Genomic DNA, 449,715 nt, shown 5'->3' on the forward strand with positions numbered 1-449,715 from the left:
GCTCATGCCGCTCGACCCCGACGACGTGCGCGAGCAGGTGCAGACCCTGGTCGACCGGGGCGCCACCGGGTTCGTCGTGGCGCTGCTGTGGTCGTTCGCGAACCCCGAGCACGAACTGGCCGTGCAGGAGGTGATCCGCGAGGAGTACCCGGACACCTACCTCGGCAACTTCCCGGTGATCTGCTCCCACCAGGTTTCGCCTCGCGTCGGCGAATACGCCCGCACGATGACCGCGGTCGTGGACGCCTACACTCACGCCGCGCTCAGCGACCAGCTGTTCCGGATCGGTGAGATGTGCCGTAAACGCGGGTACCAGCGCCCGCTGATGCTGGTGCACAACAGCGGCGGCAGCAAGAAACTGACCCGCACGCGCGCGATCGACACGCATGCCGCGGGCCCCGCCGCGGGCGTGTTCGGCACGGCGACGGTGGCGCGCCTCTACGGTCTGGACGACGTGCTGTTCACCGACGTCGGCGGTACCAGCTTCGACATCGCGGTGGTCAGCGGCCGGGCGATCAGCTCCTACGACTTCCGGCCGATCTTCGACCGGTGGCGCGTGCAGGGCTCGTTCGTGGAGACCAAGTCCATCGGGGCGGGCGGCGGTTCGATCGCCTGGATCGACGAGGCGCTCGGCCGCCTCCACGTCGGCCCGCGCAGCGCCGGGTCGATGCCCGGCCCGGTGGCCTACGACCAGGGCGGGGAGGAGCCGACGGTCACCGACGCCGACCTGGTGCTCGGCATGCTCGACCCGGACTACTACCTGGGCGGCCGGTTCCCGCTCGACGTGGACTCCGCGCGGGAGGCGATCACCGACCGCATCGCCAAACCGCTCGGTGTGGACACCGACGAGGCGGCCTGGCGCATCCACCACCTCGCCAACGCCGTGATGGGCCAGGAGATCTTCACCGAGGTCGCGCTCAAGGGCCACGATCCGAAGGACTTCACCATCGTGGCCGCGGGCGGGGCGGGGCCGGTGCACGCCTGCGGGTACGCCGACTTCGTGGGCGCCCGCCGGGTGCTCGCCCTGCCGTTCAGTTCGGTGTTCTGCGCGTTCGGCTCCTCGGGCATGGACGTCATGCACATCTACGAGCGCACCCGGCGGCTCGCGCTCACCCGGTTCATGCAGCCGGACGCGCCCGCCGACCTCGACGCGTTCAACGAGGTGGTGGACGAACTGCGGGCCGAGGCCGAGCGCGACTTCGCGCTGGAGGGCTTCACCCCGGACCAGCTCCACCTGGAGCTGGAGGTCGACATGCGGTTCGGGACCCAGCTCAACTCCACCCGGGTGAAGGCCCCGAAGCCGCACCTGTCCTCGCAGGAGGACGTGGCGGAACTGTGCGCGGCGTTCGTCGACGAGTTCGGCAGGCAGTTCTCGCCGGAGGCGGCCTTCCCGCAGGCGGGTATCGACATCCAGGAACTGCACCTCAAGGCCTGGGTGCCCGCCACGCCGGCGGCGCTTCCGGAGTCCTCTTTGGACGGTCCCGACGCGACTGCCGCGCGGACCGGGAACCGGCCCGTGCACTGGGGGCCCGGCCACGGCACCGTGGAAACGCCGGTGTACCGGCACGAGCGGCTGCGGCCGGGCAACCGGTTCGACGGGCCCGCGATCGTGGAAGCCAGTGACACCACCATCGTCGTGCCGCCGGGCTGGGATCTGACCCTCGACGCCTACGGAACCTGCGTCCTCGAACGCACCACCGGAGAGGAGGTCCGGCCGTGAGCGGACGCGACCTGAGCATCAACGCCCGGCTCAAGCCCGAGCCGTGGACCGACCGCGAGCGGGCCGCGCTGCCCGCCGTCAACGACCACGATCTGTCGATCTTCGCGCACAAGCTGGAGACGACCGCCGTGGAATGCCAGGAGCTGCTGCTGCGGCTCGGGGCGAGCACCGGCGCCCGCTGGGGCGACTCGGGCTTCGCCTTCTATACCGCGCAGGGCGACATCGCGGTGTGCTCGACCGGGATCTACTTCCACGCCTTCCTGCAGCAGATCCCGATCAAGTACACGATGGCGCACTGGCTCGACGATCCGTCGGTGGGCGTGCGGCCCGGTGACGCGTTCTTCAACAACGATCCGCTCTACGGCGGGGTGCACGCCGCGGACATGACCGTGTTCATGCCCGTGTTCGACGGTGAAGAGCTCATCGGCTGGGTCGGCGCGGTGATCCACACCGGCGAGTGCGGCGCGCAGGACCCCGGCGGCGTCACCCTCCGCTCGCGCAACCGGTACGAGGAGGGCATCCTCATCCCGCCGACGAAGATCTGCGCCGAGGGCGTGGTCCGCGAGGACGTGATCAACCTGCTGGCCAACGGTGTCCGCGACCCGCGCATGCTGGTGATGGACATCAAGGCCCGGCTCGCGGCCTGCCGCCGCGGGCAGGAGCGGCTGCTCGACGAGGCCCGCCGCCGGGGCGGCGACTTCGTCGTCGGCGGGCTGCGGCAGCTGATCCAGATGGCGGCCGACGCGGCCAGGGACCGGGTGCGGTCCCTGCCGGAGGCCACCGTGCGCCAGAACGCGTTCCTGGACACGATCGGCACCGGCGACGCGCTGCTCAAGCTCGGCCTGTCGGTGACCAAGCGCGGGGAGAAACTGCACCTCGACCTCACCGACTGCAGTCCCGAGCTGGTCGACAACTCGTCCAACACCTTCCCGCACACCCTGGTCGGCATGTCGGCGACCTACCTGTGCAACTACCTGTTCCCGGATCTCCCGGTCAACAGCGGACTGTCCGAAGTGCTCGACTGGACCTTCCGGGAGGGCACCTTCGTCTCGCCGAGCGCGGACGCCGCGGTGTCGATGTGCCCGAACCCGATGGCCGTGTTCAACCTCGCGTTCAGCCTCGCACTGGCGAAACTGGTCTACGTGCAGTCGCCGGACCGGGCGGTGGCCCCATGGTTCTCCGGGTTCAACATGCCGATCTACGGTGGGATGAACCAATGGGGCGAGCCGGTCTCGGACCTGTTCAGCGAGCTGAACGCGGGCGGCAGCGGGGCGCGCCCGGCCGAGGACGGGGTCAACGTCGCGGGCGCCTTCTTCGCCAGCCTGTCCGACTCCGGTGAAGTGGAGCAGAACGAACTGGGCATTCCGGTGCTCTACGCGTTCCGCAACCGGTTCCTCGCCGACAGCTGCGGTCACGGGCGGCACCGGGGCGGCGCCGGGCTCGACGCGGCCTACATGGTCCACCACGTGCCGTTCCTCATGTTCGGTTCGCTCGGGTTCGGCAGCCGGTTCCCGTGCAGCCTCGGCCTGTTCGGCGGGTACGCCAGCCCCTCGCTGCCCTCGATCGCGGTCAAGGGCGGCGACCTGCTGGAACGGCTGGCGAACCGGGACCCCTCGGTGCCGGCCACCAGCACAGAACTGCTGGACGGCGGGGCGCTGGCGGGCGAGTACCACTACCGGTCGATGAACACCCCGGTCGAGCCCGCCGCCAACGGCGACGTGTACCTGGTGCCGACCGGCGGTGGCACCGGTTACGGCGACGTGCTGGAGCGCGAACCCGCCGCCGTGGTGCGGGACCTGCGGGAGGGCATCGTCACCGCGTGGGCCGCCGAGCACGTCTACGGCGTCGTCGTGGACGAGGCGACCGGTGAGGCCGACGACGTCGCGACCGCGGCGGCACGGGCGGCGATCCGCGCCCAGCGGTTGTCGCGGGGACGCCCGCTCGCCGAGTTCGAGCGCGAGTGGTCCCGGCTGCGCCCGCCGGACGAGGTGCTCGTCGCCTACGGTGCCTGGCCGCACCCCGTCGACGGCCCCGTGCCCCAGGGCGTCATGCGCTGACCCCGTGAGGGGTCCCCTCACGGTCGAAACGACTGTGAGGGGACCCCTCACGGCACGCCCCCTTCCTCGTCCGTCATCGTCGCCGGAGAGAGAACCGTCGTGACCGCACCTCAGCAGGACATCAACGTCCGCCGCCTGCGCTACTTCCTGGCCGTCGCCGAGCACCGGCATTTCGGCCGGGCGGCGGAATCGCTGTGGCTGTCGCCCACCGCGTTGTCGGAGCAGATCCGGAAACTGGAAACCGAACTCGGCGTGCGCCTGTTCGACCGCAACCCGAGGGGCGCGCAGCTGACCGAGGCCGGCGTGCAGGTCGCGGCGGAGGCGCGCGAGGTGCTGGAGGCGGTGGCCCGCCTCGGCGCGGTCACGGCCCGGCACCGGCGGCGCGGGCAGGACGTGCTGCGGCTCGGGTTCGTGACGATGGCGGCGGGGGAGCTCACCTCGCGGATCCTCGCCCGGTTCGAACGGGAGCATCCGGGCCGCGCGGTGGAACTGGTGCACCTGGACTATGGCAGGCAGGCGCAGGCGGTGGCCACGCGCGAGGTGGACGCCGGGATCGTGCGCGGCCCGCTGCGGGATTCGCGCCTGCGCACCGTGCTGCTCGCCACCGAACCGCGCCTGGTGATGCTGTCCCACCGGCATCCGCTGGCCGGGCGCAGCGAGGTGCGGCGCGCCGACCTCGCCGACGAACTGCGCGTCGACACCGAGGGCGTGCCGGAGTACTGGCGGCGGTGGTGGTCCCTGGATCCCGGTCCGGACGGGACACCGCCGCCGTACGGGCCGATCGTGCACACCTTCGAGGAGCAGGTGGAGATCGCCGCGCTGGGCATCGCGATCAGCATCGTCCCCGCCGCGGCCGCCCGCTTCTACCACCGGCCCGACGTCGCGTTCGTCCCGATCGTGGACGCCGAACCGGCCGAGGTGCTGCTGTGCACGCACCTGGAGGAGGACTCGCCGCTGGTCGGTGCCCTGCTCGCCGCCGCGGCGCCGGAAACGGTCAGCGGGGAAGCGGAACCGAGGTGACCCGGGCGAGCTGCTCGATGACCTGCGCGACGTGCTCGACGAAGCGCTCCCGGCCGATGTCGGCGCGCTCGGACAGCCAGTCCTGGAACAGGTAGGCCAGCGCGCCGAACACCGCCTGCGCGTTGAGCGCGACGTCGCGGTCGTCGGCGTCTTCACCGGCCAGACCGGGGCTGCGCAGCGCCTGCGCGATGGTGTCGGTGAACTCGGCGACGAGTTCGCCGCCGCGCGCCGCCAGCTCGGGTGCGGCCAGCGACTCCACGAACAGGACGCGGCCCCGCCGCGGATCCGCGGTGACGAACTCGGTGAACGCACGCACCACGGGACGGACCAGGTCCCCGGCGGCGGGAGCACTGTCCTGGAGTGCCTTTTCCAGCACCGCCTTCGCCTGACGCGCGACTTCGTCCAGCACGGTGACGAGCAGTTCTTCCCGGGCGGAGAAGCTTTCGTAGAAGTAGCGTTCGGTCAGCTTGGCTTCGCGGCACACGCCGCGCATGCTGACCGCCGCCGCACCCTCGGTGCCCATGATCGTGAACGCGGCCTCCACGAGCTGGGCCCGCCGGCGCGCCTGCCGTTCATCGGCGCCGACCCCGCGCCAGGGGCGGCGCGGCGTGCTCGGGGGATCGGTGTGCGCCGCCATGGGCTCATCCTGTCATGGGTGCGCGCGGCCGTCGCCGCGCGGCGGAGCGGTCATTCCCGCAGGGGCGTCCGGGGCTGGATGAACAGCCCTTCCGCCGACACGTAGGTCTCGCCGCCCGCGCCGATCGTGCCCGTCGTGAGGACCTTGCGCCCGTCGGACGACCGGTGCCGCGCGGTCACGGTGAGCTCCTGGTACAGCGGGACGGGACGGTGGTAGTCGAGGGTGAGCCGGGCGGTCATGCCGGGCACCCCCGCCCGGCCGTTCGCGACGCCCATCATGTGGTCCATGAGCAGCGCGGAGATGCCGCCGTGCACGTGCCCCGGCGGTCCTTGGTAGGGCAGCCCCAGTGCCACCGCGCCCCGCACCGTTCCGTCGCCCGCGTCATCCGGGTCGGTGCAGTCGAGCGGCGGGGAGAACGGGTTGCCGGGGCCGGTGACAGGGTTGTACTTCACGGACCGGCTGAACTCCCGCATCTCGCCGAGCCTGTCCTGAAGCGGCGGTGCGCAGCGGTCGAGTTCGTCGGCGATGGCCCGCAGCCGGGCGGCCAGTTCCGCGGCTCGCTCCGCGCAGTGGTCCCCGGCGCGAACCACCGCGTCGACGACGCTGCGCGCCGCGGCGGCGAGCGCTTCGGTCCCGGCGGGCTGGGCGGGGGTGGTGGCCGTCGGCTGGCTCATGGCTACCCTCTCTGTGGTAATCAAGCGCTTGCTTGACAGTAGGAAACCCCGGCGCCACGGACAACCCCCACGTTGTGTCCCACGCCGGTGCGCTTGTGCCCCACGTTCAGGCGCCCGAGTCCCGCGCTCGCGTCTAGAGCGTGAAACTCGGCGGCCGGAAGGTGGGACACGAGGGCCGGGGCCGCGGTCAGCCGAGGCGTTCGATGATGGTGACGTTGGCCTGGCCGCCGCCTTCGCACATGGTCTGCAGGCCGTAGCGGCTTCCGCTGCGCTCGAGTTCGTGCAGCAGGGTGGTCATCAGGCGCGCTCCGGTGGCGCCGAGCGGGTGGCCGAGGGCGATGGCGCCGCCGTTGACGTTGACCCGGTCGGGGTCGGCACCCGACTCCTTCAGCCAGGCCAGCACCACCGGCGCGAACGCTTCGTTGATCTCCACCAGGTCGATGTCGTCGATGCTCAGGCCGGTCCGGGCCAGCGCGCGGGCGGTCGCCGGGATGGGGGCGGTGAGCATCCACACCGGATCGGCGCCGCGGACGGACAGGTGGTGGATGCGGGCGCGCGGGGTGACGCCGTGCTCGCGCACCGCCCGCTCGGACATGATCAGCAGTGCCGCGGAACCGTCGCAGATCTGGCTGGCCATCGCCGCGGTGACGATGCCGTCCTCGGTCAGCGGGGCCAGCGTGGCCATCTTCTCCAGTGAGGTGTCGGGACGCGGGCAAGTGTCCACAGTGGCCCCACCGAGCGGGACGATCTCCCGGTCGAACCGGCCTTCGGAGATCGCGGCCAGCGCACGCTGGTGGCTGCGCAGCGCGAAGGCCTCCATCTCCTCCCGGCCGAGGTCCCAGCGTCGCGCGATCATCTCCGCCGAGCGGAACTGGGAGATCTCGCCGTCGCCGTACCGCCGCCGCCAGCCTTCGGAACCGGAGAACGGGTCGGGGAAGCCGAACTGCTCACCGGTGGTCATCGCGGCGGAGATCGGGATCGCGCTCATGTTCTGCACCCCGCCCGCCACCACGATGTCGGCGGTGCCACTGAGGACGGCCTGCGCGGCGAAATGGACGGCCTGCTGGGACGAACCGCACTGGCGGTCCACGGTGACGCCGGGCACTTCTTCCGGCAGGCCCGCGGCCAGCCACGCGGTGCGGGCGATGTCGCCGGCCTGCGGCCCGATCGTGTCCACGCAGCCGAAGATCACGTCGTCGACCGCCGCGGGGTCCACGCCCGAACGCGTCATGAGCGCGGACAGGGTGTGGGCGCCGAGGTCGGCCGGGTGTACTCCGGCCAGCGCGCCGCGCCGCTTGGTGACCGGCGTGCGGACCGCCTCGACGATGTAGGCCTCGGCCATCGGAGCCTCCCTGCTGACGGGACCGGATGTCCATCCGAGCGTAGCAAGCGCTTGGTTGGCGGACCAGGGCCGTGGCGAAGTCGTACGGGCGTTGGCCGTGAGGGGAACGGCACTTCCGGGACCGGGGGCGTGCCCTCAAGGTGGCCTTGAGGGTGTTTATGACCCTGAAGGTGGCCTTCAGGGCATCCCGGCCCGGCCCCACCGTGGGACTCGCCCGGGTCAGCGGGGGGTGATGCCGTCGAGGAAGGTGGAGACGAAGTCTTCGGCGAAGCGCCGGGCCGGGTACTGCCTGGTCGGCTTGAACCAGCGCACCGACAGCCACAGCGCGTCGCGCAGCAGCCGGTAGAGCACGCGTGGCGGGATGTCGTCGCGGAAGTCGCCGGAGGCCGCGCCCTCCCCCAGCACGCGCAGCCACACCTGCTGCACGGTGGCGGCGGCCGAGGAGATGCGGTCGTAGTCCTCGAGCGAGGTCAGGTAGCTGCCGCTGTTCTGGTAGATCTCGGTCGCGTGCGGGTGGGCTTCGATCACCGCGAGCGAGGTGTGCACGAGTTCGGCCAGCTTTTCGCGGGGTGCGGAGTCGGCCGATACGATCTTCTCGTACCGGGCGACCAGGTCGTCGAGGTATCCGGTGACGATGGCGCTCACCATTTCGTCCTTGGACTTGAAATGGTGGTACAGGCTGCCGGAGAGGATGCCCACCGCGTCGGCGATCTCCCGCACGGTGGTCGCCACGATGCCCTTGGCGGCGAACAGGTTCGCCGCCTGCTCGAGGATGAGCGAGCGTCGATCCCGCGCCCCTGGCATGCCGTTCCCTTCCCGTGGCGAACACATTCGCCGACCAAGCGCTTGTTATATCACGGCCCTCTGCCGCCCGCGTGCGGTCTTGACGGTCCCGGGTCTCCTGGTAGGGTACCCAACCAAGCGCTTGCTACGTCCGCGAGAGAATCCGGGGAACCGCAGATGGCCGACAAACGGATGACGGGGGCCGAGGTGGTGTCGCGGCTGGAGTCCGGGATGACCATCGGGATCGGCGGCTGGGGTTCGCGCCGCAAACCGATGGCACTGGTCCGGGAGATCCTCCGCTCCGAGTTGAAGGACCTGACCGTGGTCAGCTACGGCGGGCCCGACGTCGGCCTGCTCTGCGCCGCGGGCAAGGTCCGCAAGGTGGTGTTCGGGTTCGTCTCGCTCGACTCGATCGCCCTCGACCCCCATTTCCGCGCCGCCCGGCAGGCGGGGGCCATCGAGGTGGCCGAGTACGACGAAGGCATGCTGCAGTGGGGGCTCTACGCGGCCGGTCTGAACCTGCCCTTCCTGCCCACCCGGGCCGGGCTCGGTTCCGATGTGCTCACCCACAACCCGGATCTGCGCACGGTGCCCGATCCGTACGGCGGCGATGAGCTGCTCGCGATGCCCGCGCTGCGCCTGGACGCGGCGCTGATCCACATGAACCGGGCGGACATCCACGGCAACGGCCAGTTCCTCGGCCCCGACCCGTACTTCGACGACCTGTACTGCATGGCCGCCGACCAGGCCTTCATGTCCTGCGAGAAGATCGTGCCGACCGCCGAGCTGACCGCCGCCGCGCATCCGGCCACCCTGCGGATCAACCGGCTGGTGGTGACCGGCGTGGTCGAGGCGCCCGGCGGCGCCCACTTCACCTCCTGCGTGCCGGACTACGAGCGCGACGAGGAGTTCCAGCGCGAATACGTCCGCGCGGCGGCCGATCCGCGGGCCTGGCAGGAGTTCTCCGAGCGTTATCTCGCCGAGGAGGTACCGGCATGACGGGCACGATCGACCAGGCGGGCGAGGCCGTCGCCACCGCGACGCGAGCCGAAGTGTGCGTCGTCGCCTGCGCGGAAGCCTTCCGGGACAACGGGGAAATGGTCGCCAGCGCCTTCGGCACCATCCCGGCGATCGGGGTGCGCCTTGCCCGCGCCACCTTCTCGCCCGATCTGCTCATCTCCGACGGAGAGGCCCAGATGGTGCGGGGCGTCTGGCCGGTGGGGGAGCCCGCCTCCGGCGAAGTCGAGGCGTGGACGCCGTTTCGCACCATCTTCGACCTGGTGTGGCACGGCAAGCGCCACGTCATGATGATCCCGTCCCAGGTGGACACCTACGGCAACACCAACATCTCGGCCATCGGGGACTACGCCAAACCGAAGGTGCAGTTGCTCGGCGTGCGCGGTGCGCCGGGCAACACGGTCAGCCACCCCACCAGCTACTGGGTTCCGCGTCATTCCCCGCGCGTGTTCGTGTCCGAAGTGGACATGGTCGCCGGGGTCGGCAACGACCGGGCCGCGGAGGCCGGTCCCGCCGCGGCCCGCTTCCACGACCTGCGGCGCGTCGTCACCGACCTCGCCGTGCTGGACTTCGCGCCGGACGGTGCGCTGCGGCTGGCCTCGGTCCACCCCGGGGTGACCGTGGAGCAGGTGCGGGAGGCCACCGGCTTCCCGCTCGCCGCCGAGGGGGAGGTGCCCCGCACCCGCCTGCCCACCGCCGAAGAACTGCGCCTGATCCGCGAGGTGCTGGATCCTCGCGGGCTGCGGGACAAGGAGGTCTCCGGATGACCCTGCCCGCCCTGCGTACCAGGGCCTGCGAACTGTTCGGTGTGAAGTACCCGATCGTGCAGACCGGGATGGGGTACGTGTCCGATCCGGCGCTGACGGCGGCGACCGCCGAGGCCGGCGGACTCGGCATCCTGTCCGCGGCCCTGCTCACCTACGACGAACTCGCCGCCGCCATCGAGGCGGTGCAAGCGAAGACGGACGCGCCCTTCGGCGTGAACCTCCGTGCCGACCAGCCGGACGTCGAGCGCCGCATCGACCTGCTGATCAGCACCGGGGTGAAGGTGGCGTCGTTCGCGCTGGCGCCACGCCAGGACCTGATCGGCAGGTGCAAGGACGCCGGCCTGGTCGTGGTTCCCTCCATCGGGGCCCGCAGGCATGCGGAAAAGGTCGCGGCCTGGGGCGTGGACGCGGTGGTCGTGCAGGGCGGTGAGGGCGGCGGGCACACCGGCGGCGTGCCGACCAGCCTGCTGCTGCCCCAGGTGGTGGACGCGGTGGACATTCCGGTGATCGCGGCAGGCGGTTTCTTCGACGGGCGCGGGCTGGTGTCCGCGCTGGCCTACGGCGCGGCGGGGATCGCGATGGGCACCCGTTTCCTGCTCACCACCGACTCCCCGGTGGCGCAGCGGGTCAAGGAGGTGTACCTCGCCAAGACGGTCAACGACACCGTGCTGACCAGCCAGGTGGACGGGGTGCCCCAGCGCGTGCTGCGGGCGGGCACGGTGGAGAAGCTCGAAAGGAGCTCGGCACCCGGCCGGTTGCTGCGGGCCGCCCGCAACGCCTACGCCTTCCGCAAGCTCTCCGGTACGAAGTGGACGGAGATGATCCGCGAGGGACTGGCCATGCGCAGGCGGCAGGACCTGAGCTGGAGCCAGGTGGTGATGGCCGCGAACGCGCCGGTGCTCTACCGTTCGGCACTGCTGGACGGGCGGGTGGACGTCGGCGTGATGGCCACCGGTCAGGTGGTCGGCCTGATCGACGACCTGCCCAGCTGTGCGGAGCTGATCGAGCGCATCGTCACCCAGGCCGAGCAGGTGCTCACCCGCCTGGCCGAGCAGGAGGAGCAGGCCGATGTAGTCTGAGCGGGCGACCGCGCCCGGCCACGAGATGGTCGAACGCACGGTGCAACCCCGACGGGGTGGCCGAGATCGTGATGGACACCCCGCCGGTCGACGCGTTGCCAGTGGCCGGATGGTTCGCGGTGGCCGAGGCGCCCGGCGCCGCGGGTGCCGACGAGAGCGTGCGCGCGGTGGTGCTGCGGGCGCGGGGCCGCGGGTTCAACGCGGGCGTGGACATCAAGGAGATGCAGCGCACCGAGGGGTTCACCGCGCTGCTCGGCGCGAACCGGGGCTGTTATGCGGCCTTCAAGGCGGTGTACGGGTGCCCGGTGCCGGTGATCGCGGCGGTGCACGGATTCTGCCTCGGCGGCGGGATCGGCCTGGTGGGCAACGCCGACGTGATCGTGACGGCCGACGACGCGACCTTCGGACCGCCCGAAGTGGACCGTGGCGCGCTGGGCGCGGCCACCCACCTGGCCCGCCTGGTGCCGCAGCACCGGATGCGCGCCATGGTCTATCCCTCTGCCGCCGCGACCGCGGCCGAACTGCACGCCTACGGCTCCGTGCACACCGTGGTGCCTCCCGCACGGTTGCGGGAGGCCGCGCTCGCGCTGGCCCGCGAGATCGCGGCCAAGGACCCCACGGTCATCCGGGCGGCCAAGGCCTCGCTGAACGGGATCGACCCGTGGGACGTCAACCGCAGCTACCGCTTCGAGCAGTGCTTCACCTTCGAGCTCAACCTCGCCGGCGTGTCCGACCGGATCCGCGACGAGTTCGTCGGGCGCTCGGGCCCGGCCTCCTGACCTGACCCGAGGTGTCCGGCGGCACGGGGACACCGCGCGCCGCCGGACACCTCCTCACGCGCCGGTGTAGCTCTTCAGCACCCGCCTGGTGGACGCGAACAGCATGCCGATGTTCACCGACTTGGGGCACACGACGACCGCGACGATGTCCTCGTTCTGGTTGTTGCGGACGAAAAGGTGCGTCAGGTTCGCGCTGTTGACCAGGATCTCCTGGAAGTAGTGCTCGCTGCTGGTGACGCCGCGGCGCTCCTTGAAGATGTCCTCGATGGTCAGGACGGTGCGGCCCTGGAACAGGTCGAGGGTCGCCCCGGCGAGCAGGTCGAGCACCTCGGACGGGTGGTTGTCGGTGGTCTCGACGGCCAGGAGCATGCCGGTGGCCATGTCCACGACGCCGGAGGCGAGGCAGTCGGGGACCTCCTGCCGCAGCCGCTTGACCACGTGGACGATCTGGTCGGACATGTTCTGCATACCGGGAGTTCCTGCTTTCTTGGTCGGAATGCCTGACGGGGAACCGGGGATGGCCGCTCGCCTCAGCTCGCGGCCGCCTCCGGGGCGGAGAAGATGGCGGCGATGCGCTCGATGGTGGGCTGGGCTTCCTGGTGCAGCCTGCCGATCTGCAGGCCCTCGTCGCCCAGCACCGCCATGAGCGCGCCGTCGCCCACGGCGTACAAGGCCAGGTAGCCGGCACTGCTGTACACCACGTTCTGGCGGAAGACGCCCTGACCGAGTGCCGCGCTGGTGCGGCGGGCAAGGCCGAGCCCGGCCGCCGCGAGCGCGGAGAGGCTTTCGGTGTCGACCGTCTCCTCGGCGTCGGCGACGACGAGAAGCCCGTCGACGGCGGCGAGGAGGCTGTTGGTCACGCCCGGGACCCGCTCGCGGAGCGCTCTCAGTTCGGTCAGCGCATGGTGGATCATGGATTTCCTTTCTCGTGCTGCGGGTGCTCGCCGGGCCGGGACCGGATCAGGTTGAACAGGCGGGGCAACCCGTGGCGCGCCGCGTGTTTGGGCGCGACGGCCGGGGCCGGGCCGTCCGGTTCGGTCCGCTCGGCAGGCGAGGACTCCGGGGTGGGCGGGGGGAGTGGAATGAGCGCGCCGGGGGCCGCCGTCTCCGCGGGCCCGCTCGATCCGGGACGGCGGCGCGGCGGCAGGCCCGCAGTCTCGCCGGCCGGACGGGGGGATGGTGCGGGGACGGGGGCGGCGGCCGCCCGGACTCGCGGGATCGGCGCCCGTCCCGGGATCGGGGTGGGCGCCGGGGGCTGGACCGGGATCTCCACCAGGCCCTCACCGAGCAGCCGGGAGATCTCGACCGTCACCGGGTAGACGCCGCGGCAGATCAGGAAGGCGAGGTCCCGTGCCGTGCGACGGCCGTTCGCCTGGGCGAGGATCTCTCGCCGGAGTTCGGTGAGCGCGCCTTCGTCGAGGCTCTTGCCCGGCACCGGCGCGACGCGTTCACGGTGCGGGGCCACGGGGATGGGCAGTGAAGCGAGCGCGTTGAGCCGCCGCTCCGTCTCCTGCAGCAGCGAGTCGGTGTCGGCGTCGTGGGCCAGTGGCAGCGGGACGTCGACCGGTTCGCGGTCGATGACGTACCCCTCGACCATGCCGGCCACGGTGGCGAAGGCGGCGTCGCGCGCCGCCATCATCGACAGCACACGCAGTTCGGTGGCGCCGACGCTGCCGTGCGCCACGAGCTCGGCCTGCGGCGAGCGGCCCTCGGCCGCCGCGCGCAGCGCCGCCGTCCAGGCCTCTTCGCCGACGCGGCCGGACCGCAGCAGCAGTGCGTCCGCTCCCGGCGCCCCCGGGCTGTCCACTGCGACCACGATTCCCCTGCGCAGATGGAAAACACCGCCCGGGTTGCCCATCAGGTGCAGTGCGCCGGAGATCCCGTCGAGACGGCAGCGAGTCAGGGCGCGAGCCAGGACGTCGAAGGCGGCTCGGTCCTGGATCCTTCCGGTGCCGGTCAAAGCGCTCCCTGCCAGGTAATGCCGGCGGGAAATCTGACGGAGGTGGTGCCGGCGGGTGTCCGACTATATGCCATAAGACTCTTGCGGACCTCCTGCCGGGGGCTGCAAGGTCGCCGTTCTCGGCAATTCGAACACCTCGTCTGCTGCCTTCAATTGCGTATGAAACCCTTGATGAACAGGGAAAATACGCCTCGTTCGGATCGCGACCCGGTGATCCGAAAGCGATTGACTACTCTGGAGTAGGTGAAATGAGCAAGCGCTCACCACAAGGTGGAAAAAGTAAAAATTAACCCGCCCGAACCCGTGGTGGAGACTTTCTGTCAAGCCGTTTCAGGCCGGGCCGGTGACGGTGGTGCCGCCGTCGGGCCAGACCACCAGGCCGCGACGGCCCGGCCGGGTGCCGAGCCACCGCGCCGCGTCCGCGCCGTGCGCGTAGGCCGCGGTCGCCTCGATGTCGGCCCAGGTGAGCGTGTCCGCGATGACGGTGACCGAGGCGACCCCGGCAGGGGGCCGCCCGGTCCGGCCGTCCACGAGATGCCCGCCGCGGTGCGCGGTCCCCGAGGTGGCCACCCCGCCCGAGAACACCGGCACCACGGCGATGATCCGGCCCGGATCCAGCGGGTCTTCGATGCCGATGCGCCAGGGCGGGGCCGACGGCCGGATCGTGCGGCAGGTCAGGTCACCACCGGCGGACAGGCAGAAGTCGGTCGCGGGAAGCGCGATCAGGGCGGCGGCGGCCCGGTCGACCGCCCAGCCCTTCACCACCCCGCTGGGGTCGAGCACGAGCCGCCCGTCCGGCCCGGGGCGGCGGATGCGGAAGGCGCCGTCCGACTGGGCTTGGGCGAGCGCACCGAGCTCGAGCACCTCGCCGACCTCCGGCGGGCACTCGTCCTCGGTGATCTCCCCGCGGTCCAGCCGGGAGACCGCCGAATCGGGCCGGTAGGTGCTGAACACCCGGTCGGCTTCGCGCAGCGAGGCCAGCACCTCCGCCCACGCCGCGCGGGCCCGCTCGTCGTCCGCGTGCCGCCCCCGCAACGCCAGGCTGATCGGCATGCCCATGACGTGCTCGACGTAGCGGGCGACGGGTTCCGGCCCGGACGGGGCGGTCACAGCCCGGCCTGGTCCAGCGCGCCCTGCAGGGACTGGACGTAGCCCTCGCTGGTCACCGTCGCGCCGCTGATCATGTCGATGTTGGCGCTCTGCGCGCTCAGCGTGCTCCGCACCAGGATCGGCAGCGCGTAGCTGTTGATCTGCCGGTCCCGCCCGTTGTTGTCCGGGTAGTCGACCACCGACACGTTGGTGATCTTCTTGTCCGCCACGGTGATCTGGACCTGCACCGGTCCCCACCGTGTGTCGACCGACGGGCCGGTGTAGGTCTTCGACCCGGGTGCGGGCGAGCCCGCCGACGTGCCGCCCGTGCTCGGTGCCGTGCCCGTGTTGCCCTTCGGGGTCGCGGGTCCGGTGCCCGCGGCGTTGCCCGAAGCACCGGAGGTCGAGGTGTGGTAGCCGAACAGGAGCGCGACCAGGCTGACCGTGCTGAGGAACCACAGGACGATGCGTTTCATGGGATCACCACTGGAAGTTCTCGATGTGGAGTTGTGCGGCGGGCACACCCGCGGCTTCGGCCGTGCGGCGCACGGCCTCGGTCCACGGCTGCGGTCCGCAGAGATAGACGTCGCGCGCGGCCAGGTCCGGAACCCAGTGGGTGAGCGCGGTCAGGTCGTCGGCGGTGCCGACGCCGTCCCCGAGCCAGGAATCGGGTGCCCGCCGGTGGCCCGGCAGCGACACGACCCGGAGCCCGCGTTCGCGGGCCAGGATCCGGAACTCGCGGTCGAACAGCGGCTCGGCGGTGAACCGGTGCAGCAGCACCACTTCACCCGGCCCGTATTCGAGCCCCTCGGCCAGCGCCCGGAGCGGGGCCACGCCCACCCCGGCGCCGATCAGCGCGACGCCGCGACGGGTCCTGGTCCGGGCGGAGAGCCGCCCGAACGGGCCCTCGAACAGCACCCGGGTGCCCGGGCGCAGCGCCGGCGTCCGTGCGCTGTTGTCCCCGAGCTCCTTCACCGAGATCCGCAGGCTCCGCCCGTCCGGGGCGGCCGACAGCGAGTACGGGTTGCCGCGCGTGAAGCCCTGCCGGTCCAGGAAGCGCCAGACGAAGAACTGCCCGGCCTGGGCGGGTAACCGGTGCAGGTCACGCCCCGTCAGGTACACCGAGTACACACCATCGCCCTCCGGTACCACGGAGGTGACCCGCAGGCGGTGACGGGCGTTGCGCCACAGGGGCAGCGCGACCCGCCAGACCAGCACCGCCGCCGCGGTGACCGCCCACGCGGACCACCAGTACAGCGTGGCGCCCGGGGAGGCCAGGAATTCCTGCCCGGTCCACAACTGGTGCGGCAGGGCCAGCCCGACGCCGAGATAGGCGTAGAGGTGCAGCAGATGCCACGACTCGTAGCGCAGTTTGCGCCGGGCGGCCTTGAGGCTGGTGACCACCACCATGATCAGGCAGACCGTGCCCGCCAGCGCCAGGAGCATGCCCGGGTAGTCCGTGGTGAGGTCCCAGAAGGTGGCGGGGACTCCGCGCAGGCTGCCCGAGGCGTAGCCCCAGGTGATGAGTACGAGGTGGGCGAGCATCAGGTTGAACGAGGTGAACCCGGTCAGCCGGTGCAGCCTGATCAGCTGGTCCTGGCCGAAGGCGCGCTCGAGGACCGGTAACCGGGCCAGCAGCAGGACCTGGGCCAGCAGCAGGTCGGCGGCGAGCAGGCCGGTGAGCCTGCCCGCCGAGGTGAGTCCGGTCTCCCAGCCGGTCATCGCCTGGAACCCGCCCCCGGCAGCCCACCAGTAGGCCACGAGCAGCAGGCTCAGCCACAGCACCGAGCCCGCCGCGAGGCGCACGCCCGCGTCGGCCTTGGCGGTCCGGGACAGCGCGGCGGGCAGGAGCGGGGCCAGGCCCCGCTCCTGGACGGTGGTCATGCCGACTGCCGGGTGGTGGTCGGCGTCGTGCTGCGACGAGAGCCGCGACCGCCATCGCTCCGGTCACCGTCGAAGTCGGGCGGCACGCCGTTGCCGAAACCGCCGTCGTCCGCACCCGGGAAACCACGGCCGCCGTAACCGTCGCCGTCGCCGTCGCGGTCGCGGTCGAAGCCCGGATGGCCGCCCCGCTGCCGTTCGATCCCGGCAGTGCCGGTGCCGCCGGTACCGCCGGTGCCCGCGGTGGCGTGCCCGATGGCGAACCCGCCCGCACCGCCTGCCAGCAGCAGGCCGATCGCGGCCGCGGCGAACAGCCCCTGGCGGCGGAGCCGGGTCGTTTTGGCGGCCTTCGCGGCCGGATCGGCGACCGGCACCGCGGCGGCGGTGCCGGCCGGCACCGAAGCGGCCTCGGGCCAGACCGGCGCGGCCGGCGGCACCGGGGGGTGTGCTCCCGCGGTGCCCGCCTGACCGGCGCTCGCCGCGCTCAGCGGCGCCGTTTCCCGGGCGTTCCCCTGAGCCGACCCCGAGGACGGCTCAGGGGAGGGCTCCCAGCGGGAACCGCTGTGCGGTTGTTCCTGGTCGTGCATGGTGCTCCTTCGGTCCTGACCTAAACCATGGTGAGCGCCCATGCTGAAATCCAGCCGTGGCTGACCTGTGTACCGGCTGTGTGAGTGGTGATCAGGGCTCTTCGCGCGAGGCGGCGGCCGCGTCGCGCATGCGGTCGAGCCAGGTCTCCAGCACCGCCGGGTCGAGCGGGAGCACCGAGGCCTGGAACTGCCTGCCCAGTTCCCGCAGCATCTCCAGCCCTTCCCAGCCGGCCACGAACTCGTCGTCGATCGGCTCCAGCAGTCTGCCCAGTGCGGGCCCGGCGCCCCGTCGCGACACCAGGGTCCGCCACTGGCCGAGGAACTTGCGGAACTCCTCCAGCCGGAGCCCCGCCTCGGCGACCAGCGTGGCGACGTCGTGCAACTCGTGGTTCACCTGCCGGGCACGCTCGGACATCTCCAGGACGCCATCGTGCAGGGCGTCGCACAGCAGCGGCACCTCGCTCAGGGACGTGTGCGGTGCCAGCCCGTCCACCACCTCGGCGGCGAACGCCGCGACCATGTCGTTGTGCAGGTGCGCCAGCGCGATCCGGAAGCGCAGGTCCGCGACGAGCGAGCCGAGCCGTGCCAGCCGGGGGACCAGTTCCTCCAGCGCGCCCACCGCCCGGTCCATGGGCTGGGCCATCACCCTCGCCACGTTCTTGAGCACCGGCGCGGTGGCGACCACGGTCTCCGACGCGTACTGCGCCGCCCCGACCGCCTTGTTGAGGCGCCGCGCCACTTCCAGCACCCGGGAAGAGGCGTGGGACAGCCGGTCGCACAGCGTCCGGTAGCTCTCGAGCCGTTCGACGAGCTCACCGAGCTGTCCCTCCAGCGCACCCGCGGTGCGCAGCACCTCGGCCGTGGGCCCGTGGCCGTGAGGCCGGGCGTAACCGGTCGAAGCCAGCCTGCGCCGCACCCCGACCTCGAAGGACAGCGCCTCGGCCAGGAACTCGTCATGCGAACCGAAACCGAGCGTGCCCAGCGTCCGCTGAAGGTGCTTCAGGCCGGCTTCGGCCGTCTCACGCCGGTTCAGTCCTTCGGCGCGCGCCTGCTGTTCGACCGCGAGCGTCTGCCGGTAGATCTGCTTCGCCGCCTCGAACAGCGGCCCCTGCGGTGCGACCCGGACGGAGAGGAACCCGTCGCCGAGCGGGGTCACCGTGGCGAAGACCCAGTAGCTTTCGCCGTCCTTGGTCAGGTTCTGCACGTACACGCCCGCCGGTCGGCCGCTCAGCAACCGGTCCCAGAGCAACCGGAACACGCCCGCGGGCATGTCCGGGTGCCGCACGATGCTGTGCGGCGCGCCCGTGAGGTCCTCCAGCGGGAAGCCGGAGATCCGCACGAAGACCGAGTTGCCCGTCCTGATCAGCCCGCGCCGGTCGGTCGTGGAGAAGAAAAGTTCGTCTGGTTTCACCACCGGCGCATCGCCACCGGGACCGGCCGAGTAGCCGCCCACCATTTCCGCACACCTCTCGTTCCTGCCCACCACATCGGCCGGCCCTGCCCCGTCCGCCCCGGCCACCGAGGGAAACGTAGGCCACCGCCCGTTTTCCACCGGAACGGACCCTGGGATGGCGGTTTTTGACGTCGCTGGGGATCCGGCCGGGTGCAACGGGTCGCGAAATGAAGGGAAAATGGGAAAACGGTGAGTGAATCACTCGCTGCTTCCGCTCGTGGTCAGTGGCCCTGTTGCAGCGAGGAGAGCGTTTGCCGCAGCGAGCCCAGCAGGTTGGGCAGGATCTCGGGCAGGTGCCGGCCGGTGATGCGCGCCGTCTGCTCCCAGCCGTCCAACAGCCGGGGCAGCAGGTCGGGCACCTGCGTGGCGAGCTGGGTGAGTCCGGCCGGAAGCGCGGTCACCGCGGCGACCCCGGCGCGGGGAATGTCCATAACGGACCGGACGGTGCCGGTGACGGCGAGTTTTCCGTCACAGCCGAGGATCGTGCAGCCCTTCGGGGCGGTCGGACCCAGGTCGGCCAGTGCGAGGTTGTCGGCCGGGTTGATGATCAGCGTCGGGTCGACGGCTCCCGGCTTCGGCGGCACGTACGGCTTGGCCTGCGGCTGCCGCGGCGACCGCACGGCCTCCATCAGCAGCTTGAAGAACTCGTACTCGACGCGTCCGGGCTGCCCCGGCAGTACCGCGGTCAGCGGATCGCTCACGTCCGTGCGGCTCGGCGGCCACAGCAGCGAACCGCTGGAGCGGGTCACCACCATGCCGACGCTGGGCAGCACGAAGATGTGCTGGCCGAAGAACCCGTACGAGAGGTACATGTCCTCGGGCGCGCTGGGGATCATCGGTGCCGGGTTGTCCGCCGCCGCGAAGGCCGACGGGGTGATCCAGTGCTGGCCGGCGTTGAGCCAGGTCAAGAACCCGTAGCCGGGGTTGGTCGGGGTGGGTGTGCGCAGCTGGCGCAGGTAGTCGGCGGAGATCAGGCGCCGCCCGTGGAAGGTGCCCTGGTTGAGCAGCAGCTGGCCGACCCGCCCGAACTGCCCGCCGGGCAGGAAGAGGTTGGACCACCCGTCGGTGTGCCCGCTGCGGTCGCGCAGCCAGAACCACGACGAGCGCGGGATGCCGATCGGGGTGAACAGCTCGCGCTGCGCGAAGTCCTGCAGGTCATCGCCCACGGCCCGTTGCACCACGTAGGCCACCACCGAGGGGCCGATCTGGTCGTAGCGGAAGAAGGTACCGGGCTGGTGGTCGAAGGGCAGTGCCATGAACTCGCGGATGCGGTCGGGCATCGCGAGGTTGAGCTCGCGGCCCCAGTTCATGTGGATCCCGCTGGTCTGGGTCAGCAGCTGGCGGACGGTGACCGCGCGGTGGGCGGCGTCGCCGAGCCCGGGCGGCAGGTAGCGGTCGATCGGGTCGTCCACCGAGAGCCTGCCGAGGGTGACCGCGCGGCCCACGAGCAGCGCGGTGATCGTCTTGGTCTGGCTCCAGTTGTTGCTGGGGACCGCGCCGAACAGCGGGTCGAAGATCCCGCTGCCGACCAGGCAGTTGTTCCGGAACACCTGGACCGTTTCCGAGCCGTTGACCGACATGAGGTTCAGTGCGTGCCAGAGTTTTTCGGGATCGAGCCCGGCCTGTTCGGGGGTCGCGGTCTCGTAGTTCGCCGTCGCGTCGCCGCAGACCTTGCCCGTGGCGGCCGTCGGGCCGGCAGCGGCCGTGGCGCTCGTGATCGCGGGCCCCGTCAGGGCGAGCAGGGCCGGCAAGGTGCAGACCACGAGGCGGCGCAGTGCGGACAGCTTCATCGGTGCCTCCTCCTACCTGTGTTGACGGCGGCGGAGCCTATGAGCGTTCGTTCAGCAGCGCCAACTCCGGCCCGCGCGGTCCGAACGCGACGGTGACCAGTGGTAATGGCGTTTCACTTCGGCCGTCCCGGTCCACGGGTTTCGTCGCACTATCGGGGAGCGCTCTCCCGGGTGGCCGTCTGCGGCGGGTGATCGGACGGTCGTGCCGGGTGATTGCGGTGCACGATGGGGCGGCCGGGACACCCTGTTGGCGGCGTGTCGACCGTTCTCATCCGGTCGGAGGACCCTTGTCCACAAGCGACAGTCTGAAGAAAGCGCCTCCCGGTTACCCGGAACTCGATGGGGTAGCGAACGTTCGGCCGTGCTCATCGCCGCCGCCGGTCCGGTCGATGAATCGATAGCCGCCCTCCGCGGCGAAACCGGTGAATCGAAAGGAGAACGCATGCACATGTCCAGACGAATCTGGCTGAGCCTCGGCGTGCTGCTGATGGTCCTGACCGGACTGGGAAGCGGCGTCGCACAGGCGACGCCGGCCCGGTTCGTGCCCCCCGGCCTCGGCATCCACACGCCCATGCACCCGCAGCCGCCTCACTGGATCGGCTCGTGGCCGCCGCCCCCGGGGCACTTGCCCCCGGGGCACATCAGGCACTGTCCCCCCGACGGCAACCCGGCCAACACCCCGCCCCCTCCGGCCCCGTTCGAGCGCTACTTCCTCGGCAACTGGCGCCTCGGTCCCGCCCACCTGCCGACCAGGGGCCTCGTCGGCCCGCTGCTGCGCGGCTACCACCGCACGGATGCCCTGTCCCCACGCCAGTTCATCGCCTGCTACTGGGACTACACGGTCAGCGGCTGGCGATACCCGCCGAACGACGGCTTCGCCGACGGACGGACCCGCGTCACCCTCCAGGCCGGTCAGTACATCGACCGGTTCGGCGCCAACAGCGGGCGGTTCCTGTCGCCCTTCGGCGTGCTCTACAAGAAGCGGGCGCTGCCGCCCAGCAACCTCGACACGATCGACCCCAGGTACCCGAACAACTACCACGTCTTCAGGGTGCTCAAGCCGTTCGACGTTGACGCGGGCGCCGCGGCAGCCTGGTTCGGGCAGCCCGGGGGTGGCCTGCAGTACGTCGTCAACCCGAGCTACGTGCCCAATCCGCTCAACCAGCGTGTGGACACGCAGTTCCTGATCGACAATGGTTACCTTCAACCGGTGAACTGATGACGCAGGGCGGGAGAGGGCCGATGGACCGGTACGAACTCGACGCCGCACTCCGCGAAGCAGGGGTGCCCGCGGCGGAGTACCTGATCCCCGGGGTCAGCAGCCCCGGCGCGCCCCGGCTGGACTCCTACTACGTGCTGCGCGAGACCGATGACGGCTGGCTCGTGAGCGTGTGGGAGCGGGGCGTCGAGGAGCCGGTGCGGCGGTTCGGCAGCGAGGAGGACGCCTGCCGCCACCTCTACGAGCACCTCACCCGCCGTGCGCCGGAACCGCCGCCCGGTTCGGCGGAGACCCTCGCCGAACTGGCGGAGCACCGGGAAGAGATCCAGCGGCGGGCCTGGGAGCAGTACCACCGGGCCCGCCGCGACCACGACTGACCCCGGACGGCCCCGTCGGCGGGCTCGGCGAGGGCATTCCGACCAACCGGCGTGCCGCCGCGTTGGGCAGTTCGTCGAAGTGTTTTGCCCCCTTGCGCGGGCCCGTGTCACAAAGACATCGCTGAGCTCGACGAGGAGAAGCGATGTACGGATTGATGCAAGACCGGCCGCTGTCGCTGCCGCACGTGTTCCACCGGGCGGAACGGCTGTTCGGTCACAAGTCCATGGTGACCGCGAGCCCCGCCGGGGAAACCCGCGTCACCTACCGGGAATGGGCGGGGCGCGTCCGCCGCCTGGCCACCGTGCTGGACTCGCTCGGCGTGAGCGCCGAAGCGCGGGTCGGCAGCTTCGCCTGGAACACCCAGCGCCATCTCGAACTCTACTTCGCCGTCCCCTGCACGGGGCGCATCCTGCACACGGTGAACATCCGCCTGTTCGCCGACCAGATCCGCTACATCGTGGAGCACGCCGCCGACGAGGTCATGTTCGTCGACCGTTCGCTGCTGCCGATCCTGTGGCCGCTGGCGGACCAACTGACCGGGGTGCGGCACTGGGTCGTGATGGACGACGGCGCCGACGCGGAGATCCCCGACGACGAGCGCGTGCACGACTACGAGGAGCTGCTGGCCGCGGCCGAGCCGTTCGCCGGCCGGTTCGAGGTCGCCGACGAGAACACCGCCGCCGCGCTGTGCTACACCTCCGGTACCACGGGCAACCCCAAGGGCGTGCTCTACTCGCACCGCTCGACGGTCCTGCACTCCCTGATCAGCCTCACCGCCGACACGGCGGGCCTGAGCGAGCGGGACAACCTGCTCGCGGTGGTGCCGATGTTCCACGTCAACGCCTGGGGCCTGCCCACGGCGGCCGTGATGAGCGGGGCCGACCTGGTGTTCCCCGGACCGTCCCTGCAGCCGGCCGCGCTGCTCGGCCTGATCCAGCGGCACCGGGTGACCATCACCGCCGGGGTGCCGACGATCTGGATGGGTGCCGTCCCGCTGCTCCGCGACTTCGACCTGTCCAGTCTCCGCATGGTCATCGGCGGTGGCTCGGCCGTGCCGCGGGCGTTGTCCGAGGCGTGGCGTGAGCGCATCGGCCTGCCCATCACCCAGGCCTGGGGGATGACCGAGACCAGCCCGATCGCCAGCTTCGGCACCCTCCGCTCCCAGCACGACGGGCTCGACACCGCCACGCTCGCCGACGTCCGGGCGAGCCAGGGCCAGGTGGTGCCGCTGGTCGACCTGCGCATCGTCGACCCCGAGACCGGGCAGGAGCAGCCGTGGGACGGCAAGTCCGCCGGTGAGCTGCAGGCCGCGGGGCCGTGGATCGCTGCCTCGTACTACGGCAACGAGAGCGGGGCAGGCTCGTTCACCAAGGACGGCTGGCTGCGCACCGGCGACGTGGCCACCCTCGACGAGTACGGCTACCTGCGGCTGGTCGACCGGACCAAGGACCTGGTCAAGTCCGGTGGCGAGTGGATCTCCTCGGTGGAGCTGGAGAACGAGATCATGGCGCACCCCGGCGTGGCCGAGGCGGCGGTGATCGCCAAACCGGACGAGCGGTGGTCGGAACGGCCGGTGGCCTGCGTGGTGCTCGCCGAGGGGGTACGGCTGGAGGCCGGGGACATCATCGAGCACCTGCGGCCCCGGGTGGCCAAGTGGTGGCTGCCCGACGAGGTGTTCTTCCTGGACGAGGTGCCCAAGACCAGCACCGGGAAGTTCTCGAAGAAGACGCTGCGCGAACGGTTCTACCCCGAGGGGATGCCGCGGTCCCTGGAGGAGCCCGGGGCCTGACGCTGGTAGCGCAGCGCCGACAGGGCGAGCGAGACCTGGGACCACGAGCCGGTGTCCGCCAGGTCCAGCCCGGTCAGCCGGTGGATGCGGGCCAGGCGGTTGAGCACGGTGTTGCGGTGGCAGTAGAGCAGGCGGGCCGCCTGCACCGCGGAACCGGCCGAGCGGAGCCAGGCCTCGGCGGTGCCGAGCAGCTCGTCGCGCTCGGTGGCCGGGAGCGCGAGCAGCGGCCCGAGGGTCACCTCGATCAGCCGCCCGGCCAGCCGGGGTGAGCTGATCAGCAGCGCGTCGGGCAGGTGCTCGTCCAGCGTGACGACGCCGGTCGTGCCGGGCGGGACGGTGTTCATGGCCAGTTCGGCCAGGCGGCGGCCCTCCGGCACGTCCGGCAACCCGGTCACGGCCGGGGACAGCCCGGTGCGGCCGGAGAGCACCCCGTCGAGCGCGGTGCGGAGGGGTTCGGGATCGCCGTCCCCGGCCGCGGCGACGCCCACGGCCGGTCCGCCGCGGCGGCGCCACACCGTGGGCAGGCCCTGCAGGCGCAGGGTGCGGGTCAGGTGGCGGAGCGTGGCCTGGCGCGACTCCTCGGTCACGATCACCACGAACGGCCCGCCGGTAGGCAGTCCCAGCGTCCGGGCCGCCTCACCGGGCGAGCCGGTGAGGCGGCCGTCGAGCGTACCGTCGAGGACCGCGTCGAGCAGCTCCAGCACGCGGCGGTCGGGCTCGCCGAGGAGGTCCTGCTCCACCGACTGGTAGGTGGCCGCCATCTCGGCCGAGAAACCCTCGACCACGCCCCACACCGTGGTGACCGACTCGACGAGGCGCCGCAGTTCGTCGGCGTCGTCACTGCCCGCCTGCGCGGCGAAGTCCTCCCACATCACCTGACCCCCGACCCGCCAGGCGTGCTGCACCCACGGCAGCGGGCACTGCTGCCAGGCACGGCGGGAACCGGTGGAGCGCGCCGTTTCGAGCAGAGCGGACGCCGACGGGGCCCCGCGCAGGGTCTTGAGCATGCTGGCCAGGTTGTCGTGGCAGGACCGCCACAGATCGTCCTTGGGGACCGGTCCGCGCGGGACGTAGATGTCCTCCCACACCCGGTCCACCAGGTTTTCGGCCAGCTTCGGCAGCCGGGACAGGGACGAGCCGGTGAGTGACCGCAGCAGGGTCGCGTCCGGTGCCTGCCGTGCCTGTTCGCTCATCCACCCGCCTCGGCGTCGTCGCCCGCTTTGGCCGTGGAGTCTAGTTCCCGTCCCCGGAACGGCCGCACCCGATGTCCTGCGGTACCCACCGAACGCGGCCGTGAGGGTTCCCCTCACAGCAAATACGGCCAGGGTCCCGGCAAAGTCCGGTCGGCTCGGGTCTGCCGGGTGAGTCCCACGCTGGGGCCGGGGCGGGGTGCCCTGAAGGTCGCCTTCAGGGTCATAAACGCCCTCAAGGCCACCTTGAGGGCACGCCTCTGGTCCCAGGAGTGCCGTTCCCCTGTCGAAGGACTGCCGTGAGGGGACCCCCTCACGGCACAGCCAGGCCTCTTCAGGCGACCTCGTTGAGCTTGCCGGTCGCCACGTCGAAGACGAAGCCGCGGACCGAGTCGGTGTGCGGGATGAACGGGCTGGCCTTGATACGGGCGACGGACTGGCGGACATCGGCATCGGGGTCGGTGAACGCCTCGGCCGCCCACGGCGGTTTGATGCCGGTCTCGTCGTGAATGGCCTGCCGGAATTCCTCGTCGGTGAACGTCAGCATTCCGCAGTCGGTGTGGTGGATGAGAATGATTTCCCGGGTGCCGAGCAGGCGCTGGCTGATGGCGAGCGAGCGGATCTCGTCCTCGGTGATCACTCCGCCGGCATTGCGGATGACGTGCGCCTCCCCTTCCTTGAGGCCGAGCGCGCCGTAGACGTTGAGTCGTGCGTCCATGCAGGCCACCACGGCCACGTGCTTGGCGGGCGGCAGGGGGAGCGGGCCGGTGAAGGTCTCGGCGTAGCGGGCGTTGTTGGCGAGCAGTTCGTCGGTGACGGACACGGTGCCTCCAGGACGGATCGGAATTCGGCGGCCACCGGCGGGGCTATTTCTTTGCCTATCGAAAGAAACTGTTCCCGGTGGTGATCGTGCGGCCGACCCTAATGCTGGTCGACGGCGAATTCGCGCGATATCACACTCTGGGAAACCACCGGTGGGGTGACGGTCGCCGCTATCGGGAACCGATCGAGTCGAACAGGTGCTGGATGTCGCTGTCGAAGTAGGCGCTGTAGGACAGGTCCGCGGTGTCCCCGCCCTCCTGGTAGCCGCCGATCACGCCGATCACGGTGCCGTAACCGGTCGCGGGGTCCACATCGGTCACCCACGGTCCGCCGCTGGTGCCGTTGGTGAACCCCGGGCAGGCCACCTGTTCCTGGTAGCTGGTGAACTCGCTGCTGGTGCTGTGGCAGACCAGCGGGGCGTCCTGGGAGTCCGGGTATCCGCTGACCGTCACCTCGTGGGTGAAACCGCGATCGTGGCCCAGCACGTTCGCGCCCGTCACGCTTTCCACCGATGCCGGGTTTCCGTCCTGATGCACGATGAGGAACGCGAAGTCGAGATCGGGATCGGAATCGGAGGACCAGCCCGCCGGGATCACCGTTTCGGTCACCGTCCACCGGCCCACCGGTTCCGCCCCGTCGTGGTATCCGGGCACGAAGGTCAGATCTTCGCGAACCTCCGCGCCCGAGCCGTCGGTGAGGCAGTGCGCGGCCGTCAGCACCACGTTCCCCGTGGAGCTGTGGACCACGCTGGCGGTGCAGAAGTGGCTGTCACCGGAGAAAAGGGCCCCGACCGCGAGCCCGGTGGCCGGAGCGGGCGCCCGGGTGCCGGTCGTGTCGCTGGTGGTCGTCTCGGGGGTGGTCGCGTGCGCGACGGGAGAACTTTCCGGGACGGTGCTCCCGGTGCTCCCGGTTCTCCCGGTGCTCCCGGTGCCGCCGCCCGCGCTCACCGCGTGTCCGGTGACCGAACCGCAGGCGCTGCACAGGGCCAGCAGTACCGAGATCGTGGCCATGCGGGCCGGGGTGAACATCTTGGTCGCCACGGCACCCACATCATCACACCCCGCGCCGGGGCACCATTCGAAAACGCCGTATCCACAGCCGTTTCACAGTCTTGACACCGCATGAGGCAGGGTGGGGTCCGAAAGCGAGCAGTCGCGGCCGCTGGCGTGTCGTGGCGGGTGAGAGGCAGGCGATGGACACACAGGCCGAGACCGGGGCCGAGACCGGGGCCGACACCGGGGCCGACACCGGGGCGGACACCGAGGTGATCAAGGAGTCACAGCGGGCGCGGCGACGCCGCACCCGCCGTCCCTGGGTGCGCCGGGTGCGTCGCAGTGTGCTGGCGCTGGTGCTGGTGTTCCTGATCCTGGTGGGCTGGTCGATCGGGGGTGCGCTGACCGCGCCCGGCACGGACAGCGTCGCCGCGCGGCTCGCCGAATGGGGGCGTGACCACGGTCTCGGCGGCCTGGTGACCTGGCTGGAAAAGCAGCAGTACGACCACAACCAGCCCGCCGTGGGCGGGACCCCGGCCGGCGGGATCCCCCAGGCGGCCGGGGCGGTACCGGACGCCCCCGCGCCCGGGAACCACCCCGGGCGGGACGGCCTGCCCGCGCCCGCGCCGATGCCCTCGCTCACCGGCACCCCCCTGCTGCCCGGGGAGGGGCAGTGGCAGACCGTGGCGACCGTGCACGGCCACGCCGCGGTCCGCGTGACCACCCTGCGCCCCGACGAAACGCACACCTCCTTCGTGGCCGGGGTGATGTGGATCGATCCGACCTTCGTGCGCGGCCTGCTCCAGCCGGGCACGACCGATCCCGGCGGCACCTGGCAGGCGGCGACCTCCATCACACCCGCCCTGCAGCGCAGCGTGGTGGCGGCGTTCAACGCCGGGTTCCGTCTCAACGGGGACAGCCACGGCGGCTACTACAGCGAGGGCCGCACCGCGCGGCCCCTGGTGGACGGTGCCGCGAGCCTGGTGCTCCGCGCCGACGGGACGGCCACCGTGGGTTCGTGGAACCAGGAGGTCCGGATGGGGCCGGAGGTGGCCAGCGTCCGGCAGAACCTGGTCGAACTGGTGGACAACGGGCAGGTCAACCCGACCTGCGCGACCGGCGGCACCGCGCAGTGGGGCAGCACCATCGGCCAGGCCGCCTACATCCACCGCTCGGCCTTCGGCGTGACCGCCGACGGGGCCGAAGTCTACGTCGGCGGGCCCGCCCTGTCGGTGTGCACGCTGGGCCGGATCCTGCAGGCGGCGGGCGTGGTGCGGGGCATGGAACTGGACATCAATCCGGCTTGGGTCAGCGGGACCTACTTCCACGACCGGCCGACCGGGCCGCCTCAGGGGTTCAAGCTCTTCCCGGCCGAGGAGGTCTCGCCCCAGCACTACTTCTCGCCGTCCAGCCGCGACTGGTTCGGCTGGTACGCCCGGGACTGACCCTTCACGGCGCCCGCGGAGACATTGCCCGCAACCGGCAAATGGCACGCTTTTTGTCGGACGGTGTGAGTAACCTGAGGTGGTGATCATCTCTCGGGCACCGGTGAGCGCACCCTCGTGGTGGCCGGATCTGCTGCGCGGCAACGAGATTCTCGCCGACCGCGACGGCAGGGAGCTTGCGGCCTGGACCGCCTTGGGCGGCCCGGCCGCGGAATTCCCGCTCGCGCTCCGGCTCGCCGCGCTTGCCCGTGCCCTCGCCGCGCATCTGTCCGAAGTGGACGTCGAGCGCCGGCGGCGGCTGTTCGGGATCCTGGAGCGGGTGCTCGTGACCGGCAGCGAGTACGACGCGGCTGCGGTGGCCACGGGATTCTTCGAGGCGCTGCTCAACGCCTGGGACCGGGGTTTCCCGCTGCGGGCGGTGTGGCCGCAGCTGGGCCCCGAATCACGGGCGTACTGCCTTGCCTGGAACGAACTGTCTGGGGTGGACAGTCCGGAGTGGATGTACGAGGACGATCCTAGGCGTTGATGTCCCGGGGGAGGAGCGCCTCGCCAAGCCGTCGCCAGTGGGGCATCGCGGAGTGGCCGGGCTCGATCCCGATCACCTGCACGGCGACGTGGTCGGCACCGGCGTCGATGTGCGCGCGGAGCCTCGCGGCGATCGCGTCGGGCTCACCCCAGAACACGAGATCGTCGACGAGGCGGTCGCTGCCTCCGTCGCCGATCTCCTCGTCCGAGTAGCCCAGGCGCCGGAACTTCGCGATGTTGTACGGGGTGTTCAGGTACGGGTGCAGGTGCTCGCGCGCGATGGTGCGGGCCCTGGCCGGGTCGGTTTCGAACAGCACCGCGTGTTCGACGCCCAGGAACGCGTCCGGACCGAGGATCTCCCGTGCCTGGGCCGTGTGCGCGACGGTGACGTGGTAGGTGTGGGCTCCGGCGGTCCGGTCGCGGGCCAGTTCGAGCATCCTTGGCCCGTATGCCGCGAGGATGCGGCGTATCGGAGCGTGAGGCCGGGGCGCGTCGCGGTCGAACGCGTCCATCTCGTCGAGATACCGGGTCATGGCGGCCAGGGGTTTGACCCCCGGATGCCGCGCACCGCCGTAGCCGAGGCCGAGCACGTGCCGGCCGGGGTAGGCGTCGGCCAGCAGGAGCCCGGCTCCCCAGGCCGCTCGCGGTTCACGCTGCCAGATCTGGGCGATGCCGTTGACGATGTGCATCCGCCGGGTATGGGAGAGCAGGTAGCCGGAGTGGGTGAACGCCTCGCGCACGCCGACTTCGGGAATCCAGAACGCCCGCCAGCCCCGCTCCTCCAGTTCCTGGACGGAGTCCCGCATCAGCGTGGCCGGCTGATGCTCGAAGTCGAAGGTGTAGACCCCGAAGCTGCCAAGGTCCAGACCGTCGATTCCGCCCATCGGAGGTCTCCTCGCCGTCTGCCGATGCGAACGAATCGAAGTATCGGAGAATTCCGATGTGATGTCAACCGGGCCGGGGTCGAGGGGAGTGAGGTGCGGGGCTACAGCGTCCGGCCGAGTGCGGCGACGATCTGCGCGATGCGGTGCTCATCGCGCTGGTAATGCGTCCACTTGCCGACGCGGGTCGATCGCACCAGGCCGGCGCGCTCCAGCTCGGCCATGTACGCCGACACCGTCGACTGGGCGAGTCCCACCTTGGCCTGAATGTGGCTCACGCACACGCCCACCTCCACCGGATCGGCGATCGCGCCTTCCAGGGGGAAGTTGCGCTCCGGGTCGCGCAACCACGACAGGAGCTGCAAGCGGATCGGGTTCGACAGCGCGCGCAACGCGCGGACCAGGTCGGGATCCGGAGACGCCGAGGCTGCCGAGGCTTCCGTCATTCGGACAGGTTACCTCCGTATCGGAGGATTTCGATATGACCCGTCGGCCACGTCTAAAGGCCGCGCGGGGACGGCATCCTGAGTTCGAAGGCCAGCAGGATGTCCGAAACACCCCGGAGCAGCGCACTGAGCCCGACCCACAGCACGAGTGCGGCGGCCGAGTACGCCGGAGAACCGGCCGCCCAGAAGGCGATCCCGAATGCCGCCGCGGCGAGCACCAGACGCAGCCACCACGGACCGTTACCACCCGGGCGCGCCAGTGCCGCCACGAGGTCCGAACCGCCCTTAACCAGCAGGAACCACGCCACGATCCGGATCAGGGCGTGGAAGGTGGGCTGCGGCCAGACCAGCGCGACGAGTCCCAGTGCGAAGAACGCGGCCGCCAGCACCGGATGCCACCACCGCGCCCCGGACGGCAGCGCCGAATAGGCCAGCTCGCACAGCGCCATCGCGATGAACGTCAGCCCGGTCACCACCGACAGCGCCCAGGCCGAGGCCCGGTCGAACTGGAAGACCGCCAGCGAGAACACCAGCCAGGCCCCGCCGAGGACGAGCGGGACCCACCAGGCGGGCCGGACGGCACCCGCCACCGGGTTCCCGGTCGCCGGCGACGTCACCGGGCCGGCTTCATTTCCCGCCCGTGGGCGACGATCGCGTAGATGATCACCACATCCAGTGCGATGACCAGTGCCGACCACGCGGGGTAGGCGTTGACGAAGCCCAGGTTCACCAGCGCGCTGATCGCGGCGAGCACCACGCCGACGACCCGGGCCACCGTGTTGCCGGTGAGCAGCCCGATCCCGACGACCACCGCGAGGATGCCCAGGGCGAGGTGCACCCAGCCCCAGACGACGTAGTCCACGTTCACCACCAGGCCGGAGGCGGTGATGAGGTAGTAGCCCGGGTTCACCACGGCGACCAGCCCTTCCACCGCGTGGAACAGGCCGAGCAGGATGAGCATGATCCCGGCGAAGGCGATCCAGCCCGCCCACCCGGTCACGTGCTCCGGCCGGGCCACCGGGCCCGGGAAGTCGCCGCCCGCCGTGTTCGGGGTGTTGGCCATGAGTCCTCCCTGTTTCGGTAGAGGCTCTAGCTCAGCAGGATCCGGTGTGGGTGGTGTGTGTGTCCTCCTCCGCGGCGGATGAACCGGACGGCGGACGTGGCGGGGACGCTTCACCCGCGGCGGACGAGACGAGGCGGCGGTCCGGTCGTTCCCGGGGTCCAGAGTAGACGGAACGGGTCGGGCAGTTCGGCCTGCCCGATCGGGACGTTGGGCCCTCCAGCCCGCCGGGACCGGCGGGCACGGTGGGGGGTGCGGGTGTCCCGCGGAAGACAGGAGGTGCCATGGGCACGAGCAGGCTGGACGACCATCTGTGGATCGTGGGCGGCGGAATCGCCGGTATGGCGGCGGCCGCGTTCGCGATCCGCGATGCGGGCTTGCCGGGAGACCACGTGCACATACTCGAAGAGCTCGGGCTTCAGGGCGGCTCGCTCGACGGGGCCGCGTCGCCGGTCCAGCCCGGCGCCTACGTGACGAGGGGCGGCCGGATGCTCGAAGAGGAGGCCTACCGGTGCGTGTGGGACCTGTTCTCCACCATCCCGTCCCGCGACGATCCGTCGATCTCGGTGAAGGACGAGATCCGGCGGTTCAACGAGCGGGTGAGGACCCACGCGAACGCCCGGCTCATCGACCGGGGTCACCGCATCCTCGATGCCGCCGACTACGGCTTCTCCCTCACCGACCGGCTCGACTTCCTCCGGCTGATCGCCACCCCGGAGTCGATGCTGGGCAGCAAGCGCATCGAGGAGCTGTTCCACCCGCACTTCTTCGACACGCACTTCTGGCAGATGTGGCGGACCACGTTCGCCTTCCAGCGCTGGCACTCCGCGGCCGAGCTGCGCCGCTACTTCCTGCGCTTCATCCAGGAGTTCGGCCGCATCCACACCCTGGAAGGGGTGCGCCGCACCGTCTACAACCAGTACGACTCGATGGTCGTGCCGCTGCAGCGCTGGCTGCTGGCGCAGGGGGCCGAGGTCCGGTTCGCCACCAGGGTGCTCGACGTGGACTTCGCCGGAACCCCGGAAACCGGGCGCCGCGCCACCCGGCTGCACGTCCTCGACCGGGAGGGCGAGCACCGGATCGAGCTGGGGCCGGCCGACCACGCCGTGATCACGCTCGGGTCCATCACCGCGGATTCCACCTACGGAGGCAACGACACGGTGCCCGAGCTCATCCGCGACCGCCGGGACCACGGCTGGTCCCTGTGGGAGAACATCGCGCGGAAGACCCCCGATTTCGGGCGGCCGATGACCTTCTTCGGGGCCGTGGACGAGCACAAGTGGGAGTCGTTCACGCTCACCATGCACGACCGCGTCCTGCTCGACCGCATCGTCGCCTACACCGGCAACGAGCCCGGTACCGGCGCGTTGATGACCTGGGTGCGGTCCGGCTGGCATCTGTCCATAGTGGTTCCCCATCAGCCGCACTTTCCCGGTATGCCGGAGCACACCTACACGTTGTGGGGCTACGGCTTCCAGGTCGACGAGGAGGGCGACTACGTCCGCAAACCCATGGCGCGGGCGACGGGCAAGGAGATCCTCACCGAGCTCGTGCACCAGCTGGGCTTCGAAGACATCCTCGACGAGGTGCTGGCCACCACCGACGTGACCAGCGTGATGATGCCCTACGCCTCGGCGCTGTTCGCCTGCCGGGCGCCGGGCGACCGGCCGAAGGTCGTGCCGGACGGCGCCCGGAACTTCGCCTTCGTCGGCCAGTTCGTGGAAATCCCCGAAGACGTGGTGTTCACCGTCGAGTACTCGGTGCACGCGGCGATGATCGCCGCCTACACCCTCTTCGGCGTCGGCCGGCCGATTCCCCGGATCTACCGTGGCCTGCTCGACCCGCAGGTGGCGGCCAAGGCCACCCGCACCCTGATCGGCGGGTAGCCCGGGCCCGGCGCTCCGCCTCACCCGGGCCGGGTGACGCGGAGCGCCGGGGCCGGTTGTCCGATAGAAGGGCGACGCCGGCGAGGTGCTCGCCCGTTAAGGAGGAAACATGGTGCTGGCACAGACAACCGGCAGTCAATACCCGTTCCTCGAACTGGTGTGGACGATGCTGGTGTTCTTCGGCTGGGTGATCTGGTTCTGGCTGCTCATCATGGTGTTCCGCGATCTGTTCCGCCGTCACGACATCTCCGGCTGGGGCAAGGCGGGTTGGACGTTGTTCGTGCTGGTGCTGCCCTTCCTCGGCGTGCTGATCTACCTGATCGCCCAGGGACGGCAGATGGGCGAGCGCAACGTCAAGGAGGCACGGTCCGCGCAGGCGCAGTTCGACGAGTACGTGCGTTCGGTCAGCAAGTCGGGCGAGCGGCCCACCGAGCAGATCGCGCACGCAAAGCAACTGCTGGACAGCGGCGCCATCACCAACGAGGAATACGAGACACTGAAGAGGAAGGTCCTCACGCACTGAGGTGGTCTCAGCGTTTCGGAGCCGAGTCGGGTTGGGCCGAGCGCACCAGCGCGGTCACCCAGTTCGCCCGCGGGTCGGTGTCCACCAGTAGCGCCTTGACCAGCAGTGTCATCGGGATCGCCAGCAGCGCGCCGAGGCCGCCGAGTACCCAGGCCCAGAAGATGAGGGCCAGGAACGTGACGGTGGCCGAAAGTCCCACGCCGGTGCCCACGAACCTTGGCTGGATCAGCGACTGGATCACCAGGTTCAGCACGGAGTACAGCGCGATCACTTCGAGCATGAGCGGCCAGCCGCCGGACAGCAGGCCGAGGAGCGCGGGCGGGATCAGGCCGAGGATGAACCCCACGTTGGGGATGTAGTTGGTGATGAAGGAGAGCACGCCCCACAGCACGGCCACCGGCACCCCGAGCAGGGCCAGCCCGATCGTGTCGAAGACGGCGACGATGAAACCGAAGACCGTGGTGATCACCAGGTAGCGCCGGGTGCCGTGGGCGAAGTCGTGCAATGCCGCCACCACCGGACGGCGATCGGTGGCGATCTCGGCCAGCCGGGCGGGCAGCCCGCTCGCCTCGGCGGAGAGGAAGAGGAGCAGCGCCAGCAGGAACACCAGATTCGCAAGGACACTGGTCACACCGGACAGCAGACTGGAAACGAGACCGCCGAGCTTGGCCGGGTCGAGCGAGCCCACCGTTTTCGCCGCCGCGTCCCGGTCGACCCCGAACCGTTCCAGCGTCGCCATCGCCTCGCGGAACAGCGCCGAGGCCTGACTCGAGTACTGGGGAAACAGTGAGACGAGCCGGGCCGCGGAAACGATGATCGTCAGTATCAGCGCCACGATGATGCCGTAGACGACGAGCAGAAGAAGCAGGGTTGAAAGCCAGCCCGGCCAGTTGTGGCGGCGTGCCCATGACTGGACCGGGCTGACCGCGATCACGATCACCAGGGCGAGCAGCACCGGGCCGACGAACCAGGAAGCCGCCTTCAGCCCGGCGATCACCACCACCACGGCCGCGGCGGCCAGGAGTACGGTCAGGCCGCGGGGCAGCGCGGCGCGGGGAGCTGGTGGGGTCGTCACCGTGGGATCGTCGATCGTATTCCCCGCCCGGTGGCCTCACCCGGGCTGGGGGAGCGCTCTCCGCGCCGCGCTACGGACATCGTGTCTCCTAAGGCATGTATCAAAGCGACGGAGCCGCTTGCGGTGGGGCTGTCAGCTTGCACCGCGGGTTCTCAGGCGGTTCCTGGCGAGGACAGCTCCTCCGTGGTGAATTGGCATTCATGAGGAGGAGATCCCGCAGCCAGGAACCGCCCGAGGTTCCGCTACTCGCACCGCCATGCAAACCACTTCGACACAGATCCTTGTCGTGTCAGACACTTTCTCGTTCCGGCAATTCCTGTCCCAGTGCTGCGTCCTGACGGCGCTTACCCCGGCCGAAGAGCCGGACCAAGCGGCGCTTGCGGCCGGGAGCCTTCTCGGCAGCCTGCCGGAGCAGGGTGGGCTGATCGGTCCAGGCCAGACACAACGCCGAGCCGAGGAGCCCGAAGATCGTACCGAGGAGGAAGCCGCCGAAGTTGGCCGTGACCAGGGCGACCAGGGAGGCGAGCACCGCGACGATGCCGACCGGGACGCGGTACTTCGGCCGGACGCACAGCACCACGGCACCGATGATCAGCAGACCGCCCAGCACCAGGGCGGAGGCACCGCCGACCGTGTTGATCGAGATGACCAGGTCCCGGTACCTGAGCGTGAAATAGGGCGGTAGCAGGAGCATGATCGCCGAGGCCACCAGCAGCACCGCGGCCGGGAAGGGACGCGCGCGCCGCCAGCGCTTGAACGCCCGCCTACCGGACCGCACGGCCGACCAGCCGCGCGCCACGGCCCTTCCGGAGCCTGTGACCATCGCCGCACTCCCGCGCAGCATTGCGTTCTCCGACCTGTCCATGATCAGAAGCAGGGGTGGTTGCCGATGAGCACGATATTCTTGGAGTCGGAGAGGCGCAGCGTGTCCGCCACCGTCGCCCAGGCGATCTGCCGGAGGTCCTTCACGTTCACCGCGGCCGCCTGGGTGCCCGAGGTGCCGGGCACGCCCCTGGCCCCGGGAGGCCCTTGGGTGAGCGTGCTGGCGTCGCGGTTGATCTCGACGTCGTGGTAGGTCACGGTGCCGAGGATGAGCTCGACGTCGACACCCAGGTTCTCCGCGTAGACGTGCGGCGCGGTGGTCCGCAGGGTGACCGCTCCGAGGATCGGCACCGGCGTCACGACCGACTGGCAGAAGTTGTCCAGGGTGGCCCGCCGGAAGGCGTTCACCAGCACGGGGTGCAGCCTGCCGTTGATCTCGTGGTCGACGGCTCCGTAGGCCACGAAGCCATAGCCGTTCAGTTGGTCCGCGGTGGTCTTGAGCGGCGTCCCGGCGACCGCGAACGACACGGCCAGCGCCTCCTGGGCGATGGCCACCATGATCCCGCCGGCACCGATGGCCCCGGCGGCGAAGATTCCGAGAAAGCGCCGCCACCGGATTCTTCCGGCCGGCCTCTCCGGCACGTCAGTCACATCTGGCTCCCTTCATGTGAGGTTGGTGTAACCAGGATGTGGCGGAAACCGTGAAACCGCTGTCGCAAACGGCGAAATCACCCGGTGGCGAAGCGCTATCGGGTCGCGTGGTGCGTCTGGACCGAATGCATCGACTGTCCGAAGTGGACTGTAAAGGCACGGTTGAACGACAAACCCTTGTGGGTTAACGGGTTTTTTGACGGTAACGCAGTGGTGCGCTAGTGCTACTCGCTGTGCTCGAGTGCTCGGGCGAGCACCTGTGCCAGATGCAGCGCTCGGCGTTCGGTGAGGTCGGCGATCTGCGTCCGGCAGCTGAACCCGTCGGCGAGGACGAGGGTGTCCGGGGCGGCGGCTTCCACCTCGGGCACCAGCACCCGGTTCGCGGCGCCGACGGACACCTCGTAGTGCCCCTTCTCCACCCCGAAGTTCCCGGCCAGTCCGCAGCATCCGGAGTCGAGTGTTCGGTTGTCCACGCCCACCTTCCGCAGCAGGCGTTCGTCGGCCGCGTTGCCGGTGGTCGCGTGCTGGTGGCAGTGCTCTTGGGTGATCGCTTTCGCGGGAAGGCGGGGAAATTCCACGTCGGGCGCGAAGCGCTCCAGGAACTCGGCGAGGCCGAACGCCTTTCCGGGCAGGCCGTTGAGCTCGTCGTCGCCGAGCAACTCCCGGGCGTCGTGGCGGAACACGGCCAGGCAACTCGGTTCCAGGCCGACGATCGGCACCCCGTTGTCCAGCGCCGGGCGCAGCACGCGCAGCGTGCGCCGCAGCATGCGCCGCGCGATGTTCAGCTGGCCGGTGGAGATCCAGGTCAGCCCGCAGCAGACCGAAGACGAGGGCAGCACCACGTCGAAACCCGCGTGCTCCAGCACCTTCACCGCGTCAACACCCACTTCGGGCGAAAGGAAATTGGTGAAGGTGTCCGGCCACAGCAGCACCTTCGGCCGGTCACCGCCGGGCCGTGGCCGGAACGAGCGGCGGAAGCTCCGGGGCGCGAACCGCGGCAGCGAGCGTTCCGGTGTGATCCCGCCCAGCTTCTTCACCAGCGGGGCCGTCCGCCCGCCGAGCACCGCATTCGCCAACCGGGGTGCGGCCGAGGCCAGTCTCGCCAGCAGCGGCAGGAAACCCAGCGAGTAGTGGCTGGCCGGGCGGAGGCGGCCGGCGTAGTGCTGGTGCAGGAATTCGGCCTTGTAGGAGGCCATGTCGACGTTGACCGGGCAGTCGGACAGGCAGCCCTTGCACGCCAGGCAGAGATCGAGCGCCTGAAGGACTTCCCGCGAGCGCCAGCCTTCCGTCACCGTCTCGCCGCGCATCATCTCGAACAGCAGGTGCGCGCGGCCCCGGGTGGAGTGCTCCTCGCGCCGGGTGACCATGTAGCTGGGGCACATCACGCCCGTCGAGGTGTCGATGCAGGCGCCGACGCCGACACAGCGGCGGGCCGCCACCGCGAGGCTGCCGCCGTCGTGCGGGTACCTGAGCGTGACCGGCAGCGACCGCACCGGCCCGTCGAACCGCAGGTCCGCGTCCAGTGGGCGGGGATGCACCAGATTTCCCGGGTTGAACAGGTTTTCCGGGTCCCAGATGCCCTTGAACCGGGCGAACAGGTCCAGGATCGCGGGCGGGTACATGCGCGGCAGCAGTTCGGCGCGGGCCTGGCCGTCGCCGTGCTCGCCGGACAGTGATCCGCCGTGGCGGACCACCAGATCCGCCGCCTCCTCCAGGAACGCCCGGAACCGCCGCCTGCCCTCCTCGTCGGTCAGGGCGAAGTCGATCCGGATGTGCACGCAGCCCTCGCCGAAATGCCCGTAAGGGACGCCCTTGAGACCGTGACGGGCCAGCAGGGCGCGGAAGTCCCGCAGATAGGCGCCGAGGTTCTCGGGCGGGACGGCGGAATCCTCCCAGCCGGGCCAGGCCTCGGTCCCCTCGGCCATGCGCGTGACGATGCCCGCGGCGCTTTCCCGGACCGACCACAGCAGCCGCTGGTCCGCGGGATCCGTCTCCACCACGGTGTCCGCCCCGGTCCGGCCGCGCAGCACCGCGGACAGCTCTTCGGCCCGCTGCCGAGCCTGTTCGGCGCTCGCCCCGCCGACCTCGACGAACAGCCAGCCTCGCCCCTTCGGGAGGAGGTCCACCGCCGGGTGCGCCCGCCGGGCCTGCAGCGCCTCCACCAGATCGGCGCCCATGCCCTCCACGGTCAGCGGCTTCAACGACAGCACCGAAGGCACCGCGTCCGCGGCGGCGATGTCGTCTTCGTACCCGGCGACCACGAGCGCGCGGGCCGCGGGCGCGGGCACCAGCCGCACGGTGATCTCGGTCAGCAGCACGCACGTGCCTTCGGTGCCGACCAGCGCGCGCACCAGGTTGGTGCCGTTCTCCGGCAGCAACTGGTCCAGCGCGTAGCCGGAGACCCGGCGGGGCAGCGACGGAAAACCGGTGCGCAGGACGGCGAGGTTGTCCAGGGCGAGCTGCCGCAGGCGCTGGTGCACCCGGCCGGCCGGGCCGGGATCTGCCGCGGTGTCCGGCCCGATGGTCATGCGCGTGCCGTCGGCGGTGAGCACCTCCAGCGCCACCACGTTGTCGGCGGTGCGGCCCCAGGCGACCGAATGGGAGCCGCACGCGTCGTTGCCGACCATCCCGCCCAGCGTGCAACGGCTGTGCGTCGACGGATCGGGCCCGAAGGTCAGCCCGTGGACCGCCGCGGCCTCCCGCAGGCGGTCCAGCACGACCCCGGGGCGCACCCGCGCGGTGCGGGCGGCCGGGTCGATCTCCAGGATCTGGTTCAGATGTGTGGAGTAGTCGAGCACCACCCCGCGCCCGAGCGCCTGCCCGCCGATGCTGGTGCCCGCCCCGCGCGCGGTGATCGGGATCCGGTACCGGCGGCACAGCCGCACCGTGGTCTCCAGATCCTCGACCGTGCGGGGATGGACCACGGCCACCGGCACCTGCCGGTAGTTGGACGCGTCCATGCTGTACGTCGCCCGCGCCGTGGTTCCGTACTCGACCTCACCCGCGAGCGCGTGGCCCAGCTCCGCCAGGAACCGGGCCACGTGCTCCTCGTCCGCTGTCGCGGTCATGCGGCTCCATCACTCGGGGAAGCGGGCAGGGGATCGCCTGCCCGCAGGGGCGCCGCCGCGAACCGGCCCTCGTGGGCCAGCACCGGACGGCGGTCACCGGCCAGTTCGGGGTAGCGCTGCTCCAGTTTCTCGCGCCGGGTCATCTGCCGGTGCCAATGGCGGACGGTCTCGGCGTCACCGTTGCCGGTGCCCCGCCAGCTCTTCGGCGCGTCGTCCCGGCTCGGGCCGGCGTCGGCGACCCCGCCGAGCCGGACCGCGGGCGGCCGCCGCCGCGGACGGCCGCCGCAGGCGCGGCAGTCCGGTGCCGGACTGGCATGCGAGGGCACCAGCGCTTCGAACCGGTGCCCGCACTCGCAGGCGTAGTCGTAGATCGGCATGCCCTCACCAGTTTTCGATCGACTCGGCGAAGATGGCGGCGAGGTCCTCGCCGCGCACCGGGCGGGGCGCGATCGTGAGCAGGCGTTCCTGTTTGAGCGCACCCTCGACCAGGTCCGGAATGTCGCTTTCGCTGTAGCCGACCCCGTCGATGCCGTTGGGGATCCCGATGTCGCGCATCAGGGAGGACAGCACGAATGGCAACTGGTCCACCGGGTCCGCCTGCGCGGCGGCGCGCGGATCGAGGATCGCCGCCGCCCGCAGGTGCTTGTCCGGATTGGTCGGGAAGGTGAACCGGAACGCGGCGGGCGCGGTCAGCGAGACGGATTCCCCGTGCGGGACCATCGCCTCGTGCTGCGGGTAGTTCTTCGGCCGGTACTCCTTGACCCGCCCGGCGATCGGGTACGCGCAGGCGTGCGGGATATGCACCCCGGCATTGCCGAAGCCCATCCCGGCGAACGTCGCGGCCAGCATCATGTCGGTGCGGGCGGTGAGGTCCCCGCCGTTGAGCACGGCCTTCCGGAAGGAGCGGGCCAGCAGCGTCAACGCCTGTTCGGTCCAGGCGTCGGAGATCGGGTTCGCCCCGCAGTAGGCCACGCGCGTTTCCGGCCGGTGCCGGGGGAAGGAGTCGTACGGCCGTGCCGTGTAGGACTCCAGCGCGTGGCAGAGCACGTCCATCCCGCTGGCCGCGGTGACCTCCGGGGGCATGCTCAGCGTCAGCAGCGGGTCGACGACCGCCATCGTCGGCCGCAGCCGCGGGTGGCTGATCCCGGACTTCACCTTCAGCTCCAGGAAGTCCATGATGCACACCGGTGTGGTCTCCGAGCCGGTGCCCGCCGTGGTGGGCACCGCGACCAGCGGCTTGAGCGGGCCCGCGGGCGCCCTGCCCGCGCCGATCGGCTTGTTGACGTAGTCGTAGAGATCGGCGGGGTAGGTGGTCATCAGGTTCACCGCCTTGGCGGTGTCGATGGACGAACCGCCGCCCACCGCGATGAACCCGTCCCAGGTGGACTCGCTCGCGAACTCCACCGCGGCCCTGATGCTCGCGTCCGTCGGTTCGACGTGCACCTGGTCGTAGATCTCGACGGTGAGCCCGTCGGCCTTGGCGGCGTCGGCGACCCGCTGCGGGACGCCGCTGGCCGCGACGCCGGGGTCGGTGACGATCAGGACCCGTTCGGCGCCCATCTGCGCCAGATCCCAGCCGATCTCGTCGACCGCGCCCGCGCCGAACTTCAGCGGCGTGGCGCCCCAGGTGAACACCGTTTCGTTCAGATACTCGGTCATGGCGCGTCCCCTTCCTAGCGGTAGTACCCGGTGGGGGCGAAGGAAAGCTTCGCGGCCTGGTCCGGATCGTGCCCGAAGACCACTTCGGCGCCGGTCTCCTCGGCGATGCGGCGCAGCTTTTCCACCGACTCCAGCCAGCGCACGCTGTCCCACACGATCGCGGCGCCGACCGCGGGCGGCCCCCAGCTCTCGCCGAGGTAGACCGCGTCCGAGGTGAAGATCTTCGTGCCGGACTCGGGCAGATCCACCCGCAGCGACATCGTCCCCCAGGTGTGGCCCGGGGTCTCGATGACGCTCACCCCCGGCGCGATCTCGGCGTCACCGGAGACGAGTTCGTAGTCGATGCCCTCGTAGTCGACCTTGAGGTGAGCGCCCTTGAACGGGCCGTCGATGCCGAGCGCGCCCTCGTGCTCGGCCCGGTTGACGATGATGCGGGTCTTGCCGTTGTCGAACAGCTTCGCGTTCGCGGCATGGTCGAAGTGCAGGTGCGACAGCACGAGCACGTCGATGTCGTCCGGCGTGAGCTCCAGCGCGGCCAGCGAGTCCTGCAGGTAGCTCGTGCCCTCCTGCACGGGGAAGAACTCCTGCAGGCCGGTGGGTGCCCAGCGGGTCTCCCAGTCCTGGGGCACGCCGGTGTCCCACAGGATCCGGCCCTCGGGGTGCTCGATGAGCACGGCATGGGTGGGGCAGGTCGTCCAGACGGCCTGCTTGGCGGGGTTCGACCGGTCGGTGATCGTGGCTCCCGGCTTGAGCAGCAGCCACGTCTGGTCGCATTCCATGGTCCCGGTCCGGAGCAGGTGGACCTTGCTCGGTGCCGTCATCCGCGCCTCCTTGCGCTTCGTGCGAGAACCGCCGGGCGACACAGTGGCATGTAGCATGCTACTCCGTCAACCGGAGCCCGTAGGCGCCGTAGAGGGCCCGTTCGCCGCGCGAGTCCCACGCTCGTGCGCGTGTGTCCCACGCTGGTGCCGGGGCGGGATGCCATGAAGGTCGCCTTCAGGGTCATCAACGCCCTCAAGGCCACCTTGAGGGCACGCCCCTGGTTCCAGGAGGTCGAAGAAGGCCAGCGACCCGGCCCCCTGCGGCAAGGCCGGGGGCCGGGTCAGCGGGGGTAGGCGGTCCAGTCGAAGGAGACCGGGGGTGCGGAATCCCCGCCCGCGGCCGCTTCCTGCCCGATCAGCAGACGCGCGGTGTGCAGCAGGTGCGTGCGCATCGACTCCGCGGCCCGTTCGGCCTCGCCCGCCTCGATCAGGTCGAAGATCGCCTGGTGTTCGGCGAGGATGTCGTCGAGGCTGCGGGACCGGTCCACCGTCGACGTGCCCCGCAGCAGGACCATGTCCCGCAGCGAATCGATGTAGCGAGCGAGCCTCAGGTTGCCGGAGGCCTCGTTGATCACCTCGTGGAAACGCCGGTCGGCGGCCATGAACGTGGTCTCGTCGTGCCGGGTGGCGGCGGTCCGCATCGCCTTCAGCTGCACGGCGAGCTCCTTGAGGCAGGCAGGCGTCCGCTGGGTCACCGCCCGGTAGGTGGCGGGCACCTCCAGCAGCAGCCGGATCGCGAAGACCTCCTCCAGATCGTGCAGGGAGGTCTGCAGGATGCGCACCCCCCGGTTTCGCTCGAACCGCACCATGCCGCGTTCGACGAGCTGGATGAGGGCCTCCCGCACCGGGGTGCGGGACACCCCGAGCCGTTCGGCGAGGTCGTGCACGGAGTACAGACTGCCCGCGACCAGTTCGCCGTTGACGATTGCGGTCCTGAGCTCGTCGAGGATCTTCCCGGCGAGGTTCGCGTCGTTCCCGATCTGCCGCATCCGGCCATTTTCCCACGGGCCACCACGGGCCTCGGGCAGCCCGCCGGGGCCGTTCTCAGGCGGCGTGCCCGTGCCAGGCGTAGGGCTCGAGCGGCTCGTCCAGCGGTGCTCGCACCAGGCCGTTGGCCAGGGTGGACATCGTGTAGGTGCCGATGCCCAGCACGATCTCCAGCGCGTGCTGGCGGGTGTAGCCGTGCGCGAAGAAGGCCTGGAGTGCGGTGTCGTCCACCGCGCCGGCGGTGTCCAGGATCGTCAGCGTGAGGACGCGGACGGCCTCCAGGCGTTCGTCCGCCAGCGGTCGCCGCTCGCGCAGTGCCGAGATGAGCTCCTCCGCCGCCCCCAGCTTGATCAGCTTCGCGGTGTGCATCGCGACGCACAGGTGGCAGCCGTTGCGGGTCGCGACGGTGAGGATGACGACTTCGCGGGCCAGCGGCTCCAGGGTGGTCGTCTCGAACAGGACGTTGAGCTTGCCGAAACCCTCCAGCAGGTGGGGCGAGGCAGCCCAGCGCCGGGTGGCGGCGGGGAGGTATCCCAGGTGGCCCGCGGTGCCCTGCATGAATCGGCGGGAGGCGGCCGGGGCGGATTCGAGGGTGTGGTCGGTGAACAGCTGCTCGGACATGGGGCTCCTTGCTAGAGTCGTCAACGTGGTTGTCGAAAAGGTAAACCAGGTTGACGAGTTTGGCAAGATCGGATTCGGCCATGGCTGACCGGGAAGGGGCGGACCGGGCCGGGTTCGAACTGCCGCTGCTGCTGTTCGCGAACTTCCGCGCGCTCATCGACCAGCTCAACGCCGAACTGGCCCGCCAGGGGCATCCGGACGCCCGCCCGGTGCACGGCTTCGCCCTGCAGGCGGTCGGCCGCGCCGGGGCCACGGCAACCGAACTCGGCCGCCGGCTCGGCATTTCCAAGCAGGCGGCGGGGAAAACGGTGGATCGCCTCGAAAAGCTGGGTTACGTCGAGCGGGCCGACGATCCGAACGACGCCCGGCGCAAGCTCGTCCGGCTCACTCCCCGGGGCTTCGACCTCCTCGGCCGATCGGCCGTGATCTTCGATGAGCTGCGCGCCCACTGGGTCTCGGCGCTGGGGAAGGACCGCGTCCGGGATCTGGAGGCGGCCCTGAGCACGATGGCGCCCGCCGAGGGCTTCCGCCTCGACGCGCCGGGCTGGTTCGGCACTGAGCAGGGCACCGGCAAGACCGGCTGATTCCCGCGTTGCGGAGTCCGGGCAAGGCCCCTCAGCGGGGCAGGGCCGCGGCGAGTGCGGACACCGCGGCCCCGGGGGCGCGGCCGTGCACGAGTTCGGTCCGGTGCACCAGCCGCGGCGCCGAGAGCGGCACCGCCCGCACACCCGGGGCACCGGCCAGTGCCGAGGCGGGCAGGAGCAGCAGCCCGTGCCCCTCGGCGACCAGGGACAGCAGGGTCCTCGTGTCCCCGCCCTCGTACCGCAGTGCGCTGCGCAGGTGGTCGGTGCCGACGGCGGCGCGCAGTTCACCGAGCGGAGCGGCGATGCCGGGCGCGTCGAGCCAGCTCGCGTCGGCGAGATCCCGAAGCCGCACCGAGGAACGCGTGGCGAGAGGGTGCTCATCGGGCAGGGCGAGGGCCACCGGTTCTTCGGCGACGGGGGCGGTGGTCAGGAAGTCCGCGTCGTGCAGCCGCAGCGGATCGCTTGGCGCGACGATCCCGTCGACCAGTCCGAGGTCGATCTCGCCGAGGGCAACCCCGTCGACCACCGCGTCGCGCGCGGCGGCCCGCACGCTCACCTCGAGGCCCGGCAGGGACCGGCGCGCCTCCGCCAGCGCCCTGGCGGCCCAGCCGGCCAGGGCCAGCGGGCAGCCGCCGAGCACCACCTTGCCCGGCGGTTCTCCGGCGGCCCGCCGGATGTCGGCCCGGGCGGCCTCCATGCGCCGCAGGATCGGGCCCGCGTGGTCGAGCAGCCGCTGCCCGGCGGCGGTGGGTTCGACCGGCCTGCGGTGCAGCAGCGCGACACCGAGGTCGCCCTCCAGTGCCGCGATGTGCTGGGACACCGCGGACTGGGTGTATCCGAGCTGCCGGGCGGCCGCCGAAAACGACCCGAGCGCGGCCACGGTGACGAAGGTGCGCAGCAGGTGAGACTCCACTCGATCAGTATTGCTTATCGACCCAGCGCGAATCATCGTTGGCCTTGATTCGTCATCCGGGCAACGATGGACCACATGACGACCACCAACCCTCATGGCGCCCGGATCGGCGCCCGGATCGCCCTCGTCGCGGACCGCAGCGCCAACGTCCGTTCGCACACCCGGATCCCCCTGCTCGTCGAGGCCTTGCGAGAACGCGAGCACCTCGAACTCGACGCCTACTGGGTGCCGACCCCCGACGCGGCCGAGCCCGGGGCACTCGCCGGGTTCGACGGGATCTGGCTGCTGCCGGGAAGCCCTTACGAGAGCGAGGAAGGCGCACTCGCCGCCGTCGGCACGGCCCGGACGGCCGGGATCCCGTTCCTCGGCACCTGCGCCGGGTTCCAGCACATGCTGCTCGAATACGCGCGTTCGGTCGCCGGTCTGGCCGGGGTGGCCCACGGGGAGGCCGAACCGGAGGCCGCCGAACAGCTCATCGCCCCGCTGGCCTGCTCGCTGGTCGGGCACGAGGGCGCGGTGAACCTCACCCCCGGTTCGCTGGCCGAACGGCTGCTCGGCGGGAACCGGACGACGGAGCGCTACCACTGCTCCTACGGCCTGAACCCGTCCTATCTGGACACCTTGGCCGCACACGGGATCGCCTTCACCGGGGTCGACGACGCCGGTGACGTCCGCGTCGCCGAACTGCCCGGTCATCCGTTCTTCCTGGCCACCCTGTTCCAGCCGGAACTGGCCGGGGACGGCTCGCGGCCGCACCCGTTCGTCGCCGCGTTCGCTCGCGCCGCCGTGCTCCGGGCCGGTATGGACCAAAAGGTTCCGACGGCCGTGTGACGCGCGCCGGTGCGGGAGCACCGCACCGGGAAGGCGTTTTCCGCATCCGGCCCGGGCCCGCGGGGAGACCCGCTACGCGGCCCGGCCCGGCTTGCGGGGCGTCGCCGGGGCGGCCGACTCGACGACCTGGAGCACGTTGGTGATCACCTCGCCGAAGCGGTCCGGGTCCGCCAGCAGCCAGCCGTGCCCTCCCGGCACGGTGATCAGCTTCGGATCGTCGAGCCCGGCGTGCAACGACATCAGCGTGGCTTCGGGGATCACGTTGTCGTTCTGGCTCCAGACGATGACCAGCGGGAGCTTGCGCTTGTTGAGCTCGGCCAGTTCGGTGGTGAGATCCGCCGTGCGGGCGAGGTTGGCGACCCGCCAGATCGCACCCGGGTTGCGCAGCAGGTTCGGCACCGCGTCACGCAGGATCACCGGCAGGACGTTGGCCATCTGGCGCGTCGGGAGCAGGTCGGCCTGCAGGTGCAGCCCCCAGTCCCACAGGGGGCGTTGCGCGATCGCCTTGAGCACTCCCCGGTTGTTGGTCCACGAGGAGCCGCCGATCGAGTTGAGCAGGATCAGCTGGGAGGTGGTGTCCGGGAAGTCGTAGGCCGTGCGGATGGCGACGCCACCGCCGAAGGAATGCCCGACCAGCGCGACCGGTCCGGTGATCCCGATGGTGCGGAGGAACTCGCGGACCCACGCTGCGTAGCCGTGCAGATCCCGTTCGTCTTCGGGGAGTTCCGCGGTGCCGCCGAAACCGGGCAGTGCGGGTGCGTAGACCCGTAGGCCGTTCGAGGCGAGGTAACCGAGCGAACGCGCGTAAGTACGGTCCGCGAGCCCCCAGCCGTGCAGGAAGACCACCACGGGCCCGTCACTGCCGCCGACGCCGTAATGGGCGATCCGTCCGGAGACCTTCACGGTGTGCCAGTTCAGCTTCACGTGATTCACGACGGACCTCCTTGTCTGTCTCCTCGCCAGGACTCCCAGGATGCCCCGCTTTCTGTGGCGCGAACCACTGTCCTTGGTCCTTTTCCGCCCGTTCGTGCGGACCTGCGCGGGGGGACCTGGGTCCCGGGAGACAGGGGACTCCCGGCTTCCCCCGGCCTGCCGATGGTCCCGGCGGTGTCTTCCTGCCCGGGCTCGCCCGTCTCCTGTGGACGATCCCGACCCCGGGAACCGTTGTGGAGCGTGGGAACGGCTCAGGGCGTGTCGACGGGCGTGAAGCCCGCGCCGTAACCGTCGCGAGCCGCCAGGTCGGCCAGGATGTTCTGGGCCGACTCGTAGAAGAACGTGCCGCCCAGCGGGTCGGTGTCGTACACCCCGTGCACGATGCCGGCCCAGGCGGTGCCCACGTTGCCTTCCATGAGCACGACCGGGCCTCCGGAATCGCCGGGGCCGTTGATCGCCCAGCTGTGCAGCATGCCGTTGACGATGTTGCCGACCATGCCGCATTTCAGGCCGGTCGTCTGCCCGTCCTTGCAGATGATGTCGGAATAGCGGCTCGGCAGCCTCGTCGCGTTGTGATCGATGCGCAGGGCGGGGCCGTTGCTGGAAAGGGTGACCTTGGTCAGGTCGAAGCGGATCACGGCGTAGTCGTGGGGCGTGTCCGGGAAGGAGGGATCGTTCTCCGCCGGGATCGGACTCGTCCAGACGTAGGTGCCGATCGGGCCGAACGCCAGATCGTTGGCGTCGTACACCGGATACTCGAACGTCGGGGGCTCGTTGACCACTTGGACGCAGTGGGAGGCGGTGATCCCGATGCCGTTGCCGAACCTGTCGTAACCGACGGGGCCGAGCGTGCAGTAGCCGACGCCAGGCAGGCCGAGACCGGGGTTGGGCGACCACACGATCTTCATGCCGTTGGTGACGACCTTCAACGGCGCCGGTGCATCCGCCACGGCGGTGACGGATCCGCTCGCGAGTCCTCGGGGGTGGCCGCCGGCCGGTGCGGCCTGGGCGGCCACTGGTGCCGCCACGGTCATCGCGGCAGCCGCGGCGGCGACCACCCACCGCCTGGTCCGTTTCTTCGGCAACGCGCACCTCGATTCAATCCGGTATCAAGGAAGCGACGGTAGCCGGAACCGATGAAACCCCGATGAATCAAGCGAAATCCGCGAGCCGTTTCGCCTTGTCGGCGACGCGGCGCAGGAACCGCTCGGTGGTGATCACGTTGCGGCCGTGGATGCCGCTCGCCGCGATCTCGCCGTCGTCGTCGCGGGCCTCGACCTCCCATTCGACGTAGGTGCCCTCGATGCGGATGCAGCGGGCGGTGACGGTGAGCCTGGCGCCGGGTGGGGTGGGGGCGCTGTGCCGGATGTCGACCCGGGTGCCCAGGCTTGCCTCGCCCTCCTCCAATACGGGACGCAGCGCCAGGATCGCGCACCATTCCAGCAGGCCGACCATGAAGCCGGTGGCGAAGACCTCGGGCATGCTCCGGTATTCCTCGGACTCCGGGTACAGGTGCGGGACCGTCTTCGTGGGGGGCACCCGGTAGTGCAGGCGCTGGACGTCGCCGAGGGACAGGGTGTCGAGCACGGGAAGCTCCTCGTTCCGCCGGTTGGCCCATCACTCGTACTTCCGTGAACAATGGAGGTCACTGTAGCGTCGTCCGCTCGGAAGTGAAACGGGTTCGCGATTCAGGTGACCGCAGCCGGTTGAGGGGCCCTCACGGCGCCGCGGCGGCCAGTGGTACGCCGAGTAGGACCACTTCGCCGAGCGTCACGAGCGGAAGCCCCCGGGTGCGCAACCAGGCCGAACTGGGCAGCAGATCGCCGTGCTCGACCGCGAGGAGTGGACGAGCGGCGAAGGCCAGGACGAGCAGGTGAGGCGCGAGCCCGGCGATCGCCCACAGCGGTCCGGACAGTGCGCGAAGGCCGGTGGCGATCAGGACCAGTCCGGCGAGCATGGTCAGGCAGGACAGGCCGACGGCGCGGCGGGTGCCGTGCCGGACCGTTGGCGTCGCGGCGCCGGCCGCGGCGTCGGCCTCGACGTCCGGCACCGACCACCACGCCGTGCGGCCACCGCTGAGCACCCCGAGACCGAGGAACACGAGCACCACGGGAAGCCCGGGAAGCCCGGCTCCGGCCGCCATCGCGGTGAAGGCCATCAGGCAAGGCAAGGTCGCCGAACAGGCACCGAAGGCGAGCGCACCCGGGAAACCCCGGTGTTTGAGCCGCACTGGCTCGACGTTGTACGCCCAATGCAGGATTGCGGTCGTCACCGCGTACACGAAGACGAGAGGGCGCCCGCTCAGTAACGCGGACGAAACCGCGCAGGCCAGACCTGCCGCGATCTCCCCGGCCACCCATCGTCGTGCGCGGACCAGGCCCGCTCGGAATACGGCTTTCGACAGGTAGTTCTTGTCCCCGTGCCGGGAGTCGGTGTCGATGTCGGCGATGGTGTTGAGAGCGAGTCCCGAAGCGAAAAGGAAAAGGTTCGCCAGGATCACCGCGACGGTGGCGAGAAGAGGAATGTGGTCCAGACCGGGAACCGCGTAGGCGATGCCCCAGCTCGCGTAGCAGAGGTAGGCGACGGGCAGTGGCCATTGCCATCGGTGGATGGCGAGGAAGTCGTGCAGGAGTCGGGAATCGGTCGGCTGCGGCATCTGCTCCCCAGGGTGAGGGCACGGAGAACCCCGCCGATGCACGTCACTTCGCGCTGTGTGGCGGCACGAGGTGAGGTGGAAGAGGGCGGAAGACCGTGCCGCCATGGCATTTCTGACGAGTTGACCTTGTTTTTGGCAGCATAGCAGGGAAACCTGGCTCAGTGGCCGCCGTCAGAGGAGCACGACGGGGACGGCGAGGAGCTGGCAGGCGTCGCACCCGACGTGGCGGAGGATGTCGCGGGTGGGGATCCGCTCCGCCTGCCCGCCGTGGAAGGAAATGCCGCAGAAGGTTTCCAGCTGCTTCAGGCGTCCTTGTCGCAGTAGGTGCAGGTCTTCCTCGCGTAACGGTGCCTGGTGCACGACGTGGTCTCGCAGGCCGATGGTGCGGGTCGTGCCGGGCAGGAGGTCGCCGAGGCGGAAGCGCACGGCGACCGCGTAGACGGGTGTGGTGCGGATGTCCGGTTCCCGGGCCGCGTCGCCGCCCCGGATCATGATCCGAACCGCCTTGGTTCGTGCCGCACCTCTGCTCCCCCCAGAGTATTCCCGATGTGAAAGTCGCTCGCACCGATTTCGCCCAGTATAGAAGTCGTATTGTGCGCTCGCCACTCTTCTCTCTTATGGCCTAATCGAAGGGGAGTGCGTTCGACTCTGTGTAATCGGAGCAACGGTTGTTCCCGCATCCGGAGGCACGATCCGGCGGATGCCTGTGCGGTCACCGTGCCGCCGTTCGGTCGAGAGCCCATTGGTTCCGACCACAATGAACGCGGAGCCGGAATCGGCAGCCGGAACCGGCGATTTCCGTAATGAGATGAATTCGCGGTCCCGGTGGGTGTTCACGTGCTGTCACGGCCTTGGTGGGCGGGCGCGGGGCACCGTCGAGCCGGGGGCGGGAATCTACTGGGGCTCGGCGAGTTGATCAAGGGGATTCACCCGTGCTGCTGACCACGGTCGAGATCACTTGACCGGCCCTGGCCGAACTAGTTAGGTAAGCCTTGCCAAACTTTGCTGCAAAAACCGAGGTGACGCCCCTGTGTGCCTGTATCTCACCGCCCTGAAGCCGACCACGGCGGTCACCGACGGGCTGCTGCCCGCGGCGGCCAGGCTCGGGCTGCCCGTGGTGCTGCTGACCGACCGCCCGTCGGTGCACCTCGCGGCGTATCGGGGGCACCCCTGTCCCCCCGTCGCCGTGGTGGAGGCGGCGGTCTCCGACGCCGGGGCCGTGGCCGGGCGGGTGCTCGCGCTGGGGGAGCGGCACGGAGCGCCATCGGCGTTGCTGAGCAACAGCGACCACCTGCAGGCGGCCACGGCGCTGGCGGCCGCTCTGCTCGGGCTGCCGGGCAAGGACTGGCGCGCCGCCATGCGGTGCAAGAACAAGCTGCTCACCCGGCGCATGCTGGCGGCCGCCGGCCTCGACACCGTGGCCAGTGTCGAGATCGGACCGGGTGAGGACGCGGCCGAGGTGGCGGCGAAGCTGCCGTTCCCCGCGGTCGTCAAACCCCGCGAAGGCGTGGCGAGCGAGGACGTCCTGCTGGTCGGCGACCTCGCGGAACTGGCCGCGCAGGCCGCGGCGATCCGCCGCCGCCGGGGCCCCTGCGCGCTGGTCGCCGAGGAATACCTGGCGGGGGAGTTGCACACCTACGACACCCTGGGCGACGGAGAACGCCTGCACCGGTTCGGCTCCTGGCGGACGAGCCTGGGGCAGCCGCCGTTCTTCACCGAGACCGGCCGCGACTGGGCACCGCGCCTTCCCCGGCAGGCGGAACGCCACCTGCGCGCCCAGCTGTCCGCCCTCGGCGTCGGTTTCGGCGCCTGCCACACCGAGTTCGTCCTCGACGGCGATCGCGCCCGCGTCATCGAGGTGAACTACCGCCTCATCGGCGACACCATGGAGTTCGTCTGCGGGGACCTGCTCGGCGTGGACCTGTTCGAGCAGGTCGTCCGGCTGCACCTCGGCGAACCGCTGGCGGCGCTGCCGGATCCGTCCAAGGTGGACGGTCACGCCCGGGTGCGCTACCTCGCCGCGGACCGGGCGGGCACCCTCACCGAGGCCCCGCCGGACCTGGCCGAAGAACTTCCCGGCGGCATCCGCCTCGGGCACCGTCGGCTGCGGGAACCGGGGGTGAGCGCACCCCTGCACGGCACCAACCGCGACTACCTGTCCGTCGTCCACGCCATCGGTCCCGTGCCCGGCGCGGTGTCCGCAGCCGTCGACGAGTTCGTGTCCCGGCACGTGTGGACGGTGGCCGGATGAGCGAGCCGGGCCTGCTGCTCCGCGTGCTCGCCGCGCTGCTCCGCGAAGACCATCTCGGACTGTCCAGCCGGGGAAGACCCGGCGCCGCCCCGGTGGACGGCCTGCCGCGCGGCGCCTGGTGGTGTGCGCCGCTGCCCGGTGGCCGCACGGCGCACCTGCCGGTGCGGCCGGACGGCTTCCTGTCCGAGCACACCGTGGCGGAACCCCTCTTGGTGGTCACCGGCCGCGACGGGAACGTCCACATCGAGTCCACTGTGGAGGGCGCGCTGGCGGCGCTCGCCCCCGGAGGGGACGCCGACGCCGAAGCGGGTTGGGCCGCCTTCGCGGAGGAATGCCGTCAGGCCGGGGAAACCGTCCGGTGGCAGGAGACCGCGCCCGCCCGCCGGGCGGCCGGGGAGGGCACCGGCTACCCGGGACTGCTGCGCTACGAGGCGCTGGCGGCCCTGCGCGACCATCCGGTGCATCCGGCCGGGCGGTGCCGCTGGGGGATGACCGCCGGGGAGGCGGCCCGGTACGCACCCGAGTACCTGCCGCGGTTCCGGCTGCGCTGGACGGCCGTGCCCCGGGAACGAGTGCGGTTTTCGGCATCCTTCGCCGACGGCCTCCCCACCTGGTGGCCCACTCCCGCTGAACTCGGTGTCGCCGGTGTCGGCGAGGACCACGTGGTGCTGCCGGTGCATCCGCTCACCGCGGACCGCGGCGGGATCGAGGTCGCCGGGCCGCCCGGGCCCACGGTGCGGCCGACCCTGTCCACGCGCACCGTGGCACTGGCCGGGAACCCCTCCGTCCACTGGAAACTTCCCCTGCCCACCGCGACCCTCGGGCAGCGGAACCGGCGCACCATCAAGCCCGGCACCCTCGCCGACGGGGAACGCCTGCACCGGCTGCTGAACGCCGTGCTCGACCGCGAGCCGGGACTGTCCGCGCGCGTGCTGCTCGCCGACGAAACCCGGTGGGCGGACAGCGACGACGACCGGCTGGCCGTGCTGATCCGGCACTACCCGGCCGAGGTCGCGGGGGACACCCTGGTTCCGGTCGCCGCGCTGCTCGCCCCGGAGCCCGAGACCCCCGGCCGCCGCGTGTTCGACGGACTCGCCGGTGCCGACCCGCTTTCCTGGTTCGACGGTTACCTTTCGGTGCTGCTGGACTGGCACGTGGCGCTGTGGCTGCGCTACGGGATCGCGCTGGAAGCACATCAGCAGAACATCACGATCGTGCAGGGAGCGGCGGGAATCCGACTGGTGTACAAGGACAACGACAGCGGTCGCGTCGACCGCGCCCACGCGTCGGCGGCGCTGGGCGTGCCGGTGCGGGCCGGGGACTTCGCGGACCGGCGGATCACCGGGGCCGGTCCGGAGGACCTGGCCGACCTGTTCACCACGATCACGCTGCACCTGTGCGTCGCCGCGATCGTCGTGGAGGAGACGAGCGGGGACCGGCGCCGCCGGGACGAGTTGTTCGACCTCGCCCGCACACGGATCGAGGAAGCCGCCCGCCGCTGGTGCGATCCCACCGACCCCGCCTCCCGGCGGGCGGCCGCGGCCCTGCGGACCCGTGTCCTCGACGCCGGCCGCCTCCCGGTCAAGGCCATGGTCACCGCGGGCACCCTGCTGCCGAAGGACCGGCTCGGCTGCACCGACATCAACAAGTACTACCTGCGGACCGGTCCCAACTACCTGGCGGGGGCCGGGATCCGGAGTGTTCCCGCCTCGTCCGAACGGAGTTCTTCGTGACCGCAACCGCGCTTGCCGCGCCCGCCGTCGCCCAGGCCGATCTGGTGTCGGCGCACACGCTCCTGGGCTGCCTGGTACGGGAAATCGCCGCCCCCGAAGGGCAGGTGGAACTCGGCGAGGGAACGCTGTCGCTGCGCCTGCCGCATCGTGACGTCCTGCTACGCGCCGAGGTGACCAGAAGGTCCACAGTGGACGCTCACCGGTTCGCCGGTCCGGTGCTGCGCCGCCTGCCCGGCGGGGACTGGGCGGAGCTGAGCCTCGACGCGCTGATCGAGCTCGCGGCGGCCGAACTGGCCGCCCGCACCGGAACCGTCAACGACGAGTTCGCCGGGCAGATCCGCGCGAGCCGGGACACCCTCGCCGACATTCTCGCCACCCGGCCCACGGCACCGGCGCGGCCGGTGTCCGGGGCGGCGTCGGCCTACCTCGATTCCGAACAGGGCCTGATCGACGGCCACCCCCGCCACCCCGCGCCGAAGTGGCGTTCGGGGGACCGGGGGCGCTGGCGCGGCCACGCACCCGAAACCCGCACCGCCTTTCCCCTGCGGTGGCTCGCCGTGCCCGGCGAGTTCGTGCACGACCACGGGGATTTCGACGCCCACGCGGCCACTTCGCGCCTGCTGGGCGAGACCCGGCTCCCGGAAGGGCACCGCGCGGTGCCGGTGCACCCGTGGCAGTACGAACTGCTGACGAGGGACCCCGAACTGGGACCGGTGCTTTCGGCCGCGCTGGCCGAGGGCGCGGTGCGCGATCTCGGCCCGGCCGGGCCCGCGTTCCATCCGACCGCCAGTGTGCGCACCCTCTACCAGCCCGAGGCCGATCTCTTCCTCAAGACCAGCCTCCACGTGCGCATCACCAACTGCCTGCGCAAGAACGCCGCCTACGAACTCGCCGGGGCGGTGGCGCTGACCGGGCTGCTCGCCGGTCCCGTCGCCGAGGTGACCGCGCGGCACCCCGGGTTCGGCCTGCTGGCGGAACCAGCGGCGCGCGGCGTCGCCCTCCCGGAGCGCTACGGCACGGCGGCCCAGCGCAGGCAACTCCTGGAAGGACTGGGCACCATCGTCCGGGACGGGCTGGGCGAGCACCTCCCGCCCGGCGGGCAGATCCACCTCGCCGCGACCCTGGCCGCCGCGCGGCCCGACCCCGCGGGCACGCGGACCCGGCTGGCCGACCTCGCCGCCAGGGCCGATCCGGCGGACTGGGCACGCCGGTGGTGGGCCCGCTACCTCGCGCTGCTGGTACCGCCGGTGCTCCGGCTGTGGGCCGTGCACGGTGTGGTGCTCGAACCGCATCCACAGAACGTTCTCGTCGTGCTCGACCCCGGGCGGCTCCCGGTCGCGGTGCTCGCCCGTGACCTCGAAGGCACCAAACTGCTCACGCCCCGCCACCACGCCACGCTCGCCGGGCTGCCCGGTGAAGTGGCCCGTGCACTGGCCTACGACTCCGAACGGGGCTGGCGGCGCGTCGCCTACTGCCTGTTCGTCAACCACCTCACCGAGATCGCGGGGGCGCTGGCCGATCTCGTTCCCGCCGTCCCGGGGTTCGAAGACACGCTGTGGGCGGCCCTCGCCGACCTGCTGGCCGAGGTCAGCGCCGAACTCGGCCACCCGCCGAGGCTGCGCGCGCTCCTGAACGGGGTCCCGCTGCCGGCGAAGGCGAACCTGCACACCCGCTGGGACCGGCGAGCCGACCGCGACGCGGGTTACGTGCCGTTCGCCCACCCGCTGGGCCGCTCACTCGCGGAGGCCGTGCGTTGACCGGCACGGTGGAGAACACCCGCGTGCCCGCGGTGGCGCCCGAGGGCACCCCGGTCACCGGTGCGGTGGTGGCCGCCGCCCGCCGGGCCGCCCTGCCCGCCTACGTCTACGACCTCGGCCACCTCGACCGGCACCTGGCCGCCGTCAAGACCGCCTTCGGCACCGCGTCCACCGGCACCCCGGTCGAACTGCTCTACGCGGTCAAGGCGAATCCCGACCCGGGGATGCTCGCCACCATCGCCGGGCACGTGCACGGGCTGGAGGTGGCCAGCGGCGGCGAACTCGCCCACGTCCGCACCCATCTGCCAGGGGTGCCGGTGGCCTTCGGCGGGCCCGCCAAGACCGACTCCGAGCTGCGCGCCGCGCTGTCCGCCGAGGTCGGGCGCTACCACGTGGAAAGCCTGCACGAACTGCGCAGGCTCGACGCCCTCGCCCGCCGCGCGGGCCGGGTGGCGGAGGTGCTGCTCCGGGTCAACATCCCCGCCGCGGTACCCGGGGACGCGGCGCTCACCATGGGCGGGATGCCGAGCCCCTTCGGGATGGACCCCGCCGAGGCGGAGGCGGCGGCCCGGGAACGGGACCACCTGACCGGTGTCCGCGTCCTCGGCATCCACGCCCACCTCGCCAGTGGGCTCGACGCCACGGCGGCGGCCGTCGTCGCCGAGACCGTGCTGGCCTGGGCCGCAGGGTTCACCCGGCGCCACGGGCTCCGGCTGCGCGAGGTGAACGTCGGCGGCGGCATGGGGGTGGACTACCGGCGTCCCGGCCCGCTGTTCGACTGGCCCGCCTACGCCCGCCGTCTCGCCCGGGCGGCCACCGGCCTTTCGTGTCGCGTGCGCATCGAACCGGGCCGGTCCCTCAGCGCGTACTCCGGCTGGTACGCCACCCGCGTGCTGGAGCTCAAACGCAGCCACGGCGCCCGTTTCGCGATCTGCGACGGGGGCACGCACCATCTGCGGACCCCGGCGGCCAAGGGCCACGACCAGCCGCTGGCGGTGCTGCCCGGTCCGGAGTGGACAACGGGATCGGCGGAACCGGGGCCGCGTCAGGACGCGACCGGCGAGCCCGTCACCTTCGTCGGCAGGCTGTGCACGCCGAAGGACGTGCTCGCCCGGGACGTGCGGCTGCCCCGCCTGGCGGCCGGTGACGTGGTGCTGTTCGCGATGGCGGGGGCCTATGCGTACAACATCAGTCACCACGACTTCCTCATGCACCCCGAACCCGCCGTCGTGCACGTGACGGGCCGCGATGAGCCGTGAAGGGTCCCTTCACAGTCATATCGGCTGTGAAGGGACCCTTCACGGCAACGGCCAACGGCAGGGCTTGGGGGTCAGGAGGGTAGTTCCAGTGAAAGGATCTCGGCGCGCACCTCGCCGGCGGGGGCGGGATAGCTGATGGTGTCCCCGGCCTGGTGACCGGCCAGCGCCAGGCCCAGCGGGCTGTCCGTGGTGACCGTGCTGTCCTCCTGGCCGGCCGGGATCTCCTCGGTGACGGCGACCACCCGGAAGGGCTGCACGGTGCCGTCGGCGAACCGGACGGTCACGGTCGTGCCGTCGGGCACGCCGCCCGCCCCGGCCCTGGCTCCGGCCAGGACCCTCGACAGTTGCGTGATCCTCGCGTCCAGTGCGGCGATGTCGTCTTCGAGGCGGAGCGCGTCGGCGTCGTCGGCGCGGTCACCTACCCGGTCCAGTGCGCGGGCCTCGGCGGCCAGCTCCGCGCGCCGGTCGCGCAGGGTGGCCAGCTCCTGTTCCAGCCGGACCCGGGCTTCGCCGCTGACGGCGGGCTTGCCGTTCGCCATGTCGCTCGCATCCTTTCCGTCCGCCCAACGCGTGGTCCACTTTCAGCATGCCCGCGTGACGGCCGGTCCGCTCGCGATCAGAAGCCGCGTTTGAGCGCCTTGACCTTTTCGATCGCGGAGGCGGAACCCTCGAAGGAGATCCGCACCTCGTCGCGGCCGAACAGGAACAGCAGCAGTTCGACGGGGGTACCGGTCAGGGTGACCTCGTCGGGTCCGGCCTTCGCGGAGGCCGTGCGGCCGTCCTCCGTCCGCAGGATCACGCCCACGGGTGATTTCCGCAGCGTCACCTTGGCCAGCCCGCGCGCGGTCTTCCAGGCCGCGGCGTCCCGTGCCGGGTCGGCCGCCCGCGGTTCCCAGCCCGGTTGCGCGCGGCGCACGTCCTCGTGATGGACCAGGAACTCGGCGGTGTTGGCCAGCTCGTCCACCGCGGGGATCGAGGTCGGCCAGAACCGGGCGGGGCCCGAGCGCACCCGCGCCACCAGCTTGTCCCACGACTCGGCCGCGTAGCCGTCCTGCACGCGGCGCAGGTGGGAGGCCAGCGGGGGCAGCAGGATGCCGAGGGCGGCATCCGGCCGGTGCTCCCGGACCACAAGGTGCGCGGCGAGATCCCGCGTCCGCCACCCCTCGCACAGGGTCGGCGCGTCCGGCCCGACCTCTTCGAAAAGGACACTCAACGCACGGCGTTCGTCTGCGGCTACACCCACGCGACCGACCTTACTCGCTGGTAGGTGAAAGGGTGCGCAGCGGCGCGGCCCCGTCGACCAGCACCGTCCGGCTGAACTCCCACCACCGCCCGTCGGGGTGCGCGCCCCGGAGCCCGTCGAAGGTGTCCACCCCCGCCGAGGCGATCAACGCCGGTTCGGCCAGCGCCGCGGTGGCCACCGTGCGCCGGGGCGACCAGCCGGTCGAAAAGGCCAGGCGCCGTCCCATGCCCGCCCAGCCCGGCGGGGTGGCGGTGACGATCCAGGCGTCCGGCGCGGGGGCGGTGAACCGGCGCGCGGGGCGCAGCCAGGAGGCCGCCTCCTCCGGCCAGGCGACGATCCCGAACGACAGCCCGCCCCGCTCGGTCCAGGCCCGCTCGATCCGGGCCGCGTTCGCCCGGGACACCTCGTCCGCGGCGGCCCCGATCACCACGCTCACCGGCCGGGGTCGCATCGCCCGCAGCAGAGCCAGCAGGGTGCCGAGTTCGGCGGCGGTGACCGGGGTGGCGGCGCCCCCCGGCGGCCGGAACCGGGGCAGGGGAGAGCGCTTCACGCGGCGTCGTGGAAGACCAGGCCGAGGGTGTGCCGCAGCCCCGAGCGCACCACCGACACCCCGTGCCGCACCGGCGCCGCCGACCAGCCCCGTGCCGAGGGCACCGGCCGGTCCCGGGTGGTGAACACCAGCCCGTGCCCCTGCGGGATCATCGTCGCGGTCCCTCGCGACTGGGCCCGCAACCGCTGTTCCACCAGCAGGAACTCGCCGCCGGTGTGGTCGCGGCCGGGATCGTTGAGGTTGAGCACCACCTGCAGCGGGAACACCCGGTCGCCGTAGAGGTCCCGGTGCAGCGCGTTCCAGCCGCCCGCCTGGTACCGCAGCAGGATCGGCGTCGGTTTGTCCTGGCCCGCCGCGTGGCAGAGGTCCAGCCATTCGGCGAGCGAATCGGGCCAGGCGTCGTCCCGGCGCAACCGGGCGGCCCAGTCCCGCGCGACCGGCAGGAGCCGCGGGTACAACTCCTCCCGCAGCCGCCGCACCGGCTCGGGGAACGGCTCGCGGAAGTACCGGTAGTCCCCGTGGTCGCCGAACCGGTGACGGCGCAGGTTGACCGTGGCCCGGAACCGTTCCGGCTCGTCCCACAGGGCGATCAGCCCGGCGCATTCGGCGGGCGTGAGCAGGCGCGGAAGCAGCGCGCACCCGGTGGCGTCCAGTTCGGCGGCCACCGCGTCCCAATTGGCCCCCGCCACCCGTTTCGCATAGCGGTCCGCCGGGTTTTCCGGTGCCCGCGGTGGCCTCGGGTACACGAGGCTGAGTTGACCCTTGTCGTTCATATGGCGGCTCCCCGTGCCGTGAGGGGACCCCTCACGGGAAACTTCCGGTTCATGCGGCCTCCTCGAGGGTGAGCAGCGTCTGCTTGGCCTGGGCACCGCCGACATACCCGCCGGGCGAACCGTCCGAACGCACCACGCGGTGGCAGGGGACGACCACCGGCAACGGATTGGTCGCGCAGGCCGTGCCCACCGCGCGGACCGCCTTCGGGCTGCCCGCCGCCGACGCCACCTGAGCGTAGCTTTCCGTTCTGCCGTAACCGATCCGCGGCAGGTGGGCCAGCACGGCCCGCCGGAAACCCTTGGACAGCCGGAAATCCAGCGGCAGCTCGAACTCGCGGCGGCTACCCGCGAAGTACTCCTCCAACTGGCGGACCACTTCGTCCAGCCTGCCCGGCGCGTACAGGATCCGCGGGCTCACCGATCCGGCCAAAGTGGACAACACGGCTTCGTGGCCTTCCCTGGCGTAGGCCACGCGCACCAGACCCTGCTCCGTCGCCGCCAGCAGCAGTTCACCGACCGGCGTGGCGAGGGTGCGGTAGGCCACGTCGAGCACGCCGTCGCGTTCGGCTGCCGCCACCAGCCGCCGGTGCAGCCTGCGGTTCGCGTCCTCGTCGGCTTCCGGCAGGGCGGCGAACAACCGCCGTGCCTCCTCGTCCCTGATCGTCATGATCTCGTCCCTCCCACCTTCGCGGCGTGCCCGTAACCGGCACGCAGGGCCTTGATGCCGTCGGCCGCGGCCCGCCGGGCCGCTTCGGCGGTTCCCCCCAGTAGTCCGGCGATGTCCTGGTAGGGCAGGCCCGCCAGGTAGTGGTAGGCCACCGCGGCGCGCTGCTTGTCCGGAAGGCGCGCCAGCGCGGCCCACAGGTCGCCGTCCCAGGCTTCGGGCCTGCCCGAAGCGCTCGCTCGATCCGGCACCGTCTCCACGGGCACCGGGCGGCGTGCTCTCAGGCGGATCGCGTCGATCGCCTTGCGGTGGGCGATGGTGACCAGCCACGCTTCCACGTTCGCGTCGCCGGGCAGGTCCGGATAGGCCTTCAACGCGGCCAGGAACGTCTCCGACCAGGCGTCTTCGGCCTCCGCCGGACCCAGTACGGCGCGGCAGACGCGCAGCACCACCGGCCCGTAGGCGCCGACGATCTGCTCGAAAGGTTTCACGCTCACCTCCGGTAGACGCCCCGGACGGCCGGAACGTGAGATCCGGGATTCAGCGGTTGAACACGTCGCGGCCGAACCCGGCGACCCCCGAGCTCGCGGCGTACCCCAGATGCGGCAGGCCGAAGGCGTTCTCGACCGAGGCCAGCAGGCTGTAGTGGTTGTACGGCTGGTCGCTGGTGGTGCCCGGGGCGGTGAACTTCGACAGCACCAGTGCGCCGACCCGGCCGCCGCCGGGGCCGAAGATGCCCGGCAGGAGCGCGTCGGGGCCGGGGCCCTCGCCGCAGCAGGCGCTCGAATCGGATCCGGGACCGTCCGACTCGTCGAAGGTGATCACCAGCGTGCCGTCCTGCCGGAACGCGGGGGAGGAGGTGATCACCGGCACCCAGCGGCGCAGCCACGCGTCCGCCGAGGCCAGCCCGCCCGGTTCGCCGTCCACACACGGTGTGTCGTGGCCGTCGTGGCACAGGTTCGGGGTGAGGTAGGTCAGGTCGGCGGTGGTACCGATCGAGGCGAGGTCCGCGGGCAGCGCGGAGAGGTCCACGTCGCTGCGGGTGCAGGACGGGCCGTCGAGGATCGAATGGAAGTAGACGAACGGGTTGTGCCGCGCGGCGTACTGGTCACCGGGCTTCGCCTTCTGCGTGTCGTCGAAGGTGCCGATCCCGGGATGGCGGCACGGGGTGCCCATGTCCTCCAGATAGGCCCGCCAGGTGCGGCCCGCGGCGGTCAGCTGGTCCGCCACGGTCGGTACGTCCGCCGGGTACACGCATCCCTGCCCGAGGGCTTGGCCGGGGGCGAGCGTGCCGATCCTGGCGAAGTCGCCGTAGAACACGCAGTCGGCCTGGGTGGCGAGATTGGGGCCCTGTCCGGAGATCTGGGCGAGGTAGTTGCCGAGGCTGTTGTGCGCCGTCCCGTAGTACCTGGTGAGCAGCGCGCCCTGGGCACGCAGCTCCCGGCTCAGATAGGGCGCCGCCGAGCCGGGTCCCCAGGTCTTGTCGTAGCCCTTGTTCTCCAGGTTGACGACGAACAGGTGACCAGCCGGACTGACGCTTCTGGTGGCCAGTGCGGGTGCCGCGGGCGTGGCCGAGGCGAGCGAGAAGGTGGTCAGCAGAGCGGCGAGCGCCACGGCGGTCCGGCGGATGATCACCTCGCGGAGTGTATTCCGTTGTGTGCCCTGCGAAAGGGCCATGGTCCCCTTGGCGCCGCACAGCGCGGCGCCGCGGAGGCGTCAGGCGAAGGCGACGCCGCTCGCGGCCGGCCGCGGCTTCGTCGCGGCGACGAAGATCTCCTGCACGACACGCACGATGACGGCCTCAAGCAGCATCATCCCCGCCTTGGCGAGGATCGTGGCGATGAGGTCTGGCATGGGAAGGCTCCTGAACTGCGGCTTTCGTGGCTTGCGGCCCCAGCCTCACTCGCCGGGATGAGAGGCAGGTGGGATGCAGATGGCCAGCAGGTTAACCCGTTCGGAAGCTCTGGTTACTCCGTTCGTCGGACAGGGCGGGGCTGTTGCCCGTGCCACAGCAGTTCCGCGACGGCCGCCGCCACGGTGGTTCCGCCCGCGATCGCCCACTGGTGGGGCAGCAGGGGGCGGCAGCCGAAGAAATGGCTCAACCCGGGCACCTGCACCACCACGGCGAGCGCCCCGAGCGAACCGAGCGCCGCGCCGACCACCAGCGGCGTGCGCCCGCGCAGCGCGATCGTCTGCGCGAGCTGTCCGCCGACCAGGCTGACCAGTGCCGTGGTGGCGGCCTGCCCCGGGGTGCTCACCGGGCGGGCCAGCAGCCAGCCCGCCCCGGCCGCGCCCGCGGTGACCGCGGCCCGGCGGTAGACGTCGCGCAGCAGGGCGCTGCCCAGCGAGGTTTCCGGTCCCTCGGTGAGCAGCTGGTCCGGCGAGACACCGGGCGGCGGGCGGACCGCGACCGCCATCGCGGGCAGCACGTCGGTGAGCAGGTTGACCAGCAGCAGCTGGCGCGCGTTGAGGCCCGCGCCGCCGTCGAACAGCCCGGTGCCGACGGTGAAGCCGATTTCGCCGAGGTTGCCGCCGACGAGGATGCCCACCGCTTCCCGCACCGAGGACCACATCGCCCGGCCTTCGATGAGCGCGCTGGTGATGGTTTCGATCCGGTCGTCGGTCACGATGAGGTCGGCAGCCTCGCGGGCGGCGGGGGTGGCCCGGGTGCCGAGCGCGATCCCCACGTGCGCCAGCCGGATCGCGGGGGCGTCGTTGGCCCCGTCGCCGGTCATCGCCACCACCCGGTTCGCCTTCCGCAACTGTCGCACCAGCCGTGCCTTCTGCGACGGGCTGACCCGCGCGAACACGGCGACCCCCGGCAGCACCGCCGCGAGCTGCTCGTCGTCGAGTTCCTCGAGTTCCGCCCCGGTCAGCACCCCGCGCCCGTTGATCATGCCGAGTTCGGCGCCGATCGCGGCGGCGGTGCTCGGATGGTCCCCGGTCACCATCAGCACGTCGACCCCGGCGGAGTGCAGCTGGCTCACCGCGGCCGCCGCGGTGCCGCGGATGGGATCGGCGAGCGCGAGCAGGCCCCGCAGTTCCAGGCGCCCCACCCGCTCGTCGTCGAGGTCGGCCCGGTCGGAGGCGGGCCGCTCGCCCACCGCCAGCACCCGGTGGCCCTGCCGGGCCAGCCGCTCGATCTCGGCCTCGACGCGCCGCCGGGCGGCCCCGTCGAAGGGGGCGCCGCGCCAGTGGGTGCACCGGGCGAGCAGTACCTCGGGTGCGCCCTTGACGCTGAGCAGCAGGCCGTCCGCGTGCCGGGTCAGCGTCGCGTGGTAGCCCCGTGCCGGTTCGAACGCGATCTCGGCCACCCAGGACAGGCCCACCACCTCGTCCTGCGGGCCGATGCCGAGGCGGCGCGCCCCGTCGAGCACCGCGCGGTCGGTGGGGTGCGGCACCCCGCCTTCCCCCTCCCGCCACGGGCTGGCCCGCACCGCGGCGGCCAGCACGGCCCGCATCCCGTCGCCCAGCGCGCCGATCTCTTCGTCGGTGGCGCCGTCGGACACGCGCCTGAGCGTGATCCTGCCCTCGGTGAGGGTTCCGGTCTTGTCGAAGCACAGCACGTCGACCCGGCCGAGCGCTTCGATCGTGTTCGCGCTGCGGACGAGGATTCCCTGGTGCGACAGGCGCCGAGCCGAGGCGAGTTCGGCCACCGTGGCCACGAACGGCAGGCCCTCGGGCACGGCGGCGACGGCGAGGCTGACCGCCTGCCCGAGCGACTGGGTGATGCCCCGTCCCTGAAGCAGATGCACCGCCATCAGCACCACCCCGGCACCGAGGGCCACCGGCAGCGTGCGGCGGCTCAGCGCGTTGAGCCGGGCCTCGACACCGGTTTTCGGCACGTCGCCCACCGCGCGGGCGCTGCGGCCGGCCTCGGTGCGTTCCCCGGTCGCCACCACCACCGCGAGTGCGCGGCCCGCGGCCACCACCGTGCCCTGGTAGACCATCGACGAGCGGTCGGCGATCTCGGCCGCGGCGGTCGGGGGCACGCTCTTGCCGACGAGCTGCGACTCGCCGGTCAGACCGGATTCGTCGATCTCCAGGCCCGCGGCCTCCAGCAGCCGGCAGTCGGCGGGGACGGCGTCCCCGGCCCGCAGTTCGATCACGTCGCCGGGGGTCAGCTCGGCCGCCCGCGCGTCCCGGTGCCTGCCCTGCCTGCGCAGCCGGACGTGGATCGAGCTGGAGTCGAGCAGCTTGCGCAGCTCCCGGTGCGCGCCGACCCGCTGGGCGCCGCCGATCAGCGCGTTCACCGCGAGCACCCCGGCGATCAGCACGGCGTCGCTGATCGAACCGAGAGTGGCCGACAGTCCGGCGCCCGCGGCGAGCGCGGGCGTCAGCGGGTTGGCGAGTTCGTCCACCGAGGCGCGGGCCAGCCCCGTTTCGGGGATCTCCTCGACTTCGCCGCCGTGCCCGTGGCGGCGCGTGGCTTCGTCGTCGGACAGGCCCTCACGCGACGTGGACAGCAGTCTCAGCACGGCTCGCGGGGACATTTCGTGCCAGGGCGTGCGGTCGACGGGCTGGGGGGCGGGCCGGGTGCCGACCGTGACGCCGCGCCAGACCCCGAGCGCCAGGGCGAGCATCGCGGAGAGGTGCACGGGGAAGGAGGCCCGTGCGGCCGCGCCGGCCGCCGGACCGAAACCGCCGAACAGGCCCCCCGCCAGTGAGGCGATCAGCGACAGCCGGGCGGCCTCGCTGCTGGTCTGGCGAGCCTCCACGGCCGCCGACAGCACCTGGCAGGCCTGGCCCCGGTCTCGGCAGGCGATGTCGGCTCCCCAGGTGACGGCGCCGCCGCGGCCGCGGAGGGCGATCCCCACGTCCGCCGCGGCGAGGGCGGTCCGGTCACGGGCGGTCACCACGGCGACGACCTTGCCTTCCTGCTGCAGCCGCCGGATCGCGCCGGCCAGCGCTCTGCCGCCGGGCAGCGTGCCGTCGACCGCCAGCCTGCCGCGCGGTCCCGCGCCGCCCAGCAGCACCGAGCCCGCCGCGCGGGCGGACTCGATCAGGGCTTCGGCCAGCGGATCGACCTCGGGACAGGCGCGCACGAGCCCGACCGCCTCCCCGCCCCGCGACAGGAGCAGTACCACCGCCTCGGAACCCGCCAGTTCCTTCGCCCGGCGCTGGACTGCCGCGGGCGCGCTGCGGGGGACGGGGGCGAGCACCCAGTCGTCCCGTTCCCGTCTCGCGGTGGGATGCCGGGTGTCGAGCAGATCATGAGCGTGCTGCGTCAGCTCCGCACCGCTCGAACCGTCCACAAGGGACGTCACGGTTTCGGCGACATGCCTGCCGGAGAACAGGATTGTCGCGTCAAGGACGACGGTGTCCACGCGGTCGAGGCGACGGAGGGCGTCGGTCTCCAGTACCAGGCAGCCGGCGCGGGACAGTTCGGTGTCCATACGGCTGGCGAAGGCCTCACGGCCGAGCTTCGCGGCACGCGGCACTCCGGCGACGAGCATCGCGGTGGCCCGCTCGGTGTTGCGGCTGGCGAAGAGCATCGCGGCGGAGCCGGCGATGGCGACCCCGGCGGAGGTGTCCGACAGCTTCTCGATGGGGCCGGAGGGCAAGGGCACCGGACGCGGCGGGTAGTGCATCGCCTCGGCTTCATGGGCACCCGGCAGCCGGGAGGCCCGGTGTTCCCACTGGCGCCAGGCCTGCTGGCGGGCCAGTACCTCGCGGTGCAGCAGCAGGCGGTAGCCCGCCTCGGTGAGCAGGCTGACCGGATTGCGGGCCAGTGCCTGGCCGGTCGCGCTGCCGAGCGCGAACACGGTGTCGGCGGTGGTCCGGCCCAGTGCCGTCTCGACCACGGCGCGAAGATGGGGTGCGGAGTCCACAAGGGACAATACGGTGGGGATGGCGGCGGGCAGTCTCGGCGTCGGCAGCAGGCGTGAGGCCACCGAGTACCCGGTGCCCAGCAGGCTCAGCCCGAGCGCGGTGGCCTCACGGATGCCGGGCCCGCGGTTGGCCGGATGCCGCGCGCTCGCCGGGGACTGCCCGTACTCGCCGAGGCCCCACTCCCGTTCGACCTCGGCGACGGTGGCCAGCACGGCACCGCGATCGGTGACCGCCGGATCGTGCGTCACCACGGCCCGCCCCCAGTGGCCGTTGATCTCCACGTCGCGCACGCCGTCCAGGTCCTTGAGCCGGCTTCGCAGCGCCTCGGCGGCATCACCGGTGCCCGGGTGATGCACCCCGCGCACCTCGACGTGCATCCGGTCGTCATGGTTCGCCACCCGCCGGGGCGCGGGGCCGACCAGGGAGAGAAGCGATTCGGCGACAGGCGCGACGACCTTGGCGGCGACATCGCGCAGGAGGGACAGAGGCATGAATCGGCTAGTGGGCCGAATGCGTTTCGGGGGACTGGCGGGGCCGGGGAGCGGGGTGCTCGGACTCCCCGCCGCGGCCCACGATCGCCGCACCGATCCCGATCGCGGCGGCCACCGGCCACTCGATCACGTCGAACACCGCCATGAGCGCGAGCCCGCCGTAGTAGAGCATCTGCCGGGGCGGCGGCAGGAAGGAACGCGCGGTCTGCGCGGCCGCCGTCATGTCGCCACCGGTGATGCCGGGCAGGTGGAATTCGGGGACGCGGAACTGGGCGGTGACGAACGGGAGGTTCACCGTCGCGGTGCGCCCGTGGTCCCCTCCGGCGGGGGCGGTTTTCGGCGGGGCTGTTTCGGCAGTCGGCGCGGGAGTCGGTTCGGGAGTCGGTGCGGAGGTTGTCGCGGCGCGTTCGGCCGATGCCCTCTGCTGCGCACTCGTGGTGCCGCGGGCCTGCCGGGTTCGCGGAGACTTCGTGGGCATCGTGGGCCACCTCGCAAAACGGTTGGAAGACCCGGTCGATGCTACGAGCGAACGAATATCAACTCCACGCGGTGACCGTTCCGCCGTTCTTCAAACAACCCACCCAGGTGACCTTCCGCCGATTTCACCCGGGGTGGACTAACCGCGCTCTTTCCCGTGAGGGGACCCCTCCCGGCAGCCGACCGGGGTTTGCCGGGGCCCGGTGGCCTTGACCGTGAGTGGGCGGGTTTTGTATAAACGCTCATACAGAAGGCGTTTCCTCCTCGACCGAAAGCGAGGAACCGCGATGGATTACTGGAGCTCCGCCGTTCCCTCCGTCGAGGAGTGCGTACTCGGGCCGGTCCTGCGGCGGCAGGCGGCGCAGCGCCCCGACGACGTGCACGTCGTCTTCGGTGACGGCACCAAGTGGACCTTCACCGACGCCTGGCTCGCCGCGAACACCGCCGCCCGCCACCTGGCCGGGCTCGGTGTCCGGCACGGGGACCGCGTGCTGTCCTGGCTGCCGAACGGGCCCGAGGCGGTGCGCGTGTGGTACGGCAGCAACCTGCTCGGCGCCATCTACGTCCCCCTCAACCCCGCCTACCGCGGACGGCTGCTCGAACACGCCATCCGGCTCTCCGGCGCGCGGGTGATGGTGGTGCACCCCAGCCTCGCCGGGCGGCTGTCCGAGATCGACACCGCGCAGCTCGAACAGGTGATCCCGCTGACCGCGCAGGACTGGGCCGATCCCGACCCTACGGTCGTGACCCCGGAAAAGCCGGTCCAGCCCTGGGATCCGTACGCGATCATCCTGACCTCGGGCACCACCGGCCCGTCGAAGGGCGTGGTGTGCTCCTACGCGCATCTGGCCGCCACCTCGGGCGCGGCCTTCTCGGAGGTGTTCGGTGCCGGGGACCGCTACCTGCTGACCCTGCCGCTGTTCCACGCCGGCGGCACGATCGGCACCTACGCCGCCCTGCTGCTGGGCGGCTCGGTGGCGGTGGTGGACCGGTTCGACACCGCCCGGTTCTGGGACATGGTGCGGGCCACCGAATCCACCCACGTCACGCTGCTCGGCGTGATGGCCACCTTCCTGGCTAAGCAACCGCCTTCGCCCCGCGACCGCGACCATCCACTTCGGACCGTGTTCATGGTGCCGCTGAGCAGTGACTCGCGGGAGTTCGCCCGCCGTTTCGGGGTCAGGGTCATCGCGCTGTTCAACATGACCGAAACCTCGGTGCCGATCATCTCCGAACCCGATCCGGCCACCCCGGGCACCTGCGGCCGCGTGCGCCGGGGTGTGCAGGCCCGGCTGGTCGACGAGTACGACCGGGAGGTGCCCGACGGGCAGGCCGGCGAGCTGGTCCTGCGGACCGACCGGCCGTGGGCGATGAACTCCGGCTACTGGAACATGCCCGAGGCCACCGCGAAGGCCTGGCGCAACGGGTGGTTCCACACCGGCGACGCGTTCCGCCGCAGCCCCGGCGGCGAGTACTTCTTCGTGGACCGGGTGAAGGACGCGATCCGCCGCCGGGGCGAGAACATCTCCTCCTTCGAGGTGGAGGCGGAGATCACGGCGCACCCCGCGGTCCGCGAGGCCGCGGTGGTGGCCGTGCCGAGCCCGCACGGTGAGGACGACGTGCTCGCCATCGTCTCTCCCGTGGACGGGCGGGAGATCGATCCGGCCGAACTGGTGCGGTTCCTGGGGGAGCGGATGGCGTACTTCATGGTGCCGCGCTACATCCGCGTTCTGGACGACCTGCCCAAGACGCCCACCGCCAAGATCGAAAAGCACCTCTTGCGCTCCGCCGGGATCACCGGGGACACCTGGGACCGCGAGGCCGCGGGGATCCGGCTCAAACAGGAACGGATCACCGGGATCTGACCAGCGGACGGAGATCGACCGGCTGCCCGTCCTTGGGATAGGGCAGCGAAGTGAAGTCGATCCGGTCGCGGTAGCCCGCCGGGACCTGCCACTCGAAGCGCCGCAGCAGGTGGTGCAGCACGATCTTGATCTCGGCGCCGGAGAAGTGCATCCCGAGGCATTTGTGCACCCCACCGCCGAAGGGCTCCCACGCCAGCCGGTGGACGCGGTCCTCCCGGCGGTGCGGCGCGAACCGCTCCGGGTCGAAGCGTTCCGGATCGGGCCAGTACTCGGCCATGTGGTGGGTGAAGTGCGGGGTGATCGCCACCAGCGTGCCCGACGGCAGGAAGTGGCCCAGCACTTCGGTGTCCTTGACCGTCTTACGGGCCAGGGTGGGCACCGGGGACACCAGCCGCATGGACTCCTTCATCACCAGATCCAGCGAGGTCAGCTCGTCGAGCTGCTTCAGCGTCGGGCTTTCCGTGCCCAGCGCGGCCGACTCCTCCCGGCACCGCCGCTGCCATTCCGGGTACTGCCCGAGGTAGCGCATCATCGTCGAGATCGTGATCGTCGAGGTGTCGTGGGCCGCCATGAGCAGGAACACCATGTGGTTGATCACGTCGTCGTCGCCGAACCGCTCGCCGTCCTCGGATTCGACCCGGCACAGCACGGAGAACATGTCGTCGCCGTCGCTGTCCCGTCGGGCGGGCAGGTACTCGCGCAGGAACGCTTCCAGCAACCGCCTGCCTGCCAGGCCCTTCCGCCACCGGGTGCCCGGCAGCGGCACCCGCACGATCGACGTGGCCGCCTGCACGCAGTCGATGAACGCCCTGTTGATCCGCCGCATCCTGGCCGGGCCGCTGCCTTCGGCGCCGCCCATGAAGATGCCGGTGGCCAAATCGAGCGTGAGCTCCTTGATTGCCGGGTAGGCACGGAAGCCCGGGCCGGGCCGCCAGTGCGCCAGCCCCGCGTCGACCGCCGGGTGCAGGGCGGCGGCGTAGCGGGCGAGCCGCTCGTTGGTGAAGGCCTGCTGCATGATCCGCCGGTGCAGCAGGTGCTCGTCGAAGTCGAGCAGCATCAGGCCGCGGTCGAAGAACGGGCCGATCAGGTAGCGCCAGCCCCCGCCGTTGGAGAACGCCTTGTCGCGGTTGATCAGCGCGACCTCGCAGGCGTCGGGCCCCAGCAGGGAGACGAAGCGGGAGCCGAAGGAGCCGAACCACGAGACAGGGCCGTAGCGGTCGTACCGCTCGCGCCACAACGCGACCGGATCCCGCATGTAGCGGTGGGTGTAGCCGATGAACGGCAGTCCGGGATCGCCCGGGATCGGACGGAGTGTGCTGTTCCTCGGCGACGTTGCCAGGACCTTGCCCACGAGGGCCTCCAAATCTGACAGACCATCCAGTCAAAGTATGCCCAGAATCGATCAGACAGGGCCGTCTGTCAAGATGTGCGGTATGGGAGCCACGAGTCGTCCGTACCGGGGGGTCAGCGCCAGCGACCGCAGGGCCGAGCGCCGCGCCCGGCTGCTCGAAGCCGGGCTGGAGCTGCTGGGCACCGAAGGGTTCGAGCGGACGACCATGACCGCGGTGTGCTCGGCCGCCAAGCTCACCGAGCGGTACTTCTACGAAAGCTTCGGCGGGCGGGAGGAACTGCTGCTGGCGGTGATCGACCAGATCGCCGCCGAGGTGCGCGACGCCGTGCTCACCGGGCTGCGCGAAGCCGAGGGTGAGGTGGCGGACAAGGCGAGGGCCGCGATCCGCGCCTTCGTGACCCTGCTGACCGCCGATCCGCGCAAGGGCCGCGTGGCGATCATCGAATCCTCCGCCTCCGCGCCGCTGCGCCTGCGCCGCCACGAACTGCTGGCGAACTTCGCCGCACTGGTCGTGACCCAGGCCGAGGCGCTGCACGGGCGGGCGGCCCTGCCGCAGCCCCGGGCGGAGATCAACGCGCTGCTGTTCGTCGGCGGCCTGGCTGAGGTGCTCACCGGCTGGCTCACCGGCCGGCTGGCGACCACACCGGAGGAGCTCGTGGACGCGGCCACCCACCAGTTCGTCACCGCCATGCACCGCTGAGCAAGCGTCCACACGGGACGGCTTGGTGCGGCGCCCGCGCGGCGCGGGCAAGCGGCGACGAACCGGTCAGCGGGCGCGGCGTTTGCGCGGCTTGGGGGGCGAGGCGCTTTCCAGCAGCAGGTCGGTGATGTCGGCGAGCCGCTCGGGGAGCTCTTCGAAGGGGAGATAACCGGTGCCCGCCAGCACGAAGCCGCCGACGGTGGCCATGGTCAGCGCCTTCGCGGCGGTGTCCGGCATGGGGCCGATCGCCTCGGTCAGCCGGTCGACCAGCTCCGTGCCGATCTGGTTCCGCAGGCGGCGCACCTCGGCGTCGTCGGCCAGCAGCGCGGTGGTGCACGCGCGGCTGAGTTCCGGTTCGTCGGCGAACAGTTGCGTGATACCGCGGATCACCGCGACGAGGCGCGCCGGGGCCGTTTCCCCGGGTACGGGATCCGGGATCGGTACCGCCTGCAGCTTCCACCACAGGATGGAGCTGACCAGGTGCTCCTTGGACGAGAAATACGTGTAGGCGGTCGCGGGGGAGACGTCCGCGCGGCGCGCGACGGAGCGCACCGTCAGCTCGTGGTACTCCACGGCCCGGACCTCTTCGACGGCGGCGGACAGCAGGCGCTGCACCGTGCCGGCGCGGCGCCCGTCCACGATGCGGCGAACGGGCTCCATCACAGTGCGGCGGGCCCGCTGCCGTGCACGCCGGTCCGATTCGGGGGAAGGGGCATGCCTGCCCGCACCGTGGTGTCAGCCATGACCCGCATCGTAGCCCCAGGTCAGAACCCGGTGCCGATCACGTGGCCAGGGCTCTGCCCGGTATCGCGGTCTCAGCGGACTTCTTCGGCCTCGCCGAAGCTCATCCGCAGCAGATCGATGGTGCTGCTGAACAAGGGCCGCTTGGGCAGGCCGATGCTGCGCAGTTCCTCGGCGACCGGGTGCTGTCCGAGGGTGAGCGTCGCTCCGCCGGGGCGCGCCCGCACGCCCGAGGGGTTCATGCTCCACTGCGTGCGTCGCAGCACCCCGTCGCGGTGGGTGTAGGCGTCGATCGCGGCGGCGGTGCTGCCCGCCGGCACGCGCAGTCCGGGGCGGACGCGCAGACCGGCGATCAGGCTGTCCCCGTCGCGCACCGCGCACCGCGCGTGGCCGCCGTCGAAGCCGAGATCGATTTCGGCCAGCTCCTTGGGAAAACCCCAGATCGTGCGGCCCGCCTCCATGGTGAAGCGGCCGTTCACCGGCAGCCAGTGGATGAACACGCCGTAGCCGCCGCGGTCCGGGGGCCGGATCAGGTAGGCCACCGCGAACTCGTGGTACGGGCCGAGATCGCCGTCGACGTACCGCACGAAGGCCAGCGAGCAGATCGCCTTGCCGGGCAGGGGCTCGAACACCCGCAGTCCGGTGTAGGACAGCACCGAGCGGACGGCGGCGGCGCGGACGAGGAACATCGCCGAGGCGGCGGTGGCGGTCCGGATCTCGACCGGGAGTGCGACCCGCTCGCCCTGAATCACGAAATCAGGCATACCTCAGTAGAACACGTTCTTGTAGTATTCGCGATGGTCTTCTGTTCTGTAATAACGATATGGGTTGCCAGGTCGAGAACAGGTTTCTCTAGGTGGGAGGCACTGATGGGCGTCGAAGGCTGGGGAATCCTCGTCACCGGTGGCGGAGGCGGGATCGGCCTCGGTGTGGCGAAGCTGTTCGCGTCCGCCGGAGCGCACGTGACCGTGTGCGGCCGCACCGAGGAGAAGCTCGCCGAGGCGGTGAAGGCGCTCGGCGAGACCGCCGCCCCCGGTGCCCGCACGGGCTACGTCGTCGCCGACGTCACCGACGAGGACGCCGTCGCCGCGGCCGTCGAGCAGACGGTCCGGCGGGCGGGCGGCAGGCTGGACGGGGTCGTCGCCTGCGCGGGCGGGTCCGGCTGGGTCGGCCCGCTCACCCGGATCCCGCTCGAGGCGTGGCGTGCCTCGGTGGACACCAACCTCACCGGCACCCTGATCGCGCTCAAACACGCGGCCCCGGTGATGGCCGCGGCGGGCCGGGGCTCCTTTGTGGCCGTTTCGTCGATCGCGGCCGACGTGACGCACCGCTGGTTCGGCGCCTACGGGGTGTCCAAGGCGGGCGTGGACCACCTGTGCCGCCTGGCGGCCGACGAACTCGGCCCCAGCAACGTGCGCGTCAACTGCATCCGGCCTGGGCTGATCCGCACCGGCATGGTCGCCGTGATCACCGACTCGGAGAACGAGATCCTCGACGACTACCGCGCGTGCACCCCGCTGCCCCGCATCGGCGAGCCCGAGGACGTGGCGCGGCTGGCCCGGTTCCTCATCGGCGAGGAGTCGGCCTGGATCACCGGTCAGGTGATCAATGTGGACGGTGGGCACGGGCTGCGCCGCGGCCCGGACTTCACCCCCTGGCTGCGGCCGGTCTACGGCGAGGCCGGCCTGCGCGGCATCCTCCCCCGGGACTGAACGTCATTCCGGGATGTGCGGGGTGCCGTCCCGCATCGGCGGGAACACGAACTTCGCCGCTCCCGTGCCGCGCGTCAGCTTCGTGATGTCGGCTTCGGGCAGCACCTCGGTGTCGTCGTCGATGGTGACCTCCCACCGGCAGTGCGGCACCCGCCCGGCGGGCACCCGCGGCGGCCGGTGCACCGGCCGGATCCGCGCCTTCGGATTCACCGCCTGCGCGGTGATGTCGAAGGTGCCGTCCTCGATGGTGTGGCACATCCCGCGCACCGCGCGCTCGCCGAACTTCTCCACGTCCAGCAGCGCGCCGCACGAGGCGAGCTCGAAGTATCCCTTGTTCTCGTCCACGACCTCGTAGCGGACGTCCATGTAGTGCTGGGCGAACCCCGGGTCGAGCTGGAGCTGCTTGAAGATCGCGGGCACCCCGTTCCCCTCGATCCTCATGATCCGGCGGATGCGCTCGGTGTAGACCGGGCTCGCGCCCTTCCACTCGTCGATCGCGATCTGTTCGACCGCCTCCTGCCCGTACCGCAGGCCGATGGCCGCCATGCACGAGCGGTCCAGCAACTGGGCGATCAGGGCGAACTCGCGCACCAGCCGGACCAGTGCCTCCTTGGACAGGTCCTCGAACCGGAAATCCGGGTCGAACTCGCCCGAGTAGTCCTCGCGCTCGGTCATGTCCTACCTCTCCTCGGCCTGGCGCGCCCGCTGCGCGATCGCCTTCTCCACCGTCGTGTTCAGCCTGCTGCCCAGTGGCCAGCCGACGTAGTGCGTGAGGAAGAGCGCGATCTCGCGCAACTGTTCCTCGTCGAGCTCTTCGTTGTGCAGTGCCGCGTTCACCTGGATGGCGGCGATGTCGTCCAGGCCCTGCGCGGCGATCACGCCGAGCAGCAGTAGCCGCCGGTCCCGCAGGGAAAGCCCCGGGCGGGTCCAGATGTCGGCGAACAGGTGCTCCACGGTGATCCGCAGGTAGTCGCCGGGGACGTCCGGCGCCGACCAGCCGTAGACCTGCTTCATCATGTCCAGGCCCTGTTGCCGTTTGCTGCTCACGGTTCCTCTCCTTCCACAGTGGACCAGCCGGGCCCGACGCCGAGCCCCGCGGCGAAACCGTCCAGCGCCAGCCGTGCCAGCGGGAGGTCCACCCCGAGTTCCCCGGCGAGCTGAAGGGCCAGGCCGAGGTCCTTCTCCCCGAGATCGCGGACGTGCGACAGGATGCCGAACCAGGGGTCGTCCGGCGACACCGCCGCCGTGGTCGGCCGGAGCATGATCGCGCCCGGGCCGCCGGTGACGGCGTCGGAATGCCGCACCACCTTGCCGAGCTCGACCAGGTCGATGCCGGCGGCCTCGGCCAGCCGCTGCGCCTCGGCCGCGGCGGTGAAGGCGACGAAGTGCAGCAGATTGCGGGCGAGTTTCGCGCGGGTGCCCGCACCAGGCGGCCCGGCGTGCATCGACAGACTCGCCCAGTGCCCGAAAACCGCTTGGCAGCGCTGGAAAGCGGGCTCGGAGGCACCCACGAGCACGGCGAGCCTGCCCTGATGCGCACCGATCGCGCCACCGCTGACCGGAGCGTCCACGACCTCGATACCCGCCGGGGCGAGCTCGCGCGCCAGGCGGGTGGCGGTGGATTCGGCGATGGTGGCGTGGATCGCCACCACGGTCCCCGGCGCGGCCGATCCGGCCACCCCCTCCGGCCCGCACAGCACCTCGACGACCTGCGCGTCGTCCCGGACCATCACCGAGATCACCTCGGCGGAGGCGGCCACCTCCCGTGGGCTGCCCACCGCCCGGGCACCCGCTGCCACCAGCGGGGCGGCCGCCTCGGGCCGGGCGTCGTGCACGACGAGCCCGCCGGGCCAGTCCAGCAGACGGCGCGCCATCGGCGCCCCCATCTGGCCGAGCCCGACGAAACCGACTGGTTTCTCCACTGGTGCACTCCTTTGCCCGAATCAGGAACGGAAGATCTGGCCGCCGTCGATGTTGAAGATCTGGCCGGTCACCCACGCCGCGGAGTCCGACAGCAGGAACAGGCAGGCGCCGACGAGATCCTCCGGGGTGCCGAGCCGCTTGAGGGGCAGGACCTCCACCATCTTCTCCACGATCCGGCCGGGGGTGACGGTGCGCGTGGCCTCGGTGTCGATGGGCCCCGGCGCGATCGCGTTGATCCGGATCCCGGCCCAGCCGAGCTCGTGCGCGAGCTGCTGGGTCAGGCCGTTCACCCCCACCTTCGCCAGCCCGTAGAACCCGGAGTAGACCCAGGCCGCGGTGGAGGACTGGTTGACGATCGCGCCACCGCCGCGTTTCTTCATGTACGGCACCACGGCGCGGGTGCACAGCAGTGCACCGTCCAGGTTCACCGACATGAACTTCTTGTAGTAGTCCCAGTCGACGTTGAGCAGCACGTCGAGTTTCATCGTCCCGTAGATGGCCGCGTTGTTGACCAGGAAGTCGATGCCGCCGAACTGCTCGGCGGTGAACTCGGCCATCGCGAGAGCGGAGTCCGGTTCGGACACGTCGACCCGGGTGAAGGCCGCGCTGCCGCCCCGGGCCGCGATGTCCCTGGCGACCGCCCGCCCGGCGGTCTCGTTGAGATCGGCGACCACCACGCTGGCGCCCTCGCGGGCGAGCGCGTGGGCGTAGGCCTCGCCGATGCCCTGCGCGGCGCCGGTGACGATGGCGACCTTGCCGTCGAAGCGAGTCATGTCGGGCTGCCTCCAGCAGGCTCAGGCGGATTCGGCGATGACCTTGGTTTCCAGGTATTCCTCGAAACCGGCCACGCCCATTTCGCGGCCGATACCGGACTGCTTGTAGCCGCCGAACGGGATGTCCGCCGAGTACCACACTCCGCCGTTGACGCTGAGCGTTCCGGTGCGGATGCGCGACGCCACCGACCGGGCGCGTTCGAGGTCCGTCCCGTGCACCGCGCCCGAGAGGCCGTACGGCGAATCGTTGGCGATGCGCACCGCGTCGTCGTCTCCGTCGTGGGGCAGGATCACCAGCACCGGGCCGAAGATCTCCTCCCGGGCGACGCGGCTTTCGTTGCCCAGACCGGTGACCAAGGTCGGCTGCACGAAGAAGCCGCGCTCCATGCCGGGCACACGGCCACCGCCGTAGGCGAACCGTCCGCCCTCTTCGAGGGCCAGGCGCAGGTAGCCCTCGACGCGGTCGCGTTGACGTGCCGAGATCAGCGGGCCGCAGATCGTGCCGGGATCGGCCGGATCGCCGACCCTGATGCCGGACATCGCGGCCGCGGTTGCCGCGGCCGCCTCGTCGTAGCGGGCGCGCGGCACCAGCAGCCGGGTGGTGATGGCACAGCCCTGCCCGGCGTGGGTGCACACGGCGAAGGCCGCCATCGCGCAAGCGGCGCGCAGGTCCGCGTCGTCGAGCACGACGTAGGCGGATTTCCCGCCCAGTTCGAGGAAAACCTTCTTCAGTGACGCGGCCGCCGAGGCCATCACGGCGCGGCCGGTCGCGGTCGAGCCGGTGAAGGAGACGAGGTCCACCCGGGGGTCGGCCACGAGCTGGGCACCCCGGGCGTCGTCGCTCGAGGTCACGATGTTGACCACACCCGGGGGGAGGTCGGTTTCCCGGACGATCAGCTCGCCCACGGCCGCGGCGCACCACGGTGTGTCGGGCGCGGGCTTGAGCACGACCGTGTTGCCCGCGGCGAGCGCGGGACCCAGCTTGGCGAAGTTGATCTGGTGGGGGAAGTTCCACGGGGTGATCGCGGCGACCACCCCGGCCGGTTCACGATGCACCCAGCGCCGGGTCGGCACGCCCATCGGTTCGGCGCGGCCGAGATCGGTGATCCAGGGGTAGGACTCGGCCAGATCGGCGAAGAAGCCCAGGTCGGCGATCGGTCCCTCCAGTTGCGGGCCGCGGGTCAGCAAGGACGGTGCGCCCGCCTCGGCGACGGTGATGGTCCGCAGCCAGCCGACGTTGCGGGTCAGTGCGTCGCGCAGTTGCAGGAGGCACCTGGCCCGGAAGGCGGGGTCGCGTGCCCAGCCGGTCTCGTCGAAGGCGCGCCGGGCGGCGCCGATCGCGGCATCGAGGTCGCGGGCGTCGGCGTCGGCGGCGAAACCGAGGATCTCCTCGGTGGCCGGATTGACGGTGGGGAACTCGCCCGCGCCGCCCGCGCGTAGCTCGCCGTCGACGAGGAGCCGGGAGGAAGACGAGGTGGGCCAGTGGGTCGTGGCACGCTCCACGGAACTGGACATATGTCCAGACTGTAGTTCGCCGCTCCGATGGGCGCAAGATCCGGCCGGAGAGAACCCTCGCGAGAAGGGCCGGTGGTGTAGGAGGGGCCGGGCGCTTCCCGTGAGGGGTCCCCTCGCGGCTTTGCGGAAACCCAAGCCGCGGAGGGGAGTGGTTGGAGGGCAAGGGTTTCTTGCTCGGGGGTGCTGTTCAGAGTATCGTCTGGACACGTGTCTAGTCACGTGGGTGTCGAAGCGACGCGCCGCAGGCTCACGCAACGCCAGGCCCGGATGGTGCAGCGGCTCGCCGAAGCGGCGGTGGCGGAGCTGCGTGCCGTCGGCTACGCCGATCTGACCGTCCGCAACGTGGCGGCTCGCGCCGGAGTGGTGCCGGCCACCGCGTACACCTACTTCTCCTCCAAGAACCATCTGGTCGCGGAGCTTTTCTGGCGCAGGCTCCAGAAACTCGCCACGGCGCGCAACGGCGACGGGGGACCACGTGAACGGGTCGTGCGGGTGCTGCGGGACATCGCCCTGCTCGTGGTGGACGAGCCCTGGCTGGCCGCCGGGTGTACCACCGCGCTCCTGGGCGGCGAACCGGATGTGGCGCAGCTGCGGCAGCGGATCGGCGGGGAGATCCGTCGTCAGCTGCGCGGCGCCCTCGGCCCGGGCCACGACCCGCAGGTCCTGCACGCACTGGAGTTCGCCTTCGCGGGTTCGCTGACCCACGCCGGCATGGGCTACGTCTCCTACCGGGAAGTCGCCGACCGACTCGCCATCACGGCCACGTTCATCATGAAGGGGGCGTCTTGACCGACGGCATGTCCCAGCCGGTGTCCACATCGGTGTCCTTCAACCCCTACGACTACGCCTTCCACGAAGATCCGTACCCGACCTATGCCCGCCTTCGCGAACAAGTCCCGTTGTACCGCAACGAGGAGCTCGATTTCTGGGCGCTGTCGCGCTACGACGACGTGACCGCCGGATTCCGCGACCACAAGCGACTGTCCAGCGCGAACGGTGTCTCGCTCGACCCGGCGGCCTACGGGCCGCACGCCCACCGGACGATGTCCTTCCTCGCCATGGACGATCCGCGGCACCAGCGGATGCGTTCGCTGGTTTCCCGCGGCTTCACGCCACGCCGGATCAACGACCTCGAAGGGCGGATCACGGAACTGACCCGGCAGCACCTCTCGGCGGCGCTGGAGCGGCGCGAGTTCGACTTCGTCCGCGAGTTCGCGGGAAGACTGCCGATGGACGTGATCTCCGAACTGCTCGGGGTGCCTGCCGCCGACCGCGACCGGCTGCGCCTGCTGGCCGACACGGTGATGCACCGCGAGGACGGGGTGCTGGACGTGCCGCAGGCCGCGATCGAAGCCTCCATCGAGCTCGTGCAGTACTACGCCGCGATGCTCGAGGACCGGCGTACCCGCCGCACCGGTGACCTGTGTTCGGCGCTGCTGGACGCCGAAATCGACGGCGACCGCCTCGGTCAGGAAGAGATCATCGCCTTCCTGTTCCTGATGGTGGTGGCGGGCAACGAAACCACCACCAAACTGCTCGGGAACGCGGTGTACTGGGCATGGCGGAATCCGGACGAGCTGGCGAAGGTGCTCGGCGATCCGGGCCTCGTGCCGGACTGGATCGAGGAGACCCTGCGTTACGACACCTCCAGCCAGATCATCGCGCGCACGGCCGTCATGGACCTGGACTACCACGGGCAGACCGTGCCCAGCGGGGCCAGGGTGCTGCTGCTGGTCGGCTCGGCCAACCGGGACGAACGGATCTTCCCCGAGGCGGGCACCTTCGCGATCGGGCGCCCGCGGGAGCGGCAGGTCGCCAGCTTCGGCGGTGGCGTCCACTTCTGCCTGGGCGCGCACCTGGCGCGGATGGAGGCTCGGATCGCGCTCACCGAACTGCTCTCCCGGATATCCGCCTACGAGATCGAACCCGCCGGTGTGCGACGGGTGCATTCGACGAACGTCCGCGGCTTCGCCGCGCTGCCGATGCGAGTGGAGGCACGCTGACATGCCCCGTTTCGAACCCCATCCGCGACGCCGTCCGTCCGTGATCGCCGGGGCCTCCTCGGGTATCGGCGCGGCCACCGCCGCCGCCCTCGCCGAGTCTGGGCACCCGGTCGCGCTCGGGGCACGGCGAGTGGAGGAATGCGAGAAGGTCGCCGAGGGCATCCGGGCCGGCGGCGGTGAAGCGTTCGTGCACCGGCTCGACGTGTCCGATCCGGACTCGGTCAAAGGGTTCGTCGCCGCGGCCACCGAAGCACTCGGTCCGATCGAAATTCTCGTTTCGGGAGCGGGGGATCTGGAGTCCTCCCTCGTCCACGAGATGGACGCCGAGCGGTTTTCGGCCCAGGTGCAGGTACATCTGGTCGGCGCGCACCGCCTGGTGTCGGAGATCGTGCCGGACATGGTGCGGCGCAAGCGAGGCGACATCGTGTTCATCGGCTCCGACGTGGTGCGGGCGCCCCGGCCGCGAATGGGCGCCTACGTGCCGTCGAAGGCCGGGGTCGAGGCCATGGCACGGGCACTGCAGATGGAACTGGAAGGCACCGGGGTCAGGGCATCGATCGTGCGTCCCGGCCCGACGCTCACCGGGATGGGCATGAGCTGGGATCCCGAGGTCGTCGGACCGCTGCTGCGGGACTGGGCGAAGTGGGGTTTCGCCCGCCACCCCTACTTCCTGCGCCCCTCGGACATCGCCGCCGCCGTCCACAACGCGGTTTCCGTGCCCCGGGGTGTCCACATCGCACTCGTCGAGGTGCAACCCGAGGCGCCGCTGAGGAGGGAGCAAGATGACGCTTCGTGAGCCGCCCCTGGTCTCCGGGGGACGGGAAGAGCACGGCCATCTCGAAGAACTCCGGCACGACCCGATCGGGCTGATGCGCCGCGTCCGCGAGGAATGCGGGAACGTCGGCGCGTTCCGGCTCGCGGACCGATCCGTGGTCCTGCTCTCGGGGGCCGAGGCCAACGAGTTCTTCTTCCGGTCCGCCGACTCCGAACTCGACCAGGCCGAGGCCTACCCGTTCATGAAGCCGATCTTCGGCAGCGGTGTGGTGTTCGACGCGAGCCCGGAGCGCCGCAAGGAGATGCTGCACAACCAGGCACTCCGCGGTGAGCACATGAAGGGGCACGCCACCACCATCCCGGCCGAGGTGGGCAGGATGGTCGCGAACTGGAAGGACGAGGGCGAGATCGACCTCCTCGACTTCTTCGCCGAGCTGACCATCTACACCTCTTCCGCCTGCTTGATCGGGCAGCGGTTCCGGGAGGAACTCGACGGGCGGTTCGCCGGGCTCTACCACGATCTGGAGCGGGGCACCGACGCGCTCGCCTACGTCGACCCGTATGCCCCCATCGAGAGTTTTCGCCGCCGGGACGAGGCGAGGGCCGGTCTGGTACGGCTCGTGCAGGAGATCATGGACAAGCGGACCGCCGCGCCGCCGCCGGACAAGGCGCGGCGGGACATGCTGGACGTGCTCATGTCCGTCAAGGACACCCACGGTGCGCCGCGGTTCTCCGCCGACGAGATCACCGGCATGTTCATCTCGATGATGTTCGCCGGGCACCACACCAGTTCGGGCACCGCGGCGTGGACGCTGATCGAGCTGCTGCGCCATCCCCAGGTGATGCGCGCCGTGGTGTCCGAACTGGACGAGCTCTACGGCGACGGATCGGAGGTCGGCTTCCGCGCACTGCGGCAGATCCCGCTGCTGGAGTCGGCCATCAAGGAGGCCCTTCGCCTGCACCCGCCGCTGATCCTGCTGTTGCGGGTGGCCAAGGAGGACCTTCAGGTCGGCGGCTGCCGAATCGCCGAAGGCCGGCTGGTCGGCGCGACCCCGGCGATCTCGAACCGGATCCCGGAGGACTTCCCCGATGCGGACGCCTTCGATCCGTACCGCTATGCGGAACCGCGCCAAGAGGATCTCGTCAACCGGTGGACCTGGATCCCGTTCGGCGCCGGACGGCACCGCTGCGTCGGCGCAAACTTCGCCATGGTGCAGCTCAAGGCGATCTTTTCGGTGCTGCTGCGGGAGTTCGAGTTCGAGCCGGCGCAGCCGCCGGAGAGTTACCGCAACGACCACAGCAAGATGGTCGTCCAGCTGGCGCAGCCCTGCCGGGTGTCCTACCGGCGCCGGAGCGCGTGATGCGGATCGATGCCGACCTGGATCTGTGTCAGGGACACGCGATGTGCGAGCTGGAAGCGCCGGAGGTGTTCTCGGTGCCCAAGCGGGGAAAGGTGGAGATCCGCGAAGCCGAGCCCTCGGAGCAGCTGCGGGCCGAGGTGGCCCGCGCGGTGCGCTTCTGTCCGACCCGGGCACTGCGACTGACCGACGAGTGAACAGGAGTGGATGCGATGCCTGCCTTTCCCCGTGCGGAGCTGGACAAGATGGTCGACCGGTGGCTCAAGGAGAACCAGCGCTGCGAGGAGGCAGGCGACTGGCGGCCGCTGGCCGAAATGTACACGGAGGACGCCACCTACGGGTGGAACGTGGGTCCCGGCCAGGACTTCATGGCGGTGGGCCGGGAGGAGATCCGGGACATCGCGCTCGGCCAGGAGATGGCGGGCCTGGCGGGATGGGAGTATCCGTACCAGAAGTTCGTCGTCGACGACCGGGCCGGTGAGGCGATCGGCTTCTGGAAGCAGCTGGCCGGTGCCACCCGGCCGGACGGGACCCGGTACGAGGTCGCCGGGATCGGCGGCAGCTGGTTCCGTTATGGAGGGAACTGGCAGTGGTCCTGGCAGCGGGACTTCTTCGATTTCGGCAACGTTTCCGCGCTCTACCTGGAAATGATCAGGGACAACGCGCTGTCTGAGGGGATGCGGGAGCGCATCCGGCGCGCCACCTCGGGACGCCGCCTGCCCGGGTACTTCCGGCGTGGACAGTCGCCGGTGCCGATCTGGTGAGGGGGTGCGGCCGGAATGGTACTGAACATCGCGGACCTGTTCGAGCACACCGTGGATCTCGTGCCCGGCCGGACCGCCGCGATCTGCGGCGAGGTACGCCGTGGTTACGCGGAGCTGGAGGCGCGAGCGAACCGCCTGGCGCACTACCTTGCCGGGCGGGGCGTCGGGCCGGGGGATCACGTCGGCGTGTACACCCGCAACGCGATCGAGGCGCTGGAAACCATGCTGGCCGCCTACAAACTCCGGGCGGTGGCGATCAACGTCAACTACCGCTACGTCTGCGCCGAGTTGCGCTACCTGTTCGACAACGCCGATCTGGTCGCCCTCGTGCACGAACGCCGCTTCGCGCATCTGGTGGCGGAGGTGCTGCCCGAGGTACCCGGGCTCGGACACGTGCTGGTGGTCGAAGACGGTACCGAAGACGACTACACGGCCTACGGGGGAGTCGAGTACGAGGAGGCGCTGGTTTCGGCCTCGCCGGAGCGTGATTTCCCGGAGCGGAGCCCGGACGACCGGTATGTGCTCTACACGGGCGGCACGACCGGATATCCGAAGGGCGTCGTGTGGCGGCACGCGGACGTCTGGCGGGTACTGGGCGGTGGCATGGACTTCCACACCGGGGTGGAGCTGGACGAGTGGCAGCAGGCGTGCCAGGGGCCGGGAGCGAGCCCATGACGTGGTTCCCGATCCCGCCGCTGATCCACGGCGCGGCGCAGTGGGCCGCGCTGGCCGCGCTCTTCGGCGGGAACACCGTGCTGCTCACCGCGAAGTTCGACGCGGCGAACGTGTGGCGGCTGATCGAACGGCACCGGGCCGGCGTCGCGGTGATCACCGGGGACGCGATGGGCCGTCCGATGATCGAAGCCCTGCGGGCGGGCGACTACGACACCTCGTCGCTGGTGGCGCTCGCCAGCAGTGCGGCCCTGTTCTCGCCCAGTGTCAAGCGGCAGTTCGTGGACGCGCTGCCGAACACGGTGATCACCGATTCGATCGGCTCCTCGGAAACCGGTTTCGGCGGGATCAAGATCGTGGGCCGGGATCCGGAGTACGCCGGGGGACCGCGCGTACCGCCGGGGCGCGAGGTGCTGGTGATCGACGAGGCGGGCAGGCCGGTGGTTCCGGGTTCGGGGGTGATCGGCAGGTTCGCCCGGGGCGGCCACGTCCCGCTCGGGTACTACAAGGATCCGGAGAAGACGGCCGCACTGTTCGTCGAGGTCGATGGTGCCCGGTACGTGACCCCGGGCGATTTCGCGCGGGTCGAGGCAGACGGCACGATCACCCTGCTGGGCCGCGGAAACATGTGCATCAACACCGGGGGCGAAAAGGTGTTTCCCGAGGAGGTGGAGGGCACGCTGAAGGCGCACCCCGGGGTGTTCGACGCGATCGTGGTCGGCGTGCCGGACGAGCGGCTGGGGCACCGGGTGGCCGCCGTGGTGCAGGCCCGGCCGGGCTGGGAGCCGGATCTGCCGGAGCTGAACCGGCATCTGCGGCAGTCCCTGGCGGGCTACAAGGTGCCGCGCAGTCTGTGGCTGGCGGAAAAGGTCGAACGGACCCCGAGCGGAAAACCGGATTACCGGTGGGCTCAGCGGTACACGCGGGAACGATCGGCCTTCGCGCACGCCGACTGAAACCTCCTTCTTTCGCGGCAGGGCACAACGCCCTTGCGGCGGGTTGACGCGAAAGCAGAACACGTTCTACTTTGTGTCTGCGGCCATTTTCGACAGTCCTGGCAAGAATCCGAGGCGATCCCTTAGGGGGTAGGAGAATCCATGGACGTCATCGAGGGAGCGAAGCCGTGACGGCAGAGCGTTGTGAGCCCCGGATCAGCCTGGTCGACGGTGCGTTCTACGCCGGCGATCCCTATCCGGCCTTCGCCTGGATGCGGCGGAACGAACCGGTCTACCGGGACCCGGAGCCGGGAGTGTGGGGGGTGACCCGCTATCACGACGTGAAGGCGGTGTCGACCAACCCGGAGGTCTTCTCCAGCGCGGGCGGGATCCGGCCCGATCACCCCGCGATGCCCTACATGATCGATATGGACGATCCCGAGCACCGCAGGCGACGGCGGCTGGTCGGCGCGGGCTTCCTGCCGAAGGCGGTCGCGGCACGGGAAGGCGCGGTCGGCGGCATCTGCGACTTTCTCATCGACCGCGTCTGCGAGCGAGGAGCCTGCGATTTCGTGGCCGATCTCGCTGCCCCGCTGCCCCTGTTCGTGATCGGCGACATGCTCGGCGTCGAACCGGGGGACCGCGATGATCTGCTGCGGTGGTCCGACGACATGGTGCGTGCGCTCGGTTCTCCCGATCCGGACGCGATGACCGCGGCCGCCACCGCCTTCGTCGAGTACAGCGCCTACATCACCGAACGCGTCGCGCGGCGGAGGCGTGACCGCGACGAGAGCGACCTCATCGGGATCCTGGCCAACGCGGAGTTCGACGGTGACCGGCTCACCGACGACTCGCTGGTCATGGAGACCCTGCTGATCCTCATCGGCGGTGACGAGACCACCCGGCACGTGATCAGCGGCGGGATGGCGGCTCTGCTCACCCGGCCGGACCAGTTGGCGCGCCTGCGGGCCGATCTCGGCCTGCTGCCCACCGCGATCGACGAGATGCTGCGCTGGGTCTCGCCGATCAAGAACATGGCCCGCACCGCCACGGTGGACACCCGGATCGGAGACACCTCGATCCGGGCGGGGGAGAAGGTGCTCCTGCTCTACCCATCGGCGAACCGGGACGAAGCCGTGTTCGACCGGCCGGAGGAGTTCGACATCACGCGGCGACCCAACGACCACGTCGCCTTCGGTTTCGGCGCACACTTCTGCCTCGGCAGCAGACTCGCCCGGCTCGAACTGCGGGAGATGTTCGCCCGGCTGCTCACGCGCCTGCCCGACCTCCGGCTGGCCGGGGACGCTCCCGACCCGCTGCCGCGCCGTGCGGCCAACTTCGTTTCCGGCATCGAGGGCATGCCGGTGGAGTTCACCCCGCAACCGGCCAGGGCCCTCGCCTGACCGGCGGTGACGGGCAGGCGACGTGCCCGTCACCGCTCGCTAAGGCGTGTATCAAAGTGGCTTGGGTAGCGGTGCGGGTAGCGGAACCTCAGACGGTCCCTGGCTGTGGGATCTCCTCCTCATGAATGCCAATTCACGAAGCGCTGGCAGTGCTGTTCTTGCGCACGTCAGAACCCGCGCCGGTGCGAGCTGACAGCTCACAGCAAGCGGCTCCGCCGCTTAGGAAACATGCGCCAGTGCCTCCAGCACCGCGGCGGTGTCCATATAGAACGGATGCATCTCGGCGATGAGACCGTCCCGCACCGTGATCAACTGCATGACCGAGGTGTCCAGCGTCCGGCCGGTGCAGCGTGCCCGCAACCGCCCCCGGTTGTACACCACCACCGAAGGCGCCTCGGTGACGAACCGGTGCTCGAAGAACTCCAATGATTCCCAGGCCTTGCCGAAGGCGAACATGAACTGCTCGATGCCCTCGTGACCACGCCATTGCCCACCGTACGGGAGGCTTTCGGCCTGGTACATCACGACATCTTCGGCCAGGCACGAGGCCAGCCCGTCGAAGGAGGCATTTCCGAAACCGCCCGCCGCCACGTAGGCGGCCTCCTCGGCGTAGAACCTCTTCAGCGTTGTTTCGATGCTCACCCGGCAATGATGGGCCTTTCCGCACTCGCGCGCTGGCGGCAATCCGACCCTGGCTTCGATCGCGGCGGGCGGCGAAAACCGGTGGCGGTCCGGGTGCGCCTGCGGGCAGGCTGGGCGGATGGTCGACCCCTTGTTCGCCGACACCGATCTCGCCGGCCTCTACGACCTGTTCTCCCCGTGGGAGACCAGGGGCGATCTCGCCTTCTACCTCGGGCTGATGTCCCCCCAGGACGCCGTGCTCGACGTCGGGTGCGGCACCGGCCTGCTCCTGCACAAGGCCAGGGAAGCCGGGCACACGGGCCGGTTGTGCGGGCTGGACCCGGCCGCCGGAATGCTCGCGCAGGCACGACGGCGATCGGACATCGAGTGGGTCGAGGGGGAGCTGTCCCGCCCCCGCTGGGACCGCGAGTTCGATCTCGCGGTGATGACCGGGCACGCCTTCCAGGTGCTGCTGGCCGACGACGAGCTCCGGCGCGGCCTCTCGACGATCGCCCGGGCACTGACCGAAGGCGGCCGGTTCGCCTTCGAAACCCGCAATCCCGGTGCTCGCCCCTGGGAACGCTGGGTTCCGGACAACGTGTTGGAGGCCGACGACGGTGCGGGCGGCGTCGTGCGCATGTGGAACGACGTGGAAACCCCGGTCACCGGGAACACCGTCTCGTTCGCCACGACGTTCACCGGCTCCCGCTGGGACCGGCCACGATTCAGCCGGACCACGCTGCGGTTCGTCACCCCCGGGGAACTGACGGACTTCCTCACCGAAGCAGGCCTCGTCGTCGAGCGGCAGTTCGGGGACTTCTCCGGCGGGCCGCTCACCGCCACCAGCCCCGAGATCATCACCATCGCCCGCCGCGCCGAATAGCGCCAGGAATGGGCAAACTCGCCACAGCGAGGGGCACATCCGGGTCCGCCGTCGCACCGTCGCGCACGTCATTTCAGGCGGACCTCTTGATCACCTCGAACAGGCTTGCCCACCCCTCCTTCCCGCGGCCCGCGGCGCGTGCCCGGTCGTAGTGATCCTTCACCGCACCGGGGAGAGCGAGATCGATCCCGGCATCCCGGCTGGCGCCGAGGATGTGGTCGGCGGTCGCGCCCATCATCGCCACCGATGCCTTGTCGCCCGGGTAGCGGCCCTGGTCGATCGCCTGGGCGGCTTCGGCCAGATAGGACGACAGGGTGTCGAAATTGTCCGCGGCATAGGGCCGGAACGCCTCGGCGGAGACCCCGGCCGAGGCGAGCAGGGCGGTCGCGTGCAGGTAGGCGGACAGCGAGGTCAGGAAGACGTCGAGCTGGGCCTGGTAGAACAGCTGGGCCAGCGCCGGATCCGCGCCGCGGTAATCGGGTTTGCCCAGCAGACGCAGGATCGGCTCGCAGGTTTCGAAGAGATCGCGTGGTCCGCTGTAGAAGACGTACGCGGCGTCGGTGCCCACCAGCGGGGCGGGCACCATGACCCCGCCCACGAGCAGCCGGGCGCCGCGTTCCGCCAGCCAGTCCGCGGCTTCCCGGCTGCTTTGCGGCGTGTCGGAGCTGAGGTTGACGATCACCCGCCCGGCGAGCCCGGTGCCGTCCAGGATGTCGTACATCGCCTGGTAGTCGGTGAGACTGAGGATGACGGTCTCGCTGATGGAGAGCGCTTCTTCGACCGACTCGGCCCGGTGCGCCCCTTCGGCCACGAGCGGCTCGGCGCGGCTTGCCGTGCGGTTCCACACTGTCGTGTGAATCCCGTGGGCGAGGAAGGTGCGCACCATGGCCTGGCCCATCGGGCCGAGGCCGAGCACGGTCACGTGAGTTTCTCGGGACATGTCCTGCTTTCCTTGCTGTCATAGGGATGTTGCGGTGGTGTCGTGGCGCTGTTCGCCGGCGTCGTCCGGCCGCCGCGATCCACGGTGCCGGAGCCCGCGCACGATTCGCTGGGGGTGTGCTCACGCCGGAAATGTCGGTGCCCGGCGCTACCGTCGTTTTCGTGCGATTCGAAGTACTGGGGGAGCTCGCCGTCCGTGACGCGCAGGGCCGTGTCGTCCGTGTTCCCGAACTCAAGGTCCGTGCCCTGCTCGCGGATCTCGTGCTGCACGCGGGCCGTCCGCTGTCGGCCGACCGGCTGGCCGAGGACCTGTGGGGTGCGCATCCGCCCGGAAATCCGGTCAACACCCTGCAGACGAAGGTGTCGCAGCTTCGCCGCGCCTTCGAGACGGCCGAGCCGGGCGGTCGCGAGCTGGTGGTCCATCGCCAGGGGGGCTACCTGCTGCGCGCCGGTCCTGAGTCGATCGACGCGGCGTGCTTCCGCGCACTCACCGCCGAAGCCCGCTCCGCCACCGATCCCGGTGCGAAGGCGGCTCTGCTGAGCGAGGCGTTGGGCCTGTGGCGCGGGCCCGCGCTGCCGGAGTTCGCCGGTGAACCGTTCGCGGCGCCGGAGGTGGGCAGGCTGGAGGAGGAGCGGCTGGCCGCGAGCGAGGAGTGGGCCGAGGCCCGGCTCGCGCTGGGGGAGATCGCGGGCCTGCCGGCCGAACTGGGGGAGCTCGTGGCCCGGTACCCGCTGCGGGAGCACCTGCGTGCCCTGTTCCTGAAGGCGCTCTACCGCTCCGGCAGGCAGACCGAGGCACTGCAGAGCTACACGGAGATCCGGCGGCTGCTGGCCGACGAGCTGGGGCTGGCGCCCGGTCCCGAGCTGACCGCGGTGCACCGGGCGATCCTGGTGCAGGATCCCGCACTGGCCGGACCCGTGGCCCGGTCGCCGGGGACGAATCTGCCCGCGTTCCTCACCGAGTTGCTGGGCCGGACCGAAGAGGTGCGCGGGGTGCGGGCCGCGCTCGCGGTGTCCCGGCTGGTCACCGTCACCGGCCCGGGCGGGGTGGGCAAGACGAGGCTCGCGGTGGAATCGGCGAGGCAGGCGCTGGCCGGGTTCGCCGACGGCGCCTGGTTCGTCGAGTTCGGCCCGGGCCAGGACGAATGGGTGGCCGAAGCGGTGGCCTCCGTCGTCGGTGTCCGGGCGGATCGAGGGGCCGCCGCGTTGGCTGCGGCCCTGCGCGGCAAGGCGATGCTGCTCGTCCTGGACAACTGCGAACAGGTGGCCGGGCCCGTGGCGGAACTGGCCGCGCGGCTGCTGGCCGCGGCGCCCGCGGTGCGCGTCCTCGCCACCAGCCGGGAGCCGCTCGGCCTGCCGGGAGAACTGGTCCGGACCGTTGCGCCGTTGCCCGTACCGGAGGACGAGGGATCGGCCGGGGTGGCCCGTTCCCCGGCCGTGCGGCTGTTCACCGCCCGTGCCGCCGAGGCGGCGCCGGGGTTCGTCCTCGACGAGGCCGCGTCCCCCGTGGTCGCGGCGGTCTGCCGCCGCCTGGACGGTATCCCGCTGGCGCTCGAACTGGCCGCCACGCGGGTCCGCTCCCTCGGCGTGCACGAACTGCTGAGACGCCTGGACGACAGGTTCCGCCTGCTGACCGGTGGCCGCGGGGGCCCCGCGCGGCAGCGGACGCTGCGCGCGACCATCGACTGGAGCTGGGACCTGCTGACCGAGCCGGAACGCGTGGTGCTGCGCAGACTGGCCGCGCACACCGACGGCTGCACACTGGAGTCCGCCGAAGCGGTGTGTGCGGGGGACGACGTAGGGGCCGCGGAGGTGTTCGATCTGCTGGCGCGGCTGGTGGACCGCTCGCTCGTCACGGCGGCCGAACCGGCGCCTGGTGCGGGCGTGCTGCGCTACCGCCTGCTCGAATCGGTGTCCGCCTACGGCCGGGACCGGCTCGCCGAGGCGGGCGAGACGGAGCGCGTGCGGCGCAGGCACCGCGACTACCACCTCGGGCTGGTGTCCAGAGCCGCGGAAGGGTTGCGCGGGCACGAGCAGCGGCACTGGCTGCGCCGGCTGGACGCCGAGACCGGCAACCTGCGGGCGGTCCTCGACGGCGTGATTCGGCACGGCGAGGCCGCCGTCGCGTTGCGACTGGCCGATGGCCTGGCGTGGTACTGGTTCCTCCGCGGCCGCCTCGGCGAAGCGCACCGGTGGCTCACCAGGGCGCTCGCGCTCGACGGGGATGCCCGGCCGGAGGCCCGCGCACGGGTGGCGGCCTGGCAAGCCGGTTTCGCCGCCCTGCTCGGCGACGAAACCGACGTGGGGGAGCAGGCTCGGCGGGCGCTCAAGCTGTTCGACGACGTCGACGATCCGGTGGGACTGGCCACCGCACAGTGGTTCCTCGGCTTCGCGCTGATCGGATCCGGCGATCTTTCCGCCCTGGCCGAGCTCACGGATCGGGCGCTGGCGGGGTTTCGCGCCCTCGGCGATCGCTGGGGAACCGCCGCCGCACTCACCGAGTGCGCGGTCCAGGCCCGGCCGCGGGGTGAGCTGGCCCGGGCCCGGCGGGACGCGGAACGCGGACTCGCGCTGTTCCGGGAACTCGGCGACGACTGGGGCAGGCTCAAGGCACTCGACGTGCTCAGCTCGCTGGCCGCCATAGCGGGGGAGTACGACCAGGCCGGGTGGTGGTACCGGGAGCAGCTCAAGCTGGCGGAGGACCTGGGACTGCGGATCGAAGAGTCCTACGCGCTGTCGGGGCTGGGCCGGATCGCGCTGCTCAACGGTGACCACACGGCTTCGGAGGAACTCCACCGGCGCGCGTTGCGCGTGGCCACCGAGCAGTCGCACAAGCGGGGGATGCAGTTCGCCGAGACGGGGCTGGGCCTGGTGGCGCGGAGGCAGGGCAGGTTCGCCGAGGCCGAAGCACATCTGCTGCCGTGGGTCGGCTGGTGCCGGGAGCGGCAGGGCGATCTGGGCGTCGCGCTGCTCATGGCCGAACTCGGGTTCGCCGCCGAACAGCGCGGCGACTCCGAAACCGCTCTCCGGCGTCATCGCGCGGGGCTCGCCGCCGCCATGGCGGCGGGCGATCCGCGAGCGGTCGCGCTGGCGCTGGAAGGCCTCGCGGGCGCCGAGGTGCTGCGGAACCGGACGGAGTTCGCCGTCCGTCTCCTCGGCGCGGCGGCGGCGGCACGGAGGGCATTGGGTGCCCCGCTTCCGGAGGCCGAGCGCGGTGACGTCGAGCGCATCACCACCGCGGCGGTCGCGCGGCTGGGCGAAGCCGGTTTCGCGGAGCGGTTCTCCCTGGGCGGAAAGGAGGGGCCCGAAGCCGTTCTGGCGGTTTGCGGCCACCTACCGGCATGAAGGGAAAGCGCGTCGTGCTCGATAACCCGGCGAGCCCGCACGGGCGCCACCACCTGTTTCAACGCCGACGGCAGCACGTCGGTCACCTACTCCCGACGCGCTTGTCCAGCCAGGCGGTCCACCGTTCCAGTGCCGGGCCCGGATCGCGCCGCCCGAGGCCGAGCCGGAAGCGGTCGGTGGGCGTCGGGGTGAGTTCCGAGCGGTAGACGCCCGCGGGCAGGAGCAGGATGCCTTCCTGCTCCACGAGATCGGTGCAGAACGCTTCCACCCCGTCTTCGCCCCGATACCGGGGGAAACAGACGCACCCGCCGCACGGCGGTGACCAGTCGAACAGGTCCGGGTAGTGGGCGAAGAACGCGTCGAAGATCTCGATGTTGGCCGCGATCAGGCGGCGGTTCCGGTCGTGGATGCGGTCCCGGGCGCGCAGGGCGATGAGCGCGAGGATCTCGCTGGGCGCGGAGTTGCAGATGGACGTGTAGTGCTTGGCCCGTTCGAGCCGCCGCAGCACATCGCGGTCGCGGCAGGCGAGCCAGCCGATCCGGAGACCGGGCAGCCCGTAGGACTTGGACATCACGTTCAGGGACAGGGCGGTGGGCGACAGTTCGGCGGCCTGGGGCAGCGGTTGCCGCGGCGCCCGTTCGAGCCCGCGGTACACCTCGTCACTGAACAGGATGATGCCGCGGTCCTGGCATAGACGGACCAGCCGGAGCCAGGTCTGGGGATCGGGGAGGGTGCCCGTGGGGTTGTGGGGGAAGTTGACCGACACAAGCCGCGTGTTCGGCCGCAACGCGCGTTCCAGTTCGCCGAGGTCGAGTGCCCAGTCGTGCTCCTGGCGCAGCGGCACCCCGGTCACGTCGCACACCGACAGCGGAACGGTTTCGGCGGACTGGTAGTTCGGGGTGAGGACGACGGCGTGGTCGTCACGGTCGAGAAGGGTGCGCATGGCCAGGTACAAGCCCTCCTCCGCACCAGCGAAGCAGAGGATGTCGGCGGCTTCCAGCCCGTCGTAGGTGGCGGCGATGGCCTCCCGCAGCGCGGGCAGCCCGTAGGTCTCGGTGTAGCCGAGGTGCAGCGATTCCCATCGTCGCCTGGCGTCGTCGTCGGCCATGGCGAGCAGTTCGGCCAGCGACAGCGTTTCCGCGTCGGAGGCGGCGAGGTTGTCGCGGGCGACGAACTCCCAGCGGGAGAAGTGGGTTTCCAGGCGGAAGTCAGGCAGGGTCGGCATGGGGCCGCGGATCCTTCCTCAGCTCGGCGAGCAACTGGTAGACGGCCGAGCGGGACGCGCCCAGCGTCCGCGCGACGAGGGGGACGGAACGCCGCTGGGCGAAGATCCCGGCGGCGTCGAGCCGGGCGAGCAGGACCAGCCGGTCCTGCCGGGTCAGCCGGTCCACGGGGGTGCCCCGGTCGCGCACGTAGGCGCCCACGGTCTCGTGCACCGTCTCCGTCCAGTCCCGCTCGAACAGCATGCCCGGCTGCGCGGTGACGGGCGCGGCGAACCCGGAGAGCAGGTTCGCCGCGGCGTCGAAGGCGCTTCGGTCCACGTTGATGCACAGCACCAGCCGGGCCCGCCCGTGATCGTCGCGGAGGACGGCGCTGACGCTGGACAGGCGCCGTCCGTCGGCCAGTGACTTCAGGTACGGCCCGTGCACGTCCTCCCCGGCCGAGGGCAGGCTGTCGAGCTCTCCGAGCAGGGAGGGGTCGCCGGGCTTGCGCCCGGACAACGGGTTCCAGATCGCCACGATGCGGTCGGTGGCCGGATCGTGCAGCACCACCTCCGCGTGCGGCGACAGCAGTCGCGCTATCGCCTCGCCCGCCGGTGCCCAGCTCTCCCACATGGTGTGGACACTACATCCAGGATGGACATTCTGTCCAAGAGGGGCAGGGTCGGGTAGGGCCCCGGGGCCGTGCCGCGGCCGGATATACGTCGGCGGGGGCGGCCGGTTCGGCGAACTTCGGTTCGGTCGTTTCCCTCGGTTCTGCGACACCCCGCAGCACACGATCCGGTTCGGACAGTCCACTGTAGAGAGCTGCCCGTGTGCCTGACGCTCGGCCAAGATGGTGCCGCCCCGGGGCACCGGACCGCGGTCACGCGCCCGGGGCGCGCCGCGGGCCGTACTCGCCGTCGGTGACTCCTGCCTGCTCGGCGGGCACTTCGTGGTGCCAGCCGCCCCGGCCGCCCACGGACCGCCGGCCCACCCCTTCGGACTAACGCAAGGGCGGGGATTACCGCTGGTAGCGGCGTTTTCCGTGCGCCAGGCCGATTCGCGGCGCCCTGGTTACCGTGGGAGCACCAGGGACGAAAGGCGGTGAGTACTCCATGGACAGTGCGCGTTCCCGGGTCGTGTCCGGCCGCGTGACGGGCGGCCTGCTGGTGGCCGGTCTCGCGGTCACCGGCTGGGTCACCGGCTGTGGTTCTTCCGGCCAGGACGCCCCGCCACCGGCCGGGGTCACCACCACCGGCCCGGCCGGGCAGGGCGCTCCGCCGCCGGGGGCTCCGCCGCAGGGGACCGGTGAGGCACCGCCGTCCCCGCAGGCCGCCCCGCCGCCCGCCGCGGACGGCGGGGCCGAGCGGTGCTCCACCGGGAACTGCGAGATCAGCGTGTCCGGCCCGATGGACATTCGGCTCACCGGACAGGGTGGCGGGATCACCACTCTCACGGTGGAAAGAGCGGACCCGAACGGGCTGGTCTACCGGGCCGTGTCCGGTGGCAGAAGCAGTTCCGGCAACCTCCAGCCCGGCTGCACGGTTTCGCTGACCCGGAGCGGTCAGTACAGCGTCTGCTCGGACGACGGTGAGCCCGGGCCTCCGGTGCGGAAGGCGGGCGTCCTGGCGATGCAGGTGCTGGACGGGGGCGCCGGCGGCCTCCGGCTTCGCCTCGTGTCCGGCTGACCGGCCACATGCGACGGTGCCACCGAGGTGCTGTGCCGGAAAATCGCCCGGCTGAAAAGGAAAACCTCTACACCTGGTGGTACGGCTGCACGACCTCGGTGTGCCAGGCACCCGGATCGGGCTGTTCGGCGGGGTTGGTGAGGTAGACCTCCCAGGCGTCCCCGACCGGTTCGCCACCGTGGTCCTTCACCCATGAGGTGAGCGCCTGGTACGCGGGTTCCATCTGATCGTAGGGACCCACGTGCAGGGTCGACACCACCGGTCCGCCGGGCAGCGTCGAGGGGATGACCTGATCGGTCGCCTCGATCGGCGCGGTGACCGGGAACCCCGCTTCCACGGTGAACCGGTCGTCCCCCCGGATGTGGAAGCGGGCGAACGGCGGGCCCGCGGGATAGGCGCCCTGTGCGGCGACGGCCTCGGTCACGGCCTGGTAGGTCCTGCCGAGCCAGGGGCCGATCTCCGCGACCGGCAACGTGTCCTCGGCGATCGCCGAGGGCTGCTCGTGCCTGGTCTCCGCCTGGATCTCGTAGGTCCTCATGGCGTTCAGCGTCGCCCGTACCGGAAACCCCCTCAAGGGCCGTAAGTCCTCTTCGGTCCCGCGCCGTGATCTCACCCTGGTCGGGCGAGGACCGCGTGTCCGGGCGCGGCCGACGATGACAGGCAAGCCGGAATCCGGCACGAGACAGGAGGGGTAACGCCATGAGCCAACACGCGCATCCGGGGGCCGCGGGCGGGGTGCGATCGACGGGCCGGGCCACCACCCAGACGGCATGGGTCGGCTGGATCTGGTTCGGCGGCGCGATGATGATCCTGCTCGGCCTGTTCAACGTGATCGAGGGCGTGGTCGCCCTGTTCAACCCGAGGTACTACGTGATCGGCCCGCAGGGCCTGCTGGTGTTCAACCTCACCGGCTGGGGATGGGTGCACCTCATCATCGGGATCCTCGCCGTCATCGCCGGTCTCGCGCTGTTCACCGGCGCGATGTGGGCCCGCGTGACGACGGTGGTGCTGGCGACCATCAACGCGATCGCGCAACTGGCCTTCCTGTCCGCCTACCCGTTGTGGTCCACCATTGTGATCGCGCTGGACGTGGTCGTGATCTGGGCGGTGGTGGTTCACGGGCAGGAAGCCAGGGAGGAATACGAGCAACTCTGATCCCTCTGATCCCTCTGATCCCTCTGACCCCATCGGACACGCCCCTGACCGGACCCGGGGCGAACGACACGGAGCGGCGCCCGGAAGACCTCAGCCGGGCGCCGTCCGTTGTTCACCTGACGGCCGTGAACCTGGCGTGATACGCGCTTAGAAACGACCTCAGGGCGGCAACGGACGGTGCCCAGGACTGAGGAGAGTGCGCGTGCGGGTCGGGCGGAGGGGGCTGCGGTGGCTGGCGCTGGCGCTGCCGTTGGTGGTGGCCGGATCCGCGGCTGCCGGGGTGGGGGAGCCTGCCGCGCCGCAGGCGGGCAGCGGGCCGGTGATCCGCGCCGTGGATCCCGTGGACGCGGCCGGGCATCCGGTGGCGGTGGACGGCAGCCTGCCCGCGGCGACCTCGATGGGGGAAGCGCTGAGCACCGCCGGCCCCGTTGTCCTGACCCAAACCGCCGGGTCCGCCGCGTCGCCGCCCAGCGGTCCCCTCGGGATTCCCGGGGTGGCGCTGGCCGCGTATCGTGCGGCCGCCGACGGCCTGGCCCGCAGCAGGCCCGGATGCCACCTGAGCTGGTCGCTGCTGGCGAGCATCGGGCGCATCGAGTCCGGGCACGCCCGGGGCGGCGATGTGGACGCGGGCGGGACCACCAGGGTGCCGATCCTCGGGCCGGTGCTCGACGGAGCGGGTTTCGCGGCGATCCCGGACACCGACGGCGGCGCCTACGACGGTGACGCCCGCTGGGACCGCGCGGTGGGGCCGATGCAGTTCATCCCGTCCACCTGGCGCGTCTACGGCCTGGACGGCAACGGCGATGGGCGGGCCGATCCCGGCAACCTCTACGACGCCTCCCTGGCCGCCGGGGCCTACCTGTGCGCGGGCGGTGTGGACACCGCGGATCCCCGGCAGCGGGCGAGCGCCGTCTTCCGCTACAACCATTCCGACAGCTACGTGGCCACGGTGCTGTTGTGGGCGGACGCCTACGCCGCCGGGGTGCGGCCCCTGCCGGGGGTGACCGCGCCCGCGGTCCAGGTGGCCCTGTCGGCCCCGACCGCCCCCACCGCGACCCCCGGCCCGGCTCCCCTCCCGGTCACCACCGCGCCGTCCACGCCCGCACAGGCCCGGAGCGCGGCCCCCGCCACCACGTCCCTGCCGACCACGTCGAGCGCCCCTGCGAACCCTTCGACATCGGCTCCTCCGTCCGCCCCCTCCTCCACCACCCCGAGCCCGTCCTCCGCGCCCGCCTGCACTGAGAGCACGACGACGACCGAAACCCCGGTTTCGGCGACAGCCGTGTCCTGCCCGTCGCCCGTCCCGGCGGCCTCCACGTCGTCTTCACCAGCGGTGACCACGACCTCTTAGCCCGTGTCGCCCCCGGCGTACGTTTTGGCGGGTTCATCCCCAGTGCGCCGTCCCAGCACGTTTCGTACGGACGGTGTTCGCCCAGAATAAACCGTGCTGCCTGATTCTTACGCGGCAAGTCGGGGCCGTCGATCGAAAAGAGAGTCATGGCAGTCCCTCGGTTTCAGATGTTCACGGTGCCGGGCCCTCGCCGGCCGGTTCCTCCGGAGGGCGCACCGGGTCGTGTGGCCTGGCGTTTCCTTTCCGCGAACAATCGCAACATCGCCCGGTCGATCGGTGATTTTCCGGACGCTCGTTCCTGCCTGTCGGCACTGCGCGAACTGACCGCGGGGCTGGGCGGGGCCGATCTGCGGACGGTGCGGAACATCCAGGGGATGTGGTGCTGGCGGCTGCGGATGGGGGAGACGGAGCTCGCGATCTCCAGCCATCAGTACCAGCGCCGTATCCGGGCACAGGGGGCAGCGCTCAGTTTCCGCGACCTCGCCGCGAAAGCCGGTGATCCCGAAGACCTGCGCTTGGTTATTTTCGACCGGACCAAGGCCGGGAAACCGAAATCGGGAAACGGTTTTCCGCAGGCGGATTCCGTTCGTCCCTAGTTCAACCTCCGGCGGCCCGGTGTCCAGCTCTTCCCGTTTGTCTGTACCGGCCCTCGAGTTTCTTTCGGCAAGGATCAGGAAGGACGTCGTCGTGATCGACCAGCTCGCCGCACCGCCGGTGGCCGAGACCCGTCGCCGGGTTTCACCGCCCGGCGGGGTGGATCGCGCGTTCCGCGGCCTGCTGGCGGTCGCCGGCCTGCTCGTGCTCGTGATCATGGCGACCGTCGGGATCTTCCTGCTCGGCAACGGAACCCGGGCCCTGCGGGTGGCCGGGCCCGGGTTCCTCACCGTGCAGGCCTGGCAGCCGGACTCGGGCAACTTCGGTATCGCGGCGGTGCTGACCGGTACCGTGCTGATCGCGGTGGTGGCCCTGTGCGTGGCGTTCCCGCTGGCGCTGGGGGTGGCGCTCTACATCTCCGAGTACGCGCCCCCGGCGGCCAGGCGGGCACTGGTCAGCCTGGTGGACCTGCTGGCGGCCGTGCCCAGCGTGGTCTACGGCTTGTTCGGGGCGGTGTTCCTGCAGTGGAACCTGCTGGAACTGCCGCGCTGGCTGGCCACCCACCTCGGCTGGTTCCCGCTGTTCCATGTGGACGGTTACGATCCGGGCGATCCACTGGCCAGTGAGACCGTTTTCGCCAGCTCGACCTTCTTCGCCGGGCTGGTGGTCGGCCTGATGGTGATGCCCGTCGCCTGCTCGGTGATGCGGGAGTCGTTCTCGCAGGCGCCCGCCGGTGAGCGGGAGGGGGCCTATGCCCTGGGTGCCACCCGCTGGGGCGTGATCCGCACCGTGGTGCTGCCCTTCGCGCGCGGCGGCATGATCGGCGGGACGATGCTCGGCCTCGGCCGGGCCCTGGGCGAGACCATCGCGGTCTACATGATCATCGCGCCGGTGTTCGCGATCCAGCCGCACATCCTGCAGTCGGGCGCCAGTTCGGTGTCGGCGCTGATCGCCCAGCAGTGGGGAGCGTCGAGCCCCTTCGGCCTGTCGGCGCTGATGGCGGCCGGGCTCGCCCTGTTCATGCTGACCCTGCTGGTCAACTTCGGCGCCTCGGCGGTCATCGCACGCAGCCGGTCGGGACGGGAGAGCGAGGCGTGAGCGTGTCCACAGTGGATTTCCTGGAGCAGCGCAGGCGAACGGGGACCGCCGGGAGCGGTTCGGCCCTGGTGCTGGCCGGTGCGGCGGCCGCCTCCCTCGCCCTGACGTGGCTGGTGTTCACCCGGCTCGCCCCCTTCCGCGGGGTGCTTGCCTTCCTCCTGGTGGCGTGGGTGGTGTTCCTGGGCCTGTACGGCCTGCTGGTTTCGTTCACCGAGAACGCACTGACGGTGCGGGACCGGCTCGCCGCCGTCATGGTGCACAGCCTGGCGTTCGCCGCGCTGGCCGCGCTGATCGTCATCGTCGGCTACCCGCTGGTCCGGGGGGCCGCCGCGCTGCGGCACCTCAACTTCTTCACCGAGGACATGGCCGATGCGGGACCGCTCGACCCGTTGTCCCAGGGCGGGATCCTGCACGCGGTGGTGGGGACCGTGGAGCAGATCGGGATCGCGCTGGTGATCAGCGTGCCCCTGGGCGTGGCCTGCGCGGTGTTCCTCAACGAGACCCGCGGCGCCTTCCCGCGGCTGGTGCGCACCGTGGCCGACGCGATGACGGCGCTGCCCTCCATCGTGGCGGGCTTGTTCGTCTATGCCGCGCTGATCCTCGCGCTCGGCCTGGAGAAGTCGGGCCTTGCCGCGGGCTGCGCGATCAGCGTGATGATGCTGCCGATCGTGATCCGGGCCTCGGACGTGGTGCTGCGCCTGGTCCCGGGATCGCTCCGCGAGGCCGCACTGGCACTGGGCGCCGGGCAGTGGCGCACCGTCTGGCACGTCGTCCTGCCCACCGCCCGCTCCGGGCTGACGACGGCGGTCCTGCTCGGCACCGCACGGGGAATCGGGGAGACCTCGCCGGTGCTCATCACGGCGGGGTTCACCGCCTACCTCAACGCCGACCCGCTGTCCGGGCCGCAGGTTTCCCTTCCACTGGCCACTTTTTCGCTGGTCACCTCGCCCGAGGAGGCGATGAAGGCGCGCGGGTTCGGCGCGGCGGCCGTGCTGATGCTGGTGGTGCTGGTGCTGTTCGTGGCCGCGCGGCTGGCCGGTGGCAGACCCGCCGGAGAGCTGTCGCGCGGCGGGAGGCGGCGGCGGGAGCGGGCATCGCTGGCCGACCGTGAACGGTTCATCGCCCGCATCCGCGAGCGCAGTCAGACAGGAGCCCAGCAGTGACCCCCCGAGTGATCCGGCGCCTGGCCGCACTGGCCGCGGTGCTCGCCCTCCTGCTCGCCGGCCAGGGACCGGCGCTGGCCGACAGCTACGTGCCGATCAGCGGCGCCGGGTCGACCTGGAGCTCCAACGCCCTCGACCAGTGGCGCAAGAACGTCCTCCAGTACGGCATGCGGATCAGCTTCGCGGCCACCGGTTCCACGGACGGGCGGAACCAGTTCAAGGCGGGCCAGGCCGACTTCGCGGTGTCGGAGATCCCCTACGGGCTGACCGATGCGGGCGTCAAGGACTACGAGCCGAACCGGGGCTACGCCTACATGCCGATCGTCGCGGGCGGTACGTCGTTCATGTACAACCTGCACGTCGGCACCACGCGGGTGACCAACCTCCGCCTGTCGGGCGCGGCACTGGCGGGCATCTTCACCGGGACGATCACCAACTGGGCCGATCCGGCGATCAGGGCGGACAACCCGGGCCTCGCCCTGCCCGCCCGCAAGATCATCCCGGTGGTCCGCTCCGACGGTTCCGGTACCAGCGCGCAGCTGACCACCTACTTCGCCGGTGAGTTCGGCGGCCAGTGGGACGACTTCTGCCGCCGCGCGGGCCGCGCGACGCCGTGCGGGTTCACCTCGAACTACCCGCTGGTGTCCCCGATGGTCGGCCAGTCAGGTTCGCTCGGCGTGACGAACTACGTGCGGCAGGCGCAGAGCGAGGGTGCGATCACCTACGTCGAATACTCCTACGCGCGCAACGCGGGCTTCCCCATCGCCAAGGTACTGAACAAGGCCGGGTACTACATCGAACCGAAGGCGCCCAGCGTCGCGGTCGGTCTCCTGGGCGCGGCCATCAAGCCCGACCTCACCCAGGAACTGTCCGGCGTGTACCACAACACAGATCCGCGGGCCTACCCGCTTTCCAGTTACAGCTACATGGTCCTGCCGACCACGACCGCCTCGCCGTTCACCGTCGAAAAGGGACGGACGTTGTCGGACTTCGCCTACTACTTCCTGTGCGAGGGACAGCAGCAGGCCGACGCGCTCGGCTACTCGCCCCTGCCGATCAACCTGGTGCGGGCCGGGCTGGACCAGGTGGCGCGCATCCCGGGATCGACGAAGATGGCCACGGATCTGGCGAAGTGCAACAATCCCACGTTCTCGCCGGACGGGACCAACCTGCTGGCGAAGACCGCGCCCTACCCGTCGGCCTGTGACCGGGCCGGGGTGACCCAGTGCGCCGAGGGCACCGGCGGTGCACCGGCCGCGACGCCGGTCACCGCCGGTGGGCAGGCGGGTGCCGCGGCCACGGCGAACGGCCCCGCCGCGTCCGGCCCGGCGGCGGGACCGGACGCGGCCGGGGTCCCCGGGCAGGCCCAGGCCGATCCGGACACCGGCCAGACGGGGTCCACTCGCGACGGTGGCGGCACGTCCGCGCTGGCGGTGCCGGTGTCGCTCGGGGTGCGTGACGGTGACACGGCCGCCCTGCTCGCCGCGCTCGCGGTGACGCTGCTGCTGGCGCTGCTGATCGGCCCGCCGGTGCTGGCCCGGGGACTGCGGAACCGGGGCGGGAAGCGATGATCGCGCGGATCTGCCGGCTGCTGGTGGCCGCGGTGCTCACGGTCGCCGGGCTCGGCCTCGCCCTGGTGCCCGCCAGTGCGGCGCAGGCCGGCTCCGCGGTGACCGTGTCCGGCACCGGCGAGTTCTCGGCCCTGCGCGTGACGGTGTCGCAAACGGCCGACCTGATCAACCAGACCGTGCACGTGAGCTGGACCGGTGGGGCGCCCACCGGCCCCTCCGGCAACTTCAGCACGAACTTCCTGCAGATCATGCAGTGCTGGGGCGACGACCCGGCGGGCCCGCGCCGCGAGCAGTGCCAGTTCGGCGGGCTGGCGGCGCAGGGCTCGCCGGTGGCCGGGGCCTGGGTGCGCAACCGGCAGGTGAGCTACGGCGACACCCTGCACGACGACGCGGAAACCCTCCTGCCGGAGCCGGGAAAGCAGGCCGTGGTCCCGTTCACCTCGGTCACCGGGACCACGACCACACAGACCGGCGACTTCTTCACCGCGGGCACCACCAACGAGATCCCGCTCGCCAAGACCAGGCTCGACGGTACCGGCGAGGCCGACTTCGAGGTGCAGACCGCCACCGAGTCCTACGGCCTCGGGTGCGGCACCGTGGTGGGCGGCACGCCCCGGCCCTGCTGGCTGGTCGTGGTGCCGCGAGGCACCACGGAGGTCAACGGCCGGATCGCCGGGCAGGACTACGGGCACACGGCGCTGGACTCCTCGCCGCTGAGCGCGAGCAACTGGCAGAACCGGATCGCGGTGAAACTCGCCTTCCAGCCGGTCGGCGCCGCCTGCCCGATGGGGGCAGCCGAGCGGCCCACCGCGGGACACGAGTTCGTCGCGGAAGCGGTCCTGCGGTGGCAGCCCCGGCTGTGCGCGAACGGGGGCACCGTCTTCGGCTACACCGAGCTTTCCGACGCGACCGCGCGATCGGTGGCGGTGTCGGACAAGCCGGGGCTCGACTTCGTGAGCGACCCGGTCCCGCCGGGGGAGGTTCCGGCGAACCGGCGGCTGGTGTACGCGCCGGTCGCGGTGTCGGGGCTGAGCATCGCCTTCCTCACGGAACGGCAGTCGGCCGGTGAAGGCGTGGTGCCCGACGCGGTGTGGCAGCGGGACGGGGAACCGATCACCGAACTGAATCTGACCCCGAGGCTGGCCGCCAAGCTGCTCACCCAGTCCTACCAGCTGGCACTGCCGTTGCGGCAGGACTACCTCGCGCGCAACCCGGACTTCCTCACCCGCGATCCGGACTTCCTCGCGCTCAACCCCGAGTTCGCCTCCTCCGGCGTGCTCATGTCCACAGTGGACGCGCTGGTGCCGACGCTCGACGCGGACGCCACCGCGGTGCTGTGGACCTGGATCAACGCCGATCCCGACGCGAGGGCCTTCCTCGACGGCAAGCCGGATCCGTGGGGCATGACGGTGAACCCGAACTTCCGGGGCCTGTCCCTGCCGGTGCCGAACTTCCCCAAGGCCGACCTCAGCTGCGGGGGCACCGGGCTGCTGCGCAGCTGCGTCCTCGACCTGCGCCCGCTCGCCGCCGACATGCACGACGCGGGGCGGGCGATCAGCCGGGGCGACACCCTCGGCAAGGCGCCCACCGGGTTCGCCACCGCCGACGGCAAGCCCGAGCTCAAGGCGGTGGACCGGCAGCCGCAGGGCCAGCGCAGCCTGCTGGCGGTGGTGGACACCGCGACCGCCGCCCGCTACGGCCTGCCGACGGCGAAGCTGCGCAACGCTTCCGGCGCGTTCGTCGCGCCGACCCGGGACGCGCTGACGGCGGGCGTCACGGCGATGAAACCGAGTGCGGTGCCGGGCGTGCTGCTGCCCGACCCGCTCGCCACCGCGGCCGCGGCCTACCCGTTGACCACGGTCAGCTACGCGGTCACCGCACCGTCCGCCTTGGACAGCGCGGGCGGGGCGGCCTACGCGCAGTTCATCTCCTACGCCGCCGGTGAGGGGCAGACCCCGGGGGTCGAGGCGGGCAGGCTGCCCGACGGTTACCTGCCGCTGCCGGAGGGGCTGCGGCAGCAGGCCAGGGCCGCGGCCAAGACGATCGCCGACCAGGCCGGGAAGCCGGTCACCACCGGCGCGGGGGAAACGGGCGGGGCGAGCGCCGGAGCGGCCGCCTCCGGTGGTGACGGCGGGGCGCCGGTGAACGCGGCATCCGGGCAGGCGGCGGCGTCGGCCTCGGTGCCCGCTGCCGCGGCCGCTCCGGTCACCTCGGCCAAACCGGCCGAGACCGGCTCGCGGCGGCCGGCCGCCGCGAGCCGCCCGACCCCGGCTTCGCCGGTGGGTCCGGTGCGGTACGTGCTCGCGGGCCTGCTGCTGGCCGGGGGACTCGGGGCCGGTGCCGGGCCGGCCCTGCTCCGCCTGAGCGGACGGATGAGGAGGTGAACCACACCCAGACGCATCCGGACGCCACCGGAGCGGGAGTCGCCACTCCCGGCTCCGGCGACGCGGCCGGACGAGATGCCACCGAACACCCGGCGCCGAGCCTGATCCGCGGGCGCCGGGCGCGGGACCGGGCAGCCGCCCGGACCCTCCTGCTGCGCAAAGGATACTTGACGTGACAGTGAAGAAGAGGACCGTCCTGGCCGCCGCGTTCATCGCGCTGACCGCGGCCCTGTCGATCACCGGGCCCGCCCAGGCCGACCCCACCGGCAGCCCGGCCTACCGTGATTTCGCCGGAGTCGGCTCCGACACCACCCAGGGCGTGATGAACGGCCTGGCCGACAGCATCACCGTCAACGGGAGCAAGGTTCTCGGCTCCTACGACGCCGTCGGTTCGGCGAACATCACCACGAAGGACGCCGCCACCAACCCGGCCTGCACCATCCCGCGCCCCGCCAATTCCGGGGAAGGCGTCAACGCCCTCGTCGCGGCGCAGGACGGCAACACCGGCTGCGTCCAGTTCGCGCGGTCTTCGGCGAACAACTCGGCGAACTACGCGGGCAAGAACCTCACCTACATCCCGTTCGCGGTCGACGCGGTCACCTACTCGGTCCGGTCCGACAGTTCGATCTCGAAGAAGCTGACCACCGCGCAGCTGAAGAGCATCTACAGCTGCACCGCGCCGGGCAGCGGCACCACGTACAAGCCGCTGCTGCCGAAGTACGGTTCCGGCACCCGCGGCTTCTTCCTGTCCCAGCTGGGGCTGACCAACGCCGCCAACTTCACCACCACCTACCCGTGCGTGAAGGACGTGGACGGCACCGGGGCACCGATCGAGGAGAACACCGGCACCTTCCTCACCGATCCGGCCAACATCGCGCCGTACTCCATCGCCCAGTACCAGTCGCAGGTCTACGGCGTGGTCCCGGACGTGCACGGCAAGGCGGTGCTCGCCACGCTCAACGGCATCGCGCCCACCGACCTCAACACCGGCTCCTCGTTCAAGCGCGACGTCTACAACGTGGTGCCCAGCGCGAAGCTGTCCGACCCGGCCTACAGCTCGATGTTCGTCGGCGGCACCTCGGCCATCTGCGCCCGCACCGACGTGATCACCAAGTACGGCTTCGGAATCGCCCCCAACTGCGGTTCCACCGGCATCGTCACCCCCTGATCCGGCTCCCCGAAAGGATTTCCGAGTCGATGAGACCCACCAACATCCTCCGCCGCGCGGGCGTGGCCGGGGTCGCGCTGGCCGCCGGAGCGGCCGGATTCGGCCTCGTGCCCGCCGCCTCGGCGGCGATCGCGGCCGGCACGCTCGGCACGCTGACGGCGTCCCCGGCCGACGGCCAGGACACCACCGCGCCGCAGTACACCACCTCCGCGGGCTGCCCGGACACCGCCGACGCCTACAACCTCTACGTCTACGGTCCCGGCGGGTTCTCCGGCGGCCTGATCGCCACCACGACCACCGACGTCGGCCTGTCGCACACCTCCGGGTTCGCGATCCAGCAGGGCCTGTCGTTCAAGGACATCGCCACCGACAACCAGACGACGGTGCAGGCCGGCCGCTACGACCTGGTCGCCAACTGCGTGGACTCGTTCTCGCAGCAGGTGCAGGGCACCTTCACCACGGCGGTCTACTTCACCGACGCCACCCACTACACCAGCACCGACCCGAACCAGGCCGTCACCACGACCACCTCGCTCGCGGTCACCCCGGCCTCCCCGGCGTTCCAGGGCGACGCGGTCACGCTCACCGCGACGGTCACCCCGGCGTCGGCGGGCGGCACGGTGCAGTTCAAGGACGGCACCACCGACCTCGGCGCGCCGGTGGCGGTCTCCGGTGGCACGGCCACCCTGACCACCTCCGCACTGGCCGCCGGTGCGCACTCGCTGACCGCGGTGTTCACCGGTGCGTCCGCGAACATCCAGGGTTCGGCGTCGGCCCCGGTGAACTACGACGTGCAGGTCCGCCCCGCCACCGTCACCACCACCTCGCTCGCGGTCACCCCGAGCGGCAGCGCCGCGCAGTACGGCACGGTGACGCTGAACGCCTCGGTCGCCCCGTCCGGTGCCGCCGGTTCCGTGCAGTTCACCGACAACGGTGCGAACCTGGGCAACCCGGTGCCGCTGTCGGCGGGCACGGCTTCGCTGAGCACCACCACCCTCGCCGTGGGGGCGCACGCCTTCACCGCGAAGTTCCTGCCCGGCGACCCGGCGGTGTACGCGCCGTCCGAGTCGGGTTCGGTGCCGTTGACGGTGGACGCCTTCACCGGGGTCGCCACCTCGGAGCAGATCACCACCACCGTCGCCCCCGGTGAGCTGCTGATCAGCGTGGCCAACCAGAACGTCACGCTCCCGTCGCCGAAGATGCTGCCCGACGCCTCGATGCTGCAGACGGCCGGCGAGCTCAACGCCGTCACCGTCACCGACACCAGGGCGGGCAACCCCGGCTGGACCGTTTCGGGCCAGGTGACCGACTTCAGCGACGGGATCTCGCACGCGATCAACGGTGCGAACCTCGGCTGGACCCCGGCCGTGCTGGACAAGCTGGCCACGCAGAACGTCAGCGCGGGCCCGGCGGCCAACCCGGCCGCCGCGCTGGCGCCCGGTGCGCCCGCACCGGCCGGGGCGGGCCTGTCCGCCGCGCGCACCCTGGCTACCGCCGCCAGCGGCGGCGGCAACGGGACCGCGCACCTCGGTGCCGGTCTGGCCCTGAACGTGCCGACGTCCACCGTCGCCGGCACCTACACCGCGGTGCTCACCCTCACCGCGATCTGATCCGCCCGGGCCGGTTCCCGGCAGGCCCGTCCTGCCGGGAACCGGCCCGGTTTCCTCCCGCCCCTCCGGAAGGTCCCGACCATGACCCGTCTCCTCCGGCGCGCCCTCGCCGCCGCGCTGCTCGGCGTCCTCGCGCTCGCCTTCTCCCCACCCGCGCTGGCCGATCCCGCACCGGCTCCGTCTCCCGGCGACGCACCCAGGGCGACCTTCGGAGTGCGGCCCGCCACCGAACGGGAGCCGGACCGGCGCAGTGCCTTCACCTACAGCGCCACTCCCGGCGCCCGGCTGACCGACTACCTCGCGGTGTCCAATGTGGGCGAAGCGCCGGTGACCGTGCGGATCTACGCCGGTGACGCGTTCAACACCCCGGACGGTGGTTTCGACCTGCTCGCGTCCGGCGCCACACCGGTCGACGTGGGCGCCTGGACGAAGCCCGCACAGGACACCGTCACGGTGGCGCCGCGGTCGGTGCAGATCGTGCCCTTCACCCTCACCATTCCGGCCAACGCGACTCCGGGCGATCACACCGGCGGCATCGTGGCGGCCCTGACCACCGACCGGACCACCAGTGGCGGCCAGAAGGTCGCGCTCGAACAGCGGGTCGGTGCCCGGATCTACCTGCGGGTGACGGGGGAGGTGCATCCCGCGCTGTCGATCGACGGGCTGACCGCGGACTACCACGGCGGCCTGTTCTCCCTCGGAGGAGACGTGACGCTGAGCTACACGGTGCACAACACCGGGAACACCCGCCTCGCGGGCACCCGGCAGGTGAGGGTCACCACTCCCTGGGGATCCACAGTGGACGCTCCCGCGCTGCCGAAACTCGGTGAGCTGCTGCCCGGTGCTTCGATCCGGATGAGCACCCAGGTCGGCGGGCTGCCCGCCGCGGGCCGGCTCACCGGCACCGTGCGCGTCGAGCCCGCCCCCGCGCCGGGGCACCAGGACCCAGCCGCGGCCGCCGCCGAGGCCAGCGTGGCCTTCGCCGCGGTGCCGTGGCTGCCGCTGGCCGTGGCCGCCGTGCTCCTGCTGACCGTGCTGTGGCTGCGGTGGCGGCGCCGCCGGGCCCGGGCGGTGCGGCAGGCGGCGGACGGGGAAACCCGGCAGGAGGCCGAGCATGCGGCTGCGCGCTGACGCACGGGTGGCCGTGTTCGCGGCCGTGCTGCTGTCGCTGACGGCCGCTCTGGCCGCCCCCGTCGCGGCGGCCGCCCCGCTGGGCGGCCTGGTCGTCACTCCCGGCGAGGGCGCCGACATCGCCTCCGTGCGGCTGCTCACCAGTGGTGGCTGCCCGCCCGGGGCCGATGCCTACAACGCGACGCTGACCGGCCACGGGTTGCCCGCGGCCGGTCAGGTGATCACCGCGACGACCGACGCCGGACTGTCGCACACCGCGCCGTTCGAGGTGTTCCCCGTGGAGACCCTGCGGGATTTCGCGGCCGACAACAACACCACCCTCACCGGCGACTACCGGGTGACCGTGTCCTGCGTCGATTCGTTCGCCCAGCAGAGCAAGGGCGAATTCAGCGCGACGCTGCGGATCCCGGCGCCCGGACGCTACCTCGCCCTCGGTTCGGCGAAGGGGCCTGACCGGGTCCAGGGGTCCACAATGGAGCCTGCAGCGCCGGAATCTGCGGGCCAGGGCGGCGCGGTGCCGTCGGCCACCGCCGAACCACCGGCCACCGGGCGGAGTGCGGTGGCCGCTCCCGGCCCAGCCCCATCCACAGTGGACAACTGGTTCCCCGCCGCCGCCCTCGTGGTCGTGCTCGGCATCGCCGCCGCGATCGCGATACCGGCCTTGAAACAGGCACGCGCCCGGCGGCGTGACGGCTGAACCACCCGAGACCACCCAGCACAACGGAGGAAAAATGCGGAAACGACAACTGGCACTCACGGGCCTCGGTCTGCTGGCCGTGGCCGGCACGGCGGCGGGGACCGTGGTGACGGCCGCGCAGGCCACGCCGATCACCGGCACGCTGGGCACACTGGAAATCACCCCGGCCACCGGCCGTGACGTGAGCGCGCCGGTTTACACCACGTCGGCGGGCTGTCCGGATTCGGCCGACGGGTACAACCTGTTCGTTTACGGTCCGGGTGGTTTCGCGGGCGGGTTGATCGCGACGACGACCACGGATGTGGGCCTGTCGCATGGTTCGGGTTTCGCGGTTCAGCAGGGTCTGTCGTTCGCCGACATCGCGCTGGATCATCAGACCGCGGTGGTGGCGGGCCGGTACGACGTCGTGGCGAACTGCGTGGATTCGTTCGCGCAGCAGGTGGTGGGGACGTTCACCACGCCGGTGTGGTTCACCGATCCCACGCATTTCCAGGCCACCGATCCGGCCGCCGGGGGTACCACGACACCGTTGACCTCCTCGAACACGGCCACCGTCGTCCCCACCACGACGACCACCACCGTCCCACCCGCGCCGACCACGACCGCGAACCCCCCGGCGTCCTCGGTGACGTCCAGCCCGGGGGAGACGACCACCTCGACCGGCCCGGCGCCCACCACGGTGACCACCAGCCTCGCGGCCACCACCACCGCGAGCGTTTCCTCCGCCACCTCGTCGACCCGGACCGGCGAACCCACGACGAGCACCGCGAACACGACGAGCACGACGAGCACCACGACGGCTACGACGACCACCAGCAGCCAGCCCGCCACCGGGACCTCGACGGCGCCGGTGGGCACGACCACCACCGCTCCCGCCACCACAACCACCACGGCCACGACCACTCGCACGACGGGCACCAGCACCACCACGGCGCCGGTCACGACCGGCACGAGTACCCGCGGCTCCGTGACGAGCACGACCGGCAGCACGACGCCGAGCACGACGGTGAGCACAGGCACCACTGCATCGTCCACAAGCGACAACTCCGCCGCGGTGATCCCGGCTCCCTCCGGGACGGCAGGCAACTCGGGCTCGTCGGCGCAGCAGATCGGCACCACCGTGCCTGCCAGTCTGGCCAGCACCGGAGTTCCGGCGGGGGCGCTCGCCCTCGCCGGGCTCGGACTGCTCGGGGCGGGAACGGCCGCCGTGCTCGTGACGCGCCGCCGTCGCACCACCCTCGGGGAGGACCACCATGTGTAAGCGCGTTCTGGCCCTGACGGGCCTCGGGCTGTTCGCCGCGGGGACGCTGGGATGGACGGCCGCCGAGGCCGCCGTGCCCGCCGCCACCCTGGGCGGCCTGGCGATTTCCCAGCCCACCGGCGTGGACGTGAGCGCGCCGGTTTACGCGACGTCGGCGGCATGCCCGGATTCGGCCGACGGGTACAACCTGTTCGTCTACGGTCCGGGTGGATTCGCGGACGGGCTGATCGCGACGACCACCACCGACGTGGGGTTGTCGCACGAGTCGGGGTTCCCGATCCAGCAGGGTCTGTCCTTCGCCGACATCGCGCTGGATCACCAGACCACGGTGGTGGCGGGCCGGTACGACGTGGTGGCCAACTGCGTGGATTCGTTCGCGCAGCAGGTGGTGGGCACGTTCACCACGGTGGTGTGGTTCACCGATCCGACCCACTACCAGGCCACCGACCCCGCCGGGGGGAACACCACGACACCGGCGGCCACCCCGGGCACCACCACGACGGCCCCGGCGGCGAGCAGCACACCCACCTCGGCCAGCACGGCCACTTCGGCCACCACGACCACGTCGCCGTCGGCGAGCACGACGGAGACGTCTTCGGCCGGTGCCGCCACCACCGGCACCACTGCCGGTTCCCCGGGGCCGTCGGGGCTCACCGAGTCCGCCGCCCAGCCCGTCAGCGCGGGGAGCCCGAAGCTGGCCAGCACCGGTACCGCCGCGGGACCACTCGCCGCGCTCGGACTCGGACTGCTGGCCACGGGGATCGTGGCCGTGCTCGTCACCCGTCGCGGCGGGCGGGAGGAACCGGTGCGCTCGGAGTGGCCGGAATGACCGACGTGCGGGAGCGACCGACGCCGGAACTGACCGGCGCCCCCGCCGCGGTGCGGATCACCGGGCACGCGCTGCTGATCCTCGCGGGCCTGTGCCTGCTGCTGCTCACCCAGGCGGCGCTCATCGGTGCCGTGCAGCACGGCCGGGACCAGGCGCTGGCCTACGCCGATTTCCGGAACCGGCTCGCGAACGCGGTCGCGCCGGTCGGACCCCTCGACGACGGCGGTCACCTGCTCGCCCCCGGCACGCCGGTCGCCGTGCTCAGCATCCCGAAACTCGGGCTGGACGAGGTTGTCGGTGAGGGCACCTCGGCGGGGGCACTGAAGTCGGGGCCGGGGCACCGGCGGGACACCGTGCTGCCGGGACAGGCCGGGACGAGCGTGGTGATGGGCCGCCGCGCGGCCTACGGCGGGCCGTTCGCCCGCCTCGGTGAACTGACCGGGGGAGACCGCATCACGGTCACCACCGGGCAGGGCGCCTACGGCTTCGAGGTCACCGGTGTGCGCCGCGCGAACGACCCGCAGCCCCTGGCGTCCGCCACCGGGAAGGGGCGGCTGACGCTGGTCACGGCCGACGGCCCGGCGTACCTGCCCGCAGACGTGCTCCGAGTGGACGCGCGCCTTCTCGGCCCGGCCGCGCCGGGCGGCACCCGGCTGCCCGCCTACGCGTTGCCGGAGTCCGAACAGGCCATGGCGGGCGACGGCGGTGCCCTCGTCCCCCTGGTCGGCTGGGGAGTGGTGCTCGCGCTCGCCGCGGCCGGAGTGGTCCATACCTATCACCGGTTCGGCACCTGGCACGCCTGGGTGATCGGGGTGCCGCTGCTCGGCGCGCTCGGTCTCGCCGTCGCCGATCACGTCGTTTCGCTGCTGCCCAACCTGCTGTGACCGGGAGAGCCACCATGACACTGAACACCTCCACCGCCCCGCTGCCCGCCGTAGCGGCGGTGCCGGGCCCGGCCGCTCTCGACGCTCGCTCGGTGTCGGCGTGGTTCGGCGAGCGCAAGGTTCTCGACCGGGTCTCCCTGACCATGCCCGCGCACACGGTCACCGCGCTGATCGGCCCGTCGGGCTGCGGCAAGTCGACCTTCCTCCGCACGCTCAACCGGATGCACGAGCTGATCCCCGGCGCCACACTGGCCGGTGAGGTGCTGCTCGGCGAGAGCGACATCTACGCCCCGGCCCGCAAACTCACCGAGGTCCGCCGCCACATCGGGATGGTGTTCCAGAAACCCAACCCGTTCCCCGCGATGTCGATCTACGACAACGTGACCGCGGGCCTGAAACTGACCGGCACCAGAGTCCGCCGTGGCGAGCGGGACGATCTGGTGGAGGAGTGCCTGCTCAGGGCGGGGCTGTGGAAGGAGGTGCGGGACCGCCTGCGCCAGCCCGGTGGGGCGCTGTCGGGCGGGCAGCAGCAGCGGCTGTGCATCGCCCGCGCGCTGGCCGTGCGGCCCACCGTGCTGCTGATGGACGAGCCGTGCTCGGCGCTGGACCCGACCTCGACCCGCCGCGTCGAGGAGACCATCGCCGACCTCATCGACATGACCGTCGTGATCGTCACGCACAACATGCAGCAGGCGCGGCGCGTCTCCGACCAGTGCGCGTTCTTCCTCGCCGAGGAGGGGGCGCCCGGGGTGATCGTCGAGTCCGGGTCGACCGCGGAGGTGTTCGAGTCCCCCGCCGACGAGCGGACCGCCGACTACGTGAACGGCCGGTTCGGCTGACAGGGCCCGGCCTCCCGTGAGCGGCCCCCTCACGGCAGCGCCCGACAGGGATTCAGCGCAGTTTGGGGCAGGGGCGCGCCCTCAAGGCGACCTTGAGGGCGTTTATGACCCTCAAGGCGACCTTCAGGGCACCCAACACCTGCCCGAGCGTGGAACTCGCGCGCACCAGCGTGGGACACAAGCGCACCGGCGTGGGACACAGACTTTCCCGGTCAGCCTTCCGGCTTGCCGTCGCCGGAGGAGGCGAGTGAGAAATACGCTTCTTCCTCCTGCGCGAAGTGCAGGGTCAGCACGGCGTCGAGCCCGTAGAGCGTGGCGCGCAGATCGTCGACCTGGTCGGGCTGGATCCCGTCCGGCGCCTCCGCCAGATGCCGTCCCAGCCGGCGCACGAGCCGTTCGATCTCGACGTGCCCCCGGCTCATCGTGACCGTCCCTTCCGGACTGCCGAGCACGCCGCCCAGCGCCGGGTAGAGCTCGGTCTCCTCGGCCCGTTCGTGCGGGAGCAGTTCGTCGACGAGCAGGCGGTGGGCCCGGCGGATGGCCGCGTCGGCGTCCGGGCTGGTCCCGGCGGCCAGTGCGTCGGCGGCCTGCCGGACCGCGTTGCGCGCCGCGAGCAACTGCTCGTGCTCCCCGGCGAAGCGGTGCAGCAGTTCGTCCGCCTCGGCGGGCGGGCGCTGCCGGGCAGGCCCGCGCAGGGCCCGCAGGGCGTTGAGGATCACCGCGACGTCGATGCCCTCCTGGACCAGGGCACCCACCACCGGGATCAGCCAGCCGAAGGCCGCCGCCACCATCGCCAGCAGCGACAGCACGGTGCCGATTCCCGCGCTCTGCACCGCGAGCCCACGGGCCCGCCGCGCGATCTCGACCGCGTCGGCCAGACGGTCGATGCGGTCGTCGAGGATGACCGCGTCCGCGGCCTGCGCCGCCGCGGTGGACCCGCGCGAGCCCAGCGCGATCCCGACATCGGCGGCGGCCAGTGCCGGCGCGTCGTTGATGCCGTCGCCCACCATGACCGTGATCCCGTCCGACCGGGCCGTGCGCACACGCTCGATCTTGTCGGCCGGGCTCGCTTCGGCCTGCACGTCGTCGACCCCGAGCATCCCGGCGACCTCGGTCGCGTTGTCCACGCGGTCCCCGGTCAGCAGCACCACGTGCCGCAGCCCCACCGCACGCAGCCGCCGCATCGTGCGGGCGGCGTCGTGGCGGATCCGGTCGCGCACCAGCAGTGCGGCCACCGGGGTGCCGTCGCGCTCGGTCCAGATCATGCTCGCCAGGTCGAGGCGGCCGCGGCGGGCCGCGCCGGCCGCCCAGTCCGGCAGTGCGCCGTCGCCGGACAGGCGCCCGACCGTGACCTTCGTGCCGTCGACCACCCCGGTCGCTCCCCGGCCCGGTTCCTCCGTCACCGACGTGGCGTGCGCCGGGTGCACGCCGTTGCGTTCGGCCGCGCGCAGCACGGCCCCGGCCAGCACGTGCGGCGAGTACTGCTCGACGGCGGCGGCCTGCGCGAGCGCCTCTTCGGGCCGCACCCCCGGCGCGCAGACGACGTCGACCACCTCGGGCCTGCCCTCGGTCACGGTGCCGGTCTTGTCCATGGCCAGCGTGTCCGCCCGCCCCAGCAGTTCGAGCGCGGCGCCGCCCCTGACCACGACCCCGGCCCGGGAAGCCCGGGACATCCCGCCGGTGACGGCGATCGGCACGGCCAGCAGCAGCGGGCACGGCGTCGCGGTCACCAGTACCGCGACCGCCCGGTCCGGATTGCCGGTCACCGCCCAGGCGATGGCCGCGATGATCAGCGCGGTCGGCAGGAACCAGACCGCGATCCGGTCGGCCAGGCGCGCCACCGGCGCCGTGTTCGCCGCCGCCTGCCGCGCCAGCTGGACCACCCCGGCGTAGGTGCTGGCGTCGGCGGTGGCCGTCGCGGACAGATCGACGGCGCCCCCGGCGTTGACCACACCACTGCGCACCCGTTCGGCCGCGGCCCGGGTCACCGGAGCGGCCTCCCCGGTCAGCGCCGATTCGTCGAACACGCCGTCGCCGAGCAGGGTGCCGTCGACCGGCACGATCTCGCCCGGCAGCACGACGACCCGGTCACCGGCGCGCACCTCCGCGATCGGCACGGTCTCCATCCGCCCCACGCGGCGCAGGTGTGCCTGGCTGGGGGCGCGTTCCAGCAGGGCCGACAGGTCCCGGCCCGCCCGGCGCTGTGCGGCGACCTCCAGGACGCGGCCGGTCGCCACCATCGCGCCGATGATCGCGCCCGCCAGGTACTCGCCGACGGCCAGCGTGCTGCCCAGCGCCAGCACGGCCAGCAGGTCCGCGCCCCACCGGCCCGCCCGCAGGTCGGCCGCCACCCAGAACAGGGCCGGGACCAGCGCGACGCCGTCGGCCACCGCCCACAGGATGTTCGCGGGCAGCGGGTCGAACAGCCACGCCACGCCGCCCGCGGCGACCAGCAGCGTGACCGCGATGAGCAGGAGTGCTTCACGGGACAGCGGGGCGTGCTTGCCACCGGTCACCGGCATGGCCACCACCACCGTCCGTCGATTCGGGCCGTCACCCTGTCACCATCCCCGGCTGCCGGGCACGCGCGGCAGGGAAGCACGTCCCCACCAGCCGCGACCTTGGGCCCTATTGCCCGGTGAGGGGACCCTTCACGGCCTGGAGGTCGTCAGAGCGGTGGCCATGATGGCGCTGACGACCTCCAGCACGCTGTCCACCAGTTCCCGCCGCGTCACGTCGAGGCCGTCGCTGGCCCATTCGAGGAACAGGTTCACGATCGCCCCGGAGGCGGCCGTCACGGTCACCGACAGCTTTTTCGGGGTGACATCGTCGAGCGCGTGCCCGCCGACCGAGGCCATGGCCGTCTGCAGCACCAGTTCGGGCAGCCGCCGCCGTGCGTGCATCCGCAGCCGGGCCTCCGCGATCGTCTCCAGCAGCATCGCCCTGCTGCGCATCGGATCCTCTTCGAGCCACGCCGCCGCGGCGTCGAGCGCGGCCCGCATGCGGGCCGGGAAGTCCGGCGGCGCCTCGGCGATGGCCGCCTCGACCCTGGCGCCGACGTTGGCGTACTGATCGTCCCAGACCGCGAGGAGGAGGGCGTCCCGGTCCGGGAAACTCTCGTAGAAGTAGCGCGGGCTCAGTCCCGAGTTCCGGGCGACCGCGCGGACCGACACCGCCGCCGCGCCCTCGCCGCCGAGCAGGCGGAATCCCGCGTCCAGAAGCCGGCGGCGCCGCTGGGCCGAGCGTTCGCCGGCCGTGCTCCCGTGCCAGCGCGGCCTGTCCTCGATCTCGCTTCCGGCTCTTGACATGACCATCACGGTAACCCACCATCACAGGAAACGCCCGTTTCCTATGGAGGAGCGAAGGCATGCGACTGGCAGAGAAGCCAGAGGACAGCACGCGGCAGCGGTACGCGGCGGAGGCGCACGCCATCCGCGCCCGGGACATGGATTTCCGCTGGGACGACGTGCCCATGCACTACATCCCGGGGCAGATGGTGGCCACGCACGTCTACAACTGCATGCACCTGCTGCTGCCCGAGGGCGAAAAGGCGATGTCGAAGGCGCTGGCCCAGGCCCTGCCGCTGATCGACGATCCGCGCCTGTACGAGGAGGTCGTCGGGTTCATCGGCCAGGAGGCCACCCATGCCGACAACCACGGCGGCGTGCTGGACCGCCTGGCCGAACTCGGCCTCGACCCGGAACCGGTCGTCACCCGGCTGAACCGGATCCTGGACGTGATCATGGCCGACTTCGGCGGCGATCAGGTGCGCCACCGGCTGCTCTGCGAGCGGCTGGCCCTCTTCTCGGCCCTGGAGCACTACACGGCCGTCTGGGGGAAGTTCTTCCTCGAATCCGACGGACTGGCCGGATCCGGCATCCACCCGATGCTGCTGGACCTGCTCCGCTGGCACGGTGCGGAGGAGGTCGAGCACCGCAGCGTGGTCTTCGACGCCTATCAGCACATCGACGGCAGCTACGCCCGGCGCGCCCGCATGGCCGTCCTGGGCAGCGCGGCGCTGTTCGCCACCGGGATGGCCACCCTGGCCTGGCTGGTGGCGAACGACCCCGAGCGGCGCAAGAGCCGCAACCCGTTCCGCCGCTACCTGGCGCCGGTGCTGGAGGGCATCAGCGCCACCCGCCGCAAGGTCATCCCCAACCTGACCAGCTTCCTCACCGAGGTCCCCGTCTACCTCAAGCCCGGTTTCCACCCGTCGCAGCTCGACGGGATGGAGCTCGCGGTGCGGTACCTCGCCACGGCGCCGATCAAGGACACGGCGTGCTGAAGACGGTCCTCGATCCGGGTATCGACGCCTTCGTCGCCGCCTACCGCGGTTATCTGAAGGTCTTCGCCGAAAGCCGTGCCGCGCCGGTGCTTTCCCGCGGCAGGCCGGTGAAGCTGGGCGGGTTCGAGCTGGCGCTGCGGGTCGAGTCGGTCACCGCGGCGGCCGAGGACGTCGTGGCTCTCACCCTCGCCGGTCCGGAAGGCGAACGGCTGCCCGCGTGGACGCCCGGTGCCCACCTCGACGTCTTCCTGCCGTCCGGGAAGCAACGACAGTATTCGCTGTGCGGCAGCCCGGCGGACCACCACCGGTACCGCATCGCGGTCCGCCTGATCCGCGACGGCGGAGGAGGGTCGCGCGAAATCCACGAGCGCGTCGCGGCCGGGGACGTCCTCACCGTGCGCGGTCCGCGCAACGCCTTCCCGCTGGTTCCGGAACGGTCGTATCTGTTCGTGGCGGGCGGCATCGGCATCACGCCGCTGCTGCCGATGGTGCGGCACGCACAGCTTTCCGGCGCACTGTGGAAACTCGTCTACTTCGGACGTTCCCGCCGCGCTCTGCCGTTCCTCGGAGAGCTGGCCCGGTTCGGCGACAAGGTCGTCGTCCGCACGGACGACGAGCACGGCGTACCGGACCTGGCGGCGACCCTCGCGATGGCCGAGCCGGGCGCGGCGGTCTACTACTGCGGCCCGCCTCCGCTGCTGGAGGGCGCGAAGGAGATCCTGCGCACGCTGAATCCGGCCGCGCGGCTGTACAGCGAGCGGTTCTCCCCACCGCCGGTCCGGGGCGGAGAACCGTTCTCGATCCGGCTGGCCCGTTCGGGGCGGGAAGTCGAGGTGGGGGCGGAGGAATCCGCGCTCGCCGCGCTGCGGCGTGCGGTGCCCGGCATCGCCTACTCCTGCCAGCAGGGTTTCTGCGGGACGTGCAAGGTCGCGGTGCTCTCCGGCGAGGTCGACCACCGCGACGCCATGCTGCCGCCCGCCGAGCGCGACCACGCGATGCTGCCCTGCCTGTCCCGTGCCACCGGCACGCTCGAGCTCGACCTGTGAAAGGCACCGGTATGGAGCACCATCCGATCGTGATCATCGGCGCCGGTTTCGGCGGACTCGGCCTCGGCGTGCGGCTGCGGCAGGCGGGCATCCGCGACTTCGTGATCCTGGAACGGACCGCGAACCTCGGCGGGACCTGGAGCCGCAACACCTATCCCGGCGCCGCCTGCGACGTTCCGTCCAGTTTGTACTCCTACTCGTTCGCGCCGAACCCCGGCTGGAGCCGCAAATACGGCAGGCAGCCGGAAATCCTGGACTACCTGCGGCGCACCGCCGAGGACCACGGCGTCACCGGGCACCTGCGCCTGGAGACCGAGGTGCTGAAGGCGCGGTTCGACGAGGACGCCCGGCACTGGCACGTCACCACCAGTTCCGGTGAGCTCACCGCAGGCATCCTGGTCAGCGCGGTGGGTGCCTTCGCCGAGGCCTCGGTGCCCGAGATCAGCGGGCTGGCCGGCTTCGGCGGCACGATCTTCCACACCCTGCACTGGGACCACGACCACGACCTCACCGGCGAACGCGTCGCCGTCATCGGCACCGGCGCCACGGCCGTGCAGGTGGTGCCCGAGGTGCAGAAGTCGGCGCGCGAACTGCGGGTGTTCCAGCGGAGCGCGCCGTGGATCGTGCCGCGGCTGGACCGGACCATCACCCCGGCGGAGAAACTCGCGTTCCGGGCGCTGCCGGTGGCGCAGCGCCTCCACCGCGGCGGCTGGTACGCCGCGATCGAATCCTTCGGGCTGCCCGGTTTCGTCAGCACGAAGTTCCGGCATCCGTTCGAGGTGCTCGGACGCCTGCAGCTGCTGAGGCAGGTACGGGACCCCGAGCTGCGCGCGCGGCTGACACCGGACTACATGATCGGCTGCAAACGGGCGATCTTCTCCGACACCTACTACCCGGCACTGTGCCAGGACAACGTGGAACTGGTGACGGAGAGGATCGAGGAGGTCCGTCCACACGGGATCATCACCGCCGACGGCACCGAGCACGAGGTGGACACCATCATCCTGGCGACCGGGTTCACCGCGACCCCCGCCCTGATGGACCGGATCGAGGGCACTGGCGGCCGGACCGTCCTCGACGCCTACCGGGAACGTCCCCAGAGTTACCTCGGCGCCGCGAACGCGGGTTTCCCCAACATGTTCACCGTGCTCGGACCGTTCGGCGCGGCCGCCAACCAGTCGGCGATCTACATGATCGAGGGCCAGATCGACTACATCGTCGACGCCGTCCGCCGGTTGCGCGAGGCGGGCTACCGGCGGGTGGAGGTGCGTCGCGAGGTGCAGGAGGCGTTCGTGGACGAGGTCCACGCGCGCAGCGGCAGCGGCACCTGGCTCAAGGGCGGCTGTTCCAGCTACTACACCAACGGGCGGGGGGCCAACTCCGGGCTGTATCCGAACTGGTCGTTCGAGTACCGCCGCCGCACCCGCCGGTTCGACATCGAAAACTACGAGGTGTCCCGATGAACCCCTGGCGTCTTATCCGCCCGGTCGCGCCGGAGAACGACCTCGACGGGCAGGTCGCGCTCGTCACCGGCGGCGGTGACGGGATCGGGCGGGAGACCGCGCACGCGTTCGCCGCGCGCGGGGCGTCCGTCGCGGTCGTCGATCTCGACCCCGCCGCGGCGACGAAGGTCGCGGCGGAGATCGGTGAGCACCGTGCGCTGGGCATCGCGGCGGATGTGCGGGACCCCGAAGCCCTGCGGGCGGCGGTCGGGGAGGTGCTGCGCCGCTGGGACCGGCTCGACGTGGCGGTGGCCAACGCGGGGGTCACTCCCGTCCCGGCGACCGTCCGGATGGGTGACCCGGCGGATTTCGAACGCGTCGTTTCGGTCAACCTGTTCGGGGTGCTCAACACCGCGCAGGCGGTGGTCGAACCCCTCGTCCAGCGCCGCGGTCACCTTGTGGTGGTCGCCTCGGCCGCCGCGTTCTGCCCGCCCGTGGGCGGAGCGGCCTACATGGTCAGCAAGGCCGCCGTGGAGCAACTCGGCCGGGCGCTGCGGCTGGAACTCGCGCCGTACGGGGTCACCGCGACGGTCGCCTACTTCGGGGTGGTCGACACGCGCCTGGCGCGCGCCACGCTCGACGACGACCCGCTCGGCGCCGCACTCGATGCGATGCTGCCCCGGCCGCTGCGCCGCCGCATCAGCGCCCGCACCGCGGCGGAGGTGATCGTCTCGGCCGTGGAAAACCGGTCGGCGCACTCGATGGCGCCGGCGGCCTGGGAACCCCTGTCCTGGTTCCGCGGCATCGTCAACCCGGTCCTGGACCGCGTCCTGGTCCGGGATTCCCGGCTGCACGCCCTGATCCGCGAGCTCGAAGACCGCCTCCTTGCCGGTTAGCGCGGGCCCTCAAGGTGGCCTTGAGGGCGTTTATGACTCTGAAGGCGACCTTCAGGGCATCCCGCCCCCGGCCCCCAGCGCGGGACTCACCCGCGGCCGTCAGGGCAGTCCTGGCAGCAGTTAGGGCAGGGAAGCGGTGGCGAAGCGGGCGAGTTCGCCGAGGGCGGCGGCGGACTCGGGCAGCAGGCGCAGCAGCGGGAAGGCGTGCATCTGCCCTGGCCAGACCTGCAGTTCGCACGGTACGGCCGCCTCGGTGAGCCGTCGCGCCATCAGTTCGCCGTCGCTGCGCAGCAGTTCCTTCCCACCGACGAGCAGCAGTACCGGCGGCAGGCCCCGCAGGTCGGCGTAGAGCGGGGAGAGTTCGGCCAGTTCCGGTTCCCGGCCCGCGACGCAGAGTTCGGTGACCGCGCCCACGCAGGCGGCCGACAGGTACGGGTCGTGGCTCCGGTTGAACCGGTGGGATTCGCCGGACGCGGCGAAGTCGACCCAGGGCGAGAACGCCGCGATCCGCCCGGGCCCGGGCAGGCCCTCGTCCCGGAGCCGCAGGGCCACCAGGAAGGCGAGCCCGCCGCCCGCCGAATCCCCGGCGAGCACGATGTCGTCGCCGCCGTGCCCTCGCGCCAGCAGCCACCGGTATGCGTCGGTCCCGTCCGCCACGGCGTCGGCGAGCGCATGCTCGGGAACCAGCCGGTAGTCGACCGACAGGACCGGCAGGCCACTGGTCGCGGACAGGGCCGCGACCAGCGGCCGCCATGCCCGCGCCGAACCGGCGACGAATCCGCCGCCGTGGAAGTACACCAGGATCCGCTCGCCGTCCCCGGTCCCGGGCGCCCGGACCAGTTCGGCCGCGCAGTTCCCGAGCGCGACGTGCTCGACGGTGGTGCCCCGGGGCAGGCGGCCGGAGCCGAGCGCGGCGCGCTCGATGACCAGCCTCGCCACCGGCAGGGTGCGCCGGTCGACGGGCACGTGGTGTGTCAGCGGGCGCAGCGTGCGGGACAGGATCTGCGAAAACATCCAGGACTGCCAGGACGCGGTCTCCTGTGCGGGCACGGCTCAGCCCTGGGTCGCGGCGGTGGGGAGAACGGGTTCGTGCACGCCCTCGGCGATCGGGTCCGTGTACAGGGCTTCGATCTCGTCCGCGTACTTCGCGGCGATGGGCTTGCGGCGCAGCTTCATGGTGAGGGTGAGCTCGTCACCACCCGGCTCCCAGAACCACGGCAGGATGCGGAACCGCTTGATCTGTTCCACTCGCGACAGTCTGGTGTTGGCGGTGGCGATCGCGGCGGCGACCCGGGCCACGAGCTCGGGGTCGCGGGCGATCGTGGCGGCTTCGCCGGAGAATCCGTGACCGGTCACGGATTCGGGGTCCAGCACCACGAGCGCGGTGTTGTACGGGCGGGAGTCGCCGATCGCCACCACGCTGCCGATCAGTGAGGAGACCGCCTTCACGGTGTTCTCGATGTTGGCGGGCGACATGTTCTTGCCCGAGGCGTTGATGATGAGTTCCTTCTTGCGGTCCACCACCCGCAGATAGCCGTCCTCGTCCACGGTGACGATGTCCCCTGTGGACAGCCAGCCGTCGGGGTCGACGGCCTCGGCGGTCTTTTCCGGCTCGCCCCGGTAGCCCTTCATCACCAGCGGCCCGCGCACCAGCAGCTCGCCGTCTTCGGCCACCCGCATTTCCATGCCGGGCACGATCCTGCCGACCGTGCCGAGTTTCGCGGGATCGGCGGGCGCGGCGCTGGCGATGCAGGTCAGCTCGGACATACCCCAGATCTCGGAGATGCGCAGGCCGAGCGCGGCGAAGAAGGCCAGGGTGTCCGGTGCGATCGGGGCCGCTCCTGACACGGCCCATTTCAGCTCGCCGAACCCGAGTTTCGCCCGCAGCGGTGCCAGCACCGCGGCTTCGGCCTTGGCGTGTTCGGCGGCCAGCTCGCCGGGCACGGGCTTCCCCGCCCGCTGCAGCTCGACGCGGCGGAGGCCGACGTCCAGCGCCCACCGCAGTGCTTCGCGCCGCGTCTGGTCGGGCTCGTTGCGCACCGCCAGTTGGACCGCGGCCTTGAGCTTCTCCCACACCCGCGGCACGGCACCCCAGATCGTCGGGCGGCAGTCGGGCAGCGCGGCCGCGATCAGGCCGGGCTCTCCGACGACGGTGACCTGCGTGCCGAACACCAGCTGGCAGTACAGCGCGGTCATGCGGTCGGCGATGTGCGCCGAGGGCATGAACGAGGTGATGCGGTCGCCGTACTCGATGGGCAGGACGCCGCTGACCGCGTGTGCTTCGAACAGCAGTGCGGAATGGGTCGACTCGACCCCCTTCGGGTTCCCGGTCGTGCCCGAGGTGTAGATGAGGGTGGCGATGTCGCCGGGCCGCACGGCCCGCCAGCTCGCCTCGAAGTCGAAACCGGGCGAGCCGAGGGACTCCAGCTCGTCCAGTGCGAGGGTGCCTTCGGGGGCTTCGCCGGGCACGGCGTCGACCACGACGATCTTTTCCAGCGGAGCACCGGATTCCCGCACGCGCTCGACGTACTGCGCTTCGCACACCATGACCTTGGCGCCGGCGTTGCCCAGCACGTGGCGGATCGCGGTGGCGGGCAGGGTGTTGTAGACGGAGAACGAAGTGGCGCCGGCGTGCAGTGCGCCGACGTCGACCGGGTAGAACTCGACGCGGTTGGCCATCATCAGCGCCACGGTGTCGCCGTGCCCGACGCCGAGCGCGGCGAATCCGGCGGCGAACCGGCGGACGCGGGCGGCGTACTCGCGCCAGGTCAGCGTCCGCGTGCCGCCGATCGTGCGCACCGCGACCGCGTCGGGATCGATCGCGGCGGTGCGCTGGAAGGCCTCACACAGCGTGGTGGGTGCGGGGGTCATGTTGTTCTCCCGGAACGGGTTCGCGGTTCTCGGATGGTCCTGTGTGGACCGCGGTGTCAGTGGCGCCCGTGCAGGAACCGGACCAGCGTGCGCACGACCGCGTCCACCGGAGGAGACCGGCGGAACGTGGTCAGCGGCAGCGGGGACGGGAACCGCTGCCGCGACATCGCCCTGGCGTAGGTGAACTCCTTGAGCCCGTCGGGACCGTGCACCCGGCCGAAACCGGAGTCGCCGACACCGCCGAGCGGAAGCGACGGGATCGAGGCGTAGGCGACGAAGGAGTTCACCGACACCGCCCCGGAACGGATCCGGGCGGCGATGGCCTCGCCGTTGCGCCGGGAGAACACGCTCGCGCCGAGGCCGTACCGGCTCGCATTGGCGCGCGCGACGGCCTCGTCCATGTCCCGGACCCTGGACACGGTCAGGGTCGGGCCGAAGGTCTCCTCGGTGATCGCGGTGCTGTCCTCGGGGACGTCGACCAGGACGGTCGGCTGTACGAGCCGCCCCTGCACCGCGGACGGCCCGCCGAGCACCGCGCGGCCCCCCTTGGCCAGCGCGTCGGCGATGTGCCGGGCGATGACCAGAAGCTGGCCCGGCATGGTGATGGGGCCGATCTGGTCCCCGGCGCGGACCCCGCCGGCCAGCGCGACGACCCGGTCGAGGAAGGGCTGGTAGATGTCCTGGTGCGCGTACACCCGCTCGACGCCAAGGCAGGTCTGCCCGGCGTTGGACAGCCCTCCCCACACCGCGGCCTCCGCCGCGGCGTCCAGGTCGGCGTCCGCGTCCACCAGCAGCGCGTCCTTGCCGCCGCACTCCATGAGGACCGGGGTGAGGGTTTCGGCGCAGGCGGCCATCACCTTCTTGCCGGTGGCGGTGGAGCCGGTGAAACCGATCTTGCCGACACCGGCGCGGCACAGGGCTTCACCGGTGCTCCCGTCACCGGTGAGCACCTGCAGCACCGGGCGGTGGCCGTTGGCCTGCCGGAACGCGTCACGCAGCCACAGCCCGACACCCGGGGTGTACTCGCTGGGCTTGAACACCACCGTGTTGCCCGCGGCGAGAGCGAAGGACAGCGAGCCGAGCGGGGTGAACACCGGGTAGTTCCACGGGCCTATCACACCGACCACCCCCAGCGGCCGGTATTCGAGGCTCGCGGCCTGGTTGAGCGTGAGCAGGCTGGAGGGGACCGACCGCGGCCCGAGCACGCTTTCGGCGTTCTTCGCCGCCCACGCCAGGTGTTCCAGCGCCATCGCGATCTCCAGCATCGCGTCGGAGCGCGGTTTGCCCATCTCGCGGTGGATCAGCCCGGCCAGTTCGTCCGCCCCGCGGGCGATCACCCCGCGCCAGGCGTCGAGGCGGCGTGCACGCTCGGCGAAGCTCAGCCCCGCCCACCAGGGCGCGGCCTCGCGTGCGGCCCGCACCGCCTCGGCGACCTCCTGGGCATCCGCGACCGGGTGGCTGGCGACCACCTCGCCGTCCAGCGGGCTGACCACATCGAAGGTCCTCATCGCACTGTCCACTGTGCTCGTCATGGGCGCACCCCCCGGCCGGCGCGGCGCCCGGCGCCGTGGGTCCATCCCGCCGTCACCCGCGAGAGCACCGGCCGGGAGATCTCGAGCAGCGGAGCGAACCAGGCGGCGGCGTCCGCGGCGAACACCCAGGTCAGCCGCGTCCCGTCGGCGTGGGGTTCGATCGTGACGTCCTCGGCGAAGCGGCGGAAGCCGGGCCGGCTGGCGGCCTCGGCGCTGAAGGTCATCCGGTGGCCTTCTTCCCAGCGGTAGAACCGTTCGCGCAGCGCGGCCGCCCCGTGGGCCAGGGTGACGGTCCTGGTGGTGCCGACGCCGAAGGGCCTCGGTGAGGTCCATTCGGCCCCGGTGATCAGGTTCGTCCAAGAGGTCAGTGCGTCGTCGGCGGTCAGCGTTTCCCAGACGCGGTCCGGCGGTGCGGCGATCTCGGTGGTGTGCTCGAACCGGAACCGCGCCGTGTCGAGGAAGTCGTCGTCGGCGGCGTCGAGCGGGTACCAGCGCGTCATGGGTGGCGTCCCTTCGGAGGTGCGTTGCCGCCGACCGTATTGCTGACATCAATCAATGTCAACATTGAGGTGCACCGGCCCCGTCGCTGGGTGCCCCTGCTGCGCGCTGTGAATGGCCGTGAAGGGTCCCTAATGGCCAAATCGACTGTGAAGGGACCCTTCACGGCAGCCTCGACCGGGGGGCCGAGCGAACCGGACTTTGCCTACGCGGCGGGGCGGGTCAGCTGAGGAGTTCGCGGGCCTTGAGGTGGGACACCAGCAGGTCGCCGATGTGGCGGATGTGCTCCCGCATGGCGGTCCTGGCGGCCTCGGTGTCGCGTTCCCGCAACGCGGTGAAGATCGGCGCGTGGTCGTGCGCGGAGGCGGACGACCAGCCCTCGATGGTGCCGAAGAACCGGAGTGGCACGTAGCTGACGGTGAGGTTGAGCAGGGTGGCCATCCGGTGCGAGTCCGAGGCCTTGTTGATCGTGCGGTGGATCTCGAAGTTGAGCCGGTCGACCTCTTCGGGAAGCTGGGCGCGGTCGGCGGCCTCGAGGTCGGCCTGGAGCTTCTCCAGCCGGTCCAGTTCGGCGTCCGGCAGCGCCTCGGCGGCCCGTGCGGCCAGCTCGCCCGCGATGAACGCCTGCACGTCGAACAGGTCGCTCACGTCACGCGGGGTCAGCGGTACGACCCGGTAGCCGCGCCGGGGTTCCCACCGCACGGTGCCCTCACTGCCCAGCAGCATGAGCGCCTCCCGCACGGGGGTGGGGGAGACGCCCAGCTCCTGGGCCAGCCGTTCGGTGCGGATGTATTCGCCCGCGCGGAACTCGCCGACCATGATCCCTTCGCGGACATAGGCGGCGACCTTCTCGCTGAGCTGCTGTTTCGTGTCGAACGAGGTTCGCCGCCCCACGTAGTCGCCGTTCATGCGCGCCCCAGGTTCCGTTACCGCCATTTTCTCCAGTGTAGAGAACTACCGGTCTGCCGGAGCGGTGGTGGGTTTGGTGCGCTCCTGCGCCGCCGCTGCCGCGCCCTGGGTGGCGTCGCGCGATTCGGCCGCGCGACCGGCCAGTTCGCGGTAGGTCAGCGGTGTGCGTTCGAACACGCCTTCGTGCGCGGCGATCGCCTCGCGGCGGGTCGCGTGCTCGGGATGCCGCTCCTCGAACGCGCGGCGGGTTTCGAGCCTGCGCCGCCAGTGGGCGATGGTCGCGCGGTCGCCGCCGCCGGTGCCTTCCCATGAGGTGGGCGCCCCGGTGTCGCCGGGCGGGGGAGCGGCCGCGCCGATCATGCTGATCCGGCTCGGTGCCCGGCGGGTGGGCCCACCGCAGTGCGGACAGGGCGGGTTGGGGGTGCGCCAGCTCTCGACCAGTTTTTCGAACCGGGTTCCGCAGTCGCTGACGTAGTCGTACAGGGGCATGGTGGTCTCCTGCCGGGCGGGGCCCCGGCTCCGCGAGGCGTGGGAGCCGGGGCCGTGCGTGCTTGTCAGGTGTAGTAGTTGCCGACCCCGGTCCTGAGGTTCTTGATCTGCTCGTCGTCGTGTCCGAACACGACGGTGGCGCCGGTCTGCTCGGCCACGGACCGGATCTTCTCCACCGAGGCGAACCAGGACACGGTGTCGTAGACGATGCCGGCCGCGGTCGCGGGCGGACCGTAGCTTTCCCTGCGGTAGAGCGAGTCCGAGGCGAAGATCATGGTGCCGCTGTCGGCGAGGTCCACCTTCATCGACAACGTGCCCCAGGTGTGTCCCGGGGTGCGCAGCAGGGTGATGCCCGGCAGGATTTCGGTGTCCTCGTTGATGGTCGTCAGCTCGAGACCGTCGTAATCGGACTTGATGTGCGCGCCCAGGTTGTAGCCGTCGAAGCTGAACGCGCCCTTCTTCTCCTCCTCGTCGACGACGATGGTGGTGCCGGTGTTCGCCCACAGCTGGGCGTTCGCCGCGTGGTCGAGGTGCAGGTGGGACAGCAACAGGTAGTCGATGTCGCCCGGCTCCAGGTCGAGCTGCTTGAGCCGCGAATCCAGCCACATGTCCTCGGTGACGGTGTCCACCGGGAACACCTCGTTGAACCCGGGCGCCGCCCACCGGGTGTCCCAGTCACGCGGAACACCCGCGTCCCACAGCAGTTTCTTCCCGCTGGGGTGTTCGATGTAGACGACGTGGGTGGGCAGCTCGACCCAGTCGCGCAGGCGCTCGCGGTTGTTGCGGCTGGCCATCCGGCTGGGGTCGATCAGCAGCCAGACGAGGTCGGCGTGCATCGTGCCCGTCGGCAGGATGGTGAGCTTGATCTTGTCGGCATCGGTCATTGGCTCATGCACCTTTCCTGTGCGGTGTTTCGCGCGCCACCCGCGGGGACGGGGGACACTTCATCGGGTCCGCCCGCGCTCACGCGACGGGCTTGGCGGAGCCGACGCCGATCCGGCGAAGGATTTCGGCGTTGCCTCCCTGCGCGTAGATACCGCGGATCTCCTTCTTGTTGTACTTGCCCACGCTGGTCTTGGGGACCTCGGTGACGAACAGGAAGGAGTCGGGTATCCACCATTTCGCGAATCCCTGTAGCAGGTATTCGCGAAGCTCATCTTCGGTCAGCGACTCGTCGGCGGGCACGACGCAGGCCAGCGGCCGTTCGAGCCACTTCTCGTGCGGCACCGAGACGACGGTCGCCTCGCGGACCTTCGGGTGCGCCATGAGCGCGTTCTCCAGGTCGATCGAGGAGATCCACTCGCCGCCGGACTTGATCAGGTCCTTCGAGCGGTCCTTGATGATCACGTACCCGTCGGGGTCGATCGCGCCGACGTCGCCGGTGCGGAACCAGCCGCCGACCATGCTTTCCTTCGTGCGCTCGTCCTCGAAGTACTCGCGCGCGGTGAACGGCGACTGCACCCAGAAGTCACCGACGCTGGTGCCGTCCCAGGGGAGTTCGGCGCCGTCCTCGCCGACCACCTTGATCTTCATCAGCGGGATCGGCTGCCCGCCCTTCTGCCGCAGCGCGTAGACCTCGTCCTCGCCGCGCTCGGCCAGGGTGCTCTTGATGGAGTTGAAGCAGATCTGCGGGGTGCACTCGGTCATGCCGTAGCCCTGCACCACGTAGGTGCCGTAGGTCTGCTCCCACCACTGCATGATCGCCAGCGAGGGGGCCTGCCCGCCGAGCCACATGGTCTCGAGCGAGGACAGGTCCCATTCCCGGTCCGAGGCGCGGACGAAGTCGCGCATCATGGTGCCGATGGTGACCGCGCCGTTCATGCCGGTGACGCGCAGGTCCTCGATGGTGCGCACGTAGTCGGCGTCGAGCGGGTGGATGCCCGGCAGCACCAGGGTGGCGCCCTGCAGCAGTGCGGTGTGCGGGATGTTCCACCCGTTGCAGTGGAACATCGGGGCCACTTCGAGCCACACCTGGCGTTCGCTCATGTTCAGCTTGTCGTGCATGGCCAGACACATCGCTTGCAGCACCATGGCGCGGTGGCTGTAGACCACGCCCTTGGGATCGCCGGTGGTCGCCGAGGTGTAGCACATGGCGGCCGCGGTGTTTTCGTCGAAGACGGGGAATTCGTAGTCCTCGTGACCGGCGGCGACGAGGTCGTCGTAGCGGTGTACCGGACTCAGCGTGGTTTCGGGGACCGGCCCGTCGCCCATCACGATGAACGCGCGGACCGACGGGATGCCCAGCTCGACCAGCTGCTCGACCACGGGGATCTGGTCCTCGTCGATGATCAGCACCGAGTCCTGTGCGTGGTTGATCAGGTACTGCTGCTGTTCGGGGAACAGCCGCATGTTGATCGTGTGCAGGACGGCGCCGATCCCGGGCACGCCGAAGTAGGTCTCGAAGTGGCGGTAGTGGTTCCAGGCGATGGTGCCGACGCGGTCCCCTGGCTTCACCCCGAAGTCGAGCAGTGCGCTGGCCAGGCGCCGCACCCGCTTCGCGTAGTCGGCGTAGGTGTAGCTGTGGTACTCGCCCGGGCCGGTCCTGGTGACGATCTTCTTGTCGTGGAAGAGCCGTTCAGTGCGCCAGAGCAGGGTGTTGAGCAGGAGGGGCTGATCCATCATCAGGCCGTCCACACTGACCTCCGGGTGATGTGGGTTACTGGGGCTTGCCCAATACTGCACATTCTATAGAATAGAGTCAACAGGCAATCGGCCGTCGGTGTTCCCCGGCGGTCTGGGGTGGACAGTTGCCTGTTCAGCCGGAGACGAAGGAGTCCTCGTGACCGAACGGACCGTGTTGTACCTCGACGGCGCCTGGGTGGCTGCCGAGAGCGATGAGACGATTCCAGTGGAGAACCCGGCCACCGAGGAACCGCTCGCCGAGATCCCCGCCGGGACCGTGGGGGACGCGAACCGGGCGGTCGCCGCCGCACGCCGTGCCTTCCCCGCCTGGGCGGCGACGTCGAGGAGCGAGCGGGCGGAGCTCCTGCGGAGGCTGCACGACGGGCTGGCCAAACGGGCCGAGGAGATCGGGGAGACGATCGCCCGGGACGTGGGCACGCCGCTGCGGATCGCCACCCGCATCCAGGCCGGGCTGCCGCTGACCGACATCCAGACCTACGTGGACCTGCTCGAAGGCGACGAGCGGGAGGAACGCGTCGGCAACTCCCTGGTGGTGCGCGAGCCTGCCGGGGTCGTCGCCGCGATCACGCCGTGGAACTACCCGCTGCACCAGATCACCTGCAAGATCGCGCCCGCGCTGGCCGCGGGCTGCACGGTGGTGGTCAAGCCCAGCGAGGTCGCCCCGTTGAGCGCCTACCAGCTCTTCGACGCGATCCACGAGGCCGGCTTCCCGCCCGGGGTGATCAACCTGGTGACCGGGTACGGGCCGGTGGTCGGGGAGGCGCTGGCCACGCATCCCGACGTCGACGTCGTGTCCTTCACCGGCTCGCTGCGGGCGGGCTCCCGCGTGGCGGAACTGGCCGCCCGCACGGTCAAGCGGGTCACCCTCGAACTCGGCGGCAAGTCCGCCAACGTCATCCTCGACGACGCCGACCTGAAGACCGCGGTGAAGGTCGGTGTGGCCAACGCCTTCCTCAACGGCGGGCAGACCTGCACCGCCTGGACGCGGATGCTCGTCCCCGGAAGCCGCCAGGAGGAGGCACTCGAACTGGCCAAGGTTTTCGCCGAAGGATTCACGCCCGGCGACCCCCTCGACCCCGGCACCAAGCTCGGGCCGCTGGTCTCCCGGGCCCAGCTCGAGCGGGTGCGCGGGTTCATCACCCGCGGCATCTCCGACGGCGCGCGCCTGGTGACCGGCGGCGCCGGCACCCCCGAAGGCTTCGGGACCGGTCACTTCGTCTCGCCCACCGTCTTCGGGGACGTGCGGCCGGATTCGGAACTGGCACAGGAGGAGGTCTTCGGCCCCGTGCTGTCGGTTCTGTCCTATCAGGACGAAGCGGAAGCGCTCGCCATCGCCAACAACTCCCGCTACGGCCTCCACGGCGCGGTCTGGTCGGCCGACACCGACCGCGCACTCGCCTTCGCGCGCCGGGTCCGCACCGGCCAGATCGACGTCAACGGCGGTGCCTACAACCCCCTCGCGCCCTTCGGCGGCTACAAGCAGTCCGGCATCGGCCGGGAGATGGGCAGGCTCGGACTCGACGAGTTCACCGAGGTCAAGTCCATCCAGCTCTAGCCGTTTCCCCTTTCCCCGCAAGGAGTCTTCAGTGGTCAACGTCGTCAAGGCCGTCGTCGTGGCCGAGCCGGGCGCCCGCCCGCAGGTCCGTGAGGTCGCCCTGCCCGGAGTCGGCGAGACGGACGTGCGCGTGCGCATCGCCGCGGCCGGGGTCTGCCACTCCGACCTGTCCATGGTCAACGGGACCATCACCCCGCAGTACCCCGTCGTGCTGGGCCACGAGGCGTCGGGAACCGTCGTCGAGACCGGCCCCGGGGTGACCGGGCTGCGGCCGGGGGACCACGTGGTGCTGAACTGGGCGGCCGCCTGCCGCGAGTGCTGGTTCTGCGCGCACGGCGAACCCTGGCTGTGCCAGGCGGTCGAAGGGGTGACCAGTGTCCCCGGCGGCACCCTCGAGGACGGTACCCGGGTGCACACCTGCATGGGGGTGGGCGGGTTCGCCGAGGAGGTCGTGCTGCCCGCGCGTTCGGTTGTGCCGCTGCCCGGCGGGGTGCCGCTCGATCTGGCCGCGCTGCTCGGCTGTGCGGTGCTGACCGGGATCGGCGCCGTCCGCAACACGGCCGGGGTACGGCCGGGGGAGTCGGTGCTCGTGCTCGGGCTCGGCGGGATCGGGCTGTCCGCCGTGCTCGGCGCGCGGGCGGCCGGGGCGGCCGAGATCATCGCGGTGGACGTTTCGCCGGAGAAGGAGAAGCTCGCACTGGCGGCGGGCGCCACCCGGTACCTGCTCTCCGAACCCGGCCTGGCCAAGCAGGTCCGCAAGCTCACCGGCGGCCGCGGGGTGGACCACGCACTCGAATGCGTCGGTTCCGCGGCCACGATCCGCACGGCGTGGGGCGCGGTCCGGCGCGGCGGCCAGTGCACGATCGTCGGGGTCGGCCGCCGCGACCAGGAGGTCGTGTTCAACCCGCTCGAACTGTTCCACTTCTCCCGGACCCTCACCAGTTCCATCTACGGTGCCGCCGATCCCGACCGGGACATCCCGCTGCTCGCCGGGCAGGTGCGTTCCGGGGAACTCGACCTCGCCGGTCTGGTGACCCACCGGATCACCCTCGGCGAAGTGCCCGAGGCCTTCGCGCGGATGGAGGCGGGGCACGGGGTGCGGTCCCTGATCGAGCTGGACCGGTCGTGACGGCGTCCGCGCCGCTGGCCGGACTGCGCGTCGTCGAACTCTCCAGTTTCGTCGCCTCACCGCTGGGCGGGATGACCCTCGCCCGGCTCGGGGCGGACGTGATCCGCGTGGATCCGGTCGGTGGCGGGCCGGACCGGGGCCGCTGGCCGGTGGCCCCGGGCGGGGAAAGCCTGTACTGGGCCGGTCTCAACCAGGGCAAGCGGTCGCTGACGGTGGACCTCCGCTCGCCGGAGGGGCGGGCGCTGGTCGCCGAACTGATCGTCGGCGGCGGTGCAGGCGGCGGGGTGGTGCTGACCAACGCCCGCCCCCGGCCCGGACTGTCCTATGAGGACCTCCGGGCGCGGCGGCCGGACGTGATCTACGCCCGGCTGCTCGGCCGCCGCGACGGGTCCACCGCGGTGGACTACACCGTCAACGCGGCGTGCGGCTTCCCCCTGCTGACCGGGCCGGAGGGCACCGAAGGCCCGGTCAACCACGTTCTGCCCGCGTGGGACGTCGCGACCGGGCTGTACCTGGCGATCGGGCTGCTCGCCGCCGAGCGGGCCAGGGCGAGGACCGGTGAGGGGCAGCGGCTGGAGGTGGCGCTCGGCGATGTCGCGCTGGCGACCGCGGGCCAGCTCGGCCACCTCGCCGAAGCCCAGCTGAGCCCGGAGCCCCGCGGCAGGCTGGGCAACCAGATCTACGGCGACTTCGGGCGTGACTTCGCCACCGCGGACGGCGTCCGCGTGATGGTGGTGGTGCTGACCGCCCGGCACTGGCGGGATCTGGTGCGGGTCACCGGAATCGGCGACGCCCTCGGCGAACCGGCCGTCGCCGGACTGGACGGTGGCGGGGAACGCTACGCCCGCCGCGAGACCCTGGCCCGGCTGCTCGGACCGTGGTTCGCCGCCCGGGACTACGACGAGGTGGCCGCCACGCTGGGAGCCACCTCGGTGCTCTGGTCGCGTTACCACACGTTTTCGGAGCTGGCCCAGGACGGAATGCTCGCGGAGAACCCGTTGATGGGCAAGGTGAGCCAGCCCGGGATCGGCAGTTACCTGGCACCCGGCTCACCGCTGGTGTTCGACGGGGAACAGATCCCCGCCGTCCCCGCCCCGCGTCTGGGCGAGCACACCGGCGAGATCCTGACCGGCCTGCTCGGCCTGAGCGAGCGCGAGGTCTCCCGTCTGCGCTCGCACGGGATCGTCGGCGCCTGAACGAAAGGATGAACGTGTACGAACTCGACCCCGAGGAACGGGCCATTGTGGACACCGTGCGCGACTTCGTCGACCGCGAGGTGCGTCCCGTGGCCCGGGAACTGGAACACGAGAACCGGTACCCGGAAAAGCTCATCGAGCAGATGAAACGGCTGGGGATCTACGGGCTGGCCATCCCGGAGCCCTACGGTGACGTCAGGGTTTCGACGCCCTGCTACGCGATGGTCACCGAGGAACTCGCGCGGGGCTGGATGAGCCTGGCGGGCGCGATGGGCGGGCACACCGTGGTCGCCAAGCTGCTGCTCGACCACGGGACCGAAGAACAGAAGGCGCGTTACCTGCCGAGGATGGCCACCGGCGAGCTGCGGGCGACGATGGCGCTCACCGAGCCGGGCGGCGGGTCGGATCTGCAGGCCCTGCGTACCCAGGCCCGGCGCGACGGCGACGAGTACGTGATCAACGGCAGTAAGACGTGGATCACCAACGCGCGCCGTTCCGGCCTGGTCGCGCTCCTGTGCCGCACCGATCCCCAGGCCCGTCCGGCGCACGCCGGGATCAGCGTGCTGCTGGTGGAGAAGGTGCCGGGCTTCACCGTCTCCAAGGACCTGCCCAAGCTCGGGTACAAGGGCGTGGAAAGCTGCGAACTGTCCTTTGAGGACTGCCGGGTGCCCGCGGACGCGGTGCTCGGCGGGGTCGAGGGCAAGGGGTTCGCGCAGATGATGCGCGGGCTGGAGATCGGGCGGATCCAGGTGGCCGCGCGGGCCACCGGCGTCGGCCGGGCCGCACTGGACGACGCGCTGCGCTACGCGCAGGAGCGGGAATCCTTCGGCAAACCGATCTGGCAGCACCAGTCCGTCGGCAACCACCTGGCCACGATGGCGACGAAACTGACCGCGGCCCGGCAGCTGCTGCTGCACGCGGCCCGCCGGTACGACTCGGGGGAGCGTGCCGATCTCGAGGCAGGCATGGCGAAGCTGTTCTGCTCGGAAACGGCGATGGAGATCGCGCTCGACGCGATCAGGGTGCACGGCGGTTACGGTTACTCGACCGAGTTCGACGTGGAGCGCTACTTCCGGGACGCCCCGCTGATGATCGTGGGCGAGGGCACGAACGAGATCCAGCAAACCGTCATCGCACGCCAGCTGATCGCCCGCGGCGGCCTCTGACGCCCCGGCGTCGGACGCTGCCCTGAAGGGCCCCTGGTGTTCTTTCCTGTGAGGGGGCCCGCCGATACGACCGTGAGGGGCCCCTCACAGCACCGTGCGCTCGTCCGGGCCCGGAGTTCGCGGCTACGGCAGCAGGCCGTGGCGGCGGGCGGCGACCACGGCTTCCAGGCGTGAGTGGCAGCGCAGCTTGCGCATCGCGCTGCGCAGGTAGCTCTTCACCGTCTCGGCGCCCAGTCCCAGATCGGCGGCCACCTGGGCGTTCGTCCAGCCGAGCGCCACGCAGGTGAGCACGTCCAGCTCCCGGTCGGACAGTGCCGGGGCGTCGGCGTCCGGTGCGGTGACGAGCCGGTCGGCGAGGACGCGCAGGCGCTCGTCGCCCGTCTGGCTGCCGAGCACCCGCAACTCGGCGTGGATCTGCCGGACCCGCTCCCACTGCGGGGTCCCCGGGGTGCTGGCGCGTTCCGCCTGCGCCTGCTGTTCGAGCCGCGCCATCCGCCGCGCCAGCTCGTCCTCCACCGCGAACCGCTGTTCCAGATCCCTCGCCGCGTCCACAAAGGACTGCAGGATCCGCTCGCCGAGCGGTTCGTCGCTGCGCGTCGACCCGTAGAGCACGGCGCGTGCGGTCCGGCCGACGACGACCGGGGCCGCAACCATCGCGCGCAGGCCCTCGGCGGTGATGTACCGGTCGTAGTCGTGGCTGATCCCGGGGGAGCGGACGTAGTCGTGCAGGATCATCGGCCGCCGCAGGGACACGACCCGGCCGCCCAGCCCGAGACCCGGGCCGAGCACCACCCCGCGCAGCGCGCCCCGGTTGCTCCCGGCGAACTCGCTCAACCGGACCCGTGACGTGCCGTGCACACCGCCGCCGAAGGCGAGCGGCAGCCCGGTGACCCGCTGAAGCTGGTCGAGGGTCCGCTGGATGTGTGTCTGGTCGTTCACGCTGCGCTCCTCGGGTCGCCACCCCCGTCCGGGGGTAGCCGGGCCGTCCTTGGCCCGGGACCATCCCGCATAACGCTACGTCTCAACACCAGCGTCACGTACAGGGAGCCTCGATGACGAGTCCGCAACGCCACGCCGCCGATCTGCTGTCCCGCTTCACCAGGCCCGACGCCTGCGTGGCCCGGCTGCTGTGCGACGACCATCCGGACGGCGCCGTCGCCTTCACCGTGATCGAGCCGGACCTGTCCAGCCACGACCTGACCTACGGTGAGCTGCGCGAACGTTCCGCCCGGTGCGCCGCCGGGCTGGCCGCGCTGGGCGTGGGCCCCGGCGACCGGGTGGCGACGCTGATGGCGAAGTCCGAGGAGCTGGTGATCGCGGTGCTGGCGATCTGGCGTCTCGGCGCGGTGCAGGTGCCGCTGTTCACCGCGTTCGCGCCGCCCGCGATCGCCATCCGCGTCGGCGGCAACGGCACGAAAGTGGTGATCAGCGACCCGGGCCAGCGGGCCAAGCTCGACGAGATCCCCGGCGGTGACCGCCGGATCGTGGTCGCGGGCCCGGCGCGCGGGGACGACATCGCCTTCGCCGACCTGCTCGAGGCCGAACCGATGGCCGAGCCGGTCGCGGTCGGCGGCGAGGGCACCATCGTCGAGCTGTTCACCTCGGGCACCACCGGAACCCCCAAGGGTGTGCCGATCCCGCTGAAGGCGATCGCGTCGATGCGGGTGTACCAGGAGTACGGGCTCGATCACAGCGAGTCCGACGTGTTCTGGAACGCCGCCGACCCCGGCTGGGCGTACGGCCTCTACTACGCGCTGATCGGACCGCTCGCGCTCGGGCGCCGCAGCCTGCTGCTGCACTCGGGGTTCTCGCCCGAACTGACGTTCTCGGTGCTGGAAACCTTCGGGGTCACCAACTTCACCGCGGGCCCCACCGTCTACCGCGCACTGCGCAACGCGGACCTGCCCGTGCCGGACGGCCTGAAGCTGCGGCACTGCTCGTCCGCGGGCGAGCCGCTGAACCCGGACGTGATCGCCTGGGCGGAGCAGGTCTTCGGGGTGCCGATCCTGGACCACTACGGCCAGACCGAACTCGGCATGGTGGTCGCCAACGGCTGGCACCCGGAGATCAAGGGCGAACTCAAGCCCGGGTCGATGGGCCGGGCGCTGCCGGGGTGGACCGTCGAGGTGCTGCACGCCGACCGTGACGAGGCCGCTCCGGCGGGGCAACAGGGCCGCGTGGCGGTGGATCTCACGGCGAGCCCGCTCATGTGGTTCACCGGCTACCGGGACGCGCCGGACCGCACGGCCGAGCGGTTCAGCGAGGACGGACGCTGGTACCTCACCGGGGACGCGGCGACCAAGGACGAGGACGGCTACATCTTCTTCGCCTCGCGGGACGACGACGTGATCCTCATGGCCGGCTACCGGATCGGGCCGTTCGAGGTGGAAAGCGTGCTGCTGGAGCACGACGCCGTCGCCGAGGCCGCGGTCGTCGGCCTGCCCGACGAGCTGCGGGGCGAGGTGGTCGCCGCGTTCGTGGTGCTGCGCGGTGACGCCGAGCGCGGCGACGACCTCGTGACCGAGTTGCAGCAGCTGGTCAAGACCCGCTATGCCGCCCACGCCTACCCGAGGCAGATCCACTTCGTGCCGGAACTGCCCAGGACCCCGAGTGGCAAGATTCAGCGCTTCCTCCTCCGGAAGGGCTGAGCGCCCCTGTGTTGGCCGTGAAGGGTCCCTTCACAGTCGATTCGACTGTGAAGGGACCCTTCACGGCTTGCCCCCGGGTTGGGTGAGCGCTGGGCTGGGGCTGCTGTCTCACGTGTTCTCGAGGTCAGCGGCGACGGTGGAGGCCGGGGTGGTGAGGATGGCGTCGAACGCGTCGAGCACCGGGGTGTGGACGTAGGCGCTCTGGATCCGGATGCGGTCCGGGCCCGTGCCGCCGGAAGCCTCCGTGCGTGCCTGGCGGAGATCGGCGATGCTCAGCCCGAGCCCGGCATCGGCGAAGGCGGCCTCGACGCTTCCCGGCTCGGGCGGCTGCAGCGCGGTGGTGTCGATGGCGAAACCGAAACGCGCGTTCTCGTCGGGGCGCATGTCGGCGGTGTGCCCGGCGATGCTGGTCAGGGCGAGGGAGACATAGCGCTCGCCAAGGGCGCGGCGCAGGTGCTGCCCCATCGGAAGCCCCGTGAGGTGGCCGTCGAAGGAGACCGGCGTTTTCTGGATGTGGGCGTTGTGGGCCGCCAGCACGACGCGGGTCCCGGGCTCGAAGTGCTTCAGGTGCCACAGGACCGACTCGGCCATGTAGACGTCCCGGGCCGAAGTGTCGGCGGTCAGGCCGGTTCCGTCGTACAGGCCGGCCATGGCGCGGAAGCCGTAGTCTGCGTGGCAGGCGGCCTCGAGGCGACGCAGGGCGACATCGAAACCGTGGTGGTCACCGCGGGAGACGTACAGCGGTGAGAGGGCACGGAACCGGATGAGCAGGCGCATCAGGATCGCGCTGAGCGCATCCTGCTCGGCGGCGGCCAGGCGGGTCCACGCCGGTGCGGCCGCGGCCGCGGAGGCACCGGCGAACGACCCGGCGATCCCGATGGCCTTCTGGATCATCGGAAGGACCTCGGGGTCGATCTGGCTCAGGTAGTCGGCCACCGGGTCCAGCGCGGGAAGCAGGGACCCACCGGCCGCCGGGATGTCGATCCCGGCGAAACGCACCGGCACTCCGGTGGTGGCGTTGTGCCGGCGCATCCAGCGCAGTGGCTCAGCCACACCGATCGGAATCGCCGCGGCGAGATGGGCCGCCAGCTCGTCGTCCTGGCCTTCCCCCTGCGCCCAGGCGTCCAGGGGGAAGCCTTCGCTGAAGCCGTATTCGAAGGCCAGGACGGTGAAACCGCAGCGCTCGACCAGGAACCGGAGAATGCGTTGGCGCAGCTGGGAAAACTCGGTGATGAAGTGGGAGTTCTCGCCGATCGCGACGACGCGGGCCGAGCCGGTGAGCTCGCGCAGCGGTTCCAGGTCGTCCAGCGGTGCCTCGGGGTCGAGGTGGGTCAATGGGACGGCTTGGCTGCCAAGCCAGTCGGTGAACGCGGGGTGGTGAGTCGGAGCAGGCATGCCGAAACTCGATTCTGGTGTTGGTAAGGGGAAGGTGCGACGGGGGAGTGCGGGCTACCGGGGCGCGACTCGCTCCAGGTCGTCGACGCTGCCGGACATGATCGTGCGGAGGTGTTCGGTGATGTGCTCCAGCGGCCAGTCCCACCAGGCCAAGGCCAGGAGGCGGTCGATGTCCGCATCGCGGTAGCGGCGGCGGATGAGCCTGGCGGGGTTGCCGCCGACGACGCCGTAGTCGGGGACGTCGTCGACGACCACGGACCCGGAGGCGATGATCGCTCCCTGTCCGATGCGGACGCCGGGCATCACCATGGACCGGTATCCGAGCCAGACGTCGTTACCCACCACCGTGTCGCCTCGCCCGGGCAGGCCGGTGACGAGGTCGGCGTGCTCGGCCCAGGAACCGCCCATGATCGGGAAGGGGAAGGTCGACGGGCCGTCCATGCGGTGGTTGGCGCCGTTCATGAGGAACCGCACGCCCTCGGCCAGCGCGCAGAACTTCCCGATGACCAGCTTTTCCGGCCCGTAGTGGTACAGCACGTTGCGGGTCTCGAAGGCGGTCGGATCGTCCGGGTCGTCGTAGTAGGAGAACTCGCCGATCTCGATCAGCGGCGAGGTGACCAGCGGCTTCAGCAGCACCACCCGCGGCTGCCCGGGTATCGGATGCAGCACGGTCGGGTCGGCGGGGACAAGGGGCACGAGGGGTTTCCTTTGCGGAAGGTGTTCGCGGGCGATCATGCCCAAGCTAACGCGACAGACGTTACATTAATATCGTGCCATGACGCCGCCGGGCAACCCGTTGATCACTTCCCGGCACCACGACCGGAAGGAACCCGACCCGTGCCACCGCCTCAGCGCCGCCCCGGCGGCCGCACCGCCCGTATTCGCGCACAGGTGCTCGACGCGGTCCTCGCGGAGCTCGGCGAACACGGTTTCGACGGGCTCACCATGGAGGCCGTCGCCGCCCGCGCCGGCGTGCACCGCGCTACGGTCTACCGGCGCTGGAACGACGTCGGCGGCCTGCTCGCGGACGTCCTCGACGCGGCGAGCGGTGATGACTGGCATCCCCCGGACACCGGCTCACTGGAAGACGACCTGGCGGCACTGAACCAGGAGATCCAGGACGCCATGACCGCGCGACCGCCGGTCATGGCGGCCCTGATCGCCGCCTCGTTCCGCTCCGAAAAGGCCGCCGACGCCCAGCAACGACTGTGGGAGGACCGCTACGCCCGCTGCGAGAGCGTCGTCAGCCGGGCCGTGCAGCGCGGCGAACTCCCGCCGGGCACCGACGCTCGGCGGTTGCTCATCGCCGCCACCGCGCCGCTGTACCACCAGTTGGTGCTCCTGCGCACGCCGCCCGACCCGCTGCTGCCACGCCATGCGGCCAGAACCGCCGCCCTCGCCGCGGCCGCCGGCGCCTTCGGACCTCCCCGGTGACCGGCTCGCCGAGCGCGCGGGCCTTCGGCCGGAGCGGGGGGGCCGGTCGGCTCAGCGGGTGGCGAGGTAGGCGCGCCAGCCGCCGTGCGCGGTGATGTCCCGGGTGGGGTCGGCGCAGGTGCGGTCGGCGACGAACCCGAGCGCGGTGCTCCCGTCGTCGAGGGTCAGCGGGCCGAGGTGCAGCGGCTCGGTGATCGTCGGCAGGAGCGCGCCGAGTGCCGCTTCCGGCAGATCCCACACCTCCAGTTCGATTCCGGCGGAGGGCCCGTCACCGGTGCGCACCAGCCCGGGCCTGGGCAGCGGACCGTCCACTGTGTACATGCGGTAGCCGGGACCGGTGCGGGCCCGGCTGTGCAGTCTTCCACCGAGCCGGACGAGGTCGGCGTTGCGCGGCTGCCCGGTGAGGTGCGCCCCGGCCACCGCCAGCAGTGTGCGGGCCGGGGGCGGTGCGGCCGCCTCCCCGGCCCAGCGGGCGGCGAGGTCGAGCAGCGGTCCGTCGGCGAAGGCGGGGGCGAGCAGCTGCACGCCGAAGGGCAGCCCGTCGGGCCGTTTTCCGGCGGGCACCGCGACCGCGCTCAGGTCGAGCAGGTTGGCCATGTTGGTGAAAGTGCCCAGGCGCGAGTTGACCCCGACGGGGTCGGCCGCGACGGCGGCGAGCGTCGGGTGGCCCGGGGTGACCGGCAGCAGCAGGGCGTCGGCCCCGAGGAACGTCTGCTCGGCGCGGCGGCGCAGGCGGGCGAGCTCGTGCATGCAGGTGAACGCGTCCGCGCCGGTGAACCGGCGCGCGCCCAGCACGATCCGCCGTACCGTGGGATCCACGGACTCGTCCTCACCGAGCAGGTGGCCGAAGGCAGCGAGCCGCTCGGCGACGAAGGCCGCTTCATAGAGCAGCCGGGCCGCGGCCAGGAACGGTTCGACATCCACCCGGACCACGTGCGCGATCGACCCGGCGTGGGACAGCGCGGCACGCCAGGCGGCCTCGTGCTCCGGGTCGAGGTCCAGCGGCCCGTCCGGCACCGCGATCACCCGCATCCACCGTGCGGCTCCGGGCGGCGCGGCCACCGGCATCGGGCGGGCGTAGGGATCCGCCGGGTCGTAGCCGATCAGCGCGTCCAGCACCACCCGCGCGTCGGCGACGGTCCTGGTCAGCGTGGTCACGCAGTCCAGTGACGGGCACGCGGGCAGCACGCCCCGCGTGGACACCAGGCCCCGGGAGGGTTTCACGCCCACGAGACCGTTGAACGCCGCCGGTACCCGGCCGCTGCCCGCGGTGTCCGTGCCCAGCGCGAACGGCACCACGCCGAGCGCGACCGCGATCGCGCTGCCCGAACTGCTCCCGCCGCTGACGTGGTCCGGCGAGGCCGCGCTGTGGCAGGCGCCGTACGGGGATCGCGTGCCCACCAGCCCGGTGGCGAACTGGTCCAGATTGGTCTTGCCGATGGGCACCGCGCCGTGTTCCCGCAGCCGGTGCACCGCGAAGGCCGATTCGGCCGCCGCGGTGCTGAGGGCGGGGCACGCCGCCGTCGTCGGCACCCCGGCCACGTCGATGTTGTCCTTCACCGCGAAGGGCACGCCGGTCAGCGGACCGTCCGGAGCGGATGCGGTGAGCTCGCGAACCCGGTCTTCCGCCAGTAGCGAGACGAACGCGGGCTGGGCCAGGTCCTGTGCCGCCTTCAGCGCGGCCAGTGGATCGTTCATCATCGCTGGTGCCACCTTTCCCGCTCCGCCTCGAAAGCGGCTTGCCTGCGCCCGCGAAACCGGGTGATTTCCTCGCCGTGCCGTGCCTCGAGTTCGTCCACTTCGGACAAGGAGAAGGTGGCGGGCCGGGTGTGCAGTGCGGACCGTCCGCTCCTGATGTCCGCGCGCAGATCGGCCAGTTCCGCCGGGGTGACGGGGGAGAAGCGCAGGCGGTCGAACTGGCGCAGCAGCCAGGGCCGTTCGCCCGAACCCGGGACGTGCCGCCAGACCGGCACGGTGCGCCCCACGAGCTGGTAGCCCCCGGGGCCCTCCATACCGTAGACACACAGGTAGACCCCGCCGATGCCCACGGCGTTCTGCGGCGTCCAGGTGCGGGCCGGATCGTACTTGGTGGTGACCAGGCGGTGCCGCGGGTCGATCGGCAGCGCGACCGGAGCGCCCAGGTAGACGTCGCCGAGCCCGATGACCAGATAGGTGGCGTCGGCCACGATGCGGAACACCTCGTCCCGGTCGGCCAGGTCGTTGATGCGCCGGATGAATTCGACGTTGTCCGGGCACCAGGGCGCGTCCGGCCGCACCGAACGCGCGTAGCGGGCCATCGCCTCGTGCGCGGCGGGATGGTCGAAGGCGATCGGCAGGGTGACCTCCCGCACCTCGAGCGTGACGCCCGCGGGATCGGCGACCTCCCCGGCGAGTTCGTCGAGCAGTCCGGCCAGTCGCGCCAGCGGCAGCCGCGCCGGATCCACCTGGACGAGCAGGGACCGCACGCCCTCGACGATCTCGGTGACCCCGCCGGTGCGGGACCGGCGCAGCGACTCGGCGAGCAGGTGAACCCAGACCCGTACCCGGAGATCCAGTTCCGCCGGGCCCGCCTCGACGAGCAGGTGATGATCGCCGGCCCGGCTCATCACCAGCGCGGGGGCGGTGCCGGTGGCGGGCCGGATGCGCAGCAACCCGTGTTCCCGCAGCAGTTCGGGCCGGGGCGCGGGCCGGACCGGTGCGGGGGCGGGAAGACCGGCCAGGCCGCGTTCGAACCCGGCGGCCACCGCGGCACGAGGGTCGGCCAGCAGCGCGGCCCGTTCCGCGTTGATTCCCTCGGCCTCCTCGGGGGAGACGACCACGAGCCGCACCGTGTCGCCGGGCCGGGCCTGCGCGAACATCCAGCGGTCCGCGCGGATCACGGTGAACGGCACCACGAATCCGCCGAGGCTCGGCCCGTCGGGGCCGACGACGACCGGGGTGTCGCCGGAGAGCATGATCCCGCCGACCGGATAGGCGCTGTCGTGGATGTTGGACGGGTGCAGCCCGGCCTCGCCGCCGTCCCGCCGGGCCCATCGCGGGGCCGGGCCGGACAGGCGCACGCCCGTCCGGTCGGCGCGGTGGTCCACCGTCCAGGCGGCCGCGAGCAGGTCCGCGGCCGCGTCCTCGGCGAGGTACTCGGGCGCGCCGTGCGGTCCCGCGAGCACCCGGACCGTCCACTCCGTGCCCAGGCGCGGCAGGAGGGACGCGACGTCGGCCGGGGCGACGAGATTTTCCGTGCGGCCCAGCGGAAGCACGTCCCCGGCGGCCAGGGCACGGCCGCCGAGGCCGCCGAAACCGCCCAGCAGGAAGGTCGCCCTGCTGCCGAAGACCTCGGGCACCGCGATCCCGCCGCCGACGGCGAGACAGGCCCGCATGCCGGGGCCCGCGCACCGGCCGAGGTCGACGACCGAGCCCGGCGCCACCGTGGTCACCACCCCCGGCCGCAGCGGTCTTCCGTCCACTGTGGCCTGGAAAGCCGCTCCCGTCAGGCATACGGTGACCCGGCGGCCGAACCGCAGCACCGGGCCGGTCAGCACGGCCTCCAGCCCGGCCGCGCCCGGCGGATTGCCGACCGCGGCGTTGGCCAGTGCGAAGGACAGGTCGTCCCAGGCGCCGGACGGCGGGACGCCGACATCCCACAGTCCGCCCCGTCCGGCCAGATCCTGCACGGTGGTCTGCGTACCCGGCGCGAGCACGGTCATGGTGCCGGTGTCCACCGGTACCGGCGTGTCCATCGTGGTCATCGGCCTACCACCAGCCCAGCAGGCGAACCGGCGTGGGATCCCAGCCGTTGCACGGGTTGTTGAGCTGCGGGCAGTTGCTGATCAGCACGTACAGCTCGCGCTCCGCGCGGATCTCCACGTACTTGCCCGGAGCGGAAAGGCCGTCCTCGAAGGTCAGTCCGCCCTCGGCGGTCAGCGGCACGTTCATGAAGAAGTTGATGTTGTGCCCGAGTTGCTGCGCGCCGATCCCGACTCGCGCGCCGTACCGCAGGAACGTCTCGCGGCAGGCGTGCTGGTGCCGCGTGTGCTCGCCGTAGCGGACCACATTGGACTCCTGTGCGCAGGCGCCACCGAGGGTGTCGTGGCGCCCGCAGGTGTCCGCGGTGATCGTGGCGAGCACGTCGAGGTTCACCGACAGCAGGCGGGAACCGGCGGTCAGATACACCGCTCCCTGCTCGCGGACGGTGTCCATGGCGCTGTAGCGGTTGTCGAGGTCGGCGGCGTCGTAGCACAGCGTGTCCACGGCCTGGTTGCCGTGCAGGTCGACGATCCGGAGGCGGCCGCCCGCCGGGACGGTGGCCAGGTGGCCGTCGCCGTCGGCCACCGTGACGTCCAGGTCGGCGGCGGCCGGGTCCAGTTCGCTCTCGACGACGGGCAGAAGCGTCTCGGTCATGCCAGCACCTCCCGTGCGGCTCGCAGCGCCCGCGCGCTCTCCGCGCGGAAAGTCCAGGAAGGATCGTCCTCACCCGCGGGCGGGGCGGCACTCACCTCGGCGCGGACGGGCGCGGGTGCCCACCGCGGGTCGAGGGGATGCGGCGCGGTGGACAGCACGACCAGCAGGTCGAGTTCCGCGCGCAGGCTCACCCAGTCGCCGTCCGCGGCGTGCCCGGGGACGAACGCGAGTGATCCCTTGGGGTCATCGGAAGTGGCGGCCTTGCTGAAGAAGTTGACGCAGGCATGCAGGTCCGCCGGGCCCCGGCCGTGCTTGCGCAGCTCGCTGAGCAGCCCCGCGCGCGCCGACCGGCGCCACTGGTTGCGGTCGCTGGTGTACGCCGATGGGCCGAACCTGGCGACGTGCGCGTCGCAGGAGTGCCCGCACAGGGCATCGTGCCAGTCCAAAGAGGATCCGGTGACCGAACACAGTGCGGTGCCGCGGTCGGACATGAGCACCATCGGCGGCCGGATCCGCGCACTCATCTGCGCCTTCAGCGTGTCCGGCACGTTGAGCCGGTCCACCGGGTGGTGCGCGGCGAACAGCAGGGTGGAACAGTTCGCACCCGCCTCCACCGCGGTCAGGCGCAGTTCACGCCCGGCACGGACGAGCACCGACCACGCGGCGCCCCCGGGAATCTCGTGGGACAGCAGCACTTCGCTCATTCCGCACCACCCAGGGCCAGCACCGGGGCGGCCGCGGACCGGCGCGCCTGCACCGCGTACGCCAGTGCGCCGACGAGAAGGGCGCCACCGAGGAACAGCGGCGCGAACCACTGGAGGTAGGTGTGACCGCCCTGCGGGTCGAAGACCTCGGCGCGCGGCCAGCCGAGGTTCACCGCCATCACCGCGCCCCAGACCACCGCGAGCACGTTGACCACCACACCCCAGCGGCCGAGCCCGAACAGCCCGTCCGCCGCGGGGAGCCGCCCGCGCAGGCGGCGGACGAGCAGCGGCAGGGTCACCATCAGGTAGGCCAGGTACAGCAGCATGATGCAGACGCTGGCGAGCGTGGTGAACAGTGCCGCGTTGCCGGCGTTGACCAGCAGCAGCGCGGCGGCGAGCACGCCGACGAGCACCGAGGCCCGCACGGGCGTTCCGGTGCGCGGATCGACCTTCGCCAGGCCGTCCGCGAACGGCAGCACCCGGTCGCGGGCCATCGAGAACACCATGCGGGTGGCGGCGGTCTGGATGGCGAGGGTGCACACCGTCACCGCGATCGCCACGTCCACCAGGAACGCCCGGCCGAGCGTGTCGCCGAGCCGGCTGGTCAGCACGTACGGCAGGCCGCGCGCCGGGTCGCCGAGGCTGCCGTCGTCGACGCTTGCCGCCGACATCACCGTCGCCAGCAGCATCAGCGCGCCGCCGAGACCGGACACCAGCACCGCGCGCAGGATCGTCCGCGGCGTCGTGCGGCGCGGGTCGCGGGTCTCCTCCGACAGCTCACCCGCGCTGTCGAACCCGACGAGCACGTAGGAGGCCATGAGCCCGGACACGACGAACGCCCACAGGTAGCCGTGTCCGCCGACGCCCTGCGTCCGCAGCACCACCCCGGGGCCGCGCTCGGCGTGGGAGAACAGCGCGACGCACAGCAGCGCTACCCCGACGAGTTCGCACGTGACGCCGACGCTGTTGACCACCGACATCAGGCGGACCCCGATCGCGTTGATCGTGGTGGTCAGGCCGAGCAGCAGCACGCCGAGCACCACCGCGTTGGCCGCGCCGGTGACGCTGGTCAGCGACGAATCCCCGCCCACGAACTGGAAACCGGACCACACCGGCGGGAGCACCACCTGCAGCGCGATCGCGGCACCCGCGAGCGTCACCACCTGGGCCACGATCATCAGCCAGCCCGCGGTCCAGCCCCACACGCGCCCGCCGAGCCTGCTCGCCCACTGGTAGATCGCCCCGGAAATGGGGTAGCGCGCGGCCAGTTCGGCGAAGCAGAGCGCGACCAGCAGCTGCCCGCCGAGCACGATCGGCCAGGTCCAGACGAAGGCGGGACCGGCGAAGGAGAAGCCGAAGGAGAACAGCTGGAAGACCGTGGTCAGGATGGAGACGAAGGAGAACCCGGCGGCGAAGGAGCCATAGGAGCCGATCTTGCGGCGCAGCTGCTGGCCGTAGCCGAATCCGGACAGGTCGCCCGCATCGCCGCGCGGCTCTGTCCGGGGATGCGCTGGTGTGACGGACATACCCACCTCCGGATCGGATCCCGGACCACGCACGCAGCCCGGGCCGTGATGGCCTCCCGGGCTTTTCTCCCGCCGTGGAACGGTTCCGCCTTCCGGAGCGGACCGCCTGCGTCTCTCGGACCAGGCCCACCCGTGGGTGGCGGAACCCTAGACGCGCCCCGCCGCGCGGCGGGTCGGGAACAGTGCACCTCCCGGCCGTGTCACGATCGGGTCGATGCCGTTAACGCGACGTATCCGCTCCGGCGATCTCGCGCCGCTCGCGGTTACGCCGCGTTCACACGCCCGGGCTCCCTCACCGGTCACCAGGGGGATCAGACGATCTCGAGGTTGGCCATCATGCCCATGTCTTCGTGTTCGGCGTTGTGGCAGTGGAAGAGGTAGCGGCCGCGGTAGCCGTCGAAGCGGGTGATGATCTCGGCCGATTCGCCCGGTCGCAGCGAGACGGTGTCCTTGAGGCCCGCGTCGTGGGGGAGCGGCTGCTTCCCGCCGCGTGAGAGCACCCGGAACCCGGCCAGGTGCAGGTGGACGGGGTGATGGACGTCGGCGACCAGCCGCCACACCTCGACGTCGCCGAGACGGACGGTGACATCGGGGCGGGCCGGGTCGAACGGCAGCCCGCCGATCAGCCATCCGTGACCGCCGTGAACCCGCCCGGCCCGGAAGGAGAAGTCGCGCACCCGCACGGCGTCCGACCGTCGCCAGGTCGGCAGATCGGTGGACAGGGTGCGGGGGACGCGGCTGTCGTCGGCGGCCTTGCGTGCCACCCGGAAGGCCATCACGTCGCGGGTGCGGCCGGAGCCGAGCCGGTTGACGATCCGGACCAGGCTGCCGACCGGGACGCCGGCGAAGTCGATGACCACGTCGTAGCGTTCGGCGGGCGCGATCGGCAGAAACTGGTGGGTGACCGGCGCCTCGAGCAGTCCCTGGTCGGCGCCGACCTGGACGAGATCGAGCCGGCGCCCGTCGTCGGTGACCGCTTCGAGCTCGTAGTGCCGGGCGTTGGAGGCGTTCAGGACGCGCAGCCGGTGCCGGACCGCGTCGACTTCGTGCACGGGCCACGGGGCGCCGTTGACCAGGATCACGTCGCCGAGCACTCCGGCTAGGTAGGCCTCGTGGACACCCGGCTGCTCCCGCAGGGTGGGGTCGAGAGCGGGGTAGCGGAGGCCGCCGTCGGCGTCGAACGCGCGGTCGGTGATCGCGAGCGGCAGCTCGCGTGGCCCGGCGGGCAGGCCGAGCGAGTCCTCGGCGTCGTCGCGCACGATCTGCAGCCCGGCGAGTCCCCGCCAGATCGCGGGGGCGGTGAAGTCCATCCGGTGGTCGTGATACCAGAGCAGCGCGGGCCGCTGGTCCATCGGGAACGTGTAGTCCCGCGTCAGCCTGGTCACCACCGCCCGCGGATCGGTCATTCCCGCCATGCCGTGCATCGGGTGGGCGGGGGCGGGCCAGCCGTCGGGCAGGACGAGGTCGGTCGGGTATCCGTCGGAGTCCGGCGTGTTCCGTCCACCGTGCAGGTGCACGACGGTCGGCACGGGCAGTTCGTTGCGGTGCGTCACGGTGATCGGCCTGCCGCGGCGCGCCTCGATCGTCGGGCCCGGGAAGGTGCCGTGGTAGGTCCACATCGGAGTCCTGACACCGGGCAGGATCTCCAGGGACACCTCACGCTGGCTGATCTCGTACCGATCGACACCGCCCGAGGTGGTGACCGGCTTCAGCACGGACGGAAGCGGCAACGGCACTTCGAACGCGGGCGGCAGCGGCAGTGCGCTGGCCAATTCGGCACCGGTGACCGGTACTCGGCGTGACAGCGCGGCCGCGGCCGACAGCCCGGTGACCGCCATCAGCCCGAGCGCTCCGCCGATGCCCAGCACCTGGCGCCGGTTCAGGTTCGGCTCACGCACGGCCGGCCTCCTGACGGTGGGCCGGCCGCCGCCAGACGGCGATGAACAGCACGACGAGCCCGGCGATGGTCGACACGCCCAGCGGGAGGTGCAGCCACAGCGTCCCGTCCAACCCGGCGAAGTACTGCACCGTCTCGGCCGCCACCACGGCCAGCGTGGCGAACAACGGCCAGGCCTGACGCAGCCGGACCCAGACCACGATCGCCGCGATCAGCTGCAGGTAGCCGAGGGAGGTGACGACGTTCGCGCCGGCCGCATGCCAGCGCAGGCCGTCGAAGTCACCGCCAAGGTACATGCCGGCGAACACGGGCTGGCCGAAGATCGCGACCAGGTGCGCGGTGACCAGGGCCCGCATCACCCCTCCGGTGACCATCAGGCCTCCTCCTCACTCCGTTCTTGATCCACCTCCCGAAGGTATGACTGCAGAGTTATCCTGTCTAAGATCAATATTGCTATCTCGTTATGTGCTGACGGATATGAGGGGCGATGGATCTGAACTCGCTCAACCAGTTCCTGGTGGTGGCGCGACTGGAGCACCTCAGCCGCGCCGCCGACGAGCTCCGCGTTGCCCAGCCGTCACTGAGCCGCACCATCGCCCGTCTGGAGAGCGAGCTCGGCACGCCGCTGTTCGACCGGGGCGGCCGTCTCCGGCTGAACGAGGCGGGGAAGCTCTTCCGCGGTTACGTCGAACGCTCCCTGGGCGAGCTCGAAGCGGGCAGGCGAGCCGTCGCCGAGGCCACCAGCGAGGGTGTGCGCACCGTGCGGCTGGCATCGGAGACCTTTCTCACCCTCACCGGGCCGCTGGCGGCGTACAAGCGCGCTCATCCCTCCGTCGAAGTCGAACTCCACTGGTCGCCTGCCGAGGACATGGCCCGCCGCCTTCGAGCCCACGACGTCGATCTGTGCGTCGCCTCCCAGCCGATCCGGGCCGAGGGCCTGGAGCAGGTGCAGCTGCTCGACGAGGCGGTGGGGGTGGCCACGCCCCCCGGTCACCCACTGGCGGGCCGTACGTCGGTGAGCGTCGAGGAGCTCGCCGGCCAGGCGTTCGTCACCGCCCGCAAGGGGCACTGGCAACGGCGCCTGCTCGATCGGCTCTTTGGCGCACGAGACCTGACACCGAAGATCGTCTGCGAAGTCGACGAGCTCAGCGCCATCGCCGACCTGATCGGCGCGGGGCTCGGCATCGGTCTCGTCCCCGCCTTCGCCCGGCAGACGGCCACCCGGGCTCCGCTCGTCTGGATCGCCGTGGCCAGCCCCGACTGCCGCCGCAGGCTCACCCTCTACTGGGGCGCCGACAGCCACCTGTCGGCCGCGGCCCGCCTGATGCGCACCACGATCACCGATTGGGACTGGACCACAGGCGAACCCCGGGACACGTGACGACCGAGGTAGGCGACGACGGCTGCGGAGTACGACATCGGTGACGCGCTCGTGCCTCCTTGCATTCCAGCGGGCTGCGTCGTCGGGGTACCGAGACCGCGAAAACCGTCACCAGCGGAACTGGTCGCGGTCGGCATTCCCGAAGGGAGAACGCGATGACCACCCACGATTCCGAAGTCCGGGCATTCCTGGAAAGGCGCATCGACGCCATGCAGTCCAAGGACATCGATCGGCTCATGGAGCACTACGCTCCCGGCATCGTCTACTACGATGTCGTTCCCCCGCTCCGGTTCACCGGGACCGAAGAAGTACGCCGCAACTTCATCCGGTGGTTCGACGGCTACGACGGTCCCATCACCCTGGAAACGCACGACATGACCGTCGTGGCGAACGGAGATGTCGCGTTCGCGAACATGCTTCACCTGGACTCGGGAAACCGCGAGGGCGGGCTCCAGTCGTCGATCTGGGTGCGGGAGACGGTGTGCCTCCGACGGTCGAACGGGGAATGGCTGATCACGCACGAACACGTCTCGATTCCGTTCAACCCGGAGAACCTGCAGGTCTGGCTCCCCACGGAGAAGGATCAGACTGCCTGATCACGGATCTCGGGGCGGCGGCGCCGGCTTCGGCACCGCCGCCCCACGAAACGTCAGCCCATCCAGGGGCGCAGCTTGTCGGGATTGCGGACGACCCAGATGTGCGCGATCCGGTCGTCCGCGACGTCGAACGCGTACACCGAAACGGGGACGCCCTCTCGCTGGACCAGCAAGCCGGGCTGGCCGTTGACCGCGTGCTCCAGAATCGTCAGTTCGTCGGGCGTCCTGGCGGCGATGTCGAGGAGGTACCGCGCGATCCGCTCGCCGCCTCCGATCGGGTGGAGCGCGGTGCTGACCAGGCCGCCGCCGTCCGCGGTGAAGGTGGCGCCGGGGTCGAGGAGGCCGACCAGAGTGTCGATGTCCTTGGCTTCCCACGCCTTTTTGAAGTTCCTGACCAGGCCGGCCTGGTCGGCTGCCGGTGCCGCGTGCGGCCGGGAGGTGCGGACGCGACGGCGAGCCGAGGAGGCCAGTTCGCGGCATGCCGCCGGGGTGCGGCCGGTGATCTCGGCGATCTCGGCGAACGAGTAGCGGAAGACATCGTGGAGGATGAGCGCGACGCGTTGGGCCGGGGTCAACGATTCGAGTGCGACGAGGAAGGCCATGCCGACCGATTCGTCCAAGGTGACCCGGTCAGCCGGGTCGGCGGGGTCGGCCGGGGTGATTCCCGGCCTTCCGCTGATCCACTCGGTGTGGCCGGGCAGCGGCTCGGGGATCCATTCGCCCACGTAGCGCTCGCGCCGGGCCCGCGCCGAGCCGAGCAGGTCCAGACAGATGCGACTGGCGACCGTCGTCAGCCAGGCCCCGGGCGACTCGATGGCATCCCGCTGCTGCTGGGACATGGCGTACCAGCGGGCGTAGGTCTCCTGCACGGTGTCTTCGGCTTCGGCCAGGGAGCCGAGGAGCCGGTAGGCGAGACTGATCAGTTGACGTCGCTCGCCGATGATCGCGCTCAGGCCTGCGTCGGACCGGTCGTGTCCGGGCGCGGAGTGGGGGGTCATGGTTTCGGATGCTCCCTGGGTCGGTTCTGTCCTCGCCGGTCCGACGAGCCAGCGCACGCGATTGTCAGGCCGTCGCGTCCCTGACATTCCGGTGGGCCGTCTCGTCGTACTACTCGGCGAAGCTCACCAGCGTGAAGGAGAACCATGATCAAGATCGGAATCGTCCTGGGCAGCACCCGCCCCGGACGCAAGGGCGACCAGGTCGCCCAGTGGGTCCATGACCGGGCGGCGCGCCGCACGGATGCCGAGTTCGAGGTGATCGACCTGCTCGACCACCCGTTGCCGCACCTGGACGAGCCGGTGCCGGGCCGGTATCAGCGCGAGCACACCAGGGCCTGGGCGGACACCATCGCCGCGTTCGACGGGTTCGTGATGGTCACTCCCGAGTACAACCACTCCATCCCCGGAGTGCTCAAGAACGCCATCGACTACCTCCACGCGGAGTGGCACGACAAGGCGGCCGGGTTCGTCTCCTACGGCGGCGTGGGCGGCGCCCGAGCGGTCGAGCAGTTGCGGCTGATCTGCGGAGCGCTGCGGATGGCCGATGTGGCCCCGCAGGTCACCCTGTCCCTGCTGACCGAGTTCGAGAACCACACCATCTTCAAACCGGGTGACTACAACGTCGCCGCACTGGACATGCTGTTGGACCAGGTGGTCGCCTGGAGCGCCGCCCTCGCGCCGCTGCGAGCCGCTTCTCCGGCAGCCGTCGCCTGACATCACGAGATGCTGCGTTGTCGTATCAGTGAGAAGCCGTGATTTCACGCCGAAGGAAGGGAACGAGTAGCGATGCCAGCGCAACGCGAGGTGGACGAAGCCACGATCAGGCGGCGGATCGAGAGGATAGTCGAGGGAATTCGGGCCAAGGATCTCGAGGGCCTGAGGCGGCTTTACGCACCGGACGTCGTGTCCTTCGACGTCGAGCCGCCGCTGCAGCACGTCGGGGTGGAGGCGAAACTGAAGAACTGGATGAATGCGTTCACGTTCTTCCAGGAAGTGGATTACGAGGTTCGCGACCTGGCGCTCACCGTGGACGAGAACGTCGCATTCGGACACTGCTTCGGCCGGCTCAGCGGCACGCTGCGGAACGGGACGGCGGCGAGCGGCATGTGGGTCCGGGCCACCTTCTGCTTCCGCAAGATCGACGATGAGTGGCTGATCGTGCACGACCAGGCTTCCGTGCCGTTCGATATGGCCAGCGGCAAGGGAATGACCGACCTCGAGCCCTGACGGACCGCGGGAGAGGAGGCTACTGCCGGGCGAGGGCGGTGACGAGGCGGTCGAGGAAGGCGGCGATGTGCTTGTGCAGGAGTTCGGCCGCGCGGTCGGCCTTGCCCGCCTTCGCCGCCCGCAGCACCGCCCGGTGCTCGTCGAGTTCCCGCTTGGCGCTCGGGGTGACCTCCCAGCCGGTCACGCTGATCAGGGCGGCGCGGTCGCGCACGTCGTCGAGGATCCGCACCATGAGGGGGTTTCCGCAACCGGCGTAGAGCGCGCGGTGGAAGCGGCGGTTGAGCAGGCTGAGTTCGGCGTGGTCGCCCTCGGCGAGCGCGCCGGACGCGGCCTCCAGCACCTCGGCGGCCTCCGTGAGGCAGGTGGGCTCGCCGGAGGACACCGTCCGCCGGACGGCTTCGGGTTCCAGGAGCAGCCGCACGTCGTAGACCTGACGTGCGAGGTCCTCGTCGACGACGCTGACGGAAGCGCCCTTGTACGGGCTGAAGGTGACAAGACCGGAGCCGGACAGCAGCTTGAGTGCCTCCCGCACCGGGGTCTTGGACACGCCCAGCCGCTGCGCGAGTTCCATCTCGACCAGCGGCTGGCCGGGGAGTAGCTCCCGGGTCAGGATGGCCTTGCGGATGCGCTCCAGGACCAGTTCGGTGCGGGAGGCGGGCAGGCTGAGCATCTCGGTCATCGCGCGTCCTCGGTCCGGTCCGGTCGTATATCGGATCTTACACCGAACGGCCGCTGTCGGACCGGCGCTGGGACGGCGATCATATATCAGACGCGATACGCCATATTCCTGTACCAGAAACGAGGCGATGGGGCGTGCAGCACCCGGCAACGGCGCCGCGCCAGATCAACAGGGCGACGCTGTACTTCTTCGGTGCCCTCGGCGGCATCCTCTTCGGTTACGACCTGGGGGTCATCTCCGGAGTCCTGCTCTACATCAAGAAGATCTGGTCCCTCGGTTCCGTCGCGCAGGGCACCGTCGGCGCCTGCCTGGCGGTGGGGGCGATGGTGGGCGCGGCCTTCGCCGGCCGCCTGTGCGACCGGATCGGCCGCCGCCGGCTGATCATGCTGGCGGCGGCGGTGTTTTCGCTCGGCACGCTCGGCTGCGCGCTCGCCCCCGGCGTGACCACGCTGATCGTGTTCCGCACGCTGGTCGGCGTCGCGGTCGGCGCGTCCTCGGCGACGGTGCCCACCTACCTGGCGGAACTGGCGCCCACCAGGACCCGCGGGATGATGTCCTCGCTGAACCAGATCATGATCGTGGGCGGCATCCTCATCGCCTACGTCGTCGACTGGGCACTGTCGTTCTCCGCGAACTGGCGGGCGATGCTGGCCGCCGCGCTGCTGCCCGCGCTCGCGCTGATGATCGGCATGGCCTTCCTGCCGGAGACGCCGAGATGGCTCCTCGCCCGCGGCCAGGAGGGCGCCGCGCGGCAGGTCATCCGCAGCGCGCAGGGTGACGTGGACGTCGACGCCGAAATCGCCGGTATCCGCGAGGTGATCCGGCTCGACGCGCGGCAGCGCGGCCGCCTGCGCGACCTGGTCACGCCGATGGTGCGCCCGGCACTGGTGGTGGCGCTGATCCTGGCCATCGGGCAGCAGTTCTGCGGCAACAACGCGGTCAACTTCTACGCGCCGACGATGTTCACCGACCTCGGGTTCGGCAAGTCGGCCTCGCTGCTCGCCTCGATCGTGCTCGGCGCGGTGAAGCTCGCCTTCACCGCCTGGGTGGTGTTCGTGGTCGACCGGTGGGGGCGCAAACCCCTGCTGCTCATCGGGAACGTGTGCATGGCCGCGACCCTGCTGCTGCTCGGCGTCGCGGTGCTGACCCTGCACTCGTCCACGGCCTCCGGGGTGGCGACGCTGGTCCTGCTGATGGTGTACCTCGCGGGCTACGAACTGGGCTGGGGTGCGATCGTCTGGCTGATGATGTCGGAGGTGTTCCCGCTCAAGGCCCGCGGGGTCGGCATGGGCGTGAGCAGTGTCGTGCTGTGGGCGGGCACCTTCGGCATCACCTTCCTCTTCCCGATCATGAACAACGGGATCGGGCTCGCCTATTCGGCGTGGATCTTCGCCGCGGTCAGCGTCGTGCTGTACGTGCTGGTCGCGAAGTTCGTCCCGGAAACCAAGGGACGCAGCCTGGAACAGATCGAGCTGGACCTGCGGGCCCGGGTCGGCGGGACGGCGCAGCCGGCGACCCCGGCCGCGCCCTGACCGGGACCGCGCCGATGGGGCTGGGCGAACTCGCGGCGAAACTGTCCGGCGTGGTGGCCATTCCGGTCACCCCGTTCGGCGAGCGCGGTGCGGTGGACACGGCCGCACTGGAGAGGGTGCTGGCGCGGATCGTGGACGGGGGGATCGGCGTGGTCACCCCGAACGGCAACACCGGCGAGTTCTACGCGCTGACCACCGGGGAGGCCCGCCTTGCCGTCGAGGTGACGATGTCGGCGGTCGGCTCCCTGGCCACCGTGGTCGTGGGTGTGGGCGGTCCGGTCCCGGCGGCGGTCGCGGGGGCGCGGCACGCGCGGCGGGCGGGTGCCCAGGCGATCATGATCCACCAGCCGGTGCACCCCTACGTTTCGGCGGCGGGGTGGGTCGGGTACCACGAGGCGGTCGCGAAGGCCGTGCCGGAGCTGGGGGTCGTGCTGTACCTGAGGAGTCCGCGGATCGGCGGCACCGACCTCGCGCGGTTGCGCGAGGCGGCGCCGAACGTGATCGCGGTGAAGTACGCGGTGCCCGATCCGGTGCGATTCGGTGAACTCGTCTGCCGGGCGGGGGAGTTCACCTGGATCGCGGGCCTGGCCGAACCGTCGGCGCCCGGGTATTTCGCGCTCGGCGCCACCGGTTTCACGTCGGGACTGTGCAATGTTCTGCCCCAGCTTTCGGTGCGGCTACTCGGGGCGCTGCGCGCCGGGGACGGTGACACCGTGCGGCGGTTGTGGCGGCTGATCCAGCCGTTCGAAGGGCTGCGGTCGGAAAACGCTTCCGAGAACAATGTCAGCGTGGTCAAGGAAGCCCTGGCAAAGCTCGGCGTGTGCCGCCGGGACGTGCGCCCCCCGAGTCACGTACTGGGCGAGGCGAAGCGGAGGCGGGTCGCGGAAATCCTCAGGGCCTGGGAGATGGCGGGGTGAAGGGGCCGGACGAGCTGCGCAGCCACCGCTGGTACGGCGGCGGGGACCTGCGCGATTTCAGCCACCGGACGCGGGCGCGCCAGCTCGGGCTGAACCCCTCGGAACACCTGGGAAAACCGGTGATCGCCATCCTCAACACCTGGAGCGACATCAACCCCTGCCACATGCATCTGCGGGAGCGTGCCGAACAGGTCAAGCGCGGGGTGTGGCAGGCGGGCGGCTATCCGGTCGAGTTCCCGGTGGCGACGCTGTCGGAGACCTACCAGAAGCCGACGCCGATGCTCTACCGCAACCTGCTGTCGATGGAGACCGAGGAGATCCTGCGGTCCTATCCGGTGGACGGCGCGGTGCTGATGGGCGGGTGCGACAAGACCACTCCGGCCCTGCTGATGGGGGCGGCCAGCGCGGACCTGCCGGTGATCTTCGTCCCGGCCGGCCCCATGCTGCGGGGGCACTGGCGGGACGAAGTGCTCGGCAGCGGGACCGACATGTGGAAGTACTGGGACGACCGGCGGGCCGGGCTGCTCGGCGATCGCGAGCTCGCCGAGCTGGAGACCGGGCTGGCCCGCTCCCCGGGCACGTGCATGACGATGGGCACGGCCTCCACGATGACCTCCGCCGCCGAGGCGCTCGGGCTGAGCCTGCCCGGGGCCGCGGCGATCCCGGCGGTCGACTCGGCGCACCACCGGATGGCGGCCGCGGCCGGGCTGAGGATCGTCGGGATGGTGTGGGAGGACCTGCGGATCTCGCGGATCCTTTCGGCCGAGGCCTACGCCGACGCGGTCACCACCGTGCTGGCCCTGGGCGGGTCGACCAACGCGGTCATCCATCTCATCGCGATGGCGGGCCGCAGCGCGATTCCGCTGGGGCTCGACGATTTCGACTCGCTCGCGCGCCGGGTTCCGGTGCTGGCGAACATCCGCCCCGGCGGCGAGTACCTGATGGAGGACTTCTACTACGCGGGCGGCCTGCGCGCGCTGCTGTCCCGGCTGGCCGCGCTCGGCCTGCTGCACACCGGCCGCGTGGTGGCGACCGGCCGGACCCTCGGCGAGGAACTCGACGGCGCCAGGGTGCACAACGACGACGTTATCCGGCCGGCGGGGAAACCGGTGGCGGCCGAGGGCGGGCTCGCCGTCCTGCGGGGAAACCTCGCCCCCGGCGGTGCGGTGATCAAGCACATCGCGGCCGAACCGCACCTGCTGCGGCACACCGGCCCGGCCGTGGTGTTCGACGGCTACCGGGACCTGAAGCGCCGGATCGACGATCCGGCGCTGGAGATCACCGCGGATTCGGTGCTGGTGCTGCGGGAGGCGGGGCCGCTGGGCGGGCCCGGCATGCCCGAGTACGGGATGCTGCCGATCCCGGAGCGCCTGCTCGCCCAGGGCGTGCGTGACATGGTCAGGGTGTCGGACGCGCGGATGAGCGGGACGAGCTATGGCGCGTGCGTGCTCCACGTCGCGCCCGAATCGTTCGTGGGCGGGCCACTGGCGCTGGTGCGCACGGGGGATCCGATCACGCTCGACGTGCCCGCGCGCACGCTGCGGCTGGACGTCGGCGAGACCGAACTCCGCTGGCGCCGTGCCGCCTGGCGCCCGCCCGAGCCTCGCTACGAGCGTGGGTACGGCGCGCTCTACGCGGCCCACATCACACAGGCCGACCAGGGGTGCGACTTCGACTTCCTGGCCCGGCCCGGCGTCAATCCAGAGCCCGACCCGCACTGAGCCAGCGCTGTCCTTCCGCATCCTTTGTGGACGGTCTCATCCGTGCCGGGTGATGGCGCACCCCGCTCGCGAGTGTGCACTGAGCGTCATCGCCGCATACTCGCGGCGAACGCGGGGTATTCGCGTCCACGACCACCACCACTACTCAGCCACCCGAGGTGAAAGACGTGGACACCAAGGAAGACCGCAACGTCGTCGACCTGCTGCTCGAACAGCACAACCAGATCAAGAGCCTGTTCGGCCAGCTGACCCAGGCGCAGGGGGACCAGAAGCGCGATCTGTTCCAGGATCTCGTCCGGCTGCTCGCGGTGCACGAAAGCGCGGAAGAGATCGTCGTGCACCCGACCGCCCGCAAGGAGATCGAAAACGGCGAGACGATCGTGGACACCCGCCTGAAGGAGGAGGGCGAGGCCAAGCGTGCGCTCGCCGAACTGCACGACATGGGCATCGACCACCCGGAGTTCGACACGAAGCTCGCGGCACTCGGCCGTGACGTGATCGACCACGCGACGCACGAGGAGCAGGAGGAGTTCACGCAGCTGCGCGCGAAGCTCCCCGAGGACCGGCTCCGGAGGATGGCGAAGGCCCTGCGCACCGCCGAGGCGACCGCGCCGACCCGGCCGCACCCGGGGGCGGGGGAGTCGAAGATGGCGAACCTGCTGGCAGGACCGCCCATCGCGGTGTTCGACCGGGTGGCCGACGCCCTGCGCGGCTGGCGCGAATCCGACTGACCGGGCACCGGGCGCCGATTTCCCCGGCCCGCTCGGTGCCGTGCGGGACCCCCTTGCGGCCCTGATTGCCGTGAGGGGTTCCCTCACGGCTCGGGTTCAGGCGGCTTCGGCGGAGTGGCGGCCGAGCCGGGCGTCCAGCTGGTCGCGGTGCAGTTCCGCGACCGGGGCGAGCAGATCCGGGTGCCGGAGCAGCGCGGCGGCCTGGCGATCCCGGTCGTCGGGATGGGTCAGGCGGCGGAAGTCGAAGGCCAGGCCGTCCGCGTGCTCGGAACCGGCGACCGCGGCCACCGCGGCGGCCGCGAGCTCCCCGTCGGCGAGCAGGGTGGCCGCCCAGCTGGCGACCACCTCGTCCACCCAGGTACGCCAGGCGGTCTCCTCTTCGGTGGCCGCGGTGTCCATGCCGGTGTCCATGCCGGTGTCCACGCCGGTAACCCAGTCCAGGCGGGCGGATCCGCCGGGGCCGAGCATGCCGAGCAGCGAGCTGTCCAGGGTAGTCGGGTACCTCAGCCAGGCCGCGACGGTCGCGGCCTGGCGGGCCTGGGCCTCGGCCAGTGCCGCGTCGAACACCCCGCCCGCGGGCGGGTATGCGCGCAACAGCCATTGTGCGGTGGCCGCGATGACGGCCGAAAAATCAGCGGGCACGAAAACAAAACCTCACAATCGTGCGTGGCCGGCACATTGCCGGTCGGGGGGCCACGCACCTTGCCCTGCCTCATCGGGTGCAGTCGGCCCAGGGTATCAATCCACCCCCTCCCGCCTGGGCTTTTTGTGCGCATCGTCTCTTCGGGCCGTAGCTGCGTACGATGGTGATCCGAGTGGCGGCGAGGTGGGAATCATGGCGCGGCAGCAGACGCGAAGCAGGGCCGGGCGCCCGCCTTCGGTGGTGGCCGGGCAGACGGTGCCCCAGCGCCTGCTGGCGGCGGCCACCCGGTTGTTCGCCGAGCGTGGTTTCGAAGGCACCACGGTGCAGGACGTGGTGGACGCCGCGGGGCTGACCAAGGGCGCGATGTACCACTACTTCGCCGCCAAGGACGATCTCCTGTTCGAAATCTATGCGAGCGTGCTGCGCCTGCAGATGGCGCGGATGGAAAAGATCGCCGCGGAGGAGGGCCCGGTCACCGGGCGGCTGTACGAGGCCGCCGCCGACGTCGTCGGCAGCACCCTGGACAACTTCGACGAGATGGTGATCTTCTTCCGTTCCCTGCACCAGTTGAGCGAGCAGAAGCAGCGGCGGGTGGAGCGGGAGCGCCAGCGGTACTACGAGCGGTTCTGCGACCTGATCACCGAGGGGCAGCGTTCGGGGGACTTCCGGGACGACGTCAACCCGAAGGTGGCGGCGCACTACTTCTTCGGCGCGGTGCACCACCTGTCCACCTGGTACCGGCCCGGCGGCGCGCTGTCGCCCGCCCAGATCGGCGACTCGTTCGCCGGGATGCTCCTGGCGAGCCTGCTGCCTGGGCGCGCCTGAACCCCGGCCTCTCCGGCCTGGGGCGAGCCCGACCGAACTTCGCCGGAGCTCTGGCCCGTCTCTTGACAGTCCGGTCCGCCAGGCCTCAGGCTAGATACCGACTAGACGGTATGGAATCGGTGTGGCGGGACGTCGTGCCGGATCCGAGCACCGCCCTTCAACGGAGAAAGGCACAACCCGCATGTCCGCACACCCGCGTTCGACCAGGGTGCTGATTGCCAACCGCGGTGAGATCGCGGTGCGGATCCACCGGGCCGCCCGGGCACTGGGACTGGACACCGTGGCGGTGTACACGCCGGACGACCGCGATTCCGCGCACGTCCGGCTGGCGGGGCAGGCGCACGCGCTGACCGGCGAGGCTGGTTACCTCGACGGCGAGCAGCTGGTGGAGGTGGCCGGCCGCACCGGCTGCACCGTGGTCCACCCCGGATACGGGTTCCTGTCCGAAAACGCCGACTTCGCCCGGCGGTGCGCCAAGGCTGGGCTGGTCTTCGCCGGGCCGGCGCCCGAGGTGCTCGGGCTGTTCGGGGACAAGGCCGCGGCCCGCGATCTGGCGCGGGCCCAAGGGGTGCCGGTGCTCCCGGCCACCCCGGCCGGGACGAGCCTGGCCGACGCGGAGCGTTTCCTGGCCGGGCTCGGCGAGGGCGCCGCGGTGATGGTGAAGGCCGTGGCGGGCGGGGGCGGGCGCGGCCTGCGCGCGGTCGAGCGGGCCGCCGACCTGGAGTGGGCCTTCGAGCGTTGCCGTTCCGAGGCCGAGCGCGCCTTCGGCGACGGCGAGGTGTACGTCGAACAACTGCTTCCGCGCGCCCGGCACGTCGAAGTCCAGGTGGTCGCGGACGGCATCGAGGCCGCGCACTTGTGGGACCGGGAGTGCAGTGTCCAGCGGCGCAACCAGAAACTGGTGGAGATCGCGCCGTGCCCGACGCTGCCGCCCGAGCGCCGGGCGGAGCTGCTTCGGGCCGCCTGCCGCATGGCCGCCGCGGTCGGTTACCGCGGCGTGGGCACCTTCGAGTTCCTCGTCGACGCCGACGACCCGGCGCGGTGGTTCTTCCTCGAGGCGAACCCGCGCATCCAGGTGGAGCACACGGTTACCGAGGAGGTGACCGGCGTGGACCTGGTGGCCGCCCAGCTGGAGCTGGCCGCGGGCCGGACCCTGGCCGAACTCGGGCTGCGGCAGGAGGAGATCGCGCCGCCGCGTGGCGTCGCCGTGCAGTGCCGGGTCAACCTGGAGGAACTGGACGCCGCGGGCAACGCGCGGGCCGCCACCGGCACCGTGGAGGTCTTCGAGGTGCCGACCGGACCCGGGGTCCGGGTGGACACCCACGGCCACGCCGGGTGGGTCGCGACCGGGCGGTACGACTCGCTGCTGGCCAAGGTGGTCACCCACAGCGCGCGGGGCGGGCTGGACGCGGCCGCCGCACTGGCCGGTGCGGCGCTCGCCGAGTTCCGGATCGGCGGTCCGGCCACCAATCTCGGCCTGCTGCGGGCGATCGTCGCGCATCCCGGTTTCCGGAACGGCTCGTTCACCACCACCTTCGTCGACGACCACCTCGCCGAGCTGATCCCCGCCGCACCGGAGAGCGGGGCGGAGCCCACCGGGGATTCCGCCGCCCCGGCCGCGCCGTTCGCGGGCACGATCGTCGCGCTCCCCGTGCCCCCCGGCGGCCACGTCGACAAGGGCGCCCCGCTCGCCGTCATCGAGGCCATGAAGATGGAGCACGTGGTGGCCGCGCCGCTGTCCGGCACGGTGGGTGAGCTGCGGGTGGCGGCAGGGGACACCGTCGCCGAGGGCGAGGTCCTGCTCCGGCTGGTGCCGGACGAGGTCCAGCCCGACCTCGGGGAAACCGTCGAGGAACACGACCTCGACGAGATCAGGGCCGACCTCGCCGCCGTGCGTGAACGCCACCGCTTCGGCCTGGACGAGGCCCGGCCGCAGGCCGTGGCCAAGCGCCACGCCATCGGCATGCGCACCGCGCGGGAGAACGTCGCGGACCTGTGCGACGAGGGCACGTTCGCCGAGTACGGCGCGCTCACCGTGGCCGCCCAGCGGCAGCGCCGGTCGCTGGAGGACCTCGTCGTCAACACCCCCGCCGACGGCATGGTGACCGGGATCGGGCGGATCAACGGCGACCGGTGCGTGGTGCTGTCCTACGACTACACGGTGCTGGCGGGCACGCAGGGCTACCTCAACCACCGCAAGACGGACCGGATGCTGGAACTGGCCGAGCGGCAGCGGATTCCGGTGGTGCTCTTCGCCGAAGGAGGTGGCGGACGCCCCGGCGACACCGACACCACCACCGCGTCCGGTCTGGACGTCACGACGTTCGCCACGATGGGGAGGCTGAGCGGGCACGTGCCCAGCGTGGGCATCGCGCCCGGGCGCTGCTTCGCCGGGAACGCCGCGCTGCTGGGCTGCTGCGACGTCATCATCGCCACCGAGAACGCCACGATCGGGATGGGCGGGCCCGCGATGATCGAGGGCGGCGGGCTCGGCCGGTACCGGCCCGAGGAGGTCGGCCCGGTGGCGATCCAGGTGCCCAACGGCGTGGTGGACATCCTGGTGAAGGACGAGGCGGAGGCGGTGCGGACGGCACGGCGCTACCTGTCCTACTTCCAGGGGCCGGTGGACGAGTGGGCGTGCGCGGACCAGCGGCTCCTCCGGCACGTGGTGCCGGAGAACCGGGTCCGCGTCTACGACGTGCGCCAGGCGGTGCACCTGATCGCCGACGCGGATTCGGTCCTGGAGCTGCGCCCGGAGTTCGGCCGCGGGGTGATCACCGCGCTGGCGCGGGTGGAGGGCAGGCCGGTCGGCCTGGTGGCGAACAACCCCGCCCACCTCGGCGGCGCGATCGACACCCCGGCGGCGGACAAGCTCGCCCGGTTCCTGCAGCTGTGCGACGCGCACGGGCTGCCGGTGGTGTCCCTTGTGGACACTCCGGGGTTCATGGTCGGTCCGGACGCGGAAAAGACCGCCACCGTGCGGCATTTCAGCCGGTTGTTCGTGGTCGGCGCGAACCTGTCCGTGCCGGTGGTGGCCGTGGTGCTGCGCAAGGCGTACGGGCTGGGGGCGCAGGGCATGGTGGGCGGTGGTTTCCGCGGCCCGGTGGCCACACTGGCCTGGCCGACCGGTGAAGTGGGCGGGATGGGGCTCGAAGGGGCGGTCCGCCTGGGGTACCGGCGCGAGCTGGACGCGATCGAGGACCCCGAGGCCCGCCGCCGGGCCTTCGAAGACCTGCTCGCCCAGCACTACGACCGCGGCAAGGCGGTCAACGCCGCGGCGGTTTTCGAACTCGACGATGTGATCGATCCGGCCGAGACCCGGGCCTGGGTGAGCGCCGCGCTGCCGCCCGCCGCGTCCCCCGCGGAGCACCGCCCGCGCCGGTCGTTCGTGGACACCTGGTGAGAAGGAGAGAATCCGTGGACCGTCGGCAACGGCTCGAGGCGTACCTGTCCGGGGTCCGGGCACGGCAGGAGAAGGTCCGCCCGGCCGGGACGCCTTCCGAGGTCGTCTACCCGCTGGGCGAGATCACGATCCCGGAGCACGTGGCGCACTGGGCGCGGCGCTACCCGGACCGGCCCGCGATCGAGTTCGAAGGCCGCACCACCAGCTACGGCGAGCTGGACGAGCTCACCCGGCGGCTGGCGGGCTGGCTCGTATCGGTGGGCGTGCGCGCCGGGGACCGGGTCGGGGTGTACCTGCCCAACACGCCCCAGTTCGTCGTGGCGATGCTGGCGGCGTTGCGGCTCGGCGCCGTGCACGTACCGGTGAACCCGATGTTCCAGACCGCGGAACTGGCGCACGAACTGGCCGACAGCGGGGCGGAGGTGGTGATCACCCTCGACGCGCTGCTGCCCACACTGGCGTCGGCACGCGACGAGACCCCGGTGCGGACCGTGCTGGTCACCGGTGCGCGCGAGATGGCCGCGGAGGCCACCCCGCCGGTCTTCCCGGACGGCGCGGTGCCCTCCGGCATGACCGCCTGGGCCGAGGCCACCGCCCACGGGCCCGCCACGGATTGGCCCGGTGACCTGGACGCGCTCGCCGCGCTCAACTACACCGGCGGCACCACCGGAGCGCCCAAGGGCTGCGAGCACACCCAGCGGCACATGCTGTACACGGCGGCCTCCAGCGCCGGTGCCATGCGCACCGCCGCCGACAGCGGTTTCGCCGCGCTCTGCTACATCCCGATCTTCTGGATCGCCGGGGAGAACCTCGGCATCCTGCACCCGCTCGTGCTCGGCGGCACCTCGGTGCTCATGCCCCGCTGGAACGCCCCGCAGGTGCTGGAGCTGATCCAGCGGCACCGCGTGACCACCATGGTCGGCACCGTGGAGAACTACCTGGAACTGCTCGACCAGCCGGGCTTCGGCGGCTACGACCTGTCCAGCCTGACCGACCCGATGGCCGTGTCGTTCGTCCGCAAGCTCGATCCCGAGGTGCGCCGGCGATGGACGGCCGCGGTGGGCACGCATTCCGTGCTGCGCGAGGGCGCGTACGGCATGACCGAGACGCACACCTTCGACACCACGCCGTTCGGTTTCGCCGGAGACGACTTCGACCTGCTCGCCGAGCCGGTGTTCTGCGGGATCCCGGTGCCGGGCACGGACATCGCCGTGGTGTCGTTCGACACGGGCGATCCGGTGCCCCTCGGGGTGGCGGGGGAGATCATCGTGCGCAGTCCGTCGGTGATGACGAGGTACTGGCGCAACCCGGAGGCCACCGCCGAGCAGCTGCGCGAGGGCTGGTTGCACACCGGGGACAACGGCCGTCTGGACGCCGACGGCTGCCTGCACTACCTGGGCCGCGACAAGGACATGATCAAGGTCAAGGGGATGAGCGTGTTCCCGGCCGAGGTCGAGATGCTGCTGGCCCGGCACCCCGAGGTGCTCACCGTGGCCGTGGTGCCCGCCGGCCACCCGGACAAGGGACAGGTCCCCGTCGCGTTCGTGAGCCTGTGCCCCGGCGCGACCGTGACCGCGGCCGGGCTGCGGGAGTGGGCGCGCACGGCGATGGCGTCCTACAAGGTGCCGCTGGTGGAGATCGTCAGCGCCTTCCCCATGACCGCCACCGGAAAGATCCGGAAGGTCGAACTGGCCGGAAAGGCCCAGCGCCTGGTGACCGGCTGAGCACGGCGCCACTTTTCGCCGCGGTTCGCCGCGAATTGCCGTGAGGGACCCCCTCACGGCCCTATTCGCCGTGAGGGGGTCCCTCACGGCACACATGGAGGTGTGTGGATGACGACCATGCGGGCGTGGCAGGTGACGCGGCTCGGCGAGCCGCGCGAGGCGCTGGCCGCGGTGGACATCGAAGTTCCGGAACCCGGCCCCGGCAGTCTGCTGGTCCGGGTGCTCGGGGCGGCGGCGAACTTCCCCGACGTGCTGATGTGCCGCGGCGAGTACCAGGTCAAGCCGCCGCTGCCGTTCACCCCGGGCGTCGAGCTGTGCGGTGAGGTAGTGGCGACCGGCGAGGGTGTGACCTCGTTCGCCGTGGGCGACCGGGTGCTGGGCGGGGCCCGCCTGCCGCACGGCGGGTTCGCGGAACTGGCCGTGATGGACGAGGCCACGACCTTCCCCGCACCTGCCGGACTTGACGACGCCGAGGCCGCGTCGCTGTTCATCGGCTACCAGACCGGCTGGTTCGGGCTGCACCGCCGCGCCGCCATCAAGGCCGGGGAGACGCTGCTCGTGCACGCCGCGGCCGGCGGGGTCGGGAGTGCGGCGATCCAGCTCGGCAAGGCGGCCGGTGCGCGGGTGATCGGGGTGGCGGGCGGCCCGCGGAAGGCCGCCTATGCCCGCGAACTCGGCGCCGACGTCGTCGTCGACCGGCACGAGCAGGACTTCGTCGAGGTGGTCAAGGCCGAGACCGGCGGCCGCGGTGCCGACGTGATCTACGACCCGGTGGGCGGGCAGACCTACCAGCGGTCCACCAAGTGCGTCGCGTTCGAGGGCCGGATCGTCGTGGTCGGCTTCGCCGGCGGAGAGATCCAGTCCGCGGCCCTCAACCACGCGCTGGTCAAGAACTATTCGATCCTCGGCCTGCACTGGGGCCTGTACTCCCAGCGCGACCCCGCCTCGGTGGCCGCCTGCCACCGGGAGCTGACGCGCCTGGTGGAGGACGGCCTGATCCGGCCGTTCGTCAGCGAGCGGCTGCCGCTGGACGAGCTGCCGGACGGCCTGCAGCGTCTCGGTGACGGTGACACCGTCGGCCGCCTCGTCGTCGTTCCCTGACCGGCCGCGGGGTCGAGCCTTTCGGCTCTAGCCGCTCAGGCGCGCGTCCCTGGACCCTCACCGGTGGAGACACGTCGAGGAGCGGTGGTGAGGAGTTTGGCCGGGGACGCGGGAGTGGGCTGGAGCTTCGGCGGCGGCGTGGTGGTGTGGTTGTTTCGCGGCCTTCGTCGTGACGTTCGTGGTGACCCGGCTGATCGTGCGGCGGATCCGCGCGGGAGGCGGCCCGTTCCGGAACACCACGGTCGGCGGGGTCCACGTGCATCACCAGGTGTACGGCATCTTCCTCATCCTCGTCGCGGGCGTGGGCGAGTTCGTCTACCGGCCGGGGACACCGTGGCAGCAGGTGCTCGCGGTGCTGTTCGGCGCGGGCGCCGCCCTGACCCTGGACGAGTTCGCGCTGTGGCTCTACCTGGATGACGTCTACTGGACCGACAAGGGGCGCAAGTCGATCGACGCGGTACTGGTGGCCTCGCTGATCGGCCTGCTACTCGTGCTGGGGGCGCGGCCGTTCGACGACACGGCGGGACAGGGGCGGATCACGTTCGCGGTGACCGTGGCGGGAAACCTGGCGTTCTCGCTGGTGGCGATCCTCAAGGGCAAGATCAGCTCGGGCGTGATCGGGCTGGTGGTGTCGTTCGTCGCCGTGGTCGCCGCCGTCCGGCTGGCCAAACCGCATTCGTTCTGGGCGCGGAGGCGGTACCGGCCGGGCTCTCCGAAGTGGGAACGGGCCTCGGCGCGTTTCCCGCCGGGCCGGCACAGCCGGTGGGAGGACCTGGCGGACCGGCTGGCCGGATTCCCGCGCCGGAAGCGGTGAAGCCTCACCCGGGGGGACGGACGTGTGTCACTGGATCGGGTGGAAAGTCCGTGTCGTGCGTCCCGTGGGGACCCGAAAAGCCCCACCCTGGGTGACCGCGCCCTTGCGGACGCGGACCGCGGGCCTACCGGACCCAGTCGTGCAGCCCCCCGAGCGATCGGGTCCGGTACGTCCCGTCCGGCATCCTCGGGCACTGCCCGTCCAGAGTCCCTTTAAGGCCGAAACGGCCCAGGACCGGAGGGGTGCGCCCTTCGTACGGCGCTCATCACGGCGTTCAGCCCGGCGGCCGGTGCGGAGTCGCCGCACCCGGCAGCCCAGCCCCTCTCCGAGCCCGTGCGGTACTCCAGGAGGCACAACGCCCTGCGGTCCTCACCGCAGTCACCGCTGTCGAGGGACTGCTGGACGTGGCCGAGTATCTCGATCGGGATTCCCGCCTCGTTCACCGCCGTGGTGAGCGCCTCGACCGGATCGGTGGTGAGGTGCGTGCTCGTGTGCTCGTGCCCGTCGACGGTCAGCGTGATCCGGGTGGCGGGCGTGTCGCCCCCGGTGGCCTCCAACCCGGTGAGCCGCACACTGTCCACAGTGGATGGCTCGGTCAGGTAGGTGTGCCGGAACAGGGACCAGAGCCCGGCGGCGGTGACCTCGGTCCCGGTGGTGTCGGTGTGGCGCTGGACGTGGCGGGCGAAGTCGATCTGGAGGCGGCGGGGGAGCGTGAGGCCGTACCCGGTTTCGAGTAGATGGACGATCCCTCCCTTGCCCGACTGGGAATTGACCCGGATGACGGCGTCGTAGGTGCGGCCGATGTCCGCCGGGTCGATCGGGAGGTAGGGGACGCGCCAGTCGAGTTCGGACTCGGCGACACCGGACTCCCTGGCTCGGCGCCGGTGCTCGGCGAAGCCCTTCCTGATGGCGTCCTGGTGCGTGCCGGAGAACGCGGTGTGCACGAGGTCGCCGGCATAGGGGTGCCGTTCGTGCAGGGGCATCCGGGTGCAGTGCTCGACGGTGCGGCGGATTTCGTCGATGTCCGAGAAGTCGATCATCGGGTCGATGCCCTGCGCGTGGAGGTTCAGGGCGAGGGTGGCGATGTCGACGTTGCCGGTGCGCTCACCGTTGCCGAAGATGCAGCCCTCGACGCGCTGCGCTCCGGCGAGGAGGGCGAGTTCGGCGCAGGCGATCCCGGTGCCGCGGTCGTTGTGCGGGTGGACCGAAAGGATCACGCTGTCGCGCCGGGCGAGATGTTTGTGCATGTACTCGATCTGGTCGGCGTACACGTTGGGTGTGGCCACTTCGACGGTCGCGGGCAGGTTCAGGATCACCGGACGCTCCGGAGTGGCCTGCCAGAGTTCGGTCATGCTGTCGCAGATGTCCAGGACGTAGCCGGGTTCGGTGAGGTTGAAGACCTCGGGAGAGAATTCGAAACGCACGTTCGGCAGCGTTCCGGCGAGTTCCAGAACGTCGCGCCCGCCGTCGAGGATGATCCGCTTGAGTTCGTCGCGATCCTTGCCGAGTACGACCTCGCGCCAGGTGGGCGCGGTCGCGGTGTAGAGGTGGACGACGACCGGGTTGGGCATGCCCCGGAGGGAGTCCACGGTACGTTCGATCAGGTCGCGCCGGGCCGGGGTGAACACGACGATGGTGACATCGCTCGGGGCCGATCCGGTCTCGGCGAGCAGGCGCACGAAGTCGTAGTCGGTCTGTGACGCGGACGGGTAGCCGACCTCGATCTCCTTGTAGCCCATCCTGACCATCAGTTCGAAGAAGCGGCGCTTGCGTGCCGGGTCCATCGGTTCGGCGAGCGCCTGGTTGCCGTCCCGCAGGTCCACCGGCACCCACAGCGGCGCGTGCGTGAGCCGCCTGCCCGGCCAGTCTCGGTCGGTCAGGGGGACCGGGACGCGCGAGTAGACGTCGCGGTAGCGGTGTGAGGGCATTCGTGAGGGCCGCTGGCGATTCCAGACGGGTGGCTCCGGTGCCGTGATCGTGGTGACGTGCGTGCCGTTCATGGTCGGGTTCGGTTTCCTCGCGGTGTGACGGGCGACCGGCAGGGACGAGTGCGCCCCACGGCGGGGGGCCGGTCTGGTCAGGCCCCGCCGTGGCGGCGAAGGAGAAGGAAGAAGCCCTGGGGCGGCATGCGCTAGAATTTAGCAACTCCTCAGACAAGTAGACAAGACGGGGGTGCGTTGTGGATCAGGTCCAGCGAGCTCCGCTCGCCGAGCGGGCCGCGAGCCTGCTGCTGGAGCGGATTCGCGCGGGGGAATGGAAGCTGGGGCAGAAGCTGCCCGGCGAGACCACGCTCGCCCCGCAGCTCGGCGTCGGCCGCTCGACCGTCCGGGAAGCGATCCGGGAACTGGCCGGAAAGGGGGTGCTGCAGTCCCGGCAGGGAGCGGGCGTGTTCGTGACCGCCCTCGACGTGACGGAGGACTGGGACACCGTCCTTCGCCGGGCGGACATCATCGCCGTGATCGAGGCGCGGATCGCGATCGAATCCGAAGCCGCCTTCCTCGCGGCCGAGCGGCGGACCCCGGCCGATCTGCGGGCGATCCGCCGCGCGCTCGCCGGACGGGGCGAGCCGCACCGCGACATCGAGTCCCTTGTGGACTCGGACATGGCCTTCCACCGCAAGGTCGTCGCCGCCGCTCACAACGAGATCCTGCTGGAGCTCTTCGACAGTTTCGTCCCCCGGCTGCGGCAGGCGATGATCGAGATGCTTCGCATCCGGCCCGCCCCGTCCGGGGAACGTGACCACGACGCCCACGTCGCCCTCGCCGACGCCATCGCGGGCCGCGACGCCGACGCGGCCGCCCGCCACAGCCGTGCCCACCTGAACTCGCTCAAGGAATCCCTCGCGTGACGACCGTGAGGGGACCCCTCACGGCAGTCGTTCGACAGGTGGGACACACGCGCACGAGCGCGGGACCCGCCCGGCGGACCCGAGCCGACTTTGCCGGGGGCCTGGCCGCAAAGTCCGGCCGGGGACGGGTCAGGAGGCGGTGGCGAGGATTTCGTGCATGAAGCCGACGAGCCAGTGTTGCGCGGGGGTGCGCGCGTGGGCGTGGCGGGTGTAGATCGACACCTGCGCCGGTTCGATCTCCATCGGCAGTTCCAGGAGCCGTACCCGGTGCTCGGCGGCGAACGTCTCGGCCACCCTGCGCGGCACCGTCGCCACCAGTTCGCCGTCCTGCACCAGGTAGGGCAGGGTCGAAAACCGGGTCACCTCCAGCACGACCCGGTCCAGCAGGCCGTGCGCCTCCAGCGCCCGGCGGGGCCCGTCGTGCCCGGCCGGGCCGAACACGGCGATATGCCGTTCCGCCGCCAGCGCCTTCAGCCCGGCCCGGTCGCCCCGCAGCCTCGGATGGCTGTCGGCGACCATCCCGACATACCCCTCGGAAAACAACGGAATGCGCGCCACGCGCTGGGAACTCAGCGGCGGTGAGGCGATGAACGCGTCGATTTCGCCGCGGACGAGCTGATCCACGGCGTTGACCACGTCGCGCGGGCGGACGGTCAGGGTGACGCCCGGAGCGTGCGACGGCAGGGCGGCCATCAGCCGGGGCAGCAGGGACACCTCGCCCAGATCCGACAGGCACAGCGTGCACGCCGCCCGGCCGGACGCGGGATCGAACGACTGCGCTCCGCTGACCGCGGTTTCGATCTCGGCGAGCGCGGCGTGCAGGGGTTCGTAGAGCGCTCGCGCCGTGGCGGTGGGCACCAGCCCGTTTCCGGTGCGGCGGAACAGTTCGTCGGAGAACCGGCGGCGCAGCTTCTGCAGCCCGTAGCTGATGGTCGGCTGGGTGAGGTGCAGCGACTCCGCCGTCGCCGTCACGCTGCGGGTTTCGTAGAGCAGCACGAAGGTCCGCACCAGGTTGAGGTCGAATTCCCGCATTATCAATCCCATCGATGCCGGTGCCGGACAACATTGATTGGAACACCGGACCGGGAGCTGCCTACCCTCGGGGGACCACGATTCGAGGAGGAACGTCGCGCATGCCCACGGTTCGCCGGATCGCCCACGAATTCCTGGAACGCCAGGGGATGACCACGATCTTCGGCAACCCCGGCTCGAACGAGCTGCCCTTCCTCGCCGGGCTCCCCTCTTCGTTCCGCTACGTGCTCGGGCTGCACGAGGGCGTCGTGGTCGGCATGGCGGACGGGTACGCACAGGCGACCGGGCGGCCGGTGCTGGTCAACCTGCACGCCGCGGCGGGCTCGGGCAACGCGATGGGCGCGCTGACCAACGCCGTGTACTCGCGCTCCCCGCTGGTGCTCACCGCGGGACAGCAGGTGCGGTCCGCCATCGGGCCGGAGGCGATGCTCGCCAACGTCGACGCCCCCCAGCTGATGCGCCCGCTCGTCGGCTGGTCCGGTGAACCGAGTTGCGCGGCGGACGTCCCGCGGTCGCTCGCGCAGGCGGTGTTCGAGGCCGAGTTGCGACGGCGCCCGTCCTACCTGTCCGTGCCCTACGACGACTGGGGGGCCGAACTCGACGGGAACGCGGCGCTCACCCTCGACCGCTCGGTCCGGTGGGGCCTGGCGCCGGACGAGGAGCAGTTGCGTTCCCTCGCCGAAGCGGTCGGGGCCGCCCGTGATCCGGTGCTGGTGCTCGGTGCCGACCTCGACACCGCGGGTCTGTTCGACCGGGTCGTGGCGCTCGCCGAGCATCGCGAACTGCCGGTGTGGGTGGCGCCGTCGCCGCACCGGCTGCCGTTCCCCAACCGGCACCGGCTCTTCCGCGGGGTCCTGCCCGCCGGGATCGGCGCGGTGTCGGCCGCGCTGACCGGGCACGACCTGGTGCTGGTCCTCGGCGCCCCGGTGTTCCGCTACCACCAGCACATCCCCGGGCCGTACCTGCCCGAGGGAGCCAGGCTGATCCAGGTCACCGACGATGCCGGGGCCGCGGCGCGGGCCCCGATGGGGCAGGCGCTGGTCGCCGATCCCGCCCCGGTGCTCGAGGCCCTGCTCGACCGGCTGCCCGCCCGCGAACCGGCGCAGGGGCCGCGGTACGTCCCCAACCCCGAGCCGGCGACCGGCGGCGGCGCGCTGCATCCCGAGCAGGTGTTCGCCGCCCTGCGCGAAACCCAATCCCCGGACACCTGTTACGTCGTGGAGTCCACCTCGACGAGCTCGGCCTGGTGGCGGCAGATGGACCTGCGCCGGGCGGGCTCCTACTTCTTCCCTGCGGCGGGCGGCCTCGGGTTCGGCCTGCCCGCCGCGGTCGGCATGGCGATGGGCCTGCCCGGCAGGCCCGTGGTCGCGGTGGTGGGCGACGGCTCGGCGAACTACGGCATCACCGCGCTGTGGACGGCCGCACGCTACGAGGTTCCGGTCACCTTCGTCATCCTGCGCAACGGCACCTACGGTGCGCTGCGCTGGTTCGGGAGCCTGCTCGGCACCCCGGACGTGCCGGGAACCGAGATCCCGGGGATGGACTTCACCGCCCTCGCGGCGGGCTACGGCGTGCCCGCCACCGCCGTCACCGGACTCGCCGAACTGCACGACCGGTTGAAGGCGGCGGCCGCGGGGCCGCGCCTGATCCAGGTCGACACCTGCCCGACCAGCCCGGAGTGATCACGCAGTACCCGTTTCCGATTCCCCTTTCCCCGCAAGGAGTACGGCAATGACGACGGCTCCGTCCCGCTCGGCAGGCACCGCGGTGCTGTGCTGGCTGACCGTCCTGCTCGAGGGCTACGACCTCGTGGCACTCGGCGCGACCATCCCCACACTGCTCAAGACCGGGCATCTCGGGTTCACCGCCGCCGGAGCGACCGCGGTGGCCACCGTGTCGCTGATCGGCGTCGCGGTGGGCGCCGCCCTCCTCGGCCCGCTCACCGACCGGTTCGGCCGCCGCGCGCTGCTGATCGGCTCGGTGGCGCTGTTCTCGGTGCTCACCGTGGTGACGCCGCTGGCGCCGAGCGTGGCGGTGTTCGGGGTGTTCCGGTTCGTGGCCGGGCTCGGCCTCGGGGCCTGCATGCCCGTCGCGCTCACCGTGATGTCGGAGAACCTGCCCGCCCGCCGCCGCGCCAGCGCGAACACCTTCACCATGACCGGATACCACGTCGGTGCCGTGCTCACCTCGGTCCTCGCGCTGATCGCGAAGGAGAACTGGCACGTGCTGTTCTACGGCGGCGGCCTCGCCGGCATCGTGGTGGTCCCGCTGATGTGGTGGCGGCTGCCCGAATCGGCCGCCTTCCTCGAGGCGAAGAATCAGCCGGAGGCCGAGCGGGCCCGCCTGGCCGATCTCCTCGGGCCGAAGTACCAGCGCATCACCATCGCGGCCTGGATCGGTTCCTTCATGGGCCTGCTGCTGGTCTACGGGCTCAACACCTGGCTGCCGCAACTGATGCGCAGCGCGGGCTACCCTCTCTCGACCTCGATCACCCTGCTGCTGGTCCTCAACGTCGGCGCGGTGATCGGGCTGGTGCTCGCGGGCATGATCGCCGACCGCCGCGGCATCCGGCCCATCGCGATGATCTGGTTCGGGGCCGGTGCCGTCCTGCTCGCGGTGCTGAGCGTGCGCATCGGCAGCAGCGTGCTGCTCAACACGCTGGTGCTGCTGACCGGGGTGTTCGTCTTCTCCGCCCAGGTGCTGATCTACGGCCTCGTCGCGCACACCTTCCCCGCACAGTTGCGGGGTACCGCGCTGGGGCTCACCTCCGCGGTGGGCCGCCTCGGGTCGATCGTGGGCCCGTTCATCACCGGCTCGCTGGTCACCGCCGGTTTCGCCTACCCGTGGGGTTTCTGGTTCTTCGCGGCCGTCGCCGCGCTGGGCCTGCTGACGCTGCTCTCGCTGAGCAGCCGGCCGGCGCGGACCACGGACGTGGAGACACCGGCCCTGCCGGAATAGGCACCGGCGAAGCCCCAGCGGGCGAGTCCCACCTTCCCGCGGCTCGTCAACGCGACCGTGAGGGGTCCCGTCACGGCGCGGGCAGCAGCGCACAGGTGCGAGCCCCCGCGTTAAGGTCGCCCTGACGGTCGGGGCGGTGCTGGGGGAGATGAACGTGCGGTCGACGAGGTGGATCCGGTTGGTGCTGGCCGTTTCGCTGCTTGCCGCAGGGTGCGCGACCGGAAGGGACGCGGTCGTGCAGGGCGGCGACTTCGCCTTCGTGTCGCCCGGTGGGCAGACGCGGATCGTCTACGACCGGCGCGACCGGAAAAGGGTCCGCGAAATCTCCGGGGAGAGCGTGACCGCGCCCGGCGAGCGGATCTCGCTGCGGTCGTACGAAGGCCGGGTCGTGGTGCTCAACCTGTGGGCTTCCTGGTGTGCGCCCTGCCGTACCGAAAGCCACGAATTCGGCAAGCTCACCGACGAGGGCGCGGCGAAGGGGTTTCCCGTTGTCGGGGTGGACGTGCGGGATGACCGTTCCGCGGCGAGCGACTTCATGACCGGTTTCGGCGTGCGCTACCCGTCGATCTACGACCCGTCATCGAGAATCGGGCTGGCGCTGCCCGGGATTCCGCTGGCCGCCGTGCCGATCACGCTGGTGATCGACCGGCGGCAGCGGGTCGCGGCGGTGTTCCTCGGTGCGGTTCTCGCTTCCGACGTCCTGCCCGCGATCAACGCCGTTCTCGCCGAGTCCTGACGCGCCGGGCCGTGACGCACGCGGTAGTAGTACCTCGTGCTGGTCGGGCGGGTGGCGCGCTCTACGGGGTGGTCGCGCCCGAGACACACCACTTGCCGTCCTGCTGCTGCAACTTCAGCCTGGTGTCACGGGAATAGGGCCGGTCTGTCAGGGTGGGCAGGTGACTGCCGGGGGTGCTTTCGGCGTGCAGGCTGCCCTCCACATGGACGATGGCCGTTGCGGTGGTGCCGGTCGTGACCGCCTGCCCCCGCACCTGGGCCATGGTCACCCTGTTCGTGATCGTCATGGCCGCGCGGACCGCGGCCGGCAAGGCGCCCAGGAGTTCTTCGCGCCCCGAACCGGCATCGAGGATGCCCTTGTCTCCCTGCTGTGCCGGGCAGACGAGCCGCAGGGCGGCGGCGGTGTCGGCACTTTTGATCGCGTCCGCGAACGACTCGGCCACCGACGTCGGATCGCTTCGGGATGCGGTGAAGAAACCGGGCCACACGAAACCGCCGACACCGAGCACGAGAACGAGGATCGCCGCCACGATGCCGGTGAGCAGGGCGAGGACCTTGCCCGTGTCGTGCTTCGGCGGTTGCGTGCTTCCGGTGGGACCGGGTTGCGGGGGGAGGGTCACCTGGGGTTCTCCGCCGTGTCTCGAATGCCCGAGTGTTCTGCCCGAGCCTGCCTGCGCCCGGCAGGGGCAGGTTATCGTGCCCCGCCCCGCCGGGCACCGGGGTAATGCGAAAACCGCCTGATCCCTCGACCGGCCGGGTCAGAAAATTACGCCCGCGTCCTGGGCGAGCAGTTCGTCCGTCGCGCGCTCGGCCACGGCCGCGATGGTCATCGAGGGGTTGCACGCGGCGGTGTTGCCCGGCATCAGCGCCCCGTCCAGCACGTAGAGACCGCGGTGGCCCTTCACGCGCCCGGCGAGGTCACAGACGATGCCCATCGAGGCGCCGCCCAGGGGATGCCAGGTGGACGGGTACACCGCGGTGGTGTCCAGGAGCGTGGAGAAGGGCCCGGCGATGGTCGAGACCCGTTCCTGGATTCGCCGGTACAGCCTGGTGTCGCCGTCGGCGGGCCAGTGCAGCACCGCATCGTCCTTTGCGGAGTCGTACACGAACCGGCCCCGTCCCTGGCTCACCCCGTAGCCGACCAGCATGGTGGACCGGACGTCGGGCAGCGGCGGGATGGAGGCCTGGATGACGGTGTTGGCCAGCGCGGGATCGTCCCACTCCTTGCTGCAGTAGACCACCGGACCGCCCTGGGGCATCCCGAAGTCCTCGGCGAAGTCCGTCCAGAAGTAGATGCGGTCCCCGTTCGAACCCCAGTTGGTCCCCAGGCCGTCGGGCAGGTCCGGGATCAGTTCCTTCGCCGCCGCGCGCATCAGCAGCCTGGTGGTCCCGGCCGTGCCCGCCGCCATGACGAGCGCCCGGGTCGTGATGATCTTCTGTTCCAGCACGGTCCCGTCGGTAGCGATGCGGTCGGCGAAGACCCGCCAGCGGCCGTCCTTGCCCAGTGCCACGTCGGTGACGTTGTGCAGGGTCGCGACGGTGGCCAGGCCGGTGGCCTCCGCGGCGGCGAGGTAGGTGACGTCCACCGAGTGCTTGCCGCCGTTGTTGACACCGAAAGCGCAGTCACCGTTGGTGTAGGAGGCTTTCATCTCGCCGTTCAACTCCCGGAGCGCGTAACTCCAGTCGATCGGCATCGGGACCTTCTCCAGAGCGTAGCCTGCCCGCTGGACGTTGCGGGCGAACACGCGTGACGGGAGATAGGTCTTGCTGCCGACCAGTTCGTCGGGAGCGGTCTCGAGTCGCAGCATCCGGGCCACGCGAGGGTAGTAGACGCGATCCATCCGCGCGTAGTCGAGTTGTTCGGGCAGGTTGGCGTTGAACACCTCTTCGCTGGGCTGGAGCGTCATGCCCTGGTACAGCAGGGATCCGCCGCCCACTCCCGCCGCGCACAGGATGTCCATGCCGTTGCCGCCGACGCGTTCCAGCAGTCCGGTGTAGGGCTCGAACCCCAGCGGCACGATGCCGAACAGCGAGGGGGCGGAGCCGAGCCAGAAGAGGCGCTTGTCGGGCGAGGTGGGATGCGGGAACGTCTCGGCGTTCGGCCCGGTGGGCCAGCGGAGGCCGCGTTCGAGAACCAGGGACGACACACCGGCCTGGGCGAACCGGAGCGCGGTCACGCCTCCGCCGAAGCCCGAGCCGATGATCACCACCCGGTGCTCCTCGCGGGTCAGCGGGACCGGGTTGCGGGGCGCGGCGAGGACTCTCGGTGCGCCGAGGGTGGACAGTGCCGCGGTGGCCGCGGCGCCGGCGAGCAGGGAACGGCGAGTCAGGGCGGGCATGGCGCTCCTCGCGGTCGGTGAGGGGAGACCCGAGGAAAACTAGACAGGTGAAAGGACACGTGTCAAGATCGAATTGGACAGTCCGGCCTCGGAGTGTCAAGTCAGAGGGTGAGTGCCGGGAGCAGCGACCGGCGCAGGAAGGCACGGAGATCGTCGTCGGTGCGGACGGCGTCGCTGTCGAACAGGAGGATGGACAACCCGAACCGCAGGGTGATCTCGACGACGTCGTCGAAGCGCGCGGCCAGGCGGGGTTCACGCGCCGCGATCGGCGCCAGGAATCGCTCGGCCACGGGTGTCGCACGCGCGAAGAGCTGGTCGTCGAACAGCGGGCTGCCGCGGTCCGGGAACGCCAGCGCGCCGAGCACCGGGTGCTGCCGGAACTCCGACCGCACCGCGACGACGAACTCCACCACGTGCTCGGCGGCGTCGGATGCGGTGGCGAGCCGGGCGTTCACCCGGTCGAACACCTGCCCGGAGATGCGGATGATCGCCTCGGAGATCAGGTCCTCGCGGCTGCCGAAATGCGCGTAGACGGTCTGCCGGGAGACCTCGGCCTCGCGGGCCACCGCCAGCATGTTCACGGCCTCGAATCCCGACCGTTCCATCAGTGCCGTGGCCGCGTCCAGGATCCGTTCTCTTGCCCGCACGGGGGAGAGTATCCCCGACCGCCCCAGGCCGGACGGTCGCGGCGTCACACCTGATCCACGGGGGAAGCGTCGCTGGCGGTCTGTGCCGCCAGTGACGCCAGCACACGCAGTTTCTCGGCGCTCTCGCTTCCTTCGTCGGGGTAGTACAGCACGAGGATGAGGTCGCCGACCGGAAGCTTGTCCCGGTTGAGGCGCAGTTCCCCGACGACGGGGTGGTCGACGGTGGCCGTGCCGCCCTCGAGCCGGCGGACGTCGTGGCGCGCCCACAGGGCGCGGAAGCGTCCGCTGGCCAGGGACAGTTCCCCGACGAGTTCGACGATGCGCGCATCGTCGGTCCGGTCGCCGATGGAGTTGCGGAACGAGGCGACGAACTGCGCCGTGGCCGCGTCCCAGTCGCGGTGGAACTTCCGTTCCTCGGGGTCGAGCAGCAGGGAACGCAACCGGTTTTCACCCGGCCGCAGCCGGGGTGAGAGCGCGACGGCGAGCGCGTTCGACGCCAGGACGTCGTACGCCCGGCCCTCGATGAACGCCGGCATCTCGACGGCGGCGAGCAGATGGTGCAGCCGGGCGGGTACGTGCTCGGGCCGGCGACGGGGGCGTGCGCGTTGCCGGGGCTTCGCGAGGTCGAACAGGTACTGGTGTTCGACCTCGTCCAGCCGGAGGACCCGCGCGAGCGCCTCCAGCACCTGTGCGGAGGGGTTCCTGTCGCGCCCGCGCTCGAGCCTCAGGTAGTAGTCGCCGCTGATTCCGGCCAGCATCGCGACCTCTTCCCGCCGCAGTCCCGGGACACGGCGGTGGGGCCCCGCCGGGATGCCGGCCTGTTCCGGCGTGACCAGTTCACGGCGGGCGCGGAGATAGGCACCGAGCCGGTTCGTGTCGTTGTCGCGGTCCATCACCCCCACGCTAGCCCCGCCCCCGTTCCGGAAAGGGGGTCCTGCCACTACCCGGATCGGCAGGGACCTTCCGGCACCCGGTGATCCCGGGGAAGGTTCCGCTGAACGAACGCTACTCACAGGGAGACCATCGTGGAGATCACCGATCGCACAGTCCTGATCGTCGGGGGTACCTCGGGAATCGGGCTGGGACTGGCCCGCCGGTTCGCCGCCGCGGGCAGCACGGTCGTCGTCGGCGGCCGCGACATCGCGAAGGCCGGCGACCTTCCCGCCGTCGAGATCGACGTCACCGACCCCGACTCGGTCCTCCGGGCGCGCGACAGCGTGCTCGCCAGTCACCCCGGTCTCGACGTCGTGGTGACGATGTCGGGGGTCATGCTCACCGAAGACCTCCGGGACCCGGCGCACATCACCGCCGCCGAGACGACCATCGCCACGAACCTCCTCGGCACCATCAGGGTGATCGACGCCTTCACGCCCCACCTCATCGCTCGTGGCGCCGGGACGGTCATCACGGTCAGCTCGGGCATCGCCTTCCTCCCGTTCCCGCTCATGCCCACCTACGGCGCGTCGAAGGCCGCTGTCCACGCCTACAGCGAGTCGCTGCGCGCACAACTGGACGGCACCGGCGTCGAGGTCGCCGAACTCGTACCACCGGCCGTCGCCACGGTGCCGGAGGCCAAGCGGATGAACCCGAACGCCCTGGACTTCGACGCGTTCCTCGACGAAGTCATGGCGCTACTGGCGGAGAACCCCACACCCGGCGAGATCCTCGTCCAGGGCGTCCTCCAGCACCGGTGGGCCGAGCGCGAGGGGACCTATGGCGACCTCGTGGCACGCCGCTCGCAGGCGCTCGCGAACCTGCCGGGGCGCTGATCCCCGCAGGCCGGAGCGCTGAAGTCCGGAAACTGTCGGTGGCCGCGGGCATGATGGTCAGGTCCGGTGAGACGGCACGAGGAAGCGAGACGAGACGATGGCTGGAGACACGGTTGTCACCGTGATCGGGAACCTGACCGCCGATCCGGAGCTGCGGTTCACGCCGTCCGGCGCGGCCGTCGCGAACTTCACCGTGGCGTCCACGCCGCGGACCTTCGACCGCGCGAGCGGGGAGTGGAAGGACGGCGAGGCGCTGTTCCTGCGCTGCAACGCCTGGCGGCAACTGGCGGAGAACATCGCCGAGTCGCTGACCAGGGGCACCCGGGTGCTGGTGCAGGGCCGGTTGAAACAGCGGTCCTACGAGACCAAGGAGGGCGAGAAGCGCACCGTGGTGGAGCTTGAGGTCGACGAGGTCGGGCCCTCCCTGCGGTACGCGACCGCCAAGGTGAACAAGGTGGCCCGCAGCGGTGGCGGGGCGAACGTTGCGGGGGAGGATCCCTGGGGTTCCGCACCGGCGGCGGCCGGCGTGAGTGCGGGCGACGAGCCGCCGTTCTGACGGTGGCGTCGATGCCGTGCGCCGTCAGGCCGGCTGCGACCCGGCCGTGCTCGCCAGATGGTCCAGCACCATGGCCCACCAGTTGTCCGGCCGCTCAAAGGAGAACGGGTCGATTCTCTTCAGATGGCTCGACAGGTCCTGGAGGGACTCTCGTGCCGCGGCCGGATCGCCGGCCGAGAGAATCTCATGGCGACGTATCTGGTACAAGAATTCGACAAATTCGGTCAGGTTGTTGTTCACGACCTCGCCTCGCGGCCGCGTTCCCTGAAGCTGGACCAGCGTGACGAAGCCTTCGTACGCGCTCACCGAGAAGCGCATCCCGGGATCTCCGGGAGGTCCTCCGATGATCACCTCCCGGTGCTTCTTGTCATCTCGCGTCACAACGTCGATGATTCTCAGGAACTCGGGCCCGCCTTCGACCTGGGTGGTGAAGAACGGTGAACCTGACCGGGGGAGCCCCACCTTTTCCAGGACTGCCGCGTCTTCCCCGCGCAAGCTGAAACGCTCGATGTCCGACGGCGGCACGGTGATGATGTTTTCGCCGCCGTAGAGTTCTGCCATCTCGTGGTGTGTGACCATTTATCGCCTTCCCTGTACTCGAGCGTCCGAAAATAACGCACTCGTTAGCAAGTACGGGAATCTACTCCATGGCCCGGTGGTGCCAGGCACGGCCTGGTGGGCCGCCGATGACACGCTGCGCCAGACCCCGCGGGAGCCGCACGTCCGCGGTGGTCATCGGCGGTGATCTCCGGCCGGATTTGACGTCACGGGGACCTGGTGTCACACTCGAACAGGAGTTCGAAGTTCGTGCCTGTCTTCCCCGCAGGCCTCTCGGGTGAGGTGCAGTGTGGGATGGCGGAATCCGGCTCAGCCGTGGACCGAACTGGAGCGGGCGCTCGACGGTCGCGGGCCGGTGCCCGGTGACGGCAACGATTCACCGGCGTGGTCGCGCAAACGCGAGGGCTACCGGGGTGCGCCCGTCGATCTGCTGTCGCGCGCGATCAGCGACAGCCCGGAGGTGCGGGTGCCCTACGCGGAGCTGCACTGCCACTCCAGTTTCAGTTTCCTGGACGGGGCTTCCGATCCGGAGGAACTGGTCGAGCAGGCGGCCCGGCTGGGCCTGGACGCGATCGCGCTGACCGACCACGACGGCATGTACGGGGCGGTCCGCTTCACCGAGGCCGCCCGTGAGCTCGGGGTGCGCACCGTCTACGGCGCGGAGCTGTCGCTGGACCTGCCCGCGGCGCAGCCCGGCGAACCGGATCCGGCGGGGGAGCATCTGCTGTGCCTGGCGCGCGGTGTGGAGGGCTACCGACGGTTGTGCCGGGTGATCTCCCACGCGCAGCTGGCGGGACAGGAGAAGGGCCGTCCGGTCTACGACCACGACGAGGTCGTGGAGGAGCTGCGGGGGCAGGTCGTCGTGCTCACCGGATGCCGCAAGGGCGCGGTGCGGCGCGCGCTGACCGACCACGCCCTGGTCACCGGCCGGATCGGGGACGCGGCGGCCGCGCTGGGGCGGTTGACGGACCGGTTCGGCGCGGAGCACGTCGTGGTCGAGCTCACCGACCACGGCGACCCGTGGGACGACGACCGCAACGACGCGCTCGCCGCGCTGGCCGCCCGGGCCGGGCTGCCCACGGTGGTGACCAACGGCGTGCACTACGCCCGCCCCGCCGACACCCCGCTGGCCGATGCGCTGGCCGCGGTGCGGGCCCGCCGCGGCGTCGGCGAGCTCGAAGGCTGGCTGCCCGCACACGGCATGGCCTTCCTGCGTTCGGGAGAGGAGCTGGCGCGGGTGTTCGCCCGCCGCCATCCCGGGGCGGTGCAGCGCGCCGCCGTGCTGGGGGTGGAGTGCGCCTTCGACCTCGAACTCGTCGCGCCGCGGCTTCCGCCGTACCCGACGCCGCCCGGTATCGGCGAGGCCGGTTACCTCCGGCGCCTGACCTGGGACGGGGCGGCCCGCCGCTACGGGACCCGCGACCAGTCGCCCCAGGCGTACCGGCAGCTGGAGCACGAGCTCGACGTCATCGAAAAGCTGGGCTTTCCCGGCTATTTCCTCATCGTCTGGGACATCGTGGAGTTCTGCCGCCGCAACGACATCCTCTGCCAGGGCCGGGGATCGGCCGCCAACTCGGCGGTCTGCTACGCGCTGGGCATCACCAACGCCGACCCGGTCCGGTGGGGCCTGCTGTTCGAACGCTTCCTGTCGCCGGAGCGCGACGGGCCGCCGGACATCGACGTGGACATCGAGTCCGACCGGCGGGAGGAGGCCATCCAGTACGTCTACGAGCGGTACGGGCGCCACCACGCCGCGCAGGTCGCCAACGTGATCACCTACCGGGCCCGCTCGGCGCTGCGGGACGCGGCGAAGGCCCTCGGCTACTCCCCGGGGCAGCAGGACAGCTGGTCGAAGCAGGTCGACCGCTGGGCCGGGATCACCGCCACCGCGGGGCAGCGCGATCACGACATCCCCGCACCGGTGCTCGAACTCGCCGCGCGGTTCGAAGACCTGCCGCGCCACCTCGGCATCCACTCCGGCGGGATGGTGATCTGCGACCGGCCCGTGTCGGAGGTGGTACCCGTGGAGTGGGCGCGGATGCCCGGCCGCACCGTCCTGCAGTGGGACAAGGACGACTGCGCCGCGGTCGGCCTCGTCAAGTTCGACCTGCTCGGCCTCGGCATGCTGTCGGCCCTGCACTACATGCTCGACCTCGTCCGCGAACACGAAGGGATCGACGTCGACCTGGCGCGGCTCGACCTGGCCGATCCGGCCGTGTACGCGATGCTCCGCGCCGCCGACGCGGTCGGCGTGTTCCAGGTGGAGTCGCGCGCCCAGCTGGCCACCCTGCCCCGGCTCAAACCGCGCGAGTTCTACGACCTGGTCGTCGAGGTCGCCCTGATCCGGCCCGGCCCGATCCAGGGTGGTTCGGTCCACCCGTACATCCGGCGCCGCAACGGCGAGCCCTGGTCGCACCCGCACCCGAAACTCGCCCGCGCACTGGACCGCACCCTCGGGGTGCCGCTGTTCCAGGAACAGGTCATGCAGATGGCCGTCGACGTCGCCGATTTCAGCCCGGCCGAAGCCGATCAGCTGCGCCGGGCGATGGGCGCCAAGCGGTCCGGCGCGAAGATGGCGCGGCTGGCGGACCGGTTCTTCCGGGGCGCGGCCGCCAACGGCATCACCGGCGAGGCGGCCGAGCGGATCTTCGACCAGATCGCGGCGTTCTCCGGCTACGGTTTCCCCGAGTCGCACTCGCACAGCTTCGCGCTGATCGTCTACGCCAGCGCTTGGATGAAGCGCTATCACCCCTCGGCGTTCCTGGCGGGGCTGCTGCGCGCGCAGCCCATGGGGTTCTACTCGCCGCAGTCGCTGGTGGCCGACGGGCGGCGGCACGGCGTGCTCACCCTCGGCCCCGACATCCAGGCATCCCGGGCCCACCCCACCCTCGAACCGCATCCGGACAGCGCGGGCGGCCTCGCCGTTCGGCTCGGGCTTTCCACGGTACGAAACCTCGGAACCGAGGCCGCGGAACGGATCGTGGCCGAGCGCGAGGCCCACGGTCCCTACCGGGACCTGGCCGACCTCGGGCAGCGCGTCCGGCTCGACACCCCGGCGCTGGAAGCCCTGGCCACCGGGGGCGCCTTCGCCGCCTTCGGGCAGGACCGGCGCGAAGCACTGTGGGCCGCCGGTGCCGCCGCCCGCCAGCGCCCCGACCACCTCCCGGGCAGCGCGCCCGGCCTCCAGGCGCCGCCCCTGCCCGGCATGACCGTCGTGGAACTCGCCGCCGCCGATGCCTGGGCCACCGGCATCACCCCGGGCACGCACCCCGTCGAACACCTCCGCACCCACCTGAACCGGGTCGGTGCGCTGTCCACCGCCGAGGTCGCCGTCGTACCGGACGGCACCCGGGTGAAGGTCGGCGGAGCGGTCACCCACCGGCAACGGCCCGCGACCGCCGGCGGCATCACCTTCCTCAACCTCGAAGACGAAACCGGCATGCTCAATGTCGTCTGCGACACCGGTTTCTGGACCAGGTTCGGCCGCATCGCCCGGGCAAGCCCGGCCCTGCTGCTGCGCGGCATCGTGCAGGCCAGTCCCGAAGGCGTGGTGAGCCTGCGCGCCGACCGGGCCGAACCCCTGCGGCTGCCCGCCGCCCACACCTCCCGGGACTTCCGGTAGCGGCCCGGCTCCGGCAAAGCCCGGTCGCCGTTGGGTGCCCTGAAGGTCGCCTTCAGGGGCATAAACGCCCTCAAGGTCGCCTTGAGGGCATGCGTCGAACGAGTGCTCAGCGGAACAGGCTGATCACCTTGCCGAAGGGCTCCAGGCTCGGCCCTATCACGGTGAGGTAGGTGATCCCGTAGGTTTCCCGGTACTCGTGCAGGGTTTCCGCGATCTGCTGCGCCGAGCCGTGCAGCACGCCGGGCAGGGCGAGCAGTTCCTCGTCGGACAGGGCCGGGTAGAACCGTCGCGTCATGCTCAGATCCAGCTCCTCGCCGTCCAAGTGCACCACGCTGATCAGCAGGCTCAGTTCCAGTTGGCCGAAACGATCGCCCGCGGCCTCGCGAACCACCTCGAGGCGGTCGGTCAGCGGTGCCACCGCACCCGACGGGGTGGTCCGGGCGCCGGCGATGGCGACGATGTCCGCGTGCCGGGCGGCCATGCCCAGGACGCGGTCGCCCTGGCCCGCGATCATCACCGGCACGCGCCGGCCTTCCTCGCCGAGCAGCCGGTTCACCTCGACGGTGGTGTGCTCGAGGTGGTCGATCCGCTGACGGGCGCTGGGAAACGGGAGTTCGGCGGCCGCGAACTCCTCTGCCACGTAACCGGCGCCCAGACCGAGTTCGAACCGGCCGCCGCTCAACTCGTCCACCGCGGCCACGTCCCTGGCCAGCAGCGCGGGCTTGTAGAAACCCGCGTTCAGCACCAGCGTGCCCAGCCGCGGCCGGGTGGTCACCTCGGCGGCGGACATCAGCGCCGGGAACGGCGCGGGCATGCCCAGGTGGTCGGGGACCAGCAGCACGTCGTAGCCGAGGTCCTCGACCCGCCGCGCGGTGTCCTGCCACTCCGATCGCGAACCGGTGGCCAGAATGTTGACGCCGAACCGGAAGTCCCTGCCCGCCATGAAGATCCTCTCGTCGTGGTCCGCCGAACACCGTACTGGGGCGGCGGCCCGGCCGGAATCGATTAACGATCTTCGGCACGGTGATCGACGGGACGTGCGGCGGGCGGCCGGACGAACGGGGACACTGGACCCATGAGGCGTCTCGTCGTCGCCACGCTGGCCGCGGCCGCACTCGCCGGATGCGCCGCGGACGGTGGCGGTTTCGCCCTCGAACCGCCCGCCACGACCCGGTCCGGCCCGGCCGCCGTGCCACATCCCGTGCGCGACACCGACTGGCCCACCTACCACCACGACAACGCGCGGACCGGCGTCGCGCCGGGGCTCGCCGCGCCGGGACCGCTGTCGCAGGCATGGTCGGCACGGCTCGACGGCGCGGTCTACGGTCAGCCCCTGGTGCTCGGGGAAACGGTCATCGCCGCCACCGAGAACGACACCGTGTACGCGCTGGCCGCGGCGGACGGCCACGTCCTGTGGTCGCGGCATCTCGGCTCCCCGCAACCACTCGCGGGCCTGCCGTGCGGCGACATCGACCCGCTGGGCATCACGGGCACGCCCGCCTACGATCCCGCGACCGGCCTGGTGTTCGTCGTCGCCGAGCTCACCGGCGGGGCCCACCTGCTGGCCGGACTGGACCTCGCCACCGGGGACGTCGCGCTGAGCAGGCCGGTGGAACCGCCGCGCGGCACCCCGTCGGCGCACCAGCAGCGGGCGGCGCTCACCGTGCTGGGCGGCTCCGTCTACCTCGCCTACGGCGGCCTCTACGGAGACTGCGGCGACTACGTCGGTTCCGTCGTCGCGGCCCCGACCACCGGCCTCGGACCGCTGCGCAGCTACGCCGTACCCACCGCCAGGGAAGGGGGAATCTGGGCCCCGGGCGGCGCTTCCGTGGCCGCGGGGAAACTGTACTTCGCGGTCGGGAACGGGGAATCCACCTCCACCTCCGCCTACGACCACAGTGATTCGATACTCGCCCTCTCGCCCGAACTGGCGCTGCTCGACGCGTTCAGCCCCGCCGAATGGGCCGACGACAACGCCCACGACCGTGACCTGGGGTCGATGGGACCCGTCGTGGTGGGTGGCCACGTCTACGCCGACGGTAAGCGCGGCATCGGCTACGTGCTGGACGCGACACACCTCGGCGGGGTCGGGGGCCAGTTGTCGGCGCAGCCGGTGTGCGCCGCCTACGGCGGCGGTTCCGTGGACGACGGCCGGATGTACCTCCCGTGCCGCGACGGCACCCGCGCGGTGGATCTCGATCCCGCCGGGCGGCTCACGGTGCGGTGGCGGGCTCCGGTCCCGGCCGACGGTTCACCGACGGTGGGCGGCGGCGCGGTGTGGACCGTCGACACCCGTGCCGGTGTGCTGTATGCGTTGGACGCGGCGACGGGCGCCGTGCGGGGCCGGCTCCCGGTGGGCGCGGTGCCACATTTCGCGTCGCCCAGCCTGTCCGGTGTTCGCGCCTATCTCGGCACGATGTCGGGCGTGGTGGCCGTCGCGGGGGCCTGAGCCCCGGCCGGTACCGGCACCCGAAGCGAGGCGGCGAGCCGCCACAGCCCGGCGTGGGAGTCCGTGCCCGGTTCGGCGTGGTAGGCCACGATCCGCAGGCCGGTGGAGGAGGCCGGTTCCAGCACTTCGTAGTCGAGGGAAAGCCGCCCGGCGACGGGATGGTCGAATTCCTTCTGCCCGCTGGTCTTGCGCCGCACGTCCCGTTGCTCCCATTCGCGTGCGAATGCCGGGCTGACGGCCAGCAGTTCCGTGATCAGTGCGCGCAGTGCCGGATCGTCGGGGCGATGTCCGGCGGCGGCCCGCAGGTGCGCGGCCGAATCGGAGGCGATTTCGTCCCACCGCACGAACAGTTCCCGCGCGGCCGGATCGGTGAAAACGAAACGCGTGTTGTTCGGCGCGCGGTCGCCGGGGACGAGGTGCGGGAACAACGCGGCCGCCATCGGGTTCCAGGCCAGCACGTCGCTGACGCGGTTGATCACGTATGCGGCCGTGGGCTCGGCGAACATCGCGAGCAGCCGCTGCGCTTCGGCCGGTACCTTTTCCTGTCCTGCCCTGGGGTCGGTGTATTCGCCGAGCGCGAACAGGTAGGCCCGCTCGTCCTCGTCGAGCCGGAGCGCCCGGGCGAGCGCGTCCAGCACGCTGATCGACGGGTGCGGCGACCGTCCCTGCTCCAGGCGGGTGTAGTAACCGGCGCTCACGCCCGCGATGCGGGCGACCTCCTCCCGCCGCAACCCGGTCGTACGCCGGGGTCCGTCCGCGTGAAGGCCTGCCTCGGCCGGGGCCAGCGATCCTCTCTTGTCCCTCAGGAAAGCGCCCAGCTCACGAGCGCGCGCGGCAAGCCTCACCATGATCACATTGTGCCCGATGGATCCGGGTGACCCTGACAGGTACACCCAGGATGGTTCAGTTCCCGCCTTCCCTGCGGCACGCTGTGCGGCGCAACCGGACAAGGAGGAGTGGAAAATGGCTCTGGCGGACGATCGGGCGGCGATCGTGGAGACGTGCAACCGGATGGGGTGGCACGCCGACCGGCGCGAATGGGACGAACTGGCCGGAATCTTCGCCGGTGAAGTGCTGCTCGACTACACGAGCCTCAACGGTGGCGAGCCCGCGAAGCTCTCGCCCGCGCAGATCACCGACGCCTGGTCGAAGGTGCTGGGCGGTTTCGACGCCACCCAGCACCTCATCGCGACCCACCTGGTCACCGTCGAGGGTGACACCGCGGTGTGCACGGCGAACTTCCAGGCCACGCACCGCCTCGCGAACCCGTTCGGCGGTCCACTGTGGACGCTGGGCGGGACCTACCGCTTCGATCTCGTGCGCTCGGGCGAGGCCTGGAAGATCACCGCGGTGGTGATGACCGCGACCTGGGCGGACGGCAACCGGGACCTGATGGCACTGGCGGCGAAGTAGGCACCCGCACCGGATAAGGAGTGATAGCCCGATGTCCTCGATCCGCATCCGTCCCACCGCCGACGCGATGGCCGAGCAGACCGACCCCGCCCGCTACTACACCGGCGAACTGCTGACCGCCGATCCCGCCCGCCGGATCGAGGTCCGCTTCGACAGCCGCGGCGCGAAACTGGCTGGTCATCTGTACCGTCCCCCCGGCGCCACCGGACCCACGCCCGCCGTCGTGCTCTGCGGACCGATCGGCAGCGTCAAGGAGCAGACGCTGCCGCACTACGCGGAGCGGCTGGCGGACGCCGGTTACACCGCCCTCACCTTCGACCCCCGCAACTTCGGGGAAAGCGAAGGCCTGCCGCGATTCCGGTACGACCCGAACGCGGCGATCGAGGATTATGCGAACGCCGTCGGCTACCTGTTCACCCGGGACGACATCGACCACGACCGGATCGGCCTCGTCGGTGTCTGCATGGGCGGCGGCTACGCGGTTTCGCTCGGCGCGCGGGACAAACGGCTCAAGGCCGTGGTGAGCATCGCCGGTGGTTACGACATCGGCGGCACTTTCCAGCGGTTCCTCGGGGTGGACGGCTTCGCGGACTACTACCGCTCGATCGCGGAGCTGGTGCAGCGGCAGTACGAAAGCGGCGAGATCGCCTACATCCCCACCATCGCCAAGGCCCTGTCCGAGGACGTCCCGGTCGCCGTGATGCCGAACGAGGAGGCCTACAGCTACTACGACCGGACCCACCGGACGGACGCGCCGAACTGGTCGGACACGATGACGGCGGATTCGCTCCTGCCGTACTTCACCTACAACGCGATCGCCCACGCGCCGCTCGTGGCACCCACGCCGCTGATGATCGTCCACGGCACCACCGACACCGCCCTGCTGCCCGAATACGCGCAGCAGGCCTACGATGCGGCCCAGGGGCGCAAGGAACTGGTGTGGATCGAAACGCACAACCACATCGAGCTCTACGACCAGGCCCCGTACGTCACGGAAGCCGCCGCGCACGCGATCCGCTGGCTGGACGAGCACCTCGGAAAAGGCCGCTGAAGATTGTTCTTCGAGCCCGGAGTACCGCGCTGAGCACGACCGGGCTCCGTCGCGGCAGGTGATACTGGTCCGGTGGAACCGGCCTCGTATCCCCTGGGCGAGGGCCCGCCGGCCGCCGGGACGGACGCGGCGCGTCGCGCCATGGCGCGGGTCGCGGCGATGTCCACCGGCGGGCCGGTGGACCCGTCGTGGCGGGTGACGCTGCACTTTCACCCCGACCGGGACGTGTCCGGGATGCCGATCCTGGAGCGCATGGCCCGGGACGGGGTGTACCGGTCGCAGTTCGAGACCGGTACCGGCAACGGAGGGCTGACCGCATACCGCGGCGGTGAGCGCTGGCGGTGGGAGAGCCGCCTCTTCGGCGGCGCCTATGACGACGCGCGGCCGGTGGACCGGCCCAAGTACGGATCACTGAACTTCCGTCGGCGGCTGGTCGGCGGCTCCCCGCGTTTCGGCTCCGCGTACCTGCGTCTTGCCGCGCGCACCATGGACCGGACGACCTTCTGTTACCCGGACAGCGTGTTCGATCCCGGCCATTTCGGCGTGGCGTCCCAAGCCTCCCCGTTGATCGCGTTGGCCGAGGGGGATGACAAGGACCCGCTCGACGACTACGTCGAAGCCCACGTGCACGGCGTGGTCGACCTCCATCGCGACGTCGAAGCTCTCGTCCTCGATCCGTGCTATCGCGGAACCGCGGTGGAGGCCGCGGCAGCCCGTTTGCCCTGCGCGGTCGAATGGCACGGCGGTTTCGCGCTGACCACGGCCGAACTCCGCCGCCATCCCACGTATCGCGGAGCCGAGTTCGTGGCCTTGGGTGTTTCTCTTGCCCGGCAGGGGCGTCTCGATCCACGGATCATCGGCGAGGCAGTACGCACCGCCGCATACGACGAGCAGGACCTCAAACGGGTGTGGCACTACGTGGCCAGGTTCGGTACTCCCGAGATGCGGAGGTAGCCCAGACCCGCTGGTAGGTGTCGAAAAGCCAGCGGTTCAGCCGGTCCTCGTCGGGCGTCTTCGGAAGGTGCGAGGTGTCCACCAGCCGCAGCAACTGCGCCTCCAGTTCCCCGGCCGCGTCGAGGGCTTCCCGCTCGGAGTGCCTGCCCTGTCGGAGACCCCTGATCCAGGTGAGCCACGGCTCGGCCATCGGCAGGGTGATCCGCCCGGTTTCCAGCAGTTCCACACCCTGCACGCCGAGCCGCACCATGTGCCCGGCGAACTTCGTGTCGAACCCGTACCGTTCGACGAGGTGAGGCCTGCCGTGGCCACGCTGCATCCTGGCCCGCTGGCTGCGCAGGTAACCGATGAACCGGTGACCGGCTTCGCGTGACACCACCATTTCCGGGTTCGCGCGGAGTTCCTCACCGATTTCGGTTGCCGAAACCACCTCGGAGCCCGGGACGAACAGGGGAATGAGGACGGTCGGATTGCCCTTGGCCGCCAGTCGCATCCACTTCCGCAGCGAATACACCACCAGATCCAGATCGTCCGGGCCCGACGGCTCGTTGGCGTTCCCGGTCCGTTCGGCGGCACTGCGGTAGATGTACTGTTCGAACCGGCGAAGACCGACCACGTACTCCGGTGGTTCGACGCACATGCCCATCTCGTCGCGGTCGTCGCTGCCGGCGATCGCCGTGCCGTGCACGCCGGAGCCGACCTGGGTGCGCAAAACGGTGTGGCGCTCGGCGATCGCGGCGAACTCGGGGCAGGTGTGTTTCATCGGAACGGAAAACCTCCTTGTAGGGCTCTTTGATAGCGCAGGACCGGGGTTTCCGTCGATCCGATTTCGTTTCGCTCCGGCCGTGCACCCGGTTCGCCCCGGTGCCTACAGTGGGCGTCGCGGGGAACACCCCTGCCGGGATCACGAACGGAGCAGGCGATGAACGACGACGCGGCCGAACGGTCACTACCGGCGGTGTTCGAGGGCGAAGTGGTGCCCGGGGTACCGGCCGACTACACCGACGGCGGGGTGCCGACCTTCGACTACGTGCGCGACCGGATCGAGAAGCGGGTCGCCACGGCCGCCGGGGCCACCGAGCTGGCCGGGGACACGACCTCGATCGATGAGCGGATCGCCGAGCGGGACCGCGCCGCCCAGGAGAGGCTCGAGCAGATCCGCCGGTCGTTGCGCGGGGAACGGAACGAACGGCCGTAAGCGCACCACACCCGGCCCGGAAAGGCCCGGGAAATACCTGAATCCGGCAAAATGAACAATTCGTTTTCCTGTCTTGCCGCCGGAACCGGTCTCCGGTTTGATCCATCCAACAGGGGTCGTTGGCCGTTTCAGCCGAGGTGATCATGGTGGCGAATGTGCGGGAATCGGACATTTCAAATATCGTCCACAAGGCGGAGGAGGCGAAGGCGCGGCTGCAGCAGCTTTCGGCGACCTTGACGAGCAAGGACGGCGCGGCGACCGTGACCGTGAACGCCAGCGGCGCGCTGCGGCGGCTTTCCTTCGGTCCTCGCGCGCAGGGCGTCCCGCTCGACCAGCTCGCGGCGACGGTGCTCGCCACGGCCCAGCGCGCCCAGGCGCAGGCGGCGCGCCAGATCACGGAGGTGATGGCGCCGCTGATCGGCGTCGACAGTGACGCGATGAAGTTCCTGGAGGAGCAGCTTCCGGCGCCGGAGGTGCCCGAGGAGCAGCCGCAGGCGGTGCAGCAGCACAGCCTCGTCCTCAACGAGGAACAGCAGAACACGCCCGCTCCGCCGCCGCCCGCGCCGCGCCCGAAGCCACCGGTCGATGACGACGGCGACGACGGCGAATTCGGCTCGCTGCTGCGGAAGGAGTGGTGATGGCGGGGGGATTCGAGGCGGATCCGGAAGCGCTTGCCGAGCACGAGTCCGAAGTGCGGGAGGCGGCCGACAAGGTCCACCAGGCCATCGACGCCACCGGTGCCGCGCAGGCCTTCGGCGATCTCAAGGCCTTCGGCATCGTCGGGCAGGTCGTCGCGGCGGCGCTCCAGGGCTGGATCTCCCAGGCCACGGACACCGTCAAGGGGCTGGGCGACGCCGGCCATGAGCTCGCCGACAAGGTCAAGGCCGCGCACGAGGCCCTTTCGGCCCACGAAGAGAACTCGAAGGCGGCGCTCACCGCGATCGGAAAGGACATTCCGGCATGACTTCGGCGGAAACGAGCACCGAGCGGCCGGCGGGATCGGCCGAGGGGGCCGAGGAGAACCCGCTCGTCGCGAAGAGCGAGTCCCCGTCCGGGGTAACGACGGGCTGGGGGAACCCGCAGGCGAGCGAGCTGGACCGGCTCAACGCCCAGACGGCCGGTTCGGGCCTGTTCAACGACGTCTCCTCGACCATCACCGACTTCGCGCACGGCGACTGGGGCAACGCGGCGATGGACGTCGTCACCGACGGCCTCGACCTGCTCGGCGCCGCCATGGACCCGCTCGGCACGCTGGCCAGCGCCGGGGTCGGCTTCCTGATCGAGCACATCAGCTTCCTCAAGGAAGGCCTGGACCTGCTCGCGGGTAACCCGGAGGAAGTCACGGCCAAGGCGGTGACCTGGCAGAACGTCGCCAAGCAGCTCACCGAGACCGCCGATGCCTACGAGAAGTCGGCGAGCAAGGCCGGTGAGTCCTACAAGGGCGGTGACGGGGCGGCCGCCTACCAGGCCACGGCGAAGGGGTACGCGGACTCGTTGCGGGGAGCCGCGGGCCACGCGCAGAGCGCGTCGACCGCGATGCAGGTGGGTGCCGCGATCGTCGGCACCGAACGCGGCCTGATCCGCGACATGATCTCCGAGTTCGTCGGCGCGCTGATCGTCAAGGGGCTCGCCGCGCTGGCCACCTCGTGGTGCTCCTTCGGCGGGACGGTCGCCGCGTTCATCGCCGACACGGTGGTGGAGGGCGGGATCCTGGCCGAGAAGATCAGCACCCGCATCGCCAAGGTCGTCCAGAAGCTGGAGACCCTCGCCAAGGGGGCGGGCCGGTCCAAGGCCGCCATCGAGGCCGCGGCGAACGCGCTGAAGAAGATCGGCAGGACCGCCGACAAGATCGTCGACAGGAGCCTCAACGCCGCGACGAAGATCGAGTCGAAGGCGAACGAGCTCAAGCAGGCTGGCCGGGAAGCCAAGGAGGCCTCCGAAGCGCAGGAGACCGCGCGGGAGCTCAAGGAAGCCGGCGGCCTGGAGAAGAAGGACCCCGAGAAGAGCTTCCTCAACCCGGAAAAGTGGGGCGAGGGCGACGGCGTGCCGGGATGGAACCTCCAGGACTCGGTCGCCGCGGCGCTCGAAGGCAGGCGGCAGGAAAACGAGCAGGGCGACCGCTGGCACGAGGCCACCGAAGCCTACGAAAAGGAGCACCCCGAAGGGGAGCCGGGCGGGAAACCCGCGGAAGCCGGGACCGGAGAGGCCCCGAAGGAATGATGGGGGACCGGTTCGCCATCAACGAGGCCAACTTCGCCGGGCGGCTCCATCCCTCACAACGCCGCCGGGTGCTGGAGAACGTCCCGATCGGCCTGTTCCTCTTCGGCGCCGGCGTGTACGTCCTCACGCTTCAGTCGCGGGTGCTCGTGGATGCCTACCGGGAGCACATGAAGAGCGTGGAAAAGGTCTGGTTCTCCTTCCTGCCGGTACTGGTGCTCGTCTTCGGTGGTCTGTGGATCGCGGCCCGGCGGCTGCTCGAGGCATGGATGGGCCGCGTGGTCACCGTCACCGGGCCGGTCCAGCGCCGCATGTACAACAAGGTGACGCCGGCTTCCCAGAGGCTGGCCCTGATCAAGGGTGCCTCGTCGTACAGCGTCAAGATCGGCGACAAGTGGTACAACGCCGATCGCACGCTGTACAACCTCGCCGTTCCCGGCCGGATCAATACCGGCTTCGTCACCCCCTGGACGAAGCGGCTGATGAACGTGGTGCCCCGGAACTCCTGACCGCGACACCACACCGCATCGCCGGGAACCCGGGTCTCAGATCGTGCGGAGGTGGGAGTCGAGGAGGGCGAACGTCGCCTCGGGCTGTTCGATGTGCGGCAGATGGCCTGCTTCGGGGATCACCTCGAGGCGGCCGTGTGCGAAGGCTTCGGCGTACGCCTTGCCGTAGGCCGGGGTGACGATGCGGTCGCTTTCTCCCCACAGCAGCAGCGCGGGCCGGCGGACGTGGCGTAGCCGTCGGAGCAGCTTGGGGTCGTGCATGGCGGGGTCCCCGGCGAGGACGTGGAGGGTGGCCATGTTGGCTTGGCGCACGGCGAGTTGATCGGCCGGGATGTCCGCGGGGTCGACGAAGTGCCGGCGGGAGTCGTGCCAGGCGTACTCGGCGACGCCGCGGGCGTCGAGGGTGAAGAAGTCCCGGATCGGTTCGCCCTCGACGTGCACGCCGACGGCGTCGATCAGGACGAGGTCGCCGATGATCCCCGCGGTGTCCCGGACGGCCATTTCGGCGGCGGTCCAGCCGCCCAGCGAGGAGCCGACGACGAGGACGTCGCGGAGTCCGGCGCCGTGCAGGTAGTGCAGATAGGCGAGGGCGAGATCGTCGATGCCGGTGAACCAGGCGGGGCGGGCCGTGCCGTCCCAGCCCGGGTGCACGGGCGTGATGGTGTGGTGGGTCCGGGAAAGGTGTCCGGCGAGGCCGGTGACGGTGGCGCGGCCCCCGCCGCCGTGCAGCACCAGGGCCGGTCTGCCGGTTCCGGTCTCGGACAGGGTGAGGGACAGGTCTTCGTACAGGGCGACGGTGCGGTCTGTGCTCATGGGTCCACTGTAGCTAAACTTATTTATATAAGCTAGTTTGGTCGTGGGGTTACACTGGAGCCATGCTTAGTGAGCTGCAACAGCTCGGCAGGGCGGTCAAACAGGCCCAGTACCGCCAGCACCGGGCACTGGAAAGCGGGTTGTCGGCCATCGGGATCACGCTGGCCCAGTGGGATGCGCTCCGGGCGATAAGCCGTACACCGGGGGCTTCGGCCCGTACACTCGCCGCGGCGACCTTCCAGAGCGAGCAGGCCTTCGGCGCGCTGGCAGGCAGGCTCCTCGCCCAGGGCTGGGTCGAACGCCGGGCGGGACACGGCAGGCGCATCGAGCACCACCTCACGCCCTCGGGCAAGCAGGTTCTGCGGTCCGGGCACAAGGTCGCCGACGAGGTGCTGGCCGCCTGTTTCGCCCCTCTGTCCGAAAAGGACCGTGCCGCTCTGCTCGTGCTACTCCACCGTCTTTCCGGCGACGGGGACGGTTAGGACGACGTCCGGTCCGGGCGAGGCCGGACGGCCGAACCACCAGAATGCCGCCAGGAAGGCGGCCGCCACGAGGTAACCCTCCACCAGGACGGCGGCACCGCCGCCGAGGGGCGGCAGCGCCATGGCGAGCACGGCGCTGACGCCGGCCAGGACACGGCGCGCCCGGTCCGATCGCACGCTCGCGGCCAGCGGCAGGATCGCCCACAGCAGATACCACGGTTGCACGACGGGCCCGGCGATCAGCATCACCGAGAAGACGAGGCCGAGGCCGGTCACGGGGTCGAAGCGGCCGCGGTGGATCGACCACAGCAGGCGCGCTCCGGCGATGGCACCCAGGACCGCCCCGATCCGCACCATCACCGAGATCGCCGCCGAAGTGAGGTGCAGACCGGCGAGCGCGCCGAGCCCGCCCACGAGGAAGCCGAGCTGGTTCGTCGGCGCCAGCCAGCTGTGCACCCCGGCGGATCCGCCGAGCGCGCCGAGCCAGCCCAGCCCGAGTCCGGTCAGCCAGGAGATCGCCAGGGACAGTCCGGTGAACCCGCCGAGCACGCCGAGGAGCACGGCGGCACCACGACCCGCGGTGCGGCCCACGTGGCGTGCCAGCACGACCCCGAGGCAGCAGACCGCCGCCGCGGCCATGATCTTGATGTTCGCCGCGAGCGTCAGCAGGACGAGTCCGGCGGCGATCCGGGGCGGACTGGACAGGCCCGCGAGGGCGATCTCCAGCCCGGCCAGCATCAGGCCGGTCATCAGCCCGTCGTTGTGCGCACCGGCGACGACATGCCACAGGACCAGCGGGTTCAGCAGACCCAGCCACAGCACGCCGCCGGGCGACACTCCCGTTCGTCGCGCCAGTCGCGGCAGCGCCCAGGCCGTCAGCGCGACACCGGCGAGTTCGACGAGACGGTTCAGCAGCAGGGTCGGGATCAGGTCGTGGCCGGCGAGCTGGGCGATCGCGCGGGAGATCGCGATCCAGAATGGACCATAGGGTGCGGTGGTGTCCTGCCAGTACGGGCTGACCTGCTGCACCACCGGCGAACCCGCCCCCAGCGCCGCCAGCGGACCGAGCCGGTACGGGTCCTGGCCCCCGGCGGCGATCACCCCCTGTGCGAGGTAGCTGTGCACGTCACCGCTGAACAACGGGGGAGCGAACAGCAGTGGCAGGCACCAGGCCGCCGCCATGCGGTACCACCCGCGTACCGGGATTTCCGCGGTCCGCCGCCCCAGACCGAGCCAGGCCAGCACGACCACGCCCATGCCGGTCAGCCCGAGCGGGACCAGCACCGCCGGCGGCACCGGAAGACCCGCCGTGGCGAGCACCAGCACGACGACACCCGCGAAACCGACGACCGGCAGGGCCTCGGTGCGCACCGGAAACCGTACGGACATCCCCATTCCCCCAGCCTTCGCGCCGGAGGCGGTGCGGTGAACCGGGGAATCCCCGGATCTTTCCCGGAAAGCCCCGGCCGAGATCACAAGACGGCCGGAATCCCCGGCGGCTGCCCTGGACTCGGTGCCCCCCATGGCAGCCGCCGGGGAGAACGGCCACGATGGTGGGAGAGACTACCGATCTGTTCGAGGTGATGTGACATGAGGACGTTCGTGCTCGCGGGCGGCTGCTTCTGGTGCCTGGATGCGGTCTACCGCACGCTGAGCGGGGTGGCGGACGTGGTGTCCGGTTACACCGGCGGCGAAACCGCCGATCCGACCTACGAGCAGGTGTGCACCGGAGGCACCGGGCACGCGGAAGCGGTCGCGGTGACCTTCGATCCGGAGGTCATCCCGGCGGAGGTGGTGCTCGACGTCTTCTTCACCCTGCACGACCCGAGGCAGCTCAACCGCCAGGGCGCCGACGTCGGCACGCAGTACCGCTCGGCGATGTTCTACGCGGACGAAGACCAGCGCGCCGAGTTCGAAGCGGCCGTCAAACGCGCCGCCGGGTGGTGGGACGGAGAGATCGTCACCACGCTGGAGCCGCTGGGCCCCTTCTACCGGGCCGAGGAATACCACCAGGACTTCTTCGCCAAGAACCCTGGTCAGGGCTACTGCCTGGCCGTCGCGCTCCCCAAGGTCAACAAGGTGCGCAAGTCCTTCGCGCAGTACGTGAGGTAGGGACCGTTTCGGACGGGGGAACGTATTCCGGTCTTCTCGCGCCCAGGGAAGGACGGCGAGTGATCACGGCGGGCACGGTTCGTGCCCGCCGTCGGTGTGGCCTTCGGCGCGCTCGAAGGGATCGAGATCGCGTCCGGCCGGGAGATGCCCGTGCAACTGCCGGAAACCGCCCCCTCACCTCCCGGCTACTGCGTCTACGACCAGCGGTCGGTCACGGTGTGCGTGGGCTCGTCCCTGCTCGGCCTCGACCCGGGCAGCGGCGCGGTGCTGTGGGCGGTCTCGAACGATCCGAAGCGGGAATCGCCGCGGCTCACCGGCGCCTGGCACGGCCTGGTGTACGGCGAAACCGCGCCGGCGAGCCCGTCGCCCTCGATGCCCGTACCGGCAAGGACGCCCAGACCCCGCCCGGGGGCGGCACCCTAGTGGACCGACGGGCGCTACGCCGTGACCGCCAAGGAGATCGTCGCCGTCACGCGCTGAGCCCGCTCCACCCGGTTGCCGCCGTGAGGGGTCCCCTCACGGTCGATACGGCTGTGAGGGGACCCCTCACGGCCTTTTCACTGGCGTATGAAGGTGATCTCCACCGAAGCCAGGAACGGCTCGACGTTGACGCAGCGCCATCCGACGGGCTCGATCGCGTCGACCATGCGGGAGATCTCGGCCCGGATCTTGCGCATGGACACGCGGGCGCGAGGGTCGATGTCCAGCACGGCTTCGAACATCGAATCGCCTCGGGCGAAGGCGCTCTTGGCGTCCCGGACGAGTTTCTGCATGGCCAGTGCGTGCCTGATTCCCACGTCCCACCCCCGGGGTCGATGTGCGCTCCGCCGTCGCGGCGAAGGCGTCATCTGTCCATGAGACAACCGGTGAGGGGGAAACGTCGCCTGGTTGGCCGGAAACTGTCAGGCATGGCTTCGCGGCGGCACGTTCAGGATTCGAGCAGGCGCGCGAGCTTGGCCATCGACATGGACCAGCCGATTTCATTGTCCTCAACGGACAGTCCGGGGGGTAGATCGTCGTGCCGTCCGGTGACGATGGTGCCGCCCTCCTCACCGTCGGCGAGGGAGTAGGTGATCGTCATCTCGCCCTGGAGGGCGGGGTCGGCGGTCTCGAACTCGACGGTCTGGACCACCTCGGTGTCGGGAACCAGCCTGGAAAACCGGCCGTGGAAGGTGTCGGTCCGCGCGTCCGTCTTGCCCGCCGTGGTGGGCAGGTCATAGGTCAGGGAGATGCGGAATTCGCCGCCCTGGCGCGGATCGAACGCGTGGATGCGGCTCGTCATGCCCTCCGGGACCATCCATTGCCGGACCGCTTCCGCGTCGAGCAGCGCCCGGTAGACCGCCGAACGGGAGGCCCGGATGTGCCTGATCAGCTTCGTGGTGCCCATCCCGGGAAGCGTATCTCCCTTGGGTGGGCCGCGTCACGAGCGGCGTCCTTCGCCGTCGAACGGAAAAACCGTGGTGGTCGCGATCGCCCGAGCCGACGGTCGCGACCACCACGGTGGACCCAAACGAGATGTTCGGGTGCCTGCGGTGATCCTCAGTGGATCACTTGACGGCGATCTTCTGGCCGACCAGGATCAGGTCGGCGTTCGGGATCGCGTTCAGCTTCTGGAGCGTGGCCCAGCCGCCCGGCACGTTGAACTTGCGGGCGATCCCGGACAGCGTGTCACCGGCGACCACGGTGTAGGTGCCGGTCGCGTTCGAGGCCGGGGCCTTGGCAGCCGGGGCCTTGGCGGCGGGGGCCGGGGCGGGGGCGTCGGTCACCTTGGCGGTCAGGGTGGTGTTGCCGCTCGGGCCGAAGTTGGCGAACTTGGCCGGGCCGGGGCCGGTCTTGCACTCCCACGGACGCGAACCCTGCTTGGCGTAGATGCGGTCCGCGACGATCTGCTGCTGCCACGGGGCGGCCTTGTCGGCGGTCGGGGCGAACTGCCCGCCACCGTTGGCGAGCCAGGTGCCGGTCACGATCTGGAACAGGCCGGCGGGGCGACCGGCGCGCTGACCAGCGGCGGTGTTGTTGACGGCGGCCGGGTTGCCGCCGCTTTCGCAAGCGATGAGACCGGCCTGCCCGGGGAAGGCGTTGGCGGTTCCGGCTCCGGCGATGCCGATCCCCCCGACGGCGGCGCCTGCGAGAGCAGCACTGACGCCGGTCCGCTTGAGGATGGTCTTCGTCTTGCTGGGCTTGCTGTGACGTCCCACTTGCGCGGGGTTCCTTTCCTTCACACCGCCCACGTCACGGCGCGCGGCATCGCAACGGCAAAATAAGCCGCAGCGAATCGGGAAATCCGCGCCAGTGGCGTTTCGGGTGGCTTCGTGGCCGCTGATCCTCGGGGTCGATCGCAGGTCACCGCCAAAGCAATTTCAGGTTACGAATGAGAAACGGCGAGTGTCACTAGGTAAGTGACCAGGGGCACAGTTTAAATGTTTGAGTAATGGGTTGTGTGCGTATTGTTTTGATCGTTGATCATGCGTTCGAAAATAGATCATGGCTTAGCGGAAGGGATTTCTGGGGTCGCGAGGGGCTCTCCGGGAGGCTCGGGAGCTCGCTGGTGAATTTCGTGCCCGAAGAAGGAGTACAACTGTTAATCACGAGCAAGGGTCACGACGTGTCTACGATCTTGATCCGGCTCTCGACCGTAGGTGGCGGGCGGAACGCGAGCAGTGTCCGCGCGGCGTCCTGGCGGGATCGAATATGGGGGATGGCAGGCGGGGCGGCCGTGTTCGGAGGGTGCAACTCCGGTCACCATGGGGTCCCTTGCGGCCGGGTCATCGGGGTGCGGCCGGGCGAACGCCGCCGTCTTGGCAAATCGCTAGAACACGTTCTAGTCTCTGGGGTATGACTACGGAGACTCCGGCGGCCGTCGCGGTTTCGGATGTGACCGGCTGGTCCGACGAGGTGGACGTGCTGGTCGTCGGTGCCGGCATGGCAGGTGTCAGCGTCGCCATCGAGGCCGCGACCTCCGGCGCGCGGGTGCTGGTCATCGACCGGGGCGGCAGGCTCACCTGCACCAGCGCCATGGCGGGCGGGCACTTCTACCTCGGCGGTGGCACCCCCGTCCAGCGGGCGGCCGGATTCGACGACACGCCCGAGGAGATGGCGAAGTTCCTCCGCGCGATGTCGCCGGAGTGCGATCCGGAGAAGATCCGGCGCTACTGCGAGGGAAGCGTTGAGCATTTCGCATGGCTGGAGTCGCTCGGTTTCGAGTTCGAGCGCTCGTTCTATCCCGGCAAGGCCGTGGTGCAGCCCGGCACCGAGGGCGTGATGTTCACCGGCAACGAGAAGGTCTGGCCGTTCAGGGAGCTGGCCGTGCCGGCACCGCGCGGGCACAAGCCGCCGGTGGAAGGCGACCTCGGCGGTGCCTCCCTGGTCGTGGGGCTGGCACTGGACCGGCTGGAGCGGCTCGGGGTCGAGGTGCGCTACGAGACCGGCGCCACCGCCCTGATCGTGGACCGGGGCGGGATCGCCGGTGCCACGTGGAAGCGGTTCGGTGAGACCGGTGCCGTCCGCGCCGGTGCCGTCGTCCTGGCCGCGGGCGGTTTCGTCATGAACGCCGACATGGTCTCGGCCTATGCGCCCCGGCTCAACGCGCTGGTCGCGCGCGGGATGGCGCTGGGCAACACCCACGACGACGGGCTCGGCATCCGCCTCGGCGAGTCGGTCGGGGGAGTGGCCGACCACATGGAGGGCGCCTTCTTCACCTCACCGTTCTATCCGCCCGAGGACACCCTGAAGGGGATCGTCGTCAACAAGGAAGGACGCCGGTTCGTCAGCGAGGACTCGTACCACGCCCGGACCGCCTCCGCCGTCTTCGAACAGCCCGGCCAGACGGCCTACCTGATCCTCGATTCGGAGACCATGGTCAAGCCCGCCTACGGGTTCCAGCCGCTCATCGACGGGTGGGAGACGGTGGAGGAGATGGAGGAGGGCCTCGGCGTCCCCGCCGGCTCCCTCGCCAAGACCCTCTCCGCGTACAACACCGCCGCCGCGGCGGGCGAGGACCCCGAGTTCCACAAGGCGCCCGAGTATGTCGTGCCCCTCGACAAGCCGCCGTACGGGGCCTACGACCTCACGCCCGGCAAGTGCTTCTACGCCGGTTTCAGCTGTGGCGGCCTGCGTGTCGACCCGGACGGCAGGCTGCTGTCGAAGGACGGCGAGGCCATCCCCGGGGTGTACGCGGCGGGCGCCTGCGCGTCCAACATCGCCGTCGACGGCAGCGGCTACGCCTCGGGAACGCAGCTCGGCGAGGCTTCCTTCTTCGGAAGACTGGCCGGGCGCCACGCCGCGGCCCACGCGCGGCGGGGCTGATCACGCGAGGCTCTAGCCGAGGGCGGTGAGATAGCGGCGGGTGATCACGTCCTGCGCCCAGTGGCCCAGTGGCCCAGCGAGCCGGGCCAGCAGCCCGGCAGGACGGGAGAACGCGCGGATCGCGAACCTCACGCGGCCGTCGACGCCGCGTTCCAGGAGGAAGGCCTCCTCGCCGCACTCCGGATGGCCGGGGAGCGTGCCGTAGACGAATCCGCGGCGATCCGGTTCGTCGATGACGGAGATCACCCGGCAGGGCGCCTTGACCCCGAGCAGGCCGAGGACGACCACTGCTCCCGGACGCACCTCGGGATCGGAGGCGGCGACGCGCAGGCCCGCCCGTCGCTGTACCCGCCAATGCGCGAGATCGTGGGCCGCGGCGGTGAAGTCGGCGTTCCGGGGAAGGGTCCGGGTGCGGTGGAGCGCCCGGTAACCGCGCGGAGGATCGTGTTCGGAGGCGCCCACCTCCGGATAGGTCAGTTGTCGCGCACGGAGTCGCGCGACCTGGCCTGGCGGGAGCAACCGGACGCCCATACCGCTATCGTGCCAGCCCGAAGCCCGCCGCAGCGCCGGACGCGGCCGGAGCTGATCTTGGGCCGGGCGGGGGAACCGATCGCCGCGACGAACGGTCCAAGGACCGACGAGCTCGTGCGAAAGGAACCAAGACATGCGCTTCAGGAGGACGTTCACCATCGGCGCCCTCTGCCTGCCACTGCTGGCGACCCTCGCGTGCGGAGGTTCCACCGGCGGCGCCGGCGGGCCGCAATCGTCCACAGGGGCCGGAACGAGCAAGGCGGCACCTGTGGTCCCCGCCGACGTCGCCGCTCCCGGGACGAAGGTGAAACTGGGCGAGCGCGCGGTGATCCCGTGGCAGGACGGCTCTGTGGCGATCACGGTGACCTCGGTCGAGCCCGGCGACGTCGCCGGTTTCCGCCAGAAGTTCGGTGAGAACGCCGAGGGCCTGCAGCCCTACTACGTCCGCTTCACCATGGAGAACGTGGGCGGAACCGACCTGTCCGGCAAGAACCCGCCCCTGGTGCGCGCCGCACTGGCCGACGGCTCGGGCACCGGAACGTTCATCACGGGCTCCGTCGACGCCTGCGAGTCGAAGTTGACCCCGAGCACGTTCACCACGGTGGGAGCGAAGTTCGACACCTGCGTCCTCGACGCCGCCGACAACGAAGACAAGGTCGCGGGAGCCCGCTACGGCAGCGGCCAGTACGACGACAAGCCGCTGCTCTGGACCCGCTGAAGCCGATGTCCGGGACGCGCGACGAGGTGTTGATCGAACCGGTGACCGAAGTACAGCGGCACGAGCTTGCCGAGCTGTACGGGGCGGTGGGCTGGACGGCTTACACGAAGACGCCGGAACTACTGCTCGCCGCGATCGAAGGATCGTCCTTCGTGGTCACCGCCCGGTGCGGCGGACGACTGGTCGGCCTCGCCCGCGCCCTGTCCGACGACGCGACCATCTGCTACCTGCAGGATGTGCTCGTGCACCCCGCAAAACAGCGGAGCGGCGTGGGACGTGCTCTGGTCGGGGCGGTCCTTCAGCGCTACCGCGCCGTGCGGCAGAAGGTCCTGCTCACCGACGACGAGGCCGGTCAGCGCGCGTTCTACGAGAGCCTGGGCTTCGCCGAGATCCGGGACCACGGAGAGGGGAGCCTGCGAGCCTTCGTCCGGTTCGGCTCGTGACCGTGAGGCTCCAGTGCGGGAACAGGGGACTTTCGGCTCTTCGCCCCGCGTGTGCCGGGTTGTTGGGTTGAAGGACCGAACGACCTCGAACAAGGGAGGTGGCCGGATGCCTCCGCACTGTGACTCGACGAACGGGCCCGTCGTCACCGCCGCCCGGGCCGCCCTGGCGACCGAGGACGTCGACCTGGTGCTTCCGTTCGTTCCCGCCGGCGCCGAGGAGGAGGTGCGTCACGCCTTCAACCGGGTGCTTCCGGTGCGTGCCCTGGGCCAGGCCGCCGGTGAGCTGGCCGAGCGATGGTTCGACGAAACCGTGGTTCGCCTCCACCGCGCCGGGGAGGGCGCCCCGTTCACCGGCCTCAAACCGGCCGGGACGGACGAGGGGCCGGTCCTTCCCCTGGCCGAAAAGGCCGTGGAATCGGGCTCACCGGACCGGGTGCACGCCCTGCTGAGCGAGGAACTGCGGCAGGCGCTGCGGAGCCGCCTGGACCGGGTCCTCAGTACCGCCGCCGAGCGGGACGGGAGCGTGGCGAAGGCCAGGGCGCACGTCGAAGCGACGCTCGGGTTCGAGGTGTTCTGCCACCACCTGCACCAGGCGATCACCTCCGGCTGAGCCCACGGCCGGGTGAACTTCCCGGTCACCGGATCATTCGTTCCCCGCACGGACCCCTCGTTGGCCCGGCGGCATCGTCCGGCCGCCCTTACAGTCCGTGACGTGGAGACGACAGGTGTGGTGGGTGCCGCGGTCACCGCCCGCGGGCTGGGTGTGCGCGGCCCCCGGGGTCCGGTCTTCGAGAACGTGGACCTCGAAATGCCCGCGGGCGGATTCCTGGTCGTGCACGGCCCCGGCGGCTCCGGGCGCACCTCGCTGCTGCTCGCGCTGAGCGGCCGCCTGCGGTTGACGGCCGGGGCCGCCCGGGTGGGCGAGCACCTGCTGCCCGGGCAGGAGCGGCGGGTCCGGCGGCTGGTGGCGGTGGCCAGGGCGGAACCCGCGACCGGGCTGGAGGGGCGGCTGCGGGTGCGGGAACTGATGGCCGAACGCCGCTGGATCGGCCGGGGGGTGACCGCGGAGGCCATCGAGGCGGCCTGCGCGGTGACCGGTATCGACCCGCCCGCGGACGCACTGGTGGAGGAGCTGGACCCGGCCACCGCCACACTGCTGGCGGTGGCCCTCACGGTCGCGGAGCGGCCCGCCGCGGTGGTGGTGGACGACATCGAGCGAGGGTGCACCGCGCCCCAGCGCGAACAGGTGTGGCAGGCACTGGACCGGGTGCGCGCCCGCGGCATCACGGTGCTCGCCGCGGCGACGGATCTCCCGGTCCGTCCCGCCGACCTGGTGCCCGTCGGCCTGCCGAGCCTGTCGGGGGACCGGTTGCCGGAGCCGGAGGAGGACGAGGAGGAGATCGCCCGATGACCGCCCTGGGACTGGCAGTGCTGGAACTGCGCCGTTTCCGGGGGCCGTCGCGCCGGTTCATCCCGCTGCTGCTGTGCCTGGTACCGCTGCTGTGCGGTGCCCTGTACCTCTGGGCGAACTGGGATCCCTACGCCAGGGCGGACCGCATCCCGGTGGCCGTGGTGAACGCCGACCGGCCCGCGTTCACGCAGCAGGGGGAGCGGGTGGACGCGGGCGGGCAGCTGGCCCGGCAGCTCAAGGCCGCGGGCACCTTCGACTGGCACTTCGTTGGGCCCGGCGAGGCGCACGACGGCCTGGCGAGGGGCCGCTACTACTTCACCGTCACCATTCCGGCCGATTTCAGCGCCCGTCTCGCCACCGCGGGCGACCCCGATCCCCAGCGCGCCGGAATCGTCCTGGGACTGAACGACGCGAACAACTACCTCGCGGGAATCATGACCGAGGTCGTGCAGCCGCAACTGCAGGAGCAGATCAACGCCGCGGTGCACGCCTCCTACGTGAAAGCGCTCTACGGAGAGCTTTCCGGGGTCCGAGCCCAGCTGGCCACCGCTTCCGACGGTGCCCGGCACCTGGTGGACGCCACCCGGGTGGCGCAGGAGGGTGCGAAGACCCTCGTGTCGGGCACCGGCGCGCTCCAGCAGGGCGCGGGGCAGGTCGGCGACGGGCTGAAGCAGATCAACCAGGGGGTCGCCGGGCTCGGCGCGCTCACCACCGGACTGACCCGGGCGACCGCCGCGGAGCTGCCCGCAACGGCGGCGACACTGGTCGACGCGGCGAACCTGACCGCACAGGGACTCGCGGCGGTGCGCGCGGGCACCAGCCTGGTCAAGGACGGCACCGCCCGGGCCGTGGCGAACCTGAACCAGCTCGCCGAGGAAGTGCCGGGCCTGCGGGACCACCGGGCGTACCAGGCCGCGCTCGCCGACGCCGAGCAGCTCGACGCGGCCGCGGGACGGATCGACGGTGAGGCCGCCGCGGCCGCGGCGAACGCGCAGGAAGCCCTGCGCCAGGCCCGGCAGATCCAGGCCGGGATCGGCGCGGTGCAGCGGCGGGTGCTGGACACGGCTGCCCCGATCCAGCTCATCGACACCGGGGCGCGCACCGCCACCACCGGCGCGAACACCCTCACCGGCGGGCTGGCCACCCTGCACCAGGGGGCGGGCGCGATGCAGACCGCGGCCGGGCAGGCTCACGACGGCGCCACGGACAACGGGACCGTCGTCACCGACGCGCTTTCGGAGATCCCGCCCACCAGCCCCGAGCAGGTCGCCCATGCCGCCTCGGTGCTCGGTTCCCCGGTCGACATCGGCCGCACCAACCTGAACCCGGCGGGCCCCTACGGCCGGGGCCTGGCGCCGTTCCTCTTCGCGATCGCCCTGTGGATCTTCGGGCTGGTCGCCTGCCTGCTGCTGCGCCCGGTCAACCCCCGCGCGCTCGCCGGGCGCGTGCCCGCGGTCTCGATCGCGGTGGGTGGCTGGCTGCCGGGCGCGATGCTCGGCGTCGTCGCGGCGATGATCCTTTACGCGGTAACCGAGATCGGCCTGGGGCTGCACCCCCGGCACCCCGCGGCGACCGTGCTGCTGCTGGCCGTGGCGGCCGCGGGTTTCGTCGCCGTCGCCCACTTCCTGCGCACCGCACTGGGCGCATTCGGCGACGTGCTTTCCCTGGTCCTGCTCATCGTCCAGCTCACCTCGTGCGGCGGCCTGTACCCGATGCCGACCACCCCGCAGCTGTTCCAGGCGCTCAACCCGCTGCTGCCGATGACCTATCTCGTCGACGGGCTGCGGGTGACCCTCTCCGGCGGTCTGGCCGAGCACCTGGTGCGGGACTTCGTCGTCCTCGGCGCGTACACGGTGCTCTTCCTCGCCGCGACCAGCCTGGTGGTGACGCGGCGACGGCTCTGGCGCACCTCCGGCCTGCACCCCGACGTGCGGCTGTGAGCAGGGGGTGCGGGCCGGAGCCGGGGAACCGCCGAAACGCGCTACTCCTGCGGGAGCGGGATGGCCGGTGCTTCGTCGAGCCCGGGGTGCAGTGGGTCGGTCAGTGACTCGGGGGTGGGCTGGGTGGCGCGGATCCCGGCCATCCCGGCGACGGTGAGCACCGCGGCGGCCAGTGCGGCCACCCCGCACACCACGAACGCCAGCCGGAAGCCGCTGCCGAGTGACGCCATCGCCAGTTCGTGCGCGGCCGAACCGGGCGTCCCCGGCGGCAGGCTGTTCACCGCGATCGGCCCGGCCTGCCGCCCGATCTCCGTCGCCGCGCCCAGCTCCCCGGCGGGCAGCCGGGCGCCGGACAGTGCGGAGCGGAACCGGTCACCGGCGTTGCTCAGCGCCACCGCGCCGACGATCACCGGTCCGAGCGCGAAACCGAGGTCCCGCAACATGTTCGTGGTCGCACTGGCCATGCCCGCCAGGTGCAGCGGCACCGTGTTGAGGGAGACCGCGGTCATCGAGCTGACGGTCAGCGCGAAGCCGATCCCGATCAGCGCAGCCGGTCCGATGACGCCGCCGAGGCCGCTGTCGGCGACATCCAGCCCGGTGGCCAGGAAGCAGCCCGCCGCCATCAGCACCAGGCCGGCGCCGAGCAGCCAGACCGGGCTGACCCGGCCCAGCAGCCTGGACACCACGGGGATCAGCACGAACGCCGGGCCCTGCAGGAAGAGGAACGGCACCGCGACCCGCAGCGGGGCCTGGTGCTGCACCGGGCCGAGCCACATGCTCATCCCGTAGCAGGCGCCGAGGAAGGCGAACATCCCGATCACCGCGACGATCGAGGTCACCGTGAACGCCCGGTTGGCGAACAGGCCCAGGTTGAGGATCGGGGAGGCGGCCCGCCGTTCGACCAGCACGAAGGCGACGAGGAAGACCGCACCGGCCACCAGCGATCCCACGATGTGCGGGCTGCCCCACCCGTCCTCGGGGCCCTGGACGGCGGCGAACAGCATGAGGATGAGGCCGATCGCGAAGGTGATCTGGCCGGGCACGTCGAGCCCACGTCCCTCGGGCGCGGAAGATTCCGCGGACAGGGCGAGCGTCAGGATCGCACTGGCCAGCGCGAGCCCGGCGAGCACCCAGAAGGAGCCCCGCCAGGACCCGATACCGGCGAAGATCCCGCCGAGGACGGGGGAGATCGCGGCACCGGCGGAAAGGAACCCGGCCCACACCGCGATCGAACGGGCGCGCTCGGCCGCGGTGTGGGTGATCGCCGCGACCAGCGCGAGCGAACCCGGGAACATCGCCCCGGCGCCGAGGCCGTTGAGTCCCGCGCCGAGCCACAGCATCTGCACGTCGGGAGCGGTGGCGCAGACGGCTCCGCCGACGACGACGAGGGCGGAGCCGATCGCGACGAGCCTGCGGCGGCCGAAGAGGTCGCCGAGGACGCCGAAGGTGAACTCGAAGACCACCACCGCGATCATGAAGGCGGCGGTGATCCAGGTCAGCTGGGACCCCTGGGTGTGCAGGTCTTCCTGGAACAGGCCGTTGAGCGAGGCGGGGAGTGCGTTGGCGACCTGCGCCACGAGCACCGCGCCGCAGGCGGCAGCCAGCGTGCCCGCGTAGCCCGGAACCCGGGCGGCCCCCGCGGCGGGGCTGGACGGCGTTGTCCCGTTGTCGAGTGTCATTGCTTTCTTCCTGGTTGGGGTTGGGTTACCGGGTAGCGGCGTTTCCGCCGGATGCAGCGAGCGCTGGGGGATGCGTGGCGAGTGCCACCGTGGTGCAGGCAATATCGCAATTCGCTTAACGCCATGTCAAGGAAACTTTCGTTCTGTAAGTTTTACGATCGACGTGTTAATCTCCCGCGCGCCGCCGCTAGGATGGCGGCATGACGAGCCCGCCCGCTGCGGCCGTGTGACCGATGGCAGGTCTGCGCGAAGCCCAGAAGGAGATGACCCGCAGGCGGTTGCTTGCGACGGCGCTGGAACTGTTCGAGGCCAAGGGATACGCAGCGACCACAGTGGACGACATCGCCGCGGCCGCCGGCACCACGAGGGTGACGTTCTACGCGTACTTCCCGTCCCGCAGCGACCTGATGCGCGCGCTGATCGGCGAACTCAACGAGGCGCTCGAACGGATCGTGTCCCCCACGCACGGATCCACCGCGCGAGCCCTCGTCGCCGTCGTCCGCGAAGGCAGCCGCGAGAAGATCGCCGAATGGCTGCATGCCACCGCGAGCCGCTGGGACTCCGTCCGTCCGTACCTCAACGCCGCCTTCGAGGCGGCGGCCCTCGACCCCGAACTGCGCGGACTGGTGGACGCCTGGCTGGAGGAAGCCATCAGCGACATCGAGGAGGGCCTGGCGCAGGCGGGGCGCTTCGAGCCGGAAACCCGCCATTTCCGGGGGGTGCTCGCGATGTCCCAGCTCGACCACGTCGCCCGGAACTGGACCCCGGGCCGCTGGAACGTCGACCGCGAGCAACTGGTGCGGGTTCTCGCCGAGAGCTGGGCGAACCTGCTCACCGACGAGGCGGACCCAAGGCCGTGAGGGGACCCCTCACGGCAGTCGCTCGACAGGGAAGCGAACCGTCACGTGTTGGGGCCAGGGACGTGCCCTCAAGGTGGCCTTGAGGGCGTTGATGACCCTGAAGGCGACCTTCAGGGCATCCGGCCCCGGCCCGAGCGTGGGACACGGGCGCACGAGCGTGGGACTCGCCCGGCGGGACCCGAGCTGACCGGACTTTGCCGGGTCCCTTCCGCTCACGGGAAAGCAGGTCAGGGTCCCGGCAAAAGTCCGGCGCCGTAGGGGGTCCTGCACGGCACAGCGGCTCAGGGGGCCGGGATGGCGAAGGCCTGGCGGATCTCTTCGCACGACTCGCGCAGCGCCGCGGTCATCGCCGCCACCGTGGTGGTGCCCGCGAGGGTGAAGCGCGCGGTGGGCACGGCGATGGTGAGCGCCGCGTGCTGCCCGGCGACGACCCCGACGGAGGCGCCGATCGCGGTCACGCCGGGCTCGCTTTCGTCCTGGTTGAGGCCGAAGTGGTGCCGTCGCACCGCGCGCAGTTCGCGGTGCAGGCCCGCCAGGTCCTTGATCTTCTCGCCCGGCCACGGCGCGAGCCCGCCCGCGTGCAGCGCGTCGACCTCGGTGGCGGGGAGGTCGGCGAGCATCGCCTTGCCGCCGGAGGTGCAGTAGGCGGGCATCCGTGCGCCCGTGCGCAGGCCGACGCGCAGGGGCTGGCCGCTTTCGATCCCGTCCGCGAAGCGCACTTCGGACCCGGTCCGCACCATCAGGTGCACCGTCTCGCCCACCTGGCTGAAGAGCCGCTCCAGGTAGGGGCGGATCAGCTCGGGCAGCCGGGGTTCCCGGCCCGGACCGGCCAGCCGCAGGCACTGCGGTCCCGGACGGTACAGCCTGTTCTCGGCCTGCACGGCGAAGCCGCGATGGCAGAGCGTGGACAGCAGGCGGTGTGCGGTGGACGGGGCGACGCCCAGTTCGCGGCCCGCGTCGGTCACGCTCAGCTCGCCCCGCTCGCCCAGCAGGGTCAGCAACACCAGTGCGCGGTCCACGGCCTCGATCCGATACGGGTCCTTTTTCTGCTCCACAGAAAAATGGTACGCATCCTTTGCCGTAGGCGGAACAGCGGGCCTATCGTCCCGGGAAGCCACAGCATCGCTTCGAGGAGGAGGCCCAGGTGGATCAGGTGATCATCGCCGGCGGCGGTATCGGCGGTCTCGGTGCCGCGCTGATGCTGGCCCGCCAGGGAGTCGCGGTTCGGCTGCTGGAGCGCGCACCCGCGTTCGGTGAGGTGGGCGCTGGCCTGCAGCTCGGCCCCAACATCACCCGCATGCTCGACGAAGCCGGAGTGCTCGAAAAGATCCTTCCGCTGTCGGTCCAGCCGCGGCGGCTGGTGTTCCTCAACGCCGCCAGTGGTGAGGAACTGACCCATCTCGACCTCGCCGACGTGCGGGAGCGCTACGGCGCCCCCTACATCGTCCTGCACCGCAGCGATCTGCTGCAGGCACTGCTCGACGCCGCGCGGGCCGAACCGGCCATCACCCTGCACACCGGCCACCAGGTGACCGGCGTGCAGGACCAGGGCGACCACGTCGTGGTGCGCTGCGCGAACGGCGCCGAGTACACCGGCCAACTGCTGATCGGCGCGGACGGGCTGAACTCGGTGGTGCGCAAGGAGATCGTGGACGACGAGCCGATCTGCTCCGGTTACGTCGCCTACCGCGGCACGATGCCGATCTCCGACGCCGGGCCGCGCGCCGCGCTCGACGACGTGGTGGTCTGGATGGGGCCGGGCCTGCACCTGGTGCAGTACCCGGTCCGGGCCGGGAAGCTCTACAACCAGGTGGCGGTGTTCCGCAGCCGGGAATACCTCGAGGGCAAACAGGACTGGGGCACGCCGGAGGAACTCGACCGCACCTACTCGGGGATGTGCGAGGCGGTGCGCACCGCCATCCCGTCGCTCCAGCGCAACCACCGGTGGCCGATGTACGACCGGGAGCCGGTGCGGAACTGGAGCAAGGGCCGCATCACGCTGCTGGGCGACGCCGCGCACCCGATGCTGCAGTACCTGGCGCAGGGTGCCGGGCAGGCGCTGCTCGACGGCGCCGCGCTCGCCGCCACCCTGCCCCCGCTCGGGGGCGCCCCCTGGGGTGGTGACGCACTGGCCTCCGCGCTCGGCGGGTACCAGGACCTCCGCGTCGGCTTCGCCGGTCGCGTGCAGTCGACGGCCCGGGTGTGGGGCGACATCTGGCACGTGGACGAGCCGGTGCCGACCCTGCTGCGCGACGAGGTCTTCCGCAGCCGCGACATCCGCGACTACCACCTGGTCGACTGGCTCTACGGCACCGGTGCCGCCGTGCCCGCTCCCGCCGCCGTCTGAGAAGGGAAGAGACCATGACCGGACCGGAAGTCCCCCTCGACCACGCCACGGTGGCCAACGCGATGGCCGGGGAGGAGGGACCCGAGCTCTCCCGGCTGTACCAGGACTTCGAAAGTGAACACCTCATTCCACTGTGGACACAGCTGGGCGATCTGATGCCGATGACCCCGCGGCCCGCCGCGGTGGCGCACGTGTGGCGGTGGTCCACGCTCTACCCGCTGGCCCGCCGTGCCGGTGAGCTGGTCCCGGTCGGGCGCGGGGGAGAGCGCCGCGCGATCGCGCTGGCCAATCCCGGCCTGCCCGGCCGTCCCTACGCCAGCCCGACCCTGTGGGCCGCGATCCAGTACCTCGGACCCAAGGAGACCGCGCCCGAACACCGGCATTCGCAGAACGCCTTCCGGTTCGTGCTGGAGGGCGAGGGCGTGTGGACGGTCGTCGACGGCGACCCGGTGCGCATGTCCCGCGGCGACTTCCTGCTCACGCCCGGCTGGCGTTTCCACGGCCACCACAACGAAACCGACCGGCCGATGGCGTGGCTGGACGGGCTGGACATCCCGTTCTCCCACTACACCGACGCCGGGTTCTTCGAATTCGGTGCCGACCGGGTCACCGACTACGCGACCCCGAACCTCTCGCGCAGCGAACGGCTGTGGGCACACCCGGGCCTGCGGCCGTTGTCCGGCCTGCGCGACACCGCGTCGTCCCCCATCGCGGCCTATCGCTGGGAACACACGGATGCCGCCCTGACCGAGCAGCTCCTGCTGGAGGACGAGGGCCAGCCCGCCACGGTCGAGCAGGGGCACGCCGCGGTGCGCTACGTCAACCCGACCACGGGCGGCGACGTCATGCCCACCCTGCGCGCGGAGTTCCACCGCCTGCGCGAAGGAACCGAAATCCCGGCGCGCCGGGAAGTCGGTTCGAGTGTCTTCCAGGTGTTCGAAGGCCGGGGCGAGGTGGTGCTCGACGGCACCGTGCACCGGCTTTGCCAGGGCGACCTGTTCGTGGTGCCCTCCTGGGTTTCCTGGTCTCTGCGGGCGGAGGAGCGTTTCGACCTGTTCCGCTTCTCCGACGCCCCGATCATGGAGCGCCTGCGCTTCGACCGCGTCCATTTCGAAGGAGAACGACGATGAAACTGGCGACCATCCGGCTGAACGGGAGGACCGCCGCGGTCCGGGTCGAGGGCGACTCCGCCATCGAGACCGGTTTCGCCGACGTCGGCGAGCTGCTGCGTGCGGGCGGTCTGGAGGCGGCCGCCTCGGCGGAGGGCCCCCGGCATTCCTTCCCGGACGCGGATCTCGCCCCGGTGGTGCCGTCCCCGGGCAAGATCGTGTGCGTGGGGCTCAACTACCGCAACCACATCCTGGAGATGGGTCGCGAGCTGCCCGAATACCCGACTCTGTTCACGAAGTTCCCGGAAGCGCTGATCGGGCCCCGCGACGACATCCTGCTTCCGCCGGAATCGGACCAGGTGGACTGGGAGGGCGAACTTGCCGTCGTGGTCGGAAAGACCGTGCGCCGGGTGTCTATTGAGGACGCTCCCGCGGCGATCGCCGGGTACTCCGTGCTCAACGACGTGACCATGCGCGACCACCAGTACCGCACCACGCAATGGTTTCAGGGCAAGAGCTGGGAGAACAGCACCCCGTTCGGCCCGGTGCTGGTCACCCCCGACGAGGTCCCCGGCGACGCGCAGCTCGTCACGCGGCTGGATGGTGAGGAGGTGCAGCACACCCCGATCGGCGATCTCGTGTTCGGCCCGGCCGAGCTGATCTCCTACCTCTCCACGATCTTCACGCTCCGGCCGGGTGACGTGATCGCCACGGGGACGCCCGGTGGCGTCGGCCACGCCCGGAAACCGGCGCGGTACCTGCGGGCGGGGCGCAAGCTCACCACGACCATCGACGGCATCGGTGAGCTGAGCAACGTGGCCGTTGACGAACGGGTGCGGTGAGGATGACCCCGGAGGAGCAGGCGCTGCGGGAGCGGCAGGGCCCCGGCGCCCGGTACGACTCGCCGGACGCCCCGGCCAGGGAACTGGCCTGGGCGCGGCGGGGCACCGCCTACTTCGCCCGCAAGCTCAACGAACTGTCCGACACCGGGTTGGACGGGCCCAGTCTGCTGCCCGGCTGGTCCCGTCGGCACGTGATCGCGCACGTGGGCTACAACGCGCGGGCGCTCACCCGGCTGCTCACCTGGGCCAGGACGGGGGAGGAGACGCCGATGTACGCCTCTCCCCAGCAGCGCGACACCGAGATCGGGCTGGGGGCGTCGCTCCCGGCCCGTGCGCTGCGGCACCTGTTCGCCCACTCGGAAACGCACCTGAACACGGAGTGGCGAGATCTGCCGGGCCCCGCCTGGGACGCCGAGGTCCGTACGGCCCAGGGCAGGCTGGTCCCGGCGCGGGAGACGGCCTGGATGCGCACGCGGGAGGTGTGGGTGCACGCGCTCGATCTGGACAACGGGGCGAGCACCCGCGACTTCCCGCCGGACCTGCTCGACGAACTGGCCGCCGACGTGCTGCGCGCCTGGCAGCGGCGGAAGGAGCAGGTGCGCCTCACCCTCGCGCCCACGGGCCGTGACCCGCTGGTGCTGGGCGAGGACGGCGGGCCCACCGTGTCCGGTGCGATGCCCGATCTCGTCCGCTGGCTCATCGGCCGCGGCGCGCGCGGTCTCGAATCCGACAGCGGTGACGTACCCGGCATCCCGCGCTGGTTCTGAGCCGCGCCCCGGGTGCCGCGTTTTTCCGTGGAAGTGCGACACCCGGGAAGAGCGGGCGGCCTCAGGCGAGGACCGCCACGCAGCCCCCGCCCACGGCGAAACTGTCACCACAGGGGGGTCACTGACTCCGATGGCGCGGACGGACCGTCCACACCGCGAGTCCAGCCACGAGAAAACACGCTCCGCCGAGCAATAACACGCCGTCGAGGCTGAGGGCGTCGACGATCACGCCGCCTGCCAGTGCACCAAGGCCGATTGCCAGGTTGAACACGGACACCCACAGGGCTGAGGCGGATTCGACGGCCTGCGGTGCGGCTTTGATCATCCACGTCTGCAGGCTCACGGACACTCCGCCGTACGCGAGGCCCCAGGCGATCAGCAGCGTGATACCGCCCACCGCCGACAGGCCCGCCAGAGGGAACAGCAGCAGCACCGTCGCCAAGGCGCCGACGATGACGAGCGCCGTTCGGTGGAGTTTGCGCGCGACTGCCGCGCCGGCAAGGAAGTTGCCTGCCATGCCGGCCAGGCCGAACCCGAACAGCAGTGGCCCGACAAGCTTGTCATCGATGCCGGACAGATTGTGGAGTACCGGACTCACGAACGTGTAAGCGGCGAAGTGACCGGTCACGATGAGGAAGGTCGCGAGGATACCGACGCGCACACCTCGGTTGCGGAACTGGTCGATCAGGTGCCGGGGCTCGACCGGCTCAGACGCGGTCAACGGTGGCAGCATGCCGAGCAAGGTGATCAGCACGACCAGCGCGAGACCGCTGAGTGTCGCGAACGCGACGCGCCATCCGGCGAGATCACCGAGAAGCGTGCCGATCGGCACGCCGAACACGTTCGCGGCCCCGACGCCGCCGAAAATGACTGCGGTGGCCCTCGGCACCCGGTCGGCGGCCACCAGCCGGACAGCCAGGCCGCCGGCCACGGCCCAGAACCCACCGATCGCCACCCCGACAAGGGCGCGAGACGCCATGAGCACGCCGAAGTTCGGCGCGAGGCCGGAGACCACGTTGGCCAGGGTCATCAAACCCATCAGCCCGACGAGCAACCACCGCCGGTCCATCCTGTCCACCAGGACGGGGAGCACCGGAGCCGCCAGCCCGGCAACGATGCTGGTCACGGTCACCATCAAGCCGGTTGTGCCCGCCGAGACCGACAATGCCGCTCCGACGCGGGTCAACAGCCCGACCGGCAGTTGTTCGGCGGTCACCAACAGAAATGTCCCGAATGCCACCACGAAGACCGCGGGCCATCGGTCTGTTTGGCACGTCCGCGTCTTGGTTGGCGGGTCTGTCGTCGCCATCGTTGATCTCCTTCCAATATGGGAACGATCGCTCCCATATGTCGGGCGACCCTAGTACGGGAGCGATCGCTCCACAATCTTGGTAGGCTGTGGGGCATGCCACGACCACGCGAGTTCGACGAGCAGGAGGTGGTGGCCCGGGCGACGGATCTGTTCCGGCACTTCGGCTATCACGCCACCTCGGTCCGTGACCTTGGCAGCGCGCTCGCGCTCACCCCCAGCAGCCTCTATCGCACCTTCGGCGACAAGCACACGCTGTTCCTTCGCGCGCTCGACCACTACCGCGCGACCGACTCCGCCGAAGCCGAGGCTCGCCTGAGCGGCACCGGCCCCTGTCGGGACATACTGCGAGCGTGGTTGCTGTGGCTGGTCAGCGGCGACAACGGCGGCGACGGCGGCGAGCACACCAGCCTGGGCTGCTTCGTGGTCAACACGACGACCGAACTCGGCGCCGCGGACCCAGAGGTGCGGCGGCGAACGGAGGCCGCGTTCGAGGTCACCCGCCAGGCCATCGCCGCCGTGCTGCACCGCGGCTGCCGAAACGGCGAACTTTCCGCCGATCTTGACGTCGGCGCGGCCGTGGAACTGCTGTTCACCACCGTCCTGGGGCTGCGTGTACGCGAACGTGCCTGCCACGATCCCGCGGGGTTGGTCAGCACCATCGACTTCGCGATCCGCGCACTCGGTCCAGCCCCCGGCCAGGACGGCTCAGCGGACCGCGCAGGCGGATGATCGCGCCGCGAGCGTGACGGGAAACAGGGGCTACCCGCCGTCCTCGACCAGGGAGCTGATCGTCTGGAGCAGTTCCGCGCTGTTTTCAAGCCCGCCGAGGATGATCACCTTCAGACTCGCCCGCTCTTCGTCGTACGCCGTTTGGATGCGCAGGTTCTCCCCGTCCTGGCGGTGGTGCGCCGTCGCCGCCATCAGCAGGGTGCTCAGCCGGTCGGTGGTCTCGCGGCTGATCGCGTCGATCTGCACGATGACCGAGGCCTCCGCGTGCCGGGTCCGCCGCACCGGGGCGGGCGCCTCGGTGCCGGTGAACGCTTCGAGGTCCTCACGCCGGATCCGGTACTGCTTGCCGATCCGGGTCGCCTTCAGCTTCCCGTCCCGCACGTAGCCGCGCACGGTTCGCACGTGCAGGTCGAGCAGTTCGGCGACCTGCTCCACGGAGTAGTACTGCTGGGACACTTCGCGCTCACTTCGGTTGGCTGGTCAGGAATTCGAGTTCGTCCGGCTGGGCCGGGACGAAATGCCCGACCCCGGGGAGCAGTCGTACGATCGCGTGCGGCACGGCCGTTTCGAGTCGTCGCTTCGTCTCGGCGGAATCGAACAGGACGTCCTGCTGTCCGACGATGACCTGAACCGGCACGGCCAGCTTCCGCAACGCGTCGTCGCCGAAGACGGGCAGTGGATCCCGGCGGTACCGGTAGTGCCGCGACACCAGCATTACCCATTCCATCGCCTGCTCCGCCACCTCACAGTCCATTGTGGACAGTGCGGGGCCGAGTGTCCCGGAGGCGCTGCGGCGCCGTCCCCACTCGCCGAGCGCGCTCAGCAGCAGCGCCCTGAACACGACGCTCAGCTTCTGCCGTCCGATGCCCCCCGGGCAGGACAGTGCCAGCCGTGCCACGCGCTCCGGGCGCCGGATGGTGTAGTCCAGGGCCAGCCAGCCCCCGAGGGAGATGCCCATGAATCCGGCGCGCTCCACGCCGAGGAAGTCCAGCACGGCATCCAGCCACGCCGCGTACCGGCCGGAGTCCAGCGGTGGCCGGGACGCGGCGCTGAGCCCCGGCTCACCGATCATGTCGACGGCGTAGACCCGGAACTCTCGCGCGAGCTCGGGGATCCGGCCCATCCAGACCATCGAGTTGCTGCCGGAACCGTGCAGCAGCACCAGTGGGGGCGCGGCCGCGTCCCCGGCGGCGAGGACGAAGGTTTCGCCCTCCGGGGTCGGTATCCGGAGTTCCTCGTGCTCCACAGGCCAGCCTGCCAGCGCGGCCAGGTAGTACTCGCGGACCGCCCGGGCTCCGGCTTCGGTTCGGTAGATCGAGACCTTTTCAGTCATGAAACTACCGTAACACTCCCTATCATTCCCTGACAAACGGAGTTAAGGGAAGGTTGAGTGCGTTAGTTGGTGTTATGCCCCCTGGTTCCGCTGGTGCCGTGCGGTGTTGAGGGTTTCGAGCAGCCGCAGCCACGCCTCGCTCACGGTCGGGTAGCTGGGCACGGCATGCCACAGCGCCGCGACCGGGATCCGGCCCACGATGGCCACCGTCGCCGAGTGCACGAGTTCGGCGATCCCCGCGCCGACGAAGGTCGCCCCGACGATCGTGTCGCTTTCCTTGTCGAGGACCAGTTTCGCCCGGCCCCGGTAGTCCTCACGCAACACGTACGTGCCCGCGAGACCGGCCAGGTCGTATTCGACGGTCTCCACCTCGATCCCGGCCGCCCGCGCCCTGCGCTCGGTCAAACCGGCCGAGCCGACCTCCGGATCGGTGAAGGTCACCTGGGGCACCGCCCGGTGCCCGGGCTCCGCCGACACCTCCGGCTTCCGCCCCCTGGCCCGCGCCGCGATCGCCTCCCCGGCCACCCGCGCCTGGTACTTGCCCATGTGGGTGAGCAGCGCCCGCCCGCAGACGTCCCCGATCGCGTACAGCCACTCGCCGTCGACACCGCGTACGGCCTGGAACTCGTCGACCTCCAGGAACCCGCCGCCGGGCACGCCGACGCTGTCCAGGCCGAGATCACCGGTGTTGGGCACCCGTCCCGCGGCCACCACGATCTCGTCCGCCGCGACCACCGTTCCGTCGTCCAGCCGGACCGTGACCTCGCCCCCGTGCGTCCATCCCTTGCCGGTGTCACGGGGGTTTTCGCGGTCCACCCGCGCGATGGTCCGGCCCGGGCACAGGCGCACCCCGTCCCGCCGCAACCGCTCCGCCACCAACTCGCCGGCGAACGGCTCCTGACCTGGCAGCAGTCCCTCGCCCCGGTACACCAGCGTCAGTTCGGCCACGCCCAGCCCCCGCAGCCAGGTCGCCGCCTCGCAGGCGACCACACCGCCGCCGAGGATCACCACCCTGGCGGGCACCTCGTGCAGGTTCGTGACGTCCTGCGAGGTCCACGGCAGGGCCTCGGCCAGCCCGGGCACGGGCGGGACGGCGGGCGCCGAGCCGGTGTCGACGACGACCGCCTCCCGCGCCGTCAGCCGCCTGACCGAACCGTCGGGCCGCGTCACGGTCACCGCGCGGGGCCCGGTCAGCCTGCCGTAGCCCCGGACCACGTCGATACCGGCGCCCAGTGCCCACTTGATCTGCGATGCGTCGTCGAGATGGTTGACGATCGTGTCCCGGCGGGCCAGCACGGCGGCGACGTCCATCCGGGCCGAGACACCGGGCAGATCCCGCGCGGAGGCGGCCACCTCGACCGGCCGCAGCAGCCCCTTGCTGGGCATACAGGCCCAGTACGAACACTCCCCGCCCAGCAGGCCGGCCTCGACCAGCACCGCGTCCAGACCCGAGAACTGCGTCGCGTACAGGGCCGCGTTCTCGCCCGCGGCGGCGCCGCCGAGCACGATCACGTCCCACTCGTCCCGATCCGGATCCACTGCCGCTGTTTCACTCATGCCGCGATCCTGCCGGAAACCGGGCCGGCGGGGGATCCGTCGAACGACTGCCGTTGTCAGCCCGGCAGGTCGATCCGGAGCGACACGCCGCCGCGGAGGTCGAGCCACGCCGCGTCCGGGCCGCGGTTGAACCGGAGCACCACCGACTCGCAGCCGGGGCACCGCGCGACCAGACCCGGTGCGTGGCCGTACACGCGCAGTCCGGCCACCGGGCCGGTTCTGCCGCAGGAGGCGCACCGGGTGACCGCGGTGGTGACGTCGACCGCGAAGATCTCCGCCAGCGGCCCGGCCAGCGCGTTGCCGTCGAGAATCGCCTCGGGATGGTCAGCCATGTCAGCCTCCGCTGGGTCCGAACCGCTCGGTCTTGATCCGGTGGGGATCGTGGTCCAGTGCCGCCAGGATGTCCGCCACCGTCTCCACGAACCCGGTCGGTCCGCAGACGAAACAGGCGGGGGCGAAGTCCGCGGGCCAGCCGCCCGTGTTCACGTCCGCGACACCGATCCGCCGCGGCGGCCGCGGCCAGCCCTCCGGGGTCCGCCGCGTGTAGACGTAGCCGACGTCCACCCCCGGTTCCGGCCGGGCCAGTTCGTCGACGTAGTAGCGCTGTTCGGGCCCGCGCACGGAGTAGATCACCCGGAACGGCACGCGGCTGCCCGCCGTCCGCCGGGCCCGCAGCATCGCCATCAGGGGGACGATGCCCGACCCGGCCCCGATCAGCAGCACCGGTGAGGGGTCCGAGGTCCGCCAGACGAACCAGCCGCCCACCGGGCCCCTGAGCTCCACCGGGTCGCCGGGGGAGAGCCCTTCGGTCAGGTACGGGGACACCTCGCCGTCCGGCACCTTCTGCACCGTGAGCACGACCCGGTCGCCGTCGGCGGGCGCGGCCAGCGAATAGCTGCGCTGCGCCTGGTAGCCGTCTTCGGCGGTCAGCCGCACGTCCACGTGCTGCCCGGCGAGATGCCCGGGCCAGCCGGGCACGTCGAACACCAGCGTGCGCGCGCCGGGGGCCTCGTCGATCGTCTCGGCGAGCGTGGCCACCCGCCAGACCGGGCCGCCGCTCAGTCGCCCTGGTACCGCTGCTCGCGCCATGGGTCTCCGTAGTCGTGGTAGCCGAGTGTCTCCCAGAAACCGGGCTCGTCGTCGAGGAGCAGTTCGATACCGCTCACCCATTTCGCCGACTTCCAGAAGTACAAGTGCGGCACGAGCAGGCGGGCCGGGCCGCCGTGCTCGGCGGGCAGGTCCTCGCCGTCGTAGCGGTAGGCCAGCCAGGCCTGGCCGTCGAGGAGGTCTTCGAGCGGGAGATTCGTGGTGTAGCCGCCGTGGGAGTGGACCATCGCGAAGTCGGCCGCCGTGTCGACGCCGGACATCAGCGTGTCCAGGGAGACTCCCCGCCAGCGCGTGCCCAGCTTGGACCACCGGGTCACGCAGTGTATGTCCGCCGTCACCGATTCGGCAGGCAGATTCAGCATTTCGCGCCACGACCACCGGTGCACGCGCCCGGCCTCGGTGGTGATGGTGAACTCCCACGTGTCCAGCGGCACCCGGGGGGTGGGCCCCGCGGACAGCACGGGGAAGTCTTCGGTCAGGTACTGCCCCGGCGGTAGCTCCACGGCCGGTCTCGGACGGCCGTGGAATCCGGGCGACACGATCGGCACCCGCTACTCCTCTCCCGGCACGGCGGCTGCCTGCCTGGTGTGAACGTACCCCGGTGAACCCGCCGGGACGAGCGGTCGCCCCACCTTGCCCGACGACGGGGCCTTCGGGCCAGCCTCCGCCACCACAACCAGTCGAACGACCGATGCCCGTCTCCCCGCGCCTCTACCTCCACGCGCTGGGGCGCTGAACTGCCGGGCTTCCGGGTGGCGCCGCACCGCAAGGCTGAGAAGTTCTGTGAGGGCGGCCATATTGTCCTTTGAGGACACTGGGCGGGTATTCACTGGATGAGTGTTCAAGCAGGGGAAGGGTTTCGAGTGTTGGCTCACTAAACAGGTATCACGGAGTCCTCTTTTGTTAGCTTCGAGGCGTGCAGTTGAACCGGGCCACCGACATCGCCTTGCGGGTGCTCATGCTGACCGCCGCGCATCAGGAGCGGCAGACGGTCGACGAGCTGGCCGAGGCGCTTTCCGTGCCACGCAACCACATGGCGAAGGTGGTGCAGCGGTTGCAGCGACTGGGACTGCTCAGCACCACGCGAGGCCGTGCCGGTGGCGTGGACCTCGCGGAAGGGGCGGTCGAAACGACCGTCGGCGCCGTGGTTCGCGCGTTGGAAGGCGAGCAGGAGGTGGTCGACTGCGACGACCCGCCCTGCCCGCTGCGCGGCGCCTGCCGGTTGCGGGGTGCGCTTCACCGGGCGCACTCGGCGTTTCTCGCTTCGCTCGACGAAGTGCGGCTCGCGGATCTGGTGCGGCCGCCGGGTGGTCCGGTGCCGCTCACGCTCGGCCTGAAACGGCCGTGAAAACAGAGAGGACACACCATGCTGTCGGAATCTTCCGCCGAGATAGTCCGTGCGACGCTTCCCGCGGTGAACGCGCACGCGGTCGAGATCACCGCCGAGTTCTACTCCGCCATGTTCGAGGCGCATCCCGAACTGCTCGACCTGTTCAACCGGGGCAACCAGGCCAACGGCGCGCAGAAGCAGGCACTGGCCGCGGCCGTGGTGGCGTTCGCCGAACACCTCGTTGGGCAGCGGCAGGCGCCGTTCGGGCCGATCGCCGAGCGCATCGCGCACAAGCACGTGTCCCTGGGGGTGACCGCGGAGCAGTACCCGATCGTCGGCCGCCACCTGCTGGCCGCCGTGGTCAAGGTGCTGGGCGAGGCGGTCACCGACGAGGTGCTGGCGGCTTGGGACGAGGTGTACTGGCTGTGTGCCTGCCAGTTGATCGCGGCGGAAGCCCGGTTGTACCGCGAAGCCGAGGTCGAACCCGCACATCCGTGGCGGCAGTGGCGTGTCGCCAAGCGCAGTGACGAGACCGAGGACACGGCCTCGTTCACCCTGGTTCCCCACGACGGCGGAGTGGTCCCGGATTTCCTTCCCGGACAGTATGTTTCGGTCGCGGTGACGCTGCCGGACGGCCGCAGGCAGCCGCGGCAGTACTCGCTCTCCCAGGGGCCGGGCCGTGGTTCGCTGAGGATCACCGTACGCCGCGTTCCCGGCGACGGCGCAGCACCGGCGGGCGAGGTGTCGAACTACCTGTACGACCACGTGCAGGCGGACGACGTGGTGCTCGTCGGGCCGCCCGCGGGCGACCTCGTGCTGGACGCCGGGGAGGATCCGGTGCTGCTGGTGAGCGCCGGGATCGGCATCACCCCGATGGCCGCGATGCTCGACCACATCGCGCACACCCAGCCGTTCCGCGAGGTGGTCGCGGTGCACGCCGACCGGTCGCCCTCGAGGCACGCGCTGCGTTCCGACATCGACCACGCCGGTGCCCAGCTCCGCTCGTTCCGGCAGATGGTGTGGTACGAAGCGGATCCGACGCCCGGTGCCCGTGCCGGTTTGGTGGATGTCGACGCGCTTCCGTTGCCGGACAACGCCTTGGTGTACCTGTGCGGCCCGCTCCCGTTCATGGCCGCGATGCGCACGGGCCTGGTCGCCCGCGGGGTGCCCGCGGAGCGGATCCGCACCGAGGTGTTCGGTCCGGGCATGCTCGACGCGTGACGATCCGGCCCGCTGAAGGTGCGCCTTCAGCGGGCCGGCGCGCGCTGCGGAGGGTGGAACGCAGGTCGCGGAGAGTGGGACCGGTGCGGCGGAAGGTGGGACTCGCGCGGCATGGTCTAGACTTCGAACGCCCCGGCCTCACTCGGCTCTGGCCCGCCACGCTCGCTCGACCCCGGCGACCGGCCCCCCACCCAGCGCACCCACTCGGTCCGCGCCTCGAACGTTTCCCACGCGATCGAAGGATGCCGTCGTGACTTCCGTGCCTCCCCCTGCCCTGTCCTCGCGTACCGCCGCGGCCGGCGGCTCGGCCGTCCGCGAAATCCTGGCGGTTACGGCCAGGCCAGGGGTGATCTCGTTCGCGGGCGGGCTGCCCGCACCCGAGTCGTTCGACGTGGCGGGAGTGGCGCGGGCGTACGAGGCCGTCCTGGCCGAGCAGGGGCGGGTGGCGCTGCAGTACTCGACGACCGAGGGCGATCCGGGGCTGAGGGCCGCCATCGCGGGCAGGCTCTCCGCGCGCGGCCTGCCGACGGAGCCGGACGGGCTGCTGATCACCACCGGTTCGCAGCAGGCGCTGTCCCTGCTGGCCACGGCGCTGCTCGAACCCGGCGATACCGTGCTCGTCGAGGACCCGTCCTACCTGGCGGCGCTCCAGGCGTTCCGGCTCGTCGGCGCGCGCGTGGTGCCGGTCCCGTGCGACGACGACGGCCCGGACCCGGAGGCTCTGGCCGGGCTCGTGATCCGGGAACGGCCGAAGCTGCTGTACACGGTCCCGACCTTCCAGAACCCGACCGGCCGGACCATCCCGGCCGGTCGCCGCGCCGAACTGGCCGCGGTGGCCGCCCGGCACGGACTTTGGATCGTGGAGGACGACCCGTACGGCGAACTGCGGTACGAGGGGGAGCGGGTGCCCTGGATCTCCACCCACGAGGACGCGGCCGACCGCGTGGTGCTGGTCGGCAGTTTCTCCAAGGTGATGTCGCCGGGGATGCGGCTGGGCTGGCTGCGCGCGCCCGCGGCGCTGCGGCGGGCCTGCGTGATCGCCAAGCAGGCCACCGATCTGCACACCCCCACCATCGTGCAGCTCGCCGCCGCCCGGTACCTCGCCGACAACGACCTGGACGCGCACATCGGCCGGGTCCGCGAGGTCTACCGTGAGCGGCGGGACGCGATGCTCGCCGGACTGCCCGGCGCGCTGCCCGAGGGCTCGCGCTGGAACCGCCCCGAAGGGGGCATGTTCCTCTGGGCCCGGGTCCCCGGTGACGCCGGGGAGCTGTTCGAGCGGGCGACGGCGCAGTCCGTCGCGTTCGTCCCCGGCGCTCCGTTCCACGCCGGGCGGCCGGACCCGGGGACGCTGCGGCTGTCGTTCGTCACCCACACCCCGGACGAGATCGCGGAGGGGTTGCGTCGCCTCGCCGCGGCCTCCACACCGGCGCCAGTGGGCTGAACCGGCGCCAGCTGTCCACTGTGGTCACTTGCGTCGCCACTAGCACCGGCATGCGAACCACTTCCCGAACAGATGCTACTTCCTTCAGCTCTTGAGGAAGAGGGAATCGGCGGGGTCGGTGCGCGAGGCGTCCACCCCGTCGCCGTGGGTGAAGTCGTCCTGTTCGTGCCCGGCCCAGTCCCTGATCGGAGTCCCGTTCTCGCTCAGCGGACGGTAGGCCCCACCGTCCCAGCCGAACTGATAGATCCGGTGCGGGTCGGGATAGAAGGCGACACCGGGGCCACCCGGGACGAGCTGCTTGCTCATGGTGTTGCCGAAGAACACGTTCTGCGGGCCGGTGGCACCGGACCACTTCACCGCCTTGGCCCCGGCGCCCCACCAGATCGGGAACCAGGCGGAGTCGTCCGGCGCGGAGCCGCCCTCGTCACCGCAGTTCGTGGTGCAGTTTCCCGGCCGGTGCTCGTAGGGCACGCGCACGGTGTTGCGTTCGAACAGGTTCCGTCGTTCCCAGCCGCCGTGCAGGTTGAGGTCGTTGTCGAAGTCGTTGCCGATCACCACGTTGTCCGAAGAGGACCACTGGAAGGTGAAGTGCCTCAGATTGCGGGTCACGTTTCCGGCGTACAGTGAATCCCACACCCGGGAGCCGCGGAAGTAGCCGTTTCCGCCCTTGCCCTTGTTCCACGCGCCGTTGAGGTTGTTGCCGACGATTTCGATGTTCTTGGCCTCCTCGGTCACGATGGGGTGCGAACCGGTCAGATAGGTGCCGATGCCGCGTACCCAGGAGTTGACCGTCCATTTCAGCACGATGCCGTTCAGCGCGTCCGCGGGCGCGGTGTTGCCGTAGTTGTGCGTGGTCCGTGCCGGGTCGGCATCCGCGACGTCCTGGCTGATGTGGAAGTTCTCCAGCCCGACACCCACGACGGGATCGACCAGCGGGGCGGCCTTCGAGTCGTAGACCTTGCCCGCGATCTTCGCCGAACCGTCCGAAACGGAGTTGACCGGCACGTCGAACTCCAGCGGCTTGTCGAGGGTGATGGTGTGCTCGGCCGGGTTCACCGCGGCGATGGTGAAGATCTGCTGGCGCATGTGCTGGTTCTGCAGTTCCTGGTCGGTGGGCAGGGCCTGCTGCTGCTGGTAGAACGCCATCGAGTTCGCGGCCCGGATGTTGACGTACCCGCCGGGGGCGAAATGCTCCAGGCTCGCGCCCTCGGCCAGGGGGACCACGGTGTCACCGGTGCGCGCGGCGAACCCGGGATCCCCGGGCTTCCCGCGCAGTTTCACCCCGGCCTTCCAGTGGGCGTTGACGGTGCCCTCGAAGAGATCCTTCCGGTTGGCCGGTGCCGAGGCGTAGTCCTTGCGGTAGCTGGGATCGACCTGCCGGGACTGCACCCGGAACAGGCCGCGGCCCGGCCAGAGCCAGCCGCCGTTGCCGTCGCCGGAGTCCATGCCGTCCTGGTCCCACGTGCTGCCGTCCTTGGTGAGCACGTCGTAGCGGGTGTTGTCGTCGGGGTGGAAGACGAACCGGGTGCCGGTCGCCGGATCGGCGCCCTGGCCGCGGATCACCAGGTAGTTCGCGTCGACGCTGATCTGCCTGGTCACATCGAGGACCCCCGCGGGCAGCGTGATCAGCGACAGCCGGGTGTAGGAGGCCGTCGGCGAGCAGTCCCGCTTGATCCGGTCGATGGCCGCCTGCAGCGCCTCGGTGTCGTCGCGGCCGTCGCCGGGCGTCACCGCGGGAGTGAGGCGGCAGCGGGGGTCGGGGTTGAAGTCGGCGTCGGTCGGCAGTCCGGCACCCTGCCGGTAACCGGCCTTGGACCAGTCCGGCAGACCGGGGATCGGTGCGCGCCGGTTGGCCGCCCGGGTGTCGGGAACCGGCAGGCTCACCGGGATCAGCGGCGGGGCCTGGGGGAGGGCCCACGGGTGCTGCTGCCGTCCGGCGGAGGGGCCACCGGCGGGCCACAGGACGATCGCGAGCACACCGGCGACCACGACGAGGGCGGCGGTCAGGACAAGCGTCAACCGTTTGCGGCGAAGCATGTTTTTTCCTCCCGGGTGGGGCAACCACGGGTGAGACCCGCCACCGGGTCTTCCGGTTCCCTCGGAGTTCTGGTTCCGCTTCCGCACGCCGTACCTCTTGACCGACCGGTCAACTCTGCCGTAGCTTCGGCGGCGTGGACACCCGTGACCGGATCGTCCGGTCGGCAGCGAAGCTGTTCCTGACCCGGAGCTACCAGGCGGCCGGGATCACCGACCTGTGTGCGGCCGCCGGGGTGCGGAAGGGCAGCTTCTACCACTTCTTCCCGTCCAAGGCCGAGCTGGCGAAGGCCGTGATCGACCTGCACGCCGCCGAGCTGGACCGCAGGCTCGCGGAGGCGGAGAAGGACGGGCCCGCCGCGGGGCTGTTCGCGGCGGCCGAAGCCGTGGCGGTGATCCAGACGGGATTCGAACAGAGGTTCGGCCGGATCGTCGGCTGCCCGTTCGGCAACCTCGCCGCCGAACTGTCCACAACGGACGACGCGCTGCGGGAGCACGTGGCCGGGGTGTTCTCCCGCTGGGAGGCGAAGCTGGCGCACGCGTGCCGGGTCGCCGCGGAGCACGGTTTGCTCCGGGACGGGATCGAGCCGGACCGGCTCGCGCACATGGTTCTCGCGCAGGCGCAGGGCCTGATCCTGCTCGCGAAGGTCGGGGGCCGCCCGGCCGAAGAGATCGTCGAGGGGCTGCGGGCGCTGCTCGCCGTCAGTGTCCGGGAGGACGGATGAACTTCACCGAGGTCGACTTCCACTTCGATCCGATGTGCCCCTTCGCGTACCAGACCTCGGTCTGGATGCGGAACGTCCGCGCCGAGACCGGGCTGCGCGTCAACTGGCGGTTCTTCAGCCTCGAGGAGGTCAACCGCTTCGAGGGCAAGAAGCACCCGTGGGAACGGGAATGGTCCTACGGGTGGTCGCTGATGCGGATCGGTGCGCTGCTGCGCCGCCGGGACATGGCCCTGCTCGACGACTGGTACGCGACGGTCGGGCGGGAACTGCACGTGTCCGGCGGCAAGCCGCACGACCCGGAGGTTGCGCGGCGGCTGCTCGGCACGCTCGGCGTGGCACCGGAACTGCTCGACGAGGCACTCGCCGACGAGACCACCCACGACGAGGTGCGGGCCGATCACCAGCGGGTCGTCGACGCGGGCGGATTCGGGGTGCCGACCCTGTTCTTCCCCGGCGGCGCGTGCCTGTTCGGCCCGGTACTGGTGGACCCGCCCGCCGGGCGGGAGGCCGTGCGGCTGTGGGACGTGGTCGGCGGCATGGCCGAGTTCCCGCACGTCTACGAACTCCAGCGGCCCAAGGCGCCGGCCGACCAGGCGCTGATCGCCGAGCGTCTGGCGCCCTACCTCGGCGGCCGGGACTGGGTCAGCGTCAACCGTGGCAAGGTCATCGATTTCGGAGGTACCGCATGATCGACAAGGACGTCGTCATCCCCGCACTGATCGCCGAATGGGCGGCGATCGACGGACTGCTCGCGTCGCTGAGTCCGCAGCAGTGGCGCACACCGACCGCGTTGCCCGGATGGTCGGTGCAGGACGTGGTGGCGCACATGATCGGCACCGAGTGCACCCTCGGCGGCGAGGCAGCGCCCGCGTCCGAAGTGGATGTACGGGGTTTTTCCCACGTGCACAACGACATCGGTGTGGCGAACGAGTTGTGGGTGCAGAGCCTGCGGGACCACACGCCCGAGGCCGTGCTCGAACGGTTCCGCTCGATCACCGCGAGCCGCCGCGCGGCTTTGGAACGCCTGTCCCAAGAGGAGTTCGACGCGCCTTCGTGGACGCCCGCGGGACCCGCCACCTACGGCCGGTTCCTGCGGATCCGCGTGTTCGACTGCTGGATGCACGAGCAGGACATCCGCGACGCCGTGGGGATGCCGGGGCATGGCGACGGCCCGTGCGCGGAGGTGGCGCTCTCGGAAGTGGCCGGCGCGCTCGGCTACATCGTCGGCAAACGCGCCGCCGCCGCAGAAGGCGCGGCGGTCACCATCGAGCTGACCGGTCCGATGCGGGCAACCTGGCACGTGGTGGTCGACGGCCGGGCCAAGCTGGTCGAGACGCTGCCCCACCCGGCGACCACGAGGCTGCGCCTGGACTCGCACCTGTTCAGCCGGCTGGCGGGCGGGCGCGTGGCGGCGGCCGACCACGTGGCGGACGTCGAGATCGACGGCGAGGAGGACCTGGGCGTCCGCGTCGTGCACGCGCTGCCGTTCACCATCTGACTCGGCACTGTCCGACAAGGACAGCCAGCGGGTTTCAGACGCTGCGCAGCACCGAGACGACCGTGCCCAGGACGACGGCCTCGTCGCCGTCGATGACCTCGTAACGAGGGTTGCGCGGCTCGAGGTAGACGTGACCGTTGCGGCGGCGGTACACCTTGACCGTGGCCTCCCCGTCGATCATCGCGGCGACGATCTGGCCCGAATGGGCCTCCGACTGCTGGCGCACCACGACGAGGTCACCGTCGCAGATCGCTGCGTCGATCATCGAGTCCCCGCGCACGCGCAGGCCGAAGACCGTGCCACGCCCGGTCAGTTCGCGGGGCAGCGTCAGCACGTCGTCGAGGTGCTCCTCGGCCGAAATGGGCGTTCCGGCGGCGATGTCGCCGACCACGGGCACGGGCACCGAATCCTCGCCGGGTTCCCGCCCGGCGGGCTCGTGCAGGAACATGCGCACGTCGATCGGCCGGGACACCGCGGTACCCCGGCGGAGAAAGCCCTTTTCCTCCAGGCTCGCCAGGTGTTTCGACACCGCCGAGGAGGACCGCAGGCCGACGGCGTCGCCGATCTGGCGCGTGCTGGGCGAATAACCGTGCCGGACCACCCAGTCCCGGATCGCGACCAGGATGCGCTGCTGGCGCGGCGGCAGGGTCGAGGTGTCCAGGTGTTCGAGCTCGTCGTAGGTGGTCACCGCGGAATCCTAGTGGCGGACGGCGCCGCCGCTGCCGTGAAGGGTCCCTAATGGTCGATACGACTGTGAAGGGACCCTTCACGGCATTGCGCAGCCCTCGAAGGACGAGAGGGGAATCAGTCGGTGCCGGATTCCATGGCGGCGCTGTCGAGCAGCTCCTCGTCCGACACCGCGCCGCGGGAGGCGATGGCCTCGGCGCCGCCCTCGGCCATCGCACCGATCAGGCCGGTCGAGGCCGCCTGCGCGGCGCCCACCATGGGCTGTGTGCTGCCGACCATGCCGAGCTGGGCGTACTGCTCCAGCCGGGCACGGGAGTCGGCGATGTCGAGGTTGCGCATGGTCAGCTGACCGATGCGGTCGACCGGCCCGAACGCCGAGTCCTCGGTGCGCTCCATGGAGAGCTTGTCCGGGTGGTAGCTGAACGCAGGTCCGGTGGTGTCGAGGATGGAGTAGTCGTCGCCGCGCCGCAGCCGCAGCGTCACCTCGCCGGTCACCGCGGTGCCGACCCAGCGCTGCAGCGACTCGCGCAGCATCAACGACTGCGGGTCGAGCCAGCGGCCTTCGTACATCAGCCTGCCCAGCTTGCGCCCCTCGTTGTGGTAGCTGGCGAGGGTGTCCTCGTTGTGGATCGCGTTGACCAGCCGCTCGTAGGCGATGTGCAGCAGGGCCATTCCCGGCGCTTCGTAGATGCCCCGGCTCTTGGCCTCGATGATCCGGTTCTCGATCTGGTCGGACATGCCCAGCCCGTGGCGGCCGCCGACGGCGTTGGCCTCCAGGACGAGGTCCACGGCGGAGGCGAACTCCTTGCCGTTGATCGTCACCGGACGTCCCTGCTCGAAACCGACCGTGACGTCTTCGGTGGCGATCTCCACGGCGGGGTCCCAGAACCGCACGCCCATGATCGGCTCGACCAGTTCGATGCCGGCGTCGAGGTGTTCGAGGGCCTTGGCCTCGTGGGTCGCGCCCCAGATGTTGGCGTCGGTGGAGTAGGCCTTCTCGGTGCTGGCCCGGTAGGGCAGGTCACGGGCGAGCAGCCACTCGGACATCTCCGTGCGGCCGCCGAGTTCGCTGACGAAGTCGGCGTCGAGCCACGGCTTGTAGATCCGCAGGGCGGGGTTGGCGAGCAGGCCGTACCGGTAGAACCGCTCGATGTCGTTGCCCTTGAAGGTGGAGCCGTCGCCCCAGATCTGCACGTCGTCTTCCAGCATCGCGCGCACCAGCAGGGTGCCGGTGACGGCGCGGCCGAGCGGCGTGGTGTTGAAGTAGGCCTTGCCGCCGGAACGGATGTGGAACGCCCCGCACGCCAGGGCGGCCAGGCCCTCCTCGACGAGCGCTTCGCGGCAGTCGACCAGACGGGCCACCTCCGCGCCGTAGCTCGTCGCACGTCCCGGCACCGACGCGATGTCGGGCTCGTCGTACTGCCCGATATCGGCGGTGTAGGCGCACGGCACGGCGCCCTTCTCGCGCATCCACGCGACCGCTACCGAGGTGTCGAGGCCGCCGGAGAAGGCGATCCCGACACGTTCACCGACAGGCAGAGAAGTGAGCACCTTGGACACGAGCAGAAGTATATGCACAGCAGTGCATGATCATGCAACCGGGGGCCGAATCACCTGTCGGATGCTGCCGTGAGGGGACCCCTCACGGGAGAGAACGCCACGGGCCCGGCAAGAGCGAGGGTGGGACACAAGCGCTATGAGCGGAGTTTATCGCTGGGTTAGAAAACAGGACTTGGACTTATCATTGCTGCTCGGAGAGGCTCGTGGGGTGGCCGCCGCGCCGGGAGAAGCGGGGTGGCCGGCATCAACCCATCCCCTGGAACGGAGCGAGTCCCGATGGATCTTCAGCTGGCCGGAAGGGTCTTCCTGGTCACCGGTGCCTCCGCCGGCATAGGCGAGGCCACCGTCCGCGTCCTGGCCGCCGAGGGCGCCGCCGTCGTCGGCGTGGCACGCGAGCCCGGCGGTGTCGAGCGCCTCGGCGGCACGGTGAGCGCGGTGGCCGCCGACGTCACCGACCCCGGCGCGGCGGCCCGCGTCGTGGCCGAGGTGCTGGACCGGCACGGGCGGCTCGACGGCCTGGTCAACAACGTCGGCGGCCTCACCGCCCGCGCCGGCTTCCTCGACGTGAGCGACGAGCAGTGGCACGACACCTTCGAACTCAACTTCCACTCGGTCGTGCGGATGACCCGTGCCGCGCTGCCCGCCCTGCTCGAGCGCGGCGGTTCCGTGGTCCACGTGACCAGCGAGGCCGCGCGGCTGCCCGACGTCCCCCTGATCGACTACGCCGCCGCCAAAACCGCCTTGCTGTCCCTGTCGAAGACGCTCGCCGGTGAGTTCGGCCCCCGGGGAGTGCGGTCCACCGTGGTCGCTCCCGGTCCGACCCGTACGCGTCTGTGGGACGCACCCGGCGGATTCGCCGACCAACTCGCCGCACGGTTCGGACTGGAGCCCGAGGCCGCGATCGAGCACTTCGTACGCGAAGTGCGGCGGCTGCCCAGTGCCCGGCTCGGTACCCCGGACGACGTCGCCCGCGTGGTCGCTTACCTGCTTTCCCCGCTCGCCCGGCAGGTCACCGGCGCGGAATGGGCCGTCGACGGCGGCGCGCTCCGCCAGATCTGACACCCTCACCCCCCCGAAGGAGCATCCATGTCTATCCGCAAGCCCGTCCGCGCCGCCGTCACCGCCGCGCTGGCGCTCGCCGCTGTCGTCGCGGGCACCGTCGCCTACGCCGCCACGGACGGCCATCGGCCCCCGGCGGAGGGTCCGTGGCAGCTGGTCGACCGGTCCCCGGAACTGGTGCAGCCCAAAGCCCTCACCGTCGACCGGTCGATCGGTGAGAAGCGGGCCGCGCAGGAAGTCCGGCTGGCGCAACTGCTGTACACGTTCTGGAACACCGGACAGCAGAAGTACCTCGACGCCGCGATCGGCCCGGACTTCACCGACAACACCCTCCCCGCCGGACGGCCCCAGGGACCGGCCGGGCCGGTCTTCGCCTCGAAGAACTTCCGCGCCGCCGTCCCGGACCTGACCTGCGAACTGTCGGACCTGCTCGTCACCGGGGACAAGATCACCGCACGGCTCGTCTTCCGCGGTCACTTCACCGGCGTCTTCGGCGGCGCCGTGGGCCACGGCCAGGCGGTCGAGTTCAACGCCATCGACATCCAGCACGCCGGCACCGCCAAGATCGTCGAGGACTGGCACATCGAGGACAACCAGACCCTGCTCGGGCAGCTCGGCGTGGCGGGCTGACCAGCACGGAAGGCGGGCGAGGAAGTGACCATCGGCCCGCCGACCGGGGGCCGTCGGGCCGCATCGGGACGCCCTATGCCCGGGGTCTACTTGGGAACGCAGGTATTCCCGACGGAGGGAGCAGGGAGATGACCTCGATACTGCCGCGTCGCCGGGTGGTGTTCCCCGGGCTGATCGACTGGCTGGACAACCCCTGGCTGTTCGGTGAGCGCAACGCCATGCGGCTCGAGGAGAACGTCACGAAGGACGCCTACGTCCTCCGGGCGGAACTGCCCGGATTCGATCCCGGCGAGCACATCCACGTCACCGCCGAGGCGGGCATGCTCACCATCACCGCCGAACGCGAGGCGGATCCGGAGGGACCCGAACACAGCGAGTTCCGCTACGGCACGTTCTGCCGTTCCGTCTCGCTGCCCGAACGGGCGGACACGGCGAAGATCAGCGCGCGGTACGTGGACGGCATCCTCGAGGTCACCGTGCCGATCGAACAGCCGGGCAAGCCGGTCGAAATCAAGGTCGGCAAGGGGTGACCCGGCCGGTCCCGGCCCGCGAACTCATCCCTTGACCACGCCGACGGGCACCAGCCGGGCGACCTTGCCGCACAGGCCCGCGCCGGTGCTCACCTCGACGACGGTGTCGATGTCCTTGTAGGCGGTGGGCGCTTCCTCGGCGAGCCCCTGCCACGAGGTGCCACGGACGAGGATCCCGTGGGCTTCCAGGTCGTCGCGCAGCGTCCTGCCCCGGATCGAGCGGGCCGCCGCGTGACGGCTCTGGGTGCGCCCCGCCCCGTGGCAGGTGGAATGGAAGGCGGGATTGCCGGGCACCCCGGCCAGCACATAGGAGGCGGTGCCCATCGTGCCGGGGATGAGCACCGGCTGCCCGGCCTCCGCGAGGCCGGGCGGGAGATCGGGATGCCCGGGCGGGAGTGCCTTGGTCGCTCCCTTGCGGTGGACGCACAGCTGACGGCGTTCTCCGTCGAGATCGTGCATTTCGAGGGTGGCCAGGTTGTGCGAGACGTCGTAGACCAGATCGACGGCCGCGCCGAGGTGGCTTTCGAAGGCCCGGCGGGTGGCTTCGGTGAGCAACTGGCGGTTGGCCCTGGCGTAGTTCGTCGCCGCCGCCATGGCGCCGAGATAGGCCCGCCCCTCCGGCGACTCGACGGGCACGCAGGCCAGTTGCCGGTCGGGGACGGCGATCCCGTAGCGGGGCATGGCTTCTTCCATCAGCCGGACGTGATCGGTGCACACCTGGTGGCCGAGCCCGCGCGAGCCGCAGTGGATCATGACGCAGACCTGGTCCCGCCGGAGCCCGAACGCCTGCGCGGCCGGTTCGTCATAGATCTCCTCGACCACCTGAACCTCGAGGAAGTGGTTCCCGGAGCCGAGGCTGCCGACCTGGCCGAGCCCCCGTTCGAGCGCCCTGGCGCTGACGCGGGCGGGCTCGGCGCCGGTGACCATGCCGCCGTCCTCGCACCGGAGGAGGTCCCGGGGTACGCCGTGGCCGGCCTCCACGGCGTACTGCGCGCCCCCGGTGAGGACGTCGTGGAGCCGTTCCCGGGTGGGCAGCCGCCAGACCGCCCCGCGGTAGAGACCGCGGGGAATCGCGTGGCCGAGGATGTCCATGAGCCCGCCGAGCCGGTTACGGAGGCCGTCCCGGTCGAGATCGGCGGCCAGCAGGCGGACCCCGCAGGAGATGTCGAAGCCGACCCCGCCCGGGGAGACCACCCCGCCGAGCGCGACGTCGGTGGCGGCCACGCCGCCGATCGGGAAGCCGTAGCCCCAGTGCACGTCCGGCATGGCGTAGGAGGCCCGGGCGATACCGGGCAGCGTCGCGACATTGGCCACCTGCCGCAGGGACTGGTCCGCGGCCGGGTCCGGCAGCAGCGCACGGGAAGCGAACACGATACCGGGCACCCGCATGGCGCCCCGGCGTTCGATCCGGAAGCGGTACGGCGTTTCCTTGACGACCTCCAGTGCCGGTTCTTCGATGCCGGTGCGCACTTTTGTTCTCCTTACACGTCGATCGTCGCCGAGCACCACCAGCGATCCGGGCCTCGTTCGCAGCGGAGTTCGTGCAGTGACACGGCCTTCGGTATCGCGCCGACGGCGGGAAGGGCGCCCGCGTCGACCGTCCTGAACCGCAGCCGCAGGCCGCCGGGGCGGGGGGAGACCTCGGTGGCGGCGGGGATTTCCCCGGTGGTCTCGAGCCGGTAGATGACCTCGTCGAGGGCGGCCGCGAGCAGATCCGTGTCCTCCTCGCCGGTCACCTCGCACTCGGCGGTGGCCTCGGGCGCGGGCAGCCCGGCTCCGGCGAAGCTTTCGACCATCCCGGCGACGGCCTGGGCGATGCAGTCCTCGCGGGTCGGACCCCAGGCCTCGACCCGGAGGTCCGCCGTGTGCGCGGCGGTGCGATGACCCCGCGCGCCTGATCCGGTCACGATCACTCCCCGGACGTCTGGGGCAGAGCAAGAACCCGCAGCATGCCTCCGGCGCGGGGGTGCCCAGAAGAGGCGAAGGTCCCCCCGTGGCACCCTCGCCCGTGCCTGGTGACCGGCGCCGACCGCCGGTCAGGTCAGCAGGAACTCCGCGCCCTCGCGGCCCCACCGGCCGAAGGCGGGGCGCTCGCCGCGGTCGATGGCGCGGATGCTGGGCCGCCCGATGTGCGCGAAGACCAGCCGCCGCACCCCGGCGGCCCGCGCCGCCGCGGCCACTTCGGTCACGCACGCATGCCCCCCGGCGCCGTGGGCGAAGAGGATCGGCCGGTGCCAGCCCGCGGCGTCGGCGAACATCAGGTCCACTCCGGCGGCCCAGTCGGGAAACACCCGGAACTCGGGCGCCCATGCGGCGCGTCGGTGCGCCGTTTCGAGGAGGTACCCGAACGTCGGGTGCGAGGTGTGCCGCACCGGCAGCGGTCGCAGGCGCACACCTTGCGCGGCAAGGGAACCGGTCAGCGCGCCCACTCCCAGCTCACGAGCCCGGCGCCGGATGCGCGGCATCAGTTCGGCGCGTTCGTCGCTGACGAACCACGCGTCCAGCGGCTCGCCCGGATCGGCGGACCCGCCTCCATCCAGCATCACGCGATGGCCCGCCCAGCACACCAGCAGTCCGGTGGGCCGGTAACGCGGCGAATTCATGGCGCCCACGCCCAGCAGGATCAGTCGCGGCATCCACCGCCCTCCTTCCCCTCGGGGATCAGCGTGCCGCGCGGCGCCAGACCGACGGGCTCACGCCCCGGGCGCGCTTGAACGCGACGCTGAACGCGAAGGCATCCTCGTAGCCCACCTCGCGGGCCACCGTGGCGATGGACGTCTCGGTGTCCCGCAGCAGATCCGCCCCGAGGGTCATCCGCCAGCCCGTCAGGTAGGTCAGCGGCGGCTCGCCGACCAGGCGGGTGAACCGCGCGGCGAAGGCGGCACGGGACAGCCCGGCCTCGCGGGCCAGTGCGGCGACGGTCCACCGGCGGGCGGGATCGGCGTGCAGTAGCCGGAGTGCTTCGCCGATGGCGGGGTCGGCCAGCGCCCGGTACCAGCCGGGAAGCGCCGTCCCCGGCCGGGCGCACCAGGCCCGCAAGGCCAGCACGAGCACGAGATCCAGTATCCGGGTCAGTACGGCGTCCTGACCGGGTTCGTCGCGGGTGACTTCGGTGGCGAGCAGCTCCAGCGCCGCCCGGGTCCGCGGCCCGGCGGGCACGACCGCCAGCGGCGGCAGCAGGGACAGCAGGCGGGCGCCCACGTCGCCGTGGAGTTCGCAGGCGCCGCGGAGCAGGATCGTGGCCCCGGGCAGGCCGTCCCCGTAGGTGCGGGGGGCGAGGCTCCGCTGCACTCCCGGGACTTCCCCGGCTCCCGCCGCGACGTGCTTCCTGCCGCCGCGGATCACGGCCTGGGGCGGGGTCGCCGGATCGTCGGCGACGGTGTACGAGCCGATCGCGGTGATGAGGGCGAGGTCGCCGGGGGAAAGCGGCACCGCCGCGGAGTCGTCGCCGAGCCGGACCGAGGCGCGGCCGCCGAGCGTGGCCACGATCGTGAGCGGGGGAGCGTCGGCGAAGGCCAGCGACCACGGTGGCCGCTGGATCAGCTGCCGGACCAGCACGTTCCTCGGGCGGGCCCGGCGCAGCAGATCGCTCAGCACATCCACGGCGTCACCCTAGACGATCACAAAGCTTTCCAGGACAATTTCCCATGGATCGTCTCGGCGCCGGGATGTTGTCTGAAGGGCATGAACACCATCCTCATTCTGGGCGGCACCGGCAAGACCGGCCGCCGGATCGCCCGGCGCCTGGCCGATGACGGCCTTCCGGTCCGGACGGCCTCCCGCAACGGCGGCGACATCCCGTTCGACCTGGGCGCCCCGGCGACCTGGGCACCCGCACTCGAGGGCGTGACCGCCGCCTACGTCCTGGAACCCAACCTGCTTGCGAGCTCGGACGACCGCGTCCCCGCCTTCGTGCGCCGGGCGGCCGCCGCCGGAGTGCGGCGGCTGGTGCTGTTGTCGGCTCCCCGCGCGGGCGAAGAGGGACACCCCCTCCACGCCGCCGAACAGGCCGTGCGCGGTTCCGGCATGGACTGGACCATCCTGCGCCCGGACTGGTTCGCACAGAACTTCACCGAGGGCCCCTGGCGGGCGGGGATCCTCGGCGGCACCCTGGCCCTGCCCACCGGTGACGGGCGCACACCGTTCATCGACGCCGAAGACATCGCCGAGGTCGCCGCGTCGGCGCTGACGGAAGACCGCCACCGCGGCCGGATCTACCACCTGACCGGGCCGCGGGCGATCAGCTTCGGCGAGGCGGCCGACCTCATCGCCGGGGCCACCGGTCGCACCGTCCGGTACGCCGACACCGACCCCGAGGTCCACGTCGGGCGACTGGTCGCCAACGGGGTCCCGTCCGTCGTCGCCCGGCTGCTCACCGGGCTGCTCGTGGACATCCGCGAGGGGCGGGGCACGGCGCCTTCCGGCGACGTGGAACGGGCTCTCGGCAGGCCCGCCCGGCGGTTGGAGGACTTCGTCGCCGACGCCGCCGCCGCGGGCCACTGGTCCTGACCCCGCTCCGCCCGAGTCCCACCCTCGTGCGATTGTGTCCCACCTTCCGGCGCTTGTGTGCCACGCTCGGGGGGCATGAGTTCCACGCTCGGCCGGGGCAGGTGGCCCCCAAGGGCACCGGACTCTTCCCCCGCGCGGAGGATTCCCGCCTCTTGCGGTCGTCTCGCGTGATTCCCCGGTGGGTCCGGCAGTCCTCTCCGTCGAACCGTCCGTAGTTGCGACAGCGAGAGGACACCATCCAGATGTACGCAGGTGGAATCCAACCCCACACCGGTGGCACGGCGGGAGGCATCGGCGCGCTCGCGGCCACCGGGTCCCCGGCGCTCGGCCTGATGATCGGCCTCGCGGCGATGCTCCTGTTCGCGGGGATGACCCTCGTGCGGAAGAACGTCGTCGCGCGCAACCTCGCCGCGCTCGGTGGGGCGATGCCACGGCCGTTCGCCGGAGCGGCCGAGTGACGAGCGATGGCGCCGCTTCCCTCCCCGGCCGCTTGCCCGGGCTGTCGCTGAAATCCGGCGGGTCCGGGGCGCCGAGGTCGTGGACGGCGTGGCTTCCGGCCGCGTTGTGCGGCGCCATCGCCGTCGCGATGGTGTTCTTCCAGGGGAGTTACCGGCTGGCCGAAACCTGGCTCGCGAGTGAGTTGGTGCGCACTGTCGTCGGACAGCACGCCTGGCCGCTGCCGGGCGAGCCGGTGCTGCTGTTCGAAACCTCGGCTTCGCCCGGAGCCATGGCCATCAGGGTTTCCCTGGCCTGCAGCAGCGTCCTGCTCGTGGCGCCGCTTTTCCTGATCTCCGGGGCGCTGTTCCTGTCCTCGACCCGGTCCCGCGTCCGGATCCCGCTGGCGACGCTGGTCGCCTTCGTCATCGTCGTGATCGCCAACAACATCCGGCTCGGGCTGATCATGGTGCTGGCGAGCCGGTTCGGCCGGACCGGGCTCGACTGGGCCCACATCCTGGCCGGGTCGCTGGTGATGCTCACCGCGGGCGGTATCGCGATCCTGCTCTACCTCAGGATCGTGGCGGGGTCGAAGGCGGGGCGCCATCGCAAGGAGGGGGAAAGGTGAGCCTGCTCGAAGTCTCCATCAGCCTGTCGTTCTTCCTCGGTCTGGTCTTCCTCGCGTACGTGGTGATCCTGGTGCGCGGATTCCTCAAAGCGAAACCGGAACGCCCCGGCGACCCGGACTCGCTGGACTGGCATTTCCTCATCCCGTGCCGGGACGAGCAGGCCGTGATCGGACCGACGCTGGAATACCTGGAAAGCACGTTTCCCCAAGCGCATCTCTGGGTGATCGACGACGCGTCCACCGACCGGACCGGCGAGATCGCCGCGGACCGCGCGGAGCGCAACGCCCACGTGCACCTGGTCGCGCGGCGGCTGCCCGAGGCACGCAAGGGCAAGGGGGCCGCGCTGAACGCCGGGTACCGGGAGATCAGCCGGTACGTCGGCGAGGGCGGACCGCGCGCGAGGACGGTGGTCGTGGTGGTGGACGCGGACGGCAGGCCCTCGGCCAACATGCTGGAACTGTGCGCCGGGCCGGACGCCTTCGCCGACGGCTCGGTCGGGGCGGTGCAGGTCGAGGTGCGCATGATCAACCGGGATGTCGAGCGGCCGCTGCCCGCCAAGGGACCGCTGGCGAACCGGTTCGCCGCGATGCTCGCGCGCATGCAGGACGTCGAGTTCCGGGGGCCGATCTCGGCGATGCAGATCATCCGCCGCCGGACCGGCACGGTGAACATGGGCGGCAACGGCCAGATGAACCGGCTGACCGCGCTCGACAGCATCGCGGGCGAGGCGGGGGAGCCCTGGGGTAACGCGCTGCTCGAAGACTTCGAACTGGGACTGCGGCTGATGCTGGCCGGGTGGCGGACCGCCTACAGCCGCTGCTCCTGGGTGGACCAGGAGGCGCTGTGGAACCTCAACCCGCTGGTGGTGCAGCGCACTCGCTGGGCACAGGGGTCGATGCAGTGTTTCCGTTACCTGCCAAGGGTTTGGGGTTCCCCCTGCTTCACCACGGCGGGCTTTCTGGAGATCCTCTACTTCATGCTGCGCCCGTGGGTCCAGGTCGTCGGCTCGATCGTGTACGCCATCCCCCTCGCGGTGTTCGTGTTCGACGCCGCGGCCTACCGGGACTTCATGGAGGGGTTCCTGCTCAACGGCGGGTTGCTGCTCATGGCCGCCTATCTCGTGCTGGGCGTGGGGGAGTTCGCGATCTGGGGCTGGTTCTACCGGACCCGGTGCGAACCCGGGCTCAGCCGCCGCTCGGCTGTCTCCTTGGGACTCGCGGTGGCGGCCTATTCGCTCCTCAACTACGTCATCGCGTGGCGGGCTTTCGGTCGTTTCGTGACCGGACGGGGGAGCTGGAAGAAGACCCGGCGGAACAGTGAACTGACCGAAACACGGCCTTCGGTGGCGGGAGCGGTCGCGGAATGAAGGGGAGTGGGGTGTTGCGTCGCGTACTCGCCCGGGGCGCGTGGGGAAGCCTGCTGGTGGTGGTCACGCTGGGCGGGGTCGCGCTCGCCGCGGCCGGATTCCTCGACAGCCCACCGGGGCTCGGCCCAGGGCCGCTGCTCACCAAATGGGAGGTGGGCTCCTGCCACCGCCTCGAACAACCGGTGGAAACCTCGTGGGCCTTCCTGACCGACACCAGGCCGACGGTCCGCTGCGACACCGAGCACACCACGGAGACCTACCAGGTGGTGCGGCTGGACGGCGAAATCGCGGCCGCGAAGGAACGGCCCAGCCCGGTCCTGCTGCAGAAGGAAGGGCCGCCGTTGTGCAGCGGTGACGTGCTGAACCGCTACCTCGGCGCGGACGAGAAGGACGCCGTCCGCGAACTGACCACGATCGCGTTCTTCCCCACGGCGGAGGAGTGGCGCGACGGCGAACGGCGGATGCGGTGCGACGTGATGACCGTGCCGGAGGGCCGGCTCGACCCGGTCGCGGTGTCGTTCCCGTTCAAGGACGCGATGAAGACGGCGGAGGGCTCGCGCTACCGCCTGTGCCGCCTCGACGGCACGGAGGTCCGGTGCGACCAGCCGCACAACCGCGAGCTGGTCAACCCGTGGCTGCTGTTCGGCACGGATCAGATCGCCAAGGGCCGTGAATTCATGGTGGGGGTGGCGCAGCAGCTGTGCCGCAAGGAGGTCGAGGCCTACCTCGGTGCGCCGCTGGTGGCGCGGCCGGATCTGGAGGTCGTGGTGGAGGTGCCGGGGGACCCGTCGATCCGGCAGGACAGCCGGGTGGGGCGGTGCTGGGTGGCCCCCGCGGATCCGAAGGCGACCTTGGACAAGAGCGTCCGAGGGTACGAAAGAGGGGCTGGTTCGTGATCGGGGCCGGAATTCCCGCGGCCGTCCGGCGGGGCCGGGGATGGCTTGCCGACCCGGTGCGCCGCGTCCCCGTCGTCTCCTCGGCGATGGGTGTGCTGTGGACCGGGATCATGCTCGCGCGCCTGTTCGTGGGCGGTGCCATCGGGCTCGCGGACAACTTCGACGGGCACCGTCTGATGTGCCAGCTCCAGGTGGCACAGGTGCCCAACGGGCACGAGGTGTGGGCGTACCTGAACCCGTTCTACGACAGCCACACCTTCTACGGCGAGGCGTGCAGCGCCGGTGGCACCGGGCAGGCCTACTACAGCAGCGAGTGGTACTTCCTGTGGCTGGCGAAGCTGCTCACTCCGCTGTCCGGGTCCGGCCACGCGCTGGACCTGCGCATGCTGGGTGTCGTCGTCTCGGTGTTCTTCGGCCTGGCCATCGGCCTGATCTGCGCCGCGTGCCCGCTGCCGATCTGGGCGCGCGTGGTGTTCGTGTCGCTGATCGGGCTGTTCACCGCGGATTCCGCGATCGCCCCGTACTTCATCTCGCCGCTGAGCGAACCGGCCGCGATCATCGGGATGCTGTTCATCATCGCGGCGCTGCTGCGCCTGCTGCGCAGGAACTACGCGACGGTGCCGGATCTGCTGCTGGTGTCCGCCGCGGTGCTGTGGACCGTGACCGCGAAGACGCAGACGATCACGATGTTCGCCGGGGTGGTTCCGGCCATGCTGATCCGGCCGGTGCGCTTCCCGCTGCTCTCGCGCCTGTTCAAGCGCCCGGAGCGGTCCGAGGGACCTACGCGGCACCGGGGTGTGCGCAAGGTGCTGGCGGCCGGGTTGCGCCGGACGCCGGCGGTGGTGATCTGCGGACTGCTCGTCTTCGCCTGCTTCCAGTTCGCCGGGGCGCAATCGCGCTGGCTCAGGGAAATCTACGCCTTCCACCAGGTCTTCGAGACGATCCTGCCACTGGGTCCCGACCCGAAGCGGGACCTGCGGGATCTCGGCGTCGACGAGAGGCTCGCCGGCTACGACGGAAGGTCGATCCTGGCGCTCTCCGGCCCAGGCGAGGTGCCCGCGGGCTACCGCGAATTCCTCGACACGATGAACACGGCGAAGATCGTCGAGTTCTACGCGACCCATCCCTCGCGGATCTTCGCCGTGCTGGACCAGGGGCTGGACGGGCTGACCAAGGCCAGACCGGACTACCTCGGCAACTACCTGCCCGAAAGTGGCGAACCGCCATACTCCCATGAGAACCGCGTCTTCGCCGGTGAGGCGTTGTTCACCTTGCTCCGGCCCGTGCGGTGGGTGGTGTTTCCGTTGCTGTGGCTGGGTTCGCTGGTGCTGGGTGGCTGGCTGGCCTTCCACCGGCGGCTCGGCGCCGCGGGACGGGGGATCGGCTGGCTGCTCGCCGGGCTTTCCCTCAACACCATGGCGCAGCTGGCGTCGGTGCTGCTTTCCGACGGGCTCAACGACATCGTCAAGCATTCGGTGTTCGTGGTCTACAGCACCTACCTGCTGCTGCCCACGCTGGTCGCGGCGGTGGGGGCGACCGACATGATCGGCCGCCCCGACCAGTTCCTGCCCGGCCAGAAGCTGCCGAACACCGGGCTGCCCTGGCCCTGGCAGCGAAGGCGCCCGCGCGCGGCGAAGGCCGGGCGGCACGAACGGCCCGCCGGGGAAACCAAGGAACTGGAAGCGGTGTGAGTACTGGCCACAATGGACTCCGGCTGGGCTGGAAACCCCGCCTGTACGGCGCCGCGGGCAGCACGTTCGTCACGCTCGGCTTCGTCGTGCTGCTGTTCGTCACCTACCAGCTGTTCGTCGTTCCGGCGCGGACCGACGGGGCGCAGCATTCGCTGGAGCAGGAACTGGCCCGGCAGTGGGAGGCGGATCCCTCCGGCCTGCCCGCGCCGGTCGTCGGTGCCGCGCCGGACGCCGGGGCCCCGCCCAACGGGAAACCCTTGGTGCGCCTGTCCGTTCCCCGGCTCGGACTGCACTGGGTAGTGGTCGAGGGGGTGACTCTGGCCGACCTGCGGCGCGGCCCCGGTCACTATCCGGGGACGGCCTATCCGGGACAGGACGGCAATTTCGCGGTGGCGGGGCACCGCGCGCCCAGGGTGTTCTGGGACCTGGACCAGGTTTCCCCCGGTGACGCCGTTTTCGTGCAGTCCGGGACGACCGTGTACACCTACACGGTCACCGGCAGCGAGATCGTTTCCCCGAGGGACGTCGGGGTGATCGCGCCCGTGCCGGATCATCCCGGGGCGGAGGCCACGAAGCCGGTCCTCACGCTGACCACCTGCAACCCCAAGTGGGCCAGTTACCAGCGGCTCATCGTGCACGCCGAGCTCTCGGGGGTGCGGACGGTGCCCGCCGGTTCCCTGATCGGCTGACCCCTTCACGGTCGAGGCCTCGCGGGCCGGGTCAGGCGAAGATGTCGGCGACGTAGCGGCCGCGGTTGCGCTGCATGTCGGCGATCCAGGCCTCGGCCTCTTCGGCCGAGGCCCCGGCCACCTCCTGGTAGATGCGTTTGCAGGTGTCGTACACCGCGGGCGCCATCCGGCGGCCGTCGCCGCAGACGTAGAACACGGCACCCTGCCGGACGAGGCCGACGACGTCGGTCCGGTCCGCCCACAGCCGGTCCTGGACGTAGCGCACACCGTCCTCCGGCTTCCCGGAAAAGGCGGGGCGCACTGACACGACCCCGGCTCGTTCCCAGCCCTTGAGCTCGTCGCGGTAGATCAGGTCCCGCTCGGGATGGTCACAGCCGAAGAACAGCAGGGCGGGCGCCGGCTCCACGCCCTCTTCGGTGGCGCGGAGCGCGCGGTCCTGCAGGAACCCGCGGAACGGGGCGATCCCCGATCCGGCGGCGACCATGATCATCGGGGTGGCCAGGGACGGCGGCGGGTGGAAGGCGGTCTGCGACGGGCGGACGCTCACTGGAACCCTGGTGCCGGGCCGGGCGCTCGCGAGGTAGGTCGACGCCACACCCTCGTAGGTTCCGTTGCCGGACAGGGCGGGCGCGGACAGCACCGCGATGGTGAGCGTGACGTGGTCCTCGCTCCACCGCGGCGAGGACGAGATCGAGTACTGCCGTGGTGCCAGGGGCGGCAGCATCTGCAGGTACGTCCCGAACGGCAGCTGTACCGACGGAAAGCGCGTGAGCAGGTCGAGCACGCTGACCCGCCGGTCGAGGACTTCGCGTGGGTAGGTGTCGTCGGCGGCGAGGGCACGGAGCGCGTCGCGCTCGGGCGGGCAGGCCGTGCTGTCGGCGAGCTGGGCGAGCTGGCGGCGCCCGGCGGGCGCGGAGAGCTCGACGTAACTGGACAGCAGCTCTCCCGCGGTGATCGCCTTCCCGACCGGCAGGAACGTGGCCCCGGCTCCGCCGAACCGGAGGACGAGCTGGGCGTCGTAGTCGAGGTCGAACCGGCTCAGTGCCCGGTCCACCGCCGCCGGGGGGTTGAGTGGGAGGACGGCGAGGTAGTCCCCGGCGCGGTAGGTCACGCCTTCGGGGAGCGCGATCTCCAGATGCCGTTTCCGGCGATCGGGCGGCAGGCCCGGGCTGGTCAGTTCCCGGTTGACGACGACCGTGCCGAGCGCGAGATCGTTGGCCCGCAGCAGCGGGTCGCGCGTGGGACCGACGAACGTGACTTCGAGTTCGGCGGTGGGGGCCGGTTCGGCGGTGCGCTGGCCGAGCGCCGCGGCGACCGCGGGCCAGAACCGGTCGTACCAGCCGTCGAAATCGCCGAAGAAGTCGCCGCGCGCGTTGGCGGCGCCGCGGTCGAGGATCCGCTCGGCCCCGGCCTCGGCCAGCCGGGTGTCGATCAGCGTGGGCACCGCCTGGTAGGTCCGGGCCCAGTCCGTGTTGCCGCAGCCGAACACGGCGTAGCGGACGCCGTCGAGACTGCCCTCGTCGAGGGTGTCCAGCCAGGACGTGAAGCGCCGTGCGTTGTCCGGTGGCTTGCCCTCATAGGAGGCGGTGACAATGACGACGACGCCTTCGGCGGGCAGGTGACCGGCCGAGGAATCCAGCGGGGCGAGCGACGGGGAGTAGCCGCGGCGGCGGGCGTCGTTGGCGATCCGCTGGGCGAACGCCTCGGAGGTGCCCGCGTTGGACCCGTAGAGCACCTGGATGGGGACGCCGTTGCCGGCCGCGGCCGGTTCGGCCTGCTCGCCCTCTTCGCCCCGGCCGGCCGGGGCGGTTTCCCGGGCCGCGGTCTCCACCAGGGCGACCGGGCGGCGGCGCAGCCGCATCGTGAACCCTTCGGGTTTCATCGTCAGCGTCTCGTGGATGACCAGGCGGTAGCCCGGATCGGCCGGTTCGAGATCGAACCGCTGCAGCAGCATCGCGAGGAACAGTTGCGCCTCCTGCAGGGCGAAGCCGCGGCCGATGCACATCCGCACCCCGTTGCCGAAGGGCTTCCACGCGTCCGGGGGCAGGGCCTGCGCCTTCTCGAAGGCGAACCGGCCGGGGTCGAACCGCTCGGGGTCCTCCCAGACGGCGGGATCGCGATGCAGCATGGGGGTGAGCACCAGCAGGATGTCGTCGCGCCGCACCGGATACCGCCCGCCGAGGGTGGTTTCGTCGTCCAGGGGCGTCACGGCGAACGCCGGCGCGGTCGGCCATAGCCGCAGCGTCTCCCGCAGGATCTGGTCGAGGTACCCGAGCCGGGCCAGGTCCTCGAAGACGGGGCGGCGCCCGCCCAGCACCTCGTCGACCTGTGCCCGCGCGCGGGCCAGCACCTCGGGATGGCGCAGGAGCTCGTAGAGGGTGAACGTCAGCAACCCGCTGGTCGTCTCGTGCCCGGCGATGAGGAAGGTGACGAGCTGGTAGCGGACGTTCTCGTCGGACAGGCGTTCGCCGGTCTGCGGGTCGGCGGCCTCGATCATGGTGTCGAGGATGTCGCGCCTGCCGGGCGGGGACGGTTGCCGCCGCCGCTCGGCGACGAGCCGGTCGGCGAGGGAGTGGAGGACGTTCTTGTCCTCCTCGAACTGGTGGCGGGACAGCAGCATCAGCCGGTTCTGCAGCGGCAGGCGGCGCGACCGTGAGCCGGATTCGACCAGCGCGCGCACCATCGCCCTGACGAACGGGTGCATCTCCTCCCGGTAGAAGCTGTTGAACCGGTAGCTGAACGCGCAGAGCGCGATCGTGTCCAGCGTCAGCCGGGTGGTGTTGTCCGCGACGTCGATGACGTGCTCGGGCCCGAGCCGCTCCCACTTGAGCAGCAGTTGTTCGGCGATGTCGGCCATGCCGCCGAACATCTCGCGCAGCGCGACCGGGCCGAAGGCGGGCATGAGGATCCGGTGGGCGATCTGCCAGTTGTGCTCCCGCGTCTCGGCGGTGAACAGACCGTCTCCGGCGAACTCCCGCACCTGCCGCAACGGCTGGTGCAACATCTTTTCGAACCGCTCCTGGTCGCACACCTCGTGGACGAGCGCCTGGCTGCTGAGCACGACCATGCGCTTGCCACCCGGCAGGTCGAGCCGGAAGATCGGGCCGAGCTCGCCCGCCAGCCTCATCAGGCCCTGCACCGGCTCGCGCTGATCCATCGCGGGCAGGTTGCCGACCAGCGGTGCCGGGTGCGGCTGGGGGATTTCCACGAGACTCACCGGCGTTCCCTTTCGTCCGGTCTGGCTTCGCACCGGTTCGCCCCACCATCGTCGCTCCGCCCGCGCGGGGTCGCAGGCCGTGCGGACCCGGCGGGCGAGGAGTCAGCTCCCCGAGGTGAACGCGGCGTGCGCGGCCGGTGCTGTTACCGTCGTCGGCGAGTGGCGGCCGGGGAAGGAGCGCGAGTCGGATGGCACGCGTCGCCGTTGCGCTGGGCAGTGGGGGCGCTCGCGGCTACGCGCACATCGGGGTCATCAACGAGCTCGTCGAACGCGGCCACGAGATCGTCGGCGTCGCGGGGTCTTCGATGGGCGCCGTCGTAGGCGGCGTCTACGCCGCCGGCGAGCTGGCGGCCTACACCGACTGGGTCCTCGGCCTCTCCCGGCGCGACCTTCTGCGGCAACTCGATCCCTCGCTCACCGCGAGTGGCGTGATCCGCGCCGAACGCGTCCTGGCGCGGATGGCGGAGATGGTCGGCGGCCGCAGGATCGAGGAGCTCCCCGTCCGGTTCACCGCCGTCGCCGTCGACCTGCTCGCCAGCCGCGAGGTCTGGCTCGACGAAGGACCGCTGGACCGGGCGATCCGCGCCTCCATCGGGATACCCGGGGTCATCACCCCGGCGATCGTCAACGGCCGCCTCCTCGTCGACGGCGGGGTGCTGAACCCGGTGCCCGTCGCGGCCACGGCATCCGCGCACGCGGACTTCGTGGTCGCCGTCTCCCTGCAGGGACAACGGAGCCGGCAGCCCGCCGTGACCCCCACCAGCGAGACCGCCGAGCGACGTCCCGCCGCCGAGTGGTGGGATCGCTTCCGCACCAACGCCTCCGAGGTGCTCGGCCCGGATCTGGCCGCGGCGCTCGGCCGGCGTTTCACCTCGTCGCGTCCGGGCGCCGCGATCGAGGAGGACCTGGAGGCGGGGTCGCTGCCCCAGGTCGGCATGATCGAGGTGCTGAACCTCGCGCTCGACGCGTCGCAGGCGGCGCTCACCCGCCACTGCCTCGCCGCGCACCCGGCGGACGTTCTCATCACCGTGCCGAAGGACGCCTGCCGCACCATCGACTTCCACAAGGCCGCGGAGCTCGTCGATCTCGGACGGCAACTGGCCCGCGAAGCGCTCGCTGCCTGGTGAGCCCGGGCAAGGGCTGCCGTGAAGGGACCCTTCACGGCTCGCCTCGGTCCCTCTGGCGGGGGTGACGGGGCCGCAAAGGGGGCCTCTTACGGCCTAGGTGAAGGCTTTTCGGCGACTCCGCACCAGCCGAAGGGGCGGGCCTGGTCTTCCTTCTCGATGGTGGTCGCGCCGTCCGGGCGCCAGTCGGGCAGGTGCACCAGGCCCGGTTCCAGCAGCGGCCAGTCGCCGAAGAACGGGACGATCTCGTCGTGGGAACGCAGCCACCCGGGATTGGAGGTGGACTTGTAGGCCGACACGAACCGGGCCACCATGTCGCCCGCCTCGGGCGGCGCGTCGTCGTGGGCGATGTGGGACAGCGCCAGCCAGCTGCCGGGCGCCAGCCACTCGCGGTAGTGGCCCAGCAGGTCGGCGGGGCGGTCGGCGGGGCCGATGAAGTGGAGGACGGCGACGAGGAGCAGGCACACCGGCTGCCCGGGGTCGATCAGCCGCTCGACCTCGGGATCGGTCAGGATCCCCGGTACGTCGCGGAGATCGCGCTGCACCAGCCCGGCCCAGCCGGTCGCCCCGTCCTGCTCCAGCGTGATGCGCGCGTGCGCGGCCGCGACGTCCTCGTAGTCGACGTACACGACGGTTCCCCGCTCGTCTTCGGGAAGCGCATTCCGAAGGACCGAATGCACGTTGCCGACGGAGGGCACCCCGGAACCCAGGTCGATGAACTGCCGGATCCCGGCGTCGACGGCGGCGCGGACGACCCGGTTCATCCAGGCCCGGTTGGACCGGGCCAGCGGCTTGATCAACGGGAAGAGGCCTTCGACCTGTTTGCCGAATTCGCGGTCCACCGCGTAGTTGTGGGTGCCGCCGAGATACCAGTCGTACATCCGCGCGGCGGACGGCCGGTCGACGTCCACCCGCGCCGGCGCCGGTGGCGCGAGCTCTTCACCTTGACTCACGTTTCTTTTTACCACGAGTCCGATCGGTGGCCGTCAGCCCGGATCCGCTTGACAGGGCGCGCCGCCGCACACGTCGACGACCTCTCCGGTGCGCAGGAAAACCGCTTTCTGCCGCCGGGCGGTGGCCATGTTCCGGGGATCGCCGTGCGGGTCCCGGCCGTATTTTCCTTCCGTGGGCGCGGTGTTCGTGAGCGGCGGGGACGGGGTTCCGCTGTCCCACACCACCATCGCCGAGCCGTGATAGGGCAGCGGCCCGGTGGACGGGATGTCCCAGTACGGGATCCGGTCGGGACTGCGGCCTGGCGCGAGCGCGGGCGTGACGAGGCGGGCGCCGATGGTGCGGGCCTCGACCTCGGCGGCGATGTTGGCCACCTGGTGATCGCCGTAGGCGATGTGCATCAGCACCTGGTGCCCGTCGGTCAGCCGGCCGGCATAGCCGTCGGTTTCGCCGTGGTCCCACAGCATCTGGAAGAGCCCGAGGACGATCTGCTGGTTCAGCTTGTCCGGATAGGACAGATCGAGCACCCCTTGGAACCGGGCGAAGTCGGCGCTGCGGTCGAGCAGCAGGCCGTAGTTCATCCCGGTGACGCCGAGCACGCCCCGGCGGATGTCGGGGGAGACGGCGACAAGCGCGCCGCCGAGGATGCCGCCCTGGCTGTTGCCGTCATAGCCCAGCCCGTGCGCGTTGTCGACCAGTGGCCTGCCGTCCGCGGTGCGGAACGCCTTGTCGGCGGTGAAGCCGCCGGGGTGCACCAGCGCCCGGCCGAGGAAGAGGGCGTCGAGCATGCCCTGCTGGCTGCGTTCCGGGATCGCGGGGAAGAGGTTCGGATCCAGCAGGGCGCCGATCACCACCGGGATGTCGCCGGAGGCCATCCCGATCCAGTCCGTGGCGCAGAAGGTGAAGTCGTGCTCGGCGGCCATGGCCTTGACGTTGCCCGCCGCGACCTCGTCGCGGCTGCCGAGCAGCCCGTGCCCGTACAGCGCGGGAGTGGACGGCGTGGTGAACGCGCCGCGCGGGATCTCGCACCGGAAACCCGCCGCCTGCGTGTTGAGCGGCAGCCGCCGCGGCCGCCCGTCCGGCCCGCGGAAGAAGGTGGAGCCCGGCGGTCCGCCCGGCAGGTTCAGGTAGCTCGGCACGGTGAGCACGCCCTCCACCTCCCTTGCGATCCGCGCGTCCTCCGCTTCGGTGTGGTCGGTGACCTTGGTGATCACGTAGCCGGGGGAGCGGTCGCCGAGCCGCCGGAACGCGTCGTCGCGGATGGCGGTCAGATCGCCGGTCAGATCGGCGGTGGCGGCCACGGTGAAATCCCAGGCCAGATACAGGGTTCCGGGAGCGATTCCGTGGCGGGCCAGCTGGTGCAGGACCGGCCGCAGCTGCCGCTGCCTCGGTCGCAGCGGATCGGTGGCGGGCAGGTCGGGCCCGGCGATCCTGGCGAACGGGCCGGGCGCGGTCAGCGGCACGCCGGCGGCGTCCTTGAAGCCGCGCAGCGCGACGAGGTAGCGGTGGCCGTCGAGGAAGTTGCGGGCGGGATGGATCAGCAGGGCCTGCCGCCCGGCGCTGGTCGCGTTCGCGTCCAGCTCGGCCCAGTACGGCCACCGCACGCCGGTCTCCGCGTCGAGGAGCACGATGGGCGCGTCCGGCCGCAGTGAACGGCCGATGTCGGTGATCGGTGCCGTGCCGGTGACAGCGAGATCGAGTCCCGGCGCCTGGACGAGGAGGGTGGAGCCGGGCGAGAAGCCGGTGGCCCGGTTCCAGGCCGCCGGATCGATCGGCCGCCCCGGGAAGGCCGCCGGTAGCGTGCCGGGGGTGAAGGCGACCCGGCGGCCGGTGGGGCTGGCCGGATCGGCGCGGGTGTACCAGTCGTCGGGGAACGGCAGCAGGCATTCGGTGGGCACGATCGGATCGCAGCCGCCCCCCGGCAGGCGATCCGCGGCGATCGCCGGTGGCGCGGGGACCACCGATGTGAGCAGGGCGGCGGCGAGGCCGAGCGCGGTCAGGGCCCTGATGAGCAGGCGGGGCCGCATGCTCAGCTCCCGGCGAGCAGGTCGCCGATGATCCGCGCGTAGTTCGCCTCACCGCGCCGGTTGGGGTGCAGCGGGGCCGCGAGGTCCGTGGGCACGTACCCCTCGACCCATTTCTCCAGCGGCGCCTGGCACGCGTCGTGCCCCGCGCTGGGCGTGGCGAGATCGACGTAGGTGGCGCCGTGGGCGACCGCTTGCTCGCGGAGGACGGCGTTCAGGAGGTTCACGCTGCCCTGCAGGTAGTCCGCGTCGACGGGGAGCACGGGCTGGAGCGGCCAGCAGCCGCCCGGCCGGATGTAGAGGCCGTAGCCGGTGACGACCACGTGCGCGTGCGGCGCACGCCGGTGGATCTCGTCGAGCGCGGCCGCGATCTTCGGTTCCGCCGCCGCGATGCGGGTGGCCACGCGATCCACGCCGCCCGCGGTGTAGGTGTCCTTGCAGGGGGTCGCGGCCGGGTCCAGCCGCACGCAGTCCTGCGCGACCCCGACGAGCCCGGCGTCGTTCCCGCCGATGGTCAGCGTCACCAGGGTGGTGTCGGCGCTGAGCGCGTCGAACTGGGGCGGCACGGTCCCGGCCGGTATCCCGAGCAGGCTGGTCGACTGCGGGCCGGTGAGGTTCCCGGTGTCCGCGCCGCTGCAGGTGACGTCCCGGAACACGGGGACGCCGAGGCGGGCGGCGAGTTCGTGCGGATAGTTGTGGGTGGATCGCGCGCATCCCAGCGGCCCGGTCACGGCCGGGATGAGCGGACCGGAGGCCATGGAATCGCCGAGTGCGACGTAAACCTCCGTCGTGGCGGCCGAGGCCGGTGGTGCCAGCCCCACCGCGGCGGGCGTGGCGATCGTGAGCGCAAGCGCCTTCAGGAGGTTGCCGAACCGGCGGAGACCACGGCCACGCAAGTCGTTCACGATCACTCCCGCGTCGTTGAGGATGTGATCGCCCATACTGCAAGATCGGGGGAAAGCGCTCAATTGTCGCCGGGCGCAGAGTTTTTCTGGGGGCGTTGTGACGGCGGACAAGAAGGCCGGGCGGCCTGCGGTGTTGTCGATCGCGGATGTCCCGGTGGCGGCCAGGATACGGGCGAGGGCCCCGCGGCTGACCCGCTCGGTGGTGGCCAGGCTGATGGCCGAACTGCCCGCGTACACCGCGCTCCCGCAGGAGGAGATCGCCGGGGACATCTCGGACATCGTGCAGCGCAGCCTGCGCCTGCTCGCCGACGTCATCGAGCGCCGCCGCCCGGCCGCCGACCACGAACTCGTGCGACAGCGCGAATCGGCGGCACAACGGGCCGAAGAGGGTGTTCCGCTCGATGCCATCCTCAGCGCCTACCAGATCGGGATGACGATGATCTGGCAGGAGATCGCCGGTGCGGCGCGACCGTCCGATTGGGACACCGTGCAGCGGGTGCTGGCGATGGTGATGGATCTCCAGCGGCAGCTGGTTTCCGCGGTCAGCGCCGCCTATCTCGATGCCCGGCAGACCCTCGACCACGAGGAGCACAGCGTCCAGCACGCGATGATGACCGCCCTGCTCGCCGGGGATCCGCTCGAGGAGATCTGCGGACGCACCGGGCTGCGTGCCGCCCCGCGGTACGTCGTGCTGGCGCTGGCGCTGGCACCCCATCCCGACGAAGCCGCCGCCGGGCCGAAGGCGAGGATCGCCACCCGGCGCAAGGTCCGCCGCATCCGCGCCCTGCTCGACCTCTTCGCGGGCGAACCGGCGTTGACCGCCATGGACGGGGCGGGAGGGACGGTGCTGCTGCCCGTGGCCGAGCCGCCAGCCTGGGACGCGTTGCGGGAACTGGTCTCCGAGGCGGCGAAGGCCGCCGACACCGCTATCACCGGCGCGGCCGCGACCGCGGACCCGCCTGGTGTGCCCGCTGCCGTCACCCAGGTCACCGAGGTCCTCGACCTGGTGTCCGGCACGGGACGGCCGCCCGGTCTGTACCGGCTCGCCGACGTCCTGCTCGACTACCAGCTCAGCCGGCCCAGCGCCGCGCTCGACGGGCTCGCCGCGCTCCTGCGGCCGCTGGCGGGCAAACCGGAACTCCTGCGCACCCTGGAGCTCTACCTCGCGCACGACCTCGATCGCCGCCGGACCGGCGCCGCACTGCACGTGCACCCCAACACCGTCGGCTACCGCGTTCGCCGGATCACCGAGCTGACCGGTCTGGACCTTTCCCGGCCGACGGCACTGCCGCTGGTCTTCGCCGCGCTGGCCGCCCACCGTGCCGTCGCCGGAGTCCCCTGACCGTCCACTGTGATCAAGGATGTGGCCGGGGACCGGTCACCGGCGGCGGGGTTTCCCGCGCTTGCCTCCCTGACCCGAGCCGGTGCCACGTCGCGGGTTCTTGCCGGTCGCGGGTTTGCGCCCGCCGTTCTCCGGCCGCTTGCGCTGTGCCTTCTCCGATGCCTTCTCCGATGCCTTCTGCGGTGACTTCGCCTGCGGCTGGGCGGCGGGGCGCCCGCGCGTGCTGTTGACCGTGCGGCCCCGGACCACCCCGATGAACTGCTCCATCAGATCCGTGGTCTCCTCCTCCGGCCAGGACAGCGCGACGCGCGACTGCGGCACGTCGGTGAGCGGCCGGTAGGTGAGGTCCCGGCGGTGGTGCAGCCGGGCGAGCGACTGGGGGACGACAAGCAGTCCCACGCCCGCCGCCACCAGTTCGATGGCGTCCGCGGTCGTGGCGGGGCGCTCGATCGCGGGCCGTCCCGGCGGCCGCTCCCAGCCGAGCGTGTCGTCGAGGGGGTGCAGCACGATCTCGTCGGCCAGGTCCCCCGGGGTGACTTCTTCGGCCGCCCCGGTCGCGGCGAGGAGATGGTCCTTCGGGACGACGACCACGGTCGTCTCGGTGTAGAGGGGGATCGCGTGCAGGCCCGTCCGGTCCGTCGGCAGCCGCAGGAGGACCGCGTCGGCGGCTCCGTCGCGCACGAGCCCGGCGGCCTCGGCCGGGACGGCCGGGACGAGGGACAGCAGGACCCCGGGGTAGCGCTCCTGCCAGATCCGCACCCACTTGCCGGGCGTTACTCCGGGTACATACCCGAGCCGGAAGGCGGGAGGTTCGTCCGAGCTGGTCACGTGGCCAGGTTACCGGGTGTGACTCTCCGGGCCGCGTGCCCGGCCGATACCCTGGACGGCATGACGTCGCAGAAGACCCCCCAGACGATGAAGCCCGCGACCGCGGCGAAGAAGCTGGGTGTGTACCTCGAGGCCACCCCGGCCGAGTTCCGGCAGGGTGTCGTGTCCCGCGACGAGCTGAACGCCCTGCAGGCGGACCCGCCGGAGTGGCTGCGTGAGCTGCGCCGCAACGGGCCGCATCCGCGTCCGGTCGTGGCCGCGAAACTCGGCATCTCCATCGGCGGGCTCGCCCGCGGCGGGATCACCGAGGCCCTCACCACCGAGCAGATCGACGCGTTGAAGGCCGCCAAGCCGGAATGGCTGGAGCGGGAACGCGCCACCCAGGCCGAGGTTCGCAAGGAAGCGCTCCACGTCAAGGAGAAGCACCACCACTCCGGCTCCTGAATTCCGCCGGTCGTTTCGTCCGTTCGTGCTCGACCCGATGATCTCCTGATTGCCCGAACGGTCCTCCTTTGAGGACCGTTCGGGCCCACGTTCGGCCGAACGGGAACCAATCGCGGCTCGTACGCTCTCTAGGATCAATCAGGCCTTGACAGGGACGAGAACCGGGGAGCGCAAGTACGTATGACCAACCCGTTGGTGGCGCAAGCGAAGGATTCCACGACCGCGTTTTCCGGGGTGTCGATCCTGGAGGATGCCCAGGGCCTGGTTTCCAGTATCGAGAGTGGCGATTGGGCTTCGGCGGTTCTCGGCGCGGCGGGGACGGCGATGGACGTGTTGGCGTTCGTGGCGGACCCGTTCGGTTCGATCCTGGCCGCGGGTGTCGGCTGGCTGATGGAGCATGTCGGGCCGCTGAAGGACGCGTTGGACAAACTTGCCGGGAATCCCGACCAGATCACGGCGCATTCGGAGACCTGGAAGAACATTTCGACCGAGTTGGGCCAGGTGTCGACGGATCTGGCGAACCAGGTCAATACGGATATCCAGTCCTGGACCGGTCCCGGTGCGGATGCCTATCGCCAGCAGGCCGGGGAGATGGCGAAGGTCCTCGAAGCCGCGGGCAAGGCATGTGAAGGCGCCTCGAGTGGGGTGAAGACCGCCGGTGAGGTCGTCGCGGCGGTGCGGCAGTTGGTGCGGGACATCATCGCGCAGGTGGTGGGGCACATGGTGTCCTGGGCGCTGCAGGTCCTGTTCACGCTGGGCATCGGGTTGACCTGGGTGGTGCCGCAGGTGGTGAACCTGGTGGCGAAGACCGCGAAGCAGATCGCGGATCTGGTCAAGAAGCTGACCAAGGCGTTGGGCGAGCTGGGCAAGTTGCTGGGCAAGGCCGGTGATCTGTTCAAGGATGCGTCGAAGGGGCTGAGGGGGCTCAAGCCGGGTTCGGCGGCGAAGCCGGGCAAGGTGGACACGTTGCCGTCGGGGGCGAGGAACGTGGACCCGGTGGCGGGCAGGCCGACCACGTCCTCGGGCGCGGGCCACAACGGTTCGGCGGATGCGGGCAAGGTGTCCGCGCCGCCGAAACTCGACGAGGGCGGGGGTGGCACCAAGGCGTCGGGTGCGGGCAAGACCGATGGTGGGAGTGTGGCGCCGCCGCCGAAGCTCGACGAGGGCGCCGGTGGGACCAAGGCGTCGGGTGCGGGGAAGACCGATGGTGGGAGTGTGGCGCCGCCGCCGAAGCTCGACGACGGTGCGGGTGGGACCAAGGCGTCGGGTGCGGGCAAGACCGATGGCGGGAGTGTGGCGCCGCCGCCGAAGCTCGACGAGGGCGCGGGTGGCACCACGGCGTCGGGTGCGGGCGCCAAGGGGGCCGGGAGCAACTCCTCGACCGCCTCGGGCGGCTCGACCCGCGGGGACGCGATCGGCAAGGACACCCGTGTCTGCGACAGCGACCCGGTCGACGTGATGACCGGTGACGTCGTGGCGAACGAGGTCGACCTGAGCTTGTCCGGCCCGGGGGAACTGCTGCTGGAACGCATGCACATCTCGTCCTACCGGGCCGGGCAGTGGTTCGGCCCGTCCTGGTCGTCCACTTTGGACCAGCGGGTCCAGGTGGATGAGGACAACATCCGCTACTTCTCCGCGGACGGCATGATCCTGGTGTATCCGCAACCGGCCGCGGGAGCCTCGGTACTCCCGCTCGAGGGGCCACGGCTGCCGCTGACCCCGGCCGGGACCGGCTTCCGGCTCGACGACCCCGAGCGTGAGCAGAGCCTGTTCTTCGCGCCCGTGGCGGGAAGCCGGGTGGGCGTGCTGCCGCTGGTCGCGCTCGAACAGCGGGACGCCTACCGGGTCGACATCGACCACGACCGGTCGGGAATGCCCGCACGGCTGCGGCACAGCGACGGCCGCGTCGTACGGGTGGCCGGCGCCAGCGGTCGGATCACCGGGATCGAGGTCGTCGAGGCCGGGACCAAACGGGCCGTGAAGGTGGCCGAATTCGGGTACGACGACCGGGGGTACCTCGTCCAGGTCGTCAACTCCTCCGGACTGGCGGCCCGCTACGACTACGACGACCACGGCCGCATGACCGGGTGGCAGGACCGGACGGGCACCTGGTACCGCTACGTCTACGACGACCGGGGGCGCTGCGTCCGCACTCTCGGCTCGGACGGGTTCTTCAGCGGAACGTTCACCTACGACCGCGAACGCCTGATCACCGTCTACACCAACTCGCTCGGCGCGACCACCGAGTACCACTTCACCGCCGAGAGGCAGCTTTCCCGTCGCGTGGATCAGCTGGGCAACGTCACCGCCTTCACCTGGGACCGGTACGACCGGCTGCTGAGCCGGACCGATCCGCTGGGGCTGACCACGTCGTTCGGCTACGACGAACAGGGCACTCTCGCGTCGGTGACCCGGCCGGACGGCTCGGTGCTGCGGGTCACCTCCGGGCCGGACGGGCTGACGATCGAGGCCGACGCCGAGGACGGCACCGTGCTCAGCCGTTTCTATCCCCGGGGTGAGGCGCCGGACCCGTTCGAGGAACCACTCGGCGTCGCCGCACCGTTGCGGGCGGAAAAGCTGAGCGGCGAAAAGGGCGGCGAGCGCGAGGGTGCCGCGGCGCCCGAGGACCGGGATCTGTTCGGCCGGCCCCGGTTCGCGCTCAACCGTTCCCGCCGCCGCGTCGGCCTCGGCTGGACGGTGGAGGGGCAGGAGAACCTGCGCGTGCACCCTTCCGGCGTGCGGGAGATCCGCCGCTACGACCCGGAAGGCAACGAGGTCGAGCACGTCAACGGGGCCGGTTTCGCGACCCGGACCGAGTACGGTCTGTTCGACCTCCCGGTCGCCACGATCGACGCCTCCGGGGCGCGGACCACCTACGCCTACGACACGGAGCTCCGGCTCGTGGCGGTGACCAACCCGCTCGGGCTGAAGTGGACCTACCGCTACGATCCGGCCGGACGGCTGGTCGAGGAGACCGATTTCGACGGTCGGACCTTGCGTTTCACCTACGACCGGGCGGGGCGGCTGGCCACCTCAACCGACGGGACGGGCGGGGTGACCGAGTACGGCTACGACGCGCTCGGAAACGTCGTCGAGCGCCGCGGCCCGACCGGGACCACCCGCTACACCTACGACGCACTCGGCAGGATGACCTCGGCGGTACTGGGCGATGTCGAGCTCAAGGTGGGCTACGACAGCGAAGGCACCGTGCTCAGCGAGTCCGTTGACGGCCGCACGCTGACCTATCGGTACGCGGACGACGGCCGCGTCACCCGGCGCACACCGTCCGGAGTGGACAGTGTGTGGACCTTCGGCGCCGCGGGCGATCCCGTCTCGCTCACCGTCGCCGGGCACACCGTGCGCTTCGGGCACGACACGGGAGGCCGGGAGGTCACGCGCACGGTCGACGGCCGCGTAACCGTCTCCCAGGACTTCGACGCCGACGACAACCTCGTGGCGCAGTCCGTCCAGGGCAGCAACGTCCAGCGACACCGCCGGTTCACCTACCGGCGGGACGGGCTGCTCACCGGGATCGACGACGCGCTGGCCGGGCAGACCCGGCTCGTGCTGGACGCGGCCGGGCGCGTCGTCGAAGTGCACACTCCGCGCGGAAGCGAGGCCTACCGCTACGACGGTGCCGGTAACGTGCTCGAAGCGCGGGAACTGCTCGCGGGGCCGACCGCCGGGGTTCGCCGCTACCACGGCAACAGGCTGGTCTCGGCCGGTGCCGTCGCCTTCGAACACGATCAGCAGGGCCGTGTGCTCGCGCGCCACGAGGGCGGCCGGGTCTGGCGGTACGCCTGGGACGGCCACGACCGTCTGATCGCGCTCGCCACCCCCGAGGGCGACCAGTGGCTCTACCGGTACGACCCGATCGGACGGCGCATCGCCAAGCGACGCGTCACCACCACCGCCTCCGGCGCGCCGAGGGTGGCCGAGTCCTACGAATTCACCTGGAGCGGCGCGCTGCTGGTGGAGCAGGTCCACGTCGACGAGCGGGGCACCCGGACCGTCACCACCTGGGACTACCACCCCGGCGACGACCGGCCCGTGGTCCAGGTCGAGCGGTCGGCCACGCTGGGTGAGCGGTTCTTCGCCATCGTCACCGACCTGATGGGGCGGCCGACGGAACTCGTCGACCCCGCGGGATCGCTGGCGTGGCAGGGAAACGCGGGGCTCTGGGGCCGCGAGCCCGGCCCGGCGGGCACTCCGCTGCGGTTCCCGGGGCAGTACGCCGACGCCGAATCGGGGCTGCACTACAACCTCTACCGCTACTACGATCCCACGACCGGCCGGTACCTGAGCCAGGATCCGCTCGGGCTCGCCCCGGCGCCGAACCCCGCGGCCTACGTCGGCAATCCCCTGGCCGACTGCGACCCGCTCGGCCTCGCCCCGAAGTGCAAGGGCGGGGGGAAGGGCAAGACGCCCGACCGGCCCGGAGGCGGCGACGACGCGGGCAAACTGCCCGGGAAGGGCGGAACCTCGGCGAGCGGGTCGAAGGCCACGCATTCGTTCGGCAAGCAGGACGGGGTCGAGGTGCAGGTCGACTCGCACCAGGGCAAACACCAGGTGGGGGCCACGAGCTTCGGCATGAAGTACACCGGCGGCTCGGGCACGAAGTTCCCCGCCAACGTGGGTGACAAGTGGCACGAGGAGTACTTCTCGAAAGAGGTCGGCAAGTACACCAAGGAGGGCCCGGCCGGCGAACTCGACGCGAAGGTGGCGTCGAAGAAGGACAACCTCGACGCCCACGAGGAGAAGGTCAGCGACCTCAAGAACGAATTCGAGGCCAAGCAGCAGGAGTTCAAGTACGCCAGCAAAGAGGACAAGGCGACCATCAGGCAGGAGGCCTTGGACCTCAAGGAGCAGTACCAGAAGGCTGCCGCCGAGCGGGACGCCGCGAAGCAGGAGTACGACGCCGCGAAGGCGGAACGCGAGAGCCATGGCGAAGGAAACGCGATCCAGTACGACAAGAACGCGAAACCGGACGGCGTCCAGTACGACATGACCACCCAGTGGGTCAAGGAGGGTGACGACGGGCACTGGTTGACGACGTACCACGCGAACCCGGTGAGCAACGACTGGTGGGGGGACTACGGCAAGCAGATCGCCAAGGAGTACAACCTCTGACCCTGAACGCACGGCGGCTTGAGGTGCCGCTGTCCCGTGTGGTGCCGGGGAGCTGCGGTGCGCTCGATGCGCGCCGGGGCTCCCCGGCTCCTGTTCAGCCGGTCACTCGCGGACGTGTGGGGGCGGGCCGGGGCTGATCCGGTCGGCCACCGTGGACTGGAAGTGCGGGCACCGGACGAAGTCCTCGTGCTCGCACTCCAGCGCTCCCTCGATCATGTCGAGCGAGGCCTGTGCCGCCCTGATACGGGCGCGGAGTTCGTCCCGCCGGTGCCGCAGGATCGCGGTACGGGCCGCCCGGCCCGGTGCGGCGATCATGGCACGGATCTCCTCCAGGGCGAACCCGGCCTCCTTCCCGCGCAGGATCACAGGTCGTCCTGGCGATAGCGGCGGCGCGCTCCGGCGGCCCGGGCGGGGGCGAGCAGCCCGATCGACTCCCAGTGCCGCAGCACGTGGGTTGCCAGGCCGAACCGGCCGGCGACCTCGCCGATGCTCAGCGCGGCTCCTCCCCGCGGCTTGACTTCATGTCCACATTAAGAAGCAGCATGGCGATCATGTCCCCTCCGAAGGATGCTCTGATCCAGAGCCTCGATGCCGCGACCCGGCCCCTTCTCTCCGGGCGAGAGTCGTTTCCCCTGGTCCGATAGGGGGAACAGGCTGGTGAACGGCTCGCGAGGACGGGGGCGGGAGAGTGAAGACACAGCGCCTGCACGGCGGAAGGCTGGCGGTCCTGATCATCGCGGTGGCCCTGGTACTCGGTGTCGCGACGACCGCGGTGCTCGCCGCGACCGGGGTCTTCCGTCCCACGCCGTCCGCCACCCGCTGCGGCGCGCCCGTCCTGCCGGGGCAGGTGGTGGACGTGACCGCCTCGGACAGTGGCCGCGGGATGATGGGCGGCTCCGGGATGATGCGGCTGTGGGTGCGCCCAGCCACGGTGCGGCCCGGGCAGGTGTCGCTGCGGGTGTTCAACGCGGGCAGTCAGGCACACGAGGTGCTCGTGCTGCCGCTCGCGGCGGATCAGACGGCCGGGAACCTTCCGGTCGGCAGCGACGGGAAGGTGGACGAGACCGGCAGCCTGGGCGAGGCGTCGAACAACTGCGGCGCGGGGGAGGGCGACGGCATCGAACCGGGCGCGCTGGGCTGGACCACGGTGACGCTGCAACCGGGCCGCTACGAGCTGTTGTGCAACATGCCCGGGCACTACGCCGCCGGTATGTACACCGAACTGGACGTCACGGGAGCCTAGTAGTGGCCGTGAAGGGTCCCTTCACGGCGCGGGGAGCCCAACCCGGACCCCGTCCCGGTGCCCGGCGACTTCGTCGTTGACATCCGCTCGCCAGGAGTTCACCATTATGCCGTTGGTATACCAGCCGTATTATGGAGCCGCCCGGCGGTCGCCAGGGGTTCCCGGCACCACCTCCGCCTCAGCGTAGGGCGAGGATCTTCTGGGTGGCGGCCAGGTGATCGGTGATGGCGGCGATCGCGGCGTCCGCATCACCGGAGTCCACAGCGGACAGGATCGCGCGGTGCTCGTCCACCACCTCGGCCCGGCGGCCCGGGGTGGCCGCCACCGCGGACAGGCCGGTCCGCAACTGGCGGGTCCGCAACCCCCGGTACGCCTTGAGGATCAACGTGTTCCCCGCCGCTTCCACGAGAGAGGAATGAAAGTGCAGATCCTGTGCCAGGAACTCGCCGGGCTCGTCCCCGCCGGCCAGTTTCTCCTGCGCGGCCAGCGCATCGTGCATGGCCCGGACCGGAGTGCACCGCCGGCCGATCACCACGCGGGCGGCGTTGGTCTCCAGCAGTTCCCGGAACCCCATCAGTTCGTTGATGTCCGACGGTGTCAGCGGGGCCAGGTAGGCGCCCCGGCGCGGGATCAGCTCGATCAGGTCTTCGGCGGCGAGGATCAGCAGCGCCTCGCGCACGGGAGTTCGCGAAACCCCTACCTGCGCCGCGATCTCCCGCTCGTCCATGAAGCGCCCGACCGAAGCCGGGTTGGAGATCACCGAGTCCCGGACGTAGGCGTACACCTTGTCACGCTCGCTCATCGGCCGCCTCCTGGTCGGGATACCGCTGGTATACCACTGTCCACCGAGCACACGAACGAGGTGGCGACATGCGCGTAGCACTCTGCCAGTTCTCGGCGGGGGACGATCCGGACGCCAATCTCGCGGCGATCGTCGAGCAGGCGGGCAAGGCCGCGGCGGACGGTGCCCGGCTCGTCGTGTTCCCCGAAGCCGCCATGGCCCGCTTCGGTGGCGACCTTGCGGCCGTCGCGCAACCCCTCGACGGTCCGTGGGCGAGCGCGATCATCGACGCCGCCCGGGCACTGGGCGTGGTGATCGTCGCGGGCATGTTCGTGCCCGCCCCCGGCGGCAGGGTGGCCAACACCCTCCTCGTCGCCGGCGCCGGAAAACCCCTGCACTACGACAAAATCCACCTCTTCGACGCCTTCGGGTACGCGGAGTCCGACACCGTCGCCCCCGGCCGGGCGCCGCTGCTGGCCGAGGTCGACGGGGTCACCTTGGGCTTCGCCACCTGCTACGACGTGCGGTTCCCGGAGTTGTTCGTCGACCTCGCGCTGCGCGGCGCCCAGGTGATCGTGCTGCCCACGTCCTGGGGCGCCGGGCCGGGCAAACTCGCCCAGTGGGAGACCCTGGTCCGCGCCCGGGCGCTGGACGCGACCACCTGGCTGCTCGCGGTCGACCAGGCCGCTCCCGAACTGCCCGGAGCGGCGGGGGCGCCGCTGGGGATCGGCCACTCCATGATCGTCGGACCGGACGGTGCGGAGCACGGTCGGCTGGACGAGCGGCCGGGCATGCTCGTGGCCGACCTCGATCCTGGCGCCGTCGCCGAAGTCCGGGGCACGATCCCGGTGCTGGCCAATCGCGCCTACCGGCTGCTGCCGCCGCCGTGAGCCTCAAAGCCAGTCGCGCCGCCTGAACACGACGTACAGCGCGGCGGAAAGGACCACGATGACGGCCGTGGAGACCCAGAAGCCCCAGATCTGGTCGAACCCCGGATAGGGGATGTTCTGGCCGTAGAACCCGGTGATCGCGGTGGGCACCGCGATGATGGCGGCCCAGCTGGTGACCTTCTTCATGATCGTGTTGAGCCGGTTGCCCTGGAGGTTGAGCTGGGTCTCCCGGATGGTCGTGACCAGGTCCCGCAGTGATTCGGTCCATTCCGTGGCGCGCAGAACGTGGTCGTAGACGTCCTGGTAGTAGGGCATGAGCACGTCGTCGACGATGTGGAAGTCGCGGCGCATCAGCGCGTTCACGACCTCCCGCATGGGCAGGACCACCCGGCGCAGGGTGACCAGGCTCTTGCGCAGGTGCAGGGAGCGCCGCTGCATGTCCTTGTGGTCGATGTCCTCGGCGAAGACCAGGTCTTCCAGCGCCTCGATTTCCTCGTCGAGGGCCTGCACGGCGTCGAAATGGCTGTCGACGACGTGGTCGAGCAAGCCGTGCACGAGGAAGCCGACCCCGCTTTTGCCCAGTTCCGCCGCGGAATCCCAGCGCCGGACCACGTCGTCGATGTCGAAGTCCTCGTCCTTGCGGACGGTGACCAGGGCCCGCTCGGTGAGGAACGCGGCGACCTCGGCCTTGCCGAGCACCCCGGTGGCGGGGTCGAGGCGGACGGCGTAGGCGGTGAGGAACGCGTGGGTGTCGTAGCGGTCGAGCTTGGGACGCTGGTGTTCGTGCACCGCATCCTCCACAGCGAGCTGGTGCAGGCTCAGTTCCTCGGCGATGGTCGCGAGGTCCTCTTCGGTGGGGGCGCACATGTCCAGCCAGACCGTGGCGCCCGGATCGGCCAGATGGTCGGAAATGTCGGCTGCGGGGAAGTTCTCGGCTTCCAGGACGCCGTTGCGGTAGAGACGGGTGCGGGCCATGGCGCCCCACGGTAGAGACCGGCTCGGCACCAGCCCACCCCGGGCCGGAAATCATCCTTTTCGCGAGATGCGGCGTGCGGGCCGGCGGGCGGAGGGTGAAGGACGCCCGGAAATCCGGTCCGGGCAACGGGATGCGGTGGGCCGGGGGAGAGGGGTTGGTGCCGATGACCGAGTTCGGGGACGAAGCCGGGGCCGACCTCGCGCCGCTGCGCGCGGTGGCCGACGCCCTCCTCTACGAGGGCTACCAGCTCCACCCCTGCCGTGAATCCTCGCCCCGGAACGTCGCCCGGCGGCAGTCCGGGGTGCTGGCCCCGCGGCCGTGGGTCGAGCGCGACGGGCCCGTCGCGGCGGTCGTCGCCGGTTCGGTGGAATCGTGGCGCCAGCAGACCGAATGTGTCGTCGAGGCCCGTGAGGGTGACGACGTCACGCTCCGGGCGCGGATCCGGTTCCTGCAGGCACAGGGGAAAAGCGTCGAGCAACGAGGGCCCGGCGGCCGGTACACCGGCGTGGAGTCGCTCGACGTCGGCGGAACCCGGCATCTGTCCTTCGACGAGGCCGTACCGCACGAGGCGGACCTCGTCGTGCCGTTCGGCGAACTGGTGGAAGACGGTTTCACGGCCGGGATCGGCGCTCCCAGCGGGGAGGAGACCTCGTCCTTGGGCGCCGTGGGCCGGGTGGTGCGCCGCCGGTGGCCGCTCGAAGCGGTGGCGAGGCTGCGTGCCGAACCGGTCGAAGGACAGGACGGGGTGTACCGGTTGCGCGTCCGCATCGAGAACACGAACACGACGATCGGCCCCGGGGCTTCCCGTGCGGTGGCGCTGCGTCAGGCACTCATCGCCACCCACACCCTGCTGGGTGGGCGCGGGTTGCGTTTCGTGTCGCTGCTGAAACCGCCGGAGTGGGCGAGACGGCCCGTCGCCGCCTGCCAGAACATCCACACCTTCCCGGTCCTCGCCGGACCGTACGGCAGCCGTGAACACCTGCTTTCGGCGCCGATCCCGCTCTACGACTACCCGCGGACCACCCCGTGCTCCGGCGGCGACCGGCGGGACGCGACCGAGCCGCTCCCGGCATGACCACCGCATCGCCGGGCGGAGCCCGGTCACGGATGGTCGGCGGGCACCGGGGCCTGTGCTCCCGAAGGCCGCTCGCCCCGGAGTCTGCCGAGCAGCCGGTCACCTTCGAGGTCCAGACGAGGGAGGACCCGGTCGAGCCGGCGCGGGATCCACCACGCGCGCTCCCCGACGATCGCCAGCACCGCCGGAACCAGGGTCATGCGCACGAGGAAGGCGTCCACCAGGATGCCGACGGCGAGGGCGAACCCGACCTGCACGACCATCGGGTCGGCGTTGAACGCGAATCCGGCGAACACCGAGATCATGATGACCGCCGCCGCGGTCACCACACGGCCCGCGGTGGCGAAGCCGGAGGTGATCGCCCGGTGCGCGGTCTCGCCGTGGACGTGGGCTTCGCGGATCGAGCTGACCAGGAAGACCTGGTAGTCCATGGCGAGCCCGTAGAGCACGCCGGTGACCACGATCGGGAGCAGACTGAGCACGGGGGCGGTGGCGTCGAGTCCGAGCAGTCCCCGCAGCCAGCCCCACTGGAACACCGCGGTGGTCACGCCGAGGGTGGCGCCGACGCTGAGCAGGAACCCGACGGTGGCCTTGACCGGCACGACGAGGGAACGGAACACGAGCAGCAGGACGAGCAGCGACAGACCGAACACGGTGGCCAGATAGACCGGCAGGGCCGCGGCGATCCGGGCGGAGACGTCCAGGGCGAGAGCGGTGAACCCGGTGGTGCCGAGGGAAACGCCGTCCTGCCGTGCGAGCTGTCTGGCCCGGTCGCGAAGGGTACGGACCAGTTGCCGGGTTTCCTCGTCGTTCGGCCCGCCCGCGGGGATGACGCTCAGGATCGCGGTGTCCCCGCCGCCGTTCGTGCCTGCCAGGGAGACCGAGACGGCTCCGGGCATCGCCCGGAGCGCGGCGGCGACCCGCCCCAGGGTCTCCGGCGCGATCGCTGTGCCGGGGACGGTGTTACGGGCCACGACCGTCAGTGGTCCGTTGTAGCCGGGGCCGAAGGCCCGGCTGACGGCGTCGAAGCTCTGCCGCTGGGCGGTGCCGGAGTGGTAGCTGGCGCCGGAAGGAAGACCGAGTTTCATGTCCAGTGCGGGCAGGGCCAGCACGGCGGGGATCACCAGTGCGCAGGCGAGCGCGAGGTGACGGTGCCGCACCAGCCGGCCCGGCCAGCGCGGGGCCGCCTTGGGGCCGGTGGTGCGGGGTTTCGCGCGGGCCCTGGCCGAGCACACCCGTTCGCCGAGCAGCCCGAGCAGGGCGGGCAGCAGGGGCACGGCCGCCAGCACCGCGATGGCCACCGTCGCCGCGGCGACCAGTGCCATGGTGGTGAACAGCGTGATGCCCACGACGAGCAGGCCCGCCAGTGCGATGACGACGGTGCTGCCCGCGAAGAAGACGGCCGTGCCCGCCGTGCCGACGGCCCGAGCGGTCGCTTCCCTCGCGTCGAGGCCTTCGCCGAGGATCAGGCGGCGTTCCCGGTTCACGATGAACAGGGCGTAGTCGATCCCCACCGCCAGCCCGAGCATGAGGGCCAGAACCGCGCTCAGGGAATGCATTTCCAGCACGTGCGACAGCGCGAAGGCGCCGCCGACCCCGAGTGCGACACCGGTGAGTGCGATGATCAGCGGCAGCCCGGCGGCGAGCACCGAGCCCAGCGTGATCACCAGCACGATCGCGGCCACGGCCAGGCCGGTGATCTCGCCCGCCCCGGCCAGTTCCGGAATCTCGATCATGGATGCACCGGGCAGTACCCGGATGCCCAGCCCGGACACCGGGGCCCGGGCCACGTCGAGGGTGCGCGCGACGGTGCCCGCGGGCAGTTCGTAGGTCTGGACGTCGAACTGAAACTGCAGCAGGGCCACCAGGCCGTCGGCGGAGACCAGCACGCCCGGGACCGCACCGCCGTCGGCCGGCAGGGGGGCGGGTCCTCCTGGCGCCGGGCCGCCGCTCGCCCCGGCCACCGCGGCACTGGCGCGCAGCAGGGCGCTGTCGGGGCCCTTCGCCACTTCCGCGGCCAGCACCCGCCGCGGGTCGACGACGTGCGGGCACCGGTACACGCCGTCGACCGCCGCGACGAGCGCCTGCCTGCCGGGGCCCGCGTCGAGCCGGGTGCCCTCCGGGGCGCGGAAGGCCACCATGCCCTGGCCGCCCGCGGCCTCCGGCATGGCCGCCGCGAGTTCGTCGATGACCTGCTGGGACGGGGTTCCGTCGATGCGCACCTCGTTGCTGACGTGCACGGGGAAGGCCAGCAGCAGTCCGGCCAGCGCGGCGAGCACCGCGGTCCAGCCGCCGATCAGCCACCACCGCCGGGTAAAGGCGAACCTGCCGATCCGGTAGAGCAGCACGGACATCGGACACCTCCCGGAACCGATAGTGAACTATCGAAACGAGAGGGGACTATCACCCATTCGTGTCAAAGGCTCGGTTAGCGTGGACCCAGGTGAAGAGGAGGTGGCCGTGCTGGGAAGGGACTCTCGTGCACCGCGCCGCAGGGTGGACGCGCTGTCGAACACGGCGCGGATCATCGCGGCCGCACGGCGGGTGTTCGGCAGGGGGGACGGTTCCGGTTCCCTGGAGAAGATCGCGGCCGAGGCCGGTGTCGGAATCGCCACGCTCTACCGGCACTTCCCGAATCGCGAGGCCCTCGCGCGCGCGGTGTTCGACGATCTGTTCGACACCGAGATCGCCCCCATGCTCCAGGGCGTGGCCCACGGCGGCACGCTGCGCGGATCGCTGACGGACGTGGTCGAACGGATCCTCGACCTGCTCATCGAGGAACGCGGGCTGATCTCCTTCGCAGGGAACTTCATCGAGCTCGCGAGCGAAACCCTCAGCCGCTTCGCCCAGCCGCTCCGGGAACTGCTGGGCAGGGCACAGGCCGGCGGTGAGGTCCGGCAGGACCTCCTCGCCGAGGACCTGCCCCGCATCCTCGTGATGGGGGTGGCCGCGCTGACGCTCCCCGGCACGACCAAGGCCGTCCGGAACCGGTATCTCACTCTGATCTTCGACGCACTCGACGTGCGGGGAGCCACCCCGCTGCCCCCGCTCGAAGGGTGGGACCGCGAGCGGTGAGCCCGGCGATCCGGCGAGGATGAGGCCATGAGCCTTCATGTCACGATGGTCCAAGCCTGCCAGCGCGCGGGCCGGGGCGGGAGCCTGACCGCGGTGGCCGACGAGACGACGTTGAGCGATGCCGAGCGGCGCGCGGTTCCGGTCAGGGCGGGCGCATCGCACGCCGCGTTCGTCTCGCTCCGGGAAGACGGGGTCGTGGCACTCCGCTTCTTCACCGCCACCGGAGAGTTGCCCGCCTGCGGGCACGGCACGGTTGCCGCGCTGGCGGTACTCGCCCGGCGCGCGGGCGCGCGGCAGTACGAGGCCGTGCTGTCTTCCGGTGGCCGGACCTTCCTCGGTCAGGCCAGCGGGGCCGGCGACCGGTACCGGGCCGCCTTCGATCCCGGGCCGGTGGAGTTGGGCGATCCCGCGTGGCCGGACAGCGAGCCGGTTCTGGCCGCGCTGGGGCTCGATCCCCGGGAGGTGGAGGTCCGCATCGCCTCCGTAGGACGGGCGCGGATGCTGGTGCGCGTCCGCGATCGCCGCGTTCTGGCCGAACTGGCACCCGACCCGGCCCGTCTGCGCCAGGCCTGCGACCGGCTGGGACTGCTGGGCTGCTACGTCTACAGTGGACCGTCGACGGACGGGCGGGCCGCCGCGCGGATGTTCGCGCCGTCGATCGGCGTCCCCGAAGACATCGCCAACGCCAACAGCACCGCCTGCCTGGCCGCCGTCCTCGCCGGTCAGGGTGCGGCCGGAGTGGAGGTGGACATGGGAGACACGCTGGGCCAACCGGCTACCGTCACCGCCACCAGTAGTCCCGGACCCGGCGGTCCCGCGATCCGGGTCGGCGGCATCGCCACCATCGTCGGCGCTTCATCCGGATCTCGGTCGCACCCGGGTACGCTCACGGAGCTATGAACTCGATCTTCTTCGATCCCGCCGGTGCGCGAAGCGCCCGTGTGGCACGGGAGCGGCTTCCGGCGGTGGCGTGCTGACCGGGCCGGTGCCGCAGCCGGTGCTGACCGGGCTGACCACGGCGGCGATCTTCCTGGTCCTCACCGTCGAAGACGGCGGTGAGGACGTGGTGCGGGACGTGCTGGGCGACGTCGGCGGGCTGAGCCGCTCCGTCGGCTTCCGGGTCCCGGACGGCCGCCTGGCCTGCGTGGCGGGGATCGGCTCGCCACTGTACGACCGCTTGTTCAGCGGACCCCGGCCCGCCGGGCTGCATCCGTTCCGGGTGATCGAAGGGCCCCGGCACACCGCCGTCGCGACTCCGGGCGATCTGCTGTTCCACGTGCGGGCGGCGACCATGGACCTGTGTTTCGAGCTGGCCGATCAACTGCTGAGCCGCCTCGGCGGCGCGGTGAAGGTCGTGGACGAGGTGCACGGGTTCAGGTACTTCGACCAGCGGGACCTGCTCGGGTTCGTGGACGGCACCGAGAACCCGACCGGTGCGGCGGCCGAGGCGGCGGTGTTCGTCGGCGAGGAGGACCCGGCCTTCGCCGGAAGCAGTTACGTCATCGTGCAGAAGTACCTGCACGACATGGCCGCCTGGAACGCGCTGCCGGTGGAGGAGCAGGAACGCGTCGTCGGACGCACGAAGCTGTCCGACATCGAACTGCCCGACGAAGCCAAACCGGCCGATTCGCACGTCGCACTGACCGCGATCGTGGACGAGGACGGCACCGAGCGGCAGATCGTGCGCGACAACATGCCGTTCGCGAGCCTCGCCGACGGCGAGCGGGGCACCTACTTCATCGGGTACGCGGCCAGTCCGTCGGTGGTCGAACGGATGCTGGAGAACATGTTCGTCGGCAACCCGCCGGGCACCACGGACCGCATCCTCGACTTCTCCACCCCCGTGACGGGCTCGCTGTTCTTCGTGCCCAGTCAGGACTTTCTCGACGACCTCCCGCCCGCCCCGGACGGCCCGGCGCCAGCGGGAGACCAGTCGCTGCGCATCGGCAGTCTCAAGGACCGGAAGAAACGGAACACCGCATGAACAACCTGCACCGCGAACTCGCTCCCATTTCGGCCGCCGCGTGGGAAGACCTCGAAGCGGAAGCCCGCCGCACCTTCACCGAGCACGTCGCGGGGCGTCGCGTGGTGGACGTGGTCGGCCCGGGCGGGATCACCCTGTCCGCCGTCGGCACCGGGCACGTGCGGGACATCTCCTCTCCGGGAGACGGGGTGCGCGCCCGACGGCGCGAGGTCGCGGCGGTGGTCGAGTTGCGGGTGCCGTTCGTGGTGAGCCGCGAGGCGGTCGACGACGTCGAGCGTGGCGCGAAGGACGTGGACTGGCAGCCGGTGAAGGACGCGGCGAAGAAGCTCGCGTTCACCGAGGACAGGATCATCGCCGAAGGCCTGCCCGCGGCGGAGATCACCGGAATCCGCACGGCGGCGCCCACGTCGATCACCCTGCCCGCGGAGCCGACCGCGTATCCCACCGCGGTCGCACAGGCGATGAGCGCGCTGCGCCTGGAGGGGGTCAACGGGGACTACGCGCTGCTGCTGCCCGCCGACACCTACACGGTCCTGGACGAGACGACGGAACACGGGTACCCGATCCGCCAGCACGTCGCCCGCGTCCTCGGCGAGGGCGGCCAGATCATCTGGGCGCCCGCGCTGGAGTCCGCGCTCCTGGTCTCCACCCGGGGCGGCGACTACGAACTGCACCTCGGCCAGGAGGTCTCGATCGGCTACCTCGCGCACGACGGGGACAGCGTCGAGCTGTACCTGGAGGAGTCGCTGACCTTCGTGGTGAACACCGCCGAAGCCGCGGTTTCGTTCGCCTGAGTCCAGTCCAGGGAGCGTCGCAGGGTTCGAGGGCGAAAAACGGGCTAATTCCCCAGACATGCCCCTGCTCGACTCGGTTCCGATCGCGGCGCTGCCGCTGGAGCGGTTCGAGCCGGTAATCGGCGGCGAGGCCTTCCACCGGCTCTTGGAGCGTTTCGCGCGTGGCCGCGATCTCCTCGGCGGGCACGCGATGTGGCATGTCAACTCGACCTCGCGCGGCGGCGGCGTGGCCGAAATGCTCGTTTCGCTGCTCGCGTACGGCCGGGGGGCCGGCATCGACGAACGGTGGGAGGTCATCGAAGGCAACGAAGCCTTCTTCGCGGTCACCAAGCGCATCCACAACAACCTGCACGGCGCCGCCGGTGACGGCCTGCCGCTCGACGACGAGGCGCGCGAGGTGTACGAGTCGGTCACCCTCGCCGCGGGTGAGGAGCTCGCCGAGCGGATCGTCCCGGGGGACATCGTCCTGCTGCACGATCCGCAGACGGTGGGCATGATCCCCGTGCTCAAGCGGCTCGGCGTGCCGGTCGTGTGGCGGTGCCATGTAGGGATCGACACCCCGTCCGCGCACACGCGCGCGGCATGGGCGTTCCTGCGCGGTTACGTGCTGCAGGCCGACGCCTACATCTTCTCCCGCAGGCAGTACGTCTGGGAGGATCTCGATCCGGACAGGACCGTTCTCATCGCCCCGGCGATCGACGTGTTCTCGCCCAAGAACCAGGTGCTCTCCGACGGTCAGGTCGACGGGATCCTCTCCGCCGCGGGGCTGCAGGAGGGTTCCCGGACGTTCGCGGTCGAGCCGTCCTTCCTCCGCATGGACACCTCGCCGGGGCGGGTCGAGCGGCGCGCCGAAGCGGACGAAGGACGTCGCCTTCGCCCGGATGACGTGGTGGTGCTGCAGATTTCGCGGTGGGACCGGCTGAAGGACCCGATCGGGGTGATCGACGGGTTCGTGCGCCACATCCTTCCCCGCTCGGAAGCGCATCTCCTCTACGCGGGCCCGTCCGTCGACGCGATCTCCGACGATCCGGAGGGCAAGGAGGTGCTCGAGGAGGCGAAGGCACGCTTCGCGGCTCTTCCCGGAGAGGTGCAGGAACGCCTCCACCTCGTGACGCTCCCGATGGTGGACGTCGAGGAGAACGCCGCGATCGTCAACGCGTTGCAGCGCCGCGCGCAGGTGGTGGTGCAGAAGTCGATCGCCGAGGGATTCGGGCTCACCGTGGCCGAGGCCATGTGGAAGGAACGACCGGTGGTGGCCAGCCGGATCGGCGGGATCCAGGACCAGATCGAGGACGGCCGGTCCGGGAAGCTGGTCGGCGCGCAGGACCTGGCCGCCTACGGCCGGGCCGTCGTCGACCTGCTCACGGACCCGGCGCTGGCGGCGGAGATGGGCGCGCGGGCCCGGTTCCGCGTGCGCGATGCCTTCCTCGGGACCCGGTCGTTGCTGCAGTACATCGCCCTCTTCGAACGCCTCGTGCTGGGGCAGGGATATCCGGCGGAGGTATCGCTCCCCTCGGGTTACCGCTAGCAGGGCCGGCAAAGTCCGATCGGCAACCCGCACGCCCCTCGCGGGACCCTCGTTGGGCCAGTCGAGGGAGTTTGTCCCTTTGGTCCCTCCTCGGGGTTTTTGCCCGTTACACTCCGAGCCTGCAATCTCACCCACACCACGGGGCTGATCACCAGCCTGACCAACCTCACCAAGCTGCTCGACGGATAGGGCGGTCATGGCGAAACCGAAGAATCCGGGCCATGGCCGGGACGGCGGTGACGGCGAAACCGGAAGGCCGTCGCAGAAACACGGTGACATCGACGCCGGGGCGGGAATCTCCAGCGCGCAGCGGGCCACCTTCGAAGCCGCGCAGCGGGGACGGCCGGGAAATTCCGATGGCCGCACGCCACCGCCGAACACGCCGGGCCGGACGGGACACACCAGGCCGTCGGGACGACCCGACCCGAACGCCGAACCCGGTGGGACACCGACCGACACCTCCGTGGGAAGTCCGAAACAGCGCGAAGGCCACCGGATCGAGAACGATTCGGCGACCATCCTGGCCAGGGCCGGATACAAGATCAGCCAGAACACCGGTGAGAAGGGGGTGAACGGCACCAGCGACCCCGACTACAACATGGAAGGCAAGTTGTGGGACTGCTATGCGCCGAGCAGCGACAAGCGGGACAACGTCCGGAGCGAGCTTCGTGACAAGGCGAAGAAGCAGTCCGGCAGTATCGTCATCAACATGGCACGGAGCCCGATGACCGTGGAGGAGATGAAGGCAATCCTCCCGCACGTCAAGGGGCTCGAAGAAGTGAAGATCATCGACAGGGACGGCACCATCATCGATGCGTTCCCGCAGTAACGGCAGGATGTGATCCGTGTCCATCACCTACAAGCTCGAACTGGGGGCGCCGGTCGCCCCGGGCGCGGTCGTGTCCGCCCTGACCGAGGGCGCCGCCGGAATCGCCGAAGCGCACACGGGCACCAAGGGATCGCTGCGTGGCGGCGGCTGGTTCGATGCCGACGTCGCCGAATACGACCCGCCCGACCCGGTGGAGCAGGAGTTCGGCTTCGCGCCGACCGTCGAGGTCTACTTCGGACTGAGCAAGTCCGGCGACTTCGAGGCCCAGGAGACCGATGTGCTCCGGCTGGTTATCGCCGTGCTGGCCAGGATTCCCGGGGACGCGCTCCTCCATTTCGAGCACGACGAAGTGTGGCTGCTCCGCCGCGGTGGGCGGTTGACCGTCAACGGCGCCCTGTGGAAGCCCCAGCAGCTCGTCCTGCTTCCCCAACCGTACGAGACGGCGCCGCTGGCGTTCGGCTGAGACAGGACGGAACCGGCGCCGCCTTCACCCCGGATCGCGATCGGTGTTCGACGTGGTGGCCACGAAGCGCGCGAGATCGGCCGACTGCCGTATCCGGGTGGGTTCGTGGACGTACATCATGTGCCCGGCGGGATAGTGGGCGCGTTCGATGTTCCCCCGAAGCTGTTCGGGAATGGCCAGGTGCGCCAGCACGTGTTCGGCCGCGAAGTACGGGGTGGCGCCGTCGTAGTGGCCGAACGCCACATGCACCTTGAGATGGGGGTTCGCGCGCATCGCCGAACCGAGTTCTTCGACCGCGGACACCGGGCGCCCTTCGAACTCCGAGAACGACCACCGGGAAGCGGCGTCCATCGCCATCACCTCGTAGCGCAGGTCGCTGGCGTAGCGCAGTTCCTCCCGGACGTAGTGGTTGAATCCCGCGGTGTAGGCCCCGGCGATCCGTGTGTACGAGGCGTCGTCGCTCATCCGCTCGGCGCCGCCATCGGGCTCCCAGCCGGTGAACCGGCCGTCGAGGCGCCCGGTGGCCAGGCCGCGGTCGCGCAGCAGTTCCGTGAAGAACCGCAGGTGCTCGATCCGCAGCTCCACCCGGTCCACATAGGACTCGGACAGCCCGGTGAGCGAGGCGAGCCTGCGGACGGCGTCCGCGCGTTCCGCGCCGGACAGCCGGGAGCCGCGGGCCAGTGCCCAGGGCAGGTCCCGGGAGGCGAAGTCCTCGGCCTCGGCCAGCACCTCGTCGAGCGGGCGGTCACCGTGCTTTCCGTGGTAGTGGGCGATGGCGGCGTAGGTGGGGACGAACAGCGGGTACGACTGGTCGCCGCCGCGGGGGAAGGAGATCGTGCCCAGGTCCAGCACCGCCGACAGCAGGATCAGGCCGTTCAGGTACATCCCGTGCCGTTCCTGCAGGTGCGAAGCCAGCGCGGCGGCCCGGAGCGTGCCGTAGGACTCACCGGCCAGGTACTTGGGCGAGAGCCAGCGCCCGTTCCGGGAGGTCCACAGACGGATGACCTCACCGATCGACTCCAGATCGGCGGTGAAGCCGTGGTACCCGGACGGGTCGCCGCCGGTCACCGCCCGCGAGTACCCGGTGGACACCGGATCGATGAACACCAGATCGCTGTGCGCCAGCAGGGTTTCCGGATTGTCGGCGAGCCGGTAGGGCGGAGGTGCCGGGGAGTCCACGTCGCCCGACAGCACCCGGCGCGGCCCCAGCAGGCCCAGGTGCAGCCAGACGCTGGCCGAGCCGGGACCGCCGTTGAAGGCGAAGGTCACCGGTCGCGTGGCGCCCTCGGCGCCCTCGGCGGTGTAGGCGGTGAGGAAGACTTCCGCCTTGGCGACGTGCCCGCCGAACTTGCCGTCGGTCAGCGCTTCTTCCCGCAGCACGATGCGTCCGGTCTCGGCGGTGTAGGCCAGTTCCCGGTCCGCCAGGCGCAGGGTGTGCGAGGTGCGGACGAGATCATCGGCGGGCACGGGGTTTTCCGGCGTGTCGCTCATGATCGCACCCCGGCCAGCACCGCGTGCAGCTGCTCCGGACTGCTCGCCCCGCCGTGGGCCAGCACGGTTCCGGTTCCGCTGGTGATCGCCGCGTAGGGCGGCCAGGGAATGTTGTTGGCCTCGAACACGCGGGGGCCGGTCACCACCGGGAGGTCCTCGCTCTGCCCGGCCAGGTGCTCACGCAGGTCCGCTTCGGAGGCGGCGCTCACCAGCACGAGGCGGAACCTCTCCGCCGCGGAGCGGAACTCGGGCAGCATGCGCCGGCACAGACCGCAGTCCGGGGAAACGAACGCGAAGAGCAGGAGGTCGGCACCCCCGCCGAGTTCGCCCACCGGGGCCGGGAGGTCGAGCTTCCCCCCGGTGCGCGGCCCGGCGGGCCGGGTGGTCCATCGCCGGAGGAGTGTGGACAGTCCGAACACGACGGCGAGGACGAGCACGGCCACCGCCAGGTGCACCGGCCGGAAGGCCGCCTTCGTGGCCAGCGCCGCCGGAACCGTCAGTGCCAGCAACAGCCCGGTGCGCACCAGCGTGCCGGGGCCGATCACGTCGTGCGTTCCCGCGAAACAGCCGCAGTCCACCCGCATCCCACGGGCCAGTGCCGAGGCCATTCCGGTCAGGAAGGACGCGAACAGGACGAAGGCCAGCCCGGCACCCCAGAGCCGGGTACCGGGCGGCACGAGGAGCACCGCGCTCACCAGCTCCGCGCCGAGGACGAGGCAGGCCACCGGCAGCGCCGCCCGCGGCGGCACGATTTCGTAGCCCGCGACGGATTTCGCGAACGCGGCGACGTCCCAGAGCTTGCCCAGGGCCGCGAAGGCGAGCACGGCGGCCAGTGCGAGGGGCGCCGAAGCGACCAGGATCGTCATGCGGGGCTCCGGTCCAGGTAGGCGTTGGCCTGCAGGCGGTAGAGCTGGGCGTACTGGCCGTCGGCGAGCATGAGTTCGGTGTGGGTGCCCTCTTCGGCGACCCGCCCCGATTCCAGCACGTACACGCGGTCGGCGTGACGCACGCTGGACAGCCGGTGCGTGATGAGCACGACCGTCCGCCCGTCGGCGTGCTGCCGGATCCGTTCGAACAGGGCGTGCTCGGCGCGGGCGTCCAAGGCGGAGCTCGGCTCATCGAAGATCATCAGTTCCGCATCGCGGTAGAACGCCCGCGCGATCGCGATCCGCTGCCACTGCCCGCCGGACAGGTCCTGGCCGTGATGGAACCGGCGGTCCAGCAGGGTGTCGTAGCCGTGCGCCAGCTTGCGAACGACCTCGTCGGCTCCGGCGGCCGCGGTCGCCTCGGCGAGCCTGCCGGGGTCCACCGGGCGTCCGAGCGTGACGTTCTGGCGGGCGGTCAGCGGCCAGCGGGTGTGGTCCTGCGCGATGACCGAGATCTTCTCCCGCAGTGCGTCCCCGGCGATCCCGGCGAGATCCGTGCCGTCCCAGCGGATCACGCCCGAGTCCGGGGTGTACAGCCCCGCGAGTAGTTTGGCCAGGGTGGTCTTTCCCGACCCGTTCTCCCCGACCAGCGCCACCACCTCGCCCCGGCGGATCGTCACGCTGACCTCGTGCAGGGCCGGTGTGTCCGAACCGGGGTAACGGAACGTCACGCGATCGGCGACGATCTCGGCGAAGCCGGATGGGGCGGCCGAGCCGCTCGCCGGAGCGATCCGGCTCCGCGCCAGTTCGCAGAAGGCGAGATAGTCCCCGAAGTACAGTCCCGCCTCGTAGAGCCGGTTCACCGACTGGACCAGATTGGCCAGGGAGGACTGGCCGGCGCGGATCGCCAGCACCGCCGTCCCGGCGACGGCGAGTGCGATCACCCCGAAGGACAGCAATGCGCCGAGCGCGACGTACACGGCGGCCAGTGCGAGGCCGCTCAGCACGTTGCCCGCGACCCTGGTCCCGGTCCGCTGGCGCGCGACGTCGAGTTCCACCCGCTGTTCGGTCTCGGCGACCCGGTCGTACTCGCCGAGCAGGAACTCGCGCAGGGTGAAGGCACGGACCTCGGCGGCGGGCAGCCGCTCGGCCATCAGGTCGGACAGCAGGTACTTGCGCCGTCGTGCCGTGGACACCCGGCGGAAGGCCAGGTAGCGCATCTGCGCCGTGCGCAACGCTGCCCACCCGTCGGGTACGGCCGTGACAAGGAGCAGGGGCAAAAGCACCGGATGCAGCAGGCCGAGCGTGACGGCGGCGGCGGCCACGCCGATCGCGCCGGTGAGGACGTTCACCGTCATCTCCACCACGGTGGCGGAATCGGGCACGCCGTTGTCCCGGGCGCGCTGCATCGCGTTGTGGAACTCTTCGTCGTCGAAGGCGGTGAGCTCGACCTCGGTGGTGAGATGGAACAGCCGTTTCTCGGCGAGCCGTTCCACTTGTGGTTTCAACCTTTCCTGGGCCCAGGAGGCCCCGGCGAGCAGGCCCGCCCTCAGCGCGGTCGCGCCCGCCACCATGGCGAGCGCGGGGAGTGCGGCGAGTACCCGCTGGGCGGTGGGGCCCGCGGCGAACAGGGATTCCAGTACCCCGGTGGTGGCCAGCAGGCCGAACGCGGTGAAGAACCCCGCCGCGAGGTTGAGGCCGAGCGCGGCCGCGGTGTCGCGGCGGCTTGCCTGCCAGGCGATCTTCAGTGCGGCACCGGTGAAAGCGGGCAGACGGCGGGCCATGGCACCCAGCCGTGCGGACTGCACTTCTTCGTCGTGGGTTTCCCAGTAGCGGGTGGCGAGACCGGATTGCGCGGTGGCCCCGGCGGAATCGGTGTGGCGGCGCCGTCGTGGCCAGAAGCGCTTCACGACGGGCAAAATTACTGGTTTGTTTCCCACCTGTCAACGAGATTTTTTGGCTCCTTTTGGCGTATCGACGAACTCGGCTCGCGGATGCCAGCCTTGATCGACAATCAGTCCGCACCCACAAGGTGCTTCTGAGAAAGGGGAAACACGATGTCCACTCTCACCCTCGAACCGCGCGATGCGGGCGTTCTCGACGACGAAGTGCTCACCGTCGACTTCGAGAACGAGCTCGCCGAGCTCCTGCACGGGCCGCAGGCCTGCGTGAACACCTGCAAGCGGACGGTGTGCTCCACCTTCCCCTGCTGCCCGTCGATCGTCTGATCTCCCGTTGACCGGAAAAGGTCACCGCCGACGGTGGTGGCCTTTTCCGCCATGCCTTTTTTCGTTGCGGGAAACACGACTGGAACGGGGGCTTCAACGGTGGACACGGCTGTTTCCGTCATCGATGTGGATGTGCGTGCGCTCGTCGCGGGCCTGGCCGGCCCGGAGTGCGAGGTCGAGGCCGACGACACCTGGGTCGCCGTCCGGCGGCCGGGACTGCCGATCCCTGCACAGGGCTGGAAAATCCACGTCTCGGCCCGGCCGGCGACGCTCGGTGAGACCCTCGGCCGGGTGCTGCCGGTGCTGTTCGCCGCGGAGTGTGAGTTCAAGGTGGCCTGCTCCCCGGAGGTCCTGCGTGAGCTCAACTCCGGCGATCTCGACCCGGGCGTCGTCGGGAAGGCGGTCACCGTGTACGCCGCCGAGGACGCCGTAGTGGCGCTCGGCCTCCGGCTCGCCGAGGCGACACGAGGCCTGTCCGGCCCTCGGATCGCCAGCGACCGCCGCCTCCGCCGGGACGCACCGGTGTACTACCGCTACGGTCCCTTCCAGCCGCAATACCGGGTCGACGACAACGGGGACTACGAACTGGTCGTCGTCGGCCCGGACGGCGAGGTGCTCCCCGGAGCCGCCGGGCCCGAGTTCGACTGTCCACCCTGGACTTCCGATCCGTTCCGTCCGGCCGAGCGGGCCGGGACCGGTCCGGCGCCCGCGGTCGCGGTCCCGGCCGGGAACGGGAACCCGGGGCCCACGCTGGGGGGAATCTACCGCCTGACTTCCGGGGTGATGCGCGGTCCGCGAGGAAGCGTGTTCCGTGCCGTGGACGAGAGCGGGCGACGGCTGGTGATCAAGGAGGCTCGTGCCTATGTCTCCGAGAACGCCGACGGGCTGGACCTGCGCTGGCAGATCCGCAACGAGCGCCGCATCCTGCAGGCACTCGAGGACGTCCCCGGTGTGCCCAGGCTGGTCGACCACTTCCGGCACGGCGAGGACGAGTACCTGGTGACGACGGAGGAGGGCACCACCGACCTCAACCGTTTCGTCAACGAGAACGGGCGTTTCTTCGACGAGCCCGGTGACACCGGACGGGACCTCGGGGAACTGGCGGCCGCGCTGACCGCGATCCTGGACGCGGTCCACGCCCGGGGTGTGGTCGTGCGCGACTTTTCGCCGAAGAACATCGTGCTCGGCGAGTCCGGCCGGTACACCGTGATCGACTTCGGCAACAGCGCCTACGACGGCTTCCAGATCCGGGGCTGGACCCGCGGGTACAGCGTGCCGGACCAGCACACCAACCGGCCTGCCGAGCCCGGGGACGACTACTTCTCACTGGGCGCGACCCTGTTCTTCGCGGCCACCGGGATGAACCCGATCCTCATGGACCCCGATCCGGTGCGCAACCTCGAACGGACGCTGGAATGCTTCGCGAGGTTCCATCCGGACGCGCGCACCGGAGTCCTCGGCCTGATTCCCCGGCTGCTGGACCTCGACCCGGCGGAGCGCGCGGCGGCCGTCGCCGTGATCCGGGCGGGAGGGCACCGGGCGAACGAGGTCACGGCCCACCGCCGGCGGGCGCGCCGGATGGTGCTCACCGGCGATCTGCTCGAGACCGTCCTCGAGCACACGGTGGACGAGTGCGTGCGCCACGCCGAGCGGCTGATGGACCCGGCCTCGGCGGACCGCCGCTCGGCGCCCCCCGCCACGAACGTCTACAGTGGATCGGCCGGGCTGGGCATGGAACTGCTGCACCACCCGCGGACGGCGGGCCTCGCCACCGAACTCGCGGCCTGGACGGTGCGGATGACCCCGCCCGCCAAACTGCCCGCCGCACTGTACTTCGGCCGCACCGGTACCGAGGTCTTCCTTGAGGCGGCCCGGCTCGCCGGGGGCGGAGTGCCGGAACCGGAGCCGGTGGTCCTGGGCGAGCGGGAGCGCGCCGACTACATCCACGGGGCCGCGGGAATCGGTACCGGTCACCTGATCCTCTGGCAGCTGACGCGGCGGCCGGAGCACCTCGGCGTGGCCGCGGAATGCGCACGGCGGCTGGTGGCGGGCGAGGTCACCGAGGCCGAGGACGCGGTCGCCCCGGCACAACCGGGTTCGGGCGTCTGCGTCGAGTCGGGTTTCGCCCACGGCACGGCGGGTATCGCGACGTTCCTGGCGGCCTACCACCGGGCTTCCGGTGACACCGATGCGGGCTCCCGGGCGGCGTCGTTGTTCGAGGATCTGGCCGCCGAGACCCCGGAACTGGTGGCGACACTGGGGCGTCCGGCGGCGCGCGCGATGGGTGCCTCGTGGTGCCAGGGACTGTCCGGGATCGTGTCGGCACTGGTCTCGGCCGCGGGCTGGTACCACGACGATCGCCTCCTGGCACTGGCCGAGGACGGGGCCCGCGCCTGTCTGGCCATGGCGCCGCAGGCGTGGGTGGTCTCGCAGTGCTGCGGACTGGCGGGGATCGGTGAGTCGCTCGTCGACGTCGCGCTGGCGACCGGGAACGAGGAATTCTGGCGCGGCGCGGAGACCGTGGCCGAGCTTATCCTGCTGCGCGCCGGGGGACCGCCGGAGCGGCCCCGGTTCCCGGACAACTCGCTGGACTCCGCGAGCAGCCACTGGGCCACCGGTTCGTCGGGCGTGCTGTCCTTCCTGCGGCGCCTGCACCGGCGTTCCGGTGCTCGCTTGTGGACAGTGGATTGGACACCCCCGGCAGCGGCGACGCGGTAGAGCCGCGGCCTGCCGTGCGGGGGCTCGCCCCAGGGCCGTGAGGTGTCCCCTCACGGTCCTGGGGTCTCGGCTCAGGCCGCCAGCGACCACTGCCGCAGGTATCCCGCGGCGAGGCCCCTGATGTAGGCGTCGAGCTGGTTGCGGTTGGTCCGCCGGTGCAGGCGGAAACGGCGGCCGTGCCGGGTGTCGAACACGACCGGGGTGGCACCCGGCAGGATGGCGTCGATCAGCCCTTCCATCAGGTGGAGGAGCACCTCGGCGGTTTCCTGGGTCAGGGGCGGTTCCTTGCAGTACGGCGCCACCACGATGTACTCGTCGTTGCGCAGCCGCAGGCCGATCAGGTGCCGCAGGGTGATTCTGAGGTCCGATTCCGCCCACGTGACCTGGGCGGCCGGGACACCGGTCGCGCCGCGGGGCAGCAGTTGGAGGAATCCCTGCGCGCACTGCCGGTACACCGCTTCCCGCCAGTCGTCCTTCCCTGCGACCCCGGCGATCACCCGCTCGAGTTCGGCCGCGGGCTCCGGACTGCTGACCGCCCGCCGGAATCCGGAGAGCAGGGGCCAGTAGCTGACCCAGGCGGGCCCCTGCGGGGTGAGGTACTGTCGTTTCTGTTCCCTGACCAGCGACATGGCCTTGCGCGGTCCGGCCTGGGCGTAGTCCAGCCACTGCAGGCCACCGATGTTCACGATACCGGGGTTGCCGTCCACCATGCTCCGTTCGGCGTTCCGGAGCGCCGGCCGGGGCCGAAGGTCTTGACATCGGCCCCGGAAGTCCACCAAACTCTGCGTTGACCTTCCCCGTCATGCTCGAGTTCGCTGGCGCGACGCTCGATGTGCCTCGCACATCTCACTCAGTTTACTAGGCGTGCCAACGGTTTTCCATGGTTTCCGGGTTCTTCGCGGTGTCCGCGTTGGCCTACCCGATGAACGTCAGCGGTGCGGTGGCCGACGCCGCGGTGTAGAGGGCATCCCCGGCGAAGGTGGCGGTGTAGCTGCGGGCCGAGCGCAGGTTCGGCGGCACGGGCACGTTGGTGAGGGTGGCCGCACCTCCGCTGGTGGTGATGGCGCTTCCCAGAATGGTGGTCACTCCGGCGATGGTGACGGTGAAGGTGACGCTCTTGCCGGGGATCCCGGCCCGGGTGCTCGTGTTGACGAGCACTCCGGTCAGGACGGGAATGCGGTAGCCGCCGCCGGCGCGGACGATGCTGCCCGGTACTGCGGTCATCGTCGTGCTGATCTTGTCCACCACCTGCGTAAGGGTGGTCGACGTCGAGCCGGTGAAATTGGTGTCGCCATCGTAGGTGGCGACGACGGTGTGGTTGCCTACGGTGAGGTCACTGATGGTGTAAGTGGCCTGGTTCCCGGTGAGGGCAACGGTGTTCGGCGTGCCGTCGATGGTGAAGGTGACGGTGCCGGTGGGTCCGGCGGCCCCGGCGGGCAGGGGCGCGGTCGGCGTGACAGTGGCGGTGAAGGTCACTGATTGGCCGTAGGTGGAGGGATTGGGCAGGGCGGTCAGTGCGATGGCGGTGGCGGCCTTGCCGACGGTTTCCGTGACCCCTGTGGCCGTGGAGAGGGTGAAATTCGCGTCGCCGCTGTAGGCGGCGGTGACCGAGTGGCTGCCCACGCCGAGCGTGTCGAGGCTGACTGCGGCTTGTCCGGTGGCCGGGTCGACCGGCCCGGTGAGGGCCGGTCCGTCGTCGCTGAGGGTGAAGGTGACGGTGCCGGTGGGTCCGGCGGCCCCGGCGGGCAGGGGCGCGGTCGGCGTGACAGTGGCGGTGAAGGTCACTGATTGGCCGTAGGTGGAGGGATTGGGCAGGGCGGTCAGCGTGGTCGTGGTGGCCGCCTTGCCGACCGTTTCCGTGGTGGAGGTGGTGGAGCCGGTGAAGTTGGTGTCGCCGCTGTAGGTGGCGGTGATGGTGTGGGTTCCCGCGGTGAGGGTGTCGATGCTGATGCTGGCTTGTCCGGTGGCGGGGTCGACCGGTGCGGTGAGGGCCGGTCCGTTGCCGCTGAGGGTGAAGGTGACGGTGCCGGTGGGCCCGGTGGCGCCGGTGGGTAGTGGTGTGGTGGGGGTGATGGTGGCCGTGATGGTGACTGACTGACCGTATACGGAGGGACTGGGAGCGATCGTCAGTGCGGTGGACGTGGACGCTGTGTCGACGGTTTGGGTGGTGGAGGTGGTGGAGCCGGTGAAGTTGGTGTCGCCGCTGTAGGTGGCGGTGATGGTGTGGGTTCCCGCGGTGAGGGTGTCGATGCTGATGCTGGCTTGTCCGGTCGCGGGGTCGACCGGTGCGGTGAGGGCCGGTCCGTTGCCGCTGAGGGTGAAGGTGACGGTGCCGGTGGGCCCGGTGGCGCCGGCGGGCAGGGGTGTGGTGGGGGTGATGGTGGCGGTGAAGGTGACCGTTTGTCCGTACACCGAGGGGCTGGGGGCCGCGGTGATCGCGGTGCTGGTCGCGGCTGTGTCGACGGTTTGGGTGGTGGAGGTGGTGGAGCCGGTGAAGTTGGTGTCGCCGCTGTAGGTGGCGGTGATGGTGTGGGTTCCCGCGGTGAGGGTGTTGACGCTGATGCTGGCTTGTCCGGTGGCGGGGTCGACCGCAGCACTGAGGTCTGGACCATCATCGCTGACGGTGAAGACGACGGTGCCGGTCGGTCCGGCGGCCCCGGTGGGTAGCGGTGTGGTGGGGGTGATCGTTGCGATGAAGGTGACGGTTGCCCCGTACATCGAGGGATTCGGGCCGACGGCCAGTGCGGTGGTCGTGGACGCTGTGCCGACGGTTTGGGTGGTGGAGGTGGTGGAGCCGGTGAAGTTGGTGTCGCCGCTGTAGGTGGCGGAGACGGTGTGGCTGCCGCCGGTGAGGCCGGTGGCGGCATAGGTGGCCTGGTTGCCGGTCAGGGCGACGGTGTGAGTTGTGCCGTCGATGGTGAAGGCGACGGTGCCGGTGGGTCCGGCGGCGCCGGTGGGCAGGGGTGCGGTCGCTGTGACGGTGGCGGTAAAGGTGACGGTTTGCCCGTATACGGGGGAGCCGGGTGCGGCCTCCAGCGTCGTGGTGGTCGGTGCCGGGGTGACCGTCTGGGAGAACAAGGGTGAGGTGGAGCCGGTGAAATTGGTGTCGCCACTGTAGATGGCGGTGGCCGAGTGGCTGCCCACGCTGAGCGTGTCGATGCTGACGGTGGCTTCCCCGGTGCCGGGATCGACCGGGACGGTGATCGCGGGCCCGTTCGCGCTGATGACGAAGGTGACGGTGCCGGTCGGTCCGGAGACCCCGGCGGGCAGGGGTGTGGTGGGGGTGATCGTTGCGGTGAAGGTGACCGTTTCTCCGTACCCGGAGGGACTGGGGGCCGCGGTGATCGCGGTGCTGGTCGCGGCTGTGTCGACGGTTTGGGTGGTGGAGGTGGTGGAGCCGGTGAAGTTGGTGTCGCCGCTGTAGGTGGCGGTGATGGTGTGGGTTCCCGCGGCGAGGGTGTTGACGCTGATGCTGGCTTGTCCGGTGGCGGGATCGACCGGAGCGACATGGTCTGGTCCATCATCGCTGATCGCGAAGGTGACGGTGCCGGTCGGTCCGGAGACCCCGGCGGGCAGGGGTGTGGTGGGGGTGATCGTTGCGGTGAAGGTGACCGTTTGTCCGTACACCGAGGGGCTGGGGGCCGCGGTGATCGCGGTGCTGGTTGCGGCTGTGTCGACGGTTTGGGTGGTGGAGGTGGTGGAGCCGGTGAAGTTGGTGTCGCCGCTGTAGGTGGCGGAGACGGTGTGGCTGCCGCCGGTGAGGCCGGTGGCGGCATAGGTGGCCTGGTTGCCGGTCAGGGCGACGGTGTGAGTTGTGCCGTCGATGGTGAAGGCGACGGTGCCGGTGGGTCCGGCGGCCCCGGTGGGCAGGGGTGCGGTCGGTGTGACGGTGGCGGTGAAGGTGACGGTTTGCCCGTACACAGGGGAGCTGGGTGCGGCCTCCAGTGCGGTGGTGGTGGGAGCCGGAGCGATCGTTTTGGGCAGTGAGGGTGAGGTGGAGCTTTCGAAGTTGGTGTCGCCGCTGTAGGTGGCGGTGATGGTGTGGCTGCCGCCGGTGAGGGGGGCGGGCAGGGCGGTGGTGCTGAAGGTGGCCTGGTTGCCGGTCAGGGGGGCGGTGTGGGGTGTGCCGTCGATGGTGAAGGTGACGGTGCCGGTGGGGGTGGCGGCTCCGGTGGGCAGGGGTGTGGTGGGGGTGATGGTGGCGGTGAAGGTGACGGTTTGGCCGTAAACGGGGGAGCCAGGTGCGATCTCCAGTGCCGTGGTGGTCGGCGCCGGGGTGACCGTCTGGGAGAACAAGGGTGAGGTGGAGCCTTCGAAGTTGGCGTCGCCGCTGTAGGTGGCGGTGATGGTGTGGTCGCCGCCGGTGAGAGGTGCGGGCAGGGTCGTGGTGCTGAAGGTGGCCTGGTTGCCGGTCAGAGGGACGGTGTGGGGTGTGCCGTCGATGGTGAAGGTGACGGTGCCGGTGGGGGTGGCGGCCCCGGTGGGGAGCGGTGTGGTGGGGGTGATGGTGGCGGTGAAGGTGACGGGTTGCCCATAGACGGGGGAGCCGGGTGTGGCCTCCAGCGTCGTGGTGGTCGGTGCCGGGTTCACCGTCTGGTACAGCAAGGGAGTCGAGGAGGCCGTGAAGTTGGTGTCCCCGGTGTAGCTGGCGATGACGAAGTGCTGGCCGATGGTGAGCGTGTCGATGGTGGCGACGGCCTGCCCCGTGGCGGGGTCGATGGCGGCGATGAGGGCCGGCCCGTTGCCGCTGACGACGAAGGTGACCGTGCCGGTGGGGGGCGCCGTGCCGGGCGGCGGTGGTGCGGCGGGGGCGACGGTGGCCGTGAGCGTCACGGTTTCCCCGTAGACGGACGGGTTCGGCGCGATGGTCAGGCCGGTGGTCGTGGAGAGCTTGCTGACCGAATACGTGATCGAGGCCGAGGAGGGGGCGAAGTCGGTGTCGCCGTCGTAGGTGGCGGTGATGGTGTGATCGCCACCGGTGAGGGGTGCGGGCAGGGCGGTGGTGCTGAAAGTGGCCTGGTTTCCGCTCAGGGGAACGGGGTGGGCCAGGCCGTCGATGGTGAAGGTGACGGTGCCGGTCGGGCTGCCGGTTCCCGGGGGGAGAGTGGCGACCGTGGCGGTGAAGGTCACCGGCGTGCCGTAGGCGGACGTGGGTGGCGTGGCCGTCAACGTCGTGGACGTCGCTGCCTGCTCGATGGTTTCGCTGATTTCCGGCGAGGTGGAGCCGTCGAAGTGGGCGTCGCCGCTGTAGACGGCGACGAGATGGTATGTACCGGGAGTGAGGGGACTCGTACCGGTGTTGATTTCGAGCGTGGACGTGCCGGTTTGCGTCCCCGGATCGCTGGTCACCGGCACCGTGCCGAAGTCGAGGGGATAGGGACCGCCCGAGGTGAGGCTCGCGCGGAACGTGACGGTCCCGCCCATCGTGGTGCCCGGCGGGACCGTGCTGCCCGCGGTCACGGTCGCGGTGAGGGTCACGGTCTGTCCGTACACCGGATCCGAGACCAGCGCCGGGAGCAAACCCGTTGCGGTGGACGACAAAGCAATGCTCGGCGAAGTCATTTCCTCTCCCGGGGCAGCGATTACTGGGCACGGCTGGGGACTCGCGCGGGTTTCGGCACGTCGGTGTCCCGGCGTGCCGAAACCCGCGACCGGCGGCGAGACGGCCTGGCCCCGGCCGGTGCAGCGAACCCGGCCGGGGCGGGGTGGATCAGGGCGTTGCGACCAGCCCCGTGGTGGTGCCGATCTTGCTGACCGTTTCGGTGGCTTCCGCTGAGGTGGAGCCGCCGAAGGTGGTGTCGCCGCTGTAGACGGCGACGATGTAGTCCGTGCCGGGGGGAAGGGGGTTGGCGTTGGTGATGGTGAAATCGGCCGTTCCGGTGGTCGACCCCGCCGCGGCGGTGACGGCTACGGCGGCGCCGAGTGCGGTGTAGGGGCCGCCGGTGGTGCTCGCCCATTCGAAGGTGACGGTGCCGCCCATGGTGACGTTCGACGGAACGGTGGTGCCCGCGGTGACGGTGGCGTGCAGGGCCACCGAGTCCCCGAAGGTCGATGACGTGGGGTTTGCGGTCACGGTGGTGGTGGTGGTCGTGGTGATCTGTTCGGTGATCTCGGGTGAGGTGGAGCCGCCGAAGGTGGTGTCGCCGCTGTAGATGGCGATGATGTAGTTGGCGCCGAGGGGGAGGGTGCTGGTGGTGAACGTCGCTTCGCCGGTGGTTGATCCTGCTGTGGCGCTGACGGCGACGGCGGCGCCGAGTGCGGTGTAGGGGCCGCCTGCGGTGGTGGCCGACTGGAAGGTGACGGTGCCGCCCATGGTGACGTTCGACGGGACGGTGGTGCTCGCGGTGACGGTGGCGGTCAGGGTCACTGCCGCGCCGTGGGGCGCCGGTGAGGGGGCCGCGACCACGGTGGTGGTGGTGGTTGTCGTGATCTGTTCGGTGATTTCGGGTGCGGTGGAGGTGTCGAAGTAGGTGTCGCCGCTGTAGACGGCGATGATGTAGTTGGCCCCGAGGGGGAGGGTGCTGGTGGTGAACGTCGCTTCGCCGGTGTCTGATCCTGCTGTGGCGCTGACGGCGACGGCGGCGCCGAGTGCGGTGTAGGGGCCGCCTGCGGTGGTGGCCGACTGGAAGGTGACGGTGCCACCCATGGTCATGCCCGCCGGAACCGGACTGCTCGCGGTGACGGTGGCGGTCAGGGTCACCGCCGCGCCGTGGGGCGCCGGTGAGGGGGCCGCGACCACGGCGGTCGTGGTGGGCGTGGTGACCTGCTCGAAGGAGTCGGAGGACGTCGAGCCGTCGAAGTTGGTGTCCCCGCTGTAGACGGCGTGAATGTAGTAGTCGCCGAGCGGTAGCGGGGAGCCCGGAGTGTTGACCGCCAGGGTCGCCGTTCCGGTGGACGATCCCGGCGTACTGGTCACCGTCGTCGGACTACCGGGCAGTGCCGTATAGGTCCCGCCCGAGGTGGGGGCCCACTCGAAGGCGACGGTGCCGCCCATGGTGGTGCCCGGAGGTACCGTGCTTTGCGCGGTGATGGTGGCCGTGAGGTTGAGCGTCTGGCCGTAGCTCGGATCTCCGGCCACGTCGAGCGCGGTGAGGGTGTTGGGCATCTCTTTCCCCATCCAGAATTGGATCCCGATCGAGTCGCCGGCTCCGGCCTCGGGCCTGCGCCCCGGTGCCATTTCCGCCACGACACGACAGCCGGGCGAGTCGACGTGGTGGTTCGCGGCAAAAGGGATTGGACGCACAGTGTCCGAGCCGGTCTGTTGCCCATGCTAGTTCGGCCGTCACCAGCGGTCGCGGAGTCTTTCTTCACCTGTTGCGAGCATGTCCATAGTGGACCGTGCTGCCGGGATGCGGCGGGATCAGACCACGGGGGACGAGGTTTGCGGCGGTGTGGCGGCGGGGTGGGTGTCGGCGCGTTTCACCGACTCCAGCAGCACCTGCGCGACGTCGCGGACCACCACGCCGGTGGCCTGGTTCTCGCTCTGCCGCTGCACCAGGCCGTCGGTCAACATCACCTTGCAGAACGGGCAGCCGGTGACGACCGTGCCCGCCTCGGTGGCGATGGCCTCGTCGATGCGTTCGGCGTTGATGCGCTTGCCGATCTTCTCTTCCATCCACATGCGGGCACCGCCCGCGCCGCAGCAGAGCGCTCGGTCCGCGTGCCGTGGCATTTCGGTGAGCGTCGCGCCGGTGGCCTGCACCAGCTCCCGGGGCGGTTCGTAGACCTTGTTGTGCCGCCCCAGATAGCAGGGATCGTGGTAGGTGAGGGGCCGGCCGGCGACCGGGCCGACACCGTTGACGGTGGTGCCGTCCACGGGGGCGATGGGCACCAGTCTGCGTTCCCGCACCAGCCGGTTCAGCAACTGCGTGTGGTGGACGACCTCGTAGTGCCCGTCCAGTTGAGGATATTCACGGCCGAGCGTGTTGAGGCAGTGCGGGCAGGTGGTGACGATCTTTCGGCGGCCGGGTTCGCGGCCCTCGAAGACCGCGTCGAGCGTTTCGCGGGTTTCCTGGGCCAGCACCTGGAACAGGAACTCGTTGCCGGAACGGCGGGCCGGATCACCCGTGCAGGTCTCGCCGGTGCCCAGGACCGCGAAGCGGACCCCGGCGCTGTGCAGCAGTTCGGCGGTGGCGCGGATGGTCTTGCGCGCGTTGTCGTCGAACGCGCCGGCGCAACCGATCCAGAACAGGTATTCGACGTCGGCGTCCAGCATGCCGTCGCAGACGGGTACCTCGAAATCGAGGTCCTTGGCCCAGTCGAGCCGTTCGGAGTTGTTCTGCCCCCAGGGGTTTCCCTTGTTCTCCAGATTCCGGAACAGGGTGCCGAGTTCGGTCGGGAACGCCGATTCGATCAGTACCTGGTGGCGCCGCAGGTCGACGATGTGGTCGACGTGCTCGATGTCGACCGGGCACTGCTCGACGCAGGCGCCGCACGTGGTGCACGACCACAGCACGTCCGGTTCGATGACGCCGCCCTCGTTCTTCGGGCCGACGAGAGGCCGTTGCGGGCGGTCCTCGGCGTCCTTGCCGCCGAGCAGGTACGGCGCCGTGTCGAACAGGTGGTCCCGCAGGTCCATGACGACCATCTTGGGGGACAGCGGTTTCCCGGTGTTCCACGCCGGGCACTGGCTCTGGCAGCGGCCGCACTCGGTGCACGTGGCGAAATCGAGCATGCCCTTCCACGTGAAGTCTTCGATTTTCCCGCGGCCGAAGATCGCGTCGTCGTCGGCCTCTTCGAAGTCGATCGGTTTGCCGCCGGACTCCATCGGCGGCAGCGGGCCGAGTGCGTCCGGCAGCCGCTTCACGGTCACGTTCACCGGTGCCAGGAAGATGTGCAGGTGCTTGGAGTTCAGCACGATGTTGAGGAACACCAGCATCACGCCGATGTGCAGCAGCAGCCCGACGGTTTCGAGCACGCTCAGCGCGTTCGGGCCCAGCGGTGCGAGCAGGTGGCCGAGGCCGATCGAGACCCAGGCGCCCGAGGAGTACGGGAAGGTGCCCGCCGCCGCGGACGCGCCCCGGAACAGGAACATCGTCCAGACCACGTTGAAGATCATGAACAGGATGAGCCAGGCGCCGCCGAGGTGCGAGCCGTAGAACCGGGATGCCCGGTCCCGCCGCTGGGGGGCCTGCCGGAGCCGGATGACGGTGAAGGTGGCCAGCGAGACGACCACGGCGACGGCGATGAAGTCCTGTGCGAAGCCGAGCACGGACCAGTGACCGATCCACCAGATGGCGAACCGTTCGCTGAACAGGCTTCCGTACGCCTCGAGATAGACCGTGGCGAGAATGACGAATCCCCAGAAGGTGAAGAAATGCGCCGCGCCGGGGAGGGACCATTTGAGGAGCTTGCGCTGGCCGAACACTTCGGCCAGATGAGTCCGCACCCGGCGGCCGAGGTGTTCGGTGCGGCCTTGGAGGGGCTGGCCGGAGCCGATCAGCCGGGCGAGCCAGACCGCCCTCCGCAGGGCGAAGGCCAGTGCGACGACGGTGATGGCGATGCCCAGGATCAGCCGAACGAGCACGTGTCCTCCGCTGTCGTTACGCCGGGAAGGGGGTGGGCGGCGCGGGCGCGCGTGTAGTAGCGGCACGCGCGGGTGGCGCAGCACATCTTGCGGATACGCCAATGCCTGCGGAACTCCTCGGGCCGGGGCAGCCGCCCCGGGTGGAGCCCGAACCTGAGGTAATGCCTTGTGCCGTAACGCTCTTCGTCGCGCCCGGCCTCGAACGCGACGGTGGCCCAGCCCAGCCAGGCGCGGCGGAGCACGATCGAACAGCCGTCGCGGCCGGCCCTGACCCGGCGGCGGCAGAACCGGTGCAGCAAGCGGAGATCCGGCAGGCCTTCGGAACCGGTTTCCGCGGGCGCTCCCGCGACGTGGTCGATCACCACGTGGCCGGGGTGGCGGGGATCGCCGTGGAACAGGACGGGCAGGCCGCAGGAGGAACAACCGAAGGTGTCCAGCCACGCCATGGGCAACCCTCCTCGGCTCCGCGCACCGACCAGTGTGACGCGCGACACGCGGCCGCTGTCAAGAAAGGGGCGCCGACAGGACGCGCGATTGCCGCCGAAAGGACCAACGCGGGCGCCCGACCCGGCCGCTTCTCCCCGGCGGGCTTGGATAGGCTGGCGCTCCGGCATTTTCGCTTCCGTTGCCGCCCCGTGTTCACCTACGGTCGTGGCCCGGCGTGCGGTTCGGGCTCGAGGAGATCAGGGGGTTTTTCGTGGAGCGGGCTTTCCAGGTCGATCTGCGCGGCGTGGTGGAGTTGCTGAGCCACCATCTCTACGGCAGCCCTCGCGTCTACGTCCGGGAAGTGCTGCAGAACGCGGTCGACGCGATCACGGCCCGCCGCGCCCTCGACCCCGCGGCACCGGCGCGCGTCGAGATCGAATCGCCTGCCATCACCGGTGACGGCACCGTCCGGGTGCACGACACGGGGATCGGCCTGACGGAGGCCGAGGTGCACGAGCTGCTCGCCACGATCGGCCGCAGCTCGAAACGCGACGATCTCGGCTTCGGCAGGCACGAGTTCCTCGGCCAGTTCGGGATCGGGCTGCTGTCGTGCTTCCTGGTGGCCGACGAGGTGCGGGTGCTGACGCGGTCGGCCACCGGTGGGCCGACGGTCCAGTGGCGCGGCCACGCCGACGGCCGGTACGAGGTGTCTCCCGCCGCGACCGAACGTGCCGAGCCCGGGAGCACGGTGATCCTGGTGCCCCGGCCCGGCACGGGCCAGTGGCTGGAAGGCGAGGTCATCACCGATCTGGCCCGGCTGTTCGGCGGGCTGCTGCCGATCGAGGTGACGGTGGACGGGCGGGTGGTCACCGGGGACGGGCCGGTCTGGCGGGCCGCGTACCCCACGGTCGCCGACCGGGAAAAGGCCCTGGCCGCCTACGCCGAAGACGTTTTCGGCTTCACCCCGTTCGCGGTGGTCGATCTGTCGGTGCCCGAGGCGGGCCTGACCGGGCTGGCCTTCGTGTTGCCCCAGGCCGCCAATCCCGCGGCGCGCGGGGGCCACCGCGTCTACCTGAAGCGGATGCTGCTCGCCGAAGCCGTCGACGGGCTGCTGCCGGAGTGGGCCTTCTTCGTCCGGTGCGTGGTCGACGTGACCGAGCTGCGCCCCACCGCCAGCCGGGAAGCCCTCTACGAGGACGACCTGCTGGAGAGCACCCGCGAGGCACTCGGCGCGCGGCTGCGCGACTGGCTGATGGAGTTGTCCACCACCAGCACGGCCCGGCTCACCGAGTTCCTGCGCGTGCACCAGCTGGGCGTGAAGGCGCTCGCGGTGCACGACGACGAGATGCTGCGCCTGGTGGACCGCTGGCTGCCGATGGAGACCAACGCCGGGTACGTCCCGCTGGCCGAGTTCCGCCGCCGGTTCGACACCGTGCGGTACACACCGTCGGTGGAGGAGTTCCGGCAACTGGCCGCGGTCGCCGCCGCGCAGGGGGTCGGCCTGGTCAACGGCGGTTACACCTACCACAGTGCGATCGTGGAGCGGTTGCCCGCGATCGACCCGGACGTCCGGGTGGGCAGGCTGGACGCGGCGGAGCTGGCCACGCGCTTCGATCTGGTCGATCCCGCCACGGAACTCGCGTTGCGGCCGTTCCTGTCCACCGCACAGGCCACACTGGACCGCCTGGACTGCGAGGTTTCGCTGCGGGCCTTCGAACCGCCGTCACTGGCCGCGCTCTACCTGGTGGACCGGGAAAGCGTGCACCGCGCGGAGCTGCGGGCGACGAGGAAGGTCGCCGACGACCTGTGGGCGGACCTGCTGGGGGATCTCGACGGCACCGGTTCCGACCGGCCGCAGCTGATGCTCAACCACCGCAGCCCGCTGCTGCGGCGGATCGCGGGCCTGCCCGATTCCCGGCTCGCCATGACGGCGGTGGAAGCCCTCTACGTCCAGGCGCTGCTGCTCGGCCACCACCCGCTGCGGCCCGCCGATTCCGCCTTGCTCAACCGTTCCTTCTCCGGCCTGCTGGAATGGGCCGTGCACGACCCGCAGGGGGATGCCGCGTGAGACACACCGAAGAGGATCTGCGCGGGTTGCTCCGCGAGGCCGGGGAACTGCCATACGGGGACGCGCAGAACGCGCGCCTGGAGGATCTGCTTCAGCACGCGGAGGCGGGTGAGCACGAGCGGCTGGCCTTCGACATCCGGCTGCAGATGATCACCGCTTACACCTTCAGCCCGGCCAAGATCAGGATGTTCGTCCCGTTTGCGCGCTGCCTGGCCGACTTCGACCGCAATCCGGCGCAGTACGAGCCGTGGGTCGAGCGCCGGCTGTTGTGGTCGTTCAAGCACGTGGTCAGCGCGATGACGACCTTCCCCGAGATTCCCCTGGCCCGGGTGACGGCCGCGCTGGACGACATGGAACGCCGGTTCCAGTCCGGCGGTCACAGCCCGCATGCGGTCTACACCTACCGCCACCACGCCGCCGAACACGTCGGCGACCGTGCCGCGGCCGACGCCTGGTACGAGAAATGGGTGGCCTCGCCCCGGGACGGACTGTCGGACTGCCTGGCTTGTGAACCCACCGACCGCGTCGGCCATCTGAGCGAACGCGGACGGGACGAGGAAGCGATCGCCGTCGCGGAACCGGTGCTGCGGGGGCAGGCCACCTGCCGCGAGCAGCCGCAGGCGATCCTGGGTTCACTGCTGTTGCCGTACGCGCGCACGGGCCGGGCCGCCGAGGCCCGCGAGGCGCACCGGCGTGCCTACCGGGTGCTGCGAACACGCCCCAGCGAGCTGGGCATGCTGGCCGATCACGTCGAGTTCTGCGCGCGCACCGGTAACGAGGCGCGGGGACTGGAACTGCTGGACCGCCACCTCGGGTGGCTGGACGAGGCGCCGACACCCTTTTCCGCCATGATGTTCGCGGCTTCGGCGGCGTTGCTGCTGCGCCGGGTGGGGGAGTCGGGGCACGGCGACCTGAAGATCCGCCGTCCGGCTCACCGGGAACGGCCCGCCACGGAACCGACCGCCGACGAGTTGCGGGACACCCTCGCCACGCAGGCACTGGAGATCGCCGCGCGGTTCGACGCGCGCAACGGGACGTCGCACCAGTCCGGACGCGTCCGGGCGCTGCTCGCCGCCGAACCGGTCGCGGACCATCTTCCGCTGTCGGCCACGGCCGGGCGGAGTGTGCCGGTGGTCGCGGAGGTCCCGCCCGCCGAGGTGTGGGCGGGGCTGTCGGCGGCGGAGTTGCTGGACCGCGCCGAGGAGAGCCTCCAGCGCCAAGAGACCGACACTGCGAAGGAAGCCCTGCGCCGCGCGGAATCCCGCCGGGAGGAGACGGGGGAGAACGACCCCGTGCTCACCGGGCGCGCCGTGGTGCTGCGTGCCGTGCTTGCCAAGCCGGACGGTGACCATGACCTCGTCCAGGCGGAGTACCGCGAGGCGGCGGGGCATTTCGCCGCCGGGGGCGACGAGGACCGTCGGCAAGCGGCGCTGGGACGGCTCGGATTGCTGCTGTGCGAGCACGGGCGGGCGGCCGAAGGCCTGCCACTGCTGCGTTCCGGCGTGGCGCATTTCCGCGCCGGGGACGGCGGGACCACCGGCCCGCGGCTGGTGTGGGCCCTGCTCCGGCTGATCGCGGGTCTGTCGTCGGCTGGTGAGACCGGCGAGATCGAGCAACTGTTCGGTGAAGCGGACGCCGCGGCGCGCCGGTGCGACGATCCTCTGGTGTCCGGGTCGGTCGCCTGGGCGCGGCTGGACTTCACCTCGATCGACGATCCGGAGAAGGCCCTACCGGTGGCCGCCGCGGCGGTGGAGGCCTACCGGAAGGCCGAGGCGCCCCGGCTGGTGTCCGTCGCGTGCTACCGGTTGTCGATGCTGAGGCAGGCCAAGGGGGACCGGGATGGCGCCCTCGAGGCGGCCGCGGAGTCGCTGGCGGGCCTGCCCGCTTCGGCCCCGCCGGCACTGCGGGCGTCGGTACTGCGCTGGCACGGGCATCTGCTCACCGCCTCGGGGCGGGCCACGGAGGCCATCCCCGATCTCGTCTCGGCGGTGTCCTACGCGCGCACCGCCGGAGAACGCCGTCTCGAAACGGAGTGCCGTCAGGCCCTCGCGGTCGCCTATCAGGAGGCGGGACAGCACCTCGACTGCGCCGAGGTGGCCGAGGAGGCGATCGACGGGTACGAGGAACTGGGCGAGTCGTCCGCGGCCGACGGGTGCCGTTACCTCCTGGCGCAGGCACACCAGGCCATGGGTGAGCTCGGCGCGGCGGTGGCGCGGTACGAAGAGATGATCGCCCACGGGCGGGAGCGCGGGGAAACCGGCGCCCTGGCGCAGCTTCTGGCGGAGAGCGGCGACCTGCTGGACCGGCTGGACCGGGACGCTTCGGCGGCCGAGCGTTATCGGGAAGCCGGTGACGCCGCGGCGCTGTCGGACGACCCGTACCGGGTGGCCTACTGCCGGTACCAGGAAGCGCTTTCCCTGTTTTGGGCGGGCCGACGGGAGCGGGCACTCGTGGTGCTCGGTGAGGCGGACCAAGCGGTCGCCGCCCTGCCCGGGGAGGAGCCCGCCGCGAAGGCGTGGCACGAGGCGCAACTGCACGGGAATGCGGTGCGGATTCTGCGCGGCGCGGGGACGCAGGACGAGGCGGTGGGCCGGGCGGAGCGCGCGGTGGCCTGCTTCCGGGCGGCCGGGGCAGCGGAGCGGGCCGCCGGAGCGCAAGTGACCCTCGGGCAGGTGCTGCGGGAGGCGGGACGCGCGTCCGACGCCGAGCCGGTGCTGCGAGAGGCGCTGGCGGCGCTGAGCGACGGCGAGCGGATCCACCGGGGTGCCGCCGCGACGCTGGGCGCGGTGCTCGCGGAACTCGGGCGGGACGAGGAGGCGGCCGAACTGCGCGCGAGGCTGGCCGACGGCTGACGCCCGTCGAGCCCGGCCGCGCGCCGCGGGGGCGCTGAGTTCTGCTGCCCGGCCCCAGTGGTGGTCGTACCGCTTCGTACGGCGTCGTGCGTAGCCGGAAGATACGAGCCGTTTCGGACGACTCGGACCCCCGCGCCATGAGTCACTTCCCTCGGACAACTTCACCCCGGCGATTCCGGGGCCTGGACGAAACACGAGGGGACGGTCAGCGATGGCGAACGAGAAGGACCAGGACCTCGGCGGGATCCGCCGCATGCTGGCGGTTTTCCTGGCGCTGGCCTGCGTGGGCGTGCTCGTGCAGATCTTCACCGGGGTGCCCTACCCGAAGGTGCCGCCGGGGCCCATCATCCTCGCGGTCGCGGCATTGCTGGTGGCCGTCGTCCGGTGGCGGTGGATGCCGGTGCTCGGGCTGCTCGTCGCGCTGTTCCTCAGCGTCGGCGCGGTCGCCTCGGGCACGACGCTGCCGCGGCTGGCCGAGCCCGCGTGGCTCGGCCCGTTCGCCGGTACCTGGCTGCAGATACTCGCCCAGCTCGCCGCGATCGCGGCCGGTCTCGCCGGGATCCTCGCGGCCTCCCGGAAGACCCGCACCGGGACGGCGGCGCCCTTTTCGGGAAAGCGTTGAACAGGCCGGTAGCGGGGGAGCATCGGTGCGATTGATTCGCCGCGATGCTCCCCCGCTATCCCGTCTGGGTGCGCCGCCGGTAGAGCCGGGCGGGCCTGCCGACGGTGCCGGTGCTCCATTCGCCGGTCTCTTCGAGATGGGGGTCCATGTGACGCCGGAAGGTGTCCTTCTGGAGTTCCTGGACGCCGGAGACGGCTTCGTGCAGGCGCCGTAGTTCATAGAGCGTGAACGCGGCGTCCAGGAGTCCCGCGGGGTCGGGGCGTTCGTCGTAGGCCGATCGGGCCCAGCGGACCGCCTCGCGAACGACGTCCGCGTGGTCGAAGGCGAGTTCGTCCCGCTCGCCGGGGAGGACGACGTCGAACCCGTCGATCGGGGCCAGGATGACCTCGTCGTTCACGCGGTCTTCGAGGCGGCCGGCGCGGACGAGATCCACGTGGGCGACGCTGAGGACCCGGCCGCGCGGGTCGCGTGCCGGGTCGTCGAACACCTTGAGCTGCCGCGGGTGTTGCCCGGTGACCCCGACCTTGTCCCGCAGCGCCCGCAGGGCGGCCTCGTCGAGCCTTTCGTCGAGGCGCAGGAACGTCCCGGGAAGCGCCCAGCTCAGCTCCCGCGGCCGACGGTGCAGTAGTGCGGCCAGGCGGGACCGGCGGCCGTCGCGGAGGACGGTGAGCAGGGCGACGTCGACGGCAACCGAGGGGTGCGGGTAGTCGCTGAGCCGCTTACCGTGCTCGTCCTTCCAGATCATGCTTGCCAAGTTAGCGCACGTCTGCTCTTATTTGTTAGCGCAAGTTCGCGCAAACTAACGAGGAGTGGGGTTCGTGCACTTGTTGGATCTGCACCTGGGCAAGCCCGCGTGCCGTGGCGCGCTCACCGTGTTCCCGATCTGGAACGGTGGCGCGATCGGCGATCGCCGCTACGACCTCGGCACCGGCAGTCTTGCCGTCGAGGAGCGCGCTGAGGGACCCGTCGTCGAGGAGCTCGTCGTCACGAATTCCGGATCCTGGCCGGTCCTGGTGCTGGAGGGGGAACTGCTGCAGGGTGGCTGGCAGCACCGGGTCGCCGCGCGCACGGTGCTGGTGGGCGCCGGGGCGAGCGAGGTGCTCGACGTCCAGTGCGTGGAGAAGGACCGCTGGGCGGGTGCCCGGCGGCACGCCCGCACCGGCACCAGGGTGCCGCCGCGGGTGCGGGTCCGTACGCGGGAGGGCCAGGACGCGGTGTGGTCGGAGGTGGACCGTTACGAGCAGCGTTACGGCCGCAGTGAAACCGCATCCCTCGCGCAGGCCACCAAGGCGGTCGAGCGCGAGGCACGGGAACTCGTCGCCGGTCTGAAGCCCCTGCCGTTCCAGAGCGGTGTGCTGATCGGGGTCGCGGGACAGCCGCTGCTGCTGGAGGTGTTCGACTGCCCGGACACCCTGAGGCAGGCGTGGGATGCGCTGCTGCGGGCGGCAGCGGTGGACGCGGTCGGCCTGCCGCCGGTGCCCACCCCCGGCCGCCGGGCGCGCCGGTTCGTCGACCGTGCGGGGCAGGTGCACCTCGCCGACAAGCGCGAGGCCGGTCTGGGCAGCCAGGTGCGGGGAGAATCGGAGTACGTGCTGCTCGACTGCCTGGTGTGGGAAGGCAGCACCGTGCACGCCACGGCGCTCAACCCGAGGCATGAACTGGTGGTGGCCCAGTGAGGCGGCTGAACGCCCGGCAGGCCGACCGTGCCGCCGGAGCGCTCCTCGGGGCGGCCGTCGCCGATGCGCTCGGCGTGCCCTACGAATACGGCTCGAGGCCGCTGGAGGAACAGCCGCGGATGCACGGCGGTGGGCTGGGCGGGTACGCGCCCGGACAGTGGAGCGACGACACGGAAATGACCGTATGCCTGGCCCGGGTGGCCGCGACGGGACTGGACCTGCGGACCGAGGACGCGCTGAACGCCATCGCCGACGGCTTCCGGGGATGGTATGCCGACGACCCACCCGATATCGGCACGCAGACCCGACGTGTTCTCGGCGAGGCGGCGGGCCGCGGCGGTACCGCCGCCGACCTGACCGGGATCGCCGCCCGGCTGCACGCCGAGACCGGACGCACCGGCGGCAACGGCTCGCTCATGCGCACCGCTCCGGTCGCGCTCGCGCACCTCGGCGACCCGGCCGCGATCGCCGGGGCGGCGCGCGCGGTGAGTGCCCTGACCCACCACGACCCGGTCGCCGGCGACGCCTGCGTCCTGTGGTGTTCGGCCATCGAGCACGCGGTCCGGACGGGAACGCTCGACGTGCGGAGCGGGCTCCCGCACGTCGATGCCGCCTTCTGGGGGCCACTGCTCGATCAGGCCGAGCGTGTCGGGCCGGAACACTACGCCGGGAACAACGGATGGGTGGTCGCCGCCCTGCTGGCCGCCTGGTCCGCGGTCTCCCGCGCCTCGTCCTATGTGGACGGTGTCGTTCGCGCGGTCGACGGTGGCGGTGACACCGACACCGTCGCGGCGATCGCCGGTGCGCTGCTGGGTGCCCGGTACGGCGGCAGCCTCGTCCCGGCCCGGTGGCGGCGCCTGGTGCACGGCTGGCCCGGGCTGCGAGCCCGCGACCTGGTGCGACTGGCCCTGCTGACCGCCGAGGGCGGCGGGACGGACGCCGACGGGTGGCCGTCCGCGCCGGTCATCCCGTCCTACGCGGGGGTGCCGGAGATCGTTCGTGCGCATCCGGACGACGGCGGGGTGCTGCTCGGATCGGTGGGGGCGCTGCGGCCGGGAGTGGCCGACGCGGTCGTCTCGCTGTGCCGCCTCGGCGGCAAACAGGTGCCGGTGACGGAGGATCCGCGTGACCACGTCGAGTTCTGGCTGGTCGATCAGGAGGACGCCAACAACGACGTGGCCGCCGTCGTCGCCGACGCGGCCGAGATGGTGAAGACGCTCCGCGAGGAGGGCAAAAGCGTGTTCGTGCACTGCGTTCACGCGCAGACCAGGACCCCGCTGGTGGCGGCCGCGTACGGTTCACTCGTCACCGGTTCCTCCTTCACCGAATCCCTGCGGCGGGTCCGGAACGTGCTCCCTGCCGCCAGTCCCCGGAGTTCCCTGGTGCGGCTGCTGCGGCAGGCTCACGACGGCCGCGGGCTCGACGGGTGACGTCGGCGTATCGCCGCCTTTCCGGTCCGCGGTCGCATTTGCCGGTGATCGACGCCGTTCGGCGATAACACCCGAAATGGGCCGATAAATCCTCGGCTCCTCCCTACGGTGGTAGGTGGCGATTTCGATCGCTTTGTGCTGCCCGGGGTGAACCGGAATTTACTTCCGCGGGCACGAAAAGGGAATTCGCGCCGACGCTGCCGACGAAAGTCGGTTCCGGATTGGTGTGTGCGCTGGGTACCTTTCCCTTCGTCATCTCCCGTCAGGTCCCCCAAGAAACCGGAGAGATAGAAATGTCGCTGAAACGAAGGCTTCGTCGTGTCCTTTTCGGGGCCGCGGTCTGCGCGAGTGCGGTCGCGGTGGCGGTCGCGGCACCCGGCAGCGCCGGTGCGGCCACGGCCGTGCACCAGCAGGGGTCCCATCACAAGATCGTCATGCACCGGGTGGGTGCGCAGGCCAGGCCGATGGCCGCGAGCAGCGGCCTGCAGTGGGGCGGCGGCCCCGTCCAGCACAACACCAAGGTGTACCTGGTGTTCTGGGGCTCCCAGTGGAAGAGCGACGCCAACGGCGTCCAGTCCTATCTGACCAACTACTTCGCCGGGCTGGGCAACGGATCCGAGCGGTGGAGCAACGTCATGGACCAGTACACCGACAACAGCGGAAACGCCTCGAGCGGGAACCCGGTGCTCGGTGGGGCCTGGGTGGACAGCGCTTCCGCCGCACCGTCCAGCGCGAGCCAGTCGGCCATCTCCGCCGAGGCCAACCGCGGCGCCAGCCACTTCGGTGTCTCCGGGGTCAATGCCGACATCTTCGTGGTCAGCCCCTCGGGGACCAGCCCCGACGGCTTCCCGAACTCCGGTTTCTGCGCCTGGCACGACTGGAACGGCAACGTCGCCTACACGAACATGCCGTACGTGCTCGATGCCGGTTCCGGATGCGGCGCGAATTCGGTACGGAACAAGCTCGACGGATTCAGCATCGTCGGTGGCCACGAATACGCGGAGGCCGAAACCGATCCGCAGGCCGGGAACGGCTGGCTCGATTCGAGTGGTGAGGAAAACGGCGACCTGTGCGCCTGGCAGGGCCTGACCGCGCTGTCCGAATCGACCGGCACCTTCGCGGTCCAGCCGACGTGGAGCAACGCCGTGGGCGGGTGCGCCACCTCGGCCTGATCCCGTCCCGAGATCAAGATCGGGGGCCGGTGTGCCGCGGCCGGGCGCCGCCTGACATCCTGTGCCGCCAGGAACGTGGCCCGTGGCTTCGCCGTGAGGGAAGCCACGGGCCACGCCGTCGTGCGGACGAGAGGACAGCCAGTGGGCGTCATCAGCTGGATCGTGCTGGGCCTGATCGCCGGGGTGATCGCCAAAATGCTCATGCCCGGCAAGGACCCGGGCGGCTGCATCATCACCATGCTGCTCGGCATCGGCGGAGCCTTCGTCGGCGGCTGGGTCGGAAAGACCCTCTTCCACGTGCAGCTCGGCAAGTTCTTCGACCTGCGCACCTGGGGACTGGCCATCCTGGGGTCGCTGATCATCCTGGCCGCCTACCGCCTGCTCACCGGCAAGCGCCGCGACTGAGTTTCCCTCGCCGTGAGGGGTCCCCTCACGGGAAGTGCTCGGGCGGGATCAGGGCCGGCGGGATGTCGCCAGCCAGGAGAGTCCGAGACCGGCCAGCGCGAGGGCGGCACCGGCCAGGCCGGTCCACCGCAACGCGCCCGCGGCGACCAGGCCGCCCCCGAGTGCCGAGCCGAGTGCGTTGGCCAGGTTGAACCCGCTGACGTTCACGGCGACCGACAGGGTGGGCGCGTCCCCGGCGTGCTGGAGGATCAGGCCTTGCAGCGGTGCGATCGTGGCGGTGGCGAGCAGCCCGAAGACGAGCACCGCGACGACGGTGGCCGGCCGCGAAGGGGCGGCGAACGGCAGGGCGGCCAGGAGTACCGTCAGGGCGAGGAACACGATCCGCACCGTCATGGCGGGTGAGACCTCGGTCAGCCGCCCGGCGGCGAGATTCCCGAACAGGCTGCCGACGCCGTAGGCGAGCAGCAGGGCGGACGCCGCACCGCTGGAGAAGCCGCTTACCTGGACCAGCAAGGGCACGAGGTAGGTCAGCACCGTGCCCGTTCCGGCGAACCCGATCGCGGTGGTGGCGATGGCCAGCAGCACCGGGCGGCGGCGCAGGACCCGGAGCTCGGAACGGATGCCGGTGGCCGGTGCGGGGGTGCGTGGCATCGCCACGGCCAGGACGGCGCAGCCCGCGGCGGCGATGACCGCGACGGCCAGGAACGGGGTCCGCCAGCCGAGGGCCTGGCCGAGCAGGGCACCGAGGGGGACCCCCAGCACGGTCGCGACGGTCAGTCCGGACACCACAATGGCGATGGCGCGGCCGGTCCGCTCGGGGGGCACGATGGTCGTGACCACGATGATCGAGACGGCGAACAGCGTCCCATGGGACAGCGCGGCCAGCACCCGGCCCGCCACCAGCAGGCCGTAGGAGGTCGCGACCGCGCAGACGAGGCTGCCGGCCACGAACAGTGCGGTCAGCCCGAGGACCAGCCCCTTGCGGGGCAGGCGGGCGGTGACCAGGGTGATCAGCGGACCGCCGATCACGACCCCGAGGGCGTAGACGGTGACGAGCTGGCCGGTGCCTGCCACGGACACGCGCAGTCCGGCGGCGATCTGCGGCAGGAGGCCTCCTACCAGGAGTTCGGCCGTGCCGATCGCGAAGATGGACAGGAGGAAACCAGCGAGGACGAGGGCGGACCGTCCCGACGTCGCGGGCGGGGGGACGGCGGTCGAGGTCGTTGCGGATGCCATGCCGCGGACCGTAAAGTTTCACATGAATGTGAGAGTCAAGAGGGTGTGGTGGGGGTCGCATGCCGGTGCGGACGATCAGGATCGGTGAACTGTCCCGGTCCAGCGGGGTGAGCCCACGCCTGTTGCGTTACTACGAGGAACAGGGGTTGCTCCGGCCGCAACGCCGGCCGAGCGGATATCGCGAATACCTGTCCACCGACGTGGCCGTGGTGCGGCGCATTCGCGGGCTGCTGGCGGCCGGCTTGTCCACCGCGACGATCGCGTCGGTGCTGCCGTGCATCCGTGAGGACGGTGAACGCCTGGTGCCCACCTGCCCGGACCTGGTGGCGCAGCTGCGGCGGGAGCGCGAGCGGATCGACCAGGCCATCGACGAGCTCACCACGTCCCGCCGGATCCTGGACTCGGTGATCACCGCGGCACCGTCGACGCCGGTTCCGGCGGATCCGCCCCTTCTTCCTTGAGACGGGCTGGGTTCACGGGGCCGCCCTGGCCCGAACAGAAGGAGTTGCCCATGAGGGAATCGCCGGGCGATCGGCGAACCGTGGAGGAGGTGCTGGAGGGCATCGCCCTCCGCCTGCTCGGCGTCGCGGATACGGATTCCGGTATGCCGTCGCTGGCGCACGGGTGGCGGGCGGTGGCGGGCTATGAGGTGGTTCCCCGGTATACGGTGGCGATCTCGGGCGAGAACGCGGGGGAAGTGATTGACCGGCTGTGGCATGCCGCGGCCGAGGAACTGTCGATCTATTCGGAAGACGCTGATTTCCTCCTCGATCTTCCTGCGCCAAGACAGGACAGGACGGGGTGGCTGCGCGCGCGAGATCTCCGACGAGCTCGCCTGCCGTCGCGCATCCATTCGGTTACCGGGTCGTGGGAATTCATTGCCTTGTCGGAGAACGGTCGCCGGCTGTGTGCCGTCAGCAAGGAGGAGTACGACTACTGGATCGTTGCCAGGACCTTCACCGATGAGCAGGTGCGACGCGGGCGCGAATCCGAGGACCGGGTCCGCGCCGTCGAGCGGGAAGTCAGGAATCTGGCCGACCGCCGCGCAAGTCTGCAGGAGGTCATTGCCTTCCTCGGCTCGGCCGAGCTCCATGGGCCCTTGCGCCGGATCACCGTGGTCGGAATGTTGGTGAAGGCGTGCGGCCTCTCCGTCGTGGAGTCGCGAAAGATCGCGTCGATGGTCGAGTATCCTTCCGGGAGGCTCCTTGCCCCTGCCGAGCAGGTGGAGGAAGCCTGGCGGAATCTGGTCACCTCGGGCGGTGGAGATCCCAGACGGCGGTGAAGCCGCTTCGGTCGCCAGTGGCGAGCGACCGGCCATCCGGACTGAATGCGACGCGGGTGATCCGATCGAGATGGCCGGTGAGAGGTTTGCGGATTCGCTTTCCGTCGGCGATGTTCCAGAGGTTGACGACGCCGTCGTCGTCACCGGTGGCCAGGGTGTGGCCATCCGGGCTGAAGGCCACGCAGAGCACTCCCGCGCCGTGCGAGCGTCGGACCGTGGGGACGGTCAGCGGGGCACCGATTCGCCGGCGGTCGGTCACGTCCCAGAGGTGGACGACACTTTCGGTGGCGATGGCCAGGGTACGGCCGTCGGTGCTGAACGCCATGTCGTGGACCTGCGTGATTTCCCCGCCGAGCGCTACCCGCCGTGGAACGCTGCTGCGCAGGTCCCGGAGGTGGACACCGTCGATGTTTCCCGTGGCGATGGTGCCGCCATCGGGGCTGAAGGTCACGACGCCCGGATGATCACTCAGGCGCCCGAGTTCTCGACGGCCGACGGTGTCCCACCAGGCGACGCCCCCGTCGCCGTCCCAGGACGCGGCCACGGCACGACCGTCGCGGCTGAAGGCCAGGCCGGTGACATGGCTGAGATCGCCGATGAGGCGGGGCTCGCCCACCAGTGGGCCGCCGAGCAGTCGGCGTGCGGCCACATCCCAAAGGTGGATGACGACTTCCCCTTGGTCATCTCCTCCTGCCGGGTCGATCCCCGGCACGAGTTCGACGGAGCCGAGGGCAAGGACACGTCCATCGGGGCTGAACGCGGCCCGGTCGCCGCGGCGGGCGGCACCGAGCACGTCGGCGGCGATTCGGCCGTGTTTTCGGCGTTTTGCCGCGGCCTTGCCTCGTTTCGCCTCCGGCTGGCCCTCATCGGTTTGCGGGCCGGCGGCCCCGCCGAAAGGCCGACGGCCCGCCACGTCCCACAGGCGAACGACGGACTTGCCGCTCGAAGCGATGACCAGGACCCGGCTGTCCGGGCTGAAGACCAAGCTGTCGACGGCGGCGGGGGACCGGGGCAATGGTTCCCCGAACACGACAGTCTCTTCGTCCGGCGGCGGTGCCGGTCTCGCGGGCTCGGTCGTCGCGGGCAGTTGGTCCAGCAGCCTGTCGATCCGAGCGTTCCTTCGGGCGATCTCCTCATGGACCCAGGGCGGCCATGGCGGGCCGGGCTGGTCGATCCGGCCGATGAGCTGCAACAGCCTCTTCGGGGTGGGCCGTACGGCGGGGTCAGGGGCCAGACATGGCTCGAAGATCCGGTGTAGCTCTTTGCGGCGGCGCGGCTCTCGGGAGTCCGCGGTGTCCCAGGAGGGATATTTCGTGGTGGCCGCGAAGATCACCCGTGCGAGGGCGAACACGTCACTCGCCTCGTTCGGCGGCCGCCCCTCGAGCCGCTCGGGCGACAGGTAGTGCAGTGACCCGGCAGGCCAAGCGCGGCCCATCCCTTCGGCATCCTGTACGTCGGGGCCTCGCCCAATGGCCAGGCCGATCAGTCGCGCCCCGTCCTCGGTCAGCACCACACTCGACGGCTTGAGGTCCCCGTGCGCCAGACCCGCGCGGCGGATCTGCGTCAGCCCCCTGGCGAGGCAGGTCGCCAACCACCGGGCGGCGCAAGAATCCAGACGGCCACCGACCATACGCCCTTGCCGGCGCACCCCTGCCGCAAGAGCGGCGTCCAAGGGCACCCCCGGCACGAACTCCGACGCCAACCACGGCACCGGATCCTCGGGCCCGGAGTCGACGACCGCCGCGACATACCGGCTCGACACGCGCTGTGCCACGGCCACCTGGCGTCGAAAACGCGCCCGGAACATCGCATCGTCCGCGAACTGGGGCCGCACCTGCTTCAGCGATACGAGCCGGCCGTCGGGTCCGCGTCCCAGGAACACCGGCCCCAGTCCGGCCGGGCCACGTCCACCCCGCCCCAGCAAGGCGACCACCCGGTACGGCCCGATCATCCGCGGGTGGTCCGCTGCCAAGGACATGTCGTCCGCCATCGCGCACCTGCTCTTCCAGCGACGGTGGCGACGCGGGCTCGGCTCCCGCGTCTCCAAGCCCAAACCTACTGATCGACACCGCCGGAACGGATCCCGGGGCCTCCTGCAAGCGCTTTCCCATCAGAACTCGGTCGATTCCGAGGGTGACCCTGTCAGGTCCACCCTGGTCCGTTGTCCGGCCGGAGCGAACGCCGCATTGTGGTGCGGTGCCTACAGAACTTGCTCCCGGCCGGCCGCCGGCCGTCCCTGACGCGAGGGCGCGCTGGACCTTGTTCGCCGCCTGCTTCGGTTTCCTGATGGTCGGGTTGGACGCGACGATCGTGAACGTCGCGCTGCCCACCTTGGGGCGGGAACTGGGCGCGGGGCTGGCCCAGTTGCAGTGGGTGGTGGACGGCTACACCCTGATGTTCGCGGCCCTCCAGCTCATCGGTGGCTCGCTGAGCGATCGGCTGGGCGCGCGGCGCGCGTTCGTGGTGGGGTTGAGCGTGTTCGTGCTCGCCTCGCTGGGGTGCGGGGTGGCGGTGTCGCCGGAGATGCTCATCGCGGCGCGGTTTGTCCAGGGGATCGGCGCCGCCCTGCAGTTGCCGTCGTCGCTGGCGATGATCCGGCACGCCTACCCCGATGCGGAGCGGCGGACGAAGGCGCTCGGAGTGTGGGCGGCGGCAGGCGGGGGTGCCGTGGCGGCAGGGCCGGTGCTCGGCGGTGTGCTGCTCATCGCGCTGGGATGGCGATCGCTGTTCCTGGTCAATCTGGTGATCGGGCTGGGCGGGCTGCTGGCGGCGGCCATGGCGCCCGCGGCGCCGGGTGGCGGTGCCGCCGGAGAACGGCGGCTCGACCTGCCGGGCCAGGTGGCGGTGATGCTGTCCCTTGGCGGCCTGACCTTCGGGCTGATCGAGGGAGGCACCGTGGGCTGGACCAGGCCACTGGTGGCGGCCGCGCTGGTGGTGGCCGTTGTCTGCGGGGCGTTCTTCGTGTGGTGGGAACGGCGGGTGCCGGACCCGATGCTGCCGATGGGGCTGTTCTCGCGTCCCGCGTTCTCCTCGGCCTCGGTGGCCGGTTTCGTGCTGAACTTCGCCTACTACGGAATCGTGTTCCTGCTGAGCCTTTTCCTGCAGAACGAGCGGGGAGACTCGGCGCTGACCACTGGCCTGGTCTTCCTGCCGATGAGTATCGCCACGACGGTGTCCAATGTGGTCGGTGGCAGGCTGAGTGGGCGGTTCGGCACCCGGTTGCCGATGGTGGGCGGCCAGTTCGTGTTCGCGCTGGGACTGCTGGGGCTGCTGCTGGCCGGGCCCGGCGCGCCGGACTGGGTGATCTGGCTGGTCACGATCCCGGTGGGGCTCGGCTGCGGGGTCGCGGTTCCGGCGCTGACCGCCGCGGTGCTGGAGGCGGTCGAGCCCGCGCACGCCGGGGTGGCCTCGGCGGAACTGAACACGGCCCGGCAGATGGGCGGTGCCGTCGGGGTCGCCCTGTTCGGCACCCTGATCGCGGGTGCCTTCGTCCCGGGCCTCCGGTTGTCGTTGCTCATCGCCGCGTTCGCACTGCTGGCGAGTTCGCTGGTGACGGCCTGCTGGGGCCGCAGACGGCTCCGCTGACGATCTCGGACGGTCCGCCGGTCCGGGAGGGCTCCGACCTCCCGGACCGGCAGGAAACCAGCCGCACGGGAGTGTTCAGAACGGGCGGTTGGCGTTCGGGATTTCGATGCTGATGGGCTTGGCTTCGGACAGGAAGAGCAGCGCCGCTTGGCGCAGGAACTCGTCGAAGGTCCAGTAGGCCGCCGGGGCCGCGGGGAAGGGCAGCAGGCCTTCGCGGACCGCGATGAACGGCCCCCAGGCTTCCCGCAGGAGCGGGTCCCAGACCGGTTCCGCGGGGATCTGGAGCCATTCGGCGATCTGGTCGCCGAGCATGAAGCGGGTGAAGGCACCGAGCACGTGCGAGGTCAGGATGCCGCCGTCGATCGAAGAGCCGAGGTTGAGCAGGATGTGGGCGAGGTCGGCCCCTTCGCTCGTCGGAGCCAGCACCGGGTCCAGGACCTGCGCGGCCTGGGCGTTGGCCTCGTCCCAGGAAGCGGGGGTGTATTCGTCCATGATGCCGAGCAGGTGCGCGGTCAGCTGCCACGAGTGCAGGAAGGCTTCGGACTCGGCGGCGGGGATTGGCACCTTCCAGGCCGTCAGCCTCCGCATCACGGTCGTGGGCAGGCTGTGCCAGGTGACCAGCATGTCCCGCTGACTGATCGGTATCGTCTGGTCGGCGGTCTGCGACCAGTAGGGCGACTGCGGAAGCAGGTGGCGCACAGCCGCGTGCACGAGCCGGGTCTTGACGCAGGTCACGATCATCTCGCCGTCGGGCTGGAACGCGTTGCGGGTCCCGAGGTCGTAGCCGAGTTTGGCGGTCTTGGAGATGCGGTCCTTCATGTTCGCGCCGCCCTTCGAGTAGTACACGGCGCGCGCTTCGTGGGGAATGACCGTGCTCATCATGCCGCTGGCCAACCCGTACAGCACCCCGAGGTAGAGCCCCCGCTTCTCGTTGAAATCGAACGCGGTGGCCAGCTTGCCCTGATCGGCCCAGGACGGCAGGCTGCGGGCCCGTTCCATGAAGTCCCGCAGGTCCGCGGGCAGTCCGTCGGGCAGCGGCTGGCCGTTCTTGGTCCAGGTCCGCAGTGCCTCGTTGACCTTCGGGACATCGCCCCGGTCGATGATCGAGGCGAGCAGCGGATCGGCCTCCGGGTCCCACACCCACCGCGGGTCGGCGCCGTCGCCCGTACCCGCCACCGAACCCTGGGACGACCATGTCCACAGCGCCTGCGCCTGCGCGGGCGCGGTGAGACCCACCGCGCCGAGGACCCCCAACGCCCCACCAGCCTTCAACGCGTGGCGCCTGGTGATTTTGTCCATGTTTTCACTTCTCCTCGAGACCGGGAGCAGTTACACCGAGACTGATACAGTGATACGCAGTTCGATTCTCTGTATCAGACCAATGACACCACGGAGTGTCGGCCATCACAAGACCTAAGCTGAAAGCGCGAGTTGGATCGGGTGCCGAGGAGGTGATCGTGGAACCTGCGCCGTCTCCCTTCGCGACGCCGCCGGGCTCGGAGTCGCTGCTGGAACGCGCCTACAGCGACGCGGTCGAGCGGGTGGACGAGGTGGACGAGAACCGCGGGCGCGTGCTCGACGCGGCGTACGAGCAGTTCTGCCGGATGGGGATCCAGCGGTCCACCATGGAGGACGTGGCGCGGCGCGCCGGGGTTTCGCGGATCACCGTCTACCGCCGGTTCGCCACCAAGGACGCACTGGTGGAACAGGTGATCCGCCGGGAGTTCCGCCGCTACTTCGACCAGTTCCTCATCGACATCGAGGAGGCCGCGACCGTCGCCGACCGGGTGGTGGTGGGCTTCGTGAGCTCCTTGCGGGCCATCCGCCGCAACCCGCTGATCGGCGGCCTGATCACCGTCGAACCGGACCTGCTCGTGTCCTCCATGATCACCGACAACGGAGGGATGCTCGCCACGGTGCGGCAGTTCGTCGCGGGCCAGCTGCGCCGCGAGCAACGCGCGGGCCACGTTTCGAGCGAACTGGACACCGATCTCGTCGCCGAGATGATGGTCCGGATCTCCGCCTCCTTCCTCGTGATTCCCAGCCGGATCGTCGATCTCGACGACGACGGGCAACTGGCCGCGCTGGCCCGGCGGTTTCTGGTGCCCATGCTCCGGCCACCCGGCGCGACGGAATGACGCTCAGGAGAGCCGCTGAGCAGGCTCGTCGACCGGAACCGGCCGAACTCGGCGAGAGCACCGATCGCGGCGGCCACGCGATCGGTCACCTGAGTGCTCACTTCCGGAAGGTACTGAAGATCGATGATGAGATCGAGATCGGCGGTCTCGATTCCTAGTTGCCGGAGAACGCTTTCCCAGTGCGCACGATTCACCTTCGTGGTCCGGACGCGAAGCGCACCGCCGAGGCCGTGTTTCCCAATCGGCGGAGCCGCCTGCGCAGGCGCGGTATCAGGGCGACCATTCCGGTCCCAGCAGACCGGATCCGTAACCGCCGGAAACCCGGCTCCCGAGGCGGTCGGCCGCCGAAGTTCGACAAGACCGACCACCACGAGCGCCACGCGGCCGAGTGAGGATCAACCGCCGCAGGCGACACCGGGCCGTGGCCACGAGGTACGACAAGCTTGCCGTCCGCTACGAGGCGACCGTGCTGGTGGCAGTCCTCAACGAGTGGCTGTGACCAGCGGGTTTGTTGTCGACCTCAGTCTGACGGTGTGGGCACGGCGCAGGCATCGGCGATAGCCCGCGTGTCCCAGTAGAACGGACGAACCTCGGTGATCCGCCCGTCCTTGACCGTGATCGCTTGCAGAATCGGGAAGCTGAGTTCACGGCCGGTCGCACGAGCGCGAGCACGGACCTGTGTGAGCACGACCGCAGTCTCACCGGTGGCAAGAAACTCCTGCTCCACCATGTCGAACGACTCCCACGTCTCTCCCATCATGAGGAAGAACTGCGTCATGCCCTTGTGCCCACGCCAAGTGCCGCCATAGGGCAGAGCATCTGCTTGATGCAGCTCGACATCCGGCGCAAAGAAGGGGGCGAGCAGGTCGAACGAAGCCTCGCCAGGGCCTCCTGCCGCCAGGTATTCCGCCTCAGCCGCATACATGCCGGTGAGGACTGTCGCCGAGTCCGTAGTGGATGACATCGTCATGCCGCCAGCATGGTCACCACAGGAAGATCTTGCTGGCGGCAATCGGACATCGCGTTTGCGGAGGAGCCGGCACTTTCGCAACACGCACCAGGCTGCTTACCGCGTTCTACGGTAGATCACCTGGCCGGCGGAGGGGATCCGCCACACGCCGGAAAGTCGTTTACCCACATCGTTTTCGGCTGGGCATCAGGCGAGGAACCCGCCGTCCACCGGGAGCACCGCCCCGCTGAGGTGGCTCGCCCGGTCGCTGAGCAGGAACGCCGCGGTCGCGCCGACCTCCGCACCCGTCCCCGCCTTGCGGAGCGGGGTGGCGGCGATCCGGGCCTCGACGCCGCCTGGGATCGTCCGCCGCAGTTCGTCGAGCATGGGCGACTCGGTGGGGCCGGGCGCGAGCGCGTTCACCCGGATACCGAGTGGCCCGAAGTCGTGCGCGGCGGTGCGGGTCAGGCCGATGACGGCGTGCTTGGTGGCCTGGTAGGCACCCATGCCGGGGCTGCCGCGGAGGCCGCCGATGCTGCTTACGTTGACGATCGAGCCCGCACCCTGGCGTTCCATGACGCGCACTTCTTCGCGCAGGCACAGCCAGGTGCCCTTCACGTTCACGGCCATGATCCGGTCGAAGTCGGCTTCGGCGACCGCGTCGAGGCGTCCGCCCTGGCCGATCGCCGCGTTGTTGTAGGCGCCGTCGAGCCGGCCGAACCGCGCGACCGTGGCATCGACGAAGGCGGCGACACTCGCCGGGTCGGTCACGTCGCCGGGCGTGTACGCCACGTCGTGCCCCTCCGACGTGAGCTCTTTCGTCAGCGCGGCAAGCGGTTCCTCGCTGCGGGCGACGAGCATGAGTGCCGCGCCGTCTTCGGCGAACACGCGGGCGGCGTCCGCGCCGATCCCCGTGCTCGCGCCGACGACGAGGACGACTTTGCCGGAAAGTGGCGGCCGAGTGCTCATGAGGCCTTGCCCTCCTTGGTCTTTTCGATGGCCCGGAGCGCGAGCATCTCGCGTGCGTCGTCCGGGGTGGCGATCGGTTTGCCCAGGTCCTCGACGACGGCCCGGATCTTCCGGACCTGCTGGGCATTGCTCTGGGCGAGCCTGCCCTTGCCGATCCACAGGCTGTCCTCGAGGCCCACCCGGACATGGCCGCCGAGCCAAGCGCTGTGGGTGGCGAACCGCATCTGGTGCTGCCCGGCGGCGAAGGCGGAGAAGAAGTAGTCCTCGCCGAAGAGCTTGTCGGCGATGCGCACCATGTGTTCCAGGTTCGCGTGGTCCGCGCCGATACCGCCGAGGACGCCGAACACGCCCTGGATCAGCAGCGGCGGCTTCGCCAGGCCTCGCTCCACGAAGTGGGCGAGCGAGTACAGGTGCCCGATGTCGTAGCACTCGTACTCGAACCGGGTGCCGGACTCGCCGAGCGTCCGCAGCGTGTGCTCGATCTGGTCGAAGGTGTTGACGAAGGGGTGGGAGTAGGTGTTGAGCACGTAGGGCTTTTCCCAGTCGTGCTTCCACTCGGTCACCTTGTCGGCGATACCCGAGTACACGAAGTTCATCGAGCCCATGTTCAGCGACGCGAGTTCGGGCTTGAGGTGCAGCGCGGCCGCGAGCCGCTGTTCCATCGTCATCGACGAGGCACCGCCGGTGGTGATGTTGACGACGGCGTCGGTCCGCGCGGTGATGCCGTCGATGATCCGCTGGAAGACCGCCGGTGCGAAGGTCGGCCGCCCGTCCGGTTCCCGGGCGTGCAGGTGCACGACGGCGGACCCGGCCTCGACGGCCTGCACCGCGGCGTCGGCCACCTGCTCGGCGGACAGCGGCAGGTAGGGGCTCTGGGACGGGATGTTGACCGACCCGGTGATCGCGGTGGTGATGATGACCTTTTCGGCTGCCCGCATCAGTCCTCCCGTTCGGTGCCGGCCCGGCCCACGGCCGTCCTGAACGCCGCGACCAGCCCGCGCGCGGCTTCGGCCAGCATCGACGTGTCGTTGCTGAGCAGGACGAAATCGCAGCCGTCCCGCACGGCCTGCGCGGCCCTGTCCGGCACGCCGCCGAAGGCGAGCCCGCACCGCTTTCCGGCGGTGTGCGCGGCTTCGATGGCCGAGTCGATCAGGTGCCGCACCTCGGGGGAGGCCGGTGTCGTCCCCATCGACAGCGACAGGTCGGCCGCTCCGACGAACACCGCGTCCACGGTGTCCAGCGCGAGGATCTCCGGTGCGGCCTTGATCGCCTCGACGCTTTCGAGCTGGGGGATGAAGAGCACGTCGTCGTTGCCGGTGGCGAGGTACTCGGCGTTCGGTCGCAGGCCCCACGCCCCCGCCCGGCTGGTGCCGCCCGCGCCGCGGATGCCATGAGGCGGGAAACGGCAGGCCCGCCCGGCGGCGGCCGCCTGCTCCGCCGTGTCGACGTGCGGCACGAGGATGCCCATGGCGCCCGCGTCGAGGATCTTCTGGATCGCCGACGGTGTCGTGTCCGGCACCCGCACCAGGGGCACCACGTCCAGCGCGGCGGCCGAGTTGATCAGCCGGTAGGCGGTCTGCAGGTCGAGCGGCGCGTGCTCGAGGTCGATCACGACGAAGTCGAACCCCGCGTACGCCATGATTTCCACGGGCTCGCCCGAGGCGATCTTCAGCCAGGTACCGACCGGGGTGGTGGCCCGGTCCGGGGCGAACAGCCCGGCACCCGTTCGTCGTGGCGCGTTCACGGCATCGGGTAGTCGTCGGCGTTGAGGACCCACCCGAGTTTTTCCGAGAAGTCCACCCGGGGCGGGCTGAAGATGTCGATCAGCTGGTTCACCCCGGGAGCGCTCGCCGCGGAGGTGTGCACGGTGGGCGGCGGGATGATCGCGACGGACGGGCTGCCGAGCCGCACGTGCTCGTCGTCGCGCCAGCCGGTGCTGTCGTTGAGCCAGGGGGTGCGGATATGGTGCACGTATTCGCCTTGCACGGCAAGGGAAAGCTGCTCGAAGTCATCGTGGTGGTGCGGCGAGAGCCTGCGCGGGTCGCGCGGGCCGTCCTGCTCGGGCAGGAAGTTCACCATGAACGAGCGCGTGCGGAAGATGCGGCCGAACCGCCGGGGGTCGTCCGGCACCTCCGACAACGGGTAGAACCGCACGACCGGCTGCCCCACGGGCTCCGGCCACCGCCGCAGCAACGCCACGCGCGGGTGGTCTTCGGTGTAGGCGCCGGCGTTGACCGGCCGGTCGCGCCACGCCGGTTCGGTGGCCTCGAGCAGCCGGACGAGCGGGCCGTCGCCGTGCACGCTGATCCGGGAGGCGCCGGGCGGGACGACGACGAGTCCGGGGGAGGAGACGTTCGTGGCGCCGTCACCGGTGAGCACCGTGAAGGCGGGCGAGGCCGCGGTGACCACGATGGCGAGCTCGCCCTCGAGAGTTCCGTTGTCGAGTTCGTCGCCCGCCCGGGCTTCGGTGTGCACGAGGATGACGTTCTGCGCGCGCACGACCGGAGCGGTGCGCAGGTCGAAGTACTGGGCGGCGGCGATGGCGGTGCCGCTGTCGGGGCGGGTCGCGGTGGTGAGCGAGGACCGGGGATCGTCCTTTTCGTACACAGGTTGTCCTTCCAGAAACACGTGAACGACTTCGAAACACGTTCTAGGCGTCGAGGTTGAGCAGGTAGGACGGGTTGTCGCGGACCATGCGTCGCAGGTCCTTCTCCGGCAGGCCGAGGTCGAGCAGCGCCTCGCCGACCCGCAGCCACGCGTCCACCGGCTTGGGGTTGACCTGCTGGCCGAAGTCCGAGGCCAGCACGATGTGCTCGGGGCCGAGTGCCTCGATCCAGGCCAGCAGCCGTTCCGGGGCCCACTTCTGGGTTCCTTCGGGGTCGTACATGCCGACCTCGTGCTCGACGAAGGCACCGAGCGCGACGAGTTCGCGGCACAGGTCCGGTTCGGCGCCGATGACGAAGTCCGGGTGGCTGACGACCATCCGCGTGATACCGCGGTCCTTCGCGGCCTGGAACAGGGTCCGGATGTACTCGGGGTACATGTGGCCCCCGTTGACGACGGCCTCCCGCTCCTTGATCTCGTCGAGGATCTCGCCTGCCTCGGGCTTCAGTTCGCCACTCTCGTCGACGATGTCGATGCGCTCCAGGGTCAGGGGGACGGTGGTGGTCGGGAAGGCCCCGTCCTCCGGGTGGCACTCGATGTGCCGTCCGGACGAGATGGTCGGGAACCACACGACCTTGCCGCCCATGCGCAGGCACATCCGCACGGCGTGCGGGTTGAGCCCGCCGACGGTGCTGTTGAGCGCGATGCCCCCGTACACGGTGGCGGCGACACCGGCGAGACGGTCCTTCATCGCGAGGACGTCCATCTGGGTGTTGTGGTGGTGGGACTTCGCGACCATCGCGCGCATCCCGATCCGCGCGCCGTCCTGCGCGGCCTCGACGTGGTCGAAGCGCCGGGGGAACGGGCTGGGGCCGGAGTGGACGTGCATATCGACCAGGCCGTCCAGGACGGAGGTGATGGCGGGACGCTGGCTCATGGAGACCGTCCTTAGTTCGCATTGTGAAGTGCATGTTCACTATAAGACTGCTTGTCAAGCCATCTAGCGCTCTTGTGTCGCCAACTGTGCTCGTTTACGGTATAGGCTGTTCACTTCGTGAACACGCGGTTCGGAACTTCGCCGATGATGTGCCGGAACCGCGGGTAGCCGGCAGCCGATCCCGGAGGACGACGATGTCCACACCGCCCCCCGCCGCAGAGTCGCAGTCTGTGGCCGGTCCCAGAGCCCCGCACGGTCCGGACCTCGCCAAGGTGCGCGCCGCGGTCCGTGGCGGGACGCTCGCCTACTTCGTCGACCAGTTCGACATCTACCTGCCGATCGTGGTCCTGGCGCCGGCGACGGCCTACTTCCAGGCCGCGAACCTGAGCGCGGGCACCACCGCCGTGCTCGCGTCACTGGTGTTCGCGTCGACGCTCATCGGCCGCCCGCTCGGCGCGGTGATCTTCGGGCACTTCGCCGACACGGTCGGGCGCAAGCGCGCGACCCTGGTCGCGGTCGGCGGGTTCGGCACCATCACCCTGCTGACCGCATGCCTGCCGGGCCACGAGACGATCGGGATGTGGTCGGTCGGCCTGCTCATCGCGTTGCGGTTCGTCGACGGGATCTTCCTCGGCGGCGAGTACACGACCGCGGTGCCGCTGGCGATGGAGTGGAGCCCGCGGCACAAGCGCGGCCTCTACGCCTCGATCATCACCTCGACCTCCCCCGCCGCCTACGCGATGATCGCCGCGATCACGCTGCTGATACTGCAACTGCTGCCGTCCTCCGGGCCGCACAGCGCCTACGTGCAGTGGGGCTGGCGAGTGCCGTTCCTGGTCGGCGCGCTGCTGGCGGCCGTGCTGTTCCGCTACTACCTCAAGCAGGTGCACGAGCCGCGGGCGGAGCTGACCGGGGAGCGGCACAAGCTGCCGCTGGTGCGGCTGCTGGTGAAGTACCCGCGGGCGCTGGCGCAGGTGTTCGTGCTGATGACCGGCACGTGGCTCGCGACCAACATGGAGGCCGCCGTGACACCCGCACAGCTGAAGGCGCACCTGCGGTTGTCGAGCCAGCAGGTCACGCTGACCATGCTCGTGATCAACGCCGCGGCCGCGCTGTCCTACCCGCTTTTCGGCATGCTGTCCCAGCGCATCGGGCGGCGCCGGTTCTACATCGGCTACGGCCTGGCCGTCCTGCTGGCCGGTGCGGGCTCCTACACCCTGCTGATGGACTCGGACGGCGGTTTCGGCGCGGCGCTGGGCTTCGGTGCCGCGATCGGGGTGTTCACCGTCGGCACGTTCGGCCCGATCGCCGCCTACCTGACCGAGCGGTTCCCGGCGAGCATCCGGTCCACCGGCTACGGCGTCGGGTACAGCCTCGCGCTCATCGCCCCGGCTTTCTACCAGTTCTACCTGCAGCAGCTCGACGGCATCCTGCCGGAGCACCTCGCCCCGGCCGTCCTCATCGCACTGGCCGGCGCGCTGATCAGCCTCGGCGGTTTCCTCGGCCCGGAGACGAAGGACGTCGACATGTCCGACGACAGCACGATCCCGGCACTGTCCTGATCGGACGGTGGCGCCAGGCCGGGACCCGGTCTGGCGCGACCGCGGTCGCCCGCTACACCGCCCGGCCGAGGTCGTCGGGCCGGTAGTGGCCGCCGAGCTCGTGGGTGAGCTCGCGCGCGGTGCCGACGACGAGGTGTAGTTCGGGGGCGTCGCCGGACATCGACAGCGTGTTGTCCGGGCCGACGATGGCGATGGTGGCGCAGATGCCGTACTCGTCGAACACGGGCGCGGCCACCGCGACGATGCCAGGGGTGCTCATCGCGGCGCAGTGGCCCACGGCGCGCACCCGGTCGACGTCGGCGCGCAGCTCGTCCCGTGCCGCCCCGGACAGGTTCCCGATCAGCCGCTCCATGGACAGCTGGTCCGGATGGTAGGCGAGGAAGACCTTGCTCTGCGCGGTGTCCAGCGGCAGGTGGCTGCCGACCCGCACGGACACCACGACGATGGTCGAGACGTTTTCCTCCACCCGGGACACCACCGGGCCGGTGAGGCCCCAGAGGCTGAGCACCACGCTGGTCTGCGTGGCGCGCGCGAGCGCCTGCATGTGCCGCGGGGCGAGGTTGACGACGCGGCGGTGGCCGATGGCGAACGCCCCCAGCTGCAGCAGCAGGCCGCCGGGGATGTACTTGCCTTCGTTGTCGCGTTCCAGCAGTCCCGCCGCGACGAGGGACGTGCAGTACCGGTAGGCGGTGGTGCGGTTGAGGCCGAGCCGCTCGGCGACCTCGCCCGCGGTCACCTCCGGCGTGGCCGGGTCGAACAACGACAGGATCTGGCTCACCCGGCTCACCGCCTGGATGTCCGCCTGGTCACCCCGTTCCCCGCGGGCGTCCGGCGACCGCGTCGGTTTGGTCACGGGAGCCTCCGCTGGACGGTGATCGAGAACTGACTGGCGTGTTCACTTGGTGAACAGGGTCAGGCTACCCGACCCGGCGCCGGGAACCCGCCGCGTCCCGGGGATCGGCTCCGGCCAGGGCCGTTCACCTGCCGCTACACTATATTCCATGGCACTGAAGTCGGGGCGTGGCGCGGTGGACCTTCCGGGTTTCTTCGCCGATCTCGTCCGGTGCGAGACACGGCTCTACAACGCCTTGAACGACCGTCTCCGGGAGCGGCACGGGATCGTCACGTCGCAGTTCGAGTTCCTGCGCTACCTGCGGGACCACTCCGGGGCCCGGGTGGCGGACCTGGCCGCCGAATTCGCGATCGGCATCGGCGCGACCAGCAAGGGCACCGACCGGCTGGAAAGGCAGGGATGGGTCGTGCGGCAGCCCAATCCGTCCGATCGCCGCTCGTCGCTGCTGGCCCTGACCGAGGACGGCCTCCGGCTCGTCGAAGCGGCGGAGGACACCTTCACCGAGCGGTTGACCGAACTGCTCGGTCCCCTTCACGGCAGCTCCCGGCTCCCCGCCGCCGCGCAGGCCCTCGCGCAGTTGCGTGCCGCGCTCGAGCGCGACCAGACCGGCCTGCCCACGGGCTGACGGCTACGGTGCCAGTACGATCCTGCCGAACACTTCCCCCGTGTCCATTTTCCGGTGTGCCAGTGCGGCCTGGTCCAGCGGCAGGAGTTCGTGCACCACGGTGCGCAACTCGCCACGGCTTGCGGCGGTGAACTGTTCCGTTCGCACGGCACGCCGATCGGGGCCGGGTACGGTGGCGGCGCTGAAGGTGGCGAACGACATCGACTTCTGGAAATCCGCCATCATCTTCGTCCCGAAGTCCGCCGGTGGCGGGCCCGCGACCGCGCCGACGACCACCAGGCGGCCGTTCGGATTGAGCCGGTCGAAGAAGGAGGGCAGGTCCGCCCCCGCGACGACGTCGATGATGACGTCGTAGCCCACGGGAGCATCCGCGCCTCCCGCGCCCGAGCGGTCCAGCACGTGGGTCGCGCCGAGCGCGCGCAGGCGATCGCCGCGCTCGGCCGACGACGTCGTGACCGCCACCGCACCAGCCCCACCGCGAGCCGCGAGCTGGACCGTGGTGATCCCGGTGCTGCCGGCGGCACCGCGCACCAGCACCGATTCGCCGGAAGCGAAGCGGGCATGGGACAGCCCGAAATGGGCCACCACGCCGGAGCTGCCCAGCGCCACGGCGTCCACAGCGGACAGGTTCGCGGGCAGGGGGACGATCTCCTCGACCGGGGCGATCGCCTGTTCGACATAGCCGCCACCCGTACCGGTGAACGCCCACACGCGCTGCCCGATCCAGGAGGAGGCGACGCCGTCGCCGACCGCAGTCACGGTCCCCGCCACCTCACCCCCGGGGATGTGGCCTTCCTGGAAACCGTAAGCCGCAAGAGCACCGCGCCGGATCACGGCGTCCACGCCGCCGACGCCGATCGCCTCGACGGCGATCAGCACCTGTCCGCCGGCGGGAGCGGGGGCGGACAGGTCCAGGACTGTCAGCCCTCCCGGATCGCCGAACTTCTGAATCATGACCGCTTTCACCGCTGCCTCCTTGTGCCGGGATCGGTCGCCATGCTTCGGACGCTAAGGGACACCGGCGTCCGGTTGGCTAAAGTGAGAGTGGTGAGCGACCGTTTGTCTCGCACCCTGCGTTCCGATGCACGGGACAACCGGGAACGCATCCTCGACGCGGCCCGCGCGGTGTTCGCCAGCGATGGCCTGGACGTGCCGATGCGGGAGATCGCCCGGCGCGCCGGGGTCGGGCCCGCCACCTTGTACCGCCGTTTCCCGACCAAGGAGATGCTGGCCACCGAGGCGTTCGCCGACCGGATGCGCGCGTGCGAAGCCATCGCCGACGAGGGGCTCGCCGACCCGGACCCGTGGCATGGCTTCCGCCTGCTGATCGAGAAGATCTTCGAGCTGCACGCGCGAGACCGGGGTTTCACCGAGGCCTTCATGTCGGCCTTCCCCCGGGCGGTGGATTTCGCCGCCGGCCGCGAACACACGCTCAAGGCGGTCGCCGAACTGGCGCGCCGCGCCAAGGAAACCGGCCGGTTGCGCTCCGACTTCGTCCTGGACGACCTGATACTGGTGCTCATGGCGAACAGGGGCATCCAGGCCAGCTCGCCCGCCACCCGGGTCGCGGCCTCCCGGCGCTTCGCGAGGCTTGCGATCCGGGCGTTCCAGGCCTCCCCGGACGGCGAAACCTAACGGCGCGCGCTGGTGAGCTGGTCGATCAGGGCGGCGCGGAAGGCGGCGGGCTGGTCCAGGTGGGGGGAGTGCCCCGAATCGGGGATGGCGACCTCGCGGTAGCTGCCGTAGGTGCCGAGCACGGCCCGGGTCTGGGCGAGCATCGGCTGCGGGGGACAGGTCTCCTCGCCGGGCCAGCCGGGCACCGCGCCGATCGAGCCGAGGTGGGCCAGGTCGTACAGGGAGGTGTCGGAGACGATCACGTCGTCGGTTCCGCGAATCCACAGCAGCGGCGGCTTGGGATCCACAGTGGACAGGTCGGGGATCCGGAAATGCGTCGGTGCCATGGTGTTGAGTACCCCGCGGTCGCCGGGCGCGAAGCCGGGCCAGGCGACCGCGGCGCTGCTGGTGCCGGGGTAGTGGTCGTCGCCGGTCCGGGTCGAGAGCATGGACTCGACGAGCATGTCGAGGTGCTCGGGCACGCAGGGCGGTTTGACGTAGTGCGCGAGCAGGACCTGGCGCGGGGACAGCGGCGAGTCGGCGCCGGTGTCGCCCTCGGCGAGGCGCCGGACGAACTCGGGGTTCGCCGTGCCGGCACCGGATCCGGCGCCCGCCGGGTCGGACAGCCGGCCGTCCACGCCGTGCGTGCCGCCGAACCCGTAGGGCGACACCGGGTTCACCAGCGTCAGCGATGCGGCCGCCGAGGGCCGGTCGAGCAGGTATCGCAGCAGCACACCTCCGCCCATGCTCCAGCCGACGAGGTGCACCGGCGCGAGGTCGAGCGCGGTCACCAGTGCGGCGAGGTCCTCGGCGTAGTCGCCCAGCCCGCGGGTGGCATCGACCGGCTCGGGGTCGGTGTCGCCGAAGCCGCGCAGATCCAGGGCCAGCGGCCGGAAGGACGAGGGGAGCGCGAGCATCGTCTCCTGCCAGAACAGGCTCGACGACACGTTGCCGTGGACGAACAGCACGGGAGTGCCGGTCCGGCCGGTCACCTCCAGCACGTTCACCGTCAGGCGCTCGGTGGGTACGCGGCGAGCGGTGACGCCCGGCAGCAGGGTGGCCATGGTGCTCCTTCCCGGTGAGGTCAGCCCCGGTTCGCGACGAAGCCCGTTCGGCCGACCTCCTCGTCGCCACCGGCAGAGGATAGGGCGGGCGTCACCGCGAGTGCGATGTAGTACGACACCACAAAGCAGGGGTGGTCCCTGTGCCAGTAGACCACCCGGAGGCGTGCCGTGAGGGTCCCTGCTCGGTCCGGGTCGAACGCCGCACCCCTGCGCGGCGTCCGCTCGCCATCGGTATCGTGGACGGCGTTCGGGCGGCAGGACGGGAGTCTGGGAGTGCGCGGCATGGTGTCGGCGGGGGCGATCGCCCGGCTGCTGATCGCGTGCGCCGTGCTCGCCGGGCTGTTCGCCATGCACGGCCTTCCGGCGCAAGGCTGTGCCGCGGGCAGCGGCGTGCATGCCACCGCCATGAGCATGACGACGACCGAGCGCGGTGCGGAAGCCGTCGCACCTGCGGTGTCGCAGGGCGACAGGACGGCCGCGCATCCCGGTACTCAGGGCGACAGGACGGCCGGGGGAGTGGCGTGCGTGTTCACCCCGGCCTCGCGAGGAATCGACGCCCTGCTGGTTTTCCTTCTGCTCGCGGCGACCGTCGCGCTGGCGTGGCCCGCCCCGCTGCCGGGTTTCGCCGGCCGGGGCCACCCTCGAAGCCACCGGGCACCCCCTCGAACAGGAGCGCGACTGCTCACCACGCTGTGCGTGTCGCGGACGTGACAGACCGGCGCTGAGCGGGCCACGAGGTGGCTCGCCCGGTTCTCGACGCCCTGTTCATGTCCGCACACGGCAAGCGTGTGCGCTTCCTGGAAAGACTTCTCGATGTCGATTGTCACTCGATCGCGCCGTTCGCTGCTGATCCTGGGGATCACCGCCGCGACGGGACTGCTGGCGGCCGCCTGCGGCAGCGGCTCCCCGGGCTCCTCCGGCATGTCCGGAATGGACCATGGAACCATGCCGGCGTCCAGTTCGATGCCCGCTCGCGACGGGATGTCCGGGATGGACGACATGCCCACCGGTGACGGCCTGGCCGCGGAATCCGCCGGTTTCCGGTTCGTCCCCACCACCACCTCGGTCCCGGCCGGGCAGGGCACGTCGTTCACGTTCCGGATCACCGGCGCGGACGGCAGGCCGGTCACCGCGTTCGAGCCGGACCAGACGAAGCTCATGCACTTCTACCTGATCCGCTCGGATCTCGCCGGGTTCCAGCACATCCACCCCACGATGGCCGGGGACGGCACCTGGACCGCCCCACTCGCCGCCGCCACGCCCGGCACCTATCGGGCCTACGCCTCGTTCATCACCAAGGACGCCTCCGGTAAGCCGGTTCCCCTGGTGCTCAGCCAAGGGGTCACCGTGCCCGGGACTCCGGAGACCGTACCGCTGCCGTCGCCGTCCACCACGGCCCAGGCCGACGGCTACGGTCTGAGCCTGTCCAGCAACCGGTTCATGACCGGCATGCGCCAGGACCTCACGGTGACGGTTTCCAAGGACGGCAAGCCGGTCACCGACCTGCAGCCCTATCTGGACACCTACGCGCACCTGACCGCGTTCCACGAAGGTGATCTCGCCATCGCGCACCTGCACCCGCACGGCACGGCCGAGGGAGACCACGGCGGACCGGAGCTGAAGTTCGAGGTCATGCTGCCCAAGGCGGGCTCCTGGCGGGTGTTCCTCCAGTTCCAGACCGGCGGTGTGCTGCACACCGCCGCGGTGACCGTGACGGTCGGCTGACGACTGACGGCTGACGCGGCAGGCCGGGTCCGTCCGGACGAGCGGGCGGACCCGGCCTGCCGGTCCTCACCGCAGGCGCTGTGCTCGCAGGACCGTGTCGTGGGTGTGCTGGGTGCCCGCGGGCGGGGGAGCGGTGCGCGGGCGCGTTTCGTCGACCAGGACCGTCCAGTTGCCGTCGAGAAGCTTCGCGATGTCGCCGGGCTGGTAGTAGTGGCCGGGGTCGAAGCCGCCGTCGTGCTGCGGGGGAAGATCGGCCAGGTCGTGCGCGGCGACGAGCAGGGTGCCGCCGGGGGCGACGGAGTCCAGCAGGCCGCGCAACACGGTGTGGCGCGGTTGGTGCGGCAGCGGGAAGTACTGGACGGAGACCAGGTCGAACGTGCCGGCCGGAAGCGGCATCGCGGTCAGGTCGGCGCGGGTCCACGCCACCCGGCCGCCGAGGTCCGCGCCCGCGGCGGCGGCGCGCTGCAGGGCGGTCCGGGAGATGTCGACCGCGGTGACCTGCCAGCCGCGCCGGGCCAGCCAGACCGCATCGGCGCCTTCCCCGCACCCCACGTCCAGCGCCTGCCCCGGTGTCAGGCCGGTGACTTCGGTGACGAGCACCCCGTTGGGCCGGCCGCTGAACAGCCGCTCGCGGCTTCGATACCTGTCGTCCCAGAACTGTGCGTCCATTGCTCGCCTTCACTTGTCGGGCCTTGCTGACCGGCACCACCGAACCTGCCCCATCCCCCGGCGAGTGGACAACGTTCTTTGCCGAAACCGCAAATTCCCGTTTCCTCCGAGCTGGATCCGGGCGATCACTTGTCGTTGTCGCGCAAGGTGTTGATGGCGGCCTGAAGTCGCAGCCAGGTCGGATCTTCCGTGGTCGCCGTGGTCACCGTCGCCAGATCGTCTCGCTCCCAGGTCCGGACTCCGTCGGTCAGGACGAGGTGTGCTTCCGGATCACCGTCGTCGGGAACCTCGGACGTGGCTTCCAGGAACGCCGCGACGCCGTCCCGTAGCGAGTCGGCCGTGGCATCGGCCGTCGCGGATTCGGCGAGTACCGACAGCAGCACGAGATCGCCTTCACCGGTGGCCACGACGAGTTCGCCCGCCGGCGTGGCGCCCAGTCCGGTCACCCGGGAACCGGCCAGCACGTCGTGCCCGGCCGCGTGCCGGCCCGTGAGGTCGATCTCGACGAGTGTGCCTGCGGGTGTGCCCACCCAGAGCACCCCGGGGTCCGGTCCGAACGCGATGTTGTGTCGCGACCAGGATCGCATCTCGTCGAGCCATTCCTGGGGATAGGGGTTCGGTGCGCCGAGAACGGTCTTCACAGTGCGGCGGAGTGAAGGAAACTCGAACACCTCCAGTGAGTTCTCGTATGCATTGCCCCGAATCGCGAAGTGCCGCCCATCCCTGCTGAAGATCGGCGTCTGGTAGCCGTCGGCATCCAGGATCAGCGCCCGGCGCAGCAGCCGCATCGCCGCGGGTGCGGTCCCGCCGTCGACGCGCGCGAAAAGTACCAGCGTCGCGCCCTGGTCACTGCGCAAGGTGGCCGCCAACCCGCCGTCCGGATGTACCGCGATCCCGGTGTCCCATCCCGGGCCGATCCCGACGGCACCCGAACTGAGGTCGAGAATGTCGGACCGTTCCCAGTCGCCCGTCGACGACGGCGATGCCCACAACGTCCCACCATCGGGACCGAAGGCCAGACTGCGGTAGGAGACGGCGGGGGGAAGACCGTCCACTTCGGAGAGCCCACCGGGAGTCCATCGCACGACCTTGCCTTCGCTCGCCACGGCGAGCAGCGGCTGCTCCGGATGCCATGCCACCCCGGGTGTGGCCCGCATCCGCTGCCAACCCTCGGCATCGGCGTACACGTCCGACTCGCCGCCAACGGTCCCGAGCGCGCGCAACTGCCCTGCACCGCACTCCCAGACGTGAACCGCCGGACGCTGCGAATCCAGGCCGGCGACCAAAGGCAGTCGCGGATGGCAGATCAAACGCTCGGCAGGGGCACCGTCACCGATGGGCACCCGGGTCACGGCCTCGACAACAGTCACTCCGCCACCCTACTGGCGATTATCGGGCCACCGGTCAGCGCGCCGGTGGGGGCCGCTGTCCCTGCGCCGTTACTCAGTCTTCGCGCTGGGCGTGTGGAAGGCGGCGCGGTAGGCGTGGGGACCGGTACCGACGATGCGTTTGAAGCGATCGCGGAAGGCGGTCGGTGAGCCGAAGCCGACCTGGGTGGCGATCCGGTCGACGGGGTGGTCGGTGGCTTCGAGCAGGTACTGGGCCCGGCGGATGCGGGCACGGAGCAGCCACTGCAGCGGGGTGGTGCCGGTCTGTTCACGGAAGCGCCGGTTGAGGGTGCGGGTGCTCATGCCTGCCCGTGCCGCGATCTGGTTCAGGGTGAGATCCCGGGACGCGTTGTCCTGCAACCACGACAGGAGGGGTTCCATGGTGGAGCCGCGCGGCGCGGGTGGGTGATCGTGCACGATGAACTGGGCCTGCCCGCCATCGCGTTCCAACGGCATCACCGAAAGGCGGGCGGCGTCGGCGGCCACCGCGGAGCCGTGATCGCGGCGGATCAGGTGCAGGCACAGGTCCAGACCGGCGGCGGCGCCCGCCGAGGTGAGGAACTGGTCGTTGTCCACGTAAAGCACGCTCGGGTCCACCTCGATATCCGGGTGGAGTTCGGCGAGGGCGTCGGCGGCGAGCCAGTGGGTGGTCGCGCGCAGCCCTTTCAGCAGGCCGGTGGCGGCGAGGACGAACGCGCCGGTGCAGATCGAGGCGATGCGCGTGCCGTTCGCCGCGGCGTGCCGCAGGGCGTCGAGTACCTCGTCCGGCACGGGTGCCGCCGGGTCGGCGCAGCCGGGCAGGATGATGGTGTCGGCCTGGGCGAGGGTTTCCAGCCGCCACGGCGCCCGAAGGGTGAATGCTCCCGTGTCGACAGTCTCCGTGGCGGCACAGACCCGGACCTGGTAGGCGGAGCGGCCGTCCGGCAGGCGCGTGCGGGTGAACACCTCGATCGGGGTGGCCAGATCGAACGGGATGACCTGGTCCAGGGCGAGAACAGCCACCGTGTGCATGGCCACACGATAGGCCAGCGTTGATTTCCGGCCAAGCCACTGGCCAGCGATATGGCTTCGGCTCACTGGTCGAAGCCGTTGGCGAGAATCCGTTGGATATTGGCAATCCAGCCGGTTTCGGTGTGTGCGGAGTGTAGTTAGCGTCGGGTCCACCGAACAGGAGGAGGACTGACCGGATCATGCTGACGCAGATCGTGTTGTTCGACGGGGGAGACCCGAGCGAGACCCCGGACCTGGCCGTCACCATGCCGATAAGCATGCGGCAGAAGCCTTTCACACTGTCCACGCAGGACGAACCGCGACGCGGTGCGCTGACCGGTCCGCGATGGGAGCACCGGTTTCCCGCGTCTACGGTCACCGGGAACCGCATCGCCCCGGAGCCGCGGGAGGCGGGCCAGTGACCAAGGCCCTGCTCGCGATCCACGTGCTGGCCGCGATCATCACGATCGGACCGATGACCGTCGCGGCCAGCATGTTCCCCGCGGCAACCCGAAGTGCCCTCGCCGCGCCGCGGGCCGATCGCGACCTCGCCACGCTCCGCGTCCTGCACCGCATCTGCCGGGTCTACGCCGTGATCGGGATCGTGGTCCCGGTGTTCGGGTTGGCCACCGCGGGCAGCCTGCACGTGCTGGGCAACGCCTGGCTGATCACCTCGATCGTGCTGACCGTGCTCGCGGCGGCGGTGCTGGTGCTGGTGATCCAGCCGCAACAGGACCGCATCCTGGCCGGACTCGGCGCGTCTTCCGCCGACGCCGGTTCCGTCGGTTCCGTCGATTCCGGACTGCCCGCGCGGCTGGCTATATACACCGGAATGTTCAACCTGCTGTGGGTCGCGGTCACCGTGCTGATGATCGTCCGGCCCGGCTCGACCACGGGAGCGTGACGATGAACTCTTCCCTCCGGCTCCTGCGGATCACCGCGGCCGTGGAACTGGCGACCCTGCTCGTCCTGCTGGTCAACCTCGCCACCGTGCACTGGCCGGCGGTGGCCTCCCTGACCGGTCCCACCCACGGGTGCGCCTACCTGTTCGTCATCGTGCTCACCGTCCGCCGGTCCGGCACCACCCCGCGGACACGCGCGCTCGCGGTGCTGCCCGGCATCGGCGGCCTCCTCGTGTTGCGACGACTCGCGCAGGACCCGGCGGAAACGCCACGAGCGGTGTGACCGTGCGCCCTCGCGGTGCGCGATCCCGGGGACCATCCATTGTGGAGTAGCCCGCACCTCCCGGTCACCGTTGCCCGGGTTCGGGTTGCAAGCGGCTCGGCTCAGTGCGCCGCGCGCACCGCCGAGACCAGTCCGCCGGTTCCCTCGTCCTGTTGCGACGGGGTGAACACCGGACGCCCATAGGCCTCGGCGCGCTTGCGCAGGGTGAAGGTCTCCGCCTCCCAGCCGAGGCCGTCCAGCCAGCCGACCGGGTCCTCCGGCATCGCCGAGACCCACATCGACGCTGCCGATCCCGGAGCGGCGTCCTTGCGGAAGCGTTCGACCACACCGCGCGAGGCCAGTGTCAGGCCCATCCTGCTGCCTGCAGCCGACAGCGCGCCGACCCGTTCGAGCAGCGACTGCACCGCGTCCTCGGGCAGATAGATCAGCAGTCCCTCAGCGATCCACACCGTCGGCCGCGCCGGATCGTGCCCGGCCGCGGCCAGGGCGCCAGGCCAGTCCTCCCGCAGGTCGACCGGGACGGTGATCCGCTCGCAGCGCGGAACGGCCCGCTCCTGACGCAGCACCGAGGCCTTGAAGCCCAGCGGTTCGGCCGTGTCGACCTCGAACAGCCGGGTCCCCGCAGGCCAGTCCAGCCGGAAGGCCCTGCTGTCCATCCCGGCTCCGAGCAGCACGACCTGCCGGACGCCGGATGCGACCGCCCCCTCCAGCAGGTCGTCCAGGAACTTCGTCCGGATGACGATCGAGAAGGCCACACCGAGCCAGCGGCGCCGCGCCGCCTCGTCCGCGTGCGCAGGCGGCGGCGTCCCGGGGCCGACCCCGCCGGCCGTGGCGAAGGCCAGCGCCAGCGGGTCCCGGAACAGCGGTTGCTCGCGTGCCGTCTCCATCGCCCTTACCCGGGCCACGCCCACGGCTGTGGCCCATACCCCGGACGGCTCGACCCGTCCCGCCCCATCAGTCATGCGTTCAGCCTAGGCCGCAGGGGCGTCACGCCGGTGTGGTGGGAAACAACGCTCCGAGGCCAGGTCGTGAGCACTATGAGTGATGGCCTCCGATGCTGTGAGCACAGGCCGGACGAAGATCAATAATTCGGGCGATCGTTGCCGCCAGAGCGGGCCGCCGCCGTGGTCTGGATCCGACCGGCCCGGACGGGTTGTGGAAGCTGTCCACTGAGAATGTCTTGGAAAAGCGTTGAACGAGGAGATGACGCCACGTTTCGGGCATGAGTAAAACCGTGCCGAGATCGCTCGCGAGTCGAGGCGGCTGAGTGCTCCGAGTTCCGGAAACGGGCCACGATGCGCTCGCCGAGTTGCCTATCATGCCTGGTGTGGAGGAAATGACGATTCGGCTCGGGGGCCGTTCCAGGCGGCGGATCCGTTGGTCGTTCGGCGGGTTCACCGTCGTGTGGGGCGGTCTGTGGATCGCCGCCACGGTATCGGCGCTGCGCCACGGCACGTTGGCGCAAACCCTGATCCTCACCGCCGTCTTCCTGGCGGTCTGGCTGCCCGCCGCGCTGTTCATAACACTCCTGGCCGCCGGGAACACCCGCATCGGACCGGCAGGACTCCGATTGCGGGGAGCGCTCACCAGGGGGTTCATCGCCTGGGACGAGGTCGCCGAGATCAAGGACCGATTCCACCAAGGGCGCGGTGGCGGCTGGTGGACCGTGGAAGCCCATCTCGCCAACGGCCGGGTCCGGCGGCTGCCCGGCTTCTACTGTGAGGGCCCGGCCCCGGACCGGTACTCGCGGCCGAAGCGGGACGGCGACTTCGACGCCCAGTTGACAGAGGTGCGCCGCCGCCTCCGCCACTGGCAAGGCGCCTGAGGGCCAAGGGCTTTTAGCTCTCGGCCAGGAGTTCACCTGACCGAGAGCCCCTGTGGAGCGTGGCAGGAGTCGTCAACCGGGCTGCACTCGCTCGCCGCCGCAGCACCCCTGCGAGCCCGGCCCCAACCCCTTGAACCCAACCGGATCGAACGCCTTGGTCTTCGGCACGCACACCCGCCGGAATCCGATCCGGCGGGGCATCTTCAGCCGTCACACGAGGCTGAGTCCGGTTACAGCTCACCAATCGCATTGCTCATCGCTCGCGCCACTCCCTTGACATTTTCTGTGAAGAACCCAGTCCTCACATAGAACGTCTCCTCGGAATCCGCATCCAAGTAGGCGCTCGTCAGAATGCTGCGCAGGCCATGGAGTTCATTGGGAGTGAGGTGGAGTTCGACTCCACTCGACGATGACTGGATATCCATTCGACTCACCGTCCTCAGCACATCCCGAGCGGCAGGACCGGCCAGTAGGCCGATCATTTCAGAAGATCTCGGTGGGCCGACCGTAGTAATTACAACCCTCCGAATCAGCTCGAACTGGGATGGAGTCAGGCCGAGGACATATCCCTCGTCCTGCCGCTGAATCTTCACTCGCAATCTCAATGCAAATTGACCTCCGAGTTCCCTGCGTGACTGATCGACGCCGCTCATCTACCGCGGGCGGGTCGGGTGCGGCGGTGGCTGTGCTAAACCTTGCCCGCCGCCAGGGCGAACATGGCGGCCGCGATCAGCCGCAGCGCGCGACGCTGCCGGGCTTCGCTGGTGCCCGACAGTTCCCAGATGACGACGGTGGACGCGCCGATCTCGATCAGCGAGTCCAGGCCGAATCCGGCCAGCGCGACGGAACGTGCGGAGATCGCGGTGATCGCCAGGATCACGATGCCGACGACGTACCAGCCCAGCGTGGTGTATTCCAGCAGGAACCCGCGGCGCAGCAACGGGGCGCGCCGCTCGACGTCGGTCTGTTCAGCGGTCTGGGGTGGATCGGGCTGCTTGGCCGGGTTGGCGTTGCTCACCCAGGCAGTCTGACAAAGCGGCCTCGGGCCGATGAAGGCGATGGTGACGGACTGGTCAGCTGGTGCGATGGCTGGGCGTTCCGAGGTTGACCTGGGCGGGTCCGCCGAGTCGGGCCGCGCGGTGGTTTGGGTCGAGCGAGAGCGTCGGGCAGCGGATGCAGGCGTTCGCGCATGGGCGGCGGTGTTCACCGCCCGGACTGCGGTCTGCGCGGCCGAATCACTTTGTGCGCCACAGCATGGGTGACCCCCTGGACGGTTCACGATGTTGAGGTACCGTGGGCGATCAGCTCGTTCCGGTGGCTCGCGCCGTCCACTGGGGACGCTGCGAAGAAGCGGCCACCGAAACGGCCGAGGCACTCCGCGGCGGGGACGAGCCCCCTGCACACCGCCTGGGGCCCGGTTCCGCCAACCGGTCGAAACATGCTTACTGGGCGGTCCAGCCGCCGTCGACGGCGATGAGCGCGCCGGTGATGAAACTGGCCGCGTCGGAGCAGAGGAAGGCGACGGCCTCGGCTACCTCCCCGGGCTGTCCGATGCGGCCGATCGGGTGGGCGTCACCGAAGGAGGCGAGCATCTCCCGTCCGTTGTCGACGACGCCCTCCATGATGTCGGTATCGATGACCCCGGGGAGCACGGCGTTGGAGCGGATGCCCTTCGGCCCGCCCTCCACGGCGAGCACACGGGTGATCTGGGCCAAGGCGCCCTTGGAAGCCGCGTAGGCGGTCTGGGTGGCGAAGGCGACGACAGAGGAGACCGACGCGATGGAGACGATCGCGCCGCCGCCGTGGGCTTCCATCACGCGGAATGCCTCGCGGGCCTGCACGAAGTTGCCGTAGGCGTTGACCCGCATGATCGTGTCGAAGTCGTCGACGGTGGTGTCGGTGATCGGTTTGTTGAGGGTGCGGCCCGCGTTGTTGACGAGGATGTCCAGCCGTCCGAACCGGTCGGTCGCCAGCCGCATGGTCGCTTGCGCGTGGTTCTCGTCGGAGACGTCGCCGACGAGGGCGGCCACCGCGTCCGGATCGTCCGCGGCCAGTTGCTCGACGGCCTCGGACCGGTCGGTGACGACCAGACGGGCGCCTCGTGCGCGCAACAGCGCGGCGGTGGCGTGGCCGATGCCGCGGGCGGCGCCGGTGACGACGGCGACGCGGCCGGCGAGATCCCAAGTGGACGGCAGCGTGCCGGGATTCGGGTTGGTGATCACGGTTTCCTTTCCTGATGTCGTGCCGGGATCGGCGTTGCCCGCCGGGCGCACGTGGATCTCGTTCGGCCCGGTCGTTCACCATGGTCACCGGGCGGGAGGCGCGCAGGGAGGGCGGCGTCTTCCTGGTAGTAGCGCACCCAGGCAGAGGAATCGTTCCGCACCTACCATGCGGGTATGGCTCGGTCGGAACTCGGTGATTATCTCAGCGCCCGGCGGGCGCAGATCGGTCCCGGGGAGGTGAACCTGCCCGGCACCGGGCACCGCCGGGTTCCCGGCCTGCGCCGCGAGGAGGTGGCGATGCTGGCCGGGGTGAGCGTGGACTACTACGTCCGCCTCGAACAGGGACGCGAACGAACGCCCTCGGTGCAGGTGGTCGATGCCTTGGCCGTCGCACTCCGGCTCGACGAGGACGGGCGACGGCACCTGTTCCGGGTGGCCGGGCTCAGTCCGCGCCCCAGGGTCGCCGCGGCCCGTGCCCACGTCGACCCGAGCCTGCTTCAGCTGATGGCCGCGTGGCCGGACAACCCGGCCATCGTCTACAACCGGGCGTTCGACGTGCTGGCGTCCAACGCGATCGCGGACGCGCTTTTCCATGCCTGGCCGCATTCGCACAACCTGATGCACGTCGTGTTCACCGACCCGGCCGCGCGGGTGTTCTACCGGGACTGGCACGAGGTCGCCCGCAATTCGGTGGCCGGATTCCGGCTCGGCTACGGCGAGGCACCCGGCGACCCCCGGATTCAGCAGGTGCTCAGGGAACTGCTCGCGGACAGCCGCGAGTTCGCCGAGCTGTGGGCCCGTCACGACGCTCGCGGCAAGGCGCTGGAACGGAAGCGCTTCCGGCATGACCAGGTCGGATCCCTGACGCTGACCATGCAGACCTTCGATGTCCGATCGAGCCCGGGGCAGGAACTCGTCGTCTACCACGCCGAGCCGGGCTCGACGAGCAACGAGGCGCTCAAACTGCTCGGCTCCCTGGCCGCCAGCACCCGGCAAGGGAGCTGACCGCGAGCCCGCCGGTGCTCGTCAAGACCGGGAAGGTGGCGTCGCGGGTCTAGTTCTTGGTGTCTTGGCTGTGGATGCGCTGGGCGAGGAAAAGCGCCGCCCGGTCCAGGGCTTCGTCGGCCTCGTCGAGGACACCGGCGAAGGACTGGAACACGTGGGGTACCTCGGCAATGATGTCCAGGACGACGTCCACTCCGGCCGCCCTCGCGCGCGCGGCCAGGCGCGTGGCGTCGTCCAGGAGGATTTCGTTGGTGCCTGCCTGCAGGAGCATGGGCGGGAAACCGGTCGGATCGGCGAAGACGGCCGGGCTGAGCAGGGGCTGGCGCGGGTCCTGCCCGGCGAGGTACAGGGCGCCGGTGCGCTCCAGGTCCTCGCGCGTGAACAACGGATCGATGCCGGCCTTGGTGTCCATGCTCTCGCCCGTGCGGGTCAGGTCGAGTCCGGGGGAGAACGCCACGATCGCGGCGGGCATGGGCAGGCCCGCGTCGCGGGCGGCAAGGCAGGTGGTGACGGTCAGCCCGCCACCCGCGGAATCCCCGGCGAACGCGATCGCCGAAGGGGCTTCGCCACTGTCGAGGAGGGCGCGGTAGGCGCTCACCGCGTCTTCGATCGCGGCGGGGAACGGGTGCTCGGGAGCCAGCCGGTAGTCCAGCGAGAAGGCCCTGAACCCGGTCTTGACCACCAGGTTCCCCGTCAGCGACATCGCCGTGTCCGGCGAACCGAACACGAAGGAGCCGCCGTGGAAGTACAGGATCGTCCCGGTCTTCGGGGTACCGGGCGGTTCGACGAGTACCGCGGGCCGGTCGCCGAGCGACACGGTCCGGGTGCGGATCCCGGCGGGCACGATCATCCCGGCCATCAACGCCCTGAACCCCGCGCGGATCTCCTCCACCGATCGGGGGCCCTCAGGCCGGGGCTGCCGCAGCATCGCGTCGATCTTCGCCCGTTGTTCCCTGCTCATCGTCTCCTCCTGGAAAATAGCTTCCCACGCAGTATATGCCTTGGCATCGAAGTCGGCAGACTCCGGGCCTGGTCCCGGCCGCGACGGCGGCCGGTGCGATGCCGCACCGGCCGCGTCACGCCACTTTCCGGACTCAGGCCGCGGCGTCTCCGAACCAGCGAGGCAGGTGGCCGAGCAGGTCCTGCTGATCGTCACCGGCCCACGCCACATGGCCGTCCGGCCGCAGCAGCACGGCGGGCGCGTCCAGTTCCTCGCTGACGTCGGCGACGTGGTCGACCCGGTCCGCCCACCCGGCCACGGAAAGCAGGCCGGTCTGGTCGAGCAGCAGGCCCCGGCCGGCGTGCATCAGCCCGTAGAGGCGCCCGCGCTTCAGTGTCACGTCCCGCATCCGGCCGCCGAGCAGCTCATGCCCCTCGCCGAAGTCGTAGCGGACCCCGATCGCCGTGATCTTCTCGATCAGGTACCGGTTCACCTCCTCGAAGTCCATCAGTTCCGACATCAGCCTGCGCACCGCCTGGGGGCCCGGCTCGGGAGACATCAGCTCGATCTGCGCGCGGGTGTTGGCCAGCACGTCGGCGGCCACCGGATGCCGTTCGGTGTGGTAGCTGTCCAGCAGCCCCTCCGGCGCCCAGCCGCCGACCTCGGCGGCCAGTTTCCAGCCGAGGTTGAACGCGTCCTGCACACCCAGGTTGAGCCCCTGCCCGCCGGTCGGCGGGTGGATGTGCGCCGCGTCGCCGGCCAGCAGCACCCGCCCGGCCCGGTAGCGCTCGGCCAGCCGGGTGGCGTCCCCGAAGCGGGAGAGCCACCGCGGCGAGTGCACGCCGAAGTCGGTGCCGGCGAACGTGCGCAACTGCTGCTTGAACTCGTCGAAGGTCGGCGGGACCGAGCGGTCCTCGGCCACCCCCTCGGCGGGCACGACAACGCGGTACACCCCTTCCCCGAAGGGCACGACGCCGAACCGCTTGTGGGTCTTGCGGACTCCGGCGACCAAGTCGGCGAGCGTCTCCGGTGGCACGTCCACGCCCATCTCGCCCAGCAGGGTCTCGTTCCTGCTGGGTTCGCCGGGGAAGCCGATCCCGAGCAGCTTGCGCACGGTGCTGCGGCCGCCGTCGCAGCCCACGAGGTAGCGTGAGCGCAACCGCGTGCCGTCGGCCAGTTCGGCGGTCACCCCGTCGTCGTCCTGGGTCAGCCCGACCAGCTCGCAGCCGCGCCGGATCTCGGCGCCGAGCTCGAGGGCACGCTCGGCCAGCAGCCGGTCGATGATGGGCTGCGGGATGCCGAGGACGTACGAATGCGCGGTGTCCAGGCGGTCGGGCGAGGGTTTGTTGATTCCGGCGAAGAAACCCCCGAGCGGGTACTGCTTGCCGTGCGCGAGGAACCGCTCCAGCAGACCGCGCTGGTCCAGCACCTCGATGCTGCGCACATGCAGCCCGAGCGCGCGGACCACCTTCGTCGGCTCCGCTTCCCGCTCCAGCACGAGTGCGCGCACGCCGTGCAGCCGCAGCTCGCCCGCCAGCATCAGACCGGTCGGCCCGGCGCCGGCAATGATCACGTCAAACATGAACCACCCATTCACTGAGGTTGCCTTTCGGCCAGCTGCTCCGCATGGTCGGCGGAGCACACCCGCGAGCACGCGTACTTCGCGAATCCCCGATCTCCGCAGGTTCTGGCTTCGGTGGCAGATTCTGCGTCACCACCCGGGTCTTGCCGCAAGCCCCCTGGTGCGCTATATGTTGAGTATGGGAGGGAGTCCGGTCTCTTCTCGACTCCCGTGTCCGAACGAGCCCCGGGCGAGGAACGTCGTCGATCGCCTGAGTGTGCCCCTGCTCCATTTTGGGTCCAGCACCGTCTTCCCCTGCGTCGAGACCAGCGGTGCGATTGCGCACTGAAGTCTCAAACGTAGGTGTGAAACCTGCCTGATCGTGTGATGTTGTTGGCTTTCTTTCGTCGATGGGATTATCGTGCGACCGAGAACTTGGGGTTTTCCGGGCCCGATCCGGAACTGTACGACCGTATCGCCGTGCTCGATCGCGATGAGGTGTTGTCGCTGATCGCTGCGGTGATCTCACAGCGCAGGACCACACCGTCCGCGTCGGGCTTTCGGTAAGCGCTTTCCCATCTCTGCTCGCGGGAGCGTGATCCGGTGAGGCGCTTGACAGGCCGTAGCCAGGGATAACAGCAATTCCAGGCCGGGCTTGTGCTGCGCGGACTCCAACTCGCGGAGTCGCGGCCCGATTGCGGCCGGCACGCCATCGAACTCTTCGTTGCACACACCCCACGTGAACCCGGCTTTGCAGGTGCCGCAGGGAACTTCGCCATCGCCGCAGCGGTTGGGGGCAGGTTGGTCGCGCCGGCGGCCCTGCCTTCCGCCCATGCACCACGTGCATGTGTCCCCATGGCAAACATGAGCTTGCACCCCGTGAACGCGGTCACTTCACTGGGGTTGCCGATTACCGACCCGAGGTGAACCGATGACCGACTCAGCCCCTCCCGCTTCCGATCTCGACCTGTTCGCCGACCAGGTGCTCGTCGACCCCTATCCGTCCTACGCGGCGCTGCGCGACCTCGGGGGCGTCGTGCGCCTCCCGGCGAACGACGTCTACGCGCTCACGAGGTACGACGTGATCCGCAATGCCCTGGGCGACTGGGAGAGCTTCTCTTCGGCCGGGGCCATCGGCTTCAACCCGATGGTCAACGAGGCATTGACGGGCACTTCCCTCGCCTCGGACCCGCCGGTGCACACGCGGCTGCGGGCGAGCCTGACCGCCAACCTGTCGCCGCGGGCGCTCCGCGGGCTCGCGGGCAGCATCGACGCCAAGGCCGATGCGTTCGTCGAGGAACTGGTCGAGAAGGGCTCGTTCGAGGCGATCGACGCGCTGGCCCGCGCTCTCCCGCTCGAGGTCGTCGCCGATCTCATCGGGTTCACCGGCTCCGTCCGCGACAACATGCTCCGCTGGGGCCAGGCGGCCATGCAGGTCATCGGGCCGATGAACCAGCGCACCGCGGACTGCTTTCCGATCGCGGGAGAACTGTACGAGTGGTGCTCGGGCGTCACCGCGGATGACCTGGCGCCCGGCTCGGTCGGATACGGAATCTTCGAGGCCGAGGCCCGCGGCGAAATCCCGGCGGGCACGGCTGGGCACCTCATCCACCAGTACCTCGGCGCCGGGGTCGACACCACGATCGCCTCCATCGGGAACCTCGTTGCCCTTTTCGCGGCGCATCCCGACCAGCTCGCACTGGTGCGGGAGAACCCTTCGCTGGTCCCGGCCGCGTTCAACGAGGTGCTCCGCTACTGGGCCCCGGTCCACGCCTGGGGACGTCGCACGACCAGGGAGGTGGAGATCGACGGTGTCCTGATCCCGGCGGGCGCGCAGGTCGCGATCCTGTTCGGGGCCGGCAACCGGGACCCGCGCCACTACGAGAACCCCGACGAGTTCCTGGTCGAACGCAACCCGATCGACCACCTGTCGTTCGGCTACGGCCCGCACGGTTGCGCCGGACAGGGCCTGGCCCGCCTCGAGGCGCACGCGGTGATCAAAGCCCTGTCGCGCCGCGTCGAGCGGCTGGTCGTCGGCACCCCGGTGCGGGTGCCGAGCAACATCACCCGGAGCATCGAAGAGCTCCCCGTTCTGGAAGTGGTCCCCGCATGAAGATCGTTCTCGACCGCCCCCGCTGTGAAGGACACGGCCTCTGTGAGGAGGCGGCGCCGCAACTGGTCCACCTCGACGACGACGGCGAGCTCGTCCTCGACCGCGAGGAGATCAGCGACACCGATGTCCCACTGGCCAACGCCGCGGTCCGGGTCTGTCCGGTCGCGGCCCTGCGCCTCACATGAGGACACCGATCAAACGGATCGTCGTCGTCGGCAACGGCATCGCCGGCCTCACCGCGGCGGACTCGTTGCGAGAAGGCGGATTCGACGGCGAGCTGACCATCGTCGGCGGCGAACCGCACGCGGCGTACAGCCGTCCGGCACTGTCGAAGGCGCTCCTGCTCGACGGCGGCGACCTGTCGTCCCATGAGCTCCCGCCGACCACGCACGGGGCGAACGAGCTCCTCGGGGTTCGGGCTTCGGGACTCGACAGGGAACGCCGGGTCGTCAGCCTTGAAGACGGCACGGCCCTGCCGTACGACCGGCTCGTGATCGCCACCGGTTCCCGTGCCCGGCGGCTGTCCGACCTGCCCGGAGAGCTCACCTTGCGAGGGCTCGACGACGCGCTGACCTTGCGCCGCCGGCTCGCCGGAAGCAGGTCGGTCGCCGTGGTCGGTGGAGGCCCGCTCGGCATGGAGATCGCCTCGGGATGCCTGGCGGCGGGCTGCCAGGTGACCCTCGTCTCCCAGGGGATTCCGTTGGCCGGGCAACTGGGACCGTATCTGGCCGCCGTGTTCGTCCAGGCTGCGCTGGACCGCGGGCTCACCATCGTCGACACCGGCGCAGCACGGCTCGAGCGGCAGGCTGGAGACACTCGCGTCATCCTCAACGGCGGTTCCGTCCTCGAAGCCGAGCTGGTGGTTTCCGCCGTCGGCGACGTTCCCAACACGGAGTGGCTCGCGGATACCGGCCTGGTGGAGAAGGGTGTCCTCCGGACCGATTCGCGCGGACTCGTATGCCCTGACATCGCGGCGGTCGGCGACCTGGCGGCGTTCCCGACGCCCTACGGCTGTCGGCGCATCCCGCTGTGGAGCAGTGCGATCGAGCAGGCGAAGGTGGCCGCGGCCGCGCTCGTGCACGGGGACGAGACACCACCGCTTCGGTTCCAGCCGTACTTCTGGACCGAGCAGTTCGGGCTCGGCCTCAAGGCCGTGGGCCAGCTCCCGGTGGAGGGAGAGCCGACGTACGTCGAGGGAGGGCCCGGTGGGCCTGCCCTGATGCGCTGGTCTCGCGATGACGGTTCCGGCGTGGCCGCGGCACTGAACCACCGGATCCCGGTTCCGCGGCTGCGCCGGGTCAGCCAGGCCGCCGCGTAAAATGCGACGCGATGAGCGACAACGGTGTGGGCACCACGGGTTCGGGGCTGGATCGGCTGGCGTCGGTCAACCTCAACCTGCTGGTGCCACTCCTTGCGTTGCTGGAGGAGCGCTCGGTGACCAGGGCCGCCGAACGGGTAGGACTCTCCCAGCCCGCGATGAGCCACGCCCTGAGCCGCATGCGGCGTCTGCTCGGTGACGACCTCGTTGTCCGGCAAGGAAACAGTGTCGCCCTGACCCCGCGTGCGATGGAGCTGATCACGCCGTTGCGGGCAACGCTCCAGCAGGCCGCGGCCGTGGTCGACTTCCCCGGCTTCGATCCGGCCACGGATCGCCGCGTGATCACCATCGCGCTGACCACCAGCACCGCCTTCGTCCTCGGAGCCCGGCTGGGGCGGCTCGTGGCGGAGCGAGCCCCGAACGCGACTCTCCGCCTGCGCACGATCACCGTGCCGACCGAGTCCACCTTCACGGAGCACGGCGTCGACGTCGTGCTGGTCTCCGAGGCGTTCTCGTCGCCGCACCCGAGGGAGCGGTTGTACGACGACCGTTGCGTGGTGGTCGCGTCGGCGGACACACCACCGGAACAAAGCGCGCTCGAACTGCTGACCACGCAACCGCACGTCGTCGTGGACACCGAGCGGCGGGTCTTCCCGTATTCCGTGCTCGACGAGAAGGGGGTGCCCTACCGCGTCGGCCAGTTGGTCTCCGACTTCCTGCTCGTCCCGTACCTGGTCGGACGTGCCGGTGGCGTCGCACTTCTTCGCTTCCGGGTCGCCGCCGAGATGCGGACACTCGTCGAGCTGCGGATCGAGGAGCTCCCGTTCCGTCTCCCCGGATTGGGCATCGACATGGTCTGGAACCCGCATCTGGGCGACCACCGGTTCATCGCCTGGCTGCGCCAGCTCCTGTTCGACGCGGCGAGGCCCTGACGGGCCGCGGCACGATCGAGCGGGGCGTCGGCTGTCCGTGCGCCGAACATTCCGGCAACGCCGCGTGACGGGCGATGCCGCCGACTGGTCAGATCGAACCCAGATCGGCGGACAGCCAGTGCTCGGGCCGCATGGTGATGACGATGTGTTCGCCGAACTGGGTCCGTTCGTACGCCACGAATTCGGCGACCTTGTCCGGCGGCAGGTACCGTGCGGCCATCTCCCACGACCGCTCATCGGTGTCCGGCGCGGACCTGGTCACCGGCCCCTCCACCGACACGTAGCGGACCGTCGGCACGACCCGCTGCACCATCAGGCTGAACCGGCCGGCCGCGTCGATCGCACGGGCCTTCCGCGAGCCGGGAGGCGTGCGGATCCACAGTTCCCCACCCGGCGTGTACTGGTACCAGATGGGGACCGTCAGCGGTGCCCGGCCCGGTCTCTCGACCACGGAGAGCGCGCCGACGTGGGGTTCTGCCAGGAACTGTTCCCGTACTTCCACCGATAGCCCCATGTGCCGGAGGCTACCCGCCGAGTCCAGGCGAAAACACTGCGTTTCCTCTGGCCGGCGGGTCGGCCTGGGAAGGTTCGCTCCCGTTCGCGGGGTGGCTACCGCTTGATCCCCACGCCGCAGACGGCGAGTGTCGCGGCGGGGTCGCCGCTATAGGGTTGTTCGTTTTCCCCGGCGAGTTCCGGCTTCCACTGCGGGGTCCAGACCACGCCCGGATCAACCAGTTCGAAGTCGCCGAACAGGTCCTTGACTTCGGCGTGCGGGCGCAGGTGCACCGGGCTCGTCGCGACGCGGACGTACTGGGCGGCGACTTCCTTGAGCCGATCGGTGGTGCCCTCGTCGGTCGCGTGCGTGAGCACGAGCGCACTTCCCCGCGGCAGGATCGAGCGGTAGAACGCCAGCGCCTCGGTCGGCGTGGGCACGGAGGTCGGCGGCATGAAGTGCAGCAGCGCCACGAGCAGCAGTGCGACCGGCTCGTGGGGATCGATGTAACCGGAGTCGATGATGCGCTGCCACAGTGTTTCGGTGTCGAAGAAGTTCCCGCCCAGCGCGTGGTGCCGGTCCGGGTCGGCGGTGTCGGCGAGCAGGATCTGCCCGTGCGCAAGTGCCACCGGGTCGTTGTCGACGTAGACGACATGGCTGTCGGTGCCGATCTCGTCCGCGATCTCGTGCACCGCCCCGGCGGACGGCAGGCCCGAACCGATGTCCACGAACTGGCGGATGCCCTGCGCGCGCAGGTAGCGGACGGCGCGGCGCAGGAAACCCCGGTTCGCCACCGCGAAGGTGCGTGCCTCGGGCAGGATCTGCAGCATCCGCTCGGCGAAGTCGCGGTCGATGACCCAGTTGTTGGGGCTCTCACCCTGCAGGTAGTAGTCGTAGATCCGGGCCACGTGCGGCTTGTCGAGGCTGTTCTTCAGGATCTCGCGGTGACGCTCGTAGTCGGAACTGGCGCTCATTCGATGGTCCCCCGGGAGAAAGTCGCATGATTGCTGCTGGTTGTGTTGGCGGGCCACTATAGCGTGCCGCCCGGTCGCTGAGGGCCGAAGCCCGGACAGCGGCATCGGGGCCCGGAATCGCGGTGGCTCCGCCGCGATTCCGGACTAAAGTGGGAGTGCCGGTCTGTGAAACAGCCTGGAACGAGTGACGAAGGTGTCGGGGACGGACCAAGGGTGGTTTTCCACCATGAGGGATGTGCAACGGCTCGAGCCCATGCCGGCGAACCCGGGTGGCGGTACCGTGCTCGCGGCGTGGGAGCGGTTCGTGCGGGGCGAGGACCAGGTCCCGGGCATCCGGCCGCTGGTGGCGATCTCCTGGCACCGTTGCCGGGAGCAGTACCGGGTCGATCCCCACCTCGCCGAGGTTCCGGTGGCCGTCGCGGAGCCCGAACACACGCCCGAGCACGATGTCGTCTTCACCGAACTGGGCTTTCGTGCCGCCTCCGTGGCACAGGAAATGAACACCCTCGGCGGCGTCGTCACCGTCACCGATGCCACGGGCCGGATCCTGGCCGAGTGGGGCGACCAGGCCACGCTCGCCAGAGCCACCGACTCCCGTCTGGCGCCCTGGTTCTGCTGGTCGGAGTGCGCGGCCGGGACCAACGGCATGGGCACGGCGCTGGAGGCGCACGGCCCGGTGTCGATCAGCGGAGCGGAGCACTGGTGCCAGGCGTTCCACAACTGGGTCTGCGCGGGCGTCGCGGTGCGGGACGTGGTGACCAGGGAGCCGATCGCGGTCCTGAACATCTCCCGCTGGCGCAGCCAGCTTCCCGTCGCCGTGGGGAGCTGGCTGGCGAACGCGGTCGCCACGACCCAGCGCACGCTGAAGAGGCGCGCCCGGGACAGCGGCGCCGAGCTGGTCGCCGCCTACACCCAGGCCAGGGGCCGCTCCAGGGTGGCGCTCGCCGCGCTGGACACCGCGGGCAAGGTGGTGATCGCCGACGACACGGCGAGCGTGCTCATGGGGGTTCCGGCGGACACCCCGGCGGTCGACCCCACGCTGCGATGGACCCCCGGGCTGCCCGAACTGGTCGGAGCCGTCCGGTATGCCCTCCCACGGGCGGCCCGCAATCCCGGCTGGGTCGGCTCGACGCAGATCTTCACCGGCCTCGCCGATGAGCCGACCTCGATCAGCATCCGCCCGGTCTTCTCGTCCGGGCGCCTGATCGGGAACCTGGTCTCGTTCGGTGCCTCGGAGGGGGCGCGGTTGCCCGAGGCCGAGGGGACGGCGCAGCCTCGAACGCAGCCGCGCCGGCTGGTCGCGACGCGCGACAACCGGATGGTGCTGCTGCGGCTGCCGGAGGTCTCCTTCGCCGAATCGGAGGGGAACGACGTGTGGCTTTCCACCGACCAGGGGCGATTGCGGGCCGCTTCTCCGGGGCTGGACAAACTCGACGGTGAACTGGCGGACGCCGGCTTCCTGCGGGTGCACCGCCGGTATGTGGTCAACCTCGGCCGCATCCGCGAGATCGAGCGTTCGCTCAAGGGTGAGCTGTCCCTGGTCATGGACGACCGGGCGAACACGATGGTGCCGGTTTCCCGGCGGAACGCGCCGGCCGTGCGCCGCGCGCTGAATATCTGACTACATCAGCACAAGCTTTGTCCCCGGAGGCAATCCCGTGTCCGACAGCGCCGAGAGGGGCGCGAGCATCCGCGACTGGTGGCCGGACAGGCTCGACCTGAGGATCCTGAGGAAGCACTCCGCCGCGGCGAATCCGATGGGCGAGGACTTCGACTACGCCAAGGAGTTCCTCGGTCTCGACCTCGACGCACTGGCCCGAGACGTCGACGAGGTGCTCACGACGTCGCAGGAGTGGTGGCCCGCCGACTTCGGTCACTACGGGCCGCTGGTGATCCGGATGGTGTGGCACGGCGCCGGGACCTACCGCGTCGACGACGGGCGCGGTGGTGCGGGCGCGGGCATGCAGCGCTTCGCGCCGCTGAACAGCTGGCCGGACAACCGAAACCTGGACAAGGCGCGCCGTCTGCTCTGGCCGGTGAAGAAGAAGTACGGCCGCAGGATCTCCTGGGCCGACCTGATGGTCTTCGCGGGCAACCGCGCGCTGGAGACCATGGGGTTGAAGACCTTCGGCTTCGCCGGCGGCCGGGCGGACGTCTGGGAGTCCGACGAGGACATCTACTGGGGTCCCGAGCGCACCTGGCTCGGCGACGAGCGCCACGGCGGCGTCCGGGCGCTGGAAAACCCGCTCGCCGCCGCCCAGATGGGCCTCATCTACGTCAACCCGGAGGGGCCGAACACCGTCCCGGACCCCCGCACCTCGGCCCGGGACATCCGTGAGACGTTCCGGCGGATGGGGATGAACGACGAGGAGACCGTCGCGCTGATCGCGGGCGGCCACACGTTCGGCAAGACCCACGGCGCGGCCGACCCGGACCGTCACCTCGGCCCCGATCCCGAGGGCGCCCCACTGGAGGAGCAGGGGCTGGGCTGGAGGAACAGCTACGGCACCGGAAAGGGCGCCGACGCCATCACCAGCGGGCTCGAGGGTACGTGGACACCCACGCCGACGAGGTGGGACAACAGTTTCTTCGAGACCCTGTTCGGCTACGAGTGGGACCTGGAGCTGAGCCCCGCCGGTCTGTGGCAATGGGTTCCGCGCGACGGTCGGGGGACCGGCACCGTGCCCGACGCCCGCGACCCGTCGAAGACACACGCTCCGACGATTCTGACGACGGACCTAGCGCTGCGGTTCGACCCGGTCTACGAACCGATTTCACGGCGATTCCTGGAGAACCCGGACCGGTTGGCGGACGCGTTCGCCCGGGCCTGGTTCAAGCTGACACACCTCGACATGGGCCCGGTCCAGCGTTACCTCGGCCCGCTGGTGCCGCGCGAGACGCTGATCTGGCAGGACCCGGTCCCCGCCGTCGATCACGAGCCGGCCGGGGCGGACGACATCGCCGCGCTCAAGGCCGGGATCGCCGGTTCGGGGCTGTCGGTCGCCGAGCTGGTGTCCACCGCGTGGGCGTCGGCCTCGACGTTCCGCATCAGCGACAGGCGCGGCGGGGCCAACGGGGCGCGCATCCGCCTCGAGCCGCAGCGCGGCTGGCAGGTCAACGACCCGGACAGGCTGGCGCACGTGCTGGGCATGCTGGAGGGGATCCGGGAGTCCTTCGGCAACTCCCGGACCGGGGGCAAGAAGGTTTCGCTGGCCGACCTCATCGTGCTCGGCGGATGCGCCGCGGTCGAGCGGGCCGCCAAGGCCGCCGGTCACGACATCGAAGTGCCCTTCACCCCTGGACGCGGCGATACGTCGCAGGAGTGGACCGACGTGGCGTCCTTCGCGGCGCTCGAGCCGATCGCGGACGGCTTCCGCAACTACCGCGGCAAGGGCAACCGCCTGCCGTCGGAGTACCTGCTGATCAACCGGGCGAACCTGCTGAACCTGACCGCGCCCGAGATGACCGTTCTCGTGGGCGGCCTTCGCGTGCTGGGCGCGAACACCGGGCAGTCCCCGCTGGGCGTGCTCACGTCGGCCCCCGGGACGCTGACCAACGACTTCTTCGTGAACCTGCTCGACCCGGGCATCGAGTGGCGGCCGACGGGGGACGCGGAGATCTTCGAGGGCCGCGACCGGCGCAGCGACGAGGTCAAGTGGACCGCCAGCCGCGTGGACCTCGTGTTCGGCGCGAACTCGGAGCTGCGGGCGCTCGCCGAGGTCTACGCGAGTGACGACGCCAGGGAGAAGTTCGTGCGGGACTTCGTGGCCGCGTGGGACAAGGTCATGAACCTCGACCGGTACGACCTCGCCTGATCGGCGGGAGCCCGGGGCAGCGGCGGAAAACCGGGTACGAACGGTGGCCGGTGGCGGACGAACGGCAGGGCCCGCCTCGCTCCGCGCCCGCCCTTGTCGGTGCGATTCACCCGGCGTAGAGTTTTGTGTTGCAATTTCTGCACCAGAGACACGCTAATTAGTTTCGATATGATGTCGTCTCGGACAATTCATCATCACGTTCCGCACCGTCACCTCTGCCGCCGTCTGCGGCACTGGCGAATCGCAGATTCGGTCAGGTGAGCGATTGCCATGTCGGACCGCGTGCTTCTGTGTCAGGTGGACAACGGCTTCCGGATGAGGAGGTGAAGCCCGATGACGACCGTGCAGGAGCGAACCGAGCTGCTGGACGAGATCGGGTTGGACGCACAGAACAAGGCGGCACTGGGCCAGGTGCTGGGTACCGGAAGGATCGGACGGGCCACGGAGCGGCCCGATGGCCGGATGGCCGCGACGCTCCGGATCCGGCCCGACGAGATCAGCTGGGACCCCTCGATCCTGGTCATGCCCCACGGGGGTGATCTCGAGCTCGAACTCGTCAATGACGACCTGAACACGCACTGCGCGCTCCTGCCGAGCAATGGGGACAGGAAATTCATCTGGTTGGTGAACCATTCGAAGGGAAGGGCGACGCTCAACCTGGACGGCCCGGGCTACTACTGGTTCAGCTCGCCCACCGGCAACGACGAAGGCCGGGGACTGACCGGCGCCATCGTCGTGCTGGGAGACGTTCCTCCGGAGGCTCGCCTCGACCGTCCCGACCAGCCGCGGCCGTAGGAAGCCCGGAAAGGAGGAGGCACGATGACCGTCGATTACGTGGACGCGGGTGAGGCCGTCGACCAGGGAAAGCTGAGCGGCAAGATCCCCGGGGGAGAGGTGGCGCCGCCGGTCGTTCGCGAGGTCGGCTACGAGCGCATTCTGAACGCCCGGGCGGAGCCCCAGAACTGGCTCACCTACTACGGTGCCTACAACGGACAGCGGTACAGCCCGCTGGACCAGATCAACACGGAGAACGTCAAGCGGCTCGTCCCCGCCTGGGTCTTCCAGGCAGGCACGACCGGCCTCATCGCGGGTGCCTCGACCTACTCGTTCGAGGCGGCCCCGATCGTCGTCGACGGGATCATGTTCCTGTCCGGCTGGGATGGCTGGGTCTGGGCCCTCGACGCCAAGACGGGCGTCGAGATCTGGCGGTACAAGCACGCCGTCCCCTTCGACGTGTCGCTGTGCTGCGGGAACGTGAACCGCGGCGTCGCCGTGGCGCAGGGGAAGGTCTTCTTCGTCACGGCCAATGCCCATGTGCTCGCGCTCGACGCCACCACCGGCAAGCAGGTCTGGACCAAGATCTACGGGGACGTCCGTGCGGGGGAGAGCGCCACGGTCGCGCCGCTGATCGTGAAGAACAAGGTCATCGTCGGGAGCTCCGGCGGGGAGTTCGGGGTGCGCGGCCACCTGGACGCGTTCGACCTCGAGACCGGCGAATACCAGTGGCGCTGCTACACGGTCCCGAAGCCCGGAGAGCCCGGCTCCGAGACCTGGCCCACCGACGGCGAGGCCTGGGCGCGGGGCGGCGCGAACTGCTGGATCACCGGCACCTTCGACCCGGAGACCAACCTGCTGTACGTGGGCACCGGCAACCCGGCACCCGATTTCGACGGAGCGGTCCGCGAGGGCGACAACCTCTACACCGACACCATCATCGCGGTCGATGTCGACAGCGGGCAGATCGTCTGGCACTACCAGTGCACCCCGCACGACGTGTGGGACTACGACAGCATCGGCGAGTGCATCCTGTTCGAGTCGGAGGGGCGCAAGCTCCTCGGGCACTTCGACAAGAACGGCTACTTCTTCGTCCTGGACCGCACGAATGGCGAACTGGTCCACATCACTCCCTTCGTGGACCGGATCACCTGGGGCGCGATCACCAGGGACGGCAAGGTGACGCCGAAGGCGTACCCCGACGAGGAAGGCGTACCGGTCCACTTCTACCCGGGGCCCGCGGGCGGCAAGGAATGGACGCACGCGGCCTACAGCCCCAGGACCGAACTCTTCTACGTCCCGGTCCAGGACGTCGGGGCAACGGCCACCCGGTGGCGCCGGGAGTTCAAGGAGAGCATCCCGTACTGGGGTGCCGGTGTTCAGGTGGACATCGAGGACATGGCGGGCAGCATCAGCGCGTTCGACGTGAACGGCGACGAGAAGTGGCGCTGGCGCAACGAGCTTCCGATGTGCGCTTCGGTGCTCGCCACCGGCGGCGACCTGGTGTTCGCCGGTGAACCCACGGGGGAGTACAACGCGCTGGACGCCCGCACCGGGGACCTGCTGTGGCAGTTCCAGTGCGGAAGCGGCCACCACAGCAGCCCGACCACGTACATGGTCGACGGAAGGCAGTACATCGCCGTGCCGGTCGGGTGGGGCGCCTGGGCCGAGGGATTCCTCCCCGGCATGCTCGGCGCCGGCCACGGAAGCGCGCTGATCGTGTTCGCCCTCCCGGAAACCTCGTAGCCCTGTGGGACCGCCTGCCGGAGTTTGGCGGAGAGGAGGTGGATTCATGGAGTCTGAGCTCGTCGTGTGGGAGACACCCGAGTTCGAGGAGATCGCAGTCGCACCCGAAGTGACCATGTACGTCGCTCGGATGGAGGACTAGCGGGATGTGGGGCGGCGCCGGATCCCGGATCCGGCGCCGCCCAGGGCCCGGCTCGCGGCGAGGCGGGCCTGCGACGGACGGAGTGGCATGGTGTTGCTGCGGGTGCTGGGCTCGGCGGCGGGGGGCGGCTCCCCGCAATGGAACTGCGGCTGCCCGGTGTGCGCTGCGGTCCGCTCCGGGGCCGCGCCCGCCCGTACCCAGTCGTCCGTGGCGGTCAGCGCCGACCACCGGCACTGGTTCCTGATCAACGCCTCACCCGACGTCCGCACGCAGATCGAGGCGTTCCCCGGTCTGCATCCGCGCGACGACCGGACGACGCCGATCGAGGCGGTGCTGCTCACCGACGCCGAGCTGGACCACACGCTGGGCCTTCTTCTGCTGCGCGAAGCCCGTGCGGGCTTGCTGGTGTACGCCACTCCGGCGATGCACAAGACGCTGTGCGACGGCTCGGGGCTGCTGCGGACGCTGGAACGCTACTGCCCGGTCGAATGGCGGGCGCTGGTCCCCGGTGCCGGTGTGCCACTGGCCGGTGGGCTTTCCTGCCGGGTGTTCGACGTGCCCACCACCAAGCCGGACCGGTTCGGCTCCGGCGCGGACCACGGCCGCGTCGTGGGCTACCGGCTGACCGACGAGCGCAGCGGAGGGACGCTGGTGTACCTGCCGGGAGTGCAGGCGCTCACCCCGGCGCTGCGCGCGGAGATCCAGGGCTGCCACTGCCTGCTGATCGACGGGACGTGCTGGCGCGACGATGAGCTGGTACGGCTCGGCCTGGCGGGCAGGACGTCGCGGGAGATGGGCCACCTGCCCATCGACGGACCGGACGGCAGCCTGGCGCAGCTCCCCTCGCTGGGCGTGGGGCGCACGATCTTCGTCCACCTGAACAACACCAACCCGGTTCTGCTTCAGGACGCGCCCGAGCGGCGGATCGTGGAGGACAGCGGCATGGAGGTGGCCATGGACGGTCTCGAGGTCGAGGTGTAGGGCCGTGACGACGACGAGCGGAAGCACGAGAACCGGTACCGACGGCTTCGTCGAGACGCTGCGGGCCCACTCGCGGCGCTACCACGACCAGCACCCGTTCCACGTCCGCATGAACAGCGGCGGGCTGAGCCGGCGGCAGATCCAGGGCTGGGTGGCCAACCGCTTCTACTACCAGGAGAACATCCCCCGCAAGGACGCAGCGATCCTGTCCAACTGCCCCGACCTCGGGGTCCGTCGCAGCTGGATCCGGCGGATCCTCGACCACGACGGCACCGCCGACGGCGAGGGCGGCATCGAGGCGTGGCTGCGTCTCGGCGAGGCCGCCGGACTGACCCGCGAAGAGATCCGGGACCACCGGCACCTGGTTCCCGGGGTGCGGTTCGCCGTGGACGCCTACGTGAACTTCGCCCGGACCCGCCCGTGGGTGGAGGCGGTGGCCTCCTCGCTCACCGAGCTGTTCGCTCCCGACCTGATGGCGGAGCGGCTGGCCGCGTTCGAACGGTGGTACTCGTGGATCGACCCGGCCGGCCTCGCCTATTTCCGCGCCCGGCTGGAGCAGGCCCCCCGGGACTGCGAGCACGCCCTCGAGGTGGTCACCGCGTACTGCCTGTCGGCCGAGTCCCAGGCGCGGGCCGTCGATGCGCTGTCGTTCAAGTGCGACGTCCTGTGGAGCCTGCTGGACGCCGTCGACCAGGCCTATCCGGAGTGACCGCCATGAACCCGACCCAGACCGGCGGCAGGACCCGGCCCGGCGCCGGGGTGTCCGGCTCGGACCGGCCCCGGCTGGCCCGCCATGTCCGGCTGGCCTTCTGCCGGACCAGGCAGCGCCGGATCCTGCTGCACCCCGAGACGGTGGTGGTGCTGAACGACAGTGGCGCCGACATCCTGGAGCTGTGCGACGGACGGCGCACCGTGGCCGAGATCGTGGCCGAACTGGGTGCGCGCTACCAGGCCGTCCCCGATGACGAGGTGCGGCAGTTCCTGACCCGGCTCGTCGCCCGGCGTTGCGTGGAGCTCGCCGATGGATAGCCCCTTCGGCCTGCTCGCCGAGCTCACCTACCGCTGTCCGCTGGGCTGCGCGTACTGCTCCAACCCGCTGAACATGGCCGACTACTCCGACGAGCTGACCACCGGCGAGTGGCGGCGGGTGCTGGGCGAGGCCGCCGAACTGGGGATTCTGCAGTGCCACCTGTCCGGCGGGGAACCGCTGCTGCGGCGCGACCTGGTGGAGATCGTGGCCGACGCCCACGACCTCGGCCTCTACACCAACCTCGTGACCAGCGCCCTCGGGCTCTCGCGCCCGAGGGCCGAGCAGCTGCGGACCGCCGGTCTGGACCACGTGCAGATCAGCATCCAGGCGGGCGATCCGGTGGCGTCCGACCGGATCGCCGGGACCCCGTCCTTCCATCGCAAGATCGAGGCGATGGGCTTGGTCAAGGAGCTGGGCTGGCCGCTCACCGTGAACGTGGTGCTGCACCGGTACAACATCGACCGCGTGGCCGACGTGCTCGCGCTGGCCGAAGAGGCGGGCGCGGACCGGGTGGAGCTGGCCAGCACCCAGTACTACGGCTGGGCTTGGCGGAACCGGGACGCGCTGCTGCCGAGCCGGGCCCAGCTCGAGGCGGCCGAGGCCGTCGTGCGGGCCGCCCGCGAGCGGTTGCGGGACCGCACGGAGGTCATCTACGTCATTCCCGACTACTACAGCCGTTTCCCGAAGCCCTGCATGGGCGGCTGGGCCTCCCGGCAGCTGACGGTGACGCCGAACGGCGACGTCCTGCCCTGCCCGGCCGCGCAGTCCCTGCCGTTGCCGCGGGCCAGCGTGCGGGAGGACTCGCTGGAGCGGATCTGGGCCGAGGCCCCGGTGATGACCGCGTTCCGGGGGACGGACTGGATGCCGGAGCCCTGCCGGAGCTGCGCCCGGCGGGAACTGGACTTCGGCGGGTGCCGCTGCCAGGCGTTCCAGCTCACCGGCGACGCCGCCCGCACCGACCCGGTCTGCCAGTACTCGCCCGACCACGACCTGGTCGACAGGGCGGTCGAGGCCGCCAATGCCGCCTCGCGGCCCGCTGGTCCTCCGCTGATCCCCCGCCCGCACCGCGTTCGCCGCTGACGTGCCGGGGGGGCCTCACGGCCCCGTTTGCCAGGGGCCCGGCAAGTCATGTCGCTCAGCCGTGCGAGTCCCACCCTCGGTGGCCTGAGTTCCACGCTCGGTCTGGGGGCTCTAGTCGCCGAACACCCACGGCAGCGACGCGGCGGCGAGGATCAGGGCGACCCCGCTCAGCAGGTCCGAGCGGATCCGGATGAGGCTCGCCGCGGCACGCCCGAGTTGCAGCCCGACCAGCGACAGCACCGCCGTCATGGCGCCGAAGACGGCGGCCGAGAACCACGGCGAGAGCCCGAGGATCCCCAGGCTCGCCCCGGCGAACAGGTTGTCCAGGCTCAGCGTCAACGGGATGCCGAACAGCGCCCACGGGTGGTCCAGCTTGTCCGGCTCGGGGTTCCGGAAGGCCGAGATGAGGAGGTAGAGGCCGTACGCGCCGAGCGCGGCCGCGCCCACGTAGTCGGCGACGCCCCCGAAGGCCTTCCCGATCTGGTGGCCGATCAGCAACCCGGCCAGTGGCATGACCGCGTCCCACAGTCCGAAGGTCAGCGCGACCTGCACCGCGCGTTTCACGCCGAAGGGGATGGTGCCGAGTGCGATCGAGACCCGGAAATTGTCGAGACTGAGTATGAAACCGAGGGCCAGTACTTCCCAGATCATGGCGACGCCCCTGCCCGGGGACGACCGGCGGCGACGGGGAGGACCCTGCCAGGAACAACTCTGTCTCGGCTAGCATCCGCCATGGTAAGAGATGATATCCCAACTGGTTCGCGAAATGAATTTGTCACCATTGCCGTTCGCGTTTTCGGCATTCGAAGCCATTGATCTTCGGGATTCCCGCCAGTAGTTCGGGTCCGCCGCCTCAGCCACCTTCGGGCGGTGTCCCCGGATGTGACAAGATCAGAAGATGGTTTTTCCTTCCCGCGGCCGGGTCCCGACGTCCGTGCTCGAGGTCGCGTACGAATGCGCGGGTGAGGCCGGCGGGATCCCGGTGATCCTGCTGCATGGATTTCCCTACGATGTGCGGGCGTTCGATGACGTCGCCCCGATCCTCGCCGCCAAGGGTGCCTTCGTGCTCGCACCGTATTTGCGCGGCTTCGGCCCGACGCGGTTCCGGGATGGCGCGACGGTCCGGTCCGGGCAGCAGGCCGCACTCGCTCAGGACCTGCTCGACTTCATGGACGCACTGGGCATCGACAGTGCGGTGCTCGCGGGCTACGACTGGGGAGGCCGGGCGGCCTGCATCACGGCCGCGCTGTTCCCGGACCGGGTGCGCGGCCTCGTCTCCGTCGACGGCTACAACATCCAGAACCTCGCCTACGCGGGAGAGCCCACCGCCCCGGAATGGGAGCGCAGCTACTGGTACCAGTACTACTTCCACTCGGAGCGGGGGCGGCGCGGGCTGGAGCGCAACCGTGACGAACTCTGCGAACTGCTCTGGCGCACCTGGTCGCCGACCTGGGCCGCCGCGCCGGAAGCCTTTCCCGCCACCGCCCCGAGCCTGCACAACCCCGATTTCGTCGACGTGGTGATCCATTCCTACCGGCATCGTTACGGACTCGTTGACGGCGACCCGCGATACCAGCAACTCGAAGAGCTCATCGCCGGGGAACCGCCCATCACCGTCCCCACCATCGTGCTCGAAAGCGATGCCGACGGCGTCGGCGGCCCGAGCGCGGCCGAGGACCGCGAGTACTTCACGGGGCCGTATGAGCACCGGCTCCTGCGGCGGGTGGGACACAACGTTCCCCAGGAGGCGCCGGAGGCCTTCGCGGACGCCGTGGCGAGCTTGCTGATCTGATCAGCACAGTGCGACAGCCGGGGCGCCGTCGGCTCGTTCCAGCCCGTGTCCCACGCCTAGGCGGGTGAGTCCCACGCTGGGGGCCGGGGCGGGATGCCCTGAAGGTCGCCTTCAGGGTCATAAACGCCCTCAAGGCCACCTTGAGGGCAGGCCTCTGTTCCCAGGAGTGCCGTTCTCGTGTCGAGCGACTGCCGTGAGGGGGCCCCTCACGGTCGTATCGGCACAGCACCCTCGCCGCGCTCCAGCGGCTCGGTGCGTATCTGGGCGCCTTCTCCCTACCGGCCGACTCGGCGGAGGCGGAAGCGTATCTGGATGCCGTCGCCCACGCTCAGGCGGCGACGCCCCCTGACATGACCCCGTGGCCGACGACGTCGAACCGAGACCGGGGACGCTCGGTGGCGTGCCCGTGATCAGCGTCGAGAGGGCGAGGCCGCCCTCGCCAGTGCGGGCGCCTTCCTGCGCTCCCACTTCCACGCCACGGTTCCGGCATGACCGGGCCTGCTCGCCCCCGCGCCGTAGGGGCCCCGTTCAGCCGGGGACGTCCAGCCGCTGGGTGCCGATGACCTTCAGCAGCTGAAGCGTCTCGAAGGCGCGCGATCCCGGCTCGGCGGTGAAGATGACCAGTTGCTGGTCCTGGCCGGGCACGGTCAGCACGTCGAAATCCAGTTCCACCGGGCCGACCTGGGGATGCCGGAACACCTGGCGGCTGTGATGCTCGACCCGCACCGCCTGCGCGTGCCACAGGCGGGCGAACTCCGCGCTGGTGGCCAGCAGTTCGTCGATGAGACCGCGGATCTCCTTGCTGCCGGGATACCGCGCCTGCGCGATCCGGAGGTAACTGACGGCGGTGGTGGCGAACCGGTCGTCCTCGGTGAACGCCGAGTCGAGCCCGCCGGGCCCGCGGTCGAGGAAGAGGCGGCGGACGACGTTGCGGTCCTTACCGGACAGTGCGGAGAAATCCTCGAACAGGGCCGCGGCCAGCGAATTCCAGGCCAGCACACGGCAGGTGTCGTCGACGACCAGCGCGGCCGCGTCGGTCAAGCGGTGCACCAGTTGCGCGGTGGCCGGGTTCACCCGCCGCGACGGCCCCCCGGACCGCTCCTGTTCCGCCTGTCCCGCCAGGTGGAACAGATGGGCCCGCTCCTGGCCGGACAGTCGCAGGGCGCGGGCGATGCCCTCCAGCACGGCGTGGGACGGATGCCGCCCCCGAGCCTGCTCCAGCCGGCTGTAGTGATCCACCGAGACGCTGGCGAGTTGCGCCACCTCCTCGCGGCGCAGCCCGGGCGTCCGGCGCCGGGGCCCGCGCGCCAGGCCCACGTCCTCGGGCTGGAGCCGCTCACGCCTGCTGCGCAGGAACGTCGCGAGCGCCTGCTTGTCCATGCGCCCACGGTACGGCGTCGCCGCTGCCGTCAGCCACGGACTCACGGTCCCTGGCTGACGCCGGCCCGGCGTCGGGAGGGTGGACGTCGGGTCCGGCCACGACGGGCCGGACCCGAAGGCGAGGAAGGAAAGACGGATGCGGATCTTCATGACGGGCGCGAGCGGTTACGTGGGTGGCGTGATCGCCCGGCACCTGGTCGCCGCCGGGCACTCGGTGACGGCACTGGCGCGGTCGGAGGCGTCCAGTGCGAAGGTGGCCGCCCTCGGCGCGCTCCCGGTGCCGGGAAGCCTCACCGACCTGCGTGTATTGCGAGACAGTGCGACCGCCGCCGATGCGGTGGTGCACGTCGCGGTCGACTTCGCCGATCCGCGGATGGGCGACCTCGAAGAGCCGGCACTCGACGCGTTGCTGTCCGGGCTGGGCGGCGGGAAGGCACTGGTGTACACCAGCACCGGGCTCGTCTACCCGGACACCGGGGGCGTGCCGGTGGACGAGGATTTTCCGGTGGATCCGCGGCACTCACCGCAGCCGTACAAGGTGCACGGCGAGCGGCAGGTGCTGGCGGCCGACGGCACGGCGGTCACCGTCATCCGGCCCGGGCTGGTCTACGGACGCGGCGGCACGGCCCTGCTGCAGGGCATGATCGCCGGTGCGCGGCAGCAGGGTGTCGTGCCCTATGTCGAGGAAGGCGCCAACGAGTGGTCGTCGGTGCACGTCGACGATCTCGCCGAGTTGTACGCCGCCGTCCTGGCCAAGTCATCGCACGGGGTCATCGTCAACGCGGCGTCCGCGGCGAGGACTTCGATGCGCCGGATCGCCGAGGCCGTGGCCGCGGTGACCGGCACTCGCGCCGTGTCCCTCACCCGCGCGCAGGCGGAGCAGGCGATGGGCCCGTACGCGGCGGTCCTGACCCGCTCCTCGCCGCTGGACCCGTCGCGTGCCCTGCGGTTGTTCGGCTGGCAGGCCGGAGGGCCCAGCCTGCTGGAAGAACTGCGATCGGGCTCCTACGCCGGCCCGGAGCTCACCGTAGGCCGCCGGTAGGTACCGGCGGAAACGCAGGATCGCGTCCGGCACCGGGGGAGAGAGCCATCCCTTGGCTGTCTCAGTCCTTCTCGCCGGGACCATTCCGGCGGTCGATCGCCTCGATCCAGTTCACGGCGACGGCCGCGGTCTGGACCAGCTCGGCGCGCAGCCGGACCGGATCGGCCTCGGCGATCGCCTCGTGGACCTCTTCGAGGAAGATGTCGCGCCACGTGCCCTTGCCGTCGCGGAAGTTGTCCTCGCAGGTCCTTCGGGCGGTCGCCGCGGCCGTCTCGTCCGCTGGTGCGCCGGTGCCGTCGGGGTGGTTCTGCTCGCCCCAGCGGGCGTCCTGGCGGGCGCGCTCGGCGGCGATCTCGGCGAGCACGCGGGCCTGCGCCCCATCGGCGGCCTCCCCGGTCGCCTGGACCGCGGTCACGTGGATGAGCTGCTCGCGGCCGAACTGGTCCCGGATGCCGTTGACGACCCGCTGGAGTTCGCCGCGGCTTCCCGGGGTGAGGGTGATCGTGATGCGGTGCGTTCCGGCCACGGTGAGTCTCCTCGGTGGGATGGTTCGGACGAGGGGCAGGAGACCCTCCTTGACGATCATCGTCAAGTACTTGACGATGATCGTCAAGGAGGTGAGCGATGCTCGCGGACCAGATCGCGACCGTCATCCGCACGCGCCTGCTCGACCCGGTGGAGATCCTCTTCGGCGACGCGGGCGACCTGCCCGCGCGCGCCGAGGTCCTGGCCCGGCAGTTCGCCGCGGCCATCGAGGGTGACGACGAGCGGGCGGCCGTGCACACGCTTTCCCGTCTGATCGGCGCGCTCTACCCGGGCGACGGCCCGTTCGACCCGCCCGCCGGCTGGTGGCGCACTCCGCTCGGCCGGGCCGTGGCCCGGCGGATCGGTCACCCCGGCGCGCGGACCGTGCCGTATTCGGTGGCCGGAGCCATGCTGGGCGTCACCAAACAGGGCGTCCACGATCTCGTCCGGCGCGGGAAGTTGATCAAGAGCGCCGAGGGTGGCGTCACCACGGACTCGGTGAGAATGAGGCTGAACTCGTGAAGGTGCTGGCGCTGCACGGGGCGGGCGGGTCGCCGTCCGAATGGGAGAAGGTCGTGGCGGAGTTGGACGGCGAGCACGAAATCGTGCCGCTGCCCCTGGAAGGCCCGTGGGAATGGGAGTCGGTGCTCGACCGGATCGAGCCGCACGCCGACGGCAATCCCGTCGTGCTGGGAATGTCCCTCGGCGGCATGGTCGCCGCGCTGTGGGGGCGGCGGCATCCCGAATGCCCGGCCGTGATCGACATCGACGGCCATGGCGTGCCCACCCAGCCGCGGCGGCACGTGGACCCCGACCTGGCGGCCATCGCCGGACTGCGGGAGATGTTCCTGGCCTACGGCGAACCGGAACTCCAGCAGGCGATGGAGGAATTGGACTGCTTCGAAGTCTTCCGGGACGTCCGCTGCCCGATGCTGCTCGCGGTCGCCACGAAACCGATGCCCGGTCAGCTCCTGTTCGGCAGCTATCAGGCGGGGCTGGCGCGGGACCTGCCGACGTTGCCGCCCAACATCACAGTGGAGCGGTTCGACGACTCCCACGCCGTGCTGGCCACCAACCCGCACCTGGTCGCGGCCCTGGTGCGCGATTTTCTGCAAGCGCGGTGAGGAACAACCGAAAAGCGCGCGGCATGGGGGTGACCGAACACGAACCCCGGCGACGGAGGGCTGTCGCTCCAATCCTCCTGGCGTTTCGGGCGATGTAGCGATGGTGGAAGTCGCTGCGTGAGGTAGCGCTTACAACAGCAGGCAGGTGATCAGGCCTTCCCGGGGGAACCGGTGGAGCCCGCGGCCGGGGGTGGTGGCGTGCCGTGGTCGGGGTGGGCTGCCAGCGAAAGTATGCAGGGACGCAGCAGCCGGACGACCTGTGCCGGGTCGGCGCCGGCAAGTTCGTCGGACTTGATGAGGTGCCGGGAGATCGTGATGCCGAGGGTTACCGCGCTGATGATCGCGGCCCGCAGGTCCGCGTCGTCGGCAGGGATGGCCTGGGCGATCTGCGCCTCGTAGCGGGCGATGCCTGCGTGGGCGGCGCTGGCCGCCTCGGGGTTGGTCAGCATCGAGCGCAGGAGCGCCAGCGACGCCACGGGTGCGCTGGCGAGCCGGTCGGCAAGCGTGGCGAGGATCTGCTCGGTCGCCTCCGCCGGCGTCCCGCTGACCTCAGGGGCAGGGGCGGCGTCGATCACTCGCCGGTACAGCTCCTGCTTGGACCCGAAGTAGTGCATTACCAGGCCCGCGTCGACTCCGGCGGTCGCGGCCACGGCCCGGATGGTGGTCCGCTCGTATCCGTTGGCGACGAAGGCCTTCGCGGCGGCGTCGAGGATGCGTGCTTCGGTGCGGCGGCGCTGCTCGGTCCGCGAACTGGGCCCGGGAGTGATCACCATTTCATTCTACGGGTGTTGACCGGAGGGCCCGCCGGGAGCATCCTGTCCCTGTTCAGTCAACGACTGTTGAACGAAACAGTCGGAGTGAAGGGATTCGCCGCATGCCACCCGCCACGCCCGCCGACATCCTGACCCGCCGCCGCCACCTGATCCTGAACGGCGATGCCGACGGCTTCGCCGACCTGTTCGCACCCGATGCGGTGATCGAGGCGCCCTTCGCGGGTTCGCCGGGCATGCCCGTGCGCATCGAAGGCCGGGCGGCGATCCGCGAGTACTCGCGGCGCGTGATGGTGTCGCCGCTGCGCCTGGAGGACTTCGAGGTGGCCGGGCTCTACCAGACCCAGGACCCGGAGGTGGTGATCGCAGAGATGCGGACGAAGGGGACCGTCACCACGACGGGCCGGTCGTTCACGGCGACGTCCGTCCAGATCCTCCGGATCCGGGAAGGTCATATTGTGCTGTTCCGCGATTTCGCCGACCCCCGGATTCTGGACGACGTGATTGGGGAACCGCGTCCCGGAAGCTGATGCTCATGCCGGAATGTGCGAAGACAACGGGCTCAAGGACTCGATCCTGCCACTGGAGCAGGGGCGGGGTCACTCACGTGCGGCGGTGATCTGTTCCCGGAGAATGTCGCCATGACCGGCGTGGCGGGCGAAATCCTCGACCAGGAGCAGGTAGACAAACCGCAGGCTGACCTCGCCCGCGCGGGGGTGCAGCGCGATGTCGTCGAGTTCGAAGCCGGCGGCGATCACGCGGGAACGTGCGCTGGCGCGCTCGAATTCGGCGATCACGTCGGCCAGCGTTTCGCCGTCGGTGACGAGGAAACTGCCGTCGCCACCGCTGGCGTGGCCGTCGCAAGCGGATTCGTCCAGGCCGAGCAGGGTGCGTTGGAACCAGATGCGCTCGGCGGCGGCGGCGTGTTTGATCAGCCCGATCGGTGTGGTGAGTGAGGCGACCAGGCGCCGCCGCGCCTCGGCCTCGGAAAGGCCGCGCACGGTGTCGATGAGCGCTTGCCGGTTGCGGTCGAGCATGTGCTCCAACAGGAGGCGTTCGGGTCCAGCCGTGATCTGGGGCCATACGAACATTGGTCGTTCAGCTTTCTGGGTTGCCGGGACAGGGAAGCGCTGCGAGCGCTTACGACCGTGAGGGGACCCCTCACGGGAAGAACGCGGGTCTTATGGGCCAGAGTCTGCGTCGAGAAAGCGGTTGCGCGGTTTCTACCATCGCCAGGGGGCCGAGGCGCGCAGGGTGACGCCTTCGGCGAAGGTCTGCAGTACGCGTGTGCGATGTTCGGCCAGCCTCTGCAGGCCCTGCCGCAGTTCGGCTGGGCGCGGGTTGATGAGGCCGGTAACGGTCAGGGTAGCCTGGCCCGCGCGCAGCAGCCACACCTCGTAGAACTCCACGTCGAGCCGCGCTTCCATCAGGCCGATGTTCGCGACGCCCTCGACGGCCAGGGCGTCCGGCCCTTCGACGAATCTCGACAGCCCTTTCAGCTGTGCCGGTCCGGCGCTTTGCCACACCTGCTGGATGCCCGTCGTGATCGCCTGCAGGCCACGCACCACACCGGCCGTTGACGCCATGACCGCGTCCGGAGCGTACAGGTGCTGCAACGCCGCCGCGTCGCGTGCGTTCGTGGCCGCCCACACACGGCGATAGAAGGCTTGGCCGGGCGCGCCGGACTCGGGAGGCAAGGCGGCGGGTGGCCGGGGTGAAATCGCCCCGTGGACGTGGAAGCGAGCGCGACCGTCCACGAGCGCGAACACGTCGTAACCCGTCATCTGCAGAAAACCGGTCTGCTGCGTCGATTCTGCCACGAACGCCTCGCCGAGATCGACGAAACTCTCCACGGCCGTCGTCTGCACCGCACCGACGGAGCCGAACAGTTCCGCGTAGCCCGAGGCGATCGCCTGCGCGCCGGTCAGCACCTGACTGGTCGCCACCGAGAGCTGAACCGCGTCGGGGTGGTACAGCTCTCGCAGGGCTGTCGTGTCTCGTGCGGCCATCGCGGCACACCAGCGGTGGTGGAACGCCTGCGCCGGGCTGAAGTGCATGATTCGTCGTGCCTTTCCGTCGTCGGGTGGCTCGGCGGTGGCGCCCGCGGTCGTGCTCCGCGCCGAGCGGCCCGGGTTCGGCCGTGCGCCGTGTCCGGTCAGGAGCGTTGCTCGACCGCGGTGCGGATTTTCATGGTGAGGGGGCCGATATTGGTGGCGTTCTGGTTGTAGACGATCTTCGGGGCGTGGGGATCCTGGATGAGGAAGACCTCGCCGAAGGTGCTCGGGCTCATCCAGTAGCAACTGGTGGCCTCGACGGCGATCATCCCGGTCTGGGTGAGAGTCTCCTTGCAGATGGCGGCGCCGCCGTGCGGGCCAGGGTCGATGTCGTCCCAGCTGACGGTGATCCGGACGTTACCGTTGTCCTCGGTGTGGGGCGCCCGCCAGAGCTTGGCGTGCAGGGAGGACGGGTCGAAGCCGCTGCCATTGATTCCGGCGAAGACGGCGTAGAGCAGGTTGGTGCGGTCTTGGTAGACGGCGGAGACCTGAGCGCCGGTGATACCCAGTTGCCCGGCGTCGGAGGTGATCTGCTGGGTGATCGCCTGCTGCTGCGACGGGTCCGGCTGATAGCGCGGGTATCCCGCGATCTCCGCGGGGGTCGAGAGCACCCACTGTGCCGAGGCCTCGACCGGCGACGCCGAGGTTCCCGGGAGGTTTCCCGATGCTCCGGGGGAGCCGGGGGAAACAGCGGTCGCGGGCGGTGTGGCCGAACCGGGTTTCGGCAGCGCCTGGTCCGTGTTCCCCGCGCCGCCGCATCCCGCCGAGAACAGGAGGCAGACAGACGCGAGGAGCACGGCTCGAACGGCGGGAATGGCGGTTCCGCGGGGAAAAGAGCGGGTGAGAAAGCGTCGCACCCGGAAATCATGGCCCGGCCCGGCGGACAGTGGCAAGATCGGTCCGCCCGGCTTGCCGCCGGAAAATGCCGAAGTTCCTCGATCTGTTCGCCGCATTGGCAATATTCCGTCGAAGACTGTCAATCCTGCCACTGGGAGACGATGTGGCAGCCCACTACGTTGGGGGCGTGCCCGGCACAGGCCACCACTTCCCGCGTCCGAAGGACCCCGCATGCACGCCCAGATCGTCTTGTTCGACGGCTTCGATCCGCTCGATGTCATCGCCCCCTACGAGGTGCTCTACGCCGGCGGCACCGCCTCCGCGGGCGCCGTGAGCGTGGAACTGGTCTCCGCCGAAGGCCCCCGCGAGGTGGTCAGCGGCACCGGCGGGCTGGCGCTGCGCGCCACCGCCGCCCTCGACCCAGGGCGTGCCGGCCTGATCCTGGTCCCCGGCGCCTCGGGTCGCGTCGGAGAACCCGGCGAGGTTCCGGACCACGACGCGGGGGCGGGGGAGTGGCAGCAGGACGAATTCATCCCCGTACTGCTGGGCCGCACCCTGATCACCGAGCTGCCCGCGCTGTTGAAGGCAGCCATGGACAATCCCGAGGTGACGGTCGGCGCGGTGTGCGGCGGCTCGCTCGTGCTGGCCATGGCCGGGTTGCTGGAGGGACGCCATGCCACCACCCACCACCTGGGCCTGGACATGCTCGACGCCACCGGCGTCCACTCGGTGAGCGCCCGCGTCGTCGACGACGGCGACCTCGTCACCGGCGCCGGCGTCACCTCCGGACTCGACCTCGGCCTGTATCTGCTGGAGCGCGAGGTGGGCCCCCGGATCGCGCACGCCGTCGAAGAGCTGTTCGCCCACGAGCGCCGCGGCACTGTCTGGCGCAACAAGGGCCCCGAGCCCGCAAGGTTCTGACCGAGGACCCTCTCCCCAATGTCCACTCGCACCACATCGTGAGGAAGAACAGCAGCATGACCGTCGAAGGCACCTGGGACCTGTCCATTTCCACCCCCATCGGCAGGATCAAGGCCGTGGCCGAATTCCGGCGCGAGGACGGGATTCTCATCGGGAGCGCCCACGGGGCGGGAGAAGAAGTACCGCTCAGTGACATCGTTCTCGAGGGCGACCGGCTCACGTGGAAGCAGGCCATCACCAAGCCGATGCGGCTGAACCTGGCCTTCGCCGTGACGATCGACGGCGACACCTTGACGGGAACGTCCAAGGCCGGACGCCTTCCCGCCTCGAAGGTCACCGGCGAGCGCAAAACCCTCCTCCGTCCTTGACCCGCAAGGAAAGAGCCAGAGAAGCGCGATGCTGCCGCTCGCCTGGTGAATACGATGCTCTGCATGTACCCGGAGCCGCCGCATCTGATGGTCGCCGTCTACGGCGAACAGGACGAGTACAAGACGTTCGCGACGGTCTCGGCTGCCGTCGAGGCCCACGGGGGGCGACTGACCGGGCTCGTGAGGGTGGCCCCTCGTGCGCAGGAGTTCGGATTCGTCTCGGATCTGGGCGAGGAGGCGCCGACCCTGGATCTCGGTCCCGCCGCGGCGAGAGAGCTCATCGCCGGGCGCGACGGGGACAAACGGGTCGTCACAGCTGCCTACTCGCACCCGGAATTCGGTCATCTGGTTCTTGGGTACCTTCCGAACGATCCGGGAGACCGGCACCCCGTCGCCGTGTCCACCGCTGCGGGAGAGCTGGGGTATCCGACGGAAATATGGAGTGCTGACGACGAAAGGCGGGCGCGCAGATTTGCCGATCGGAGTCGTGAACTCCTGCGGGAAATGGCAACGGAAACAGCTTGTCTCTACGGCGGAATCGGTATCGAGACCGGCCTCGCAACACCGACCGGCGTGCGGGCGGGTCGCGTCCCCTTCCCCACGGAGCTGTACGTTTCGCAAACACTTCTCGATCGCGACGTGCCGGTGGCCGCGCAGTTGGCCGCGGCCTACCGGGACGGCGAGAACCGCGAATGGGAGAGGGGAAGGTTCTACGCACTTTGGACGCCGTTCGTCCGGCATGGCGGCATGCGCAGGACTACCCCGCTGTCATCCGGAGGTCGCGGGCGGCGCTTGCTGAACTCCTTCGAAGGTAGCTGGCCAAGTCAGGGTGATTCGGCGCCCACGCCCGACTCGCCGCAACCGGCAGTGGACCGGACGAAAGCGCCCCAGGCTTCCACCGGGAACATGGCCTCGCCGTTTTCCTCCTCGAGATCGACCACGAGGACGCCGGTCCAGTCCCTGGTGGTCGCGACGAAACCGTTTCCGTCGGCGCGGGCCAAGGGAATCAGGTTCGAGGCGACGAAGGGCCAGTCACACACCATCAGACCGCTCTTCGCGTACTCGCCGAAGAGTACGAACACCGGCTCGGTCGGCTGAGCGAGCCACGACGGCTGAACGCCAGGTCGCAAGGTGTCGCGGACAGAGCCCGACGCGGGTGCAACGGCCGCGAGTGTGCCATACCGTTGCGCACCGAAATCGTTCTTCCAGCGGTTGATGAGCCGTTCACTGTCCACAGCGGAAATCCACGCGAGGCCCTCGGCGTCGATCCCTTCTCGGGCCATTGCCCGGAGCAGGGCAGATCTGACCCGAGAAACTTCTTCGGACAGCACCGCTGGACCCTAGCAACTGCGGATCCAGCATCGCCCCGCAGGACGCGGCCCTCGCCCAACGGCTCCACCCACAGCCGTAGGCCGACCGATCGAACACGCGCCGCGCAGTATCCGTTGTTCCTTGCCCGGTGAGCCGAACTCAGCCGAGAACGGGGGACGGGAGGGGCAGGTCCTGCCACAGTTGCCCGGCATCACGACTCGCCGCCAGCACGGTGCCGTCGGGGCGGACGAGGGCGGCCGTGGCGCCGCCCCGGCTGAGCCACTCGTGCAGTTCGCTGCCGCGATCGACGGTAAGCACGGCACAGCCACGCTTCTGGGCCGCCGCAAGCTGTCCCGCCGGGACGTCCGCGGCGGTGACGAGGACGAACCGGCCGGCGGCCGCCTCGTCGAAGCGCCGGCCGTCGTCGAGGACGGCGTTGGGACACAGCCGGCCCGCCAGCGAGCGTCCCCGGAGCGGCCTTTGGACCAGGCTCGACCGGTGCAGCGCGGGTGTCTCGCTGTTGAGGACGTGGCCGGAGATGCCGGGAACGAGGGCCAGGCGCGGTGCCACCACCCGGCGGATCAGGTCGCCGAACCGGCCGCCTTCGGTCATGGCCCTGCCGACCAGCATGGCCAGCCGGATCATGGCGCGGGCGTGCGGTTTGCGTTCCGCCTGATAGGAGTCGAGCACCCGAGCGGGCAGGGTGCCGTCGAGGACGCCCGCGAGCTTCCAGGCGAGGTTGGCGGCGTCGCGCAACCCGGCGCCCAGGCCCTGGCCGATGAACGGCGGGGTGAGGTGCGCGGCGTCGCCGAGCAGAAACACCCGGCGGTCCCGCCACCGGTCGGCGACCTGGGCGCGGAAGGTGTACTCGGCGATGCGGACGATCTCCAGGTCTTCGACCGGAACGTCCTTGGTCCACGGTGCGATCAGCGGGTGCAGCCGTTGCCCGTCGGGGTAGTGGGCGGCGGTCTCGCCCGGCCGCAGCCGGAACTCCCACCGGTAGCGGGTCTGGCCGATGCGCATGTAGGTCGCGGCGCGAACCGGGTCGCAGACCTGGTGCACGCCTTCCCATTCGCCGAGATCGGCGCTGGTGGCGACGTCGGCCACCAGCCAGCGCTGCTCGAACCTGAGGTCCTTCATGGTGGCGCCGATCGAGTCCCTGGTGAGGCTGTTGGCACCGTCGCAGCCCAGGACGTAGTCCGCGTGGATCGCCTCCCGCGCCCCGGTTTCCCGGTCGGTGAAGTCGACGCGCACACCCCCACTGCCCTGGATGACCCGGGTGACCTCGACGTTGCCGCGCAGCGTGACCTTGCCGTGGGCCTTGAGGTTGGCACGCAGGATGCCTTCCAGCTCCGGCTGGTCGAACATGTTCGCGGCGGGAAAGCCGTGGCGTCCGTTGCCCGCGGCGCGCCGGAATTCGGCCAGTGTCCGCAGGCGCGGGTCCAGCAGCCGCAGACCGTGGCAGTGCCAGGAGACGGCGGCGAACTCCTCGGCCACTCCGAGCCGGGCCAGGATGCGGTAGACCTCGTCGTCCAGGTGCACCGCGCGGGGCTGCGGATAGACCGACTCCCACCGCTCGAGCACCGTGCACTCGACGCCGTACTGAGCGAGCAGGGTCGCGGCGGCGAGCCCGGTGGGCCCGGCACCGATGACGACCACGGGAACGTTGCGTACGGCGTTGTGCCCGGTCATGGCCGTACCTCCACCCGTGCCGGGACGGCGTAGCGGGCCAGCACTGCCTTCACCCCGGATTCGTCCACTTCGGACGAAATCGTGACGATCGCGACGACGGCCCCGTCCTCGATCACCGCGTCCACGTCCACCCCGCTGAACGGGGCGAGTGCCTCGCCGAGCACGCGGCGGGTGGCGTCGGCGCGCAGCGCGAGTTTGTAGGGCTTGCCGACATCGGTCACGGGCAGCGCGCCGAGCACGGTGACGGACTTCGGCACGGCGGCCCGTTCGGGCACCCGGTCGGCCGCCCAGGCCAGCAGGTCGTCCTCGGTCGCGGTGGCGCCGGGGACCAGCGCCACGTACGCGACGGGCACCTCACCGGAGTGCTCGTCGGGACGGCCGACTGCACCGGCCGCGGTGACCTGGGGGTGGGACAGCAGGGCGTCCTCGATGATCGCGGGGTCGATGTTGTGCCCGCCGCGGATGATGAGGTCCTTGGCCCGGCCCGCCAGGTACACGAACCCGTCGGCGTCGACGCGGGCCAGGTCACCGGTGTCCAGCCAGCCGTCGGCCAGCTTCCCGAGGCCGTCCAGGACGTGACCGTGCTCGTCCCGGGCGACCACGTAGCCGGGGAACACGGTGGGTCCGCCGATGGCGAGCACACCGGTCTCGCCCAGGGGCAGTTCCTCCCAGGTACCCGCGCGGACGATCTTCACCCGCTGGTACGGCATGCGCTGCCCGACGGTGCCCGGCCGCGGGGCGTCGGGAAAGCTGCGTGCGCTGGCGCAGGTGCCTTCGGTCAGCCCGTAACCCTCAACCAGGGTGATGCCGGTGTGGGACTGGAAGTCCTCCCGCACGGCGGCGGGCAGCGGCGAGGCGCCGACCATGGCGTAGCGCAGGCTGGTGATGTCCGCGTTGACCGGGCATTGCGCGAGCACCGCGTACACGGTCGGCACGGCGCTCATCGCGGCGATCCGGTAGTGCTCCACGATCGTCCAGAACTCACCGAACAGGGCGAGGTCGCGGTAGCCGAGCGGGCCGGCCCAGACCGCCTGCTGACCCTTGAACAGCGGTGCGAGCAGCGTGACCAGCAGCGCGTTGACATGGAACAGCGGCAGTGCGGCGAAGAGGACCGAGTCGGCGTCGAGCAGCGAGTTGGCGGCGATCATCCACGCGTCGGCGATCTCGTTGGCGTGCGTGTGGGCGGCCAGCTTCGGTGCGCCGGTGGTCCCTCCGGTGTGGAACAGCGCGGCCAGGTCCGACGATCGCGGCGGCTCACCGTCGAAAGTGGACGTGTCCATTTCGGACGCGAGGTCGTCGAGATAACCCAGGCGTATGCCATCGATGGCGGGCAGCGGAGCGGGCGGCCCGGCCGCGCCGGTGGGGCGCAGCACGAGGATCGCGTCGAGTTCGGAGGCGAGTGAGTGCGCCGTGTCCCAGACCTCCGGTGCGAGTCGGGGTCCCGCGGTGATCAGGACACGCGCGCCGGACCGGCGGAGCAGTTCGCTGAGGTGGCCGCGGGACAGGCCCCCGTTGAGCGGGGTGGCGATCCCGGCGAGCTGCGCCGCCAGCATCGCCGGGATCAGCTCGGCGCAGTTGGGTGCCATCAGGGCGACCGCGTCACGGCGCCGGACGCCGAGTTCGCGCAGCAGATTGGCATAACGGTGGACGTCGGCGAGCAACTCGGCGAAGGTCCGGTGGACGGGTTCGCGCCAGCGGGCGGCGTCGGGCAGGACGGTGAGCGCCCTACGGTCCGGCCACCGCCCGGCGGCGCGCGAGAGCAGCGCGTAGGTCGACTCGGGCAGTCCTCGGTCGGCGAGCGGGACGGCCTCGATCACGGGCAGGTCGGCGGGTTTGGCGTAGCGCGGCCACAGGAGGTTCTCGTTCACCGGGCGTACCTCACGACCGTGCGCTGGGTGCCCAGGTCGATGGCGCCGTCGTCGGTGTCGACGCTCGCCTCGATGACATCGCCGTCGGCGAGGTACTTCGAGTTCTTCGCCTGCGTGTTGAAGAACAGCTTCCACTTGACCGCCGGGGGCAGCAGCGCGGCGATCTTCTCGACGGCCTTCGGTGGTGCGGACAACGCGGTGCCGACCGGGGTTCCGGTGAGGACCAGGTCACCAGGGTCCAGTCGCTGGAACCGCGCCAGTGCGCGCAGGGCTTCGAGCGGCGGGTAGATCATGTCGCCGCCGACGAGCGTGTTCTGGCGCGGCTCACCGTTGACCGACAGCTTCAGCCTCAAGCCGGTGAACCGCTTGAGCTCGTCGGCATCCAGCAGCACGAGCGCCGGTCCCACGGGGGTGAAGCCCGGGTAGGACTTCGCTTCGTAGAACTGGGTCTTGGGGAGCTGGATGTCGCGGGCCGAGAGGTCGTTGGTGACCACCAGGCCCGCGATGTACTCGTGCAGGCCGCCTGCGGCGATCTCGGTGCCGACCGGGATCGGGCGTCCGACGACCAGCCCGATCTCGACCTCGTAGTCGAGCAGTTTCACGTGCGCCGGTTTGACCACGTCGTCGAAGGGGCCGCCGATCGAACCGGAAGCCTTGCGGAAGAACGTCAGCGGCACCGTCGCCGGGTCCATTCCGGAGTCCTTCACGTGCGAGGCGAAGTTGGTCATCTGGGCGACCACCCGGCAGGGCGCGGTGACCGGCGAGATTAGGGCGAGGTCCTCGACACGATCGGTGGCCGCGCCCGCGGCGGCGGCCGCGACCGCTTGCCGGTCGCCGAGGAGTTCGCCGGTGGTCGTGGCCTGGGTGTCGATCTTCGTGGCTTCGGGGCCGTGGGCGGTGTACCAGGCGTCGGCGGTACGCAGGATCGAAATGCTCACTGGGGTTCTCCGTGAATCGGGTGGCGGTGCGAGTCCGGTCGGGCGGTGGCCGCTCAGGAGCGGGCGGCCTTGAGCAGGCCGAGGAGGCGCTGGCCGTCGAATTCGTTTTCTTCGCGCAGTGCGGAGAACATCGCGCGCAGTTCGCGCAGCGATTCCCTGCCGGGCTTGGTCCCGAGGAAGTCGGCGGTGGCAGGCGGTCCCCACTGGGCCAGGCCCGAGGCGCTCATCGGGGCCCAGCCGGGTTCGAGGGTGTTGTCGAACAGGTCGCCGTCGCTGAAGTGCTCGACCATGAACCCGTCCGGGTCGCGCCAGTAGTCGAACAGCTGGCTGCCCTGGATGTGCCGCCCGATGCCCCACGAGTGGTGGTAGCCGCGGTCGCGCAGGTACTCCCCGCCGGCGGCCAGCGCGTCGAGGTCGGCGACCTGGTAGGCGGAGTGCACGTAGCGGTTGGCCGGACCGAGCACCATGGCCAGCGTGTGGTGGTCGCTGGGGGTGGCGCCCCGGTCGCAGCGGATGAAGCTCATCACCGGCCCGCGCCCGCGCTGTCCGGGGTGGTACAGGAAGTCGCTGACGATCAAGCCCAGGTGTTCGAGGTACCAGTCCAGCGCCTCGCGGTAGCGCGTCGTCTGCAGCACGACGTGACCCAGGCGCTGCACGCGCGCCGGTTCCCGTGGCGGGCGTTGCGTGAGGTTGGCCCGCCGGACTTCGTGGCCGAAGTTGAACGTGTGCGGTTCCTGCGGCGGCAGCGCGGGCAGCTCGTCCATGTCCGAGACCACGCGGACGCGCAGGCCGCTCGGGTCGGCGAGGTCCACGGCGATGCCACCGAGGGCCTCCGGCAACGGGGCGACCCGCCGCCCGGTGGCCTCGGCCAGTCTCAGCACGTCACCCGGGGCCCCCGCCCGGAACGCCGGGCCGAGGAACTTCGACCGGGCGCCCTTGCGGATGAGCACGCACGGGGCGCCGGGATCGGTGCCGCGCAGGTGCAGTTCGTGCCCGGTGCTCAGCGTCGGGGTGAACCCGAACGCCCGTGCGAACACCTCGGCCCGCGGCAGATCCGGCTTCTCGAACTCCAGCCACGCCAGGTCGTGCACCTTGATCACCGGGTTTTTCGCCCGGCCCGGGTGCTCACCCGCGAGCGCGCCGTGCTCGCTGTGCAGGCCGGTGTGCGAGTCATGCTGATCGATCCGGTCGGACACGGGCCCTCCCTTCCATCCACGCTGATGACGATATCGTCAGTTACGAGGGCATCGTCAGTCAAGTAGTTCTGACGATTTCTTCAAAAATGACGGTTCAGCTAGGATGAGCTGGGACGGATCGCGGAAGACGGGGGAGCACCACATGCCGGCACACGCCCCGAGCCGCCTGGAACGGCGCAAGGCACGTACCCGCGCGGCCCTCGTCCGGGCTGCCCAAGCGCTCATCGCCGCCGGGAAGACCACCGTGTCGATCCTGGAGATCACGCAGGCCGCCGACGTGGGGATGGGGTCGTTCTACAACCACTTCGAGACCAAGGAGCAGCTCTACCAGGCGGCGGTCGAGGATGCCCTCGACGCCCACGGCGCGCTGCTGGACGAACTGACCAGGGGGCTGGACGACCCGGCGCAGGTGTTCGCGCAGAGCTTCCGGCTGACCGGCCGCCTGCACCGCAGGCACCCCGAACTCAGCAAGGTGCTCCTGCACTACGGGCTCGAACTCGCCGACTCCGAGCACGGACTCGCCCCCCGTGCCCGCCGCGACATCGAGGCCGCCGTCCGGGCCGGCCGCTTCACCGTCCGTGACACCGAGCTGGCCATGGTGACGGTGGCCGGAGCCGCGCTCGCTCTCGGTCAGCTCCTGCACCGGCGGCCCGAGCGCGACGATGCCGAAGCCACCGACCAGGTGGCCGAGGACCTGTTGCGCATGCTCGGCCTCACCGCCGCCGAAGCACGGGAGATCTGCGGGCGGCCCCTGCCCGACCTCGACGCCGCCGCCACACCCTGAGGGGTCCCCTCACGGCGGTCGTTCGACAGGGGAACGGCACTCCTGGGGCCGGGGCGTGCCCTCAAGGTGGCCTTGAGGGCGTTGATGACCCTGAAGGCGACCTTCAGGGCATCCCGCCCCGGCCCCAGCGTGACGTGCTGCGCTACGCCCACGAACTGCGGGCCGTGTTCACTGGGCTGTTCAGCCGGTTTCCCATCCTGCGGCTGGCCGCGGACATCCACGATCTTCCCGTCCGCGGCGATCAACTGACCGGTGGGATCAGCGCACTGCCGGTCACCTGGACGATCTGACGAACCGGGCACGGGATCCGCCGGAACCGGTGGGCCCCTCGGCTACTTCTCGGGCCGGCTCGCGCTGCCGAGGCTGAGGGCGAGCCGAACGGCATCGGCGCGGGAGTGCAGACCCGCTTTGGCGAAGAGGTTGTTGATGTGGGTCTTCACGGTGGCTTCGCTGATGTACAACCGTTGGGCGATCTCGCCGTTGCGCAGTCCCTGGCCGATCAGAGCCAGGATCTCCCGCTCCCGTGCGGTCAGCGACGCGGCGGTGCCCGGTTCCTGTGGTTCCGGCGCGCTGGTACGTGTGGCCAGGTTGAGCAGGCGCGTTTGGACGCCGGGGTCGAGCACGGCATGGCCGGCGTGGGCACTGCGCACGGCCTGGATGATGGTGCCGCGATTGGCGTCCTTGGTCAGGTAGCCGCGAGCGCCGGCGCGCAAGGCGGCGAGCACGGACTCGTCGTCCTCGAAGGTGGTCAACACCACGACGGGCAGGTCGGGCCGGGATTGCCGAAGCACTGTGGTGGCCTCCACGCCGCCCATCACCGGCATGTGCAGATCCATCAGCACGACCTCCGGGCCGTACTTGTCCACCGCGGCGATGGCCTCCTTGCCGTTTCCGGCGGTGCCCACCACGGTGATGTCGGGATCGAGGTCGAGCATGACCGCGAGCGCTTCCCGGACCGCGGCCTGGTCGTCGGCGATCAGTAGCCGGATCGGGGTCATCGCGGCAGCTCCAATCTCACGGCCCATCCCCGGGCGGGCGGTTCGAGCGGGCCGGCGTGCAGTGTGCCATCCAGCAGCGAGGCGCGTTCGCGCATTCCGACCAGACCCATTCCACTGCCCGATTCGTTGCGGTGCGCGGCGGGTGCGCCGGTGTCGGTGACGGTGAGCCGAACCAGTTGGTCTTGGTACTCCAGTAGCAGGCTCACCTTGGCGCCGGGGGCGTGCCGATGCGCGTTGGTGATCGCCTCCTGTGCGGTGCGGATGACGGCCTGGGCCACCTCGACCGGTACTTCGCCCGGTTCACCCTCGACCGCGCAGCGGGCGTTGCTGCTGTCGGCCAGCCGGGACAGGGTCTCCGGCCGAATCCCGGAGCCGGCGCCAGGGGAAGGCGGAAGCGGCCCCCACGGCGATCATCGCCGCGGTCAGTGCCCAGATGAGGACGGCGAACCGGAGCGGTGCCCGCTCCAGCAACTCGACCACGGTGATCACCGAGATGGCCGCGACGACGAACGGGCGGAGCAGCTCATCGCCGAACCGTGGTGTCAGCCCCGCCGTGGTGGGCGCCGTGTCTTCGCCTTCGGTGTTCATCGAGTCGCGTTGTCCTCGATGACGCTGTGCCCTGGCTCGTGGTGAGGGCCGGTGCCCTCGTTCGGCTGCCGGAATCCGAGATCGCGCACGTCGTCGATGAGGGCGGTGAGACCGCCCGGGCCACGCCGAGCCAGCACATAACCGATCGCGGCGATGATCAGGACAATCTCGACCGGGCCACTCACCGGTCCCACCTCCCAGCCGTCAGCACGTCATCCGGACATGCAAACGCTAGGAATTCGGGCCGTCCGCGTCTTCGGTCAGCGGCCGTAGCTTGGGTGGAGATCGTCTCCACCCAAGCTACGGCGGGCTCGCAGGATCACTGCGGGTGTCGGCCTCGCCGCAGCGTCGTATCCGATCGCAGGCGACCCTCGTCGTCCATTTCGGCCAGTAATGCGGGCATCCCGGTGGTGAGCATCTTCTTCCGGATCGAGCCCAGCATCTTGGCCATCGCGAACCCGCCGACTCCGCTGAACCCGGTGTGGCGATAGGTGAAACGGGTGCCACCGGGTGCCGGATCCAGTTCGTATCGGACGTAGGTGGGTTCTTCGCCTTCGGAACCGACCCACGTGTAGCGGAGCAGCTTCTGCTCGCGAACCTCCAGCACCTCACAGTCGACGATCCCACGCCAACCGGGCATCGGCTTGGCGACGAACTGGAACCGGTTGCCGATCACGGGCTCGAAGCCGACGGCGCGAGCACCCTTGCCGGTCGAGGTCCAGTACGGGATCAGGGCCGGATCGGTCACCGCCTGCCAGACCTTCCGCGGTGAGTGGGGGTAGTCGCGCACGATGATGATCTTCGCCATGACTAGTCCTTCCTTCAGTAACTGTAAGTTTACAGTAGCAGTACTTTTCTAGTGGCTGTAGTAGTCTGGGAGAATGAAGTCGACGGGAGCCGGACAGCGAGGCGGGGAAGGGCTGCGCGAGCGCAAGAAGCGCGCGATGCGCCAGCAGTTGTCCGACACCGCCGCCCGGATGTTTCTGGAGCATGGCTTCGACGCCGTCCGTGTCGCCGATGTCGCCAGGGCCTGTGGAGTGTCCGAAAAGACGGTGTTCAACTACTTTCCCAGCAAAGAGGCCCTGGTCTTGGACGAGCTGGAGGTCACCAGCGAAGCGTTGCGGACCCATCTGGCCGATCCGGCGGTTCCTCCGGTCGAGGCCATGGTGAAGATCATCGACGATGAACTGCACGACCTTGGCGTGAGCCTGGCGAGCGTCGAAGACCAGGACGAAGCGCTGGCCCGCTATCGCAGGTTCGGCGACCTGATTCGGGAAACCCCGTCACTTCGGGCATATCAGAGCGACACCGCGGAAAGGTTCACGGAAGTCGCCGCCGAGGCACTCGCCTCTCGAGCCGGGCTCCGCGCCGCCGATCCCGTACCCCAGGTCGCCGCGGCCGCGCTCCTCGGCCTGTGGCGGCTTCAATTCCGCGCACTGCGGACGCATCTGCGCCCCGGCCGCCCGATCCAGGATGCGATCGACGCCGTGGCCCAGGAGGTCCGCTGCGGCGCATCGTTGATCCAGGACGGCCTCGCGCGGTTCCCGGCGGGTGCGGACCCGGTGCCTTCGGTTCCGGAGTAGGAGACAGGAGTCCGACTGCTGTTCAAGCGACGCCTCGCCTCGGCTTCGCGGAACAGATCCGGCATCGAACCGCGACGACAAGCGCCGTGTTCGAATTGTCGTTCGAAGTGTCCCTGATCGTGTAATGCTGTTGGCGGCATGTCGCGGATACGATGGTGGCGTGACCGAGAACTGGGGGTTTTCCGGGCCCGATCCGGAACTGTACAACCGTATCGCCGCACTCCATCGAAATGAGGTGTTGTCACTGATCGCGGCGGCTGAGGTGTGTTCGAATGCGTGTCAGGCGGTGAAGCCAGCCGCCATTTCGGCGTTGGGGGATGCGGATTCGGTGGCGAAAGAGGTCGCTCTCGAATTGCATTACGGTGCGCGTCAGGCGGAGGGGCAGGTGTCACTGGCCCGGGATCTGGCGCAGCGGTTGCCCTCGACATTCGAGGCGATGCGGCGGGGTGCGGTGGATCCGTATCGGGGTGCGCCGTCTGGTGAACAGGACCGTCGCCCGCGTCGATCCGGACGGGTATGCGCGGCGCTGTGAGGAGCGGAGGCGGGGGCGCAAGGTTCAGTTGTGCCATGAGGACGAGGGGATGGCCACGCTGTACGCCTACCTCCCCGCCGGGATCGCCGCGACGATCTACACCCGGGTCGATCGTGTCGCCCGGCGGCTGCGCAGCAGGGGTGAGGAGCGCACGCTGGACGAACTGCGGGCGGACGTGTTCTCCGATCTGTGCCTTGGTGTCGCTGGTGAGGTGGAGCCGCCGCGGGCGGAAGTGTTTGTGTATCTGGATTTCCTGACCTGGGCCGGGCTGCGCAGCGAGCCCGCCGAACTGGCCGGACACGGCCCCATCCCCGCCCAACTGGCACGGGAGATCGCCGCGAATGCCACGATCCGGCGGGTCATCATCGACCCATGACCGGCACCCCGATCGACGTCGGACGTCACCGCTACCGGCCACCCGCCGCTACGAAAGACCTGGTCCAGGCACGCGACCGGGAATGCCGGGTGCCGGGGTGTCACCGACCGGTCCAGGCCTGCGACCTCGACCACGTCGACCCCTGGGCACAAGGCGGCGGCACCCACAGCGGCAACCTCTGCGGCCTGTGCCGCCGCGATCATCGGCTCAAGGGCGAGCCGGGTTGGCATCATCGCATGAGCGAAACCGGCGTTCTGGAGATCACCACCCCGGCCGGTCGCACCTACCGCAGCGAACCCGAACCCCTCACCACCGCCGCCTGAGCGACTCACGCGGGGGTGAGGTCAGGGATGCGGGCCCGCGGGTCACGCCGCCCCCGCAGCGAAGGGCTAGGCAGCGGGCGGCGAGTTTGTCGAATCGTGTGGCCAGGGCCCGGTTGCGTTTGAGCCCGTCGATCCCGTACTCGACCGTGCCCGCTGCTTGTAGATGTCCGGGTCGAATGGTGGTGGTCGGCCACCGGCCCGGCCACGGTTGCGGCGATGCCGGATCTGATCGGCGGCTGGGGAACCGTGCACGCGATCCCGCGCCGCCGGAGGTAGGCCCGGTTAGCGCGAGAACTGTACGCCTTGTCCGCCAGCACGCGATCCGGTCGATCGGGCGACCCGGCGGACACGTCCTGACGGAACCACGACTGCCGCCGGTCACCCCTTCCCATCGGTGCGGCCGGGCGTGAAGGATCCGTTGGCCGCCGCCTTGGCGTAGCGGTGGGCCAGGTGGGCGAAGGCGTCCTTGAGTTCGGTCGGCCTGACGACTTCGATGTCGGCGTCGAACCTGCCGAGGGAGGCGGCCAGGGCGGGCCATGACCACGAGCCCAGGACGAGTCGGCAGCGGTGCGGGCCGAGTTCCTCGACAACCCCGTCGTGGACGAACGGTGACACCTCGGTGGCGGGCCGGTCGAGGATCACTTCGCCGTGGCATGGCCACCCGCCCGAGCCGTCGGAGCCGGAGAACCTGCTGGCGACGAAGTCCGCCACGGTCCCTCCGGGGAGTTCACGGGGCGTGAAGCGGGGTCCGGTCGGGGTGCGCGGGGTGATCCGGTCGACGCGGAAGGTACGCCAGTCGCCGCGGTCGAGGTCCCAGGCGACGAGATACCAGCGACCGCCCCAGGTGACGAGGTGATGGGGCTCCACCCGGCGCGGGGGAGCGGACTCGCCGGGCGTCGGTGGGGCCGCGGTGGCGTAGTCGAAGCGCAGCACCTCGCGGGCGTGGACGGCGCCACTGATCCCCATCAACACGCCGCTGTCGACTCGCGGCGCCGCGGACCGTTCGACGGCGGTGACCTGGAGGCTGTCGACGCGGTGGCGCAGCCGGGCGGGCATGACCTGCCGGACGGTGGTCAGTGCCCGCGCCGCGGCCTCCTCAAGGCCGGCGCCGGTGGTGATGGCGATCCGCAGTGCCACGACCAGGGCGACGGCCTGCTCGTCGTCGAACAGCAGGGGCGGAAGTCGGCTGCCGGCGCCGAGCCGGTACCCCCCTTCCGGGCCTTTGGTGGTCACGATGGGGTAGCCGAGCTCGCGCAGACGGTCGACGTCGCGGCGTACCGTTCGCGGGCTGACATCGAGTCTTTCGGCCAGCAACGCTCCCGGCCAGTCCCGGCGCGCCTGGAGCAGCGACAGCAGCGCCAGCAGTCGTGCTGAGGTCTTCGGCATGTTTCTCATTCTGTCCGAAGAAGAGGACACACCCTGGCCACTTCCCCTGCGACTGTGGGTCTCGCATCAAGCACGAAATCCACAAAGGAGCGACCTTGTCCGTCACGACCACAACCCACCTGAACTTCCGCGGCGACGCGCGCGCGGCGCTGGAGTTCTACCAGTCCGTGTTCGGCGGCCACCTGGCCGTTGTCACGTACTCCGACGCCGGCAACGTCCAGGTGGAGTCCGAGGCCGACCAGGTGATGTGGGGCCAGGTGCTCGCCGAGAACGGCTTCCACGTCATGGCCTACGACGTGCCGTCGCGAATGGGCTACGACCAGGGCGAGAACTCGTTCTTCGTTTCCGTGCGCGGCGAAACCGCCGAGGAGGTCACCGGCTACTGGGAGAAGCTCTCCGCCGGAGCGACCGTCGTGGTCCCGATGGGACCGGCGGGCTGGGCTGCCGCCTACGGCATGCTGCGGGACCGGTTCGGCGTCGTCTGGGTCCTCGACGTCGTCAACGAATACAACGGATGACAGCCGGACCCGGGTGGGCGGGAGAACCCACCCGCCCACCCGGGGCCGCCCCCGCCCACGACCAGACCATGACCGACCACGCGATTGGACACCCCATGAGGATGCGCCCTCTCGGCCGCACCGGAATCCACGTCAGCCCCTACTGCCTCGGCACCATGCTGTTCGGCCAGAACGGCAACCCCGACCGCGACGACTGCGTCCGGATCATCCACCGGGCGCTGGACGCGGGAATCAACTTCGTCGACACCGCCGACGTGTACGGACCGCACGGCGTGACCGAAGAGATCGTGGGTGCCGCGCTCCAAGGCCGACGCGACGACGTGGTGGTGGCCACCAAGGTCAACGGTCCGATGGGAGACGACGTCAACCGCCGCGGCAGCTCCCGGCGGTGGATCGTCACCGCGGTCGAGCATTCGCTGCGGCGCCTGCGGACCGACCACATCGACCTCTACCAGATCCACCACCCCGACCCGCGGACCGACATCGAGGAAACCCTGTCCGCGCTGACCGACCTCGTGCGCGACGGCAAGGTCCGCGCCATCGGCACCTCCAACCTGCCGGCCTCCGAGATCGTGGAGGCGCAGTGGGCGGCCGACCGGCACGGGTTGCAGCGCTTCCGCACCGAGCAGCCCACGTACTCCATCCTCAACCGCGGGATCGAGCGTGAGGTCCTGCCCGCCTGCCAGCGCTACGGCATGGGCGTGCTGGTGTGGAGCCCGCTGGCGATGGGCCTGCTCACCGGCCGCTACCGCAAGGGTGAGCCGGTGCGGAACGCGCAGCGGATGCGCTGGGTGCCCGGGCACATGACCGACGAGCGCAAACTCGACGCGGTCGAGGAACTCATCCCACTGACCAAGGAGGCCGGCCTTTCGCTGACCCACCTGGCGATGGCCTTCGCCATCGCCCACCCCGGTGTCACCTCGGCCATCATCGGCCCGCGCACCCTGGAGCAACTCGAGGACCTGCTGGCCGGCGCCGCGGTCACCCTGGACGACGAGGTCCTCGACCGGATCGACCGGATCGTGCCGCCCGGTACCGACATCGGCCCGATCGACGTGTCCTATGTGCCACCCGCCCTCGAACAGGCGGCGTTACGCCGTCGATCGGCCGACGAGCGCGCGGCGGCCTGACCCGATGACCGTGCTGGACACCCGGGCGCTCAACCGGGCGACGCTCGCCCGGCAGTTGCTGCTCGATCGCGCCGACCTGCCGGTGCCCGACGCCGTGGCACACCTTTGCGGCATGCAGGCCCAGGAGCCACAGGAGCCGTTCGTCGGGCTCTGGTCACGGCTGCGTGCCTTCGAGCCTGCCACCCTCGACGACGGGGTGACCGGCCGACGGGTGGTGCGGACCCATCTCATGCGCCGCACGATCCACCTCGTCACCGCCGCCGACGCCCTGGCCTGGTGGGCCCGCCACGGCGCCATGCTGCGCCAACGGGTCCTCGGGGTCTACCGCCGCGAGTTCGACGGAGTGGACCTCGACGAGCTCGCGGCGGCGGCACGGGCGATGCTGGCCGACGACGAGCCGCGCACGATGGCCGAGCTGGGCCGGACACTCGGTGCGCGCTGGCCGGCCGCAGGACCGCGGGCGCTGGGAGAAATGGTGATCGCCGCCCTAGTCCCGGTGGTGCAACTGCCACCGCGCGGACTGTGGCGCAAGAAGGCGGGCGTGCGCACGGTGTTGCTCTCCTCGTGGCTGGGGCGCGAGATCGACCCGCTCGCTCCGGAGGGTTCCGATCCGGTCGGCGAAGCGCTGGTACTGCGCTATCTGGCGGCGTTCGGACCCGCCGCCGTGGCCGATGTGCGCGCGTGGTCCGGCCTCGCCGGGCTTCCCAACGCGGTCGCCGCACTCCGCGACAAGCTGGTCACCTTTCGCGACGAGCGTGGCCGGGAACTGATCGACCTCGCGGACGCGCCGCGCCCCGACCCCGGCACACCCGCCCCGGTGCGGTTCCTGCCCGCGTTCGACAACGCGATCCTCGGCTACGACGACCGCAGCCGGATCATCGACGACGCCCACCGCGGGCTGTCCGTTGCCGGCGCGCGCGTCGTCCTGGTCGACGGCCGCGTCGCCGCGACCTGGACCGCGCAGGCGGGCACCGTGACCGTCACTCCGCTGCGCCGTTTCTCCCGGACCGAGCACACCGCCGTCACGGAACAGGGGGCGGCTCTGGCGTCGTTCCTTTCCGACAACGACAGCCAACGCGTAGCGGTGACAGCGCTTCCCTGAAGCGAACCGGCCGTCCGCGCGAGATGGCCGCGGTCAGGTCACCAGGCCATGGCGGTAGGCGTAGACGACGGCCTGGACGCGGTCGCGCAGGTCGAGTTTGGCGAGGATGCGGGAGACGTAGGTCTTGACGGTCTCCTGGCTGATCACCAGGTTCGCGGCGATCTCGCTGTTGGAGAGGCCGTTCGCGATGAGGCGCAGGACTTCCAGCTCTCGCGGGGCCAGCCGGGACTCGGGTGTGCCCTCCACCGGCCGGATCCGGGCGGCGAACCGGCCGATGAGCTGGCGCGTCACTTCCGGCGCCAGCAACGCGGCACCCGTGGCGACGGTCCGGATGCCGTGCAGCAGCTGTCCCGGCGGGGCGTCTTTGAGGAGGAACCCGCTGGCGCCGGCCCGCAGCGCTTCGTAGACGTATTCGTCGAGGTTGAACGTGGTCACCACGAGCACCTTGACGGGCTCGGTCACCCCGGCGCCGGCCAGCAGGCGGGTCGCCTCGATGCCGTCGAGGACCGGCATCCGCACGTCCATCACCACGACGTCGGGGCGAAGCCGGCCGGCGAGGTCGACGGCGGTGCGGCCGTCGCCGCACTCGCCGACCACCGAGAGGTCGGGCTGGGCGTCGATGATCGTCGTGAACCCGGTGCGGATCAGCGCCTGGTCGTCACACACGAGGACCCGGATCGGTGCGGTCACGAGGCGCTGCCCACGGGAATGCGGGCCCGCACCACGAACCCGCCGTCGTCCTGCCGTCCGGCCCGGAATTCTCCGCCGAGCACACCGACCCGTTCGCCGAGCCCGGCCAGCCCCCGCCCGCTGCCCCCCACCGAAGCGGTGGGCGAACCCGTGCCGTCCGTACCGACCTCCACCGTGATCTCCCTGTCCCCGTAGCGCACCTGAACGGTGGTGCGGCTGCCGTGCGCGTATTTGAGAGCGTTCGTCAAGGCTTCTTGCACGACACGGTAGGCCGTCGCTTCGGCGCTGCCGGTCGCCTCGCTCCGGCTGCCTTCTTCGGCGAACTCCACCGGCTGACCGGCCCGCCGGGTCTGCTCCACGAGGGTGTGGAGATCGCCTGCGGACGGGCTTCGCGCCTCGGCGTTGTGGTCGGGGTTGAGCAGGTCGAGCAGGTGCCGCAGGTCCGTGATGGCCGTTCGGCCGGAGCCCGAGATGGCGGACAGGGCCTGGTCGAGGCGCTCGGGAGAGCCGGTCAGGTAGCGCGCCGCCTCGGTCTGCACCACCATCGCCGTCACATGGTGGGTCACGACGTCGTGGAGCTCGCGGGCGATGCGGGTGCGTTCCGCGGTGCGGGTGGTCTCGGCGACGTGGCGGCGGCGCTCCTCTTCGGCGGCACGGGACTGCCGCAGCCAGCTCCCGATCCCCCAGGCGAGAGCCAGTGCCAGGTAGAACGTGACGAACCCGGTGACGCCTTCGGTCGTCTCGCTCCGCGCGAGGGCGATGGCCAGCGGTACGTAGGCCGCCGAAGCCAGGGCCACGGCGGTCCACCGGAACCGGTCCAGGTGGGCTGCCGTGCTGACCAGCGCGAGCGGCAGCGCTGTCCCCGCGACCGTGTGGTAGCCGCGGAGCTGGTCGAGGGCGAAGCCGATCGACACCAGGACCAGGCAGACGGCAGGCCACCGCCTGCGGATGATCAGCGGAAGGCATTCGAGGGCGATCACCACGATGCTCAGCGCGTCCATGGGACGGGCGGGCACGTCCCCGAGCTGCGTACCGTGGTTGTCCAGTGCGGGCACCAGCGAAGCCACGGCGAGTACCAGCGCGAGTGGGGCGTCCCGGACCGTGACGTCGAACCGTTGCCACCGGTCCGTGCTGCGCCGGAGGTCGATCACGGGACGAGGGTAGCGGCCCGACGGCAGGTGACGCAGTGGGCCTGCTATTTCCCGGCTTCCGCGGTGACGCGCTGGATGGCCTGCACGGCGATGTCGGGCTGGTCGACGTAGATGTAGTGGCCGCTGTTGGCCGCGGTGGACGGCTTGCTGCGGCTGGACAGCTCGAGCCACTTGCGCTGTCCTTCGGACCACGCATTTTCCAGTGCGGGCCCGTATTCGGGAAGGGCGGCGAGGTAGGGCTGACCGTGCTGGATCACTTCCACCGGGATGTCGCCGGCGGAATCCACCTTCCCGTCCTGGAAGGCCAGCTTCTCCGGGTTGTCGCCGCCGTAGACCGCGACGCTCTGCGCGCGCACGTCGGCCGCCGGACCGGTGGCGGACTCCGGGATCACGGTCTTGGTGTCGGCGATGATGGTCGACGGGGTGGCGTCCATCAGGACCAGCCCCGCGACCCTGTCGCGGTGGGCGGGCGCGTACCGGGCGGCGATCAGCCCGCCCAGGGAATGCCCGGCCAGCACCACCGGGTGGTGGCCGGCGACCCGGTCCAGCACGCCGGTCAGGATCTTGCCGGTGCTGTCGAAGGTCTGCGGGCCGTTCGGCTGGTCGCTCGCGCCTTCGCCGAGCCGGTCGTAGGAACAGACCCGGCCCTTTTCGCTCAGCGTCTTCTGGAAGTCGGCCATCTTGTCCAGACCATCGCCCAGCCCGGGCAGCAGGACGACGACCGGCCGGTCTCCGGCCGCGGCACCCGAACAGGACACATTCACCGACCGGCCGTCGACGGTGATCTTCACGGTGCCGGAGATCGGATCCGGATCGGAGTTGTGGGCGCTGGCCACGGTCGACGGCGTCGAGGCACCCGCGTCCGAGTCCGAGTCCTCGTCGCATCCGGCGAGCACCGGTCCGCCCACGGCACAGAACAGTGCGACGAAAGCGGTTGCCTTGACATTGCGGAACATCATTACTCCATGAAGGGTTTTCGACGCCATCCGATTCCCGGCGCCGATCCGGATTCCGCAGCCGGAGTGCTGCGGGTGTCCCGAACGCTATCGGCTTGGACGGGCCGGGATCATCACCGTGCGGTGGACATCTGTGGGTAGCTCGCACGGGGGACAACGCCGCCGTGGCCGACGGCGACGGGCCCTTTTGGACACGCTGCGGCCGGTTCGGTCACTTCCACTTCGGACTCGTGCGGGAATTCCGGAATTGAAGCTCTGCGGCCGAGCGTGCCCGTCGCCGTTGGTGCGGGGTCAGTAGGCTGGGCGTCGAGCGCCCGGTCGTCCCCGCGTCCTCTCCTCACCCGGAACGGAGCAGTGAGCAACAAGAAGCAGTTCACGGCCCCATCGAGTCCACCGATCGGAGTTCCGCGATGCCCACACGACCGGCCGGGAGCACCTTGAGCGCGGCCCGGACCGTCCTGCTCGGCCTGCAGCACATGTTGATCATGTACACCGGCTGTGTCACGGTGCCCCTCGTGTTCGGCGCCGCCGCCGGTCTCGACGAACGCACGGTCGGGCTGCTGGTCAACGCGGACCTGCTGGTCGCGGGCATCGTCACCGCCGTGCAGAGCCTGGGGCTCAAGAAGGTCCTCGGGCTGCGGATGCCCGTCGTCACCGGTGCGACCTTTTCCGCGCTCACCTCGATGATCCTGATCCAGGGGCAGTACGGTGTGCGGGCCGTCTACGGCGCGATGCTCGCCGCCGGCGTGTTCGGCCTGCTCGTCGCGGTCCCGTTCTCGCGGCTGATCCGCTTCTTCCCGCCGCTGGTCACCGGCGTGGTGATCACTGTCGTCGGGCTTTCGCTGATCGGCACCGCAGGGGGAATGATCGTCGGGCAGGACCCGGCCGCGGCGGACTACGCCTCGGTCAGGCGGCTCGCGCTGGCCGCCGCCGTGATCGCGATCATCGTCCTGCTGGCCCGGGTCGGGCGCGGGTTCGTCGGCCGGATCGGGGTCCTGATCGCGCTCGTCGCCGGTACCGCGCTCGCGGTCCCGTTCGGATTCGTCGACTTCTCCGGGCTCGCCGCGGCCCCGTGGTTCGGGCTGACCAGCCCCTTCCTGTTCGGCGCACCGCGCTTCCCGGTCGCGGCCGTGGTGTCGATGTGCATCGTCATGCTGGTCATCTTCACCGAATCGACGGCCAGCATCATGGCCGTGGGCGAGGCGACCGGCGATCCGGTGGACAGCCCGCGACTGGCCCGGGGCCTGGCCACGGACGGCTTCTCCGGCCTGCTCGGCGGTGTGTTCAACGCCTTCCTCGACACCGTCTACGCCCAGAACGTCGGCCTGATCGGCATGACCAGGGTGTCCAGCCGCTACGTCACCGCGGTGACCGGCGCCATCCTCGTCGTACTCGGCCTGGTTCCGAAGATCGGCGGACTGGTGGCCGCGCTACCCGGCCCGGTCATCGGCGCCGCGAGCCTCGTGCTGTTCGCCATGGTCGCCATGGTCGGCATCTCCACCCTGCGCCGAGCCGAACTCGACCGCGGCCACAACCTCACCATCGCCGCGACCGCGCTGGGCGTCGGCCTGCTGCCGGTCTTCGTCCCGCACTTCTACCACGCCTTCCCGACCGCGGTTCAGGTCATCGCCGGCAGCGGGATCACCGACGCCGCCGTGGTCGCCTTCGCGCTCAACCTGCTGTTCAACCACACCTGCCGGAAACCGGCTGCCGAGGATACCGAGAGCGGCGCCGACGGGGCCGGAGCCGGGAACTAGCCGACCGCGAGGAAGGCGTCGTGGTCCACGAAATAGGCGATCGCCCGAAGCATGAGTTCCATGGACGGGTCGCCGATCTGCTGCCGGAGATTGCCGAGGATGTCCTCGATCTCTTCCTTCAGCAGCGCCGTGTTCCAGTCACGCTCGGCCGCCTCGGGCGGCACGTCCTCGTCCTCGTCGAGATCGGCACTGTCCGCGACCAGGCAACCGTCTTCGGGGGCGGAGGGCCCGTTCCCGAAACACACCATGTCGCTGCGCCGCAAGGACGGCAGCGCGCCCAGAACCTCGCCCCAGGTCGTCAGCCAGGGCCTGGCCTCATCGGTACCGGTCATCGGCGCCGGCCACCTCCCCAATTCTCCATGCCGCCCCGGCCACCCGGGTGGAGCGACCCCTGGACGGGGCCGGGCCCCGCGTGGTGCGCCCGGGGAACGAGCTGCAGTGTGCCCGGCCGGTTGGCTTCGTGGTGCCAGGTTAGATCCTCGTGCGGGGAGGTGCGCGGGAAGGCCCCACGGGGTCCCGGCTTCACGTTGTCGACAATGCCCGGGTACAGCTCGTTCATCGCCTTCGCGAAGGCCGGATCGGACTCGAAGGCGGAGTGCAACTGGCGGTTGCCGACCGCGAAATGGTGCTTGTCGCTGCGACCGGGGAAGTCCTTGGCGGGGTCGAGCTGGGCCTCGTAGGCCACCGAATAGGCGGGGCTGCTTTCCGGCCGCTCCGGCAGCGGGGGGTCGCAGCTCTCCGCCAGCCCCAACGGGTCGATCCAGTGCCAGGGGTTGCGCACATAGCCGCTCGGGTTCGGGCCGCCGGCCAGTCCCAGCGGATCCTTGCTGCAGTATCGGCCGGAGACCGGATCGTAGTAGCGCTGGAAGTTGTAGTGCAGGCCGGTTTCCGGATCGTGGTACTGACCGGGAAAGCGCCAGGGTGTCGAAGCGGTGTTCGTCACCTCTCCCAACGCCGCGCCCCACAGCGTGGTGGCGGAGCGCCAGGCCGTGTTGCCCGACGGGTCGACCAGTTCCGTCGGCGTTCCCACCAGGTCGGTGACGATCGAGTAGAACCGGCTGTCCACCCATTCCTGCGAGCCCCGCGGATCCGGCACGCGCTCGACCTGGGTCGCGGGCCGGTAGCTGCGGGGCTCGTAGTTCCAGCTGACCGACAATCCGGAGCTGTGGGTCTGTTCCGCGATCGCCGTGCCGTCCCAGGAGAAGTCGACCTGTTCGAGGAGGAGGCCGTCCGGGGCAAGCCGCTGCTTGGCGATGCGGCGCCCGAGCGCGTCGTAGAGATAACGCCAGCGCGTGCCGTCCGGGGTGATCACCGCGGTCAGGCGGTCCTCGGCGTTCCAGGAATAGCGCCACACGGCCGGCTTCGCGGAGAGGCGCTTGCGCGTCCGCAACACCACCCGTCCCTGTGCGTCGTGCCCGTACCGGACATCGGGCGATGCGGCGAGGTTGCCCGCCCGGTCGTAGGCGTACCTCTCGGTGAACCCCGGTCCTTCGACGCCGGTCACCCGGCCGGCCGGGTCGAGGTCGAAGGACCGGGTGCCGTCCTGGTCGACGACGGCCGAGAGCAGGCCGCCGGGCCCGTACCGGTATTCGCGGCGGCGGATCGGGCGGGCGGTCGCGCGCCCCCCGGCCATTGTGGACAGTGTCTGGGCCGTCATCCGGTCGGTGATGTCCCAGCTCTGCGCGAGGATCGTGCCGGTGTCGAGCAGTCGCTCGGTCTCGCGGCCCGCCGGATCGTGTCCGAAGGAGACCGTTCGCCCGCCGCTTCGCAGCGCGACGGGCTGATGCCGCGCGTCGAAACTCCATTCGCTCTCGGCACCGGTCGGGGTGCGGCGGAACACCCGGCGGCCGAGCACGTCGTAACGTGAGGAAACGGTCCGCCCGTTCACGGTTTCGGCCAGGACGCGGCCCAGCAGGTCGCGCTCGAAGACCACGTCGGCGTGCGCGTTCACCGCGCGCACCATCCGGCCGATGGCGTCGAACTCGAACCGCGCGGTGTCGTCGGACGTTCGCTGTTCGATGACGTGGCCCCGAGGGTCGCGCACGTAGTCGACGGCTTCGCCGGCTCCGTTGACCCGCCGGACGAGTTGCCCGGCCGCGTCGTAGTGGTAGACGAGCTCACGGCCGTCGAAATCCCGCTCCCGGACCAGATTCCCGGCCGCGTCGTAGTCGTAGTGCCAGACCTGGCCCACGGGGTTGATCACCGCGACCAGCCGGAGCTCCCGGTCGTAGCGGAACTCGGTGCGAGCGCCGTCGGGGTCGATCTGCACCGCGGGGAGGTCGAAATGCGTGGTCAGCATCCTGGTGACGCGGCCGTCCGCGGTGACGTGTTCGACCCGGTTGCTCTCGCCGTCGTAACGCCAGTGTTCGGTGGCACCGCCCGGATCCGTGCGGGTGAGCATCTCGCCCTCCACGGTCCAGGTGAAGCGGGTGACGCGGCCGAGTTCATCGGTGACGCTCGCCAGCCTGCCGAACTGGTCGCGGGATCCCCGCGTGGTCGCGCCGAGCGGATCCGTGACCGCGATCGGCAGGCCGGCGGCGTTGGTGACAAGGCTCCGGGTGTTTCCCATCGCGTCCACAACGGACTTCAGGTGGCCGCGCTCGTCGTAGCCGAACCGGGTCCGGGCACCGAGCGGATCGATGGTCTCGACCCGGTTCCCCCGCCCGTCGTAGCGGTGGCGCCACACCGCGCCGTTCGGGTCGACCACCGTGGCAGGCAGACCGAACTCGTTGTACTCGGTGAGTTCCTGGGTGCCATCGGGCCGCGTGACGGTCGTGAGGTTGCCGGCCTCGTCGTAGGTGTAGCGGGTGACTCGCCCGAGCGCATCGGTGACGGCGGTGAGGCGGTCGTACCCGTCCCACTCGCGGAGCACCTGGTGGCCGAGCGGGTCGATCTCCCGGACGATCTGGTAGGCCTCGTTGTAGTGGTAGGTGCTGGCGTTGCCGAGCGCATCGGTGTAGACGGTGACCCGGTTTTCCGTGTCGTAGAGCCAGGTACCGGTCAGCGCGCCGCCGGAGCCCTCGGTACGGACCACGCGGCCTCGTCCGTCGTACTCGTACCGGTACCACTCGCCGTTGCGGTCCTGCCAGCGGGTGATGCGGCCGGCCAGGTCGAAGTCGAACAGCATGGGACGGTTCGAGGAGTTCAGCACCTCGGCCAGCTGCCGCCGTTCGTTGTACCGGTACCGCTTCAGCACGGTGCCGGTGTCCTGCTCCTGGTTCTGGTCCGCGAGCAGCCGCAGCCCCGTGACCAGGCCGTCCGCGGTGTCCACGCCGATCCGGTAACCCCCGGAATGAACGATTTCGACCGGTGAGCCGCCGCTGTCGTAACGGAATTCGATGCGGTTGCCGTTGCGGTCGGTGATCTCCGCGACCGGCCGCACCGGCGCCTGGGTGGGCTGGAAACTCAGGACCTGGTTGCGCTCCGGGCGGCTGATGCGGTACGTGCCGTCGTCCGCGCGTTCGAGCGGCCAACGCGGCCCGGCTGCCGGGAGGACCGGGTTGCCGCTCGCGCCCGGGAGGGGATAGCGCAGCCGCGCGCCGTCTTCGTCGGCGAAGTAGATCGCGTCGTCTTCGATCTCGATGCGCTGGTCCAGTGTGGACGCCCAGCTTCGGCCGAACCAGCGGCCGACGCGATAGTCGGAGAAATGGGTCCGCCGGAGCACCAGTGGCAGCACGCCGGGCAGTTCGAGATCCGTCTGGCCCATGAACATCTGACCGGTGGTGAGGTCCACCGGGTCCCCGGAGCCGGGGGCGCACTGCTTCTGCCGTCCGTCGGCCTGCGGGTCGCCGCTGTTCTCCTTCATCGACGGGTCCCCGGTTCCGCCCTCGTGGGAGGGAGGCGTGCCGTCGCCGCCCGCCGAGGTCGGTGGCGGGTCGGAAGGGTGGTCGCCGGCACTGGTGGTGGGGGCATCCTCGCCGGCAGGGGTGGTGTGCGGTTCGCCGGAGGCGGACGAAGCGTGCGTGGAACCGTCGCCGGGCAGGTGGGGTTCTTCGGTGTGCCCGTGCAGGGCGTTCATGACTTTCTTGATGGCGGCGAAGATCTCTTCGAGTTTGCTCATCATCGGGCGCAGCGCCTCGACGGAGTTGATGAGCTTCTTGATCAGGGCGCCGATCTTCTCGATCCAGGCGGAGACCTGTTCGACGACCTGCGCGACCACGACGGGAGTGCCCAGCCCGAGCGAGCAGACCTCTTCGAGGGCGTCCTGGATGAAGTCGCCGACGGCCTGGGTGACCATGTCGCGGACCATGCCGCGCACGGCGCCGGTGATGACGCCGACGATCTGCACCACGGTCGAGATGGTCTCGGCGCAGGTGGCGGCCGCGCCGAGGTGGTCGATCTTGTTCTTGAGCTGGGCGCGGTAGGTGTCGGCGGCGTTGCCGGTCCAGTTCGCCGTGTCGCGGGTGGCGGTGTCGGACAGTTCTTTGGCGGCCTTCTGCACCGCCTCCGCCACGTTCTTCCACGTCTGGGAGTAGGCGGCGATCTGGTCGGCGTCCCCGGCCAGTTGGTTGAGCGCGTCCTGCAACGGTTTGACGTGCTCGATGAGCCAGTTCAGGCCGTAGGAGATCAGGGTGCCGACCGGGTTCATCGCCATGGTCAGCAGATCCATGCCGGTGCCGAACGCGGCGATGCCGCCCTCGATCCACGACCCCGACTGCACACCGTCGTAGACCCCGGCCGCGTCGTCGAGGACGTTGATTCCGGAATGCCAGGTCGTGGAGTCCTGTTTCGCCGCGACCAGTGGGTTGCTCATCGCAGTTCCTCACCTCCACCCGCTCACCCGGCCGGAGCCCGGGCGCTCGGACGCAAGAGTGGATCAGCCGGTTCCCGGGAGAGACCGCGGCGGCGCGAATTGACCCGAACAGCCGAGTCGTCTTGGCGGGAATTTCCGGAATGTCCGGCCGTCGGCGTTCCCCGCGTTCCCGCTACCTTGTCAGCAGCCGGATGCTGAGCGGGTGGTCGGCCGGTTGCGCCTGGGTCCGTACTGTCACGGTTCTCGTGGCCGCGTCCCACTCCCAGTCGCGGGCGGGGCTGAGGTGATCGTTGACGAGCACCGCCGCCGGGGGAGCCGTCGCCGTGAACCGGACGGTCCAGGTGCGGTCCGCGGGCCGGCCGGGGTACTCGCCCCGCGGCCGGTCGATCGAGAGCGTCTCGCCGCGGCGATCCTCGCGGTAGGTCATCGTGGTGGTTGCACCGCTGGGCCGGGCCGACGCCCCGTCGTCCTCGTAGAGGGTGAACGAGCCGTCGTGCCCGCCCGTGACGGTGACCGTGAGGTCGGCCGGCGAGGCGCCGCCCCCGGTGCGCGTGGTGACGATGCCACCGGAGCGCACGAACACCGGCATGGTGTCCCAGCCCGTGGTGACCTGCGCCGACGTACCTCCGTGGTAGGTGCGGCCGGTGAAGTAGTCCGTCCAGTCGCTGCCCGGCGGGAACCACACCGTCGTGGTCGCGGTCGTGCCCGGGCTGGTCACCGGCGCGACGAGAACGTCCGGCCCGTACAGGTATTCGCCGCCTGCCTGCGCGTAGGCCTCCTGCTCGCCGGGGTACTGCAGGTACAGCGGCCGCACGATGGGCAGCCCGGTGGCGTTCGCCTGCCGGGCGAGCGTGTAGGTGTAGGGCAGCAGGTCTTCGCGCAGGTTGAGGAACTTCGTGGCCGACGCGTCGGCGGCCGCCCCGTACTGCCACGGCAGCCGGTCGCTGTGGTTGGAGTGCAGCCGGTCGATCGGCTGGAACGTGCCGAACTGCACCCACCGCGCGTACAGGTCGTCGGGCAGCTTGGTGCTGCCGGGTTCGCTGCCCGGTTCCTGCAGTCCCCGCGTGTGGCCACCGATGTCGTGGCTCACGCTCGGCAGCCCGGTCGCGGCGGACTCCCCGGGCGTGTAGCCGACCTCGTACCCGAGCGTGGCCCAGTCGGAGATGGCGTCCCCCGTGAAGTGCAGGGTGGTCCGTTTGTCGGCCCAGGGCCCCGTGGGCACCGTGGTGGGCGAACTGTAACCGCCGGCCTGCAAGGAGCCGTACGCGCGCGAGAAGGCGAATCCCCGGCCGGTCGTCTTCGCCGTGTCAGTGGCGTACTGCTGGTTGATCCACGCATCCGGGGTCACCCCGGCGAGACTCGAGATCGAGCCGTCGCAGCACCAGTCCAGCCACCAGAAGTCGTTGCCCTGCTGCTCCATGGGGCGGTGCAGGTCGAAATAGGCCCGCAGCTGGTCCGGGTCGCCGAAGTCGAACACGAAGCAGTCCCCACCGCCGCCGCAACCGCCGGGCTTCAGCTTCCCCTTCGCGGTCGCCTGCGCCGCGGGAAACTGCGGGTCCGAGGCCAGGATGCTCGGGTGGATGTTCAGCGTCGTGTGCAGACCCTGCTCGTGCGCCCACCGGAAGAACGCGGCCGGGTCCGGGAAGCGGGAGGGGGCGATTTCCCAGCCGTTCCAGCGATTCGGCGCCTTGAAGTCCGTGTCGACGACGAGGACGTCGAGAGGAACGTGCTCGGCACGGAACCGCCGCACGATGTTCTCGAAATCCGCGGCCGTTCGGTCGTAGTACTCGGAGTACCACACCCCGTAGGCCCACTGCGGCAGCAGCATGGCCGGGCCGGTCAGCCGGGCGAGGTCCCGCAGCGCCTGGGCGTAGTCCTGCCCGTAGGCGAAAACGTAGCCGTCCTGATAGGACTTGCCGCCGTGCGCCGGGCGCGGGACCACCTTCCCGGTCTGCGGGTCGTACAGTGCCGACGCCGTGTCGTCGAGCAGCGACCAGCCGTCCTGGTACAGGATGCCCGGCGCCGTGACGGCGGTGCCGTCCACACCGTCGAGGCCGCGGCGGTAGCCACCGAGCGCGGCGTGCGGGGCGAGCAGCGGCGAGGGCGTCGTGACGAAGGCGGCGGTGTCGAGGTTGACGTGGCAGCTTGTGGCGTCGGGACAGCCGAGGGTCACGGTGTCGGTGCCGGCCGTCAGCCGGACCGGCACGGCGACGGTCCGCCACGAGTTCCAGCTGCTCGTCGGCGCGAGCGTCGCCGTCGACGGGGTGCCGTCGCCGACCCGGACCGAGAGGGTGCGGGGCTGGACCGGATCCGTACCGGCGATCGCGTTGGCGTAACGCAGTTGCAGGGCGTACTGGCCGTCCTCCGGCACGCCGGTCACGGTGAGGGTGTCGGACGCTCCCGCCTGCTCGAGGCCTGCCAGGAAGCCCTTTCCGGAATACCCGTCGTGGTCGTCGGCGAGGCGGGCCCCTCCGGCCGCGGTACCTTGTTCGGCCTCGCAGAGGGAGCCGAAGGAGCAGGAAACGGCGGGAGGCGGCGTGGGCTGGGGATAGGACGCACCCTGCGCCAGCAGGGCAAGGCTGTCGATGTTGACGTTGCCGGAGTCGGCGGCGGCCCGCTCGACGGTCACCTGGTGTGCCCCGGCGGCCACCGCGAGCGGGACCGTGGCCAGCGCCCAGGTGTCCCAGTCGGCGGTGGTGGGCAGCGAGACGGTGTGCGCGTCGCCGCCGTCCACGCGCACCGTGAGCGTGCGCAGCGTGTGCTGCCCGTCGCCTCCGGTTCCGTTGGCGTAGCGCAGATCCAGCTGGTAGTCGCCCGCGGCCGGGGCGGCCGTGCGGAACGTCAGGGAGTCGCCGGTGCTCTGAAAGCCCGCCGCGAAGCCGCGCCCGGTGTAGCCGCGGTGGTCGGTGGCCACGCCCGGACCGGCCAGCTGCGTGTCCTCCGCCTCGCACAGGGTGGCGAACGGGCAGACGGGCGCCAATTTCCCGGCCCAGGGGTGAGCGGTGACGGACTGCGCACCGGTGCGCAGCCGGACGGTCAGGTTGTCGTCGCCGAACGGGCCGGAGTCGAGCTTGTACCGCAGTTCCACGGCGCTGGTCCGGAGGGTCAGCCAGCCGTCCTTGGTCGTCTGGGTGAAAGGACTCCAGCCGAAGTCGCCTCGGCCGACGGCGTTGAACGTGCCGGCGCCGACGAAGGCGGAATCGCCCGCGTACTCGGTCCGGATGAGCGTGGGAGACAGGACCTCGAACCGCGCCTGCCCGGCGGTCACCACCCGCGCGGGAGAGTGGGAAGGCGGAGCCGCGCCCGCCGCCACGCCCGACATCACCAGTGCGGCCACCGCAAACACCACGGCGAGTAGCGTCGCCGGGGTCCGCCGCCGGAGAATCCGTGTCCGAGTCGCCACCGCTGCCTCCTCGACAATCCCGGGCGACCGTATCCCGGCGAGGAACGGGAACGAACGCCTGCCGGCGATCCTGTCCGATTCCTGTCTGGTCCCGCCGCGCCGAAAGGCCGTCCAGCGCCTGTTGTCAGGAGTTGTCCAGACCTGACGGCACCAACCGGATCCGCACGTCGAGATTCCGTTCGACCTCCGGCCTGCTGTACAGCAACGGGAACGTGCCACCCGAGGCCCACAACTCGTACAGGTCGCGGTAGTGCGGGCTGCGGGGGTCGCCGGACTGCCCGGGCGCGTTGATCGTGTACGAGCCGTCCCAGTTGCCGACATCCAGCGCCATCTTGAAAGTGGCGCCGATGATCTGCTGGTAGGTCAGTGGATGGTAGAAGGACGGGTGCACCGTGTGGTAGGACCCGCCGACCGGGGTGGGGCCGACGTTGGGTCCGCCCAGCGGATGGACGAACTCCTGGTAGTGCAGGGCGCCCCAGCGCCAGGCCGACGGGTCGGTGCCCAGCTTGCCCGCGACGTCGCGGAACGCCAGCGGCAAGGTGTCGAGGATCAGCTTGTCGCGTACCGCGGCGCCGTCCGGGCCGAGCCACGACGACGGATCGGCGAACGAGGAGATGATCAGGCTGAAGTCCGGATTGATCGTCCTCGCCAGCACGTCCGCGGCAGCCTGGGGCAGCACCGCGTGCGCCCACGCGTAGTGCAGGTACTTCATGATCCAGGTCTCGAACAGTGCGGCGGCCGCCGAATCCACCGACGTGACGCCGTCGTAGCCGCGCAGCAGGTCCAGCGCCTTGGCGGTGTCCGGGTCCGTCGAGGACAGTCCGCGCACGAACTCCAGCAGTCCCGTGGCCACCAGCGACTTCTCGTCCTTCTGCAGGCTCAGCGAGTCGGCGACGGTGGCGCCGGGGCGGGACGTGATCAGCTCGTCGATGCGCTGCTTGCGGTACGGCAGCTGCCACTCGTAGTTCGAAACGACCGGATAGCCCGGCGGGATGTTGAAATCGTTGGCGGAGGCGAAGAAGCCGGATGAGGGGTTGTACTGGCCGGGCAGCTCGCTGTTGGCGTGGAAGCCGTTCCATTCGTACCGGCCGTCGCCGGGCACCGGCAGCAGGCCGTCGTAACCGGTCCCGGTGCGGCGCGGCGTCAGCCCGGCCGGAACGTAACCGATGTTGCCGTGGACATCCGCGTACACCAGGTTCGACCCGGGGGTGCCCCATGCCCGCATGCCCGCGGTGAACTCGCGGAAGTTGTCCGCCCGCTGGTAGTTCAGGCTGGCCAGATAGGCCGCGCTGCCCGGCTCCGTCCACGCCGTGCGGACCGCGAACGCCCGGTGCGCCGCCTCGTCGACCTTGACGACCGGACCGTGCCGGGTGAACGACAGCTGCCGGACGGCAGGCGCTCCGCCCCGTACCGGGATGGCCTCGGTGACCGTGGTCATCCGCTCCCAGTCGTTGCCGTAGCGGTAGCGGGTGTGGTCATTCGGGTCGAGTTCGTAGACGTAGAGGTCGGTCTGGTCGATCGGCAGGTTCGTCAGCCCGAACGCGATGTTCTCGTTGTGCCCGATGGCGATTCCCGGATTCCACGGCTCGCCCGCGCCGGCCAGGTCGAGCCCGGGCGCCGACAGTTGCGCGACATACCGGCCCGAGGGCAGCGCGTCGGCCCCGCGGTGCGGATCGTTGGCCAGGATCGGACGGCCCGAGGCGGTCCGCTCTCCTCCGATCGCCCACGAGTTGCTGCCGGAGGTGGCATCCGCGATGTCCTTGGTCTGGAAGTCGCTGCCGGTGAAGGAAACGGCGGCGGTCGCGAGGTTGTACACCTTCAGCACGTCGTCCGGGATCGAGCACGGATCGAGCCCCGGAGGCACGACCGCCTCGTGCGTGGGATGCAGGCTCCGCAGGAAGCGGCTCGCGCCGGGCCCGGCCAGGCAGACCAGCTTCGCGCGGGTGACTTCCCAGCTCAGGTTCTCCCCGATGGCGTGCGTGCGGATCCGCACCACGTCCTGCGGCGCCCAGTGGGCCGGGCGGTAGCCCAGTTGCGCGAACTCCGGCGGGAGCGCCGACGGGTTGCGGGCCAGCCAGTCGACGTAGGCGTTGATGCCCTCGGCGAACTGGGTCGCCGCCAGCCTGCCCTCCGGTCCGTACGCCGCCCACTCGGCGTCCATGTCGCCGCGGTAGAGGAACAGCCGGGCGGCGCGGTCCTGATCCACATAGGACTGCCCGAGCACCTCGCTGAGCTGGCCGAGACCGCGGCGCCGCCACGTGTCGATCTGGAACAGCCGGTCACGGGCGACGGTGAAACCCTGTGCGAAGAACAGGTCGCTGCTGTCGGCCGCGTAGATGTGCGGTACGCCCCACTTGTCGATCAGCAGGTCCACCGGCCGGTGCAGACCGGCCAGCCGGTACTCCGGGCCGGTGTCCGCGGCCACCGCGGGAACCGTCGCCAGGAAGACGAAGGCCAGCGCGGCGGCAGCAGCCCGCATGATCGTTCCCTTACGCCGTCGGGCAGCTTTGACGGTCATCGGCTTCCTCCAGCTTGGTCTGGCTCACGGCGTCGGCAATGTCCGTTCCCACCTGCCATGCCTGAGACATCCCTATCGGGTGTTACGGCGATGCCGCCAGCCCCTAAGGGGTTCCCGCGGGAAGTGCTCGCGGCCGTCCTGGACGACACAAGCGGTCCGCCGAGCGGGCGTCGATGGCTGTCGATGGCTGTCGATGGCTAGGGCGAGTCGTACCGCCGGTAGAGCGCGGCCCGGGCGCCCTCGGGGTCGAGGCGGTGGAGGATCGCGTCGGAAATGGTGGTCAGCTGTGCGATCTGCGCCGGGGTGAGCGCGTCGATCACGTACTGGCGGACGGCCGCGACGTGGCCGGGGGCGCTGTCCCGCACTTTCCGCCATCCGGCGCTGGTGAGGCGGGCGTTGGTCGCTCTTTTGTCCTCCGGGCACGGGAAGCGCTCGACCAGGCCGCGAGCCTCGAGTCGCTGGACGACGTGGGACAGGCGGGCGAGCGTGGCTCCCGTCTGCTGTGCCAGTGCGGTCATCCGCAGCACCCGGTCCGGTGCCTCCGACAGCATCGCCAGCACGTAGTAGTCGAAGTGGGTGAGTTCGGCGTCGTGCCGGAGCTGGGCGTCCAGAACGCCTGGTAGCAGCTGCAGGATCGCCACCAGGCGCACCCATGCCGCCGACTGGTCCCGGTCGAGCCATTCCGTGTCCACGCTCACAGCATGCCACCGGAATGATTGTCGCTACAACTGAGTTGGTTGATAGTTGTAGCAACAACTAATGCGTTCGCAGAAGGGAGTCCGAGATGACGCACGTCAGCATCATCGGGCGCGGCACCATGGCACAGGTCATCTCCGGCCTGGTGGAGAAGTCGGGCAGCACGGTCGAGGTGTTCGGCAGCGCGGACTCCGGCAAGCCGGTGACCGGCGATATCGTGGTCCTCGCCGTTCCCTATCCGGCGGTCGCCGGCGTCCTCGCGCAGCGCGCCGCCCAGTTCGACGGCAAGGTCGTCATCGACATCACCAACCCGCTGAACTTCGAGACCTTCGCCGAGCTGACCGTTCCGTCCGACAGCTCGGCGACCGCCGAGATCGCCGCCGCCCTGCCTGCCGCCCGCGTCGTCAAGGCGTTCAACACCAACTTCGCCGCCACCCTGGCCAGCGGCACGGTCGGCGGCACACCGACCACCGTGCTCATCGCCGGTGACGACGCGGACGCCAAGGCCGCGGTGGGGACTCTGGTGACGGCCGCCGGCCTTCGCGCGATCGACGCGGGCGCGCTCGCCCGGGCTCGCGAGCTGGAGGCGCTGGGCTTCCTGCAGATCACGTTGGCCGCGGCCGAAAAGCTGCCCTGGACCGGCGGCTTCGCCGTCGTCTCCTGACCAGGTTTCGGAGAGAGGAAGGGTTCTCGTGAACAAGAACGTTTTGCGTGACGTCGCCGTGCTCGTGGCGCGCGTCGCCGTCGGCCTGGTCTTCGTCGCGCACGGGTGGCAGAAGTTCACCGAGTGGGGCTTGCCCGGCACCGCCGCCGCGTTCGGGCAGATGGGGGTCCCGCTGCCGACGGCCAGCGCCTGGTTCGCGGCTCTCGTCGAGCTGGTGGGCGGTGCCGCACTGGTCGCGGGCCTCGCGGTACCCGTCGCGGGGGTGCTGCTCGCCCTCGACATGATGGGCGCGTTCGTCCTCGTCCACGCCGGTCACGGTGTGTTCGTGAGCGGAAACGGGTTCGAACTCGTGCTGACGCTCGCCGCGGCAGCCCTCGTTCTCGCCGCCGCCGGCGGGGGACGGTTCGGCCTGGACCGTCTGATCGCGCCCCGGCTGCCCGGCAGGGCCGCGAAGTCGCTCGGCGCCCAGCAGTAGGGCGACCGGCGTTGGGCCCGCAGCGCGGGTGTGCGGGCCCAACGCGGGTCATCGTGGTTCTGCAGGCCAACCGGCGCAGGGGACGACCTCGAATCCCCGGCTGGGGAAGACGGCGTCCATGAAGAAGTCGTGCATTGCCGGATCGCCGTCGGCGCAACCGTCCCGCAGCACGGTCACCTGGTAGCCGCGGTCCGCCGCGTCGTAGCACGTCGCAGCCACCATGGCGCTGGTCGCGACTCCGGCGATCGCGAGAGTGCCGACGCCGCGCGAGCGCAGCACGAGGTCGAGATCCGTACCGGCGAAGGCGCTGGCGCGGCGTTTCAGCACCACGACGTCCTCGTCGGCGACCGGCAGATCGATCTCCGTTCCGGCCGATCCCTCGTGGAAGGCATCCCCGGCTTCGTAGAACGTCTTGAACAGTTCGTTGTCCGGCGGCACGTCGGCCCCGTTGGGTCGGAAGGCGAAGTGCACGAACACCACGAGGGCACCCGCCGCGCGGGCGCGCGGGAGCAGTTCGGTGAGCGGCGGCACGACCTGCCTGGCGAACGGGTAGTTGCCCGTGATGCCCCGCTGGAGGTCACCGATGATCAGTGCGGTGGTCACGACAGCTCCCGTCCAACTGTTCTCTCCGGCGCCCCGAGGCGTCGCCGGTGGCGATGTTGATCTTACCGGTGAGGCGGGGGCCGGTGAACCGGTGTCTCAGGCGGTGGTGGCGAAGCGGAATTCGAGCAGGCAGCGTTGGTCGGTCAGATTGGTGACGGTGTCGAGAGTCAGTCCGTGTGCCGAGGCGAGTGTGCCGAACTCGTCGATCCGGCGCTCGCGGCCGCCGTGGATCACGAGCATGGACAGGTCCATCTCGGTGATGGCTCGGCGCCCTCCGACCGGTTCGATGACGAGGAGGCGGCTGGCCGGGTGGGCGGCCTCGGCGCACCGGGCGAGGATGCGGTGGGCGTGCTCGTCGTCCCAGTCGTGGAGGATGTCGACCAGCAAATACGCATCCGCCGCCGAGGGGAGTGGGTCGAAGAAGCTGCCCGCGGTCGCCTCGGCCCGGTCGCCGAGATGCTGAGCGCGGAAGGTGTGCCGGGCGTCGGCCGCGGTGGGTGCGAGATCGATCAGATGGCCGCGTAGCCGGGGGTGGGCTGTCAGGATCGCGGCGAGCAGGGTGCCCCGGCCACCGCCGACGTCGACGATGGTGGAAAACCGCGCCCAGTCGACGTTGGCGACGATCTGGGGGATCTGTTCGTCCAGCCGCAGGGTCATCTGCCGGTCGAACGAGTCACGCAGCCGGGGGTGTTCGGCGAGGTCGGCCCAGAAGTCCTGCCCGTAGTGCCGAGGGTAGGCCGCTTCACCGGTGGTGATGCTGTGGGCGAGTTCGACGAAGGCCAGTTCGGCACGGCCGGCGGCGGAATCCAGGCGCAGGAGGAGGTTGGTGAAACCGTTCCCGGCCTCGGCGCAGAGGTTCGCGCCGAACTCGGTGGTCCGGTAGCCGGCGGAGGTCCGGTCGACAACCCCGAGGGTGGTGAGGTGGCCCAGCAGGAGGCCGAGCGCGACCGGTGAAACGCCGAGCTCGACCGCGAGTTGATCGGCGGTGGCGCCGTCGCCGAGGAGCCGGTCCGGCAGGCCCAGAGTGACCGCGACCCGCAGAGCCATGGGTGTCGCGAGCCCGGCCATGCGACGGAGCGCCTCCGCGTCATCGTTGTTGTGTCCCACGGAGAGGCACTGTGCCAGGCCCGTCAATCGAAATCCCGTCCCCGGACCTCGGGGAGACGAACGCCGCGGTCAGTACTCCCAGCGGTTGCTTTTGCCATCGCGGCGGCAGGTGATGCTCGCCCCGTTGGTGGCGGTGGTGGTGACGCCGAGATTGGCTTTGCTGCAGTACTCGCCCGCGTGGTATTTCCCGGCCAGCGGGTCGGTGTTCGACGGCGGTTCCTGCTGCGCGGGCGCCGGTGCGGGCGGTTCCGGCTGGGTCGTCGCGGGCGCGGGCGCGTGGGTGGGCGGTGCGGGCGGGGGAGCGGCCTGGGTGGTGGTCGGCTGGTTCAGGCCGAGCGCGGTTTCCGCGGTGGTCCAGTCGGTGGCGATCGCCTGCTGGGCCGCGGCGAGGGTGATGCGGTGGTCGCAGACGGCGCGGTTGAGTGCGTTCTCGACGGCGTCCTTGTCGTTGGGGGTCCTGCCGTTGTCGTATTCGGGCCACAGGTTCTTGGGGTCGGTGGGGTTGCCGCCGAGTTCGAGGGGGATGAGGTGGTCTTCCTCGTAATCGCGCGGCTGGGAGTCGGCGTAGCCGTAGGCGGCGATCTGCTGCGTCTTCAGCTGGTCGGTGTAGGACGCGGGGGGCCGGATTCCGTCGGTCCAGCTGTTCATGGCGGATCCCTCGGCGGACCGGGTCGGCCGGGACGCCACGGTGATCAGATCAACCGGGACCGTCGCGCTGATCGCCGCATTCGTGATCGTGCTGCTGGAAATCGCGGGGACCGGAACGCCCGAATGGCCACGACTGCTCGCTGTCGTGCTGGCGGTGACCGGTGTCGGCCTGCGGATCGAGGCCGCGCTGGTCCGGTCGCGCGGTAGCGCCTGCCCCCGGTCTGGCCGCGGGTCCTGGCACCTCGGCCTGCTCTGCGCCCTTCCGGGTCACGGTCGCCGGTCACCCGGTCCGGTTTGAGAGAATGCGGGCATGGTCGAGCAGAGCATCTGGATGCAGAAGGTCACCGCGGACCCCGGTCACTCCAGCTGGTACATCGAACGTTTCCGTGCCATGGCTCGCGCTGGTGAGGACCTCGCCGGGGAAGCCCGCCTCGTGGACGCCATGGTGCCGCGCCATGCCCGCATCCTCGACGCCGGCTGCGGACCAGGCCGGGTCGGTGGCGCATTGGCGGAAGCCGGTCACGACGTCGTCGGTGTGGACGTCGACCCGGCCCTGATCGAGGCCGCTGGGCAGGACCATCCCGGACCACTGTGGATGGTGGGCGATCTGGCGGAGCTCGACCTGCCCGCGCGGGGCGTCACCGCGCCCTTCGACGCCATCGTCTGCGCCGGGAACGTGATGACGTTTCTCGCTCCGAGCACCCGTGGTGAGGTGCTGAAGCGGTTCCGTGCGCACCTTGCGCCGGGTGGCCGGGCGGTGATTGGTTTCGGTGCGGGCCGGGGCTACGGGTTCGGCGAGTTTTTTGAGCATGTGGCGGCGGCCGCGCTCGAACCCGACCTGCTGCTGTCCACTTGGGACTTGCGTCCCTTCACGGACGAGTCGGCCTTCCTCGTCGCCCTGCTCCGTCCCGCGTGAGCAGAGGTGTGGTGCGGCGCAAGGAGTCCGGCTGGACCAGACCAGCCGATCCTCTCCCGGCAACCCGGCTTCAGTGCGCCACCGGGCTGCCGGTTTGCTCGTCGAGATAGTTCCGGTTGAAGGCGATGAGGTCGTCGAGTGCGGCCCGGGCGACGGCGAGACTGTCGATCGCGGACGAGAGCCGGTTGCGCTCGCGTTCCATCGTCACGAGGGCGCGGCGCGCCTTGCTCGTGCTGGGCTCGGCCATGCACGGCACCATCTCGGCAATGGTGCGAGTGGACAGCCCCGCGGCCAGGAAGGCCCGGATGAGCTCGACCCGCCGGACGTGATCGTCGCTGTAGTGTCGCTGACCGCTGTCGGCCCGCACGCTCACCAACAACCCCTGATCCTCGTAGTAGCGCAGGAGCCGCCGGCTCACGCCCGTCCTCCTGGACAGCTCTCCGATCCGCATTCCAGACCTCCTGTGTTCCCGGTCACGGCCGCTTGTCCCTCACATGGATGTGAGGTCTTAGCATAGCTCGCATACCGATCCGGCCGCGGGCAGCCGGATACCGGCATGACAGCAATGGAAAACCACAGGAGTAAGAACGTGATCAAGTTCGCCTACCTGATCAACCGTGCCGAAGGACTGACGTTCGAGCAGTTCGTCGAGTACCACCGCGAGCACCATGCTCCGCTGTTCGCCTCCATTCCCGAAGCAGGCCGGTATGTGAAGAAGTACGCCGTTTCGCACCCGGTTCCGGCTCCTGGCTATCCCGGTCCGGCCTGTGACGGTCTCACCGAGATCTGGTTCGAGGACTGGGCGGGTCACGACGCCTTCTTCGCGTCGGAGAACTACAGGAATCTGGTGAACCCGGACGAGGCGAAGTTCATTGATCTGAATTCCGTGGCGACAATGGTCACCACCGAGAAGGTCGTGATCTGACCACTCGGCTCGAGCCGTGACGGCCCAGGCCCCGGTGCCACCTCCTGCCGTGAGGTGGCACCGGGGCGAGCCTGCGGGCGGGCGTCGACAACCGCCTCGCCATGTTGTTGTTCCGGAGGTGGCAGCGGAGGTTCATCGGCTGTTCTCCGTTACGGAGCAGGCTGAACGACCCACACGGGCGGAGGGTCTGTCATGGAGTTCAGGCATCTGGTGTCGTTCCTGGCGATCGCGGACGAGTTGCACTTCGGGCGGGCGGCGGCGCGGCTGCACCTGACCCAGCCGTCGCTGAGCCAGCAGCTGCAACGCCTCGAGCGCACGCTCGGCGTCGAACTGGTCGCACGGACCTCCCACCAGGTGCGGCTGACCTCGGCGGGCCGCGCCTTCGAGGTCGAGGCCCGGGCGATCGTCAACCGGATGGGCAAGGCCGCACAGTCGGCGCGGGAGGCCGCGGCGGGGCGTACCGGCACGATCAGCGTCGGCTACAACTTCCCAGCTGGCCAGCACATCCTGCCCGCCACCCTCGCCAGGATGCACGCCGAGTACCCCGACGCCACCGTCAAGCTGGAGGAGAAGCGGACCGGCCCGCAACTGGCCGCGCTCGCCGAGGGCACCTTGGACGTCGCGCTCGTCTACGGCCGCCCGGTCACCTCCGAGTTCCGGTACCGGAGGCTGTTGCGGCTGCCGATGGTCGCGGTTGTCGGGCCTGGCCACCAGTGGGCGGGCCTGCCGGGCGTGCCGTTCGCCGAACTGGCGCGTCAGCCGTGCATCCTGTTCGACCGCGAGCAGTGCCCGGCGATGTACGACGCGATCCTCGCCGCCGCCGAGCGCACCGGGATCCGGCTCACCGTCGCGCACGTCCTCGACGATCCCGGCGCCACCGCGATCCTGGTGTCGGTGAAACCGCTCGTCGGGTTCGCCTCCGCGTCCCGGGGCATGCTCGCCGGCTCCGCGGTCGGCGGCGTGCGCCCGGTGCCGGTGCGGCTCTACGACCCGGTGCCCACGATCGACCTGTACGCGGTGTGGCGCGACTCCGGGGTCAACCCGCTGCAGGAGGTCTTCCTCGACTGCCTTGAGGCGGTCGGGCCGTTCCGGGTCCCGGCCCTGCACACGGGATCGCGCGCGTCGCGATAGGACATACCAAGGGGACGTTCGCCGGGGCTCACTTCAGCCCCGACCGCACGAAGGCGTTCACGATGTGCCGCCGCAGCACGAGGTAGAGCGCGAACACCGGCAGGCACGCGAGCCCCGCCAGGGCCATCAGTGGGCCCCAGTCGTTGCCCTCGGTGCCCATGAAGCTGCGCACCCCCAGCTGTACCACGGCGTTGCTGCGCTGCAGCACCATCGCCGGCCAGAAGTACTCGTTCCAGGCGTTGACGAACAGCAGGATCGCCAGCGCGGCCAGCGCGGGCCGCAGGTTCGGTACCACCACCGTCCACAGTGTCGTCCACGACGACCGGCCGTCCATGCGCGCCGCCTCGAGCAGTTCCTTCGGGAAGCCGTCCAGGTGCTGCCGCAGCATCAGCACACCCAGCGCCGAGCACAGGTTGGGCACCACCACCCCGGCGAGCGTGTTCAGCAGCCCGAGCTGGAACAGCAGCACGTAGTTCGGCAGCATGGTCACCTGGAACGGCACCAGCCACGTCCCGACGAACGCCAGGTGCAGCACCCGCTGGAACCGGAACCGCCACGCGGCGAACGTGTACGCCGCGAGCAGTCCGGTCAGCAGTTGCCCCAGTGCCGTCAGCGACGCGACCACGGTGGTGTTCACCAGCAGCCGCACGACGTCGACCTTGCTCGCCGCGTCCGCGTAGTTCCGCAGCGACAACGGCCACGGCAGCGGTGACAACGACAGCACGTCGCCCGGCTGCCGCAGCGAGGTCGCGTACAGCCAATAGATCGGGAACACGCACAGCACCCCGAGGACCACCAGGACGGCGTGCCCCCGGATCGTGCGCCAGCGGGAGTCCACAGTGCACTCCTCAGTCGTCGTGGAAGGTGAGGCGTTCGGACAGCCGTACAAGCCCGGCCGCGATCAGGCCGAACCCGGCGAACAGCAGGATCCCCGCCGCCGCGCCCAGGCCCGCGTCGTAGTTGTGGAAGCTGTAGTCCCAGAGCAGGTAGTAGACGTTGGTGGTGGCGCCGGCCGGACCGCCCTGGGTGAGGGTGTCGATCAGCGGGAACGTCCACTGCGCGGACAACAGCACGGTCATCAGCGTCAGGAACACCAGCGTCGGCGACAGCAGCGGCAGCGTGATCCACCGCGTCACCTGCCCGCGGGTCGCGCCGTCCAGCTGCGCGGCGTCGGAGTAGTCGGAGTTGATCCCGGACAGGCCCGCGGTCACCACCAGCACCGCGAACCCGAGCAGGTGCCACCCGGTGATCACGATGATCACCAGTTGCGCCGAGGAGGTTTCGTGCAGCCAGTTCAACCCGGTGCCCAGCACCCGGTTCACCACGCCGGCGCCGGGGTCGAGCAGCCACTGCCACACGGCCGCGCTCGCCACCGGCGCGACCAGCATCGGGGCGAACACCAGCGCCTGGTAGACCGCACGGGCCCGGCCGCGGATGCGCCGCGTCAGCAGCGCGGTCACCACCGGGACCACGACGGTGAACGGCAGCAGCCCGGCGATCACCAGCAGGGTGCGCAGCACCGACCGGCCCAGTTCGGGCAGGCTGATCAGCCGCTCGTAGTTGGCCAGTCCGACCGGCACCATCGGCCGGGTGGGCAGCAGGTTCCACGAGTAGAACGACAGCTGCGCGGTCTGGGCGAGCGGCCGGTAGGTCCAGATCACCAGCAGGGCCAGGGCCGGCACGAGGTAGAGGTACGGCGGGGCCGCGCGCAGCACTCGCCGTACCCGTGCCTGCCGCTCCGCCACCGGCACGGCGACCGGTGGCGGGAGGGCGACTTCGACGAACATCGCGACGAGCTACCGGCCGGCCGGCAGCAGCGGGGTGGCCGCGGCCCGCGCCGAGGCGAGCGCGGTCTGCGGGTCGGCGCCCTGGTAGACGGCCTTCTCGACCGCGTCCATCATGCCGTCGCGGATCTGCAGGTAGGAGTTGCCCGGGAAGGACACCCACGGCTCCATGTGCGCGAGCTGCTCCACGTTCGGCTTGATCAGCGGGTTCTTCGCCGCCCACGCCCGCAGACCGTCCGGGTCGTCGAGCAGACCCGTGCGCAGCGGCAGGTAACCGATTTTCGACGCGATCGTCACGTAGGCGTCCTCGCTGGTGAGGAAGCGGATCAGCTCCCACGCCGCACGCTGCTTGGCCGGCTCCCGCGAGAAGACGAACAGCGAAGCACCGGAGTTGGTCGCCACGGGCTGCTTGCCGCCGAAGTTCGGCATCGTCGTGGCGCGCAGGTCCCACTTGTCCTTGGCGCCCTTGAGGAAGGTCGCCTGGATGGCGCTGGTCTCCAGGATCATGCCGAGGTCACCCCGGGCGAAGGCCTCGTAACCCTGCTGCTGCGTGAGCTTCGGGGTGCTGCCGGTGTTCACCATGTTCTGCGCCATCTTCACGACCTCGACCGCCGGGGCGTCGGCGAAGTCCAGCGACCTGCGGTCCGGCGAGAGGACCCGGCCGCCGTTGCTGCGCACCAGCGCCTGGAAGCACCAGTCCTTCGCGGTCTTGGTCAGGCAGTCGAGGTAGGTGCCGTCCTTGCCGGTGCGCTGCTTGATCGCCTGCGCCGCCTGCTGCACCTCATCCCACGTCTTCGGCGGGTTCGCCGGGTCGAGACCGGCCTGCTGGAACAGGGTGGCGTTGTAGTACAGCACCGGGGTGGAGAACACGAACGGCACGCCGTAGGTCTTGCCGTCCCAGTCGGCGAGCGTCCGGGCGGTCGGGGCGTAGGGGTACTTCGCGCCGTCGAAGTTGGCCTGCACCGCCTGCTTGCCGACGAGGTCGTCCAGTGGCTTGGCGCCCAGGCCGTGGATGGTGAAGTCCAGGTCGGAGAAGCCCAGCTGCGCCACGTCCGGCGGGCTGCCCGCGGCCAGCTGCGCCTGGATGCTCGGCACCGTGTCGGTGGCCGGGTTGGGGCTGTTGCCCTGCGGCTTCTGCGCGGTGACGTGGATGTTCGGGTGTGCCTGCCGGAACTTGCCGATGAGCTCGTTGAACGTGTCCGTCCAGGCGCCCGCCTGGCCGAAGTTGTAGCTCTCGAACACGATCGACACCTGCTGGTCCGGGCTCAGCGGTGGGGCCTGCGCGACCGTCGTGGCTTCCGGGGACGCGGTGCTGCCCAGGCCGCAGGCCGAGGTGCCCAGCACCACGGCCAGCGCGAGGGCGATCGGGGTTTTCCTCATGGGGCGTGCTCCTTGTTGTTTCACTGGGGGAGAGCGGAGAGTCCGTCGAGGGCAGGCACGGGTTCCCACCGCAGCCGCCGCCCGGACTCGCGGTCGAACAGGTGCAGGCGTTCGGGTGCGGCGGTCAGCTCGACGGTGTCCCCGGCAGCCAGCCCGAGCGGACGGGGCCCGCGTACGCATACGCGCGCCTCGCCGACGGTGCAGTGCGCGACCTCCTCACTGCCGAGGTTCTCCACGAGCCGCACCACGGCGCGCAGGCCCGGTCCGCGGGTGAGGTGTTCGGGCCGGACGCCCAGCACCACCTCGGTCGAGGGCAGGTCGGCGAAGATGCCCAGCGGCAGACCGAAGTCCTCACCGACGACGTGCAGCGCGCCGTCGCGGCCGGCGACCGTGGCGGGCAGCAGGTTCATCGGCGGGGCGCCGAGGAATCCCGCCACGAACACCGACGCCGGCTCGTCGTAGACCTCGGTGGGAGTGCCGACCTGATCGAGTTTGCCCTGGTTCAGCAGCGCGACGCGGGTGGCCATGGTCATCGCCTCCACCTGGTCGTGGGTCACGTAGACGAAGGTCGACCCGAGTCGCCGGTGCAACCCGGTCAGCTCGGACCGGGTCGCGGTGCGCAGTTTGGCGTCCAGGTTGGACAGTGGCTCGTCCATCAGGAACGCGCCGGGATCCCGCACCAGCGCCCGGCCCAGCGCGACGCGCTGCCGCTGCCCGCCGGAGAGTTCCTTGGGGCGGCGGTCCAGCAGCCCGTCGAGGTCGAGCGCCTGCGCCACCTCGGTCACGCGCCGCCGGATCTCGGTCCTGGGGCGGCGGCGCGCCCTCAGCGGGAAGCCGATGTTGCGTTCGACCGTGAGGTGCGGGTAGAGCGCGTAGCTCTGGAACACCATCGCGAGGTCCCGGTCGCGCGGCGGGGTGTGCGTGATGTCGCGGCCGCCGAGGAGGATGCGGCCCGCCGACAGCGGGGCCAGCCCGGCGATCGCGCGCAGCAGCGTGGACTTGCCGCAGCCGCTGGGGCCGAGCAGGACGAGGAACTCGCCGTCGCCGACGTCCAGCGTGACCTCGTCGACCGCGGTGACCGCGCCGAACCGCTTGGTCGCCGCTTGGATCTGGATCCGGCTCACCGGTTTTTCCTCCCCGGGGACTGGGAACTGGAGAACTGGTCGTTCCGGGGCGCATCACAGCAGCCGCGGGTGTAGTGCGGGTGAACGGGTGGACACGGTTGCGAGGGGTGAAAGCCCAGTTCAGGCGCTTGTGCAGGGACTATTGGCATGGGCGGGAGATCGATTGGCGCGGCGAATCGACAGGTTCTTCCGATCGGGCGAGAGGAATGCGCGCGGAAGGGTTCTCCGGGTGCCGCCCGTGGTTGGCGCACCCGGCTCGGGCCCGACGCCCGGGGCGGCGATAGGCACGGCCGATCGCTCGTTCGATGTCGCCCGCACGCGCCTGCGCGGCTGGTCTGGTCCAGGTCAGGCTGGGCCGGAGCCCGCGCGGGGCACCGGTCTCCGGGCCGTGCCGGGCGTACCACACTCTCGGCAGATCGGAAGAACCATGCAGCTCACCGTGCTCGGCTGCCGGTCGGGGATGCCCGCCGGCGGATCGCCCAGCTCCGGATACCTCGTGGACACCGGACGGACCCGCCTGCTGCTCGACTGCGGCCCCGGGATCGCCACCGCCCTCTCCGCCGTGGACGGCCCACTGGACGGCGTGGTGATCACCCATCTGCACATCGACCACTGCTACGACCTGTTGCCGCTGGGCAAGTCGCTGCTCAAGCCGATGCTGCGCTTCCCGGGGGCCCCCGATTTCGGTGGTGAGTGCAAGCCGGTGCCGTTGCTGGTCCCGGTGGGGGCGAAGGAACTGTTCGCGCGGTGGTCGCAACTGTTCCCGATCACGTCGATGCCGGTGCTGAACCGGGCCTTCGAGGTGGCCTTCGACGTGCGCGAGTACGAGCCGGGCGACCGGTTCGAGTTCGGCGGCTGCGCGGTCGAGTTGCACGAACTGGCGCACTCCGCGCCCAACTGCGGGATCCGGCTGACCGACGGCGAGCGGACCCTGGCCTACACCGGCGACACCGGAATGACCGGCGCGCTGGTCGACCTCGCCGCGGGTGCCGACTCGTTCCTGTGCGAGGCGACGCTGCGGGCCAGCGACACCACCGGGCACGGGCACCTGTCCGCGGCCGAGGCCGGGCGGGTGGCGGCCGAGGCGGGTGTCGGGGAACTCGTGCTGACCCACTTCGCTTCCACCGAGCCGGACTGGCTGCACGGCCTGCGCACCGACGCCGGAGCGGAGTTCGGGGGCCGGATCCGGCTGGCCGAGGCGGGGGAGACGTCGACCTGCTGATCGGCCCCGGCCGAGGACCACGGACTTCCGGTACGAGTCCCGGCGGCGGGCGAGCCCCTTTCGACGGGACCCTGCGCACCCTCGGTGACCGTGCCGTGGGCCGTTGGCGGCATTCGGTTCGGCATCGGTGTGAGCGGCGATGACAGGCCCGCGATCCGGGGTCGATGGTGGGATCCATGGGTGGTGCGCTCGATCAGCTGACCGGTCGATTGTTGATCCAGTGCCGTTCGGCCCATGCCCTCACGGCGGCTGAGATCGCGACGGCACACCGCGCAGGTCTCGTGGTCACCGGCGGGAAACCCGAGCAGGCGGTCGGTCTCCTTCGCGGTCGGGGGTTCGCCGGGCCGATCCTGTGCGACGCGGACCGGTATTCCGGCAAGAAGCGCGTGACAGCGGGGTGCGGGATCCGGCCGGCGTGGTGCGGGCGCCAACGTGAGCTCGGCCTGATCCCCGTGACGGACTCCGGTTACCTGGACAAGCAAAACTGGCCGGGGCTCCGGACAATCCTGCGCGCGGCGGCCCGGCAACCGCCGCCGGTGATCGCCATGCTGCCCGTGGCGGCGCGCTGGTTCGACACAGACGCGATACGCGATGCCTTCATCGAGGAAATCAACAAATACCAGGTGCCCGTGGCGGTGGCCATCGAACGCCAGGGCGACCCGTTCGGCGCCCAGTACGTGGCCCGCGGTTTCCTCCGGCTGGTGCGCGAGGCCGCCGTACCCGTCCTGCTGCTGCGATCCGATGTGTCGGCGCTCGGAGCCCTCTGCCACGGAGCGCACGCAGCGGCGATCGGAACCGTCAGCACACTGCGGCACATCCATCCGATCAGCCGCTGGTGGCCGGCGGACCCCGGCGTTTCGGCCTTCGTCACGCCGCTTCTGAGCTACCACAAGCTCGACAGGATCGAAGAGGTCGTCGAGAAGACCCCGGATCTGGCGCAACTGTGGCCGTGCGCCTGCCCGGTCTGCGCGGACAGCACCCCGGTGCGCCTCCGCGAAAGCGAGAACCCGCAGGAGCCCGCGTATCGGCACTCGCTGCATGCGCAACTTCGGCTGCGTGCCGAGTTGTTCGGCCGGGCCCGTACGCGCGAGGCGCTGGTCAGCACCTGGCACGAGCACTGCAGCCACGCGCTGGCGGTGCACAAGCAGGTCGCCGAGGTCATCCCTGGCTGGCGGGAGCCCGAAGGATTGAAGAGCTGGCTCGCCGTCACCGAGGACCCCTTGGCCCGGCGACGCGAGATCCCGCCCCAGCCTCAGACGAAGGATCCGCGCCTGACCGACACACAGTGACCAGTCAGCCGGAGAACCGCCGGCCCACGGGAACTTCGAGCACGGGATTTCCGGTTCGAGCCGGGCCGGGCTCTTCCGGGCCGATGATGACCCGGAAGAGCCCGGCACGGGACACTGGAGCAACACCAGGGTCCCTACCCGCGGCGGTGCCGGTCGACGGCCCAGGAGCAATCGGCTCCGCCGCTTGCCACCCGGCTAGTTCCGGTAGCGGAAGAGGATCCGGCCGCGATCGAGGTCGTACGGGCTCAGTTCGAGCAGGACGCGGTCGAACGGCATGATCTTGATGTAGTTGCGCCGGATCTTCCCGCTGATGTGGGCGAGCACCCGGTGCCCGTTGGCCAGTTCCACGCGGAAGGTCGCGTTGCGGAGGCACTCCACGACGGCGCCTTCCACTTCTATTCCCGTCTTACCCATCAGCGCAGCACCAGTTCCAGGTTGCTGCCCACGCGTCGCGCACCGAATCCTTCGAACAGCGCCAAGGCGGCGGTGTTCGATTCGTTCAGCTCGGCCGAAGCCGTTTCGATGCCGCGGTCGTGCAGCGAACCCAATGCGTGGCCGAGCAACGCACGCGCGACGCCGCGATGCCGCTCGTCGGCACGTACCGCGATCAGGCCGATCCGCGGCAGGCGCCGCACCTGCGTCACGCGGATCAAACCTACGTAGCGGCCGGATTTCGTGGCCACCGCGTACTTCGACGGGTCCACCACGCCCGGGCCCAGCAACTCGGCGGGCATTTCCTGCCAGCCGAGTTCCGCCTCGACCTCCTCGCGGATCACACGGTCCAACTCGGACAGTGGTGCTTCTTCGGGGGAAATCACCGGTAAGTCAGACGGCTCCGCCGGGCCGGTGGGGATCAGGCATTCCCATTCCCGGCGGCGGACCGAGAATCCGGCCGCACACCATTGGGACGTCAAACCGGCATCGCCTTCGTCGACCACTGTGTACAGTGGTCTCGGCAGTACCGGCAGCATCGCTTCGGCCAGGCGGCCGAACGCGTCGTCCCGCCAGACGTCGATGCTCAGGAACGGCCGTCCATCGGGCCGCCGGGAAACCTCTCCGCGGCCGATCACCAGGTCGTCGTCGAGCGCGTGCCAGCAGTTTCGCGACACGCGGGTCACACACAAAGAATCCATGGTAGTCACCCTTCGGGATGTGTACACCGAAGGCGCTCCCGGGCGGACCCCTAGCCGCCCGACCGTGACGACGAGGGGAGCACCCACATCGAAACAGCGTTCATGGGTCCTCACCTCCTGGGCTCGATGCCACGGTCGACGAGCAGGTTACCAGCGCCCCGCCACCGGGTCCACCGGATTTCCAGTGCGCGCGGGAGCGCGCGTCGCTTCATGAACACGCCATGCCCAAAGCCGTGTTCGCCCCATTTTCGGCGATTACTACGGCGCCCCCTTTCGAAAAACAGTAGAACTTCTCTGCAAAGTGGTCTCCAGACTTTTCGGCAGGATGTGGATCAGGAGGACGAGATGGCAACCCGCCGAACAGGCTTGCTCCGTGCTCTCCGAGCAGGCCTCTGCGGTTCAGGCGCCGGGTGCCGGGCTGTCGGCCACGACAGCGACCGACGAGTCCGGCTCCGTGCGAGCACCGCGAGTGGCGGCCAGCGTGAGACTGACGGCGAGGACCGAGCCGATCGCCAGCACCGGCCAGACGCTGTGCCCGAAGCGCAGGAACAGCCACCCGCCGAGCACCGGTCCGGCGGCGGTACCGGTGCCGAGCATCAACTGGAACGCGCCGATGTACTGGGTCTTCAGCGAGGCCGGCGCCCGTAGACCGGGGTAGGCGAAGGTGGCAGGCCCTCCGATGATCTCCCCCAGCGACCATACGAGCGTGGCGCCCACGATCACGGCAGGCAGGGCGGGCAGGCCGTAGGCCGCGACTCCCACCCCGATCAGTCCCAGCCCGAGCCCCAGCGTCAACCGGATCGGCCACGCCTGCGTGCGTTTGGTGACCAGGAGTTCGAACGCGATGACCATCAACCCGTTGACGGACACGGCAAGGGTGTACCAGAAAACGGGGATCCCGCTCGCCTGCACGTCGAGCGGCAGGGTCGACAGGTACTGCACGTACACGGCGCCCTGGCAGAACATCGCGACCAGATACAGCAGGTAGTGCCGGTCGCGCATCATCTCCCGGTAGCCGCCACGGGTGACGACCCCGGTCGCCCGCGTACCGCGGTGGGCGGGAAGCGTGAAACCGGCCAGGACGGCATACGCCACCGCGACCAGTGCTTCGCACCAGAACACCAGCCCGTACCGCTCACCCGCGAGGTGGTACAGGCCGAGGCCGAGCAGGGGCGCCACGGTGGCACCGACGTTGAGGCAGAAGCGGTACATCGCGAAGATCATGACCTGGCGGCCTTCCGGCACCAGGTCGGACAGCAGGGCGGCGGAAGCCGGCCGGTAGAACTGGGCGGCCACGCTGGCCAGGGCCACCACGACGAGGATCAGCCCGTAGGAGGGCAGGTACAGCAGCGACGCCATGAGCGCGCCCGCGCTGCTCATGCTGATCACGGTGGCGGCGCGCGCGCCGATCCGGGCGGCGAGGAAACCACCGGCCAGCACCCCCACGACCCCGCCCACCCCGTAGACGCCGACGGCCAGCGCGGCCTGTTCCTCGCCGTACCCGGTCGAGGTCAGGAACAGCACGAGGAAGATGTTGAGGAAACCGCTGAGCCGGTTGATGAAGACACCCGCGAGCAACGTCTTCACGGCCGGTGGTGAATCGCGGAAGGTGGCGATGACGGCCGCGCGGTCCGTGGGGCCGCTCATGCGCGGTCCACGGTGATCGTCACGCAGTCGCGCACCCGCTTCTCCAGTTCGTCGAGTTCGCCGGGGCTCGGTGCGTCGATGAAGAACGTGACGGAGCGGTCATCGGAGCTGGCGGGTGGGACAAGGACACTGCCGCGCGGTTTCAGGACCAGCACGGCGCGCAGGGCAGGCCCGTCGTCGAGGCCCGGCGCGATCTCGGGCCACACCCCGCTTTCGCCGATCCACACCGGCTCCACCCCAGGCCAGTCGACGGTGACGTCCGACAGCACGCCGGGTTCGTGTTCCAGGTAGACCTGCCGGGTGAAGCGGCGCGGCGCCGGGTAGGACGCTTCCTCGCCGAGGGCGATGCGGATGATCTCGGGCTCGAGGGGCACTCCGGTGGCGAGGTGATACAGGACCAGCAGTCCGTCGCCGGGCGTGCGTCCCGCGACCTCCATCAGCACCGGCTGCCCGTCCTCGCCGACGCGCCACTCCGAGTGCGCGATGCCGTTCTCGAAGCCGAGGCGCCGCAGCAGGACCTCGTTGGCCGCGACCAGCCGCTCGTGCACGTCCCGGTCCGGCGTGGGCACACTGTGGGCGAGTTCGACGAAGGTGCGGGCATGCGAATCGGTGGTTTCCTTGCCCGTCGCGGAGGCGAACACGACGTGGCCGTGCTGCACGAGGCTCTCCACGGAATACTCCGGGCCCGCGACCTTGTGTTCGACCAGCACCACTTCATGGCCGGGGTAGCCGGCGATCCGGTCCCGCAGTTCGGCCTCGTCGAGCACGGTCTCGACGCCGGAGCTGGACGCGCGGGCGGCCGGCTTCACCACGGCGGGATAGGCGACCGCGCTCAGGTCGGCCGAATCCCGTTGCTCGGCGGGAATGGTGATCGAGGAGGGGCTGAGCTCGGGCACGTACCACCGCTGGAGGTACTTGCTCCGGCACGCTCGACTGGCGCGCAGGCCGGGCGAGGGCAGGCCGAGACCGTCGCAGAGCAGGCCGGTGGGCTCGGCGAGGTAGTCACCGACGGCATAGGCGCCGACGATCTCGTAGCGCGCACGCCACGCAGTGGTGTGCGCGACCGCGCCCGCGAGGAACGCGCCTTGGACCGTGAAGTCGCCGGACACGAAGGCGATCTCGGTGATCTGCGACGCCGGGTTCGCCGGATCGGACATCGCCGCGGAAGCCTGGCCGCGGTAGGACTCGGCGGTGATGACCAGGATCTTCAGCCCGCGCCGGGTGAGCTCGTCGAGGTAGAGCGGGTTGCGCCGGATCACCGGGAACGACCCGGTCAGGATGAAGGCACGGGGCAGGGCGGGGGTCATGCGCGCTGTTCCTCTCGAGACGATGCGCCGCGGGCGTCGCGACGGCGGTGAGGGTTGTCGTGGTAGCTGATGGGGATCCCGTTCTCGCGCAGGTGATCGAGCCAGCGCGAGGCGGCCGCGGCGTCCGGCGCGGCCTGGTTCAGTCCCGGCGGGAGGGCGCCGGCGAGGATCTCGGCGGCGCCGAACGCGAGCGGGACCGACACGCAGCGGGACATCGCGCTCTCCGCGGGATCGCCGGTGAGGTCGAGCCGGTATTCCCCGGACCAGCGCTCACCGTCCTCCCGGGCAACGGAGAGCGCGACCGCCAGGATCACCCGGTCCCGGTCCGCCTCGGTGGTCGGGTACCGGGCCGCGAGATCCCGCGCCAGCGCGGTGATCCGGTCGTCGTCACCCGAGCGGACCTCGGCGAAGACGTCCGCCCACGCGGACAGCCAGCCGTCGAGCCGCAGCGTGCCGCGCACGAACTCCTCAAGGTGCCATTCCGCCGGGATGCCGTAGCGGGAAACGTAGGGCAGGCTGTCGCGGTTGGGATAGACCTCGAACTCCTCCTCGCCAAGGCGGAGGGAACGGGTGACCTCCCAGGGCAGTTCGGCGAGGCGTTCGGTGCCCTCCTCGACATAGCGGGCGGGCGCACGGAGCGCGGTCAGCACGCCGCGGGGCGCCCAGCTGAAGCGGTAGCGGAACTCGTTCGGCTCGGCGGGAACACCGCCGCAGTAGGAGGTGAAGCTCGCGGTGGCGCGCAGGGTGTCACCGAGCGCCTTCCGCGCCTTGTCGACGAGCAGGTCCGCGAAGAGGTGGTCGATGCCGGGGTCCAGCCCGGCCTCGGTGAGCACGGACAGCCCGGCGGCGGCTGCCCGCTCCGCCCCGGCCCGGATCTCGTCGGAGACGTAGCTGCTGCAGGCGAAGTGCGCGCCGCGATCGAGGCTGAGCCGCAGCAGGCCGGCGTGCTCGGTGCCGGGGAGCATCGAGACGACGACGTCACCGGGCGAGACTTCCCTCGCCAGCGTTTCCCGGTCGAACGCCCGTGCCTCCGCGGAGCCGGTGGCGCCCACGCGGTCCAGACATTCGCGGGCACGCGCGGCCGTCCGGCCCCACAGCACGACCCGGGACGCGGTGCCGGTCAGCACCTTCAGCCCCCGGCCGGTCGACAAACCGGTGCCGACCCAGTGGACGGTCCTGGGAAGGGGTTCAGGCATGGGTGTCCTCCTGTGGGAGACCGAAGTTCGCGCTGGCCTTGCGGAACGTGTCCAGGCACCGCCGCCACAGGGGCGGCATGTCCTCGAGCGAGCGCAGGTGCGGGGTCAGCTGCGCGGAGAAGTCGAGGCTGGCCTCGCGCGGCAGCAGCGACGGCAGGTTGTCGATCGCGATGAGGTCGAGGGGCGCGCCGTTGTGCCCGAGCCGGCGCACGGGCTCGGTCCAGGTGGTGACCTCGTCGTAGATCGGCAGGGTGTGGAAGGGGGATCCGACGTCGCAGGTGACGTCCGCGATCACGGACAACCGGCGCGGGTGCCGCAGGGTTTCGGCCGCGAGGAACGGCGTGGTGGCTCCCGTGGCGAGTACGGCGTTCACGAGGATGTCCTGCTCCAGGATCGCTAGGACGTCGAGGGTGCGGGTTTCCTCGACGTCCCAACGGGTCGTTTCGGCGCCCGCGGCCGCCAGAGCGTCGCAGGCGCCACGCCCGCACCGGCCGAGCGCGCCGATCACCAGCGCGCGCACGGGTTCGCCGTCCCGCCGCAACGCGCGGTCCAGCTCTTCCTTGGTGCCGGGCTTCAACGGCGCGGCGAGGTGCCCGCGGCCGTGCAGGACGGCCAGCGCGGCGCCCGCATACCCTGCCCAGTACCCGAACGCCGCGACCCGCCTGCCGCGCGCGTCGACGAGGTGTTCAAGGTCCAGCAGTGCCCCGCCGCCTTCGGCGAACCTGCGCAGCAGCGCTCGCGCGTGGCGCTGTCCCTTGTAGGCATGGCCGAAATAGATGTGCCGGTGGCGCAGTGCTTCCGGCTCGCCGGGCAGTTCCTTGAGCCCGATGACGAATTCGTCCGCGGGCGCGTCCCGCCAGCTCCCGGCCGGTGCGAGGACACACCCGGCGGCCGCGTATTCCTCGTCGGCGAACACGCGTTGCGGCGATCGTTCGACGGTGATGGTGATTCCCTGGCCGGCGAGGGCGGCGGCGTCACCAGGAGAGATCGGAGCGCGCCGCTCGGTCGGCCGCGTCTCGTGCCGCATCGTGATCCGCGTCGTGTGCTGCCCCGCCATCACAGCACCAGCTCCGCCGTCGTTTCCCGGACCGGCTCGGCGGCCTGCCGGGCGGCGAGTTCCTTGAGCATTGGTTGCTCGAGGAAGTACGCGAACGACGCGTAGCCCCGCCATATCCGCCGCCACTCCTCGGCGATGGCGCCGTCGCCGCTGGTCCTGCGGACCCGGTCGAGGTAGGCGACGATGATGTCGGCCGCCTGTTTGGCGTGCCCGGCGGAGAAGTTGTCGATGGTCAGATGCGCCTGCTCGTAGCAGTCGTCGAAGCCGTGGTGACGCAGCTTCTGGATCTCGTGCAGCCGCATCTCGCCGGAGCCGAACATCTCGATGGCGAGGTTGTAGCCGAGGATTTCGTTGTGGAACCGGTCGGGGAACAGGCACATGCACAGCTGCTGCAGCGCGAACCCGTACAGGTCGTCGGGCAACTCGTCCTGGTCCATGAATTCCGCCGTCCGGATGTGCGGAAGGCGGATGTCCATGCTGGCGAGGGCGCGCCGCGTGAGCGTGAGGTGGTTCTTGCGGACGTCGCCGTTACCCATCTCGTCGGCATAGATGGCGAAAAGCATGTTGTCGCTCTCGCGCTCCTGCCTGCCGAGCCTGCCGAGCCTGTGCAGCCACGCCCCGTCGATGAGGTAGGTCAGGTGGTAGGTGTTCTGGCGGAACAGCACTTCGTCGACGTCGGGGATCTCGGCCAGCGGTTCGAACGGGTCCACCAGCTTCTCCCAGTAGATGCGCTCCGCGCGCTGATAGAGGGCATCGGGGCTGTACTCGAAGAAACTCGCGTCGGTGTAGCGGCCGCCGGCGCCGTGTGCGAACAGGATTTCGGCGTCCTGGAAGCATTTCTCCGCCCGTTCGGCGGCCAGGGACAGTGTGTTGGCGAAGTTTTCGATGTTGACGAGGCGGTAGAAGAGTTCGCGGTGATCCACCGGTTTCTCTTCGGACACCACGACGTCGGCCGGGCGGGCGGCGGCGATCGCTTCGCGCCAGTACCGGGCCCGGTGCTCGCCTGCCGTGTTCGGTGGCAGCACGATGTCCGGACGCTCGCCCGCCTGCACGCTTGCCACCCATTCGGCAAGGACCCGCGCCTCCCCGGTGCTGAAAATACCGAACATCGGCCCGCCGAACCGGATCGCCGCGAGGAACCTGCAGTCACCGTCCCGCCGCGCCTTCAAATACGGCGATTCGCGGAACTCCGCGAGGAACTCCGCCAGCGCCGTCTCGTCCACCTGCCCGGCCACGCGGCCGAAGCCGTCGAAGATGTCCACGAGCGGCAACCCGCCCACGCGGATTCGCCCGTGCTGGCGTCCGGCGAGGGGGGCGTGCCTGGCGAAGATCTCCGCGACCTTCGATTCCAGCGGCTGTGTCTTCCGGAATTCGGCGAGCTGCCCCAGCATCGCGACGTGCTCGCGCTCCAGGGCCAGGGTGAGCACGACGGCGGCGAAGAGCCGATCGCGTTCTTCGTCGCCCGCGAGCCGTGCGTATTCGGCGAGCAGTTCCCGCAGTTCGGATTCGGGCAGCGGCGGCGGGGTGCCGAGCAGCCGGTCGTCGACACCGAGCGCGTGGAAGGCGTAGTGCACCCCGACGACCTCGGGCAGGAAGTTCGCCGGCAGGACCGCGAGTGCCAGCGGGAAGCAACCAAGCAGGATCGTGAGGTCCCTCGCCTGCGCCCGTTCGAGGAAGTCGGCCGCGGCGACGTCCGGGAGCGCGGCGTCCGCGTCCTCAAGCGCCCTGGCTCGCCGGTAGCGGGCGGACCGGCGTGGATCGCCCGCGCCGCGGAGCGCGAAATGCTGGGCGAACAGCCGGTTGACCACGACCGCGGGCTGGGTCGCCGGCTGGGACACGACGTCCAGCCAGCACCCGGCCAGCAGGCCGAGCACCCCGCGCTGGCGCAGCACGGCCGTCCGCACGTCCGGGTCGGTGACGGCCAGTTCGTCCAGCGCGTCCAGTTCGGTGGCGAGTTCGTCGCGTGCTCTCTCGACCAGCGCGGCGACCGTGGTGGCGAAGTCCCGCGAGGGGGTTCCCGCTTCCGGGGACTTCGCGGCCAGTTCCCGGCCGCGGATCAGGAACGCCTCGAGCACCTGCCGTGCCACGAGCAGGGTGGACTCCGACTCCTGATCGTGCAGGAGGGCGCGGAACAGGCCGGCGGGCCCGGCGGACAGCACGCGCATCGCCTCTTCGCGGCCCTTGGCGCTGAAGTGGAACCCAAGCTTCGGCAGCGCGGTGGTGGTGTCGGGTGGGACGAACGTGGGCCTGGCGGGCATCTCAGCGGGCATGAAGCGTTGCCTCCTGCTTCTCGTGTGCCGGTTTGCGGAGCAGGACACCGAGGCGGGAGCCGGGGATGCTGGACGCCAGCAGGTAATGGCCGCCGGGCCGCACCCCTCCGGCTGCCTCCAGGTCCGCGAGGTTGAGCACCGGGTCGGCGGCGAAACAGTGCCCGACGCGGGTGACGTTGGCCGTGTTCAGCTGATCGCGCGAAAAGCCCGCCTGCCGCTCCTTCATCACCAGCACCGGCAGGAAGATGTTGGCGTGCAGCAGGACGTCCAGCTCGGTGACCTTCATCGCCAGTGGACCGAGCAGGCTCTCGTTGACCTGCCTCGCCAGGTCGGAGCTGATCTCCGCGGACCAGTCCAGGGAAGCGGTCTCCTGCGCGTTGGCGCACCCCAGGACCTCGTAGGCGTCGTCGTTGTCTCCGCCGCCGTCGCCGGTGATCAGGCATCCGGCCGCGCCGTCGCTGAACAGCGCGTAGCCGGTGATGCGGTCCGCCTCGTCGAACACGCGGTCCGCGGTGACCACCAGGATCCGCCGGTACCGGCGGGCGGCCACCAGTGAGGACGCCACGTCGATCCCGGCGAGCAGGTTGACGCACCGGTTGAGGCTCAGGCCGTACACGGGGACGTCGCCCAGCCCGATGCCGGTGAGCACGGTCCGCAGGAACGTCCCGTGTCCCTCCGGCCGTCCGGGCACGAACGTCGAGCAGAACACCAGCGCGTCGACGTCCGCTGGGCTGGTCCCGGTGGCCCGGAGTGTCGCCGTACCGGCGTCGACGGCCAGTTCGTCGAGACCGCGCGTGGTGCGGAACACGCTGCCCCAGCCCCACAGACCGGCATCGGGCGCGAGACCGTACTCGTCCGCCTTCGCGGCCAGGTCCGGCAGTTCGGTGTGGTCCAGTTCCTCCTCACCGAGCACGTACCGCGGCCCGCGCAGGAAAACAGTGCCGTCCACGCTAGATCACCTCCACGTGCCTGCCCGCGGCGACGACGGACCGGAGCAGGTCCACCACCGGCGCGGGGTCGGGGTCGAAGTAGAAGTGACCGCCGTCGGCCCGGTGGTGGGCGGGCGGGGCCACGCATTCGCGGTGCCACGGCTCGACCTCGGTGTCGCCGACGTGGGGGTCGTCGCGGCCGACGATCACCGAAACGCCGATCTCCAGCGGCGGGGCCGGTCGATAGCGGTAGCCGACCGCCAGGTCGAAGTCCGCCTTGAGCCCGGGCAGCAGCAGCGCGAGCACGTCCTCGTCGGCGAGCACGTCGGGCGGGAACTGCCCGAAGAAGGCCAGCGCTTCGGCGAACTCCTTGCCGTGTAGTTCCGCGATCCGCCGTACCCGCCGCGACGGCAGCAGCGACGGCGCGGAGATACCGGAGGCGACGAGGTGCCGCAGGTTCGGCAGGCCGCGGAGCCGGCGTGCGACCTCGAACGCCAGCAGTCCGCCGAAGCTGTGCCCGAACAGGTGAATCGGACGCGGGTCGTCGCGCGACTCCTCCGCGATCGCCTCCGCGGCGGTGTCGGCCAGCGCGTCGAACGGCGGCAGCGTCTCGTGAGCGCGGTGGGCCTTGCCCGGCGGGCAGACGGCCACGACGTCGGCGTCGGCGTCGAGGGCGGGCTGCCAGCCGAGGCAGGTGCGGGGGTCGCCGCCGGCGTAGGGGAAGCAGAACACGCGGGCGGGCCGGTTGTCCCCCTGGACGAGGAACCATCCGGGATCGGGCATCGGGCGTCTCCTTTCCGGTCAGGTGAGTGCGAAGGAGCGGGTGGGGGAGACGGCCGGGTCACCGGCGCGCACGTGCAGTTCGCCGCGACCGGGCCACAGCACGACCGCCGCGACCGTCCGTTCCCGCCGGAGGTCACCGGTGCCCTCGACCCGGATCGGGGCGGTGGACAGCAGCGCGAAGTGGTCCTCGGTGGTCGCGTCGCGCGGCAGCTCCGCGACGCCGGCCTGGCACGTCTTCAGCCGCAGCCGGGAGAAGTTGCGGGCGAACACGTTGAGCTCGTCGTGCCCGGTGAACCCGGGGTGCAGGAAATGGTTGGTGTGGAAGGATTCCGGCCCTTCGGACACGCTCATCTCGTCGCCGAGCACCTCGACCCAGGCGGTGGTCTTCGCATCGCACAGGGTCAGTGACCGGGAGCTGGCCAGGCGCAGCCCGCGCAGCACCTCCACCGCCTCGCCCACGCTGCCCGCGGTGTCCAGCAGGTGCCGGATCGCCAGATACGGTGGCAGGCCGGGCCGCCAGTCGCCGCCGAGTACCAGGTTCAGGCCGACCGCGAGCCCGGCGTCGTTCACGCCGAGGTAGCCCAGCAGCCCACCGAAGCTGAGCACCAGCGCGCGCCGGGGACCCGCCGAGACGTCGAGCACGGCAAGGTACTCGTCGAGGTCGCCGTTGAGGTCGACCGTCTGTGCCAGCACCGGTTCCAATCCGGCGGAACGGGCGTAGGTGGTGCAGTCGCCGAGCGTCGGCACGCGCTGGTAGCCGAGGATTTCCCGGCGGACCTGCAGCAGCGTGGCCTCGTCCTCGGTGATGCCGGCTCCGGCGGCGAGGCCGCGGATCTCCTCGGCCAGTCTCGGCGTGCCGGTTTCGATCGCGGCACGGTAGTTCGCCAGTGTCGTCCGCAGCTGGTCGAGTGTGACCGGCTCGTCCAGCAACGCGTCGAGACGGCACAGGCCGTCATCGAGGAAGGCCCGTAGGCGGCGCGAAAGCGCCTTCCCATGCACCCAACCGCGCTCGAACGCGTCACCCCGGAGCCGCACGAAGGGGAACGTCATGATTCGCGCGGCCTCACCTTCGGCCCCGCCAGCAGTTGGTCGCGCACGTACGGCCATTCCGGCCGCAGTACGCTGTAGTACACCGCGTCACGGCGGCGCCCGCCGGGCATCGGGTTGAAGCTGCGCAGGATGCCTTCCTCGGTCGCCCCGATGTTGCGCAGCCCCTGCCGGGCCTGCAGGTTCAGCGCGTCGGTCTTGAACTCGACCCGCTCGGCACCGAGGTTTTCGAACGCCTCCCGCAGCATCAGGAACTTCGCCCAGCGGTTGATCCCCTGGCCCTGGAACTTGACCCCGAGCCAGGACCAGCCGATCTCCAGCCGCCCGGCGCTCTCGGCGATGCTGCAGAAGCTCATGCTGCCCGCCACCAGACCCGAACGGCGATCGGTGATCACGTAGACCACCCGCTCACCCGCCGACTGGTCGGCGACCGCAGTGTCGAAGAACGCGTCGAAGTCGTCGTCGGTCTCGATCAGCAGCACGAAGTAGCGCCAGATGGACGGGTCCATCGCCTGCGCACGCAGCGGTTCCCGGTCCTGCTCGGCGATCGGCCGCAGCACGACGTGCTCGTTCGCCAGCTCGAGCCTGGCGCGTTCGGCCCAGCTCATCGCGCCACCGCCCCGGCGTGGCGGGCCAGCGCGCTGGTCACGTCCCGCAGGGTCCGCATCGCGGCCACGTCGGGCTCGGTGAACGATTCCAGGGCGACCCCGGCGTCGTCGCAGGCGGCCATCAGGAACATGACCTTCTTCATCGACGTCAAGCCGTAGTCGCCGGCCAGGTCCCGGTCGGGCTCGAAGGCGTCCGGCGCCAGGCCGTTGCCCAGGACCCGCGCCAGGTTCTCGCGGACCGCGTTCTCGACCTCACCGGCCGGTCCGGCGGGGTTCTCAGCAGACATGGATGCTCCCGTTGATGTCGTGGATCTCGCGGTGGTAGCGCTCGGCGATGCGGGCGCGCAGCGGTTTGAACTGCGAAGTGAGCAGGCCGTTTCCGACGCTGAACGGTTCGTCGGCGATGACGACCTTGCGGATCTGTTCGTCCGGGCCGAAAGCGGCGTTGGTACGGGCCAGTTGCCCGGCGACGGCGGCCTCGTCGGCCGGCACGGCCGCCGGGGACACCACCGCCACGAGGTAGGTCTGCGTGGGGCAGAACACCACGCATTCCTCGATCGCCGCACAGGAGCGCATGTGCTCCTCGATCGGCCGCACCACCACCTTTCTGCCGTTCTCCAGCACGATCACGTCGTCCGCCCGGCCGCGGATGTAGAGGTAGCCGTCCTCGTCGAAACGGCCGAGGTCGCCGGTGCGCACCGTGCCGTCTTCGCCGAAGACCCGTTCCGACACGCCCGGCGGGGCGTACTCGTAGCGGTGGCAGACCGGATACCGGCTCCGGACGCTGATCACGCCGTCGGCGTCGAGCAGCACCTCCTTGTGCGGCAACACCTTCCCCACGCTGCCGGGCCGGTGCGCGCCGGGGTGGTTCTTCGTGACGATGCAGGTCTCGTTCAGGCCGTAGCCCTCGTAGATCGGCAGGCCCGCGTCGGTGAAGAAGCGCAGTACCTCCCCGCCCGCCGGGGCGGACCCCGTCCACAGATAGCGGATCCGGTCGCCGAACACCTTCCGCGCGCCGTCGGCCAGTGCCTCGGCGGGCGGGATCTCGGGTCCGGAGCGCTGCACCTGACGCTCGATGTACGCCTTCGCCGCCTGGAAAAACCCCGGCACCCCCATCACGACGGTGGGGCGAACCCGGCGCAGCGTCGGGAACGCCGCCTCGTAGGTGCTGAGCGTGACGTCGTGGCCGTAGCGCAGCGCGGAATAGATCCAGTACCTCTGCTGGAGCACCGACAGCGGCAGGAACACGAACAGGTTGTCGTCCTCGCCGTGGGCGAAGATCTCCTGCACGGCGGCGATACCGCTGTCGATGCTGCCCACGGAGGCGGTCAGCCCTTTCGGCTCACCGGTGCTGCCGGAAGTCAGCTTGATCGCCGTGAAGTCCTCCGGCCGGTAGCGGACCGGCTCGGGCACGGCCACGCCCGGTGTCTCCGCGAGCGTCCGGGCCTCGGCGGCCGGGAGCAGCCGGGGCCCGCCACCATCGGCACCGTCGGAGGCACTGTCGGCACTGTCGGCACCGTCGGCGAAGAGCACGGCCAGCCCGTAGCGCTCGATCAGCGCCGGGTCGGTGCCGAACTTCGCCGGATCGAAGCCCACGGTGACCGCCCCGATCCGCAATGCGGCAAGGTCGAGCAGCACCCACTCGAGGCAGTTCGGTGCCAGAATGCCGACCCGGTCGCCCCGGGAGACGCCGAGTTCGAGCAGCGCGCCCGCGAGCCGCCCGGCCATGGCGTGCACGTCCCGCAGGTCCAGCGCTTCGATCCGGTCGAGCCGGGCGACGGCGAGGCGGTGCCCGGCAGGCGGCGGCTCGGCGTTGATGTGGTTGAGGATCGAAGGCGCCGTCGTCACCGCGGGCCTCCCTTCCTGGCCGGGGCGGCGGCGATCCGGGCGGCCATGGTGCGCACGGTGTCGACCTCGGGCAGCCGGTCGAGCGTGAACGTGACCCCGAACCGCTTGCGCACCCCGGCGAGGATGCGTGCGGCGGCCAGTGAGTCGCCGCCGAGTTCGAACAGCGTGGTGGTGACGGCCGGTTCTGTGGGCATCTTGAGCACCTTCGCCCACAACCCGGCGACCTCACGTTCCAGTTCACTGTCCGGGGCGGCGCCCTCCACCACCGGCCCGGTTTCCGCGGGCTCCCACCGCAGCAGCTTCGCCCGGTCCACCTTTCCGTTGCGGGTCAACGGCAAGCTCTCGTGCCAGTACACGGCCGAGGGCACCATGTAGTGCGGCAGCACCCGCCGCAGCTCCTCGCCGAGCTCGGCGGCCGTCGGGCGGCTGCCGCCCGCGGGGACCAGGTGCGCGGCCAGCCGGTCGCCGCCGGTGCCCGCCTCCTTGGTCACCACGGCATGCCGCACCGCGGGGAGTGCGGCCAGCCGGGTCTCCACTTCACCCGCCTCGATCCGGTACCCGTTCACCTTGACCTGGAAGTCGGTGCGGCCGAGGATCTCGATCTCCCCGCTGGGCAGGTAACGGCCGAGGTCGCCGGTGCGGTAGAGCCGTTCACCGCGCACCGGGTCGTCAAGGAACCGTTCCGCGGTCCGGAGAGGGTCACCCCAGTAACCGCGGGCCAGTCCCACGCCCGCGGCACAGATCTCGCCGGTGACCCAGTCGGGCAGGTCACGGCCCGCACTGTCCACAATGTACGCCCGGTTGTTCGCGTTCGGCCTGCCGTAAGGAATGCTCTCCGAGCCGTCCTCGTCCTCGCCGACCGGGTGCAGGATGTTCCAGATGGTGGTCTCGGTCGGCCCGCCGAGCGAGACCACCTCGAGTCCGGGCTTGAGCTTGCGCAGCGCCGCCGGCAGGCCCGGCGGCAACCGGTCGCCGCTCATCATCACCAGCCGCAGTGCCGCCAGCCGCTCGGCGCCCTCGGTCTCGGCGTGTTCGTGCAGCAACGAGACGATCGCGGGCACCGAGTTCCACACGCTGACCCCGGTCTCGCCGCACAACTGCAGCCAGTGCTCCGGGTCGGCCGCGCGTTCGGCGTCCGGGAGCACCAGCGCGGCGCCCGCCGAGAGCGCTCCGAAGACGTCGTAGACCGAGAGGTCGAAGGAGAACGCGCTGATGGCGAAGAACCTGTCGTCCGGCCCGATCCCGAACCGGCGGTTGCAGTCCGCGACGACGTTCGCGACGCTGCGGTGCGTCACCATCACGCCCTTGGGCTCGCCGGTGGTGCCCGAGGTGTAGAGCACATAGGCCAGATCGCCGGGCCGCGCGCCCGGCGCGTGCTCGGCCGGTCCCGCCGGGTCCACCGGGTCCACCGGCCCGGTGAGGTCCAGCGGCAGTACCGCACGGATGCCGTCCTCGTGGCCCGCGTTGGTGAGCACGCACCGCGCCCCCGAGTCCTTCAGCAGATACTCCTGTCGCTCGGCGGGCAGCGCGGCGTCGATCGGCAGGTAGGCCGCGCCGGCGATGAGGGCGGCGAGGATCCCCGCCACCTGCTCCGGACCGCGTGTCATCACCAGCGCCACCGGTTCGTCGCGCCGGACTCCCTGCCGCCGCAGCCATTCCGCCGCGCGGACGGCATGCGCCCGGAGCAGGCCGTAGGTGATGCGCGCGGTGGAGGTGAACACCGCCGGGGCGTCGGGGGCGGCCTCCGCGCGGGCCAGGAAAGCGTCTTGCAGCAACTGCGAACCCGGCACCGGGAGCTCGGTGTCGTTCGCCTCGGCCCGGCGGCGCCGCTGGTCCTCGGGAAGGAGGTCGAACAGCTTCGCCGTCCACGACGCCTCTTCGAGCAGCAGGCCGAGCAGCCGCTGGTAGCCACTCACCAGCGCGTCGACCAGGCCTTCCGGGAACAGCCCGTCGACGCTGTCGAACTGCACCACCAGGCCGCCGTGCTGCTCGAACGGCGACACGTCGAGCCACACCTGCGGCGTCTGACTCGACGTCCAGGTCTCGGGGCCGAACAGTTCCAGCGCCGACCCGTCCGCGCCCTCGTAACCGATGGCGCTGTTGAACGTGTAGGGCATCCGCGCGTCCGCGGCGTCGCGCCGCGCGAGTTCCCGCAGCACCTCGATACCGGAGAAGTGCCGGTTGTCGAGCGATTCCCGCAGCGATGCCTGCATCGCCCGCGCCCGCTCGGCGAACGTGCCGCCCTCGGTTTCGACCTGCACCAGCATCGTCTCGCCGAAGTTGCCGAGCGCGGCGTGGATGCGGGGGTGGATCGGCGGCCGGTTGGCCACCGTGGTGTTGAGGGTGAACCGCTTCCCCGCGCCCCAGCAGGCCAGCGTTTCCGCATACGCGGCGAGCAGCACGCCGGACGGGGTCAGGCCGGCCTCGGCGGCGCGGGCCTTCAACGCCGTCCACCGGCTCTCGTCGAGCCTGGCGAAGCGGGCCGTGAAGCGCGGCCGCGTGATGGACGACGGGCTGGTGGCCAGTGGCAGGTCCGGATACGGTGCGAGGTCGTCGAGCCGCCCGAGCCAGTACCGGCGCGAACGCTCGGCCGGGGCTCGCGTGCGAGCACGCTCCTGCGCCGCCACGTAGTCAGCGAACGACGCTTCCGGCCCGGCGTCCTCGATCCGGCCGTGCTCGTAGGCCGACCACCATTGCCGGAAGAACAGGAACATGCTGATGGCGTCGAGGATCAGGCCGTCGTGATCGACGTGGAGCACCATGCTGTCGTCGGCGAGGACGGTGACGTCCACGGCCAGCAACGGTGCCTCGTCCACGGGCAGTATGCGGTGCCCCCGTTCGTCCCGCATCCTCCGGCGATGCTCCTGCTGCGCTTCGGCGGAGTGCCCGCGCAGGTCGTACCGCCCGACGCGGACGCAGGTCGAGCGCTGCTCGACCTGCGTGCCGTCGTCGGTGAACCGGGTGCGCAGGATGCCGTGGCGAGCCACCACCGAGCGCAGCGCCTCCTCCAGACGGCCGAGATCCCAGCACCCCTCGATCTCGTGGTACACGTGGCTGGCGGTGGCACCGATCTCCACGTGCTCCTCACGCCCGATGAGGTAGCCGCGCTGCAGGGCGGTGAGGCCGAACGGCGCCGAGGTGTCCAAATAGGAGAGCAGTGCGGGCTTGTGCGCCTTGACCATCCCGATCAGCTCGGCGTCCATGCGCTCGCGTGGGCCCTGCAACCGCAGGTCCTGCCCGGAGGCCGTGATGGTCAGTCCCCGGGACCGCAGTTCCCGCAGTACCTCGGCGGCACTCACGCCACCACCTCCGTGTGCTCCCGGACGACGTCCGCGGGCAGGTCCCGGGCGAGGGACGCGGCCAGTCCCGCGACGTCCTGGCTCAGCAGGCTCGCGAGCGGCACGTCCGCGCCCAGCCGGTCGGTGAGCTGGTACTGCAGCGCGACGGCCTGGATCGATTCCATGCCGAGGTCGGCCAGCGACCGGTCGCGCACGGGTTCGTCGGCAGCCAGCCGCAGCACCTCACGCACCACCGTGGACAGCCACGGCAGCAGCGGCGAGTCGGCGCTCTCCTCGGTCTTCGCGCTACTGGTCTTCTCGCCGAAGAAGACGTGTCCGGCCAGGCCGATGGCCGTGCCGGGCGGCACGAGCCGCACGGACCGCGGCCACTGGGTGGCCGGAGGCCCGCCGAGGGCCCCGGCGAGCGCCGCCGCGAACCTGGGCATCACGGGTGAGCCGCAGGTGGCCAGCAGGCGAGCCGCGGCGAGTTCGAGCGCCACGGCCGTGCGGGCCTCGTCGTGCCACGGGTCGAGGTCGGCGGCGGGAGCCTCGCGCCGCGAGAACTCCCAGGCGTCGTCGACCAGGCCGAGGAGGGTCTCGGCGGCACGGTTGAGCGAGAACCCGTCCGGGCCGAGGCTGTGTGTCAGCGCGGCGAGGCGCTCGGTGAGGCGGGCGAGGAACGCGGTGTGCTCGGGCGTCCAAACGCCCGCGTCGGGCGCCTTGCCGCCGTACCGTGTCCCGATGCGCTCGCCAAGGTCCGCCAACCAGCCTTGCCACTGCGTGGCCAGGCGCTCGGCGACGAACGCGTCGAACTCGCCGGGATCGTAGTTGGTGCGCCTGCCTTCGGGCCGGGTGAGCGCGAGGTAGAGGCGCACCGCGTCCACCGTGTCGGGGCCGAGCACATCCCGGCCCCACACCGCGTGCCGCCTGCTGGTCGAGAACTTGCTGTGCTGCAGCAGGTAGAACTCGTTGAGGTGGTAGTCGATGTCGGGCTCCCATCCGGGGTGGGCCGCCCGGTACAGCGCGGGGATCACGATGGGGTGGAAGAAACTGCCGTCCGCCCCGAGGAAGTGCACGATCTTCCAGTCCGCACGGGGTTCGGCCGAGCGCCAGTCCTCGCCCGCCGCCCGGCCGAGCGAGGAGATGCCGTGCAGGATGCTGAAGGCGTAGTCGATCCACGACCAGATCACCTGGCCCTCGGATCCTTCCGCATCGGGTGCGACGCCCCACTCGGCGGGATGCGTCAGCGGCACGTCGACACGCTCGCGGCGGAAAACCCGCGCGGCCAGTTCCTTCACCGACGCCGGCACCCGGCCACGCCGGTGGTGCTCCCGCACCGAGCCGGCGAACTCGTGCAGCGCGAGCGAGTACCGCTTCACGGTGCCCTCGCGCGGGGTGGTGCCGGACGCGGTGCACACGGGGTCGACGAGGTCGGCGACGGAGTTGGGCTCGCGACACCCCTCGCAGATGTTGCCGCCGGTGAGCTCGCCGCAGGACGGGCACCCGCCGGTCACCCCCGCCTCGTAGAGGTACTTCCCGGTTACCGGGTCGAACAGGGCGGCGGCCTCCTCCCACCGCACCCGGTCGGAGGCCACCAGCCGGGTGAAGAACGCCCGCAGGGCGTCGGGATAGCTCTCGTCGGCGCTCGTCGCGGTGAACTGGTGGACCTCGATGTCCATGGCCCGCAGCGTTTCCCGGATCCGGCGGCTGTAGTGCGCCGCGGTCCCGGCCGGGGTGCGGCCCTCGCGTTCCGCCGCCGCCACCACGTAGTTCTGGAAATCGTCGCTGCCGCACAGGTGCCAGGCGTCGACACCGTTCATCCGCTGGAACCGGGTGTAGGCGTCCGCGGCGAAGAACGGACCGGCCAGGTGGCCCAGGTGCAGGTCGCCGTTGGGGGTCGGGGCCGAGGAGAACACGAACACCGGGCGCCTGCCGAAGCCCCGCCGCACCGGGTGCGTGGCGGCTTCCGCCGCGCGCTCCCCGTCCCGCCAGAAGAACGACACCAGCAGCAGGTCCGTCTCGCCGGTGTTCGTCACGTAGTGGGTCTCGAACGGGTCGAACCGGACCACCGATCCGGCCGAGACGGGATGCCGCTCGCCGTCCACCGTCAGCTCGCCCGAGCCGGCGACGATCACCCACATCTCGGTCTCGTCGTGCTGGTGGGTCAGCGAGCGCACGCCCGGGGCGACGCGTCCCCACGCGGCCCCCACACCGATGTCGCCCGCCGCGCCGGTGTCCAGAGTGGACACGTCGATGCCGAAGGACTTGCTCAGTGCTTCCTCGCTGAAGGTGCTGATGTTCACAATCCACTCCCTGCTAGCTGTAGGAGGTCGGCAGCCTCGGCGGCGATGGCGGGCGCCAGCCGGTAGCCCGAGCCGTTGGCGGCGCCGGCGAAGACCACCCGGCCGCCCTCGTCGAGTGGGCGGACCACCGGTTCCCCGGTGCCGCTGTAGGCGTCGCAGAACACCCGGCCCGATGCGCACGCGTCCGCCATCCCGGGCGCGTAGCGCCGCAAGATCTCCTTGGCCTCGACGAGGTTCTTCGCGGTCAGCCCGGTGGCGGGCGAGTCGGGGTCGGCGTCCCACTCCGGGCAGGTGTAGCTGAACAGCCAGTGCCCGCGGCCGGGCAGCGGCAGCAGGAAGGCGTCCTCCTGCTGGAACAACACCGCGCGGTCATCCGGCCCGGGCCTGCACCGGATGTGGAGCGCGACCACCTTCTTCACCCGCGCCCCGAGCGGAGCCACCAGCCCGGCCCACGGCGTGGCGGACAACCAGGGGCCGGGAGCCAGCACGACGCGGTCCGCCGTCACGGTCTCGCCGGTGCCCAGGCGGAGCCGGACATCGTCCGCTGTGACGTCGAGGGAGTGCACGCGCACGGCCTCCCGGACGTCGGCGCCGGTGCCCAGGTCGGTCGCCACCGCTTGCGCGACCGTGGGCACGACGGCGTAGTGGCAGCCGCTGATCTCCCACGCCGCGGTACCGTCCGGGAGCCGGACGCCCTCGGGGAGCTCGCGCGTGGGAACCGGGCCGGATTCCGCGAGGTAGGTGCCCTCCAGCGGTTGCCCGTCCCGCGGGCCGACCACCGTCATCGGAACCGGGTGGATCGGCAGGCCCGGCCGGGCGCGCCGCAGTTCGGTGTAGAAGCGCTGGCTGTACCGCGTCATCCGGCGCACGCGCGCCGTCGTGCCGCGGGGGGTGTGCAAGCCGGCGGAGCGCAGGCTCGCCCCACCCCCCACCGCGTCCCGGTCGATCAGCATCACGGAGGCGGCGGGGGAGCGGTGGACGATCTCGCGGGCCGTCAGGCAGCCCACGATGCCCGCGCCCAGCACGGCGACGTCCACGCGGGTGTGAGCCCGCCCGCCGGTGCCCGCCTTCGCGGGCTGGTTCGCGGACTGGTTCGCGGACACCGCGCTCACGCCCTTCCGAACTCGCCGGTCGGGTGCTTTGCCGACCAGCCGATGAACGAGTCCAGTTGCTCATTGGAATGCACGCCGAGAAGCCGGTCGAGAATGCGCTGGCTCCGCCACGCCATCAGGCTGAGATTCGGGTCGGCGAGGCCGCGCTGCCCGCGTGCCCCGTTCTGCAGGAAGACACTGCGGTTGCGGGGGCCGTCCCATTCGATGGCGTAGTCGCGGTCGACGCGGTACTCGTCGCCCTCCCGCGCCAGCCGGTGCCGGATCGGTGCGAGGAAGTCCGTGGCCGCGGACCGGAAGCCGGTGGCCCAGACCACGTGATCCACCTCCACGTGCTCGACCAGGCCGGGATCGTCGTTGCCGGCCACCGTCAGGTCCCAGCCGCCGCGGTCCGCCCGCACATCGGTGACGTTCCGGTTGGGCAGCAGGGCGAACAGGTCCGGGCTGCCGTCGACGAAGCGGCGGGCGTAGCAGCGCTGGTAGATCTCGCGCAGCGTGGATTCGGAGATCCCGTCACTGGTGAGCACGTGCTGGGCGTTGAGCGCGATGCGGGTGGAGCGTTCGAGCTCGAAGAAGTAGTCCGAATAACTCGGCATGTAGTACTCGTTGGTGAACGGAGAATCGTCGATGGGGAAGTAGTTGCGCCGCCGGGATATCCAGGTCGCCCGGCGCGGCAGCTCCGCGGACGGGCGGGAGATCAGATCAAGGAAGACCTCGGCCCCCGACTGGCCGCCGCCGACCACGGCGACGCGCTTTCCCGCGAGCTCGCGGGATTTCGCGACGTAATCCGCGACGTGGAACTGCGTGCCACCGAGCTTGCCCCGGGCCGGTTCCGGAACCCACGGCTGGGTGCCGACGCCGACCACGACGTTGTCCGCGGTCACGACCCGGTCGCTGGTGTGCACGGTGAACACGTCCTGGAATTCCACGCCGAGCACCTCCTCCCCGAAGGTGACGTTCTCGTTGATCCGGCTCGCCCACTCGAGGTAGTTGCGGAACTCCTGGCGTGGCACCGAGTCGAACTGCGCGTTCACGAAGTGATAGATCCGGCCCTGCTTGTGCAAATAGGACAGAAAGGAGAAGCGGTTGGTCGGATCGGACAGCGTGACCAGGTCCTTCAGCAGCGATACCTGCAGCTTGGCACCGGGAATCTGCTGGCCGTCGTGCCAGCCGAACCGGTCCTTCCGGTCGAGAAAGAGGTTCGGCACGTCGGGCCTGCTGTAGAGCAGCGACGCCAGGCTGAGGTTCGCCGGACCGACACCAACGCCGAGGCAGCGGTAGTGCTCCGTCCGGGAGCCGCGCGAGCCGGAGCTGCCGGATCTGCTGTTCATGCTCACGGGTTCCGTCTCCTCACATCGCTCCCGATCGATTTCCTCGCATTTTCTTCAGCCATTGTTAACCCTCTTCGTCGGAATGCTGGGCTATAATCGATCGATTACGTCGGCCGCCGGCATTCGGTAGGGGCGATTGCGGTCGCAGTCTTGCGCATGGCACAACAAGGGCGAAGAATCCCTCCCTGATTCTTTCGCTGTTCCCCGTCAGACGGCTCGCTTGGGCAACTCGGGGCGAAGGCCCACGGTGATCGACGCTAGCATGCGGCTTAAGATCATCTCAGCAGTGCGTCAGAAATTTTCCGGGAAAAGCCGTTTTTGGGCAGGGTGATCGAACTGGTACCGGCAAGCGGACCACAAGCCGGTGGTGCCGGAGGGGGAATTCCACCAAACGAGTGACGCGGAGGGCCGTGCCGCGAAAACGGATCGACGAGAAATGATCTCGATCTTCCCGCGGTCGAGCGAAGATCGAGACCACCCGCTGGGATCACTTGTCGGTAACAACGACCCTGTGCATAATGGCGGGAGTGGACTGGACCAGCGGGCTGCGGCACGGCGAGATGAGCTCCGATATCCAAAAAGGACTTCTTTACCTGAGGGAAGCTCTGTCGGTGCACAGGTTGGTCACCCTGACCGGCCCGCCCGGAGCCGGGAAGACACGGCTGGCCGTGGCCGGTGCGCGGGAGGCTTCGCCCGAATTCCCGGCAGGTGTGTGGATCGCCGGACTTGGTCCGCTTCCCGCCACGTTCGCCCAGGCCGTCGCCACCGCGCTGGACGTCACCGAACGCCCCGCGGAACCCCTGGCCGAAGCGCTGTGCGGCCCGCTGCGCGAAGGTCGCTGCATGCTCGTGCTCGACCATTGCGACGCGAGCCCGCCCGAGGCCGCGGCACTCGCCGGGCACCTGCTGGCGAGTTGTCCCGAGCTCGTCATCCTGGCCACTTCGGAGCATCCTCTCGGCCTCGCCGGGGAGCAGGTGGTGCCCGCGCACCAGGACGGAGCGCCGGTTCCGCTCGCGACCGCGATCCTGACCACGGGTGAAGACACGCACGGCCTCGGTGTCACAGGCCCGGCTTGCCTGCGGGACGTCCTCGCGTGGGCCTACGAACGGCTTGCGGGGGACGAGCAACGGTTCCTCCGCACGATTTCCCTGTTCTGCCAAGGATTTGACGTCGCCATGACCGCCGCTCTCGCCGCGGTTCCGGTCGACGAGGCCGCTGACCGCCTCGACCGCCTCGCCACGCGGGAACTGCTCGTGCGGCGGGACGGCGAGTGGCGGCTGCCCCGTCCGGTCCGGGAATTCGCGATCGCGCGGCTGAGGGATTCCGGCGAACTGCCGGAAGTGACCGCGCGGCGGCGGGAATGGGCGACGAGCACCGCCGCCGGGCTGCGTGGCCAGGTTGAAGACGGCAAGTCCTGGCGTGCGCGGTTCGACCGGATCGCCGACGACCTCCGGGCCGCGGTCCGCGCCGCCTCGGCCGCCGGCGAACAGTCGCACCGCCTCGCCCGTGCGCTGGGCGAACTGCTTTACGCGCGGCAGTTCCTGGTGGAAGCACGCGCCGCGTTCGAGCGGGCGGCCGCGCTCGCACCGGATGACCGGACGGCCGCGGTGGACCTGCGCACGGCGGCGGACGTCGCCATGACCGAACATCGCGGCGAACCCGCGTTCGCCCTGCTGCTGGAGGCCGCGCGCCGGTCCCGTCTCGGCGGTGATCCCGCCGGCCAGGCGATCGCGCTGGCCTACGCGGTGTGCGTGGGAAACCGCTTTCCCGCCACCTTCACCGATCTCGTGCCGCATGAACGGCTTTGCGAGCTCATGGCGGAGGCCGAGGGCGCCGCACCCGCCGGCGACTCGCTGGCCGAGGCCTACCTCGCCGCCGCGAGGGCGTGGAACGCGACCGGCCTCAAGACCACCCCGGATCCCGTCCTCACCGAGGTCGCGCTGGAGGCCGCACGGGCAACGGGGGAAGCGGTCCTCGTCTCGGCGGCACTTGACGCGGTCAGCAGTGCCGACGGCTCGGCAGGCCGCTTCGCCGACGCCTATCGTGCCTGCGACGAGCGCCTCCGGCTGTTCGACCGGCTGCCCCGGCACGATCCGCGCATCGGCGTCGAGATCGTCGACACCCTGCACGTGGTTCCGCTGGTCGCGCTCGCGGCCGGCCGCCTGCCCGGTGCGATCCGCGCCGCCGAGCGGTCCTGGCAGGACGAACTGCGCGGCGAGTACATGCGGGCGAGCAAGCTCGTCATCCCGCTGACGTTGACCGGCCGCTTCGACGAGGCTCTCGAGTACGCCCGGATCATGTGGGACGCCTGGGTGCGTGTCGGACGTCCCACCGCTCGCTGGATGGCTCCCGCGGTGCACGCCGCGGGCCTGGTGCACGGCCTGCGTGCACGGCGGGCGGAATACGACGACTGGCTGGCCCGGGCCCGCGAGATGTCCGACCCCGGCGTCCATAGTGGACTCTATGAGAGCTTCGCCGCCTTCGCCGTGCCACGAGAGGCGCTGTGGCGGGGCGCCGGAGCGGAAGCCGTCTCCGCGGCCGTGAACCCCAGTGCCCTTCCCGCGTGGGACCAGGCGCCGCACCAGTTCTACGACGCGTACGCGTGGGCTATCGCGGCCGAGGCGGCGGTTGTGGCCGGGTTACCCGACGCGCCCGCGTGGCTCGCCGCCGCCGCACCCGCGGGCCGGGAGAACGCCTGGGCCGCCGCATGCCTGGCCAGGGCACACGGACGCCTGCATCGCGACACCGCCGCGCTGCGGGAAGCCGTGGAGCGCTGGGAGCGTATCGGCGCACGCCACGAACGGGCTTGCACACTCTTGCTGCTGCCGGGCGGACGGACCGAGGCGGAAGCCGAACTCGGCGTGCTCCGCTGCGCGCTCCCGCCGGCGTCGCTATGATTTGCGCCCGTATCGGCACGGACCGCGAACTGACGCCGGAACTGACGGGAGACCGGGCTTGAACACCGCGACGGCCCAGCGGCGCACCGAGGCCAAGGCGTTGTTGGCGGCCGCGGTGACCGTGGTGCTCTGGTCGTCGGCGTTCGTGGTGATCCGGGACGCGGGCTCCTACCTCTCCCCGGGGGTGCTCGCGTTCGGCCGGCTCGTCACCGGAGCGCTTGCGCTCGGCGGAGTTCTCCTGGTGCGCAAGGAGGGTTTTCCGCCACGGGCCGCGTGGCCGGGCATCATCACGTCCGGAATCCTGTGGTTCGGCGTGTACATGGTCGCCCTCAACGCGGGTGAACAGCGCATCGACGCGGGCACCGCGTCCCTGGTCATCAATGTCGGTCCGGTCCTCATGGCGGTGCTCGGTGGCTGGCTGTTGGGCGAGGGCTTCCCCCCACAACTGATCGCCGGGATCCCGCTGGCGTTCGCCGGTGCCGCGCTGGTCGGGTTCGCCTCGTCGGGCGGCGGCGAAACCAGCGTCACCGGAGTCCTGCTGTGCCTGCTGGCCGCGGTCGGCAGCGCGGCAGGGGTTGTCGCGCAGAAACCCGCCCTGCGGCACGCTTCCGCGCTTCAGGTCACCGCGTTCGGCAGTGCGATCGGCGCCCTCGTCTGCCTGCCGTTCGCCGGGAACCTGGCCGGTGAGATCTCCTCGGCGCCACCGCGGGCGATCGGGGCGATCATCTACCTGGGACTGTTCCCCACCGCGCTCGCCTTCTCCACGTGGGCATACGCGCTCTCGCGGACGACCGCGGGCCGGATGGGCGCCACCACCTACCTGGTCCCCGCGGTGGTGATCACCCTGTCGTGGGTGGCCGTCGGCGAGATACCCGCGCCGCTGTCCTTCGCCGGTGGGGCGATGTGCCTCGCGGGGGTCGCGGTGGCGCGGCGAAAACCCAAGTCGGACAGGCAAAAAGGGGAGACGCGTGAACATTGACGAACTGGGGGCGGAAGGTTTCGAGCGGGTCCTGCTGTGCCACGACGAGGAGACCGGCTTGCGCTCGGTCATCGCCGTGCACGACACGACACTGGGCGCCGCGCTCGGTGGCGTGCGCATGCGGCCGTACCCCACCCAGGACGCCGCCATCGCCGAATGCGCATCCCTCGCCAAGGCGATGACGCTCAAAGCGGCGGCGACGGGGCTCGACCTCGGCGGCGGCTGGAGCGTCATCCTCGGCGACCCGCACGAGGACAAGGCGGACGCTCTGCTCCGCGCGCACGGACGGGCGATCGCCACGCTCGGCGGCCGGTTCATCCCCGTCAACGACGTCGGCACGACACAGCAGGACATCGCGGTGATCGGTGAGGAGACTTCCCCGGTCTGCGCGCAGGACGATCCGTCGCCGATGACCGCGCTCGGTGTCCTGGAAGGAATCCGTGCGTGCGTGCGGCATCGTCTCGGCCGGACCGGTCTCGGTGGGCTCCGGGTGAACGTCCAGGGCGCGGGGCACGTCGGCGCCGCGCTGGTGCGGCTACTCGTTGCCGAAGGCGCGGACGTGACCGTCGCCGATGTTCTTCCCGCCCGGACCGAACACCTCGCGGCCGAGACCGGCGCCGGGGTAGTGGACCCCGCCGACCTGCTGGCGCTCGACTGCGACGTGCTCGCCCCGTGCGCGCTCGGCGGAATCGTCACCGACGCCACGATTCCCGCCCTGCGATGCCAGGTGATCGCCGGTGGCGCGAACAACGTCCTCGGCGCACCGGAGCACGCACAGGACCTGGCACGCCGGAACATCCTTTACGCGCCGGACTTCTGCGTCAACGCCGGTGGTCTGATCTTCCTGGCGGAGCAACTGCTCGGCCACGACTTCGAGCGGGCCCGGAACCGGGTGCTCGGCGTCGGTGAGGTGATCCGCGACGTGCTCGGCCGCGCGGACCGGGAGAACATCTCCACTACCCAGGCCGCGCACGACCTCGCCATGACCCGGCTGAAGTCGTGACAGCACCCGGTCCGTTCCGAACGCACCGGTGCCCGTGTGCGCGCCGCCGTGGTCGCGGCTCGGCTCAGTGCAAGGGCGAGAACGCGGTCGGAATCGCGATGGTGGACGTCGCGTGCGCGATGTTTTCCGGGCCGTTCTCCGGTGGCCAGATCCCCCGTTGGTAGGACTCGCGCCGGATGGCCAGGCGTTCGTTGAGGTCGGGGAAGGGCCAGATGTGGGTGATGCGCGGGACTCCGTCCAGTCCGTACATCGCGGTGGTGAGCGGGAAGAGCTTCGTGCGCTCGGGTAGCGCCGCCTCCCAGCCCGCCATGGTGGGGAGCAGCCCCCCGACCCTGAGTTCGTAGGTGCGGAATTCGTAGACGTCGCCGAACCGTCCGGTTTGGACGGGAGGGACGAACGGGAACGGCGCGTAGCTTTCGATCCTGAACGACTCCAGGTATTCGCCGACGCCGAAAGGATCGGAGCTGGTGAGGATCCGTTGCCGCTCCCCGGCGAGCGCATCGGCGTCCTCGAACTCCCGGAGCAGGAGTACCCGGCCGACGATGACGCCGTGCTCGGTCTCCCAGCAGCCGAGCAGTTTGCCGCTGGTGCCGGCGCTTGAGGTGTAGGCCTCCAACGAGGACAGTGCCTTTTGCACCGTGTAGAGCTTGAATGCGAGATGGGACAGTTCGTAAAGCACCGTGGACTCCTCTTCGGCGTGCGCTTCTTGTCGGTTGCGCTGTCACCAGGTGAAAGCGAGTGGTTTCCCGTTCTGGCCGTCCCACGGTACCGGGCCGGTGTGCCGGACGAATCCCTTGCATGGAGCGCCCATTCGGTCGCCAGCCAGTTCGCCGATTCCACCAGGAAATGGAGGGTGCCCCGGAATAAGCATGCGCAGCGGAAGTACTGTTCGTGGGTTCACTCGGACTCGGCCTGCGGGCTGCCGAGGATGGCGGCGATGCTCTGGGGTGTCCACGTGCCGAGCGCACCGGGTAGTTCGGCGAGATAGCGGGCCGCGCGGGTGATGTCCCAGCCGTGCGCGTCGCACAGACCGGTGGCCAGCATTCGCAGGTATCCGGCTGAGGGTGCGACGAGTTCGACATCGGTGGAGGACCAGGACGCGGTGAACGTCAGCATCGGGTGTCCGTCGAGCTCACCACCGCACAGCAAGGTCTCGTAGCGGCCGGGGCCTAGCTGGACCCGCCCGGTGGCCAGCACCCCGGACAGGTCGAGGTCGCCGTCCGGCTCCCGGTACATCTCCTGGGCGGCGACGTCGGCGAACTGGCCCGCGGTGATCAGGTACGCCCTCGCCGGTGTCGTCCCGGGTAACGCCGGATCGTGGAACGCGCGACCGCCACCCCAGACCGGCGACTCGGTCGCGAAGTAGATCCCGCCGGGCAGGTGGCACCCGCGTGTCGCGCTGGGCGGCTGCGGGTTCCGGCAGCCGGGAAACCCGCGCTTCGCGCCATCGGGTGTCCCGCCCGCGAGGTAGCAGCCGAACCGGGCGGCGTTCATGTTGGAGCCGTAGCTGACATACCACACCAGGCCCGGCTGTCCGGGCCGTCCGTTGGCGTTGACGGGCTTCACGATCCCGATTCTGCCCAGCGATCTCTTGGAAGAAAACGCTTTCGGCGGGACAGCCGCAAGTTCGTCAGCGTTGGCCTGACTTCTGGACGGGAGAGGGTAGGTCGAGGCGTGGTGCGGTGGGTTCGGGCAGGGTGCGGAACAGCAGCCAACACAGGGCCGGCATCAGGACGAGAGGCGCCAAGGCGGTCCGCAGCGAGGTCGCGTCGGCCAGACTGCCGATGGCGGGGCTGGCCAGGCCGCCGATGCTGACGGCCAGCCCGAGGGTGATCCCGCTGGCGGTGCCGACCCGCGAGGGCAGGTAGTCCTGGCCGAGCGTGACCTGCAGCGAGAACGGGACGTACAGGCCGGCCGAGGTCAGGGCCACGAACAGGTACAGGGCCGGGCCCGGCACGAACACCACGCCCGCGACCGCGCCGATCGAGATCAGGTACGACCAGCGCGCGACCGTGACCCGGCCCCAGCGGCCCGCCAGTGTGCCGCCCAGCACGGAGCCGACCGCGCCGCCGAGGTAGAGCACGAACAGGGCAACGGTGCCCGCCGCGGTGCTGCCGCCCATCCGCTGCTGGGCGTACAGCGAGAGGAACGCGCTCAGTCCCACGAAGACGATCGAGCGGCACGCTACCGCCAGCGACAGCTTCACGAACGAAGCCCTGTCATCGTTTCCGGCCGGCCCCGCCACGGCGGTCCCGGCGGCCTGCCGTGGTCCCAGCGCGCGCAGCACCGGCAGGCACAGCACGCTGCCCGCGAGCGCGGGCAGCGCCAGCAGCGGCGTCAGGCGCAGCCCGCCGGCCCCCACCACCGCGCCGACCATGAGCGGAGCCAGGGCGAAGCCGAGATTGCCGCCGGTGGAGAACCAGCCCATGGCGCTGTGGCGGCCCTGGCTCGCGATCCGGGCAACCCGCGCGGACTCGGGGTGGTAGGCGGCCACGCCGACCCCGGAGATCGCCACGAACAGCACCGTCAGTCCATAGGAGCCGCTGACCCCGCTCAGAGCGAGGCCCGCACCGCCCAGCAGCGTGCTGACCGGCAGTAGCCAGGGCATCGCCCAGCGGTCGGTCAAGGCGCCGAACGCCGGTTGCACCACCGAGGACAGCAGGGAGGCGGCCAGCACCATGCCGGAGACGGTGGCGTAGCTGTAAGCGCGCTCGGCGACGAAGAACGGGACCAGGGACGCCACTGCGCCCTGGTAGACGTCGACGCAGGCGTGTCCGATCGCCAGCAGGGTGATCGAGGTGTTCCTTCGCATCCCGCCATGGTCCGGGCCCACCCTCGTGTCGCGCTTTCAATAAGCTGCCGAACAATGACACAAGTCCGCCACACGCCGATCGCTCCGACGTGCACCCGGCGGCTGGCGCCGGGCGGCGCGATCGACGCCCACCGGCACGATGACCATCAGATCGTCTACGCGGGCCGAGGCGTGCTGGCCGTCACGACCAGCGCGGGCTCCTGGGTCGTCCCGGGCAACCGCGCCATCTGGGTGCCGGCCGGTACCGTCCACGCCCACCAGGCCCACGGGGAACTCGACCTGCATCTGGTGGGGCTGCCCGCGACCGACAACCCGCTCGGCCTGGATGTCCCGACCGTGCTCGCCGTGGGCCCGCTGCTGCGCGAACTGATCATCGCCTACACCCACGCCCCCGACGACGACAGCCCCGAGCGCTCCCGGTTGCGCGCGGTGTTGCTCGACCAACTGCGGGCCTGTCCCCAGCAGGCGTTGCACTTGCCCACCCCGGCCTCGCCTCCGCTGCGCGCACTGTGCGAGATCCTGCAAGCCGATCCGGCCGACAACCGCACCCTCGCCGAACTCGGCCGTCAGGTCGGCGCCAGCGACCGCACCCTGTCCCGGCTGTTCCGCAGCGACCTCGGCATGAGCTTTCCCCAGTGGCGCACCCAATTGCGGCTTCAGCACGCACTGGTCCTGCTGGCCGGGAAGAAATCGGTCACGACGGTGGCGTACCGGTGCGGCTGGTCGTCGGCCAGCGCGTTCATCGCTGTCTTCCGGCGCACCTTCGGCCACACACCGGGCTCCCATCCGGCAGATTAGGCGCGCGGCCTGCTGCCGTCCGGCGGGAAGTGGTGATCGTCCACGTGTTCACGGACAGCGCGGCTTGCGTGGTCCGGACCAGCTGATCGTCAATGGCTGCGACATCCTCGACCGCGTGGCGTCGTCTCGTGCCTGTGTGGATCAGCGCGGGCACCCTCCGTGAGCCAATGCTACCTTGGTATTGATCTTTCTGGGTGAAGGAAAAGTTCGTCACTCATTCGCAACCCCGCGATCTGGTGAAAAAGCGCCGTTTCCCGATACCGTGCGTCTCACTTTTCGGAACACGAGACGGGGTGGAACATGTGGGGTTCACGCAGATTCTGGGGAGCCGCTGCGGTGGTGACGACCTTGTCATTGGTGCTCACCGCCTGCGGCGGTGGGGCCGGCAGCAGCGGGTCACCCGGCGAGGTGGATCCGAACGGGACCTTCACCGTCTACGGCACCGAACCGCAGAACACGCTGATTCCCACGAACACCAACGAGCTCGGCGGCTCGAAGGCCGTCGACCCGATGTTCTCCGAGTTGGTCGCCTACCGGGGTGACAACGCACAGCCGTACAACCAGATGGCCGAGTCGATTACCACGACCGACTCGAAGGTCTACGACATCAAGATCAAGCAGGGCTGGAAGTTCCACGACGGCACCGAGGTCAAGGCCAAGAACTTCGTGGACGCCTGGAACTACGGCGCCTACGCCCCCAACGGCCAGATCAACAGCACGTTCTTCGAGAACATCCAGGGTTATGACGACGTCCACCCGGCCGACGAGAACGCCAAGCCGACCGCGGACAAAATGTCCGGCCTGGTCGTGAAGGGCGATTACGAGTTCCAGGTAACGCTGAAGGCGCCCTTCTCGGTGTTCACCACCAAGATCGGCTACACGGCCTTCGCGCCGCTGCCGGACGTGTTCTTCAAGGACCCGAAGGCCTTCGCCGCGCATCCGATCGGCAACGGCCCGATGAAGTTCGTGAGCCGCACGCCCAACGTGGACATCAGGCTGACCCGCTTCGACGACTACCAGGGCCAGGACAAGGTCAAGTTCAAGGATCTGGTCGTCAAGATCTACGCGAGTCAGGAGACCGCGTACCAGGACTTGCTGAGCAACCGGGTCGACTTCATCGAGACGCTCCCGCCATCGTCGCTGGCCGGCAACAAGTACAAGACCGACCTGAAGAACAACCTGGTCATCGGCAACCTGCTCGCCATCAGCGCCATCGCGGTCCCGTACTACGTGCCGGGTTATGACAACCTGGACCTGCGCAAGGCCATCTCGATGGCGATCGACCGCGCGCAGATCACCAAGACCGTCATGAACGACACCTACGTGCCCGCGGACGGTTATGTCTCGCAGGGCATCGCCGGCTACCGGCCCGGCGTCTGCCAGTTCTGCAAGTTCGACCCCGCGGCGGCCAAGACCGCGTTCCAGCGGTCCGGCTTCAAGGGCAAGCTCACCATCGCCTCGAATGCCGACGGTGGCCGCAAGGAGCCGCTCGTGGCCGCGTGCAACAGCATCAAGAACGTGCTCGGTGTCGAGTGCGACTTCGTGCCGGCGACGGACTTCGGCCAGTGGCGCAGCATCGTGACCGGCCACAAGCTGACCGGCATGGGCCGTTCCGACTGGTCCGCGGACTACCCGTCGATCGAGGACTACCTCAACCCGATCTACCGCACGGGTGCCTCGTCCAACGACTCGACCTACTCCAACCCGGCCGTCGACAACCTCCTGCGGCAGGCCGACTCCACCGCGGACAAGGACGCCGCGATCAGGCTCTATCAGCAGGCGGAGGACCTCATCGCCCAGGACCTGCCCTCGATCCCGGTATGGGACGAGAAGGGGGTGGCCGCGAAGTCCGACCACGTCAAGACCGTCACGCTCGACTTCCGCCGCCGCGCCGACTACTCGTCCGTCGAGGTCATCAAGTGACGCGCTGATCGACGTCCCGCCACCAGGGCAGCCGCGGACCGTCCCAGCCGGACGGTCCGCGGCCCGCCCGGCGCGCACTCCTAGGAAGTAACGCATGATTCGTTACGTGCTGCGACGCCTGCTCCAGCTGATCCCGGTGTTCTTCGGAACCACCTTCCTGATCTACACACTGGTCTGGGCCGTCCCCGGAGATCCGTTCTCCGGCAAATGCGGTCAAACGGCCTGCCCCCAGGCCTACATCGACCTGATGACCGAGAAGTTCCACCTGAACGACAACCTGATCGTCCAGTACTTCAAGTACCTGGGGAGCCTCTTCACCGGCGACTGGGGCGAGACCTTCAACGGCAACTCCGTCGGCCAGCTGATCGGCAACTCGTACCCGATCACGCTGCGCCTGGCACTCGTCGCGGTGCTCATCGAGGCCGTGATCGGCGTGACCGCGGGTGTGCTCACCGGCCTGCGCGGCAAGGGCTTCCTCGACAACCTGGTGCTGGTCTCCACCACGTTCCTGATCTCGCTCCCGGTGTTCGTCACCGCGATCGTGCTGCAGATCGTGCTGGGCACGGAGCTCGGCATCATCGGCACGAGCGTGTCGAACGACCCCTCCTTCGGCGAGCTGATCGTCCCCGGCATCGCACTCGGCAGCCTTTCCATGGCCTACGTCGCGAGACTGACGAGAACGTCGATCGCGGAGAACCGCCACGCCGACTACATCCGCACGGCCATCGCGAAGGGGCAGCCGGACAGCCGGGTGGTGGGCATCCACCTGCTGCGCAACTCGGTGATCCCGGTGCTCACCTTCCTCGGCGTCGACCTCGGCTCGCTGATGGGCGGCGCGATCGTGACCGAGGGCGTGTTCAACATCAACGGGCTCGGCGGCCTCATCTTCCGCGGCATCCAGAACCGGGAGAGCGCCACCGTGACCGGCGTCGTGGTGCTGCTCGTGCTGGTGTACCTGCTGATGAGCCTGATCGTGGACCTGCTCTACGCCGTTCTCGACCCAAGGATCCGTTATGACTGAACCCAACCTCGTCGGAGGCGGGGGCAGCGGAGTCGCCGACGCGGTGGAGCTGTCACGCATCAGTGACTCCGACGACTCCGCGACCGAGACGAAGAAGCCCCGCAGCCTGTGGGGCGACGCCTGGCGCCAGCTGCGCCGCAAGCCCGCCTTCGTGATCTCTGCGGGGATCATCGTGCTCGTGGTGCTCATCGCCATCGCGCCCGGCCTGTTCTCCCACCGTGAAGCCGGTTTCAGCGACCTGGCGAAGGCCAATCAGGGCCCGTCGGCCGACGCGTGGTTCGGCTACGACAACCAGGGCTACGACGTGTACGCGCGCACCATCTACGGCGCTCGGGCCTCGCTGCTGGTCGGTGTGTTCGCGACGATCCTGACCGTGCTCTTCGGGTCGCTGGTCGGCATCCTCGCGGGCTATTACGGCCGGCTGATCGACAGCCTGCTCTCGCGGCTGGGCGACATCTTCGCCGGGCTGCCCTTCGTGCTCGGCGCCATCGTGATCCTCACGACGTTCAACGCGCCGGGCTCCAGCCCCGGCGCGGTCACGATCATCGTGCAGGTGGTCTGCTCCATCGCGGTGCTGACCTGGCCGGTCGCCATGCGCATCATGCGCTCGGCGACGCTCGTCGCGAAGCAACTCGACTACGTGAAAGCCGCCCGTGCGCTCGGCGCCGGCACCCCGCGCATCGTGTTCCGGCACCTGCTGCCCAACACACTCGCCCCGGTGCTGGTGTATGCCACCATCGCGCTGGGCGCGGCGATCGGCGCCGAAGCGACGCTGGCCTACCTCGGTATCGGTGTGCGGCCGCCGGTGGTCTCGTGGGGCGTGATGATCAGCGACTCGCGCGACTACTTCCGGGCCGACCCGCACATGCTCCTGTTCCCCGGTGCGTTCGTCACCGTCACCGTGCTCGCGTTCGTGATGCTCGGCGACGGGATCCGCGACGCGCTCGACCCGAAGTCGAGGTAGCGGCCGATGACGGAAACAACCAACGAGCTGCTGCTCGAGGTCGACGACCTCCACGTGGAGTTCCGCACTTCCGACGGCGTGGCCAGCGTGCTCAACGGCGTCAGCTACTCCGTGCACGCCGGCGAGACGCTGGCGGTGCTCGGCGAGTCGGGCTCCGGCAAGAGCGTGACCGCGCAGACGGTGATGGGCATCCTCGACACACCGCCCGGCGTGATCACCGGCGGCTCGATCCGCTACCGGGGCGAGGACCTGCTCACCGCCACGAGTGAGCGGCGCCGCGAGCTGCGCGGCACGGAGATCGCGATGATCTTCCAGGACGCGCTCTCGGCACTCAACCCGGTGTTCACCGTCGGGTTCCAGATCGAAGAGCAGCTGCGCGTCCGGCAAGGACTGTCCAGGAACGACGCCCGCAAACGCGCCGTGGAGCTGCTCGACCTGGTCCGCATCCCAGCCGCCGGGCGGCGCATCAAGGACTACCCGCACCAGTTCTCGGGCGGCATGCGCCAGCGCGTGATGATCGCGATGTCGCTGGCGCTCGACCCCGACCTGCTGATCGCCGACGAGCCCACGACCGCGCTCGACGTGACCGTGCAGGCCCAGATCCTGGACCTGCTCGGGGAGATCCAGCGGGAACGGCGGATGGGCCTGATCCTCATCACGCACGACCTCGGGGTGGTCGCGGAGGTCGCCGACCGCATCGCGGTGATGTACGCGGGCCGGATCGTGGAGCAGGCCGACGTGCACGAGCTGTTCTCCTCGCCGGGCCACCCGTACACGGCGGCACTGATGGACGCGCTGCCGCGGCTCGACCTCAGAGGGAAGACGCTCGAGACGATCAAGGGCCTGCCGCCGAGCCTGCTCGACATCCCACCCGGTTGCCCCTTCCACCCGCGGTGCAAGCGGGCGGAACAACGCTGTTCGGAGGAACGGCCGTCGTTGCACCGCCTCGGTTTCGGCCGGGTCAGTGCGTGTCACTTCGCCGAAGAGGTGGTCGGAAACCGTGGTTGAGCCGATCCTGAGCGTGCAGAACCTGGTCAAGCACTTCCCGGTGCGCCAGGGAGTGCTGTTCAAGCGCACCGTTGGGCAGGTCAAGGCCGTGGACGGGGTCTCGTTCGATCTGATGCCGGGCGAGACGCTCGGTGTCGTGGGCGAATCGGGCTGCGGCAAGTCGACGCTCGCGCAGGTGCTGATGCGGCTCGAAGAGCCGACCGCCGGCGGGGCGACGTTCGAGGGCCGCGACATCTTCAAGCTGCGCGGCGGCGAGCTGCGGCAGTTGCGGCGCGAGATCCAGATCGTGCTGCAGGACCCGTACACGTCGCTGAACCCGCGGATGACCGTCGGCGACATCGTCGGCGAACCGTTCGAGATCCACACCGAGGTGGCGCCGAAGGGTTCGCGTGCGCGGAAGGTGCGTGAGCTGCTGGAGGTGGTGGGGCTCAACCCCGAGCACCTCAACCGCTACCCCCACCAGTTCTCCGGCGGGCAGCGCCAGCGTATCGGCATCGCGCGGGCGCTCGCGCTGCGGCCGAAGGTGATCATCTGCGACGAGCCGGTGTCCGCTTTGGACGTCTCGATCCAGGCGCAGGTGATGAACCTGCTCGGTGAGCTGCAGGGGGAGTTCGGACTCTCCTATGTGTTCATCGCGCACGACCTGTCCGTGGTCCGGCACCTGTCCACGCGCGTGGCGGTGATGTACCTGGGCAAGATCGTGGAGATCGGCACCGAGGAGGAGATCTACGAGCGGCCCTCGCACCCGTACACGCAGGCGCTGCTCTCGGCGGTCCCGGTGGCCGACCCGAGGCTGCGCGGGCAGCGGCAGGTGATCCGGCTGGAGGGCGACGTGCCGAGCCCGATCGACCCGCCGTCGGGCTGCCGGTTCCGCACGCGGTGCTGGAAGGCGCAGGATGTCTGCGCCACCGAGGTGCCGGAGCTGGAACCGCGCACCGGCGGGCACCTCTCGGCGTGTCACTTCGCGGAGGCCCGGTCCGTGGTGAGCTGACTCGGGCTGGGCAACACCCGGCGGGATCTGTCCACAGCGGACCCCGAAACGAGCTCGCGGACATGCCGGGGCTCGCCGGCCTCCGCCTCGGCCGGGCTCCGGCCCTCCAGCCACGGCGCATTTACATGGACTTTCCAATAGTTGGAATTTCCATGTATTGTGGAGTGTATGGATGACGCGCAGTTGAACGAAGAGCTGATCGACTGTCTGTTCGCGATCCGCACCCAGGTCCACGGCGAGCTGAAGGAGCTGGCCCGCGAAGCGGGGCTCACCGACACCCAGACCGATGTGCTGTGGAGGCTGAGCCGCGCGGAGGAGATGACCGCGCGCCGGCTGTCCGATCTCCTGCAGTGCGATGCCTCAACCGCCACGTCCATGATCGACCGGCTCGAGAAGCGCGGGCTGGTCCGCCGCGTGCCCCACCCCACCGACCGCCGCGCGAAAGTCATCCAGCTCACCCTTGAGGGATGCGCACTGCGCGACCGAGTCATCGAGCACACCACCCAGCACTCTCCCTTCGCCCGTCTCGACCGCGAGAGCAGACTCCGCCTGCATGCGCTCCTCCGCGAGGTGAGCGATGGCGCCCGGCCGGCAGGCGAGCCCACTCCCGGCAAGAACAACCACGACAAGGAACAACGGCGATGAACAGCACGACCACGGTCATCACCGGCGGTGCGTCCGGCCTGGGGCTGGTGACGGCACGTCACCTGGTCAAAGCCGGGCAGAGCGTCATCCTCGTCGGCCGGGACGCGGCTCGTACTCAGGTTGCTGCCGACCACCTGCGCGTCCTGACTCCCACCGATGACAACGCGCCCGCGCCGCGGACGTACGCCGCCGATCTGGGGCAGTGGTCGCAGGTGCGCGACCTTGCGGCGAAGCTGGCGGCCGACGCCGTCTCGGTGGACGTGCTCATCAACAACGCGGGCGCGGCTTTTCCCCGGTACGAACAGACCGTGGACGGGGTCGAGCGCACCTACGCGATCAACCACCATGCACCCTTCCTGCTCACCCACGCCCTGCTCGCGGAGGGAGCGCTCGCCCCGGAGGCGCGGATCGTCAACCTCTCCACCTTCGTGGAGAAGCGCGGCAGGCTCGACGCCGCGGACCCCGATGTTGCGGGGACATCGTGGAACAGCCGTTTCTACAACCAGATCAAGGTCTACGCGACCAGCAAACTCGTCAGCCTCCTGGCCACCCGCGAGCTTGCCCGGCGCCTGCCCGAGGGCATGAGCATCCACAACGCCAATCCCGGCATGGTGAAGGGCACCGCGATCAACAGCAACGCCGGCGGCCTGATGCGGCTGACGGCCCCGCTCTTCCGCCCCTTCGCCATCACCGCCGACGAAGGCGTGCAAACCCCGGTCTGGCTCGCCACCACCTCGCCGGCCCCGCGGCCCAGCGGCGGCTTCTTCAGCAGGTCCCAGCCGGACACCCCTTCCGCCCTCGCCCAGGACGACGCCCTCGCCCGCATCGTTTACGACAAGACAGCCGCCTTGCTGGGCCTCGAACCCCTGGCGGTATAGGCGCACCAGACGACCGCGTCTCCTTCCGGCAGCGTGCGAACGCCTTCTTCGCCGCCCACGGCATCGGAACCGACGATCTCGGAAAGCCGCCAGTCCAGCGCGACCTGGTTGTCGGGGAACACACAGGTCTTGTCACGGTTCCGTCGGTCCTGGCTGCCCCGCTGGCCCTTCGGGGCCGGTCAACGGAAATTGGCCACGACTCATGGGCTGGCGTGGTAGTACTAGCCTGATCCGCGCCTGGAAACGGTGCTTCGGCAAGTTCAGGGGGTGTCGAGGTGTCTTCCGGCCTCCGGGCGTCAGCCCGGCTGATCACGGCGACCGCGGTGGTCACCGCCTACGTCGCGCTGCACCTGGTGATCACCGCGGGTCTGGACCTGCGGGCCCGCGACCGGGTCGGCAGCACCGGCGGGGACCAGGCGGCGCTTGAGCACGACCTCGGCCTGTCGGCCACGCTCGCGATGTGGTGCGCGGTAGCCACCGGGGTTTTCGTCGTGGCGGCGCTGTGGCTGCGGCATCGCCGCCGCGCAGGCGTTGCGGAGATCGTGGAGGTGGTGGGACGGATCGCACCGTCTCAGCCATGGTGGCGGCGGCCGGTGTTCCTGGCGGCCAGCGGAGCCGGATACGGCTTGTTCGCGGCGGGTTTCGTCGCGGTAAGTACGGCCCAAAGCCGGGGCTATCAGCTGCCGCTGGCGACACAGGTGTTCCTCCTGCCGACCGGGCTGGCCGTACTGGGGGCCGGGTTGCTGATCCTTCGCTTTTCACGCCCGCGCTCGGTGCGCGACGCGGTCCGCGCTCTACTGGCCGACGGTCGCCGTCCCGTGCTCTATCTGCGCAGCTTCGCCGACGACCAGACCGCGGCGCGGGTAGACGACGGGGCCAACCTCAACATCCATTCCCGCGAGGAGCAGCTCGCGCAGGTACTGCGTGCCTTCGGCCCCGTGATCGCGGTGGGCAAGCCCGGAGAGCCGTTGCCGCACCTGGGGGCGGCGCGGTTCTACCTGCCGTACGACGACTGGCAGCCCGCGGTCCTCCGACTGATGGAACTGTCCCAGCTCATCGTGTTGCACTTGGGGCCGGGCGAGGGACTGTGGTGGGAGGTCGAGCAGGTGATCGCTACCCAGCCCGAACACAAGCTGGTCCTGTTGGCGCCGGGCCGTCCTGCGGACGTGGCCGGGCGGCTGGACGAGCTCCTGCCGACGCCGTCCCGGCTGACCGAGGTGGCTGCGGCTGTCCCCTGGATCTCCGCGGTCGTCGCCTTCGGCCCGGACTGGACGCCGCACGTGTACCCGGTGGAGCCTGCCTCCGCGGCCCCGCGAGGCGGGCTCGCGCGCCGGGCCTTCAAGGCTGCCTCGGCGCCCCTGTTGGTGATCACGCCTGCGCGCCGCGTGGCACGCGCCGTGAAGGCCGCACTGGCGGCCGCGGGAGTCCGCAGACGGATGCTTGTCCTGCGGTCCGAGGCAGGCATGCTGGTCACGTTGGGGAAAGGGCTCCTGGTGCTTGCGGCACTGGCCCTGCCCTACCGGGCTTTGCAGCTTTTCGGTATCGGGTAGCGCGGGCCCTTTCGCTGTCACAGTCCGAAATGGGATGCTCTCGGAAAGCGACTTCGGCGAAGACCGATACTCTGGGGGAGAACCGATGGCCAGTCCAGAGCAGGCCGCGCCCACGGGCGCGAGCGCGGCCGGCACACGGCAGCCCAGGCCGTTAGCCGGCGCGGCCACTGCCACGACGATACTGATCCTGTTGACGATGGCGCGCGAGATCCTGGTGCTGGCGTCCAACTGGCGCGATTACTTCGTTGTCCGCGACTACCTGGCCGGGGCGGCGACGGACACGGATGTCGAGGCCGTCGACTCCGATGCCCTCGCGGTGCTGGCGTCCTGGCCCACGATCCTGGTGTGGATCGCGTGCGGTGTGGCGTTCTTGGTCTGGCTGTGGCGGGCGCGGATCAACGCCGAGCTGAACAACGATGCCGCCGTGCAGCGCCGGTCGCGAGGCTGGGTGGTCGGCGCCTGGATCGCCCCGGTGGTCAACCTGTGGTACCCATACCAGATCGTGTCGGACATCTGGCGGGCCAGCAGCCCCCGGCCGCCTGCCCCCGTGGCCCTGATCAACGCCTGGTGGGCGGCGTTTGTCGCCGCCGGTTTGGTGAAGCCGATCCAATGGCGCCTGGCCGAGCAGGAGAGCTCCTTACCGGACGTACTGGGCAACGCGAACATGTCCACTCTCCTCACCGGACTCGACGTGGTGGCGGGCACGCTGCTCATCCTCGTCATCAGGCGGATCACCGCATGGCAGAACCAGGTGGCTTGAGCAGCGCGCCGCCGCTGCACAGTTCTGGCCGTACGGTCACCTTGAATTCGGTATCGGAATTTCGACATTACCGGTGTGCGCCATGAAAATGCCATATCTGTTGATGGTGTCCAGCAGTGTCTTCCGGCTGTTGAGGTAGGTTTCCTTGGCTTCGGGTTGTACCGTGAACACGAATTCAACAGTGGGTTCGATCTGCCACCATACGTTCAGGAACCGTGGCTTTCTGATCAGTTCCCAGATGGCATTGTTTTCCCGGAGCCCGGTCCTTGTCCGCACATAGGTTTCATTCTGGCTGCCCTGGCCGGAAACGCTCCCGTCCTCGGTGACGTGCGGGGGTGGGATGGCTGTCATGGAGTCATCCCTTTCGCTTTCCTTCCACGAGTACTCCAACGACGATCCACGTGGCGTGAAACGATCCTTCCGGCCCACGATGGCGTAGGCTTCCAAAATCATTTTGCCGGTGCCCAGGTTGCTGGGAAACTGAGCCACGAACGTGTTCTTCGCATGCTCTCCGGGATTGAGAAAAGTTCCCGGAACCAGGTACCTTCCCGAAATGATGTTGGTCAGACCCGATTGTAGTGAGTACCGGGTGAAGGGAGCGCCGTTTGCCAGCTCTTCCTCCTGCTTCCCGATTTCTTTGCCAGGCGTGAAGTCGGCCCTCTGGCTGGACAGGAAGTAGTAACCGTCCAGGACGTACACGCTCGAGTCCCCGATGTTTCCGGTATCGAGATTGATGGGAATCTCATAGGATGCCTTGTCCGGGCTCAGGACCGGCTCGCCGAACCACGCGATAATCTGCACGGTCTGGGGATGGGAGTAGGGTTGGTATATTTGCGAGTAGCCGAAGTTGGCGACCGTGACCAAGATCGTGATGATCGTCGCGAGCGCTATCCCTTTGTTTTCCCGGAAAGCGGGAAAATGTACTCCGGTTCGATGAAGATAGTGCACCACCCAGGCTGAGAGGGCTATGTACAGGGACCAGGCCGAGAGTAGGGGCAGGTCCATCCCCCAGAGGATCCTGAACTCCTTCCAGGTATCTCCTCCGCCTATCTGGGCCAGGATCATGCACGCTCCGGCGGCGGAGATCAACACGGCTCCACCCAAGGCGAGAAGACCTGAGCTGGGAAATTTTTCCTCCTTGCCGAGAAGAACGACGAGGCCGTGATCGATCAGCCCGATTGTCGCCACCAGCAGGAAGGCGCCCGCTAGTACCAAAAGTGCGCCGGTGAATTTTCCCCCGAAAGTGAGCGCGCCGGCGAAATCATCGGCGCCGAACCTGAAGAAAAAGACGAGCGCACTGACGTAGAGCAGGAGGAACAGGACGAAGCGGAGCCATCGCGCGATCAGGGATTTCATCCTACTCCTCGTTGGATCGACCGCCTTGACCTTCCCCGTGAAGCGGAACTTCGAAGGTTAGCCCGGAGTCGAGACCGGCAGGAATAGGCGCGATAAGGATCCGTTCAAAAGTGTGTCACTCCAAGGTGAGCCCGGTCAATCACGCGGACCGCATGCGGTGACGCAGTCGGAATCGCTCATCGTGACCTCCCGACGGCAACGGTTCCCCGGCCCGCTGTCCGAAAACCGGGAAATCGTGCCGGGGTATCCCGTTCAGGGAATAGCGCGCCGCAGAACGGCGCCGATGAGAAATCGTCTTGCCTGATGCCAAGTCAGGGGACCAGCGGCCCGGCCAGCACCCCCAACCCCGCCTCACGGTCCCCGGCCCAGGTCACCGATCCGGTTTCCCGAGGCTTGCGTCCCCACAACATCAGCAGCAGGTCCTCGGCAGTGCCCGAGACCTCCGCGATCGGCTCACCCGGGCCGTAGGTCCAGCTGCGGCCGGCGTCGGTGGCGGTGATTCGCACGGCGTGCTCGGGAGAGGTGGCGGCGCCCTTGGCGATCATGCGGAGCGCCATGGTGTCGAAGACCTCGGCGACACCGTCGGCGGCGAGCGCCGCATCCATCGGCGTCGCCGAGCCGAGCGCGTGCTCGGCATCCCACCGGTGTATCAGCGTCTCCTGACTGCGGCGCCGACGCCAGAACCCGACGGTGTGCGGTGGGAAGAACGTCCACGCCCTGGTGGAGGGAGCAACCGACAGGGCCTGCACGAGGGCATCCGCCGTCTCGGCGTACCAGGCCTTGAGACCGGCCCGGTCACGGGGTGCGGCACCCTCGTCGTAGCTGTCGCCATGGCCCTCCTGCACCGCCGCGACGACCCACAGGTTCCCCGCGCCCATGTGCACGGCCAGATCCACCAACCTCCAACCGCCGCAGTGCTCGACCGGAGCCGACAGATCGCCGTCCAGCACGGCACCGAAAGCGTCCAGTTCACGCCGAAGAACACCCAGGTAATCCACGGCGCCACGATACAGTCCGGCAACTACGCGGAACTCGGCATGATCGGGCGTGATGCGGCACCAGCCGAGCCCGCTCGCGGTCACCGTCGAGGAGTGGACCATGGTGGTCATGGTCGAAGTGGTGCAGTTCTCGCGGGATCACCTGGTGGGCGTGCTTGCCCTGTGTGAGGCGGAGTCGTGGCCGACGTATCCGGCCGACCCAGCGCGTGCGGAGACCGCGTTGCGCGCGCCGGGGACGTTGACGCTGGTGGCGGTGGATGCTGGTGCGGTGGTGGGTTTCGCGCATGCCCTGACCGACGGGCTGCGCTTGTACCTTGCGGAGATCGTCACGGCGGCACAGCGGCGCCGGGAGGGTATCGCCCGGCGGCTGATCGGTGAACTGTTCGAGCGCAGCGGAGTGGCGCGGCTCGACCTGCTCACGGATACGGCCGATGCCTTCTATGCGACGTTCCCGCATCGCCGGTTCAGCGGGTTCCGGTTGTATTCGCCGTCCGGCGGCCAGAGCTGAAATCGGCGTACGCGAGGCCTGCGAGGAGCAGGTCGATCATGCTCCGTGCGTGGTAGCCGGGGAAGGTCTCGACTCCGATACACAGGTTGCCGATACCGAGCACGAGGTCGAAGGCCCGGATGTCGGCGCGCGTCCGGCCGGTGGCGGCTGACGCTTTCGGCAACTGGTCGAGAACGGGCAGGAGGCGGTCCTCGTAGATGTCGTGGCCAGCGGCTCCGCCGCGGCGCGACCGCGGGCGGTGAGGATGACGTGGAAGCCGAGCTCGGCGAGGCTGCGGGCCACGGCGAAGCCGAGCCCGGCCCGACGGCTGGTTCCGGTCACGAGGGCAATCTGGACTGTCTGGCGATGGTCTCACTTTGCGTTGGGGAGTCGCTCGCGTCAGCACAAGGCTGTGGACGCTCGCACGTCGCTGAGCGCTCGTCGCGCGAGCGCGCTGAAGTCGTCGCCGGTGGTGGTCTCGCTCCAGCGTTCATAGGCGATCGCCGAGGCGAGCGCGCCGAGTTCCGCGGCTACGCGAGCGGTCAGGTCGGGAACGCCGCGCCGCTTGAGCGCGCCGGTCATTGCTGCGATGAGGCCGAGGTTCTTCAGCGCCTCGCGTTCTTGCAGTTCCGGGTTGGCGGCGATCACTGCCTGCCTGCGGGCAACGAATTCACGGCGAGCGGGCGTGAAGACTTCTCTCCCGGCCGCGTCCAGAGCACGGGCCACCGCTTCGAGCGGGGTGGCGGTTGCCGGTGCGGCGACTATCGCCTCGGCGAGCAGTTCGTCCATCGTGCCACGGCCGAAGAGTACTTCCCGCTTGTCCTGGAAGTGCCGGAAGAAGGTGGTCTTCCCCAGTCCTGCCCGCTGCGCGATGTCGATCACGGTCGTGTTCTCGTAGCCCCGCTCGGCGAACAGGTCAAGGGCGGCCTGAGCGAGTCGCTCTGATGCATTCGGTTCCCAGCGAGCCATGAACACAGTGTATGGCACTTGGTTCCGTCACTCGTGTACGGTGACGGAACCAAGTTCCATCACTTGCGTCAGGAGGCGTCAATGAGCCGAGCTGTCATCTACGAAGCTTTCGGAGGTCCCGAGATGCTGGAGTTGCGGGAGGTTCCGGAGCCGCACGCCGGGCCCGGTGAGGTCCGCGTCCGCGTGACGGTTACCGGGCTGAACCCGATGGACTGGATCATTTCCTCCCGGTCCGAGGTGGCGGCGCAGTTCGGCATCACCGTGCCGTCCGGCTTCGGTTCCGACCTCGCGGGCGTGATCGACGAGGTCGGCGACGGTGTCACGGGCTTCGCCGTGGGCGACCGCGTCTACGGGTCCGCGCTGGGACGAGCCGTGGCCGACTTCGTGGTGGTGGGGACGCCCGCCGATTCGCTCTGGCATACGCCGGAAGGCATCAGCGACGAGGTGGCGAGCACTCTTCCGGTGGCCGGCGCCACCGCCGCCGCCGCGCTGGCGGCGATCGGTCTGCGGTCCGGCGACACTGTCCTGATCGGCGGCGCCGCCGGCGGCGTAGGCGTGTTCGCTGTCCAGCTTGCGAAGCTCGCCGGTGCGACCGTGATCGGCACGGCCTCGGAGGGCACGTTCGAGTTGCTGCGGCAACTGGGTGCCGAGCCCGTGGCGTATGGCCCCGGGCTGGCGGATCGGGTAAAGGCACTGGCTGCCGGTGGTTTGACCGCGGCAACCGACCTGTTCGGCACGGAGACGGCCGAGGCCGCGCTGGCGCTCGGCGTGGCGCCTGAGCGGATCTCGACGATCGCCGCGGGCCCCAACCCTCCCGGCGGCGTGCGCGCCACTGGCGGAATCGACGCGGCACCGGATGCTGTGAAGCGGATAACCGACGCGATCCTCGCCGGCAAGATCTCCGTGCCGATCGCTGCGAACTTCCCGGTCGAGCGGATCCGCGAGGCCGTCACACTGCAGGCCGGACGCCACGTCCACGGCAAGATCGTGGTCACGCTGTGAGCGCACCCGAAGGACCTCGAAGGACGACACTGAAGCGAATCCAGTACCACCAATACGGGGGACCGGAGGTGATGCGGCTGGAAGACTTCGAGCCGGCACGGCCCGGCGTCGGCGAGGTTCTTGTCCGTGTTCGTGCGGCCGCAGCCAACCCGATGGATTTCGGCATCCGCAACGGCCGCATGAAGATGGTGACGGGCCGGAGCTTCCCGCGGGCGATGGGCTACGACTTCGCGGGCGTCGTCGAAGCGGTCGGTGACGGTGTCACCCGGCTCAACGTCGGTGACGAAGTGCTCGGCGGGGCGCCCTTCAAGTTGGGAGGTGCGTTCGCTGAGGTGGTCGTCGCCGAGGAGAAGGGGGTCGTGAAGAAACCGGCGGGCCTTTCCTTCGAGGACGCCGCCGCGATCCCCACCGTCGGGATCACCGCTCTCCAGGCCCTGATCGTGAAGGGGAAGCTGCGGCGTGGCCAGGCCGTGTTCGTTCACGGTTGCCTTGGCGGAGTTGGCCGGTCCGCCGTGCAAATCGCCCTGGCGCACCACGCCACGGTCGGAGGTAGCTGCCGCGTTACCGCCAGGCAAGACGCATACGACCTCGGTATCGACCCGATCGTCGAGTTCGACTTCGACCCGGCGTCGTTCACGGGACGATTCGACCTCGTCCTCGACACCGCCGGAACGCTCCCGGTCAAGGCCGCGCGAATGATGCTCAAGCCCGGCGGCCGTATCATCGGCATCCACCCCAGTCCGTGGAATCTCGCCCGAAGTGTCCTGCCCGGGCCGTTCCAGACCGTGATCGCCCGACCGGTCACCGAAGACCTGGAGGAGGTCGCGCGAGCCGCCGGCCAGGGAACACTGCGGCTGCCGATCGCCCGCACGGTCCCGCTCTCAGCAGCCATCCCAGCGCTCATCGAACTCGAACGCAACGGTATGGCCAAAAGCGGCAAGCTGATCATCACGCCAGAGTGACCTTCACCGCGGGACACGGCCGTACGGCCCGCACCCGGCACGCGTGGGCGTGGGTCGAGTCTGACGAAGACCGTCCTTAGTGGTCCGGCGGTAGCGGAGGCGGGTGGTCTGCCGATTTGTCGGTCGGTTGGACGCGCCGACGTCGACCGCCGCGGTGCTGGAGGTGGTCCAGCCCGCGCACGCCCGCGGTCAGAATGTGGCGATCGGGTTGACCGGGCTGCCGGACGTACCGGCGAAGCGGACCGGCGCGACTGCGAGGTGGAAGTCCCACTGGCCGAGCTCGGCAGCTGTCGTCGCACACATCTCCAGGTCGCAGTTGTCGAGCAGCCACAGACCCATCGCGACGAGGCTCACGGCGTGAACCGGCATCAAGATGTCTTCGTAGCCGGACGGCTGCACGTCCTGGGGGGTGTCGGCGCCGATCAGCGCGACCTCCCGTTCGTGCAGCCACGGCAGGCAGGACGCGTGCCAGCCGGCCTGCGTGAAACCGCTCGTCTCACCGGTTTCGTGCCGGAAGCGGCCATAGCCGGTCCGCAGGAGTACCGCATCGCCGGATCGCACCCGTACCCCTTGGAGACGCTCGGCCTCCTCGAGATCGTCGGGAAACACACCCTGCCCCGGTTCCAGCCACGGCACACCGCGGACCCTCG

Annotated in this window: 426 protein-coding genes and 1 riboswitch (2 of these 427 cut by a window edge); of the genes, 213 read left to right on the forward strand and 213 right to left on the reverse strand. The window is 70.6% G+C overall.

Going from position 1 to position 449,715, the window contains the following annotated elements:
* From ORV05_RS10985 to ORV05_RS10995, 3 genes are all read left to right on the forward strand, one after another.
* On the forward strand, window positions 1–1,720 hold the 3' portion of the coding sequence (locus ORV05_RS10985) for a hydantoinase/oxoprolinase family protein (protein WP_268758352.1). It extends 431 nt beyond the left edge of the window; the window shows 1,720 of its 2,151 coding nt (coding positions 432–2,151); its start codon lies off the left edge, out of view; it ends in the stop codon at window positions 1,718–1,720.
* Entirely contained in the window at window positions 1,717–3,777 is a 2,061-nt protein-coding gene (locus ORV05_RS10990) for a hydantoinase B/oxoprolinase family protein (RefSeq protein WP_268758353.1), read from the forward strand. Before ORV05_RS10985 ends, ORV05_RS10990 begins: the two co-directional genes overlap by 4 nt.
* A 99-nt stretch (window positions 3,778–3,876) precedes the next feature.
* The gene (locus tag ORV05_RS10995; protein WP_268758354.1) at window positions 3,877–4,797 is read left to right on the forward strand and encodes a LysR family transcriptional regulator; all 921 of its coding nucleotides are present in this window, start codon (window positions 3,877–3,879) and stop codon (window positions 4,795–4,797) included.
* Here ORV05_RS10995 and ORV05_RS11000 read toward each other — a convergent pair.
* From ORV05_RS11000 to ORV05_RS11015, 4 genes are all read right to left on the reverse strand, one after another.
* A complete protein-coding gene (locus ORV05_RS11000) occupies window positions 4,772–5,434 on the reverse strand; it encodes a TetR/AcrR family transcriptional regulator (protein WP_268758355.1) in 663 nt (220 codons plus the stop codon). The genes ORV05_RS10995 and ORV05_RS11000 overlap by 26 nt on opposite strands.
* A 50-nt stretch (window positions 5,435–5,484) precedes the next feature.
* Window positions 5,485–6,108, reverse strand: coding sequence for a PaaI family thioesterase (locus tag ORV05_RS11005; protein ID WP_268758356.1), 624 nt, complete (start codon window positions 6,106–6,108; stop codon window positions 5,485–5,487).
* A 187-nt stretch (window positions 6,109–6,295) separates the two neighbouring features.
* Entirely contained in the window at window positions 6,296–7,450 is a 1,155-nt protein-coding gene (locus ORV05_RS11010; protein ID WP_268758357.1) for an acetyl-CoA C-acetyltransferase, read from the reverse strand.
* A gap of 219 nt (window positions 7,451–7,669) precedes the next feature.
* On the reverse strand, window positions 7,670–8,254 hold the full coding sequence (locus tag ORV05_RS11015) for a TetR/AcrR family transcriptional regulator (protein ID WP_268758358.1): 585 nt from the start codon (window positions 8,252–8,254) through the stop codon (window positions 7,670–7,672).
* 156 nt (window positions 8,255–8,410) lie between these two features.
* Between ORV05_RS11015 and ORV05_RS11020 the strand changes: the two genes are divergently transcribed.
* The 4 genes from ORV05_RS11020 (at window position 8,411) to ORV05_RS11035 (ending at window position 11,875) form a co-directional block, all read left to right on the forward strand.
* Window positions 8,411–9,232 carry a CoA transferase subunit A gene (locus ORV05_RS11020; protein ID WP_268758359.1) on the forward strand — a complete coding sequence of 274 codons (822 nt, stop codon included), beginning with the start codon at window positions 8,411–8,413 and terminating at the stop codon, window positions 9,230–9,232.
* Window positions 9,229–10,017 carry a CoA-transferase subunit beta gene (locus ORV05_RS11025; RefSeq protein ID WP_268758360.1) on the forward strand — a complete coding sequence of 263 codons (789 nt, stop codon included), beginning with the start codon at window positions 9,229–9,231 and terminating at the stop codon, window positions 10,015–10,017. Before ORV05_RS11020 ends, ORV05_RS11025 begins: the two co-directional genes overlap by 4 nt.
* Window positions 10,014–11,096 carry an NAD(P)H-dependent flavin oxidoreductase gene (locus tag ORV05_RS11030; RefSeq protein WP_268758361.1) on the forward strand — a complete coding sequence of 361 codons (1,083 nt, stop codon included), beginning with the start codon at window positions 10,014–10,016 and terminating at the stop codon, window positions 11,094–11,096. Before ORV05_RS11025 ends, ORV05_RS11030 begins: the two co-directional genes overlap by 4 nt.
* A 71-nt stretch (window positions 11,097–11,167) precedes the next feature.
* Entirely contained in the window at window positions 11,168–11,875 is a 708-nt protein-coding gene (locus tag ORV05_RS11035; protein ID WP_268759758.1) for an enoyl-CoA hydratase family protein, read from the forward strand.
* 54 nt (window positions 11,876–11,929) lie between these two features.
* On the opposite strand, the gene ORV05_RS11040 is transcribed toward ORV05_RS11035, so the two are convergent.
* The 9 genes from ORV05_RS11040 to ORV05_RS11080 all read right to left on the reverse strand — a co-directional run bounded on the left by ORV05_RS11040 (window position 11,930) and on the right by ORV05_RS11080 (window position 20,635).
* Window positions 11,930–12,343, reverse strand: a complete 414-nt coding sequence (locus ORV05_RS11040) for a hypothetical protein (protein ID WP_268758362.1) — start codon at window positions 12,341–12,343, stop codon at window positions 11,930–11,932.
* A 62-nt stretch (window positions 12,344–12,405) separates the two neighbouring features.
* Window positions 12,406–12,789 carry a roadblock/LC7 domain-containing protein gene (locus ORV05_RS11045; RefSeq protein WP_268758363.1) on the reverse strand — a complete coding sequence of 128 codons (384 nt, stop codon included), beginning with the start codon at window positions 12,787–12,789 and terminating at the stop codon, window positions 12,406–12,408.
* Window positions 12,786–13,835 (reverse strand): hypothetical protein, encoded by a 1,050-nt coding sequence (locus tag ORV05_RS11050; RefSeq protein WP_268758364.1) that lies wholly within the window; start codon window positions 13,833–13,835, stop codon window positions 12,786–12,788. Before ORV05_RS11050 ends, ORV05_RS11045 begins: the two co-directional genes overlap by 4 nt.
* Window positions 13,836–14,165: 330 nt before the next feature.
* Complete coding sequence (locus ORV05_RS11055; protein ID WP_268758365.1) at window positions 14,166–14,945, reverse strand: FAD:protein FMN transferase; 780 nt, start codon at window positions 14,943–14,945, stop codon at window positions 14,166–14,168.
* Window positions 14,942–15,400, reverse strand: coding sequence for an FMN-binding protein (locus tag ORV05_RS11060; protein WP_268758366.1), 459 nt, complete (start codon window positions 15,398–15,400; stop codon window positions 14,942–14,944). The genes ORV05_RS11055 and ORV05_RS11060 overlap by 4 nt, the downstream gene beginning before the upstream one ends.
* 4 nt (window positions 15,401–15,404) lie before the next feature.
* Window positions 15,405–16,808, reverse strand: a complete 1,404-nt coding sequence (locus ORV05_RS11065; RefSeq protein ID WP_268758367.1) for a ferredoxin reductase family protein — start codon at window positions 16,806–16,808, stop codon at window positions 15,405–15,407.
* On the reverse strand, window positions 16,805–17,392 hold the full coding sequence (locus tag ORV05_RS11070) for a hypothetical protein (RefSeq protein WP_268758368.1): 588 nt from the start codon (window positions 17,390–17,392) through the stop codon (window positions 16,805–16,807). Before ORV05_RS11070 ends, ORV05_RS11065 begins: the two co-directional genes overlap by 4 nt.
* A 91-nt stretch (window positions 17,393–17,483) precedes the next feature.
* Window positions 17,484–18,848, reverse strand: coding sequence for a PAS domain-containing protein (locus ORV05_RS11075; RefSeq protein WP_268758369.1), 1,365 nt, complete (start codon window positions 18,846–18,848; stop codon window positions 17,484–17,486).
* Between the two features lie 218 nt (window positions 18,849–19,066).
* Window positions 19,067–20,635: a serine hydrolase domain-containing protein gene (locus ORV05_RS11080; protein WP_268758370.1), complete on the reverse strand. Its 1,569-nt coding sequence runs from the start codon at window positions 20,633–20,635 to the stop codon at window positions 19,067–19,069.
* 448 nt (window positions 20,636–21,083) lie between these two features.
* Between ORV05_RS11080 and ORV05_RS11085 the strand changes: the two genes are divergently transcribed.
* From ORV05_RS11085 to ORV05_RS11095, 3 genes are all read left to right on the forward strand, one after another.
* A complete protein-coding gene (locus ORV05_RS11085) occupies window positions 21,084–21,854 on the forward strand; it encodes a TNT domain-containing protein (protein WP_268758371.1) in 771 nt (256 codons plus the stop codon).
* A 23-nt stretch (window positions 21,855–21,877) separates the two neighbouring features.
* Window positions 21,878–22,231: a hypothetical protein gene (locus ORV05_RS11090; protein WP_268758372.1), complete on the forward strand. Its 354-nt coding sequence runs from the start codon at window positions 21,878–21,880 to the stop codon at window positions 22,229–22,231.
* 143 nt (window positions 22,232–22,374) lie between these two features.
* Complete coding sequence (locus ORV05_RS11095) at window positions 22,375–24,021, forward strand: long-chain fatty acid--CoA ligase (protein WP_268758373.1); 1,647 nt, start codon at window positions 22,375–22,377, stop codon at window positions 24,019–24,021.
* Here ORV05_RS11095 and ORV05_RS11100 read toward each other — a convergent pair.
* From ORV05_RS11100 to ORV05_RS11110, 3 genes are all read right to left on the reverse strand, one after another.
* Window positions 23,976–25,214 (reverse strand): PucR family transcriptional regulator, encoded by a 1,239-nt coding sequence (locus tag ORV05_RS11100; RefSeq protein WP_268758374.1) that lies wholly within the window; start codon window positions 25,212–25,214, stop codon window positions 23,976–23,978. The two genes, ORV05_RS11095 and ORV05_RS11100, sit on opposite strands and share 46 nt — an antisense overlap.
* 331 nt (window positions 25,215–25,545) lie before the next feature.
* Window positions 25,546–26,034 (reverse strand): beta-class carbonic anhydrase, encoded by a 489-nt coding sequence (locus ORV05_RS11105; protein ID WP_268758375.1) that lies wholly within the window; start codon window positions 26,032–26,034, stop codon window positions 25,546–25,548.
* A 169-nt stretch (window positions 26,035–26,203) separates the two neighbouring features.
* A complete protein-coding gene (locus ORV05_RS11110) occupies window positions 26,204–27,073 on the reverse strand; it encodes a trypsin-like serine peptidase (RefSeq protein WP_268758376.1) in 870 nt (289 codons plus the stop codon).
* A 152-nt stretch (window positions 27,074–27,225) separates the two neighbouring features.
* Here ORV05_RS11110 and ORV05_RS11115 point away from each other — a divergent pair, with 152 nt between their 5' ends.
* Window positions 27,226–28,470 carry a phosphodiester glycosidase family protein gene (locus ORV05_RS11115; protein WP_268758377.1) on the forward strand — a complete coding sequence of 415 codons (1,245 nt, stop codon included), beginning with the start codon at window positions 27,226–27,228 and terminating at the stop codon, window positions 28,468–28,470.
* Between the two features lie 82 nt (window positions 28,471–28,552).
* Window positions 28,553–28,996 carry a DUF7674 family protein gene (locus ORV05_RS11120; RefSeq protein ID WP_268758378.1) on the forward strand — a complete coding sequence of 148 codons (444 nt, stop codon included), beginning with the start codon at window positions 28,553–28,555 and terminating at the stop codon, window positions 28,994–28,996.
* Here the strand turns inward: ORV05_RS11120 and ORV05_RS11125 are convergent.
* The 4 genes from ORV05_RS11125 to ORV05_RS11140 all read right to left on the reverse strand — a co-directional run bounded on the left by ORV05_RS11125 (window position 28,986) and on the right by ORV05_RS11140 (window position 31,385).
* Window positions 28,986–29,879 carry a TIGR03620 family F420-dependent LLM class oxidoreductase gene (locus ORV05_RS11125; protein WP_268758379.1) on the reverse strand — a complete coding sequence of 298 codons (894 nt, stop codon included), beginning with the start codon at window positions 29,877–29,879 and terminating at the stop codon, window positions 28,986–28,988. The genes ORV05_RS11120 and ORV05_RS11125 overlap by 11 nt on opposite strands.
* Window positions 29,880–29,980: 101 nt before the next feature.
* Window positions 29,981–30,322, reverse strand: coding sequence for an ArsR/SmtB family transcription factor (locus ORV05_RS11130; RefSeq protein WP_268758380.1), 342 nt, complete (start codon window positions 30,320–30,322; stop codon window positions 29,981–29,983).
* 53 nt (window positions 30,323–30,375) lie between these two features.
* Window positions 30,376–30,939: an HdeD family acid-resistance protein gene (locus ORV05_RS11135; protein ID WP_268758381.1), complete on the reverse strand. Its 564-nt coding sequence runs from the start codon at window positions 30,937–30,939 to the stop codon at window positions 30,376–30,378.
* The gene (locus ORV05_RS11140; protein WP_268758382.1) at window positions 30,936–31,385 is read right to left on the reverse strand and encodes a DUF7144 family membrane protein; all 450 of its coding nucleotides are present in this window, start codon (window positions 31,383–31,385) and stop codon (window positions 30,936–30,938) included. The genes ORV05_RS11135 and ORV05_RS11140 overlap by 4 nt, the downstream gene beginning before the upstream one ends.
* Window positions 31,386–31,666: 281 nt before the next feature.
* On the opposite strand from ORV05_RS11140, the gene ORV05_RS11145 reads away from it, so the two are divergent.
* Together ORV05_RS11145 and ORV05_RS11150 are read left to right on the forward strand one after the other, a co-directional pair.
* A complete protein-coding gene (locus ORV05_RS11145; protein ID WP_268758383.1) occupies window positions 31,667–33,268 on the forward strand; it encodes an oleate hydratase in 1,602 nt (533 codons plus the stop codon).
* A gap of 109 nt (window positions 33,269–33,377) precedes the next feature.
* Window positions 33,378–33,791, forward strand: a complete 414-nt coding sequence (locus ORV05_RS11150) for an SHOCT domain-containing protein (protein ID WP_268758384.1) — start codon at window positions 33,378–33,380, stop codon at window positions 33,789–33,791.
* 7 nt (window positions 33,792–33,798) lie between these two features.
* On the opposite strand, the gene ORV05_RS11155 is transcribed toward ORV05_RS11150, so the two are convergent.
* The 9 genes from ORV05_RS11155 to ORV05_RS11195 form a co-directional block, all read right to left on the reverse strand.
* A complete protein-coding gene (locus ORV05_RS11155; RefSeq protein ID WP_268758385.1) occupies window positions 33,799–34,866 on the reverse strand; it encodes an AI-2E family transporter in 1,068 nt (355 codons plus the stop codon).
* 289 nt (window positions 34,867–35,155) lie between these two features.
* Window positions 35,156–35,689, reverse strand: coding sequence for a DUF6114 domain-containing protein (locus ORV05_RS11160; RefSeq protein WP_268758386.1), 534 nt, complete (start codon window positions 35,687–35,689; stop codon window positions 35,156–35,158).
* A gap of 44 nt (window positions 35,690–35,733) precedes the next feature.
* Window positions 35,734–36,339 (reverse strand): DUF6230 family protein, encoded by a 606-nt coding sequence (locus tag ORV05_RS11165; protein ID WP_268758387.1) that lies wholly within the window; start codon window positions 36,337–36,339, stop codon window positions 35,734–35,736.
* Between the two features lie 224 nt (window positions 36,340–36,563).
* The gene (locus ORV05_RS11170) at window positions 36,564–39,407 is read right to left on the reverse strand and encodes an FAD-binding and (Fe-S)-binding domain-containing protein (RefSeq protein WP_268758388.1); all 2,844 of its coding nucleotides are present in this window, start codon (window positions 39,405–39,407) and stop codon (window positions 36,564–36,566) included.
* A complete protein-coding gene (locus ORV05_RS11175; protein ID WP_144590824.1) occupies window positions 39,404–39,784 on the reverse strand; it encodes an FmdB family zinc ribbon protein in 381 nt (126 codons plus the stop codon). Before ORV05_RS11175 ends, ORV05_RS11170 begins: the two co-directional genes overlap by 4 nt.
* Window positions 39,785–39,788: 4 nt before the next feature.
* On the reverse strand, window positions 39,789–41,066 hold the full coding sequence (locus tag ORV05_RS11180) for a hydroxyacid-oxoacid transhydrogenase (protein WP_268758389.1): 1,278 nt from the start codon (window positions 41,064–41,066) through the stop codon (window positions 39,789–39,791).
* Between the two features lie 14 nt (window positions 41,067–41,080).
* Window positions 41,081–41,887: an N-acyl homoserine lactonase family protein gene (locus ORV05_RS11185; protein ID WP_268758390.1), complete on the reverse strand. Its 807-nt coding sequence runs from the start codon at window positions 41,885–41,887 to the stop codon at window positions 41,081–41,083.
* Between the two features lie 281 nt (window positions 41,888–42,168).
* Window positions 42,169–42,876: a GntR family transcriptional regulator gene (locus tag ORV05_RS11190; RefSeq protein WP_268758391.1), complete on the reverse strand. Its 708-nt coding sequence runs from the start codon at window positions 42,874–42,876 to the stop codon at window positions 42,169–42,171.
* Window positions 42,877–42,931: 55 nt separating this feature from the next.
* Window positions 42,932–43,483, reverse strand: a complete 552-nt coding sequence (locus ORV05_RS11195) for a carboxymuconolactone decarboxylase family protein (RefSeq protein WP_268759759.1) — start codon at window positions 43,481–43,483, stop codon at window positions 42,932–42,934.
* A gap of 92 nt (window positions 43,484–43,575) precedes the next feature.
* Here ORV05_RS11195 and ORV05_RS11200 point away from each other — a divergent pair, with 92 nt between their 5' ends.
* Window positions 43,576–44,079 carry a MarR family winged helix-turn-helix transcriptional regulator gene (locus ORV05_RS11200; protein ID WP_268758392.1) on the forward strand — a complete coding sequence of 168 codons (504 nt, stop codon included), beginning with the start codon at window positions 43,576–43,578 and terminating at the stop codon, window positions 44,077–44,079.
* 31 nt (window positions 44,080–44,110) lie between these two features.
* Here the strand turns inward: ORV05_RS11200 and ORV05_RS11205 are convergent, their stop codons facing one another.
* A complete protein-coding gene (locus ORV05_RS11205; protein WP_326938133.1) occupies window positions 44,111–44,992 on the reverse strand; it encodes a LysR family transcriptional regulator in 882 nt (293 codons plus the stop codon).
* Window positions 44,993–45,067: 75 nt separating this feature from the next.
* Here ORV05_RS11205 and ORV05_RS11215 point away from each other — a divergent pair, with 75 nt between their 5' ends.
* Window positions 45,068–45,823, forward strand: a complete 756-nt coding sequence (locus tag ORV05_RS11215) for a CTP synthase C-terminal region-related (seleno)protein (RefSeq protein ID WP_268758393.1) — start codon at window positions 45,068–45,070, stop codon at window positions 45,821–45,823.
* 72 nt (window positions 45,824–45,895) lie between these two features.
* Here the strand turns inward: ORV05_RS11215 and ORV05_RS11220 are convergent, their stop codons facing one another.
* The 5 genes from ORV05_RS11220 to ORV05_RS11240 all read right to left on the reverse strand — a co-directional run bounded on the left by ORV05_RS11220 (window position 45,896) and on the right by ORV05_RS11240 (window position 49,904).
* On the reverse strand, window positions 45,896–46,756 hold the full coding sequence (locus ORV05_RS11220; protein WP_268758394.1) for an alpha/beta fold hydrolase: 861 nt from the start codon (window positions 46,754–46,756) through the stop codon (window positions 45,896–45,898).
* A gap of 251 nt (window positions 46,757–47,007) precedes the next feature.
* A complete protein-coding gene (locus tag ORV05_RS11225; RefSeq protein ID WP_268758395.1) occupies window positions 47,008–47,841 on the reverse strand; it encodes a chymotrypsin family serine protease in 834 nt (277 codons plus the stop codon).
* 67 nt (window positions 47,842–47,908) lie between these two features.
* Window positions 47,909–48,343, reverse strand: a complete 435-nt coding sequence (locus ORV05_RS11230; RefSeq protein ID WP_268758396.1) for a thioesterase family protein — start codon at window positions 48,341–48,343, stop codon at window positions 47,909–47,911.
* A gap of 130 nt (window positions 48,344–48,473) precedes the next feature.
* Window positions 48,474–49,412, reverse strand: a complete 939-nt coding sequence (locus tag ORV05_RS11235; RefSeq protein WP_268758397.1) for a UbiA family prenyltransferase — start codon at window positions 49,410–49,412, stop codon at window positions 48,474–48,476.
* A 171-nt stretch (window positions 49,413–49,583) separates the two neighbouring features.
* Window positions 49,584–49,904: a hypothetical protein gene (locus ORV05_RS11240; RefSeq protein WP_268758398.1), complete on the reverse strand. Its 321-nt coding sequence runs from the start codon at window positions 49,902–49,904 to the stop codon at window positions 49,584–49,586.
* Window positions 49,905–50,442: 538 nt separating this feature from the next.
* Between ORV05_RS11240 and ORV05_RS11245 the strand changes: the two genes are divergently transcribed.
* The 4 genes from ORV05_RS11245 to ORV05_RS11260 are packed head-to-tail and all read left to right on the forward strand — an operon-like array spanning window position 50,443 to window position 56,412.
* Complete coding sequence (locus ORV05_RS11245) at window positions 50,443–51,663, forward strand: ATP-grasp domain-containing protein (RefSeq protein ID WP_268758399.1); 1,221 nt, start codon at window positions 50,443–50,445, stop codon at window positions 51,661–51,663.
* Entirely contained in the window at window positions 51,660–53,396 is a 1,737-nt protein-coding gene (locus ORV05_RS11250) for an IucA/IucC family protein (RefSeq protein WP_268758400.1), read from the forward strand. The genes ORV05_RS11245 and ORV05_RS11250 overlap by 4 nt, the downstream gene beginning before the upstream one ends.
* The gene (locus ORV05_RS11255) at window positions 53,393–55,153 is read left to right on the forward strand and encodes an IucA/IucC family protein (protein ID WP_268758402.1); all 1,761 of its coding nucleotides are present in this window, start codon (window positions 53,393–53,395) and stop codon (window positions 55,151–55,153) included. The genes ORV05_RS11250 and ORV05_RS11255 overlap by 4 nt, the downstream gene beginning before the upstream one ends.
* The gene (locus ORV05_RS11260; RefSeq protein ID WP_268758403.1) at window positions 55,150–56,412 is read left to right on the forward strand and encodes an alanine racemase; all 1,263 of its coding nucleotides are present in this window, start codon (window positions 55,150–55,152) and stop codon (window positions 56,410–56,412) included. Before ORV05_RS11255 ends, ORV05_RS11260 begins: the two co-directional genes overlap by 4 nt.
* Before the next feature lie 71 nt (window positions 56,413–56,483).
* On the opposite strand, the gene ORV05_RS11265 is transcribed toward ORV05_RS11260, so the two are convergent.
* The 10 genes from ORV05_RS11265 to ORV05_RS11310 all read right to left on the reverse strand — a co-directional run bounded on the left by ORV05_RS11265 (window position 56,484) and on the right by ORV05_RS11310 (window position 66,443).
* Complete coding sequence (locus ORV05_RS11265) at window positions 56,484–56,951, reverse strand: GreA/GreB family elongation factor (protein ID WP_268758404.1); 468 nt, start codon at window positions 56,949–56,951, stop codon at window positions 56,484–56,486.
* A 77-nt stretch (window positions 56,952–57,028) separates the two neighbouring features.
* Entirely contained in the window at window positions 57,029–57,655 is a 627-nt protein-coding gene (locus ORV05_RS11270; RefSeq protein ID WP_268758405.1) for a TIGR03085 family metal-binding protein, read from the reverse strand.
* Window positions 57,656–57,665: 10 nt separating this feature from the next.
* Window positions 57,666–58,205, reverse strand: a complete 540-nt coding sequence (locus tag ORV05_RS11275) for a hypothetical protein (RefSeq protein WP_268758406.1) — start codon at window positions 58,203–58,205, stop codon at window positions 57,666–57,668.
* A complete protein-coding gene (locus ORV05_RS11280) occupies window positions 58,202–58,978 on the reverse strand; it encodes a 2OG-Fe(II) oxygenase (protein WP_268758407.1) in 777 nt (258 codons plus the stop codon). The genes ORV05_RS11275 and ORV05_RS11280 overlap by 4 nt, the downstream gene beginning before the upstream one ends.
* A gap of 49 nt (window positions 58,979–59,027) precedes the next feature.
* Entirely contained in the window at window positions 59,028–59,645 is a 618-nt protein-coding gene (locus ORV05_RS11285) for a methylated-DNA--[protein]-cysteine S-methyltransferase (RefSeq protein ID WP_268758408.1), read from the reverse strand.
* Window positions 59,642–60,139 (reverse strand): RNA polymerase sigma factor, encoded by a 498-nt coding sequence (locus ORV05_RS11290; protein WP_268758409.1) that lies wholly within the window; start codon window positions 60,137–60,139, stop codon window positions 59,642–59,644. Before ORV05_RS11290 ends, ORV05_RS11285 begins: the two co-directional genes overlap by 4 nt.
* A 43-nt stretch (window positions 60,140–60,182) precedes the next feature.
* Window positions 60,183–61,277 (reverse strand): alkaline phosphatase family protein, encoded by a 1,095-nt coding sequence (locus ORV05_RS11295; protein ID WP_268758410.1) that lies wholly within the window; start codon window positions 61,275–61,277, stop codon window positions 60,183–60,185.
* A gap of 81 nt (window positions 61,278–61,358) precedes the next feature.
* A complete protein-coding gene (locus tag ORV05_RS11300) occupies window positions 61,359–61,496 on the reverse strand; it encodes a hypothetical protein (protein ID WP_268758411.1) in 138 nt (45 codons plus the stop codon).
* 113 nt (window positions 61,497–61,609) lie between these two features.
* A complete protein-coding gene (locus ORV05_RS11305; protein WP_268758412.1) occupies window positions 61,610–65,965 on the reverse strand; it encodes a cation-translocating P-type ATPase in 4,356 nt (1,451 codons plus the stop codon).
* Between the two features lie 7 nt (window positions 65,966–65,972).
* Entirely contained in the window at window positions 65,973–66,443 is a 471-nt protein-coding gene (locus ORV05_RS11310) for a hypothetical protein (protein WP_268758413.1), read from the reverse strand.
* A 286-nt stretch (window positions 66,444–66,729) separates the two neighbouring features.
* Between ORV05_RS11310 and ORV05_RS11315 the strand changes: the two genes are divergently transcribed.
* Complete coding sequence (locus tag ORV05_RS11315; RefSeq protein WP_268758414.1) at window positions 66,730–68,307, forward strand: AMP-binding protein; 1,578 nt, start codon at window positions 66,730–66,732, stop codon at window positions 68,305–68,307.
* Here ORV05_RS11315 and ORV05_RS11320 read toward each other — a convergent pair.
* Window positions 68,294–69,658, reverse strand: a complete 1,365-nt coding sequence (locus ORV05_RS11320; protein ID WP_268758415.1) for a cytochrome P450 — start codon at window positions 69,656–69,658, stop codon at window positions 68,294–68,296. The genes ORV05_RS11315 and ORV05_RS11320 overlap by 14 nt on opposite strands.
* Window positions 69,659–69,740: 82 nt before the next feature.
* Between ORV05_RS11320 and ORV05_RS11325 the strand changes: the two genes are divergently transcribed.
* Window positions 69,741–70,358, forward strand: coding sequence for a TetR/AcrR family transcriptional regulator (locus ORV05_RS11325; protein WP_268758416.1), 618 nt, complete (start codon window positions 69,741–69,743; stop codon window positions 70,356–70,358).
* Window positions 70,359–70,424: 66 nt separating this feature from the next.
* Here the strand turns inward: ORV05_RS11325 and ORV05_RS11330 are convergent, their stop codons facing one another.
* Both ORV05_RS11330 and ORV05_RS11335 read right to left on the reverse strand, forming a co-directional pair.
* Window positions 70,425–71,018 (reverse strand): TetR/AcrR family transcriptional regulator, encoded by a 594-nt coding sequence (locus tag ORV05_RS11330; RefSeq protein ID WP_268758417.1) that lies wholly within the window; start codon window positions 71,016–71,018, stop codon window positions 70,425–70,427.
* Between the two features lie 155 nt (window positions 71,019–71,173).
* A complete protein-coding gene (locus ORV05_RS11335; RefSeq protein WP_268758418.1) occupies window positions 71,174–71,863 on the reverse strand; it encodes an acetoacetate decarboxylase family protein in 690 nt (229 codons plus the stop codon).
* 105 nt (window positions 71,864–71,968) lie between these two features.
* Between ORV05_RS11335 and ORV05_RS11340 the strand changes: the two genes are divergently transcribed.
* Window positions 71,969–72,811, forward strand: a complete 843-nt coding sequence (locus ORV05_RS11340; protein ID WP_268758419.1) for an SDR family oxidoreductase — start codon at window positions 71,969–71,971, stop codon at window positions 72,809–72,811.
* 3 nt (window positions 72,812–72,814) lie between these two features.
* On the opposite strand, the gene ORV05_RS11345 is transcribed toward ORV05_RS11340, so the two are convergent.
* The 5 genes from ORV05_RS11345 to ORV05_RS11365 are packed head-to-tail and all read right to left on the reverse strand — an operon-like array spanning window position 72,815 to window position 77,022.
* The gene (locus ORV05_RS11345) at window positions 72,815–73,486 is read right to left on the reverse strand and encodes a hypothetical protein (RefSeq protein WP_268758420.1); all 672 of its coding nucleotides are present in this window, start codon (window positions 73,484–73,486) and stop codon (window positions 72,815–72,817) included.
* Between the two features lie 3 nt (window positions 73,487–73,489).
* A complete protein-coding gene (locus ORV05_RS11350; protein WP_268758421.1) occupies window positions 73,490–73,858 on the reverse strand; it encodes a carboxymuconolactone decarboxylase family protein in 369 nt (122 codons plus the stop codon).
* Window positions 73,855–74,733 carry an NAD(P)-dependent oxidoreductase gene (locus tag ORV05_RS11355; protein ID WP_268758422.1) on the reverse strand — a complete coding sequence of 293 codons (879 nt, stop codon included), beginning with the start codon at window positions 74,731–74,733 and terminating at the stop codon, window positions 73,855–73,857. The genes ORV05_RS11350 and ORV05_RS11355 overlap by 4 nt, the downstream gene beginning before the upstream one ends.
* Window positions 74,734–74,754: 21 nt before the next feature.
* Window positions 74,755–75,507 (reverse strand): SDR family oxidoreductase, encoded by a 753-nt coding sequence (locus tag ORV05_RS11360; RefSeq protein ID WP_268758423.1) that lies wholly within the window; start codon window positions 75,505–75,507, stop codon window positions 74,755–74,757.
* Between the two features lie 21 nt (window positions 75,508–75,528).
* Entirely contained in the window at window positions 75,529–77,022 is a 1,494-nt protein-coding gene (locus tag ORV05_RS11365) for an aldehyde dehydrogenase (RefSeq protein WP_268758424.1), read from the reverse strand.
* Window positions 77,023–77,229: 207 nt separating this feature from the next.
* Here ORV05_RS11365 and ORV05_RS11370 point away from each other — a divergent pair, with 207 nt between their 5' ends.
* The 9 genes from ORV05_RS11370 to ORV05_RS11410 all read left to right on the forward strand — a co-directional run bounded on the left by ORV05_RS11370 (window position 77,230) and on the right by ORV05_RS11410 (window position 84,931).
* A complete protein-coding gene (locus ORV05_RS11370; RefSeq protein ID WP_268758425.1) occupies window positions 77,230–77,811 on the forward strand; it encodes a TetR/AcrR family transcriptional regulator in 582 nt (193 codons plus the stop codon).
* Window positions 77,808–79,025, forward strand: coding sequence for a cytochrome P450 (locus ORV05_RS11375; RefSeq protein ID WP_268758426.1), 1,218 nt, complete (start codon window positions 77,808–77,810; stop codon window positions 79,023–79,025). Before ORV05_RS11370 ends, ORV05_RS11375 begins: the two co-directional genes overlap by 4 nt.
* Window position 79,026: 1 nt before the next feature.
* Window positions 79,027–79,821, forward strand: coding sequence for an SDR family oxidoreductase (locus ORV05_RS11380; RefSeq protein ID WP_268758427.1), 795 nt, complete (start codon window positions 79,027–79,029; stop codon window positions 79,819–79,821).
* Complete coding sequence (locus ORV05_RS11385) at window positions 79,808–81,160, forward strand: cytochrome P450 (protein WP_268758428.1); 1,353 nt, start codon at window positions 79,808–79,810, stop codon at window positions 81,158–81,160. Before ORV05_RS11380 ends, ORV05_RS11385 begins: the two co-directional genes overlap by 14 nt.
* On the forward strand, window positions 81,160–81,354 hold the full coding sequence (locus ORV05_RS11390) for a ferredoxin (RefSeq protein WP_268758429.1): 195 nt from the start codon (window positions 81,160–81,162) through the stop codon (window positions 81,352–81,354). Before ORV05_RS11385 ends, ORV05_RS11390 begins: the two co-directional genes overlap by 1 nt.
* A gap of 15 nt (window positions 81,355–81,369) precedes the next feature.
* Window positions 81,370–81,921 carry a Cif family virulence factor gene (locus ORV05_RS11395; RefSeq protein ID WP_268758430.1) on the forward strand — a complete coding sequence of 184 codons (552 nt, stop codon included), beginning with the start codon at window positions 81,370–81,372 and terminating at the stop codon, window positions 81,919–81,921.
* A 15-nt stretch (window positions 81,922–81,936) separates the two neighbouring features.
* Window positions 81,937–82,596, forward strand: coding sequence for an AMP-binding protein (locus ORV05_RS11400; protein WP_268758431.1), 660 nt, complete (start codon window positions 81,937–81,939; stop codon window positions 82,594–82,596).
* Window positions 82,593–83,549, forward strand: a complete 957-nt coding sequence (locus ORV05_RS11405) for an AMP-binding enzyme (RefSeq protein ID WP_268758432.1) — start codon at window positions 82,593–82,595, stop codon at window positions 83,547–83,549. The genes ORV05_RS11400 and ORV05_RS11405 overlap by 4 nt, the downstream gene beginning before the upstream one ends.
* A 167-nt stretch (window positions 83,550–83,716) precedes the next feature.
* Window positions 83,717–84,931 (forward strand): cytochrome P450, encoded by a 1,215-nt coding sequence (locus ORV05_RS11410; RefSeq protein WP_268758433.1) that lies wholly within the window; start codon window positions 83,717–83,719, stop codon window positions 84,929–84,931.
* Window positions 84,932–85,150: 219 nt separating this feature from the next.
* Here the strand turns inward: ORV05_RS11410 and ORV05_RS11415 are convergent, their stop codons facing one another.
* Window positions 85,151–85,573: a nuclear transport factor 2 family protein gene (locus tag ORV05_RS11415; protein ID WP_268758434.1), complete on the reverse strand. Its 423-nt coding sequence runs from the start codon at window positions 85,571–85,573 to the stop codon at window positions 85,151–85,153.
* A 118-nt stretch (window positions 85,574–85,691) separates the two neighbouring features.
* Between ORV05_RS11415 and ORV05_RS11420 the strand changes: the two genes are divergently transcribed.
* Window positions 85,692–86,435: a class I SAM-dependent DNA methyltransferase gene (locus ORV05_RS11420; protein WP_268758435.1), complete on the forward strand. Its 744-nt coding sequence runs from the start codon at window positions 85,692–85,694 to the stop codon at window positions 86,433–86,435.
* 73 nt (window positions 86,436–86,508) lie between these two features.
* Here ORV05_RS11420 and ORV05_RS11425 read toward each other — a convergent pair whose 3' ends face one another.
* Complete coding sequence (locus tag ORV05_RS11425; protein ID WP_268758436.1) at window positions 86,509–87,375, reverse strand: NAD(P)-dependent oxidoreductase; 867 nt, start codon at window positions 87,373–87,375, stop codon at window positions 86,509–86,511.
* Window positions 87,376–87,536: 161 nt separating this feature from the next.
* Between ORV05_RS11425 and ORV05_RS11430 the strand changes: the two genes are divergently transcribed.
* Window positions 87,537–90,719, forward strand: a complete 3,183-nt coding sequence (locus tag ORV05_RS11430) for a BTAD domain-containing putative transcriptional regulator (RefSeq protein ID WP_268758437.1) — start codon at window positions 87,537–87,539, stop codon at window positions 90,717–90,719.
* Window positions 90,720–90,801: 82 nt separating this feature from the next.
* Here ORV05_RS11430 and ORV05_RS11435 read toward each other — a convergent pair whose 3' ends face one another.
* Window positions 90,802–91,944: a pyridoxal phosphate-dependent aminotransferase gene (locus ORV05_RS11435; protein WP_268758438.1), complete on the reverse strand. Its 1,143-nt coding sequence runs from the start codon at window positions 91,942–91,944 to the stop codon at window positions 90,802–90,804.
* A complete protein-coding gene (locus tag ORV05_RS11440; RefSeq protein ID WP_268758439.1) occupies window positions 91,928–92,554 on the reverse strand; it encodes a helix-turn-helix transcriptional regulator in 627 nt (208 codons plus the stop codon). Before ORV05_RS11440 ends, ORV05_RS11435 begins: the two co-directional genes overlap by 17 nt.
* Window positions 92,555–93,036: 482 nt before the next feature.
* On the opposite strand from ORV05_RS11440, the gene ORV05_RS11445 reads away from it, so the two are divergent.
* A complete protein-coding gene (locus ORV05_RS11445; protein ID WP_268758440.1) occupies window positions 93,037–93,609 on the forward strand; it encodes a hypothetical protein in 573 nt (190 codons plus the stop codon).
* Between the two features lie 67 nt (window positions 93,610–93,676).
* Here ORV05_RS11445 and ORV05_RS11450 read toward each other — a convergent pair whose 3' ends face one another.
* The gene (locus ORV05_RS11450; RefSeq protein WP_268758441.1) at window positions 93,677–94,147 is read right to left on the reverse strand and encodes a GyrI-like domain-containing protein; all 471 of its coding nucleotides are present in this window, start codon (window positions 94,145–94,147) and stop codon (window positions 93,677–93,679) included.
* Window positions 94,148–94,308: 161 nt separating this feature from the next.
* Between ORV05_RS11450 and ORV05_RS11455 the strand changes: the two genes are divergently transcribed.
* From ORV05_RS11455 to ORV05_RS11510, 12 genes are all read left to right on the forward strand, one after another.
* The gene (locus ORV05_RS11455; RefSeq protein ID WP_268758442.1) at window positions 94,309–94,764 is read left to right on the forward strand and encodes a DUF7144 family membrane protein; all 456 of its coding nucleotides are present in this window, start codon (window positions 94,309–94,311) and stop codon (window positions 94,762–94,764) included.
* Between the two features lie 202 nt (window positions 94,765–94,966).
* Window positions 94,967–96,115 (forward strand): lytic murein transglycosylase, encoded by a 1,149-nt coding sequence (locus tag ORV05_RS11460; RefSeq protein ID WP_268758443.1) that lies wholly within the window; start codon window positions 94,967–94,969, stop codon window positions 96,113–96,115.
* A 224-nt stretch (window positions 96,116–96,339) separates the two neighbouring features.
* Window positions 96,340–96,711 carry a hypothetical protein gene (locus ORV05_RS11465; RefSeq protein WP_268758444.1) on the forward strand — a complete coding sequence of 124 codons (372 nt, stop codon included), beginning with the start codon at window positions 96,340–96,342 and terminating at the stop codon, window positions 96,709–96,711.
* Window positions 96,712–96,802: 91 nt separating this feature from the next.
* A complete protein-coding gene (gene pstC / locus ORV05_RS11470; protein ID WP_268758445.1) occupies window positions 96,803–97,807 on the forward strand; it encodes a phosphate ABC transporter permease subunit PstC in 1,005 nt (334 codons plus the stop codon).
* The gene (gene pstA, locus ORV05_RS11475; RefSeq protein ID WP_268758446.1) at window positions 97,804–98,970 is read left to right on the forward strand and encodes a phosphate ABC transporter permease PstA; all 1,167 of its coding nucleotides are present in this window, start codon (window positions 97,804–97,806) and stop codon (window positions 98,968–98,970) included. Before pstC ends, pstA begins: the two co-directional genes overlap by 4 nt.
* The gene (locus tag ORV05_RS11480; protein ID WP_268758447.1) at window positions 98,967–100,541 is read left to right on the forward strand and encodes a phosphate ABC transporter substrate-binding protein PstS; all 1,575 of its coding nucleotides are present in this window, start codon (window positions 98,967–98,969) and stop codon (window positions 100,539–100,541) included. The genes pstA and ORV05_RS11480 overlap by 4 nt, the downstream gene beginning before the upstream one ends.
* Window positions 100,538–102,925 (forward strand): hypothetical protein, encoded by a 2,388-nt coding sequence (locus ORV05_RS11485; protein ID WP_268758448.1) that lies wholly within the window; start codon window positions 100,538–100,540, stop codon window positions 102,923–102,925. The genes ORV05_RS11480 and ORV05_RS11485 overlap by 4 nt, the downstream gene beginning before the upstream one ends.
* Window positions 102,922–103,101: a hypothetical protein gene (locus ORV05_RS11490; protein ID WP_268758449.1), complete on the forward strand. Its 180-nt coding sequence runs from the start codon at window positions 102,922–102,924 to the stop codon at window positions 103,099–103,101. The genes ORV05_RS11485 and ORV05_RS11490 overlap by 4 nt, the downstream gene beginning before the upstream one ends.
* The gene (locus ORV05_RS11495; protein ID WP_268758450.1) at window positions 103,098–104,093 is read left to right on the forward strand and encodes a hypothetical protein; all 996 of its coding nucleotides are present in this window, start codon (window positions 103,098–103,100) and stop codon (window positions 104,091–104,093) included. Before ORV05_RS11490 ends, ORV05_RS11495 begins: the two co-directional genes overlap by 4 nt.
* Before the next feature lie 29 nt (window positions 104,094–104,122).
* Window positions 104,123–105,703, forward strand: a complete 1,581-nt coding sequence (locus ORV05_RS11500) for an Ig-like domain-containing protein (RefSeq protein ID WP_268758451.1) — start codon at window positions 104,123–104,125, stop codon at window positions 105,701–105,703.
* 81 nt (window positions 105,704–105,784) lie between these two features.
* The gene (locus ORV05_RS11505) at window positions 105,785–106,834 is read left to right on the forward strand and encodes a WxL protein peptidoglycan domain-containing protein (protein ID WP_268758452.1); all 1,050 of its coding nucleotides are present in this window, start codon (window positions 105,785–105,787) and stop codon (window positions 106,832–106,834) included.
* Window positions 106,818–107,531, forward strand: coding sequence for a hypothetical protein (locus ORV05_RS11510; RefSeq protein ID WP_268758453.1), 714 nt, complete (start codon window positions 106,818–106,820; stop codon window positions 107,529–107,531). Before ORV05_RS11505 ends, ORV05_RS11510 begins: the two co-directional genes overlap by 17 nt.
* A 372-nt stretch (window positions 107,532–107,903) precedes the next feature.
* On the opposite strand, the gene ORV05_RS11515 is transcribed toward ORV05_RS11510, so the two are convergent.
* Window positions 107,904–108,551 (reverse strand): hypothetical protein, encoded by a 648-nt coding sequence (locus tag ORV05_RS11515; RefSeq protein ID WP_268758454.1) that lies wholly within the window; start codon window positions 108,549–108,551, stop codon window positions 107,904–107,906.
* On the opposite strand from ORV05_RS11515, the gene ORV05_RS11520 reads away from it, so the two are divergent.
* The 4 genes from ORV05_RS11520 to ORV05_RS11535 are packed head-to-tail and all read left to right on the forward strand — an operon-like array spanning window position 108,538 to window position 111,344.
* Complete coding sequence (locus ORV05_RS11520) at window positions 108,538–108,792, forward strand: LPXTG cell wall anchor domain-containing protein (protein WP_268758455.1); 255 nt, start codon at window positions 108,538–108,540, stop codon at window positions 108,790–108,792. The genes ORV05_RS11515 and ORV05_RS11520 overlap by 14 nt on opposite strands.
* A complete protein-coding gene (locus tag ORV05_RS11525) occupies window positions 108,785–109,621 on the forward strand; it encodes a hypothetical protein (protein WP_268758456.1) in 837 nt (278 codons plus the stop codon). The genes ORV05_RS11520 and ORV05_RS11525 overlap by 8 nt, the downstream gene beginning before the upstream one ends.
* Complete coding sequence (locus ORV05_RS11530; protein WP_268758457.1) at window positions 109,618–110,505, forward strand: sortase domain-containing protein; 888 nt, start codon at window positions 109,618–109,620, stop codon at window positions 110,503–110,505. Before ORV05_RS11525 ends, ORV05_RS11530 begins: the two co-directional genes overlap by 4 nt.
* A 14-nt stretch (window positions 110,506–110,519) precedes the next feature.
* Window positions 110,520–111,344, forward strand: a complete 825-nt coding sequence (locus ORV05_RS11535) for a phosphate ABC transporter ATP-binding protein (protein ID WP_268758458.1) — start codon at window positions 110,520–110,522, stop codon at window positions 111,342–111,344.
* Between the two features lie 212 nt (window positions 111,345–111,556).
* Here ORV05_RS11535 and ORV05_RS11540 read toward each other — a convergent pair whose 3' ends face one another.
* Complete coding sequence (locus ORV05_RS11540; protein WP_268758459.1) at window positions 111,557–113,866, reverse strand: heavy metal translocating P-type ATPase; 2,310 nt, start codon at window positions 113,864–113,866, stop codon at window positions 111,557–111,559.
* A 129-nt stretch (window positions 113,867–113,995) separates the two neighbouring features.
* Window positions 113,996–114,652: a TetR/AcrR family transcriptional regulator gene (locus ORV05_RS11545; protein ID WP_268758460.1), complete on the reverse strand. Its 657-nt coding sequence runs from the start codon at window positions 114,650–114,652 to the stop codon at window positions 113,996–113,998.
* Window positions 114,653–114,711: 59 nt separating this feature from the next.
* On the opposite strand from ORV05_RS11545, the gene ORV05_RS11550 reads away from it, so the two are divergent.
* From ORV05_RS11550 to ORV05_RS11565, 4 genes are read left to right on the forward strand one after another with little or no spacing between them, the layout of a single operon-like run.
* Entirely contained in the window at window positions 114,712–115,629 is a 918-nt protein-coding gene (locus ORV05_RS11550) for a metal-dependent hydrolase (RefSeq protein WP_268758461.1), read from the forward strand.
* The gene (locus tag ORV05_RS11555) at window positions 115,623–116,675 is read left to right on the forward strand and encodes a PDR/VanB family oxidoreductase (protein WP_268758462.1); all 1,053 of its coding nucleotides are present in this window, start codon (window positions 115,623–115,625) and stop codon (window positions 116,673–116,675) included. The genes ORV05_RS11550 and ORV05_RS11555 overlap by 7 nt, the downstream gene beginning before the upstream one ends.
* Before the next feature lie 11 nt (window positions 116,676–116,686).
* Window positions 116,687–118,138, forward strand: a complete 1,452-nt coding sequence (locus tag ORV05_RS11560; RefSeq protein ID WP_268758463.1) for a flavin-containing monooxygenase — start codon at window positions 116,687–116,689, stop codon at window positions 118,136–118,138.
* Window positions 118,135–119,013: a short-chain dehydrogenase/reductase gene (locus ORV05_RS11565; protein WP_268758464.1), complete on the forward strand. Its 879-nt coding sequence runs from the start codon at window positions 118,135–118,137 to the stop codon at window positions 119,011–119,013. Before ORV05_RS11560 ends, ORV05_RS11565 begins: the two co-directional genes overlap by 4 nt.
* Before the next feature lie 120 nt (window positions 119,014–119,133).
* Here the strand turns inward: ORV05_RS11565 and ORV05_RS11570 are convergent, their stop codons facing one another.
* From ORV05_RS11570 to ORV05_RS11605, 8 genes are all read right to left on the reverse strand, one after another.
* The gene (locus ORV05_RS11570) at window positions 119,134–120,063 is read right to left on the reverse strand and encodes an alpha/beta hydrolase (protein WP_268758465.1); all 930 of its coding nucleotides are present in this window, start codon (window positions 120,061–120,063) and stop codon (window positions 119,134–119,136) included.
* Window positions 120,064–120,066: 3 nt separating this feature from the next.
* Window positions 120,067–121,884 (reverse strand): fatty acid--CoA ligase FadD11, encoded by a 1,818-nt coding sequence (gene fadD11, locus ORV05_RS11575; protein WP_268758466.1) that lies wholly within the window; start codon window positions 121,882–121,884, stop codon window positions 120,067–120,069.
* A 56-nt stretch (window positions 121,885–121,940) separates the two neighbouring features.
* A complete protein-coding gene (locus ORV05_RS11580) occupies window positions 121,941–123,416 on the reverse strand; it encodes an aldehyde dehydrogenase family protein (RefSeq protein ID WP_268758467.1) in 1,476 nt (491 codons plus the stop codon).
* Window positions 123,413–123,916, reverse strand: a complete 504-nt coding sequence (locus tag ORV05_RS11585; protein WP_268758468.1) for an SRPBCC family protein — start codon at window positions 123,914–123,916, stop codon at window positions 123,413–123,415. Before ORV05_RS11585 ends, ORV05_RS11580 begins: the two co-directional genes overlap by 4 nt.
* Before the next feature lie 220 nt (window positions 123,917–124,136).
* The gene (locus ORV05_RS11590) at window positions 124,137–124,850 is read right to left on the reverse strand and encodes a GntR family transcriptional regulator (protein ID WP_268758469.1); all 714 of its coding nucleotides are present in this window, start codon (window positions 124,848–124,850) and stop codon (window positions 124,137–124,139) included.
* An 18-nt stretch (window positions 124,851–124,868) separates the two neighbouring features.
* Entirely contained in the window at window positions 124,869–125,312 is a 444-nt protein-coding gene (locus ORV05_RS11595) for an FmdB family zinc ribbon protein (RefSeq protein ID WP_268758470.1), read from the reverse strand.
* Window positions 125,313–125,377: 65 nt separating this feature from the next.
* The gene (locus tag ORV05_RS11600; RefSeq protein WP_268758471.1) at window positions 125,378–126,196 is read right to left on the reverse strand and encodes an N-acyl homoserine lactonase family protein; all 819 of its coding nucleotides are present in this window, start codon (window positions 126,194–126,196) and stop codon (window positions 125,378–125,380) included.
* Window positions 126,197–126,275: 79 nt separating this feature from the next.
* A complete protein-coding gene (locus tag ORV05_RS11605; RefSeq protein WP_268758472.1) occupies window positions 126,276–127,934 on the reverse strand; it encodes a long-chain fatty acid--CoA ligase in 1,659 nt (552 codons plus the stop codon).
* Between the two features lie 157 nt (window positions 127,935–128,091).
* On the opposite strand from ORV05_RS11605, the gene ORV05_RS11610 reads away from it, so the two are divergent.
* The 4 genes from ORV05_RS11610 to ORV05_RS11625 are packed head-to-tail and all read left to right on the forward strand — an operon-like array spanning window position 128,092 to window position 133,001.
* The gene (locus ORV05_RS11610; RefSeq protein ID WP_268758473.1) at window positions 128,092–129,510 is read left to right on the forward strand and encodes an aldehyde dehydrogenase family protein; all 1,419 of its coding nucleotides are present in this window, start codon (window positions 128,092–128,094) and stop codon (window positions 129,508–129,510) included.
* A 31-nt stretch (window positions 129,511–129,541) separates the two neighbouring features.
* Entirely contained in the window at window positions 129,542–130,639 is a 1,098-nt protein-coding gene (locus ORV05_RS11615) for an alcohol dehydrogenase catalytic domain-containing protein (RefSeq protein ID WP_268758474.1), read from the forward strand.
* A complete protein-coding gene (locus ORV05_RS11620; RefSeq protein ID WP_268758475.1) occupies window positions 130,636–131,835 on the forward strand; it encodes a CoA transferase in 1,200 nt (399 codons plus the stop codon). Before ORV05_RS11615 ends, ORV05_RS11620 begins: the two co-directional genes overlap by 4 nt.
* Before the next feature lie 8 nt (window positions 131,836–131,843).
* On the forward strand, window positions 131,844–133,001 hold the full coding sequence (locus tag ORV05_RS11625) for an acyl-CoA dehydrogenase family protein (RefSeq protein WP_268758476.1): 1,158 nt from the start codon (window positions 131,844–131,846) through the stop codon (window positions 132,999–133,001).
* A 123-nt stretch (window positions 133,002–133,124) separates the two neighbouring features.
* On the opposite strand, the gene ORV05_RS11630 is transcribed toward ORV05_RS11625, so the two are convergent.
* Window positions 133,125–133,940, reverse strand: a complete 816-nt coding sequence (locus ORV05_RS11630) for a helix-turn-helix transcriptional regulator (protein WP_268758477.1) — start codon at window positions 133,938–133,940, stop codon at window positions 133,125–133,127.
* 113 nt (window positions 133,941–134,053) lie between these two features.
* On the opposite strand from ORV05_RS11630, the gene ORV05_RS11635 reads away from it, so the two are divergent.
* Entirely contained in the window at window positions 134,054–135,649 is a 1,596-nt protein-coding gene (locus ORV05_RS11635; RefSeq protein ID WP_268758478.1) for an AMP-binding protein, read from the forward strand.
* A gap of 108 nt (window positions 135,650–135,757) precedes the next feature.
* Here ORV05_RS11635 and ORV05_RS11640 read toward each other — a convergent pair whose 3' ends face one another.
* A complete protein-coding gene (locus ORV05_RS11640) occupies window positions 135,758–137,044 on the reverse strand; it encodes an erythromycin esterase family protein (RefSeq protein WP_268758479.1) in 1,287 nt (428 codons plus the stop codon).
* A 54-nt stretch (window positions 137,045–137,098) separates the two neighbouring features.
* Window positions 137,099–137,740, reverse strand: coding sequence for a CatB-related O-acetyltransferase (locus ORV05_RS11645; RefSeq protein ID WP_407652744.1), 642 nt, complete (start codon window positions 137,738–137,740; stop codon window positions 137,099–137,101).
* Between the two features lie 141 nt (window positions 137,741–137,881).
* On the opposite strand from ORV05_RS11645, the gene ORV05_RS11650 reads away from it, so the two are divergent.
* Window positions 137,882–138,478, forward strand: a complete 597-nt coding sequence (locus ORV05_RS11650; protein ID WP_268758481.1) for a TetR/AcrR family transcriptional regulator — start codon at window positions 137,882–137,884, stop codon at window positions 138,476–138,478.
* Window positions 138,479–138,529: 51 nt separating this feature from the next.
* On the opposite strand, the gene atzF is transcribed toward ORV05_RS11650, so the two are convergent.
* From atzF to ORV05_RS11685, 7 genes are all read right to left on the reverse strand, one after another.
* Complete coding sequence (atzF, locus tag ORV05_RS11655) at window positions 138,530–140,179, reverse strand: allophanate hydrolase (RefSeq protein ID WP_268758482.1); 1,650 nt, start codon at window positions 140,177–140,179, stop codon at window positions 138,530–138,532.
* On the reverse strand, window positions 140,176–142,221 hold the full coding sequence (locus ORV05_RS11660) for a 5-oxoprolinase/urea amidolyase family protein (RefSeq protein ID WP_268758483.1): 2,046 nt from the start codon (window positions 142,219–142,221) through the stop codon (window positions 140,176–140,178). The genes atzF and ORV05_RS11660 overlap by 4 nt, the downstream gene beginning before the upstream one ends.
* Window positions 142,222–142,225: 4 nt before the next feature.
* The gene (locus ORV05_RS11665; RefSeq protein WP_268758484.1) at window positions 142,226–142,873 is read right to left on the reverse strand and encodes an urea amidolyase associated protein UAAP2; all 648 of its coding nucleotides are present in this window, start codon (window positions 142,871–142,873) and stop codon (window positions 142,226–142,228) included.
* Window positions 142,870–143,577, reverse strand: a complete 708-nt coding sequence (locus tag ORV05_RS11670) for an urea amidolyase associated protein UAAP1 (protein ID WP_268758485.1) — start codon at window positions 143,575–143,577, stop codon at window positions 142,870–142,872. The genes ORV05_RS11665 and ORV05_RS11670 overlap by 4 nt, the downstream gene beginning before the upstream one ends.
* Window positions 143,574–145,103, reverse strand: coding sequence for an amino acid permease (locus tag ORV05_RS11675; RefSeq protein WP_268758486.1), 1,530 nt, complete (start codon window positions 145,101–145,103; stop codon window positions 143,574–143,576). Before ORV05_RS11675 ends, ORV05_RS11670 begins: the two co-directional genes overlap by 4 nt.
* A 51-nt stretch (window positions 145,104–145,154) precedes the next feature.
* A riboswitch (guanidine-I (ykkC/yxkD leader) is annotated at window positions 145,155–145,265 on the reverse strand.
* Between the two features lie 149 nt (window positions 145,266–145,414).
* Window positions 145,415–146,941 (reverse strand): multicopper oxidase family protein, encoded by a 1,527-nt coding sequence (locus ORV05_RS11680; RefSeq protein ID WP_268759761.1) that lies wholly within the window; start codon window positions 146,939–146,941, stop codon window positions 145,415–145,417.
* Between the two features lie 52 nt (window positions 146,942–146,993).
* Window positions 146,994–147,374 (reverse strand): hypothetical protein, encoded by a 381-nt coding sequence (locus ORV05_RS11685; protein WP_268758487.1) that lies wholly within the window; start codon window positions 147,372–147,374, stop codon window positions 146,994–146,996.
* A gap of 113 nt (window positions 147,375–147,487) precedes the next feature.
* Between ORV05_RS11685 and ORV05_RS11690 the strand changes: the two genes are divergently transcribed.
* Window positions 147,488–148,381 (forward strand): LysR family transcriptional regulator, encoded by an 894-nt coding sequence (locus tag ORV05_RS11690; RefSeq protein WP_268758488.1) that lies wholly within the window; start codon window positions 147,488–147,490, stop codon window positions 148,379–148,381.
* A gap of 155 nt (window positions 148,382–148,536) precedes the next feature.
* Window positions 148,537–148,977 (forward strand): YybH family protein, encoded by a 441-nt coding sequence (locus ORV05_RS11695; protein WP_268758489.1) that lies wholly within the window; start codon window positions 148,537–148,539, stop codon window positions 148,975–148,977.
* A gap of 53 nt (window positions 148,978–149,030) precedes the next feature.
* On the opposite strand, the gene sigJ is transcribed toward ORV05_RS11695, so the two are convergent.
* Window positions 149,031–149,975, reverse strand: coding sequence for an RNA polymerase sigma factor SigJ (gene sigJ, locus ORV05_RS11700; RefSeq protein ID WP_268758490.1), 945 nt, complete (start codon window positions 149,973–149,975; stop codon window positions 149,031–149,033).
* 144 nt (window positions 149,976–150,119) lie between these two features.
* On the opposite strand from sigJ, the gene ORV05_RS11705 reads away from it, so the two are divergent.
* On the forward strand, window positions 150,120–150,689 hold the full coding sequence (locus ORV05_RS11705; protein ID WP_268758491.1) for an NADPH-dependent FMN reductase: 570 nt from the start codon (window positions 150,120–150,122) through the stop codon (window positions 150,687–150,689).
* Between the two features lie 72 nt (window positions 150,690–150,761).
* Window positions 150,762–151,202: a YybH family protein gene (locus ORV05_RS11710; RefSeq protein WP_268758492.1), complete on the forward strand. Its 441-nt coding sequence runs from the start codon at window positions 150,762–150,764 to the stop codon at window positions 151,200–151,202.
* Between the two features lie 19 nt (window positions 151,203–151,221).
* Here the strand turns inward: ORV05_RS11710 and ORV05_RS11715 are convergent, their stop codons facing one another.
* Window positions 151,222–151,881, reverse strand: coding sequence for a GntR family transcriptional regulator (locus ORV05_RS11715; RefSeq protein ID WP_268758493.1), 660 nt, complete (start codon window positions 151,879–151,881; stop codon window positions 151,222–151,224).
* A gap of 134 nt (window positions 151,882–152,015) precedes the next feature.
* Here ORV05_RS11715 and ORV05_RS11720 point away from each other — a divergent pair, with 134 nt between their 5' ends.
* From ORV05_RS11720 to ORV05_RS11735, 4 genes are all read left to right on the forward strand, one after another.
* Window positions 152,016–153,413, forward strand: coding sequence for a sugar porter family MFS transporter (locus tag ORV05_RS11720; protein WP_268758494.1), 1,398 nt, complete (start codon window positions 152,016–152,018; stop codon window positions 153,411–153,413).
* A 14-nt stretch (window positions 153,414–153,427) separates the two neighbouring features.
* On the forward strand, window positions 153,428–154,330 hold the full coding sequence (locus tag ORV05_RS11725) for a dihydrodipicolinate synthase family protein (RefSeq protein ID WP_268758495.1): 903 nt from the start codon (window positions 153,428–153,430) through the stop codon (window positions 154,328–154,330).
* Window positions 154,327–156,051 carry an L-arabinonate dehydratase gene (araD, locus tag ORV05_RS11730; RefSeq protein ID WP_268758496.1) on the forward strand — a complete coding sequence of 575 codons (1,725 nt, stop codon included), beginning with the start codon at window positions 154,327–154,329 and terminating at the stop codon, window positions 156,049–156,051. Before ORV05_RS11725 ends, araD begins: the two co-directional genes overlap by 4 nt.
* Before the next feature lie 167 nt (window positions 156,052–156,218).
* On the forward strand, window positions 156,219–156,782 hold the full coding sequence (locus ORV05_RS11735; RefSeq protein WP_268758497.1) for a hemerythrin domain-containing protein: 564 nt from the start codon (window positions 156,219–156,221) through the stop codon (window positions 156,780–156,782).
* Between the two features lie 96 nt (window positions 156,783–156,878).
* Here the strand turns inward: ORV05_RS11735 and ORV05_RS11740 are convergent, their stop codons facing one another.
* Window positions 156,879–157,424, reverse strand: coding sequence for a hypothetical protein (locus ORV05_RS11740; protein WP_268758498.1), 546 nt, complete (start codon window positions 157,422–157,424; stop codon window positions 156,879–156,881).
* A 193-nt stretch (window positions 157,425–157,617) separates the two neighbouring features.
* Here ORV05_RS11740 and ORV05_RS11745 point away from each other — a divergent pair, with 193 nt between their 5' ends.
* The 5 genes from ORV05_RS11745 (at window position 157,618) to ORV05_RS11765 (ending at window position 165,292) form a co-directional block, all read left to right on the forward strand.
* Window positions 157,618–158,250, forward strand: a complete 633-nt coding sequence (locus tag ORV05_RS11745) for a TetR/AcrR family transcriptional regulator (RefSeq protein ID WP_268758499.1) — start codon at window positions 157,618–157,620, stop codon at window positions 158,248–158,250.
* Window positions 158,251–158,431: 181 nt separating this feature from the next.
* A complete protein-coding gene (locus tag ORV05_RS11750) occupies window positions 158,432–161,653 on the forward strand; it encodes an acetyl-CoA carboxylase family protein (RefSeq protein WP_268758500.1) in 3,222 nt (1,073 codons plus the stop codon).
* A 14-nt stretch (window positions 161,654–161,667) separates the two neighbouring features.
* Entirely contained in the window at window positions 161,668–163,377 is a 1,710-nt protein-coding gene (locus ORV05_RS11755; protein WP_268758501.1) for an AMP-binding protein, read from the forward strand.
* Window positions 163,378–163,485: 108 nt separating this feature from the next.
* Window positions 163,486–164,478 carry an NADPH:quinone oxidoreductase family protein gene (locus ORV05_RS11760; protein WP_268758502.1) on the forward strand — a complete coding sequence of 331 codons (993 nt, stop codon included), beginning with the start codon at window positions 163,486–163,488 and terminating at the stop codon, window positions 164,476–164,478.
* A 169-nt stretch (window positions 164,479–164,647) separates the two neighbouring features.
* Complete coding sequence (locus ORV05_RS11765; RefSeq protein ID WP_268758503.1) at window positions 164,648–165,292, forward strand: hypothetical protein; 645 nt, start codon at window positions 164,648–164,650, stop codon at window positions 165,290–165,292.
* A 212-nt stretch (window positions 165,293–165,504) separates the two neighbouring features.
* Here the strand turns inward: ORV05_RS11765 and ORV05_RS11770 are convergent, their stop codons facing one another.
* Entirely contained in the window at window positions 165,505–167,292 is a 1,788-nt protein-coding gene (locus tag ORV05_RS11770; RefSeq protein WP_268758504.1) for a 2-isopropylmalate synthase, read from the reverse strand.
* A gap of 179 nt (window positions 167,293–167,471) precedes the next feature.
* On the opposite strand from ORV05_RS11770, the gene ORV05_RS11775 reads away from it, so the two are divergent.
* Entirely contained in the window at window positions 167,472–168,140 is a 669-nt protein-coding gene (locus ORV05_RS11775; RefSeq protein ID WP_268758505.1) for a FadR/GntR family transcriptional regulator, read from the forward strand.
* Window positions 168,141–168,269: 129 nt separating this feature from the next.
* On the opposite strand, the gene ORV05_RS11780 is transcribed toward ORV05_RS11775, so the two are convergent.
* On the reverse strand, window positions 168,270–169,172 hold the full coding sequence (locus tag ORV05_RS11780) for a LysR family transcriptional regulator (protein ID WP_268758506.1): 903 nt from the start codon (window positions 169,170–169,172) through the stop codon (window positions 168,270–168,272).
* 101 nt (window positions 169,173–169,273) lie between these two features.
* Between ORV05_RS11780 and mdlC the strand changes: the two genes are divergently transcribed.
* From mdlC to ORV05_RS11795, 3 genes are all read left to right on the forward strand, one after another.
* Complete coding sequence (mdlC, locus tag ORV05_RS11785; RefSeq protein WP_268758507.1) at window positions 169,274–170,854, forward strand: benzoylformate decarboxylase; 1,581 nt, start codon at window positions 169,274–169,276, stop codon at window positions 170,852–170,854.
* A gap of 49 nt (window positions 170,855–170,903) precedes the next feature.
* Window positions 170,904–172,130, forward strand: a complete 1,227-nt coding sequence (locus ORV05_RS11790; protein ID WP_268758508.1) for an MFS transporter — start codon at window positions 170,904–170,906, stop codon at window positions 172,128–172,130.
* 148 nt (window positions 172,131–172,278) lie between these two features.
* The gene (locus ORV05_RS11795) at window positions 172,279–172,866 is read left to right on the forward strand and encodes a TlpA family protein disulfide reductase (protein WP_268759762.1); all 588 of its coding nucleotides are present in this window, start codon (window positions 172,279–172,281) and stop codon (window positions 172,864–172,866) included.
* Window positions 172,867–172,927: 61 nt separating this feature from the next.
* Here the strand turns inward: ORV05_RS11795 and ORV05_RS11800 are convergent, their stop codons facing one another.
* From ORV05_RS11800 to ORV05_RS11815, 4 genes are all read right to left on the reverse strand, one after another.
* On the reverse strand, window positions 172,928–173,485 hold the full coding sequence (locus tag ORV05_RS11800) for a hypothetical protein (RefSeq protein WP_268758509.1): 558 nt from the start codon (window positions 173,483–173,485) through the stop codon (window positions 172,928–172,930).
* Between the two features lie 138 nt (window positions 173,486–173,623).
* Window positions 173,624–175,204, reverse strand: a complete 1,581-nt coding sequence (locus ORV05_RS11805) for a GMC oxidoreductase (protein WP_268758510.1) — start codon at window positions 175,202–175,204, stop codon at window positions 173,624–173,626.
* Window positions 175,205–175,305: 101 nt separating this feature from the next.
* On the reverse strand, window positions 175,306–175,851 hold the full coding sequence (locus tag ORV05_RS11810; RefSeq protein WP_268758511.1) for a TetR/AcrR family transcriptional regulator: 546 nt from the start codon (window positions 175,849–175,851) through the stop codon (window positions 175,306–175,308).
* Between the two features lie 44 nt (window positions 175,852–175,895).
* Window positions 175,896–176,744, reverse strand: coding sequence for a helix-turn-helix transcriptional regulator (locus ORV05_RS11815; protein ID WP_268758512.1), 849 nt, complete (start codon window positions 176,742–176,744; stop codon window positions 175,896–175,898).
* Window positions 176,745–176,876: 132 nt separating this feature from the next.
* Between ORV05_RS11815 and ORV05_RS11820 the strand changes: the two genes are divergently transcribed.
* Both ORV05_RS11820 and ORV05_RS11825 read left to right on the forward strand, forming a co-directional pair.
* Window positions 176,877–177,620: an SDR family oxidoreductase gene (locus ORV05_RS11820; RefSeq protein ID WP_268758513.1), complete on the forward strand. Its 744-nt coding sequence runs from the start codon at window positions 176,877–176,879 to the stop codon at window positions 177,618–177,620.
* A gap of 97 nt (window positions 177,621–177,717) precedes the next feature.
* Window positions 177,718–178,176: a single-stranded DNA-binding protein gene (locus ORV05_RS11825; protein WP_268758514.1), complete on the forward strand. Its 459-nt coding sequence runs from the start codon at window positions 177,718–177,720 to the stop codon at window positions 178,174–178,176.
* A gap of 24 nt (window positions 178,177–178,200) precedes the next feature.
* On the opposite strand, the gene ORV05_RS11830 is transcribed toward ORV05_RS11825, so the two are convergent.
* Window positions 178,201–178,737 (reverse strand): SUKH-4 family immunity protein, encoded by a 537-nt coding sequence (locus ORV05_RS11830; RefSeq protein ID WP_268758515.1) that lies wholly within the window; start codon window positions 178,735–178,737, stop codon window positions 178,201–178,203.
* A 286-nt stretch (window positions 178,738–179,023) separates the two neighbouring features.
* Here ORV05_RS11830 and ORV05_RS11835 point away from each other — a divergent pair, with 286 nt between their 5' ends.
* The gene (locus ORV05_RS11835) at window positions 179,024–182,356 is read left to right on the forward strand and encodes an error-prone DNA polymerase (protein ID WP_268758516.1); all 3,333 of its coding nucleotides are present in this window, start codon (window positions 179,024–179,026) and stop codon (window positions 182,354–182,356) included.
* A 106-nt stretch (window positions 182,357–182,462) separates the two neighbouring features.
* Here ORV05_RS11835 and ORV05_RS11840 read toward each other — a convergent pair whose 3' ends face one another.
* Entirely contained in the window at window positions 182,463–183,299 is an 837-nt protein-coding gene (locus ORV05_RS11840) for a TIGR03621 family F420-dependent LLM class oxidoreductase (protein ID WP_268758517.1), read from the reverse strand.
* A 132-nt stretch (window positions 183,300–183,431) separates the two neighbouring features.
* Between ORV05_RS11840 and ORV05_RS11845 the strand changes: the two genes are divergently transcribed.
* Window positions 183,432–184,805, forward strand: a complete 1,374-nt coding sequence (locus ORV05_RS11845; RefSeq protein ID WP_268758518.1) for an outer membrane protein assembly factor BamB family protein — start codon at window positions 183,432–183,434, stop codon at window positions 184,803–184,805.
* On the opposite strand, the gene ORV05_RS11850 is transcribed toward ORV05_RS11845, so the two are convergent.
* On the reverse strand, window positions 184,760–185,653 hold the full coding sequence (locus ORV05_RS11850; protein WP_268758519.1) for a helix-turn-helix transcriptional regulator: 894 nt from the start codon (window positions 185,651–185,653) through the stop codon (window positions 184,760–184,762). The genes ORV05_RS11845 and ORV05_RS11850 overlap by 46 nt on opposite strands.
* Before the next feature lie 115 nt (window positions 185,654–185,768).
* Between ORV05_RS11850 and ORV05_RS11855 the strand changes: the two genes are divergently transcribed.
* The 3 genes from ORV05_RS11855 (at window position 185,769) to ORV05_RS11865 (ending at window position 188,223) form a co-directional block, all read left to right on the forward strand.
* Window positions 185,769–186,218, forward strand: a complete 450-nt coding sequence (locus tag ORV05_RS11855; RefSeq protein ID WP_268758520.1) for a nuclear transport factor 2 family protein — start codon at window positions 185,769–185,771, stop codon at window positions 186,216–186,218.
* 31 nt (window positions 186,219–186,249) lie between these two features.
* Complete coding sequence (locus ORV05_RS11860) at window positions 186,250–187,269, forward strand: alpha/beta hydrolase (RefSeq protein WP_268758521.1); 1,020 nt, start codon at window positions 186,250–186,252, stop codon at window positions 187,267–187,269.
* 141 nt (window positions 187,270–187,410) lie between these two features.
* Entirely contained in the window at window positions 187,411–188,223 is an 813-nt protein-coding gene (locus ORV05_RS11865; protein WP_268759763.1) for a DUF3626 domain-containing protein, read from the forward strand.
* On the opposite strand, the gene ORV05_RS11870 is transcribed toward ORV05_RS11865, so the two are convergent.
* Window positions 188,168–188,986 carry a nucleotidyltransferase domain-containing protein gene (locus ORV05_RS11870; RefSeq protein ID WP_268758522.1) on the reverse strand — a complete coding sequence of 273 codons (819 nt, stop codon included), beginning with the start codon at window positions 188,984–188,986 and terminating at the stop codon, window positions 188,168–188,170. The two genes, ORV05_RS11865 and ORV05_RS11870, sit on opposite strands and share 56 nt — an antisense overlap.
* Before the next feature lie 159 nt (window positions 188,987–189,145).
* Between ORV05_RS11870 and ORV05_RS11875 the strand changes: the two genes are divergently transcribed.
* From ORV05_RS11875 to ORV05_RS11895, 5 genes are all read left to right on the forward strand, one after another.
* Entirely contained in the window at window positions 189,146–189,421 is a 276-nt protein-coding gene (locus ORV05_RS11875) for a PspA/IM30 family protein (protein ID WP_268758523.1), read from the forward strand.
* 143 nt (window positions 189,422–189,564) lie between these two features.
* Entirely contained in the window at window positions 189,565–190,059 is a 495-nt protein-coding gene (locus ORV05_RS11880) for a YbaB/EbfC family nucleoid-associated protein (protein WP_268758524.1), read from the forward strand.
* Entirely contained in the window at window positions 190,059–190,385 is a 327-nt protein-coding gene (locus ORV05_RS11885) for a type VII secretion target (RefSeq protein WP_268758525.1), read from the forward strand. The genes ORV05_RS11880 and ORV05_RS11885 overlap by 1 nt, the downstream gene beginning before the upstream one ends.
* Window positions 190,382–191,641, forward strand: coding sequence for a hypothetical protein (locus ORV05_RS11890; RefSeq protein ID WP_268758526.1), 1,260 nt, complete (start codon window positions 190,382–190,384; stop codon window positions 191,639–191,641). The genes ORV05_RS11885 and ORV05_RS11890 overlap by 4 nt, the downstream gene beginning before the upstream one ends.
* Complete coding sequence (locus ORV05_RS11895; protein ID WP_268758527.1) at window positions 191,641–192,147, forward strand: hypothetical protein; 507 nt, start codon at window positions 191,641–191,643, stop codon at window positions 192,145–192,147. Before ORV05_RS11890 ends, ORV05_RS11895 begins: the two co-directional genes overlap by 1 nt.
* A 36-nt stretch (window positions 192,148–192,183) precedes the next feature.
* Here ORV05_RS11895 and ORV05_RS11900 read toward each other — a convergent pair whose 3' ends face one another.
* Window positions 192,184–192,960 carry an alpha/beta fold hydrolase gene (locus tag ORV05_RS11900; protein WP_268758528.1) on the reverse strand — a complete coding sequence of 259 codons (777 nt, stop codon included), beginning with the start codon at window positions 192,958–192,960 and terminating at the stop codon, window positions 192,184–192,186.
* Between the two features lie 62 nt (window positions 192,961–193,022).
* Here ORV05_RS11900 and ORV05_RS11905 point away from each other — a divergent pair, with 62 nt between their 5' ends.
* Window positions 193,023–193,442, forward strand: a complete 420-nt coding sequence (locus ORV05_RS11905; RefSeq protein WP_268758529.1) for a MarR family winged helix-turn-helix transcriptional regulator — start codon at window positions 193,023–193,025, stop codon at window positions 193,440–193,442.
* Here ORV05_RS11905 and mptB read toward each other — a convergent pair.
* On the reverse strand, window positions 193,407–194,831 hold the full coding sequence (mptB, locus tag ORV05_RS11910; RefSeq protein WP_268758530.1) for a polyprenol phosphomannose-dependent alpha 1,6 mannosyltransferase MptB: 1,425 nt from the start codon (window positions 194,829–194,831) through the stop codon (window positions 193,407–193,409). The two genes, ORV05_RS11905 and mptB, sit on opposite strands and share 36 nt — an antisense overlap.
* A gap of 201 nt (window positions 194,832–195,032) precedes the next feature.
* Between mptB and msrA the strand changes: the two genes are divergently transcribed.
* Entirely contained in the window at window positions 195,033–195,554 is a 522-nt protein-coding gene (gene msrA, locus ORV05_RS11915) for a peptide-methionine (S)-S-oxide reductase MsrA (RefSeq protein ID WP_268758531.1), read from the forward strand.
* Window positions 195,555–195,635: 81 nt separating this feature from the next.
* Window positions 195,636–195,977 carry a hypothetical protein gene (locus ORV05_RS11920; protein ID WP_268758532.1) on the forward strand — a complete coding sequence of 114 codons (342 nt, stop codon included), beginning with the start codon at window positions 195,636–195,638 and terminating at the stop codon, window positions 195,975–195,977.
* Between the two features lie 134 nt (window positions 195,978–196,111).
* Here ORV05_RS11920 and ORV05_RS11925 read toward each other — a convergent pair whose 3' ends face one another.
* The 3 genes from ORV05_RS11925 to ORV05_RS11935 form a co-directional block, all read right to left on the reverse strand.
* The gene (locus tag ORV05_RS11925; protein ID WP_268758533.1) at window positions 196,112–196,351 is read right to left on the reverse strand and encodes a hypothetical protein; all 240 of its coding nucleotides are present in this window, start codon (window positions 196,349–196,351) and stop codon (window positions 196,112–196,114) included.
* Between the two features lie 131 nt (window positions 196,352–196,482).
* The gene (locus ORV05_RS11930) at window positions 196,483–196,941 is read right to left on the reverse strand and encodes an SRPBCC family protein (protein ID WP_268758534.1); all 459 of its coding nucleotides are present in this window, start codon (window positions 196,939–196,941) and stop codon (window positions 196,483–196,485) included.
* A gap of 160 nt (window positions 196,942–197,101) precedes the next feature.
* Window positions 197,102–197,752, reverse strand: coding sequence for a LysM peptidoglycan-binding domain-containing protein (locus ORV05_RS11935; protein ID WP_268758535.1), 651 nt, complete (start codon window positions 197,750–197,752; stop codon window positions 197,102–197,104).
* Window positions 197,753–198,389: 637 nt separating this feature from the next.
* On the opposite strand from ORV05_RS11935, the gene ORV05_RS11940 reads away from it, so the two are divergent.
* Complete coding sequence (locus ORV05_RS11940) at window positions 198,390–199,859, forward strand: FAD-binding protein (RefSeq protein ID WP_268758536.1); 1,470 nt, start codon at window positions 198,390–198,392, stop codon at window positions 199,857–199,859.
* 12 nt (window positions 199,860–199,871) lie between these two features.
* On the opposite strand, the gene ORV05_RS11945 is transcribed toward ORV05_RS11940, so the two are convergent.
* A complete protein-coding gene (locus tag ORV05_RS11945; RefSeq protein WP_268758537.1) occupies window positions 199,872–200,390 on the reverse strand; it encodes a DUF1990 family protein in 519 nt (172 codons plus the stop codon).
* Between the two features lie 133 nt (window positions 200,391–200,523).
* Between ORV05_RS11945 and ORV05_RS11950 the strand changes: the two genes are divergently transcribed.
* From ORV05_RS11950 to ORV05_RS11970, 5 genes are all read left to right on the forward strand, one after another.
* Window positions 200,524–201,108, forward strand: coding sequence for a hypothetical protein (locus ORV05_RS11950; RefSeq protein WP_268758538.1), 585 nt, complete (start codon window positions 200,524–200,526; stop codon window positions 201,106–201,108).
* Between the two features lie 5 nt (window positions 201,109–201,113).
* Complete coding sequence (locus ORV05_RS11955) at window positions 201,114–201,551, forward strand: GNAT family N-acetyltransferase (protein WP_268758539.1); 438 nt, start codon at window positions 201,114–201,116, stop codon at window positions 201,549–201,551.
* Between the two features lie 106 nt (window positions 201,552–201,657).
* Window positions 201,658–202,161, forward strand: a complete 504-nt coding sequence (locus ORV05_RS11960; RefSeq protein WP_268758540.1) for a DUF6448 family protein — start codon at window positions 201,658–201,660, stop codon at window positions 202,159–202,161.
* 102 nt (window positions 202,162–202,263) lie between these two features.
* Window positions 202,264–202,962: an ATP-binding cassette domain-containing protein gene (locus ORV05_RS11965; protein ID WP_268758541.1), complete on the forward strand. Its 699-nt coding sequence runs from the start codon at window positions 202,264–202,266 to the stop codon at window positions 202,960–202,962.
* On the forward strand, window positions 202,959–204,902 hold the full coding sequence (locus ORV05_RS11970) for a YhgE/Pip domain-containing protein (RefSeq protein ID WP_268758542.1): 1,944 nt from the start codon (window positions 202,959–202,961) through the stop codon (window positions 204,900–204,902). The genes ORV05_RS11965 and ORV05_RS11970 overlap by 4 nt, the downstream gene beginning before the upstream one ends.
* 41 nt (window positions 204,903–204,943) lie before the next feature.
* Here ORV05_RS11970 and ORV05_RS11975 read toward each other — a convergent pair whose 3' ends face one another.
* Entirely contained in the window at window positions 204,944–206,581 is a 1,638-nt protein-coding gene (locus tag ORV05_RS11975; protein ID WP_268758543.1) for an MFS transporter, read from the reverse strand.
* 233 nt (window positions 206,582–206,814) lie between these two features.
* Here ORV05_RS11975 and ORV05_RS11980 point away from each other — a divergent pair, with 233 nt between their 5' ends.
* Entirely contained in the window at window positions 206,815–207,441 is a 627-nt protein-coding gene (locus tag ORV05_RS11980) for a TetR/AcrR family transcriptional regulator (RefSeq protein ID WP_268758544.1), read from the forward strand.
* Between the two features lie 281 nt (window positions 207,442–207,722).
* Here ORV05_RS11980 and ORV05_RS11985 read toward each other — a convergent pair whose 3' ends face one another.
* A complete protein-coding gene (locus ORV05_RS11985) occupies window positions 207,723–208,496 on the reverse strand; it encodes an IclR family transcriptional regulator (RefSeq protein WP_268758545.1) in 774 nt (257 codons plus the stop codon).
* A gap of 89 nt (window positions 208,497–208,585) precedes the next feature.
* Between ORV05_RS11985 and ORV05_RS11990 the strand changes: the two genes are divergently transcribed.
* The 4 genes from ORV05_RS11990 to ORV05_RS12005 are packed head-to-tail and all read left to right on the forward strand — an operon-like array spanning window position 208,586 to window position 212,506.
* The gene (locus tag ORV05_RS11990) at window positions 208,586–209,788 is read left to right on the forward strand and encodes an FAD-dependent monooxygenase (RefSeq protein ID WP_268758546.1); all 1,203 of its coding nucleotides are present in this window, start codon (window positions 208,586–208,588) and stop codon (window positions 209,786–209,788) included.
* 14 nt (window positions 209,789–209,802) lie between these two features.
* The gene (locus ORV05_RS11995) at window positions 209,803–210,918 is read left to right on the forward strand and encodes a cupin domain-containing protein (RefSeq protein WP_407652745.1); all 1,116 of its coding nucleotides are present in this window, start codon (window positions 209,803–209,805) and stop codon (window positions 210,916–210,918) included.
* Window positions 210,915–211,739: a fumarylacetoacetate hydrolase family protein gene (locus tag ORV05_RS12000; RefSeq protein WP_268758547.1), complete on the forward strand. Its 825-nt coding sequence runs from the start codon at window positions 210,915–210,917 to the stop codon at window positions 211,737–211,739. The genes ORV05_RS11995 and ORV05_RS12000 overlap by 4 nt, the downstream gene beginning before the upstream one ends.
* A 2-nt stretch (window positions 211,740–211,741) precedes the next feature.
* Window positions 211,742–212,506 carry a maleylpyruvate isomerase family mycothiol-dependent enzyme gene (locus tag ORV05_RS12005; protein ID WP_268758548.1) on the forward strand — a complete coding sequence of 255 codons (765 nt, stop codon included), beginning with the start codon at window positions 211,742–211,744 and terminating at the stop codon, window positions 212,504–212,506.
* 118 nt (window positions 212,507–212,624) lie between these two features.
* Here the strand turns inward: ORV05_RS12005 and ORV05_RS12010 are convergent, their stop codons facing one another.
* Window positions 212,625–213,815, reverse strand: a complete 1,191-nt coding sequence (locus tag ORV05_RS12010) for an MFS transporter (protein WP_268758549.1) — start codon at window positions 213,813–213,815, stop codon at window positions 212,625–212,627.
* A 96-nt stretch (window positions 213,816–213,911) separates the two neighbouring features.
* On the opposite strand from ORV05_RS12010, the gene ORV05_RS12015 reads away from it, so the two are divergent.
* The gene (locus ORV05_RS12015) at window positions 213,912–214,547 is read left to right on the forward strand and encodes a TetR/AcrR family transcriptional regulator (protein ID WP_268758550.1); all 636 of its coding nucleotides are present in this window, start codon (window positions 213,912–213,914) and stop codon (window positions 214,545–214,547) included.
* A 30-nt stretch (window positions 214,548–214,577) separates the two neighbouring features.
* On the opposite strand, the gene ORV05_RS12020 is transcribed toward ORV05_RS12015, so the two are convergent.
* From ORV05_RS12020 to ORV05_RS12045, 6 genes are all read right to left on the reverse strand, one after another.
* Window positions 214,578–215,003, reverse strand: coding sequence for a helix-turn-helix domain-containing protein (locus ORV05_RS12020; protein WP_268758551.1), 426 nt, complete (start codon window positions 215,001–215,003; stop codon window positions 214,578–214,580).
* Between the two features lie 7 nt (window positions 215,004–215,010).
* Window positions 215,011–215,880, reverse strand: coding sequence for an alpha/beta fold hydrolase (locus tag ORV05_RS12025; RefSeq protein ID WP_268758552.1), 870 nt, complete (start codon window positions 215,878–215,880; stop codon window positions 215,011–215,013).
* Window positions 215,881–215,952: 72 nt separating this feature from the next.
* Window positions 215,953–217,437: a dihydrolipoyl dehydrogenase family protein gene (locus tag ORV05_RS12030; RefSeq protein WP_268758553.1), complete on the reverse strand. Its 1,485-nt coding sequence runs from the start codon at window positions 217,435–217,437 to the stop codon at window positions 215,953–215,955.
* A 56-nt stretch (window positions 217,438–217,493) separates the two neighbouring features.
* Window positions 217,494–217,769: a DUF6510 family protein gene (locus ORV05_RS12035; RefSeq protein ID WP_268758554.1), complete on the reverse strand. Its 276-nt coding sequence runs from the start codon at window positions 217,767–217,769 to the stop codon at window positions 217,494–217,496.
* A 1-nt stretch (window position 217,770) separates the two neighbouring features.
* A complete protein-coding gene (locus ORV05_RS12040) occupies window positions 217,771–218,526 on the reverse strand; it encodes a ferredoxin reductase (protein WP_268758555.1) in 756 nt (251 codons plus the stop codon).
* Entirely contained in the window at window positions 218,496–219,092 is a 597-nt protein-coding gene (locus tag ORV05_RS12045) for a sulfite oxidase-like oxidoreductase (protein ID WP_268758556.1), read from the reverse strand. The genes ORV05_RS12040 and ORV05_RS12045 overlap by 31 nt, the downstream gene beginning before the upstream one ends.
* A gap of 368 nt (window positions 219,093–219,460) precedes the next feature.
* Between ORV05_RS12045 and ORV05_RS12050 the strand changes: the two genes are divergently transcribed.
* From ORV05_RS12050 to ORV05_RS12060, 3 genes are all read left to right on the forward strand, one after another.
* Window positions 219,461–219,892, forward strand: a complete 432-nt coding sequence (locus ORV05_RS12050) for an RrF2 family transcriptional regulator (RefSeq protein WP_144588526.1) — start codon at window positions 219,461–219,463, stop codon at window positions 219,890–219,892.
* 18 nt (window positions 219,893–219,910) lie between these two features.
* The gene (locus ORV05_RS12055) at window positions 219,911–221,095 is read left to right on the forward strand and encodes a globin domain-containing protein (RefSeq protein WP_268758557.1); all 1,185 of its coding nucleotides are present in this window, start codon (window positions 219,911–219,913) and stop codon (window positions 221,093–221,095) included.
* Between the two features lie 250 nt (window positions 221,096–221,345).
* The gene (locus ORV05_RS12060) at window positions 221,346–222,539 is read left to right on the forward strand and encodes an aminotransferase-like domain-containing protein (protein ID WP_268758558.1); all 1,194 of its coding nucleotides are present in this window, start codon (window positions 221,346–221,348) and stop codon (window positions 222,537–222,539) included.
* 84 nt (window positions 222,540–222,623) lie between these two features.
* Here ORV05_RS12060 and ORV05_RS12065 read toward each other — a convergent pair whose 3' ends face one another.
* Window positions 222,624–224,576, reverse strand: coding sequence for a right-handed parallel beta-helix repeat-containing protein (locus ORV05_RS12065; RefSeq protein WP_268758559.1), 1,953 nt, complete (start codon window positions 224,574–224,576; stop codon window positions 222,624–222,626).
* Window positions 224,577–224,710: 134 nt separating this feature from the next.
* On the opposite strand from ORV05_RS12065, the gene ORV05_RS12070 reads away from it, so the two are divergent.
* Genes ORV05_RS12070 through ORV05_RS12080 form a run of 3 tightly spaced genes read left to right on the forward strand, consistent with a single transcriptional unit; the run spans window position 224,711 to window position 226,796 of the window.
* Window positions 224,711–225,298, forward strand: a complete 588-nt coding sequence (locus ORV05_RS12070) for a TetR/AcrR family transcriptional regulator (RefSeq protein WP_268758560.1) — start codon at window positions 224,711–224,713, stop codon at window positions 225,296–225,298.
* A complete protein-coding gene (locus ORV05_RS12075) occupies window positions 225,295–225,987 on the forward strand; it encodes a mycothiol-dependent nitroreductase Rv2466c family protein (protein WP_268758561.1) in 693 nt (230 codons plus the stop codon). The genes ORV05_RS12070 and ORV05_RS12075 overlap by 4 nt, the downstream gene beginning before the upstream one ends.
* Window positions 225,984–226,796, forward strand: a complete 813-nt coding sequence (locus ORV05_RS12080; protein WP_268758562.1) for a maleylpyruvate isomerase N-terminal domain-containing protein — start codon at window positions 225,984–225,986, stop codon at window positions 226,794–226,796. Before ORV05_RS12075 ends, ORV05_RS12080 begins: the two co-directional genes overlap by 4 nt.
* A 34-nt stretch (window positions 226,797–226,830) precedes the next feature.
* On the opposite strand, the gene lexA is transcribed toward ORV05_RS12080, so the two are convergent.
* Both lexA and argG read right to left on the reverse strand, forming a co-directional pair.
* Entirely contained in the window at window positions 226,831–227,484 is a 654-nt protein-coding gene (gene lexA / locus ORV05_RS12085) for a transcriptional repressor LexA (RefSeq protein WP_268758563.1), read from the reverse strand.
* Between the two features lie 116 nt (window positions 227,485–227,600).
* Complete coding sequence (argG, locus tag ORV05_RS12090) at window positions 227,601–229,043, reverse strand: argininosuccinate synthase (protein WP_268758564.1); 1,443 nt, start codon at window positions 229,041–229,043, stop codon at window positions 227,601–227,603.
* Window positions 229,044–229,319: 276 nt separating this feature from the next.
* Here argG and ORV05_RS12095 point away from each other — a divergent pair, with 276 nt between their 5' ends.
* The 3 genes from ORV05_RS12095 to ORV05_RS12105 all read left to right on the forward strand — a co-directional run bounded on the left by ORV05_RS12095 (window position 229,320) and on the right by ORV05_RS12105 (window position 231,262).
* Window positions 229,320–230,102, forward strand: a complete 783-nt coding sequence (locus ORV05_RS12095; protein ID WP_268758565.1) for an SDR family NAD(P)-dependent oxidoreductase — start codon at window positions 229,320–229,322, stop codon at window positions 230,100–230,102.
* 27 nt (window positions 230,103–230,129) lie between these two features.
* Window positions 230,130–230,732 carry an ester cyclase gene (locus ORV05_RS12100; RefSeq protein ID WP_268758566.1) on the forward strand — a complete coding sequence of 201 codons (603 nt, stop codon included), beginning with the start codon at window positions 230,130–230,132 and terminating at the stop codon, window positions 230,730–230,732.
* A 128-nt stretch (window positions 230,733–230,860) separates the two neighbouring features.
* On the forward strand, window positions 230,861–231,262 hold the full coding sequence (locus tag ORV05_RS12105; protein WP_268758567.1) for an Hsp20/alpha crystallin family protein: 402 nt from the start codon (window positions 230,861–230,863) through the stop codon (window positions 231,260–231,262).
* Window positions 231,263–231,286: 24 nt separating this feature from the next.
* On the opposite strand, the gene ORV05_RS12110 is transcribed toward ORV05_RS12105, so the two are convergent.
* From ORV05_RS12110 to ORV05_RS12125, 4 genes are all read right to left on the reverse strand, one after another.
* The gene (locus tag ORV05_RS12110) at window positions 231,287–232,732 is read right to left on the reverse strand and encodes an RtcB family protein (protein WP_326938137.1); all 1,446 of its coding nucleotides are present in this window, start codon (window positions 232,730–232,732) and stop codon (window positions 231,287–231,289) included.
* Between the two features lie 11 nt (window positions 232,733–232,743).
* Entirely contained in the window at window positions 232,744–233,169 is a 426-nt protein-coding gene (locus ORV05_RS12115; protein ID WP_268758568.1) for an archease, read from the reverse strand.
* A 129-nt stretch (window positions 233,170–233,298) separates the two neighbouring features.
* Window positions 233,299–233,898, reverse strand: coding sequence for an MBL fold metallo-hydrolase (locus ORV05_RS12120; RefSeq protein ID WP_268758569.1), 600 nt, complete (start codon window positions 233,896–233,898; stop codon window positions 233,299–233,301).
* A gap of 25 nt (window positions 233,899–233,923) precedes the next feature.
* Entirely contained in the window at window positions 233,924–234,865 is a 942-nt protein-coding gene (locus ORV05_RS12125) for an AraC family transcriptional regulator (RefSeq protein ID WP_268758570.1), read from the reverse strand.
* Window positions 234,866–234,946: 81 nt separating this feature from the next.
* Here ORV05_RS12125 and ORV05_RS12130 point away from each other — a divergent pair, with 81 nt between their 5' ends.
* From ORV05_RS12130 to ORV05_RS12160, 7 genes are all read left to right on the forward strand, one after another.
* On the forward strand, window positions 234,947–235,771 hold the full coding sequence (locus ORV05_RS12130) for an NAD(P)H-binding protein (protein WP_268758571.1): 825 nt from the start codon (window positions 234,947–234,949) through the stop codon (window positions 235,769–235,771).
* 242 nt (window positions 235,772–236,013) lie between these two features.
* The gene (locus ORV05_RS12135; protein WP_268758572.1) at window positions 236,014–236,229 is read left to right on the forward strand and encodes a hypothetical protein; all 216 of its coding nucleotides are present in this window, start codon (window positions 236,014–236,016) and stop codon (window positions 236,227–236,229) included.
* Window positions 236,226–236,834, forward strand: a complete 609-nt coding sequence (locus ORV05_RS12140) for an exosortase/archaeosortase family protein (protein ID WP_268758573.1) — start codon at window positions 236,226–236,228, stop codon at window positions 236,832–236,834. Before ORV05_RS12135 ends, ORV05_RS12140 begins: the two co-directional genes overlap by 4 nt.
* Window positions 236,831–238,201 (forward strand): glycosyltransferase family 2 protein, encoded by a 1,371-nt coding sequence (locus tag ORV05_RS12145; protein WP_268758574.1) that lies wholly within the window; start codon window positions 236,831–236,833, stop codon window positions 238,199–238,201. Before ORV05_RS12140 ends, ORV05_RS12145 begins: the two co-directional genes overlap by 4 nt.
* 11 nt (window positions 238,202–238,212) lie before the next feature.
* On the forward strand, window positions 238,213–239,097 hold the full coding sequence (locus ORV05_RS12150; protein WP_268758575.1) for a septum formation family protein: 885 nt from the start codon (window positions 238,213–238,215) through the stop codon (window positions 239,095–239,097).
* Entirely contained in the window at window positions 239,094–240,788 is a 1,695-nt protein-coding gene (gene wsfD, locus ORV05_RS12155) for a glycan biosynthesis hexose transferase WsfD (RefSeq protein ID WP_268758576.1), read from the forward strand. The genes ORV05_RS12150 and wsfD overlap by 4 nt, the downstream gene beginning before the upstream one ends.
* Window positions 240,785–241,477: a class E sortase gene (locus ORV05_RS12160; RefSeq protein ID WP_268758577.1), complete on the forward strand. Its 693-nt coding sequence runs from the start codon at window positions 240,785–240,787 to the stop codon at window positions 241,475–241,477. The genes wsfD and ORV05_RS12160 overlap by 4 nt, the downstream gene beginning before the upstream one ends.
* A 31-nt stretch (window positions 241,478–241,508) precedes the next feature.
* On the opposite strand, the gene ORV05_RS12165 is transcribed toward ORV05_RS12160, so the two are convergent.
* The gene (locus ORV05_RS12165) at window positions 241,509–244,694 is read right to left on the reverse strand and encodes a bifunctional cytochrome P450/NADPH--P450 reductase (RefSeq protein WP_268758578.1); all 3,186 of its coding nucleotides are present in this window, start codon (window positions 244,692–244,694) and stop codon (window positions 241,509–241,511) included.
* A gap of 188 nt (window positions 244,695–244,882) precedes the next feature.
* On the opposite strand from ORV05_RS12165, the gene ORV05_RS12170 reads away from it, so the two are divergent.
* Window positions 244,883–245,821, forward strand: coding sequence for a patatin-like phospholipase family protein (locus ORV05_RS12170; protein ID WP_268758579.1), 939 nt, complete (start codon window positions 244,883–244,885; stop codon window positions 245,819–245,821).
* Window positions 245,822–245,907: 86 nt separating this feature from the next.
* On the opposite strand, the gene ORV05_RS12175 is transcribed toward ORV05_RS12170, so the two are convergent.
* Genes ORV05_RS12175 through ORV05_RS12185 form a run of 3 tightly spaced genes read right to left on the reverse strand, consistent with a single transcriptional unit; the run spans window position 245,908 to window position 249,698 of the window.
* Window positions 245,908–246,771, reverse strand: a complete 864-nt coding sequence (locus ORV05_RS12175) for an SAM-dependent methyltransferase (RefSeq protein WP_268758580.1) — start codon at window positions 246,769–246,771, stop codon at window positions 245,908–245,910.
* A gap of 33 nt (window positions 246,772–246,804) precedes the next feature.
* Entirely contained in the window at window positions 246,805–248,796 is a 1,992-nt protein-coding gene (locus ORV05_RS12180; protein ID WP_268758581.1) for a hypothetical protein, read from the reverse strand.
* 2 nt (window positions 248,797–248,798) lie between these two features.
* On the reverse strand, window positions 248,799–249,698 hold the full coding sequence (locus tag ORV05_RS12185) for an SGNH/GDSL hydrolase family protein (RefSeq protein WP_268758582.1): 900 nt from the start codon (window positions 249,696–249,698) through the stop codon (window positions 248,799–248,801).
* Window positions 249,699–249,795: 97 nt separating this feature from the next.
* On the opposite strand from ORV05_RS12185, the gene ORV05_RS12190 reads away from it, so the two are divergent.
* Window positions 249,796–251,040 (forward strand): PucR family transcriptional regulator, encoded by a 1,245-nt coding sequence (locus ORV05_RS12190; protein ID WP_268758583.1) that lies wholly within the window; start codon window positions 249,796–249,798, stop codon window positions 251,038–251,040.
* Between the two features lie 36 nt (window positions 251,041–251,076).
* Here the strand turns inward: ORV05_RS12190 and ORV05_RS12195 are convergent, their stop codons facing one another.
* A complete protein-coding gene (locus tag ORV05_RS12195) occupies window positions 251,077–251,868 on the reverse strand; it encodes a LysR family substrate-binding domain-containing protein (RefSeq protein ID WP_268758584.1) in 792 nt (263 codons plus the stop codon).
* 60 nt (window positions 251,869–251,928) lie between these two features.
* On the opposite strand from ORV05_RS12195, the gene ORV05_RS12200 reads away from it, so the two are divergent.
* On the forward strand, window positions 251,929–252,312 hold the full coding sequence (locus ORV05_RS12200; protein ID WP_268758585.1) for a DUF5997 family protein: 384 nt from the start codon (window positions 251,929–251,931) through the stop codon (window positions 252,310–252,312).
* 180 nt (window positions 252,313–252,492) lie between these two features.
* Window positions 252,493–257,442 carry an RHS repeat-associated core domain-containing protein gene (locus ORV05_RS12205; protein WP_268758586.1) on the forward strand — a complete coding sequence of 1,650 codons (4,950 nt, stop codon included), beginning with the start codon at window positions 252,493–252,495 and terminating at the stop codon, window positions 257,440–257,442.
* A 102-nt stretch (window positions 257,443–257,544) separates the two neighbouring features.
* On the opposite strand, the gene ORV05_RS12210 is transcribed toward ORV05_RS12205, so the two are convergent.
* Together ORV05_RS12210 and ORV05_RS12215 are read right to left on the reverse strand one after the other, a co-directional pair.
* Window positions 257,545–257,808 carry a MerR family DNA-binding protein gene (locus ORV05_RS12210; protein ID WP_268758587.1) on the reverse strand — a complete coding sequence of 88 codons (264 nt, stop codon included), beginning with the start codon at window positions 257,806–257,808 and terminating at the stop codon, window positions 257,545–257,547.
* Entirely contained in the window at window positions 257,805–257,891 is an 87-nt protein-coding gene (locus tag ORV05_RS12215; RefSeq protein WP_268759766.1) for a MerR family DNA-binding transcriptional regulator, read from the reverse strand. Before ORV05_RS12215 ends, ORV05_RS12210 begins: the two co-directional genes overlap by 4 nt.
* A gap of 239 nt (window positions 257,892–258,130) precedes the next feature.
* Between ORV05_RS12215 and ORV05_RS12220 the strand changes: the two genes are divergently transcribed.
* A complete protein-coding gene (locus ORV05_RS12220; RefSeq protein ID WP_268758588.1) occupies window positions 258,131–258,685 on the forward strand; it encodes a sulfocyanin-like copper-binding protein in 555 nt (184 codons plus the stop codon).
* A 178-nt stretch (window positions 258,686–258,863) separates the two neighbouring features.
* Here the strand turns inward: ORV05_RS12220 and ORV05_RS12225 are convergent, their stop codons facing one another.
* On the reverse strand, window positions 258,864–259,487 hold the full coding sequence (locus ORV05_RS12225; RefSeq protein ID WP_268758589.1) for a GntR family transcriptional regulator: 624 nt from the start codon (window positions 259,485–259,487) through the stop codon (window positions 258,864–258,866).
* 68 nt (window positions 259,488–259,555) lie between these two features.
* Between ORV05_RS12225 and ORV05_RS12230 the strand changes: the two genes are divergently transcribed.
* Window positions 259,556–260,356 carry a carbon-nitrogen hydrolase family protein gene (locus ORV05_RS12230; RefSeq protein WP_268758590.1) on the forward strand — a complete coding sequence of 267 codons (801 nt, stop codon included), beginning with the start codon at window positions 259,556–259,558 and terminating at the stop codon, window positions 260,354–260,356.
* Between the two features lie 3 nt (window positions 260,357–260,359).
* On the opposite strand, the gene ORV05_RS12235 is transcribed toward ORV05_RS12230, so the two are convergent.
* The gene (locus tag ORV05_RS12235) at window positions 260,360–261,331 is read right to left on the reverse strand and encodes a magnesium transporter CorA family protein (RefSeq protein ID WP_268758591.1); all 972 of its coding nucleotides are present in this window, start codon (window positions 261,329–261,331) and stop codon (window positions 260,360–260,362) included.
* A gap of 164 nt (window positions 261,332–261,495) precedes the next feature.
* On the opposite strand from ORV05_RS12235, the gene ORV05_RS12240 reads away from it, so the two are divergent.
* The gene (locus tag ORV05_RS12240; protein WP_268758592.1) at window positions 261,496–262,407 is read left to right on the forward strand and encodes a hypothetical protein; all 912 of its coding nucleotides are present in this window, start codon (window positions 261,496–261,498) and stop codon (window positions 262,405–262,407) included.
* 26 nt (window positions 262,408–262,433) lie between these two features.
* Here ORV05_RS12240 and ORV05_RS12245 read toward each other — a convergent pair whose 3' ends face one another.
* Complete coding sequence (locus tag ORV05_RS12245; protein ID WP_268758593.1) at window positions 262,434–264,761, reverse strand: MMPL family transporter; 2,328 nt, start codon at window positions 264,759–264,761, stop codon at window positions 262,434–262,436.
* A 106-nt stretch (window positions 264,762–264,867) separates the two neighbouring features.
* On the opposite strand from ORV05_RS12245, the gene ORV05_RS12250 reads away from it, so the two are divergent.
* From ORV05_RS12250 to ORV05_RS12280, 7 genes are all read left to right on the forward strand, one after another.
* The gene (locus tag ORV05_RS12250) at window positions 264,868–265,482 is read left to right on the forward strand and encodes a TetR/AcrR family transcriptional regulator (RefSeq protein ID WP_268758594.1); all 615 of its coding nucleotides are present in this window, start codon (window positions 264,868–264,870) and stop codon (window positions 265,480–265,482) included.
* Between the two features lie 27 nt (window positions 265,483–265,509).
* Window positions 265,510–266,382 (forward strand): PhzF family phenazine biosynthesis protein, encoded by an 873-nt coding sequence (locus ORV05_RS12255; RefSeq protein ID WP_268758595.1) that lies wholly within the window; start codon window positions 265,510–265,512, stop codon window positions 266,380–266,382.
* Window positions 266,383–266,452: 70 nt separating this feature from the next.
* On the forward strand, window positions 266,453–267,466 hold the full coding sequence (locus ORV05_RS12260; protein WP_268758596.1) for a Dyp-type peroxidase: 1,014 nt from the start codon (window positions 266,453–266,455) through the stop codon (window positions 267,464–267,466).
* Window positions 267,463–268,260, forward strand: coding sequence for a family 1 encapsulin nanocompartment shell protein (locus tag ORV05_RS12265; protein ID WP_268758597.1), 798 nt, complete (start codon window positions 267,463–267,465; stop codon window positions 268,258–268,260). The genes ORV05_RS12260 and ORV05_RS12265 overlap by 4 nt, the downstream gene beginning before the upstream one ends.
* Window positions 268,261–268,318: 58 nt before the next feature.
* Window positions 268,319–269,788 carry a glycosyltransferase gene (locus ORV05_RS12270; RefSeq protein ID WP_268758598.1) on the forward strand — a complete coding sequence of 490 codons (1,470 nt, stop codon included), beginning with the start codon at window positions 268,319–268,321 and terminating at the stop codon, window positions 269,786–269,788.
* A gap of 196 nt (window positions 269,789–269,984) precedes the next feature.
* Window positions 269,985–270,617 carry a CdiA C-terminal domain-containing protein gene (locus tag ORV05_RS12275; protein ID WP_268758599.1) on the forward strand — a complete coding sequence of 211 codons (633 nt, stop codon included), beginning with the start codon at window positions 269,985–269,987 and terminating at the stop codon, window positions 270,615–270,617.
* A 16-nt stretch (window positions 270,618–270,633) separates the two neighbouring features.
* Window positions 270,634–271,080, forward strand: a complete 447-nt coding sequence (locus ORV05_RS12280) for a SitI3 family protein (RefSeq protein WP_268758600.1) — start codon at window positions 270,634–270,636, stop codon at window positions 271,078–271,080.
* 24 nt (window positions 271,081–271,104) lie between these two features.
* Here ORV05_RS12280 and ORV05_RS12285 read toward each other — a convergent pair whose 3' ends face one another.
* From ORV05_RS12285 to ORV05_RS12295, 3 genes are read right to left on the reverse strand one after another with little or no spacing between them, the layout of a single operon-like run.
* Window positions 271,105–272,571, reverse strand: a complete 1,467-nt coding sequence (locus ORV05_RS12285) for a S10 family peptidase (protein ID WP_268758601.1) — start codon at window positions 272,569–272,571, stop codon at window positions 271,105–271,107.
* A complete protein-coding gene (locus tag ORV05_RS12290; protein WP_268758602.1) occupies window positions 272,568–273,437 on the reverse strand; it encodes a MauE/DoxX family redox-associated membrane protein in 870 nt (289 codons plus the stop codon). The genes ORV05_RS12285 and ORV05_RS12290 overlap by 4 nt, the downstream gene beginning before the upstream one ends.
* Window positions 273,434–275,347: an ABC transporter ATP-binding protein gene (locus tag ORV05_RS12295; protein ID WP_268758603.1), complete on the reverse strand. Its 1,914-nt coding sequence runs from the start codon at window positions 275,345–275,347 to the stop codon at window positions 273,434–273,436. Before ORV05_RS12295 ends, ORV05_RS12290 begins: the two co-directional genes overlap by 4 nt.
* Window positions 275,348–275,494: 147 nt before the next feature.
* On the opposite strand from ORV05_RS12295, the gene ORV05_RS12300 reads away from it, so the two are divergent.
* Window positions 275,495–275,665, forward strand: coding sequence for a hypothetical protein (locus ORV05_RS12300; RefSeq protein ID WP_268758604.1), 171 nt, complete (start codon window positions 275,495–275,497; stop codon window positions 275,663–275,665).
* 126 nt (window positions 275,666–275,791) lie between these two features.
* Window positions 275,792–278,383 (forward strand): class IV lanthionine synthetase LanL, encoded by a 2,592-nt coding sequence (gene lanL, locus ORV05_RS12305; RefSeq protein ID WP_268758605.1) that lies wholly within the window; start codon window positions 275,792–275,794, stop codon window positions 278,381–278,383.
* A 71-nt stretch (window positions 278,384–278,454) separates the two neighbouring features.
* Here the strand turns inward: lanL and ORV05_RS12310 are convergent, their stop codons facing one another.
* The 5 genes from ORV05_RS12310 to ORV05_RS12330 all read right to left on the reverse strand — a co-directional run bounded on the left by ORV05_RS12310 (window position 278,455) and on the right by ORV05_RS12330 (window position 288,355).
* Window positions 278,455–279,093, reverse strand: a complete 639-nt coding sequence (locus ORV05_RS12310) for a hypothetical protein (protein ID WP_268758606.1) — start codon at window positions 279,091–279,093, stop codon at window positions 278,455–278,457.
* Window positions 279,094–279,298: 205 nt separating this feature from the next.
* The gene (locus ORV05_RS12315) at window positions 279,299–283,861 is read right to left on the reverse strand and encodes a beta strand repeat-containing protein (protein WP_268758607.1); all 4,563 of its coding nucleotides are present in this window, start codon (window positions 283,859–283,861) and stop codon (window positions 279,299–279,301) included.
* A 232-nt stretch (window positions 283,862–284,093) separates the two neighbouring features.
* Window positions 284,094–285,488 carry an Ig-like domain-containing protein gene (locus ORV05_RS12320; RefSeq protein ID WP_268758608.1) on the reverse strand — a complete coding sequence of 465 codons (1,395 nt, stop codon included), beginning with the start codon at window positions 285,486–285,488 and terminating at the stop codon, window positions 284,094–284,096.
* Window positions 285,489–285,743: 255 nt separating this feature from the next.
* Window positions 285,744–287,909, reverse strand: a complete 2,166-nt coding sequence (locus ORV05_RS12325; RefSeq protein ID WP_268758609.1) for a (Fe-S)-binding protein — start codon at window positions 287,907–287,909, stop codon at window positions 285,744–285,746.
* Window positions 287,894–288,355, reverse strand: a complete 462-nt coding sequence (locus tag ORV05_RS12330; protein ID WP_268758611.1) for a hypothetical protein — start codon at window positions 288,353–288,355, stop codon at window positions 287,894–287,896. The genes ORV05_RS12325 and ORV05_RS12330 overlap by 16 nt, the downstream gene beginning before the upstream one ends.
* A 251-nt stretch (window positions 288,356–288,606) precedes the next feature.
* Between ORV05_RS12330 and ORV05_RS12335 the strand changes: the two genes are divergently transcribed.
* The 3 genes from ORV05_RS12335 to ORV05_RS12345 all read left to right on the forward strand — a co-directional run bounded on the left by ORV05_RS12335 (window position 288,607) and on the right by ORV05_RS12345 (window position 293,877).
* A complete protein-coding gene (locus tag ORV05_RS12335) occupies window positions 288,607–290,403 on the forward strand; it encodes an HSP90 family protein (RefSeq protein ID WP_268758612.1) in 1,797 nt (598 codons plus the stop codon).
* Window positions 290,400–293,255: a hypothetical protein gene (locus tag ORV05_RS12340; RefSeq protein WP_268758613.1), complete on the forward strand. Its 2,856-nt coding sequence runs from the start codon at window positions 290,400–290,402 to the stop codon at window positions 293,253–293,255. Before ORV05_RS12335 ends, ORV05_RS12340 begins: the two co-directional genes overlap by 4 nt.
* A 211-nt stretch (window positions 293,256–293,466) precedes the next feature.
* Window positions 293,467–293,877, forward strand: coding sequence for a hypothetical protein (locus ORV05_RS12345; RefSeq protein WP_268758614.1), 411 nt, complete (start codon window positions 293,467–293,469; stop codon window positions 293,875–293,877).
* A 55-nt stretch (window positions 293,878–293,932) separates the two neighbouring features.
* Here the strand turns inward: ORV05_RS12345 and ORV05_RS12350 are convergent, their stop codons facing one another.
* Window positions 293,933–294,622 (reverse strand): NUDIX hydrolase, encoded by a 690-nt coding sequence (locus tag ORV05_RS12350; protein WP_268758615.1) that lies wholly within the window; start codon window positions 294,620–294,622, stop codon window positions 293,933–293,935.
* 73 nt (window positions 294,623–294,695) lie between these two features.
* Between ORV05_RS12350 and ORV05_RS12355 the strand changes: the two genes are divergently transcribed.
* The 4 genes from ORV05_RS12355 to ORV05_RS12370 all read left to right on the forward strand — a co-directional run bounded on the left by ORV05_RS12355 (window position 294,696) and on the right by ORV05_RS12370 (window position 298,560).
* A complete protein-coding gene (locus tag ORV05_RS12355; RefSeq protein ID WP_268758616.1) occupies window positions 294,696–295,553 on the forward strand; it encodes an ARPP-1 family domain-containing protein in 858 nt (285 codons plus the stop codon).
* Window positions 295,550–296,983 (forward strand): ADP-ribosylglycohydrolase family protein, encoded by a 1,434-nt coding sequence (locus tag ORV05_RS12360; protein WP_268758618.1) that lies wholly within the window; start codon window positions 295,550–295,552, stop codon window positions 296,981–296,983. Before ORV05_RS12355 ends, ORV05_RS12360 begins: the two co-directional genes overlap by 4 nt.
* Before the next feature lie 293 nt (window positions 296,984–297,276).
* Window positions 297,277–298,155 (forward strand): hypothetical protein, encoded by an 879-nt coding sequence (locus tag ORV05_RS12365; protein ID WP_268758619.1) that lies wholly within the window; start codon window positions 297,277–297,279, stop codon window positions 298,153–298,155.
* Between the two features lie 141 nt (window positions 298,156–298,296).
* Window positions 298,297–298,560 (forward strand): GlsB/YeaQ/YmgE family stress response membrane protein, encoded by a 264-nt coding sequence (locus tag ORV05_RS12370; protein ID WP_144587586.1) that lies wholly within the window; start codon window positions 298,297–298,299, stop codon window positions 298,558–298,560.
* A 48-nt stretch (window positions 298,561–298,608) separates the two neighbouring features.
* On the opposite strand, the gene ORV05_RS12375 is transcribed toward ORV05_RS12370, so the two are convergent.
* A complete protein-coding gene (locus ORV05_RS12375) occupies window positions 298,609–299,796 on the reverse strand; it encodes an MFS transporter (RefSeq protein WP_268758620.1) in 1,188 nt (395 codons plus the stop codon).
* Between the two features lie 59 nt (window positions 299,797–299,855).
* Here ORV05_RS12375 and ORV05_RS12380 point away from each other — a divergent pair, with 59 nt between their 5' ends.
* Together ORV05_RS12380 and ORV05_RS12385 are read left to right on the forward strand one after the other, a co-directional pair.
* The gene (locus tag ORV05_RS12380) at window positions 299,856–300,257 is read left to right on the forward strand and encodes a MerR family transcriptional regulator (RefSeq protein ID WP_268758621.1); all 402 of its coding nucleotides are present in this window, start codon (window positions 299,856–299,858) and stop codon (window positions 300,255–300,257) included.
* A 50-nt stretch (window positions 300,258–300,307) separates the two neighbouring features.
* Window positions 300,308–301,078, forward strand: coding sequence for a hypothetical protein (locus ORV05_RS12385; RefSeq protein WP_268758622.1), 771 nt, complete (start codon window positions 300,308–300,310; stop codon window positions 301,076–301,078).
* Here ORV05_RS12385 and ORV05_RS12390 read toward each other — a convergent pair.
* On the reverse strand, window positions 301,044–303,068 hold the full coding sequence (locus tag ORV05_RS12390; protein WP_268758623.1) for a WD40 repeat domain-containing serine/threonine protein kinase: 2,025 nt from the start codon (window positions 303,066–303,068) through the stop codon (window positions 301,044–301,046). The genes ORV05_RS12385 and ORV05_RS12390 overlap by 35 nt on opposite strands.
* A 206-nt stretch (window positions 303,069–303,274) precedes the next feature.
* Between ORV05_RS12390 and ORV05_RS12395 the strand changes: the two genes are divergently transcribed.
* Window positions 303,275–304,663 (forward strand): MFS transporter, encoded by a 1,389-nt coding sequence (locus ORV05_RS12395; protein ID WP_268758624.1) that lies wholly within the window; start codon window positions 303,275–303,277, stop codon window positions 304,661–304,663.
* A gap of 75 nt (window positions 304,664–304,738) precedes the next feature.
* On the opposite strand, the gene ORV05_RS12400 is transcribed toward ORV05_RS12395, so the two are convergent.
* The gene (locus tag ORV05_RS12400; protein WP_268758625.1) at window positions 304,739–305,962 is read right to left on the reverse strand and encodes an oxygenase MpaB family protein; all 1,224 of its coding nucleotides are present in this window, start codon (window positions 305,960–305,962) and stop codon (window positions 304,739–304,741) included.
* Between the two features lie 158 nt (window positions 305,963–306,120).
* On the opposite strand from ORV05_RS12400, the gene ORV05_RS12405 reads away from it, so the two are divergent.
* Window positions 306,121–306,801: a TetR/AcrR family transcriptional regulator gene (locus ORV05_RS12405; protein ID WP_268758626.1), complete on the forward strand. Its 681-nt coding sequence runs from the start codon at window positions 306,121–306,123 to the stop codon at window positions 306,799–306,801.
* Between the two features lie 520 nt (window positions 306,802–307,321).
* Here ORV05_RS12405 and ORV05_RS12410 read toward each other — a convergent pair.
* From ORV05_RS12410 to ORV05_RS12435, 6 genes are all read right to left on the reverse strand, one after another.
* Window positions 307,322–307,771 carry a nuclear transport factor 2 family protein gene (locus ORV05_RS12410; RefSeq protein WP_268758627.1) on the reverse strand — a complete coding sequence of 150 codons (450 nt, stop codon included), beginning with the start codon at window positions 307,769–307,771 and terminating at the stop codon, window positions 307,322–307,324.
* A gap of 186 nt (window positions 307,772–307,957) precedes the next feature.
* Entirely contained in the window at window positions 307,958–308,719 is a 762-nt protein-coding gene (locus ORV05_RS12415; RefSeq protein ID WP_268758628.1) for an SDR family NAD(P)-dependent oxidoreductase, read from the reverse strand.
* Window positions 308,716–309,657, reverse strand: a complete 942-nt coding sequence (locus ORV05_RS12420) for a BKACE family enzyme (RefSeq protein ID WP_268758630.1) — start codon at window positions 309,655–309,657, stop codon at window positions 308,716–308,718. Before ORV05_RS12420 ends, ORV05_RS12415 begins: the two co-directional genes overlap by 4 nt.
* Window positions 309,657–310,463 carry an HpcH/HpaI aldolase family protein gene (locus ORV05_RS12425; protein ID WP_268758631.1) on the reverse strand — a complete coding sequence of 269 codons (807 nt, stop codon included), beginning with the start codon at window positions 310,461–310,463 and terminating at the stop codon, window positions 309,657–309,659. Before ORV05_RS12425 ends, ORV05_RS12420 begins: the two co-directional genes overlap by 1 nt.
* Complete coding sequence (locus tag ORV05_RS12430; protein WP_268758632.1) at window positions 310,460–311,326, reverse strand: cupin domain-containing protein; 867 nt, start codon at window positions 311,324–311,326, stop codon at window positions 310,460–310,462. The genes ORV05_RS12425 and ORV05_RS12430 overlap by 4 nt, the downstream gene beginning before the upstream one ends.
* 43 nt (window positions 311,327–311,369) lie before the next feature.
* A complete protein-coding gene (locus ORV05_RS12435) occupies window positions 311,370–312,260 on the reverse strand; it encodes a DUF6282 family protein (protein ID WP_268758633.1) in 891 nt (296 codons plus the stop codon).
* Between the two features lie 230 nt (window positions 312,261–312,490).
* On the opposite strand from ORV05_RS12435, the gene ORV05_RS12440 reads away from it, so the two are divergent.
* Window positions 312,491–313,822, forward strand: coding sequence for an MFS transporter (locus ORV05_RS12440; protein ID WP_268758634.1), 1,332 nt, complete (start codon window positions 312,491–312,493; stop codon window positions 313,820–313,822).
* 52 nt (window positions 313,823–313,874) lie between these two features.
* Here the strand turns inward: ORV05_RS12440 and ORV05_RS12445 are convergent, their stop codons facing one another.
* A complete protein-coding gene (locus tag ORV05_RS12445; protein WP_268758635.1) occupies window positions 313,875–314,675 on the reverse strand; it encodes an IclR family transcriptional regulator in 801 nt (266 codons plus the stop codon).
* A gap of 148 nt (window positions 314,676–314,823) precedes the next feature.
* On the opposite strand from ORV05_RS12445, the gene ORV05_RS12450 reads away from it, so the two are divergent.
* Window positions 314,824–315,300, forward strand: coding sequence for a MarR family winged helix-turn-helix transcriptional regulator (locus ORV05_RS12450; RefSeq protein WP_268758636.1), 477 nt, complete (start codon window positions 314,824–314,826; stop codon window positions 315,298–315,300).
* Between the two features lie 3 nt (window positions 315,301–315,303).
* Here ORV05_RS12450 and ORV05_RS12455 read toward each other — a convergent pair whose 3' ends face one another.
* Window positions 315,304–316,266, reverse strand: coding sequence for a zinc-binding dehydrogenase (locus ORV05_RS12455; RefSeq protein WP_268758638.1), 963 nt, complete (start codon window positions 316,264–316,266; stop codon window positions 315,304–315,306).
* Window positions 316,267–316,347: 81 nt separating this feature from the next.
* Between ORV05_RS12455 and ORV05_RS12460 the strand changes: the two genes are divergently transcribed.
* Entirely contained in the window at window positions 316,348–316,935 is a 588-nt protein-coding gene (locus tag ORV05_RS12460) for a TetR/AcrR family transcriptional regulator (RefSeq protein ID WP_268758639.1), read from the forward strand.
* On the opposite strand, the gene ORV05_RS12465 is transcribed toward ORV05_RS12460, so the two are convergent.
* On the reverse strand, window positions 316,932–317,978 hold the full coding sequence (locus tag ORV05_RS12465) for an alpha/beta hydrolase (protein ID WP_268758640.1): 1,047 nt from the start codon (window positions 317,976–317,978) through the stop codon (window positions 316,932–316,934). The two genes, ORV05_RS12460 and ORV05_RS12465, sit on opposite strands and share 4 nt — an antisense overlap.
* A 282-nt stretch (window positions 317,979–318,260) precedes the next feature.
* Between ORV05_RS12465 and ORV05_RS12470 the strand changes: the two genes are divergently transcribed.
* On the forward strand, window positions 318,261–318,689 hold the full coding sequence (locus ORV05_RS12470; RefSeq protein WP_268759767.1) for a DUF6153 family protein: 429 nt from the start codon (window positions 318,261–318,263) through the stop codon (window positions 318,687–318,689).
* Window positions 318,690–318,791: 102 nt separating this feature from the next.
* The gene (locus ORV05_RS12475; protein WP_268758641.1) at window positions 318,792–319,703 is read left to right on the forward strand and encodes a hypothetical protein; all 912 of its coding nucleotides are present in this window, start codon (window positions 318,792–318,794) and stop codon (window positions 319,701–319,703) included.
* Window positions 319,704–319,769: 66 nt separating this feature from the next.
* Here the strand turns inward: ORV05_RS12475 and ORV05_RS12480 are convergent, their stop codons facing one another.
* The 3 genes from ORV05_RS12480 to ORV05_RS12490 all read right to left on the reverse strand — a co-directional run bounded on the left by ORV05_RS12480 (window position 319,770) and on the right by ORV05_RS12490 (window position 322,771).
* Window positions 319,770–320,372: a class I SAM-dependent methyltransferase gene (locus ORV05_RS12480; protein ID WP_268758642.1), complete on the reverse strand. Its 603-nt coding sequence runs from the start codon at window positions 320,370–320,372 to the stop codon at window positions 319,770–319,772.
* 125 nt (window positions 320,373–320,497) lie between these two features.
* Entirely contained in the window at window positions 320,498–321,742 is a 1,245-nt protein-coding gene (locus ORV05_RS12485; protein ID WP_268758643.1) for a WD40 repeat domain-containing protein, read from the reverse strand.
* A gap of 69 nt (window positions 321,743–321,811) precedes the next feature.
* Complete coding sequence (locus ORV05_RS12490; protein ID WP_268758644.1) at window positions 321,812–322,771, reverse strand: GlxA family transcriptional regulator; 960 nt, start codon at window positions 322,769–322,771, stop codon at window positions 321,812–321,814.
* A gap of 179 nt (window positions 322,772–322,950) precedes the next feature.
* On the opposite strand from ORV05_RS12490, the gene ORV05_RS12495 reads away from it, so the two are divergent.
* From ORV05_RS12495 to ORV05_RS12505, 3 genes are read left to right on the forward strand one after another with little or no spacing between them, the layout of a single operon-like run.
* Window positions 322,951–323,172, forward strand: a complete 222-nt coding sequence (locus ORV05_RS12495; protein ID WP_268758645.1) for a hypothetical protein — start codon at window positions 322,951–322,953, stop codon at window positions 323,170–323,172.
* A complete protein-coding gene (locus ORV05_RS12500) occupies window positions 323,169–323,654 on the forward strand; it encodes a DUF2269 family protein (RefSeq protein ID WP_268758646.1) in 486 nt (161 codons plus the stop codon). The genes ORV05_RS12495 and ORV05_RS12500 overlap by 4 nt, the downstream gene beginning before the upstream one ends.
* Before the next feature lie 2 nt (window positions 323,655–323,656).
* Window positions 323,657–323,935: a DUF3817 domain-containing protein gene (locus ORV05_RS12505; protein WP_268758647.1), complete on the forward strand. Its 279-nt coding sequence runs from the start codon at window positions 323,657–323,659 to the stop codon at window positions 323,933–323,935.
* Between the two features lie 101 nt (window positions 323,936–324,036).
* Here the strand turns inward: ORV05_RS12505 and ORV05_RS12510 are convergent, their stop codons facing one another.
* Window positions 324,037–324,897: a class I SAM-dependent methyltransferase gene (locus ORV05_RS12510; protein ID WP_268758648.1), complete on the reverse strand. Its 861-nt coding sequence runs from the start codon at window positions 324,895–324,897 to the stop codon at window positions 324,037–324,039.
* A 374-nt stretch (window positions 324,898–325,271) separates the two neighbouring features.
* On the opposite strand from ORV05_RS12510, the gene ORV05_RS12515 reads away from it, so the two are divergent.
* Window positions 325,272–325,760 (forward strand): PH domain-containing protein, encoded by a 489-nt coding sequence (locus ORV05_RS12515; protein WP_268758649.1) that lies wholly within the window; start codon window positions 325,272–325,274, stop codon window positions 325,758–325,760.
* 230 nt (window positions 325,761–325,990) lie between these two features.
* On the opposite strand, the gene ORV05_RS12520 is transcribed toward ORV05_RS12515, so the two are convergent.
* From ORV05_RS12520 to ORV05_RS12530, 3 genes are all read right to left on the reverse strand, one after another.
* Window positions 325,991–326,413 carry a hypothetical protein gene (locus ORV05_RS12520; RefSeq protein ID WP_268758650.1) on the reverse strand — a complete coding sequence of 141 codons (423 nt, stop codon included), beginning with the start codon at window positions 326,411–326,413 and terminating at the stop codon, window positions 325,991–325,993.
* A gap of 35 nt (window positions 326,414–326,448) precedes the next feature.
* A complete protein-coding gene (locus ORV05_RS12525) occupies window positions 326,449–326,778 on the reverse strand; it encodes a hypothetical protein (RefSeq protein ID WP_268758651.1) in 330 nt (109 codons plus the stop codon).
* A 424-nt stretch (window positions 326,779–327,202) separates the two neighbouring features.
* Window positions 327,203–327,979, reverse strand: a complete 777-nt coding sequence (locus ORV05_RS12530) for an SDR family NAD(P)-dependent oxidoreductase (protein WP_268759768.1) — start codon at window positions 327,977–327,979, stop codon at window positions 327,203–327,205.
* 177 nt (window positions 327,980–328,156) lie between these two features.
* Between ORV05_RS12530 and ORV05_RS12535 the strand changes: the two genes are divergently transcribed.
* Window positions 328,157–328,987 (forward strand): helix-turn-helix transcriptional regulator, encoded by an 831-nt coding sequence (locus ORV05_RS12535; RefSeq protein WP_268758652.1) that lies wholly within the window; start codon window positions 328,157–328,159, stop codon window positions 328,985–328,987.
* A gap of 49 nt (window positions 328,988–329,036) precedes the next feature.
* On the opposite strand, the gene ORV05_RS12540 is transcribed toward ORV05_RS12535, so the two are convergent.
* Complete coding sequence (locus ORV05_RS12540) at window positions 329,037–329,948, reverse strand: alpha/beta hydrolase (RefSeq protein ID WP_268758653.1); 912 nt, start codon at window positions 329,946–329,948, stop codon at window positions 329,037–329,039.
* A 133-nt stretch (window positions 329,949–330,081) separates the two neighbouring features.
* The gene (rox, locus tag ORV05_RS12545) at window positions 330,082–331,509 is read right to left on the reverse strand and encodes a rifampin monooxygenase (RefSeq protein WP_268758654.1); all 1,428 of its coding nucleotides are present in this window, start codon (window positions 331,507–331,509) and stop codon (window positions 330,082–330,084) included.
* Window positions 331,510–332,419: 910 nt separating this feature from the next.
* Here rox and ORV05_RS12550 point away from each other — a divergent pair.
* The 4 genes from ORV05_RS12550 to ORV05_RS12565 are packed head-to-tail and all read left to right on the forward strand — an operon-like array spanning window position 332,420 to window position 335,851.
* Window positions 332,420–333,601: a cytochrome P450 gene (locus ORV05_RS12550; protein ID WP_268758655.1), complete on the forward strand. Its 1,182-nt coding sequence runs from the start codon at window positions 332,420–332,422 to the stop codon at window positions 333,599–333,601.
* Window positions 333,598–333,786: a ferredoxin gene (locus ORV05_RS12555; protein ID WP_268758656.1), complete on the forward strand. Its 189-nt coding sequence runs from the start codon at window positions 333,598–333,600 to the stop codon at window positions 333,784–333,786. The genes ORV05_RS12550 and ORV05_RS12555 overlap by 4 nt, the downstream gene beginning before the upstream one ends.
* Entirely contained in the window at window positions 333,783–334,919 is a 1,137-nt protein-coding gene (locus tag ORV05_RS12560; protein ID WP_268758657.1) for an NAD(P)/FAD-dependent oxidoreductase, read from the forward strand. Before ORV05_RS12555 ends, ORV05_RS12560 begins: the two co-directional genes overlap by 4 nt.
* 11 nt (window positions 334,920–334,930) lie before the next feature.
* Window positions 334,931–335,851 (forward strand): LysR family transcriptional regulator, encoded by a 921-nt coding sequence (locus ORV05_RS12565; protein ID WP_268758658.1) that lies wholly within the window; start codon window positions 334,931–334,933, stop codon window positions 335,849–335,851.
* Between the two features lie 88 nt (window positions 335,852–335,939).
* On the opposite strand, the gene ORV05_RS12570 is transcribed toward ORV05_RS12565, so the two are convergent.
* The gene (locus ORV05_RS12570; protein WP_268758659.1) at window positions 335,940–336,365 is read right to left on the reverse strand and encodes a pyridoxamine 5'-phosphate oxidase family protein; all 426 of its coding nucleotides are present in this window, start codon (window positions 336,363–336,365) and stop codon (window positions 335,940–335,942) included.
* A 95-nt stretch (window positions 336,366–336,460) separates the two neighbouring features.
* Window positions 336,461–337,318: an SAM-dependent methyltransferase gene (locus ORV05_RS12575; protein WP_268758660.1), complete on the reverse strand. Its 858-nt coding sequence runs from the start codon at window positions 337,316–337,318 to the stop codon at window positions 336,461–336,463.
* Window positions 337,319–337,544: 226 nt separating this feature from the next.
* Here ORV05_RS12575 and ORV05_RS12580 point away from each other — a divergent pair, with 226 nt between their 5' ends.
* The 9 genes from ORV05_RS12580 (at window position 337,545) to pqqE (ending at window position 346,886) form a co-directional block, all read left to right on the forward strand.
* Window positions 337,545–338,939, forward strand: a complete 1,395-nt coding sequence (locus ORV05_RS12580) for a DNA-binding protein (protein ID WP_268758661.1) — start codon at window positions 337,545–337,547, stop codon at window positions 338,937–338,939.
* Window positions 338,940–338,976: 37 nt separating this feature from the next.
* A complete protein-coding gene (gene katG, locus ORV05_RS12585) occupies window positions 338,977–341,133 on the forward strand; it encodes a catalase/peroxidase HPI (RefSeq protein ID WP_268758662.1) in 2,157 nt (718 codons plus the stop codon).
* A gap of 333 nt (window positions 341,134–341,466) precedes the next feature.
* Window positions 341,467–341,928, forward strand: coding sequence for an MSMEG_3727 family PQQ-associated protein (locus ORV05_RS12590; RefSeq protein WP_144586843.1), 462 nt, complete (start codon window positions 341,467–341,469; stop codon window positions 341,926–341,928).
* A 24-nt stretch (window positions 341,929–341,952) separates the two neighbouring features.
* Entirely contained in the window at window positions 341,953–343,653 is a 1,701-nt protein-coding gene (locus ORV05_RS12595; RefSeq protein WP_268758663.1) for a PQQ-dependent dehydrogenase, methanol/ethanol family, read from the forward strand.
* Window positions 343,654–343,699: 46 nt separating this feature from the next.
* Window positions 343,700–343,795, forward strand: coding sequence for a pyrroloquinoline quinone precursor peptide PqqA (gene pqqA, locus ORV05_RS12600; protein ID WP_144586841.1), 96 nt, complete (start codon window positions 343,700–343,702; stop codon window positions 343,793–343,795).
* Between the two features lie 87 nt (window positions 343,796–343,882).
* The gene (gene pqqB, locus ORV05_RS12605; RefSeq protein ID WP_268758664.1) at window positions 343,883–344,776 is read left to right on the forward strand and encodes a pyrroloquinoline quinone biosynthesis protein PqqB; all 894 of its coding nucleotides are present in this window, start codon (window positions 343,883–343,885) and stop codon (window positions 344,774–344,776) included.
* Window positions 344,777–344,780: 4 nt separating this feature from the next.
* A complete protein-coding gene (pqqC, locus tag ORV05_RS12610) occupies window positions 344,781–345,485 on the forward strand; it encodes a pyrroloquinoline-quinone synthase PqqC (RefSeq protein WP_268758665.1) in 705 nt (234 codons plus the stop codon).
* A 5-nt stretch (window positions 345,486–345,490) separates the two neighbouring features.
* Window positions 345,491–345,805 (forward strand): pyrroloquinoline quinone biosynthesis peptide chaperone PqqD, encoded by a 315-nt coding sequence (gene pqqD / locus ORV05_RS12615; RefSeq protein ID WP_268758666.1) that lies wholly within the window; start codon window positions 345,491–345,493, stop codon window positions 345,803–345,805.
* On the forward strand, window positions 345,798–346,886 hold the full coding sequence (pqqE, locus tag ORV05_RS12620; protein WP_268758667.1) for a pyrroloquinoline quinone biosynthesis protein PqqE: 1,089 nt from the start codon (window positions 345,798–345,800) through the stop codon (window positions 346,884–346,886). The genes pqqD and pqqE overlap by 8 nt, the downstream gene beginning before the upstream one ends.
* Before the next feature lie 111 nt (window positions 346,887–346,997).
* On the opposite strand, the gene ORV05_RS12625 is transcribed toward pqqE, so the two are convergent.
* On the reverse strand, window positions 346,998–347,537 hold the full coding sequence (locus ORV05_RS12625) for a manganese efflux pump MntP (RefSeq protein ID WP_268758668.1): 540 nt from the start codon (window positions 347,535–347,537) through the stop codon (window positions 346,998–347,000).
* A gap of 247 nt (window positions 347,538–347,784) precedes the next feature.
* Between ORV05_RS12625 and ORV05_RS12630 the strand changes: the two genes are divergently transcribed.
* Window positions 347,785–348,678 (forward strand): alpha/beta fold hydrolase, encoded by an 894-nt coding sequence (locus ORV05_RS12630; RefSeq protein ID WP_268758669.1) that lies wholly within the window; start codon window positions 347,785–347,787, stop codon window positions 348,676–348,678.
* 528 nt (window positions 348,679–349,206) lie between these two features.
* Here the strand turns inward: ORV05_RS12630 and ORV05_RS12635 are convergent.
* Entirely contained in the window at window positions 349,207–350,058 is an 852-nt protein-coding gene (locus ORV05_RS12635; protein ID WP_268758670.1) for a helix-turn-helix transcriptional regulator, read from the reverse strand.
* A gap of 136 nt (window positions 350,059–350,194) precedes the next feature.
* On the opposite strand from ORV05_RS12635, the gene ORV05_RS12640 reads away from it, so the two are divergent.
* The gene (locus ORV05_RS12640; RefSeq protein ID WP_268758671.1) at window positions 350,195–351,100 is read left to right on the forward strand and encodes an NAD-dependent epimerase/dehydratase family protein; all 906 of its coding nucleotides are present in this window, start codon (window positions 350,195–350,197) and stop codon (window positions 351,098–351,100) included.
* A gap of 61 nt (window positions 351,101–351,161) precedes the next feature.
* Here the strand turns inward: ORV05_RS12640 and ORV05_RS12645 are convergent, their stop codons facing one another.
* On the reverse strand, window positions 351,162–351,626 hold the full coding sequence (locus ORV05_RS12645; RefSeq protein WP_268758672.1) for a hypothetical protein: 465 nt from the start codon (window positions 351,624–351,626) through the stop codon (window positions 351,162–351,164).
* Between the two features lie 98 nt (window positions 351,627–351,724).
* On the opposite strand from ORV05_RS12645, the gene ORV05_RS12650 reads away from it, so the two are divergent.
* On the forward strand, window positions 351,725–352,147 hold the full coding sequence (locus ORV05_RS12650; protein WP_268758673.1) for a hypothetical protein: 423 nt from the start codon (window positions 351,725–351,727) through the stop codon (window positions 352,145–352,147).
* Window positions 352,144–352,749 carry an alpha/beta fold hydrolase gene (locus ORV05_RS12655; RefSeq protein WP_268758674.1) on the forward strand — a complete coding sequence of 202 codons (606 nt, stop codon included), beginning with the start codon at window positions 352,144–352,146 and terminating at the stop codon, window positions 352,747–352,749. Before ORV05_RS12650 ends, ORV05_RS12655 begins: the two co-directional genes overlap by 4 nt.
* A gap of 149 nt (window positions 352,750–352,898) precedes the next feature.
* On the opposite strand, the gene ORV05_RS12660 is transcribed toward ORV05_RS12655, so the two are convergent.
* Complete coding sequence (locus ORV05_RS12660; RefSeq protein WP_268758675.1) at window positions 352,899–353,519, reverse strand: TetR/AcrR family transcriptional regulator; 621 nt, start codon at window positions 353,517–353,519, stop codon at window positions 352,899–352,901.
* A gap of 104 nt (window positions 353,520–353,623) precedes the next feature.
* Here ORV05_RS12660 and ORV05_RS12665 point away from each other — a divergent pair, with 104 nt between their 5' ends.
* The gene (locus tag ORV05_RS12665; RefSeq protein WP_268758676.1) at window positions 353,624–354,049 is read left to right on the forward strand and encodes a nuclear transport factor 2 family protein; all 426 of its coding nucleotides are present in this window, start codon (window positions 353,624–353,626) and stop codon (window positions 354,047–354,049) included.
* A gap of 69 nt (window positions 354,050–354,118) precedes the next feature.
* Here ORV05_RS12665 and ORV05_RS12670 read toward each other — a convergent pair whose 3' ends face one another.
* The 3 genes from ORV05_RS12670 to ORV05_RS12680 all read right to left on the reverse strand — a co-directional run bounded on the left by ORV05_RS12670 (window position 354,119) and on the right by ORV05_RS12680 (window position 356,370).
* Window positions 354,119–354,610: a DinB family protein gene (locus tag ORV05_RS12670; protein WP_268758677.1), complete on the reverse strand. Its 492-nt coding sequence runs from the start codon at window positions 354,608–354,610 to the stop codon at window positions 354,119–354,121.
* Between the two features lie 132 nt (window positions 354,611–354,742).
* Window positions 354,743–355,576, reverse strand: coding sequence for a nuclear transport factor 2 family protein (locus ORV05_RS12675; RefSeq protein ID WP_268758678.1), 834 nt, complete (start codon window positions 355,574–355,576; stop codon window positions 354,743–354,745).
* 98 nt (window positions 355,577–355,674) lie between these two features.
* Window positions 355,675–356,370, reverse strand: a complete 696-nt coding sequence (locus ORV05_RS12680; RefSeq protein ID WP_268758679.1) for a hypothetical protein — start codon at window positions 356,368–356,370, stop codon at window positions 355,675–355,677.
* A gap of 271 nt (window positions 356,371–356,641) precedes the next feature.
* Between ORV05_RS12680 and ORV05_RS12685 the strand changes: the two genes are divergently transcribed.
* From ORV05_RS12685 to ORV05_RS12695, 3 genes are all read left to right on the forward strand, one after another.
* On the forward strand, window positions 356,642–357,331 hold the full coding sequence (locus tag ORV05_RS12685) for a DJ-1/PfpI family protein (RefSeq protein ID WP_268758680.1): 690 nt from the start codon (window positions 356,642–356,644) through the stop codon (window positions 357,329–357,331).
* A gap of 56 nt (window positions 357,332–357,387) precedes the next feature.
* Entirely contained in the window at window positions 357,388–357,699 is a 312-nt protein-coding gene (locus ORV05_RS12690; RefSeq protein ID WP_268758681.1) for a hypothetical protein, read from the forward strand.
* 63 nt (window positions 357,700–357,762) lie between these two features.
* Window positions 357,763–358,797 (forward strand): hypothetical protein, encoded by a 1,035-nt coding sequence (locus ORV05_RS12695; protein ID WP_268758682.1) that lies wholly within the window; start codon window positions 357,763–357,765, stop codon window positions 358,795–358,797.
* Between the two features lie 372 nt (window positions 358,798–359,169).
* Here the strand turns inward: ORV05_RS12695 and mhpA are convergent, their stop codons facing one another.
* The 4 genes from mhpA to ORV05_RS12715 are packed head-to-tail and all read right to left on the reverse strand — an operon-like array spanning window position 359,170 to window position 364,704.
* Entirely contained in the window at window positions 359,170–360,702 is a 1,533-nt protein-coding gene (mhpA, locus tag ORV05_RS12700) for a bifunctional 3-(3-hydroxy-phenyl)propionate/3-hydroxycinnamic acid hydroxylase MhpA (RefSeq protein WP_268758683.1), read from the reverse strand.
* Window positions 360,699–362,570 carry an acyl-CoA synthetase gene (locus tag ORV05_RS12705; protein WP_268758684.1) on the reverse strand — a complete coding sequence of 624 codons (1,872 nt, stop codon included), beginning with the start codon at window positions 362,568–362,570 and terminating at the stop codon, window positions 360,699–360,701. Before ORV05_RS12705 ends, mhpA begins: the two co-directional genes overlap by 4 nt.
* Complete coding sequence (locus tag ORV05_RS12710) at window positions 362,567–363,508, reverse strand: fumarylacetoacetate hydrolase family protein (RefSeq protein WP_268758685.1); 942 nt, start codon at window positions 363,506–363,508, stop codon at window positions 362,567–362,569. The genes ORV05_RS12705 and ORV05_RS12710 overlap by 4 nt, the downstream gene beginning before the upstream one ends.
* Window positions 363,509–363,561: 53 nt before the next feature.
* Window positions 363,562–364,704 (reverse strand): VOC family protein, encoded by a 1,143-nt coding sequence (locus ORV05_RS12715; protein WP_268758686.1) that lies wholly within the window; start codon window positions 364,702–364,704, stop codon window positions 363,562–363,564.
* 142 nt (window positions 364,705–364,846) lie between these two features.
* Between ORV05_RS12715 and ORV05_RS12720 the strand changes: the two genes are divergently transcribed.
* Both ORV05_RS12720 and ORV05_RS12725 read left to right on the forward strand, forming a co-directional pair.
* Window positions 364,847–365,488 (forward strand): TetR/AcrR family transcriptional regulator, encoded by a 642-nt coding sequence (locus tag ORV05_RS12720; protein ID WP_268758687.1) that lies wholly within the window; start codon window positions 364,847–364,849, stop codon window positions 365,486–365,488.
* A gap of 134 nt (window positions 365,489–365,622) precedes the next feature.
* Complete coding sequence (locus ORV05_RS12725) at window positions 365,623–365,778, forward strand: hypothetical protein (protein ID WP_268758688.1); 156 nt, start codon at window positions 365,623–365,625, stop codon at window positions 365,776–365,778.
* 42 nt (window positions 365,779–365,820) lie between these two features.
* Here the strand turns inward: ORV05_RS12725 and ORV05_RS12730 are convergent, their stop codons facing one another.
* The 5 genes from ORV05_RS12730 to ORV05_RS12750 all read right to left on the reverse strand — a co-directional run bounded on the left by ORV05_RS12730 (window position 365,821) and on the right by ORV05_RS12750 (window position 367,882).
* A complete protein-coding gene (locus ORV05_RS12730; protein ID WP_268758689.1) occupies window positions 365,821–366,486 on the reverse strand; it encodes a response regulator in 666 nt (221 codons plus the stop codon).
* Window positions 366,483–366,764, reverse strand: coding sequence for an ATP-binding protein (locus tag ORV05_RS12735; RefSeq protein WP_268758690.1), 282 nt, complete (start codon window positions 366,762–366,764; stop codon window positions 366,483–366,485). The genes ORV05_RS12730 and ORV05_RS12735 overlap by 4 nt, the downstream gene beginning before the upstream one ends.
* Window positions 366,765–366,786: 22 nt before the next feature.
* A complete protein-coding gene (locus ORV05_RS12740) occupies window positions 366,787–367,074 on the reverse strand; it encodes a PIN domain-containing protein (RefSeq protein ID WP_268758691.1) in 288 nt (95 codons plus the stop codon).
* Complete coding sequence (locus ORV05_RS12745) at window positions 367,071–367,259, reverse strand: hypothetical protein (RefSeq protein ID WP_268758692.1); 189 nt, start codon at window positions 367,257–367,259, stop codon at window positions 367,071–367,073. Before ORV05_RS12745 ends, ORV05_RS12740 begins: the two co-directional genes overlap by 4 nt.
* Before the next feature lie 134 nt (window positions 367,260–367,393).
* Window positions 367,394–367,882, reverse strand: a complete 489-nt coding sequence (locus ORV05_RS12750; RefSeq protein WP_268758693.1) for an SRPBCC family protein — start codon at window positions 367,880–367,882, stop codon at window positions 367,394–367,396.
* A gap of 73 nt (window positions 367,883–367,955) precedes the next feature.
* Here ORV05_RS12750 and ORV05_RS12755 point away from each other — a divergent pair, with 73 nt between their 5' ends.
* The 4 genes from ORV05_RS12755 (at window position 367,956) to ORV05_RS12770 (ending at window position 369,888) form a co-directional block, all read left to right on the forward strand.
* Entirely contained in the window at window positions 367,956–368,657 is a 702-nt protein-coding gene (locus tag ORV05_RS12755; protein ID WP_268758694.1) for a TetR family transcriptional regulator, read from the forward strand.
* Between the two features lie 160 nt (window positions 368,658–368,817).
* Entirely contained in the window at window positions 368,818–369,189 is a 372-nt protein-coding gene (locus ORV05_RS12760; RefSeq protein WP_268758695.1) for a DUF222 domain-containing protein, read from the forward strand.
* The gene (locus tag ORV05_RS12765; protein ID WP_268758696.1) at window positions 369,137–369,565 is read left to right on the forward strand and encodes a DUF222 domain-containing protein; all 429 of its coding nucleotides are present in this window, start codon (window positions 369,137–369,139) and stop codon (window positions 369,563–369,565) included. The genes ORV05_RS12760 and ORV05_RS12765 overlap by 53 nt, the downstream gene beginning before the upstream one ends.
* The gene (locus ORV05_RS12770) at window positions 369,562–369,888 is read left to right on the forward strand and encodes an HNH endonuclease signature motif containing protein (RefSeq protein ID WP_268758697.1); all 327 of its coding nucleotides are present in this window, start codon (window positions 369,562–369,564) and stop codon (window positions 369,886–369,888) included. The genes ORV05_RS12765 and ORV05_RS12770 overlap by 4 nt, the downstream gene beginning before the upstream one ends.
* A 378-nt stretch (window positions 369,889–370,266) precedes the next feature.
* Here the strand turns inward: ORV05_RS12770 and ORV05_RS12780 are convergent, their stop codons facing one another.
* Window positions 370,267–371,274, reverse strand: a complete 1,008-nt coding sequence (locus tag ORV05_RS12780; RefSeq protein ID WP_268758698.1) for a helix-turn-helix transcriptional regulator — start codon at window positions 371,272–371,274, stop codon at window positions 370,267–370,269.
* A 95-nt stretch (window positions 371,275–371,369) separates the two neighbouring features.
* Here ORV05_RS12780 and ORV05_RS12785 point away from each other — a divergent pair, with 95 nt between their 5' ends.
* The 3 genes from ORV05_RS12785 to ORV05_RS12795 all read left to right on the forward strand — a co-directional run bounded on the left by ORV05_RS12785 (window position 371,370) and on the right by ORV05_RS12795 (window position 374,024).
* A complete protein-coding gene (locus ORV05_RS12785; protein WP_268758699.1) occupies window positions 371,370–371,792 on the forward strand; it encodes a VOC family protein in 423 nt (140 codons plus the stop codon).
* A gap of 95 nt (window positions 371,793–371,887) precedes the next feature.
* Window positions 371,888–372,922: an aldo/keto reductase gene (locus tag ORV05_RS12790; protein ID WP_268758700.1), complete on the forward strand. Its 1,035-nt coding sequence runs from the start codon at window positions 371,888–371,890 to the stop codon at window positions 372,920–372,922.
* 4 nt (window positions 372,923–372,926) lie between these two features.
* Window positions 372,927–374,024, forward strand: coding sequence for a winged helix DNA-binding domain-containing protein (locus ORV05_RS12795; RefSeq protein ID WP_268758701.1), 1,098 nt, complete (start codon window positions 372,927–372,929; stop codon window positions 374,022–374,024).
* Window positions 374,025–374,057: 33 nt separating this feature from the next.
* Here ORV05_RS12795 and ORV05_RS12800 read toward each other — a convergent pair whose 3' ends face one another.
* Genes ORV05_RS12800 through ORV05_RS12810 form a run of 3 tightly spaced genes read right to left on the reverse strand, consistent with a single transcriptional unit; the run spans window position 374,058 to window position 376,824 of the window.
* Entirely contained in the window at window positions 374,058–374,714 is a 657-nt protein-coding gene (locus ORV05_RS12800; protein WP_268758702.1) for a response regulator, read from the reverse strand.
* Window positions 374,711–375,865: a sensor histidine kinase gene (locus ORV05_RS12805; protein WP_268758703.1), complete on the reverse strand. Its 1,155-nt coding sequence runs from the start codon at window positions 375,863–375,865 to the stop codon at window positions 374,711–374,713. The genes ORV05_RS12800 and ORV05_RS12805 overlap by 4 nt, the downstream gene beginning before the upstream one ends.
* Before the next feature lie 44 nt (window positions 375,866–375,909).
* Window positions 375,910–376,824 (reverse strand): alpha/beta fold hydrolase, encoded by a 915-nt coding sequence (locus tag ORV05_RS12810; RefSeq protein ID WP_268758704.1) that lies wholly within the window; start codon window positions 376,822–376,824, stop codon window positions 375,910–375,912.
* A gap of 407 nt (window positions 376,825–377,231) precedes the next feature.
* On the opposite strand from ORV05_RS12810, the gene ORV05_RS12815 reads away from it, so the two are divergent.
* Window positions 377,232–378,578 (forward strand): nucleobase:cation symporter-2 family protein, encoded by a 1,347-nt coding sequence (locus tag ORV05_RS12815; protein WP_268758705.1) that lies wholly within the window; start codon window positions 377,232–377,234, stop codon window positions 378,576–378,578.
* On the opposite strand, the gene ORV05_RS12820 is transcribed toward ORV05_RS12815, so the two are convergent.
* The 5 genes from ORV05_RS12820 to ORV05_RS12840 form a co-directional block, all read right to left on the reverse strand.
* Window positions 378,575–378,910, reverse strand: coding sequence for a DUF7716 domain-containing protein (locus ORV05_RS12820; RefSeq protein ID WP_268758706.1), 336 nt, complete (start codon window positions 378,908–378,910; stop codon window positions 378,575–378,577). The two genes, ORV05_RS12815 and ORV05_RS12820, sit on opposite strands and share 4 nt — an antisense overlap.
* Window positions 378,907–383,331: a DUF6531 domain-containing protein gene (locus tag ORV05_RS12825; RefSeq protein WP_268758707.1), complete on the reverse strand. Its 4,425-nt coding sequence runs from the start codon at window positions 383,329–383,331 to the stop codon at window positions 378,907–378,909. The genes ORV05_RS12820 and ORV05_RS12825 overlap by 4 nt, the downstream gene beginning before the upstream one ends.
* A gap of 172 nt (window positions 383,332–383,503) precedes the next feature.
* Window positions 383,504–386,734, reverse strand: a complete 3,231-nt coding sequence (locus tag ORV05_RS12830; RefSeq protein ID WP_268758708.1) for a TIM-barrel domain-containing protein — start codon at window positions 386,732–386,734, stop codon at window positions 383,504–383,506.
* A gap of 124 nt (window positions 386,735–386,858) precedes the next feature.
* A complete protein-coding gene (locus ORV05_RS12835) occupies window positions 386,859–389,213 on the reverse strand; it encodes a penicillin acylase family protein (protein ID WP_268758709.1) in 2,355 nt (784 codons plus the stop codon).
* A gap of 236 nt (window positions 389,214–389,449) precedes the next feature.
* Complete coding sequence (locus ORV05_RS12840) at window positions 389,450–389,944, reverse strand: MarR family winged helix-turn-helix transcriptional regulator (protein WP_268758710.1); 495 nt, start codon at window positions 389,942–389,944, stop codon at window positions 389,450–389,452.
* 92 nt (window positions 389,945–390,036) lie between these two features.
* Here ORV05_RS12840 and ORV05_RS12845 point away from each other — a divergent pair, with 92 nt between their 5' ends.
* Complete coding sequence (locus ORV05_RS12845; RefSeq protein ID WP_268758711.1) at window positions 390,037–390,612, forward strand: NADPH-dependent F420 reductase; 576 nt, start codon at window positions 390,037–390,039, stop codon at window positions 390,610–390,612.
* 28 nt (window positions 390,613–390,640) lie between these two features.
* Window positions 390,641–391,087 (forward strand): DoxX family protein, encoded by a 447-nt coding sequence (locus tag ORV05_RS12850; RefSeq protein ID WP_268758712.1) that lies wholly within the window; start codon window positions 390,641–390,643, stop codon window positions 391,085–391,087.
* A gap of 48 nt (window positions 391,088–391,135) precedes the next feature.
* On the opposite strand, the gene ORV05_RS12855 is transcribed toward ORV05_RS12850, so the two are convergent.
* The 3 genes from ORV05_RS12855 to ORV05_RS12865 all read right to left on the reverse strand — a co-directional run bounded on the left by ORV05_RS12855 (window position 391,136) and on the right by ORV05_RS12865 (window position 393,445).
* Window positions 391,136–391,690 (reverse strand): cysteine hydrolase family protein, encoded by a 555-nt coding sequence (locus tag ORV05_RS12855; RefSeq protein WP_268758713.1) that lies wholly within the window; start codon window positions 391,688–391,690, stop codon window positions 391,136–391,138.
* Between the two features lie 96 nt (window positions 391,691–391,786).
* A complete protein-coding gene (locus tag ORV05_RS12860) occupies window positions 391,787–392,758 on the reverse strand; it encodes a methyltransferase (RefSeq protein ID WP_268759769.1) in 972 nt (323 codons plus the stop codon).
* 108 nt (window positions 392,759–392,866) lie between these two features.
* Window positions 392,867–393,445, reverse strand: a complete 579-nt coding sequence (locus ORV05_RS12865; RefSeq protein WP_268758714.1) for a hypothetical protein — start codon at window positions 393,443–393,445, stop codon at window positions 392,867–392,869.
* On the opposite strand from ORV05_RS12865, the gene ORV05_RS12870 reads away from it, so the two are divergent.
* Both ORV05_RS12870 and ORV05_RS12875 read left to right on the forward strand, forming a co-directional pair.
* A complete protein-coding gene (locus tag ORV05_RS12870) occupies window positions 393,444–393,743 on the forward strand; it encodes a hypothetical protein (protein ID WP_268758715.1) in 300 nt (99 codons plus the stop codon). The genes ORV05_RS12865 and ORV05_RS12870 overlap by 2 nt on opposite strands.
* Before the next feature lie 12 nt (window positions 393,744–393,755).
* A complete protein-coding gene (locus ORV05_RS12875) occupies window positions 393,756–394,361 on the forward strand; it encodes a class I SAM-dependent methyltransferase (RefSeq protein WP_268758716.1) in 606 nt (201 codons plus the stop codon).
* Between the two features lie 70 nt (window positions 394,362–394,431).
* Here ORV05_RS12875 and ORV05_RS12880 read toward each other — a convergent pair whose 3' ends face one another.
* Window positions 394,432–394,779 (reverse strand): MerR family transcriptional regulator, encoded by a 348-nt coding sequence (locus ORV05_RS12880; protein ID WP_326938138.1) that lies wholly within the window; start codon window positions 394,777–394,779, stop codon window positions 394,432–394,434.
* A gap of 171 nt (window positions 394,780–394,950) precedes the next feature.
* Between ORV05_RS12880 and ORV05_RS12885 the strand changes: the two genes are divergently transcribed.
* A complete protein-coding gene (locus tag ORV05_RS12885) occupies window positions 394,951–395,286 on the forward strand; it encodes an EthD domain-containing protein (RefSeq protein ID WP_268758718.1) in 336 nt (111 codons plus the stop codon).
* A 192-nt stretch (window positions 395,287–395,478) separates the two neighbouring features.
* Window positions 395,479–396,417 carry a LysR family transcriptional regulator gene (locus ORV05_RS12890; protein WP_268758719.1) on the forward strand — a complete coding sequence of 313 codons (939 nt, stop codon included), beginning with the start codon at window positions 395,479–395,481 and terminating at the stop codon, window positions 396,415–396,417.
* Between the two features lie 28 nt (window positions 396,418–396,445).
* On the opposite strand, the gene ORV05_RS12895 is transcribed toward ORV05_RS12890, so the two are convergent.
* From ORV05_RS12895 to ORV05_RS12910, 4 genes are read right to left on the reverse strand one after another with little or no spacing between them, the layout of a single operon-like run.
* On the reverse strand, window positions 396,446–397,255 hold the full coding sequence (locus tag ORV05_RS12895) for a carbohydrate ABC transporter permease (protein ID WP_268758720.1): 810 nt from the start codon (window positions 397,253–397,255) through the stop codon (window positions 396,446–396,448).
* Between the two features lie 10 nt (window positions 397,256–397,265).
* Window positions 397,266–398,204, reverse strand: coding sequence for a carbohydrate ABC transporter permease (locus ORV05_RS12900; RefSeq protein ID WP_268758721.1), 939 nt, complete (start codon window positions 398,202–398,204; stop codon window positions 397,266–397,268).
* 9 nt (window positions 398,205–398,213) lie between these two features.
* Entirely contained in the window at window positions 398,214–399,581 is a 1,368-nt protein-coding gene (locus ORV05_RS12905; protein WP_268758722.1) for an ABC transporter substrate-binding protein, read from the reverse strand.
* Window positions 399,582–399,601: 20 nt separating this feature from the next.
* Entirely contained in the window at window positions 399,602–400,705 is a 1,104-nt protein-coding gene (locus ORV05_RS12910; RefSeq protein WP_268758723.1) for an ABC transporter ATP-binding protein, read from the reverse strand.
* Window positions 400,706–401,132: 427 nt separating this feature from the next.
* Between ORV05_RS12910 and ORV05_RS12915 the strand changes: the two genes are divergently transcribed.
* Window positions 401,133–401,927, forward strand: a complete 795-nt coding sequence (locus ORV05_RS12915) for an MBL fold metallo-hydrolase (protein WP_268758724.1) — start codon at window positions 401,133–401,135, stop codon at window positions 401,925–401,927.
* Window positions 401,928–402,103: 176 nt separating this feature from the next.
* On the forward strand, window positions 402,104–403,216 hold the full coding sequence (locus ORV05_RS12920; protein WP_268758725.1) for a hypothetical protein: 1,113 nt from the start codon (window positions 402,104–402,106) through the stop codon (window positions 403,214–403,216).
* Between the two features lie 195 nt (window positions 403,217–403,411).
* Here the strand turns inward: ORV05_RS12920 and infA are convergent, their stop codons facing one another.
* The 17 genes from infA to ORV05_RS13005 form a co-directional block, all read right to left on the reverse strand.
* Window positions 403,412–403,630, reverse strand: coding sequence for a translation initiation factor IF-1 (infA, locus tag ORV05_RS12925; protein WP_268758726.1), 219 nt, complete (start codon window positions 403,628–403,630; stop codon window positions 403,412–403,414).
* Window positions 403,630–404,349, reverse strand: coding sequence for a GNAT family N-acetyltransferase (locus ORV05_RS12930; protein WP_268758727.1), 720 nt, complete (start codon window positions 404,347–404,349; stop codon window positions 403,630–403,632). Before ORV05_RS12930 ends, infA begins: the two co-directional genes overlap by 1 nt.
* Before the next feature lie 399 nt (window positions 404,350–404,748).
* A complete protein-coding gene (locus ORV05_RS12935) occupies window positions 404,749–405,996 on the reverse strand; it encodes an MFS transporter (RefSeq protein ID WP_268758728.1) in 1,248 nt (415 codons plus the stop codon).
* A complete protein-coding gene (locus ORV05_RS12940; protein ID WP_268758729.1) occupies window positions 405,993–407,303 on the reverse strand; it encodes an ATP-grasp domain-containing protein in 1,311 nt (436 codons plus the stop codon). The genes ORV05_RS12935 and ORV05_RS12940 overlap by 4 nt, the downstream gene beginning before the upstream one ends.
* Complete coding sequence (locus tag ORV05_RS12945; RefSeq protein WP_268758730.1) at window positions 407,300–408,499, reverse strand: saccharopine dehydrogenase C-terminal domain-containing protein; 1,200 nt, start codon at window positions 408,497–408,499, stop codon at window positions 407,300–407,302. Before ORV05_RS12945 ends, ORV05_RS12940 begins: the two co-directional genes overlap by 4 nt.
* A complete protein-coding gene (locus ORV05_RS12950) occupies window positions 408,492–409,556 on the reverse strand; it encodes a saccharopine dehydrogenase (RefSeq protein WP_268758731.1) in 1,065 nt (354 codons plus the stop codon). The genes ORV05_RS12945 and ORV05_RS12950 overlap by 8 nt, the downstream gene beginning before the upstream one ends.
* Window positions 409,556–411,826 carry an iron-containing redox enzyme family protein gene (locus tag ORV05_RS12955; protein WP_268758732.1) on the reverse strand — a complete coding sequence of 757 codons (2,271 nt, stop codon included), beginning with the start codon at window positions 411,824–411,826 and terminating at the stop codon, window positions 409,556–409,558. Before ORV05_RS12955 ends, ORV05_RS12950 begins: the two co-directional genes overlap by 1 nt.
* On the reverse strand, window positions 411,816–412,775 hold the full coding sequence (locus tag ORV05_RS12960; protein ID WP_268758733.1) for a beta-ketoacyl-[acyl-carrier-protein] synthase family protein: 960 nt from the start codon (window positions 412,773–412,775) through the stop codon (window positions 411,816–411,818). Before ORV05_RS12960 ends, ORV05_RS12955 begins: the two co-directional genes overlap by 11 nt.
* Window position 412,776: 1 nt before the next feature.
* The gene (locus tag ORV05_RS12965) at window positions 412,777–413,538 is read right to left on the reverse strand and encodes a thioesterase II family protein (RefSeq protein WP_268758734.1); all 762 of its coding nucleotides are present in this window, start codon (window positions 413,536–413,538) and stop codon (window positions 412,777–412,779) included.
* 18 nt (window positions 413,539–413,556) lie between these two features.
* Window positions 413,557–414,588, reverse strand: a complete 1,032-nt coding sequence (locus tag ORV05_RS12970) for a C45 family autoproteolytic acyltransferase/hydolase (RefSeq protein WP_268758735.1) — start codon at window positions 414,586–414,588, stop codon at window positions 413,557–413,559.
* Window positions 414,585–415,193: a GNAT family N-acetyltransferase gene (locus ORV05_RS12975; RefSeq protein ID WP_268758736.1), complete on the reverse strand. Its 609-nt coding sequence runs from the start codon at window positions 415,191–415,193 to the stop codon at window positions 414,585–414,587. Before ORV05_RS12975 ends, ORV05_RS12970 begins: the two co-directional genes overlap by 4 nt.
* The gene (locus ORV05_RS12980; RefSeq protein WP_268758737.1) at window positions 415,190–415,480 is read right to left on the reverse strand and encodes an acyl carrier protein; all 291 of its coding nucleotides are present in this window, start codon (window positions 415,478–415,480) and stop codon (window positions 415,190–415,192) included. The genes ORV05_RS12975 and ORV05_RS12980 overlap by 4 nt, the downstream gene beginning before the upstream one ends.
* The gene (locus tag ORV05_RS12985) at window positions 415,470–417,041 is read right to left on the reverse strand and encodes an AMP-binding protein (RefSeq protein WP_268758738.1); all 1,572 of its coding nucleotides are present in this window, start codon (window positions 417,039–417,041) and stop codon (window positions 415,470–415,472) included. The genes ORV05_RS12980 and ORV05_RS12985 overlap by 11 nt, the downstream gene beginning before the upstream one ends.
* Window positions 417,038–420,340 carry a non-ribosomal peptide synthetase gene (locus ORV05_RS12990; RefSeq protein WP_268758739.1) on the reverse strand — a complete coding sequence of 1,101 codons (3,303 nt, stop codon included), beginning with the start codon at window positions 420,338–420,340 and terminating at the stop codon, window positions 417,038–417,040. Before ORV05_RS12990 ends, ORV05_RS12985 begins: the two co-directional genes overlap by 4 nt.
* Window positions 420,337–422,622 carry a class I tRNA ligase family protein gene (locus tag ORV05_RS12995; protein WP_268758740.1) on the reverse strand — a complete coding sequence of 762 codons (2,286 nt, stop codon included), beginning with the start codon at window positions 422,620–422,622 and terminating at the stop codon, window positions 420,337–420,339. Before ORV05_RS12995 ends, ORV05_RS12990 begins: the two co-directional genes overlap by 4 nt.
* Window positions 422,619–423,734, reverse strand: coding sequence for an NAD(P)/FAD-dependent oxidoreductase (locus ORV05_RS13000; RefSeq protein ID WP_268758741.1), 1,116 nt, complete (start codon window positions 423,732–423,734; stop codon window positions 422,619–422,621). The genes ORV05_RS12995 and ORV05_RS13000 overlap by 4 nt, the downstream gene beginning before the upstream one ends.
* Window positions 423,731–425,062, reverse strand: a complete 1,332-nt coding sequence (locus tag ORV05_RS13005; protein ID WP_268758742.1) for a lysine N(6)-hydroxylase/L-ornithine N(5)-oxygenase family protein — start codon at window positions 425,060–425,062, stop codon at window positions 423,731–423,733. The genes ORV05_RS13000 and ORV05_RS13005 overlap by 4 nt, the downstream gene beginning before the upstream one ends.
* A 518-nt stretch (window positions 425,063–425,580) precedes the next feature.
* Between ORV05_RS13005 and ORV05_RS13010 the strand changes: the two genes are divergently transcribed.
* The 3 genes from ORV05_RS13010 to ORV05_RS13020 are packed head-to-tail and all read left to right on the forward strand — an operon-like array spanning window position 425,581 to window position 429,941.
* Window positions 425,581–427,959, forward strand: a complete 2,379-nt coding sequence (locus ORV05_RS13010) for a hypothetical protein (RefSeq protein WP_268758743.1) — start codon at window positions 425,581–425,583, stop codon at window positions 427,957–427,959.
* A gap of 58 nt (window positions 427,960–428,017) precedes the next feature.
* The gene (locus tag ORV05_RS13015) at window positions 428,018–428,938 is read left to right on the forward strand and encodes a DMT family transporter (protein ID WP_268758744.1); all 921 of its coding nucleotides are present in this window, start codon (window positions 428,018–428,020) and stop codon (window positions 428,936–428,938) included.
* Window positions 428,928–429,941: a Leu/Phe/Val dehydrogenase gene (locus tag ORV05_RS13020; protein WP_268758745.1), complete on the forward strand. Its 1,014-nt coding sequence runs from the start codon at window positions 428,928–428,930 to the stop codon at window positions 429,939–429,941. The genes ORV05_RS13015 and ORV05_RS13020 overlap by 11 nt, the downstream gene beginning before the upstream one ends.
* Window positions 429,942–430,005: 64 nt before the next feature.
* On the opposite strand, the gene ORV05_RS13025 is transcribed toward ORV05_RS13020, so the two are convergent.
* The 3 genes from ORV05_RS13025 to ORV05_RS13035 form a co-directional block, all read right to left on the reverse strand.
* On the reverse strand, window positions 430,006–430,620 hold the full coding sequence (locus ORV05_RS13025; protein WP_268758746.1) for an NIPSNAP family protein: 615 nt from the start codon (window positions 430,618–430,620) through the stop codon (window positions 430,006–430,008).
* Between the two features lie 218 nt (window positions 430,621–430,838).
* Window positions 430,839–431,507 (reverse strand): histone deacetylase, encoded by a 669-nt coding sequence (locus tag ORV05_RS13030; protein WP_268758747.1) that lies wholly within the window; start codon window positions 431,505–431,507, stop codon window positions 430,839–430,841.
* Between the two features lie 64 nt (window positions 431,508–431,571).
* Window positions 431,572–432,753: an MFS transporter gene (locus ORV05_RS13035; RefSeq protein ID WP_268758748.1), complete on the reverse strand. Its 1,182-nt coding sequence runs from the start codon at window positions 432,751–432,753 to the stop codon at window positions 431,572–431,574.
* A gap of 54 nt (window positions 432,754–432,807) precedes the next feature.
* On the opposite strand from ORV05_RS13035, the gene ORV05_RS13040 reads away from it, so the two are divergent.
* The 10 genes from ORV05_RS13040 to ORV05_RS13085 all read left to right on the forward strand — a co-directional run bounded on the left by ORV05_RS13040 (window position 432,808) and on the right by ORV05_RS13085 (window position 443,291).
* Entirely contained in the window at window positions 432,808–433,551 is a 744-nt protein-coding gene (locus ORV05_RS13040; RefSeq protein ID WP_268758749.1) for a helix-turn-helix transcriptional regulator, read from the forward strand.
* Between the two features lie 300 nt (window positions 433,552–433,851).
* The gene (locus ORV05_RS13045) at window positions 433,852–435,474 is read left to right on the forward strand and encodes a peptide ABC transporter substrate-binding protein (protein WP_268758750.1); all 1,623 of its coding nucleotides are present in this window, start codon (window positions 433,852–433,854) and stop codon (window positions 435,472–435,474) included.
* Window positions 435,475–435,568: 94 nt separating this feature from the next.
* A complete protein-coding gene (locus tag ORV05_RS13050; protein ID WP_268758751.1) occupies window positions 435,569–436,495 on the forward strand; it encodes an ABC transporter permease in 927 nt (308 codons plus the stop codon).
* Window positions 436,488–437,459, forward strand: coding sequence for an ABC transporter permease (locus ORV05_RS13055; protein WP_268758752.1), 972 nt, complete (start codon window positions 436,488–436,490; stop codon window positions 437,457–437,459). Before ORV05_RS13050 ends, ORV05_RS13055 begins: the two co-directional genes overlap by 8 nt.
* A 6-nt stretch (window positions 437,460–437,465) precedes the next feature.
* Complete coding sequence (locus ORV05_RS13060; protein ID WP_268758753.1) at window positions 437,466–438,467, forward strand: ABC transporter ATP-binding protein; 1,002 nt, start codon at window positions 437,466–437,468, stop codon at window positions 438,465–438,467.
* On the forward strand, window positions 438,460–439,458 hold the full coding sequence (locus tag ORV05_RS13065; RefSeq protein ID WP_268758754.1) for an ABC transporter ATP-binding protein: 999 nt from the start codon (window positions 438,460–438,462) through the stop codon (window positions 439,456–439,458). Before ORV05_RS13060 ends, ORV05_RS13065 begins: the two co-directional genes overlap by 8 nt.
* A 168-nt stretch (window positions 439,459–439,626) precedes the next feature.
* A complete protein-coding gene (locus tag ORV05_RS13070) occupies window positions 439,627–440,103 on the forward strand; it encodes a MarR family winged helix-turn-helix transcriptional regulator (RefSeq protein ID WP_268758755.1) in 477 nt (158 codons plus the stop codon).
* Window positions 440,100–440,981, forward strand: coding sequence for an SDR family NAD(P)-dependent oxidoreductase (locus tag ORV05_RS13075; protein WP_268758756.1), 882 nt, complete (start codon window positions 440,100–440,102; stop codon window positions 440,979–440,981). The genes ORV05_RS13070 and ORV05_RS13075 overlap by 4 nt, the downstream gene beginning before the upstream one ends.
* A gap of 275 nt (window positions 440,982–441,256) precedes the next feature.
* Complete coding sequence (locus ORV05_RS13080) at window positions 441,257–442,531, forward strand: hypothetical protein (RefSeq protein WP_268758757.1); 1,275 nt, start codon at window positions 441,257–441,259, stop codon at window positions 442,529–442,531.
* A gap of 196 nt (window positions 442,532–442,727) precedes the next feature.
* Window positions 442,728–443,291: a DUF4328 domain-containing protein gene (locus ORV05_RS13085; RefSeq protein ID WP_268758758.1), complete on the forward strand. Its 564-nt coding sequence runs from the start codon at window positions 442,728–442,730 to the stop codon at window positions 443,289–443,291.
* A 36-nt stretch (window positions 443,292–443,327) separates the two neighbouring features.
* Here ORV05_RS13085 and ORV05_RS13090 read toward each other — a convergent pair whose 3' ends face one another.
* Together ORV05_RS13090 and ORV05_RS13095 are read right to left on the reverse strand one after the other, a co-directional pair.
* Complete coding sequence (locus ORV05_RS13090) at window positions 443,328–444,647, reverse strand: hypothetical protein (RefSeq protein ID WP_268758759.1); 1,320 nt, start codon at window positions 444,645–444,647, stop codon at window positions 443,328–443,330.
* A 311-nt stretch (window positions 444,648–444,958) separates the two neighbouring features.
* Window positions 444,959–445,756: a maleylpyruvate isomerase family mycothiol-dependent enzyme gene (locus tag ORV05_RS13095; RefSeq protein WP_268758760.1), complete on the reverse strand. Its 798-nt coding sequence runs from the start codon at window positions 445,754–445,756 to the stop codon at window positions 444,959–444,961.
* On the opposite strand from ORV05_RS13095, the gene ORV05_RS13100 reads away from it, so the two are divergent.
* The gene (locus tag ORV05_RS13100) at window positions 445,746–446,153 is read left to right on the forward strand and encodes a GNAT family N-acetyltransferase (RefSeq protein WP_268758761.1); all 408 of its coding nucleotides are present in this window, start codon (window positions 445,746–445,748) and stop codon (window positions 446,151–446,153) included. The genes ORV05_RS13095 and ORV05_RS13100 overlap by 11 nt on opposite strands.
* A 378-nt stretch (window positions 446,154–446,531) precedes the next feature.
* On the opposite strand, the gene ORV05_RS13105 is transcribed toward ORV05_RS13100, so the two are convergent.
* Window positions 446,532–447,101 (reverse strand): TetR/AcrR family transcriptional regulator, encoded by a 570-nt coding sequence (locus ORV05_RS13105; protein ID WP_268758762.1) that lies wholly within the window; start codon window positions 447,099–447,101, stop codon window positions 446,532–446,534.
* Window positions 447,102–447,182: 81 nt separating this feature from the next.
* Here ORV05_RS13105 and ORV05_RS13110 point away from each other — a divergent pair, with 81 nt between their 5' ends.
* Both ORV05_RS13110 and ORV05_RS13115 read left to right on the forward strand, forming a co-directional pair.
* Complete coding sequence (locus ORV05_RS13110) at window positions 447,183–448,103, forward strand: NADP-dependent oxidoreductase (protein ID WP_268759770.1); 921 nt, start codon at window positions 447,183–447,185, stop codon at window positions 448,101–448,103.
* Window positions 448,104–448,174: 71 nt separating this feature from the next.
* Complete coding sequence (locus tag ORV05_RS13115; RefSeq protein ID WP_268759771.1) at window positions 448,175–449,065, forward strand: NADP-dependent oxidoreductase; 891 nt, start codon at window positions 448,175–448,177, stop codon at window positions 449,063–449,065.
* Between the two features lie 189 nt (window positions 449,066–449,254).
* Here ORV05_RS13115 and ORV05_RS13120 read toward each other — a convergent pair whose 3' ends face one another.
* Window positions 449,255–449,715 carry the final stretch of a cyclase family protein gene (locus tag ORV05_RS13120; protein WP_268758763.1) on the reverse strand. Its footprint extends 496 nt past the window's final position, so 461 of the gene's 957 nt are visible here — the last part of the coding sequence; the start codon falls outside the window, past its right edge; its stop codon occupies window positions 449,255–449,257.

The organism is Amycolatopsis cynarae (assembly GCF_026802195.1).
Classification (GTDB): Bacteria; Actinomycetota; Actinomycetes; order Mycobacteriales; family Pseudonocardiaceae; genus Amycolatopsis_E; species Amycolatopsis_E rhizosphaerae.

What these genes read in the sequence shown, in the direction of transcription:
- ORV05_RS11000 (WP_268758355.1), bottom strand. Translation starts at nt 5,434, where the DNA reads ATGGCGGCGCACACCGATCCCCCGAGCACGCCGCGCCGCCCCTGGCGC.
- ORV05_RS11005 (WP_268758356.1), bottom strand. Translation starts at nt 6,108, where the DNA reads ATGAGCCAGCCGACGGCCACCACCCCCGCCCAGCCCGCCGGGACCGAA.
- ORV05_RS11010 (WP_268758357.1), bottom strand. Translation starts at nt 7,450, where the DNA reads ATGGCCGAGGCCTACATCGTCGAGGCGGTCCGCACGCCGGTCACCAAG.
- ORV05_RS11015 (WP_268758358.1), bottom strand. Translation starts at nt 8,254, where the DNA reads ATGCCAGGGGCGCGGGATCGACGCTCGCTCATCCTCGAGCAGGCGGCG.
- ORV05_RS11020 (WP_268758359.1), top strand. Translation starts at nt 8,411, where the DNA reads ATGGCCGACAAACGGATGACGGGGGCCGAGGTGGTGTCGCGGCTGGAG.
- ORV05_RS11025 (WP_268758360.1), top strand. Translation starts at nt 9,229, where the DNA reads ATGACGGGCACGATCGACCAGGCGGGCGAGGCCGTCGCCACCGCGACG.
- ORV05_RS11030 (WP_268758361.1), top strand. Translation starts at nt 10,014, where the DNA reads ATGACCCTGCCCGCCCTGCGTACCAGGGCCTGCGAACTGTTCGGTGTG.
- ORV05_RS11035 (WP_268759758.1), top strand. Translation starts at nt 11,168, where the DNA reads ATGGACACCCCGCCGGTCGACGCGTTGCCAGTGGCCGGATGGTTCGCG.
- ORV05_RS11040 (WP_268758362.1), bottom strand. Translation starts at nt 12,343, where the DNA reads ATGCAGAACATGTCCGACCAGATCGTCCACGTGGTCAAGCGGCTGCGG.
- ORV05_RS11045 (WP_268758363.1), bottom strand. Translation starts at nt 12,789, where the DNA reads ATGATCCACCATGCGCTGACCGAACTGAGAGCGCTCCGCGAGCGGGTC.
- ORV05_RS11060 (WP_268758366.1), bottom strand. Translation starts at nt 15,400, where the DNA reads ATGAAACGCATCGTCCTGTGGTTCCTCAGCACGGTCAGCCTGGTCGCG.
- ORV05_RS11065 (WP_268758367.1), bottom strand. Translation starts at nt 16,808, where the DNA reads ATGACCACCGTCCAGGAGCGGGGCCTGGCCCCGCTCCTGCCCGCCGCG.
- ORV05_RS11070 (WP_268758368.1), bottom strand. Translation starts at nt 17,392, where the DNA reads ATGCACGACCAGGAACAACCGCACAGCGGTTCCCGCTGGGAGCCCTCC.
- ORV05_RS11075 (WP_268758369.1), bottom strand. Translation starts at nt 18,848, where the DNA reads ATGGTGGGCGGCTACTCGGCCGGTCCCGGTGGCGATGCGCCGGTGGTG.
- ORV05_RS11080 (WP_268758370.1), bottom strand. Translation starts at nt 20,635, where the DNA reads ATGAAGCTGTCCGCACTGCGCCGCCTCGTGGTCTGCACCTTGCCGGCC.
- ORV05_RS11085 (WP_268758371.1), top strand. Translation starts at nt 21,084, where the DNA reads ATGTCCAGACGAATCTGGCTGAGCCTCGGCGTGCTGCTGATGGTCCTG.
- ORV05_RS11090 (WP_268758372.1), top strand. Translation starts at nt 21,878, where the DNA reads ATGGACCGGTACGAACTCGACGCCGCACTCCGCGAAGCAGGGGTGCCC.
- ORV05_RS11095 (WP_268758373.1), top strand. Translation starts at nt 22,375, where the DNA reads ATGTACGGATTGATGCAAGACCGGCCGCTGTCGCTGCCGCACGTGTTC.
- ORV05_RS11100 (WP_268758374.1), bottom strand. Translation starts at nt 25,214, where the DNA reads ATGAGCGAACAGGCACGGCAGGCACCGGACGCGACCCTGCTGCGGTCA.
- ORV05_RS11115 (WP_268758377.1), top strand. Translation starts at nt 27,226, where the DNA reads ATGGACACACAGGCCGAGACCGGGGCCGAGACCGGGGCCGACACCGGG.
- ORV05_RS11125 (WP_268758379.1), bottom strand. Translation starts at nt 29,879, where the DNA reads ATGGGCGGAATCGACGGTCTGGACCTTGGCAGCTTCGGGGTCTACACC.
- ORV05_RS11130 (WP_268758380.1), bottom strand. Translation starts at nt 30,322, where the DNA reads ATGACGGAAGCCTCGGCAGCCTCGGCGTCTCCGGATCCCGACCTGGTC.
- ORV05_RS11140 (WP_268758382.1), bottom strand. Translation starts at nt 31,385, where the DNA reads ATGGCCAACACCCCGAACACGGCGGGCGGCGACTTCCCGGGCCCGGTG.
- ORV05_RS11145 (WP_268758383.1), top strand. Translation starts at nt 31,667, where the DNA reads ATGGGCACGAGCAGGCTGGACGACCATCTGTGGATCGTGGGCGGCGGA.
- ORV05_RS11150 (WP_268758384.1), top strand. Translation starts at nt 33,378, where the DNA reads ATGGTGCTGGCACAGACAACCGGCAGTCAATACCCGTTCCTCGAACTG.
- ORV05_RS11160 (WP_268758386.1), bottom strand. Translation starts at nt 35,689, where the DNA reads ATGGTCACAGGCTCCGGAAGGGCCGTGGCGCGCGGCTGGTCGGCCGTG.
- ORV05_RS11170 (WP_268758388.1), bottom strand. Translation starts at nt 39,407, where the DNA reads ATGACCGCGACAGCGGACGAGGAGCACGTGGCCCGGTTCCTGGCGGAG.
- ORV05_RS11175 (WP_144590824.1), bottom strand. Translation starts at nt 39,784, where the DNA reads ATGCCGATCTACGACTACGCCTGCGAGTGCGGGCACCGGTTCGAAGCG.
- ORV05_RS11180 (WP_268758389.1), bottom strand. Translation starts at nt 41,066, where the DNA reads ATGACCGAGTATCTGAACGAAACGGTGTTCACCTGGGGCGCCACGCCG.
- ORV05_RS11185 (WP_268758390.1), bottom strand. Translation starts at nt 41,887, where the DNA reads ATGACGGCACCGAGCAAGGTCCACCTGCTCCGGACCGGGACCATGGAA.
- ORV05_RS11190 (WP_268758391.1), bottom strand. Translation starts at nt 42,876, where the DNA reads ATGCGGCAGATCGGGAACGACGCGAACCTCGCCGGGAAGATCCTCGAC.
- ORV05_RS11200 (WP_268758392.1), top strand. Translation starts at nt 43,576, where the DNA reads ATGGCTGACCGGGAAGGGGCGGACCGGGCCGGGTTCGAACTGCCGCTG.
- ORV05_RS11215 (WP_268758393.1), top strand. Translation starts at nt 45,068, where the DNA reads ATGACGACCACCAACCCTCATGGCGCCCGGATCGGCGCCCGGATCGCC.
- ORV05_RS11235 (WP_268758397.1), bottom strand. Translation starts at nt 49,412, where the DNA reads ATGCCGCAGCCGACCGATTCCCGACTCCTGCACGACTTCCTCGCCATC.
- ORV05_RS11240 (WP_268758398.1), bottom strand. Translation starts at nt 49,904, where the DNA reads ATGATCCGGGGCGGCGACGCGGCCCGGGAACCGGACATCCGCACCACA.
- ORV05_RS11250 (WP_268758400.1), top strand. Translation starts at nt 51,660, where the DNA reads ATGAGCGAGCCGGGCCTGCTGCTCCGCGTGCTCGCCGCGCTGCTCCGC.
- ORV05_RS11265 (WP_268758404.1), bottom strand. Translation starts at nt 56,951, where the DNA reads ATGGCGAACGGCAAGCCCGCCGTCAGCGGCGAAGCCCGGGTCCGGCTG.
- ORV05_RS11280 (WP_268758407.1), bottom strand. Translation starts at nt 58,978, where the DNA reads ATGAACGACAAGGGTCAACTCAGCCTCGTGTACCCGAGGCCACCGCGG.
- ORV05_RS11285 (WP_268758408.1), bottom strand. Translation starts at nt 59,645, where the DNA reads ATGACGATCAGGGACGAGGAGGCACGGCGGTTGTTCGCCGCCCTGCCG.
- ORV05_RS11300 (WP_268758411.1), bottom strand. Translation starts at nt 61,496, where the DNA reads ATGCCAGACCTCATCGCCACGATCCTCGCCAAGGCGGGGATGATGCTG.
- ORV05_RS11305 (WP_268758412.1), bottom strand. Translation starts at nt 65,965, where the DNA reads ATGCCTCTGTCCCTCCTGCGCGATGTCGCCGCCAAGGTCGTCGCGCCT.
- ORV05_RS11310 (WP_268758413.1), bottom strand. Translation starts at nt 66,443, where the DNA reads ATGCCCACGAAGTCTCCGCGAACCCGGCAGGCCCGCGGCACCACGAGT.
- ORV05_RS11315 (WP_268758414.1), top strand. Translation starts at nt 66,730, where the DNA reads ATGGATTACTGGAGCTCCGCCGTTCCCTCCGTCGAGGAGTGCGTACTC.
- ORV05_RS11325 (WP_268758416.1), top strand. Translation starts at nt 69,741, where the DNA reads ATGGGAGCCACGAGTCGTCCGTACCGGGGGGTCAGCGCCAGCGACCGC.
- ORV05_RS11330 (WP_268758417.1), bottom strand. Translation starts at nt 71,018, where the DNA reads ATGGAGCCCGTTCGCCGCATCGTGGACGGGCGCCGCGCCGGCACGGTG.
- ORV05_RS11335 (WP_268758418.1), bottom strand. Translation starts at nt 71,863, where the DNA reads ATGCCTGATTTCGTGATTCAGGGCGAGCGGGTCGCACTCCCGGTCGAG.
- ORV05_RS11340 (WP_268758419.1), top strand. Translation starts at nt 71,969, where the DNA reads ATGGGCGTCGAAGGCTGGGGAATCCTCGTCACCGGTGGCGGAGGCGGG.
- ORV05_RS11345 (WP_268758420.1), bottom strand. Translation starts at nt 73,486, where the DNA reads ATGACCGAGCGCGAGGACTACTCGGGCGAGTTCGACCCGGATTTCCGG.
- ORV05_RS11360 (WP_268758423.1), bottom strand. Translation starts at nt 75,507, where the DNA reads ATGACTCGCTTCGACGGCAAGGTCGCCATCGTCACCGGCGCCGCGCAG.
- ORV05_RS11365 (WP_268758424.1), bottom strand. Translation starts at nt 77,022, where the DNA reads ATGTCCAGTTCCGTGGAGCGTGCCACGACCCACTGGCCCACCTCGTCT.
- ORV05_RS11380 (WP_268758427.1), top strand. Translation starts at nt 79,027, where the DNA reads ATGCCCCGTTTCGAACCCCATCCGCGACGCCGTCCGTCCGTGATCGCC.
- ORV05_RS11385 (WP_268758428.1), top strand. Translation starts at nt 79,808, where the DNA reads ATGACGCTTCGTGAGCCGCCCCTGGTCTCCGGGGGACGGGAAGAGCAC.
- ORV05_RS11390 (WP_268758429.1), top strand. Translation starts at nt 81,160, where the DNA reads ATGCGGATCGATGCCGACCTGGATCTGTGTCAGGGACACGCGATGTGC.
- ORV05_RS11395 (WP_268758430.1), top strand. Translation starts at nt 81,370, where the DNA reads ATGCCTGCCTTTCCCCGTGCGGAGCTGGACAAGATGGTCGACCGGTGG.
- ORV05_RS11400 (WP_268758431.1), top strand. Translation starts at nt 81,937, where the DNA reads ATGGTACTGAACATCGCGGACCTGTTCGAGCACACCGTGGATCTCGTG.
- ORV05_RS11405 (WP_268758432.1), top strand. Translation starts at nt 82,593, where the DNA reads ATGACGTGGTTCCCGATCCCGCCGCTGATCCACGGCGCGGCGCAGTGG.
- ORV05_RS11420 (WP_268758435.1), top strand. Translation starts at nt 85,692, where the DNA reads ATGGTCGACCCCTTGTTCGCCGACACCGATCTCGCCGGCCTCTACGAC.
- ORV05_RS11425 (WP_268758436.1), bottom strand. Translation starts at nt 87,375, where the DNA reads ATGTCCCGAGAAACTCACGTGACCGTGCTCGGCCTCGGCCCGATGGGC.
- ORV05_RS11435 (WP_268758438.1), bottom strand. Translation starts at nt 91,944, where the DNA reads ATGCCGACCCTGCCTGACTTCCGCCTGGAAACCCACTTCTCCCGCTGG.
- ORV05_RS11440 (WP_268758439.1), bottom strand. Translation starts at nt 92,554, where the DNA reads ATGTGGGAGAGCTGGGCACCGGCGGGCGAGGCGATAGCGCGACTGCTG.
- ORV05_RS11445 (WP_268758440.1), top strand. Translation starts at nt 93,037, where the DNA reads ATGGACAGTGCGCGTTCCCGGGTCGTGTCCGGCCGCGTGACGGGCGGC.
- ORV05_RS11450 (WP_268758441.1), bottom strand. Translation starts at nt 94,147, where the DNA reads ATGAGGACCTACGAGATCCAGGCGGAGACCAGGCACGAGCAGCCCTCG.
- ORV05_RS11455 (WP_268758442.1), top strand. Translation starts at nt 94,309, where the DNA reads ATGAGCCAACACGCGCATCCGGGGGCCGCGGGCGGGGTGCGATCGACG.
- ORV05_RS11485 (WP_268758448.1), top strand. Translation starts at nt 100,538, where the DNA reads ATGATCGCGCGGATCTGCCGGCTGCTGGTGGCCGCGGTGCTCACGGTC.
- ORV05_RS11500 (WP_268758451.1), top strand. Translation starts at nt 104,123, where the DNA reads ATGAGACCCACCAACATCCTCCGCCGCGCGGGCGTGGCCGGGGTCGCG.
- ORV05_RS11505 (WP_268758452.1), top strand. Translation starts at nt 105,785, where the DNA reads ATGACCCGTCTCCTCCGGCGCGCCCTCGCCGCCGCGCTGCTCGGCGTC.
- ORV05_RS11510 (WP_268758453.1), top strand. Translation starts at nt 106,818, where the DNA reads ATGCGGCTGCGCGCTGACGCACGGGTGGCCGTGTTCGCGGCCGTGCTG.
- ORV05_RS11525 (WP_268758456.1), top strand. Translation starts at nt 108,785, where the DNA reads ATGTGTAAGCGCGTTCTGGCCCTGACGGGCCTCGGGCTGTTCGCCGCG.
- ORV05_RS11530 (WP_268758457.1), top strand. Translation starts at nt 109,618, where the DNA reads ATGACCGACGTGCGGGAGCGACCGACGCCGGAACTGACCGGCGCCCCC.
- ORV05_RS11535 (WP_268758458.1), top strand. Translation starts at nt 110,520, where the DNA reads ATGACACTGAACACCTCCACCGCCCCGCTGCCCGCCGTAGCGGCGGTG.
- ORV05_RS11540 (WP_268758459.1), bottom strand. Translation starts at nt 113,866, where the DNA reads ATGCCGGTGACCGGTGGCAAGCACGCCCCGCTGTCCCGTGAAGCACTC.
- ORV05_RS11545 (WP_268758460.1), bottom strand. Translation starts at nt 114,652, where the DNA reads ATGTCAAGAGCCGGAAGCGAGATCGAGGACAGGCCGCGCTGGCACGGG.
- ORV05_RS11550 (WP_268758461.1), top strand. Translation starts at nt 114,712, where the DNA reads ATGCGACTGGCAGAGAAGCCAGAGGACAGCACGCGGCAGCGGTACGCG.
- ORV05_RS11560 (WP_268758463.1), top strand. Translation starts at nt 116,687, where the DNA reads ATGGAGCACCATCCGATCGTGATCATCGGCGCCGGTTTCGGCGGACTC.
- ORV05_RS11565 (WP_268758464.1), top strand. Translation starts at nt 118,135, where the DNA reads ATGAACCCCTGGCGTCTTATCCGCCCGGTCGCGCCGGAGAACGACCTC.
- fadD11 (WP_268758466.1), bottom strand. Translation starts at nt 121,884, where the DNA reads ATGACCCCCGCACCCACCACGCTGTGTGAGGCCTTCCAGCGCACCGCC.
- ORV05_RS11580 (WP_268758467.1), bottom strand. Translation starts at nt 123,416, where the DNA reads ATGACGAGCACAGTGGACAGTGCGATGAGGACCTTCGATGTGGTCAGC.
- ORV05_RS11585 (WP_268758468.1), bottom strand. Translation starts at nt 123,916, where the DNA reads ATGACGCGCTGGTACCCGCTCGACGCCGCCGACGACGACTTCCTCGAC.
- ORV05_RS11590 (WP_268758469.1), bottom strand. Translation starts at nt 124,850, where the DNA reads ATGGCGGTAACGGAACCTGGGGCGCGCATGAACGGCGACTACGTGGGG.
- ORV05_RS11595 (WP_268758470.1), bottom strand. Translation starts at nt 125,312, where the DNA reads ATGCCCCTGTACGACTACGTCAGCGACTGCGGAACCCGGTTCGAAAAA.
- ORV05_RS11600 (WP_268758471.1), bottom strand. Translation starts at nt 126,196, where the DNA reads ATGACCGATGCCGACAAGATCAAGCTCACCATCCTGCCGACGGGCACG.
- ORV05_RS11605 (WP_268758472.1), bottom strand. Translation starts at nt 127,934, where the DNA reads ATGATGGATCAGCCCCTCCTGCTCAACACCCTGCTCTGGCGCACTGAA.
- ORV05_RS11625 (WP_268758476.1), top strand. Translation starts at nt 131,844, where the DNA reads ATGAACGTGTACGAACTCGACCCCGAGGAACGGGCCATTGTGGACACC.
- ORV05_RS11635 (WP_268758478.1), top strand. Translation starts at nt 134,054, where the DNA reads ATGACGAGTCCGCAACGCCACGCCGCCGATCTGCTGTCCCGCTTCACC.
- ORV05_RS11640 (WP_268758479.1), bottom strand. Translation starts at nt 137,044, where the DNA reads ATGCCTGCTCCGACTCACCACCCCGCGTTCACCGACTGGCTTGGCAGC.
- atzF (WP_268758482.1), bottom strand. Translation starts at nt 140,179, where the DNA reads ATGATGAACGATCCACTGGCCGCGCTGAAGGCGGCACAGGACCTGGCC.
- ORV05_RS11660 (WP_268758483.1), bottom strand. Translation starts at nt 142,221, where the DNA reads ATGACCACGATGGACACGCCGGTACCGGTGGACACCGGCACCATGACC.
- ORV05_RS11665 (WP_268758484.1), bottom strand. Translation starts at nt 142,873, where the DNA reads ATGACCGAGACGCTTCTGCCCGTCGTCGAGAGCGAACTGGACCCGGCC.
- ORV05_RS11670 (WP_268758485.1), bottom strand. Translation starts at nt 143,577, where the DNA reads ATGAGCGAAGTGCTGCTGTCCCACGAGATTCCCGGGGGCGCCGCGTGG.
- ORV05_RS11675 (WP_268758486.1), bottom strand. Translation starts at nt 145,103, where the DNA reads ATGTCCGTCACACCAGCGCATCCCCGGACAGAGCCGCGCGGCGATGCG.
- ORV05_RS11680 (WP_268759761.1), bottom strand. Translation starts at nt 146,941, where the DNA reads ATGGCGGTCACCGGGCTGTCGGCCGCGGCCGCGCTGTCACGCCGAGTA.
- ORV05_RS11685 (WP_268758487.1), bottom strand. Translation starts at nt 147,374, where the DNA reads ATGGTCACCGGAGGGGTGATGCGGGCCCTGGTCACCGCGCACCTGGTC.
- ORV05_RS11690 (WP_268758488.1), top strand. Translation starts at nt 147,488, where the DNA reads ATGGATCTGAACTCGCTCAACCAGTTCCTGGTGGTGGCGCGACTGGAG.
- ORV05_RS11695 (WP_268758489.1), top strand. Translation starts at nt 148,537, where the DNA reads ATGACCACCCACGATTCCGAAGTCCGGGCATTCCTGGAAAGGCGCATC.
- sigJ (WP_268758490.1), bottom strand. Translation starts at nt 149,975, where the DNA reads ATGACCCCCCACTCCGCGCCCGGACACGACCGGTCCGACGCAGGCCTG.
- ORV05_RS11705 (WP_268758491.1), top strand. Translation starts at nt 150,120, where the DNA reads ATGATCAAGATCGGAATCGTCCTGGGCAGCACCCGCCCCGGACGCAAG.
- ORV05_RS11710 (WP_268758492.1), top strand. Translation starts at nt 150,762, where the DNA reads ATGCCAGCGCAACGCGAGGTGGACGAAGCCACGATCAGGCGGCGGATC.
- ORV05_RS11715 (WP_268758493.1), bottom strand. Translation starts at nt 151,881, where the DNA reads ATGACCGAGATGCTCAGCCTGCCCGCCTCCCGCACCGAACTGGTCCTG.
- ORV05_RS11725 (WP_268758495.1), top strand. Translation starts at nt 153,428, where the DNA reads ATGGGGCTGGGCGAACTCGCGGCGAAACTGTCCGGCGTGGTGGCCATT.
- ORV05_RS11745 (WP_268758499.1), top strand. Translation starts at nt 157,618, where the DNA reads ATGGCGCGGCAGCAGACGCGAAGCAGGGCCGGGCGCCCGCCTTCGGTG.
- ORV05_RS11750 (WP_268758500.1), top strand. Translation starts at nt 158,432, where the DNA reads ATGTCCGCACACCCGCGTTCGACCAGGGTGCTGATTGCCAACCGCGGT.
- ORV05_RS11760 (WP_268758502.1), top strand. Translation starts at nt 163,486, where the DNA reads ATGACGACCATGCGGGCGTGGCAGGTGACGCGGCTCGGCGAGCCGCGC.
- ORV05_RS11770 (WP_268758504.1), bottom strand. Translation starts at nt 167,292, where the DNA reads ATGAACGGCACGCACGTCACCACGATCACGGCACCGGAGCCACCCGTC.
- ORV05_RS11780 (WP_268758506.1), bottom strand. Translation starts at nt 169,172, where the DNA reads ATGCGGGAATTCGACCTCAACCTGGTGCGGACCTTCGTGCTGCTCTAC.
- mdlC (WP_268758507.1), top strand. Translation starts at nt 169,274, where the DNA reads ATGCCCACGGTTCGCCGGATCGCCCACGAATTCCTGGAACGCCAGGGG.
- ORV05_RS11790 (WP_268758508.1), top strand. Translation starts at nt 170,904, where the DNA reads ATGACGACGGCTCCGTCCCGCTCGGCAGGCACCGCGGTGCTGTGCTGG.
- ORV05_RS11795 (WP_268759762.1), top strand. Translation starts at nt 172,279, where the DNA reads ATGAACGTGCGGTCGACGAGGTGGATCCGGTTGGTGCTGGCCGTTTCG.
- ORV05_RS11805 (WP_268758510.1), bottom strand. Translation starts at nt 175,204, where the DNA reads ATGCCCGCCCTGACTCGCCGTTCCCTGCTCGCCGGCGCCGCGGCCACC.
- ORV05_RS11815 (WP_268758512.1), bottom strand. Translation starts at nt 176,744, where the DNA reads ATGGACCGCGACAACGACACGAACCGGCTCGGTGCCTATCTCCGCGCC.
- ORV05_RS11825 (WP_268758514.1), top strand. Translation starts at nt 177,718, where the DNA reads ATGGCTGGAGACACGGTTGTCACCGTGATCGGGAACCTGACCGCCGAT.
- ORV05_RS11830 (WP_268758515.1), bottom strand. Translation starts at nt 178,737, where the DNA reads ATGGCAGAACTCTACGGCGGCGAAAACATCATCACCGTGCCGCCGTCG.
- ORV05_RS11840 (WP_268758517.1), bottom strand. Translation starts at nt 183,299, where the DNA reads ATGGCGGGCAGGGACTTCCGGTTCGGCGTCAACATTCTGGCCACCGGT.
- ORV05_RS11845 (WP_268758518.1), top strand. Translation starts at nt 183,432, where the DNA reads ATGAGGCGTCTCGTCGTCGCCACGCTGGCCGCGGCCGCACTCGCCGGA.
- ORV05_RS11850 (WP_268758519.1), bottom strand. Translation starts at nt 185,653, where the DNA reads ATGGTGAGGCTTGCCGCGCGCGCTCGTGAGCTGGGCGCTTTCCTGAGG.
- ORV05_RS11855 (WP_268758520.1), top strand. Translation starts at nt 185,769, where the DNA reads ATGGCTCTGGCGGACGATCGGGCGGCGATCGTGGAGACGTGCAACCGG.
- ORV05_RS11860 (WP_268758521.1), top strand. Translation starts at nt 186,250, where the DNA reads ATGTCCTCGATCCGCATCCGTCCCACCGCCGACGCGATGGCCGAGCAG.
- ORV05_RS11865 (WP_268759763.1), top strand. Translation starts at nt 187,411, where the DNA reads ATGGCGCGGGTCGCGGCGATGTCCACCGGCGGGCCGGTGGACCCGTCG.
- ORV05_RS11870 (WP_268758522.1), bottom strand. Translation starts at nt 188,986, where the DNA reads ATGAAACACACCTGCCCCGAGTTCGCCGCGATCGCCGAGCGCCACACC.
- ORV05_RS11875 (WP_268758523.1), top strand. Translation starts at nt 189,146, where the DNA reads ATGAACGACGACGCGGCCGAACGGTCACTACCGGCGGTGTTCGAGGGC.
- ORV05_RS11880 (WP_268758524.1), top strand. Translation starts at nt 189,565, where the DNA reads ATGGTGGCGAATGTGCGGGAATCGGACATTTCAAATATCGTCCACAAG.
- ORV05_RS11885 (WP_268758525.1), top strand. Translation starts at nt 190,059, where the DNA reads ATGGCGGGGGGATTCGAGGCGGATCCGGAAGCGCTTGCCGAGCACGAG.
- ORV05_RS11890 (WP_268758526.1), top strand. Translation starts at nt 190,382, where the DNA reads ATGACTTCGGCGGAAACGAGCACCGAGCGGCCGGCGGGATCGGCCGAG.
- ORV05_RS11895 (WP_268758527.1), top strand. Translation starts at nt 191,641, where the DNA reads ATGGGGGACCGGTTCGCCATCAACGAGGCCAACTTCGCCGGGCGGCTC.
- ORV05_RS11900 (WP_268758528.1), bottom strand. Translation starts at nt 192,960, where the DNA reads ATGAGCACAGACCGCACCGTCGCCCTGTACGAAGACCTGTCCCTCACC.
- ORV05_RS11905 (WP_268758529.1), top strand. Translation starts at nt 193,023, where the DNA reads ATGCTTAGTGAGCTGCAACAGCTCGGCAGGGCGGTCAAACAGGCCCAG.
- mptB (WP_268758530.1), bottom strand. Translation starts at nt 194,831, where the DNA reads ATGTCCGTACGGTTTCCGGTGCGCACCGAGGCCCTGCCGGTCGTCGGT.
- msrA (WP_268758531.1), top strand. Translation starts at nt 195,033, where the DNA reads ATGAGGACGTTCGTGCTCGCGGGCGGCTGCTTCTGGTGCCTGGATGCG.
- ORV05_RS11930 (WP_268758534.1), bottom strand. Translation starts at nt 196,941, where the DNA reads ATGGGCACCACGAAGCTGATCAGGCACATCCGGGCCTCCCGTTCGGCG.
- ORV05_RS11940 (WP_268758536.1), top strand. Translation starts at nt 198,390, where the DNA reads ATGACTACGGAGACTCCGGCGGCCGTCGCGGTTTCGGATGTGACCGGC.
- ORV05_RS11945 (WP_268758537.1), bottom strand. Translation starts at nt 200,390, where the DNA reads ATGGGCGTCCGGTTGCTCCCGCCAGGCCAGGTCGCGCGACTCCGTGCG.
- ORV05_RS11950 (WP_268758538.1), top strand. Translation starts at nt 200,524, where the DNA reads ATGCGCTTCAGGAGGACGTTCACCATCGGCGCCCTCTGCCTGCCACTG.
- ORV05_RS11955 (WP_268758539.1), top strand. Translation starts at nt 201,114, where the DNA reads ATGTCCGGGACGCGCGACGAGGTGTTGATCGAACCGGTGACCGAAGTA.
- ORV05_RS11960 (WP_268758540.1), top strand. Translation starts at nt 201,658, where the DNA reads ATGCCTCCGCACTGTGACTCGACGAACGGGCCCGTCGTCACCGCCGCC.
- ORV05_RS11970 (WP_268758542.1), top strand. Translation starts at nt 202,959, where the DNA reads ATGACCGCCCTGGGACTGGCAGTGCTGGAACTGCGCCGTTTCCGGGGG.
- ORV05_RS11975 (WP_268758543.1), bottom strand. Translation starts at nt 206,581, where the DNA reads ATGACACTCGACAACGGGACAACGCCGTCCAGCCCCGCCGCGGGGGCC.
- ORV05_RS11980 (WP_268758544.1), top strand. Translation starts at nt 206,815, where the DNA reads ATGGCAGGTCTGCGCGAAGCCCAGAAGGAGATGACCCGCAGGCGGTTG.
- ORV05_RS11995 (WP_407652745.1), top strand. Translation starts at nt 209,803, where the DNA reads ATGACCGGACCGGAAGTCCCCCTCGACCACGCCACGGTGGCCAACGCG.
- ORV05_RS12000 (WP_268758547.1), top strand. Translation starts at nt 210,915, where the DNA reads ATGAAACTGGCGACCATCCGGCTGAACGGGAGGACCGCCGCGGTCCGG.
- ORV05_RS12005 (WP_268758548.1), top strand. Translation starts at nt 211,742, where the DNA reads ATGACCCCGGAGGAGCAGGCGCTGCGGGAGCGGCAGGGCCCCGGCGCC.
- ORV05_RS12010 (WP_268758549.1), bottom strand. Translation starts at nt 213,815, where the DNA reads ATGGCGACGACAGACCCGCCAACCAAGACGCGGACGTGCCAAACAGAC.
- ORV05_RS12015 (WP_268758550.1), top strand. Translation starts at nt 213,912, where the DNA reads ATGCCACGACCACGCGAGTTCGACGAGCAGGAGGTGGTGGCCCGGGCG.
- ORV05_RS12025 (WP_268758552.1), bottom strand. Translation starts at nt 215,880, where the DNA reads ATGACTGAAAAGGTCTCGATCTACCGAACCGAAGCCGGAGCCCGGGCG.
- ORV05_RS12030 (WP_268758553.1), bottom strand. Translation starts at nt 217,437, where the DNA reads ATGAGTGAAACAGCGGCAGTGGATCCGGATCGGGACGAGTGGGACGTG.
- ORV05_RS12035 (WP_268758554.1), bottom strand. Translation starts at nt 217,769, where the DNA reads ATGGCTGACCATCCCGAGGCGATTCTCGACGGCAACGCGCTGGCCGGG.
- ORV05_RS12040 (WP_268758555.1), bottom strand. Translation starts at nt 218,526, where the DNA reads ATGGCGCGAGCAGCGGTACCAGGGCGACTGAGCGGCGGCCCGGTCTGG.
- ORV05_RS12055 (WP_268758557.1), top strand. Translation starts at nt 219,911, where the DNA reads ATGCTGTCGGAATCTTCCGCCGAGATAGTCCGTGCGACGCTTCCCGCG.
- ORV05_RS12065 (WP_268758559.1), bottom strand. Translation starts at nt 224,576, where the DNA reads ATGCTTCGCCGCAAACGGTTGACGCTTGTCCTGACCGCCGCCCTCGTC.
- ORV05_RS12075 (WP_268758561.1), top strand. Translation starts at nt 225,295, where the DNA reads ATGAACTTCACCGAGGTCGACTTCCACTTCGATCCGATGTGCCCCTTC.
- ORV05_RS12080 (WP_268758562.1), top strand. Translation starts at nt 225,984, where the DNA reads ATGATCGACAAGGACGTCGTCATCCCCGCACTGATCGCCGAATGGGCG.
- ORV05_RS12095 (WP_268758565.1), top strand. Translation starts at nt 229,320, where the DNA reads ATGGATCTTCAGCTGGCCGGAAGGGTCTTCCTGGTCACCGGTGCCTCC.
- ORV05_RS12100 (WP_268758566.1), top strand. Translation starts at nt 230,130, where the DNA reads ATGTCTATCCGCAAGCCCGTCCGCGCCGCCGTCACCGCCGCGCTGGCG.
- ORV05_RS12105 (WP_268758567.1), top strand. Translation starts at nt 230,861, where the DNA reads ATGACCTCGATACTGCCGCGTCGCCGGGTGGTGTTCCCCGGGCTGATC.
- ORV05_RS12120 (WP_268758569.1), bottom strand. Translation starts at nt 233,898, where the DNA reads ATGCCGCGACTGATCCTGCTGGGCGTGGGCGCCATGAATTCGCCGCGT.
- ORV05_RS12130 (WP_268758571.1), top strand. Translation starts at nt 234,947, where the DNA reads ATGAACACCATCCTCATTCTGGGCGGCACCGGCAAGACCGGCCGCCGG.
- ORV05_RS12135 (WP_268758572.1), top strand. Translation starts at nt 236,014, where the DNA reads ATGTACGCAGGTGGAATCCAACCCCACACCGGTGGCACGGCGGGAGGC.
- ORV05_RS12170 (WP_268758579.1), top strand. Translation starts at nt 244,883, where the DNA reads ATGGCACGCGTCGCCGTTGCGCTGGGCAGTGGGGGCGCTCGCGGCTAC.
- ORV05_RS12180 (WP_268758581.1), bottom strand. Translation starts at nt 248,796, where the DNA reads ATGCGGCCCCGCCTGCTCATCAGGGCCCTGACCGCGCTCGGCCTCGCC.
- ORV05_RS12200 (WP_268758585.1), top strand. Translation starts at nt 251,929, where the DNA reads ATGACGTCGCAGAAGACCCCCCAGACGATGAAGCCCGCGACCGCGGCG.
- ORV05_RS12205 (WP_268758586.1), top strand. Translation starts at nt 252,493, where the DNA reads ATGACCAACCCGTTGGTGGCGCAAGCGAAGGATTCCACGACCGCGTTT.
- ORV05_RS12225 (WP_268758589.1), bottom strand. Translation starts at nt 259,487, where the DNA reads ATGAGCGAGCGTGACAAGGTGTACGCCTACGTCCGGGACTCGGTGATC.
- ORV05_RS12230 (WP_268758590.1), top strand. Translation starts at nt 259,556, where the DNA reads ATGCGCGTAGCACTCTGCCAGTTCTCGGCGGGGGACGATCCGGACGCC.
- ORV05_RS12235 (WP_268758591.1), bottom strand. Translation starts at nt 261,331, where the DNA reads ATGGCCCGCACCCGTCTCTACCGCAACGGCGTCCTGGAAGCCGAGAAC.
- ORV05_RS12240 (WP_268758592.1), top strand. Translation starts at nt 261,496, where the DNA reads ATGACCGAGTTCGGGGACGAAGCCGGGGCCGACCTCGCGCCGCTGCGC.
- ORV05_RS12245 (WP_268758593.1), bottom strand. Translation starts at nt 264,761, where the DNA reads ATGTCCGTGCTGCTCTACCGGATCGGCAGGTTCGCCTTTACCCGGCGG.
- ORV05_RS12255 (WP_268758595.1), top strand. Translation starts at nt 265,510, where the DNA reads ATGAGCCTTCATGTCACGATGGTCCAAGCCTGCCAGCGCGCGGGCCGG.
- ORV05_RS12265 (WP_268758597.1), top strand. Translation starts at nt 267,463, where the DNA reads ATGAACAACCTGCACCGCGAACTCGCTCCCATTTCGGCCGCCGCGTGG.
- ORV05_RS12270 (WP_268758598.1), top strand. Translation starts at nt 268,319, where the DNA reads ATGCCCCTGCTCGACTCGGTTCCGATCGCGGCGCTGCCGCTGGAGCGG.
- ORV05_RS12275 (WP_268758599.1), top strand. Translation starts at nt 269,985, where the DNA reads ATGGCGAAACCGAAGAATCCGGGCCATGGCCGGGACGGCGGTGACGGC.
- ORV05_RS12285 (WP_268758601.1), bottom strand. Translation starts at nt 272,571, where the DNA reads ATGAGCGACACGCCGGAAAACCCCGTGCCCGCCGATGATCTCGTCCGC.
- ORV05_RS12290 (WP_268758602.1), bottom strand. Translation starts at nt 273,437, where the DNA reads ATGACGATCCTGGTCGCTTCGGCGCCCCTCGCACTGGCCGCCGTGCTC.
- ORV05_RS12300 (WP_268758604.1), top strand. Translation starts at nt 275,495, where the DNA reads ATGTCCACTCTCACCCTCGAACCGCGCGATGCGGGCGTTCTCGACGAC.
- ORV05_RS12310 (WP_268758606.1), bottom strand. Translation starts at nt 279,093, where the DNA reads ATGGTGGACGGCAACCCCGGTATCGTGAACATCGGTGGCCTGCAGTGG.
- ORV05_RS12320 (WP_268758608.1), bottom strand. Translation starts at nt 285,488, where the DNA reads ATGCCCAACACCCTCACCGCGCTCGACGTGGCCGGAGATCCGAGCTAC.
- ORV05_RS12330 (WP_268758611.1), bottom strand. Translation starts at nt 288,355, where the DNA reads ATGGCGTGGCTGGACACCTTCGGTTGTTCCTCCTGCGGCCTGCCCGTC.
- ORV05_RS12345 (WP_268758614.1), top strand. Translation starts at nt 293,467, where the DNA reads ATGGCGAACGAGAAGGACCAGGACCTCGGCGGGATCCGCCGCATGCTG.
- ORV05_RS12350 (WP_268758615.1), bottom strand. Translation starts at nt 294,622, where the DNA reads ATGATCTGGAAGGACGAGCACGGTAAGCGGCTCAGCGACTACCCGCAC.
- ORV05_RS12365 (WP_268758619.1), top strand. Translation starts at nt 297,277, where the DNA reads ATGTCGCTGAAACGAAGGCTTCGTCGTGTCCTTTTCGGGGCCGCGGTC.
- ORV05_RS12375 (WP_268758620.1), bottom strand. Translation starts at nt 299,796, where the DNA reads ATGGCATCCGCAACGACCTCGACCGCCGTCCCCCCGCCCGCGACGTCG.
- ORV05_RS12380 (WP_268758621.1), top strand. Translation starts at nt 299,856, where the DNA reads ATGCCGGTGCGGACGATCAGGATCGGTGAACTGTCCCGGTCCAGCGGG.
- ORV05_RS12385 (WP_268758622.1), top strand. Translation starts at nt 300,308, where the DNA reads ATGAGGGAATCGCCGGGCGATCGGCGAACCGTGGAGGAGGTGCTGGAG.
- ORV05_RS12390 (WP_268758623.1), bottom strand. Translation starts at nt 303,068, where the DNA reads ATGGCGGACGACATGTCCTTGGCAGCGGACCACCCGCGGATGATCGGG.
- ORV05_RS12400 (WP_268758625.1), bottom strand. Translation starts at nt 305,962, where the DNA reads ATGGACAAAATCACCAGGCGCCACGCGTTGAAGGCTGGTGGGGCGTTG.
- ORV05_RS12410 (WP_268758627.1), bottom strand. Translation starts at nt 307,771, where the DNA reads ATGACGATGTCATCCACTACGGACTCGGCGACAGTCCTCACCGGCATG.
- ORV05_RS12415 (WP_268758628.1), bottom strand. Translation starts at nt 308,719, where the DNA reads ATGAGCACTCGGCCGCCACTTTCCGGCAAAGTCGTCCTCGTCGTCGGC.
- ORV05_RS12420 (WP_268758630.1), bottom strand. Translation starts at nt 309,657, where the DNA reads ATGCGGGCAGCCGAAAAGGTCATCATCACCACCGCGATCACCGGGTCG.
- ORV05_RS12435 (WP_268758633.1), bottom strand. Translation starts at nt 312,260, where the DNA reads ATGAGCCAGCGTCCCGCCATCACCTCCGTCCTGGACGGCCTGGTCGAT.
- ORV05_RS12450 (WP_268758636.1), top strand. Translation starts at nt 314,824, where the DNA reads ATGGCACTGAAGTCGGGGCGTGGCGCGGTGGACCTTCCGGGTTTCTTC.
- ORV05_RS12465 (WP_268758640.1), bottom strand. Translation starts at nt 317,978, where the DNA reads ATGGCCACCCTGCTGCCGGGCGTCACCGCTCGCCGCGTACCCACCGAG.
- ORV05_RS12470 (WP_268759767.1), top strand. Translation starts at nt 318,261, where the DNA reads ATGGTGTCGGCGGGGGCGATCGCCCGGCTGCTGATCGCGTGCGCCGTG.
- ORV05_RS12475 (WP_268758641.1), top strand. Translation starts at nt 318,792, where the DNA reads ATGTCGATTGTCACTCGATCGCGCCGTTCGCTGCTGATCCTGGGGATC.
- ORV05_RS12480 (WP_268758642.1), bottom strand. Translation starts at nt 320,372, where the DNA reads ATGGACGCACAGTTCTGGGACGACAGGTATCGAAGCCGCGAGCGGCTG.
- ORV05_RS12490 (WP_268758644.1), bottom strand. Translation starts at nt 322,771, where the DNA reads ATGCACACGGTGGCTGTTCTCGCCCTGGACCAGGTCATCCCGTTCGAT.
- ORV05_RS12495 (WP_268758645.1), top strand. Translation starts at nt 322,951, where the DNA reads ATGCTGACGCAGATCGTGTTGTTCGACGGGGGAGACCCGAGCGAGACC.
- ORV05_RS12505 (WP_268758647.1), top strand. Translation starts at nt 323,657, where the DNA reads ATGAACTCTTCCCTCCGGCTCCTGCGGATCACCGCGGCCGTGGAACTG.
- ORV05_RS12510 (WP_268758648.1), bottom strand. Translation starts at nt 324,897, where the DNA reads ATGACTGATGGGGCGGGACGGGTCGAGCCGTCCGGGGTATGGGCCACA.
- ORV05_RS12515 (WP_268758649.1), top strand. Translation starts at nt 325,272, where the DNA reads ATGACGATTCGGCTCGGGGGCCGTTCCAGGCGGCGGATCCGTTGGTCG.
- ORV05_RS12520 (WP_268758650.1), bottom strand. Translation starts at nt 326,413, where the DNA reads ATGAGCGGCGTCGATCAGTCACGCAGGGAACTCGGAGGTCAATTTGCA.
- ORV05_RS12535 (WP_268758652.1), top strand. Translation starts at nt 328,157, where the DNA reads ATGGCTCGGTCGGAACTCGGTGATTATCTCAGCGCCCGGCGGGCGCAG.
- ORV05_RS12540 (WP_268758653.1), bottom strand. Translation starts at nt 329,948, where the DNA reads ATGAGCAGGGAACAACGGGCGAAGATCGACGCGATGCTGCGGCAGCCC.
- rox (WP_268758654.1), bottom strand. Translation starts at nt 331,509, where the DNA reads ATGTTTGACGTGATCATTGCCGGCGCCGGGCCGACCGGTCTGATGCTG.
- ORV05_RS12550 (WP_268758655.1), top strand. Translation starts at nt 332,420, where the DNA reads ATGACCGACTCAGCCCCTCCCGCTTCCGATCTCGACCTGTTCGCCGAC.
- ORV05_RS12555 (WP_268758656.1), top strand. Translation starts at nt 333,598, where the DNA reads ATGAAGATCGTTCTCGACCGCCCCCGCTGTGAAGGACACGGCCTCTGT.
- ORV05_RS12560 (WP_268758657.1), top strand. Translation starts at nt 333,783, where the DNA reads ATGAGGACACCGATCAAACGGATCGTCGTCGTCGGCAACGGCATCGCC.
- ORV05_RS12565 (WP_268758658.1), top strand. Translation starts at nt 334,931, where the DNA reads ATGAGCGACAACGGTGTGGGCACCACGGGTTCGGGGCTGGATCGGCTG.
- ORV05_RS12570 (WP_268758659.1), bottom strand. Translation starts at nt 336,365, where the DNA reads ATGGGGCTATCGGTGGAAGTACGGGAACAGTTCCTGGCAGAACCCCAC.
- ORV05_RS12575 (WP_268758660.1), bottom strand. Translation starts at nt 337,318, where the DNA reads ATGAGCGCCAGTTCCGACTACGAGCGTCACCGCGAGATCCTGAAGAAC.
- ORV05_RS12580 (WP_268758661.1), top strand. Translation starts at nt 337,545, where the DNA reads ATGAGGGATGTGCAACGGCTCGAGCCCATGCCGGCGAACCCGGGTGGC.
- ORV05_RS12590 (WP_144586843.1), top strand. Translation starts at nt 341,467, where the DNA reads ATGACGACCGTGCAGGAGCGAACCGAGCTGCTGGACGAGATCGGGTTG.
- ORV05_RS12595 (WP_268758663.1), top strand. Translation starts at nt 341,953, where the DNA reads ATGACCGTCGATTACGTGGACGCGGGTGAGGCCGTCGACCAGGGAAAG.
- pqqA (WP_144586841.1), top strand. Translation starts at nt 343,700, where the DNA reads ATGGAGTCTGAGCTCGTCGTGTGGGAGACACCCGAGTTCGAGGAGATC.
- pqqB (WP_268758664.1), top strand. Translation starts at nt 343,883, where the DNA reads ATGGTGTTGCTGCGGGTGCTGGGCTCGGCGGCGGGGGGCGGCTCCCCG.
- pqqD (WP_268758666.1), top strand. Translation starts at nt 345,491, where the DNA reads ATGAACCCGACCCAGACCGGCGGCAGGACCCGGCCCGGCGCCGGGGTG.
- pqqE (WP_268758667.1), top strand. Translation starts at nt 345,798, where the DNA reads ATGGATAGCCCCTTCGGCCTGCTCGCCGAGCTCACCTACCGCTGTCCG.
- ORV05_RS12625 (WP_268758668.1), bottom strand. Translation starts at nt 347,537, where the DNA reads ATGATCTGGGAAGTACTGGCCCTCGGTTTCATACTCAGTCTCGACAAT.
- ORV05_RS12630 (WP_268758669.1), top strand. Translation starts at nt 347,785, where the DNA reads ATGGTTTTTCCTTCCCGCGGCCGGGTCCCGACGTCCGTGCTCGAGGTC.
- ORV05_RS12635 (WP_268758670.1), bottom strand. Translation starts at nt 350,058, where the DNA reads ATGGACAAGCAGGCGCTCGCGACGTTCCTGCGCAGCAGGCGTGAGCGG.
- ORV05_RS12640 (WP_268758671.1), top strand. Translation starts at nt 350,195, where the DNA reads ATGCGGATCTTCATGACGGGCGCGAGCGGTTACGTGGGTGGCGTGATC.
- ORV05_RS12650 (WP_268758673.1), top strand. Translation starts at nt 351,725, where the DNA reads ATGCTCGCGGACCAGATCGCGACCGTCATCCGCACGCGCCTGCTCGAC.
- ORV05_RS12665 (WP_268758676.1), top strand. Translation starts at nt 353,624, where the DNA reads ATGCCACCCGCCACGCCCGCCGACATCCTGACCCGCCGCCGCCACCTG.
- ORV05_RS12670 (WP_268758677.1), bottom strand. Translation starts at nt 354,610, where the DNA reads ATGTTCGTATGGCCCCAGATCACGGCTGGACCCGAACGCCTCCTGTTG.
- ORV05_RS12675 (WP_268758678.1), bottom strand. Translation starts at nt 355,576, where the DNA reads ATGCACTTCAGCCCGGCGCAGGCGTTCCACCACCGCTGGTGTGCCGCG.
- ORV05_RS12685 (WP_268758680.1), top strand. Translation starts at nt 356,642, where the DNA reads ATGCACGCCCAGATCGTCTTGTTCGACGGCTTCGATCCGCTCGATGTC.
- ORV05_RS12690 (WP_268758681.1), top strand. Translation starts at nt 357,388, where the DNA reads ATGACCGTCGAAGGCACCTGGGACCTGTCCATTTCCACCCCCATCGGC.
- ORV05_RS12695 (WP_268758682.1), top strand. Translation starts at nt 357,763, where the DNA reads ATGTACCCGGAGCCGCCGCATCTGATGGTCGCCGTCTACGGCGAACAG.
- mhpA (WP_268758683.1), bottom strand. Translation starts at nt 360,702, where the DNA reads ATGACCGGGCACAACGCCGTACGCAACGTTCCCGTGGTCGTCATCGGT.
- ORV05_RS12720 (WP_268758687.1), top strand. Translation starts at nt 364,847, where the DNA reads ATGCCGGCACACGCCCCGAGCCGCCTGGAACGGCGCAAGGCACGTACC.
- ORV05_RS12730 (WP_268758689.1), bottom strand. Translation starts at nt 366,486, where the DNA reads ATGACCCCGATCCGGCTACTGATCGCCGACGACCAGGCCGCGGTCCGG.
- ORV05_RS12740 (WP_268758691.1), bottom strand. Translation starts at nt 367,074, where the DNA reads ATGAACACCGAAGGCGAAGACACGGCGCCCACCACGGCGGGGCTGACA.
- ORV05_RS12750 (WP_268758693.1), bottom strand. Translation starts at nt 367,882, where the DNA reads ATGGCGAAGATCATCATCGTGCGCGACTACCCCCACTCACCGCGGAAG.
- ORV05_RS12755 (WP_268758694.1), top strand. Translation starts at nt 367,956, where the DNA reads ATGAAGTCGACGGGAGCCGGACAGCGAGGCGGGGAAGGGCTGCGCGAG.
- ORV05_RS12770 (WP_268758697.1), top strand. Translation starts at nt 369,562, where the DNA reads ATGACCGGCACCCCGATCGACGTCGGACGTCACCGCTACCGGCCACCC.
- ORV05_RS12780 (WP_268758698.1), bottom strand. Translation starts at nt 371,274, where the DNA reads ATGCCGAAGACCTCAGCACGACTGCTGGCGCTGCTGTCGCTGCTCCAG.
- ORV05_RS12790 (WP_268758700.1), top strand. Translation starts at nt 371,888, where the DNA reads ATGAGGATGCGCCCTCTCGGCCGCACCGGAATCCACGTCAGCCCCTAC.
- ORV05_RS12795 (WP_268758701.1), top strand. Translation starts at nt 372,927, where the DNA reads ATGACCGTGCTGGACACCCGGGCGCTCAACCGGGCGACGCTCGCCCGG.
- ORV05_RS12810 (WP_268758704.1), bottom strand. Translation starts at nt 376,824, where the DNA reads ATGATGTTCCGCAATGTCAAGGCAACCGCTTTCGTCGCACTGTTCTGT.
- ORV05_RS12815 (WP_268758705.1), top strand. Translation starts at nt 377,232, where the DNA reads ATGCCCACACGACCGGCCGGGAGCACCTTGAGCGCGGCCCGGACCGTC.
- ORV05_RS12820 (WP_268758706.1), bottom strand. Translation starts at nt 378,910, where the DNA reads ATGACCGGTACCGATGAGGCCAGGCCCTGGCTGACGACCTGGGGCGAG.
- ORV05_RS12825 (WP_268758707.1), bottom strand. Translation starts at nt 383,331, where the DNA reads ATGAGCAACCCACTGGTCGCGGCGAAACAGGACTCCACGACCTGGCAT.
- ORV05_RS12835 (WP_268758709.1), bottom strand. Translation starts at nt 389,213, where the DNA reads ATGCGGGCTGCTGCCGCCGCGCTGGCCTTCGTCTTCCTGGCGACGGTT.
- ORV05_RS12845 (WP_268758711.1), top strand. Translation starts at nt 390,037, where the DNA reads ATGACGCACGTCAGCATCATCGGGCGCGGCACCATGGCACAGGTCATC.
- ORV05_RS12860 (WP_268759769.1), bottom strand. Translation starts at nt 392,758, where the DNA reads ATGGCCGGGCTCGCGACACCCATGGCTCTGCGGGTCGCGGTCACTCTG.
- ORV05_RS12870 (WP_268758715.1), top strand. Translation starts at nt 393,444, where the DNA reads ATGGCGGATCCCTCGGCGGACCGGGTCGGCCGGGACGCCACGGTGATC.
- ORV05_RS12865 (WP_268758714.1), bottom strand. Translation starts at nt 393,445, where the DNA reads ATGAACAGCTGGACCGACGGAATCCGGCCCCCCGCGTCCTACACCGAC.
- ORV05_RS12875 (WP_268758716.1), top strand. Translation starts at nt 393,756, where the DNA reads ATGGTCGAGCAGAGCATCTGGATGCAGAAGGTCACCGCGGACCCCGGT.
- ORV05_RS12890 (WP_268758719.1), top strand. Translation starts at nt 395,479, where the DNA reads ATGGAGTTCAGGCATCTGGTGTCGTTCCTGGCGATCGCGGACGAGTTG.
- ORV05_RS12900 (WP_268758721.1), bottom strand. Translation starts at nt 398,204, where the DNA reads ATGTTCGTCGAAGTCGCCCTCCCGCCACCGGTCGCCGTGCCGGTGGCG.
- ORV05_RS12905 (WP_268758722.1), bottom strand. Translation starts at nt 399,581, where the DNA reads ATGAGGAAAACCCCGATCGCCCTCGCGCTGGCCGTGGTGCTGGGCACC.
- ORV05_RS12915 (WP_268758724.1), top strand. Translation starts at nt 401,133, where the DNA reads ATGCAGCTCACCGTGCTCGGCTGCCGGTCGGGGATGCCCGCCGGCGGA.
- ORV05_RS12920 (WP_268758725.1), top strand. Translation starts at nt 402,104, where the DNA reads ATGGGTGGTGCGCTCGATCAGCTGACCGGTCGATTGTTGATCCAGTGC.
- infA (WP_268758726.1), bottom strand. Translation starts at nt 403,630, where the DNA reads ATGGGTAAGACGGGAATAGAAGTGGAAGGCGCCGTCGTGGAGTGCCTC.
- ORV05_RS12930 (WP_268758727.1), bottom strand. Translation starts at nt 404,349, where the DNA reads ATGGATTCTTTGTGTGTGACCCGCGTGTCGCGAAACTGCTGGCACGCG.
- ORV05_RS12935 (WP_268758728.1), bottom strand. Translation starts at nt 405,996, where the DNA reads ATGAGCGGCCCCACGGACCGCGCGGCCGTCATCGCCACCTTCCGCGAT.
- ORV05_RS12940 (WP_268758729.1), bottom strand. Translation starts at nt 407,303, where the DNA reads ATGACCCCCGCCCTGCCCCGTGCCTTCATCCTGACCGGGTCGTTCCCG.
- ORV05_RS12945 (WP_268758730.1), bottom strand. Translation starts at nt 408,499, where the DNA reads ATGCCTGAACCCCTTCCCAGGACCGTCCACTGGGTCGGCACCGGTTTG.
- ORV05_RS12950 (WP_268758731.1), bottom strand. Translation starts at nt 409,556, where the DNA reads ATGGCGGGGCAGCACACGACGCGGATCACGATGCGGCACGAGACGCGG.
- ORV05_RS12955 (WP_268758732.1), bottom strand. Translation starts at nt 411,826, where the DNA reads ATGCCCGCTGAGATGCCCGCCAGGCCCACGTTCGTCCCACCCGACACC.
- ORV05_RS12965 (WP_268758734.1), bottom strand. Translation starts at nt 413,538, where the DNA reads ATGCCCGATCCCGGATGGTTCCTCGTCCAGGGGGACAACCGGCCCGCC.
- ORV05_RS12970 (WP_268758735.1), bottom strand. Translation starts at nt 414,588, where the DNA reads ATGACGTTCCCCTTCGTGCGGCTCCGGGGTGACGCGTTCGAGCGCGGT.
- ORV05_RS12975 (WP_268758736.1), bottom strand. Translation starts at nt 415,193, where the DNA reads ATGAGCTGGGCCGAACGCGCCAGGCTCGAGCTGGCGAACGAGCACGTC.
- ORV05_RS12980 (WP_268758737.1), bottom strand. Translation starts at nt 415,480, where the DNA reads ATGTCTGCTGAGAACCCCGCCGGACCGGCCGGTGAGGTCGAGAACGCG.
- ORV05_RS13005 (WP_268758742.1), bottom strand. Translation starts at nt 425,062, where the DNA reads ATGAACAGCAGATCCGGCAGCTCCGGCTCGCGCGGCTCCCGGACGGAG.
- ORV05_RS13010 (WP_268758743.1), top strand. Translation starts at nt 425,581, where the DNA reads ATGGCGGGAGTGGACTGGACCAGCGGGCTGCGGCACGGCGAGATGAGC.
- ORV05_RS13035 (WP_268758748.1), bottom strand. Translation starts at nt 432,753, where the DNA reads ATGCGAAGGAACACCTCGATCACCCTGCTGGCGATCGGACACGCCTGC.
- ORV05_RS13040 (WP_268758749.1), top strand. Translation starts at nt 432,808, where the DNA reads ATGACACAAGTCCGCCACACGCCGATCGCTCCGACGTGCACCCGGCGG.
- ORV05_RS13045 (WP_268758750.1), top strand. Translation starts at nt 433,852, where the DNA reads ATGTGGGGTTCACGCAGATTCTGGGGAGCCGCTGCGGTGGTGACGACC.
- ORV05_RS13050 (WP_268758751.1), top strand. Translation starts at nt 435,569, where the DNA reads ATGATTCGTTACGTGCTGCGACGCCTGCTCCAGCTGATCCCGGTGTTC.
- ORV05_RS13055 (WP_268758752.1), top strand. Translation starts at nt 436,488, where the DNA reads ATGACTGAACCCAACCTCGTCGGAGGCGGGGGCAGCGGAGTCGCCGAC.
- ORV05_RS13060 (WP_268758753.1), top strand. Translation starts at nt 437,466, where the DNA reads ATGACGGAAACAACCAACGAGCTGCTGCTCGAGGTCGACGACCTCCAC.
- ORV05_RS13070 (WP_268758755.1), top strand. Translation starts at nt 439,627, where the DNA reads ATGGATGACGCGCAGTTGAACGAAGAGCTGATCGACTGTCTGTTCGCG.
- ORV05_RS13075 (WP_268758756.1), top strand. Translation starts at nt 440,100, where the DNA reads ATGAACAGCACGACCACGGTCATCACCGGCGGTGCGTCCGGCCTGGGG.
- ORV05_RS13085 (WP_268758758.1), top strand. Translation starts at nt 442,728, where the DNA reads ATGGCGCGCGAGATCCTGGTGCTGGCGTCCAACTGGCGCGATTACTTC.
- ORV05_RS13090 (WP_268758759.1), bottom strand. Translation starts at nt 444,647, where the DNA reads ATGAAATCCCTGATCGCGCGATGGCTCCGCTTCGTCCTGTTCCTCCTG.
- ORV05_RS13100 (WP_268758761.1), top strand. Translation starts at nt 445,746, where the DNA reads ATGGTGGTCATGGTCGAAGTGGTGCAGTTCTCGCGGGATCACCTGGTG.
- ORV05_RS13095 (WP_268758760.1), bottom strand. Translation starts at nt 445,756, where the DNA reads ATGACCACCATGGTCCACTCCTCGACGGTGACCGCGAGCGGGCTCGGC.
- ORV05_RS13105 (WP_268758762.1), bottom strand. Translation starts at nt 447,101, where the DNA reads ATGGCTCGCTGGGAACCGAATGCATCAGAGCGACTCGCTCAGGCCGCC.
- ORV05_RS13110 (WP_268759770.1), top strand. Translation starts at nt 447,183, where the DNA reads ATGAGCCGAGCTGTCATCTACGAAGCTTTCGGAGGTCCCGAGATGCTG.
- ORV05_RS13115 (WP_268759771.1), top strand. Translation starts at nt 448,175, where the DNA reads ATGCGGCTGGAAGACTTCGAGCCGGCACGGCCCGGCGTCGGCGAGGTT.